The following is a 461,373-nucleotide window of genomic DNA, read 5'->3' as shown; positions in this document are numbered from 1 at the left end:
CAGAAGGAAAGTTAGAAAATGTTGAAATTGAAAGTTCGACTGCCTGGGGTTCTGTCTCCATTTATAATGAAAAAACGTCGCATTATACACATGGAACGAAAGAACATCGAATTCAATTGAAAACTAGTAATGGGAAAATTACAGTAGAGGAACGTTTAGTCCAGTAATCATTGTCAAAATTAGAATTTCATCGTCAAAATCCGTATAATAAAACTAATGATAGTTGAAATGGAGTCGTTAACGATGAAAACATATAGCTTTAAATTATTTGGTGGCTATAAGGTGATGCTGGACCAAAAGGATATAATAATTGACTATGCGGGGGAGAAGTTCCTTTTTATAAAAAAAGCAAAACCTCGCAAAAAGGCCATTCCTTATCAGGAGATTTTACGAGTAGATTATAAGGAAGCCGGCATGACATTCGGCTATGTACGTCTTATTACTGAACAAAATGATCCATATGTTAGCAGTTCTTATGTTGCTCAGCATGATGAAAATGCCTGGATGGTAGAAAAAGATGAAATTGGTAAATTGAATGAAGTATTGGATTTACTGAAAAAACAATGTAAAAATATAGAGTTCGTTCATATGAAAGCTTAGCTAATATGCTAGGCTTTTTTGTTTGAAAACTAAATTAACATTGAACCGTTGATTTCCATTCCGGGACCGATGCTTTCCCCGGGCACGGCTCCAGCTAACTAAATTGCGCCTACCACGGCAGGCACAATTTAGTGGATCTTCCGCGCGTGCGTTTCCCGGTGGAGTCACGGTCCCTCCACTCCAATCAACTTATTAATTCCTTTAAATAGGAGAAATTTTTTAACAACTTGTCCCTGCTAAGCATCTAGTTGAAATTTATAATAAAAAGACAAAAGGCCTCTCGAGACATTTTGTCGACAATCGGAAGTACCCAATTTATTTTGGATACTTCCTTATATATATATTAAATTGTTTGCATTTTTGACCACAGCTGCTTGTAATAGGAGTGGGAGTTAATCAGTTCTTCATGTGTGCCTGCGCCTGAAAGCTGGCCTTCTTCAAATAGTAGTATTTGATCGGCATTTGTAATCGTTGAAAGACGGTGGGCGATAATAATCGTCGTCCGGTTTTTCATCAATGCCTGCAAAGCAAGCTGAACTTCCCGTTCTGATTCATTGTCTAAATTAGATGTTGCCTCATCTAATAATAATATTTGGGGGTTACGTAAAATTGCCCGGGCTATCGCAATTCGTTGTTTTTGGCCGCCGGATAATTTAATGCCGCCTTCACCAACCTCGGTATCCAAGCCCCGTTCCAATGCCATAACAAAATCATATGCATATGCAGCTCGTAACGCTTCCACAACCTGCTCCTCTGTTGCATCATGTTGACCGTATAATACATTTTCACGAATTGATCCGTTCATCAGCGGGGCATCTTGGGTTACATAGCCGAAGAGCTTCCGCCATTCATATAAGTTGTATTGTTCTATGTTCGTTTGTCCATATAAAATTTCACCATCTGTCACTTCATAAAAACGTTCAATTAAGGAAAACATCGTCGTTTTCCCCCCGCCACTAGTACTTACAAATGCGGTCGTTTTGCCAGCAGGAATCGTAAAGTTCATTCCTTTTAAAATAGGCTGCTCGGTATACTGAAATTTTACATTTTGAAAGGCGATTGCCTGTGCAGTAGTAGGGATAACAGACCCAGGAATCTTTTCAGTCGCCTGTGAAATGATGGATTGGATACGCTCTGTGGCACCGAGTGCTTTTTGTAATGCAGTAAAAAATGTAGCCATTTGTGTAAATGGAATAATAATTTGTACTAAATAAATCATTATCGCTACAAGTGCCCCTGAAGAAATTGCACCGGTAGAAACTTGAGTACCACCGTAACCGAACAAGAGAATTAGAACAACCATCATAATAAGTGTCATAATCGGGGACAAAATAGCTAAAATTTTAGCTTCCTTTAGACCGAATTGATAAAGCTGCTCTATACGGTTTTCTCCGCGTTCCTTTTCCAAACGCTCAGTTTGAGATGATTTCACGAGTCGAATATTCGATAATACCCGGCCTAGATGTCCGCTGAATGAAGCAAGTTCATCTTGATTGGCTTTTGCTATTTTATGCATTCTTTGTCCAAGCGGTATTGTGACAAAAATGGCAAGTGGCACAGCAATTAACATTAGCAATGTCATCTTCCAGTCAATCCACAATAAAATTGCTATCGCTCCAATAATGGAGAAAATACCTGAAACGAAGCTGACAAGATGACTCGTCACTAATTCTTTAACAACGCTTGTATCTTGTGTAATACGGCTCATCGTTTCACCCGATTCATGGGCATCAAAATAAGGTGTTTTTAAATGTAAAATGTGCTGCCATAGTGTATTGCGCAAATTTGCAACAATACGTTCTCCGAGCATGCGCATTAAGAAATAGGTAAGACCGCTTAGTATTGCTTGAATAACTAAAATGACCGCTACAGCGGTTACCGCTGTCCATGCAAATCCAGTACTCGAAAAATCATTGATCATATTCATAGTAAAGAGAGGCACAGCTAAAGATGCGAGTGTTTCAATAATGCTTAACATAAAAACAACTATAACTAATCTTTTTGGGAATCTGCTTCTTTTTACGAGTGCCCATAATTGCTTAAGTTGAACGTTCATGTAATAACCTCCTCTAGTATTTTTAACCGCTCAACTTGTTCCATTAACCAATTTTCCTCTTCAGTAGTGAAAGGAATTGAAAATAACCAATTATCAACTTCAATTGTCTCATATTTGCCGAATTCCTGAACTAAACTTTGCGCTAGATTCTGCGGAATAATACTAAATAAACGTTCGATTATCTCTTTTAAGTCAGTATCTGCAGGCGGACAAATAAAAGCTTGCTTTATTTCATGTACACTTTCAATATAGCGCCGATTAATTTCGATAAAGTTCATACCAAAATAGCTATATATACGGTCGATTAGTTGTTCAGGAATATATTGTCTTAAATAGTCCCTTTGAGCATCCTCTGTTAATAAACTATGAATGACGAGCAATAATGTAGTAGGATCAACCGCCGTATGTTCTTGGTGTATATGAATGGCAGTATCGATTGTTGAAATCATTTGTTCAAGTTGTTTTTTCTTTTTGAGTAACTGGTATTTTTGCTGTTCCAAAGATTCAAGTATGGAATCGTTCTTTTCCAGAAGTTCCTTAATATCCTCTAAAGAATAATCAAGGTATTTAAAAGTCACAATCTTTTGAACTGTAATTATACTGTCGTCATTATAATAGCGCTGTCCGCCATCAGAAATATAGGCCGGTTTCAGTAAGCCTTTTTCACCGTAGTACCGTAATGTACGAATTGTAATGCCAGTTTTTTTAGAAAATTCCCCAATAGAATACATTCATTTCCACCCCTTTATATGTAGTATAAAAGCTAACGTAACGTCACATGCAATAAAAAATATTTAAATAATATTCATATAAAAAAGTTATTACGTTATTGTCGAAAAGTGTTGCAATATGTTTCACGTGAAAACTTTTGACCTAAATTTAAACATATAAATAACCGAATATAATAAAAATTTGTAAAAATTAAAAAACATTAACAGAAAACATAGATAAAAAATACAATAAATACTATTATATTTAGTAAGAAAGAGTTTGGTTGTTAAGTAGATTTTCTGCTTTTTTATACAAATTAGTTTCCAACAACGACGATAGCGAGGAGAGAGTGTTTATGTTTCGAAGGATTTTGTTTCAATTTGTAGTAATATGTATTTTTTTGTCGGCAGCAAACGGTGTAGGGCATGCTAGTACATTTCCGGATGTTCAGCATGGCACAAAATTAAGCGAAGAGCTTACTGTTTTAAGTGATTTTGGTGGAGTCACGATAGTGCCAAATGAACCTTTTCGGGTAAATGATGCAATAACAAGGTATGAAGCGGCAGAACTTATCGTTCGAACAATGCAAATTGATTCTGAAGCTATAGCAATACCTACATATGAAGATATTTCAGTAGATGACCCTCGCATGCCAATTATTGCAGCAATTACAGAGCTACGTATTATGACAGGGTTTGAAGGTAAATTTAATCCTGATACAAAACTCACGCGTGCCCAGGCAGTGAAAATCCTTGCGCATGCTTTTAGCTTATCAGGGCAAGCAAAGGTGACTTATACAGATATTCCTAAAAATCATAGTGGGGCAAATGCCATTCAAGCTTTTGTAGCAAATCAAATTCTATTTCCTGCAAAAAACGAAAAGTTTAATCCAAACGCAATGATGACACGCGGGAATTTTGCTTCCTATGTTGCAAGAATTATCGAACCATCACTACGACCTACTGAACCAGAACAACCAGTTTTTGAAAGTTGTGTTAAAGAAACGAATAAAAAAAGATATGTAGTCGATGTTGCAGTAACAAATTTATGGAATAAACCAAATCAAGCACGTGCTGTTGATTATCCTTCAACGAAAAATCCAGTAGAAATGCAAAAGTGGGTTTCATCGTTAAGCTTATCTCAGAAAAAGTGGCTAGTTGGACGTACAGATACGCAAGCATTGTACGGGGATGAGGTTACGCTGCTTGATACAAAAGGGAAATGGCAACGAGTGGCGGCAAAAGATCAATATGTACCGTATTTAAAAGCGGGTTACCCAGGCTGGGTACCACAAAGCCATATCGCAACGACGAACAAAAATTACGATGACTGTGCCATTGCAATCATAACTTCACAAAAAGCACACTTGTTTGAGGAAGATGCAAAAACAAAATTTCTTCAAATTAGTTATGCGACGATTTTACCTGTAATCGATGAAGATAAAAAGTATTATTACGTCGAGACACCAAGTGATGGCGTTAAGCTATTAAAGAAGGGGGACGCAAAATCGTATACAGCATATAGCAAAGTGCCAAAACCAACAGCACAAACGATTATTAAAGAAGCGAAGCGTTATTTAGATCTACCGTATTTATGGGCAGGAACATCTTCATGGGGATATGATTGTTCAGGAATTTTATATGCGGTATTTAAAGCGCACGGCATTATGATACCCCGAGATTCATTTTACCAAGCGACAGGCGGGAAAGCAGTTGCAAAGAAAGACTTAAAGCCTGGAGACCTTGTATTTTTTGCTTATAATGGAGGCAAAGGGAAAGTATATCATGTCGGTCTGTATGTGGGGGAAGGTAAAATGCTGCATGCCCCACATTATGCGTCAAAAGTGAAAATTGAATCAATGAATAATGGCGTCTATAAAAAGAATTACTCAGGAGCAAGACGTTATTTATAAAAAATGAGGTGTGTTGAAAGAGAATCGGCTTTTAACACACTTTCGTTTTATTTTCGGATGTATTAATAATTGCCAAATGGGTATATGTATTAAAATAGAGGAAAAGAAGGAGGTATATTAATGAATAGTTGGCTTTTAGCTTCAATTATAATATTAGGAATAGCTGTTGTTGTCTTAGTAGGATGTATAGTAGCTGTCCTAGGGCCAATAAAAAAAATCGTCACTTTATTATTGGCACGTGTTGAAGGTATTCAAAAACAGATGAGCTATATTCAAACTGAAATGATAAAGTTAACGGAAACGATGGATCGTTTAAAAACAGATATTGAATTTAAAAAGGACTCGGTTCAATCTGTTATTCATTCAGTAAAAAATACCGGTACTGTATTAAACGAGGTGAGTGATGTTTCCCATGACAAGACTTCGGCTATTATGAAAAAGGCAAATAATGATCCACAACGACAAGCGGAAGTAAAAGAGTGGACTAATACAGTGATGAGTTATATAAACCGCAAAGCACAATGAGTAAAAGTATAAGGCTGTGTTAAAAGTCAGGTTGACTTTTAGCACAGTTTTTTTGGCTTGAAAAATAGAGCAAGCATAAAAAAGTGAGCAATGTATATTTATAATGGTCTTTGAAAGCGTTTTTATTCTGTGCTATAACAGATGATGCTAGCTAATGATCTATTCTTCTAAATTAAATTTAAAACCGATAAAAGTGAGGTGTCACAAAGTGTTCAAAGAAAGCGTTTTATTTTTGAACACATTGTGAAAAGGGAGATTTTCCGCTTTTAATTTTAGAAAAAGGGAGTACAATGTGAAGTAAGAAAGTTGTTATATAACAAGTCGCAAAAGTCATTGGGGAATAGGCTTTTTAAAATAATAGGTTTTAAAAAAGGAGAAATGAAACATGTGGGTAGTAACAGTATTTAACAACATTAATGATATACGTATGTTCGAGTATACGACTAAAAACGAAGCAGCAACAAAATTAGCAAAATATACAAATGCAGTTTTATCTTACACAAAATAAAACAATTCAAAGGAGCTGGAATTTATGTGGGTAGTAACTATTTTTAACAATCCAAACGATATTAGAATGTTTGAATATACAACGAAAAAAGAAGCATCGGCAATTTTAGCTCAATACAAAAATGCCGTATTATCTTTTACAAACTAATATTTGAAAAGTCTATGCTGTAAGTGAAAGCTTACTGCATAGACTTTTTTGCTTTTTAGGGGGAATACATAGAAGGTGATGCATCTTCTTTCTCATTTATTAGGATGAAATGATATGTTAAACGAGAATTGCCAGAATTAAAACGATTCGATTCTTTTAAAGGAGATAATGCTCTTAATATTTTATGAGACAATTATTTCTTCATAATTTATGTATACAAGAATAACGTATATATGAGAATTTACATTTATTTAAATACAATTTATTGTTTAATTGAATTATATCGATATTGAGTCATGCCAAAGAAATGCCCATTGTAGAAAGAAAATCTCGCAATTTATGTAGCTACTAGTTGACGAAATATTATTAATGTAAGATAATTTTAGATGGTAATAATAATTATTTTATAATAATTATTCAACGATATTTATATAGGAGGAATTTTATCATGGCATTAATCGGTAAAGAAATAGCACCATTCGCTGCAAAAGCATTCCAAAAAGGCGAATTCATCGACGTATCTTCAGAAAACTTCAAAGGACAATGGTCAGTAGTATGCTTCTACCCAGCAGACTTCACATTCGTTTGCCCAACTGAGTTAGAAGACCTACAAAACGAATATGCTACTTTAAAATCTTTAGGAGTAGAAGTTTACTCAGTATCAACTGACACACACTTCACTCACAAAGCATGGCATGATACTTCGGATGCTATCGGTAAGATCGAATACATCATGATTGGTGACCCATCACATACAATCTCTAAAGCATTTGACGTATTAAACGAAGAAGATGGTTTAGCAGAGCGCGGAACATTCATCATCGATCCAGATGGTATTGTACAAGCAGTAGAAATCAATGCTGGCGGTATCGGTCGTGACGCATCGATTTTAGTTAACAAAATTAAAGCAGCTCAATACGTACGTAACAATCCAGGTGAAGTTTGCCCAGCTAAATGGGAAGAAGGCGGAGATACGCTAACACCAAGCTTGGATCTAGTAGGTAAAATCTAATCTAACTTTTAAGTTTTAAGTTATAAATAACAATAAAAAGGCGGCAAAAAACAACCATTATGGCTTGATTTTTGTCGCTCTGTTTTTAACGTGGAAAAGAAAGACAAGCTCTCTATCTTTTAATTTAATATGAAAGAAGGTGAAAGGCTTGCTGTATTAGAGGGAGAATGGTCGATTATTTTTCGGGGGAACAATCATCGGCATTCATACAGCAGCCAGTGCAATGTTAGATAATCAAATTAAAGCACAATTACAGCAGTATTTAACGATGCTTGAAGGAGATTTATTAATTAAAGCGAGTATTGGTGATGACAAAACTTCACAAGATATGCTCAATTTAGTAGAGGAACTTGAAAAAATGTCGCCTCGTATTACGGTGCAACATGCATTGTTGGAACGTACACCAAGCTTTAGCATTAATAAGGTAGGTGCAGAGGAATCAGGTGTTGTGTTTGCAGGTTTACCGCTTGGTCATGAATTTACATCGCTAGTTTTAGCGCTTTTACAAGTTTCAGGTCGTGCGCCAAAAGTAGATGCCGCGGTTATAAAACGTATTCAAGCCATTAAACAGCCATTGAAGTTTGAAACGTATGTAAGTTTAACTTGTCACAACTGTCCAGATGTTGTACAAGCATTAAATATTATGTCAGTGTTAAATCCGAACATTTCCAACGTGATGATTGAAGGTGGTACTTTCCAGAATGAGATTAAAGATCGTGACATTATGGCAGTACCTACAGTTTATTTGAACGGTGAAAATTTCGGCGGCGGTCGTATGGAATTGGAAGATATTTTAACAAAGCTTGGGGAAGTATCGGATGGTTCGGAGTTTGCGGATAAAGAACCTTTTGATGTATTAGTAGTAGGTGGAGGTCCGGCGGGTTCTGCAGCGGCAATTTATTCGGCGCGTAAAGGGATTCGTACAGGTATTGTTGCTGAGCGCTTCGGTGGTCAAGTAAATGATACGCTATCAATCGAAAACATTATCGGAACAAAGGCAACGGAAGGTCCTGCATTTGTATCAAGCTTAGAGGCACATGTATTAGACTACGAAATCGATGTAATGAAATCCCAGCGCGCTAAAAAGGTCGAGAAAAAAGATCTTATTGAAGTTACATTGGAAAATGGTGCTGTCTTAAAAGGGAAAACGGTTATTCTTTCAACAGGTGCACGCTATCGTCAATTGGAAGTGCCGGGTGAAGAGAAGTTTAAAAATAAAGGTGTTGCTTATTGTCCGCATTGCGACGGTCCAATCTTCAAAGGGAAAGATGTAGCGGTTATCGGTGGAGGTAACTCAGGTGTTGAAGCTGCAATTGATTTAGCAGGTGTAGTAAATCACGTAACTCTAATTCAACGAAGTGAAGAATTGAAGGCTGATAAAGTACTCCAGGAACGTGTTCGTAGCCTGAAAAACGTAACAATCATTACGAATGCTTTAACAACAGAAATTACAGGTACTGATAAAGTAAATGGCTTAACATATAAGGATCGAAAAACAGGTGAAGAAAAACAAATTGTATTGCAAGGCGTATTTATTCAAATTGGCTTATTGCCAAATACAGAATTCCTGCAAGGGGCAATAGAAATGAATGCGCATGGAGAGATTATTGTCGATAAGCACGGTGCGACAAATGTTTCTGGCATCTTTGCCGCAGGTGATTGTACAGACACGGCGTATAAACAAATTGTCATCTCAATGGGTTCAGGTGCAACAGCAGCTTTAGGAGCGTTTGATTATATGATTCGTAATGTTGATTCCCGTGACTATATAGAGGCATAAAAAATAGATCCGTTGTGCGAAAAAACTCGTGCAACGGATTTTTCTTTTGGAATCATTGTGGACAATTGATTTGAGAGAAAAAGGTGTATTCTTTCTAGTAATCGGGTAATAAATATAATGAGTACTAGAAAGGGAGGTTTTTAAAAATGAGAGAAGAAAGAGATGAAAAAATTAAACATAAGAAACTCGACAATCCTGATTTATTAAATACCGAAAACGAAAGTATTTTTGATAAAGATGAGGAAATGAAATTTGTCGATCCGATCCCAATGGAAGAACTTAATGATCAAGTAAAAGACGAAAGACATCCTGCGGACACTAAAAAGACGTCAGGCAGTGAACGTAAAAACCAGCCAAGACGTAGATAAATAGTTTATTTTAATAAAAAGATTGATCATTTTACGAAAAAAGTGAAATGATCAATCTTGGTTTTAAAAATCTATCATTTTTCAGAATTGTCCTATCTTTTTCACAGTATTGCATCACTAAATGGATTACAATATTGGGATAAAGGGAGGGAGTTCTAAAAATGAATTGGAAATCAATAGTATTAAGTGTATTTGTGATGATGTTTTTAGCTGCATGCAGTGATGAAAAAGAAACGGTTAGCCAAGCAATCGATAACAAGAGAGTCGAGCCTGAAACTGAAACTATTTCAAAAGGCGAAAGTGAAGATGTGAAGGGTTTGGTGGCGGAATATAGTGCGAACAAAACGACTGATGATAAAGCATCAATTACTTCAACACAATTAATCATAACGGATACAAATGAAAATAAAATTACATATGATTTACCGGAAGATGAGTTTTTTATTTCAATTGCACCGTATGTTAATGAAACTCATCCTTGTAAAGACCATAGTTTAACAGGGTGCCAAGGAGAATTAGTTCAAAAAGAAATAGATGTGTTTATTGAAAATGAAAAAGGCGAAGTTATAGTGGATGAGAAGTTGACAACTTTAGAGAATGGTTTCATCGATTTATGGTTGCCACGTAATGAAGCTTTCATTGTAGAAATGTCTTATGATGGGAAAAGTGTAACAGGGGATTTAACAACGTTTGAGGAAGATGGAACATGTATCACGACATTACAACTACTGTAAATTGGATATAAAAATTACAAGCTCGTAGTAGGGGGACTATAACATCCTTTACTGTGAGCTTGTATTGTCTGGGTTATTTTTTAATTCTTTTTTGCGGGGATGATATCATCAATTGTGCGTGATAATTTTAAAGCGTTTAATTCAAATTCGCTATAGTGGATTTCCGCACCTGCTCCACCAATATAAAAAGATATATCCTGATGTGCTTGGGCCAACTTTTCCAATGTTGTAATCGATTGTGCAAATTCAGTAAAAGCAATTTCAGTGGATCCTGTGAGGAGCACAATGGTCGGCTTTTTTAAAGCGATAGTCGATTGAATCGCGGTAGGTGCAGGTGAAGGGCCGAGCATTAGTGTTCGATAACCACGTAACATGCATTGAATAAGTAGGATCTGCATAGGAATTTCATGTCTTTCTCCAGGAAGACAGCTACCTAAAACGAGCGGAGCATCTTCGGGGATGTAAAAGTGCCGACGGATATGACTTAAAAAGTCTCGCACCGTTTGACTACTGATAGCTTCCTGATATTCTCCCCACGCATTTTCGCACCAAAGTTGGCCAATTTCATGTAAAAAGGGAACGACAATTTCATGAATCAGCTTTTCAACACCAAATTTATGGTGTGCCTGTTCGAGTAAATGTAATATCTCATGTTCATCCCCTTCCGTACCAGCCTTAATCAGCGCTTTATGAAAGAAAGTAATAGGGTTCACTTCTGGGGCATCTTTATATTTAAGATAATGGTCTACAGCTTGCTTAATTGTCATGCCATTATTTATATGATTTTTCAGCAGCATTAAAGTTTGTACTTCGTCTTCGGAATAAACGCGATAACCATTGTCCAATCTTTCAGGTTGAATGATTTGATAGCGATCTTCCCATTTACGAATCAGTTGTTTAGAAAGATTTGTAATATCGGATACTTGCTGAATAGAATATGTTTTTTTAACCAAGTTTTGCACCTCCTTAAGTAAATTCTTATTTATGTCTATTCAATCGAAAAAAAAAGCACTTGTCAAATGTTTTTCATATGCTGTACAATGTTTGTATAACCATGTATGAGGGTATTGTTTGTAGGGTATGATTATTAGTAAAAAATGGTAAATAGAAAAGTGGGAGAAGGGGGTTGTATTGTGTCAAAACATCCATTAGAAAAATGGGGAAGTGCAATGGGCGGCAAGAATACACGCTGGATAGTTGTAGGACTATGGATTGTATTCGCTGTTACATTTGCACTTATATTTCCGCAAATTAATAGTGTAGAAAATTTTGCGGGCGATGAAATCCCAGAAACATATACATCAATACAAGCAGGAAAGATTTTAGAAGAAGAATTTGCTTCAGATAGTGGAATTCCATTATTAATTACTTGGTATAACGAATCAGGAATTACAGAACAGGATTTGACAAATATCCAAGGGTTATACAAGCAACTTGCAGATGATCCACTAAATGGGCAGGAATCTATTCCGCCATTCCATGAACTTCCGGCTCAAGCATTGATGGGCTTGTTATCGGAAAATGGAGCAGCACTTGTAACACCTGTATTTTTCTCCCCAGATAAAAATACAGATGTATTAAAAGAAAACTTAGCAATTATTAAAGAACGTACGGAAGAACAGTTTGGTGAAAATCCATATGAGTCGAACCTGGAAGATGAAGGATTACATGCGCGTTTCTCGGGACCGGTTGGAATCTCAATTGATGCTACGGATCTTTTTAAAGCAGCTGATGTTCAACTTATGATTGCCACTGTGATTATTATTTTAGTCATTTTATTATTAATTTACCGTTCTCCAATTTTAGCTATTATTCCTTTAGTTGTTGTTGGGATTGCATATTTAGTTGTTAGTCCTTTATTAGGGGTGATGGCAGAAAACGGTTGGATCGATAAAGATGCGCAGGCAGTAGCGATTATGATTGTCCTACTATTTGGTGCGGGTACAGACTATTGTTTATTCTTAATTACACGTTACCGTGACATATTATTAACAGAAGAAAACAAATTTACGGCGTTAGCTATGGCAGTACGTGAATCTACCGGTGCCATTGTGATGAGTGGTTTAACTGTAGTAATCGGTTTAGCAACACTGGCTTTAGCGGACTATGGTGCTTTCCAGCGATTCGCTGTTCCATTTAGTTTCGGTGTATTAATAACTGGTTTTGCCGTTGTCACATTATTGCCGGCAGTACTCGGCATTTTAGGTCGTGCAGCATTTTGGCCATTCGTTCCACGTACGGAATCGGCTGAAAAAGCACATGCGGAAAAGAAAAATAAACCATATAAGCCTCGAAAGCCAAATCACCGTTATATGCGTGCGGTCGGTGAATTCGTAACGACAAAACCATGGCTTGTTATTGTTATTGCAGGTGTAATTTTGATTGGTTTAGCTTTCGCTTCAACGAATATTAAATATAATTATGATTTAATTTCTTCATTCCCGGAAGATATGCCTTCACGTGAAGGCTTTACAATTATTGAAGATAACTTCACACCGGGCGAACTAGCTCCGGTACAGCTTTTAGTAGATTCAGAAGGAACAGATATTAATATTACAGAACAATTATTAGGTTTGCCTTACGTAAGCATTGTTAAAGAAATGCGTACAGGTGATGTAAATAATAATATTCAGCTTTATGAAATAGATTTAGATAAAAATCCATATTCAAATGAAGCAATGGATGATGTTGAACAGATGAAAGATGATGTGAAGTCGATTTTAGCTGAAAATAATCTGGAAGATGGTCAGTTCTGGATAGGGGGCGAAACAAGCGCCCAATTAGATACAAAGGTTGTACAATCAGGTGATGAAAATATTATTCAACCTGTTATGATTATCATTATTTTCATCGTCTTACTAGGTTACTTACGTGCCCTTATTACTTCGATTCAACTGATGGTAACTGTTTTGATTTCCTTCTTCTCAGCTTTAGGCGCAGGTTGGTTAATAATCCATTACGGTCTAGGACATGAAGCGATGGCAAGTGCAATTCCGTTATATAGTTTTGTATTTATTATTGCGTTAGGAAATGACTATAATATATTCATGATTTCAGATATATGGAAAAACCGAAAGCGTGGTATTGCTCATCGTGAGGCAATTGTGAATGGTATTGCATCGACTGGAGCAGTTATTACTTCGGCAGGTTTAATTTTAGCGGGTACATTCTTAGTATTAGCTACATTACCGATTCAATTATTAGTACAATTCGGTATCGTAACGGCAGTCGGAGTATTACTGGATACGTTTGTTGTACGTCCGTTGCTTGTACCAGCCATTATTACGGTATTTGGAAAATGGTCTTATTGGCCAAATAAAAAGCTATAAAAATAGAAAAAGGGTGCTGTCCGAAATGAATTTCCGGACCGCACCTTTTGCTTTTAAGAAATTAACGAACCTGATTGTAATCGATACATCAATTCATATTTGCCGCCAAGTGCAACTAGCTCATCATGGCTGCCTTGCTCAACGATTTCACCACGGTCTAATACTAAAATTTTATCTGCATTTTTAATAGTAGAAAGACGATGTGCAATGATGAAAGTAGTCCGTCCCTTTTTTAGTACATCCATCGCATGCTGAATAATCTCTTCTGTTTCAGAATCAATATTAGATGTTGCTTCATCCAAAATCAAAATGGCTGGGTCAAATGCTAATGCCCGTGCAAATGAGATTAATTGGCGCTGACCAGATGAAAGGGTACTTCCTTTTTCGATTACTGGTTCATCAATTCCTTTTTCGAATTTTGATAAAACACGGTCACCACCGACCGCCTCCAGTGCATTTTCAACCATCTCACGTGAAATACGCGCATCATTCAAGCTAACATTTGATGCAATCGTTCCGGTAAATAAATACGGGTCCTGTAATACAATACCCATATGTTCACGAATTGCTTGTCGAGGCAGCTTTGTAATATCCTGCCCATCAATGATAATACGTCCTTTTTGTGGGTCATAGAAGCGGAATAACAAATTCATGATTGAACTTTTTCCTGAGCCTGTATGACCAACAAGTGCAATAGTTTCGCCTTCCTTTGCTTCAAAGTGAATATTTTTTAATACATAATCGTCATTTTTGTATGCAAATGAAACATGATCAAATACAACATTTCCTTTGTAGCGCTCAATTCTTTCTTTGCTTACTTCTTCTCCCGGCTGATCAAGTAACTCGAATACACGGGTACCCGCTACAAGTGAACGTTCCAGTTGCGAAAATTGATTGACCAAGTTAGTAATTGGATTGAATAGACGTGTAATATAATCAACAAATGCATAAAGTGTACCTGCTGATACTGCTTCAGGCAATGTCATCGATTGTGTACCGAAGTAATAAACGAATACAGCGAACATACCAAGTCGTAAAATATTTACTAAGTTATGTGAAGTCGCAGAATCCAATAATAAAAGTTTACGGTTGTATTGGTAATGCTCATCGTTCATCTCATCAAATTCAAGTCTCATCTGATCTTCGCGGCGGAAAGCCTGAATAATTGTCATTCCATTAATCGATTCATTAATCATCGCATTAATATCGGCAATTTTTGTACGAATGACATGATTGTATTGTGAAGCAAATTTACGGTATAAAATCATCCAAATATAGACGATTGGAATGAGCACTAGGGCAAAAAGCGCCATTTTCCAATTTAAAATAAATAAAGCTATATATACCCCTGCAATGGTAATAAAGCTGTTCGCAAATTGCGAAAGTACGGTTACGTAAAGGTTTCGAATAGCCTCTGTATCATTTGTGACACGGGCAACTACTTTACCGGCTGGCAAGTTATCAAAGTATTCAATTGGTAGCTTTTGAATATGTCCGAACACATCTTTCCGTAGCTGTTGAATGACAAAGTTTGCACCCCGTTGTAAAAAGATGAACATTAAATAACGGAACACAGCAGTCAGCACGGATAACAAGAAGAAAATCGATAATAAAATCGCAATTGGCTCTGCCTGTAAATTACCTGGTTCCATGTAGTGGTCGATAATATATTTTGCGATAAATGGACCTGCAATATCTGTTGCAACAGCAATTGTTAATAATGATAATCCGATTAAAATCGGCTTTTTAAATTTTAAAGCATAAAGATACAGTCGCTTCGATGTACTCATTGTTTTACCTCCTCAAGCTGCTGGCGGTCAAATTGCTCTTTGTACCAACCACCTAAGCGTAGAAGCTCTTCATGTGTACCCCGTTCAACGATAAAACCATCATCCAGTACAATTATTTCATCCGCATGCTGAATTCCTGATAAGCGGTGAGTTGAAATGATAGTTGTTTTCCCAGCGCGCTCTGTTTGAATATTTTCAATTATTTTTGATTCTGTTTTGGCATCTACCGCAGATAAGGAATCATCCAGAATTAAAATTTCCGGATCTTTAATTAGTGCACGTGCGATTGAAACACGCTGTTTTTGTCCGCCGGATAAGGATACTCCTTTTTCCCCTACTAGTGTTTCGATGCCTAGTGGTAAATTCGCTAAGTCTTTTTCGAAGTCTGCTAAGCGAATAGCCTCATCAATATCTGCTGATGATGCATCTTCTTTTCCGAACAATATATTTTCACGAATGGTACGAGAAAATAGCACATGATCTTGTGGTACATAGCCAATCCAATCTAAAATTTGTTCCTTCGTCATATGTGCCAAATCGGTATTATTAATAATAATTTGCCCGTCTCCTAACGGGTACTCACGCAATAGCTGGCGAATGAAGGTTGTTTTTCCGGCACCTGTCTTTCCGACAATGCCAAGAGTTTGCCCTTTTTGTAAATTCAATGAAATTTGCTGTAAGTTTTTTACCTGAGATAAAGGGTATTGGAAAGTAAACTCAGAAAAACCAATTGAATTGGGTACGTTATGATTCATTGGAGCATTTGGATTTTTAACATCTGCTTCATACTCTAATGTATCCTGTACACGGTCAAGAGATGCACTTCCTTGCTGCATGACGTTAATCAGCTCGCCAATTGCGAACATTGGCCAGATTGCAAGCCCTAAATACACATTAAAGGATACAAGTTGACCGACTGTTAGCGCCTCATTTGATACAAGGACGGCTCCGTACCCAAGCGCGATAACGTAACAGACTCCTGTTCCGATTTTTGTAATTGGCATAAAAAGACCATTAATATAGGCAACGCGCATATTTTTAACAAAGATATTTTCGCTCATCTCTTCAAAACGTTCTTCGTCTTTACTTTCTTGGACGTAAGCGCGGATAACACGTGTTCCCGCAACAGATTCCAAAACGTTGTCATTCATTTCACCGAACGCACCTTGTGCAATCATATAACGCTCATGGACAATCTTACCTAAATATTGAATAATGATTGCCATGACCGGTATTGGGAGCATTGCAAAGAAAGTTAGTTTCCAGGAGATGAAGAAGCCCATTGCCAAAATAATAAGTGCCATAAACACCGTCGAATCAATTAGCGTCATGATACCAAATCCTGCTGTTAGAGTGACGGCATTTAAATCATTTGTAGCTTTAGCCATTAAGTCCCCTGTACGGTTTTTTTCATAAAATGTAGGGGTCATTTGCAGAAATTGATGCATTAATTTTTTTCGCAATATTCGGTCCAGTGCAATTGAACCACCGAATAACTGGTATTGCCAATAGAAGTTTAATCCATAGCTTGCGATTGCAGCTGCCAGAATAAATCCGACATACTTAAGAAGCTGTGCCTGATCCATATCGCCACCGGTCATAACATCAATGGCTTCACCTAAAATCCAAGGTGGTAATACTTCTATAAAACTTGCAATTATCAATAGCGTAATAGCAACGGTGTACTGCTTACGGTACTGTTTAAAAAACCATTTTAATTTCACAAACACATTAAACATTACTTATACCTTCCTTCTATAAAGTTTGTAGCATTGGCTACCCATCATCGAATCGATCCGTTTTTAATAGTTTTCGCATAAAGATTGTCATACAAAGCCCTCCTGAATTTTTTCACTAAGTAGCACTGTTTTCCTGGATTTAGAACATTTAAAAGCCTTTATCCAACAAAAAAACACCTCTTTCGATTTTTCGAAAAGGTGTCATTACGAAAAAAAGCACAAGGAAGTCCAAATCCGTGCCCTTTATTTAAAAGTGCAAGCTAAATTAAAACAAAAGTACGGAAAAGGGAAATATGAAGTTGTCGCTTTGAAACGTGTACATCTAAAGGTGTTGTCTTCATGCCCCTAATCTCCTTTCCTTGTTCCAATTTATTTAGTGTTCCTTAATATTATTAGAGCGAATTATCATTGTCAATATATTTTGAAAACAATTTATATTCAGTATTGGGATTTTATGGTTTAAGGCGCGAATTCCTATAAAATACAACTTTATTATTATAAAAGTTTGAAAATTGAGAGTATATTCGTTATCGTGGAAGTAACACATCAAAAGGAGTGGTCCAACAATGAAGAAGCTATTTTTTACTTTGTTACTTATATTTGTGCTGGCAGCATGTGGGACGGAAGATACAACAGATATAACAAATAATGTCCCGGGAAATACTACAGATGATGTAACTCAAGGTGATACAAATGTAGAGGAAAAAATGATTACTTTATATAAATCAGATGCAAATGCTGAAAATACAGTTCCATTTGAAGAAGAATTTGAAGGCGATGAAGGAAACCTAGTACCTTTTATTTTCGAGGAAGTAAATGAGCATGACGTAGAGCTATTGGATTATACACTAGAAACTGAGAGTAAAAGCTTAGTGTTAAATTTAGGCGACGATATTTATACTATTCAAGGTTCTGCTGGAGCGAGAATGTTCGTAGAAACATTAGCACGCTCTTACTTCGAAAATTTATCGGATATTGATGAAATTACATTTATTCATAAAGGCTCGTATGAACCGGCATTGGATCATATGAACATAGGACAGCCTTACTTAAGAAGTGAATTTGATATGTAGATAGGGGATTGTGGGAGATGAAACAACTATGGACAAATGGCACGATTTATACGATGGAACAAGAAGGAAGTACAGTTCAGGCTGTACTTGTTCATGAAGGCAAAATTATAGAAACAGGAGATTTCGATCAATTACAGGAAAAGGCTGATGAAATTATCGATCTACAAGGCGCATTCATGTATCCAGGCTTTGTCGATAGTCATTTGCATATGATTGGGCATGGCGCAAAGTTAATGCGACTGGATTTAACGCAGGCGAAGAGTGGAAAGGAAATTTTGGAACTTGTACAGAATGCGGCAAGTCTGCTTGATGAAGGGCAATGGTTAATGGGCGATGGTTGGAATGATAATCAATTTATAGATGGTCAAATACCAACAAAAGAAGAACTAGATGCTATCACTAACAAACCCATATTCCTCAATCGCGTTTGTCACCATGTTGCATTAGTAAATTCAGCAGCACTCCAATTAGCAGGTGTAACAAAAGACACACCAGATCCGGAAGGCGGAAAATTGGGGCGGCATAAAAATGGCGAGCTGAATGGCTTACTGTATGAGCAAGCTATGAATTTGGTTTCGTCTACTTTCCAGCAAGAAGGAGAAAGCTATATTGCTAGTTTGGAGCATTACCTTCAACTGGCCATTGAACATATGCAATCTTATGGATTAACAGGCGGACATACCGAGGAAATGGCCTATTTTGGACAGTATACCAATCCACTAACAGCTTATCAGCGTGTTGTTGGTGGCAAAAAACATTTCCGTGTCAATTTATTGCGTCACCATACAGTCTTTGAAGAAATGGTTATAAATAATGTGTCATTTGATGAACCGTTTATCGAGCCCGGTGCAATGAAGATTTTTGCTGATGGATCCTTTGGAGGCTCGACAGCTGCAGTTCTGGAACCATATGTAAATGAAGCTGATAATAAAGGTATGCTCATTCATACAGATGAACAACTGGAAGCCCTTATTCAATTAGCGAGAAAATACGGGGAAGCAGTAGCCATTCATATTATTGGAGACGGTAGTATGGAACAAGTATTACCATATTTAGAGAAATACCCGGTTGCTAAAGGAAAGCGTGACCGCCTCATTCATTGCTGTCTCGTATCGGAAGAGCAGCTAAATCGAATAAAAAAGCTGTCTGTTATTTTGGATTTACAGCCTGCTTTTGTAACGTCAGATTTCCCATGGATACTTGAAAAGCTGGGGGAAAACCGTTCTGGTCATTTGTATGCATGGAAGACTTTTGGTGAAGAAGGCTTAATGTGCGCGGCAGGAACCGATGCGCCGATAGAAGCCATTAGTCCATTTGAAACAATCTATGCAGCAGTAGAACGTAAAAAGCTAGAAGATACGCATGACGGATATGGTGCTGAACAAAAGCTAACACGCTTTGAAGCCGTAAAAATGTACACTGTGGGAAGTGCTGAGGCCATTTGTAAAGAAAATGAACGGGGTTACATCCGCTCAGGATACGATGCAGACTTTACAATACTAGATAAAGATCTATTACATTGCACTGCCGATGAAATATTACAAACAACTGCATTAAAAACAGTTGTTGCAGGTAATGTAGTATACCAAAAATAAATAATAAAATTAAAAGAATCACAGACTACCTGTGGTTCTTTTAGTTTTGGGAAAAATAATCCAAGTAAACATATATGAAAAAACATTGAAATGTCTTCTATAAAAAGCTATGATATAAAAAATTGAAAATTCAGTTATATAAGGAGTGTTAAAAATGAAGTTACATAGGTTTTGGATGTTATTAACGTTCTCTTTTCTTTTATTGTTAGCCGCATGTAGCGGTGATGAAAATGCGACATCAGAGAAGAATGAAGCAGCTACAAATGAAACTACAGAAAAGACAGATGCTCAAGGGGGCGAGTTAGTAATAGAAGTGCTTTCAGAGGCAGTAGAATTGGATCCCCACGGTTCAAATGATATTCCTTCGTCAAATATACAACGCAATATTTTCGAAACATTAGTTGTTCGAAACTTTGAGACTGGTGAAATTGAGCCATTATTAGCAGAATCATGGGAATATGTAGACGATTTGACTCTACAATTAAAATTGCGCCAAGGGGTAAAATTCCATGATGGCACAGAATTTAATGCTGAAGCAGTAAAGGTGAATTTGGACCGTTTACTTGACCCGAATATCGCTTCGCCACGTCTTTCAAACTTTGAACCGATTTCAGAGATTGTAGTTGTGGATGATTATACAGTTCAAATTAAAACAGAGAAACCGTATGGACCGCTATTATTTGCTTTAACACATCCAGGGGGTAATATTATGAGCCCAGCTGTTATTGAAGAAGACTATAAACGGATGGAAAATGGCGGAGAGGCACGTGCTTACGGAAATGAGAACCCTATCGGTACAGGTTTCTTAAAATTAGAGAAGTGGTCACCAGGTCAGGAAATTCGTTTAGTGAAAAATACAGAATACTGGGGTGAGCAAGTTGCTTACGATTCAGCGGTCTTTAAAACAGTACCTGAAAGTGCAACACGTGCAGCGGATTTAGAAGCTGGATATGCACATATTATAGATCCAGTGCAACCAACAGAAGTACCACTAGTAGAAGGGTTTGCACAAGTATTAAAGCAACCTTCCGTATCTATTTCATACTTAGGCTTCAATACGGAAAAGGCACCATTCGATAACCCGAAAGTTCGTCAAGCCATCACAAAAGCATTAGACCGTGAAGCAATTATTAAAGGAGTATTTGATGATTTTGGTGTGCAAGCCTTTGGTCCATTATCACCTATGGTATGGGGGTATACAGAAGATGTAACCAAACAGGATACAAACTTAGAAGAAGCGAAAGCATTATTAGCGGAGGCAGGCTTTGCTGATGGCTTTAAAACGGCGATTTGGACGAATGACAATCCACAGCGTCAACAAATAGCAATAATTTTACAAGAAGCATTGAAGCAATTGAAAGTCGAAGCAACAATTGAAGTAATGGAATGGGGTGCATATTTAGAAAAAACATCCAAAGGAGATCATGACATGTTCATGCTAGGATGGGCGCCTTCTACAGGGGATGCAGATGGTGCACTTTACCCATTATTCCACTCATCCGATATCGGTAATAACAATCGTACTCGCTATAGCAATGCGAAGTTGGATGAATTATTGGAACTAGGTCGTATTGAAACAGATGAAGCGGTACGTGCAGATATTTATAAGGAAGTACAGGAAATGATTAATACAGAGGCACCAGCGGCATTCATTCATCACCAAGCATACTTAACAGGATATGCGAATAATGTTACAGGTTTATCCGTTGACGCGACAGGCATCTACCAAATCCAAAACGTACAAATTAATCAATAAGCAAAAAAGTGCTATTTGCAACCGACGAAACTCACTCGGTGTGCAAGTAGCCTTTTTCATGGGTGAAAGTTTATGACTATTTCCTGATGTTTGGCATGTCCTGTATGTATTTAATATACTAAATCTACAAGAAAGGATGGGATACGATGGAACCTATACAAAATGTATTGCCTCCAATTGTAGATGATAAGACATATGTGCTTATTATAGGCTCGATGCCAGGAAAACAATCATTAGAAAAACAGCAATACTACGGTAATTCCAGAAATCATTTTTGGCCGATTATAGGGAGGCTATTAGCAACAGGTATCCCTGAAAACTATAATGATAAAATAAGACTTCTTCGTACACATAGAATCGGTTTATGGGATTCAATAAAAAGCTGTGACCGGAAAGGGAGCTTGGATGCGACGATTAAAAACGAAATTCCAAATGATTTTGTAGCGCTTTTTAAAAAATATCCGCAAATTAAACTTATCTTATTTAATGGTGGTAAAAGTTTTGAAGTATTTAAGAAGCATGTGGGACTAGAGGTTTTGGAAGATCGTTCATATGGGAAAATGCCTTCTACAAGCCCTATACCAGGAAAAAATATAAAATCATTCGATGAAAAGGTAGAAGCGTGGCGTATTATTCAGCAATATCTATAAATAGACCATTTTTATGTTGTTCGGTATGATTGGTATAAATAATCATAAAAGGGGAGTTTTAAATGTATCGTGTAGCAGAAGATTTCGTAAAAGATTGGGCAATAGCTTCAAAAGGTGCACTAAGAGTAATGCAGGCAATTTCGAATGATAAAATGAAAATTGCGATTGTCGATGACCACAATTCACTAGGTTGGTTATCATGGCATTTAGTGAGTGTAGCAGGTGCATTTGGTCAATTTGCAGGGTTACAAATTCCTGCTCCGGGACCAGATATGCCACAGCCTGAAACAATGGAAGAAATCATTGAGAAATATGAGCTAGTACGTGAAGCCTATAAAAAAGAAGCAGCCACATTAACTGAAGAACAATTATTAGAGGAAGTACCTGCTTTTGGAGGGATGAAGCAGCGCGGTGAGTTATTGCGTGTAGTCATTACCCATCAAACACATCATGTCGGACAAATGACCGTATTACTGCGACAAGCAGGCTTAAATGTCCCACCGGTAATGGGTCCAACAAAAGAAATGCAGTAATATATAAGCGCCGACTATGTTTCAGAGGAATTTATAAAATTAAAGAGGTTGGGACAGAAGTAGAAATTTCATCGGATAAGGTAAAGTCCCTTGTTAAGAAAGGGATATTTTAAAAAATTGATTGGAATGGAGGGCGACTCCAGCGGGAAAAGCACGACGCCTGAGACTACAGGCTCAGGCCGTGCCCGCGGAAAGCGTCCCGGAATGGAAATCAATTTTTGGGTTATGCCCTAGTCTCTTTACTAAAACCTAATTCGAAAAGTAATCATATGCATTTTTTGCAAGTAAAGTAACTGTGACAATGATGAATAGAACACGAACATAGCCACTTCCACGCTTAATGGCAAATCGAGAACCGACAATTGCACCGAAAATTTGTGCAACCCCCATTATAAGCCCATATGTATAATTGATTTGTCCTAAATAGACAAACATTAAAAGTGCCCCAATATTACTTCCAAAGTTCAGAAGTTTTGCATTGCCCGCAGCTTTTAAAAAATCATACCCTACTATTAAAAATGCAAAAATTAAAAATGAACCTGTACCTGGTCCCAAAAAGCCGTCATAAAAGCCAATAAGTGCAATGACTAAGAAGAATAACATATATTTTGTCTTAGATAGTGACTTAACTGCAGAAATACTGCCCCAATCCTTTTTAAAAATGGTGAAGATTGCTACAGCAGCCAACATAATAAGCATTAGTGGTTTTAATAGATTAGGATCTAGTAAATGAACAATCCATGCCCCAATCATAGAACTAATAAAGACGTAAGGGAAGTATTTCATTACCGATTTAAAATCCAATTTTCCAGAACGGTAAAAAGTAATAGTACTTGTTAGTGATCCCATTGTTCCGGCAAGCTTATTGGTTGCAACGGCTGCAGATGGACTAAGCCCAGCAAACATTAGTGCCGGTAAGGAAATTAGACCACCGCCTCCCACAACAGAATCGATAAAAGCAGCTAAAAAACCAAAGCAAATTAAAATAATAATGAGTTGGGGGTCCAGCTCGAATCCCATAAAGGAAAACCTTCTTTCTTAATTTAAACCAATATAGTCATGCTAACGAAAATCATAGTTCGTGTAAATACTTAAAATTTTATAATAACTATGATATTGTTAGTAAATTAGCTTTGTAGGAACGGAGTATATAAATGAAAGACTATCAATTTTTATTATTTGATCTAGATGATACATTGCTCGATTTTAAAGCAGCAGAAAAAATAGCTTTGCCGAAGTTATTTGAAGCACATCAGCTGCCATTAACTCCACAAATCGAAAGTGTCTATCGTGAGATAAACTCTAATTTATGGCGCTTACTTGAAGAGGGGCTAGTTACTAGAGAAGAGTTAATGCAAACACGTTTTGGGAAAACTTTTGAATACTTTGGCTATGAAGTAGACGGAAGAGCATTGGATGCTGAATATCGCGGCTATTTAACAGAGAGTAAAGTGTTTGTAGAAGGCGCAATGGAATTAATTCAAACATTGGCACCTCAATATGACTTATATATTACGTCAAACGGCTTGGCAGATACACAAATGAAACGCCTACAAGTTACGGGACTAGCTCCTTATTTTAAAGGAATCTTCGTCTCGGAAAATACAGGCTATCAAAAACCGATGAAGCAATTTTTTGACTATGTGTTTGACCATATTCCGAATTTCGATTTAAATAAGGCATTGATTATAGGTGATTCCTATAGTGCAGACATTATTGGTGGGGCTCGTGCAGGTATTGATACGTGCTGGTTAAACCCAATGTATGTTGCACCGCCACAATCCATAGTGTCAACTTATGAAATTAGTAGGCTAGATCAGCTCCTTTCGATTTTAAAGAATGAAAGCCATTTAAAAAGCACTGTATAATATTGTTTTTTGAATATGTTTACAATTTTAATTAGTCTATAGGTGCATAGTAAAAGGGTACAGTTGTCTGTTAAAATGGAGTATAAAATGTACGCAAGGAGTGAGCGTAGTGACCTTATTTATAATAGTTGTAATGGTAATTGTAGGCTATCTCGCATACAAAATTTATATCCATGACAATACCATTTTCTATAAAATAACAGGTTATTCCTATTTTGATGTATTAATGAAGAAAAGGGTCCGAGTATTAAATAAAATTATGCATGATCTAGAGCGGGCTAAAGGCGCTCGAAAAGTAATGATTAATTTACAAATTCCTATTTATGAGGAACTTCATTTAATTGATGCTTTACTCCTACATGAATCCGGTATTTATGTAGTGAACATTAAAGATAAATCCGGCTGGATTAATGGACGAGAGCAAAATATTGAATGGAAAGAGCTATTACATAAGAATAAAATACGCACATTCAACAACCCAATTCACGAAACGAAGCGTTTGGTAAATGCCTTGCAGGATCAGCTTCCAGAAGTGGATGCAACACTATTCGAGTCGGTTGTTGTCTTTACAAACGATTGTTCAATTCAACAAATTGAAATTCATTCGCAAAATGTCGAAGTGTTAAAAATGTCAGAGTTAAATAACTGGACAAAAACCCTTGATAGAAAACGTCTAACGGAAGAAAATATTGAAACATTATTCTCAGCATTAGAGGGCTTTATGACTGACAAAAACAATACATTAAAGTCGAAATCAACAGTTTCGGCGAATTAAAATGAAGAGCTAAGCAGGTTGTCCACTGCTTAGCTCTTTTTTTATTAAACGAAAATGTATAAAAAATGCATAATGTACTATTGAAAAAAGGTTGTTTTTGCTATATAGCATATTTTATTTGCTCATTTAAGTAATTTATTTCGAAAATAATATGAACGAATTATTTGTCTGAAATGAATAAAAATTTAAAATATTGTTTGTTTTATGAATTTTAACCTGTAAAATTTAGGCTGTAATATGGATGAAACAAAAATCAAAGGGGGTACAACAAATGAATAAAAACTTTAAAAATAGTTTTCTACTATTTATAGTAATGGCATTTGCCTTATTACTTGTTGCATGTAGCGGTGGAGATGATTCAACAGAAGATTCTTCTAGTAATAACGATGCTTCGGCAGATTCTTCGAATAATACAGATGGAGCAGGCGGTGATTTAGTATTAGCAACATTATCCGATGCCGCAAATCTAGATCCGCATATGTCAACGGACGTTCCATCAGCTTCGGTATTATCAAACATAACAGAGGGATTAGTAAAAAAGGATAAAGATGGAGAAATTGTACCAGGCTTGGCAAAAAGCTGGACATCCATTGATGATTTAACATGGGAGTTTGAACTTGAAGAAGGGGTACAATTCCATGATGGAGAACAATTCAATGCTACAGCAGTGAAAAAGAGCTTTGAACGAATTTTGGATCCGGTAGTTGCAGCGCCACGCGCATTTTTATTTGAAGCCATTAAGGAAGTGGAAGTTGTGAGTGATTACACAGTACGTATTCATACACATTATCCATTCGCACCACTATTAAACCACTTAAACCACCCAGTAGGCGTTATTCTTTCACCAGCACAAATTGATGCAGATTATGAAAATATGGAAGCGGGCAATATAGCTGGAGCAATTATGAATGCTAATGGTCCAGTTGGTACTGGCTTTATGAAGTTTGATTCATGGACACCAGGCACGGAAATTAAATTAGTGAATAATCAGGATTACTGGAATCAAAAGGCTTATATTGATTCAGTAACTTTCAAAGTAATTCCTGAAAGTGCAACGCGTGCAGCCGAACTTGAGACAGGGTATGCACATATTATTGAACCAGTACAACCTAATGAAGTGGAAATGGTTGATGCAACATCTAGTTCAGTTAGTATTACTCCAGGTTCTTCATTATCTTACATTGGGTTTAATATTAACAAGAAACCGTTCGATGATGTACGTGTACGTCAGGCGATCTCGATGATTGTAGATCAACAGTTAATCATTGATGGTATTTATGAAGGAATTGGTGAACCGGCACGTGGCCCACTAGCACCAACTGTGTTTGGCTATGATGGCACACTAACGCCGATTACTAAAGATATTGAAAAAGCAAAAACACTTTTAGCAGAAGCTGGATACGCAGAAGGCTTTGAAACTTCAATCTGGACAAACGATAATCCACAACGACAAAATATTGCCATTATGCTTCAAGAAGAATTAAAGCAATTAAATATTACAGCTAATATCGAAGTTTTAGAATGGGGTGCATACCTTGATAAGACGGATGCTGGTGAGCATGAAATGTATATTCTAGGTTTATCAAATCCAGTAGGTGATGCAGATTATTTCCTGACACAACTATACCATTCTAAAAATCACGGGGGATCTGGTAATACTACTTTCTATAGTAATAAAGAGTTAGATGCAATATTAGATGAAGCACGTGAAGAAATTGATACAACGAAACGTCTTACATTGTATAAACAGGCTCAAGAAATCTTAATAGAAGAAGCACCAATGATATACGTACACCATCAAGCCTATATTACGGGCTTAAGTGAAAAAATAGAAGGGCACTGGATCAATGATTCAGGTCATCATAAGCTTCAGGAAGTGAAATTTGTAAAGTAAGTATAAAGGGAGCGGAACTTTTCGAAGTTCTACTTCCTTTTTATGTATTTTTTAAAGGTAAACTGGCTGTTACCGTCGAAATTATTAAAGTAACGAAATCCTATTTAGGAGGTTTTAAGTATGAGATTGAAGGATAAAGTCGCAGTAATAACAGGTGCTGCATCAGGAATGGGGAAGGCGACGGCCATTTTATTTGCCCGAGAAGGTGCAAAGGTTGTTGTATCGGACCTAACTCTTGAAGGTGCAGGGGCAACAGTAGCAGAAATTACAGCACTGGGTGGAACGGCGACTGCTGTAGCAGCTAATGTTGCGACGGAAGCAGATATTCATAAATTAATAAAAGCCGCTTTAAATAGTTATGGTACACTTGATATTTTAGTAAACAATGCTGGTATTATGGACGACTTCTCTCCAGTCGGTGACGTGAAAGATGACTTATGGGATCGAGTATTTGAAATAAATGTAAAAGGTGTTATGCGTGCAAGCCGTCAAGCAATGCCTATTTTTCTGGAAAAGGGTGCAGGAACGATTATCAATATTGCCTCAATAGGTGGTTTATACGGCTCTAGGGCAGGGGCTGCTTATACAGCATCTAAACATGCGGTTATAGGATTAACGAAAAATACAGCATTCCAATATGCAGAAAAAGGCATTAAATGTAATGCGATTGCTCCAGGCGGGGTCAATACAAATATTGGGGCAAGTTTCAGTAATGCAAATCAAGAAGGTATGTCTCGTGCAATGGCAGGAGCAAGTTATAACCCACGCAGTGGAGAACCGGAAGATATTGCGCGTGTTGCACTTTTTTTAGCATCTGAGGATTCTGATTTTGTAAATGGGGTTGTTATTACTGCAGATGCAGGATGGACAGCTTACTAAAAATTTATTATAAAGGTGTTCGTATGTAAACCGAACTCTCAGATTGTCGACAAAAGGTCTCTCGAGACCTTTTGTCTTTTATTATAAATTTTAACTAGATGCTTAGCAGGAACAAGTTGTTCAATCGCCCCTATTTCAATTTGTTCACGTTCATTGGTTTAATTACTAGTCATTATAGATATCGTATGTCACTTTATTTAAAGAGATTAATAAGTTGATTGGAATGGAGGGACCGTGACTCCACCGGGAATAGCGAAATTTATTTTGCGACGAGTAACCGCAGGAGCACGCGCGGAAGATCCACTAAATTGTGCCTGCCGTTGTAGGCGCAATTTAGTTAGCTGGAGCCGTGCCCGGGGAAAGCATCGGTCCCGGAATGGAAATCAACGGTTCAATGTTAATTTAATTTTTAAACAAACACTTTTTAATAGGTAAAAATGCATTTGAAGAACAATCCAATATAATTTTAAGGAAAATATGTTTTTTTTTGAAATATTATCAACTTTTTGCTGTGTTCATACGTCTAATTAATATACTGACGATTGGAGGGCAATAAGATGGGCAAAAAAGTTGGACTACTCGGTATTATGTTTAGTTTAATAGTTTTTCTAGGCTTTCGTTTTTGGACAGATGTGCCATCCACATTTGCAGATAGCGAGAAGATTACGATGAGCCTAACTTATTCTGAACAAGTAGCGTACAACCAATTTATTAATACAGCATCAAGTGGCAATGGCTTAGTGAAACCCTTTTATTTATATAATGGGGGGTTATCACGGACTATTCAAAACTGTGATGAATACATAGAGGTTGAAAAAATATTAACTCAAAAGCAAGAGGATGAACAGAGCCAACCTACTAGAGGTGATAAGAAAAGAATTGCGCTTACTTTTGATGATGGTCCACATCAATATGTGACAAAACAGGTTTTAACAACGCTTCAAAAACATGAAGTGAAGGCAACATTTTTTGTCCTTGGTCAAAATGTTGTGAAGCATCCGGAAATTGTAAAAAAGGCAGATGCATTTGGGCATGAAATTGCCAACCATTCATGGAGCCATAAAAATTTAACGAAGCTTAATGTTAAGCAAATGCAAGCGGAGATCAATCGAGCAAACGAAGCAATTTGTGATGCAATCGGGAAATATCCCACAATGTATAGACCCCCATTCGGCGCCATTGACGAGACGGTACGAGAAGTCATTGAGTTAACTCCGGTTTTATGGAATATTGATACACTTGATTGGCACCATAAAACACCGTCAAAAACTTTGGCGAACTTGAAGGAACAAGCAAAGGATGATGGCATTATTTTGATGCATGATATTCACCAACAATCCGCAGATGCTTTGGAAGATGTTATTCTGTATTTAAAAGAGGAAGGCTATGAATTTGTGACAACAAGCCAATTATTATAGTTTGCGAGTTTTTAAAAGGAAGTAGTGAGGGCTATTTCCTTTTTTTATTTTTATCAGTTTATGGTACGATACAAGCGAACACATACGAAGGAGGATCCATCGTGGGTCTATTATCAAAAAGAGCGTTAAGTATTAAACAATTTCAATTAAACAGTAAAATTTTTGCTTGTCCTATTTGCAAACAGCAAATGAATATGAGTGATGAAGGGAAAATGAGCTGTCCTTCGAATCATACATTTGATGTAGCAAAACAAGGTTATTTATATATGTTAAATCGACCAGTCCAGTCGATGTATGGCAAAGAGCTATTCGAGTCACGCCATAAGGTTATTCATGCGGGAATATATGACAAAGTGCAAAAAGCGATTGCCGGTGAAATTATACAGCAAAATTCGGTCATTTTAGATACAGGCTGTGGAGAAGGGTCTCATTTACACCGCATCTGTGAGCAATTAGACGGTGCTGTTGGCATCGGAATAGATATTTCAAAAGAAGGAATCATGGCAGCAGCAAAGTTTTATAATGAACAGCTTTGGTGCGTGGGTGATTTGGCGAATAGCCCATATAATGAGCAATCCTTTGATGCCATCCTAAATATTTTATCACCAGCAAACTATGAGGAATTTAAACGATTGCTGAAGCCAGGGGGAAAAGTTATTAAAATTGTTCCCCAGGAAAATTATTTAATGGAGCTACGCAAGCAAGCATTTGCAGATTCTGAAAAGGAAAGCTATACAAATGCTCAAACCGTAGAGCGTTTTAAGACAGCCTTTGCACATGTCGAAGTGAAGCGAATTACGTATACCGTTCCACTTGAAGTAGATCTAGTACAAAACTTACTTGAAATGACACCAATGGGCTGGCACATTGAAGAAAAAGAAAGTATTCAATTACGGGAAATTACAATTGATTTGGATTTATTAATTGGAATGGAGTGATGGTGGATGAAGAAAATTTTGGTATTAGGTGGAACGCGTTTTTTTGGACAGAAATTAGTGGAATTATTATTAGAGCAAAAGCATGAAGTAACGATTGTAACACGCGGGGTTTCTGAAAATCCGTTTGGTGATGCGGTGGAACATATTAAAGTCGACCGTAAAGATAAAGCTGCATTTGAGCAGGCTTTAGAAAGCCGCACTTTTGATATTGTCTACGATAATATTTGCTATTCACCGAATGAAGCGAAACAACTGTGCGACATTTTTAATGGTAATATCGGTAAACTCGTTTTCACCTCTACATTAGCTACATATGAGGCAGATGGCAAGCTCCATGAAGAGGTGGATTTTGATCCAACTTCATATGAAATCGTTATGGGTGAAACACATGAATTTTCATACGGTGAAGGTAAGCGTTTAGCGGAAGCGGTTTTTTATAGATTTGCCGATTTCCCAGTAGTGGCTGTTCGTTTCCCTATTGTGATGGGGGCGGATGATTATACGCGCCGATTGCATTTCCATATTGAACGCATCGTAAATAATGAGCCGATAGGATTTAGCAATATGGATGCGGAAATGTCGTTCATTCAAGCAACAGAAGCTGCAAGATTTTTAATGTGGGCCGGAATGGAAAATGTTGAAGGTCCAATTAATGCTACGGCTAATGGTGTTATCGCATTAAAAGATTTGATTTCACTTATAGAAGAAAAAACAGGTGAACGCGCAAAGATAGCACTGCTCGGTACAGAGGAAATCCGTTCGCCATATGCAATCCCTGCTTCATGGTATATGAAAAATGATAAATCACAGCAACTAGGATTTAAATTTAGTCATATTGATGATTGGTTGCCTCAGTTAGTCGAAGAAATTGCAAAATCTACACCAAAACAGTAATGATTGTATAGCAATACGACTATAGATTACAATAGATTGAGAATCAAACATAAGGTAGGAATGAAACGTGTATAAATTTATTGCAAATATTGTATATGGTGTTTTAGGAGTTAACGGGTCAAAAGCAAAGGTATATGGGAAAGAAAATATACCGAAAGAAGGAGGCTTTGTCATTGCTTGTACGCATAATGGCTATATCGACATTTTAAATTTGGGAATATCGATGTTGCCAAGAGAAGTACATTTTATGGCTAAAAAGCAATTGTTCGATGTTAAAGGCTTAGGTTGGCTTATTAAAAGGTTGAATGCATTTCCAGTTGATCGTGATAATCCAGGGCCAAGTGTGATTAAAATCCCTCGCCAACTTATTAAAGAGGGAAAGGTTGTAGGGATATTTCCTAGTGGGACAAGAAGCTCCGAAAACTCGGAATTAAAAGCCGGTGCTGTGACAATCGCCCAACTATCTAAGGCAGAAATTTTGCCCGCTGCCTATATCGGTCCGAAAAATGCAGCAGGTGTATTCAAACGTCAAAAAGGCTATTTAATTTACGGTAAGCCATTTACAGTGGAAGCGGGAAAAGAAGGTCGTGAAAAATCGGTACAGTTTTTGGAACAAGAGCTCAACCGACTGACTGTCCACCTAAAAGAAATGCATCCAGAAGTGAAGTAATATATAGAAGCTGCCCAGACTTTTTAGGGTGGCTTCTTTATGAGGAGGAGTCAATATGAAACAAGTGTTATTCGTATGCTTAGGAAATATTTGCCGCTCTCCAATGGCAGAGGCAGTCATGCGTGATTTAGTAGAAAAGCGTGGTTTAACTGCTCAAATTAAAGTTGATTCGGCCGGCACGAGCAATTATCATATCGGAGAGCCGCCACATAAAGGGACAAAGGCGAAACTGCAGGAATTCGGCATTACTACTAGCGGTATGCAGGCGCGTCAGTTACGAAGAGGTGATTTACATAACTTTGATTATATTGTTTGTATGGATGAAAGTAATGTAAAAAATACGATAGAAATGCTCCGTGCAGAAGCAGATGCCAAAGTGTTCCGCTTTCTTGATTTGACCAATCATAAGAAGGACGTCCCTGATCCATGGTATACAGGAGATTTCCAGGAAACGTATGATCTATGTTTAGAAGGCTGCGAGGCATTGCTGGAACATATTTTAAAAGACATGAAATAATAAAGAGCGGGGCTGATGAAGAGATCAACCCCGCTCTTCACTTTAGTATGGTAATGAAACTTCAATGATTTTCCTTTTTTTCTCTTGTGACTGCTGCCACTTATAAAGTGTAGGTGATTCATAATTTTCAACATCAGGCACTTCCGCTTGAATTGTCGTGTCATCAATCCATTCATAATGAAAGATTGGATACCATGCATAAGTAAAATAATCTTGCATAGAGTTTGGCATATTGACTTCCATCTTATCGATATTGAGCACATGAAGCATACTTCGAGGAAGTAAAGTGTCTTCATAATATTCATCAAGGTTAATGGAAAAAATAACATTTTCAAAATTTGGTGACCGCTTAAAGCTCCGCAATTCCCCCCAAGCTAAACTGCCGAATGTAACTTCCTCACCAAGTCTTTTCACGAACGCCATTTCACAATATTTTTCGAGACAATTGTATTTGAAAACGCCAATTTCAGCCTCGTTATATTTAAATAGGGGTTCATACGTCAATTCAAAGTTATCTGCCTCATACTTGTATAATAAAAGTTGATTTAAAAATGTTAGCCGGTAAAACGGAATTTCCTCCACTGTATTCGTTGAAAGGTTTTTAAACGAAATGACCTTCTCTTTGTTTAATGTTGGTAATTCATTGATCGATCCTAATAATGATAATATTTCCTCACCATCCTTAGCATCCTTTGGAAGAGTTTTCCTAGCAACAAGTCCGTCGCCATTATCATAATAAAAGGTCCATTCCCATCCGTCACTCTCCTCGGTGATTTGTACTAAGTCATCATACTCCTTGTAAGGTGTTATCAGTTTTACTGGATACGATATTGTTTTCGCTTCAAATGTAACACCATCTGTTAGAGGAAGTTTAATAATAGTTTGAATAGGGTCTAGCTGATTTAATTGTGCCAACGTAAACGATTTTTTTTCGAACTCCATCATTTCCTGATAGACGAGTTCAATGGCATCAGATTTTATATGGTAAATTTTTTGCATTGTAGCACCGGTATTATCTTCCAATATTTCTACGTAGTCCTCGAACAGCCAGGTTGTTGTTTCTGTAAATCCTGCATATTCATTTCCCATTCCAAGAAAATAAGCAACATCACCGTCTGCTTTAAAGTAACTTTGTAATGGTAAATCTACATTTTCCTTTGTTTCTTCTTCATCTACAGGTGGGGTATAGGTAGTTTGGCTAAAGTTATTTGATGACCACGGATTCACTACAAGAAACGTAAAGATAACCACTGCTAAAAAAGTTGTAAACGTTGCGTAGTATAATCGGTTGGATTTCTTTGTAGGCTGCTTTTGCCGCTTTTGCTCGTTTACTTTTGCCATTACTTGTTCCGCTCTTTTAGATGTAGAACCTATTTTTTTATTAAGCTGACGTTTTATTTCATTCATTGGCAAGCACCTCCCATTCATCTGAAGAAAGTTTTTCCTTTAATAATTGTCTTGCTCTTCGCATCCTCGTTTTTACGGTGTTATCGGATATTCTTAATAAGTTTGCAACCTCCAGGACAGAGAGTTCCTCATAGTAGTAATGAATAATGACTTCCCTTAAAGGTATAGGCAAGTTTAAAATTGCTTCGGCAATATCGAGTCGTTCTGCTTGTTGAAGCATCTTCTGAGGATCTGTTTTTGTCTGAAAAAAGGTGTTTGTTAATTGCTGTTTTCGGTATGACCAGCTTTTCAAATAATCTTTACATTTATTAATAACAATGCGTACGAGGTAAGTCTTTAATGATGCACGTTCTTCAAACTGCTCGAACTTGACGTAATACGATAAAAAGGAGTCTTGCACAATATCTTCTGCTACTTGCCAATCCTTCACATATAAGTAGGCAATGCGGAGCAGATAATCGCTATACGTTTCCATTACCTGCTGAAATGCTTGTTCATCGGAAAGCATCATATAAAAAAGCGCTCCTTTCTATTGATTTATCCATTAGACGAAACAGATTTAGTTCTCGTTTTATTAAATGATAAATTTTAAAAAAATAATGAATGTCATTTAACCAGTACGTTATAGGAAGTGCTATTTAGGGTAATTATAGGGCAAAGTATGTCGTGAATCACTTATTGCATTGGTGTTACGTTTTGCGTCAGAGATACATTACAAATGGAAGCGCAAGGTTATGTCGTACCGGAAAGCTTTACTCATGGTACAAGTGAACAACGGATGCGCGGGTTTAAAAAAGGCTATGATGTCGGGACACTTCAAGGCGGCGATACATTTAGCTTAGAGGCTTCACAGTTATAATGAAACCTGTAGCATATGAAAAATTGCTACAGGTTTTACATTTTTTTGAGAAGGCAATTTAATTTTTTTTGGACTTTATGTATAATGAGTAAGTTAAATAATATTTTTTCGTTTCTTAATAACGTGATGAATAGATAATCGAAAGAGAGTGGATATAATGGGTCGTAAATGGAATAACATTAAAGATAAAAAAGCTGGTAAAGATGCAGCTAACAGCCGTATTTATGCAAAGTTCGGTCGTGAAATTTATGTGGCGGCTAAATCTGGGGAACCAAACCCGGAATCTAACCGTGCACTGAAAACAGTTTTAGAACGCGCGAAAACTTACTCTGTACCAAAGCATATTATTGAAAAAGCAATCGACAAAGCAAAAGGTGGCGGCGATGAGCAATTCGATGAGTTACGCTATGAAGGTTTCGGTGTAGCAGGTACAATGGTTATCGTTGATGCATTAACAAACAACGTAAACCGTACAGCTTCAGAAGTACGTGCAGCATTCGGTAAAAATGGCGGAAACATGGGTGTATCAGGCTCTGCGGCACATATGTTCCAAAATACAGCAGTATTCGGTATTGAAGGTAAATCAGAAGATGAAATACTGGAAATCTTAATGGAAGCTGACTTGGATATGCGTGATATTATGGAAGAAGAAGGAACAATTATCGTTTACGTTGAGCCGGAACAATTCCATGCAACTCAAGAAGCATTTAAAGCAGCGGGCATTGAAGACTTTACTGTAGCAGAGTTAACGATGCTGCCAATGACTGAAGTAGCTTTAGATGGTGATGATCTAGTGAAATTTGAAAAGATGATCGATGCACTGGAAGATTTAGAAGACGTACAACGTGTATATCACAATGCTGATTTAGGAGAATAGTGATTCTAGCCCAAAATAGACAATTTTGGGCTTTTTTTTATGGTGCAGGATTCCGATCTTATAAGACTACCGATGGAAGAATATTAAATATAATAAGGGGATTAGTACAATATTATTACAAATTGTTAAGGAATGTAGTGAATTAGGTAGAACCAGTTGTATTTATTAGTTCGATAATTCAAAATACATATAACTATCTAAATATAATAACAGGCGGTGTATTATGAAAAAAAGGGGCAAACTAGGTACTCGAATCATATTAATAATTGGCATAATTTTTGCAGTGATTCTAGTGCTAAACATGGCTTTGATGAACTATAACTCTTCAAAATCAGTTGAGTCAGCTGTTAAGGAACGTACGGTTGAAGTAGCGAGTAATATTGTAAATTTCATTGATATAGAAAAGTATGAGCAGTTAATTGATAAACCAAGCGAAAATTCGATTTATTGGGAATTGCGTGAAGAGCTTAATGCTCTACGTGAATTTAACGGTGTGTTATACGCGTACACGTATTTTGTTCCCGAAAAAGATGGGGATGTTATATTTTTAGTGGACGGTATGCCAGCGGATGATATCGAGGGAGCTGGAAAGATAGGCACTTCTTCTAGTGCGACGAAATATGAACATATCAAACATGTTATAGAGGATGGGCGCTATGCAACCGATATTTTAAGCAACAAATTTGGTGAATATATTACAGGTATTGTTCCTGTGAAAAACGATTCAGGAGAAACAATAGCTTATTTGGGCGTTGATATCGATGCCTCGTATATTAGATCATTAACAGGAGACGTTGCTAAGCAAGTTGTTCCATGGATGACAATTCTATTTATCGTAATCATTAGTGGAGCCTTAATTGGTATTTATGCCTATATACGTCGTGCGTTATTACCTCTAGATACTTTAAATGTAGCTGCGGAGCATTTAGCTTCGGGTGATATTGCTCAATCAAAAGCAATTATTGAAGGTATTAAATTTAAAACGAATAATGAAATTACGGTCTTTGCTACAAACTTCCGAAATTCCTTAGAGGATTTGTCGACAACTTTCAAAGTATTAAAAAATCGAACAAATGGTTTGGGAGAAGTAGTTGACTTGATTGAAACATCGACTATAAGTGTTAATACTTCCAATGAAAAAATGGTAGATAATATTTCAACAATATCTCAAAGTGGGGCAATGCAACAAGTAAGTAATACAGAAGTAAATGCAGCGATGAATGAAATGGCGACTGGTATTCAAAAGCTTGCAGACACAATTAATGAAATAGCAGAAATCTCAACAGATATGACAAGTATCGTGGAAGATGGTGCACAGAACTCTGAAAAAGTGGTAGCTCAAATACAAGGTGTAGAAAACTCTGTAGAAAATACGTCAAAACTCGTGAAAGATATGGGTGATAGCTTCCAATCCATTAAAGAGATGGTCAACGTTATTACGAGTATTGCAGATCAGACCAACTTATTAGCGCTTAATGCTGCAATAGAAGCTGCACGCGCTGGAGAAGCAGGAAAGGGATTTGCTGTTGTTGCAGATGAAGTGAAAAAACTGGCTGAAATGTCTCGTCAATCTGCAGAAGAAATTTCAGGACAACTTCAAAAATTCTCAACGATTACAAATAAAGTTTTAGTCGAGATGGATATGACAACGTCAGATGTAAAAGAAGGAACAATTGCGGTAGGAGAAATTGGTCAACAGTTACATCAAATTTTAAATTCAGTTTTAGAAGTAAATAATCGGATTCAGGATGACTCAGCTGTTGTGGAGCAAATGTCTGCAGGGGCAGAACAAATTTTAGCATCAACGGAAGAAATGAGCCGTTTGGTAAATGATACTTCAGACAATGCAAAAAATTTAGCTTACGTTTCTGATGAGCAAACTCAAGTAGTAGATGATTTAACAAAAGCCGTAAATCAATTAGACGAACATTCTCAACAAGTTGTATCAGAAATGAGTAAATTTAAAATATAAAGCTATTAAGAGGGCTGCCGGGTAAGTTTAAACGGGAGATGTATCTGCAAAGAAGAACATAAAAGCGCCATGTCTGTTGTAACTACTTCCGCAAGCAATTTAACGGATGAGATTACGGGTCTTCAAGAATCAATTAGTCGTTATTGAATATAAAGGGTTACAAGGATAAACGGTGGCGACAATTCTCCACTGTTTATTTTTGATTATTTATAAGAAAAGGATAAATATTCTGATAATAATTGCAATTTTTTACATTATAATAAATAATAAAGAGTGAATTTTGAATTACTAGATGGGGTGAATGAGTTTGGTAACATTTAAAGAATTTGAATATAAACGTCCGGATTTAGAACAGATGAAAGAACAAACAGCTGCATTATTAGAAGAGTTTAAAGCTGCCACTACTGTGGATGAGCAAAGCGAGGTTATCGAAAAATTAAACGCCATTCGCAATACATTTTCTACAATGGCCAATATCGTTTATGTACGTGCATCAATTGATACGAATGATGACTATTATCAAAAAGAGCGTGACTTTATTGATGAAGTAAGCCCACTGGCAGATGAGCTTGTTTTTAATTACTATACAGAACTGGTAAAATCACCATTCCGAGCTCAGTTAGAAGAGAAGTGGGGTACGCAGCTCTTTGCTTTAGCGGAAAACTTATTAAAAGGTTTCTCGCCTGCAGTAATCGAGCTTATGCAAAAGGAAAATAAATTAACGTCTGAATACAGCAAGCTAGTTGCTTCTGCTCAAATTGAATTTGATGGTAAAACATTGACATTAGCACAAATGGGGCCATACGCAGAATCTACAGATCGTGAAGTACGTAAAGCAGCGCGTAAAGCGACTGCAGACTTTTATGCATCAAATAAAGAAAAGTTCGATCAAATTTATGATGATTTAGTGAAGCTGCGACATGAAATCGCGACAAAATTAGGCTTCAAAAACTATGTGGAACTAGGCTATGTCAACATGAACCGTATTGACTATAATGCAGAAATGGTAGCAAAATTCCGTGAGCAAGTACGCGAATATATCGTTCCTCTTGCATCAAAACTATATGAGCGCCAAGCGGAACGAATTGGTGTAGAAGACTTCAAGTTCTATGATGAGGGCTTAACGTTCTTAACAGGAAATGCTGTACCTCAAGGGGACCCACAATGGATTATTGATAATGGTAAAAAAATGTACGAAGAATTATCAAATGAAACAGGCGAGTTCTTCAACTATATGATCGAGCATGATTTAATGGATTTAGTTGCGAAGAAAGGTAAGGAGAGCGGTGGATATTGTACGTTTATCGAAGATTATGAATCTCCGTACATCTTCTCAAACTTTAATGGCACATCCGGAGATATCGATGTACTGACACATGAGGCTGGCCATGCATTCCAAGTATATTCAAGCCGAAATATTGGGATTCCTGAATACTTATGGCCGACATATGAGTCAGCTGAGATCCATTCAATGAGTATGGAATTCTTTACTTGGCCGTGGATGGAGCTATTCTTCAAGCATCAGACAGATAAGTATAAGTTCTCACATTTGAGCAGCGGGCTACTATTCTTACCATATGGTGTAGCAGTAGATGAATTCCAGCATGTCGTGTATGAAAATCCACAAATGACACCAGCTGAACGCAATGTTGCATGGAAAGAAATTGAGGCGAAATATTTACCACATCGTGATTATGATGGACATGATTATTTAGAATCAGGTGCTTTTTGGCAACGACAAGGGCATATTTATTCAAGCCCATTCTATTATATCGACTATACGCTAGCGCAAATTTGTGCATTCCAATTTTGGAAACGTTCACGAGAAGATTTTAAAGGAGCTTGGAAGGACTATCTTCACCTATGTAGTCTTGGCGGTTCATTTGCATTCACAAAACTTGTTGAAGAAGCCGGCTTAGTTTCTCCATTTGAGGATGGCTGTGTAGAATCAGTTATTGGCACAATTGAGGACTATTTAAATTCAATCGACGATAAAAAACTATAGTAGATAAAAAGGATTGTTTTGCAAATACTCAGTTGCAAAACAATGCCTTTTTATTTTGTATTTTATGAAGCTTTATGGCATGCTAAAACGTACATAATCTATAGTGATTAATAAAAGAAAAAGATAGTTGAGAAAGAGAGTGAGCCGATGACAAGGAAGCTGTGGTTTCAAGTTGGGGTAGGGATTTTAATTACTTTACTGATTATTAAATATTTTATTGAAATTCATGCGATATTTAATCCAATTATCATTATTTTTACGACAATTCTTGTACCGCTACTACTCGGCGGAGTGCTCTATTATATTTCAGAGCCGTTGCAGCGTATATTGGAAAAACGCGGAATGCCGAGATGGGGAAGTTTAATTACAATTGTTCTTATAATTGCCGGTTTATTCGCAAGCTTTCTGATTTTGATTGGTACTCCAGTTGCCAACCAAGTAAATAGACTTGTGGAAAATGCACCGACGATTGCGAAGGATATTGAAGAAGCAGCAGATTTTATATTAGATAATAAGGAAAATATTCCGATGTTACCTCCTCAGGTAGAAGAGTTTATCGGGTCGGTAACCAATTCCATTCAAGACATTGCTGTCGCAAGTAGTAAATATCTTATGTCCTTCTTAAGTGGAGCGGTAACGGTGACATTAACATTAGTATTAGCGCCGTTTTTCTTTATTTTCATGTTGAAAGACCATGAAAAGTTTGCTCCCCAAATTTATGGTATATTTTCCGGGGAACGTCGCACATGGGTGAAGAAAACTTTAGAAGACATTGATAATGTATTAAGAAGCTATGTACAAGGACAAGTATTGGTCAGCTTTTTACTCGCAATCATGATGTACATTGGCTATTTAATCATTGGTTTAGATTATTCATTGTTACTTGCTTTGTTTGCATTTTTTATGAATATGATTCCATTTATTGGTCCGTGGCTATCCCTTTTACCCGCAGTGATTGTAGCGCTTCTAAATAATCCATTTGACGTTATTTGGGTGGGTGTTGTGACGCTTATCGCTCAACAAGTAGAAAGTAACTTAATTACACCAAATGTTATGGGCCGCTCTTTGGATATTCACCCGTTGACAGTAATTTCAATCGTATTAGCAGCAGGGAATATCGCTGGATTTATCGGGATTTTAATTGCCATACCTACGTACTGCGTCATTAAAGTAATCGTTCAAAATATTTATGAAGAACGCAAACACATTAAAGAGACTGCCAATAAGACGGTATAGTTTTATATTGCTAAATTGCGGGGTATATGTGACAAACATATGCTTCGCTTTTTAATTTTCACTGAACACGGTATACTAAATAATTGAAAAGACATTTAAAAGGAGCATACAATGCTAACATTTGAACAAAAACAAGAAATTATCGAATCATTTCCTCAGTTGACTAAAAAGGAAATTTCATTAAAACGTGTGAATTATCACTTTGAAGGAAGCCTTTACGAAAAAACAATCGTTGTAGAAAAGTTGCACCCTAACGGCAATGGCTTTGTTTTCGTAGGAGACTTATTAAAATATGAAAAAGAAGCAGGCGACAATGGACTTGTGAACATTCGTGATTATGACGAAGAAGCGTTACGTGAAATTGTACGTGATGCCATCGACTATTTATCGGAAGAAGAAGTAGAGGACTTGCCTATTATCGAGACATGGGTATCTCGTGAAGGTAGTGAGCTGAATCTCGAATTTAACGATCGTTCTTGGAATATTTATCATCAAGGAAATTTAGAGGAAACATTCGGTACGCGTGAAGACGCTGTCGCTTATTTGCGTGAAGATGGTTTCCGACTTTCAAAATAGATAAGTGGGGGATATGAAGGATGGGGCAGGACCAGCAATCAAAAGAGATGTCAGGGAATAAAATGGTGAAAATTATCATAGCTATAATTTTAGTCGCTTCCATTATTATCATTGTTGCAATTCAAGCATTTTACATGCTGTGGGAGCCTAAAGAGCCGAAGCAAATTGAACAGCAAAACGATGAGCAGCCAAGCTATTCGAAATCGGCACAGCATTATTATAAAGAGCTACTTTATTTAAGTTAATATAGTGTGCTATTCCCTCTTGTTGTTTCTACGGCAAGAGGGAATTTTAACAATAGTATTTAAGTTATTTTCTAATAAATAAGGGACTGTTCTAATATATTTTTAAAACATCTAATAAAATTGTGATTTTCTAATAACCTAATGTGTTGTGCTAATAAGTGTTGGAGAAATGCTAAAATAGGCTGTGGATGTTCTAAAATCATCTCAAGTTGTTCTAATATCCGTTCGATTTGTTCAAATAAATTCACATCCCACCAATTACAGTGATTTAAAAATGCCATCTATCCTCATAAATCCGGATAGATGGCTATTTTCATTTTCTCTTTATTTCGGTCTCGTGTCTTTTCTAAACGGCAGCCACCAGTTCCAATCGCCGAACAGCTTCATGAAACTAGGGACAAGCATGAGTCGGATAATTGTTGCATCAATGGCAATAGCTATTGCAATACCGACACCAATTTGCTTAACAGGCATTACATCAGTAAATGCAAATGCGCCAGTAATGACGATCATAATAAGTGCGGCTGAAGTAATGATTTTACTTGTTGAGACAAGTCCATCTATTGTTGCTTTTGTATTATTCGAACCTTTTAAATATTCCTCCTGAATACGGGAAATTAAAAATACCTCGTAGTCCATACTTAATCCGAATACTAAACAGAATATAAGAACAGGAACTATCAACACAAGTGTTGTTGCCTCCAAACCGAAATGTCCATATTGGAATATGTAGACGAGAATCCCGAACGTTGCACCAAGCCCTAAAATGTTCATGATAATCGCCTTTAATGGAATTAAAATCGATCGGAATGCCACCATTAAAATAAAGAATGTTGAAACGATGATAATGGCAATTGCAATAAGTACCTTATTTGCTATTTCATCAAATATTTCCTGGTTGAACTTCGCTTGACCAGACAATGCGAAATCAACACCTAAATCTTTATCCATCCAGTCGCGTACAAAATCCTGTGCTTCTGAAGTTGCACCAGTTGTATTTAAATAGGCCACCATATACATTTTATCTTCTTTAATAAAGTTTTCAGCAACTTCATCGAGTACTCCCGGTGCTTGTGGGTTACTATTTGCCATTTCCCACATTTCAGCAGATTCAATATTTGCCACTGTAAACATAGAAGTTACGCGGTCTACCATTGGATCATCTAATAGCTGTTGTTGAATATCGAATATTTTTTCGCGTCCTTCTGTCGTATCCCAGTCATCGTAATTTTCAGCAAGCAAGAAGACAGGTGTATTTTCAGCTATGCCAAATTCTTCATCCAGTTTATCGAAAGTTTGGCGAGATTCATAAGAAGTCGGTAATGACTCCGTTGAAGGAATCGTTAACTCAATATCTTTAATCGGCACCATTGCAATGATTAGAAGGATAACGGCAACGAAAATAATAGTGACGGGACGCTTCATAACGAAAGCGGCAAACTTTTGCCAACGAGAGGCAGTCGGCTTGATACGGAAAATACGTCCTTTATTTAAACGGTCTCCGAGCAGAATAAGAGTTGCAGGTAAAAGAGTTAGCCCTGTTAATACTGCCAATAGCACAACAATTGTTCCGCCCAAAGCGATATTCATGAAAATCTCAACATCAATGACAACCATTGCACCGAGCCCAATCATGACACAAAGTGCGGAAAAAATAATCGAGCGCCCTGCTGTTTGAATAGCGGTTTGTACAGAGTGTTCAATTGACTGTGTATTGCGCTCTTCACGATAACGATTGATTAATAATAAAGCGAAATCGATACTTAACGCTAAACCGAGCATTGGTACAATATTTAACACGAAAATGGATAGGTTAACGGAATCCCCTAAAAGTGTTAAAATACCGAGTGTCATGACAACAGTTGCACCACCAACAAAAATTGGCAGTAATGAGGCAACGATAGTACCAAATGCAAGTAGTAAGACAATCAATGCAATAGGTAAACCAATTGTCTCTGCTTTAATTAAATCATTTTGGCTAGCTAGATTAATATCTTTTGAAATAACAGGTTCTCCCGTAATAGAAATGCCATTATTTTCACCGAGCTTTTCTCTCAGTTCATCAATAATAGGGAAGTAATCGACGACTGAGTTATCAAACTCTAAAAGACCGTAAGCAAAACCATTGTTATTTAATTCTTCTACACCTACTGGAGAGGTAATAGTTTGTATTTCCTCGATCGTTTCTAAACTTTCAAGTGCCGTATTGATTTCTTTGTTGGTTTTATCTTCAAACAATACGAAAATCGTTTTTGCAGGAAGGTTGAAAGTTTCGGAAAGTTCATTTGTTACATAAGAATGATCTCCATCATAAAAAAATCCATCCCCTTGCAGTTTAGCGGGAAGTTGTAATGCCAAATAGGCAAGAATGACTAAAAGCGTACACCATATAAGAACTATGGGCTTTGCGAACCTTGTGACAAATGCTGCGAACTGTTTCATCTAATACCGCCTTTCTTTCTCAGTAATTACAGTGTAATAGATTCCTGGAAAAAAAGAAAAGAGGGAGGTTTGCCCGAAAGAAATTTCGGAACATACCTATCCTCCAACTAAAAGAATATGTTTAATATTGTGTAAATAACTGCTGCCATGACAGCAGAGATAGGCATTGTAATAATCCAAGTAGTGACTATTTTACGAGCCATTCCCCAGTTTACGCCTTTAACATTTTGAGCCGCACCAACACCCATAATCGCAGATGAAATAACATGTGTTGTAGATACCGGTAAATGGATTAGTGTTGCCCCAAAAATAATCGATGCAGAAGAAATATCGGCTGCTGCACCATTTACAGGGCGGATCTTCATGATTTTCCCACCGACTGTTTTAATGATTTTATAACCACCAATGGATGTACCGAGACCCATTGCTAAAGCACAGGCGAAACGCACCCAGCTTTGTACATCATCAGTAGTTTGCCAATTGGCTGCAATAAGTGCCATTGTAATAATACCCATTGCTTTTTGCGCATCGTTTGTACCGTGCGTAAATGCCTGGATCGCAGCCGTGAAAATTTGCATAATACGGAAGCCCTTATTTGTTTTATACAGGTTCATATCTTTAAAAAGGAATTTCATAAGTGTCATCATAATATATCCGACAGTAATAGCAATGATTGGTGAAGCTAATAAAGCGATAAGAATTTTAGAAAAGCCACTATAATTTAAAACACCAATTCCAGATGCTGCAATAGCTGCACCGGCAATTGAACCAATCAATGTATGTGAAGAACTTGATGGAATCCCAAAATACCAAGTGACTAAGTTCCAAGTAATTGCAGATAATAATGCTGCTAGTATAACAACAGAACCGATTAATGGTGCATCAGGGGATGACAATGCAAATGGATCAACAATATCTGATGCAATCGCTTTTGCTACGCCTACGAATGTAATGGCACCTAAAAAGTTCATAATTGCTGCCATGATTACCGCTACTCGAGGCGGTAGGGCACGTGTAGAAACAGATGTTGCAATAGCATTTGCAGTATCATGAAAACCATTAATGAAGTCAAATGCAAGTGCAAAAAAGACTACTAAGACGGTAATAATAAGTAGTGTGTTCATAAAAGGACTCCCTAAATTTTACGCGTTACGCATAATGATTGTTTCAATTGTGTTTGCCACTGTTTGACAGTAGTCAGCAATTTCTTCTAACTGCTCATAGATATCTTTGAATTTAATTAAACGAATTGGATCTTTTTCATTTAAAAATAGTTTTTTGATTGAAGAACGTAATACTTCATCACATTCACGTTCATAATCTTTAATTAAAATCGCATGCTGACGCATACCAACAAGATCCTTTTTGTTTAATAGCTCCATTGCTTTTACAATTTCATCTGTTGATTTGGCAATGTAGACTAGGAAATCACGCATCGAATCATCGATTTCTGTTAAAGAGAACATTTCAAAATGTCCAATTGTGCCTTCTGTTCCATCTAAAACATCATCCATACGAATGGCTAATGATAATATATCTTCACGCTCGATTGGCGTCATAAATGACTTATTCAGCATAACGATTAATTCATGGATCAATTTATCGCCCGCTGTTTCATATTGTTTCATACGAATACTAATCTCTTTTAAATCTGCAACCGTTTCGATACGGAAATCATTTGCATAGTGAATGCCTTCACGCATATTTTCAGCAATTTTTAATAATGCCGCGAAAAACGGGTCTTGCTTCTTTGAACTAAACATGGAATTGCCTCCTGAATTTATATAATAGAAATTATTTTAAAAATTAACCTCAATTATCATAACAAAAACTTAAAAAAATCTATACAAAATTTACGTTGTGTGAGTTAAACTTTACAATTCTGTAACATAAGGAAAAAGTGAATATTTGCTTATATTTAGTCAATAAAGAGAAAATTATGAGCAAATAGAGAATATAGTTATGTTATTTCAATAAAATTTGTAGTTCGTTTTCTAAAAAGGGCTTTGCATTTAAAAAGCGCACAAATTCGTCATATTTTACTCGTTGTTCATTTGTTGGCTTTTTCCCCGTGAAATATGCACGAATTAAAATATTCTTTGGGGTATTTTCCATATCGATAAACTCTAATAGCTGTGTATCATAGCCAACAAGTGATAGTAGCTCAGCACGAATGGAGTCTGTTGCTAATGCAGCAAAGCGCTCTTTCACTAATCCATGTTGAGTCATGACTGATAGAGCGGGTGCTTGAAGCTGACGGTTAAGCTCATGTTGACAGCAAGGAACACTTAAAATTACTTTTGCTCCCCATTTCACTGCACGTGCCAATGCCATATCTGTCGCGACATCACATGCATGTAACGTTACAACCATATCGACTTGAGTTTCTTCATTAAAATCATTAATATCGCCTACTAAAAACTGTAGATTTTCATACTGTAAATCCTTGGCAATATGATTACATTCATCGATTACTTCTTTCTTTAGGTCTAGACCTGTGACGTGAATATCCAGTTCTTTTTCGACTTTTAAATAATAATACAACGCAAATGTTAAATACGATTTACCAGAGCCAAAATCTAAAATACGAATTGTTTTGTCTTTTGGTAAGTGGGCTAAAGAATCATCAATAAACTCTACAAATCGATTGATTTGTTTAAACTTATCGTACTTTTGCTTTTTGATCTTCCCATCTTCCGCCTGCACACCTAAACGAACTAAAAACGGGTGTACTCGTGAGTCATCCAGTAAGTACTGTTTTTTACGATTATGAGATAAATCAACTTGTTTTGCCGTCGCATTTTGACTTGATTTCCAGAGTACTTTGTTTTTTTTGGAAAGCTGTACCTGTATCGTCTGTTCCTGAAACTCAGCATGCGCTTGCCTGAATTTCTCAAAAAGCATGTCGAGCTTAGCGGTCAAATCCTGTAACGTAACATTTTCATGCTTTAAAATTCTTTCATATTGATATTCAAGCTGTATCATATATTCTTCGCGTATTTCGACTGGCTTTAGCTTTACGCGTTTTAAGTCATTTGATTTTTGCCGAGGTTGGCTAATTGTTGCTTGGATTAATGTTTTATTAGAAATTAGTGCGAGAAGTTGCACTTTCATTTGTTCAAATTCCATAAAAACCGCCTTTTCTTTTTTCAAAATAATCATGTTCGTATAATATAATAATGCGCCTTTGTCGTCTCATTGTACAGGCTTTTGAATTGTATGATACGATGGGAAAAAGTTTTAATGTAAGCAAGGAGGCAACAGTTTGAAAGATGTTGAAGTATTAGTTGAACGCGGTGTATTAGTCGGAGTCAATTTACAAAAGAATGAGCATTTCGATTATTCAATGGAAGAATTGGCGAATTTAGCGGAAGCATTGGATGTAGAAATTGTCGGTATGGTAACGCAAAATTTAGAGCGTGTAACATCGTCACATTATGTAGGCACTGGGAAAATTGAAGAAATTAAAGCATTCTTTGAAGAAACAAATGCAAACATTGTTATTTTTAATGATGAATTGTCCCCTTCGCAAATTCGAAATTTAGAGCGGGATTTAGAATGTAAAGTAATTGACCGCACTATGTTGATTTTAGATATTTTTAGTCGGCGTGCAAAAACACGTGAAGCACAATTGCAAGTGGAACTTGCTCAACTTCAATATATGCTTCCACGCCTAGTTGGGCTTCATGCATCATTATCACGTCAGGGCGGTGGCACAGGTGGGGGCTTTAAAAACCGTGGTGCAGGTGAAACGAAGCTTGAGTTGGACCGTCGAAAGATTGAAGATCAAATTTCGAAAATTAAAAAAGAATTAGAAGTAGTAAAAGAACAGCGTGAAACACAACGTAAGCAACGCCGTAAAAATGCTGTGCCAGTCGTTTCCATTGTAGGATATACAAACGCAGGGAAATCTACAATTATGAACCAGCTGCTTGCAAAGGCTGGCCAAGATGTAACAAAGCAGGTTTTTGAAAAGGATATGCTTTTTGCAACATTGGAAACGTCTGTCCGCAATATTGAACTCGAAGACAATAAGTCGTTTTTACTTACGGATACTGTAGGTTTTGTTAGTAAATTACCTCACCATTTAGTGAAGGCTTTCCGTTCGACTTTGGAAGAAGCACGTGAAGCGGATTTACTTTTGCATGTTGTCGATGTATCAAATGAAGAATACCGCTTCATGATGGACGTGACGAATGAAACGTTGAAGGCTATCGATGTTGAGAATATTCCTACCATTTATGTATACAACAAATCTGATTTGGCAAGTTTAGAATATCCGTTAGTAAGTGGCGATAATATTTGGCTTTCTGCGAAGCAAAATGTTGGCTTGGATGAATTGCTGCAGCTTATTCGCAAACAAATTTTCGCCAACTATATCACCTGTCAAATGCTGATTCCTTACGATCAAGGAGCTGTGGTTTCTTATTTAAATGAACAAGCTACCATTTTTGAAACAGCTTATGAAGAAAATGGTACGTTACTGACGCTCGAGCTTAAAGAAGCGGACTACCAAAAATACGACAACTATGTCCTGAAATAAAATAATAAATCTAAGGTATATTGCGGTGGCAATGTACCTTAGATTTTTTTGTGGTTATTTATCCAAAAAGAGGCAGAGTCAAAATGATTTCTTTATATAATTAATTGCTTTATAATTCAAAAGTCTAAAATTTAATAATATATCTTAATTGTTAGAAAATAATGAAAAATGACATAATTATAACATTTTGATTATTTGTTGATTTTAATCAACTATTGCGCTAAAGTGTTTCAAGTGTATTATTTCAAATGTCAGACAACAGACTTAATTGTCGGAATATTTATTAATCGGAGGATTTCAAATGTATTCAAAAGAAGAAATAGTGAAATCTGTTCCTCAAACAGGATTTGTCGGTCAACCAAAAGGTTTATTTACATTATTCTTTACAGAGTTTTGGGAACGATTCTCATATTACGGAATGCGTGCCATTCTACTTTTCTACATGTACTATGCTGTTAAAGATGGTGGATTAGGATTAGATCGTACGCAGGCAAACATTATCATGTCGATATATGGTTCATTAATCTACATGTCAGGTATTATTGGCGGTTGGATTGCTGACCGTATAACGGGTACACGTAAAGCTGTATTCTATGGCGGTATATTAATTATGGTCGGTCATATATTATTGGCATTACCGCTTGGTGTAACAGCGCTGTATTCATCAATGTTCTTTATTATCATTGGTACAGGCTTACTTAAACCGAACGTATCATCAGTTGTAGGTGATTTATATGCGCCAACAGATGCACGTCGTGATTCAGGCTTCTCCATTTTCTATATGGGTATCAACATGGGTGGTTTCTTAGCGCCTTTATTAGTTGGACTATTCCAAAAGAACTGGGGCTTCCATGCCGGATTTGCAGTAGCTGCAGTAGGTATGTTCATCGGATTGGTTGTATATTTAATGTCTCAGAAGAGTCTAGGCTTAGCTGGTTCATTTGCACCAAACCCTCTTACTGACGTAGAGAAGAAAAAATCAGCACGTAACTTTACAATTGGTGGTATAGTCATTGTAATTTTAGGTTTCATTGCATATCAAACAGGTAATGCAAATATCGAAAACTTCTCATTATTAATTACAGCATTAGGTATTTTAATTCCAACTTTATTTATTACTTATATGTACCGTAGCCCAAAAACAAATGCGGATGAAAAATCTCGTTTGTTGGCATATATCCCATTATTCCTATGTGCGGTAATGTTCTGGGCAATTGCAGAGCAGTCTTCAACAATTCTTGCGACATTTATTGATACACGTACAAATTTAACATTTTTAGGGTTTGAAATTCCGGCTGCATGGTTCCAATCATTTAACCCACTGTTCATTATTTTAATCGCACCAATATTTGCGGTTCTTTGGACTAAGTTAGGGGATCGTGGACCTTCAACACCGAAGAAGTTTGCGCTTTCGCTATTCTTCTCAGGTACTTCTTTCCTAATAATGATTGCTGCAATCGTTTTAACGCCTGCAGATACATTAGTTAATCCATTATGGGTTGTGTTCTCGATTTTCCTAGTTGTATTAGGTGAATTATTACTTTCACCAGTTGGTTTATCTGCAACAACAAAGCTAGCTCCTGCAGCATTCGCAGGACAAACAATGGCTTTATGGTTCTTGGCAGCAGCAGCAGCTCAGGCAATTAACGCACAGTTAGTTCGTGTATACGAGCAAGTTTCAGAAACAGCTTATTTCGGTGTATTAGGTATTTTATCTATTGTACTAGGTATAGTTATCTTAATCATTTCACCAATCATTACGAAAGCAATGCGCGGTGTAAAATAATTTTTTAACCTTAATTTGTAGATTTTTTTACGAATTAAGGTTTTTTCTTTTGGAAAGAAAGGAATAATAAAAGTTAACTACTTAAAATGGTAGCTTGTGGTATATAATGGAACTGGGAGAATCCTTACTAAAATAAAATATCTCCAATAAAAATTTTAGTTGGGAAGGATTAATACAACACTTGAAATATGCAGAACATTCCCGATGGTTACAAGATCTCGATAAGCAGTGTAAACGGCTGAGAGATGCAAATAATTGTAATAACAGTTTTAATGGCACGATGAAAAAGTAACTATAGGGGAGGCAAACATTATGTTAGAATCAGTAACGATTAAGGAATTGACGACAATTGAACAAATTGAAGAGGCACGTGAGTTAGAGCATGAGATTTGGGCAGTCGGTAGCATCCCTGTTCATCAAACCATTGCAACAATCCGTAATGGTGGAATTGTTCTTGGAGCTTATTTAAATGACGAGATTATTGGCTTTAACTATAGTTGTCCTGGATATATGGATGAGCAAGTGTATTTATATTCCCATATGATCGGTATTAAACGTAATTACCGTGAGCAAGGTGTAGGAGAATTACTAAAAAATTATTTGAAAGATATCGCTATCGAACGCGGCTATCGCACTTGTCGATGGACGTTTGATCCGCTTGAAGCGCGTAGTGGTTATTTAAACTTTTCGAAGTTGCGCAGTTATAGCGATACTTATATAGAGAACTGCTATGGTGAGATGGAAGATCCATTTAATAAATTATTGCCTACAGATCGCCTTTGTGTAGAGTGGCAGCTCGTTGATAATGATTACTTACGTTGGGATGCAAAAGTAGAAGAATTGCTTGATGAAGCAAAACCTATCGTAGATTGGGAAGCAAATATTGTAGGGTTGCCTACATTGGATAAGGAACAAAAGTTTAGTAAAGAGGAAACACTTATCCACGATGCATATACATTGCCTATTCCAACAAACTTTCAAAAAATCAAAGTGGAGAGTGTCGCTTTAGCAGAAGATTGGCGGTATAAAACAAGAAATATACTACAAGCAATGTTTGACCAAAATTATAAAATTATTTATTTAATGAAAAAAGATGAGCAAATAAGCCATTATCTACTTGTGAAGCGTTCCTTATTTGCTCTTTAATTCCTTTTCAGCGGGTGCATCATTGCCCGCTGAAAGTTTTTTTAATTTAACAATTAATAGGAGCAATGAACATGAAATTAGTCGAAGTCACAATGCATGAACTCGTAATGAAGATGAAAACACCATTTACAACGAGCTTAGGGTCAATGCAAGATAAACGATTTTTAGTAGTGGAGGCGAAGGATGAAAGTGGAGTTGTCGGTTGGGGAGAAGGTGTTGCTTTTGAAGAACCATCCTATACCGAAGAAACTTTTAAAACTATGCGTCATATATTGGAGGATTTTTTAATTCCAACATTATTGGGAGCTGAATTGAAGCATCCAGATGATGTATTTGAGATGTTTCGGCCCATTCGTCGCAACAATATGGCGAAAGCAGCAATTGAAGGTGCAGTATGGGATATTTACGCCCAATTAATGAATCAACCGTTAGCGAATGTCATCGGAGGATCCCAGGATAAAATCGAAGTGGGGATTAGTATTGGATTACAGTCTACAGATGAACAGCTTATAAAAACGATTCAACATTATTTAGATGAAGGTTATAAAAGAATTAAAGTAAAGATTAAGCCTGGAAAAGATATCGAACTTTTACATACTATTCGCCAAGTATTTCCTAATATCCCTTTAATGGCAGATGCAAATTCCGCATATACATTAGAAGATATGGGGAATTTAAAAAAGCTGGATGAGTTCAATTTAATGATGATTGAACAGCCACTTTCCCATGATGATTTAATCGACCATGCCTTATTACAAAAGGAAATTAAGACACCGATTTGTTTAGATGAAAGCATTACCTCTCTTGAGGATACACGTAAGGCGATTTTGCTGGGGAGCTGTGGTGTTATCAATATTAAAATTGCACGAGTAGGCGGTATTAGTGAAGCAAAGCGCATTCATGATTACTGTATGGAGCACCATATACCTGTTTGGTGTGGAGGGATGCTTGAAGCAGGAATAGGCCGGGCACAAAATGTTGCCCTTACAAGTCTTGCTAACTTTATAATGCCTGGAGATACTGCTGCCTCAAGCCGTTATTGGTATGAAGATATTATTAGCCCGGAAGTAACAGTAGAAAATGGCTACATTAAAGTTCCTCAAAAAAATGGAATCGGCTATGAAGTAAATCGTGCAATATTGGAAAAGTACAGTGTCAATAAAACAACATATCGGATTTAGATACAAGTGGCTGGGACAAAACCCGCCCAAAATCAAAAGTCCTGCAAGATTTACGATTAGTAAATTTGAATGGCTTACTTATTGTGTCACCTGCGTAGCCGTTGTTCTCCGTTACGGCGGACGCTTTCCTAGGGGCACGGCTCGAGCCTGTAGTCTCTCCCTCGTGCTGTTCCCCTGGGAGTCGCCGCCTTCACTCCGAACAACTAATTTTTCATCTATATCAAGTAAATCTCTGCATAATTTCAGGCATGAAAAAAGGATATTCTCTGTAAAAATTTAAGTATCCTGCCACCAAATTTTAAACGAAAGAAGTGTTACCTCTCCGAATATTTACCTTATAAAGCGCAAAAGAGAAATTGCACAATGCAATTTCTCTTTTTGCGTGAACTGGAACTAATCCCCTCTTTGAGATTGTCGACAAAAGGCCAGGAGAGATGAACTCTCGAGACTTTTTGTCTTTTTATTATAAATTTCAACTAGATGGTTAGCCGGAACAATTTGTTCACGTTCATTGTTTGATTACTATTCATTAGAGAAATCCTAACTCAATTTATTTAAAGCGATTAATAAGTTGATTGGAGTGGAGGGACCGTGACTCCACCGGGAACAGCAAAATTTATTTTGCGACGAGTAATCGCAGGAGCACCGCGCGGAAGATCCACTAAATTGTGCCTGCCGTTGTAGGAACAATTTAGTTAGCTGGAGCCGTGCCCCGGGAAAGCATCGGTCCCGGAATGGAAATCAACGGTTCAGTGTTAAGGTGATTTTTAAACAAACATTTTTTAAGAATTTGTTTACAGTCTGAAACTACGAATTTATATTTGTGGTTTTTTATTATTTCGTCTAATTTCCTATATATACTGTACTTTGTAAATAAAACGGCTAATTGCTCTTAAAATACTAATTTCAATATATTCGCTGTTCAAAGATGCTTTATTTTTAAATCGTGTGTTTGATTTTCATTATTAGCAATTATATAATGATGTAGGGAAAGAAATGATTCTCATTTTCATTGAGAATTAGTGAATACGTGTTAGTGTACCATCAGAGTTATTAGTTCACTCAAAAATTCAACAGCGTTTGGCTATTGGAATTAAAATAAAATATATAAAGAATAGTGGGAAAATGAAATGAGACTTTGGATGCTCGTTGCAGCAACCATCGTTCTGTCCTTTATATCATTATTTATTGGGGCAATCGACATTAAACCATCTGATTTATTGGATTGGGATTCAGATAAAACACAAATTTTCCTGATGAGTCGAGTGCCACGATTAATGGCGATTATACTTGCTGGGGCAGGGATGGGTATTTCAGGCTTAATTATGCAAAGCTTAAGCCGTAATAAATTCGTATCACCGACAACATCGGGTACGTTGGATGCGGCTAAACTAGGTATTGTAGTATCGATGGTATTTTTCACAAGTGTAGGTTATATGGAGAAAATTCTCTTTAGTTTCACCTTTGCACTTATTGGTATGATGATTTTCATGCGTCTTCTGGAAAGTATTAAATTTAAAGATGTAATTTTCGTGCCTCTAATCGGGATTATGTACGGGAATATCATAGGTGCTATATCCACATTTATTGCCTATGAAGCAGATGTAATGCAAAGTGTGGATACATTCTTTTTAGGTAGTTTTACACTAGTTGTTTCAGGACGTTATGAGTTGCTTTATGTAGCTGTACCTGCGATTATTCTTGCTTACTTATATGCAAATAAGTTTACAGTGGCAGGAATGGGTGAAGATTTTGCGAAAAATCTAGGGTTGAGCTATCGTACTGTATTAAATCTCGGTTTAGTGCTTGTCGCGATTATTTCAACTACAGTCGTATTAACAGTAGGGATTATTCCTTTCTTAGGGTTAATCGTGCCAAACATAGTTTCATTATATATGGGAGACAATTTACGTAAAACGATTCCGCATACAATTTTCCTAGGGGCAGCATTCCTATTGATGTGTGATATCCTGAGTCGTCTTATTGTGTATCCGTTTGAAATTCCGGTAAACACAACGGTTGCGGTAATCGGCAGTGCAATCTTCTTAGTAATGTTGTTTAGGGGGAAAGCATATGCGAAAAAATAGAACGAAGCTTATTGTTTTAGCCGTAATCGCGATTATTAGTATACTGTTATTTTGTCTATATAATATTCAAGGTGGATTTAGTTACGCCTTTCCAAAACGTGTAGAACGTGTATTGGCAATGATTATTACCGGTACTGCCATTGCGTATGCGACGGTAACATTCCAGACAGTTACACATAATCGATTATTAACTCCTTCAATGATGGGTGTTGACTCGATGTATGAAGTCGTCCAGACGGTCATATTCTTCTTTGCGGGGTCCGCCTCTATTTTTGTAGTAAGCCGTTATTTGAATTTTGGATTATCAATTGTTGCGATGGTTATCTTCGCACTTATTTTATACAGATTTCTATTCAGGGCCGATAAGCATCCAATCTTCCTACTGCTGCTAGCAGGGATGATTATAGGGACACTGCTCGGTAGCTTAGTAACATTTTTACAAGTAATTATTGACCCGGTAGAATATGAAAGCTTACAATCTCGTTTATTTGCGAGCTTTATGAATGTTAAAACTGAGCTTTTACTTATTGCTATCGTTATATTAGTGGCTTCGTTTATATATGGTTATCGTTTATTAAGGGATTTAGATGTAATGTCATTAGGACGTGAAAATGCAATAAACTTAGGTGTAAACTACGATAAAATTGTATTGAAAGTACTAATTTTATCTTCCGTGCTTATTGCAACATCTACTGCGCTTGTCGGTCCAATTACGTTTTTAGGGTTAATCGTTTCAAACTTGGCATATCAGTTTTTTGCTACGTACAAGCATTCCGTTTTAATAGTGGGTGCGAGTTTAATTAGTATTATTGCACTTGTCGGTGGGCAGTTCTTAGTACTGCATGTGTTCCAGTTAAGTACAACGATCAGCGTTATTATTAACTTTGTCGGTGGACTTTACTTTATTTACCTAATACTGAAGGAAAGTAGGAAAGCAGGATGATTGAAATTAAAGGGCTTTCTAAAAGCTTTGGAAAAAAACCGGTCGTTGAGGATGTCTCATTAACTATACAGCCAAAAGCAATCACTTCATTTATCGGACCGAATGGAGCAGGTAAATCAACATTATTATCAATGGTAAGCCGATTGCTTGATTCAGATACAGGGGAAGTATTTTTAGATCAAAGTGATGTTAAAAAAATGAAATCTAATGATTTTGCTAAACGTGTGGCTATTTTACGTCAGTCAAATCATTTAAATGTACGATTAACTGTACGTGAACTCGTGGCATTTGGTCGTTATCCTTATTCAAAAGGGCGTTTAACAGCAGAGGACGAAGCACATATTGATCGTGCAATTGAATACATGACATTGGGCGATATGGAACATAAATTTTTAGATGAATTATCCGGTGGTCAAAAGCAACGTGCTTTTATCTCGATGGTAATAGCACAAGATACTGAGTATATTTTATTGGATGAACCATTAAACAACCTGGATATGAAGCACTCGGTTCAAATCATGAAAATTTTACGCAAGCTTGTAGATGAATTAGGCAAAACAGTTGTCATTGTGTTGCATGATATTAACTTTGCTTCGGTGTATTCAGACCGTATTGTCGCTTTAAAAGATGGACGCCTTGTAAAAGATGGTCCAACTCATGACATTATTAATTCAGAAGCACTTCGGGAAGTATATGACATGCATATTCCGGTTCAAGAACAAGATGGTTGTAGAATCTGTGTATATTTTAATTCCCAAAGCTAAAGATAAGTAAATGTATAGGTTATTCTCGCTTATACATTTATTTTATAAATTTAAATGAGAATGAATATTAATTTCATAAAAACAATTGACAACTTTAAACAGTTGATTTAGACTTACGTTAGTTAATTGAAAACGATTATCACTCTCGGTTGAGAGAAAAGTAGGAGGAAATTTTAACATGAAAAAGTGGAAATTTTTAACGGCAGCAGCATTAACATTAATGCTAGCAGCATGTGGTTCAGATGAAGAAAAGGCAACTGAAACAAATGAACCTGCTGCAACTGAAAACAGTGAAACATCTGCATCAACAGAAACAGCAGCATTCCCAATGTCAGTTTCTCCATTATCAGCAGGAAGTGAAACAGAGGATGGGAAATCAGTTTCCTTTGAAGATGTAACATTTGAAGAAATGCCAAAAAACATCGTAGTACTTGACTACGGTTTCTTAGATACACTTGATGCATTAGGCGTTGAAGGAATTGTTGGTATCGCTGCAAACGGAGGTAAAGGGAATATCCCGGCGCATCTTAAAGAGAAATACGTAACAGATTCAGTAGCAGACGTTGGTACTTTAAAGCAAATCGACTTTGAGAAAGTAGCAGCTGCTAACCCAGATGCAATTTTCATTTCTGGTCGTCAAGCTCCATTCTATGAAGAGTTAAAAGAAATCACTCCAAACGTAGTATTCATCGGTTCTGATAACTCGAACTACGTTGACGGTGTATTTGAAACTGTAGACTTGGCAGCAAAAATCTTCGGTAAAGAAGAAAAAGCTGAAGAGTTAAAATCAAGCTTACAAGTTAAAGTTGATGAAGTGAAAGAAAAGGCGGCTGGCTATGAAAATGCATTAGTAGCAATGTACAACGACAAAAAAATCTCTGGTTTCGATAACGGTGAAGATTCTCGTTTTGCATATGTATACAATGACTTTGGCTTTAAACCTTCAACTACAGATATTAAAGCATCTTCACACGGTTCAGACTTCTCTTATGAATCAATCCTTTCTGTAGATCCAGAAGTATTATTAATCATTGACCGTACAGCTTCTGATGTAGATACTATTAAAGCTGACATCGAAAATGATATCATCAAAAAGACTCGTGCTTACAAAGAAGGTAAAATCGTTTATCTTGATGGTGTAAACTGGTACTTCTCTTCTAACGGTGTAACAACTGAAGCAGAAAAATTAGATGAAATTTTAAACGAATTAAAATAATATTATAAATAGGGCATGTCTCATTTTGAGGCATGCTTTTTTTAAAAAAAGGAGCGATAGATTATGTTTGTACAAATACGTAAATGGGTTGTAACCGAGGGTAACTCTGAAAAAATTATCGAACGTTTTAGTAGGAAGCCGGATCAAGGTCCATCGAAATTAGAACAACGTGAAGGATTTATTGGTCGCGAACTATTGGTGAAAAATGTCCGCCGCGGTGAAGAAGAAGTGGTTATGATTATCCGTTGGGAATCAGAGGAAGCATGGAAGGCTTGGGAAAAGAGCCCTGAACATATCGCTGGCCATAAAGCGAAAATAAAAGAACATGGTGGTAAACCGCCGAAACCAGAATTCGTCATTTCGATGGAGCATGGAAATTACACTGTTGTAGAATAATGAAGACTTACGAAAGTCTACTTTGCTGAAAATAATAGCAAAGTAGATTTTTATTTTTTTACGTAGTACATATAATTTTGGGTAAAAGAATAGAAGTATAAGAAAGAGGGGGATGCTAATGAAAAAAGGCGCATATTTTTTCGCACTCATCACTCTGGCTATTTTCGCCATAATTTCGCTGAATTATAATAGCGCAAGCTTGGAAGTATTGGATGCGAAAATCCAATACTTATTACGTGGTAATGAGGTTATTATTTTATTTCATTATTTAGGTGAAACGCGTTTTATTGTAATGATTACTATCCTACTTTTGCTCTTTTTATGGATTCGGAAAAAAAGTTACCGCGGAGTGCTATTTGTTTTGTTAACAATTGGAGTGGGGAACGGTATTAATCAACTCTTAAAACATTACTTTGAAAGGCCTCGACCTGATATTGCCGATCAACTAATTACATATAGCTTTCCATCAGGGCACTCTCAAATGGGTTTGTTGTATTTGTTTACTTTAGCTTTCCTATTTTCCAATATGACTAGCAGTAGAAAAAAGGAGATGACTATTTGGGGTATAGCTATTGTACTAGCTTTCTTTATCGGTTTAGCACGTATAGCAGAAGGCCGGCATTATCCTACAGACGTCTTAGCCGGGTGGAGTATAGGCTATAGTTGGTTTATTATTTGTGTATTATGGTATGAGTCGCCTAAACATTGGAGAAAAAAGTGAATTCCTAAATATTAGGGATTCTTTTTTATAACAGAAAGTTGGTTTGTGACATAAGATGTTACCTTAACAAAAAAAGTTGCATAAAGGAAACTTCTCGCATATAATTTGATAAATGAATAAAATCCAAAGGAGAATGTTATGGATGAGAATGTATTATTAGCATTAGGATTAACGTTGTTTGCAGGGCTTGCTACAGGAATAGGTAGCTTAATTGCTTTTTTTACAACGCGTACAAATAAAAAATTCCTATCAGTGGCATTAGGATTTTCAGCAGGTGTCATGATTTATGTTTCGCTAATTGAAATTTTTGTGAAGGCAAAAGATTCATTAGTAAACGTTCATGGGGAAACGACTGGTTATTGGTATACTTTGTTTGGATTTTTCGGGGGGATGCTATTAATAGCATTAATTGATCGCTTTATTCCAAAGGGCAACAATCCTCACGAAGTAAAATCTGTTGAAGATGTACAAAAGGCACAAATAATAGGCAATGAAGAAATAGAAGCTGATCGTCTAATGAAAATGGGGCTCTTTACAGCATTGGCGATTGCAATTCATAACTTCCCAGAAGGTATTGCTACTTTCATGGCCGTTCTACAAGATCCAAATGTAGGGATTGCCATTGCCATCGCTGTAGCTATTCATAATATCCCAGAAGGTATTGCTGTAGCAATTCCTATTTTCTATGCAACAGGGAAGCGTATGAAGGCTTTTAAATGGTCGTTCGCTTCGGGTTTATCCGAACCTTTAGGTGCATTAATCGCTTATTTTGTACTCATGCAGTTTATGACAGATACGTTGTTTGGTATTATTTTTGCGGGTGTCGCTGGTATTATGGTATTCATCTCGATTGACGAACTACTTCCGGCTGCCAAGAAATACGATGAAGCCCATTCGTCTATTTATGGTTTAGTTGCAGGTATGGCCGTTATGGCGATAAGTCTAGTAATGTTAACTTAATTATGACAGTATAAAAGCCAGCATCCTATGTAGATGCTGGCTTTTATATTCGTTTTTAGGAAGCAGCTGTTACATTTTCAGATGCAACAGTAAAAGTTGTATTCGGGTATTCATTCTTTTCTATTTCATCGAGTAACGCTACGGCAAAATCAGCATAGCTAATATAACTGTTAAATTGCGAGTTTACTAAAATTTTCTCGGCACCTTTAATATAGTGACCTGTACGAGGTCCGTCAGAATCGAACATAGCTGAAGGAATAGCAAACGTCCATTGAATTGAAGAGCTTTCTAAATCCTGCAAATTTTGCAATTGTGCTCTTGCCATGTCAACAAGGTCTTCTGGATAATCTTCCAAATCCATAAGGCGCACAGTCTTTTCGCGGTTCACATATAGACAGCCTGAGCTACCAACAACGAACAGTTTTTTTGATGTCCCTTCCAATAAGGAGATTAAATATTCACCTGCAGTTACATGCAAATGTTCTTCCCCTGGTAGTGGGGCAAAGGCATTGATTAAGATATCAAAAGGTTCAATTTGTTCTTTCGTTAAATTGAACAAGTCGCTTTCAATAATTGAATTTTTATTGTCTTGTAATGTTGCCTTATTTTTCACAATGGCTGTTACATCATAATTTCTCATTAAAGCCTCACGTAAAATATGAGTCCCTGCTTTACCAGCAGCACCAATAACTGCAATTTTCATAAACATTACCCCTTTCTAACAGTAGATTTATTAATATACCCATAATTAAAGGAAATTATGCATATTTTGAGAGAAAATGAGATTGAATGTTTTATGGCAGTATCGTCATCTAACATAGTCGAATGGGGATTCTATAGTAAAAAGGGTTGCAAATTTTAATTAAAATTTGCAACCCTTTTTATATCATTTACTATTTGAGTAAGTAGTGACTTGTATCCCTGCAGAAGCTCCCGTTGTTAAAACAACTTGATGTGTAGGGAATTGTTTTTGCATAGCCTCAATAAATTGTTCCTTTATCGATAGTGGGATAATGGAAATTAATGTTGGTCCCGCTCCGCTTAAAGCAGTCCCATAGGCTCCAGCCAATTTTGCTGCTTCTTGTATTTCGGTGTAATTTGGTATAAGCTTCGAGCGAAATGGCTCATGAAATAAATCTGCTTCCATGTAACGACCGATACGTACATAATCTTTTGCGATTAAAGAAGCTGCTAACATATTCGCATTTGCACTTGCTCGGACAGCATAGGCCCGCTCTAATTGGCTTGGTAAAACACCTCGTGAATCAGATGTTTTTAACTCAACATTTGGAATAAACACTACAAATGCTGCATCCATTTCCTGAATATGAAGCGTATCGACATTCCCTTGTTCATCCATAGAAGAAATAGTTAGCCCCCCTAATACTGAGGCAGTCGCATTATCAGGGTGTCCTTCAATTTGGGAAGAAATATTCAACTTGTCCTGAGTCGTTAAATTTAACTCTCCTAAAATATTCGCTAATTCAATGGCCGCAACTATAGCTGCTGCACTACTACCGAGTCCTCTTGCTAGAGGAAGCTCGCTCTTCATTTCCACTTTACATGGTCGTAATGAAGCATTGTACTGATTAGCCACTTGCTGGGCAATTTTATAAATTAAATGTGTTTCAACTGTTGTATCTGAAGGTACATTGTCTCCAATATGAACAAATTCCCACTCATTTTGTAAAGTTACTTCCAAAGTTAAATAAAGTGATAGTCCAAGACCAATCGAGTCAAATCCAGGTCCTAAATTTGCTGTACTGCCTGGGACTTTGATTTGCCAACTGTTGCTCATAAACTAAATACGCCCTCGATATAGCTGCGGATTTCTTGCTCATCGTTTTTAAGTGCAACTAAGTCAACAGTTGAAACATTCATTGCTGTATCAGGATCTTTTAAACCATTACCTGTAAATACGGATACTACTTTGCTGCCCGGGTTAATCTTACCAGCTTTAACGGATTTGATGACACCTGCTAATGATGCAGCAGAGCCTGGTTCAATGAAAATTCCTTCTTTTTGGGCAATTAACTTATAGGCTGCCAAAATTTCCTCATCTGTAACGGCCTCGATTAAACCACCTGATTCATCACGTGCTGCTTCTGCATATTTCCAGCTTGCAGGGTTACCAATTCGAATCGCAGTAGCAACTGTTTCAGGATTTGTAATTGGCTCTCCTTTTACGATGGCAGCCGCACCTTCTGCTTCAAAGCCATACATTTTTGGCAGACCGCTTTGTTTTGCTTCATTATATTCTTTAAAGCCTTTCCAGTATGCTGTAATATTACCGGCATTCCCAACTGGGATGCATAGGTAATCCGGTGCTTGACCTAATTGATCAACTATTTCAAATGCTGCTGTTTTTTGCCCTTCAATACGGTAAGGGTTAACGGAATTTACTAATGCGATCGGAGTAGTTTCTCCGATTTTACGCACAATATTTAATGCATCATCAAAGTTACCATCAATCTCGATAATTTTAGCGCCATACATCGTAGCTTGTGCTAATTTTCCAAGTGCTACTTTACCTTTTGGAATTACAACGATTGATTGGATGCCTGCACGTGCTGCATAGGCTGCAGCCGCAGCTGAAGTATTACCTGTAGAGGCACAAATAACTACTTTTGAACCTTCTTCAATAGCTTTTGCAACGGCAAATACCATGCCTCGATCTTTAAAAGAGCCAGTTGGATTGGCACCTTCTATTTTTCCATATAATTCAATCCCTAGTTCCTTCGATAAATTCACTAAAGGAATTAAGGGAGTATTTCCTTCATTTAAAGAGAGAGCAGGTGTATTTTCAGTAATAGGTAGATACTGTTTATATTCTTCAATAAGACCTTTCCACATAGACAATTTAACTCCTTCTGTTCTCGGTAGATGAACATTTGTTTTTGTATACAAGACATTTTAAACCTATGTGCCTCTTATTTCAATAGGAATCGATAAATTGTCGGAACAATTCGTTAAGTAAAAAAAATGTTGTCACTTTTAAGAAAGAAATGTATGATAGGAATGTTGTTAAGTCAAGTGTAAAGACACATGGAGGGTGGAATAGTAAATGTCAGTGGAAGTAAATGAACAAAAGCCTTTATCACGTAATAAATTATTGGGCATTGCTGGTGTCGGTTGGATGTTTGACGCTATGGATGTCGGCATCCTCTCCTTTATCATTGCAGCACTTGCAGTGGATTGGGGTTTAAATAGTAGCCAAATGGGGTGGATTGGTAGTGTAAACTCCATCGGTATGATGGTAGGTGCGTTAGTTTTTGGACTACTCGCGGATAAAGTGGGTCGCAAGCAAATTTTTATGTGGACACTTATATTGTTTTCTGTAGCAAGTGGACTGTCTGCATTTACAACTACATTGACACTCTTTCTAATATTGCGTTTCTTCGTTGGGATGGGGCTCGGTGGAGAATTACCGGTTGCTTCTACATTAGTATCCGAAAGTGTGAAAGCAGAAGAAAGAGGAAGAGTCGTTGTTCTATTGGAGAGTTTTTGGGCAGCAGGTTGGTTATTGGCAGCAATCATATCTTATTTTGTAATTCCTGCAGATTTTTGGCCAATTGAAGGATGGCGTGTTGCGTTACTCATTACTGCAATACCAGCATTTTATGCGATCTATATACGAATGAAATTACCTGATTCACCGCAGTTTAGGGTAAAAGAGGAGTCTAAAAAGCGATCTGTATTTCAGAACATTGCTGAAGTTTGGACAAAAAAATATGCTCGCTCTACCGTTATGCTTTGGATACTTTGGTTTACAGTTGTGTTTTCTTATTATGGAATGTTCTTATGGTTACCAAGTGTAATGGTTGGAAAGGGGTTCGATTTAATTTCGAGCTTTAAATATGTACTTATAATGACATTAGCACAATTACCAGGTTATTTCACAGCTGCCTGGTTTATCGAGAAATTCGGACGGAAATTTGTATTGGTTACATATTTATTAGGTACTGCAGCAAGTGCATTTGTTTTTGGAGGCGCGGAAACCATCACGACTTTATTGGTATCCGGAATGTTACTTTCATTCTTTAACTTAGGGGCATGGGGAGCATTATATGCTTACACACCAGAGCAATATCCAGCAATTGTACGTGGTACAGGTGCAGGAATGGCAGCAGCAGTAGGACGTGTTGGTGGTATTTTTGGACCGCTATTAGTCGGTTCACTTTTGACAAAAGGTTATGATATTAGCTATATTTTCACTATTTTCTGTGGTGCAATTGTCATAGGGGTGTTAGCTGTAATTTTCTTAGGAAAAGAAACAAAACAAACGGAATTACAATAAATGTAAAAACAAAGGACCTGTGCAGATTGAATTTGCACAGGTCCTTTTAAACATATTTTATACATTCAATAATACCCAACTAATTTAATTTGAATAGTAAGTTTATAGTAAGTATATTTACTAAAATACAATAAATTTACAATAATATGTCTATTTTATACATAAAACATACAGTTCTTTAGCATAATAAAGTTTTTTCAGAAAACTCATTGTATTCTATTAATATTCATGATAATGTATTTTTTATTATTAGAAATTACTGCGCGGAATTTACATCGTAATAGTTATTAATCACTATTTTAGTTGCCATAACTATGTCAACTAATTAATAGGTATATAAGATGATTTTAAGAAAGGGAGATGTGGAGTTTGAGTATATGTAATGATATTAAAAAAAGGTATATTCGATTGTCAAAAGGACAACGTAAGGTAGCCCAGTTTGTCATTGATAACCCCAATGTAGTTGCCACACAAATTGCTTCTGAAGTAGGTAGACTTGCAGATGTTAGTGAATCAACGGTTATTCGATTTTGTTATGCAATGGACCTCTCGGGTTTTAGTGACCTTCAAGACAAAGTGAAAGGTTACTTAATGGAAAGAGGGGAAACAGTAGAAGCGAAAAAAGCAATTGCGAAGAATAGAATTAGACAGCAAATTGGCGCTGATATTGTTAAGCAGGATATTGCCGGTATTTCCAAAACTTTTAATGAATTAAAAGAGCGCGATGTCGAAGAAGTTATTCAATTGCTGCATCAATCAAAAAGAATACACTTTTTAGGATTTAGACACTCGGAACCTGCTGCTTTTTGGATGTTCAGTAATCTAAAGATGCTGCGCGATCAAGTATATTTTATTGAACATGAAACGGAAAAAATTGCTCAACAATTAGCATTTATGGATGAGAACTCTTTACTATTTGTTATTTCATTGGATGATGAGTATGAAGATTTGGCAACAACAGTAGAGATTGCTAAGAGAAAAAATGTAAAAATTGTTGCGATTCGGGATAAAAAGCTGACTTCTCACAAGGAGCCTGCAAATCCAGTGCTGATTGTTCCTTCTGCAAAAGAAGGCGGGGCCACATGCACAATTGCTATATATTCTTTATTACATATTTTAGTGGAAACGATGGTAATGCAAAATCCAGAGAAATATTGTAAGGAAAGTAATAGTTCGAAAAAGCAAATTAATTTAACCGCAATTAGCTGAGAAAACGTAAAGATACAGATTGTCGACAAAAGGTCTCGAGAGACGAACTCTCGAGACCTTTTGTCTTTTTTTATAAATTTTAACTAAATGCTTAGCAAGAACAAGTTGTTCATACTCATTGATTTTGATTACTAGTCATCGTAGAAAACATATCTCATTTTATTAAAGCGATGAATAAGTTAGCTGGAGCGTGCCCGGGAAAAGCATCGGTCCCGGAATGGAAATCAACGGTTCAGTGTTAATGAAATTTTTAAACAAACACTTCTAGCCTTTAAGTTTTTCGGCATCCTTAGTCAATGAGAAATGTTGTTTTTCACTTTCATACCGTTATGTTAAAATGAAGGGCGAACAGTATTTTATATAGGAGGCTCAATTATGAGTAAAACATTAGTTTTTGGACATAAAAACCCTGATACAGATACAATTACTTCGGCAATTGTTTATGCATACTTAAAGCAACAGTTAGGTGTCGATGCAGAGGCGGTCCGTCTTGGAGAATTAAATAACGAAACTAAATTTGCATTGGAAAAGTTCGGATTTGAAGCACCCCGCCTTATCGGAAATGTTAAAGAGGAAGCAAGCCAAGTGATTTTGGTCGATCATAACGAATTTCAACAATCGGCTGATGGTATAGAAGAAGTAAAAATTACAGAAGTAATTGACCATCACCGTATTGCCAATTTCCAAACATCAGATCCGTTATACTTCCGGGCTGAACCTGTAGGATGTACAGCAACAATCTTAAATAAATTATTTAAAGAAAATAATGTAGAAGTACCGGCAAATATTGCAGGCTTAATGCTTTCTGCTATTATCTCAGATACGTTATTATTCAAATCGCCTACATGCACAGAGCAAGATGTTAAAGCGGGTACTGAATTAGCAGCAATTGCGAATGTTGATTCAGCAGAATATGGTTTGGCGATGCTAAAAGCGGGCGCCGACCTTTCTGATAAATCATTGGAAGAGCTATTATCACTTGATGCAAAAGGCTTTGAATTCGGGGAATATAAAGCAACTGTTGCACAAGTAAACGCTGTCGATATTGAAGATGTACTTGGGCGTCAGGAAGAGCTTGAAAACTTATTAAACAAAAATATAGCAGATAATGGTTTAGATTTATTCTTCTTCGTTGTAACGGATATTTTAAATAACGACTCAACAGCGGTAGCAGCCGGACAAGTTGCGGAAAATGCAGCAAAAGCATTTGGAACAGCAATCGTCAATGGCCGCATTAATTTACCTGGTGTTGTATCACGTAAGAAACAAATTGTTCCAGTATTGACTGAAGGCTTAAAATAATAAAAAATCCGGTACTCCATTTTAATTGGAGTGACCGGATTTTTTTATATCTAGAGGATAAACGGCAGGACCTTCTATTACTTGTCCTTCTGCATTATACCGTGACCCGTGACATGGACAATCGTACGTCTGGTCTGCTTCATTCCATCTTGTTTTACAACCTAAATGGGTACAGCGCGGTGCTTTAGGGCGTTTTAAATATCCTCCAACTAACTCCTTGCCGATAACCCCACCTGTCTGAAGCATGAAATAAAGGTTCTTACCAAAACTTGACCGATGTGGAGAGAACAGATTTGCTGCATCATTTGGAACATTTTTTATAAGATCCGTAAGAAGGTTCCCTGCAACAAGTGAAGAAGATAATCCCCACTTATTAAAGCCCGTTGCCACATATAGACTATCATCGTCTGGAGAAAGTTGTCCGATATAAGGGACTTGATCAGCTGTCATAATATCCTGCGCACTCCATGCATATTCGTATGGAGGTAGTTCAAAATCCGTAGTTAATTCATGCTGCAATGCTTCGTAAAAACGATCAGTATCGCCAGTGGACCCTGCTAAATGGGACTGTCCACCGTAAATGAAGTAAGGCTGGTTATCGATAAGTGCACTTCGGATTGTACGACTTTGATCATCAATGCTCAAATATTGCCCATCTAACAGCTGCGAAGATTTTGTAGCTGTTAAATACGAACGTTTTATTTGTAGTTTAATCGAATAAAGTTGTCGAATGGATTCGATTGGGTAATGCGTACATAAAATTAGTTTATTATACTGAACCGTATAGCCATTACTCGTACGAATCTGGTTATTACGTAGTTCAATATTTGTAACACGGGTATTCAAATAAAGTTGTGCCCCGTATTTTCTTGCTAAATGAACAAAAGCATTTGTAAATTGTACGGGATTAATTTGTCCTTCATTCTTTATACCGATGGCCAACTCTACAGGTAGATTAAGTTCAGTTTCATTCGTTGCTTCAAATGGAATGCCAATTTTCTTATAAAGCTCAGCTTCATTTAATAGCTGTTCTTTTCCTTTGGAAGTGGAAGTGTATAAATAGGAAGTAGCCCTTGTAAATCCACTATTATTTTCAGAAATGCCTTTTTCAATTGCAAATTTGTTTGCTTCATAATAGATTTTCCCATCTTCTGGAGTCAATTTCGAATAAATGAGATTATGCTGTACAGTTAACTTACCTGTAGAATAAGCAGTAGTTCCATTTGCAAATTGTGGAAGTGCTTCAATCAGTACAACTTGAAATCCTTCCTTAGCAAGTGAATAAGCGGTATACACGCCGCTAATCCCACCTCCAATAATACAGATATCACATTTAATAGGTTGTTGAATGGACGGAGAGGAAAAACCTGAATCCGTTGGGAGCCATAGCGATTGTTTCAAAATATCACCTTTTTTATTTTTAGCTTAGGATATTTTTTATTTTTTTATTCAACTAACGTGAATATCGAAAATTCTATATGAATGCATAGGATCTGAATAGTTGTACTTTTTAATAGTAGCTCGTTACAATACAAGACAAGGAGAGTGATTAACATGAAAATAGAAGTTTGGTCTGATTATGTTTGTCCATTTTGCTATATCGGCAAAAAACAACTCGAAATCGCATTGGAAGAACTGGGATATGGAGATAGTATTGAAGTTGAGTATAAAAGCTATTTATTGGATCCTACTACACCAGTGGATACGAACAGCTCGGTTTATGAAGAGCTGCAACATAAATATCAAATCTCGTTGGATGAAGTAAAGAAAATGACTGCTAATGTTAAAGATCGGGCAAAAGAAGTTGGATTAGATTACAATTTTGACGAAATGAAAAGTGCCAACACCGTAAAAGCCCATCGTTTGGCAAAATGGGCTGAAACAGAGGGCAAAGGGAAAGATTTCACTGAGCGAGTTTTGAAAGCGTACTTTTTGGAAGGAAAGGCAATTGGTCAAACTGATGTCTTACTAGCGTTAGTAAAAGAAGTGAATTTATCGGTAGAAAAGGCTAAACAAGTTATTGAAAATGATGACTATATGAAAGAGGTAGAGCAAGACATCGCTGTTGCCCAAAATCTAGGTGTACGTGGTGTACCATTCTTTGTTATCGATAATAAGTATGGTATTTCAGGAGCTCAGCCACAAGAAGTATTTGAACAAACTATCGAAAAGGCAGCACAAGAATTGGGTTTACGAAAACCTTTAAAAATGCAGGGCAATAATGGTGCAGCATGTACTGAGGGTTCCTGCGAAATTTAATTATTCCTACTGTAAGTAACAAGTCTAAGACTCCTTAAATAAATGATGCCATGAATTTTCAGTCGAAAGTATGAGGGCATTTATGTTGATTTTCTTTGGAAGTTATTTTATTATAGTAAAGTACCTCGAATTTGAGATATCTAAAAATAGGATAAAAATTCAGAAAATAAATATACTAATTAGTAGGGAGATATAGATAAATGACAAACGTATTAGTAGTAAAAGCAAATAACCGACCAGATGGTGTATCAACAAAAATGTATGAAACGTTCATGGCTGAAGTAGCTAATGTACAAGGTGTCAACGTAACAACTTTTGATGTATTTGAAGAAAATATGCCGTATTTCGGTCAGGAACTTTTCAATGCATTCGGTAAAGCACAAGCAGGTGAAGAATTATCAGCAATCGAAGCAGGTTCTCTAGCTGCATTCAATAAATCACGTGAAGCATTAACAGCTGCAGATGTAGTTGTATTTGCATTCCCATTATGGAACTTAACAATTCCAGCTGCATTACAATCATTCATCGATTACACTTATGGTGCAGGATATTCATTTAAATACAATGAACAAGGTCAATTAGTAAGTTTAATGACTGACAAAAAATATATCGTATTAAGTGCACGTGGCGGTGTTTACTCTACACCGGAAACTGCTCCACTTGAAATGGCTGCAACTTACATTAATGCAGTTATTGGTGGCGTATACGGTATGGAGAAAATTGATGAAGTAATTATCGAAGGTCATAATTCTAATCCAGCTGGTGCTGAACAAATTATTGCTGAAGGTTTAGAGAAAGTAAAAGCTACAGCTAAAAACTTAGTAAAAGTAACAGCATAATTATTTTATATTGGAAAAGGGGCGCCCATCAATTGATGAGCGCCTCTTTTTCAGTTTTTATTTAATTGTATTTCCACAGATATTTTCACTTGTTCAGAGAGTAAAAGTCCGCCCGATTCTAATGAATCATTGTATGTTAAATTGAAATCGCTTCTATTAATTTCGGTTTGGCATGTATAGCCGTATGTATCGATACCCCATGGATTTTTAACACAACCATTGTATGTGACTTCGAAAGTAACAGGTCGTGTAACATCTTTAATAGTTAAGTCTCCGTGTAATTTGATTTGATGCTGGTCGCTTGTGATTTCTTTACTTATAAATGTGATCTTAGGGTAACGGTCCGCATTAAAGAAATCTGCAGAAATTAAATGATGATCCCTTGAACTGTCCCGTGTATTAATACTCGCTACATCTATCTCAAAACGTATGTATGAATCATTAAGCTCTTCTATTTTACTCGCCTCTATGTGGGCAGCAAAAGAATCGAATGTACCATGTACCTTTGTGATCATCATGTGTTTAATGGAAAAGTTAATTGATGAATGAAAAAAATCTACCGAATAAGTCGTCATAGTTTCACCTCCAATTTATTACAATGTGTTAATTCCATCATAAAATAGAAGATATTTTTTTACAACATGAATTAAGTTCTAAGTAAGCTACTTACTTTTCGTAATCTATAAAAAGTGGTAATATATTATTAAGGAGTTAAATAAAGTTTAATTTAAGCAATAAATTTGAGGTGAAGAAATGAAGGAATCAGCATTATGTCCACGTTTGTCCAAGGCTATGGAGCTTGTAGGGAAACGGTGGACTGCTTTGATTATTTATCAACTACTGGAGGGTCCGCAACGTTTTAACGCGATTGAATCCGCATTGCCGATAAGTGGACGATTATTGTCGGAACGTTTAAAGGAACTTGAAAAAGAGGGCATCGTTGAACGAAAAGTATTTTCGGAAGTACCGATTCGTGTGGAATATAATTTAACAGAAAAGGGCCAATCACTTGAACAGACGGTCAGAGAAATTGAAAATTGGGCGAAAAGTTGGTTATAAATCATGTTGTTTTACTTGTAAAAAGCGCGTCAAAAACAGATACTAAAAAGGTATGTCAGCTTTTGAGGAAAGGAAAATGGCTTTTATGACAATTCAACAATGGGAAAATGATTTATTACAATGGATACCTTCAAATAATATAAAAACAAATGAAACGTTAAAAAAATATACGATGACAAAACTTGGTGGTAAGGCGGATATTCTCGTGCTGCCTGAAACAGAAGAGCAAGCAGCAGCTGTCGTTAAGTATGCATACGAGAATAATGTACCGCTACTCATGCTGGGGAATGGCTCCAATATGGTCGTACGTGATGGCGGTGTCCGTGGAATCGTCCTGCATTTTGCTTTACTAGACGAAATTCGCATCGAAGGTGAAACGGTTTATGCACAAAGTGGTGCATTGATTAAAGAAGTATCAAAACAAGTCGCAGCTCAAAGCTTAACCGGTTTTGAATTTGCATGCGGTATTCCAGGTTCAATCGGAGGAGCAATGGCAATGAATGCCGGTGCTTACGGTGGTGAGGTTAAAGATATCGTCACATCTTGTAAAATAATTACACCGGAAGGAGAACTTCTAGAGCTGAACAACGAGCAGCTTGAACTTTCTTACCGTAAAAGCATTATTGCTAAAAAGGGCTATTTCGTTCTGTCAGCTACGTTCCAATTAGAACAGGGGGATCAAAAGCAAATCGATGATAAAATTGCTGATTTAACATACCAACGCGAATCAAAGCAACCGCTCGAATACCCTTCTGCTGGCAGTGTATTTAAACGTCCCCCAGGTTATTTTGCGGGTAAACTTATTCAAGACAGCGAATTGCAGGGGAAAGGCGTTGGTGGTGCCGAAGTCTCTACGAAGCATGCCGGATTTATCGTAAATAAGAACAATGCAACAGCTAAAGATTATATTGAAACAATTCAAATGGTACAGCGTGCTGTGAAGGAAAAGTTTGATATCGACTTAGAGATGGAAGTAAAAATCGTCGGTGAAGATTAATCTTAGGAGATAAAAAGACTCAACTCGTGCTCATTTGGCACGGGTTATCTTTTTGTGGATAAGGCTCCACCATACTAATCATATTGGCTGAATTTGCAGCTATTATAAATCAGAATATAACACAGAAGGAGCGCAAAAGATGAAATTTATTTCGTGGAATGTCAATGGTATACGTGCATGTGTAAATAAAGGCTTTTTAGATTATTTCCATGAAATGGAAGCTGACTTTTTCTGTCTTCAAGAAACTAAATGCCAGGAAGGACAAATTGACCTTCAACTCAAAGGGTATTATCAGTATTGGCATTCAGCAGTAAAAAAAGGATATGCAGGTACAGCGGTATTTACGAAACATAAACCATTAGCGGTATTTTACGGTATTGAAAATGAAATTGCACCTGATGAGGGGCGCATTATTACATTAGAATACGAGAATTTTTATTTAGTAAATACGTATACACCGAACGCAAAACGGGATTTAACACGTTTAATAGAACGCCTCCTTTGGGAAGACCGTATGGCGGATTATTTAAGGGAACTTGATTCAAAAAAGCCCGTCATTTATTGTGGGGATTTAAATGTTGCACACGGCGAGCTTGATATAAAAAACGTTAAATCCAATATTGGCAATTCCGGATTTACATATGAAGAACGTGGAAAAATGACCGACTTACTTAATAGTGGATTTACAGATACATTCCGCCATTTCCACCCGAATGAAACGGACCATTATACGTGGTGGAGCTATATGGCAAAAGTGCGTGAGCGAAATATTGGATGGCGAATTGATTACTTTATTGTTTCGAACCGTCTCGTTGAACAAATTGAAGAAGCGTCCATACATTCACAAGTTTTAGGTAGCGATCATTGCCCTATCGTATTAAAATTAAAAACAGTGTAAGATAAAGAGAATTATAGAAAACTATTTTTTGTAAGGAACAAATCGCACTTTGCAAAAAACAAGATAAAGAGGTGGATTTAATGGCACAACAGGCTACAAAGGCAAAAGGGCGCAAAATTGTTAACATTGTCATTTGGACAATTGGGATTTTGATTGTTCTTGGCGGTTCAGCAGTTGCTGGGTTGCATTTATACGTATCTAATTCGAAGCCTTTAATTGAAGGTGAGAATATTGTTACGATTTTAGATGAAGATGTGGAAGTTACAAGAGATGGTGTAGGGGTTCCGCATATTGTGGCGAAGTCAGATGCCGACCTTTATCGCGCCCAAGGCTATGTCCAAGCGCAGGATCGATTGTTCCAAATGGATTTAGCTCGTCGTCAGGCAAGCGGTACTTTAGCAGAAGTGGTAGGTGCGTCTGCAGTTAATACCGATAAATTTTTCCGTACATTCAGCTTGCGTCATGCAGCGGAGAATTCATGGGATGGTTATGATGCGGAATCTAAGCAAATTTTAGAATGGTATGCAGAAGGTGTAAATGCCTTTATTGATGAAGTAAAAGGAAGCAGCAAGCTTTCCTATGAATTTAAGCTGCTTGGTTATACACCAGAAGCTTGGACACCAATCGATTCATTGGTAATTGGGAAATATATGGCATATGACCTTGGCGGAAACTGGAATCAACAAGCATTCCGTTCATGGGCATTACAAAATTATACAGAAGAGCAGGCTAAAGAATTATTTGTAGAATACCCGGAAAATGCAAAATCAATTATTGAGGCAAATTTAAATATAGAGACAGATATTACAACTGCCTTTACAACAGATTATTTACCTAATGAATTTAACGGAAGTAACAACTGGGTAATTGGCGGGAAGTTTACGAAATCAGGGAAACCGCTACTTGCGGATGACCCGCATTTAGGTTTAAGTACACCATCTGTATGGTATCAAATGCACTTGCAGTCACCTGAACAAAATGTCAGCGGTGTTATATTCGCCGGGATTCCAGGCATTATTTTAGGGCATAACGAACAGATTGCCTGGGGTGTTACAAATGTAAATCCTGATGTCCAAGATTTATATATCGAAACGCCAAATCCGGAAAATCCATATCAATTTGAATATGACGGTAAATGGGAAGATGCAACAGTTCGAGAAGAACCTATTAAAGTAAAAGATGGTAAAACGATTGACTTCGAAGTGGTGGAAACACGTCATGGTCCAATCATTTCAAACATAATGCTAAAAGAAACAGAAGTTAAAGAGCAGTTTTCAATGCAGTGGACAGCGCTTCAATCCACACAGGAATTAAAAGCAGTATTAGGCTTTAATAAAGCAACAAATTGGGAGGAGTTTGAAGTTGCGTTAGAAGACTTCAAAGCACCCGCACAAAACTTTGTGTTTGCTTCAACAGACGGTACGATTGCCTATAAAGCAAACGGTTTAGTACCGATACGTAAACAAGGTACAGGTGCATTACCAGTACCGGGGAATTCTTCTGAATACGGTTGGGAAAGCTATATTCCATTCGATGAGTTACCGACTGTCATTAATCCTGAAGAAGGTTATATTGCAACAGCTAACAATCAAATAGTAGGTGAAGAATACCCATATCATATTTCCAACCTTTGGGCACAACCATATCGTTATGAACGTATTGTGGAAATGATTGAAACGCCTGTTTATAACGACGAGACAGGGGAATTATTAAAGCTGACGGCTGCGGAAATGAAAGGGATGCAAATGGATAAGAAAAATTTGCATGCCGTAGAGTTTTTACCGAGTCTACTAGAAACGATTAAAGCACAGGATACAGAAGGCAAATATAAAAGGGTTATTACATTGTTAGAAGAGTGGGAGTACTATGATGATAAAGATCAGGGTGCACCGCTTGTGTATCATTTCCTAATTGAAAATATGGAAAATGCCTTATTCAAAGATGCCATGCCGGAAGATGTCTTCAAATTAATGCCAGGGAAATCCCAAATTACCGACCAAATGCTTCGTGATGCATATGCCGGCAATCCAGGTGTTTGGATTACTGAAGAGGGCGGTTTAGATCAATTCGTTTATACTGCGTTTGAAGATGCCGTAACGAAAATCGAAGGTAAATTTGGTACAGCGGTTTCAAAATGGAAGTGGGGAAGTTACAATAAGTTAACTTTCAACCACCCATTGGCAAGTGCGTCTGACTTTTTAGCAGATTACGTTAACCCTGAAAGATTAGCGGTAGGCGGATCGAGTGTAACGGTTCAAGCTGCTTCAGAAGACGGAAACGGAAATGTAAAACATGGTGCATCTTGGCGCTTTGTGGCCGATTTAAATAATTTGTCTACAGCACATCATATTGTCGGTCCAGGTCAAAGTGGACATATGAAGTCAAAATGGTATGACAATCAAATATCGAATTGGGTATACGGTCGTTACCATAAAACTAATATCGATGGCACTATTAACACGAAATACGAGTTAATATTGAAAGCTGAATAAAGAATGAAAAAACCTTCCTTTTAGATAAAGGGAGGTTTTTTACATTCAAACAATCATTTGAATGTAAAAAGTACATAAGCTATAATACATTCAAACAGATATTTGAATGAGGTGTAAAAGTGAAGGATACTTGTGATATAACAAAAGTGAATGAACAGGCAGTGGAAGCTGTAAGAGAGCAAATGCCCCAGCTTTCCAACGTAGCGAAATTTTTAAAGGCACTTGCAGACGAAACACGCTTGAAAATTACATTTGCGCTGACAATTGAAGAACGGTTATGTGTTTGTGATGTAGCAGCAATCATCGGTACGAGTATGGCAACGGCATCCCACCACTTACGTTATTTAAGAGAACATGGTTTGGCAAAATCGACACGTGAAGGAAAATTAGTTTACTATTCGTTAGCAGATGACCATGTGCATCAAATTGTCATGATTGCTTATGAACATTCAAAGGAGTGAATCACATGGGGCAAAAAACAGAACAATATCGCTTGGAAAATTTATCTTGTGCAAACTGTGCTGCAAAATTCGAACGAAATGTAAGGGAAATTGACACAGTTGAAGATGTACTTTTAAATTTCGGTGCAGCGAAGTTAACGGTAACCGGTACAGCGACACTTGATCAACTAGAAGCTGCTGGGGCTTTTGATGGTATTAAAGTTTCCCGGGCGAATGAGCGATTAATGGTTGAAGCGATCCCATTTTATAAACGTAAAGAAAATAAACTTGCAGCATTTGCATTGCTGTTTGTATTAATAGGAGTCATTTGCAGTTTCGTGCTTCATGAAGGGCATATAATCGTAAATAGCCTTTATGCGGTCGCAATTGTTGTAGGTGGATACTCCACTTTCATAACAGGGATAAAGAATTTAATCCATTTGGAATTTGATATGAAAACATTAATAACAATTGCGATAATCGGAGCTGCCATCATAGGTGAATGGCAAGAGGCTGCAATTGTCATTTTTCTATTTGCGGTAAGTGAAGCTTTGGAAGCGTATTCGATGAATAAAGCTCGTCAATCCATTTCCCAGCTAATCGATTTGGCACCTGATACAGCCACTATTAAGCGAGTGCAGGATGGTCACAATGATGAAAAGGTAGTCCCGACTGAGATGATTCAAGTTGGTGATATTTTAATTGTTAGACCGGGACAGAAAATTGCCATGGATGGTGTCGTCATTACTGGTATTTCAACCGTTAATCAAGCAGCCATTACAGGTGAACCACTTCCCGTTGCAAAACAAATGGGGGATCCGGTATTTGCAGGAACATTAAATGAAGCTGGTGCTTTAGAGGTTAAAGTGACAAAGCGGGTAGAGGATACAACAATTGCTAAGATTATTCATTTAGTTGAAGAAGCACAGGCTGAAAAAGCGCCATCACAAAAGTTTGTTGACCGCTTTGCAAAATATTATACGCCAGCAATTATAGTTGTCGCTTTATTAGTAGCGATTGTGCCAAGCATTATAACGGGGGATTGGCTACATTGGGTCTATCAAGGTTTGGCAGTCTTGGTTGTAGGATGTCCTTGTGCGCTTGTGATTTCCACACCAGTTGCAATCGTTACAGCAATTGGTAATGCAGCTCGCAACGGCGTATTAATTAAAGGTGGGGTTTATTTAGAGGAATTAGCCCGCATTAAAGCAGTTGCGTTCGATAAAACGGGAACTTTAACAAAAGGGCAACCGGAAGTAGTGGCAATTGAAATAGAAGGGAATACTGATAATGCGGATATATTACTCGCAAAAATTGCCGCTGTTGAGAAGATGTCACAGCATCCTTTAGCTCGAGCGGTTTTAGCAAAAGCATTTGATAAAAAGATACTTATTCCAAATGCTGTAGATTTTCAGTCAGTAACAGGAAAAGGTGCTTATGCATCAGTGAATGGTGAAGTAATTTATGTAGGAAGTGTAAAATGGATTCAATCGATTGTAACTATTCCTGAGTCCTTATTACAAAGAGTTCAACAGCATGCATCGAGCGGTCATTCGGTAATCGTAGCTGCAAATGAGGAGCGTGTTTTAGGGATACTATCGATAGCTGATCAGCTTCGACCGGAAAGTAAAGAAGTGATTGCAGCGCTTCACGAAAATGACATCCAGCACACTGTAATGTTGACAGGCGATGAATCTTTAACTGCAAAAAAAATTGCAGAGCAGCTCCATATCAATGACGTAAGGGCAAACCTTTTACCGCAGTCCAAGTTACAGGCTATGAAAGACTTGCAACAGCAATATCACTCAGTCGCAATGGTTGGAGATGGGGTAAATGACGCTCCTGCTTTAGCTTCGGCTAACATTGGTATTGCGATGGGGGGAGCAGGAACAGACGCAGCGCTTGAAACAGCTCAAATTGTTTTTATGGCTGATGACCTTACAAAGCTACCGTATACGATGAAGCTGAGTAAAAAAGCAATGAAAATAATTAAACAAAACATTGCTTTTGCACTCGGGTTAAAGCTTATTGCGCTTTTATTGATTATACCGGGATGGTTAACTTTATGGATTGCAATTTTTGCCGATATGGGTGCAACATTGCTAGTCATTTTAAATGCATTGCGATTACTGAAAGTAAAGTAGACTAGACAAACACTATAAATAGGTATCAAACGACGGAGTTCTTGAGTTATTTTAACGAAAGTTATATTATTAAGTGAATATTAATGAAATGAGGCGAAAGGTCGAAATATTAAAATGTCCAATATAAAATTAGTAAATGTTACAGAAGAGATTGTAATGGGACTTGTAAGTTTTTTGCTGCATGGCGTTCAATACCAGACATTTTGTCACTGTAAACAGTGTGAAATGGATGTCGCTGCTATAGCATTGAATTCTTTACCTGCTCGATATGTCGCTTCAGAAGAATCAAGAGATGCAGCATTCAACCAAATGAACACACCAGAAAGCATTGAAGAAATTAACAAGCAAATTATCCGTGCACTTCATCTTGTTAAACAATATCCAAGTCATTCATAATTCCTTGGGGATAATTATTCATATGTATAAATCATGTAGCTGTATGGCAAGCTTTAACATAGATTTGAAATAAAAGGGTATTCAATTAGGGACAAACTAATTTGAATATCCCTTTTTTAACGTTCACTGTTTTCAGTTAACTTTTTGCATGAAATTGTAGTAAACTTAAAGGAGCAATTGAAAGAGAGGGAACAGTTATGCCAACACCTAGCATGGAGGACCACATTGAACAAATTTATTTATTGATCGAAAATAAAGGGTATGCTCGTGTGTCCGATATCGCAGAAGCTTTATCTGTTCTACCTTCCTCCGTTACAAAAATGGTGCAGAAATTAGATAAAGATGGATATTTACTGTATGAGAAATATAGAGGCTTAACATTGACGCCAAAAGGGCAAAAATTAGGAAAGCGACTAGTTCAGCGTCATGAATTGCTGGAACAATTTTTGCGTTTAATTGGGGTAAATGAAGAACATATTTATGAAGATGTTGAAGGTATTGAACATCATTTAAGTTGGAATTCGATTGACCGTATAGCTGATTTAGTACAGCTTTTAGAAGAAGAGCCCGACATGACAAGGAAGCTAGAAGAAATGAAATCAAATCATAATATGTAATGATTGACGAGAAAAAGGAGAATGTATTGAATGAATCAATTAATTAAATCAGGACAAGTAGTGGAATTAACTGTATTAGAGGAACAAGGATCACGATATGTATTAACGAATGGTGATTTAGAAATCCCATTAAATGCATCGGATGTTATAGAAACATTAGCGATTGGGGATTTAGTAAAAGTTTTCCTATATACGGATCGACGTGGGGACCTTCAAGCGACAACAGCCATTCCACATATTACAGAAGCCGATTATGGTTGGGCACGAGTTTTAAAAGTTACAAAAGAAGGTGCCTTTTGTGATATTGGCACATCTCGAGAAGTTTTAGTCCGTGCAGAAGATTTACCAGCTATTTCCGAAGTATGGCCGGAGTCAGGGGACCATTTATATATGACATTGCGTACAGATCGCAATGGTGATTTGTTCGGACGTCTCGTTACTGAAGAAAAGGTAAATGACATGTATGAAGGTGCTGAAGCAGAACTGTTCAATAAAAACATTACAGCTCGCCCATATCGTCTATTACCAGTAGGGTCATTTTTGCTAGGTGTAGAAAAACCATATCGTATTTTCGTTCATGAGTCAGAAATGAAAGCTGAACCTCGCTTAGGACAAGATGTACAGGTACGCATCATTGATGTGAAGGAAGATGGTTCACTAAACGGGTCATTTTTACCTCGAAAACATGAACGTTTAGGAGAAGATGCAGAAAAAATCTTCGCGTATTTAGAAAGTGTCGGTGGTAAAATGCCATTCGGTGACAAGTCAACGCCGGAAGAAATTACGGAAATGTTCAATATGAGTAAAGGTTCATTTAAGCGTGCGCTTGGTACATTAATGAAGGCTCGTAAAATTACACAAAAAGATGGCTGGACGGAAATCGCCAGAGATTAAAATAGAGTAAAGTACATTGAAAAGTAAAAGGTGAATTAAAATTTGCAACCTTTTACTTTTTTTATACGTATTAATAGAGAATGTATATGAAATTAGGACAAGATTAAGTGAAAATGGGAATATACATTTAAAAAGGGGGATTTAATAATGAAACAAAAATGGATTGCATTAGTTGCGACGTTTGCACTATTAATCTCGGTAGTATTACCATTGAGTGTGTCTGCAGCAGCAACAGAGCAAAAAAATCCAATCAATGAAAAGCTAGGGGTACCAATCGTAGTTTATGGATCAAATTTATCCGATAGTGAAAAGGAGATTGTAAAAACTGCATTACGTGTCTCCCAAGAAACAGAAGTTGATGAAATTACTATTTCTGGCCAAGATTTAGCCAAATATATAAAAGACAGTAACCCTAGTTCCCGCATGTTTTCATCTGCTAAAATTACGCGTCAAGATGCAGGGAAAGGACTGACAATTAGCATTGTCACTCCAGCTAATATTACACAAGTGACATCAGAAATGTATGCAAATGCAATGTTAACTGCAGGTATTGAAGACGCGATTGTGGAAATTGCGGCTCCAAAACCGGTAACAGGTCACTCTGCATTAGTGGGCATTTATAAAGCGTATGAAGTAAAAACAGGTGAAACATTGGATATTGAACGTACAGATGTTGCCAATGACGAATTATCAGTTGCCACTTCAATTGCCGAGTCGGCAGGTGTTACAGATGAACAGGTAGCAGAGCTACTAACACAAATCAAAAAAGCGATTGCTGAGAACAAGCCGGCTAATAAAGAGGAAGTTCAACAAATTGTTGAAGAACAATTGGCTAAGCTACAAATTAACTTAAGCGAGAAAGACCGTCAATTATTAGTAGATTTAATGGATCGCATTAGTAATTTAAATATCGATTTTAGTAAACTATCTTCACAGCTTTCAGATTTAACGGCAAAATTTGATGAAACTTTCGGTGGCATTTTAGAAGATGAAGGTTTCTGGCAAGGTGTCAAAAACTTCTTCACTAATCTAATTGATACGATATCAACTTGGTTTAAAAAAGAATAGTAGTATTTAAAAGCACTCATCATTGGGTGCTTTTATTTTTCATGAAAATTCAAACTATGATATATTATTGTGAATAATAAAGGAGGGTGAAAAATGGAATTTACGTACAAAGACAATGGAAATAACAATGGAGCTTTTGAATATGAAGTGAACGGAGAGCGTCTAGCAGAGATTACTTGGGTGCTACGCGATGGAGTCATGGTTATGGATCATACGTATGTATCAAATGAATTGCGCGGTCAAGGTGTAGCTAAAAAACTTTTGGATGAAGCGGCAAACTATGCCCGAGAAAATAACTTTAAGATGAAAGCCCTTTGCTCATATGTCGTATCTTCATTTGATAATAGTGACTCATATGACGATGTAAAAGTATAAAAAATACAAAAACACGAATTCCTATTACGATAGGGAATCGTGTTTTTCTTTATACATATTTAAGTGAAATTAATTTCGATTAAAATCCTACAAAAAGTGAAATTATAAAAGTAATGACTCCAGAGACGCCAAGAAGAGTGAGCATCTCAGTTCCTTTATATGTAATTTCCTTTTTTTGAATCATAGCCAACACCCCTTTTTTCTTTAGTTAATTATTATTATCCGTTTTTTGGATTTTCTAATCCTAAATAGTTAAGGTTTTAAAAGAAATTCACAGGGTATATTAGATTATATGAATGGAAATCAAAATCAAAATCAAATGATACTGGAGGTAATATTATGGCTAAATTAAAAGGTAAAGGCGTTGTAATGGCGGGATTGATAGCTGGAGCAGCTTCTTTCTTAAGTAAGAAGGAAAACCGTGATAAAGCAATGGATTATTTAAATAAAGCAAAAGGTAAAGTAGATGAAAGTGGTGGCGTGCAAGGTTTAATGCAGAAAGCACAAGAAAAAGTAACTGGTAACGATGCTGCTCACTCTCCGGTTACGAAAGATTTAAATACAAATATTGCTAAGTCTGCCTCTGTCGGCAAAGATGCTTATGAAGAAGAAACGCTGGAAGAGGTTGCAATGACAGCGGGAGATGTTGCCGATCATACTTTAGAAGGTAACCAAATGGTAGAAGAAGGTGCTCAAACAACAACGGATTATTACAATGATGAGCAGGATAAACGTTCAAAATAAATCAAAAATAATATTCAACAAAAAAAGGGTTTGTCCGATAAGTCAAAAGACTTTCGGACAAACCCTGTATGTTGTGTATAAATTACGCTTTAGTTACTTCTTTTTTCATTGTTTTGTTTTTAGCAAGGTTTACGTGCCAAGAAAGAGCTTCCTCTAAAATGTGAGGAGTTTGCGCGCCGCCTGTAGCTTCAAAAGCACGGTTGTAGTAATCCCATAATTGCTCTTTGAAATCAGGGTGTGCACAGTTTTCGATGATTAACTTAACACGCTCTTTTGGAGCTAGTCCGCGTAAATCAGCGATACCTTGTTCCGTTACGATTACATCTACATCGTGTTCAGTGTGGTCTACGTGAGAAACCATTGGTACGATTGAAGAAATCGCGCCGCCTTTTGCGTATGATTTCGTTACGAAGATACCAAGACGAGCGTTACGTGCGAAGTCACCAGAACCACCGATACCGTTCATCATTTTAGTACCTGAAACGTGTGTAGAGTTTACGTTACCATAAATATCTAACTCAAGAGCAGTGTTGATTGAGATTAAGCCCAAACGACGGATAAGCTCTGGGTGGTTAGAAATTTCTTGTGGACGTAAGCAAATTTTGTCAGCATACTTTTCTAAGTTGCCGTAAACTTTTTTCTGTAATTCTTCAGTAAGTGTAATAGAAGTTGCAGCAGCAAAGCGTACTTTACCAGCATCAATTAAGTTGAATACTGCATCTTGTAGTACTTCAGAAGCAACTACTAAGTTTTCGAATTCAGAATCAGCAAAACCGTCTAAAACTGCGTTTGCTACAGAACCTACACCAGATTGTAATGGCATTAATTCATTTGTTAAACGACCCGCTTTGATTTCTGAACGGAAGAAGTCTAATAAAATGTTTGCCATATTTTGTGTTTCTTCATCTGGAGGTACGATTAATGAAGGCGCATCTGGCTCTTCAGAAATAACGATTGCTTGGATTTTATCTAAGTCTACACGAATACCAATTTCACCAATACGTTGCTCAGCATTTGTCATTGGAATAGCATCACGCTTACCTTGTTCACCAGGAACGTAAATATCGTGAATACCGATTAATGCTTCTGGATGAGAAATGTTTAATTCGATAATGATGTTCTCAGCATACTCAGCAAAAATTGGAGAGTTACCTACAGAGTTTGATGGGATAATTAGTCCATCTTCTGTAATTGCTACAGCTTCTAAAATTAAGTGTTTAATTGGACCGATAACTCCTTGGCGCACTAACTCAGCATTGTGAGATAGGTGAGCGTCTACATAAGAAATTTGGTCTTTGTTAATCATACCGCGCATTACCGCATCCCCTTGGAAAGGACCGCGTTTGTTAATAACACCAGCAGCAGCTAAATGGTTATCAACTTCAGGACCTAATGAAGCCCCTGTATATACATCAATTTTAATTTTTTCATTTTTAGCGCGCTCAACTAAAGCCATTGGTACTACTTTAGCATCCCCTGCACGTGTGAATCCGGACATCCCTACTACTGTACCGTCTTCAATTAAAGCAGCTGCTTGTTCAGCTGTTACGATTTTATCTGCTAACCCTTTTAAACCTAAACGTTTCTCAACTCGTGGATCCATTTAAAAATCCTCCCCTAAAAAGTTTTTTAATCGTTTGATTAATCAGAAAATAATATTAGAATTTTCTGTTTTTTTTACCAGGTACTAAACTGGCATTTACGTTAATAATATCACCAAATTGTCACATTAACTTCACACATAACATAAAAGCGCTTAAAAAATGATTAATCGAGAACTTTATTGCGTAGAGTAGATAAATTCGGTTTTACTATGATTTTACCGGAACTAAAAATGAGCAGATTTTTACAATTTAGATGAAAAAATGGTTGAAAAGGAGAAAGTAATAAGTGGTAAAAAGATAAAAGCGACCTGTTTATAACAAGTCGCTTAGAAAGTTCCATTTAGAAACCTAAAGAACGGCGGAAGTAGCTCGCATAGCGTTGGCTAACAGGAATGCGTGTGCCGTCTTTCATAATTAATAAGAAAGTAGAATGTGAATCCGGTTGGATTTCTTCAATATAATCGATGTTCACAATATATGAACGGTGGCATCGAATAAATGAATCTGGTGCCAAGAATAATTCCAGGTCACTAAGGTTCAAACGGTGGTAACCTTCACGGTGCATTGTTTTAACAAAAGTTTTACGTAATTGAGTCTCCAAATAGATAACTTGGTTATGTTTGATTGGGTACCAGCAATCATCGATTTTCACTGTAATATAATTTGTTAAAAACGGTGAGGGCTTTTGAGGGAAAATGGCCGTGATGGCACCTTTTGTTTCGCCTTCTTCAATGAGGGGAATACTCATTCCGTAATAAGGAACCCCGAATACATCCGACTCAATGTAAGAGTTAATCTTCTGTCCATACGTTAATGCTTTGTAAGCTGCTGATCCTTCTTTAATAGGGTCACCCGGCTTAATTTTTAAATCTACTTTTTTGCTTGGTTGATAGTAAATATACTCATTCGTATCTGAAATAGCAATGGAAGTATTTTCAGGGAAAAATTCTTTAATGACTTCCATAATTTCTTCTATTTGTTTTGGCTCCACTTTATAACACCTCTTCATAAGCATTTTATACAATTATGAACTATTTTGCTACATATTAAAAGAGATTAAGGTTAAGAAGATTTATTTTATAAATAATTAATTTTTGGATAAAAGTAAAGTGAATTTTGTTAGAAGATTTTATTGGTGGAAAGTATTCCAGTAATAATATAAAAAAGGTTTGATTTTCTAGTAATATAAAATTATTTACGGAGACTATTTCTAAAAAAGGGAAGTATCATAATCATTTTGAACTATAGTATTTGTTAAAATTAGGTTGAAAGGAAAAGTTAGAATATGTTAATATTCACTATAGTTACTAATAAATGCACAAATATATACGAAATATATTATAGTTAATGGAACTCAAACAGCAAAAAAATAATTACTTTACATAATATTTTGTAATTTATTATAGGAAATTTGGCAGATTGGATGGAGCGGTAGGCATCTTTATCTGCAATGTAAGGACAAAATCACAGATTAAAGTTGTCTTTAAAAGTTTAGAAACAGAATGTCTATTCTGAAGAAAGATGGGGTAATTTATGCAACTACATCAGTATTCGATTTCGGAAACAATTTCAAAGCGCTATTTTCAGGAGATTGACAATATTAATCAATATGCAGGTATTGAAGATTTTTTTGTATTGGAATCTCGATTAATTTTTGAGATTTATCATCTAGAGGCAACAAAGGCGAAAAAGACATTACATGAAATAATAGACATCCTATCTGCACGCTTTGGCAAACAAGTGATAAAAGTTGTCCGTTCATATTTTGTTACTTTGTCATCAATTGTGGCACGTAAGCTGTTAGACAACCAGGTTCCATCTAAAAAAGCATTTGCCTTCAACTTAGCATGTGCGGATATGGTTGAAAACAAAATGAAAGACGCCGAGTTTCTGCAATTTGCAGATGATTTAGTAGAATTTTATGTATACTTTATTGCTGATCGTAAACAGCCAACATTCCGTCATCAGACAGTAAACAAAGTGATTATGTACATAAATGATGAGCTTGAAAATGATTTGACAGTTGAAAGCATTGCAGCAAACTTCCATATAAGTACGAGTCATTTATCACGAATATTCCGTGAGCATGTAGGTATAACATTGGTGGAATATTTAAATGTCCGTAGAGTAGAAGAATCTCAATACTATTTACGTCATACGAATAAGAGCATTACATCAATTTCCGAGCAGTTCCACTTTTGTAATCAAAGTTACTTCACAAGAATATTTAAAAAATATACAGGTGTGACACCGAAGCATTTCCGTGATGAGTTGCATCATGAGTTTTTCCGTTTTGAAATGTCAGAAGTCGTTTATGAAAATGTATGATGTTTTAAATCTACAACATTAAATACTAATCAACATAATCAATAATTGCATTTTTATCTAAAAACTTTTAATGAGAAGTTTCAGAAAAAAAAGAAAAATATTCGAAAACTCTGCATGGATTATCGTTTTACATGTAGAGTTTTTCTTTTGCTAATAATGAAGCGATTAATTAAGATTTTCAAAATTGATTCTCATTCAAACTAGTTTTATACTAACTAGAGGTTAAAAGATAGGTTGCCTTAATCGAATAGGGAATTTTGCAATCATAGTTTAAGGGAGATAATGATGAAAAAGTATGAAAAAGCAGTATCGCTTGTATTAGTTGCAGGAGCAAGTTTATCAGCATTGTATTTTATCGTAAAACAAAATATGGAAGCAGCGATTTTATCAATGACGATTATGTTTACATTCACAAATTTTTTCCGTTCAAGGACATTTAAAGAAAAAGGTCATGTAAAAGAAGCAAAATGGATGCGCAATATGTCTGCATTGTTTGCAGTTTTATCGATAGTTGTATTATTAGTCATTGTCAGCGGATAACAATAAAAGAAGAAGGCGAACTTTAATGAACTACAAAGCAAAAAGAAAGAGTCCCATCGCTTTGATTTTTTCCATTTCCATCATTTTATTAATCGCGATTCTGGGCTCCGTTTATTATAAATATAATAGTGCTCAGACACCGGAGCAACCGGTCATCCCAATGGAGGAGGAAACAGCGGAGTCAGATAAATCATCTACTCCTTCTCCAATGGAAGGGAATAATTCCGAAACAAAACTACAGGAGGAAAAACCTCCAACTGTGCCAGGTACGAAAAACGAAAAACCGGTTGAGGAAAATCCAAAAACACCGTCTGCAGATACTAAAGAAGAAGCAATACTAGAAAATGGCTATATTGTAGGACAAAAACCTGCAACAGATCCTACGTTTATAAAAGGTGTTTTAATAGTAAATAAAAAAATACCTCTACCGGCCTCATATAATAAAGGCGAGGATTCCAAAGCACGTGCAGCATTTGAAAAAATGGCTGAAGCTGCCAAGGGAGAAGGGATGGAGCTAGTAGCATTTAGTGGCTTCCGTTCTTATGAGTATCAAAAGTCATTATATGATCGGTATGTGAAAAGAGATGGGAAAGATGCTGCCGATCGATACAGTGCGAGACCAGGTTATTCCGAACACCAAACAGGCTTAGCCTTTGATATTGGCGAGAAAGGTAAAGAGGATCTGTGGTTGACGAATGCTTTCGGTGATACAAAAGCGGGGCAATGGTTAGCTCAAAACTCTCATAAATACGGCTTTATATTACGCTACCCTAAAGGTAAGGAGCAGGTTACCGGTTTCATGCATGAATCATGGCATTTCCGTTATTTAGAAGGAGATTTGGCAACAAAGGTTTATGAAGCAGGAGTTACATTAGAAGAATATTTAGGAATAAATTAAAAAAATGGGATGTGCTGTTCATAAGCGCATCCCATTTTCTATAAAATCGGTGATAATAATCGTGACATCGATTCTCTGAATTTAGTGTAGTTTGAACGGTTTTTATAAAGCTCCAATGTAAGCTCGGAGCAATCCATTATGTCTCTTTCAAATATTTCTGCAAGACGATGGGCCAATAAACGGTCATAGATAAGGGCATTCACTTCAAAGTTTAAACTAAAGCTTCTTACATCGATATTGGCTGTTCCGACAGAAGCAATCTCATCATCAACGACAATCATTTTTGCATGAATAAAGCCTTTTTCATAATGATATACTTTCGCACCTGCTTCAACAAGCGGACCTACATATGAATAAGTGGCCCAGTAGACAAACATGTGGTCCGGCTTATTTGGAATCATAATGCGCACATCAATACCTGTAAGAGTTGCGATACGGATGGCATCAAAAAATGATTCATCTGGAATGAAATACGGGGACTGTATGTACACGTATTTTTTTGCATTTGATATTAAATGCAAATAATTATTTTTGATTACTTCCCATTCTGTATCAGGTCCGCTTGATATAATCTGAAGGGCGGCCGTTCCTTTTTGTGGAATAATGGGGAAATAACGCTCTGCATAGATAATATCGTTTTTGGCACTCGCCTGATTCCAGTCCAATATAAATCTTGTCTGTAATGGATGAACAGCACTACCTTCAATACGCAGATGAGTATCTCGCCAGTAACCGAATCGATCAGATAGGCTTAAATATTCGTCCCCTACGTTAAACCCACCTATATAGCCGATTCTGCCATCTATAACAGCGATTTTACGATGATTCCGGAAGTTTAAACGAGGATTGATTAAAGGGAGGATGGATGGGAAAAATACCTCTACTTCTCCTCCTGCTTCAATCAGTTCTTTAAAATGACGTTTGCGAATGCCACGGGAACCCATTTCATCAAATAGAACCCGTACTTTCACACCTTGCTTGGCTTTTTTTATTAATGCATTAATAATTCTTTGCCCTAAATTATCCAGTTTAAAAATATAATATTGAATGTGGATATGATTTTTTGCGTGGTTTATATCACTAATAAGTGCTTCAAACTTGTCACTACCATCATCGAAAATTTTCACATCATTATCCTGTGTTAAAACGGCATTATTTGTTTTTAAATTCATATAAATAAGATGGCTATAATTTTTTATATTCTCAGTACGCAACTCCAGTTCATTATTCTCAATTGCTTCGATTTGATAATTAATGAGCTGTTCAATTCCAATATCTTTCCTTCCATCCCACCGGAATAAGTGCTTTTTCCTCAACTGCCTTCCCAATAATAAATAGAGGAAAAATCCAACAAACGGGAGGAAAAAAAGTACGAGTAACCATGCCCAAGTGGATGAAGGCTTTTTACGCTCTAAAAAGATAACTGTTATTGCAAAAAGAATATTTAAAACCATTATAATAGGGAATAAAAAATAGCCTTGAATAAGAGAGCTCAAAAAGTTCACCTACCTTCCTTCTTTTCTCCATTATAGCGTACGGAGGCTAAACAAAAAAAGAAACACTCGACAATTCTCTAAAAGCGAGTGTATCTTAATTTTCTTAATACTCTTCCACATGGAAGTATATATCCGAGAAATCACATTGCGCTAACTTTTCCGAATTAATAAAGAAGCTAATAATACCACTATCTCCCCACATTATATTTTGTTCATCGTTAGAAACAATCTGTAGCAATAATGTGTCATAATGCTGCAAATACATAGAACCCTTTCGGAAATCCTGATGAATAAAATACGGGTAGCCTCCAATTTTATGTTCCGCTGCTAAATAACTTTCCAGATAAACATCTTGGAATGACCGCTCATCTAATGTAATTGACGTATTCATCATTTCAGGTTTGAAATAATTATGTAGCCGATAGTCCATGGCTGATACAGGTTCAAATTGTTTAGTAGGGAGAAGCTTCATTTCCTGCTGAATTGGAAAATTATTTAAATCTACGTCTTCTAAATAGGTAAAGTCATGAATAAATTGATTATAGTGTGCAATATGAGGGATATATTGAACTTTAAAATGACAATATTCCGAATGTGACTTTACTTTCTCATAACATTGTTGAGTAATATAAAATTGTAAAATACCTTCTTTAGGAAATGGATGGCCTAGCTGTATTTCCGAGAAATTCAGCTGTGCCAAAAACAACATATATCGATTTTGTCTATCTTTAGGATGCTCCATTTCATGGGTTAAGAACGGCAAACCAGCAAATTTACTTTCGTGCAGAAACGCCGGCTCCATTACAGGCTTTAATATAGCCACCTGTTCAGCAGAATGACTTAAGCTCGTATAAAAATTAATTAACTCTTTAGGGATAAATATATTTTTATCTAAATGTGCCATTTGATGTTCCTCCTTTTGAAGTAATTTAATTTGAAATAGTCAATATTACTTCAAAACTGTTCGTGATAATAACACTATTTCCACTTGTAAAATTTGCTAAACATGCCTAAAATTTAAATGCGAATTGTTTTTAATATGTAAATAAAATATTTGTTAAACATAAATAAATTGTTTGGAAACAAGTAAAAATCCCACAAAATATTTTTTTAAAGGGTTTATTTATTAGGGGAAAAGGTTAAGTTTAACTATATTTAACTTTTGTAATGAAACTGAAAAGTATAAATAAGCTTTTCCATGATATTATATAGAAGTAGAAGGTCTGACCTTTAAAAATTGAAACTTTTAAAACCAAAAATCGTTATATATATTAGAAAAGGAAAGTTTGAGGTGTAATCAAATGGCGAAAGAGATTGATTTAAAGCGTATTGTTACAAACTTATCAAAATTAGGTGTTACGGCGACAGTTACGAAATCTCGTCTTGAGCTTTTAAAAGTTTTAACACCACCAACGCAAACTCCACAAACACAAAATTAAAGAAATTCAGGTAGGATGCGAGTTATCTTCATCCTACCTGAATTTCTAAGTAGTAGAGGACCCTTTATAATAAAATGGGTCCTTTCATTTTATTCGTCGTCGGGATCATTCGTAGTAAACATATACGTACGGTAATGAAACTTCATACTGTATACGAGTCCGATTGCAAGAGCATTCCCCATCATCGAACTTCCTCCGTAACTAATGAAAGGTAAAGGAATCCCTGTGATAGGTAATAGTTGTATCGTCATCCCGATATTTTCAAAAACATGGAACGTAATCATGGCAATAATTCCTGCACATACATAAGTACAAAATGGATCTTTAAGTAACAGTGTCGTTTTTGTTAAATGGTAAATTAACAAAAAGTATAAGCAAATAACAGCGCTCGCCCCAACAAAGCCCCATTCTTCACCAATTACTGCGAAAATAAAGTCTGTATGGTTTTCTGCAACATATACTTCACGTGCCATAAACCCTTTCCCGAAAATCTCACCTGAACCTATCGCATTAAGTGAGGTAATTAAGTGATATCCGTCTGAAGATGCATATGAGTACGGGTCAATCCAAGAATAAATACGGGCAAATTGATATGGCTGGAATCCAAATGTTTTTTCAAGGAAATCCTGCATGTACAGTGCCATCCATAATAAAGATCCGCCGATAACAGCGGCTCCGCCGAATAAAGGTACAATTATTTTCCATGTAACACCGGCAACAATAACAAGTGCCGCGGTAATCGCAAAAAATACTAATCCCGAACCTAAGTCAGGTTGCAGCATAATTAAGAAAAGAGGCACAATTAGTGTTAATCCAATTTTACCGAGTAACATGAAATCCGATTTGATCGTTTTAATTTGGTATCTTTCATTATGCTTACTTATTAAATAAGCAGTAGCTAAAATGAAAAATGTTTTCATGAACTCAGCAGGTTGAATGCTCCCGATAGGTGTATTAAACCAACTTTGTGCACCGTTACGATAAATTGTTATATTTGTTGAGGGCGGAATGGCTACAACTGCAATTAACAAGAGTAGTCCAAAACCATAAAGCGGCCATGCCAGTTTTTTGTATTGATCCGGGTCAAAGTACATGACAACTGCGACTATAAAGGCAAAAATTGCATAGTTTAGTATTTGTCGAGGAACAAAGTTTGTCACGTATTGCCCGGAAGTTTGCGCAGAAGCGATAGCCAGTAAGCTTACACCAAAAAATATAAATAGTATGATAGTAAGCGGCCAGTCGAAGCGCTTATTAAAATTATAATTGTTTGTATCCATTCATTTCACCTTAAGTTATTAAATTTAACCCATCTAGGGGTTAGAAGATACCAACAAATTGAAGGCATTTAATATGAGAACGGTTAATTAATTTACCCATTCAAGAAAGTATCGAGCTTAAAATAGAGTAATATTTTAAGCTTTATTAACTTTATCATATTCTTAAAAAAATTACTTTAGTAAGTCCAATTTAAAAGTTCGACGAAACATATGAGAAAATGTTTCAAATTTGAATAAGAAGTCATATAATAATCATATTATTCATGTTAAAGGGGCGTGCAAGTAGTGGCAAAGAAATTGAAGTCTGCTGAAGATTTTATGCATCATTTATATGTCCATATGAACGATGTGGAAAATTTTGTTATTTATAGTGGGCTTACGCTGAGGGAATTTATGGCTTCAGTAGAACCGGTAAAGAATGTTTTGCTATTAAGGCATGCCTACGACAATGGCTCTTTTAACATGCATACGCAATTTGATTTTGTTACTAATGAAGATATGCGGGATTTTTTGAAAAGAGAAAGCGACTTAAAACAGGATATATGCTGGGTAGACTTCGCGGCAGAAAAAAATGTTAATGCATTGACGCCGCTGGAACAGGCAGAGCTTCTCTATTTAAGTCATAAGCGTGAACCATTAGCATCACCTTTTTTCAGCAAGTTGCAAAATCGGTACGCTTATTATTCATCTGTGGCAGACAAAATGACAAAAGTATATTATCGTTTCATTGGTGATTCTGAAATACTCATATCGAATTTATTTAATCAAATGATAAGAGAAAAAGAAGGAGGAGGAAGTTTTTGGAGAAGAAAAAACAAAAATAATTCCCCTACAATTGATCCTTCTACATTAAGATTATATAGACCATTTGCAAAAGAGGGTGCATTGCTTTCGTTATATAAATTAGATAAGCCAAATGCCCATTATGCAATCGAAGTTCGAGTGTTAAGCGACTATGATTATCCCGATGAAGTTTGGGATGATTTAGATGAAATATTAAAACAAGGCTATGATGAATTAATACAAATTAGTTAACACTCACAGCGAACCGGCAGTGAGTGTTTTTTATCCGATTTCAGCGTACAGGAGATTCGTGATAAAATAACGTTAGTAAAAACTGGAGGTCAAAAGAATGAAAAAAAGAATCGGTTTATTATATGGTGGTAAGTCTGCCGAGCATGAAGTATCACTATCTACTGCAAAGGCTGTAACGCAGGCAGTAGATTTTAATGAGTTTGACGTCTTTCCGATTTTTATTACATTAAAAGGTGAATGGCGTGTTGGACCTCAATTATCAGAACCCGCTCAATCAATTAAACAATTACAATTTACAACGACTTCAGAGCAATCTGAAAATAATATAACGCAATTCATAAATGCTCATATGGAAAATCCATTCGATGTAGTTTTCCCATTATTGCATGGAACAAACGGTGAGGATGGCACTGTACAGGGCTTTTTGGAAGTTTTGAATATTCCTTATGTAGGAAATAGTGTCCTTGGTTCTGCAGCCGGTATGGATAAAGTAGTAATGAAACAGTTATTTGAAATGGCGAATTTACCCCAAGTACCATATGAATCTTTTATTCGTAGTGAATGGGAGCATGATAAAACAACATGGATTAATAAATGCGAAAAAGCATTAGGTTACCCTATGTTTGTAAAACCGGCTAACCTTGGATCTAGTGTTGGAATTAGTAAAGCAACCAATGCGGAAGAGTTGGAAAAAGCAGTACAATTCGCATTGCAGTATGACCGCAAAATTGTCATCGAACAAGGTATTAAAGCACGTGAGATTGAGCTTGCCGTTTTAGGGAATGATACTCCAAACGTTTCTGTAGCGGGTGAAATTAAGCCAATGACAGATTTTTACGATTATGATTCAAAATATAAAGACGGCTCTACAGCCTTGATTATTCCAGCCGATTTGCAAGCAAATGTCTATACAGACTTAGTTGATATGGCGAAAAGAGCGTTTAAAGCAATTGATGGAGCAGGGTTAGTCCGAGCGGATTTCTTCGTAACGGATAATAATGAAATCTTCATTAACGAAGTAAATACAATGCCAGGTTTCACACCGGTTAGTATGTACCCGTTGCTATGGCAGCATACAGATCTAACATATCCTCAACTAGTTAAGGAACTTATTAACTTAGCATTAGAGCGTCATACAGAAAAACAACAGCTTCAATACAATAGAGATTGAGTGGGATAAAAAGTGAAAAAAAAATTACAGCAACTCGCAACATGGCTAACGATAGAAAATCAAGCATTTCCTGATACGGTTGTCACAGGTATTTCCATTGATACACGCACAATTGCTAAAGGTGATTTATTTATTCCTTTTCGCGGTGAAGCGGTAAATGGGCATCGCTTTGTGGAACAGGCATTTGAAAAAGGTGCAGCAGCTTCATTGTGGATGAAAGATGAACCTAACCCACCGGAGAATCTACCGTTAATATTTGTAGATGATCCGGAACAGGCACTGCAAAAAATGGCGGAATGTTATCGCAATGAGCATAAAGCAACATTTATCGGTATTACTGGTTCAAATGGGAAAACTTCCTCCAAGGACATTTTGGCGGGAACTCTTTCTCCATATTTTAAAGTACAAAAGACGATTGGTAATTTTAATAACCAATTAGGTTTGCCGATTACAATTTTACAGCTTGATGAAGATACAGAAATATCCGTTTTGGAAATGGGTATGAGCGGCTTCGGAGAGATTGAGTTTTTAACTAAACTAGCACGCCCGCATTATGTAATAATTACAAATATCGGCGAAGCCCATATGCAAGATTTAGGGTCGCGAGAAGGTATCGCAAAAGCGAAGTTTGAAATAGTAAAAGGTTTAAATGAGGAAGGTTTGCTTTTCTTTGATGGAGATGAACCATTATTGCAAAGCCTTGTTGCCAGAACGCCAAATTTAAAAACGCAGTCGTTCGGTTTTACACGGAGCCAAGACTTAGTAGCTTCTAATATTGTAGCGACAGCACAAGGCAGTAGCTTTCATGTAGAAGGAGCCATTAATGGAGACTTCTTTATATCTGTTTTAGGGGAGCATCAGGTAAAAAATACATTAAATGCGATGCTTGTAAGTAGAGCTTTAGGGTTAACGGATGACCAAATTCGAGAGGCATTAAAACAAGTTGTGTTGACGGATATGCGAATGCAGCTTATTTCAGTGGGTGAGCTATTATTTATTAATGATGCATATAATGCCGCACCAACATCGATGCACGCTGCTATTCAATTTATCGAGCAAACGACAATTCGTAAGGAAAAATGGCTTGTTCTCGGTGATATGCTGGAGTTAGGGAATGATGAGCAGTCGATGCATGAAGAAGTGGCTGCCTATATAAACAATCAGAAAATCAGCTATGTTTGTCTATATGGTCCGCGCATGAAATGGCTATATGAAAAGCTGCAAGCTAAATTTGATGCAGCTCACTTAGTGTATTCTGAGCAAGATTATGATCCGATTATAAATAAAATTAAATTAAATGCGACGAGTGAGTCCATAATTTTAGTAAAAGGCTCACGAGGAATGCAGTTGGAAAAAATTATTCAATCAAACGAGTTGGCATAGCTAACTCGTTTTTTTTTCACTAAAAAGCGCGGAAGCTTTTTTCTTCGGCAAGAGTCGCTTATTATATTTAATAAGAACATCAATAAAAGTAGGTGAATTGATGATAACGGGCGTACTTTTTTTACATGGATTTTCTGGTGGACCGTATGAAGTGCAACCTTTTGTGCATTATATACAACAACGTACAGATTGGGTTATAAGTGTTCCTACATTTTCAGGTCACGGGGATGCAGAACATTTATCGATGAAAGGCTATAAGGCTGAGCATTGGATGATGGAAGCGGAAATTGCTTATCGTCAGCTAAAAAAGCAAGTAGATGAAGTAATTGTTGTTGGTTTTTCAATGGGCGGAGTTATTGGTATGTATTTATCAATCCGCTATCCAGTAAAGAAATTAGTGTTATTGAGTGCTGCGATAAAGTATATAGACCCACCCCAGCTAGTGAAAGATGTTCGGGCAATTGCTCAAGATATGGTTCATAAAAAGCTGGAAGAAAACGAATTGTTTGCACGCTATAAAGATAAATTCAAAAATGTCCCACTATCGGCGACGGTTGAATTTATGAAAGTCGTCAAAAAGACGGAACCTTATATAAAAAACATTCAATGCCCAACCTTTATTGTTCAAGGAAGGCTGGACGGCATCGTACCGAATACGACTGCACAGATTTTATACAACCAAATTCCCTCACTGCAAAAGCAAATGTATATTTCAGATTGTGGAAAGCACCATATTTGTTATAGTGATGATTGTGACGAATGGTTCGATGCGGTGTTCAAATTTATAACGTGAATAAATGTCAGACTATTCGATACAAGCATTATCATTGCATACCGTTACAACCCATGTTAGACTAATAAGAGCAATGGATACATTTTGTGCGAAGACTCTTCAGACTTTATGATGAAGAGTACTTTTTTTTGATAAACGGTTTTATTCTATTTTTTTAAAAAAGCTAGAACAAATAACAACGGTAGAATTGAACCGCTCGGCAATGACCGGGCTTTCCTTTTCATATAAGAGACTCTGCATGTGAAGCAGAGAGAATTTTTTAAGTAACGGAAACGTTCCACATACAATGGCTCGAAATTTGCCGCCATTTCATCTGAAAATGTAACCATTTGTCAACTTATATAGGAAAAAGGAGATTGAAGAGTTTGACAAATTTTTCAGAATTAAACATTAGTGAATCGACATTACGCTCTATTAAGCGTATGGGGTTTGAAGAAGCAACACCAATCCAAGAAGGAACAATTACGTTTGCAATGGCTGGTCGTGACGTATTAGGTCAAGCACAGACAGGTACTGGTAAAACAGCTGCATTTGGTATTCCATTAATCGAGAAAATCGATCCAAAAAATCCAAATGTTCAAGCGTTAGTAATTGCTCCAACTCGTGAATTAGCAATCCAAGTTTCAGAAGAACTTTATAAATTAGGGTATGACAAACGTGTTAAATTATTATCAGTTTACGGTGGTCAAGAAATTAGCCGTCAAATCCGTGCATTGAAAAATAACCCTCAAATTATCGTAGGGACACCTGGTCGTATTCAAGACCATATTAATCGTCGTACATTACGATTAGACGAAGTTCAAACATTAATATTAGACGAAGCAGACGAAATGTTAAACATGGGCTTCATCGATGATATTAATGCGATTTTAGAAAACGTACCATCTACTCGCCAAACATTACTATTCTCAGCGACAATGCCTCCAGCAATCCGTAAAATTGCAGAGACATTTATGAAAGATCCTGAAATCGTAAAAATTAAAGCGAAAGAATTAACAATGGAAAACATTGAACAATTTTTCGTGAAAGCAACAGAGCGTGAAAAATTCGATGCATTATCTCGTTTATTAGACTCTCAAAAACCAGAATTAGCAATCATCTTCGGTCGTACAAAGCGCCGTGTTGATGAGTTAAGCCAAGCTTTAGGTTTACGTGGCTTCTTAGCAGAAGGCATCCATGGTGACTTATCTCAAGCGAAACGTATTTCTGTTTTACGTCAGTTTAAAGAAGGTAAAATCGATATTTTAATCGCAACAGACGTAGCGGCTCGTGGTTTAGATATTTCAGGTGTAACTCATGTTTACAACTTTGATATTCCACAAGATCCGGAATCATACGTTCACCGTATCGGCCGTACAGGTCGTGCAGGTAAATCTGGTGTTGCAGTAACATTCGTAACACCTCGTGAAATGGGTTACTTACGTATCGTAGAAGAGACTACTAAAAAACGTATGACACCTTTACGTCCACCATCATCAGAAGAAGCATTAGTAGGCTTACAAGAAGATGCAATGCAATCATTGGTGGAATTAGTTCAAAATAACGATTTAGGTAACTATCGTGAGTTAGCTGCTCAGTTATTAGAAAGTAACGAAGCAATTGACTTAGTAGCAGCAGCACTTAAATCAATTACAAAAGAACCGGATGCTACACCGGTTTCATTATCTGAAGAGCGTCCATTACCAATGCGTCGTGAACGTTCAGGTGGCGGTGGCAACCGTGGCCGTGGTGGTAATGACCGTAATCGTGGTGGTGGTAACCGCAGTGGCGGTGGAGACCGTCGTGGTGGAGATCGCCGTAGTAGTGGTGGCGGAAGCCGTAGTGGTGGCGGAAGTCGTGAAGGAGGTCGCCGTGAAGGTGGCGCTCGTCGCGAAGGATCTCGTGATCGCCGTCCTCGTCCACGTCGCGAAGACTAATAACATTCAAACACATCAACGAGTTACGTTGATGTGTTTTTTTTACATAAAAGAGTAGTTGAAATATAAACTTTTTATAAATTATTTAACAAAAATTCCATTTATATATACTATATAATGTAATGGGGAATTTTTAACGCCATTTTTTTATGGGAGAAGAATGAAACAATTAAGAGATTGAATCGTATAACATACTAGAAAGAAAGAGGTGTAGAGCTTGTGAGAGAACAACCGAAATACCAATTACCGAAAAAAGCACAAACTGTTTGGCGATTATATGGACTAATTCAAACTATTATTATTGCTCTTCTCGTCGGTGGAGTTATATTTCTAGTGGTGACATTTGATTGGCCACAATGGATTATGTGGATTGCTATTGCATTTGTAGTCTTGTCCATTATTTTTTCCATCGCGGTCTTTCCGAGTGTACGTTGGCGAATTTGGCGCTATGAAGTGCGAGAGCAGGAAATCGAGATTCAAAGTGGGTTATTTGTCGTAAAACGGACATTAATACCAATGGTGCGTGTTCAGCATGTAGATACGGAACAAGGCCCGATTTTAAAAAAATATACGTTAGCCAATATTTCCATTTCTTCAGCTGCAACTGTACATACGATACCGATGTTAAAAGTAGAGGAAGCCGACTTACTACGGACAAAAATTTCTGAACTTGCAAGGGTGGCGGAAGATGATGTCTAACGAAAAATATAAACTTCATCCCGTTACAGCTATTATTAATGTGGTAAAAGCATTGAAAGACCTATTGATACCGATTGTTATTATCATAGTTGCAAATGGCTTTAATTTTAATTTGGATTATCGCAGTGAAACATTTTTCAGTGAAATGATTCCACTTTTTATTTTAGTGATTGTCGTCTTCGGTACGATGGTGAGCGGTCTTATTAAATGGTGGACGTTTGTGTACTGGTATGAAGATAGCGAACTGCGGGTTGAATACGGATTATTCGTAAAGAAAAAGCGTTACATTCCATTCGATCGAATTCAAAATTTAAATTATAAAGAAGGAATTTTCCATCGCCTCTTTAAGCTCGTTCAAGTGCAGGTAGAAACGGCGGGGAGCAAAAGTGGTAAGCCTGAAGCTGAGTTAACGGCTGTTACGAGAGCAGCGGCAGATGATGTAGAAATCCAAATGAAAAAAGCGAAGCAAAAAACACCGATTGAAAGTGAATTAATGGAAGTGGTAGAAGAGGAAGAAGCGCCTTCAACTATTTTGCACAAAATGAAGGTCCCTGAACTGTTATTATTGGCATCCACTTCAAGTGGAATCGGCGTAGTATTGGCAGGGGTTTTTGCTGTCTTCTCACAATTTGCAGAATTTATTCCGTTTGATGCGATATATGATGAAGTGGCATTTTTAATGGAATACAGCTTCATCGCGGCAATGATACTGATCGCTCTTGCTCTCATGGTAGCGTGGATAATATCCGTTGGCATTACATTTTTGAATTATTATAACTTCACGGTGAGTAAACAGCAGAACCGTTTAATCATTACGCGAGGGTTAATTGAAAAAAAACGTGTAACCATTCCGTTAAATCGTGTACAGGCAATTAAACTTGTGGAAAATCCATTCCAGCAAATGCTGGGTTTAGCATCGATTGCAGTGGAAAGTGCTGGTGGAGGATTCAGTGGGGAAGCAGATAAGAAAATTATATTATTTCCGTTAATTGCAAAAAAGGAAGCGTTAAAACCATTGGCTGAGCTATTTCCTGAATATGATTTTCACCTTTCGGAAGCAATTCAGCCTCCTAAAAAAGCATTACCTTTTTTCTATCGGATAGATTTTATTTGGCTTGTACCATTGATAGCCGCTATTTCTTATTTTTTCTATCCATTCGGATTACTGTCCTTACTATTGGTTTTACCAATACTTTTGTTAGGAAGATGGCAATTTAAAACGACGGGCTATACAATTGAAGGTCAGCAAATTACAATTGTATCTCGTATGATTAGCCGTGTTACCTTTTTTGCTTTAAAAAAACGTGTACAGGTAACACAGGGGAGTCAAACCTATTTCCAAAAACGCCGTAAAATTGGTTCTGCGAAAATTATCGTTATGTCTGGGATGGCAGGGGCTTCGGCGACGGTTCGTCATATAGACCAAAAAGAAGTTGAAAAGATATTAACTTGGTACGAATATTAAAAAGAATAGGATGTGTGCAAAGGCGGTTCCTTTTTCACACATCCTATTTTTTATTTTACTCGTTTTATAGAGTTGTTGCGCCAACGAACCATGTTTTTTGGATTAAAATAAACAAATCCTAAAATAAAGCCGGTAACGAGTCCGCCTAAATGAGCCGCGATATTAATATTAGGTGTTACGAAAGTCATTATTATACTAATGACGATTAATGGTAGCATGATTTGTTTTAATTGAGGGAATAAATGTCTCGTGTAATAAATGAGTGCCCCAAACGCACCGAATATACCATAAATCGCACCACTAGCCCCTACACTAGCGTAATCTGGGGCCTGTGTTACAAATGTAGCAGCACCACCGAAAATTCCTGCTAAAAAGTAAATCGTTAAAAAACGAACTTTACCAGCTATTTTCTCCAGCTCCGGACCAAATAAAAATAGTGAGAACATATTAAAAAGAACATGCATAAATCCAGCGTGTAAAAACATCGACGTAATAATACGCCACCACTCACCAGTGGCAATTAGACCATTAACACTAGCGCCTGCATAAAGTATTTCCCTTCCTAATGAAGGAATTAATGTCAAGGTGTATACGATTAAATTAATCGCAATGATTGACGAGACAATTGGATATAACGTAATGTATTGTTTGAAATTTTCTCTGCGAATAAACATTTTCCACCTCAATTATGTCGATATAAAATAATACAAATTATTATTCATTATACATTGGACTAATGTTCAAATGAAAGGGAGAGCTACTAATTGATTAAAGGTATTGGTTTAGATTTAGTAGAATTGGATCGAATTGAAAAGATGTTAGGGCGTTCTGCAAAATTTGCACAACGTATTTTAACGGAACGCGAATTAATTATTTTCGATGAATTATCACCAGCTCGGAAAGTGGAGTTTTTGGCTGGGCGCTTCGCTGCAAAAGAGGCATATTCAAAAGCTATCGGTACAGGTATTGGTAAAGGGTGTGAACTCCACCAAATGGAAATTTTAAAGGATGGGCTAGGAAAACCAGTCCTCTATTTTGATGGTGAACTGGTAAATGGCTTTATTTCTATTACACATACACGAACAACGGCAGCTGCTCAAGTAATCTTAATGCAATAATACATACATGCCCTCATTCACTCATATAGTAATTTATCGAAAAAGTTAATCGAAAGGATGAAACTTTGAAACTCCGACTGCTAGTTGTTGTCGTTTGTTGTCTATTTTTGGCGGCGTGTGGGAAAGCAACGAAAGATGAAGTGATTGAAGATGTAAACAAGAAATGGAATGAGGCAAAGGGTTATGAATTAAGTGCTTCAATGGAAGTACGTACTGGGGCTGAGCCGAGAATTTATGATGTGAAAGTATGGCATACGAAACCGGATTTTTATCGAGTAGCAGTTAACCCGCAAGGAGAAACGGAACAGCAGTTAATTGTTCGTAATGAAGAAGGGGTATTTGTTGTAACTCCGGCTCTTAGAAAAACGCATAAATTCCAGAGTGAGTGGCCGAAACAAAATAGTCAAGCCTATATTATTGGAACGCTTGCAGATGATTTAATGGCGGATTCAAAAGCTGTTATGACAGAAGATGATTCAACTTATACATTTGAGCTGGCTACACGGAATGTAGATCAAACAGCTTTACCTATCCAGCAAATTATGGTTGATAAGAAAACAATGCTTCCGACAAAGGTTAGTGTGTTAGACGAGTCTTTACAAGAGCAGGTTGTTATAACATTTGGAGAAATTAAGTTAGGTGTACAACATACCGCAAAGGATTATGAAGTAGAAAAGTTCACTGAAAAAGAAGAGAAAAAGGCAGCATCAGCAGATGTTGTAAATACAGATTTCAGTGTATACTATCCAACAATTGACTGGGCACATACTAAGTTGACAGATGAGTATGAGGTTAAAGAAGATGGCAATTCCCGTGTTATTTTAACATTTGAAGGTGAAAAACCATTTACATTAATGCAGCAACCAATTCAATATGACAACATGGTGTTACCTGTATTCTCACCTGGGGATCCAGCTGATTTAGGCTACACGATTGGCGCAATTACAGATCATTCTATTCAGTGGGATAAGGATGGCATGACATTCTTTATTGCATCTACAAAATTATCTAAAGAGGAATTATTGGAAGTGGCAGCTAGTGTGCAGCAAAGTAGTATGAAATAAATTGCCATGACAGATGATTTATTGCGAACCTAGCTATATGTCTTCTAAAAAAGATGCATCTTGCACATACTTGTGCAAGATGTTATTTTTTTGTATTAATTTTAGCTTTATTCGAAGTGAAATGTATGCCATAATTTTCTTAACATTTACGGGGTGTTTATACTTTTAAAAAGAGGGTAAAGTCAAAATGGAAAAACCAATAAATTACCGACCTACAAAAGCAATTATTGATTTACAAGCAATCGAACATAATCTCATTTCATTACGCCAATATATTGGCAAAGACATTCAAATTATTGCGGTAGTAAAAGCGAATGCATATGGGCATGGAGATGTAGAAGTGGCAAGAACAGCTATTCAGGCAGGAGCAACGATGCTAGCTGTAGCAACACCTGATGAAGCTGTACACATGAGGGGAAATTTTAAGGATATTGATATTTTAGTGTTGGGTGCTACACCACCTAATTTTGCTCCTTATGCTTCCCAGGAAAATATTATCCTTACCGTATTTTCAACAAGCTGGATCGAAACGGTAAAACAATATATACCTTTGGCAAATCAATTAAAGCTTCACATTAAAGTTGATTCAGGTATGGGGCGTATTGGAGTCTCTACGAAAGAAGATTTACTGGAATTGTACGAAGCAATTGTTATGTCCAATGATTTTATTTTGGATGGTATTTTTACACACTTTGCAACAGCAGATGAAGAAGATTCATTGTACTTTGACAACCAAGTAACCCTATTTAAGGACTTTTTGAGTGTATTGCCAAAAAGACCAAGACTAGTCCATGTGGCAAATACTGCTACCACTTTAGTTAAAGAGCCGTCTTTACAGTATGATGCGGTTCGCTTCGGTATTTCGATGTACGGATTATTACCTTCGTCTTTTGTTGGTTCTAAAATGCCGTTTCCAATTAAACCTGCATTTTCACTACATACTGAACTCATACATATAAAAAAAATGCATGCAGGGCAATCGGTTGGCTATGGTGCAACTTATACGTTAGAGGAAGATTGCTACATTGGTACCATTCCGATTGGATATGCGGATGGCATGCTTCGTAAGCTCGAAGGTCAAGAAGTGCTTGTTGGAGGAAAAAAGGCGAAAATTGTCGGCAGAATTTGTATGGATCAAAGTATGATTTTACTGCCAACAGCATATAATGTAGGAGAAGAAGTTGTATTGATTGGTCGCCAACAGCATGAACAAATCACAATGGATGATTGGGCAACTAAACTCCAAACGATTAATTATGAAATACCATGCGTGATTACAGCTAGAGTTCCTAGGGTATACAAATAAATTTCGATGTAATTTTACTGTAAAAAATTCCAAAAAATCGAAACAAATATGTTCACATTTATCCCCCTAATAGCGAGAATTGTCAGTTTTTTTATTTTCCTGTCTTTTCATTGTAGGTAATCAATGATAGAATTAATGGGAAATGGGATGTTCGGTGGAGGTGCTTGTTTTGTACGCGAAGGAATTGGTAGAAGTAGAAGAAGTGGTAATTGACATACCAAATGAGCTAGTTACTCAATTTGAAAGAACGTTTGGACGCAATACTGAGAGTGGTTATATGATGGCGTATTTGGCGACTCAAAAATATACAAAGCATATGCAACCAAATCAAATACGGGAAGCTTTAATAAAGGGCTATGTGGAAATGTCGCAAATTAATCTGACAATTTGCAGTGAGTGCTTGCATGCAGAGTATGAAGCGGAACATATGGTGGAGCGTCTCGTAAGCGGGGGATGACAAGTTGATTGTAAAACGTGGAGACGTTTTTTTTGCTGACCTATCACCAGTGGTAGGTTCAGAACAAGGCGGGACTAGACCCGTGCTTATTATACAAAATGATATTGGAAATCGTTTCAGTCCAACTGTCATAATAGCTGCAATAACTGCGCAAATTCAAAAAGCAAAATTACCTACACATGTAGAAATCGATGCGAAAAAGTATGGTTTTGAACGCGATTCGGTAATTTTGCTTGAGCAATTGCGTACAATTGATAAGTCACGATTAACAGATCGGATTACTCAGCTTGACACAAAACTAATGCAGGAAGTCGATATCGCGCTCAATATTAGTTTAGGACTCGTAAAATTTTAATACATAAAAAAAGCATCGAAACTTATGGTTTCGATGCTTTTTATTATCTTCACAATAATATTATTTTATAAATAGTAAGCTGTAATCATGTAAAAATATAACAAATAGTTTACAATAAATACATCGAGTATTTATATAGATATACTTCTAATTAAAAATAATTTTGAAATCAAATTTAAGTTATAAACATACCGTATGCTATAATAAAAAAGATTAATAATTCCGAAAATTGATAATGTGTATTAACTCCGTATAATGAAAATGTAGGGAATTGGAGGCACTATGATGAAGACGAAATCTACCGTAGAGATTATAACAGAATGGGATATTGTAGCTGCACGCCAACTTGGACGAAACGAAGCGAAAGCTATTGGCTTTGGCGCGGTAGATCAGGCTCGAATTACGACTGCAATTAGTGAACTTGCCAGAAATATATATTTATATGCTAGGGCAGGGGAAGTGACAATCGAGCGTATTAGCGAGGGTGTGAAAGTTGGTATTCGTATTACAGCGGCAGATAAAGGACCCGGAATAAATAATATAAAAAAAGTAATGGAAGATGGTTATTCCACTTCCGGGGGGCTAGGTGCAGGGCTGCCAGGTGTTAAAAGATTAATGGATACGATGGATATCCAATCCTCTGTTGAAAAAGGAACGACTATAATTATTGAAAAATGGGTTTAGTAGGATGTGATAAAATTTGAAAGAGCTGCAAATGCAATATCAAAAAATATTATCGGACTTTTTATCAAATCAAACGGAAAGGAATTTATATATTGGCCAAAACTTTATTCGCCAGTTAATCCAGAAGAAAGTAGCTCCGGAAGAAGTAATAAATATTCATAAACATGCGATGGAGCAACTCTATCCTGACTTACCCGAATATATTTCGCATAGCTATGATTTTTTAATTGAGATTATGGTCCATTTTGGTTTAACCTTAAAAGAGCATCAAAGTTTGTTAGAACAGCAGGAAGAACTGCGTATGGAGATGAATGTTGCTACAAAAATTCAAAATATGATATTGAGCACGGAAATTCCCCAATTTAAAGATATTGATATCGGAATGGTATCAATACCGATACGGAAGATGAATGGTGATTATGTTCATTTTTTGGGAGATAAATCGAATGTGAGTGTAGCGGTAACGGATGTTGTAGGGAAGGGTGTTCCGGCAGCGCTTTGTATGTCGATGGTAAAGTACGGTCTTGATACACTTGAATGCTCTAATAATGCACCGTCTCATATTTTGGGAGTGTTAAATCGAATTATTGAAAAAAGTGTAGATGATAGTATGTTTGTCTCAATGTTTTATGGTACTTACAATGTCGAAAATGGTAAATTTACATACGGTTCAGCTGGTCATGAGCCCTCTTTATATTATAATTCCAGTAAAAGAACTTTTTTCGATTTAGAATCAAAAGGATTACTTTTGGGTGTTATGCCCGAAGTTAAATATCCACAATACGAAGTTCAGCTCGAGGAAGGCGATTTCATCGTAATGATGACAGATGGCGTAACAGATTTCCGGAAACAGGGGGAACTGGATCCACGGGATGTAATTAAAAACATAGCATTGAGTTATCGTCACTTTACGGCTCAGGAAATGTGTGAAAAAATGTATGCATACTTAAAGAGTCTGCCGGAGTTTGATTTAGAGGATGATTTTACAGTCGTCATTTTTAAAAAATAAATAATTTTATGTTTAGTTACCTAGGGTTTTGGGTAATGTAATTAAGTTTATAGATGGAGGTGTCTAATAATGAATGTGAATGTTCAATTTAGAGAAGATGGTAATGTTTTGCGAGGCTATATCGAGGGTGAAATCGATACTTATACAGCTCCGGTATTGCGTGAAGAATTGGAAACGGTGCAAATTGTTGAAGGCCGTGTAATTGAGTTGGACTTATCAAAAGTAAATTATATGGATAGTACAGGTTTAGGGATTTTTGTTGCGTTTTATAAAAAGGTGACAAGGGACAATGCATCACTTAAATTAGTGGGCTTATCAAATCGTTTAGTTAGATTGTTTGAAATTACAGGATTAAGTGAACTGATGAGTATTGAGACAGACGAGGAATTGGAGTTGAAATAATGAAGGCATTTGACTATATTGAAATTCGAGTACCTGCCAAGTCGCAATATGTAAGTGTAATCCGTCTGACTATTTCAGGATTAGCGATGCGAGTTGGATTTACTTATGATGAAATTGAAGATTTAAAAATAGCTACAAGTGAAGCGGTAACAAATGTTGTCCACCATGCATATAAAGCCAACGAAGATGGTGAAGTTGTAATTGGATGTGCATTATTCGAAAATAAAATTGAAATAATGGTAGCTGATTATGGTGTAAGTTTTAATTTTGAAGAAGTAAAATCAAAGATTGGTCCATATCACGAAGATGAAAACGTAGCCCTTTTACGTGAAGGGGGATTAGGAATTTTTTTAATGGAAACTTTAATGGATGAAGTGAAATTAACTAACGAAGGTGGCGTCACTGTTTTCATGACGAAGTATGTCTCGAGAGAGCAGGTGAAAGGAAATGTCGAAAGAATCACTACCTAAAAATTCATCAAAAGAAGAAGTACTAAATTGGATTGCCGAATATCAAGACAATGGCAGTGAAGAAGCACAGACAAACCTTGTGCTCCATTATCAACAATTGGTAGAGTCGATTGCTCGCAAATACTCCCATGGTAAATCTTATTATGATGATATTGTACAAGTCGGTATGCTTGGCTTGTTAGGTGCAATCCGACGTTTTGACCCTTCTTTTGGCCGGAGTTTTGAGGCGTTTGCAGTTCCAACGATTGTGGGGGAAATAAAGCGCTTTTTACGTGATAAAACATGGGACGTGCATGTTCCTAGACGAATAAAAGAATTAGGACCTAGAATTAAAGCGGCAGTAGAAGCATTGACTACTTCGCTACAACGTTCTCCTTCAATTACTGAGATTGCTGATTATTTAGAGGTTCAGGATGAAGAAGTATTAGAGGCAATGGAGATGGGACGAAGCTATCAAGCGTTATCAATGGATCACTCGATTGAATCTGATTCGGATGGAAGTACAGTAACATTATTTGATGTTGTCGGAAGAGAAGATGTCGGATATGAAGCGACAAACCGCCGAATGCTTGTAGCGGATGCGATGAATGTATTAAATGAGCGTGAGCGACAAATTATCCAGTTAACCTATTTAGAACAATTAAGTCAAAAGGAAGCTGGAGAAAGACTCGGTATTTCACAAATGCATGTTTCAAGAATTCAGCGAAAAGCTGTGAAAAAATTACAGGATGCCATTGCAGCAAGTGGTGGCGTATCTTTATAAAAAAGTTTGAGTCTACTAGATAAGTAGGCTCTTTTTTTACGGGAATTTGATCGATAATTGGGAAAATACTTATCCATAAGTGATACACTAAAGGCAGTTTAAAATTTAAAGGAGTGGCATAATGGAGCAACAAAAAATGTTACAGATAATCGCCAAAGATGCGAATGTAGAACCAAAACAAGCGCAAGCAGTTATTGGGTTATTAGAAGAGGGCAATACCGTACCTTTTATTGCACGCTACCGAAAAGAAGTTACAGGTTCCTTGGATGAAGTTCAAATTAAGGCAGTAGAAGACCGCTACCATTACATACAACAACTCGAAACACGTAAAGAAGAAGTAGTTCGCTTGATTGATGAGCAAGGGAAGTTAACCGAGGAGTTACAAGCATCAATTAATGCAGCAACAGTTTTACAACGAGTGGAAGATTTATACCGTCCGTATAAGCAAAAACGCCGTACCAAAGCGACAATTGCAAAAGAGCGTGGCTTAGAACCGTTGGCAGAACAAATATTAAAATTTAGTAAGCAATCTTTAGAACAGCTTGCGAATCCGTTTTTAAACGAAGAACAAGGTGTAATAACGATTGAAGACGCATTGACAGGTGCGCGTGACATATTAGCGGAGCGATTTGCAGATGATGCTACAGTTCGCGAAAAACTACGTACTCTTTCTTGGCGAGAAGGAAAGCTCGTGACTATGTTGAAAAATGCGGATAAGGATGAGAAGCAAGTATTTGAAATGTATTATGAATATGAGGAACCTGTCCACCGAATGGCCCCGCACCGTACATTGGCGGTGAATCGTGGGGAGAAAGAAGAAGTATTAAGAGTTTCAATTGAAGTACCTGTAGATAAAGCCACTGCTCAAATGGAAAATTACTTTATTCCTAGAAACTTTATAGGCCCGTCTGTGAATGAAGTTAAATCAGCGATTACTGATAGCTATAAACGTTTAATTAAACCATCCATTGAGAACGAATTGCGGGCGGAACTTACTTCAAAAGCTGAGGCACAAGCAATTCACATTTTTTCGGAAAACTTGAGAAATCTATTATTGCAGCCTCCAATGCGCGGAAAAGTTGTACTAGGTGTAGACCCTGCTTACCGCACAGGTTGTAAACTAGCGGTAGTTGATGAGACAGGGAAAATGATTGAAGTTGGGGTTATTTATCCGCATACAACATCAGATCCATCAAAAGCAAAAGAGGCTGTTAAAGCATTACTGAAAAAATATCCAATTAGTATTATTGCGATAGGGAACGGTACAGCATCTCGTGAAACAGAGCAATTTATTGCGGAGTTATTGAAAGAAACTGATGGGGATATTGCCTATGTTATTGTAAATGAAGCAGGGGCATCGGTGTATTCAGCATCGGAAGTGGCACGTGCGGAATTCCCGAATCTACAAGTAGAACAACGTAGTGCCGTATCAATTGCACGCCGTTTACAGGATCCACTATCCGAGTTGGTGAAAATTGATCCGAAAGCTGTCGGTGTAGGTCAGTACCAGCATGATGTATCTCAAAAACAGCTGGCTGAATCATTGACGTTCATTGTAGAAACTGCAGTAAACCAAGTGGGGGTTGATGTGAATACGGCATCTGCATCACTTTTACAATATGTATCAGGGCTATCCAAAACAGTGGCTGAAAATATTGTAGCTATGCGAAGTGAAAATGGATCCTTCTCTTCACGGACACAGCTTAAAAAGATACCGCGTTTAGGTGCCAAAACCTATGAACAAGCAATTGGCTTTTTACGTATTTCAGAAGCAAAAAACCCATTAGATGCAACCGGTATTCACCCAGAGAGCTATAAACTGGCTGAAGCAATTTTGGAGGCAGCGGGCGTAACAAAAAAAGATGTAGGTACGCAAAAGGCAGAAGAGGCTATTAGTAAATTAAGTTTATCAACATTAAGTGAAACACTAAATGTCGGGGAAGTAACCTTGAAGGATATTATTGATACTTTAATAAAGCCAACGCGTGACCCTCGAGATGCATTTCCACAGCCTTTACTAAAAACAGATGTATTGCAGATGGATGATTTACAAGTAGGAATGGAATTGCAAGGAACTGTTCGAAATGTTGTGGATTTCGGGGCGTTTGTTGATATTGGTGTAAAACAAGATGGTCTAGTTCACATATCTAAATTGCAAAAGGGACGTGTAAAGCATCCGTTAGATGTCGTATCATTAGGTGATATTGTGACGGTATGGGTAGAAAAGGTAGAAGCAAGTAAAGGGCGTATTTCATTAACGATGCTCTCACCGGAAAATCAACTAAACGTGTAAAGAAAATAAATATGAATTATAATAAAAAGCGCATAAATTAATATGTGCTTTTTATTATGTGTGGGGAGGTAGCGTATGACAGATGAACAACTTCAAGAACTTGTAGAACAGTTATCTAATGAATATTTTAACCGACCTTTTGTTCATAAAGCGTATTTTAATAGTCGTTTAAAAACAACGGGTGGACGGTATTTGTTAAGTAGTCACAATATAGAACTCAATAAAAAGCTTTATGATCATTTCGGGTTACAAGAGCTCAAGGGGATTATTTTACATGAACTTTGCCATTATCATTTACATATTTTAGGGATGGGCTATAAGCATCGAGATGCGGATTTCCGCAATTTATTGAAAAAGGTTGGAGCGCCAAGATTTTGTTCTACAATAGAGCAGCCAACTAAGCAGCTAAAGAAAAAGGTAGTTCATATGTATAGTTGTGTAAGTTGTGGGCAGATTTATAGAAGGAAAAAAAAGATGGATGTAAAAAGGTATTCTTGTAGCATATGCCAAGGGAAAATTAAATTTTTGCGAAGTGAAATTTAATTTAATAAAATGTTTAAATAGTAGAGAATAAAGGAAAAGATAAATTATGTGCTTTTCAGGTGAATATGTTTTTTTATATATAATAAGGAAGTAAATTATTTTTTTGAAAAAATTATTAAAAAGTGTTGACGAACCTTATTTCGATATCTATAATAATAAAAGTCGACAAGATGATGTCGCTAAGAAATGATTATTCCGAAGTAGCTCAGTTGGTAGAGCATCCGGCTGTTAACCGGCAGGTCGCAGGTTCGAGTCCTGCCTTCGGAGCCATTATAGGCCCGTTGGTCAAGTGGTTAAGACACCGCCCTTTCACGGCGGTAACACGGGTTCGAATCCCGTACGGGTCACCACTTTTAATTTCATATTATAGTTTACTTATGGTCCCGTGGTGTAGCGGTTAACATGCCTGCCTGTCACGCAGGAGATCGCCGGTTCGATCCCGGTCGGGACCGCCATTTATTGGGGTATAGCCAAGCGGTAAGGCAACGGATTTTGATTCCGTCATGCCCTGGTTCGAATCCAGGTTCCCCAGCCATTTTGGAGCCATTAGCTCAGTTGGTAGAGCATCTGACTTTTAATCAGAGGGTCGAAGGTTCGAGTCCTTCATGGCTCACCAGTTTTCATATTGACAAATTATTTTAAAGATGTATAATAATTAAAGTCGAATGAAGCGGTCGTGGCGGAATGGCAGACGCGCTAGGTTGAGGGCCTAGTGGGGGCAACCCCGTGGAGGTTCAAGTCCTCTCGGCCGCACCAAGTAACTTTTAACTTGCGCCCGTAGCTCAATTGGATAGAGCGTCTGACTACGGATCAGAAGGTTATGGGTTCGACTCCTGTCGGGCGCGCCAAAAATATAAAATAATAAAATGCGGGTGTAGTTTAGTGGTAAAACCTCAGCCTTCCAAGCTGATGTTGTCGGTTCGATTCCGATCACCCGCTCCAGTTTTTTTAAAAAACTGTTGACATTCTAAAATGGATGTTATATGATATAAAAGTTGTCGCTAACGACAACACAATGAACCTTGAAAACTGAACAAGCAACGTTAATGAAACAAGCTTCTTAAATGAAGCAAACAATAGATTTTAACTTTTAATTAAGTTAAATCGCTAGCAAAGCAAATGAGCTTTCAAACTACTTTTATGGAGAGTTTGATCCTGGCTCAGGACGAACGCTGGCGGCGTGCCTAATACATGCAAGTCGAGCGGATGATGAGAGAAGCTTGCTTCTCTCTGATTTAGCGGCGGACGGGTGAGTAACACGTGGGTAACCTACCTTATAGATTGGGATAACTCCGGGAAACCGGGGCTAATACCGAATAATACTTTTAAACACATGTTTGAAAGTTGAAAGACGGTTTCGGCTGTCACTATAAGATGGACCCGCGGCGCATTAGCTAGTTGGTGAGGTAACGGCTCACCAAGGCAACGATGCGTAGCCGACCTGAGAGGGTGATCGGCCACACTGGGACTGAGACACGGCCCAGACTCCTACGGGAGGCAGCAGTAGGGAATCTTCCACAATGGACGAAAGTCTGATGGAGCAACGCCGCGTGAGTGAAGAAGGATTTCGGTTCGTAAAACTCTGTTGCAAGGGAAGAACAAGTAGCGTAGTAACTGGCGCTACCTTGACGGTACCTTGTTAGAAAGCCACGGCTAACTACGTGCCAGCAGCCGCGGTAATACGTAGGTGGCAAGCGTTGTCCGGAATTATTGGGCGTAAAGCGCGCGCAGGTGGTTCCTTAAGTCTGATGTGAAAGCCCCCGGCTCAACCGGGGAGGGTCATTGGAAACTGGGGAACTTGAGTGCAGAAGAGGATAGTGGAATTCCAAGTGTAGCGGTGAAATGCGTAGAGATTTGGAGGAACACCAGTGGCGAAGGCGACTGTCTGGTCTGTAACTGACACTGAGGCGCGAAAGCGTGGGGAGCAAACAGGATTAGATACCCTGGTAGTCCACGCCGTAAACGATGAGTGCTAAGTGTTGGGGGGTTTCCGCCCCTCAGTGCTGCAGCTAACGCATTAAGCACTCCGCCTGGGGAGTACGGTCGCAAGACTGAAACTCAAAGGAATTGACGGGGGCCCGCACAAGCGGTGGAGCATGTGGTTTAATTCGAAGCAACGCGAAGAACCTTACCAGGTCTTGACATCCCGGTGACCACTATGGAGACATAGTTTCCCCTTCGGGGGCAACGGTGACAGGTGGTGCATGGTTGTCGTCAGCTCGTGTCGTGAGATGTTGGGTTAAGTCCCGCAACGAGCGCAACCCTTATTCTTAGTTGCCATCATTTAGTTGGGCACTCTAAGGAGACTGCCGGTGATAAACCGGAGGAAGGTGGGGATGACGTCAAATCATCATGCCCCTTATGACCTGGGCTACACACGTGCTACAATGGACGATACAAACGGTTGCCAACCCGCGAGGGGGAGCTAATCCGATAAAATCGTTCTCAGTTCGGATTGTAGGCTGCAACTCGCCTACATGAAGCCGGAATCGCTAGTAATCGCGGATCAGCATGCCGCGGTGAATACGTTCCCGGGCCTTGTACACACCGCCCGTCACACCACGAGAGTTTGTAACACCCGAAGTCGGTGAGGTAACCTTTATGGAGCCAGCCGCCGAAGGTGGGATAGATGATTGGGGTGAAGTCGTAACAAGGTAGCCGTATCGGAAGGTGCGGCTGGATCACCTCCTTTCTAAGGATTATTTCGGAATCATTCCCTTGGGGAATGAAACATTAACGTTTGCTGTTCAGTTTTGAAGGTTCATTCTTAATTGAATGAGATACTTCAAAACCTTGTTGGTTTAATTCATCTTGTATGATTGAACCGCATTTCGTTCTTTGAAAACTGGATAAAACGACATTGATAGCAATAAAACAAATTTCTATTTTATAGAAATGTAACAAGTCAAGCAATTGACGTGTAAACTTAAATCTTAGATTTTATCTAAGTGTTAACTTTTGGTTAAGTTAATAAGGGCGCACGGTGGATGCCTTGGCACTAGGAGTCGATGAAGGACGGCACTAACACCGATATGCCTCGGGGAGCTGTAAGTAAGCTTTGATCCGGGGATTTCCGAATGGGGGAACCCACTATCTTTAATCGGATAGTATCTACACGTGAATACATAGCGTGATGAGGACAGACGCAGGGAACTGAAACATCTAAGTACCTGCAGGAACAGAAAGAAAATTCGATTCCCTGAGTAGCGGCGAGCGAAACGGGAAGAGCCCAAACCAAAGAGCTTGCTCTTTGGGGTTGTAGGACACTCTATACGGAGTTACAAAAGAATGAATTAGACGAAGCGACTTGGAAAGGTCCGCGAAACAAGGTAAAAGCCCTGTAGTCAAAAGTTCATTCCCTCCAGAGTGTATCCTGAGTACGGCGGAACACGTGAAATTCCGTCGGAATCCGGGAGGACCATCTCCCAAGGCTAAATACTACCTAGTGACCGATAGTGAACCAGTACCGTGAGGGAAAGGTGAAAAGCACCCCGGAAGGGGAGTGAAATAGATCCTGAAACCGTGTGCCTACAAGTAGTTAGAGCCCGTTAATGGGTGATAGCGTGCCTTTTGTAGAATGAACCGGCGAGTTACGATTACGTGCGAGGTTAAGTTGAGAAGACGGAGCCGCAGCGAAAGCGAGTCTGAATAGGGCGAATTAGTACGTGGTCGTAGACCCGAAACCAGGTGATCTACCCATGTCCAGGGTGAAGGTGAGGTAACACTCACTGGAGGCCCGAACCCACGCACGTTGAAAAGTGCGGGGATGAGGTGTGGGTAGCGGAGAAATTCCAATCGAACCTGGAGATAGCTGGTTCTCTCCGAAATAGCTTTAGGGCTAGCCTCGTGATTGAGAATACCGGAGGTAGAGCACTGTTTGGACTAGGGGGGCATCTCGCTTTACCGAATTCAGACAAACTCCGAATGCCGGATATTTATACACGGGAGTCAGACTGCGAGTGATAAGATCCGTAGTCAAGAGGGAAACAGCCCAGACCACCAGCTAAGGTCCCCAAGTAATCGTTAAGTGGAAAAGGATGTGGCGTTGCTTAGACAACCAGGATGTTGGCTTAGAAGCAGCCATCATTTAAAGAGTGCGTAATAGCTCACTGGTCGAGTGACGCTGCGCCGAAAATGTATCGGGGCTAAACGATTCACCGAAGCTGTGGATGCATACTTTGAGTATGCGTGGTAGGAGAGCGTTCTAATAGCGTTGAAGTCAGACCGGAAGGACTGGTGGAGCGATTAGAAGTGAGAATGCCGGTATGAGTAGCGAAACATGGGTGAGAATCCCATGCACCGTATGACTAAGGTTTCCTGAGGAAGGCTCGTCCGCTCAGGGTTAGTCGGGACCTAAGCCGAGGCCGATAGGCGTAGGCGATGGACAACAGGTTGATATTCCTGTACCACCTCCTCACCGTTTGAGAAATGGGGGGACGCAGTAGGATAGGGTAAGCACGCCGTTGGTTGCGCGTGTTCAAGCAGTAAGGCGTGTATGTAGGCAAATCCGCATACTATAACGTTGAGCTGTGATGACGAGCTCTTATGAGCGAAGTTCCTGATTTCACACTGCCAAGAAAAGCCTCTATCGAGGTGAGAGGTGCCCGTACCGCAAACCGACACAGGTAGTCGAGGAGAGAATCCTAAGGTGTGCGAGAGAACTCTCGTTAAGGAACTCGGCAAAATGACCCCGTAACTTCGGGAGAAGGGGTGCTTCTTTGGGTGCATAGCCTAGAGAAGCCGCAGTGAATAGGCCCAGGCGACTGTTTAGCAAAAACACAGGTCTCTGCAAAACCGTAAGGTGACGTATAGGGGCTGACGCCTGCCCGGTGCTGGAAGGTTAAGAGGAGCGGTTAGCGCAAGCGAAGCTGTGAATTGAAGCCCCAGTAAACGGCGGCCGTAACTATAACGGTCCTAAGGTAGCGAAATTCCTTGTCGGGTAAGTTCCGACCCGCACGAAAGGCGTAACGATCTGGGCACTGTCTCAACGAGAGACTCGGTGAAATTATAGTACCTGTGAAGATGCAGGTTACCCGCGACAGGACGGAAAGACCCCGTGGAGCTTTACTGTAGCCTGATATTGAATTTTGGTACAACTTGTACAGGATAGGTAGGAGCCAGAGATCCCGGAGCGCCAGCTTCGGAGGAGGCGTCGGTGGGATACTACCCTGGTTGTATTGAACTTCTAACCCATGCCCCTTAGCGGGGTAGGAGACAGTGTCAGGCGGACAGTTTGACTGGGGCGGTCGCCTCCTAAAGAGTAACGGAGGCGCCCAAAGGTTCCCTCAGAATGGTTGGAAATCATTCGAAGAGTGTAAAGGCATAAGGGAGCTTGACTGCGAGACCTACAAGTCGAGCAGGGTCGAAAGACGGGCTTAGTGATCCGGTGGTTCCGCATGGAAGGGCCATCGCTCAACGGATAAAAGCTACCCCGGGGATAACAGGCTTATCTCCCCCAAGAGTCCACATCGACGGGGAGGTTTGGCACCTCGATGTCGGCTCATCGCATCCTGGGGCTGTAGTCGGTCCCAAGGGTTGGGCTGTTCGCCCATTAAAGCGGTACGCGAGCTGGGTTCAGAACGTCGTGAGACAGTTCGGTCCCTATCCGTCGTGGGCGTAGGAAATTTGAGAGGAGCTGTCCTTAGTACGAGAGGACCGGGATGGACACACCGCTGGTGTACCAGTTGTCTTGCCAAAGGCATCGCTGGGTAGCTATGTGTGGACGGGATAAGTGCTGAAAGCATCTAAGCATGAAGCCCCCCTCAAGATGAGATTTCCCATTACGCAAGTAAGTAAGACCCCTGAAAGACGATCAGGTAGATAGGTTCGAGGTGGAAGTGCGGTGACGCATGTAGCTGACGAATACTAATCGGTCGAGGACTTAACCACATTTTATTGCACAAATTCAATGAAACGTTTATCCAGTTTTGAAAGAATGATTCTTTCTACAGGTTTCGAAAGAAGCCTAATAAAGGAACGTCTACTAAAAGCACCACGTCCTGTGGTAACGTAGACGCCAGCACATCCATGTGCAAGTGAAGTGATGATGGCAAAGAGGTCACACCCGTTCCCATACCGAACACGGAAGTTAAGCTCTTTAGCGCCGATGGTAGTTGGGGGCTTCCCCCTGTGAGAGTAGGACGTCGCTTCGCACACGCAAAACCACTGAATTTTCAGTGGTTTTTTTTCGTCAAAAAATAGAGGGAGAAGTTCCGTTTATTTAGAAATTAAATTAAAAAAAGGCGAAAATAAACGGAAGAATTCCGCCTATGATCACAAAAATATAATTAATACATACTTTTTCCATGAATAACCAGAAATTAGACCTTTATTTAAAACTTAAACTAGTGCCCTTCTACAAATAACCGGAAAAACTCCGCTTATTTTATTTTCTGTTGATGGCATGAACATTTCCCCATCCACTAGTGCCAATATAAAACATTCCAAAAGCAAACTTATAAGTTTAGTAGCTGTTGCTTGAAAATAATTGATTGTTTAGATAAAGTCATAGTCATAGCAAAGGAGGAATTAAGTAATGAAGGCACTTTTTGAAAAGGTAAAGTTAAATGAAAAGGTTGAACTTAGAAACCGCTTTGTAATGGCCCCAATGACAACATATTCGGCTAACGAAGATGATACAGTTTCTGATGAAGAGATTGCTTATTATAAAGAACGTGCTTCAGGAGCTGGCATGATTATTACGGCATGTGCTTATGTTGCGGCAAATGGAAAGGCATTTCCGGGGCAAATAGCAGCTCATGAGGATCACTATATCCCAAGCTTACAAAAGATTGCACAAGCTATTCAACAAGGTGGCGCTAAGGCGGTACTGCAAATTCATCATGGCGGTCGTCAGTCACTTCAGCATTTAGTTCCAAATGGCGATGTTGTAAGCGCAAGTGCAGCTATTACTATAGAAAAAAATGAAGCACGACCATTAACACTCGATGAAACGAAACAAATTATTAAGGCATATGGAGAAGCAACAAGACGAGCAATTCAAGCAGGCTTTGATGGGGTTGAAATCCATGGAGCGAATACGTATTTAATTCAGCAATTCTACTCAGCATTTACAAATAAAAGAATCGATGAATATGGTGGGACGATCGATAAACGGATGCGTTTCCCTTTAGAGATAGTCGAAGAAGTTTTAAAAGTTAAAAATACGTATGCAGATGAATCGTTCATTGTTGGTTATCGATTTAGTCCAGAAGAGCCAGAAGAAGATGGAATTACGATGGATCATACAATTATGTTAGTAGATGAATTAGCTAAAACAGAGCTAACTTACTTGCATATTTCACTAGGTGACTTCCGTTCTGAGACACATCGCTTTGAAAAAGGGCAACAAAATCGCATTTCCGCTATTCAAAATTTATTAGATGGTAGAAAGCCTTTAATTGGTGTTGGTTCAATATATACTGTTGAAGAAGCAGAACATGCATTACAGTTAGGAGCAGATTTAGTAGCACTAGGTCGTGCCTTACTTATTGAACCTCACTGGGTTGAAAAAGTTGAAAAGGGAGAGCAAGTTCATACAGCTTACAATGAGAACATCGATACTGTTCTTCCAAGTCCATTACTAAAAAGACTGCAATCTAGACCAGGGTGGGTACCAGGTTTTTAATTAAGATTCAATAAGTTCATTACAAGAGGTTTAGTAAAGGGGAAATTCCTTTACTAAACCTTTTTTATGCTACAGAAATGTTTTATAGTGCGATGTTACGGGAAAAGTCCGCTATATACATAAGTAAAGGAGGGATACTGATGAATAAAAAGGGTTTTATTATCTACCTATCTATTTGTCTGGTTTTCTTTCTAATGATGCTCGTTTCTGCATGTACTGATGAAATTTTGGAAATTGAAGAAGGTAATGCGTATTCGTGGCAGAAGTACATGAACGAAGAGGAATTTAATAAGCTGGAAGAAGGTATGTCGTATCTGGAGGTAGTTCGGATTACGGGAGGTGCAGGTGAAGAAATAGAAAATGGAGTTTATGAATGGAATGATGAATTTTTATTGACACAGGCTTATCGTCTTCAATTTAAAGAGGAAGGTTTAGTCCAAAAAGAAATAGTAGAACGAAAAGGTAACTCTTCACGTTAAAATGGATCTTATAGGCATTTTGCTTATAAGATTTTTCTTTTTATATAGTTTTTATCCTGTAAACATCCAACTAAAAGTGATACATTTTGAACAATTGCCTCAGTTCAAGTAAACTAGAGGTAATGGATTTTTTTGTGGAAGGAAGCAACTTTAAATGATATACGAAAAATATATAGAAACACTTGAGGAGACGCAAGCACTTGCGATAAGGCTGGCGGGTTTAGTTCAACCCCAATATACAATTACGCTTGAAGGCGATTTAGGTGCTGGTAAAACGACTTTTACACAGAGCTTTGCAAAAGGTCTGGGTGTAAAACGTACAGTTAATAGTCCAACGTTTACGATTATGAAACAGTATGAAGGGCGAATTCCACTAAATCATTTAGATGTCTATCGTTTAGCCGATAGCGATGAAGATTTAGGGTGGGAGGAAATCTTTTTTGGCGATGCGGTCACAGTTGTTGAATGGGCCCATTTAATTGATGAGGATTTACCAGAGGAACGTTTAGCAATAGAAATTACCCGTATTGATGAAACGAAACGTAAATTTGTATTGAAACCAATTGGCGGAAAATATATTCGCCTTTGTGAGGAGTTATTAAAATGATTTGGTTAGGAATTGAAACAGCAAATGCACCGCTTTCTGTCGCAATAGTGAAGGAAAATAAAGTGCTGGCTGAGGTTGTACAAAATATAAAGTTAACGCATTCAGTAGGTGCTATGCCTGCCATTGAAGAAGTAATAAAAAAAGCAGGATTAGTGCCAGCAGAGATAGAGGCTATTGCTGTTTCGGAAGGACCTGGCTCTTATACGGGTGTCCGTATAGGTGTTACCCTTGCCAAAACTTTAGCTTGGTCATTGAAAAAACCTTTAGTAGGAGTTTCCAGCTTAAAAGTGCTGGCTGCCAATGCCCGTATTTCTAATTATGCGATTTGTTCTTTAATCGATGCTCGTCGTCAAAATGTATATGCAGCGGTTTATGAATTAGGTAGTTTAAATACAATGATTGAAGATTATCACGATCATATAGACGGGTTATTACTTAAGCTTCAACAACTTAATCGTCCCATTTTATTTATAGGGAGCGATGTTGAAGTATACTTTGAAAAAATCCAGCATGTATTAGGTGATTTAGCCATAAGAGCACCTTATACAATGGATTTACCGAGAGCTTCCGAGCTAATAGCCTTAGCTCAGCAAATGCCATTACCGGACATTGAATCTACTCATACATTTGTTCCCCAATATCGCCGTATTGCAGAAGCAGAAGCGAACTGGATTAAGGAACAAAAAAAGGAGCAACACTAATGGTTCAGTATCGTAAAATGGTGATTGACGATGTTCCGGCTGTCCATGCAATTGAGCTTGCCACATTTCCAACACCATGGACTCTGGAGTCGTTTTATTATGAAATGACAGAAAATCAATTTTCTCATTACTTAGTAGCTGAAAATGAGACAGGTGACATTATCGGCTTTTGTGGAATTTGGCTTGTTATTGATGCAGCTCAAATCACAAATGTAGCTGTTGTGAACTCTGTGCGTGGTCAAGGTATCGGTGAAGGATTGATGCGTGAGGCGATGCGAATAGCCAAAGAAGCTAATATGGATGTCATGAGTTTAGAGGTACGTGTGACTAATACGGTTGCACAAAATTTATATCGCAAGCTTGGATTCCAAGAGGGTGGACTTCGAAAAGGATACTATACGGATAATCATGAAGATGCGTTAGTAATGTGGGTGAAATTATAATGGATAACTATATATTAGCAATAGAAACAAGCTGTGATGAAACAGCAGCAGCGATCATTAAAAATGGAACGGAAATTATTTCAAATGTTGTGTCATCACAAATTGACAGTCATAAGCGCTTTGGAGGAGTTGTTCCTGAAATTGCTTCACGCCATCATGTAGAGCAGGTAACAATTGTATTGGAAGAAGCATTAAATCAGGCTAATATGGAACCAAAAGATTTAACTGCTGTAGCGGTAACAGAAGGTCCAGGTCTAGTAGGAGCTTTATTAATCGGGATTAATGCGGCAAAAGCTTTTGCATTTGTTCACGGCTTACCGTTAATCGGTACTCATCATATTGCAGGGCATATTTATGCTAACAATCTTGTTCAGCCTATGGAATTCCCATTGTTGGCATTAGTTGTGTCAGGTGGACATACTGAACTTGTCCTAATGCGTGAACATGGCATATTTGAAGTAATCGGTGAAACTCGTGATGATGCGGCTGGTGAAGCCTATGATAAAGTTGCACGTGTATTAAATATGCCATATCCGGGTGGACCGCATATTGACCGTTTGGCGCACGAAGCAACCGAAGCTGTACCTTTTCCACGGGTATGGTTGGAAGATGGTTCTTATGATTTTAGCTTTAGTGGCTTAAAATCGGCTGTTATTAATTACAAGCATAATATGGATCAGCGTGGGGAAGAAATTATTCCTGAGAAAGTCGCAAAAGGATTCCAGGATAGTGTTGTGGAAGTATTAACAGCAAAAACAGTACGCGCGGCACGTGAATTTCATGTAAAGCAAGTTATTGCAGCTGGTGGCGTATCGGCAAATAAAGGGCTGCGAGCGGCATTGGAGAATGCATTTAAAGCAGAAGGTATTCCGTTTTACGTACCACCGTTAAAATTATGTACAGATAATGCTGCAATGATTGGTGCAGCTGCCTATGAAATGTATCAATCAGGTATTCGTGGGGATTTAGCTATGAATGGCCGCCCTGGTATGGAACTAAAAAGTTGGAAATAAGAAACAAAAGCATGATAGAACGGAATTATATTATTTCCGTTCTATCATGCTTTTTTATGGAAAAAAATAAAGGGATAATTGTTTTAGTGTATTGCAATAATATAAGAAAGTCGAAACTAATAATTTATGATAGATAAATCTCATTTATAACAAGATTTTATCCGATGTTGAATTTTTCTGAAAATTATCCACAGATAAAGTTAATTAATCACAAAAAAGTTGTACGAACATGCGTACTTATGCACAAAGTGTTAATAACTTGTGGAAAACATGTGACTTATCTATATATAGTGGTGTCTTTTTCACATCGGATTGTGTATAACTTTGATTTTAATTGTGGATAATGTGGAAAACTATGTTGATATGTTGGTAGAAGTAGATTTGTAATGTGAATAAAATTGTGGAGAAATTTGTAGAAATTTGGCGTATTGACCTATATATATGATTAATATGTAGATAGGCAAATTATAGAATTAGTATTATACAATAATGATGAGAAATAGAGTTACTTACAAAAGAGGCGATAGCAAAAAAGAGTGCCCAAAATTTCTTTTGGACACTCCTTTACTATAGTTGTTCTAATTCGTCATTTAGTTCAAGCCATTCCATTTCAAGTTCCTCGTGTTGCTGCTTTACTTCATTTAATTCAGATTGTATCGATAATGTTTTTTCGTGGTCTGAGTAAATGGCAGGATCACAAAGTTGTTCTTCAAATGTCGCAATAGTTTCAGCCAATGCACCCATATTTACTTCGATTTCCTCAACAGCACGGCGAATTTGGCGTTCTCTCTTTTTCGTATCTTTATCAATCATAGATGTTGATTTTATTTGAGTGTTTTTTTCTGCCGCATTTTTTTCCGTTGCTGGTGTTTGCATGGCAGCCAGCTCTTGAAGTTCTTCTTTTTTCTCCAAATAATAGTCGTAGTCTCCTAAATATTCAAAAGAACCTGTGCTGGATAGTTCAATGACTTTAGTTGCGATACGGTTAATAAAGTAACGGTCGTGTGAAACGAATAGAAGCGTGCCGGGATAATCGATTAATGCATTTTCCAAAATTTCTTTACTGTCTAAGTCCAAATGGTTTGTAGGCTCATCTAGTACAAGAAAGTTTGATTTTAGCATCATCAATTTTGCCAGTGCAAGACGTGCTTTTTCGCCACCGGACAGTGAGTTTACAGATTTCGCGACGTCATCACCACTAAAAAGGAAACGTCCCAAAATATTGCGGATATCTTTTTCGTTTAATAATGGCCATTCATCCCAAAGTTCACTTAATACAGATTTATTGGAATGGAGTTTTGCTTGTTCCTGATCATAGTAGCCAATTTGGACATTCGTACCGTAACGAATATCTCCGGCAAGTGCCTGTATATCTTTAACGATCGTTTTTAATAAGGTAGACTTGCCGACACCATTTGGTCCTACAAGTGCAATGCGGTCTTCCCTAAATACGCGCATTCGAATATTCGTCGAAATTTCTTTTTGGGAGAAGCCGATTGATAAATCATCAATGGATAGTACATCATTTCCGCTTTGACGCTCAATAGTAAAGCCAAAGTTCGCACTTTTCTCATCGCCATCCGGAGAGTCCATCCAATTTGTTTTTTCCAATACTTTACGACGGGACTGTGCCATTTTTGTTGTCGAAGCACGTGCTAAGTTTTTTTGAATGAATGTTTCTAGCTTTGATTTTTCATCCATTTGGCGTTCATACATTTTTAAGTCCCGCTCATAATTTTTTGCCTTTTCTTCTAAATAACCACTGTAATTCCCAACATATTTTGATACTTTCGTACGTGATACTTCATAAACAATCGACACGACCTGGTCTAAAAAGTATCGGTCATGGGAAACGATTAGAATTGCTCCTTCATATCCTTTTAAATACCCTTCCAGCCAAGACAATGTCTCGATATCCAAATGGTTTGTCGGCTCGTCCAAAATTAGTAAGTCCGGCTTTGATAAAAGAAGCTTCGCAAGGGCTAGGCGTGTCCGCTGTCCGCCAGAAAGTGAGCGAATCGGCTTATCATAATCCTCAGGGAAAAACTGCATCCCATGTAATACGGAGCGTGTATCGGCTTCATATTGGTAGCCACCTGCATCTTTGAAATCATGCTGTAATTGGTCATATTCTCCAGTAACGCGTGTATACTGTTCAGTGTTTTCATAGATGCTTGGATCTGCCATTTGTTTTTCCAACTGGCGCAGCTTCTGCTCTTGATTTTGTAGGCTTGAAAAAATTGTCATCATTTCGTCCCAAATTGATAGTTCTGAATCGATTCCTGCATGTTGCTCCAGGTAGCCGAGTCGTATATCTTTCGGAATAATAATTTCACCTGAGTCGTAACTCATTTGCCCGGCAATTATTTTTAATAACGTTGATTTCCCTGCACCGTTTCGACCGACTAATGCAATACGATCACGGTGTTGAACTTCCAACTTTACACCACTTAAAATTTCATCGGTAATAAAGGATTTATATAATTGATTTACTTGTAAGACAATCATTTTTACACCTCAGTTTCTCCTATTTAGTTTAATGGATGGGAACATCGTACGCAACGATGGATACTTTACTTGTTGCTAGTAGTTTAGTAAGATTAACTTGCTTCTGCTCAAATACGGAGAGCTCAGGCAAAGAGTGCTGGATTATATAGCAACACCTGAATGACCAACATTATGTTGGCCCAACAATTTTCAAATGTACATAGGAGGAGAATGTGTGAAACCAGATATAAAAATTCCACAAGCAACGACAAAAAGACTTCCTCTTTATTATCGGTTTTTAAAAAACTTCTCAAATGAAGGTAAAAAGCGTATTTCATCACAAGAATTAAGTGATGCGATGAAAATAGATTCAGCAACGATTCGACGTGATTTTTCTTATTTTGGGGCACTCGGTAAAAAGGGGTATGGCTATGACGTACAATATTTGCTAGAGTTTTTCCGTCAAACATTGGACCAGGACGAAGCGATGAATGTTGCGTTAATAGGAGTCGGGAACCTAGGAAATGGTCTGCTAAAATATAACTTCCAAAAAAATCATAATACACGTATTGTTGTCGCATTTGATACGAAAGCACCTCTTGAAGGAACGACAGTTAGCGACATCCCTGTATTCCATCCAGATCGTTTAGAGGAAATGTATGAAGAGTTTGGCGCAGAGTTAGCCATTCTTACTGTCCCATCGCGATCTGCCCAAATGATGACAGACCGTCTTGTTAAAATGAATGCAAAAGGGATTTTAAACTTCACGCCTGTACGATTATCCGTACCCGATACATTGAAAGTAATGAACATCGATTTGTCGGTAGAATTACAGGCACTTATTTATTTAGTGCGAAATTCAGGTTAGTAACAAATTGTTCACATTACTATAAATAGCAAATTCTAGTTAATTACTGTAAAATGTACATAATAATAGAGGAGGTGGCTATAGTGGTTGTGCATTTAAATGCGATTGGACCGGTGAGTCTAATTATCATTGGACTTATTGCTTTATTAATTTTTGGACCAAAAAAATTGCCATCATTAGGTCGTGCAATGGGGACTACTTTACGCGAGTTCCGCAGCGCTACGAAAGGCTTGACAGATGACGATGATGATTTTGATAACAAGAAAAAAGTTATTGAACATAAAGATAATGAAAAAAATGACGTTAAGTAAATAAGGAAGTCTTACTATGAATTCAAGAGAATTAACTGTAGTTGAACATATGGAGGAGCTTAGAAAGCGCTTATTTTTCGTGGCGATTTTCTTTGTAATGGCTCTTTTTGTAGGGTTTTATACAGCGAAACCACTAATTCGACACATTCAACGTAGCGATTTAGCTGCTAGTTTTTCCATGAATGCATTTAGTCCGGCAGATCCTTTAACTGTTTATTTACAAGTAACCTTTATTGTGGCAGCAGTCATTGTGTCTCCGCTTTTGCTCTATCAGCTATGGGCTTTTATTACTCCTGGCTTGCATGAAATGGAACGTAAAGCGACGTTGAAGTATATCCCTTATGCATTTGTTTTAGGTATTGGAGGAATTGCCTTTGCCTACTATATATTATTCCCGTTTATTATGCGCTTTATGACGGATTTATCGGCAGACTTGAATATTACACAAACAATTGGTATTAACGAATTCTTCTCTTTTCTAATCAAACTGGTAGTACCGTTTGGTATACTATTTCAATTACCTGTTGTTACATTGTTTATATCCCGTCTTGGTATTATTAATCCTAATCTCATGATAAAGTTTCGTAAGTATGCTTACTTTGTATTAATCGTTATTTCAGTACTGTTGGCACCGCCTGATTTAGTATCAAATATTATTATTGCGATTCCGCTTTTTATTTTATATGAGATCAGCATTGTCATTTCACGTATCGGCTATCGGAAATACGAAGCGGCAGAAAAGGAACGCATATTAGAAGAGGAAGAACGTGAACGTGAGCTGCAAGTAGAAGAGTTGCTCGAACAGCAACGTCGACAAATGGAGCAAATGAATAGTTAATGTGAAACGCTATCAAAAGGGGTAGCGTTTTTTTGTTGTAAAATACTGCAGTCCATATTTATGGAATTGAAAAAAGCCTGGGACAAAACGAAAGCTATCTATTTTTCAAAGAAAAAATAGATAGCTTTCTGCTGCTGCCAAAATTGATTTCCGTTACGGGGACGCTTTCCGGGGGCACGGCCTGAGCCTGTAGTCTCAGACGTCGTGCTGTTCCCCCAGGAGTCGCCCCTTCACTCCAATCAATTCATATAGTATCAATTTCGTAAAAAGATTATTTCCCTTATAAAAAGAAATTTCTACTTAAGTCCCTGCCTCATAAAAAATTATACTTGAAACTTATCTGCATTCATCTGAACAAATGTCACGAATCCATTTAAAAGGATATGGGCGATAATCGGTGTGAGAAGTCGCTTTGTTTTATAATATAAAAATGAAAAAATCATACCACAAATGGTATAAAGTAAAATGTGAGTGAAGTCCATATGAATGGCTGCAAAGATAATAGCACTAATAATGCTCGCAATCCAGAAGTTATAATTTTGAATAATTGAACCGAAAATAACGCGACGGAATACGAGTTCTTCCAAAACTGGTCCTAGAAATACGGTAGCAACAATCATGATAGGTGCTATTTTTGTGACATTCATAATTGCTTCTGTATTTTCCGAACCCATATCGATTCCTAAGGCGAGCTCTATATACGCTCCAATAGTTTGCCCTAAAAATACGAGGAAAAATCCAATAATCCCCCAACCGATGGATGACCCAATCGACGCTTTTTCCCCTTTAAAAACATCCCAAAATTGCTTATTGCGGGAGATCAAAATGAAACTCACGACAAATGCGACCCCAAATGCTATTGTTGTCCACCAAGCCTGTAATTTAATAAGCTGCTCCTGCTCAGACGCACCAGAAAAAAGTTGTAAAAGGGAATCTTTTAAACTAGGAATGAATATAAGTATTAAGACTGATAATTGACAAATGATATAAGTTAATAACACATAAAATGCAGTTTTCTGTGTTTTAAACTTAGAAGATGAGGTAGACGTCACGGATTAATAACCTTCTTTCTAAATATTACAGCATGAAATTCTTCACAAAAATCGTATGAAATGCCGTATTTTTTATTATACATTTACCTAAGGACTATTATGATATAGCCATTAGCATACATTACTTCTTTATTGTAGAGGAATTTGGCAATAAAACAAAATTTTTTAAAGCACATACTTGCAAAAAAATATAGAATTCATTAAACTAATAAATGTGTTAGCACTCGACAATTGAGAGTGCTAAAAAGAAAATTTCTTTAGGAGGTTGTTTCAATTGTTAAGACCATTAGGAGATCGCATCATTATCGAACTTGTTGAGGTAGAGGAAAAGACGGCATTTGGTATCGTTTTACCCGACTCAGCAAGAGAAAAACCACAAACTGGTAAAGTAGTGGCAGTAGGTACAGGTCGTGTTCTTGACAACGGCACTCGTCTTGAGCTTGACGTAAAAGAAGGCGACGAAATTATCTTCTCTAAATTCTCTGGTACGGAAGTGAAGTACGACGGCGTAGAATATTTAATTATACGTGAGAGCGATGTACTTGCAATTGTCGGATAATTCCAAATTAAAACGTAATTTTGCAGCTAGTTTTACATAATAAACTTTGCTAGCTGCTCATCTTCATAAAAAATAAATTTAAATAATAGATCGCAAATTTTAGGAGGAAAATGAATTATGGCAAAAGATATTAAGTTTTCAGAAGAAGCACGTTCATTAATGGCATCTGGTGTAGATAAATTAGCTAACGCTGTAAAAGTAACTTTAGGACCTAAAGGACGTAACGTTGTTTTAGAGAAAAAATTCGGTTCTCCACTTATTACAAATGACGGTGTATCAATCGCAAAAGAAATTGAATTAGAAAATGCATTTGAAAATATGGGTGCAAAATTAGTAGCTGAAGTTGCTTCTAAAACGAATGAAATCGCTGGTGACGGTACAACTACTGCAACAGTTTTAGCGCAGGCTATGATTCGTGAAGGTCTTAAAAACGTAACAGCTGGTGCTAATCCAGTAGGTATTCGTAAAGGGATGGACAAAGCGGTTGCAGCTGCATTAACAGAGCTTCAAGCGATTTCACGTCCAGTAGAAAATAAAGAATCAATCGCACAAGTAGCGGCAATCTCTTCAGCAGATGAAGAAATTGGTCAATACATTGCAGATGCGATGGAGCGCGTAGGAAACGACGGCGTTATTACAATTGAAGAATCAAAAGGTTTTACAACAGAATTAGATGTAGTGGAAGGTATGCAATTTGACCGTGGCTATGCATCACACTACATGGTAACAGACACAGATAAAATGGAAGCGGTACTAGATAACCCATTCATTTTAATTACAGATAAAAAAATCGCTAACATTCAAGAAATTTTACCAGTGTTAGAGCAAGTAGTACAACAAGGTCGTCCAATTTTAATTATTGCTGAAGATGTTGAAGGGGAAGCTCTTGCAACATTAGTAGTAAATAAATTACGTGGTACATTCAACGCAGTAGCTGTAAAAGCTCCAGGCTTCGGTGACCGTCGTAAAGCAATGTTAGAAGATATTGCTGTATTAACAGGTGGACAAGTAATTACTCAAGATCTTGGCTTAGATTTAAAATCAGCTGATTTATCATCTTTAGGTCGTGCTGCTAAAGTTATCGTATCAAAAGATAACACAACAATCGTTGAAGGTGCTGGTAACACAGATGCAGTAGCTGGTCGTGTAAACCAAATCCGCGCACAACTTGCTGAAACAACTTCAGAATTTGATAAAGAAAAGTTACAAGAGCGCTTAGCAAAATTAGCTGGTGGTGTTGCAGTAATTAAAGTTGGTGCAGCAACAGAAACAGAATTAAAAGAGCGCAAATTACGTATTGAAGACGCATTGAACTCAACACGTGCAGCAGTAGAAGAAGGTATCGTATCAGGTGGTGGTACAGCACTTCTAAATGTTTACGCAGCAGTGGAAAAAGTATTAGAACAAGTAGAAGGCGATGTAGCAACAGGTGTACGTATTATTTTACGTGCATTAGAAGAGCCAGTACGTCAAATTGCTGAAAATGCTGGTTTAGAAGGTTCAATTATCGTGGACCGCCTAAAACGTGAAGAAATTGGAATCGGTTTTAACGCAGCAACAGGCGAGTGGGTAAACATGATTGAAGCAGGTGTAGTTGACCCAGCAAAAGTTACGCGTTCAGCATTACAAAATGCAGCTTCTGTAGCTTCACTATTCTTAACAACTGAAGCAGTAGTTGCAGATATTCCAGAACCAGCTGGCAGCGGTATGCCGGATATGGGCGGCATGGGTATGCCAGGGATGATGTAATTCGTAATTAATCATTATCCGAAATTAATATAGAAAACCTTAATTGGAGTTAAAACATCGTATGATTATGAAGTCATACGATGTTTTTTTGTAAATAAGGATATAAGAAGATTTTGTTTTTTAATAACCAATAAATTATAATATGAACAAGTTACATAATAAGGGGGAAATTGGATGAAAAGATTCTCGGTTTTTGTAGTACTACTAATGGTATTGCAACTAATACTGCCTTTTTCTACAACGGTAAGTGCTGAAGAAAATAGTGATTTATTGAACTATTTAGCGCTTGGTGATTCATTAGCAGCAGGGATGAATGAAAATAGTGAAATTGGACTTGGGTATGCCGATCTAATCGCTAAAAGTTATATGGATGAGCAAGAGGGAATCCAGTTTAACAAAGGGTTTTCTTACCCGGGTTATACAACTGTAAATGTATTAAACGATATTGTTGAAAATGTTACAAAGCCAATTTATGATCTAAATGGTCAGTCAGAAAAAACAGCTTCTATTAAACAGGCAATTCAGGAAGCCGACCTAATTACATTAAGTGTAGGTGCAAATGATATATTGAAATATGTGACTCGGTCAGAGACAGGCAGCATTACATTTGATGCAGCAGGTGTTTTAAAAGGAGTACAGGAAGTATCATCGAACTATGATAAGATTTTCAAAACTATTTATTCGATTAATCCGAATGTTGATATTATCGTAATGGGACTTTACAATCCATTTCCCGCTATTCAAGACCCAGTTATCCAAACACAATTAAATATGCTTGTAACAACGATAAACAATTCAATCAAAAATATAGTAGAAACAAATAAAGGTATTTTTTCAGAAGTAGCCCAATTAATTGCAGCTGATTCGAAAGCGTACCTCCCTAACCCTGCAAATATTCATTTAAGTGAAGCGGGCTATAAAGTGGTCGCAGATAAGATGATGAATGATTATTTAAACTCCATCATTAAAGAAGTAGAAGAAATGACTCCAGAAGAGGTATTGAAAGAAGCACCATTTCAGGATACTAAAAATCATTGGGGTAAAGAATATATTGATATCGCTTATACTCAAGGCTTTATGAGTGGGTTCCAAGATGGTTCTTTTAAGCCGAATGCAAATATGACACGTGCCCAAGTATTATCGGTTATTTCACGTGCTTTTGAATTAAAGGCAACAAAACCTGCCCCATTTAAAGACATTAGCCATTATGCTCAGCAAACACAAAATGAAATTGCTGCAGCATATGAAGCGGGATTAGTCCTTGAAAATGATGGCTATTTCAATCCACAAGGCAATATTACACGCTCACAGCTAGCTTTAGTTTTAATGCGCCTATCAAATGCTTTAGCTGGAGAAGAGTTTGAACCAAAAGAACTTGCTCCATTTAAGGATATCGAGAACTATGCTTATGAAACACAAGCAGCAATTACTTATTTATTTGATAGTGGTATTGTACAAGGAACTAGCGCTACTACATTCTCGCCACAAGGCAATATTACTCGTGCGCAATTAGCAAAAATTCTCGTACTCGCAAATTCAAAAGAATAGAAAAACGAGCGTTAAATGGACGGGGATCCATTTGGCGCTCGTTTTTTGTGACGAGTAAATAAAACTCCACTCGTCAAGAAAGGGTACATTCCCACCCAGAAGAGCATGGAATGTCTTTCAAATATATCATTGCAAAAACGGGGATTTTTGCAAGGGGACACTATTTTATCTTAATACACTTACTTCGAGTAATTCTACTCTTTCCACTTTAAACCTTCAAAGAAACGGTAAATTTCTTCAAACACTAATTCACGTTCTTTACCTAATGTTAATATATGTCCGGAATTAATGAAAGTTTTAATTGATTTAATTCGTGAATTTACTGAACTATAAATTAGATCGGCACTTTCACAATAATATTCATCATCTTCAAAACCACGTAAAATATGAACAGGTGTTTCAATGACATTTAACTTTTCGCTTGTTTCATTAATCATACTCTGTAAATAATTTAAAGAAGGCATTTTCATGAGTTCAGCAATTTTAGTATGGCTATCCACTGTTTCGTCATACGTACCTGATAACTTTTTATAGTTAATCGCATATTCAACAATTCGATTTTGCAGACTATCCGTCGATTTTGACATTGCTGGAGCAGACATTGTAACAATTGCCTTTGTTGGTCGTTCTTCTCCAAGCTTTAAGGAGAAAATGCCCCCAAGAGAAACACCTGCTACTGCGATTTCTTCATAGCCACGATTACGTAAATCATCATAGCCTTCGATTACACTATCCCACCACTCAGTTGGTTGAGATTGGATTAATAAGTCAGGACCACCGCCATGACCTTTATATAATGGTGCATGAACTGTGTAGTTACGATCCGCTAAATATTTTCCTAAACGTTTTACATCATTTGTATTTCCAGTAAATCCATGCAGTAATAAAACAGCACGTTTACCGGCTTCCATTGTAAAAGGTTTCGGCGCGATGAGTTTCATTGTCTATTAGACCCCTTTGTAAAATTAATTATGTCCATTTTATAAAAATTTATAAAAACTATTGAAATTTTAAATTATTTTTGTTATGAAAACTTGCTGCTATCGCTTATTATAAAGAGTATAGATATATAAGTACAATTTATTATTCTTATTGTTTTGATTCGAAAAAGTTATGAATAATGTGGGGGTTGAATTATGGAGATTGAACAGCTTCAATATTTCAAAACCGTTGCTACAATGCAACATATGACACGTGCGGCAGAAGTTTTAGCTATTTCCCAGCCAGCATTAAGTAAATCAATTGCGAACATCGAACAGCATCTCGGTGTGCCACTTTTTAACCGTGAAGGTCGTTCGATTTATTTAAATCGATTTGGTGAGCTTTTTTTGCAAAGTGTAAATGTAATTTTAGATGAATATGATCGTATTAAAGAGGAATTTGAAGATATTATTAAGCCAGGTTCAGGAGAAGTATCATTTGGTTTTATTCATACACTCGGTATGGAAGTAGTTCCCGAATTAATCGCTTCAACAAGCTCGGCTTTTCCAAATATGCATTTTTCTTTAACACAGGCTACTTCACTAAATTTAATGAAAAGACTAGAAGAAGGGGCCATTGATTTGTGCCTATCTCAAAAAATAGAATCAAAGGTAATTGAAATAGAAACTGAGGAATTATTTGTGGAGGAACTTTTCGTAATTGTTCCGACAACACATCCATTAGCTATGCAGGAATCCGTAAAACTAGATGAAGTAAAAAATGAACCATTTATCGCAATAAAAAAAGGCAACTCGCTACGACAGTTAGTCGATGAATTTTTTTTAGATGCGGGAATTGAACTTAATACAACATTTGCTGCTGAAGAAATGCATACTGTGGCGGGATTTGTAGGCGCGGGGATGGGTATTTCCCTCATTCCAAATATTAAAGGGCTTGACCATTATAAGGTAAAGAGGTTAAAGGTAGAGCCTCCATGCTATCGTTCTGTTGGTGTTTCTTGGGCGAAAAACCGATATCTCCCGCCTGCTGTTGTTGAATTCAGACAATATTTATTAGATTATTTTCAGCAAAGGGAAGTTTAAAATGATGGACAAGTATGCAAAATTTTTAGTGTGGCTTAAGGAACGGGAAGTAGACAATTTAGCGATTTGGTTACAGGAATTCGAGTTAGCGGAAAAAGGTAGCGAAAAAGCAATTATCAATATTGCTTTATTATATAAACAATATGGTAATTTTGGTGAAATGTACGATTTACTCAATGAGATGAGTGAACGAAAAAATTCAGAGGCGATGTATGAGCTAGCGAACTGTTATATTGAAGGCCTTGGTGGAAAAGGCAGTGAGCATCAAGCTTTATCCTTGTATAAAAGTGCTGCACAATTAGGTCACCGTGATGCAATGAATAATTTGGCTGATATGTATTTCAATGGTGAAGCTACAGAAGTCGACGAGAAAAAAGCATTTTTTTGGTTTGAAAAAGCAGCGGAGCTTGGTGTACCAGAAGCGATGTATACACTGGGAATTATGTATGAGCAAGGTTTGGGAACCAAATGTAATGCATCCAAAGCTTTGGACTATTATAAGCGCAGTGCTGCTCTTCAATATGTAGAGGCTAAATATCGGCTAGGTATGATTTTCTATTCAGGGGAACTTAACCAGCAGCAGAACGATAGAGAAGCAATCAACTGGTTTAGACAAGCGGGCGAGCATTTCCATGTCGATGCAATTTATAACTTAGGTTACTGCTATGAGCATGGTCATGGCGTCATGCAGGATGTAGACAGAGCCATGGCTTATTACAAGCAGGCCAGTATACTAGGCGATATCGAAGCTACAAAAAGGGTAGTAGACTATTATGAAAAAGCAAATTCTATAGAAGCTACTAAGTGGCATGAAAAATTGAAAAGCCTTGAAAACCTTAACGAATTGGATGGAATTTAGTTATACTTCTTAGTAATTTTTATGTTTAATTTTCCAGTAAACTTGGGAATATAGCCAATAAGGGGAAAGTGATAAGGAGGGAAATTTTTATGTTCATGTTTGCCGTACCGCATATCTCTTCTAATGACAGTGAAGATGTTATTCAAAAACTACAGCAAATTCTATTGGAGCAACGAGAAAACTTAACAACGCTTTGTACAATTGTTGAATATTTAAGGGAATATGTCCAAACTGGATTAGACAATAAAGATGTCATTAAATATAATCAAAGAATCCAAATGATGACGTATAAACAAACAGATCGTTATAATGAGATTGATCATCTCATTAATAAAAATATTATCGAAATAAAAAAAGGTAAAACTACTGATAAAACGGCTTTAACATTTGGAAAAGAAGTAAGGAAAATTGAATCGGGTTTCCGAACGTTAAAACTTTTCACATGTGATGTTATTAATATGTTGGATTCCAATAAACATATCGAAAATCGTAGTTTAGAACGCATCCGTTATTTTGATAAACGTTCGGCTTCGTTGGAAGCGGAGATTATTGCACTGACACAGGAACTATCTTTTAAATAAGATGACTCAGTGCCATCGACTAAGATTAATTGAAAATGAGAAGCAATCCTAACAAGAATTATTAGAATAGGATTGCTTTTTTTGTAATTATTTGGTAAATTATACAAAATAGCAAAAAGTAATATATTAAATTATAGCTTTGTTTTTTTAAACATAAATTTCTTATAATGACTATTTATATCCTGCTCTTATCTTAATGAACTAAGGCTTTTGAGTGGGGAAAAGTTCAATAAGGAAAACCCTATAAAATTACACTATTTCAGTTTTCGTATTTAGGCGAAAGAAAATTCAAAAAGGGTGAGACAGGAAACATATGTTTTTTAAGAAGAGGGATAGAGAGAGTCATGAAGATTTACCATTACATTTAGAGGTAATGTTAGCGTATATATCTGATAAAGAACTAAGGACACAAGTTCAAATGTTGGATTTGACCGAGGAAGATTTGAAATATTTAAAAGTAATGAAACCATATGTTGATGATAACATTGAATATATTGTAGACAACTTTTATAAAAAGCTAGGTTTGGAAAGTAGTTTAGTTGAAATAATTAATAAGCATAGCTCAATTGACCGTTTGAAAGGTACTTTGAAAATACATATTTGTGAAATGTTTAGTGGAATTATTGACGATTCATATTTTGAGAAACGGAAAAAAATTGCGCGTATCCATGTACATATTGGTTTAAAAACGAAATGGTATATGACGGCCTTCTCAAATCTGTTAATAGATTTTACTCATTTAGTAATAAGGCATATTAATAAAGACGAGCAACGTTTTCTTACGCTTGCAGCCATATCGAAAATATTAAACTTGGAGCAGCAAGTCGTTTTAGAAGAGTATGAAGCAGTAGTGGAAAGTAAGGAAGAAAAGCTAGTAGAAGAAAAACGCAAAATAGGAAACTCTATTATTGAGTCTTCCTCTAATTTAGCGGCCATGTCTGAGCAAACAAATGCATCGTTCCAACAGTTAACTGCACAATCCATGGTTATAGTCTCCCATTCGAAAAAAGCGAGTGATATTTCATCAGTGGCTACAGAACAGGCAAATCAAGGGAAAGTTCAAGTACGCAACCAATCAGAAAGTATGAACGCAATAAATCAATCAGTAGCAATGATTTCATCAGAAATCGATAAACTAGCCGACATATCAAAAGAGATGGAATCTACGATGGGTATAGTAACAAGCATTGCGAATCAAACCAATTTATTGGCGTTAAATGCAGCGATAGAAGCAGCCCGTGCCGGCGAAGCTGGAAAAGGCTTTGGTGTTGTAGCGGGTGAAGTGCGGAAACTATCGGAGCAGACGAAAAATTCAGCATTAAATGTAGAAGTATTGCTTCAAAATACGGATAGCCGTACGACAAAGCTGCTCGAGTCATTGAAGGAAATAAAATCGGTTTTACTTGTCGGGGAAGAAAGTATGAAATCTACTGAAGTTCAGTTTAATGCCATTGTTGATTCAATGGTTGAAACGAAAAAGCAAAATGATTTAGTTGAGCAAGAGATGGAACTAATTGGAGAAGTTATTGTAGAACTTGCGGGTGCCTTTGATGAAGTAACAAATTCAGCAGATACATTGGCGCAAATTTCAAAGGACTTAGAATAAAGTAAATGAATGCTATGCGAAAGGATCTAAACCTTTTCGTATAGCTTTTTTGCTTTAAATAATAGCTAATGAATAGGCTCAACATTAAATTTCAAAAATTGTTTGATCTGTCTGTCCATATCTCTTGTAAAAAAGATTATACTAAGAGAAGAAATAGCGAACGAAATAGGAGAGAACAACATGAAAACAGTAGTAGTTGTAGGTGGCGGAATTACTGGATTATGTACAATGCATTATTTGAAAAATCAAATGCACGAAAAGAATATCGAAGCACGATTAGTATTAATCGAAAAAAATCCTTATTTAGGTGGAAAAATACATTCCGTACATGAAGGAGGGTTTATTATGGAAACCGGCGCGGATTCCATTGTTGCCCGCCATCCGAATGTGTTAGAGCTTGTGAAGGAACTTAACTTTGAATCGAAGCTTGTTTATAACGAAACAGGCATTTCCTACATTCATACTAATAATGAGCTACATGCTATTCCCGCGGGGTCTACATTCGGGATTCCGATGAGCGTGGAATCACTTATGTCGAGCACGTTAATTTCAGAAGAAGGAAAGAAAAGAGCATTACAGGATATAGACATTCCAAATACAGATTTTACGAAGGAAAGTTCCATTGGTGCATTTTTGGAATATTTTTTAGGTGAAGAAATTGTGCGAAAACAAATTGCTCCTGTATTGGCAGGGGTATATTCGGGAGATTTATACCAGCTGAGCTTAGCGTCAACGCTACCGTATTTAGTTGATTATAAAAATAATTATGGATCGATTATGAAAGGCTTTGAAGCTAATCGCGAGCAGTTTGAAAAAGCAGCGGATAAGAAATTTATATCTTTCGAAAAAGGTTTATCTTCATTAATTGACCACCTTGAAGAGCAATTGCCGGAAGTGGAATTCATAAAAAAAGCTGCAACTGAGCAAATACAAAAAGTAGGGGAACAGTATAAAGTTGTATTAGAAGACGAAACGATTATAGCGGATATTGTGGTCCTTGCTGTACCGAATAATACAGTACGTACTTTATTGCAAGATGACAAATTGGATAGACAGTTAGAAAAGTTTACAACAGCATCTGCATTAACGATGTATGTTGGCTTTGATGTACCGGATAGTGTTTTACCGGCAGATGGTACAGGTTTCATCGTTTCCCATAATAGTGATTTAGTGTGTAATGCATCTACTTGGACAAGTCGTAAATGGAAGCATACTTCAGCAGAAGGGAATCTGCTCGTTCGTTTATTTTATAAAAATATTAATCCGCGTTATGAAGAACTGGCAGCCATGTCAGATGAAGAGTTGGAGAAAGTCGCAATGGAGGATATTCGTTTAAGTTTGGGTATTGAAGCGAAACCAACCGTCGTAAATGTAACGAAATGGATTAATCAGATGCCCCGCTATGATTTAGCGCATAATGAAGCGTTATCTAAAGTTGTGGACTATTTAGAAGTGCACTATCCGAACCTGCTTTTAGCTGGATGTTCGTACTTTGGGGTAGGGATCGGCGCTTGTATTCAAAACGGTAAAAAAACGGCGGAACAAATTATTGCACGAATTATGTAAAGAAATACTTTATTAGGCTAAAGGGTATTGACGTCTTATTTAGATAACGATATGATAGCTTAAATAATTTTAAATTTTTTGAAAAATTCATAAAATTTCTTATCGAGAGAAGTTGAGGGACTGGCCCGTTGAAACTTCAGCAACCAACATTATGTCAGGTGCTAAATCCAGTGGCGATAGCCAGAAGATGAGAAGGGATTAAGTTGACGACTGACAACTATCAAGCCTTCTTTTGCTTAGTGAAAGAAGGCTTTTTTGTATTAAAAATATACTGAAAATACTGTGAATAATGGAGTGAAATAATTGGGTTTATTACAAGATTTAAAAACACGCGTTTTAACGGCGGACGGAGCAATTGGAACTTTACTTTATTCTTATGGGTTGGATTACTGCCATGAGGAAATGAATATTGCACGACCTGAAATTATCGAGAAAATTCATAGTGAATATATTGCTGTAGGTGCAGATATTATTCAAACAAATACATATGGAGCGAATGCGATTAAGTTAGCTCGATATGGTTTTGAAAATCGAGTAAAAGAATTTAACGAAGCTGCGCTGAAGATTGCGAAGCGTGCAGCTGCTCCGGGAGGGCAGTATGTTCTGGCAACAATCGGAGGTATTCGAGGGATTCGAAAAAGTGATGCAACATTAGATGAAATCTTAACTGCCTTTCAAGAGCAAGTGGAAGTATTACTAGCTGGCGAACCGGATGGATTCTTATTGGAAACGTATTACGATTTTGAAGAATTATCGCATTGTGTCCACCTATTACGTTCAATGACCGATTTACCGATCATTGCTCAAGTGACAATGCAGGAACCAGGTGTTCTTCAAAATTTAATGTCTTTAAATGAAGCATTTCATGATTTGGAAAGGTTAGGTGCAGATATTGTTGGGAGTAACTGCCGGTTAGGTCCTTTCCATACAATTCAAGCGTTTGAAGGAGTCAACTTACCGAACAAGGCTTTTTTATCAGCTTACCCGAATGCTTCGTTATTAGATATTGAAGATGGTCGTGTTGTCTATGAATCAGAAACGGATTATTTCGCACGTGCGGCCGTTGAACTCGTAAATCAAGGTGTCCGTTTAATTGGCGGTTGTTGTGGGACGACACCGAAGCATATTGCGGCGGTAAAACAACGTCTGGCGAATATGCAACCAATTGAAACGAAAGAAGAAAAACCAGGGCATACACAATTTGTCCGTATTCCGGAGCCACGTAAGCAAGAGCCGCTCCATGAAAAAGCAAAACGTGAACGTTCTGTTATTGTGGAACTTGATACACCGCGTCATCTGGAAATTGACGGGTTTGTCGAAGGAGCAAAACAACTGGCAAAAGCGGGAGCCGATGTCATTATGATGGCGGATAACTCACTTGCATCCCCGCGCATCAGTAATATCGCAATGGCTGCGATTTTAAAAGAGCATGGAATTCGTTCATTGCCGCATTTAACGTGCCGTGACCGCAATTTAATTGGGCTCCAGTCACATTTAATGGGACTTGATGCGCTGGAACTTCACGATATTTTAGTCATCACTGGGGACCCGACAAAAGTGGGGGATTTCCCGGGGGCGACGAGCGTTTATGATGTTTCGTCAATGGAGCTTATTTCACTTATTAAGCAGCTAAATAAAGGCAGCTCTTTTACTGGGAAATCGCTGCGAAAACAGGCGGATTTTTCTGTGGCTGCTGCCTTTAATCCGAATGTCCGTGTATTGGACCGTGCTGTAGCTCGTTTAGAGAAGAAAATCGAGCATGGTGCAGATTACTTTATTTCACAGCCGGTTTATACGAAAGAAAAGATTATCGAAATCTACGAGGCAACAAAGCATTTGGAAACACCGATTTATATCGGGATTATGCCACTTACATCTTCACGCAGCGCGGAATTTTTACATCATGAAGTACCAGGCATTAAATTGTCCGATGAAGTACTTGCGCGCATGGCTGCTTGCGGGGATGACAAGGAAACATCGACAGCAGAAGGAATCGCCATTGCCAAAGAGCTGCTCGATACGGCATGTAAATACTTTAACGGTATTTATTTAATAACACCGTTTTTACGCTATGATATGACGCTGGAATTAATGAACTATGTAAAACAATATGATGTGGAAAGTAAAGGAGTTCAGTCGAATGTATAATCACCCAATTCATGAGCAATTACAAAAAAGAATCTTAATCATCGATGGTGCTATGGGGACGATGCTTCAGGCAGAAAACCTAACATATGAAGATTTTGGCGGAGAAGACTTAGATGGTTGTAATGAAAACCTGGTACTTACAAGACCTGATGTATTGGGTAAAATCCACCGTGAATATTTAGCTGCTGGCGCTGATATTATTTGTACCAATACGTTTGGTGGAACACCACTCGTATTGGATGAATATGACTTAGGTGACAAGGCGGTTGAAATTAATAAGCGGGCGGTTGAAATTGCACTAGAGGCGGCAGAAGAATTTTCGACACCAGAATGGCCCCGCTTTGTCGCAGGTGCAATCGGCCCAACGACAAAAACATTGTCGGTAACAGGTGGTATTAGTTTTGAAGAGCTAGAAGAAAACTTTTATATACAGGCAAAAGCGCTAATCGAAGCTGGGGCGGATCTGCTCTTAATGGAAACTTCCCAGGATATGCTCAATGTTAAAGCAGGAACGATTGCGATTCACCGTGCATTCGAAGAGCTTGGCAAAGAGCTGCCTGTCATGATTTCAGGGACTATTGAGCCGATGGGAACAACGCTTGCCGGGCAATCAATCGAAGCATTTTATATTTCTATTGAGCACATTAAACCGTTGTCTGTCGGACTGAACTGTGCGACAGGTCCGGAATTTATGACCGATCATATCCGTTCATTGGCGGAACTTTCGAATGGCTATATTAGCTGTTATCCGAATGCAGGTTTACCGGACGAGGAAGGCTGCTATCATGAAACGCCGGATTCATTATCGAAAAAACTGCAAGGCTTCGCAGAAAAAGGCTGGCTAAACATTGTCGGCGGCTGCTGTGGCACAACGCCAGCACATATCGCGGCGATCCGTGAAGCTGTAGATGGCTATAAACCGCGTGAGCCGAAAGATGTAACACACGGACATGTCGTATCGGGTATCGAGCCTTTGCAATATGATGAATCTATGCGTCCGTTATTTATCGGAGAGCGTACGAATGTAATCGGCTCTCGTAAATTCAAAAACCTGATTGTTGACGGCAAATTTGAAGAAGCAGCGGAAATTGCGCGTGCACAAGTGAAAAACGGGGCGCATGTCATCGATATTTGTTTAGCAAACCCTGACCGTGATGAAGTAGAAGATATGAAAAACTTCATGCAGGAAGTTGTGAAAAAAGTTAAAGTGCCGCTTGTAATTGACTCTACAGATGAAAATGTAATGGAAGTCGCACTGAAGTTTTCGCAAGGGAAGGCCATTATTAACTCGATTAACTTGGAAGATGGAGAAGAGCGTTTCGATGCTGTTATGCCACTCGTGAAAAAATATGGGGCTTCACTTGTTGTCGGTACGATTGATGAAACTGGAATGGCTATTACACGTGAGCAAAAGCTTGAAGTAGCGAAGCGTTCTTATAAGCTGTTAACAGAAAAATGGGGCATGTCAGCAGAAGACATTATCTTTGACCCGTTAATGTTCCCGGTAGGTACAGGTGACGAGCAATATATTGGTGCCGCTGAGGAAACAATCGAAGGGATTCGCCTCATTAAAGAACATTTACCTGGCTGCTTAACAGTGCTCGGTGTAAGTAATGTTTCGTTCGGTTTACCACCAGTTGGACGTGAAGTATTAAATGCCGTGTACTTATATCACTGTACACAAGCAGGCTTGGACTATGCGATTGTAAATACTGAAAAACTGGAGCGCTATGCATCGATTCCTGAAGAGGAGATCAAGCTGGCGAACGATTTAATCTTTAATACAAATGATAAAACACTCGCTGTATTTACAGACTTTTACCGCGATAAAAAGAAAGATGCAGTCGTGAAAGAATTACCGGCGACAGTGGAAGAACGTCTTGCGTATTACATATTAGAAGGTACGAAAGAAGGTTTAATTGAAGATTTAAATGCAGCACTGGAAAAATTCGATGCACCACTGGATATTATTAATGGGCCATTAATGGCGGGAATGGCGGAAGTTGGTCGCCTATTTAATGAAAACCAGTTAATTGTAGCCGAAGTACTGCAAAGTGCAGGTGTCATGAAAGCGGCAGTAGCTCATTTAGAACAATTCATGGAAAAAGGCGATACGAGTTCTACTAAAGGAACGATGGTTTTAGCAACCGTTAAAGGTGATGTCCATGATATCGGAAAAAACTTAGTCGATATTATATTAAGTAATAACGGCTTCCGTGTTGTGGATTTAGGGATTAAAGTAACCCCAGCCCAACTTATTGAAGCTGTTCGTAAGGAAAAGCCTGATTTTATTGGTTTATCAGGATTACTAGTGAAATCAGCTCAGCAAATGGTCATTACAGCACAGGACTTTAAAGAAGCAGGAATTGATGTGCCGATTTTAGTAGGTGGTGCAGCATTATCGAGACGCTTTACGGAAACAAAAATTGCCGCTCAATATGATGGACCGGTCATTTATTCAAAAGATGCGATGCAAGGGTTGGAACAGGCAAACCGATTAATGAATGTAAACGAGCGTGAAGCACTGTTAGAAGAGTTACGTGATTCTCGGGAAAAACGTATAGAATCAGATGCAAAACGCGCGGCACGACCTGTGGCTGTTGCCGTTAAGCCTGTTCGCACAGTGAAGGAAGCTGACGTATGGAAGCCGAAAGATTTAGTGCCGCATATTAAACCGGACTACTCGATTGCCCATTTACACCCATATGTAAATATGCGTACATTAATCGGACATCATTTAGGGTTAAAGGGCAATTTAGAACAAATGCTAGCTGACCAGGATGATCGTGCTGTTTTATTAAATGATTTAGTAAATCAATATTTGAAAAGTGATGTATTAAGTGCATCAGGCATGTATCAATTTTTCCCTGCTCAATCAGATGGTGATGATGTAGTTGTATATAGTCCTGAAGATGCGAAAACAGAAATTCAACGTTTCACATTCCCACGCCAGCAAGTGGAGCCATTCCTATGCTTGTCGGATTACCTGAAGTCGGTCGATAGCGGAGAGATGGATTACATCGCATTAATGGTCGTGACAGCAGGTAAAGGTGTCAGCAAAAAGGCAAATGAGTTAAAAGAAGCAGGGAAATTTTTGGAGAGCCATGCGTTGCAGGCGACTGCACTCGAGCTAGCTGAAGGCTTTGCAGAGCGTATTCACCAGGAAATACGTGACCAATGGGGCTTCCCGGATGCGACAGATTTTACAATGCGTGACCGGTTTGCTGCCAAATATCAAGGGCAACGTTTCAGTTTTGGTTACCCAGCATGTCCAAATTTAGAAGATCAGGAAAAGCTATTTCATCTATTAAAGCCGGAAAAAATTGGTGTACAATTAACTGAAGGCTTTATGATGGAACCTGAAGCAAGTGTTTCGGCGATTGTGTTCGCACATCCAGATGCACGCTACTTCAACGTATAATTCAATTCAAGGGCCGTTTTACCGCAGTTTAGGGTGAGGCGGCTTTTGCTACCTGGAGGGTGGAATAGATGATTAGACAAGCGACAAAAGAAGATGTACCTGCGATTTTGGCAATTTTTAATGACAATATTTTAAATTCAACCGCTATTTATATGTATAGAGAGCAAACATTAGAAGACCGATTACGCTGGTTTGAACAAAAACAAATTTCCGGTGAGCCATTATTTGTGTTTGATATTAATGGGGAAGTTGCGGGTTATGCCACCTACGGAAGTTTCCGTGCCTATCCTGCCTATCAATATACGGTAGAGCATTCTGTATATGTGCATAAAAATCATTATAAAAAAGGGATTGCGAGTAAGCTCATGCATTCGCTAATAGAAGAGGCAAAGGCGAATGACGTAAAAACAATGATTGGGTGTATCGATAAAGAAAATACAGCAAGTATAAAAATTCATGAGAAGCTAGGCTTTACGTACAGTGGCACCATTCGCAATGCTGGATATAAGTTTGGACAATGGTTGGATTTAGTATTTTATCAGCTTGATTTTGAAGGACCTAAAAACCCGCAGGAAGGTTAACTATAATTTAGTTTGTCACCTGGTCATATGACAACTGTCATAAAAAAGTCGTGATATTTAAGCGTTTCGTCATGTGTGTCCTTTTTGTACGATGTAATTAATTATTTTTACAGGAAAGAGGGATTAACACATGGCAAACATACATGCAGAGAAAACAAAGCAACTACGAAAAGATGTAGCGCCGTTCGCAAAATCAGAAACAAGGCTTAGTATTCAACAACTTATTAATACGCTAGGACCACTTTTATTGATTTGGGGAGCAGGCTATGTATTGTTGCAATATTCACCTTGGTTCACAGCGCTTTGTAGTATTCTTGCTTCAGGATTTGTAATTCGTGCATTTATTATTTTCCATGATTGTACACACGGTTCATTTTTCCAGAATAAAAAAGCGAATGCAATTATCGGGAATATCACTGGGCTTTTAACATCATTCCCATATGAAAAATGGAAACGTGAGCATACGATTCATCACGCAACAAGTTCGAACTTGGATAAGCGTGGCATTGGCGATATCGATATGCTTACAGTGGACGAATACCTCGAAAAATCAAAGTTAGGTCGTTTAGGATACCGTTTATACCGTAATCCAATTGTTATGTTTGGTTTAGGACCACTATTTATGGTACTTGTATTAAATCGCGTAAACCGTAAAGATGCAAAACGAAAAGAGCGTTTAAATACGTATTTTACAAACATTGTATTATTGGCAATTTGTACAACCCTTATTTTAATCTTTGGTTGGACGACGTTTTTATTAGTACACGGATTAACACTATTTATCGCAGGTGCTTTAGGGATTTGGTTGTTCTATATCCAACATACTTACGAAGATTCATACTTTGAAGTAGATTCTGAGTGGGATTATGTTAAAGCGGCTGTAGAAGGAAGTTCATATTATAAATTACCGAAAATCCTACAATGGGTTACTGGTAATATCGGCTTCCACCATGTGCACCATTTATCACCGCGTGTACCAAACTACAAGCTTGAAGATGCACATGAGTCGATTAAACCACTTCAGCAGGCGACAACGATTACATTAAAGACAAGTCTAGAATCAATTCGCTACAAGTTATATGATCCGGACAACTACCGTTTTGTTACATTTAAAGAAGCAGCAGAACGCGAAACAAAGCGTGATAAAACACGTAATAAAACACTTACTAACTAACTTCATTTAAAAACAGGTATCTCAACCATGGATTGAGATACCTGTTTTATTATAGAATAAAGAAAAAGAGAATAGAGGTTATTATGCAAACTTGGTATAGTATCATCCCGAAAAGTCCGATGTTAAGTATTTATATATGGATAATCTTTTGTATTATGCCATTCTTCTTTATTATCCAATCCTTCACGTTGTGGCAAATTATATTAGGAATCAATTTAATATTGGCCTATTTTTTGTGCCATTACTTTTCTTTCACGGCTAAGCCTGGACTCAAGTATATGTGGATCAGTTTCCAAATGGTGCTCAATATCGTAATGACTCTTGTATTTGGTTATGTGTATCTATCCTTATTTACTGCATTTTTTATTGGCAATATAAAGCAGGCAGTTGGATTTTATATTATGTATGGTTTACATATCGGTTTTACCGTTCTATCGATAGTTGGAGGATATTTTATTTTCCTTGAGTTATTTATATCGCAAACCCCGTTCATAATTATTAATGTACTTGGTGTTGTACTATTGCCGTTTACATTATATTCGAAAACGCGTCGTGAAAATTTGGAAGGCGAACTGGAAACGGCGCGTGAAAGAATTTCAGAATTAACGATATTTGAAGAGCGTCAGCGTATTGCGCGTGATTTACATGACACACTAGGTCAAAAGCTTTCGATGATTGGTCTGAAAAGTGACTTAGCTGCAAGGTTAGTGGAAAAAAACCCTGAGCAGGCGATTTTGGAAATAAAGGATATTCGTCAAGCGGCAAGACTTGCCTTAAAAGAAGTCCGTGAGTTAGTCGCGGATATGCGGGCTGTTCGTATTGAGGAAGAGCTGTACAGAGTCGAGCAAATATTAAAAGCCGCGCAAATTAAACTTCGATTAAATGGTGATAAAAGTGAAATTCATATGCCTACTTTGGCGGAAAATGTCATTAGTATGTGTTTGAAAGAGGCTGTAACAAATATTGTAAAGCATAGTAAGGCGACAATTTGCCGAATTAGTTTTTACCAAAGTGATGATGAGTTTAAAATGACGATTCAAGATAATGGGATTGGTTTTAAGCGCTCACATGAATTGGAAGGCGGCAATGGTTTAAAGGGAATGCAGGAGCGTATAGAATTTATAAATGGCTCACTTGAAATAGAAAATGGTGATGGGACAACGGTTATTTTAAAAATACCGTTAGCTATTACGCATCAAAAGGGGGAGAACAAGAGATGATTCGAATTGTTATTGCGGAAGATCAGGGAATGCTACTAGGAGCAATGAAATCACTGCTTAGTATGGAAGATGATATGGAAGTGGTTGGTCTTGCAAAAAACGGTGAAGAAGCAATTGAAATGGTAACGGAATTAAAGCCGGATATTTGTATTATGGATATTGAAATGCCGATAAAAACCGGGTTGGATGCTGCTGAAGCTTTACGGGAAAGTGATTGTAAAATAATCATTTTAACGACTTTTGCACGTCCGGGTTATTTTGAGAGAGCGCGAAAAGCAGGAGTGCGCGGGTATTTACTGAAGGATAGCCCGATTGAGGAACTTGTCAATTCTATTCGTATTATCGTGGATGGTCGACGTATTTATGCACCGGAGCTTGTAGACTTTGTATATGAAGATGATAGTGAAAACCCATTAACTGAACGTGAAAGCCAAGTGCTCGAACTCGTTGCAGAAGGAAAGACGACGAAGGAAATTGCAGCTGAGCTTTACTTGTCTGCTGGTACAGTCCGTAACTATATTTCTACAATCCTTGATAAGCTGGGAGTTGGGAATCGAATTGAGGCGATAGCCCGATTTAAAGAAAAGGGCTGGAATAAATAAAATGCTCCGCTTACTTTTGACAAGTAGGCGAAGCTTTTTTGGCTTTTAGCGTTAATCTTTTTTCGTTAAGCGCCCGAGGACGAATGCACCAGCGGCTACAGCTAATAAGGTATTCGTCTTTTTATTGAATACTTGCTTTGTAACGAGTGAAATATTTTGCGGGCGCTCGGCAAGGCGACGCATAAAATACCCGTACCAATCTTCACCATAGGGTACGTATACACAAACTTGATATCCTTCGCGTGAAAGCTCCAGCTGTAAGTCCTTTCGGAAGCCGTAAAGCATCTGGAATTCGAATTTTTCTTTCGGAATATCATATTGCTCAACGAAATACTTTACGTGTTTTATAATATTGTGGTCATGTGTTGCAATGGAAGTGAAATGACCATGGGCTAAATGGTATTCAATTAGCTCAATAAAGTTAATATCAATATCTAATTTGTCTTGGTAAGCAACTTCTTCTGGCTCTTTATAAGCTCCTTTTACGATACGCAGGCGGAAGTCTTTAAATTGCTCGACATCTTCCTTTGCTCGGTGGAAGTAAGCTTGGATAACAGACCCCACATTATCGAATGACTTTGAAAGTTCCTCCAGCATATCAAATGATGGCTGCAGACGATCATAATCCTCCATATCAAAGTTGACGAAAATACCATACTCATGGGCGCGTTCAACAATCTCATATAAGTTGTCGTAGCAAAAATCAATGTCGATATCCAATCCTAACTGAGAAGGTTTCAATGAAATATGTGCATCCAGTTCTTCAACTTGAATAGCTTCAATCATAGCTAGAATATCTTCTTTTGCTTTCATTGCTTCTGATTCATCGATAACATACTCACCTAAATTATCGACGGTACATGAAATTCCTTGTTCGTTCAATTTACGAATACTGTCGATTACTTCTTCGAGAGTTGTCCCAGCGACAACACTTTGTGCCCCTAACTTTAAACCATATTGTTGTGCGGCGTTTGAAAGTGTTTGGTTTTCGGATAACGAAATGAAAAAATCACGTAATGCTGCCATAATAACATCTCCTTAAATTCGTTATTTTCTTAAAATTATACCATAGCGCTATTTGCGGAAAGTATGAAGCTTGAATTATTTTACATGCATTTTGATTCCGCAGAACGCTTATTATAACGGCTTCAAACTTGATAAATATAAGTATTAATTTCCAAGTGATAACTTTTAATGTTTTCCCCTTTTTTAAGCGCTTTTAACGTAGCTGCTAAAATAATTAACGAAATCACCAAAAGTATATAAAAGGTGCTTTGGATAATGCCATTAAGTAAACAAAGCAAAATAACAAGGAGCTGCCTGAAAATCTTTTCAGAGCAGCTCCTTGTTCAGTTTAAGTATTTATGGAAAGAACGGTTCGAAAGTGTGTAGGGGAAGGGGGAACACATTCTCACTTTAGCCCTTTGTAGAGCTTAAAGGTTTCGGGAACCCTTTAGAACCACTATCCTGTACATTTGCAGGAGTTGTTACTTTGCCTAAGTTTGTTAAGCGTTGGGCAAAGCTATCATTTGATTTTGTAACACCTTTGAATGTATCTTGCATTTCATATGCATAGGCAGCGTGTTCTGCAATGTCTAAGCCCTGTACTTCCTCTTCGTGAGTTACACGTAATGGGACGAAAGCTTTAATGACAAGAGTGGCAAGAGCGACTGTGCTAGCCGTCCAAGCAATAATTGCAACAACGCCTAATGCCTGCACGCCAAGTAGTGTTGCGCCACCACCATACAAAAGACCACCGCCAGTAATATCGAACAAACCAACAGCTAATGTTCCCCAAATACCGGCAACACCATGTACTGCTACTGCTCCAACTGGATCATCAATTTTCAATTTATGTTCAATGAAGCGGACTGCTTCCACTAAAATGAAACCGCCGATTGCACCAGCGATAATAGCGCCGACGATGCTTAAGTTTGCAGCACCTGCAGTAATACTAACTAAACCTGCTAAAGCTCCGTTTAATGTTAAAGAACCATCGATAAAGCCGTAACGCAAACGAGTGTAAAATGCTGTAGCAATAACACCAGCTGATGCAGCTAAAAATGTATTTGCAATTACGCCTGGAACTAATGCTGGGTCGGCAGCTAAAGTTGAGGCACCATTGAAGCCGTACCAACCTAACCATAAAATGAATACACCTAATGCGCCAAGTGGAATAGAATGACCTGGAATAACATTCACGACGCCTTTTGCATATTTCCCAACACGTGGACCAACCATTGCTGCAACAACTAATGCACCAACTGCACCAGTTAAGTGAACGACTGTGGACCCTGCGAAATCAGTGAAGCCTAATGCTGTTAACCAACCATCACCTTGCCAAATCCAATGCCCAACAACAGGATAAATGATTGCTGTCATAACTACTACTAATGCCATATAGGCAACAATGTTGGTACGTTCAGCAACAGCACCGGAAATAATAGTGGCACATGTCGCAGCAAACATAGCTTGGAATACGAAAAAGGCAATGTCATCAACACCGCTTAATGCAAAACCTGTAGTACCGATAAGTCCGTTGGCTGAGTCACCGAACATTATGGCGTAGCCAACTGCGAAATAGACGATACCGCCGATTGAAATTGTTAAAATATTCTTCATTAATATATTGACCGCATTTTTAGAACGAGTAAAGCCTGCTTCAACCATTGCAAACCCAGCATGCATGAAGAAAACGAAAAATGCACCAAGCATTACCCATACTAAGTTAATCGATAATTCTAAAGCTTCGTTTGTCATAAAAATATCCTCCTTTAGTTAACGGTTAATTAATCAATTGCAATGGAACCGAGTTCTTTCGTGCGAATACGAATCGCCTGCTCTACCGGATAGATGAAAATTTTACCGTCACCAACTTCTCCTGTAGAAGCTTCGCGTAATAAAACATCGATAATCGCTTGAACTTTTGCGTTGTCTACAACCATTTCAAGCTTTAGCTTTTGAGAGAACTCCATTGAAAAGGAATTGCCGCGAAACAATCCGATTTTTCCTTCTTGTCGACCTGCACCGGCAATTTCGGAAATGCTCAGCCCATCAATACCTTCTAAAGCTAAACCTTCTCGCACTCTTGCGAAAACTTCAGGACGAATAATTGCTTCGATCTTTTTCATTTCTCCCCAACTCCTTGTGTTATGTTATCTAACATGATAAATCGATTTTCATAATAAATCAATACCTTATGTTAGGAAAAATGACATGGATATTCGATGGGTTTAATCGCATTGTGAGATGAAGTGAAGAAGGAGGGGTGAATAGTTTGAAATAGCTTTATAAAAGAATAGGAGGAGCGGTTCAAAGGAAGCTTTACATAATGAACGTTTTTTATTGATTCATTTGGGGAAAACTGAAATGAATTGAAACTAAAATGTGTGGAAAAATGCAGATATTGAAAATAAAAAATCTTCATACTTCGAATTAATTCAAGATAGTGTATACTATGACTAATTATGTTTTGGAAGAAGGGAACTCACGATGAATGAAAAGTATGTAGATGATAGTTTCGCTTTGCATACCGATTTATATCAAATTAATATGGCAGAAAGCTATTGGGCAGACGGTATACATGAACGCAAAGCTGTATTTGAACTTTATTTCAGGCAGTTGCCATTCGGGAATGGCTACGCTATTTTTGCAGGACTGGAACGCATGTTGAATTATTTGAAAGACTTTAAATTCAGTGAAACAGATATCGACTATTTACGTGAAGAACTCCATTATAAAGAAGATTTTATTGATTATTTAAAAACGATCCGCTTTACAGGTTCGATGTATTCTATGGTAGAAGGAGAACTAGTTTTTGCCAATGAACCAATCGTACGCATCGAAGCGCCATTAGTAGAAGCGCAGCTCATCGAAACAGCCCTGTTGAATATTGTCAATTATCAAACGCTTATCGCAACGAAGGCAAGTCGCATAAAGCAAGTGGTCCACAATGAAATTGCAATGGAATTTGGAACACGCCGTGCACAAGAGATGGATGCTGCAATTTGGGGGGCTCGTGCTGCAGTGATAGGTGGTTTTGAATCTACTTCAAATGTACGTGCAGGTAAATTGTTTAATATTCCTGTATCGGGCACGCATGCACATGCTTTAGTTCAAGCGTATAAAAATGACTATGATGCATTCCATTCGTATGCGAAGCGTCATAAAGACTGTGTGTTTTTAGTCGATACGTACAACACGCTTAAGTCAGGTGTACCGACGGCGATCCGAGTTGCAAAAGAACTTGGGGACAAAATCAATTTTGTTGGTATTCGATTGGATAGTGGGGATATTGCTTTCCTTTCCAAAGAAGCGCGCCGTATGCTTGATGAAGCTGGATTCCCTAATGCGAAAGTCATTGTTTCAAACGATCTGGATGAATACACAATACTAAACCTTAAAGCGCAAGGTGCACGAGTTGATATGTGGGGAATTGGCACAAAGCTCATTACTGCATACGATCAACCGGCTTTAGGTGCGGTTTATAAAATGGTTTCAATTGAAAATGAACGTGGTGAAATGGAAGATACGATAAAGATTTCTGCTAATGCTGAAAAAGTTACAACACCTGGATTAAAGCGAGTTTTCCGCATTATTAATAAGAAAAGCGGTAAATCGGAAGGTGATTACATCGCGATGGCGGATGAGAACCCGGCGGCAGAAGAACGTATTAAAATGTTCCATCCGGTTCATACATTCATTTCTAAATTCGTTACAAACTTTGAAGCGAAAGAGCTTCACCAACACATTATTGATCATGGGAAAATTGTATATGATAACCCATCGTTAACAGATATACGTAAATACGCTCATGCCAATTTAGATTTATTATGGGATGAATATAAACGTTCCTTAAACCCGGAAGAATATCCAGTAGATTTGAGTCAAAAATGCTGGGACAATAAAATGCGCAACATTCAAGAAGTGCGAGATATGGTAACAGAACTCGAATAACGTTAAGGGGTGTGTACATTGTCATTATTACAACAACAAATTATTGAAGAATTAAAAGTAATGCCAACAATTAATGTTGAAGAGGAAATCCGTAAATCCATTGATTTTCTAAAGAATTATGCAAAAAAGCATCCGTTTTTAAAAGGGTTTGTCCTAGGCATTAGTGGCGGACAGGATTCTACGCTAACAGGGAAGCTTGCACAAATGGCGGTGGATGAGTTAAATGAAGAAGCCGGCGCACACACATATTCATTTTGGGCAGTGCGACTTCCTTATGGACTTCAGAAGGATGAACAAGATTGCCAGGATGCGCTCGACTTTATCCAGCCGACAAAAATTTATACGGTAAATATTAAAGAAGCTGTTGATGCGAGTGTTAACGCTTTGTTAGCAGCGGGTATAACACTGAGTGATTTTGCGAAAGGGAATGAAAAAGCCCGTGAGCGTATGAAGGTGCAGTATTCAATTGCGGCTATGCATAATGGGGTCGTAATTGGTACCGACCATGCAGCTGAAGCGGTAACAGGATTCTATACAAAATATGGAGATGGTGGCGTTGATTTAGTGCCAATCTTCCGTTTGAATAAACGACAAGGCCGTCAACTATTGAAGTATTTAAATTGTCCGGTTCATCTATATGAAAAAGTCCCAACCGCTGATTTGGAAGAAAATCGTCCAGCATTACCGGATGAGGTGGCGTTGGGGATCACATACGATCAGGTAGACGATTATTTAGAAGGTAAAGAAATTCCAGAACAGGCGCGTATTACGCTGGAAGGACATTATTTGCGCTCAATGCATAAACGTCATATGCCAATTACAATTTTTGATGATTTTTGGAAATGATAATTAAAGCTGTGTCACGGGAAAAGTGACGCAGCTTTTTTATTTGTAAATATAATAATTTTTGAACAAGTCGATATAAAAGGGAGGAAGGGGGAACTACACTATGAGGACTTCTAGAGTTGCCGCTACACCAAGTAGTATTTATCGCAACTCGACGCGTGCAATGTTATCGGATACGCATTTTGTGGATGTGATCAACAGTGGGATGCATGATCATTTTCGTGACCCTCGCGAGCAGCTACCTAAAAAGAAACAAAAAAAGAAACCGCAGCAACGTCCTAAAAAGCTTTTACATAACAAGGGTCACTATATTATTAAAGGAATGCAGTACAATGCGAATTCAGCAGAAACCTTAAGGCGTTTGTTGCAGTATTCTGAGCGGGTAACTACCCTCAATAATGCTAATCGCCGGATAACAACCTATAAAACATCTATATAAATCACTTCACTTTGAAATATAAGTGAGGTGATTTTCCATTTATAAAGTAAACTAGTTGTACTAACATTTTGTTTTAGTTATGCTTAAACTATATGTAATATATGGTACATTTCAGCTGGGAGGACTATTCATGAACGAACAAATCGAGAAAATAATCAGAAATATCGAAAAAGTGATGATAGGGAAAAGAGAGATTGCTGAGTTAAGTATTGTTTCATTACTCGCTGGAGGACATGTATTATTGGAGGACGTACCAGGTGTAGGGAAAACGATGATGGTACGTGCCCTTTCGAAATCTTTAGGTACTAGTTTTAAGCGAATTCAGTTTACACCAGATTTACTGCCATCTGATGTAATTGGCGTTTCAATATACAACCCGAAAACTTTACAATTTGAGTTTCGTCCAGGACCGATAGTAGGGAACATTGTTTTAGCGGATGAAATTAACCGTACATCGCCAAAAACTCAGGCAGCTTTATTGGAAAGTATGGAAGAAGCATCAATTACAGTAGATGGTGATACGATTCAACTGCCAAAGCCATTTTTCGTCATGGCTACACAAAATCCAATTGAATATGAAGGCACATACCCGCTTCCTGAAGCTCAATTAGACCGCTTTTTGCTCAAAATTAAAATGGGCTATCCGACAAAAGAAGAGGAAATCGAAGTACTGAGCCGTGCCGAGAGAACGGTACCGATTGATGATATTTCGGCAGTATTAACGATTGAGCAATTAATGGAACTGCAAAGGCAAGTGAAAGAAGTGCATGTAGAAAATAATATAAAAGAATATATTGTGTCACTCGCTCAAAATACTCGTCAGCATCACAATGTATATTTAGGAGTGAGTCCCCGTGCTTCTATTGCATTAATGCGTGCTGCACAAAGCTATGCGTTTATGAAAGGGAGAGATTATGTTCTCCCGGATGATGTCCAATATTTAGTGAAATTCGTATTCAGTCACCGTATCATTCTAAAACCAGAAACACGCTATGAAGGGATTACAGAAGAGCAAGTAATTGAAAATGTGCTTCACTATGCCCATGTTCCCGTGAAAAGGTATGTTCCGGAATGAGGGGATTCAAACAGTTTTTCCGGCATAGCGGTCGCTTAGTTACCGTTATTTTATTGCTAGTTATAACGTATTGCTATGCGATGTTCCAAGGGGGCTTTGTCAGCTGGTTTGTCTTTTTTACAATCTTACCCTTTTTGCTCTATTCAATATTACTTGCTGTTTTCCCCATTCATTTTAAAGAAATATCCCGAACACTATCGAAGGATCGGATTGAACGAGGGAACAATGTGCAGGTGACGGTAAGGTTTCGGAATACGAGTTGGTTTCCAATCGTGTTTATGATGGTGCAGGAGTTGCCGATGGACAATGGGCTTTATGAAAGACCAAATGGAAATGTGACAAAGTTATTTTTAGTTGGATGGAAACGTGAATTCGAATGGACATATGAATTGAAAGCATTAAAACGCGGGGAATATCATTTTAAAGGCTTGGAGTTTACGTGTACGGACTTTTTTGGATGGACGATTCGTAAAGTGGCAGTGAATCATCCTCAACTCTTTTTAGTTTATCCGAAAGTGTCGGATGTGAACGTATTGCCGATAGGGATGCAATATGATCAAGGCTCCAGTCAGTCGCGCTATTCTTTAGTAAAGGATACAACGATGGCAACCGGAGTACGTGAATATATACCGGGGGATCGTTTTTCCTGGATACATTGGAAATCCTTTGCGAAAAATGGCGAACTACGGACGAAAGAATTCGAAGATCGTAAATCGCAAAATATGTTTATATTAATAGATCGTGCTGTTCATAAAAATTTCGAGCAAGTAATCGATTATACAGCATCCTATATTAATAAAATCGTAAAAGGAAATGGTGATGTTTCTTTTTTAAGTGCGGGTGATGATCGATATTTTGCACCAATAATAAAAACAGACAAACAATTTGAGAAGGTGCTTCAACACTTGGTAACTGTACAGCCTGATGCGCAGTTTGGTATAGAGCGTCTGCTATATGAAGAACAAAAATTCATGAGCCGCTCAGTCGTAGTTATTGTAACGGGTGAACTCGTGCCGGAACTGCGGGAAATTTTAAATTCAGGAACAAAATATGCCCGTAAAATTATTTGCTTTGTCGTAAATGACGAAAAAGATTCCGTGCAGCTCTTTAGTCAAAACAACGAGGTTCATTACGTAGGTTCGGATGAGCTGCAGTCAATATATTCGGAGGTGAAGCACGCATGAGACGCAGTACTTCCGAAAAGATTGAATTCACTATTTTCTATATTATTATTTTCCTGATTTTAAGAGAATGGCTTTTACCGATTATGGAATTGACAAGTACAGGCTATTTTATGCAGTTTTTAGTCTTTATGGGCATCTGTTTAATATTGGGGATTTTTTCATTACCGTTTGCGGTATCTTGGATTATTAAGTTAGTTTATATTACATGGTTTATTGTAAGTGTTTATAATGAGGGTCAACTAACGGCAATGCAATTTTTATCGAATGAACTAAAAAATAATGTGAATACAATTTTAGCGGGTGAATGGATTTATGTAAGTGATCCATTCCGTACAAGCTTGTTTTTCATTTTAATTTGGATGCTGATTTATTTAATTCAGCATTGGGTAAGTGTGCGCTTTAGCATCTACTATTTCCTTCTGCTTACAGTGTTTTTCATCGGTACACTTGATACTTTTACCGAATATGATGGAACGATGGCCATTATAAAAGTAATGATTTTAGGGCTTATCCTTACAGCTCTTCTTTTCATAAAACGATTGATGGCAGCGGCTAATATGCAAAAGGATTGGACGAGTTATTTAGTTTATGCGACCCCGATTATTATTTTTGTAACAATCGCAGGGATTATAGCAATCTATTTACCAAAATCAGAGCCGCAATGGCCGGACCCAGTACCGTATATGAAGGGGGTTGCCGGGATTGGGGGATCTTCTTCACAATCATTCGCCACAGTAGGTTACGGGGATAATGATGAAAGTCTTGGAGGTCCGTTTGTTGGCGATAATACACTTGTCTATGAAATTCAAACACCGATTCGCCAATATTGGCGTGTAGAAACGAAAGATTTTTACACATCAAAAGGGTGGATTCATTCTGGTGACGAGTCTATGCAACAGACGCTGCAAATGACGGATAAGTTACCGCTTTCCATTAATCCAGGACCGGAAGACCCACAATCTGTACAGGTGCTAGCGGTAAATCCAGCTTACCGATTTTTGGTACAGGCATATGGAACAACTTCCTATGAACTTTATGATCCACAAAGTTTAATTAGGTTTGATGCGAGTAACGAAAAAATGGTTCCGGTTATCAATAATAATGTGGTTTCTCCTTCGTCTTATGAAATGACATTCCAACAACCAGAATATAGCTATACCGCATTAAAAGATTCTTTATCTTCCACGGAAAATGATTCGCGCTATTTGCAGCTTCCTGATAATTTACCGCAGCGAGTTACAGACTTAGCGTATGAAATTACGGATATGTATGAAAGTGTTTATGATAAAGCGCGTGCAGTGGAAGGTTACTTTGCGAGAAGTGGCTTTCAATATGAAACGGCAAATGTACAAGTTCCTAAAGGGAATCAAGATTACGTAGACCAATTTTTATTTGAAACAAAACTTGGCTACTGTGATAACTTCTCAACTTCAATGGTTGTATTGCTTCGTTCGGTAGGGATCCAGGCACGTTGGGTTAAGGGGTTCTCAAGTGGAGAACGAGTACAAGAAAACGATGGCATGTATACGTATGTAGTGACAAATAATGATGCCCATTCATGGGTGGAAGCATATATTGACGGCATTGGCTGGGTACCCTTTGAGCCGACAATTGGTTTTAGTAACCCGATGAATATTAATTATGATGTCGATTTAGAAATGCCTGAAGAAGAACAATTACCTGAAATGGAAGAACAACCGGAAGTCGTGCAACCAGAACTAGAAGAACAAGATTCACAGCAGCCTGCTAATGGTGCTGAAAATACAATCAACTGGTCTAATTTTAAATGGGTAGTTTATGGATTATTAGCCATACTACTAATAGGCTTTATCATTATGTGGAGAAAGCGCGGCACGTGGCAACCGAAACTTGCTGTGAAAATGAACCGTTCAAAATTAAATCACTCGGACACATTTGAAGAAGGTTATTTAGTATTGTTAAAACAATTGGAGCGTATTCATTTGAAACGTCGTCAAGATGAAACGTTACAACAATTTGCGCTACGTGTTGATAATCAGTTAAATACAACAAAGATGAGAGAGTTAACTGCCTTTTATGAGAAACTGATTTATGACAAACAAACCAAAAAAATAGACACGACAGAAATGAAAGAAATTTGGGAATATTTAATCAATCGCACGAGTGGTTGATTTTAGCTCATTGAAAGAGTAAAATTTAGAAAAATGAATAGTATTGTGCCTTCATATAAGTCTGGTAATATGGTCCAGATGTTTCTACTAAGTTACCCTAAATAACTTATCTATGACGGTGGGTTTCACTATATCCCTTAATAGGGACAGGTATACCCACTTGAAGAAGAGATGAAATATGAACGCGTAGAATTTACTTTCTTACGCGTTTTTTTCTTAATTATAGGCCGCAAAAAATTAGAAGAGGTGGAAATTGTGTCAACTCCTATGTTAAAAGAACTTGAAAAGATTGTCGTTCTTGATTTCGGTAGTCAGTTCAACCAGTTAATTACGCGTCGTATCCGTGAATTCGGTGTATTCTCAGAATTACATCCACATACGGTTACAGCAGAAGAAATCAAAGAAATGAATGCTGTAGGTATCATATTCTCAGGGGGTCCAAACTCTGTGTATGATGAATCAGCGTTTCATGTTGATCAGGCAATTTTTGAATTAGGGCTACCGATTTTAGGTATCTGTTACGGAATGCAGTTAATGGCACACACTCAGGGTGGTAAAGTAGAAGGTGCCATTACTCGTGAATACGGAAAAGCAGAAATTAACGTACCTTCAGATAATAAACTTTTCGCGGAATTACCAAAAAATCAAGTTGTTTGGATGAGTCACGGTGACCATGTAACAGCTGTACCAGAAGGATTTGAAGTAATCGCGACTAGTCCAGCATGTCCGATAGCAGCAATGGCTGATACATCTCGTAACTTATATGCAGTACAATTCCATCCGGAAGTACGCCACTCTGTATACGGAAATGATTTACTGAAAAACTTCGTATTCAATGTATGTGAAGCAAAAGGCGATTGGTCAATGGCTAACTTCATTGATATCGAAATTGCGAAAATTCGTGAGCAAGTTGGCGATAAGCAAGTTCTTTGTGCATTATCAGGCGGAGTAGATTCTTCTGTAGTAGCGGTATTAATCCACAAAGCTATTGGTGATCAGTTAACTTGTATGTTCGTTGACCACAACCTAAACCGTAAAGGCGAAGTTGAGCAAGTAATGAAAACTTTCACAGAAGACTTTGATATGAAACTAATTAAAATCGATGCTCGTGAACGTTTCATGAACAAGTTAAAAGGTGTTTCTGACCCAGAGCAAAAGCGTAAAATTATCGGTAACGAGTTCATTTACGTATTTGATGAAGAGTCATCGAAACTAAAAGATATGGATTTCTTAGCTCAAGGTACACTTTACACGGACATTATCGAGTCAGGTACAGCAACTGCTCAAACAATTAAATCACACCATAATGTTGGTGGATTACCAGAAGACATGAAGTTTGAATTAATCGAACCTTTAAATACATTATTCAAAGACGAAGTGCGTGCTTTAGGTTTAGAGCTAGGTCTTCCTGAAGCGGTAGTATGGCGTCAACCTTTCCCAGGCCCTGGTTTAGGTATCCGTGTACTTGGTGAAGTAACAGAAGAAAAACTGGATATCGTTCGTGAAGCTGACTATATTCTACGCGAAGAAATTCAAAAAGCAGGCCTTGATCGCGATATTTGGCAATACTTCTGCGTATTACCGGACATCCGTTCAGTAGGCGTAATGGGCGATGGTCGTACGTACGATTACGCAATCGGTATCCGCGGCGTAACGTCAATCGACGGCATGACATCTGACTGGGCACGTATCCCTTATGATGTATTAGAGAAGATTTCTGTGCGTATCGTAAACGAAGTGAAGCACGTTAACCGCGTACTGTATGACATCACTTCTAAGCCACCAGCAACGATTGAGTGGGAATAAACGCTCGCCAAATTTCGAGGAGCCACTGCACCGCAGAAGTTTTTTGCGGTAGCAAAGCGAGCGTTTGCGACGAGCAAGCAAAGCGGCGCAGGAGCACAATAAATTAATTAACAATGAAAAAAGCTTAGTAGAGCCTTATTTGATAAGGTTTCTGCTGAGCTTTTTTACTTAGTTTTAAATTTTTTTACGAATATATGTAAGGTTAGCAGTGCACTATAAGGTTTACTTCAGTAAAATAAGGTATAGTATATTTGTTGGATGGATTCTCTTTAAGGATTAGAAAAGTAGGTGAACAAATTGGGGAAATATCAATTGGATACAAAAGGTAAGGTAGCTGTGACAAAGTATCATGAAAAAAACAAACCTGCCAAATTTGATAAAAAACAGCAACTTGAAAAAATACGTGCAGAGTATTTGAAGAAGAAACAAGAACAAACAGATAAATAGGATGAATGTAGACATAGGAGGATAGTTTTTCCCCTATGTTTTTCTTATTTTTGAACAAGTAGGGCTTTAAAAAAAATAGCGGTAAAATAAACATTTTTATTCTTTCAGTTTTATTGCGAATTGTTAAATTTATATTACTCGGGTTTAGTATTTCTGAGAAAAGGTATTGATTAGTATACCTATAATCAAGATAAACGAGCGGTATGAACTAAACTATTAAAAAAATGGAGGAATGAAACATGGAAACAAGTGAAAACAAAAAATTACATGGTATTTACAATACGGAAATGGAATTACAAGCAGAAATGGATCGCCTTCGTACACAAGGATATGGTGAAGAGGATATGTACATCGTGTCGAATCATAACCAACAGCTTTCAATGTATCGAGGATCGTCTTCATATGGAAATGATGTAAAAGAGGGTTCATGGTGGGATCGCTTCAAAGCATTCATCATGGGGGAAGATTTAGTGCGTGATAAATATTTCACACAAATGGGTTTAACAGAAGATGAACGAAATCGTTATTATAAAGATTTACAAGAAGGTAAGTATTTATTGTATGTGGATAAAGATTATGGAACTTACTTCGATGAAGGTACAGAAAATTACGGGGTAAATAAAACTGAAGAAGAGCGGTTAGCCCTTCATGAAGAAGAGTTGCTACAACGTGAAAAAAATGATATTCACAACACATCGACAAATTTAGATGAGTCGTTAAATCGAACAAATCGACAATATTAAGAGCTGTAATTAAATATAAGGAAGTCTATATTGTATAGGCTTCCTTTTTATGTTTAAAAGTATTTACTCTTCAATAGTATCTTTTGGGCGGGATTTCCACTCAATTCCACTCGATACACAACCTAATGTCACAATTAATAAAAGTACAAATAATGTGTTATGCAACCAATACGGCAATTAAAGCCCTCCTTTAAACTATCTTTAACGAATATTATTTTAACATACTAAAAAGATAGAATGTACAATTTAGAGCTGGTGAAGTTAACAAAATAATTAAAAGCCTAAGTAGCTTATAGGCTACTCAGGCTAATGTGATTAGTTTTCTTTTTTTTCGATGAAGAACGTTATGATGAAAAATAGGAAGAATGCGATTAATAAAATTGATCCACCTACAATGAAGAATATCATATTTAATGTTTCATTAGTGTTTAAAGGATCTAAGTAGTGTAGCCACATTCCTATACATAACCCAACGGCACCAATCATACCTAAAATACTTTGAATCTTTACGTAAAGTAGTTTGCGGATTGGTACAGAATAATAGAAAATTCCCCACGCAAATACCGATAACCATCCTACTAAAACAAAGTGAGCGTGAATTGGACGTAAAGCATAATTCATCTCTCCACTCATAATAGAACCGATTAAAACACCTAAAAAGCCAAAAATTGCCGCGAAGCGAATTAAACGCATCGCCCATATTCGTTGTTGTGTCAAAAAAATCCCTCCAAAAAAATTCATTTCAAGTTAACTATAAAAGAGTAATATGACATCTCTATAAACTTTCCTGAGAAAATATTCTATTATTCCAGTAAATCTAACACATCATATAGCTCGTAGTCAGCTAATATCTCTTTAGGTAAGAAAGTGAGCAATTCCTCTTTTGATGCCCAAAGATACTGCTCGTGTTCGCTTGATAAAGATATTTGACTTTCTTCACTCTCGCATAAATAGGAAAGTAAAACAATTTGTCGGTCATTACTTGTAAAGAAGGTGGTGGAAAATAAGAGGCTTTTCACGGTTATTCTCAATCCTACTTCTTCGAGAAATTCTCTTTTAAGTGCTTCTTCCAAGGATTCACCGAAGTTTAAATTTCCTCCTACTACCTCCCATGTTCCTGCACCGAAAGAATCGGTATGTGACCGTTTAATAATTAATATTCTGTTATCTCTAATAAGAACGCCTTTTACAACAACCTTTATTTCATTCAAAAAATCCCCTCCAAAGTAAATGTGTGTAATTGAAAAGTAGTTCAAATTACATTATATACCAGGTCGGTAAAAAGGCATTTAGTAAATTTTAAGAAAAGACTTGGCTAAATTATGAATGGTTTCACGAACCTTTTACGATAAAAATTAAAAAATGTTCGGATATGGGCTTGTAATTTGAAAAATGAAATGTTATATTACAAGCGTAAATTAAATATGTCGTCGTATAATGTCGGGAATATGGCCCGTAAGTTTCTACCGAATCACCGTAAATGATTCGACTACGATTTAAAATAAGTTTCGATTCTATTTAACTAATAGAAACAATTCTTATTTCCATAAATCGTAGACATGCAGCCTAACAGCTTAGCGTGTCTTTTTGTTTTATAGGATCGAAACCCTCGATAGTTGTAAGACGACAACACGGAGGAAAATTTCATCATGAAAAAGTATTTCGAGTTTGATAAACTTGGGACAAATTATCGCAAAGAGATATTAGGTGGTTTCACTACATTCTTAGCGATGGCCTATATTTTAATTGTTAATCCATTAACATTAACATTAGCGGACGTACCGGATCTTCCGGATGCAATGCGTATGGATTATGGTGCAGTATTCGTAGCAACAGCCTTATCAGCAGCTGTTGGATCGTTTGTAATGGGATTCTTGGCAAAGTATCCGTTGGCTTTGGCACCGGGACTTGGACTAAACGCATTCTTTGCTTATACAGTTGTTTTAACAAACGGAAGTCCATGGCAGCATGCTTTGGCAGCGGTATTCGTTTCAGGTGTGTTCTTCTTGATTTTAACTTTAACAGGTTTACGTGAAAAATTAATTAATGCAATTCCAATGGAATTAAAATTAGCAGTTGGTGCAGGTATTGGTTTATTCATCGCATTTATCGGTTTAAAAAATGCCGGAATTGTTATTGCGAATCCAGCAACATTTGTTGGTATTGGTAACTTAACAGATCCAGAAGTATTGTTGGCTATATTTGGTATAGTTATTACGGTTATTTTCTTAGTTCGTGGTATGAAAGCCGGAGTATTCGTCGGAATGGCTATTACCGCTGTAGCGGGTATGATCTTTGGATTAGTGGAATTACCATCACAAATTGCAGCGATGCCACCATCTTTAGAACCAACATTCGGTGCGCTTTTCTCGGCTTTTAGAGACGCAGAGTTTTATACTTTAGCAATGCTTTCAGTTATCTTAACTTTCCTATTCGTTGACTTCTTTGACAATGCGGGAACATTAATGGCTGTAGCTAACCAAGCTGGATTTGTTAAGGACAATAAACTACCTCGTGCAGGTAAAGCTTTAATTTCTGATTCGATTGCAACAATTGCAGGATCTATTTTTGGTACATCGACAGTAACTTCATTTGTTGAGTCTTCTTCGGGAGTAGCTGCTGGTGCTCGATCTGGTTTTGCAGCAATTGTGACAGGTGTATTCTTCCTATTAGCACTATTCTTCTTACCGATTCTAAGTGTTGTAACTTCAGCGGTAACGGCTCCAGCGTTAATCGTTGTAGGAGTATTAATGGTTGCATCACTTGGGAAAATTGAGTGGGAAAAATTCGAAATTGCAGTACCGGCATTCTTCACTATGTTAATGATGCCTTTAACATTCTCGATTGCAACAGGTGTTGCTGTAGGTTTCGTATTCTACCCATTAACAATGATTGTCGCAGGGCGTGCAAAAGAAGTTCATCCAATTATGTACGTGTTCGGATTTATATTCTTGCTTTACTTAGGTACTGCAGCACATTAATAAAATTTAATCTTAGCTACTTAGACAATTCGTTTAAGTAGCTTTTTTTTATTTGGCGGTATCTACCAATTACTAGTTATGTTACGGATAATTAGAAGGACAATCTATATCGAGGTAGAAGTTAAATGTATAAGGGGTGAGTAGATTATGGAAGTAAAAATTATTGAAGCTAGTACAACTGACTATATAGAAGTAAACCGAATTGTAAGGGAAGGGCATGAGGAACACGTAGAAGGGGATCGGTCTATTTTTCGAAGTGTAGAAACGGTGATGCCTGAAGATTATTACAATGAACTATTAAAGAATGATAATAGTAAAATATTTATTGCAAAATTAGAAGAAGAGACGGTTGGCTTTGCAATAATAAGTTTGGAAGTATCACCGCCATTCCCTTCGTTAGTTTCTCGGAATTATGCCTACATACATGATTTTGGCGTTGATCAAAAAAAGAAACGTCGATCAATCGGTTCGAAGCTCTTTGAAAGGTGTATTCAATGGTCGGAAGAAAAAAATGTAACGTCAGTGGAGTTGAATGTGTGGGAATTTAATGAAGATGCATTAGCATTTTATGAGAAACAAGGCATGAAAGCTATTAGTAGAAGAATGCGAATCGATATTAAATAACTTTTTTCTTCTAGATGGGAGGGGGGGAGATGAATTTGGGGGTGACAAGTAAAAGAACTTTACGTTATATATAATAGGAAGAAACTCTATATGAATGCCAGTCTAAATATCAGAAAATTTTTTCTTTTAAAAAGGGGTTGCGTAAAGCTTACATACGGGTGTATAGTTAATCACGTTGCTGCGACACACTGAAACAAGCAACACAAACGAAAAACAAATTTTAATAAAGTTGTTGACAAGTAAAAACAACTCAGTTATAATTTGAAACAGTCGCACAAACGACTGACAAATGAACCTTGAAAACTGAACAAGCAACGTTAATGAAATAAGCTTCTTAAATGAAGCAAACAATAGATTTTAACTTTTAATTAAGTTAAATCGCTAGCAAAGCAAATGAGCTTTCAAACTACTTTTATGGAGAGTTTGATCCTGGCTCAGGACGAACGCTGGCGGCGTGCCTAATACATGCAAGTCGAGCGGATGATGAGAGAAGCTTGCTTCTCTCTGATTTAGCGGCGGACGGGTGAGTAACACGTGGGTAACCTACCTTATAGATTGGGATAACTCCGGGAAACCGGGGCTAATACCGAATAATACTTTTAAACACATGTTTGAAAGTTGAAAGACGGTTTCGGCTGTCACTATAAGATGGACCCGCGGCGCATTAGCTAGTTGGTGAGGTAACGGCTCACCAAGGCAACGATGCGTAGCCGACCTGAGAGGGTGATCGGCCACACTGGGACTGAGACACGGCCCAGACTCCTACGGGAGGCAGCAGTAGGGAATCTTCCACAATGGACGAAAGTCTGATGGAGCAACGCCGCGTGAGTGAAGAAGGATTTCGGTTCGTAAAACTCTGTTGCAAGGGAAGAACAAGTAGCGTAGTAACTGGCGCTACCTTGACGGTACCTTGTTAGAAAGCCACGGCTAACTACGTGCCAGCAGCCGCGGTAATACGTAGGTGGCAAGCGTTGTCCGGAATTATTGGGCGTAAAGCGCGCGCAGGTGGTTCCTTAAGTCTGATGTGAAAGCCCCCGGCTCAACCGGGGAGGGTCATTGGAAACTGGGGAACTTGAGTGCAGAAGAGGATAGTGGAATTCCAAGTGTAGCGGTGAAATGCGTAGAGATTTGGAGGAACACCAGTGGCGAAGGCGACTGTCTGGTCTGTAACTGACACTGAGGCGCGAAAGCGTGGGGAGCAAACAGGATTAGATACCCTGGTAGTCCACGCCGTAAACGATGAGTGCTAAGTGTTGGGGGGTTTCCGCCCCTCAGTGCTGCAGCTAACGCATTAAGCACTCCGCCTGGGGAGTACGGTCGCAAGACTGAAACTCAAAGGAATTGACGGGGGCCCGCACAAGCGGTGGAGCATGTGGTTTAATTCGAAGCAACGCGAAGAACCTTACCAGGTCTTGACATCCCGGTGACCACTATGGAGACATAGTTTCCCCTTCGGGGGCAACGGTGACAGGTGGTGCATGGTTGTCGTCAGCTCGTGTCGTGAGATGTTGGGTTAAGTCCCGCAACGAGCGCAACCCTTATTCTTAGTTGCCATCATTCAGTTGGGCACTCTAAGGAGACTGCCGGTGATAAACCGGAGGAAGGTGGGGATGACGTCAAATCATCATGCCCCTTATGACCTGGGCTACACACGTGCTACAATGGACGATACAAACGGTTGCCAACCCGCGAGGGGGAGCTAATCCGATAAAATCGTTCTCAGTTCGGATTGTAGGCTGCAACTCGCCTACATGAAGCCGGAATCGCTAGTAATCGCGGATCAGCATGCCGCGGTGAATACGTTCCCGGGCCTTGTACACACCGCCCGTCACACCACGAGAGTTTGTAACACCCGAAGTCGGTGAGGTAACCTTTATGGAGCCAGCCGCCGAAGGTGGGATAGATGATTGGGGTGAAGTCGTAACAAGGTAGCCGTATCGGAAGGTGCGGCTGGATCACCTCCTTTCTAAGGATTATTTCGGAATCATTCCCTCGGGGAATGAAACATTAACGTTTGCTGTTCAGTTTTGAAGGTTCATTCTTAATTGAATGAGATACTTCAAAACTTCGTTCTTTGAAAACTGGATAAAACGACATTGAAAGCAATAAAACAAATTTCTATTTTATAGAAATGTAACAAGTCAAGCAATTGACGTGTAAACTTAAATCTTAGATTTTATCTAAGTGTTAACTTTTGGTTAAGTTAATAAGGGCGCACGGTGGATGCCTTGGCACTAGGAGTCGATGAAGGACGGCACTAACACCGATATGCCTCGGGGAGCTGTAAGTAAGCTTTGATCCGGGGATTTCCGAATGGGGGAACCCACTATCTTTAATCGGATAGTATCTACACGTGAATACATAGCGTGATGAGGACAGACGCAGGGAACTGAAACATCTAAGTACCTGCAGGAACAGAAAGAAAATTCGATTCCCTGAGTAGCGGCGAGCGAAACGGGAAGAGCCCAAACCAAAGAGCTTGCTCTTTGGGGTTGTAGGACACTCTATACGGAGTTACAAAAGAATGAGTTAGACGAAGCGACTTGGAAAGGTCCGCGAAACAAGGTAAAAGCCCTGTAGTCAAAAGTTCATTCCCTCCAGAGTGTATCCTGAGTACGGCGGAACACGTGAAATTCCGTCGGAATCCGGGAGGACCATCTCCCAAGGCTAAATACTACCTAGTGACCGATAGTGAACCAGTACCGTGAGGGAAAGGTGAAAAGCACCCCGGAAGGGGAGTGAAATAGATCCTGAAACCGTGTGCCTACAAGTAGTTAGAGCCCGTTAATGGGTGATAGCGTGCCTTTTGTAGAATGAACCGGCGAGTTACGATTACGTGCGAGGTTAAGTTGAGAAGACGGAGCCGCAGCGAAAGCGAGTCTGAATAGGGCGAATTAGTACGTGGTCGTAGACCCGAAACCAGGTGATCTACCCATGTCCAGGGTGAAGGTGAGGTAACACTCACTGGAGGCCCGAACCCACGCACGTTGAAAAGTGCGGGGATGAGGTGTGGGTAGCGGAGAAATTCCAATCGAACCTGGAGATAGCTGGTTCTCTCCGAAATAGCTTTAGGGCTAGCCTCGTGATTGAGAATACCGGAGGTAGAGCACTGTTTGGACTAGGGGGGCATCTCGCTTTACCGAATTCAGACAAACTCCGAATGCCGGATATTTATACACGGGAGTCAGACTGCGAGTGATAAGATCCGTAGTCAAGAGGGAAACAGCCCAGACCACCAGCTAAGGTCCCCAAGTAATCGTTAAGTGGAAAAGGATGTGGCGTTGCTTAGACAACCAGGATGTTGGCTTAGAAGCAGCCATCATTTAAAGAGTGCGTAATAGCTCACTGGTCGAGTGACGCTGCGCCGAAAATGTATCGGGGCTAAACGATTCACCGAAGCTGTGGATGCATACTTTGAGTATGCGTGGTAGGAGAGCGTTCTAATAGCGTTGAAGTCAGACCGGAAGGACTGGTGGAGCGATTAGAAGTGAGAATGCCGGTATGAGTAGCGAAACATGGGTGAGAATCCCATGCACCGTATGACTAAGGTTTCCTGAGGAAGGCTCGTCCGCTCAGGGTTAGTCGGGACCTAAGCCGAGGCCGATAGGCGTAGGCGATGGACAACAGGTTGATATTCCTGTACCACCTCCTCACCGTTTGAGAAATGGGGGGACGCAGTAGGATAGGGTAAGCACGCCGTTGGTTGCGCGTGTTCAAGCAGTAAGGCGTGTATGTAGGCAAATCCGCATACTATAACGTTGAGCTGTGATGACGAGCTCTTATGAGCGAAGTTCCTGATTTCACACTGCCAAGAAAAGCCTCTATCGAGGTGAGAGGTGCCCGTACCGCAAACCGACACAGGTAGTCGAGGAGAGAATCCTAAGGTGTGCGAGAGAACTCTCGTTAAGGAACTCGGCAAAATGACCCCGTAACTTCGGGAGAAGGGGTGCTTCTTTGGGTGCATAGCCTAGAGAAGCCGCAGTGAATAGGCCCAGGCGACTGTTTAGCAAAAACACAGGTCTCTGCAAAACCGTAAGGTGACGTATAGGGGCTGACGCCTGCCCGGTGCTGGAAGGTTAAGAGGAGCGGTTAGCGCAAGCGAAGCTGTGAATTGAAGCCCCAGTAAACGGCGGCCGTAACTATAACGGTCCTAAGGTAGCGAAATTCCTTGTCGGGTAAGTTCCGACCCGCACGAAAGGCGTAACGATCTGGGCACTGTCTCAACGAGAGACTCGGTGAAATTATAGTACCTGTGAAGATGCAGGTTACCCGCGACAGGACGGAAAGACCCCGTGGAGCTTTACTGTAGCCTGATATTGAATTTTGGTACAACTTGTACAGGATAGGTAGGAGCCAGAGATCCCGGAGCGCCAGCTTCGGAGGAGGCGTCGGTGGGATACTACCCTGGTTGTATTGAACTTCTAACCCATGCCCCTTAGCGGGGTAGGAGACAGTGTCAGGCGGACAGTTTGACTGGGGCGGTCGCCTCCTAAAGAGTAACGGAGGCGCCCAAAGGTTCCCTCAGAATGGTTGGAAATCATTCGAAGAGTGTAAAGGCATAAGGGAGCTTGACTGCGAGACCTACAAGTCGAGCAGGGTCGAAAGACGGGCTTAGTGATCCGGTGGTTCCGCATGGAAGGGCCATCGCTCAACGGATAAAAGCTACCCCGGGGATAACAGGCTTATCTCCCCCAAGAGTCCACATCGACGGGGAGGTTTGGCACCTCGATGTCGGCTCATCGCATCCTGGGGCTGTAGTCGGTCCCAAGGGTTGGGCTGTTCGCCCATTAAAGCGGTACGCGAGCTGGGTTCAGAACGTCGTGAGACAGTTCGGTCCCTATCCGTCGTGGGCGTAGGAAATTTGAGAGGAGCTGTCCTTAGTACGAGAGGACCGGGATGGACACACCGCTGGTGTACCAGTTGTCTTGCCAAAGGCATCGCTGGGTAGCTATGTGTGGACGGGATAAGTGCTGAAAGCATCTAAGCATGAAGCCCCCCTCAAGATGAGATTTCCCATTACGCAAGTAAGTAAGACCCCTGAAAGACGATCAGGTAGATAGGTTCGAGGTGGAAGTGCGGTGACGCATGTAGCTGACGAATACTAATCGGTCGAGGACTTAACCACATTTTATTGCACAACTCAATGAAACGTTTATCCAGTTTTGAAAGAATGATTCTTTCTACAGGTTTCGTAAGAAGCCCTATAGTGAAGTGATGATGGCAAAGAGGTCACACCCGTTCCCATACCGAACACGGAAGTTAAGCTCTTTAGCGCCGATGGTAGTTGGGGGCTTCCCCCTGTGAGAGTAGGACGTCGCTTCGCACAAAAAAACCACTGATTTGTCAGTGGTTTTTTTGTGCATTTATTTCGGTTTATTATTTCCCCTGTTAAGGCTGAAGCTCTGAATTTAATATACTTTGTTCTTCATGATTGCGAGTAGATCGTATTGTTGATAGAAGAAGCATTTTATTAGTTGTGTTTAATAGTGTAACAAGCTAGATTTCGACGCTAATACTTTAAATATACATATAATCATAATAGGCTGCTAGCGACCGTATTGTAACGGTGCTAAGCAGCCTATTTATGTTTGTATGCCCATTACACATGCTACACCGTTACCGATTAGGTAAGTTACAACACGTGCCTCAGACATGAATGAACGGCTGCCCAGTTGTTCGAGATACCAATTCAACTTGGACAGTTTTTTTAGAGTGTTCCTTTTTATCGAAGAAATAATTACAGCAAAATGTTATTAACCGAAATCCCCTCCTTGCCTTCTACGCTCGAACAATTCTTTATATAAACAGCCTGCACTATCTACAATATAATCCTTGTTTTATAAACAAAGTCCCCTATATAAGATAAAATATAAAGGATTTATAAAGTTACATAAGTTTAAAAAATTACTTGTTATAGTTTATATAGGAGGCGGACGGATTGAAACAACAAATTCTTTTAGTAGAAGACGATCGTGAAATTGCGCGCATTATTAAAGATACATTGATGAAAGAAGATTATGGAGTAACATGGGCAACGACAGGTATTGAAGGATTAGAGGATTTTTCTGCCGGCGACTATGATTTAATCCTTGTTGATTGGATGATGCCCGAAATGGACGGTTTATCAATGATTGAACATATACGTTTAAAAAGCGATGTTCCGATAATTATGATTAGCGCAAAAAATAATGATGCTGATAAAGTTGAAGGGTTACAGGGTGCAGATGATTATTTAGCGAAGCCGTTTTCCTTAGAAGAATTGAAAGCTCGAGTTCGGTCTCAATTACGACGATGGCAGCGATATAACAAAGTTCAGGCTGTCGATGAAGTAATTACCTTTATTCATGGGTTAAAAATTGATTGGCTAAAAGAACGCGTTTATTTAAAAGATCATGAAATCAACTTAACCCAAAAAGAGTTTGCCTTATTAAAAGTACTTGCCCAAAATCCATTTGAGCTGTTTACAAAGGAAGCGTTATACACCCATGTTTGGCAGCAAGTAGAGTTAGATCAGACACATACTGTAACAGTCCACATAAAAGCATTGCGTGAAAAATTAAAGGATCCTGTGAAGTCTCCTTACTTTATACAAACTGTTTGGGGGAAGGGCTATCGTTTTATTGGTGAACAAGTATGAAGATTAAGTCATGGTTACTAATAACCTATTTGCTTATTATGATTATTCCACTTATTGCGGTATACGGATTATATGTATCAATTAATGCATATTACCAAGATAAAAATGTAGAAGAGTACTTTGAAAAATGGAACACGGTTACGGATTTAAAGGAGATTTTAAATGATATATCGCTATACAACAGGACAAATACTTTTGAAGAGATTGAAAAGTTAACATCCGATCAATTAATGATTACGCTCTACAGTGCAAACGGAGCTACACTTTATAGTTCCAATCCATTTACAAATTCTACGGGCTTTGAAATGAGAGATAGATTATATAAAAATCTATATGAGTTTCAGCAAAATTATGAAACGTTTGTTTATAAAGAGCCTGTCTATGAAGGTGGGGGAATAAAGGGTGTTTATAAAATAACGCTTACTCGCACTGAGTGGGTGGAGCAAGTAAATCAAAAAGCAATCATTGTCGGAGCTGGCTTAGGGGTAGTACTCATTGTCTTGTATAGTGCCGTTATATATTTTTTGAATATCCGATTGAATCGACCAGTGAAGCAATTAATTGAAAAGATGAGAGCGTATGCGAAAGGTGAAAAAACGGAACAGTTGCCAATCGGAAAAGACGAACTTGGCGAACTGACAGCAAACTTTCAGGCAATGCAGCAAGAAATCGAAGCAGCTCGTAAACATCTTGAGGAAGAACAACGTCAAAAAGGTTTTATGATTGCTAGTCTTTCTCATGATTTAAAAACACCGTTAACGTCCATTCAAGCTTATACAGAAAGTTTACTTGCAGGGAAACTTACGAAAGATGAGCAACAGGAATATTTACACGTTATTCATTCTAAATCGGATTATATGAAACAGTTGCTTGATGATTTAATGATGTTTACTTTACTACAATCCCCTACGTATGAACTTGAACTCGTATTAGTGGACGGTAATGAATTTTTTGAAATGCTCTTAGGGGACTATGGGCACATTAGTAAGGAAAAAGGTTTCCAATCGACAACGACGATTAACGTTCAACATAATTATCTCGTTCATCCAAAACAATTTATGCGTGTGATGGATAATATTCTATCGAATGCCTGGGCGTATACAAATAGTGGAGGAGCCATTCATATCGCAGCTTTTGAAGCGCCGAACATCCCTGAGTGGTGCAATGAAAAATTGGTTGAAACCTGCATTCATGAAGGTGTATACATCATTATTGAGAATAGTGGAGAAACGATTTCACAACAGCAATGTGAAAAAATGTTTGAGCCACTATATCAAGTGGATGAAGCGCGCAGTAGTTTAGGTCAGCGTGGGGCTGGGCTTGGTTTAAGTATTGCAAAGCAAATAGTTGAGAAGCATAACGGCACAATTCAAGCAATTTCAGATCAAAATAAAACAGCTATTGTTATATGGCTACCTAAGGAGAGGTCAAATTGAAAAAAATAATACTTTCAAGTGCACTTATTTTATCGCTATCATTAGCGGCTTGTAATGATCAAGCTAGCTATTCACCACAGGAAATTTTAGAGACGGCAATGCAAGAGACATCTGAACTATCTTCATATTATGCAGAGTATACAGTGGATATGGGAGATGAGGGAACGGGTGAAACGAAGCATTGGGAAAAGAACGGGAAAATACGTGTAGAAACTACTGATACAAGTGGTGAGGAAAACTTTTCAATTAATGATGGAACGTCATTTATTTCTTATACAAAATCTAATAATACAGCAATTGTCTTCGAATTAGGTGATCTCGGGGAAGGCTTCGAAAAAATTTCAGTAAAAGAGCAGGCACTTCGTATATTGGAAATAATTAAAAATTCCCATGATATTACAGTAGGTCAGGATGAGAAGATTGCAGGTCATGATACTTACCATTTAATCGCAAAAGCGAAAAAGCCAAATACATTAATTGGCGACATGGAAATATGGGTGGATAAGAAAACATGGATGACATTGAAATCTGTTTCAAAAAGTGGCGGCTTAGAAACAACGATTGAATTCCAAAAGTTCGAGCCGAATGCTAAAATTGATGACGCATTATTTGTAGCAGATTTACCGGAAGATGCCATTATTCAAGAAGAAAAAGTTGAACTACCAAAACAGCTATCATTAGAAGAAGCAACAGAAAAGTTAGGTTCGTTTTTAATTGCGCCGAAATCAACAGGCTATACGTTAGAATCAATTGAAGATCTGAATGTACCACAAACTAATGAAATTGCACTGCGCTATTTTAAAAATGAAGAGCCACAATTCACGGTTTCCGTGTTCAAGCCACAAGCTCCATTCGGTGAAGAGGAAGAGCGTATCGAAGTCCGCGGGCAAGAAGGAACGAAAATGGATATGGAAGTTTTCCGTCTTTTACAATGGGATGAAAATGGTTTACGCTACAACATCATTTTTGAAAATCCAGCGTTAACATTTGAGGAAGTATTGGAACTAACAGAGCAAATGGAGCTAACAGAATAATAATTAGTAAAGGCTATGTGAAAAGTCAAATGGACTTGTAACATAGCCTTTTACTTTCACTTGTCGTATGAGTGCTTTAAAATGAATTTAATTGTGCCCACCTTCGTTTTATGGGTATGCCCTAAAATCACTTTTATTTTTAAATTATTTTTTAATTGTGACAAATCGTTCACAAATAGAATTGTTTCCACTAGGAAGGTTTGAAACTTACATGGTATAGTTAGAGCGATATTTAAGATGTGGAAGGTGTCTAATTTGACTAAAAAGCAAGTTTGGTATGAAGTAGAAGAAAATGAAACAATCGAGCAATGTCTAGAAAGAATGAAGAAAGATGGTTATATGGCGTTTGGGCGGAAAGAAGAGCCAGTATTTGAAGAAGTAAATGGAGAACCAGTTTACTTACGTCAAAAAATACGATTTAAAGGTATATTAATGGAAGATTGACAAAGATTTAGTTAAAAACACGAACAATTAGTTTTACTCAAAAAATATTGTTCGCATTTTGGCGTTGATTTTATAACCAACCCTTGTTAAAATGTGAAAAGGAAAAACATTTAATCCCTCATATATGCTAGAGAATATGGCTCTAGTGTCTCTACCCGGCACCGTAAATACCGGACTATGTGGGAAAGCAACTTTTGGTATGATTATAAAAAGGGTGTGGATTGCAAATGCATATATCTACATATTTTATTAACAGTCCTCAAGTAAACTGCTTTCTCATGCGCAGAGAGTAGTTTATTTGAGGATTTTTTTCGTTAATAATTACGCAAGTGGAGAAGATGTTTAAAGGAGCGAAACTCATGGAACCAAAAGTTGGCGTTATAATGGGAAGTTCAAGTGACTGGGAAACGATGAAGCATGCTTGTGACGTTTTGGAAGAACTGCAAGTACCTTATGAAAAACAAGTGGTATCTGCTCACCGTACACCGGATCTAATGTTTGAATATGCAGAAGGTGCCCGTAATAGAGGTATTCAAGTAATTATTGCTGGGGCAGGTGGTGCAGCACATTTACCCGGCATGGTAGCTGCGAAAACGACATTACCTGTAATTGGTGTGCCTGTACAATCCCGTGCATTAAATGGTCTTGATTCATTATTATCTATCGTGCAAATGCCAGGTGGAGTACCAGTAGCAACGGTTGCAATTGGTAAAGCAGGTGCGACAAATGCAGGATTGCTTGCAGCACAAATATTAGGTGCCTTTGATCACGACCTTGCTACAAAGCTTGAAGCGCGACGTGAAGCGACAAAAGCGCAGGTTTTAGAAAGCACAGGTGACTTGACGTGACAAAAATGATTTACCCTGGACAAACAATTGGTATTATCGGCGGTGGCCAACTTGGTCGCATGATGGCAGTAGCGGCGAAAGAAGCCGGCTATAAAATCGCGGTACTTGAACCTACGATGGATTCACCTTGTGGACAAGTGGCAGATATTCGCATTGTTGCCGCCTATGATGATGAGGGAGCACTGGAAGAACTAGCAGAAGTAAGTGATGTAATTACTTATGAATTTGAAAATATAGATTACGATGGTTTAAAGCGTCTAACACAAATTGCTTACGTTCCACAAGGCGCGGAACTTGTGCGCATTACACAAAACCGTATTACAGAAAAACAAATGATTGTTGATGCGGGTTGTCCGGTAGCACCGTACATTGTCGCTACTACATATGAAAAACTTCAAGAAAGCATTGGAGAAATTGGCTTCCCATGTATCGTGAAAACAGCAAGAGGCGGTTATGATGGAAAAGGTCAGCAATTGTTGAAGTCTGTGGATGATTTACCGCTAGCAAAAGATTTATTTGCACATTCACAATGTATAGCAGAGGGCTTTGTTCCATTTACGAAAGAAATTTCCGTTATTGTTCAGCGCAATGGGCAAGGTGAAACCTACTGCCTGCCAGTAGGTGAAAACGTACATGTGAACCACATTTTACATGAGACAATTGTGCCTGCAAGGATTGATACTAAAACGGCTGAATTGGCAGAAAAGGCGGCAATGAATATTGCGGATCATTTACAATTAGTCGGTACATTGGCAGTAGAAATGTTTGTGCTTGAAGATGGCAGTATTGTTATTAACGAATGTGCACCGCGCCCTCATAATTCAGGTCATTACTCAATAGAGGCGTGCAATATATCCCAATTTACACAGCATATCCGTGCTGTATGTGGATGGCCTTTAAGGAAGCCAAAGTTATGGGGACCATCGATTATGGTTAATGTGCTCGGTCAGCATGTCGTTTCATTAACAAACTCTATTTCGAAATATCCTGATTGGTCTATACATCTTTACGGAAAATCAGAAGCAAAAGTAAATCGCAAAATGGGTCACGTAACAATTATGACAGATGATATCAATACAACAATAAAACAAATTAAGGATTCCGGTATTTGGCCGGAATAGAAGGAGAAAATATATGATAGAACGCTATACACGTCCCGAAATGGGTGCCATTTGGACTGAAGAGAACAAGTTTAAGGCATGGTTGGAAGTAGAAATTTTAGCTTGTGAAGCATGGGCTGAAATTGGTGTAATTCCAAAAGAAGATGTTGTGAAACTACGTGAAAATGCATCATTTAATATGGAGCGAATTTATGAAATCGAGCAGGAGACACGTCATGATGTTGTGGCGTTTACACGTGCAGTTTCAGAAACGCCAGCACTTGGTGATGAAAAGAAATGGGTTCACTACGGATTAACTTCTACGGACGTTGTAGATACAGCATTATCATATTTAATCAAACAGGCAAATGAAATTTTACGGAAGGATTTACATAATTTCATTGCCATCCTTACTGAAAAAGCAAAAGAGCACAAAAATACAGTTATGATGGGTCGTACACACGGGGTGCATGCAGAACCAACAACATTTGGTTTAAAGCTTGCATTGTGGTTAGAAGAAATGCGCCGTAATTTAGTGCGTTTTGAAGAAGCGGCAAACGTAATTGAAACAGGTAAAATGAGCGGTGCGGTAGGAACATATGCCAATATTGATCCGCGTGTTGAAGCTTATGTATGTAAGCATTTAGGTTTAGCTGCTGCACCAATATCTACACAAACATTGCAGCGTGACCGTCATGCACAATATTTTTCTACTTTAGCACTGATCGCAACATCAATTGAAAAGTTTGCAACAGAAATTCGAGGCTTACAAAAATCAGAGACTCGTGAAGTTGAAGAAGGCTTTGCAAAGGGACAAAAAGGTTCTTCGGCAATGCCGCATAAACGTAATCCTATTGGTTCTGAAAATATGACAGGTATGGCACGTCTAATGCGCGGCTATATGTTAACAGCTTTTGAAAACGTGTCATTATGGCATGAACGTGATATTTCGCACTCATCGGCGGAGCGTGTCATTATTCCTGATGCAACAATCACATTGAATTATATGTTAAATCGTTTCGGTAACATTCTTAAAAACTTAACAGTATTCCCTGAAAACATGAAACGCAATATGGAACGCACATTTGGTCTTATCTACTCACAACGTATTTTACTAGCTTTAATTGACAAAGGCTTATCGCGTGAAGAAGCGTACGATACGGTACAACCATTAACGGCACGTGCTTGGGATGAGCAAACTCAATTCCGTCCGCTTGTAGAGGCAAGTGAAAAAATCACTTCTTATCTATCAGCATCTGAAATTGAAGATTGCTTTGACTACAACTACCATATTCAAAATGTTGATATGATTTTCGAACGTTTAGGTCTTAACTAACTAATCCATAAATCAGGGGGAATACGTCATGAACAAAGGTCAACTTTTGTACGAAGGAAAAGCAAAACGATTATATGAAACAGAAAACCCGGAAGTTCTTTTCGTTGAATATAAAGATAGTGCGACAGCATTTAATGGCGAGAAAAAAGCTGATATTGCTGGTAAGGGAAATTTAAATAACCAAATTACGACGCTAATTTTCGAGAAATTACAAGCTAACGGCATTGAGTCACACTTCGTTAAACGTCTTTCAGATAACGAACAGCTTGTACGTAAAGTAGAAATTATTCCAATTGAAGTTGTGACACGAAATATCGCTGCAGGAAGCCTGGCGAAACGCCTGGGGTTTGAAGAAGGTACGGCGCTTAAACGTCCTATCGTTGAATTCTATTATAAAGACGATACGTTAGGCGACCCCCTTATTACGACGGAGCATATCGATGTGTTAGGCATTGCAACACTGGCGGAAGTAGAAGAATTATATAACGCAGCTCTGCATGTCAATGAAGTGCTGAGTCCAATCTTCGCTACAGTTGGTGTAACATTAGTCGATTTCAAATTAGAATTCGGTCGTGATAACCACGGCAATGTATTATTAGCCGATGAAATTTCACCAGACACTTGTCGTTTATGGGACACTAAAACAAATCAAAAGCTTGATAAAGACGTATTCCGCCGTGATTTAGGCAGTATTACTGAAGTGTACGAAATTATTTTACAAAAACTTGGAGGCAATTAACTCATGAAGAAAGTCAAAATATATGTAACATTAAAAGAAAGTATTCTAGATCCACAAGGTTCTGCGGTTCAAGGCTCCTTACAAAAAATCGGTTACAACGAAGTATCAGACGTACGTATCGGTAAATATTTGGAAGTTACAATTAGCGATACTGACCGTGACGTTGACACAATCGTAAAAGAAATGTGTGAAAAAGTATTAACAAATACGGTTATCGAGAAGTACCGTTACGAAATCGAGGAGGCATAATACTATGAAATTTGCAGTACTCGTTTTCCCGGGGTCTAACTGTGATATCGATATGTATCATGCGATCAAGGACGAATTAGGTGAAGAAGTAGAATATGTGTGGCATACAGCAACAAGTTTAGACGGTTATGATGGGGTACTCGTTCCAGGTGGCTTCTCATATGGAGACTATTTACGTTGTGGTGCAATGGCAAACCAATCAAACATTATGACAGCATTAAAGGAGTTTGCAGGACAAGGCAAACCTGTGTTAGGTGTTTGTAACGGATTTCAGATTTTAACGGAGGCGGGTCTTTTACCAGGGGCATTAATCCGAAACAAGAACCTGAAGTTCATGTGCCGTACCGTACAATTAAAAGTTGAAAATAACAACTCATTATTTACGAACCAGTATGAAGCTGGCGAAGTAATTAATATTCCAATCGCACATGGTGAAGGAAACTATTATTGTGACGAGGAAACTTTGGCAGAACTTAAAGCGAATAACCAAATCGCATTCACATACGAAGGTGAAAATCCAAACGGTTCTTTAGCGGATATCGCAGGAATCATTAACAAAGAAGGCAACGTATTAGGGATGATGCCGCATCCAGAGCGTGCAGCAAACGAAATCGTTGGTGGCGCAGACGGTCTGAAATTATTTAAATCAATTGTGAAGCAGTGGAGGGAACAACATGTCAACAACTAAATTTGAGCCATCACCAGAGCAGATTAAAGAACAACGTCTATATGCGGACATGGGTATGACAGATGCAGAATTTGACTTAGCGATCGAAAAATTAGGACGCATTCCAAACTGGACAGAGACAGGTCTTTTCTCAGTTATGTGGTCTGAACATTGCTCTTATAAAAAATCAAAGCCTGTACTGCGTAAATTCCCAACAAAAGGTCCTCAAGTTTTACAAGGTCCTGGTGAAGGTGCAGGAATAGTTGATATCGGTGATGAACAAGCGGTAGTATTCAAAATGGAATCACATAACCACCCATCTGCAATTGAGCCATACCAAGGCGCAGCAACTGGTGTAGGCGGAATTATCCGTGACGTTTTCTCAATGGGTGCACGTCCGATTGCGATGCTGAACTCTTTACGTTTTGGTGAATTAAAGTCAGCGCGCGGTAAATATTTATTTGAAGAAGTCGTTGCAGGTATCGCGGGTTATGGTAACTGTATCGGTATTCCGACTGTAGGCGGCGAAATTGGTTTTGATCCTTGTTATGAAGGAAATCCGCTAGTAAACGCAATGTGTGTAGGGTTAATTGACCATAAGGATATCCAAAAAGGCGTTGCTGCAGGTGTAGGAAATACTGTAATGTACGTTGGTGCGAAAACAGGTCGTGACGGTATTCACGGTGCAACATTCTCTTCTGAAGAATTGACAGAAGATACTGAAGAAAGTCGTTCAGCAGTACAAGTTGGGGACCCATTCATGGAAAAATTACTTCTTGAAGCGTGCTTGGAAGTTGTTAAATCCGATGCATTAGTAGGTATTCAAGATATGGGTGCAGCCGGTCTTACATCATCCTCAGCAGAAATGGCTTCTAAAGCTGGTACTGGTGTAGAGATGAACCTGGACTTAGTTCCTCAACGCGAAACAAACATGACGGCTTACGAAATGATGTTATCTGAATCTCAAGAGCGTATGTTAATCGTTGTAAAGGCAGGTCGTGAAGAAGAAATTAAAGCAATCTTTGATAAATATGATTTAGATGCAGTAGCGGTAGGTCGTGTAACAGACGATAAAATGCTGCGCCTTATCCACAACGGTGAAGTAGTAGCGGAAGTACTTGCTGATGCACTTGCTGAAGATGCACCAGTGTACAATATGCCAGATGCTGAACCAGCTTACTTTGCTGAGTATCAAGGGATGGAAAACGTAGAACCTAAAGTAGTAGATTACAAGGAAACATTAACTGCTTTATTAAAAGCACCAACAATCGCTTCTAAAGAGTGGGTATATGACCAATATGACTATCAAGTTCGTACAAATACAGTAGTAGCACCTGGATCGGATGCAGCAGTATTACGTGTACGTGGTACAAACAAAGGTTTAGCGATGACGACTGACTGTAACTCCCGCTACATCTATTTAGATCCAACAACGGGCGGTAAAATCGCAGTTGCTGAAGCAGCACGTAATATCGTATGTTCTGGTGGACAACCACTTGCAATTACTGACTGCCTGAACTTTGGTAACCCGGAGAGACCGGAAATTTTCTGGCAAATTCAAAAATCAGCAGACGGAATCGCAGAAGCTTGTTTAGCACTTGATGCACCGGTTATCGGCGGTAATGTATCGATGTATAACGAACGTTCAGGTGAAGCGGTTTACCCAACACCGACAATCGGTATGGTCGGATTAGTAAAGGATTTAGCACATGTAACGACACAGGAAGTGAAAGCTGCCGGTGATGTTGTGTACTTAATTGGTGAAACGAAAACTGAGTTCGGTGGGTCGGAACTACAAAAGTTAGTTGAAGGTGGTATTTCAGGTAAAGCACCATCAATTGATTTAACTGTAGAAGCAGTTCGTCAAAAGGCAATTTTAGAGGCAATTCAAGCAGGACTTGTACAATCTGCACATGACGTTTCTGAAGGTGGCGTTGCCGTTGCCTTAGCTGAAAAAACGTTTGCTGCTAATGGTCTAGGTTTGGATGTTACTTTGACTGGTTCTGCAACGACAGCTCTATTTGCAGAGTCACAATCTCGCTTTGTTTTAACGGTAAAAGAGGGAAATACAGCTGCATTTGAAGCATTTGTAAAAGATGCAACAAAAATTGGGTCGGTAACAGCTGACGCAATGATTAAAATTAACGGTGAAACTGGCTTACTTGTTGAAGGTACTGTGGAGGAATTCCGTTCTGCTTGGAAAGGAGCAATCCCATGCTTGCTGAAATCAGAGGCTTAAACGAAGAATGTGGCGTATTTGGCATTTGGGGCAACCAAGATGCAGCCCACTTAAGTTATTACGGTTTACACGCATTGCAACATCGTGGTCAGGAGGGAGCTGGTATCGTCACAACTGACGGTAATCAGCTTCAGGCTGTACGTGGTGAAGGTCTTGTAAATGACGTATTCAATGAAGATAAGTTACGTAAGGTTGTAGGGCATGCAGCAATTGCGCATGTACGTTACGCAACTGCAGGCGGGAAAGGGCTGGAAAATGTTCAGCCATTATTGTTCCGGTCTTCAACAGGCTCACTAGCGATTGCACATAATGGTAACTTGGTGAATGCCACACATTTAAAGCAGTTTTTAGAGCGCTCTGGTAGTATTTTTAATTCTACATCTGATACAGAAGTAGTTGTACATTTAATAAAAAAATCAAAGCATTCACCTTTCCGTGCGAAAGTAAAAGAAGCTTTGTCTTTATTAAAAGGAGCATTTTCAATAATTTTGCTGACAAATGATCAGATGATTGTGGCAAGAGACCGTAATGGGTTACGTCCGCTTTCATTAGGTAAGCTGGGCGATGCATACGTTGTTGCTTCTGAAACTTGCGCATTTGACTTAATTGGTGCGGAATTCATTCGTGAAGTAGAGCCGGGAGAATTGTTGATTATTTCAAATAATGGTCTTGAAGTAGATAGCTATGTTGAAAAAGATAAACGAACTATGTGTGCAATGGAATATGTGTATCTTGCACGTCCTGATTCTAATATTGATGAGGTTAATGTTCATATGGCACGTAAACGTATGGGTAAAGAGCTTGCAAAAGAATGTGCCCATATTGAAGCGGATGTTATTACAGGGGTACCTGATTCATCCATTTCAGCGGCAATTGGCTTTTCTGAAGAAAGTGGCATTCCATATGAGCTTGGATTGATTAAGAACAGATATGTTGGACGTACATTTATCCAGCCTACTCAAGAGTTACGTGAGCGCGGTGTAAAGATGAAACTTTCACCTGTCGTACAAGTTGTTAAAGGAAAACGTGTCATAATGGTTGACGATTCTATCGTACGCGGTACAACGTCTAAACGTATTGTTCGCATGTTAAAAGAAGCGGGCGCAGCTGAGGTACATGTCGTAATCTCTTCACCGCCGATGACAGATCCATGCTATTACGGTATTGATACATCGACTCATGAGGAGCTCATTGCATCGAACCATAGTGTCGAGGAAATTCGTGAAGCAATTGAGGCGGATTCACTCACGTTTTTATCATTAGAAGGAATGGTACGTGCAACAAATCGTCCGTTTGAAGATGAAAATGGGGGTCTTTGCTTAGCATGCTTTACAGGGAAATATCCGACAGAAATTTTCCCTGATACAGTATTGCCACATGAAAAAGACTGTTAGAAATCAAGGAGGAACATGGCATTATGTCAAAAGCATATGAGCAAGCAGGCGTTAATATAGAAGCAGGATATGAAGCAGTTAAGCGTATGAAGTCACATGTTGAGCGTACGAATCGTCTAGGTGTGATGGGGACATTCGGTGGTTTTGGCGGTATGTTTGATTTATCTGCACTGAACTTAAAAGAACCAGTTCTTATTTCAGGGACAGACGGGGTTGGGACAAAGCTAAAGCTGGCATTCATGGTTGATAAGCACGATACAATCGGTGTTGACTGTGTGGCAATGTGTGTAAATGATATTGTAGCTCAAGGTGCAGAGCCGCTTTATTTCCTCGACTATGTGGCTGTAGGAAAAGCAGTACCAGAAAAAATTGAGCAAATTGTTAAAGGGGTAGCAGACGGTTGTGTTCAGTCTGGTGCAGCTTTAATCGGTGGAGAGACTGCTGAAATGCCAGGTCTATATGAAGAGGACGAATATGACTTGGCAGGGTTTGCTGTAGGTGCCTGTGAAAAAGCAGATATCATTACAGGCGAGAAAATTACTGAAGGTGACGTATTAATTGGTCTAGCTTCCAGTGGTGTACATTCAAATGGTTATTCATTAGTACGTAAAATTGTATTTGCAGATAATAATTTTGCGGTAGACGCTGTTGTTGAAGGTTATGAAGATCTTGGTCCAATCGGAGAAGCACTTTTAGTTCCTACAAAGCTATATGCAAAGCCTGTATTAGCGGCACTTAAATCTGCAGATGTACATGGCTGTGCACATGTTACAGGTGGAGGCTTCTATGAAAACCTACCACGTATGATGCCTGCAGGGTTAGCAACACAAATTGACTTAGGTACTTGGCCGGTATTACGTATCTTTGATTTCTTGAAAGAAAAAGGTGCATTAGCGGACAAAGATTTATATAACGTGTTTAACATGGGGATTGGTTTTGTCATTGCGGTACCAGCAAGTGAAGCAGAAAAAGTAATCTCTGCAGTAGAGGCAGAAGGTGAAAAAGCTTACAAAATCGGTCATGTTGTAAAAGGGGAAGGCGTTATTTTCAACGGTGAGCATGACGGGAGTTTAGTGTAATGAAAACGAAAATTGCCGTTTTTGCATCAGGAAGTGGCAGTAATTTTCAAGCGCTTGCTGAAAGTATCGCTAACGGAAAGCTTAATGCCGAAATCGGGCTTGTTGTGACAGACAAGCCTGGTGCCTACGTTGTAAAACGTGCTCAAAGTTTAAATATTCCAGTAGCAGAGTTAGCACCAAAAAGCTTTGAAGATAAAGCTGCCTATGAAGCAAAAATTGTTGAATTACTAAAAGAAAAAGAGATTGAATGGGTCATTTTAGCGGGGTATATGCGCCTGATCGGTGAAACGCTTTTAACGGCTTATGAAAATCGTATTATTAATATCCATCCATCCTTACTGCCATCATTTCCAGGAAAAGATGCTATAGGTCAAGCGATGGAGCACGGTGTGAAAATTACCGGCGTTACCGTACATTACGTAGATGCCGGAATGGATACAGGTAAAATTATTGCACAGGGTGCCGTTGATGTTGTAGAGGGTGACCGCGAAGCAACAGAAAATCGTATCCATAAATTAGAACATAAACTTTATTCGAAAACATTACAGCAGTTATTTAAATCGTAATTTCGCATGGGCCGCTCCTGTGAGGGCACTGCTCACCGAAAAAAAAGAAAAATTGGAGGACCTAATCGTGACGAAACGTGCACTTATTAGTGTTTCAGATAAAAATGGTATTTTAGAATTTGCAAAAGAATTAGTAGCACTTGGCTATGAAGTACTTTCAACTGGAGGTACAAAAAACTTATTACAAGAAAACAATGTACCAGTTACAGCAGTTGATGAGGTTACGAAATTCCCTGAGATTTTAGATGGTCGTGTAAAAACATTGAACCCAATGATTCACGGCGGTCTTCTTGGTAAATTTGATGAACCAAGTCATGTTGCACAAATGGAGGAGCACGGTATTGAACCAATCGAAATCGTTTGTGTAAATCTTTATCCATTCGTAGAAACGATTTCAAAGCCAGATGTTTCTTGGGATGATGCGATTGAAAATATCGATATCGGTGGTCCAACGATGCTTCGTTCAGCAGCGAAAAACCATGATTATGTAACAGTAATCGTAGACAGTAACGACTATGCCGCAGTACTTGAAGAATTAAAGGCAGATGGCAAAACAACATTAGAAACACGTCGTCGTTTAGCGGCAAAAGTTTTCCGTCATACTGCTGCATATGATTCGTACATTTCAAATCATTTAACAACAGCAATCGGGGAAGAATTCCCTGAAAACTTAACGTTAACTTATGAACTAAAGCAAACATTACGCTATGGTGAAAACCCTCACCAAAAGGCTGCTTTCTATGCAAAACGCCTAGGTTCGGATTTCTCGATTGCCTACGCGACACAATTGCACGGAAAAGAATTGTCATACAACAATATTCAGGACGCAAATGCTGCACTTCAAATTGTAAAAGAGTTTGAGATGCCGGCTGCTGTAGCTGTGAAGCATATGAATCCATGTGGTGTTGGTACAGGTGAAACAATCGAAGAAGCATTTAATAAAGCATATGAGGCAGATTCAACTTCAATTTTCGGTGGCATTATTGCATTGAATAAAGAAGTGGACGAAGCAACTGCTGAAAAATTATCAGGTATTTTCCTAGAAATCATTATTGCACCTTCATTCTCTAAAGAAGCACTACATATTTTAACGCAAAAGAAAAATATTCGCTTAGTAACAATTGATTTTGCACAAGAGAAGCAGGACCAATTCAATGTTGTAGCGGTAGAAGGTGGTTTACTCGTTCAGGAACCAGACCGTTTCGGCTTTGGAGAAGCAGATATTAAAGTCGTTACAGACCGTGAACCGACAGAAGAAGAATGGGAAGCGTTAAAGCTTGGATGGTCAGTAGTAAAGCATGTAAAATCCAATGCGATTGTTGTTACGGACAAGCAAATGACGTTAGGTGTAGGCGCGGGGCAAATGAACCGTGTTGGAGCTGCTAAAATTGCATTTGAACAAGCTGGTGAAAAAGCACAAGGCGCGGCATTGGCATCGGACGCATTTTTCCCGATGGGAGATACAGTAGAAGCAGCAGCAAAAGCTGGCATCAAGGCAATCATTCAACCAGGCGGCTCGATTAAAGACCAAGAATCCATCGATGCGGCAAACAAGTATGGTATCGCAATGGTATTTACAGGTGTACGTCATTTCAAACACTAATTAGTGTCTTAATGTTAAAAACATTATATTCCTTTTAATTTTAGTAGAGAAAACTGCGGATTTTCGTTATAATAGAATAAAGTTTCGCTAATGTTCTGGCCGGACGTTAGCAGAAGCGTTTGCAAATGCTTTATTTATTCTTCTTTCTGGCTGGGAGAGGGATGAATAAGACGATTGAGCGATTCTTGGCCGGGTCCTCATCGTATAATAACTTATTAATAATGCATCGACTTTGGTCGGGAGATGTATGTTAATAATAAAATGATCATTAATTGTAATAAGCACAGCACTACTTTTGGTCGGGTATCGCAGTGCGAATGACCATTAATGAAAAACGCTCGCCTAAAATTTGGCGGGCGTTTTTTTATATAATTTTTTAACTTTAAGCCCATTGATTTCTATTTCGATGGATGCTTTCCACGGGCACAGCCTGAACATAGAGTTTCAGGAGTGGCCGCCTACATTAAACCAACTAGTTATACTAAACTATTCATTTTAAAGGAGAGCTTATCATGAACATTCTTGTAATTGGTAGTGGCGGTCGTGAACATGCAATCGCTAAACAATTTAACAACGCACCATCTGTAGAAAAGGTTTTCGTAGCACCAGGTAATGATGGAATGAGGGCGGATGCAGAAGTGATTGCAATTGATGCATTAAATTTTGTGGCACTTGCACAATTCGCCAAAGAAAACGATATCGCTCTAACTTTTGTAGGGCCGGAACAGCCATTGGCAGAAGGAATTGTCGATTACTTTAATGAGCAAGGCTTAGTTATTTTCGGTCCAACTAAGGCTGCAGCAAAAATTGAAGGTTCTAAGTCTTATGCAAAAGATATTATGAACAAATATCAAATTCCGACAGCTGCACACGAAACATTTACTGAAGCAGATAAAGCAGTTGCCTACATTAAAAAGCAAGGCGCCCCAATTGTTATTAAAGCAGATGGTTTAGCAGCTGGTAAAGGTGTTATTGTAGCGATGGAAGAAGAGGAAGCAATTGAAGCAGTTGAGGATATGATCGGCAACCAGCGCTTTGGTGATTCATCATCTCGCGTAGTAATTGAAGAGTACCTGGATGGCGAAGAATTCAGCTTTATGAGCTTCGTACATAAAGGGCAAATTTATCCAATGGTTATTGCACAAGATCATAAACGTGCATATGATGGCGACCGAGGTCCGAATACCGGGGGAATGGGTGCTTATTCACCGGTCCCGCAAATATCTGAGGATGTAGTAAAGGTTGCTTATGATACAATCGTTCAACCGACAGTACAAGCAATGGAGACAGAAGGTGTATCGTTTACAGGTATTTTGTATGCAGGATTAATTTTAACAGCAAAAGGCCCAAAGGTTATCGAATTTAATGCACGCTTTGGTGACCCGGAAACACAAGTTGTTCTTCCACGTATGGCATCTGACTTTGGCGAATTTATGATTAGCTTAATGAATGAAAAGCCGTTTGAGTTAAAGTGGAAAGATGAAGCGATGTTAGGGGTTGTGATAGCTGCTGAAGGCTATCCGGGTGATGTAGAAAAAGGAAATGCATTACCAGAGCTGTCCGATATTGTCTTGCCAGTGTTCCATGCAGGTACAAAATTTGAAGATGGTCAATTTGTTGGCAATGGCGGACGAGTGCTTTTAGTTGCTGCTGAAGCCGCAACATTAAAAGAAGCGCAGGAAAAAGTCTATACAGAGCTCGCGAAAAAGCAATGGTCACACTTCTTCTTCCGTCAAGATATTGGTTGGAGAACATTTAAATAATAATAGAGCTGTGCTAATGGTCAAATAGACTTTTAACACAGCTTTTTTAGGACTTATTTTAAGGATTAATCATTAACTGGCATCATTTCACTCATTTGTTCGGAATTGGCCATTGCAACTACTGGACAGTATTGATAATAACCTTCTGCAACCTTCATCGAACCAGCAAGAATCATCATACGTCCTACTGTACATTGAGGCTTACGTGCAATTCTGCCGACACCAAATGCAGTCATTGCTACACCACACATCATACGTACAAAAGCATTCGTTTCAGAAATATTAGGGTTTAACATTAATAGCTCCTCCTTTTATTAGAAAATTAAAAAAATTATTCTGGAAACACTTTGCTTTATAAAAGTGCTATGATACGATTAATTCACAAAAGGAATATTGTAGCAAAAGCCTACATAAAGCAAAATATAATAGATTTAGTATGGTTTTTTCTAATAAAAAGATACTAAATTTTTGGAGGGAGTGTTTAAAATGCCAGAAATAAACTGGAAATTAAATAATATTCGAAAGCATGTAGGTATCATTGATGGGCATGACGCTCCAAACCTGGTTTTAAGGAATGCAAAATATTTGCATAGTATACTTAAAACTTGGGTGTCAGGTAATATTTGGATTAGTGATGACCGTATCGTTTATGTGGGAAATCAGATGCCTGCAAACCTTAATGGAACGGAAGTTATAGATTTAACAGGAAAGATTGTTGTACCGGGTTATATTGAGCCTCATGTACATCCATTTCAATTATATAATCCTCATAGTTTTGCAGAATTTAGCGCACAATCAGGAACAACAGCATTTATATCCGATAATATGACATTTGTCTCTTTATTTGAAAATAAGAAAGCGTTTTCTTTGATGGACGAGCTTGCAAAATTACCGTTCTCTTTTTATTGGTGGAGTCGCTTTGATTCACAAACAGAGCTTGAGAATGAAGGGGAGCTTTATTCGAATGCCTCGGTAATGGAATGGCTAGAACGTCATGATGTAGTGCTTGGTGGAGAACTTACGGGATGGCCTCGGGTAATGCACGGGGATAATCAAATGCTTTACTGGATTCAAAATGCCAAGCATAAAGGGAAAAAGATTGAAGGACATTTACCGGGTGCTTCAGAAAAAACATTAGCAAAAATGAGATTATTCGGTGTAGATGGTGATCACGAATCAATGACAATAGAAGACATTGAAGCGCGTTTACTTCATGGCTATGCCGTTACACTCCGCTATTCGTCAATTCGTCCGGATTTACCTCAACTTTTAAAAGCAGTCGTTGATAAAGGCTATGAAATATTTGATCATTTAATGATGACGACAGACGGCTCTACACCAAGCTTTCATGAAGATGGTGTAATAGATAAATGTATTCGTGCGGCACTTGAAGCAGGAGTACGTCCGGTAGACGCATATAATATGGCAAGTTATAATGTAGCACGTTATTATAATATGACGAATTTACATGGACTCATTGCTACAGGACGCTATGCAAGTTTAAATGTACTAACAGATGAATATTCACCTACACCGGAATCGGTACTTTCAAAAGGTGTATGGTTAAAGCGTAATCATCAAGATATGAAGGCATTTCCATCCGTGGACTTGTCCGTTTTTGAGAGTTTGAAAATAGATTTTGACTTACATGAGTCTGATTTTCAGTTTTCGATGCCTATAGGAATTGAAATGGTCAATGATGTAATTACAAAGCCATATAGTATAAAAAATCATGGACATAATATTTCATTAACTACAGAGCATGATGAAAGCTTTTTAATGCTCGTTGACCGTAAAGGGAAATGGCGCATTAATACAATGATTAAAGGCTTTGCAACACATGTAAAAGGTTTTGCCTCCTCTTATTCTAATACGGGGGATATTATCTTAATCGGAAAATCGATGCATGATATGCAGCACGCATTTAATGAGTTAAAGAAAATGCATGGCGGTATAGTACTTGTTGAAGATGGACAAGTTGTAACAAAATTACCGCTACAATTATCAGGTGCTGTGTATGATGGCGCTGTGGAAGACTTGATTCCGCTTGAGCTTGCATTAAAAAGCGCATTAAAAAAACGCGGTTATAGTCATTCAGATGCGATTTATACGTTACTATTTTTACAATCAACGCATTTACCATATATTCGAATTACAACGCGTGGCATTTTTGATGTCATGAAAAATACGGTCATGTTACCAGCTGTGATGAGATAGATAAAATGAGGGGAGTTTGCAGGATGAAGCGCAGTATATTGATATTAGCGATGTTAAGTATGACCGTGATTACAGGGTGTTCCAATAAAGAACAGGCAGAGGAAGAGCCAGTAGTTGAAGTAGAAGAGCAGCAGATAGAAGAGAAGGAAGATATTATTGTGGCTGGTGCAGAAGTACTGCCTTTTGTAACACCATTTACAGGTGAAAGAGTAGCGGAAGAAGTTACAATGCGTCCCATTCTTGCAACGATTAATAACCATCCGCAGGCACGCCCACAATCAGGCTTAGCGCAGGCAGATGTTGTGTACGAGATGTTGGCAGAAGGGGATGTGACACGTTTTTTAGCGCTTTATCAATCCGAAATCCCTGAATCGATCGGACCAATCCGTAGTGCCCGTTCGTACTTCATTGATATTGCCAATGGATTAGATGCCTTTTATATTGCGCATGGTTACAGTCCAGAAGCAAAATCAATGCTTGAACGTAAGGTTGTAGAAAATATTAACGGAATGCATTATGATGGGACTTATTTCAAACGTTCTTCTGCACGCAAAGCACCTCATAATTCTTATATATCCGGTGAAAACGTTCGTGCAGGAGCAGAAAAAGTAGGTGCTTCATTACTTTATCAGAAAAAAGTATCATATCCATTCTATGAAGCTGAAGATAATGTTAAAATAGGAACAACGGCTAATGAAGTATTGATGAAATATAATAATAGTGGTTCATTTAATAGTCAGTATGTATATAATGCAGACTCAAATCGGTATACGAGATATTCAGCAAATACGGAAACAATCGATTATGAAACAAATGAATCTATCGAATTAGCTAATATATTATTTTTTGAAATGCCCCACCGCATTATTGATAATGCAGGAAGACGTGATATTACAATTACTGGCGGAGGCAATGCGTACGTAGCCCAAGCGGGAATGGTACGGGAAGTTAAGTGGAAAAACGCAGATGGTTTGTTAATCGCTATTGAGGAAGATGGCACTGAAGTAAAGTTAGTACAAGGGAAGACATGGGTACATTTCGTACCATCATCTCCAGGTTTAGCAACATCTGTTATATATTCAGAGTAGAAAGGAAATGATGGGCTAAATGCAAATTGAAAAAATTCGCGGTCATCAAACAGAACAGCTATTTAAAGCGGTCCTGGAATTAAAAGATATCGAGGAATGCTATAAGTTTTTTGATGATTTATGCACAATCAGTGAAATCCAATCATTAGCACAGCGTTTCGAGGTTGCACATTTATTACGTTTAAAGAAGACGTATGAAACAATTAAAAAGGAAACAGGTGCTTCGACAGCAACGATTTCCCGTGTACGCCGTTGCTTTGACTATGGAAATGACACTTATGATGAGATGTTGGGACGTCTTTATCCGGATGAAAAGCCATTTACACCAAAGTGATAAAGCTCACGAACATCTTCTGTCATTGTATTCGATTATGCTAAGATGAATGTTTAAATATGAGTAGCTTAAAGACTGAGTAGATTTTCTCACTCAGTCTTTTATTATTTTTTATACATTCGTTATACTATTAGATAGTCGTAAATAATAAGAACTGACTTAAAATATAAATTAGAAGAATTTAAAAGAATAGGTGGAAGAGAGAATGGATTACTTAAATTGGCGTCACGTGTTTAAATTAGACCCTGCGAAGGAAATTTCAGATGAGGCGTTAGAGCTAATTTGCGAATCAGGTACAGATGTAATTTTGGTAGGCGGTACAGATGGGGTGACCCTTGATGGAGTACTGGACTTATTAGTACGTGTCCGCCGTTTTTCCGTGCCGATTGCGCTTGAGATTTCAAATGTTGATAGTATTAGTCCAGGCTATGATTATTATTTCATCCCGTCTGTTTTAAATAGTCGTGATACAAAATGGGTGAAAGATTTACATCATGAAGCTATTAAAGAATACGGCGATGTTTTAATTTGGGAAGAGCTTGTTGCAGAGGGCTATTGTGTATTAAATCCAGATTGTAAAGTAGCACAAGTGACAAATGCTAAAACGGATTTAACGGTAGAAGATGTAGTGGCGTATGCAAGAATGGCCGAAAACTACTTTAAATTACCTATTTTCTATTTAGAATATAGTGGAGCATATGGCGATATTGAAGTGGTAAAAGCTACAGCAGAAGTTTTAGATAAAACAAAGCTATTTTATGGCGGTGGTATTACCTCTGTTGAGCAGGCGAAGGAAATGGCTGCGCATGCCCATACGGTTATTGTTGGCAACATTATTTATGACGACTTAAAAGCTGCATTAAAAACTGTACAAGCAGTGAAAAGCATCGTGAAGTAATATATAATAGGAACAAATGTTCTTTAGATAGGAAGGTGCAATATGGAGCACATAGCAAAAAATTTAATTGCTGGTATGAATCCGCAACAAGCAGAAGCGGTGAAAACAACAGAAGGTCCACTCCTTATTATGGCAGGAGCAGGATCAGGAAAAACACGTGTCCTAACACATCGTATCGCGTATTTAGTCGTAGAGCGTGAAGTATATCCGTCAAAAATTTTGGCCATTACATTTACGAATAAAGCAGCCCGTGAAATGCGTGATCGAATCGATGGGATTTTAGGGACAGGTACGACAGAAAGTATGTGGGTATCAACATTCCACTCAATGTGTGTGCGTATTTTGCGTCGTAATATCGACCGTATTGGCTATTCAAAAAGTTTCTCTATTTTAGATAGCTCTGATCAGCTGACAGTAATAAAAAATATATTGAAGCAAGATAATATCGACCCGAAAAAGTACGATCCGCGTGCAATATTAAATACGATTAGTTCGGCAAAAAACGAATGTATTACAGTAGATGGTTTTGAAGCGAATATGAATCCGCATAATCCATTTGAAAAGATTGCTGCACAAGTGTACAAAGGCTATCAAAAACGCTTAAAACAAAATCAAAGCCTCGACTTTGATGATTTAATCATGCTTACGATTCGTTTATTTAAAGAAGCGCCGGATGTACTGGAATTCTATCAAAATAAATTCCAGTACATTCACGTGGATGAGTATCAGGATACCAACAAATCGCAATATTTGTTGGTTCAAATGTTGGCTAAGAAGTTCCGTAACATTTGTGTTGTAGGGGATTCGGATCAATCGATTTATCGCTGGCGCGGTGCGGATATTACAAATATTCTTTCGTTTGAAAAGGATTATAAAGAAGCTAAAGTAATAATGCTTGAGCAAAATTACCGTTCGACGAAGCATATTTTACAAGCTGCAAACAGCGTTATTGAGAAAAATAAAGACCGCTATAAAAAAGTACTGCGAACAGATAATCCTGAAGGTGAAAAAATTCAGCTGTATAAAGCAGGTAATGAGCAGGATGAGGCTCAATATGTTGTACGAACGATTCAAAAGCTCATGAAAGATGAGAATTATAAGCTGGACGATTTTGCGATTTTATACCGAACAAATGCCCAATCACGTGTTATGGAGGATGTACTCGTAAAATCAAATATGAACTATCAAATTGTTGGCGGTACAAAGTTCTATGATCGAAAAGAAATTAAAGATTTACTGGCATACTTACGTTTAATTGCAAACAATGATGATGACTTATCACTGGCAAGAATTATTAATGAACCAAAACGTGCGATTGGTGCGACTTCATTTGATAAAATGCTTGTCTATGCGATGGAACGCGATCGTTCGATTTTCGATGCGATGGGTGAGCTTGTATTTATGGGGCTTTCAGGGAAGGCAGCCACATCTGCTGAAAATTTCTATAATATGATACGTTCGTTAAGTAAACGTCAACAAGAATTATCGGTAACGGAAATTGTAGAAGAAGTGCTTGAAAAATCAGGTTACCGTCAAATGCTGAAGGCTGAAAAATCAATTGAAGCGGAAAGCCGACTGGAAAATATTGAAGAGTTTTTAACCGTAACACAGGCATTCGAGGCGCGCAGCGAAGATCAGTCATTAGTAGCATTTTTAACGGATCTTGCACTTATTGCTGATATTGATTCTTTAGATGAAGAAGAAAAGGCAAAAGGAACGATTATTTTAATGACGATGCATGCCGCAAAAGGGTTGGAATTTCCCGTTGTCTTTATTATTGGGTTGGAGGAAAATATATTCCCGCACTCTCGCTCATTGGAAAGTGAAGATGAAATGGCCGAGGAAAGACGTTTAATGTATGTTGGAGCGACTCGGGCGGAACAGCGCCTTTACTTATCTTGTGCAGGATCCCGTACGATATTCGGCCGTACAGGCTACAATGCACCGTCACGTTTTTTACGCGAAATTGATGAAAATGTGTTAGAGCAAGTTTCAAAAGCAAATACTACATCATATCGTGATGATTCATTACCGTTTAAATCGAACCGTTATGACCGTATGCCGAAGCGTTCATTAGGAAGTGTGCAGGCACCTGCTTCACAAACATCACGCTTAAATTCTACAGGTGGCGATAAGTTTAATTGGCAAGTTGGAGACAAAGCATCCCACGGTAAATGGGGTGTAGGTATGGTCGTTAGCGTAAAAGGTGAGGGAGACAGCATGGAGCTGGATATTGCGTTCCCGGCACCAACTGGCATAAAGCGTTTACTTGCAAAATTTGCGCCGATTACGAAAGCTTAGGAGGAACATTTGATGAATGAAATAGAACAAAGAATTGCGGAATTGAACACGCTTCTTCATGAGTATGGCTATGCGTATTATGTACTGGATAAACCGGTAGTAGAAGATAGTGTATATGATCAGCTTTTACATGAACTTATCGCCTTAGAAGAAGCAAATCCGGAATTTATTTATCCTGATTCTCCTACTCAGCGTGTTGGCGGCATGGTATTGGAAGGCTTTAAAAAGGTAACCCATGAAACAGCAATGCTTAGTTTATCGAATGCTTTCAATGAAGAAGATTTACGTGATTTCGACCGAAAGATTGAGCAGGCAATCGGTAAAAATTATTCTTATGTATGTGAGCTGAAAATAGATGGTTTGGCCATATCTCTGCGCTATGAAAACGGGGTATTTGTACAAGGCGCTACACGTGGTGACGGGACAGTTGGTGAAGATATTACAGCCAACCTAAAAACAATCCGTGCCATTCCTTTACGTTTAAATGAACCAGTAACATTAGAAGTGCGCGGCGAAGCTTATATGCCGAAAAAATCTTTTGAGAACCTGAATAAACGTCGTGCTGAAAAGGGAGAAGAGCTATTTGCAAATCCTCGAAACGCGGCAGCAGGCTCGTTACGTCAATTAGATCCGAAGATTGCAGCAAGCAGAAATTTGTCGACCTTTATATATGCAGTTGGCGGGGACGGAGAAAGCTATGGAATCGACGGGCATTGGGAAATGCTCAAGTATTTGGAGGAGCTAGGTTTTCCATCAAATAAAGAGCGTGAGTATTGTGAAACTATTGACGACGTTTTGGCGTTTATAGAAAAGTGGACAGAAGCACGCCCGAATTTATCATATGAAATTGATGGCATTGTCATCAAAGTGAATCGCTATGCCCACCAAGATGAACTTGGCTTTACGGCAAAATCGCCACGCTGGGCAATTGCTTATAAATTCCCGGCAGAAGAAGTGGTAACAAAATTATTGGATATTGAACTAACGGTAGGTCGCACAGGTGTCATTACTCCGACAGCGATTTTAACACCGGTACTTGTTGCAGGAACTACTGTAAGCCGTGCATCATTGCACAATGAAGACTTAATCCGCGAAAAGGACATTCGAATCGATGATACGGTTATCGTACGAAAAGCAGGAGATATCATTCCGCAAATTGTAGGGGTCGTTCTAGAACAGCGCCCAGATGACGCTGTACCGTATAAAATGCCGACTCATTGCCCTGCGTGTGATGAAGAAGTTGTACGCATTGATACTGATGTAGCATTGCGCTGCGTGAATCCACAATGTCCGGCACAAATCGCGGAAGGCGTGAAGCATTTCGTTTCCCGTAATGCAATGAATATCGACGGGTTAGGCGAAAAAGTTGTAGAACAGTTGCTTCGTGAAGGGTATATTGAGGATGTTGCTGGTTTATATGAATTGACAGTCGAGCAACTAATTCAGCTAGAGCGAATGGGGCAAAAATCTGCAACGAATTTAGTGGAGGCACTACTGCAGTCGAAGGATAATTCCCTGGAGAGATTACTGTTTGGTCTTGGTATACGTCATGTAGGAGAAAAGGCAGCAAAAATTTTAGCTGCACATTTCGAAACGATGGACGCCTTAATGCAAGCCAAAGAAGAGGAATTGAAGGATATTCATGAAATTGGTGATAAAATGGCCGAATCTATCGTAGCCTATTTTGCGAATGAGTCCGTGCAACAGCTAATCGAGCGCTTAAAGGAATTTGGTCTTAATATGTCCTATAAAGGTAAGAAGGTTGTTGTAGAAGCAGGGGCAAATCCTTTTGCTGGGAAAACAATTGTGCTTACAGGAAAACTTCAACAATTGACACGTAACGAAGCAAAGGCGAAAATAGAACAGTTAGGTGGAACGGTTGCAGGGAGTGTAAGTAAAAAAACAGATCTTGTAATCGTTGGTGAAGATGCTGGCTCAAAGCTCGAAAAGGCTCAAAGCTTAGGCATAGAAATTTGGGATGAAGTGCGCCTAATCGAACAATTAATATAGTAAAGGGGACTTGTTCTCATGAAACGATATCGCTGGATACCTGCGATAATTGCAACGGTCCTGTTATCAGCGTGTGCGCCAAACATTACACCTGATACAGAGCTGACACAAGAATCAGACTCGGATCAAGCTGTTGAAACAACGATTATCCCGAATATGCAAATTAACGATAAATTTTATCGTACATTAATTCCTTATAAGGAAAGCGCAAGTCGAGGATTGGTCGTTTCAAATATTTATACGAAATATGACATGAAAGAAGTCGAAACAGGTTTAATGCGTATTTCACAAAATCACTTTGATACGGAAAATTACTATTTTCAAGAAGGACAATACTTAGACGAAACAACGTTGAAATACTGGTTGGCACGACCAAACCAAACAGAGGATAAAGGGCCTGAATACCAAGGGTTAAACCCTTCAAGTATTGATGAAGAAACTGGTAAGGAGATGGATCCTACTGTTAAAGCGACAGAAGCACCGGTATATTTAGCACATATTATCGAACAAAATTATTTAACAAAAACAGATGACAATAAAGTGAAATTGGGCGGTGTTTCGATTGGTTTAGCGCTCAATTCAATTTACTATTATCAAAAGGAACAGTACGGTGAGTTTTTTGAGCAGAAAATTCCGGATGATGAGTTGGAAGCAGCAGGTAAAAAGATTGCACAGGAAGTAGTCAATCGTTTGCGTGCACGTACAGATTTAGCTGATGTGCCGATCGTAATTGCCATATTTAAACAGGCAGAGCGAAATGCGATTGTACCAGGCACATACACAGACTATAATTTTGTCGACAAAGGTACGACTGCTCTGGGCGATTGGGAAGGAATCGATGAAAGGTATGTAACGTTCCCGATGAGTTCACCGGATGACATTTACCGTGACCTCAACAAAAAATTCCAAGACTTTAAACAGGATGTCGATAAATACTTCTCTAATTTCACGAGTGTATTTGCAACCGGCTTTTATCAGAATAAAAAAGTCCAGAAGCTTGATATCGAAATTCCGATTCAATTTTACGGCACAGCGGAAATTACTGGCTTTACCCAATATTTAACCGGCTTAATGCTCACGCATTTACCGCTGGATCTGTATATTTCGGTAAGTATTACTTCAGTAAACGGTCCGGAAGTATTGATTATTAAAGAACCAAATGATGATAAGCCATTTGTTCATATTTATGAGTAAAATTCAACGAAGAATACCATACTTTTAAAAGTGTGGTATTTTCATTTTTTTATAAAAAATCCACTTTATCACTTTAATGCGTTAATTTGGCGGAAAAACGTCCAAAGGAATGGATTGTTTGCTCGATTTTTTCGCAAAGCTGTGATTTTTATTAGGAAAAATGGTATCATTATGGGCATGGTTTATGTAGAATCAGCGGGTGTCCGAAACAATCACTGACTCCACATATAGCCCCGGCAGATAATCAAGATTTTTAGTTTTTCGAACGTATTCAAAAACTCTGACACATATGCCGAGGCATATTTGATTCGATACTTTGGAGGTGTAATAAATGGCAAAAATATCAAAAGAAGAAGTAAAACACGTAGCGCACTTAGCTCGCCTTGCAATCACAGAAGAGGAAGCAGAGAAATTTGCTGAACAACTTGGAAAGATCACTGATTTTGCAGAGCAGTTAAATGAATTAGATACAACAAATGTAGAGCCGACTTCACATGTTTTACCTTTAGTGAACGTACTTCGTGAGGACGTAGCAAAAGAAGGCTTACCTCTTGAAAAAGTAATGCTAAACGTAAAAGAACAAGAAGCAGGTCAAATTAAAGTACCATCAATTATGGAGTAATAGGAGGAACCACTCGCATGACAGTATTTGAGCGCACATCAGCACAACTACAAGAAAGCTTAAAGTCGGGCGAACTTACAATTGCGGAATTAACAAAAGAAGCATTTGACCGCATTGAAAAGTTAGACGGCGACGTACAAGCATTCTTAGCATTAAATAAAGAACAAGCAACTGCTAAAGCGGCAGAATTAGATAAAGTTCCTTTTGAGGAGCGCGGTCCATTATTCGGTATGCCTATCGGAGTTAAGGATAATATCGTGACAGAAGGTTTAGAAACAACTTGTGCTTCTAAAATCCTAGAAGGCTTTATGCCAATTTACGATGCAACAATCGTGAAAAAATTACGCGATGCCGGTATGGTAACAGTCGGTAAATTAAACATGGACGAATTCGCAATGGGTTCTTCAAACGAAAACTCGGCGTATAAAACAACGAAAAATCCATGGAATCTTTCGCACGTACCAGGTGGTTCTTCAGGTGCATCTGCAGCAGCAGTAGCAGCAGGCGAAGTCCCATTCTCACTTGGATCTGATACAGGTGGATCAATCCGTCAACCAGCAGCCTACTGTGGTGTTGTAGGAATGAAACCTACATATGGTCGTGTATCACGCTTTGGTTTAGTTGCATTCGCATCTTCATTAGATCAAATCGGACCAATTACACGTAATGTAACAGACAACGCATTATTACTTGAAGCAATCTCAGGTGTAGATGAAATGGATTCTACTTCTGCTGATGTGCCAGTACCGAATTATGCAGCAAGTTTAGATGGTAACATTAAAGGTTTAAAAATCGCTGTACCAAAAGAATTCCTTGGAGAAGGCGTTGGCGAAGCAGCAAAACAATCAGTTCTTGATGCACTGGAAGTATTAAAAGGTCTAGGCGCAACAGTAGAAGAGGTATCTTTACCGCACTCTAAATACGCGTTAGCAGCTTACTACATTCTTTCATCATCTGAAGCTTCTTCTAACCTTTCACGTTTTGACGGTATTCGTTACGGTTACCGTTCAGAAAACGCTAAAAACTTATTAGAGCTATACAAACAATCTCGTGCTGAAGGTTTCGGCGACGAAGTAAAACGTCGTATCATGCTTGGTACGTATTCATTATCAGCAGGTACGTATGATGCTTACTACAAAAAAGCGCAACAAGCACGTACATTAATTAAAGCAGATTACGACAAAGTATTCGAAAAGTATGACGTAATTATTGGACCTACTGCGCCAACACCTGCATTCGCAATCGGTGCTAACATTGATGATCCAATGACAATGTACGCAAACGATATTTTAACAATTCCAATTAACTTAGCGGGTGTACCAGCAATTTCAATCCCATGTGGTTTTGAAAATGACTTACCACTAGGGTTACAAATTATCGGTAAACACTTCGATGAAGAAACACTTTACCGCGTAGCATATGCTTACGAACAAAATACAGACTTTAACACAAAAACTCCAGCACTATGGGAGGTAAAATAAGATGAACTTTGAAACAGTCATTGGTTTAGAAATTCACGTTGAATTAAAAACGAATTCTAAAATTTTCTCGGCTTCCCCAAACCATTTCGGTGCAGAGCCAAATACAAATACGTCGGTAATTGATCTTGGGTACCCAGGTGTTTTGCCAGTATTAAATAAACAAGTAGTGGACTATGCAATTCGTGCTTCTTTAGCATTAAATATGGAAATCGAACAAGAAACTAAATTCGACCGCAAAAACTACTTCTATCCAGACAATCCGAAAGCTTACCAAATTTCACAATTTGATAAGCCAATCGGTAAAAATGGATGGGTTGAAATTGAAATTCCTGCTAAAGGCGATACGCCGGGCTACAAAAAGAAAATCGGTATTACACGTCTTCACATGGAAGAAGATGCAGGTAAATTAACACACGCTGATGGTTATTCTTTAGTAGACTTAAATCGTCAAGGAACACCTCTTGTTGAGATTGTATCTGAGCCAGATATCCGCACTCCGGATGAAGCCTACGCATACCTTGAAAAAGTGAAATCAATTATTCAATATTCAGGTGTATCAGATGTACGTATGGAAGAAGGTTCATTACGTTGTGATGCGAACATTTCGATCCGTCCATATGGTCAAGAAGAGTTCGGTACAAAAACAGAGCTTAAAAACTTAAACTCGTTTAACTTCGTACGCCGTGGTTTAGAGCATGAGGAAGTTCGTCAGGCAGAAGTACTAATGGCTGGTGGCATTATTGAGCAAGAGACGCGCCGATTCGATGAAAAGACAGGTAAAACGATTTTAATGCGTGTAAAAGAAGGTACGGATGATTACCGTTACTTCCCAGAGCCAGACTTAGTACGTCTTTCTATTTCTGATGAGTGGGTAGAGCGTATTCGCCAGTCAATTCCTGAATTACCGGATGCTCGTAAATCACGTTACGTTTCTGAATTAGGCTTAACAGATTATGATGCAAACGTACTTGTTGTTAATAAAGAGATTTCTGATTTCTTTGATGCAACAGTAACGGCTGGTGCTGATGCAAAATTAACGGCAAACTGGTTAATGGGTGACGTTTCTGCATACTTAAACTCAGAGCAAAAAGAGTTGAAAGATACTGCTTTAACTCCAGAAAACTTAGCTGGTATGGTGAAGTTAATTTCTGACGGCACAATTTCTTCTAAAATCGCGAAAAAAGTGTTCACTGAATTAGTTACTAATGGTGGAGACGCAGCGAAAATCGTGAAGGAAAAAGGCTTAGTTCAAATTTCTGATCCAGAAATAATCCGTGGCTTCGTTACAACTGTTCTTGATAATGATGCAAAATCGGTAGCTGATTTCTTAGGCGGCAACGAACGTGCGATTAAAGCACTTTTAGGCCAAATTATGAAAGCATCTAAAGGACAAGCAAACCCTCAATTAACAAACCAAATTTTAATGGAAGAAATTAATAAACGATAATTTCTTCGTGTGAACGGCAGTCTATTATAAATAGACTGTCGTTTTTTTATTTGGGTGTTAAAGAAATTCACTTGATAAATTATAATCATAAGCTAATAATTGGAATTATAAATAGCGGAAAGAGGGAGGGGTTTATTATGGGAAAGACATGGGGTGTCGGACCAATTCAAATTGTACGAGAACAGCACATAGCCAGAGACCATTATGCGATTATTGAAGGCGCAAAAATTGTCCAGCTTTGTGAAAAAGCCGGCTTACCTGAACAGATTGATCTTGTGGAAACAAAGGCTACCTATAAATTAATGCCAGGGATGATTGACCAGCATATTCATGGAATGTCAGGTGCAGATGTAATGGATGGAACAGAAAGTAGTCTTAATACGATTAGTAAAGCACTTGCTAAGCATGGTGTGACGAGCTTTTTGGCAACTACAATGACAGCCGCATTAAATCAAATCGAACATGCTTTACGAACGATTGCCGATACGGGAAGTTCAGTAGAGGGTGCCAAAATAGTAGGTATTCATTTAGAAGGTCCATTTATTAATCCGATTCAAAAGGGTGCACAGTCTGATCAATATATTATAAAGCCCTCTGCTGAAATTTTTGAAAAACTAAATTCATCTTCACAAAAACAAATAAAGCTCATAACATTTGCAGCGGAACTGGATGAAGGGAAAAAGCTTGCATCATACTTGAAAAATAATGACATTGTAGCATCCATCGGACATTCTAATGCGAAGTATGCTGAAACAAAGGTCTTATTGGAGCAACAGCTAATTCAAAATGCTACTCATTTTTGCAATGGGATGAGGTCAATCCATCACCGTGAGCCGGGTCTGCAAGTAGCTTTATTGCAAAGTGACAGTAAGCTAGAGATTATTGCGGATGGAATACATCTTGATCCAGACATGATCCGCTTTATTTTTGAGACGATTGGTGAAGACCGGATGATATTAATATCAGATAGTATGAGGGCAACTGAGTTGGTGGATGGCATTTATGATTTAGGTGGACAGCAAGTTCGTGTAGAGAATGGGTTGTGTAAACTGGTGGAAAGTGATGCGCTTGCAGGAAGCACACTTAATTTAAATAAGGCAAGAAAAAACATGAAAGAATGGCTTCAACTATCAGACTTGACGCTGGCTAAGCTGACAGCAACAAATAGTGCAAAACTGTTAGGGTTATATGAACATAAAGGTTCAATTGAAATTGGTAAAGATGCTGATTTTTATATAATAAATGAACAAGAGGATGTTGTAATGACTGTTTCAGAAGGGAAAGTAATTTTTGAGCACCTAAAGGGGGAGTCCAAGTGAATTTTATTAAAGGGGATGCTATACGCACTGACTTACAGCTAAAAAGGAGTTTTTTTAATTTAGCTGATGAAACGTTTAGTCTTAAATTTGAACAATGGGATGAGCTTGGTTATTGGAACGATACATATTGTCCCTATGCCTTTGAAGTGGATGGTGAAATAGCTTCAAATGTATCAACAAGTACGGGATTGATGGTTTTAGATGGCAAACAGTATAAAGCTGTTCAAATAGGGACTGTCATGACAAATCCAAAATTCCAAGGGAAGGGATTATCACGGCGGCTAATGGAAAAGGTAATGGAGGATCATGCAAATGCCAATATACTTTACTTATTTGCAAATAAGTCAGTATTAGGTTTTTATCCGAAGTTTGGATTTGAAATGCGTACTCAATCTACTTTTACATTGGATAAAAAAGATCTTGTATCCAATGAAACGGAAATAAATAAAATTAACATGGATAATAATATCGAAAGAAGGCTATTTTACGATACGACGATGAGCCGTGTACCAATTAGCCAAAAAATGAGTATGGTTCAAAATGAAAGTATTGTTATGTTCCATGCATTGACGCAATATCGGGATTGTATCTACTATGTTCCAAATTTCCAAGTATATGTCATTTTAAAAGAATCAGCTCAACATGTTGAAGTAATTGATGTAATTTCTAAAGAACCTTTTGATTTGTTGGAAGTGTTGGAAAGCCTACCGATTAAAACCTCGAAAATTAAACTTTGCTTTACACCGGATAATTTAAAAATTCCGGTTGTACAGGAAATGTTCAAAGATGAGGGAGCCATGTTTGTGAAAAATCAAATTGATGTCAACTATCCGAATAATTTACTGTATCCATACAGTGGTTTAGCATAATAAAAGGAGGTCCGGAAAATTCTATCCGGACCTCCTTTTTGCGGATTCATCACAATAAGTTGGGGATGACAAATTGCCGCCTCGCGATAGCGCAAGCGGCTTTATTGGACGGTCTATTTAAGAAGTTTAGTCGGGCAAATTGCCAAAACTAGTATGTCCATTTAATAATTTTGCGGTGACGTGTAGAAGGCGCTTTTTTGCTTCATGGGCAACTGGTATATCCTCTAAATCAAATCCATGAATGCAGCCTTTATAAATATCCAGTTGAACTTCTATATGCGCTTCGCGTAATTTATCAACAAACTCACAAACTTCCTCATAAAAAAGATCATGGGTGCCTATGAAAGTATAGATTGGCGGAAGTTTCTCCAAGTTGGCATATAAAGGCGATGCGTACTGCGGAATGGTTTTCATATTGCCTAAATAGGCCTTCCAACTGTATCTGTTTTTATCATCATTCCAAATAGCAGGTGAAGTAAACTGTTTATGAAACGATCGTTCTTTCGCATCAAGCATCGGATATAATGGCAAAATCGCTGCTATTTGCGGTCCTTTATCATCTCGTGCCTTTAATGCTACAGCCAATGCCAAGTTCCCCCCTGCACTGCCTCCGCTGACTATTATTTTGCCCGGATCTATATTTAGAGCGCTCGCATGTTTACTAATCCATGTTAAAGTTTCATAACCATCCTCCAGAGCTGCAGGATAAGGGTGTTCTGGGGCAAGGCGATATTGAGGGATGAATACCACTGCTTGGAAATTATGGACAAAGTCAATGACATAAGGAATACTATCATCCGGATTGCCAAATACCATTCCACCACCATGAAACCAAACGAAACAGGGCATATTTTGTAAAGCCTGCTTCGGTTTTAAACAAATAACACGTACATTATTAATCATAATTTCTTCCACTATGCAATTTTCCTTGCGGAAATTTTGCTTGGAAAAATGGGTGAATGCTCGATTTGTTATGAGTTGATGGAATGTGCGTGCATTTTTTAGTTTACTGTTAAATACTTCAACTAACTCAGGGTGCAGCCCATTCATACTGATACAGCCTCCGATAACTTTCTTTGTTCGATTTTTTTAAAGGAACGAAGAGAAAACTTCATGATTAATAGACTAAGAACACTTCCGATAAATAAAGGTATCGCACCAGGCATAATATTAAACACAAAATATATAAAAATAATACTTAAAACATTCAATACAACGGTAAAAGGTGAAGTAATGGTGAATAAAAACGCCTGTTTAATCATTGCAAAAAATGCTAAATCAAAATGTACATACACTGGAAAAAAGAAAAACAAAGTGCCGAAAATAATGAAAGCAATAATAAAAGTTGGTATAAGAAGAATGGATAAAGACTCAAAAGTATATATTGCATAAAAATCGATTGCTAAAATAAATAGAATGATATAACTAATGACTGCATAGCCATTTCCTTTTAACCACTCATTTTTATAGACTTCCCAAAAAGTCTGCGTAATCGGCTTCTCAATATCCAACAGCAGTTGACGTGTAATTGTAAATAAAGCAATCGTTGCTGGAAACAGCCCGAAAACAAAAAGTCCAATCGCAGAGAAAAATAACCATAAAAAATTCAAGTATATTATTTTTAATAGTTTTACACCAAAACTATAAAAGCCGTCCCAAAATGACATTAAAATACCCCCTTACCCTAATTATAAGATAAAAATTCAGAAAAATCGTTTAATTTAAATTTAGGACTTTTAATGGACTTGAGTTAATTCGATTTTTTTTGTAGTCTGAAAAAAATAGCAAATTTGCTATTTTATACAAATGAGAAAGAAAAAGGGGGATGGGGTATGAGTATTTCAATTTTTAAAAAGTTTGGACTATTATTTCTAGTATTGGTTCTTTCTGCTGTAATGGTTGCTTGTAGTGAGGATGAAACTAATTCAACTGATACTAACACAACTACCGATAATGGAAGCGCTAACAGTGAGACAGAGGAATCTACAGGATTATCTGGAGAAATCACAGTTTGGGCACATCCATATACAGACGGTACGACAGGTGAAGGTGACATGTGGAAGACTTTCGCAGCTGACTTTGAGAGTGAAACAGGGGTAAAAGTAAACTTCGAACAAATTCCATGGGCAAACCGTGACCAAAAAATTCTGACTGCTTTAGCAGCAGGTCAAGGTCCGGATGTATTCTATGTAATCCCTGACCAAATGCCTCAATATGCAGAGCAACAATTAATTTTAGATATTTCACAATATGTGACAGATGAAGAATTAAGCGGATTTGTACCAACAGCGATCGAAGCAACTAGCTGGAAGGGCAAACAGTATGGTATGCCAATTCTTCAAACGGCTGAGTCTTTAGTTTATAATAAAGAAATTTTAGCTGAGTTGGGCGTTGATGAAAACAGCCTTCCAACAACTTGGGATGAATTCAAAGCTTTAGCAGAAAAAGCAAAAGCAGCGGGCTACTATGCATTCTCATATGCAGGTGGCGGTTCGTTAAATAACACACTTTATCCATTCTTATGGCAAGCTGGCGGTAACGTAATTGATGAGAGTAATAATATTTTAATTAACAAGCCGGAAGCAGTTAAGTCATTTGAATTAATTAATGAAATGTATTCAAAAGGTTGGATCCCTCAAGATTCAATTACAGCACTTGATCATGACTCATTATACTTTGGCGGTAAGTTACTTGCAGTAAACGGTTCAGGTATTTCTGTTAACCGTCTATTAGCTGAGAAACCATTTGAATTTATTATTGCACCACCATTAAAAGATGCTGAGCAGTTAACTTACGGTACTGTTGGAATGTTCGTAGGTTCTGCAATTTCCAAAAATCCGGAAGCGGCAGCAGAGTTCATGAAATATGTAACAAACACTGAAAATCAACGTACGTTTAACAATATTACACAATATATCCCTACACGCGACGATGCAAAGGATATTTTTGATTCACAACCATACATGGCTCAATTAGCAGGCTACACTCAATATGCTAAGCCGGGTATTATCCATCCTGAAGGCCGTAACATTATGCCTTTAGTTCAAGCTGAAATTCAAGCAATGCTAGAAGGAAAACAATCTCCTCAAGAAGCTGCGGATAAGTCAGCTGAAGCGATTGATAAATTGATTAACAAATAGTTTAAAGGAGAGTTTGGTCTTAATGATCAAACTCTCTCATTACTTCAAGTACAGAAAGGGTGAGGCATGTGACCTCTACAACTTCTAAACAATCACTTAGTGCACGAATAAAGAGAGAATTAAATAAAAATTTATTAGTCTATATCGTGCTCATTCCAGTTATCATTCACTTCATCATATTTCAAGTTTATCCATTTGCTCTTAGCTTCTATTTAACTTTTCATGATTGGAAAATAATTGGCGACCCTGAGTTTGTTGGATTAAAGCATTGGAAAAATTTATTTGATGATGAAATCGCATGGAAAGCAATATGGAATACTGTTAAGTTTTCCTTCTACTATATACTGCCGACAATGGCACTTGGCCTAGTTTTGGCACTAATTATTAATTCGGGTATTAAGTTTTCAGGCTTCTTTAAAGGGCTATTTTTCTTGCCGGTTGTTACATCATTCGTAATTATTGCAGGGATTTGGGGATGGTTATTCCGTGGGACAGAAGATGGCTTTATTAACTATTTAATCGGTTTTGTCGGTATTGACCCGCAGCTGTTTTTATCTAGTTCATCACAGGCACTTCTTGTTTTGGCAGGATTAAGTATTTTTAAAGTAGCTGGTACAACGATGATTTATTACTATGCGGGCTTACAATCCATCGACCGCCAATTATATGAAGCAGCACGAATTGATGGTGCAAATTCATGGAAAATGTTCTGGAAAGTGACCTTCCCGATGTTAAAGCCAATACACTTTTACGTTGCAATTACAACAACGATTGGTTCGTTTCAAATTTTTGATTCTGCCTTCCTATTAACAAATGGTGGACCAAACTATTCAACGACTACAATTGTGTATTATCTATATCATCAAGGATTTACAAGCCTGAATTTAAGCTATGCTGCTGTTTTATCGTATGTGTTATTCTTTATCATTTTAATTATCTCGTTAATTCAACGTAAATACATTGGGAAAGACCCAAATTATTATTAAGCTGGTGCGGGGAGGAGCAAATAAATGAAAAAAGTAATCTCTTATACAGCATTGGCAATATTAGCAATCGTTTTTATTATGCCATTTATTATCATGGTGTTCGGATCGTTAAAAGAAGTAAAGCAAGCACAAATTGATCCGCTGTTTTGGCTACCGACCAATCCATCGATTCAAAACTATATTACGATTTTTTCAAACGGCATTTTTTTACGATGGATTTGGAACTCTATCGTTATTACCGTAATTCCGGTTATGACTCAAATGCTTTTTGCAGCACTACTAGGTTATATATTTGCCAAAAAGCAATTTTGGGGAAAAGAAGCGATTTTTTGGATTTTTATGGCGGTTATCATGATTCCTCAACAGCTATTTATAATTCCCAAATATATTATGTTCGCTGATTTCGGTTGGATAAATACATATTGGGCATTAATTGTACCTGAATTATGGGCAATCATGGGAGTATTTTTAGTACGGCAATTTCTACAAGGTATACCGAAGGATTTGGAGGAGGCAGCCTATATTGATGGGGCAAATGACTGGCAGATTTTCTTCAAAATTATTTTACCACTCTCATTTCCGGTTGTTGCGACAGTCGGTACCTTTGCCTTTATTTCAAACTGGAATGACTTATTCCAGCCATTGATTTATTTGACTAATGAGAAGATGTTCCCTGTTACTGTTGGTCTTGCCTCAATGCTCGGAAAAGAAGGCAACTTCGGTGTCGAAATGGCAGGGGCAACAATTTCATTTATACCGACGTTTTTAATATTTATCTTTTTCCAGCGTTATTTTACGGAAGGAATTACGATGTCAGGTATTAAGTAGGGGGCTGTCATGAAGATAGGAATGATTGGAACAGACTCATCTCATGCTATTGCCTTTAGTGAACGATTAATAAATAAAGGTCATGAAATAGTTGCTTATCGAGGTGGATCTTCAATTGAACTAAGCAGTAAAAGGATTGAAAGAATCTCGGAACAATTATGTGAAAACGGTATTCCATTTATCAATTCTTTACAAGAACTGGTGCAGATTTGTGATGCGTTTATCATTACATCAGTTGATGCATCACAGCACTTTGAACAATTTGAAGAGTTGTCAGCTGCAAAAAAGCCTGTTTTCATAGATAAACCATTGGCACAAAATTATGAGCAGGCTTTGGCTATTATAGAGCTTGCCAACAAAAACGGGATTCCTATAATGAGTTGTTCAGCTTTACGGTTTGCAGAAGAAATCCAACTAGCCAAATCCAAAAGGAACATTAAGGCAGTGGATATAATAACCCCACTGCCGATGTTAGGTGATGTAGATTATTTCTACTATGGTATACATGCAGTCGAAATGATTAGTGCATTAAAGGGAATGGGAATCGAAGACATAGCTGTAAGGTCGAATGAACAGCAGCACTTTATCACACTTACATTTATGGATGGTACAGTGTCTACAATTCGTGGTTACTTACAAGGTCGTCAAACTTTTCAATTTGTGACACACACGCATCAACAGAGTGAATGGTTTGAAATTGGTGAAGGTAATTTTCAGTTTTACGATTACTTGATTGAAGCAATTGAACAGTTTTTTAAATTACGGGAAAGTCCAATAAATCAGGCAGAAACTTTAGAGATTATTAGAATATTGGAGTTGATGACTAAGACGGCGGTCAAAAATTATTGATTTTTTATATCCTCCAAAAACTGAATATAATAGATGCGCCTAGGACGACCGCGATGGGCTACCTTTTCCTCGCCGATAATATCAACTAGTCCAGCATCCAACCATTTAAGTAAAATCCGGTTGGCGCTGCGCAGAGTAATATTCAGTGTTTGCGCAAGCTCATCTGCCGTATAAACAAGTTTCTGATGCTTCATTATACGACCCATTAATTTGGAAATATAAGAAGCAGACATTCCAGCTTTTTCAGCCCGTTCCAGTAATTTTAAGTCTGTAATTACTAGAGGGTATTGTTCGTAGTTGATGAAAACGGTCGTGTCTATTGGCCCAATTACACTATTATCTTCGCGCACAATATAGCAGAGATTTGGTCCATTTTCATTTGCCTGGTATAGTGCCTGTTTTGCATGACGACCGGAGTCATAAGCATTAATACCAAATCCAATTCCGATGGTGCAATTGATTTGCAGCTCTTCTTTAAATCGAGAAAGTAATGGTAGATGCTTGTAGCCGAGTGTTTCACGCTCAAGCTGTCCCCTAGTTGTAATAAAACTATATTGCAGTGGATTCAGCATTATTAAATGGCCATCCAACTGCTGTGTAAAATAGTGCAATATTTGTTCTACTTTGGATTGCACTTGATTAGTGATTGATTCAAATTGAATAATACCATATACAATCTGGCTTTCTTTATTTTGTCGTCCTTTGGAGGCTAAAAGCACACGTTCAAAAGAAACGATCATCTCTTGCTTTGTCGGGATTAAATAGCGGCACTCTATATTGCGTTCACATAAGGATATATAGACGGAGGCAATGGTAGTAATAGGGAAGGCACCTTGCTCAGCGTGTTTTGTATGTGCATCCACTATTTCATCAATCGTTTCGCCTATTGAGTAAACAAAATCAATTTCTTGCTGTAATTGATGTGTAATCGATAATATGTCACTTTTCTGCATTAAGTCGAAACAATATTGCTTTTGTACATTTTGTAATTGATGGGTTAATAGTAATTCGTATAGACGAAGTGCTCTACTATTAATTTGATAAAGAGGTAGTGTTGAGTCATAAAGTTTTAGCTGCTGAAAAATATAAGGGTCGGCGACGACCAACATTTCATATTCATATATAAATCGCTGTAATTCGTCCGTCATAGAAAAATCATGAATTATAAAATAATGTGGTTGGATATTTGGGAATCCACGTAATGTTTCTTTTATAGTATCCAACAAAATTTCGGGAACGATAATGCCTATTAAACTTTGTGAGGTATACGCTGTGTGATTATTCATTATGTCTAGGCCTCCAAAAATCCATAGTATAATAATTTTACAGAAATTTGTTAGAATATTCAAATTAAAAAGAGGTGATCATTATGCAAACGGTTCAACAATTGGAAGAATTTATGACAAAACCATCTGCAGCATTGGTAGAGGATATTAAAAAAATTGATGGGGATATACTGATTTTAGGAATAGCAGGAAAGATGGGTCCAACCTTGGCTAAAATGGCTAAGCGCGCGGCACAAGAGGCCGGTATTGAGAAGCGAATTATCGGCGTAGCTAGATTCTCAAATAAAGAGATGAAGGAGGAACTGGAAGCGGCAGGAATTGAAACGATTACTTGCGACTTATTAGATGAAGAGCAACTGGATCAGCTACCGGAAATTCCTAATGTTATTTTCATGGCAGGCAATAAGTTTGGAACAGTAAATAATGAACACTTCACATGGGCAATGAATACATACGTACCAGGTCGTGTTGCAGATAAATATAAGGATTCTAATATTGTTGTATTTTCTTCCGGGAACATCTATCCATTTACTCCTGTTGCAGCAGGCAACTGTGGAGAGGATGTGACACCAGTGCCGGTTGGGGAATATGCAATGTCCACTTTGGGAAGAGAGCGTATTTTCACAAACTTTTCCAATCGCTTCGAAACGAAAATGTTAATGTTCCGTCTAAATTATGCCATTGATTTAAGATACGGTGTTCTATTGGAAATTGCAAAATCAGTTTACAATAACGAGCCAGTCGATGTCACGATGGGTAGTGTCAATGTAATTTGGCAAGGAGACGCGAACGAATATGCCATCCGTTCACTACTGCATTGTGAATCTCCTGTGAAAATACTGAATGTTACAGGGCCGGAAACATTATCTGTACGTTGGTTAGCAAAAGAATTTGCAGCACGTTTTAATAAGGAAGCTTTAATAATCGGTGTTGAGCAGGAGACAGCACTATTAAACACAGCGGCCCATGCCCATAAATTATTCGGCTATCCAAAAGTATCTATAGAGCAAATGCTGGACCTAGTTGCGAATTGGGTAAAATTAGATGGAACAACATTAAATAAACCAACGCATTTCCAAGAGAGAAAAGGGGCGTTTTAAATGAATGAGGCAGCAAGAAAAGCATTGTTAGATGGTGCCTTTATTCCAGCGCACCCATTAGCATTGAACGATGACAAATCATTGGATGAAGTAAGTCAGCGTGCTTTGACGAAATATTATATTGCAGCAGGTGTTGGCGGCTTGGCTGTAGGAGTGCATACAACACAGTTTGAGATTCGCGATCCACAATTCAACTTATATGAGCGCGTACTTTCCTTAGCGATAGACGAGATGAGTAAAGCAAATGTACCTGAATCTTTCATTAAAATAGGCGGTGTTTGTGGTCCTGTAGAACAGGCTTTGAATGAAGCAGCTATATTAAAAAAACTTGGCTATGACTTAGCATTGTTAAGTATGGGAGGATTGCAGGATCAGTCGGAAGAGCAACTATTGGAGCGAACGAGAGAAGTAGCCAAAATTATACCTGTAGTGGGCTTCTATTTACAACCTTCAGTTGGTGGACGTGTATTAACGTATGATTTTTGGCGGGAACTAGCAAATATTGAAAATGTCTTTGCAATTAAGATGGCCCCTTTTAATCGTTATCAAACACTCGATGTTGTTCGTGCAGTATGCAATAGTAGTCGTCGAAATGAAATCGCGCTCTATACAGGTAATGATGATAATATCATCGTCGATTTGTTAACAGAATACGAATTTAATATAAATGGAGAAAGCGTTAAAAAACAAATTGTTGGTGGTCTATTAGGGCATTGGTCGGTATGGACAAAAACAGCTGTCCAATATTTTGAAGATATAAAAGCAATTAGGGACAACGCACAAATAGATGCAAGCTGGTTATCTAAGGCGATTGAGGTAACGGATGCAAATGCCGCATTCTTTGACCCGGCACATGCATTTAAAGGGAGTATTGCAGGGATAAATGAAGTATTAACTAGACAAGGTTTGCTAAAAGGTAATTGGTGTTTGGCAGAACATGAAGTGCTAAGTGAAGGGCAGGCTGAAGAAATTACGCGTGTTTATGAAATGTACCCGCATTTACACGACGACTCATTTGTTAAACAAAATTTAGCAGAGTGGAAATCAGGTGAGCAATGTGAAAGCTTTACAAGCACATAATGGAGTTGCAAAGTTGGTGGAAATACAATCACCCGAGCTTTTTGCAACAGGAGTATTAGTTGAAACCATCTATACCGCTGTTTCTCCAGGAACGGAGCGACTATTAATAGAAGGAAGCAAGGATGGAGTACGTCAACTCGGCTATAGCGCGGTTGGTAAGGTAAAGCAAATTGGCCAAAGTGTCAAAGGTATTCAAGTAGGGGATGTTGTTGCTTGCTACGGTGCACCTTATGTTGGGCATATGGAGCAGCTTGTAGTTCCGGAAACATTGGTTGCTAAGTGTTCTGCAGATGTAATACCGCAACATGCAGCGTTTGCGGCACACGGTACAATTGCTATACACGCAATACGGCAAGGGCAACTGCAGTTTGGTGAATCGGTTGTAGTTATTGGATTAGGTGTACTTGGGCAAATGATTGCAAAAATTTGTGCAGCAGCAAGTTATGACGTGATTTGCTATGAGCCAAATGAAAAACGAGCAGAAATGTTAAAGCATACACCAGGTATCGAAGTTTTTTCAGATTTAATGAAGATGGAGCAACATATTACAACCTTTACAAACGGGCATGGGGTTGATGCTGTACTCTTATGCGCGGGTGGTAAGCATTCCGAAACAACTCCACGTAGTCTGGAGTGGGTTCGAAAGCAGGGGAGGATTGTAATTGTTGGGGATGTCGAACCGCAATTCAACCGAGAACAATTGTTTATAAAAGAAGCAATAGTAACGATTTCAAGAGCTGGCGGACCAGGTCGTTATGATGCTCGCTATGAAAAAGAAGCAATGGACTACCCATATCATTATGTTCGTTGGACAGAAGGACGTAATTTAGCAGCATATATTCGTTTACTGGAACGAAAGGCGATAGATGTTTCTGACTTTGTACAAATGCAAATCCCTTTTAAAAATTCAGCGGATGTATATAACATGTTGGAAAATAGTGAGGCATTAACAGCCATTATTGAATATTTAGGAGGGAATTAAAATGTTAAAGGTTGGTGTAATTGGCGGGGGCTCGATTTCGGAGTTTCATTTAAGACCTTACTTTGAGAATCCCAATGTAGAGATTGTTGCAATCTGTGATACGAATGAAGTAAGACTGCATAGCTTAGGGAAAAAATATTTAGTAGAAAATTTATATACAGAAGTAGGCGAATTTCTAGCGAATGAGCAAATTGATGCAGTGAGTATTTGTACATGGAATAATTCACATGCAGATATTGCCATACAGGCGCTTCAAAAAAACAAGCATGTACTGCTTGAAAAACCATTGAGTCTGAACCTGGAAGAGGCTTATGCAGTGGAAGCTGCAGTAAAAGAATCGAAAAAAATTCTACAAGTCGGCAATGTACGCCGCTTTGCAACAAATGTAGGAGTCCTAAAAAAATTTATTGATGCAGGCGAACTCGGAGAAATATATTATGCAAAAGCTTCATGCCTACGTCGTTTAGGCAATCCGGGCGGCTGGTTCAGTGATATATCAAAATCAGGTGGCGGACCATTAATCGATTTAGGGACGCATATGATTGATTTATGCTGGTATTTAATGGGTAAACCGAAGCCGGTGTCCGTATCAGGAAATACGTATAAGAAACTGGGGAATCGCTCCCATATCGAAAATTTATCCTTTTATAAGGCGGCTGACTATAATGCGGAGCACAATGACGTTGAAGATTTAGCTAATGGACTCATTCGCTTTGAAAATGGTGCCTCTCTATTTGTTGATGTTAGTTTTACATTGCATGCCAAACAGGATGAAATATCAGTAAAGCTGTACGGTGAGAATGGCGGTGCAGAAGTAGAGCCGGAGTTGGCAATTATAAAGGAGCAACATGAAACGATTTTAAATATTACTCCCCAAATTGATTTGTTAAGTTTTGATTTTGCCGGATCTTTTGTAAATGAAATTAATCACTTTGTTGATTGCTGTATTAATAACGTGCAGCCAATTTCACCGGTTAGTGATGGTGTTGAAGTAACGAAAATGTTGTTGGCAATTTATGAATCAGCAGCAACAAACCAAGAAATCAAATTGTAGGTGATAATAATGGTCAAGATAGTATTGGAGAAAGATCAGCAGCTACTAACACATTCTCCGCTGTATCGCTTTACAACCGAGAATAGTGAAGAACCAAATGTCGTAACAATTTTGCAGCAGCCTTCAGCAGAAGCATATCAACCATTCTCAATATCAGAAAAACAAGGTAACATCTATTTTGATTTATGGTCCTATTCATTTGCCATTCAACTAAAGCAAGTATTGCAAGCGCACGATACTGTAAAAGGTGTACTTCGATTGCGGAGAACAACTAATAATTTTTCATATATAAAGGAAGATATCCTTGCCTTGTCAGAATGGTTTGGGGATGTTCGAAATGTGACAGTTCGTTCGAATAAAGGCGGCGAAATGCATTATACAATCGTTCTGTGCGAATTTGGGGATTCTATTATGGCTCATTTGGAATATCAATCAGGTAATGACCGTATTGAATTTGAGTGGAGTAGTCATCTGCATATTGTAGAGTTTGATAGTTTGCAAATGAGCAGTGACAAGGATAATAATCGAAACCTCTTTAAAAATATTGATGCAGTTGTTCAGTTTGCTATTCATTGGAATGAATCGTACGAAAAAAAGCTTAGTACTATACAGCAGTTCCTACAAAGAGGTGAACAATAATGAACATTGGCATTATGAGTTTTGCGCACATCCATGCAACGAGCTATGCGACGGCAATTCAACGTATTCCAGATACGAAGTTAACCGCTATTTTTGATACAGATACAAAAAGAGGCGAAGAAGCAAGTAAGCAATATGAGGTTCCGTTTTTTGACGATATGGAATTATTTTTGGCAGAAAATATTGATGTAGTTCTTATTTGCAGTGAAAATGTCCTTCATAAAGAGATGGTGATTGCTGCTGCAAAGGCAAAAAAGCATATTTTATGTGAGAAACCAATTGCTACGAATGTTGAAGATGCAAAAGAGATGATCAAGGCTTGCGAGGAAAACGGTGTGCATCTTTCAATAGCCTATCCAGTTCGTTACAGTGCACCGATCCGTGATTTAAAAGCTGCTATTGAAGCTGGTGAGCTTGGCGAAATTATAGCAATAAGGTCTACTAACAGGGGGCAAAATCCTGGTGGCTGGTTTGTAGATGAGCAGTTGGCAGGTGGGGGTGCAGTATTGGATCATACTGTGCATATGGTTGATATTATGCGCTGGTATATGAATTGTGAAGCAAAAGAAATAACGGCATTTGCGAACAATTATTTTACCGAGCTTAAAACAGATGATGCAGGAATTATGACGATCGTATTCGATAATGGTGTAATCGCTTCACATGATGCTAGCTGGTCAAGGTTCCCGCAATTTCCGACGTGGGGTGACGTGATGATTGAAATCATCGGTACGAAAGCAACACGTAAAGTGGATGTGTTTAATGAGAAGCTCCAACTTTACGGAAAGGGCAATAAGTCGCTTACACATTTGTATAGCGGAAATGATACTGATTTTGATTTGATAGTAGATTTTCTAAAAGCAATTAGGCATGGAGAAAAGCCACTTATCTCCGGTTATGATGGCTTGAAATCTCTAGAAATCGCATTAGTTGCATATGAATCCAATAGTAGAAAGCAAGCTGTAATACTATAAAAACCTCAAAGGATACTCGCACTGGGTATCCTTTTGTTCAACTAATAAGTAATTGATGAAGGGATCGATGCAAATGAATCAGCAACTGACGTATAAAAATGAAATTGAACAATTTGCATTTGAGGAACTAAAGCGCTTTTATACAGGTAAAACTCCGGTTATTTTTGAATACTTTGATATACCGAAAAATGGGATTGAATTTGAAATTACTCAGACTAAAGAAAGTTATGTACTTCGTGGGAATACTCCCCGCTCCTTATTATACGGAGTGTATAAATTTATCGAAAAAGTAGAAGGCATTGTATTTTTTGATTTACATCAACCAAAAAAAATAGTTGCCGAAGGGTTTTCAAGTACTTATGAAGGGACGCCGAAGTTTGCTCGCCGAGGAAATGTATTCGAAACAATTGATGATATCCCGTTTTTAAAAAGTATGCTGGATGTGGGGACTAAAAATGGTTTAAATGAAGCCTTCTTTACATTTTTTCTATGGGATGAGGTTAAGGAAGCGTTATTGCCTGAAATAAAAAAGCGCGGTATTGATGTCACGTTGGGCGGGCACAGTTTACGCTATTTAGTAGCAAAGGCTAATGGTGTTACTGTATCAGGTAAGTCAGCGACAGATGGAGCGGTAAATGATTTAATTGGTGAGGAAACGGAATTTACAGCAGCCAATGCGCTTAAAAACCATGACTTTCTTCAAGATGAAAAAGCACAGCAGGCTGTTATTCAAGTTATTGTGTCTTATTGCAAGACTGAACCTGTTATACGAAGGATTTCGTTATGGCCGGAAGATGTAGGGGCAAAAGGTGAAGAGGCAAAACTATTTTTAACACAATATATTGCATTTACTGAAAAACTTCAGCAAGCTTTAGTAACAGCAAATCTACAAGTAGAAGTAGAGCATATTGTTTATAATGCCGGTCTAAGCTGGGAAATGCTTGAGCGCAAAGAGCATCAAGTAAGTTCTGCAAATGTTCTATATGCGTATTGGGGACGTAATTATGCACAAAGTTTTAAGTCACAGCGAGATCAGCGTGCATGGGATAGCCTACTGGACTGGCGGAAGGCAACAGACAAACAAGTTACCATTTTTGAATATTACAGTGATCATTTTATGTTAAGTGAGCTCTTCCCATTATTATTTAATCGAATAAAAATGGATACAGAGCGTTATAAGGAAATTGGCTGTGAAGGGATGGTCAATTTAGTTGTCCCACTGCATAAAGTAGCAAAGGCGCAACCACATATGGAGCAGTATGATTACCAACAGTATCAGCAATTGAATAATATCGTATTTGCACGTTCTCTATGGGAAGGGGTAGAAACAGTTCCTCATTTGCTGTCGTCATCCATGCAGGAGCTTGCCGCGAAAATCGAAGCGCTTTTTGCCCAAAATAGTCAGTATAATGCTAGTTTCTTTCCTAATCGAGTCGTTGAGGCAAAAAATCCAAACTCGAAAAGTGAAGTATTGGATTTACTGAACGCAATGGAACAATTGCTGCAACAGGAGCAAATTGAAGAACCGCTTCAAAAATATGTTGATGCATTACAGCAAGTGGTAAATGCTACAAAGTTACGTTGGGAGGCTTTATAAATGTGGGAATCGGTTTACTATTACCGCAAAAAAGAAAAGAGAGAACAACACTTTAATCAGGATGTGCTAATATACGGTGCTACACCAGCCGGGATAACAGCAGCAATCACATTAAGAAAGAACGGGTATAGTGTGCGTATTGCCGAATGCAGCCGCTTTATTGGGGGGATGACGACAAGCGGCTTGGGGGCAACTGATTTAGGAGCGGAACAGGCAATTGGTGGTTTAGCAAGGCAATTTTATAATGAGATAGCCAACTATTATGGGATGGATAAATGTGTACGTTTTGAACCGCATGTAGCAGAGCGTATTTTTAGAACATGGCTACAAGAGCAGGAGATTGATGTTCAAACAGAACAATTTATTGAGTCGGCTGTATTGGAAAATCAAAGTATTCAGCAAGTCCGAATGACAGATGGAACTACCTATGAAGCAAAGCAGTTTATTGATGCAAGCTATGAAGGGGATTTGTTAGCACATGCAGGTGTTGAATACATTGTCGGAAGAGAAGCAGGCACAGTGTATAAGGAAATTTACAATGGTGTTCAATTTGGGACACAACACCATAAGTTTGAAAGCTTTATTGATCCATACAAAGAAGAGGGGAATCCATCAAGCGGACTACTCTACGGGATTTCAGAAGATAATGTGACAGAGCATAATGGGTCAGGCGATCATCGCATTCAAGCTTATAATTTCAGGATTTGTTTAACGAAGGATCAAAAAGTAGCTTTCCCAAAACCTAATGGATATGAGCGAAACCATTATGCACTACTGTTACGCTATATAAAGGCAGGACATTGGGATGCAATGAAGTTACATACACCTTTGATGAATGGAAAGACGGATTTAAATAACCACGGGGCATTTTCAACGGATTTTATCGGGATGAATTATGCATTCCCCGATGCGAATTATGAAACAAGGGAAGAACTGTATCAGAAACATGTCACATATGTAGCGGGGTTACTGTACTTCCTGGCGAATGATGAAGAGGTGCCGTCTGTTATTCAAGAAGAAGTAAGGCAGTGGGGATTGGCGTCAGATGAATTCATCGATACGGACAACTGGCCACGGCAACTTTATATTCGCGAAGCACGGCGAATGATAGGCGAATATGTGATGACCGAACACCATGCGCTACAGCGTATATTTTGCGAAAAACCAATTGCTGTCGCATCATTTCATATGGATTCTCACCATTGTCGACGAGTTGTTGTAAATGGTCGTGTAATGAATGAAGGGGACATACAAATACCGGTAAAGCCGTTTATGATAGATTTACGAGCACTTTTACCGAAAAAAGAACACTGTGTGAATTTAGTTGTTCCTGTATGCCTGAGTGCTTCTCATATTGCGTATGGTTCAATTCGTATGGAGCCAATATTTATGATGCTCGGGCAAGTGGCAGGTACTGCAGTTGCTACTGCAATACGGGAAAGTAAGCCAGTACAGGACATTTCGTATGAACAATTAAAACAACAGCTAATAGAGCAAGGCCACATTGTGGAATGGGACGAAAGCTTTGTGGATGACCCACTACGTCGAATGGAAGAAACATTTGGGGGGAAGTAAAATGTTAAAGCCAGTAACACAGGAATTTCACGAGGATATTATAAATTTATGGAATATGTGCTTACCTGATTTTAAGCTGACAGATCGCTTGCTTGAACAAAATACATGGCAATCTCCGTATGTTTTACACGAAGGAAGCGCAATAAAGGAACAGGATGGGAAAATTGTTGGGGTAGTCATTGCAAAAATGTGGCATGAAACACATGAAATTGCTTTAAATAAGGAACATGGTTGGATTCAAATGTTGCTCGTGCACCCAGACTACCGTCAGCAGAAAATTGGCACGGAGCTTTACAAATTTGCAGAACAGGCACTTTTGAAAAACGGTGTGAAAAAAATACAAATCGGTGGGGATTTAGGACATCTATTATGCGGCGTCCCGCTTGCACAGCAGGCAGGTGTGGCGTTTGCAGAGATGTTTGGTTTTAAACAAGTTGTTGAAAGTGTAGACTTCACAAAATCGATTACTGAACCACTATCCCTTCCGGAAAAAGATAATGTCGAATTTGTATTATTAGAAAAGGATGAGCAACAGCAGTTATTAGAATTTATGGCACAATCGTTTCCGGGACGATGGACATTTGAAGCGCATGATTATTTTGCCCAGGGAGGTACGGGGAGAGATTATGTCGTTGTGAAATGGGAAGGCAAGATTGTTGGCTTCTGTCGGATAAATGACGAATATAGTGCCTGGAAGGGGCCGAACTATAACTGGGCAGAGCAGTTTGACGAGTTAGGCGGTATTGGTCCATTAGGGGTAAATGAGGATTATAGAAAGTATGGATTAGGAAGAGCTGTAATCGAAGCAGCAGAATTTTATTTACAACAGCGCGGTAAAAAGACATTTTTTATTGATTGGACAGATTTAATCGCCTTTTATGAAAAACTAGGTTATACGGTTTGGAAAAATTACGGGATTTTTGTAAAGAAGGTGGACTGAATGTGGATTTTAAGTGCTGATATCGGTGGAACAAAATTAGCACTTGCTTTATCAAGGCAAGAACAGCCGGAGTACTTAATAAAGCAAATGGAAGTGAAAAGTCCTCAGCAATCCGATACTTTATTTGAAGCTATGATTTCAGGTTTTAATAAGCTATTGGAAGGGGAAGAGGGCGACGTTGTCAAAGTTGCGGTTGGATTACCAGGAATATTAGATTTAAAGCAGGGACTTGTAGTACATCAGCAAAATTTGCCTTGGCGTAATTTTCCGCTCGTTCAGAAACTTCAAAAGGTGTATCCACACGCGCAAGTTTTTATGGAAACAGACATGATGACTGCAGCTAACGGTGAATATAAAATCCGCCGTTTTGAAAAGGAAACATTTATTTACTTAACCGTGAGTACAGGAATTGCCTGCTGTATGATACATGATGGACATTTTATGAGAGGTGCCGGAGTTCCAGGCGAAATCGGCTTTTCGCTATCAAGCACGGGGGACTTTTTTGAAGATGTATGTGCTGGACCAGGATTATTGAAGATTTTACAGCATCATACTAAAGAAGAGAAAACATTGCCAGAATTTTTTGCCCGTTATTACAAGCAGGATGAACTTATTGTGCCACTAATTCATAAATGGCAGCGGGAAATTGCCCAAAAGATTCATAGTTTTATCCTTTTAGTAGATCCCCATGTCATTGTACTTGGCGGCGGTATTATGAATCATCATCCGCAAATTGTGGAGGAAATTTCTCATTTAGTCGATCAGTACTTTAGTTTGCCGTTTTTTGAACATAAAAAGGGTCGAGTACAAGCCAGTTTAAATAAAGGCAATGCGGGATTAATTGGTGCAGCATTGCTATAAAATATAGAAGAAGCATTCAGAAAATCCGAATGCTTCTTTTTGGTGATTCTGTTATTTAACGAATACGCATTTCTGTTGCTGGATCGAAGAAATGGGCTTTTGCCAAGTTGAAGTTAAGTGGAAGCTCCTGTCCCATAGCAACATTCGCATCTGCATGAATTTTACCGACAAATTGCTGATCGGCAATTGTTGCATAAACAATCATTTCTGCACCGGTTAATTCACTAACTTGTACTTTCGTTGTTACAAGGGTACTTGAATCCTGTTTATTGCCATCGTTAATATCCTCTGGGCGAATACCGAGTATAATTTCGTGATTTACATAGTTTTGCTCTTTCAATATTTTCAGCTTTTCGTCCGGAATTCGGACTTTCTCATTAGCGATTTCGAAGTAGTCACCTACTACATTACCACGGAGGAAGTTCATTGCTGGAGAACCAATAAATCCGCCGACAAATACGTTTTCAGGTGTATCATATACTTCACGCGGTGTACCGATTTGCTGAATGACACCATCCTTCATGACAACAATACGTGAGGCCATCGTCATCGCTTCTGTCTGATCATGGGTTACATATATTGTTGTTGTATTTAAACGGTAATGGAGCTTCGTAATTTCAGAACGCATTTGGACACGTAGTTTTGCATCGAGATTCGACAATGGCTCATCCATTAAAAATAGCTTCGCATCACGAACAATGGCACGTCCTAATGCAACACGCTGCCGTTGACCACCCGAAAGAGATTTTGGCTTTTTATCCAATAAGTCAGATAACCCTAAAATAGCAGCAGCTTCGCGTACTTTAACATCGATTTGCTCTTTTGAAAATTTACGCAGCTTTAAGCCAAACGCCATATTGTCGTAAACATTCATATGGGGGTATAGCGCATAGTTTTGGAAAACCATCGCAATATCACGATCTTTCGGTTCTACCTCATTGACTCGTTTGCCGTCTATACGTAACTCACCATCTGATATTGTTTCAAGACCAGCAACCATACGCAATGTTGTAGATTTCCCGCATCCTGATGGGCCGACAAGAACTAGAAATTCACCCGGCTCAACTTTTAAATGAAAATTTTCAACGGCAACATAGCCATCTGGATAACGCTTTACAAGATGATCAAAATCTAACATAAAAAACCAGTCCCCCTTTTTTCATATTATAAAAGATTAAAAGGGGACTGCCTTTGTGCAATGTGCTTAATATTTTCAAGAATATTTCGTTAATTTTTGCAGTTGAGCGGCTAAATAGGCTAATAGCAAGTCTTCATTGCGCCTCAAATCCAAAGCGGTCTCCTCCGAATAACGCTGTACTCGATATAATAATGTATTGCGGTGGATATGTAATTCTTTAGCGGCCGAGGACATGTTTCCATTATGGATAAATAATGTTGTAATTGTAGTAATCATTTCTTCATGTAAATTATTGTGCAATGTATGTTTTAAATATTGCTGCATTGGCAGGTTCAGATGAATTGGCAGCAAGCTTTGGAAGCTTTCCGTAAATGTATAAATCGTTTGGTATTGCAGATTTTGAATGGATTGGAACATTGTTTGTTCCGATTTAAAGGATGAATGAAGCATTTCGGAAACCGGAAGTATTTGCCCGATAAAAAGTTGTCCATGCAAATAAAAATCATTTTCCAGTATTGCTAGAAATCCTTCTAGTTCTTCCAGAGAGTAGTCTTTAAATAAAATAATCCAAAATGTATCGGTAGAAACTTCTAGTAAGTAAGCATCGTGCATAAAGAACAGCTCAACCGCATCTTTTAATTGATGCGCATCTTTCTTTGCATGATACTGTAATATGCGAACGGAAGAATAGGGGGTCTCCTTAGGAACTATCCCTTGCGTCAATAAAAGTAGCCAAGGGTCAACTTGCTCAGTACATTCAGTGTAAAAATGTTTTAGGAATAGGGAATCCCGTACTGTTATTTCACTTTTAGCAATTTCATACCAACATGTATTAGTAGCATCATAGAAGGTAGACGTTGCAAAATTTTGGTGTGACGGATATATGTGATGTATTTTTAGGGAAGGAAATAATTGTGCAAGTTGCATAGTAAAGCCTCCTTTTATACAAAATTAAGCATAGAAAAAGCGAATTTAGTAGAGAATATAACTAAATACGCTTTTATTGTATCACTTTATCAATAATTATCGAATCGTTACCGCGGTACCTGTAGCGACACACATCATCATGCCTTCACGCAGTGTTTCAAAATCAAGGTCTACAGCTACGATAGCGTTAGCTCCCATACTACGTGCACGATCAGTCATTTCTTGAATGGCAATTTTTCGGCCTTCTGCCAATTTATCTTCGTAAGAGGCACTACGACCACCAACGATATCTGTAACAGATGCGAAAATATCCCGTACAATGTTTGCCCCCATAATTGCTTCACCTGATACAATGCCATGATAAGTTTCAATTGTTTTACCTTCGATTGTATTTGTTGTAACTACTAACATAAAAGCACTCCTTTAATTGTAATAATTACATATACGAGGAAAATCATAAAAGGTTTCGTTGATCTCAGAAAATCAAAAACGGCATGCACCTTTCAAAGTGCATACCGTTCTACATTATTTTTGTTCTTCTTTTAATATACGTTGAGTTTCATTGAATTCTTCTTCAATTTCTGAATTTGGCTTAAAAGTTAGTAGACTTACAACTACCGCTACAACAAGACACGCGAAAAATCCTGGAACGATTTCATACAGCATACTTGTTAAGCTTTCTGTACGTCCCCATACGAAAGCAACAGCAGCACCGACAATCATGCCTGAAAGTGCACCATAATTTGTCAGTTTACGCCAGAATAAAGAAAGTAAAATGATTGGACCGAATGCTGATCCAAAACCAGCCCAAGCAAATGCTACTAGACCTAGTATTGTATTTTCCGGATTCCATGCAACAATTGCAGCAAAAATTGAAATCAATAATATGGAAGCCCGACCTAAAAATACGTAATGCTTATCTGTCGCGGATTTATTAAATAATGCTTTATAAATATCTTCAATTAGTGCTGAAGAGGTAACAATCAATTGAGACGATATTGTACTCATAACTGCCGCTAAGATTGCTGCAAGCACAATCCCCGCAATGAACGGGTGGAATAAAATTTGGCCCAGAACGATAAATACTGTTTCGGCCTCCTTTAATTCCGCTGTTTGCTGCTGGAAGTAGGCAACACCAACTAATGCAGTTGCAATTCCTCCTAATAGACTTAAAATCATCCAGCCAACTCCGATTCGGCGGGCGCTTTTCGTTTCTTTTACCGATGAGATAGCCATAAAGCGAACAATTATATGTGGCTGACCGAAATAGCCAAGTCCCCATGCAAGGGATGAAATGATAGCTGCTGCTGATGCAGTAGCAGGAAGAAGGCTTAGCATTTCCGGATCTACTGCCTTAATCGAATCTATCGTTTCGCCAATGCCGCCTGTTACGAAAATCCCGATTACAGGTACAGCAATTAGTGTAACAAGCATGATTATTCCTTGAATAACATCTGTGTAACTAACAGCTAAAAAGCCACCAAATAAAGTATAGGCAACTACTACTGCCGATACAGCAATCAGTCCTGTATGATAATCCATTCCGAATGAACTTTCGAAAAATTTACCTCCAGAAACCATTCCTGAAGATACATAAAATGTAAAGAATACTAAAATAATAATACCAGAAGCAATACGTAATAATTTCGTATTATCGCGTAACCGGTTATCTAAATAACTAGGAATCGTAATCGAATCCTTTGTGACTTGAGTATAAACGCGTAAGCGGGGCGCTACGAGCAACCAGTTTAAATAAGCACCGATTGTTAAACCAATGGCAATCCAGGCTTCAACAAGTCCTGATAAATATATTGCACCAGGTAGTCCCATTAATAGCCATCCTGACATATCAGATGCACCAGCACTTAATGCCGTAACTGTCGCGCCAAGTCCGCGCCCTCCTAACATGTAATCGTTTAAGTTACTTGTTTTTCGGAATGCATACCATCCTATTCCGAGCATGGCAATCATGTAAATAATAATGGCTAATAATTGATAAGTGTAATCAGACATACAAACAGCTCCTTTTTTTAATGAATTTTAATAATTTCAGCATATATAACACTAAAATATATCGTCAACGCATTATAATTGGGCGTCACTTCTGATTATTTCTTCCTTTTTGTAAAGCGGCCAGCTATAAAAGCGCCAATAGCGACTGCTAAAATAGTATTTGTCTTTTTAGTAAATACTTGTTTTGTAACGAGCGATAGATTTTGCGGACGTTCTGCCAATCGACGCATAAAATAGCCGTACCAATCACTTCCAAATGGAACGTATGTACAGAAGTTATAGCCCTCTTTTGCAAGGGTGAATTGCATCTCTTTACGGAAACCGTATAGCATTTGGAATTCAAACTTTTCGTAAGGGATATTATGCTGAGCGACAAACTGCTTCACATGATTAATAACATTATGGTCATGAGTTGCAATAGAAGTGAACTTTCCATGAAGTAAATGATACTCAATCTGCTCGATAAATTTTCGGTCAATATCTGCTTTATTTTGATAGGCAACAGAATCATCTTCTTTGTAAGCACCTTTTACAAGGCGTAAACGGTAATCTTTATATTTTTCTACGTTTGCATCTGATTCAAAAAAGTATGCTTGAATAACCGTACCGACATTATCGTATTGAGCATGGATCTTTTTTAACAGTTCGAACGAGGGGTGTAAACGTACATAGTTTTCCATATCAAAGTTAACAAAAATACCATACTGATTTGCCAGGGATACAATCTCTATTAAGTTTTCATAGCAGAATTCGTATTCAATATCTAACCCTAACTGTGATGGCTTTAACGAAATATGTGCGTCTAGATTTTCACTGTGAATGCGTTCAATCACTGCGATGATCTGCTCTTTTGCAGCAAGGGCAGCAGATTTTTCAAACACAAATTCTCCTAGGTTATCTACCGTACACGAAATTCCTTGCGCATTCAAATATTTAATACTTGCTACTACTTCGTCAATATTTGTACCTGCAACGACATTTTGCGCCCCGAACTTTAGGCCATACTTTTGGGCAGCAGAATTTAATGTTTGATTCTCAGAAAGTGCGATAAAAAAATCCTTTAATGACATTTTGAATAAACCTCCCGGACAAAAAAAGTAATTTTATTGTTATTGAGCTGAGTATAAAACAAAATATTTAAAAATGGAAATAGATTTTAAGTGTTTCAATGTGAAGGAGATGAAGAAACGAGGAATACCAATGGAATTTAGTGCGAAAAAACTTTCTTATATTATCTTTTTTAGCTATTTTATGCTATAAAATGCACTAATTTAATTGGTGCAATGATATATTGCACTTTGAATAACAAAAAAGAAAGACCTATTAATGAGGTCTTTCAAATGGTAAAAAATATAATATTTTTCCAAATTAGCCGCTACTTACGCTTCAGTCGGTACTGAAGACCTTGCCGATGAATACCTAATGCTTTAGCTGTTTGGGATATGTTTCCGTTGTTCAGCTGTAGTGCATGCGCTATATAATGATCTTCAACTTTACGCATATATTCATCAAGGGGCTGTAAATTCTTTTGAGAAAAATCGAACAATGTTTGCTGTTCAGATGTAACAGGTTCTGCTTGTTTAAGTTTCCACTTAAAATAAGCCGGAATATGAGCATGCTCTACATATTCTTCTGTTGTAAGTAACGCGCTCAAATCATCAAGTAAAACTTCAAGTTCTTTTAAATTACCAGGCCAATCATAACTCATGAAAATTTCCTCGACTTCAGGAGCTAACCCCTTCACAGAGATTCCATATGCCATTCTTCGGCGGGCAAAATAATCATCAACGAATGGCTTTATATCTTCACGGCGTTCACGTAGAGCCGGCACCTGTATCGTTAAGTTTGAAAATAAATAATACAAGTTTTTAGCCAGACTTCCTTGTTGTATTAAATCAATCGGATCTTCACCAATACTTGCGATAAAAACATGATTGCGTTCACTATGTTCTTCCAATAGCTCTACAATACGGTTTTGCGCTTCATCCGATAAAAATTCAATTCTCTCAGCGAAAAAAGTGTAATTTTTTTCTTCCGCAATATACTTTTCAATTTGCGTCAACAAAGTTTTTTCATTACGACGGCAAATAAGGGTAATAAAACGTTCGTTCTTCTCCGCAAGCTCATGGTGAATCCCTTCGGCAATCATATCTTTTCCTGTTCCTGGTTCCCCAATTAGCATAACTGGGATACGCCCGAGTGCGGCAATTTTAGCCTGCTGGATAACTTGCTGCATCGATTTTGAAACTGCTGTAATAATATCGAAAGTTAACGGTGCACCGTAACGACTCAATGGACGATCCATTAAAAATTCCTGCTGTGTAATATCACGCGAAAATTGTATGGCGATTTTCGTACCGTCATCTAGGGTATAGGGATAATAGTCATTCATCATAGTGACTTCTTCTCCTAAGGTATTCCAAAAGGTTTGTTTAATATGTTTATAGCTTTGTCCGGAGTCTAATACTTTTTGTAGCATATTTTGCTCCAAATTGAAGTCAAGTGATTGTGATAAAAAGCGCTGTGTAATTTGTTCTAATGTTTCTCCAGTGAGTTCACGCATTTTTTTGTTATATACAATAACACGTCCATTCTCATCGATGGCACAAAGACCGGTTTCTATCTTTTCAATCATAAATTCAAAGATACTTGTAAGGTCTAACTGGTTCATATGTAGTCACCCCTTTTTTATTTTAACATGGGTCATTGTTTTGAGATAATTTGCGTAATTGCGAAAAAATAATTGATTTAAGCATTATTATATTGCATAATTCAAAATAAGAAACATAATTTTATGCAAAAAAATAATGCACTTAATATCGGAGGTAATGATAAATGATTGAATACAAACACGAACCATTTACAGATTTCTCGGTAGAAGAAAACAAGCAAGCTTACTTAGATGCCTTAAAAAAGGTAGAGTCACAGCTTGGTGCAGACTATCCATTAATTATTGGTGGCGAACGCATTACTACAGAAGATAAAATTGTATCATATAATCCTGCGAAGAAAACGGAAGTCATTGGATCGGTATCAAAGGCATCCAAGGAATTAGCGGAAAAAGCAATGCAAGAAGCAGATCAAGCATTTAAATGTTGGAAAAAAGTAAAACCTGAAATTCGCGCAGATGTATTATTTAAAGCGGCAACTATTATCCGACGACGCAAGCATGAATTTTCTGCTTGGTTAACAAAAGAAGCAGGTAAGCCTTGGAATGAAGCGGATGCAGATACTGCAGAAGCAATCGATTTCCTAGAATACTATGGTCGCCAAATGCTAGAAATGAAAGACGGTCGCAAAGTAGAAAGCCGTCCAAATGAATACAACCGTTACGACTATATTCCACTAGGTATCGGAATTGTCATTTCACCATGGAACTTCCCGTTCGCAATTATGGCTGGTACAACGGTGGCTGCTGTTGTAACAGGAAACACAGTATTATTAAAACCAGCCTCAACTACACCGGTCGTTGCGTATAAATTTATTGAAGTGCTTGAAGAAGCAGGCTTGCCAAAAGGTGTCGTAAACTTCGTACCTGGAAGCGGTGCAGAAGTTGGCGACTATTTAGTGGACCATCCGAAAACACGTTTCATTAGTTTCACAGGTTCACGAGATGTCGGCTTACGAATTAACGAGCGCGCGTCTAAATTAAGCCCAGGTCAAATGTGGATTAAACGTGTTATCGCCGAAATGGGCGGTAAAGATACAATTGTTGTCGACAAAGATGCTGATTTAGAATTAGCGGCGCAATCAATTGTGAAATCAGCATTCGGTTTCTCAGGCCAGAAATGTTCTGCATGTTCTCGCGTTGTCATAGTAAAGGATGTATATGATCAAGTCGTAAACCGTGTAGAAGAATTAACGAATGCCTTAACAATCGGTGATCCGTCAGATAATGCAAACTTTATGGCGACAGTTATCGATTCAGCTGCATTCAAGAAAATCAGTGAATATATTGAAATCGGAAAAACAGAAGGTCGTTTAGTAGCAGGTGGTACGGCAGACGATTCAGTAGGTTATTTCGTTCACCCAACAGTATTTGCTGATGTGGATCCAGAAGCAAGAATTATGAAAGAAGAAATTTTTGGTCCGGTTGTTGCAATTACAAAAGCAGAAACATTTGAAGAAGCAATTGATATCGCAAACAATACGGAATACGGTCTAACAGGTGCTGTTATTACAAATGACCGCATGCATTTAGAATATGCCCGCGAGGAATTCCATGTTGGAAACCTTTACTTTAACCGTGGCTGTACAGGTGCAATCGTTGGGTACCAACCATTTGGCGGCTTCAACATGTCAGGTACTGACTCAAAAGCAGGCGGCCCGGATTATTTAACATTGCACATGCAAGCAAAGACAACATCAGAAGCATTCTAATTAAATTGGTTAGTTAGTGGAAATTCCCTTATAATATAGTAAGAACGCCTTCACAATTGCCTCGTGAAGGCGTTTTTTGTATAGAATAATTTCTTTTATACTGATTCATAAAACTTTCTTTTTATTATAAAAAAAGGCAGAATAAGAGTAATTATCGGAAAGGTGGTTTATTAATGAAAACAGAACAGCAATATTTTGAAGAAAGTATTTCGATGAAAGATTATATGAATGAAATGTCCCAGTTAAAAGAACAGAGCTTTATGATTTATGACAGCTTTGTACTACCAGGAGATACAGATTTTATTGAGCAGTTGAAAAATGCTAACCTCCATATATTAGCGATAACGGAAGACTGGTGCGGGGATGCTATGATTAACAACCCAATCATTCGCAAAGTGGCAGAAGCCGCAAATATAGATATCCGCACAGCTTTACGTGATGCTGATACAGATTTAATTGACCGCTATTTAACAAATGGTGGACGTGCTATTCCAATGTATTTAATTTTAAATGAATCCGGGGAAGTGATTACAACTTGGGGGCCACGTGCACCACAATTGCAACAGCTTGTAATGGATATGCGTGCAACTTTGCCGGAGAAGGAAGATCCAACATTTGAAGATGCACAAAAAGACTTATACGAAAACATGCGCAAACAATATGTAGAAAACTCACAGCTTTGGAGCTATGTGTACGAAGATTTCAAAAAGAAAGTAAATACAGTTTTATAATATCTCTGTGTTAAAAGGGAGTTCTTACTATATAATTATAGTAGGAACTTTTTTCTATTTTAAACGTATTATTGAAGAGATAAGCGAATAACTATGGTTGCTTTTGTAAAACATTGAGAAGTATACTTTGAACAGAATGAAAATTAAACTAATCAGGATGAGATCAAAATGAGAAGAGCAAGAATTATATATAACCCAACTTCTGGTAGAGAGGCATTTAAAAAGCACCTCCCAGAAGTATTAGAAAAATTAGAGATAGCGGGCTACGAAACTTCCTGTCATGCGACAACTTGTGAAGGGGATGCCAGAGAAGCTGCATTAGAGGCAGTACGCCGTGAATTTGACGTAGTGATTGCAGTGGGTGGAGATGGAACTTTAAATGAGGTAGTGGCAGGTATTAGCCAATGCGAAAAACGTCCAAAGCTTGGATTAATACCAATGGGGACGACCAATGACTTTGCACGTGCGGTCCATATACCGCGAAATGTAGAAGATGCGCTCGATATTATAATTGCCGGGGATACTATCCCAGTCGATGTCGGTATTTTAAATGAGGACCGCTATTTCATTAATATTGCGGCAGGTGGTCGTATTACCGAACTGACTTATGAAGTACCGAGTAAAATGAAGACACTGCTTGGACAAATGGCTTATTATTTAAAAGCAATTGAAATGATTCCTTCAATTAAGGCTACACATATGAGAATTGAAATGGATGAAGAAGTGTTTGAAGGAAATGCCATGATGTTCTTATGCGGACTAACGAATTCAGTTGGCGGGTTTGAGAAAATTGCCCCAGATGCATCAATCAATGATGGTCTGTTTACAGTAATGATTTTAAAGGAATGCAATATTGCAGATTTCATACGAATTGCATCGCTTGCTTTACGCGGTGAACATTTATCGGACGAGCGTCTCATTTACCGAAAAGCGAGTCGGGTTTCCGTAACTTCTGAACAGGAAGTCCACTTGAATTTAGATGGAGAGTACGGCGGAGATGCACCTGCAAAATTCCAAAACTTAAAACGTCATATTGAAGTATTTGCGCCAATAGATGATTTACGGGAAATCGATAAATAAAGAGAACTAATTTAGCCAAACTTACAAGGATGTGTAAAATACCCTTGTAAGTTTTTTTATGTTGTTTAGTTGTTATAATTACCTGTCCCTAATAAAAAATAACCCTTCTCTTAACAGCTTACACCGTTAGGAGAAGGGCTTCTATTATAGTTTAAATTTATCCATGCTGTGCTGCAACTGTGTAGCCTGTTCTGCTAACTGTTTTGATAGCTCTTCCATTTGTAAAACGACCTCTGCTTGAAGTTTAGTAGCATTTGCTACTTGTTCAACATTAGCGGTTGTTTTTTCAGCACCCTGAGAAATTTCTACCACCGATGCGGATACCTCCTCTGAGCTTGCGGAAATTTGTTGCGATGTCGCAGAAATATGTTCTACACGAGCTGACATCGAATGAATATTATTTGTAATTGAATGGAACGCCTGACCAGCACGATCAATAACGATGACACCATCATTCGCACAGTGAAGGCTATTTTCTACTGCTTCACTCATATTTTGGGTATTGAATTGAATGTTCTCAATTAAATCGGCTATACTACTAGCGGAACTTTTGGATTGCTCAGCAAGCTTTCTTACCTCATCTGCCACCACCGCAAAACCTTTACCATGCTCGCCAGCTCTTGCTGCTTCAATTGCTGCATTTAGTGCGAGTAAATTCGTCTGGTCAGCAATATTAGTAATCGCATTCGTAATTGTACTAATTTGGTCGGATTGTTCGATTAGTACATTGGAAAGCTTTGAAATGGATTGAGTAGATTCATATACTGTTTCCATTTGCTGTGTCGCTTCGTCAATAATTTTCACACCATCAGAGGCTGCCTGTGCTAAAGCGACAGAACCACTATGAAGGTCTTGAGTAGCTGAAGCAATGGAATTAATACCTTGGGAAGTTTCATCAACTGCGAGTGCACTTTCGCTTGCCCCAACTGTCATCGTTTCCGCTGTCTTAGCCGTATGTGTAATCAGCTTATTAATTTGTGCTGTTTCTGATGAAATACTATGACTATTTTTCATTAGGGCATCAGCAGAAGTACTAAGTTTATCGGAATTACGCTGAATGCTCACTAATAGCTCTTCGAAATTACGCTGTAACAATATAAAGGCTTGTGAAAGCATTCCGAGTTCATCTTTTGTTTGAATAGATTTATGAGTAACTTTTAGGTTGCCGTTTGCGATTTCCTCTATATCTTTTGTAATAACTTGAAGAGGGAATGTGATGCCGCGTTTTATATACACCATATAAATTGTAATTACTACAATTGTTATAAATATAAAAATAACTGACAAAATAGTCGAAAGAGAAATCAAATTTTGAGTACCGTCCACCATTTTATCTAATTCAGCTTCTTCAATTTGCTCGATCTTTTCTGCCTGCTCACTAATAAACGTACTAGAATATGTATAGTCTCCATTCACTATTGTAAGCGCAGTTGAAATATCACGTTGCTGTACGGCAGAAGTGACCTGTTCAAGTTGCTGTATACTAGTCTGTGACTGATTTTGTATGTTAGTAATAATAGAAGTAACTTCAGGTAATGTATTTGCACTTTGTACCTCGTCAATTAATTGACCTAATTGTGAAGTATGATCCGTCAGTAAGTCTAGATTTTTTTGGGAAGGATCGACAGTATAGGCACGGGCGTATATCCCTTGGGAAAGTAAGTGCTGCTGTATTTCATTAATACGTTGAACCTGGGCCATTTGTACGTCTACCGCTTTCGAAACTTCATTACCAATTCTATAAAATTGAATGGTAGCAAAACCAATCGATAAAATCAGCAAAGTTCCAATTATAATGAAGCCAACATTGAGTTTTTTTCGAACTGACATAATTTTGGTCTCCTTATAGTTTATATTTCTAAATCTTTCTATGTGCTAAATTATATAGGTAATAGTTGTCGATTTCTATAACAAAAGTAACAAAAAGAAATATAAGGAAAATCGTTCGAAAGTATAATGAGTGCAATTTATAAGGTGCGTGGTACAATAAAGAGATTGAATTGAGAGGAAGAATAGAATATGTCAGCACCAATTAAAAAGAATGATCGTACAACGGTTTATATAGAAGATTTAACACATGATGGCAATGGCGTCGCAAAAATTGACGGTTATCCATTATTTATCCAAGGTGCACTTCCGGGAGAAACAGCAGAAGTGCATGTTTTAAAAACTTTAAAAAACTACGGATTTGCTAAAGTAGTCAACTTACTTGAAAAATCTCCTGACCGCGTTGAAGCACCATGTGTATATTTTGATCAGTGTGGCGGTTGCCAGTTACAGCACCTTTCATACGAAGGCCAATTGAAGTGGAAGCAAAACATGGTTGCAAACGTCATGAAACGCTTAGGGAAAATTGACGCACCTGTCCATCCAGTAAAAGGAATGGATAATCCTTGGCATTACCGCAACAAATCCCAAATTCCATTCGCACAAAATGAGGCGGGCGAAATGGTGGCGGGCTTCTATAAAACGAAGTCACACTCAATCGTGGATATGGAGCGCTGTTTAATCCAAACAGGGGAAGCAGATACAGTAATGGCTGACTTAAAACGCGAATTAGAAATTATAGGTGTTCGTCCATATGATGAAAAATCCCATCAGGGAATGCTTCGTCACGTTGTCGTTCGCAAAGGACGCGCTACTGGAGAAGTAATGGTTGTACTCGTAACGAAGTCTAAAAAGTTCCCACAGGCAAGCGTGGTAATTGAAAAAATCCGTGAGCTTATATCAAACGTCACATCAATTGTTCAAAACGTAAACAGCGAAAAAACAAATGTCATTTTCGGCAATGAAACATTTACGCTTTGGGGCAAGGATACTATTGAAGATACAATTGGCAATGTCCGTTTTGAAATTTCAGCACGCTCGTTTTATCAGGTAAATCCGATACAAACAGAAGTGCTGTATAAACAGGCGTTGGACTATGCACAATTGACAGGCGATGAGCGCGTAATTGATGCTTATTGCGGAATCGGCTCAATCTCACTGTTTTTAGCACAGAAGGCAGGACATGTAATGGGTGTTGAAATTGTCGAGCAAGCAATTGAAGATGCTAAGCGAAATGCTGAATTGAATGGCTTTACGAACACATACTTTGAGGCAGGACCTGCAGAGGAAGTCATCCCTCGCTGGTATAAAGAAGGTAAAGAGGCTGATGTATTAGTAGTAGACCCACCCCGTAAAGGCTGTGATGAGGCGCTGCTGAATACGATTATCGAACAAAAACCTAAACGTGTAGTCTATGTGTCTTGTAACCCTGCAACACTTGCCCGTGATCTTCGTATTTTAGAAGATGGCGGCTATAAAACACAGGAAGTACAGCCAGTCGACATGTTCCCGCATACGACGCATTGTGAAGCAGTTGCTTGGTTGGAGTTAGTTTAATAATTTATAAAGAGCGGATTCTGTATTTGGAATTCGCTTTTTCTTATTGTTTTAAAAAACGGTAATATTATCAGACCACGCAAATTGAATAATTTATAAAGGGCATTTATAGATATTGAAAACATAACTTGTTACCGATGGGATTCTATTGCCTCGTTGCTATCACTAGTTATTTCCTTTTTTTGGTTCTAAAGATTTATTTCGTAAATAGTAAAATAGGTTGTAAAAATTGTTATTCTAATATATTATTTAGAAAATACATAAAAATCATATTATTAGGAGTTTATTAGATGACTATTGAAACAGCTCAGATGCATAAAGAAAAGGCGCATATTGTAGAACAGTTAAAGCCAGTAAGAATTGCAACAGAAGATTCAAAAATTGAACAAACACCGATTCATAATTTAGATGAAGTAAACAATCTATGCTCAGTTAATGGCCATCTTCAAAAGTGGCGTTCTGTGCTTTAAATTTAGTAAATAAAATGACTCTGGAGTTTGATTGCAGCTTCTACCAGTTTAAGGAGAGCCCAATAGCACTGATGTACTTGATCATCAGTAGGAAAGGGTTTTTAACAATGAGTATTTCAAAATAAAAAATTCTAAAAAAACAAAAGAGGGCTAGGTCCTACAATTATAGGACCTAGCCAACTACTTAAAACGACCAACACCAATGTGTTGCCACATCCCCCTATAAGAAGATGCTTAAACGCAATTTTTACATAAGTAAAGATTAAAGTGATTTTAATAATTTAATTACATCTTCAGCAACTGCGCCACCTGATGCGGGATTTTGTCCTGTAACAATACGATTATCAGTTACAGTGAATACTGACCAATCATCACCTTTTACGTAATTTGCCCCTTTACGAACAAGTTCATCTTCAGCTAAAAATGGAACGACTTTATCTAGTCCAACAGCCATTTCTTCTGTGTTAGTAAAGCCAGTTACTTTAGTATCTTTAATTAGAAGTTCACCGTCATCATTTTTAATGTTTAATAACGCTACAACTCCATGACAAACGGCAGAAACAACGCCACCGTTAGCGTAAATAGTACTTGCAATGTTTTGCAAGTTTTCATCTTCTGCGAAATCCCACATAACTCCATGACCACCTGCATAATAGATAGCAGCATAATCATTTGGGTTAATAGAGTCAGCAGGCAAAGTATTGCTTAGCTTATTTAAGAAATTAGTATTTGTGTAATACTCCCAATCTAATTCGGTCATTTGATCCGGTTGCAAACTGTGCGGGTCAAGTGGTGTATAACCGCCTTTTGGACTCACATAATCAATTTCATACCCTGCTTTTTCTATTTCAGCTGCAAAGTGAACAGCTTCTCCTAACCATAATCCTGTTGCACGTTCTAAATTGGGATACTTAGAGGTATTCGTTACTACTAATAAAATCTTTTTCATTATACAATCTCCTTTAAGTTTGATACTATCAAGCTTATAGGTTAAACCATACTTTAAGTCAAGGAGGACACCTCGTGTATACAATTCAACAAGCGAGCCTCTTAATTGAAATTCCTGCAAGTTCAATTCGATACTATGAAAAAGTAAATTTAATTCCACCAATAAAAAGAAATGAACAAGGACATCGGATTTTTGATGAACAAGCCATTGAACTTTTAAAGTTAATTAAATGTTTTCGAAGTCTAGGCATGTCAATTGAGGATATAAGAGAAAATATATCAACGCTGAATATAGAACAGGAAGAGATTAATACACAAGCAATATTAATTCAGCACAAGAAAAAACTAGAAGAGCAAATTGATATTTTAAATTCTTTTATTAATGAAATTGATCAGAAAATAATTCCTACATTATCAGATACAGATTTAAAATAACGTTAAAAGATTAAGCTGAGTGATTCTACTAGGACCTAGCCAATTACTTGAAATCATCTCTTAGAAGTTTTGTTAACAAACAGTTTCCATACATCTTCAAAACTTTTCTTTATGGTACTGGCCAGATTGGCGAGGTAATTGTACATATTAAGTAGAGTCAGAGGGGAATGGATATGCATACCGTTTAGAATGAATAAAGGCTTAGAGATATATTCTCTAAGCCTTTCATTATTGAAACGTACGGGAGGGAAGCTACATAAAATTAGAGCTTCTCCACATTATGATTTAAGCGCATAAGAAATTGCTTAAGTTGCTGTAATTCGCTGTCTGAAAAATCCTCGTAGAGATCATTCAGAAATTGATCGTTAAACATTGTACAACCTTCCAATAATGCTCGTCCTTTATCGGAAATCGTTACAAGTACTTCACGGTTGTTTTTTTCATTACGCTTGCGTTCGACATATTGCTGTTCTTCAAGCAACTTTAAATGACGAGTAATGGCCGATTGGTCGATAGCTAAGGACTCTTGTAGTACCTTTTGTGTAACACTACCCTTTTTAATTAAAGAAACTAAAATTTCATATCTAGTTAAACTAACTTCTGTTCTTTTTTCAAAAATTTGCGTTACGTGACGGTCCAATCTTTTTAAACTCATAATCATTTGCTTTTTATCATCCAAACAAACTTCCATACTAACCCTCCTCACAATGAATATTCTTCGTTTTACGCTCACAAATACTTGATTTATATAGAAGAATTTAGGTATCTAATTATATACACCAATTGCTCTTGTTTCCTCAAGTTTGGTCGTTTTGTCTGATGCCTATATGTTAGCATTTCCGTTCATTTGGATAAAGGATAAAAAAATTCAAACTTACGTAGATTACATAATTTAATGCTATTGAGATACGGGTCAGTAACAGGCCTTTTGAAAATCCCTCTAAAAACCCTTAGCTAGAAAAACGAATAATTTGTTCGAATGGTAAACGTGATGAATTACGCGCTGGTATAGCAGCCTTTCCGATCGCAATTAAAATCATCGGCAGCTCATTAGCAGGCAGTTCATATTTTTTAGCAAAGGCTGCTTTATCAAAGCCGCCCATTATTACTGTATCATAGCCCATATCCTTCGCTAAAAGTACAATTTGCATAGAAATTAGACCTGAATCTAAATGGGCAATATTACTGCGTTCAGCATCAGAAAAATTGCTATACGCCGTTTCAGAATTGGAAATCATCATATCGGCAATCTCACGTGGCATATAGCCCAACTCAACATTTAAATCGTTAATTTGCTTAGCGTTTTTATACATTTCAATATCGCCGATTACCGCAATAATTGCTGATGATGTTTCGATTTGCTCCTGATTAAAACCGGCAGAGCGTAATTCTTTCTTTTGCTCTGGATCATCAATAACTAGGAAGCGCCAAGGCTGTAAGTTACTCGATGATGGAGCGGATGTTGCCTGTTCTAAAATATGTTGAATTTTTTCGCGAGGAATTGTAACACCAGGCTCATATTTACGTACTGATTTACGTTCTTCCATTAATTTTTCTAAAGCTGTTTTTTGTTGTAACATATATTTCACCCTTTTTGTTAGAATTGGAATCGGATTCATTATAGTTGATTGGTCAATGATTGACAAGTCATGTGTTTGGTAGGTAATTTTGTGATAGTGTAATTTGCTCCGTTCTAATAGGCAAAGTGTTCAAGCACAATGCTTTATCATTCCATATGATAAAAAGAATAACGATAATTTATGAGGAGTGAAGAACATGTATAACCTTGAAAAAGAGAGTCATTATGATGAGGAGTATTTTCCAACTCATAAAGAAGAAGGACATTGCAAAGGTAACTGCCATAACGGAAAAAATAAAGGTGCTTGTGTCGAAGAAGTTCTTGAAGCAATTTTAAAAGCGCAAAGAAAAGTTGAGAAAGAACATGAGAAGAAGTGTTCTTCCTGTGATGAATCATTTGAAGAACTTTTAGAAGAGCCTAAAAAGTTTAATAAAAATACAATCCCGTTTATTTTGTATTGTGGATGTTCGCCATTTAAAGCGGAAGGGGTAGCTGCTTGTCCGGTAGGATTGAAGGATAAGAAGTTCGTATGTATTACTAGCTTTGTTTTCAAAATTAGGGAGTTAAAAGGCAATTGCGCTGAATTGGAACTTCTAACATTTAAACCAAAAAGAGACCGATGCGGAAAGATCCATAGCCCTTGTGATCAAATCAATCATCAGTATGTTGACGATCTAATGAAAACAGGGATTTGCATCACTGTTGATTTATCCTGCTTCTGTGCCATTTCAACATTGCCTGCTGTACGACTATAGAATCCTTTATGGTCTTATAATAGGTGAACTCCCCCCTCAAGTTCACCTATATTATTTATCCTCCAAAAACCTCCAGAATATCATCAACTTCCTTTAAATCTAATTCGGTTGTTTTTGGCTGTGCACTTTTCTTTGGATTGCTTACATAGGCTTTATTTAATTGATTACCCTGCAACATTTGTTTGATTTCGGCTAATTCCATTAATATATCTTTATTTGATTCCCTTTTTTTATTTGGGTGAAAATATTCAGTAAGAGCAGATAATACTAAATGAATGAGGGTCTGATTTTCGGTATGGTATTCAATTTGATTGAAGATTTCTGTTGAAACTTCCACTGTCTCACCATTTTTAACATCAATAAAATGTGATGGAACTGTTAGTGCTGTATGATTAAAGTAATCTGTATATAATTTAGCCATTTCCATCACCTCTAACTTCTCGTGGAGAGGAGGTTTTCATTTTCTTGTTCTATTTTTATTTGCTTCATTTTTGCAAGAATCATTAAGCCTTGAACATTTAATTTTTCCATATTTTCAGGGAATGTTAATTGGATTGGTCGTCCTCTATCAGCCCAGCGAACAGCAACTTCCTGGATTTGCTTCTGTGCTAGTTTGGCTGCACCCCCGACTGCAATATATCGCGTAGCTCCTTTAATCTCGCTTGAACTGCTTCTAACACGATCAAAGTATTCCAAGTACTTTATGGCCATGGATTTTAACTGTGGAATTATATATTTACTTATATCTTTTCTAACACCTGCAAAAGGCTCCACATACCATTCTGATTGTCCTGCAGCCAGTTTTTCTTCTAATTCCGCACGTGAATCAAATTTATATAATTCATTTTTACTTACCTTTTGAATAATATTATCGAGAAATTGATTGATGCCAAATGTTTCTCCTTCTACAGAAGCAACTGGTTTATTATTCTTAATTCCAACAAAATCAACAGAATCTCCACCTAGATCGCCAATAATAATCCCTTTCTGTGAATCCTTCACTAGATCATCATCTTTGATTACCAGCGTTTCTTGATCTCGTGTTAATCCAAGATAAGCACAAGCACCTTCCGCACCGATAATGACATCTTCCACATACAATTTGACTGTTAATTCTTTCGGTTCTGCAATACCTGGTACCTTATGAAAAATTACTGTATGTGTTCCGATTAAGCGTTGTCTAAATTTATCTTTCATTTCCTTATATTGAGTAGTTGGCAGTGATACGGCTAGTTGATCAATGTGATAGTGTATTTCAGTTTCGTTAGGATTTGTGCAAATAGCGTGAAATGCAGCTAGACCAAATAAGAGAATATAAGTACGATCTTCGTCCACTTTTTGATTATTAAATCCGGTTAAACTTACATCGCGTTGTTTAGTGGCTGCCTTACCAATATAGTATATTTCCCTTTTGTCGATAATGGCATGGCTTTTGAGTTCAATGATAAGATTTTCCTCAAATTTTATATCTCCTTCATCATAAGGTTTTTCATAGAACCCTTCATCATATAAAGAGATTGCATTTGGTAGCTGGTAATCCAAATAATATCCGTCATCGGATGACAAAGCTTTATACCAGCTATTCCCGCAATCAACCGCAAGAAAGTTTTTCCCGTCCATTTTCTCACTCACCTCTCTTTCAATTGTATGCAGAGCAATAGCCCATTCGTGCCTGTACTATTTAATTTCATGCTTAATATGATTTTAGGCAATAGCCCAAAGGATGGGCATTTAGCCCGCATATGATGCACTAATTGAAATTTAGGAGGGGCAAGATGTACGAAGATAAAAAAAACGATGTATGTGATTTCCCATTAAACTTAAGTGAATGTGATAATAAACCTCATAAACCCAATGTAAGTATAGGGAAAATATATACGAAAGTACCTGTTGTATTAGCTGAACTCACTCTTCAAGTAAATTTAGATGCCTGTATTAAATTTCCTACGCATGTCTTGGAAATAAAAGATGTTAAAAAACAGATTAAATTAGTACAATGCAGGTTACTTTTACCAACGAATAAATTATTCGTTAAAGGGTTTGTACGAAAAAATATTCAATACGCGAGCCCAAATTTAGAACCGGATTGTAATTTAAAATCGATTTCTTCCAGTATAAATTCGTTAACGGTGGATATTCCTTTTAGCTGTGTAACTGAAATCAAACATTATTTGAGAAAACCTGTTCAGCCTGCAGTCAACAAACGGAGTGAATTCGACTTTTTGATTTCGGATTCATTGCCAAGTGGTTTTCCGGAAAAAGATGAATTTCTATCAAGTGATTTATCTCAATTTCATCAAAACTCCACTCAATATTACAATGAATTACCATTTTGCGAGTTAGTTTCAAGTAATATTATTGAATGGGATGAGGCAATTAATCGGTCTCCCTTGCCAAAGAATGCTCCTATTGGTGAAGGGGTCTTTACTCAAGTTGAAGAAAAGATGGTCGTTGATATAACGTTAAAAGTACTTCAAAATCAGCAAATTCGGGTGTCCTCAACAACAAACGATGATTGTGATGACTATTGTTAAGCACTTACTCCAGCAATATGAATTTTTAAATTTCACTACTGTATATTTAATGGAGTAAAAGGGATTTTAGTCTTTCTAAAGGAGCATTCCTGTTAGAAAGATTTTCGGGGACTTGAAAATAAAAAAGCCCTCTTGTATGATGCTTGAGTGTCAACGGTCATTGACTCATACATCTACAGAGAGGACTCCATTCCAATGAATTTTAATACGAATGAGAAAATTAATCAAGTTTCTGAAAATACTCTAGTTATCGGCATCGACATTGCTAAACATAAACATTATGCATGTGCAATTGATGATCGAGGTCGAGTGCTCCAAAAATCATTTCCAATCGCGCAATCACGTATTGGTTTTGAAAACCTTTATGAACGCCTAATGGCGCTTAAAGCAACTTATGATAAACATGAAATTCTCGTTGGGTTCGAGCCAACGGGTCACTACTGGATGAACTTAGCTGCTTTTTTAACGAACTATGGGATTCCATTTGTGATGGTCAATCCAATGCACGTCAATCGTTCGAAGGAATTAGATGACAATCTGCAAACGAAGAATGATCAAAAGGATGCGCTAATCATTGCTCGCCTTATGAGAGACGGTCGTTTCAGCTATCCCCGACATCTTGAAGGAATCGAGTCTGAGTTACGAAATGGAACGACTTTACGTTCAAAGGTTCAAGAAGATTTAAATGCCCTACAAAATCGCATTATCCGTTGGCTGGATCGCTTTTTCCCTGAATTCACACAAGTGTTTAAAAGCTTTGGGAAAATGGCGTATGCGGTCCTTGAAATGACACCGTTGCCAACAGATATTGTAGGCAAATCACCAGAAGAATTACTATTTTTATATCGGCAGGTAGAGGGTATGAAATGCCCGCAGTTACCAAAGGCAAAGCAATTAGTCGAGGTTGCAGAAAGCTCAATCGGACTGACAGAAGGTTTAGTGATGGCCAAATTCGAAATTGCCACGCTTCTTTCACAGCACAAATTGATGCAGGTTCAGCTTGATGAATTAACAGCTCAGCTCGTAGAGTTAGCCAAACAAATGACGGATTATGAATATTTAGCATCGGTACCTGGAATCGGTGATGTTACAATTGTCGATTTATTATCAGAGGTAGGTTCCTTAACGCAATATGCACATCCACGCCAATTAATTAAACTAGCGGGACTCACATTGCGTGAAAACTCTTCTGGTCAGCAAAAGGGAAAAAAAAGGATTTCCAAACGAGGGAGAAGAAAACTTCGCGCCCTCCTCTTTCGAGTAATGATGCCTTTAATCTTGCATAATCCAGCGTTCAAACAACTACATGAATATTACACTACACGCACCATCAATCCGCTTCGAAAGAAGCAGTCCATCGTCGTGTTATGTGGGAAGTTACTGAAGATTTTACATGCCCTATGCAAAAAGAAAACAATGTTTAACGAACATCAAATGATGACCGATTTCGCTAGTCTCCAAACGGCTGCTTAATATCACTAGTAGAAGTCAAAAACAAGAGGATGACACAGAGAAGCCGGCATTATTTTCACCATCCGACCGTTGAATGAATTCAAATGAGTCCCTAAAGGAGCATCGCCAGCCTCTGCCTTATGAATAGACCGAACGAAGGAATGTACGCGCAATTAGACGCCTAGAGACATGGGAGGGTCCGTCATCATAAGCAACGCAGAGATCCAAATGTGCATCAATATACGGCACTAGATCAGGATAGCTATTACCAATTAATGGATCATCCTTTAGCGAAGCGTTCGGACGCATTGTAAAAAAAATCAAGAATTACAAAATAACGATAGATGTATGTGTCATAAAAAAATTTTTTGACACTCAGAAATGGCGCTAGCCATTGATATATCAACATTTATAGAGGGAGGGGAAAGGAGGGAATGTTTATGAGCATTCCTTCCATTAAGCGATGAATAATTTTCGAAATCCATATGTAGACCCCGACTCATTTCAAAATAAGGTTTATGATAATTATAAAAATCAAACTATTCCCCAGGACATTCATTTCTCTTTTAACAATCAGGGAGAATTCGAAGAGCGGAAAACCCAGCATAGTCGAAAAAATAAACAAGCTGATAAAATCCTAAAAAATGCCATCTATATAAATAATCAATTAGAAAGCATAACGGACCCAAAACCGGTTATGTTTTCACCACCTAAAGTTGACTCCATACAAAACCCTTTAAATGAAGATCCTGTAGATAAGTTAATAGTTAATAATAATCAAAATAAAAAAACAGAAAATGAAAAAATGGACAAGAAAGATGTAGTTTCCGATTTATTCGAGGAATTTTCTAATATGCTTGAAGATAATCCTTCTATACAAGAAGAATTTACAACTAATCAGGAAAATCCATTTGATAATGATACTGCATTAATTACGCAGGAAAGCACATCTATGCCTGAAAATAAATTAGCTGTTGATAACAATAATGCGGATACTGAAAACAGTGTTCAAACAAAAAACGAAAATTCCAGAATGCTATTTGCTGAATTTCATTCGATGCTAGATAAGCGTAACAATGATTTAATATCTGAAGAGGAGAATAATAAATCATTCAATAATAAAGACACTATTGATGAAAAAGTGCTCCTCATGTTTTTAGAAAATGATGAGATGCAAGAAGAAGACTTGTATAGTGATAGGAATGAAGAAAATATGGATGCGTTAAATGAAATTACCGATCCTATTGAAGAAAAATTCCTAACTATGCTTTCAGAAAATGATGAATTGCAGGAAGAAAATCAGGACATCACCATGTTTGAAGAAGAGGTTGATGAATTGAATGAAACTGCCGACCTTATTGAAGAAAAATTTCTCACCATGCTTACAGAAAGTGATGAATTGCAGGGGAAAAAGAGCGATGAATTACTTGAAAAAAAGCAAGACAATCAAATGAATGAAGAAGATATTAGTGAATTGAATGAAACTACTGAAACTATTGAAGATGAATATTTTACTATGCTTACAGAAAGCGATGAGCTGCAAGAAGAAAAGCAAGACAGTTTATTTCCAAGCTTGGAAGAGAAAAAATCTGGTGAAAAAGAAGCTTTATCAAATTTTAGGGACATCCATTTTATTAATAATATTGATAAGAGAAATACAGCAACTGTAAAGATGAAAGTATTACTGTCTAGATTGGAAACAGAAATAGATATTGTCGAAACAGTTAAATTGTTAAGGCCAATTGAAAATATAGGAAAAGTTGAATGGTCCATACAATCTCTTGATTGTAAAGTTGTATTACCTTCAAAAACAGTCTTTCTAAAGGGTGAATTCGTCGCAGATATTGAATTTAGCAACAAAGGATTGGAAAGTAGAATACGATCAATTAAAGTCTCTATTCCATGGTCAAAAACATCAAGTATTAACTGGTTAGTCGTCCCGGATTACCCTCATAGTAGCCGAAATGAATTTCAGTTCCAATCTCATAATGAACATACATCCAGTTTCCATTTTGAATCTCACCATAAATTTTCAGAACCTATTCATAGTCATTTAAAACAAACTGATTTTGTTTGGCACCAAGAATTAAATTTAAAAGATAAGCATCTTCAAGTGAGTGGTGTTGCTCAATTGTCTATTGATTTTGTGCAGGAACAATATATAGAACTGGATTGCTACTCGAAATAACATTGAGTAGCTTTTTTTTTGGGGGAAGGAGGACAGGCTTTTTTTACATAAAAATGTGTTAATTTGACACATTAAAAGCTTGGAATTTCAGTTAAGTATAATTCATTACAGACCATAAGAGCTTATTTCTAGAATCAAAGTTAGAGTGAAAAAGATTGACCTTAAGTTTAATGAATTACTAAAAGTTTTCCAAAATTGAATCATCTGACTATTTGACTGGCCTACGTCCTAAAATCATCCGTTCATATGTTAGGAATGTAGAGTGAATAACTCTAACAAAATTGAAAGGGGTTTAGATAATGACAGATCAACATTATTCAAGTAATGATGGCTTTCCAATGAAGGATAGCTATCCAAAACACGGAAAAGGTCAAAGCAAAGGGGAGGATCTTGGGGTCAAATCAAATCAACAAATTCCTGTAACTGATTCCGACGTAACTTTAGTTACATCTCCACTACCAACACCTACTTTTAAAGTTCCAGTAGTACTTGCAGAGCGAACTCTTCAAATTGTCGTAGAATCAGATATTTCACTTTATCCGCCAGCTACGGAGATTAAAAGAGTTAAAAAACATGTATTTTTAGATCAAGTTAAATTAGTACCAGTAGAATTCGCACCAATTGGTACAACTGGCTTTTTCACAGTTACAAGAGCGAAATTATTTGTAGGAGGACATATTCGTAAAAATATTGAATATGCTTCAGCAGATTACAATGCACCACTACAAGATCGAATCGCAAATGTTCGATTCTCAGGTTTTGCAGAGTTAACAGCTGGTGATTTCATAAATCCACCTATCTTTGGTGTATCAGAAAATGCAGAATCTAATTTCGTTAATGAAAAAACTCAAATGGATGCTCGTTTGGATAAATACTTCTTCCAAAACCTTGTGAGATACAATGAGCAACCATACGGTGAGTTACTTGCTGCCAACTTCTTTGAACTTGATTTTTCACCGCACTCCACTTATCATGATGGATCTTTCCACACATTGCGTGAAAAAATTGTACTTGACCTTACTTTAAAAGTATTACAAGTTCAACAAATTAACGTGCCTGGTGGTGGCGTTGTATCAGTAGTTCCTGACCTTCTTCCTGGTATCACTCCTCCTCCTGCAGCAGAATAAAAGTAAGTTAGTTTTTAAGAAGCATCCAAAGTCGTTTATGCGATTTTGGGTGTTTTTTTTGCTTGAAAAAGAAGGGGGTGGTTGATTAAATAAACTAACCTGCCTCTGAATGGAATAAATAATTCAACCCATACTAAACTGATAAATTAAATTGTAGGTGAATTCATGAAACGTAAAATAATAATTACGTTAATTTTTTTAATGTTTATCTGTACTGTTCTTGTACTAGCAGTTTCTGTATCTCCTATCAAAGATTTGGATGATGTTTCAGTAAACTCAAGCGATAAACCCATTATTTTAATCGCTGTAGATTCATTAATGAGTGATCCGTTACAAAAAGCAATTCAAGAAGGAAAAGCACCAGCCTTTGAATTTTTGATTAACAATGGACATTATAATCGGGAAATCATAAGCTCTTACCCGACGATGTCGGTCACTATTGATAGTACATTACTCACAGGCACTTATTCGGACCAACATAACATACCGGGGCTGATTTGGTTCAAAGAAGACGAAAATCGGATGATTAGTTATGGAAGCGGAATCGGTGAAATATGGAATAATGGGGTAAGAAATGTTGTCCGGGACAGTGTCATTCATCTCAATGAGAATCATTTAAGTAAAAATGTCCAAACGATTCATGAAGAGATGGCAATTCGTAAACTGCCATCAGCTTCGATAAATGGTCTATTATACCGTGGAAGTTTTGAACATCGACTAAACGTTCCGAGGCTCATAACAATGACTAAACTCTTACCAAAAGAAGTTAAAGTAAATGGACCCTCCTTATTTTCACTTGGAGCACTTTCACAATATAGCCCAGAAAATAACCGTCATAAATATGTATGGAACCGCCTGGGTGTTAATAACAAATTTACAGCTCAGGAAGTAAAATACTTAATCGAACAAAAGAAGTTACCACCCTTTACACTTGCTTATTTACCGGATGCGGATGCCTCTATCCATAAACATGGACCAGAGGATTTAAAGGGCATTGAAAAAGCAGATCAGGCACTTCAAGAAATATTAAGTAGCTTCCCGTCCTGGGAGGAAGCTATTCAAAAGGCAACATGGGTTGTACTGGGGGACAGTGGCCAATCTTCCGTGGGCAAAGATAAGGATCATTCTTTAATCGATTTAAATAAATTATTGAACAATTATACTTTTTGGGAAGGGAAAAAGAATGATGGTCAATTAGCAATAGCAGTTAATGAGCGGATGGCATACATTTATGTGAAAGATCCGCAGGTCAAAATTTTAGAAGTGGTGAGAAATTTAAAAGGTGAAGAACGTATTGGCTTTATTGCGTGGAAAGATGATCAAACAAACTATGTTGTAAACTCAGTCAGTGATGAGGAATTAACATTTTCACCAAATGGCAAGTATGTGGATGACTATGAGCAATCATGGCAGATTGCCGGGAATACTTCTATCCTGGATTTGCAGCTGACTAATGAAGGACACATTCAGTATCAAGATTATCCGGATGCGCTTGCAAGGCTACATGGCGCGCTTCACTCACAACTTGGGCGTGTCATTATCGTGGATGCCAAACCTTCCTATGAATTTATAGAAAAGCATAGTCATGATCATGCAGGTGGCGGTGCACATGGCTCTCTTCATAGAGCAGATTCTATTGTTCCGATGATTGTTACAGGTACGAATGAATCTCCGCTACCCAATCGCCTTGTCGATGTGAAAAAGTGGATTCTTCAATTATTAGGGGATGACTAACAATGTTTTTTGGTAGAGAACGAACTCCAGAAAAGGAATTCGTTCTTTTTTAATCCTTTTAGAATATTATATTGTGCTTAATAATTGTCCCGACAACATGAATAATCAGTTCTATCTATAACAATTCTGTGTCAATAAATAACAAAAATTAACATTATATTCAAAAAGTTTATTCGTTGGGCTCTGTATACTTGAAGTAATACTACACACGTAGTAATTACTTTTAATGGAGTGATAATCATGAAAGCAGCACGTTGGTATAAAGCAAAGGATATTCGGGTTGAGCAGATTGAAGAGCCTCAGGTGACAGCAGGGCGTGTCAAAATTCAAGTCGCATGGACAGGTATTTGCGGTAGTGATCTTCATGAATATGTAGCAGGACCAATTTTCGTTCCAGTAGATGCACCACACGCAGTAAGTAAAGAAGTGGCACCAATTGTCATGGGCCATGAATTTTCTGGTACAGTTGTAGAAGTGGGGGAGGGTGTTACAAGCGTAAATATTGGTGATTTAGTTGTAGTTGAACCGATTTTAGCATGTGGCAAATGTGCCGCCTGTTTAAAAGGGAAATATAATGTTTGTAAACACTTAGGATTCCATGGTTTATCGGGTGGCGGAGGCGGTTTATCCGAATTTACAGTGGTTGATGAGCGCTGGGTACATAAAATGCCAGAAGGATTATCTTTAGAGCAGGGTGCTTTAGTAGAGCCGGCAGCAGTCGCATTACACTCGATTCGTATGAGTAAATTAAAAGCAGGCGATAAAGCTGTTGTCTTTGGTGTAGGTCCAATTGGTTTATTGGTAATTGAGGCATTGAAAGTAGCGGGTGCATCGGAAATTTATGCTGTAGAATTATCGGAAGAGCGCGGAGCGAAAGCGTTAGAACTAGGTGCAACAGCCGTTATTAATCCTGCTGAAGAAGCTGATGTAGCAGGTAAAATTCAGGAGTTGACAAACGGTGGCGCAGACGTAGCATTCGAGGTTACAGGTGTACCAATCGTATTGCAACAAGCAATTGATTCCACTTCATTCGAAGGTGAAACAATCATCGTGTCGATTTGGGAAAAAGAAGCATCTATTCAGCCAAACAACATCGTATTATCAGAACGTAACGTAAAAGGGATTATCGCGTACCGTGATATTTTCCCGGCTGTTATGCACCTGATGACAAAAGGCTACTTCCCGGCGGACAAATTAGTTACAAAACGAATTACATTGGACGAGGTTGTTACGGAAGGCTTCGAAACATTAGTAAATGATAAAGATCAGATTAAAATCCTTGTCTCTTCTAAATAGAAAAAACGGCTTATCCTACTAGAGGATAAGTCGTTTTTCAATACTCTGAATAGCAATTTAACCACATCAGTGTTTTATTGGTGGGGCTGTATTCCATTCATCTTTTATAGAGACGTGCAGTTCAAGATTACGGTTTATAGAGGCAAAAAATACATCGCTTAGCTCATTAATCCCTTGTTCGGATAATTGCTGTATTAACCATGCTTCGTTAAGATTTATCTCTCTTAGAACCTCCGAATAGATAGTTCCTTCTATAATAACTGGAAAGGCCATAGAGGACTTAAATGACCCTAAATTCAAATCTTCTCTAGTCACAGTAGTTTTCTCAGGCTTTTTTAATACACTTAAAGATCCACTCGGTTCTATAATAGCAGTTTCAACTTCACTAATATCAAATACATCCTTTTCTCTAAGCATTTGAAGAATGTTATCAATTGAGTATCGGATACTCTTAAGGTTATTCGTAATAAATTTCCCATCTTGTATCACAACAGTAGGTTCAAGTGTTAAAAGCTTACCAACTTTCCGATTTGAAATTTTCCAGTTTGCCACAACTCTTTGAAATAGTCCAATAAAAATGATTGCTATAAAAGTTGGTGCGTGTTCAATGTTTGGGTCAGCAATATCAGCTCCTACGACTGCTCCTAGTATAATTACAATCAAAAAATCAAATACGGGTATTTCCCCAATTGCCCGTTTGCCCATGAATAGGGTAGTAAACAACAGCAAGGGTAAAATAGTTAGTATTCTTGCCAAGACAATAAGAATATCTTTTATAAAGTCAAGCATGTACGCACCTCAATCTTCCAATATTTACTTGAAAAATAGATTATCTCTATAGACAACGTTTCCATTTCGAGCGTTTAATATTACGACTTTAAATATTTTATAAAAATAAGATATGAGGTGTGGTACAAAAGATCATTCCAATCTCAATGTAAAAGTATTACTTTCATTTTTGGATAATTAAAACTTATTAAATAAACAATTAAAATAGAAAAACCCGGAATTATAAAAATTCCGGGTTCTGAAAATTCCTCAGCTAGAGGAATCGATCTTAATAATTAATCAAATTTACCATTTGTCACTACATCATCTATCTTAAGATTTAATACATCTTGAATTTCTTTTGCTTTTAAATCCTTAGCTTTATTCATAATTTCATTAACTTCGTTACCAAAATTCTCTACATCTGCATTAGCTTCCTTTACTTCTGCGTTCGCGGCATCCTGAGCATCATTAGCATCTTTTAACTCAGTATTAGCCGTTTCAATTATTCCCTCAGCTTTAGTAATTTCGCCATTAGCCTTGTTAATTTCTTCATCTCCCTCTTCTTTTAAATCATACACAGTATCTTTAAATTCTGTGACTGTATTATTTAAGTCTTCTATTAATTCTGCATCTTTTTTAGCTTTAGCTACCGCTGCATCTAATTCAGTTTGAAGCTGGTCTCTTTGTTTAACAGCCTCATTATACTTAGCAGTTTGTTCTTCAAGTTGAGCTTGCGTGTGATTTAGCTTTTCTGTAGTTTCTTTAAGGTCAGCGTTAGCTTTATCTAATTCTGCTTCCAATTCTGCAATCCGAGCTTTCAAGTCTTTTATAAATGTAGTAGCTTCATCAAGTTTAAGTTTAGTATCTTCTAACTCTTTTAAAGTAGCTGTATTAGAAGCAAGCAGTTGATTGTAACTCAACTCTAAAGCTTTGAAGTTATTACCAACTTCTTCTAGACTTTTCACTAGTCCAGATATTTGCTTATCTTTTTTATCAATTGTTGTTTGCAATTCGGAAATTTTGCCATTAAGCTTTACAACGTCGCCTTTAAGATTGGTAATAGTAACCTTCTGACTAGCTATAAAATTATTAGCTTTTTTAATTTTAGCGTTAGCATCCTTTTGAAGTTCCTGAACTTTATTGATTAAGGCTTGTTGATTTTGATCGTATTTTACTACTTGATCCGTTTGAATAGAAATTTTGCTTTTAATTGCATTTAATGTTTCAGAACCATCATACGCAACAACTGTTAATGATGCTGATGTAAGTAAAGTGCCTGCTAAAATTAGTGCTTTCCCTGAAAAATAACCCATTAAATAATTCCCCCAATAATATTATTTGTATACTACAATCCAAATTAGTAGTAATTACCATATTATACTCGTGGGTTATATCTTTTATGCCTAATTTTAGTGAGAATTTTACTATAGTTAATTCTACTTTTTAATATTTTAAATATATTATGACTAATAGCATATATATAATTCTTTTAAAATGTTAAATTAACGTCAATTAAAATAAATAATTGATGAATGTAAATTTAAAAGACTGAGTTAGGATTGAGATTTAATCGAGAGAACATTTTTAGCAACTATGGTTAAAGATTAAAAGTGGGAAATATAAAAAAAGGGTAATATATTTACAAAGATTAGGAAAACTTGAAATGAGACATGGATTATAAATTCCCATTACCAAAGTTACTCATTTATCTCATATACTAGCTGAGGATATTATTTTAAAACCTGCTTATATTAATGGAAAAGGGAGGTGCGATAATGACCCAGATACAAAATAAACTGGAACAAATGAAACTTGAAATAGCAGCCGAGTTTGGAATTGATAACTACGATTTAATCGATAAAGGTGAACTGCCATCTAGAGTGAACGGTAAAATTGGCGGTGAAATGACTAAAAGACTTATTGAATTAGGAAAAATGCAATTAGTTCAGATGACGCAACGAGAATTAGTACCTATAGAAGTAAAAAGGGAAGATGTTATGAAAAAGCAGCTTATGCTTCCTTGGCCAGAGGAGTACCACGGAGATTTACTGCCGATCCCTGGACATTATGATTCCCCAAAGAGTAACTTTTATAATTAATTGGCAAGAAAATTGGTATATGAAAAATGCTTAGATATGAACTAAGCATTTTTCTTTTTTTTTGACATGGATAAAAAGAGTACATTTACAAATAATATTGTGAGACAGTAAGCAAAATTTTATTATAAATTGGAGGAAAATATGGGGAAATTAGATGGTAAAGTAGCGATAATAACAGGAGCAGCACAAGGTATGGGTGCCATGCACGTTCGAAAATTTGTGGAGGAAGGTGCAAAAGTAGCAATTACTGACCTTAACTTTGACGGTGCGAAAAAACTAGCGGATGAAGTAGGAGAAAATGTAATCGCTCTTAAATTAGATGTGGCAAGTGAAGAAAATTGGATAGAGGTTGTAGCAAAAACTGAAGAAACATTCGGTCCTATAAACGTGTTAGTTAACAATGCGGGAATTGGGATTTTCAAAACATTGGAAGAACTAACTGTAAAAGATTTTGAATTAACATTTAAAGTAGATGAGCTTGGCGTATTTTTAGGGATGCAAAAAGTTCTTCCTTCTATGAAAAAAGCGGGCATCGGTTCTATTATTAATATTTCCTCTGTAGATGGCTTGGTCAGTGCGCCTACAGCTATTGCGTACAGTGCCTCTAAACATGCTGTAACTGGTATGACGAAGGGTGCGGCTGCAGAGCTTGGGCAATATAACATTCGTGTAAACTCTGTACACCCGGGAATTATTAAAACACCTATGGCAGATCAACCAGATGTGGAAGAATATCTTAAGCAACTTGAAAAGGATATTCCTTTAAGAAGAAGAGCAGAAGTAGTAGAAGTTTCTAATTTAGTTGTATATCTTGCATCTGATGATTCAAGCTATTCGACAGGAAGTCAATTTGTAGTAGATGGCGGTATGATTTCTGATCTATAAATAAAATTATTCGAGCCTGGGACAAAACGAAAAACATCCATTTTTTCAAGAAAAAAATGGATGTTTTTCTGCTTCTGCCAGAATTGATTTCCGTTACGGGGACGCTTTCCAGGGCACGGCCTTACACGATCGTCTCAGGCGTCGGTGCTCCTGCGGTTACTCGTCGCAAAATAAATTTCGCTGTTCCCCCAGGAGTCGCCCCTTCACTCCAATCAATTCATATAATATCAATTTCTTCATAAGAGTATTTCCCTTTTACAAAGAAATTTCTACTTATGTCCCAGCCTCTTTTTTTTCTGCTTTTTAAAGGGAGGAGCAATCTTAAGAATTTTAATAGTTTTATCTTAAGATTTACAGGCTATGATAAATGAAGGAGTTTTAGGAGGCAAGCTTATGAAAAAAATTTTAAAAGTAGCATTTTGGATTGTATTATTATTCTATGCTTATTTATTAATAGAAACGGTATTTTTTGCGCGGGATGCGAGACGAAGCGTTAATTTAGTTCCATTTGATATGATAACAGACGAGGGCTTTACATTAAATGTATGGGGGAATATTCTTATGTTTATTCCGCTAGGTCTCTATGCTGCAAATTTTTTGAAAAAATTTAATTTCTGGAAAGCAATGTGGGTAGTTATTGGCGCAAGCTTGGGAATTGAAGTATTCCAATACATTTTTAAGCGCGGAGTAAGTGATATTGATGATTTATTGTTAAATACAATGGGTGGATTAATTGGGATTAGTATTTACCTAGTAATAAAAGTAATGTTCAAAACGAAAGAGCGGGTGCATAGTGCCATATCGGTTCTGTCACTTGTAATTGGGATCCCGGTATTTTTATTAACTGTAATTCTATTTCTTTATAATTACTAGTATTAAATGTATAGAGTGTAAAATTTCGATAAAGGGAGTGAATCTATGGCAAAGATTATTATTATAGAAGACACCGAAACGATAAGAGAAGAACTAAAAAACTTTTTAATTAGGTATGGCTATGAAGTAGTTGCCTTAACGAACTTTGAAAATATCATAAATGATACACTAACAGAAGAACCAGAACTTATACTATTGGACATCAATCTACCTGTGACAGATGGATACTATATATGCAGAGAAATAAGAAAAAAATCCGATGTACCAATAATTGTAGTGACAAGCAGGGATTATGAAATGGACGAACTTATGAGTATAAATTTAGGTGCGGATGATTTTATAACAAAGCCATTCAATACTCAAATACTCTTGGCAAGAATAGAATCGATATTAAGAAGAGTTCATGGAAGCCACATTCAGGATATTATTACGTATAACGATCTAAAGTTGAACTTATTAAATGGATCTGTGACATATAACGAAAATACAGCAGAATTAACGAAAAATGAACTTAAAATACTTTCCTGCTTAATTAAAAGTAAGGGGAAAATTGTTTCAAGGGATGATTTAATGGATTTTATGTGGAATGCGGATATTTTTGTCGATGATAATAACTTATCTGTTAATGTGACTAGACTAAGGAAGAAGCTTGAAGGAATAGGGATGCAAGATAATATCGAAACTAGACGCGGATTAGGTTATATTCTGCCATGAAATTTAAAGAATATTTAAAAGAGAGAACGCTGTTTTTGGTGCTGAATTTTATACTATTCACCATAATAGGTGGGATTATGCTACTGATTAACAGTAGCTGGAACCTCATATTATTGACTTTCTGTATTTGGTTTTTCCCTATACTTTCCTATATAATTTTAGAATTTATTAAACAGAAAATGTTATATAACGAGTTAACCGGCATTATAGACACCTTGGATAAAAAATATTTGTTGTCCGAGATTATGACCGAACCAGAAAACATTGAAGGTAAACTTCTATATGATATATTGCGTCTGGCAAATAAGGATATGCATGAGCATGTAAAGAAGTACAGAGACCGGGAAAATGAGTATAGAGAATATATAGAAACATGGGTACATGAGATAAAAACTCCGATTGCATCAACTCGCTTAATAATAGAAAACAATCCAAGTGACACTACCCGAAATATTCATGATGAAATAAAAAAGGTTGAAGAATACATTGAACAGGTTCTATATTATTCAAGAAGCAATAATGTCAGTAAGGATTATATAATTAAAGAGGTGTCTTTACCTGATCTTGTCAAAAGGGTAATAAAGAGAAATTCGAGAGATTTTATTAGCAAAGGAATCGCCCTCGATATTAATGCGGTAGATGGTGTGATATACAGTGACGCCAAATGGCTGGAATTCATAGTGAACCAACTGGTTGGAAATGCAACTAAATATATTGCGCGACGGGATGGGAAAGTAACAATCAGTACAATTAAAAATGAAAATAACATTATACTTACTATAGAGGATAATGGTATTGGTATTATAGATAAGGATTTAAATAGAGTTTTCGAAAAAGGGTTTACAGGAGAGAATGGCCGAAAGTATGGACAGTCTACTGGGATTGGCCTTTACTTATGCAAAAAACTTTCAGAGCAGCTTGGTTTAGGACTTACCTTAACTTCTAAAGCAGGTGAAGGAACAAAGGTTAGCATTGTCTTTCCGATTGGAAGTGTAAATTTACTGAATTGAATCATTAAAAAAACGGATGCCTGACTAATAAGTCGGACATCCGTTTTTTTATTTCCAATCTTGCAAAAATGTAACTTTATTAAAAGATAAACCGATATGTAGCGCTAAGTAACCTTGTTATGATAATGACAAGAAGTGAACAGGAGGAAATTAAAATGAATAAATTGGTTATTGCAGTAATAGCAATCGTTGCTGTTTTATTGATAGGGACTTATAACGGGTATAATTACTATAATGGTCCAAAAATTGTAGATGGTGTTACTTCAGGAAGTGTCGATGGAAAAGGTAATCCAATAGATTTTACAAACAAATTTTCACATGGAGATACAGTATATTTCTCTGCAGAAGTTAACCGATTTTGGATAAAAGAAGCAAAGGTCATATGGTATAAAGATCAAGTCAAAACATCAAATAGATTGCATGTTGAAGAAAATATAGTTTTAAATGATGCAGGGTATTTTACTGCTAAGCTAACGATTCCCGATGATGCCAAAGAAGGCCGTTACATGGTAACGATATTTGTAAAGGGTAGCCCAATTAGCGAAACTACCGCTGAATTTTACGTGAAAAAATAGAGTGCTTTATGAATCAGGAGTGTGGAGGGAAAGCAATGAACAGTATATTAACCGTTGAAAAAATCGAAAAATATTTTGGGCATAAAGGAAATGTAACAAAAGCAATCGACAATATTAGCTTTCAAGTAGAAAAGGGAGAGTTTGTAGGAATTATGGGTCCGTCAGGTAGTGGCAAGACGACCCTTTTAAATTGTATTTCTACTATTGATACGATTACAACAGGTCATATTAATATCAATAATAAGGATATTACAGTTCTTAAGCGAAAAGCTTTGGAAAATTTCAGACGCGATGAGTTAGGTTTCATCTTCCAAGATTTCAACCTGCTGGATACACTGACTGCCTACGAAAATATCGCATTAGCTCTTACAATACAAAATAGAGGGACTAGAGAAATTGATCGTTTGATTAAAGATGTTGCTAAGAAACTTGAAATTGCTGAGCTATTAAATAAGTTTCCTTACCAATTGTCGGGAGGGCAAAAGCAGCGAGTAGCCTCAGCAAGGGCATTAGTTACAGAGCCTTCACTCATTTTGGCGGATGAACCAACAGGGGCTCTTGATTCTAAATCTGCAAGACTGCTTTTAGATACATTTGAAAAGCTGAACAAAGAATTCGAGTCTACAATACTTATGGTTACTCATGACGCCTTTACAGCTAGCTATGCTCACCGAATTCTCTTTATTAAAGATGGACGTATTTTTAATGAACTGATACGTGGAGACGATACGAGAAAGGAATTCTTCAATAAGATCATTGAAGTTGTAACTTTACTTGGAGGGGATGCGGGGAATGTTTTATAAAATTGCGCTAAATAATGTGAAAAGAAGCTTTCGGGATTATTCCATCTATTTTTTAACATTAACCATTGCCGTCTGCATATTTTACAGCTTCAATTCCTTTGAAGAACAGACAGCCATGCTGGAAATGGGCAAAAGTACCTCGGAATATATGTTAACTTTTAATAAACTAATCGCTGGAACATCAATATTTGTCTCTTTTATTCTTGGTGGATTGATTACTTATGCCAACAATTTCTTAATTAAAAAACGAAAAAAAGAATTGGGCATATATATGACCCTCGGAATGTCAAAAGGTAAAATTTCTAGAATCCTAATATTTGAAACTTTATTGATTGGTCTTATATCCCTAGTAGTAGGGACTGCACTTGGAATTATTGTTTCACAAGGCTTGTCAGTAATTACAGCCCAACTATTGGCCGTTGAAATGAGTCAATATAAATTTGTTGTTTCATTTGGAGCAGTCATTAAAACTGCTGTTTATTTTGGCATTATTTATCTTCTTGTCATGATCTTCAATCAAGTGACAATTTCGAAATATAAATTGATCGACATGCTGAATGCAGCGAAGAAAAATGAAGTAGTAAAACTAAAGAATGCATATGTCTCCATTTTTACCTTTCTTATATCTTTAATTGTTTTGGCAATTGCATATGCACTTATACTAGAAAATGGGATGAATTCTGAAGGGATTTTATTGATAGCAGCTCTTTTGATGGGCGTTATTGGAACGTTGCTATTCTTTTTCAGCCTATCCAACTTCATGATTCATATTGTACAAAAGAATAAGAAATTATATTTAAAGGATTTAAATATCTTTATTTTAAGACAGATCAATAACAAAATTAATACGAACTTCGTCTCAATGACTGTAATATGTCTGATGCTTTTTTTAACGATTACCCTTTTATTTACTATGTTTAGTTTTAAAAGTACCAACGATAAAATGGTCGAAGGAAATACTTCTTTTGATGCTTCATCGGTGCTCATTGCCAATGATAAACATCAAGAAGAAGAGAACGAGATAGAGAACTTTTTAGAAAAAATTGACTTTAAATTTCAAGCGGATGAAAAACATACTTTTTTTAGTGAGTATAAACTAACGCTTACTTTAGAGGATCTGTTAACAAATTATTTGAGTGAGCAGGAACTGCTAGATTTTCAGAAAAACTATATGATGGGTGCCTTATCTGCTGTTAAAATATCGGATTATAATTCCAGTGTCCAGCTTAAAGGGCAGAAGCCTATTGAGTTAAAGGGTAACGAAGTATTGATCGTATCGAATTATGGCCATATGAATAAGGCATTGGATAAGTTTATGGATAATGAAGACATCATCAACATTGAAGGCAAAGACTATACGATTAAAAATGATATACCTATTGCAGAAAATATATTGACTACTGCCACGGCTCTATCCTTCTTTTATCTCATCGTTCCGGACGATTTTTCCGGTGAGCTGATATTAGATAAAACAGGCTTTAATGTAATGTTTGAAGGTATCGATCCTAAAAAGTCAGAGGAAAAATTTACTGATTTATTTACTAGTCTTTGGAATGATAGTACTGTAGATGGTATTAATTATTTAGTGCTTGGGAATACAATTGACCAGGTAAATACAAGAGTACATGGATTATCAGCTACAATTGTTTTTCTGGGCATTTATTTAGGGCTTATCTTTCTAATATCGAGTGCTGCAGTAATGGCATTGCAACAGTTATCTGATGCTAGCGACAGCTTGGAACGCTATCAATCTTTACGGAGAATTGGCGTCACAGAAAAATTAATTAACAAAGCGATTTTAATTCAAAACCTGATTTATTTTGCGATACCTTTAGGGTTAGCTATTATTCATTCCATCGTCGGAATTAGTATGGTTAACGAAGTTTTCAAGACTTACAGCCAAAGTATAATAGGGAGTTCCATGTTCATAATTATATCAGCGCTTCTCATAATATACGGAGGATACTTTTATGCAACGTATGTAGGCTTTAAAAATATTGTGAAAAGTAGGAATTAGTGATAGTAATTAATTTAATTAAGTAAGGTAAGTAAAACAAAACGCATCTTCATTTGAGAGGATGCGTTTTGTTATGGAATTCAAATTTGTCTAAAATCCAAACTTACTCAAAATAAACGAATATCCTTCAGCAAGTTCACGTAGCTGGTTGAAACGTCCGGATGCGCCAAAGTGACCGGCACCCATGTTTGTTTTTAATACAAGTGTATTGTCGTCTGTTTTAAATTCACGAAGACGGGCTACCCATTTCGCAGGCTCCCAGTAGCCGACGCGCGGGTCATTTATACCTGTCGTGATATACATATGTGGGTAAGGCTTTGCTTCTACATTGTCGTATGGACTGTAAGATTTCATATAGAAATAATCGTCTTCATTTTGCGGGTTGCCCCATTCGTCCCACTCTAAAGTTGTTAATGGGATTGAATCATCCAACATCGTTGTGACAATATCGACAAACGGTACTTCTGGAACAATGACTTTAAAACGATCTCCTGCCATATTAGCTACAGCACCGACTAACAAACCACCAGCACTCCCGCCGCGAGCTGCAATAAGTTCAGTTGTTGTAAATTCTTGCTCGATTAAATAGTCTGCGGCATCGATAAAGTCTGTGAAACTATTGCGCTTTTTCTGCATTTTTCCATTAAAGTACCACGTGCGTCCTAGCTCTGAACCACCACGTACTTGCGCAATTGCAATTATTACCCCTTTATTAAGGATAGGCAGGCGATAGGCGCTGAAAAACGGGTCACTACTATAACCATATGAACCGTAAGCATTTAAAATAAGCGGTGCGGGTCCGTTGTTAAGAGCATCCTTTCGATAATGAAGTAGTATAGGAACCTTTACTCCATCAGCTGCTGTTGCCCAAACTTGCTGCTGTACAAATTGATCACGGTCATATTCACCTGTAACAGGCGCCTCTTGTAAAACTTCCTTTACTCCCGATTCAATATCAATACGGATTGTCGTCTTAGGAGTTAAAAATGATTCGTATTGAACTAACACCTCAGTTGCTTCATAGTCTTGATTCGAAACTAGCGATACTGAATAAATATCCTCATCCCATTCTAACCGAACAAGAGAATCGCCTTCGATACGCCAAACCTGCTTTAAGCCATTTTCACGACCTGTTACATAGACGTGACGTTTAAAAGGATAAATATTTTCCATAAACCGATTTTCGTCGTAAGGAACAACGGAGGTACGCTCATTAAAGTTATCTAATGGACAACGAAGCAGTTTGAAGTTTAGAGCATTTTCATTCGTTAGTACTAAAAGGTCGTCTTCCCAATGCTCTAAGTCGTATTCAATACCTTCACGGCGTGCTTCAAATAATTGTGGGGCTACTAGTGGCGAATCCCCATCAATTAATTGTATTTCTGAAGTTGTAGTAGATTGCGAAACAATAAAAATAAAGCGGTTACTTCTTGATTTGTTAATATATAAATTAAATGTTACGTTGGATTCTTCAAATAAAAGGACATCTGCTGTATTATTAGTCCCTATTTCATGACGCCATACTTGATAGGGTCTTTGTAATTCGTTTAGCTTCACATAAAAAATGTATTGTCCACAGTTACTCCATTCAACACTACTGTAAATATAAACGTTTGGAATTTTATCTTCTAGCAAATCACCAGTGTGTAAATCTTTTATAAATAGAGTATAGCTATCTGTTCCGTCACGATTTTCCAAATAGGCAACATAGCGGTGATCTGTTGAATAACGCTGCTCAGTAACATTTAAATAGTCATCATTGTGAGCAAGAGCATTTTCATCTATTGTAATTTCTTCTTCAGAAGATGCTAATGCCATACGATTCTCTGCACGTTTACGAGCATATATAGGATATTGTTTTTCCTTTTCTGAACGATAGTAATAAAAGTAAGGTCCCTTTTGAACAGGTACCTGGCTCTCTGAAGCAGGAATACGTGCTATCATTGCTTCATAAAGCTCGGAAGTTAAAGTTTCCAATGGTTTCATAACCTCATCATAATACATGTTTTCCTGTTCTAAATAAGCGATTACTTCTGGATTGGATTTATCCTTCATCCAATAGTATTCATCATGCCGAACGTCTCCATGCAGCTCAAACGTATGAGGTATTTGCTTTGCAATTAGTTTATTCATCTATAATTCTCCCCCTTGATATAACCCAATAATTTCGATAAATCTTTGGATAATCCTCTAAAAAGCTACAATTTCCTTGTTTGCAGGAAGAGTTCACCAAATAGAAATGGAGAAGCTATAAACATTTCATTTTTAAGGATACTCTAAGGCTTTTGGTTCAAAATAAACAAGAGAGGGTATAAATGAATTTGACCTTTAATGGGGATATCCCGTTTAAAATAATAACCAGCTCAGTGGGGAGGTAAAAAATGAATGTCCTAGATTGCATCGTTATAGGCGGTGGACCATCGGGGTTAAGTGCAAGTTTGATTTTAGGTAGAGCTAGAAGAAAAATTATGTTGTTTGATGATGATACAAACAGGAATACAATGACGCAAGAATCGCATGGATTTATTACTCGAGATGGTATAAAGCCTCAAGAGTTTAAAGAACTGGGTTTAAAAGAACTGGAGAAATATCCTTCTGTCTCGTTCGCTCATGCAACCGTTACTGAAATAATTAAGGATAAAGGTAATGAGAGATTTTTTGTCAAAGCATCCAATGGACAGGAGTATGTTACTGAAAAGATTATATTAGCTACCGGTATTCAAGAAGTATTTTCTATACAAGGGATAAGGGAATTTTACGGGAAGAGCTTATTTAGTTGTCCGTATTGTGATGGCTGGGAGCAAAGAGATAAGCCATTGATTGTCATTGCAGAAAAAGAAAAGCATGCACTCCATCTGACTAAAGTTATATATAATTGGTCGGAGGATTTAGTTGTTTTAACGAATGGAATAACACTCTCTCCAGAAGGTACTGCAGAGTTACAAAGACGCAATATCAAAATAATATCTGACCCAATAAAGAATTTAATAGGGGAAGATGGTTATTTACAGAAAATCGAGTTTGATACTGGGGAAACGATTTTAAGGTCAGGTGGATTTGTGGCACCAATTTATTATCGCACGAATCAATTCGCTGAAAAACTTGGGTGTGAGTTGGATGAAGACGGAAAAGTTAAAACAGATGGCGTTGGCAGAACAAGTGAGAAGAACATATATATTTCGGGAGAAACTGAAAGAAACAGACCTTCCTCGCTAATGATTTCAGCAGCAAAGGGTAATAAAGCTGCAGTTTCCGTAAATACTGACCTTACGATGGAACGCTTTTAAATGTTAAAAAATAAATGGCGCTATCCAAAATACATTGGATAGCGCCTTATTTTTGATCGGTTCTATTATGGGTTATTTGACCAAAGTCCAGCATGCTTTAATACAACACGTGGATGAAGCTTTAATTGTGCAACCATTAAGTCTGCTAAATCTTCTGCTTGCATAACTTTTTCTGGGTTGCCGTCTGTTAAGTTCAGCTCAACCGCCATGTCAGTTGCAACCGTACTTGGTGTTAAAGTTGTAACGCGAATATTTTTCTTACGTACTTCAAGCATTAACGACTCACTTAATCCGATTACTGCAGCCTTAGAAGCTGAGTATGCACTTGTAACCGGTGCCCCTTTTTGACCAGCTGTAGATGAGATATTGATGATATCGCCTGTATTGCGCTCAATCATTTCAGGTAATACTGCACGTGTTGTATAGTATACACCTTTTACGTTAACATCGATGATATTTGTCCATTCTTCAGGTGTTAAGTCCATGAAACCGCCGAATTTTGAAATACCAGCATTATTTACTAAAATATCGATTGCTCCAAGTTCGCTTCGAATTGACTCAACTGCTGTAGTTATAGAGTCTAAATCTGCCACATTTGCCGAAGCAATAGCTACCTTAACGTCATATTGTTTAAGTTCCTCTGCCACTTGCTGTAAATTTTCAAGTGAACGTCCGACAAGACCTACGTGAATTCCTTCTTTAGCAAAAGCGATTGCTGTTGCTTTTCCAATTCCACGCCCTGCTCCGGTGATTAATGCCACTTTTCCTGTAATTGTTTGCATCTTTTTTGCTCCTTTAAATAAGATTGATTTATTATAGCGAAATAAAGAAATCGATATCCTCAAACTGGATCGTGCTTTTTCACCAAAAATAAATCAAGTATTATTCTAAAACTAACTTTATTCTACTCATGGTTTTTCGTATTGTAAAGGATACGAGCATGCTAATTTTCTTCGTTCTTCCAAGGAGGATTTGTATGGTGGGAAAAATTGTTATATATTTTGGAAACTGTATATGGAATAAAAAATGACAGGAAGGTACAAAGCATAGTAGGTATATCAGTAAAATGTTCCATAAGACTATTCCACAAAAAAATTCCACCTTTAGTGTGATTTTATAATGTTGCCTGGCTTTTCGATAGTTGCGTTGACATCAACTTGTATATCACTCTTCATGAAATAATGCTGACCCTCTTCCCATTCTTCTTTAATGGATTTCCAAAGCGGGTAATGCTTTTCATATAAATAAGTGTTTAATCCGATAACGTCTGTATATAACTCATTCTGTAAAATAGAGATGGTATGTTCCGTTATTTCTTTAATTTCTTTTTCTAAAATGCTTTTTAGCTTTTCGTAATTTTCTTCCTTCATAACATCAAGTTGGCCATACTGTTCAGCAACTCCGCTAGCAACGTCGATTTTAATATTGAATTTTAATGGCATTTTCTTATCTTTCAGTGATATTTTACTTTGGATGTTTAAGATTTCGAAGGTGACATCGTGATCATCAAGTTTTGTGTTAATCGTCCCTGTCTGATTTTTGGATTGAATAAAATTTACTCCTTTTGCTTCATCTCCAATTAAATTTCCAACAACTTTATTCTTAATACCGCTGTATACCGAAACTCCATCATAATTAACTGTCGTTGAATTTACCTGACTAATAAAAGGAATAATAAAACTTCGATTCATTAACAAATAGGATTGAACATTTCCCACAGTTAAAGGTTGGGCAATATCTAAGGTCGACTTATTTTCCAAAACTTTGGATAAATATTTACTTGGTATTTTCTCGTTTTCAGGGAGAATTGATAAATAATCGCTTGATTGCTCCTCCGTAATGGCGATTTTCACGCTCCGTAACATTTCTTTTTCTCGAAGGAAAATATCCATTAGATCAGCAAATAAATACTCTTCTTTTGCAAGGGCTTCCGAAAAAAGGACAATATTTAAATGTGTCACGTTTGTCCTACTTCCAGCCTGTTTTATCATATCACGGTTCATTTCAATAATGGTGTCACCTGTTTGTGATAGGTTACGAAATGAAGTGGCGTTTGAATTGTTAGTGTTTTGTTGTGAGCTAAAGGTAGACGGATTTAAAAGCTGTTGTGTTAATTTGAATTTATTATTTTCATTTTGTTCATAATCCTCATCTTTTTCATAATTTAAAACTCTTTCATCGGTTTGTAATGAAGATTCATTTTGATTTTGTTTTATGCGTTCTTGCCCTGATGAAGGTTGATTTTTTTGCTGCTGTGAGTTCTGCTGCTGTTGACCTTTTGAGTCCCTAGCAGCCACACTTTCTTCTGAAGGAGCGGGTTTATTATTAGCTAGGTCTATCGCAATCCCTGTTACAAAACTTCGATCTTCTACTTCAAGATTATCCCAGCAACCGGCTGTAAGTGGGAGACAACAAATTAAAAATATTAGTTTTTTATAAGGAATCATGGGTTCTCCTACCTCTTATTAATAGCATAGTTCCTAGTAGAAATATGACGAATACCATATAAACTATTTCTAAATAGGCCATATATTTTGCAATGTTATTAATTTGAATAAAGTTTTTAGGTATCATGGCTAAAAAGAAAATGATGGGTGACAAAATAAAAATAATCGTTTGTTTGGCTAATTTAGGAATTAGCTGGTTAATGAGCATTACTGCAATATCAAATGCCATTAAGCAGGTTGTAAATACAATAATTGTCCAGATGATAAATAAAATCGAATCAAAACGTTCGAAGAAAATGCCTGGAATCGATATGATTTTCGAAAGCTCGAATACAGGATAATAAAGATTTTTGACCGTTGCATTTCCAAAGACACCTACACAAATAATAAAAATAATGATATAGAAGGTAAATGGAAATAATATACCTAAGACCGTCATTTTTGGGGCTTTTTCGGGTTTCTTGATAAGTGAAATATAAAATAACACGATACCAAATCCCAAAAATGCGTTCAAACTGGATATTGTTCCAGACTGAAGTCCTTTAAAATCGGTTTGAAACACAGGAAGTAAATTTTCAAGCTTAATAGCCCACATCGGAGCAATAATTAATAAAATTAAACCGCCGACAACAAACGGGAAAAAGAGAATATTTAATTTAAAAATGGCCATCCGTGAGCCTGAAACAGCATATACAACGACAAGGATAAAAGCTAAACAGACAACTTCTAATGGAGTACGATCAAAAAAGTACTCCTGAGACAAGGTAGCCATTTCCCTCATTTGAAACGAAGAGATAATAATATATTGAAAAACAAAAATAAAGCATAGTATGACTGCCACTGGCTTTGATACTAAATAGGAAGCAAAAGAGAAAAAGGGTTCATTTGGGAAGGATACCGCTATTTTTGCTAAAATCCATCCTAAAAGAATCGCGATCAACCCACCGAATAAAATTGCCATCCAGCCATCAGAAGATACAGTATGTTCGGTTATATACCGAGGCAAAAATAGAATTGTAATACTAATCGTATTCGAAGCAACAGCAAACATAATGTCTTTATCTTGAATCGATTCATTGTTTTTATAAAGTTTCATTACTTCACTGATCCTCCGTCTTTCTTTTTTCTATTCGATTTCAGGAATGGCTGAAATGAGCGTTTTGACAATACTGTAATCGGAGCCCTTACGACAATATTTTCAAGGGTCCATAAGTTGCCGGGAGAAAAAGATTGTGTATATGGAACACCAATACTTTTTAAGTTGGCAAGATGAACATAAATCATAATAAATACTAAAATAATTCCGTATAGTCCTAAAGTTGCAGCAGCAAATATAGTAGCGAGACGAACTATTCGCAAGCCAATCGCAAAGCTGTAATTGGGTATTGTGAATGCACAAATAGCTGTTAGAGAAATAACTATAACCATGATGGGAGTTACAATCCCCGCCATAACGGCAAGTTGACCAATAACTATACCGCCTACAATCCCAATTGTTTGACTGATTTTATAGGGGAGTCTTGTTCCAGCCTCCTGCAATACTTCATAAAAAAAGACGAGGATTAAAGCTTCAATTAAGGACGGAAATGGAATCCCTTCCCTAGCGGCAGTTATCGTAAATAATAGCTGAGCCGGAATTAATTCTGGATGGTATGAAATTAATGCAACATATAGGGCTGGTAAAAATATAGTCATGTAGAAAGAGAATAAGCGCAATAATCGTAATAATGAACTTATTAACCAACGTTGGTTATAGTCTTCTATTGACTTTAATGAATCCCCGAAAGTGATAGGCATTAAGAGAGCAAAGGGTGACCCTTCAACAATAATGGCTATTTTACCTCTCAATATATTGAAAGCCACCCTATCCGGTCTTTCTGTATCTAAAATTTGTGGAAAGGGTGACAGAAGATTATCTTCAATCCACTGTTCAATAAATCCAGAATCCGGTGCGAAATCAATATCAATTGTTTTAACGCGACGCAAAACTTCCTGTAAAAGGTCTTCTCTTACAACTCCATCAATATAACAAATGGCAATTTTCTGGTTGGAATGTGTGCCAACTTCCATCATATCGACTCGAAGATTGGGGTCTTTGATTTCCTGGCGAATGAGCGAGAGGTTAATTTTAAAATTCTCTATAAACCCTACTCTGGACCCTCGAATTACTGATTCAGATTGCGGTTCCTCAAGCGCGCGATATTCCATTCCGCTCGTTCCGATAAGAGCGGCTTCACTTTCACCTTCCAGTAAGAAAACTGTATCGCCGGCTAAAAGCGTCTTAATTACCTGCTTCATTTCCTTTGATCTGTTGATTTCAGCAATGGCAAGTATTTCTTCATAGACATGATCAAACAAATTCGAGTGAATATGTTTTCTGTTTAATTCAAGAATTTTTAATATATTTTTATTTAATAAATCCTCGTTTATAAGCCCTTTTATATAAATTAAAGCAAAAGGATGGTTCAACCGGCCAATTCTGCTTTTTCGGATAATAAGATCTGCAGAATTTCCAAGTATTTTTTTTATTACTGCAATATTTTCATCTAATTGGCCATCGAGATATTGGCGACTATTGTTTTTTTCATTTGAAGATTGGACCATTTTCTTAACTCCTGTTCAAATGATGTAATAAGTTTATTGTTTTATTTTTTCCAAATAATATGCAATTCATACTTTAATTCGATGTATTATTGAACCTTTAAAATGTGGATGTAGCTTAGAATGAACGAGCGATCAAAATGTATGAATTTGACATTCAACATACCTGTTGATAATATGAAGGAACAAACAAAATAGCATATATTGCGGGGGGACTCTTTGGAGTTGAGAAGGTTAAAACCTGACTCTTTGAACCTGTCAGTTAACACTGGTGTAGGGAAGCGATTCATTATATTTATAAGCAATAATTTGAATTGTGCTTTCCCATTTATTTAGGGAGAGCACTTTTTTGTTTAGGCTAAGTGAATTTCTACTTGTAAGACCCGTCTAGTGAATCTATTCGTTCATATGAAGAATGATTATGGAAAGGTGATGGAAATGGCTACTAAGCAGGAGATGCAAAATAGAATTATCCAGGCTGTAGAAACAGTAAAGAAAGGGAATCCGATGGCAGGTTCCATTACAAACACTGTCACGATTAATTTCGTTGCAAATGCACAGCTTGCTGTTGGAGGTTCTGCCGCTATGGTGTATTTACCAGATGAAGCAGAATTTTTGGCTAAGGCAGGGGGAGCAACCTATATAAATGTGGGTACGCTATTACCCATTTATGAAGAGACATTACCTCATGTAGCAAAGATATTGCATGAAACAGGAAAACCATGGGTATTGGACCCTGTCGCTGTAGGCATTGGTTCACTAAGGACAGATCTGCTACAGAAATTTAAGGCATTTAAACCGACCATTATTAGAGGAAATGCATCAGAAATTATAGCATTGGCAGGTTTATGGGCATTAGATGGAGGAGCAGAGGAATCAAGGGTACGAGGTGTGGATGCTACAGATTCTGTACATGAGGCTAAAAGAGCAGCGATTGCTCTTGCAAAGTGGACGGGTGGTGCAGTTGCTGTATCAGGAGAAACGGATTTAATAACAGATGGCTCTATTATAGCTATCTCTTATGGGGGCTCTCATTTTATGGAGAAGATTACCGGAGCTGGTTGCTCGTTAGGCGGAGTTGCCGCTGTGTATGCAACGGTGACCACCCCGTTTATTGCAGCACTCACTGCTAGTGCAGTATACAATGTAGCTGGAAAACGCGCTGAGTTAAAAGGAGATGGTCCAGGAAGTTTCCAAGCGCAGTTTTTGGATGAATTATATAAAGCAACAGCAGAAGAAATTGCAAACAACTCATTTGATTTGGAGGAGGTTAATTTATGAATACATTAATAGCAGTAGCAATTGCGCCTTTTGGTGTAGGGGATGAATTGGGACAGGAAATCGCCGAGGTTGTGAAAGTCATTCGAGATTCGGGGTTACCGAGTCGAACTACATCAATGTTTACAGAAATTGAGGGAGAATGGGATGAAGTGATGAAAGTAGTAAAAGAAGCGACTTTTATACTTGCAGAAAAAGGAATTCGAACAGAAGTGGTGTTAAAAGCTGATATCCGTCCGGGATATACGAATACGATTAATACAAAAATAGATAAAATAAATGATATTTTAGGAGGGTAATATGGGTAATATCAAAAAGCTTGATATTTCAGCCTATTTAGTTATAGGTCCTGAAAATACAAAAGGCCGTCCAGTCGCAACGATTATTAAAGAGGCAGTAAGTGCGGGCTTTACTTGCATCCAAATACGTTCCAAAGTTGCTTCTGCAAGAGAATTGATTCAATTAACACGGCAAGCAGCAGAGGTCATTGAAGAGGCTGGAAAATCCGATGAGGTTGCACTCCTAGTAAATGACCGTCTTGATGTTGTTTTAGCGGCTAAATCACAGGGGATTAAAGTGGATGGCATTCATGTAGGCCAAAAAGATATTCCAGTGAACGTTTGTCGGGAATATTTAGGGGAAGACCTCATTATAGGTTTATCTGCTCGAGCTGATCAATTATTTGACTATATTAAAACAGAGGATGTCTCTCAACTTGATTATTTTGGTGTAGGACCGTTGCATGAAACCCCAACAAAACCTGATTGCGGAATTGGGGAAGACGGAAAGGTGATTACGAGAAGTATTGCCGATATTACGAAAGTTGCTGAGCTTAGTTCAATTCCCGTAGTCGTAGGTGGGGGTGTAAAACTCGCGGATATTCCTACCCTAGCAAAAACTGGTGTAGACGGTTTCTTTGTCGTTTCAGCTGTAACGGAGGCTGAAAATCCAAAGCAAGCAGCAACAAATTTAGTGAACGCCTGGAACAATTATAATTCCAAAACTTTTTAATATTTTTAATAAGTTCGAGGGAAGTCATCGTATTCGCTTCCCTTGAATTATCTAAGACAAGTACATACGAATCTCCTCCCACTTTACAATAAAAAAACTGCTCCAATTTTCAAAGCCACTATTATTATTATTATTATTATTATTATTTTATCCCCCCTTACTATTTGTTAATTCAGGTCCAACTCATTAGTTAATATTTTCATAAACTACAATATGTAGATTTTTGGAGGTAGGAATGTACAACCTCTCTATCGACATAATAAAGGTCATTTATCATAAAATTTGGTACAGGGCATTACTTATTAATGAATAGTAGGTGGAGAAAAGTGATGAATCATAATAAGCCAAATGACCGCAATAATAAAAAGAAGCAAAGTATCTCCATAGATAAGTGGAATAATTTGATGTTCCATTATAAAAGTGGGAAACAGAATATCTCGAAAAATAATAGTACGAACAATAACTCAAATGAATCAAATATTACCGCTGTGGCAGGGAACTGGATTGCTGCTGTAGGAACAATTATATCTGCTATTGGAAGTACGCCATCAACTATTTTTTCCCAGCAAACACTTACAGACTTCAATGTTATCGGTAATATTTTGCAGGCTGGCGGAAGCGCAATTGGGGTCGAGGCGGAAGAAGCATTATTAGATGTGGTAGGTGGTCAAATTTCTGCTATAGGCAATTTGGCTGTTGTTGCTGGAATACTATCTGAAAATGAACAGTCAGGTCAACTATTAGAAAAACAAGGTAACCTGCTCCAAGTAGTGGGAGTGGGAATTACGATTAATACGGAAGGGAAATTAACACTTTTACAAACTATAGCGAATACAGGAAATATAATTCAATTAATAGGAAATGTAATAGAGGTGTTTGCTGATAGCGATACAAGTGAAGGAGAAGTAATGAATGCGGTTGGTGCTTGGATACAGGCAGTAGGAGCTGTTATTACTGCATTGGCATCCGAATAAGCCTTTAATATATTAGAACAAATATATGATTAACGCGCTTTAATTTTCTGATAATTTACTGGATAATCTATCCTCTTAGTGTATATTTAGATTAAATCAAAAATAATTATACTGAATGGGTATGTAATCGGAAGGGGTATATAATGAAAAGAATTATTTTATCGACTGAGAGTGGAGCGGATTTACCGAAAGATCTAGTTGAGAAACATCAAATTCAAGTAGTACCGATGCATGTTATTATGGAGGGGAAAGATTATTTAGATGGTCAGTTATCTGTAGAAGAAGTTTTTGATTTTCATAGTCGTACAAAAAAAATTCCTTCCACGGCAGCAACAAATATACACGAATATGAGGATTTGTTTACTAAAATTAGAACAGAATATCCTGACAGCATCATCATTCATATTGGTTATACGTCTAAAGCATCGGCCTCATTTCAAAGTGCATTAATCGCAGCGGAGAATTTTGATAATCTTTTTTTAGTTGATACGTTAAATGTAACTGGTGGATTAGGTGCTATAGTTATGTATGCAGCTTCATTGCTCGAGGAGGAACCTTCCATTGACCATGTCCGTTTAATAGAGAAAATAGAATCCGTAGTTCCTAAAACAAGACTCGCTTTCCTGCCCGGCAGTTTGGATTTTCTGAAAGCGGGCGGTAGGGTAAGTAACCTGGCCTATATAGGAGGAGCTTTATTAAAAATTAAACCATGCATCGAATTAAAGGAAGGGAAGCTTGTTTCAACAAGGAAATATCGAGGGAAAATGAATATCGTTGCTGAAAAGCTTTTACGAGACTATTTAGACGAATACGATATTGATAGAAAACAGCTGTATTTAATTTATTCTATCGGGCTTGATGAAAGTATTAAAAAGCAGATGGAAGAACTCGCGAAGGAATTTGGATTTGAACATGTAACATGGATGCAAGCTGGTGCAATGATCTCTACACATGCAGGACCAGGAGGCTTTGGGATAGCTGGGATAGAAAAATAAAACTCAATCCAAAAGGTAAATTAACATAGACATCAAAAGCTGTGCTAAAAATAAAATTTTAGCACAGCTTTTTTTAACCGTTTATTTTTCACGAGATTTAGTTTTATATTAGAGACTTATGTTGGAAAGGGCATTTGCCTTGAATTGGTACAATATCATCACCAATAAATGATTGCTTCCACTCATTATGAGTTGGATCACCGTAATGACCAATATCCGGATGTTTAGGTAGCTGATCCCAAACCTCTACACGTTTCCGGACCTTTTCACGAGACATGATTCCGCCTTTTTCAGTTCCTTCTAACCCTTCGAAAATTTTCCGAGGTTGAAATCCAAGAACCATTGCATTTCCTAAATGACGTGTTTTTCGCTTTTTATATGCAGGTGCATTTCCGAATACAAAAATTGGCTCTCCGGCAAAATGAAAATCCCACAAATAATGTTCAGGGTCACGAGGACTATCTACTGGCCATTCTACTTCATCTTCTTTATGCAAGTATTGTAGTATATCCCAAAATTGTTTTCGGTAATCTTCAAGAGAGCCCTCTTGCTCAAATGGTTCCACAAAGACAAACAGTCCGTGTCTTTTGTAGTTAGGTAGCTTAAATAAATCAAGGAAATGTCCTACTGCGGCAGGAAGATTGCTCCAGTCATCCTGATTAATATAGGCATAGCGAAGCTCACCTTTGAGCTCACCACTCATGCCGAAAAAACATGGAAACGTTTTATCTGTTACCGTGTTATGAAAGGTTTCGTATTCTTTATAAAGCCATTTTGGCAAGTCGGTTCTAGTTTGGAAATCTTCCTTTGTTAATAAAGTATGCCCTTTCGTAATCATACAAACCCCTCCGTTATCATTATCCAATTATTACTATATAGCCAATCATTACCCCATCCTAAAATTCTTGAAACAATGGCAACCAAATAGATTAAAAATTCAGAAATGTTTACTGAATGTAAATGAAGGAAATGAAAATAATAAGTGAGAGTTGAATCAAGAATCTGGAGGATGTCTTAATGGGTGATACAATTACAAAACGTGATCAAATAAATTGTGAAAATGAATACGGAACACTAAAAAAAGTAGTTTTATGTGAACCGCAATACATGGAGATTAGAGAAGTAATTAATAATGTCCAAAAACAATATAAGCATGAGAATATTGACCAAGAACTAGCTATAGCACAACACCGTAATTTTGAACAAACTTTAAAATCTGCGGGTGTGGAAGTGATTAAACTAAAACCTAGTAAAGATCACCCTGAGCAAGTCTTTACAAGAGATATTGGCTTTACATTAGGAAATCGTTTATTTATTTCTGAAATGGCGAATCCGATTCGTCAAGGTGAAGAGAAAGTATTAGCCCACTGGATGAACAAGCATAATATTGCATATAAAAAGCTCTCAACTGATTCGATAGAAGGTGGCGATGTCATTGTCGACGGCCAACACGTCTTCATTGGAATCAGTCACCGAACGTGTAAAAGTGCAATTCAATCTTTACAGAAAGAATTGCCTGAATTTAAAATACTGCCAATTCAATTCAACCCAAAATATTTACATTTAGACTGTGTATTCAATATTCTTTCCTCAGAAGAAGCATTAATTTATCCAGATGCGTTCGACCCGAAAACTGTAGAATTTTTAGCGAGTATGTACAATTTAATCGAAGTAAGTGAAAGCGAGCAGTTTACAATGGGCACAAATGTATTATCTATTGGTCAGAAGCGGGTATTAAGTTTACCAATGAATCGAGACGTTAATTATCAGATGAGACAGCATGGTTATGATGTATTGGAAGTAGATTTTTCAGAAATCATCAAGTCAGGCGGCTCATTCCGATGTTGTTCAATGCCTATTGTCCGGCTTTAAGAGGAAAATTGGCACCTCGTTTCGTAATATATGTTATTTGATCAATACTCATTCTTTATACGAACGAATCCTTGTTAAAGGGTTCGTTTTTTTCTTTTTAAAAATAGTTGGTTCATCACCATAAGTTGGTTCATCACCATAAGTTGGGGATGACAAAATTGAAAAATAATATCTTCTAATTAAGTCCGTTCTGCTACGCTACGGGGAAAACGCGTTGAAGCAAGTGTTTTGGAGGCTCACCCTTCGCTCCACGTCACTCTGCTTTGGCATTAAGTGAATTTCTGCAAAAATGAAGATTATAAAACATAGCCTTTCCGCTCTCCGCCGCCTCGCGATAGCGCAAGCGGCTGATTGGTTGTTTTTCACCTTATAACGAGGGCGAAATTTTGGGATTGGTGGGCCTCGCAAACGGCAATAAAGGCAGTGATAAAAACACGTATCACGTGGTTTTAGCGCTGTCTTGCCGTAGCCCACCAATCAAACAAGTGAAATTTTATTAGAAAGCAACCCGTTTGCTTAAAAAAAGGATAGACCGCTTGGTAATGAGGGGTATGAAGACATAATCATAAACAAAAGCAGCCGATTTTAAGACCGGCTGCTTTTGCGTTACGTGAAATATTCAAGTTTTGCATTCGGAAAGAACTTTTCCATATAGCTATATAACTGCTCTTTCATTTCATCTTCTTCGTCTTTTTGATAAATAAATTTACCGATTCTATACTTGCCCCATTTAACACGTCTTGTAGATTCATCCAGCTGTAATTTAGTTTTTGGATAATTTTTCTCAATGACATTTTTAGCTTTCTTAGTGAATCTGTGCTGAATAAATTCAAACGTTATATCATCGCGAGCATCCCGCGGTAATTCTGCATCAAGACGCTCAAACATATGATAGTATCCTTCTTGCCATCCATCATGAAGATAAATTGGTGCGACAATAAAACCAAGAGGATAACCAGCCCTTGCGACTTTACCAGCAGCTTCAATACGTTTTGCAAGAGGAGAAGTACCGGGTTCAAAATTTTTAATGACATAGTCGGCATTTATGCTAAATCGGAATCTTGTATGGCCGTTATGTTTTGCATCAAGCAAATGATCAACATGATGAAATTTAGTCACAAACCGTAATCTGCCTAACTCTGTTTGCCCAAAATGTTCAATCGCTTTTTTTAATGAGTGAGTTAAGTGGTCGATTCCTACAATATCAGAGGTACAAGCAGCTTCAAAACGTGTAATCTCAGGAGCGCGTTCTTCTATATAATGATCAGCGGCTTCAAATATTTCATCGACATTCACATATATCCGAATATACGGTTTACTCCCCATAGTTGTTTGCAAATAGCAGTAATGACAATGTCCCATACAACCGGTAGCGAGAGGGATGGCATATTCAGCGGATGGTTTAGACGTGTCAAACTTCAGTGTTTTACGAATGCCTACAACGAGGGTAGATTTTGCAATCCGGTACTTTTGTAAATCATTGTCTCCAGGAAGGTCCCGAATCTGATTATGTGAAGTAGTATAGCGAATTTCAATACCTAATCCTTCAAATTTTTCTTTCAGCTCTTTTCCAAGTGGATAATCTAAAGCATTCGGTTCAAAATAAACAAGCTGGGGCATAAACGGTTTATTCATGATTATCCTCAGTGATGATAATCTGCATTAAGCACGATGCATCGGTAAGATTAAGCATCCTATCACCTTCTTTTCTTTTTAGGATTAGTTTGTCTAAAGGTCGACTAATTATGAAAGGGAATATTGCAGTCCTTTTGAAAAGGGTGAAGGTAGTATTCAGATTGAGTTATAAATTTTCCTTCTGCTTAAGAAAATCAATGACTACTTCAACATACTCTTTCTTTGGATAAGTAAAATATAATTCGCTCGCTGCGCGGATTGAATCGCCAAAAAAGAATCGTTCATATTGCATTTGCCTCGTACCGAATGAGCTCATTGTTAAATCCCAAGCTAAACGGAATATTTTTACGCGTTCCTCTGCTGTTTTAGTAGCGCCTTGAAGATACTGATCTAAATCTGCTCTTATATCAGAATGGAATGCTTTTTCGGTAGGTAGCGTAATCATGCCACTTGCGCCTATGAGCTGAATTATTTCGATGTAGCGAGGGTAAAGTTTCGAAAAAATATTACCGGCAATTTTCAATGGGAAAATTGCTGGGCGTAAATAGCCCCAATCATCTAGTACTGCATTATTCTCCGATTTTTCCAAAAGGGCTTTCATTGTTTCTAACCCAACGATGATTTCTGATAGCTTTTCTTGAATATGCTGATATTCACGGACTTTAATTGTATCTACAAGAAGCTCCGCAATACCTAGTATAAATTCTGTTTTGACAATCTGCCTTATCGTCACCTGATATTTAGCGAAGTGATGAAATGAACTTTCCATAAGAAACTTTCCGGCAATTTCAAAATTATTATAAAAAAATACTCGCTCCCACGGCACTAATACATTATCAAAAACTATAAGGGAATCGATCTCTTCAAACCGGGAGCTTAGCGGATGATCAAAGGGGGAATCCCCTCCAACAAATGTATCTCGGCAAATAAATTTAACACCTTTCGTATTAGAGGGAATGGCAAAAGCAAAAGCTTCATCTTCTGCGAATACAGCTTTACCGGCCCCAAATACTAACACTTCATCGGTCAAACCACCTTGTGTAGCCAATAAACGTGCACCCTTTATTACAAGACCCTGTTCATTTTCTTCTATAACCTTCGCGGAAATCGGCTCATTTGTTCGTTCGAAATAACTTTGAGACCGATTTACTTGTGGTGTAATGAATGTATGCGTAAGTGATAAATCATTTTCTCTGACTAATTCAAAAAAAGCCTGAATATTTTCAGGGAAACAGTTTTCCTGTCCCTCCAATATTTTTACTGAAGAGGCAAAGCTCATTAAAACGGAGTTCAAATAGTCAGGGCTTCTTCCTAAAACACCATAAGTATGTCTAGCCCAATGTTCAATCATTTTCCTTCTTTTCAACAAATCGTTTTTTGTTTTTGGCTGTAAAAAGGAAAGTCCAAGAGGTTCACCTGATTTTGGTGAGATAAAGGTCATTTCATCTTTTATTTTTGGATTATGCTGTAGGTCATAAAGAGAAGCTTTTGTTTTAATAAGACCTTTGAAAGCGGGGTGTTCAGAAAGTAACCCTTCCACCTTTTCCCCATCAAACCAAACTTCATTATTTAATTGATTTAGTCGATTAATATAAAATTCTCCATTTATAGCACCCATGTATTCACTCCTTAAATTTCATGGAAATATAGAGCTAGGTCACTTGATGTAAAGCAACAAATTAAAATTCTTTATATACGCAACATATGTCAATGATGTAAATGGTGTCACTATAGTACGTAAACAGACTATAGATTAGAAAAACAGATGGACTTAGAAGTGCTTTACAGCTACCTCTAAGTCCATCTGTTTTAACTTATGCTAATTATAACTTGAATTTTGAAACAGAATCTGATAAATTTTCGACTTGCTCATTTAAATGAGTGACATGAATTGTTACTTCGGTAGTGGCCGAAGTTTGTTCTTCAATCGAACTTGCAATTTCTTGCGTTTCAGCTGTTACCTCTGTTGTCATTTCATGGACTACTAACATGGAAGATAGTACGACATTTTTTTGCTGCTGCATTGTCGATACATCTTCCATTGTTCTAGTAATAGATTCTTTCATATTTTCCAAAGTATCAGATAGCTGTTTAATTGCATTATTAACAGTATCAACAGCTACTTTTTGATTATCGCTAATCTCATTTGTTTGCTGCATTACTTGAACAAGTTGCTCTGTATCTTCCAATATACTTTTAATAATTTCCTGAATGTTCGTAGTTGCTGCTTTTGAATTCTCGGCTAATTTCCTTACCTCATCAGCCACAACAGCAAACCCTTTACCATGTTCGCCTGCTCTAGCAGCTTCAATGGATGCATTTAGTGCAAGTAAATTTGTTTGTTCTGTAATTTGAGCAATTAATTTTGTTACTTGTGAAATTGATTTTGTTTTATCATCCAGATTGCTTGCTACAACCGTTACTTCCTGGAATGCTCTTTCTAAATTTGTGTATGTTTCTTCCAACTGATCAACTTTATGAATAGTTGTATTAGCTTCAATGAGCGCTTCTGCCGCATCATCGGCTACTTGTTTTGATTGTAATTCAATTGTCTCAATACCCTCTGCTAATACATGGAGAGCATTAGAACCATCTTGCATTTTTTCAGCCTGTTTACTACTGCTCATAGCAATTTCTTCAATACTAGTTGAAACATTATTTAATGCTTGTTCATTTTCTTGAGCAATAATAGCTAAACTGTTAGAAGAACTACGAATTGCATTAGTATTTTCATTTACTTGAAGAACTAAATGATGAACACTATCCAGCATTTGATTGTAATGGTTTGCCAAATCAGCAATTTCATCATTAGAATTCGTTTCAAAGCGAGAAATAAAATCACCACTTGCTGTTCTTTCAAATACTTTTTTTAAATTACTAAAAATCTGAATTAGTTTAATTGACATGAAATAAGCGAATAAACAACCAATGACTAATCCAATAATGAGTGATATCCAACCGTTAATTGTAAACTCCTTTAATTTTTCAGCAAAATTATCTTTATCTATAACAGAGACAATCTTCCAATTGTTTTTTTCTATTGTCTGTATTTCACCCGAATAATCAACACCAGCCCAATTAAATTGTTCAATTTGATTATTTGTATTTGAATTATTTAAAAGCCAGCTAAATTCCGTTGCTAATTCACTAGGGGGTAATAAATCGGAAACACCCTCAACTTTACCGGAATTATCAGCATTAATATTTTTTCCGTTTCCATCTTCAATAAATGAAGAAACAATAAGACCGTTTGGATCAACAATCATCAATTTGGAAGAGGTGCCTTCTTCAATGCTTTCTCGTATTGAACCGATTGTTGAAAAGTCAATATCAAAGCCGACTGCACCAACTAACTCACCACTATTAAATATTGGAGCAATAACGGAAGTCATTAATTGATTTACGCCAGTGTCCAAATAGATATCCATCCATTGTAGGTTTGGATTACTATTTAACTTTGCGAATGTTTGAGAGTCACGAACATCCCAATCGTATGTAATTTCCGGTGTCACATGTAAATTGCCAGTTTTAAAGTCCATGAAATACACCGCTAAATAATCACTATTCTGTTCTTGAAGCGTTTTTGTAATTTTATCAATTTGGGTATAATCTTTTTCATCATTTGTTAAGATTGCTTCTACTACCTGACTAAATTGTAGAATAGCCGATTCATAATTCAGTAAGCCTAAAGATACTTGATTAACTGCATTCTTTGCATTATCAGAAGAGGTTTGATGATTTTCCTCCTCAAGAATGTTACGCACATTCCACTGGCTAAAAATTACAGTTATACCGACTGCTAAAACGATAGCAAAAGATATATACATCATCCACTTCGCCTTTAATGTAAGGTTTTTAAAAAAATTCACTTGTTTCACGTCTTTCTTTTATCTAAATATTTACTTTTACACCGAAAAGTAGAAAGTTTATCTGGATAAAAGTATATATACGTATAGGACTTATGTCTATAGAAATTACTTCTTTGAGGGCAAAATGCATTATAATTACAATTTTCTAAATAATATTACTATTCAATGGGTATACTGTATATGATGGTTGATTAATTATTTGTTACGGCTGAAGGATTGATTTTGACGGTTGCGAAAATTGTTTGAGGAAAAAAGTAAAGGCTGTCTATTTATATAGTAATTATATGGATTAACGTAGGCTTTTAAAGTGTTGGTTTATAAAATAAAAAGTCTTATAGAAAATAAATATTTCATTTTAACCTAACTTAAAATGCGTTGTCAACAAATAAATTGTATTTTTATTTAAGAAATGTTATAATAGACTTACAATTGTGGTATTTCGAATTCTGCTGTAAATGCAGAGAGAATTTGGAATACGTTTTTTAATAGTCTTTTTCAAAATTAAGGTAAAAATTCAAACAATTGTGTGTGGTTTATTAGAAGTTATTTAATTTGATAATAAATTTACCTGTAAAAATGTGAAGGAGGACTATAATAATGAATTTAATTAATAAGAAAGTTACCCATAAGCTGTTTGGTATGGGAAGTGTTGTTAAACATAATGATTCAAGTATTGAAATACATTTTGAAACGGAAAAGAAAAAATTTGTTTTCCCTGATGTATTTGAAAAACACCTGAAACTTCATGATAAAGGTGATGCGAGTTCACTTGAAAAAATTATTGAAAAAAGAGAGCTAGAGCGAAGAGAAGAAGAATGGCAAAGAGAAGAAGAATTAAAACTTTTGCGTAAAAATCAGGATCTTCGTCAACAACATGAAAAACTTATGAAAAACCATAAACTTCATCCCGAATCCCAGATGGTTTTTTGGTGTGATGAAGAAGAGCAAAGTACGGCATTTTCGGAGTGGAAAGTTTTCTCTGGGGTTGCTAAAAGTGGCGTTAACAAAGGGAAACCAAATAAACCGATACGATTGTTTGAAAATAGTGCGGTCTTATTAACTGCAGTAGATCCTAACTCGTCAGAAAAAGAAAGACGTATTTTAGGTGTTTATATGGTGAAGGAAGATTTTATCGGAAAGCTTAGCCAAGATGGTAATATTCCTGCCCATTCAAAGTTCAGATTAAAACTTACAGAAGAGGAAGCGAATAAAATGCTCTTCTGGAATTACTATGTAAATGAAAAGTTTACTCATAAAATGACTTGGAATACAGGTAAACATCGTTACTTCAATAACCTTTGGATGGCACAAATTTTACGCGACATAGTATCGCTTAAAACTGATCCACAGGAACAAGAGCTAGCACAACAATTTTTTGATTACTTCTGCAAAATCAATAAAATATCAGCTCAAGAGTTACCAAATCCTAATGGTGCATTAAAGCGTATTTAATTTTTTACTCTAAAAAAGAGAGGTTGCAACCTGCAATCTCTCTTTTTGTACATTCAAAACTAAATGGATGAATTACATATACTTTTCATTAATCAAAAATATAACGAATTACATCTATTGCTTGGTCAACAGTTTCTACGGTTACATTTGCTTTATTGGAAAGCTCCTTCAAAGGGTGAATCAATGACTCTGGTCGAATAATAATAGTTGGCTTGTTCATAGCAATAGCCGTACTTGCATCCATTGCGGTATTCCACTGTTTATACTTTTCGCCGAATAAGGCAATGACGATATCCGCTTTTTGCATTAATACTTGTGTTCTGAAATTATTAATATCCGATGCTGCATTATCTTTATGGAAGTTAGAAGGCTGCTCCCCTAAAATTTCTTCCCCAATATTATCAGAACGATCATGGTTTGTTTGTGGAGCTACGAAGCGTAGGGGGAGATTATTTTCCTTTGCCTTTTGTGCTACTTCTTCCCGCCAATTGTCATGAATCTGTCCTGCAAGATATACTGTCAGTTCCATTCCTATCCCTCCTATTTATTTTCACTATAATCTAATACTACCCAAAGTAATGGAGATTTTAAAGGAAACCTAATTGTAAGGATAAAGCAGGACGAAGATATGTTATGGTGGAAAGTAAGAATAATAAAAGCAAATAAGGAGATTTAACATGAATATTGGTATAGTTGGGGCGGGTGCAATCGCTCATTTTTTATTAAATGAAATTAACCAAAAGGACCATAATGATTTAAGAGTTAAAAGTGTATTCGTAAAGGATAAGAGAAAGTACGAAACAGTTGCATCGCAATTCGAGGTTGAATTATTTACGGATCTCACTGATTTTCTAAGTTCGGGTATTGATGTTGTAGTGGAAGCGGCGAATATAAATGCTGTGAAAGATCTAGTGCCAGACATTATAACTCAAAAAGATGTTGTGGTAATCAGCGTCGGTGCATTTGCTGATATGGAACTAGTAACCAAAATTAGTCATCTTGCACACAAGTATAATAATGATATTCATTTACCTTCAGGAGCAATTGGGGGCTTGGACATTTTACAAAATGCACATGCCCTCGGTAAAGTTACTTATGTTTCACTCACTACTTGTAAGCCAGCAAGTTCGTTAATTGCTGAGGAAATTGAGGAAGCTCAAGTCGTATTCGAAGGAAAAGCAGCAGATGCAATCGAGCGATTTCCTAAAAATATGAATGTTTCCATTGTCCTTGCACTGGCCGGGATTGGTATGGAAAATACTAAAGTAACTTTAATTGCGGATCCATATATTGAAAAAAACATTCATCATGTTGAAATAACAGGAGAGTTTGGGGAAGCGACATTTACGATTAAAAATAATCCATTGCCGGAAAATCCAAAAACGAGCTATTTAGCTGCTATGAGTATTTTAGGAACACTAAAGAGGATGAACGGGAAGATTAGAATAGGTGGATAGTGTTTTAAACGTGAAATGTTGTCCTTAATCTTTAGATATATAGGCAATATTGTAGAAGGAAACGTTTGAAAAGTATAAAATAAAAAAGTGTTTTTGAGGCTTACGATAGTTTTAAAGTAACTGATGACAATTATGCTCTATTAATGAGCTTAACTTAAGGGATGAGTAAAGCAAAATCCCATTTTGAGAGGACTTGAAATAGTATGAAAGAAAATTTTTGGAACGATTTACCGAAACCGTTTTTCGTTCTTGCACCTATGGAAGACGTGACGGATACTGTTTTTCGTCATGTTGTAGCGAAAGCAGGCAGACCGGATGTATTTTTCACAGAGTTTACAAATTCTGATAGCTACTGTCATCCAGAGGGAGAAAAAAGTGTAAGAGGTCGTTTACATTTTACGGAAGATGAACAACCCCTTGTTGCACATATTTGGGGAGATAACCCAGAATTTTTCCGTCAAATGAGTATAGGTATGGCCGAAAAAGGATTTAAAGGTATTGATTTAAATATGGGATGTCCTGTACCAAACGTTGCACAAAGAGGGAAAGGAAGCGGTCTGATTCTTCGTCCCGATGTTGCAGCTGAGCTGATTGAAGCAGCAAAAGCTGGTGGATTACCTGTCAGTGTAAAGACTCGTCTTGGCTATAAAGATGTAGAGGAATGGAAGGAATGGCTGACACATATTTTAAAACAGGATATCGCTAACCTATCGATTCATTTGCGTACGAGAAAAGAAATGAGTGCGGTTGATGCTCACTGGGAGCTAATTCCGGAAATAAAAAAATTAAGAGATGAAATTGCGCCACAAACATTATTGACAATCAATGGTGATATTCCAGATCGACAAGTTGGTTTAGAGCTCGCTGAAAAGTACGGTATTGATGGGGTAATGATCGGCCGTGGTATTTTCAAAAATCCTTTTGCTTTTGAAAAAGAGCCGAAAGAGCATAGCCCTGAGGAATACCTTGATCTTTTAAAGCTTCAACTTGATTTACAGGATAAATATGCGGAAATGCTGCCACGTTCTATGTCAGGTTTACACCGCTTTTTCAAAATTTATGTTAAAGGCTTCCGTGGTGCAGGTGAGTTAAGAAATCAATTAATGAACACAAAATCAACGGATGAAGTACGTGAACTGCTGAATAATTTTGAAATAAACAAAGTCAAAGAATAAGAACAAAATTAAACTCCTGTGGACCTTAACAAGTCCACAGGAGTTTAATTTTGTTCAATTACCAATTTATAGTAGTGTTATTCACAACAATACTGTATGATACATAGTATATAATAATACTGTATGACATACATTATTATGGAGTGAGGTGTATTAGTGAGCAATTTATTGAGTTCCTTAAAGATAGAGCTTAGAAGAGGGACTTTGACATTAGCTGTCCTTAGTCAATTAAGAACACCGCAGTATGGGTATTCATTAGTCCAATCATTGGAAGGAGCAGGAATTTCTATTGATCAAAGTACTTTGTACCCTTTACTACGTAGATTGGAAAAGCAAGAACTAGTTTCAAGCAGTTGGGACACATCAGAGAGTAGACCTCGAAAATATTATGTTTTAAGTGAATTTGGTTTAGAGATTTTTTTAGAATTGAAAAAAGAGTGGATTAATAATTCTAAGGAACTGTATTCCTTATTAGGAGAGGGAGATGACGATGAAAACGAATTTAATTGAAGTTTATATTCAAGAAGTCACTAGAAGGCTGCCTGAAAAAATGCGTTCAGATATTGCACTTGAATTACGCTCAACGATTGGGGATATGCTGCCTAACCATCATACCGAGGCGGATGTTAAAGATGTGCTTAATCAGTTAGGTAATCCAGCGGTATTGGCGAACGGGTATAAGGATCAGCCAATGCATTTAATAGGTCCACGCTATTTTGATGTTTATATGTCATTATTAAAAATGATTGTACCAATAGCTGCTGTCGTTTCATTAATAACAATTATCACAAAATATTTCATTGGTTTTAGTGGAGAAGAGGCGATATTAAATAGCATTTTATCCTTTGTCGGAGAAGGTATCTGGACGTTGATTCAAGTAGGAATCCAAGTTTTTTTCTGGCTAACTATCACTTTTGCTTTATTAGAAAGATTTGATAAAGATAAGGAACAGCTGCCATTAACTTCAGGTTTAGAAAAATGGACCGCGGAAGATTTAAAAAATGTTGCATATATATCTAAGCAGAAAACAATTTCGAAGTTAGAGATTTTCGGGAGTTTAATGTGGACGGCTATTTGGGTGACACTTTACTTTTATGCTAACCAGATTATAGGAGTATATGAAGGGGATGGTGGTCGATTAGAATTTGTTATGCCAGCATTAAATCAGGATGTTTTACAACAATATGGGCTAATCGTTCTTATTATCGCGGGGTTGGAGATTGCATTTGCTCTTTATAAGTTATTGAAGGAACAATGGACAAAAAGAATGGCTATTGGAAATACAGTACTTGAAGTAATTTCAACAATTGTTTTCATTATTATTTTAATAAAACCTAATTTTTTGAGCGAAGAATTCGTTGTTTATATAACTAATCTGTTTACGATTACGAAAGAGCAATTCAATATGTGGCTAATAGGGGGTGCAATTATTATTTTAATAATTACTGCCGCTATTAATATTTATGATGGTTTCAAAAAAGCAAAAGTATAATAAATATTTTCAAATAGTATATTTAAAAAAGAACGAATTTCCTTTTCAGGACTCGTTCTTTTTTGTTTATAAGTGCATTGCTAGAAATGTAATATCAATGTTATATAACAATGTACTATATTGAAAATATTATTTAAAATGTAAAAATTTATATTTTACAAGGTATTTTCTATAAACTTTATTATTTTTTATTTTCACATTATTTTAAATACTATTGCTTTTTTTATTTATCTAAGTAAAAATGATAAAAGGAATAGTAATATTTAAAATCAAATAATGCTATTTTAAAACAAAATTTAGGAGGAAATGCAATGTTTTCAACTACGTGGAATCGGTTATGGGAAATGCATGACCAAGTAAAAGATATGTTTACTTTTTTCATAAAACCAAATTCTTCTAAAATTGCTTCGGACGGAAATCACAAAAAAACAGGTAATGCAGGTTCGGGTAATGGAGGTGGAGGAGGTTATACTCGCCGCAGTTATACAACAGCACAAATAGTAGGTCTTATATTAGGACCGTTATTGTTTATTTTAACATTGCTGTTTTTTAATCCTGAGGGTCTTACACCAGAAGCTAAAGGAGTCTTGGCAAGTACCATTTGGATTGCAACTTGGTGGATTACTGAAGCAATCCCAATCCCCGCTACAGCATTATTACCTCTTGTATTGTTTCCTTTAACAAATAGTTTAGACATAAAGGTAACTTCATCTTCTTATGGAGATGAAACAATTTTCCTGTTTATGGGTGGATTTATGATTGCGCTTGCAATGGAAAAGTGGAACTTACATAAACGTATTGCCATCTCAATAATTTCAATGGTCGGTACAAATATGGACCGAATTGTACTTGGGTTTATGATTGCAACAGGATTTTTATCAATGTGGATTTCAAATTCTGCGACTGCAATGATGATGATTCCAATTGGACTAGCGATCATTAATCAAGTAGCAGACGGCTTAAAGAATGACAATCCGAGTATAGATACTTCGCCTCAACGTTTTGCATTTGGTAAAGCATTGATGCTCGGGATTGCCTATTCAGCATCCCTTGGTGGAATTGCAACTTTAATAGGAACGCCACCTAATACATTGCTAGCAGGTGCAATCAATAAAATGTATGGTATTGAACTATCTTTTGCTGGATGGATGCTTTTTGGGGTGCCATTTGCCTGGATTTTCATTATTCTCACGTGGATATACCTTGTAAAAATTGCATTCCCGTCTAAAATAAAAACTTTACCTGGCGGAAGTGCTGTAATCGATAAAGAAAAAAGAGATTTAGGTAAAGCATCTTTTGAAGAAAAGGCTGTCTTTGTAGTCTTTATATTGGCTGCATTTTCTTGGATTACTCGATCATTCTTCCTAAGTGATTTTATTCCCGGTCTATCTGATGGAATCATCGCAATATTTTTCGCTATCGTTTTATTCGCGATCCCTTCTATGAATCGTAAAGGTGATCGTATAATGGATTGGCAAACAGCAGTGAAATTACCATGGGGTATTTTGCTATTATTCGGAGGAGGCCTTGCCATTGCTTCCGGGTTCGTAGGCACTGGATTATCTGAGTGGATAGGTTCACAGCTGATGGGACTTGAAGGTGTAAGTGTAATCGTATTAATATTCTTAGTTGCAGCACTTGTACTTGCTTTAACTGAGATTACTTCGAATACTGCGACTGCATCTATGATGTATCCAATTATGGCGTCACTTGCTGTTGCTTTAGGTATCCACCCTTATGCATTAATGATTGCGGCAGGTGTTGCGGCATCATGTGCATTCATGCTTCCGGTTGCCACACCACCAAATGCGGCAGTGTTCGGTTCAGGATATATTAAAATTACAGATATGATGAAGGCTGGTTTTGCACTGAATGTCTTCGGTGTCATATTCATTACACTGTCTATTTATTTCTTACTCCCTGTTTTGTGGGGGATCGATTTAAATACAGTACCAGAAGTGTTCAAAGTAATAAAATAAATATAAAAAGGTGAAATCGCATCATTGGATTTCACCTTTTTTACATTGAAAATGTATTTACCAAACTGGAGACCATGATTTTAAAAATTGAATAGTCCTTTCTTTTCCGATGCTAATTAATTTATTTTTTGTTTTTTCATCTAAATCAAATTGGGTCGTACTATAGTCTTCAACCGGAATAAAGATGATATTTTTCTCATGTCTGCGGGCGATATAACGGTTATCATGGGCATTTTGCATTGTAGTAAATAGCGCTTCAAATAATTGAATTGCATTATTAATTTCATGGGGCGCTCTATCCTCGCTAGCACTGCTTAGCTTCATCCCGAGAACCGGCCGCTTTTTGTGACCATTATCATAAATCCATAGCGGGAAATTACTCAAAACTCCTCCATCGACAATAACAGATTCTGTACTCCCGTGTTTTAAATAAACCGGTTCAAAGAAAAAAGGAAGACCGCAACTCATCCGTAATGCACGTGAAATGGGAAATGTGCTGCCATCTATGTTGTAGTGGTGCAAATCATCGGGTAACACAATAATTTTCCCGTTAGTTAAATCGGAGGCTACGAGCTTTAATGAATCTTTTGGTAAATCACCAAAGGTATAAATCCCTTTTGTTGCTAGTTTTTGAAGAAACCAATTTTCCAAAGCCTTTCCTTTATACAAGCCGAAACGTCTATATAAATTGAGCCATTTTAAAAATGGAAATTCTCTCGTTAGTTTGGGGGGATCTAGCAATACCTTTAAATTCAGTTCATCAAAAATTTCTTCAAGTTTTTGTGCATTAAATCCTGCAGCAATAAACGTTGCCAAAATGGCACCCGCACTCGTACCAGCTACACGGTCAAATTTTATTCCCTTCTCTTCCAGCGCCTGAATTGCTCCTACATATGCAAACCCTTTAATACCACCACCTGAAAATACCCCGTCAACAATCATTTACTCTCCCTTTCCTATTTATAATTGTAGTTCGGATATAAAAGTTCATAACAGTATATGATGGGAAAATCAAAAGTGGGCTTATTAACTAATAGAAGATTGGGATTGGTTATATCAAGGTAGCGATATGGCTTGGATTTACAATACGAAAAGGCTGTCCAAAAATTTGAGCAACCTTCTAATAATGAATTAGCGTTGTTGAATAAAAATGACTTGATCATAACCGCACTCAGTACAAGTTAATAAGTGTGGACAAATTTCATTTGCTGCTGTATATGGATAGCCATCACCCATTTTAACGGTTTCTTCATCATTGTAATGTCCGTATGGATCTAAATAATCAGATACCTTTCCTTCATCATTTAATAGAATATGGCATTTTCGACAATATTTCTCCACTTCATGTAAACCATTGCATAACGGACAGACTGCCATGTGCACCCTCCTTTTTGGATCAACTCTATTTATGTAATATGGCACTTTTTAGTTCAATAATAAACATGTAGCAACTATTTATAGTTACTAACTTTTATCCATATGAAAAGAAGCTAGGCGAATGCTCAATTTATTAAAAAATATTATTATAAATAGGCGTTCACCACCTATCTTTTCACTCCATATGCTATATAAAAAAGGAAAAGAGGATGAGTATGGGAATTGAATTAACAGCTCTCCACTGGATTTATGTAGCATTTATTGTTCTTATTATTATTTTCATGGTGAAGCGACTCGATACTTCACTAATTAGTATTGTAGGAATATTCGTTATTGCATTTGTCGCAACAGGAGACTTTATTTCTTCTATTAGTGGGGTTTTTAACAGCTTTATTTATGCGATTACAGAACTCTTATCTACTATTTTAATTATTTCTATTATCGTGGCGATGAGTCGGGTGCTTACAAAAACGGGTATTAATGAAGTAATGATCGCGCCGTTTACAAAAATTATAAAAAATCCGACACTCGGGTTTTGGACAATAGGTATATTAATGATGGTCATTTCATGGTTTTTCTGGCCTTCGCCTGCTGTTGCCTTACTCGGAGCAGTACTGTTACCGGTAGCAATTCGGGCTGGACTTCCAGCACTTGGAGTGGCAATGGCAATGAACTTATTCGGGCATGGTATCGCGCTGTCTAGTGATTTCATTATTCAAGGTGCACCGAAATTGACTGCCGATGCTGCAGGGATTCCAGTAGGGGATGTAATTACGGCGAGTATCCCGCTTGTTATTACAATGGGTGTCGTGACAACTGCAGTGGCGTTCTATCTTTTGAAACGAGATATGAAGCGAGGAACTATTCCATTAGTAGGAACGTATGATAACAGCACAGAACAGGAAAAACCCGATGATTTATTATCGATGAGACAGAAAAAATTCTTTGCCCTTTTAATTCCAGTTGCTTTTTTACTCGACGTTGTGGCAATGTCTGTTTTTAATCTACAAGGTGGAGATGCAACTGCTTTAGTAGGAGGGACTTCTGTATTTATATTGCTCCTTCTTTGTGTTGTAGCCTATAGAAAGAAAGGGCTCGATCAAACGACGGACTATTTTATTAAAGGTTTTCAATTTGGATTTAAAGTATTTGGTCCAGTAATCCCAATTGCGGCATTTTTCTATTTAGGGGATGCAGGATTTCTTACCATTATAGGGGAACACTTGCCTGAATCTTCACATGGGATAGTCAATGATTTAGGTATGGGGTTAGCGGCAATTGTTCCATTAACTACAGAAATAGCTGCTGTTACTCTGACAGGGGTAGGGGCAATTACGGGGCTAGATGGTTCAGGGTTCTCAGGAATTTCTCTAGTAGGGTCAATCGGAAGTTTATTTGGTACGGCGATTGGTGAAGGAACTGCAACGTTAACGGCACTTGGACAAATTGCGGCTATTTGGGTAGGTGGTGGTACCCTGGTTCCTTGGGCACTTATTCCTGCAGCTGCAATTTGTAACGTTAGCCCATTTGAGCTTGCTCGCCGAAATCTTGTACCTGTAGTAGTGGGGTTAATCGTTACGACAATTGTAGCGATGTTTATCATTTAATTTACTTGAAGTTTATGAAAACGCACCTTGGAGTAACGCCTAAATGAAGTAAAGAATAAACTATATGAAATTAGTAAAGAAGGATGGTATATTTTGAATTTTAGTGAGCAGCCTGTTAATCCAGCTGATCCAAATACAATACCTAAATTTATAGATAAATTAGTAAAACCGCCTACTGCAAGACCGAGAGCAAATAAAAATTATCCGGTAAATTCCTATTATGAAATACAAATGCTAAAGTCAAAGCATCGATTCCATAAAAATTTTCCTTTTACTGAAGTGTGGGGATATGATGGCATTGTTCCGGGGCCGACCATTGAATCGAAAAAAGACTACACGACATATGTGAAATATTTGAATAGACTTCCGGAAAAACATTTCTTGCCGATTGACTATAGTTTGCATGGCGTAAACAATTCCGCAGAAGTACGGACCGTAGTTCATTTGCATGGAGCAAATGTTGCTTCTGCAAGTGACGGCCACCCTGAAGCATGGTATACGAAAAATTACGCTGCTACAGGTCCAACATTTAAACAGGAAGTACATGAATATACAAACCACCAGCCTGGAACGACATTGTGGTATCATGACCATGCAATGGGGCTTACTCGATTAAATGTCGTTGCGGGTCTTGCTGGTTTTTATTTACTTCGTGATTCATCGGAAGAACGTTTACAACTGCCACAGGGGAATTATGAAATTCCTTTACTCATTCAAGATAAATCATTCAATGAAGATGGTTCTATTTTTTACCCTACAGAACTAGATCCACCATTTCCCCTTCCCGTTCCTGACCAACTTCCATTGCCAAACCCGACTGTCACGTTAGGCTATGTCGGTAATACGATACTAGTTAATGGAAAGGTATGGCCAATATTAAATGTTGAGCCGAGAAAGTATCGCTTCCGCATATTGAATGGCTCAAACCGGAGAAGCTATAACTTGCGTCTCTCCAATGATGAGAAAATAAGCCAAATCGGAACAGATGGTGGGTTTTTAGCTGCCACTGTAAATATTGATTCAGTTGAATTAACTCCAGCAGAACGGGTAGATGTCATTATAGATTTTAGTGATTTTGCCAATGAAGAGATAATTTTAATGAATGATGACGAGGAATTTGCTGATGAACATACGAACGTTATTATGAAGTTTACTGTAAACTTGCCATTAAAGGGTGAGGATACAAGTCAAATCCCTACATTATTAGAACCTGCAATGGAATTGAATGAGCATCATGCGCATACGGTCCGGGATCTTCCTTTAACAAGTACGTTAGACCGTTATGGCAGACTTATGCTGTTATTGGGCGATAAAATGTATCATGATCCCGCTACTGAAAAACCATCTTTAGATAGCATTGAAGTTTGGAATTTGATTAATACTACACCAGTCCATCACCCGATTCATGTTCATCTAGTGCAATTTAAAATACTTGAACGTAGACCTTTTAATGTAGATCTTTATGTAGCAGAGGGGAAATTGCAATTTACAGGCCCTCCGGAAGAACCGCATGATTATGAACGAGGCTGGAAAGATACTGTAAAAGCGGATATAGGAAAAGTAACAAAAATTATTATGCACTGGAAGGAACATACGGGGGATTATATATGGCATTGTCATTTTTTAGAGCATGAAGATCATGATATGATGCGCCCGATTCGTGTCATTAAAGATGCACATCCCGTAACACCTCCTCATAGTAACGAACATTAAAAGAGTAGGGACTGTGACATAACCTAAAAATGCCATTCTCCTTGAGGGAAATGGCATTTTTGCTGGCAAAAAAAAATTGATTTCCATTCCGGGACGCTTTCCGCGGGCACGGCCTGAGCCTGTAGTCTCAGGCGTCGGTGCTCCTGCGGTTACTCGTCGCAAAATAAATTTTGCTGTTCCCGCAGGAAGCTTTGCTTGTAGCTAAAGGCGTTAGCCGTCAGCTACACTCGCCCTCCATTCCAATCAATTTTTCAAGTATCGGTTTTATCATAAGGATCATTTCCTTAATCAATGAAATCTCTACTTTTGTCTCGGCCTTTCTAAATATTGTTTAAAATTTTATTAGAGTACTAACACTTTTTCCACCGTCATTCTCCCAGCGATTAATATCCAATTGCTCATCAGAACATCTCATGATATACATCATCCTTTTTAAGTATTTTCATTGTGGGAAGCTTTGTTAAAGAGTGGCGATTTCAATAGTGCCAGTTTTGATATGCATAAGGCGTTTGTTGGCTATGGAGCGCACATTGTGAGCAATGATACTGGGAATATAAATATTGAGGGGATATTTGTTGCGTCTCTTTGGAGCAATCGGAATAGGATCCAATAAAGGTATTTGGCTTTACAGAACTGATGGCTTCGTTCCATTCATTTTCATTGATGCAATATGTTTGAGATAAAATATTAGGTGGAGTTAATTTTAATAAATCAGAACCCAATATTACTTCAGGAGTCGGTGCATTAAAAATTGCTAAAAGATGTGTGTCATCAACAGTGGCTACTTCATAATGCCACCAACCTTGTGGAACATTCGCCACTTGTCCAGGTGTCAGCGGATAATGGAGAAGCTGTTTTGTGAAAGGATTTAAGATAGATACGGTAACAGCACCAGAAATACAATAGATAAGCTCTGCTGCATTTTGATGATAATGCGGTTCAATTATATTATCGGCACTTAAATATATATCCAGTAAGGACACATCATCCAAGGTATTTAACTGTTTTACCCCTAATACGTTTATAAAATTTCGATGGTCTTTTTTAAATAATGTGCTTTTATTTATGTCAAAAGCAAATTGAGTAGATGGAGATGTGTAATCTATAGATGACGCCATTCTTTCTTCACCTCGTATATAAGTTTAAAACTGGCTTTCTAGTTATATTATGCTTATTTGCCTCTTTTGGTGTACTTAAAAAGGTGCCTAAAAAGCCATATGCCTCTCACTAGAAATGAGAGGCATACAAGTTATATTAAATTTTAATTATTAACAGCCATCCTACTTAGAGGACTTGATTCATCAATAATATCGGTTAAATCAAAAACAGAAATCGGAAACATAGGCAAGCCTACGTAATAGGGGGTAATTTCGTATAGCTGGAAATAGATTACTAGTGTTTTATCCGCTATATAAAAATCCTGGTTTGGTTGAATACCGTTAAAATCATCCAGAAGGGGAATATCCCGCTCGTGAATTTGAATATTTACAAGACTGGAAATCCGTTTAATATAGTCACTGCCTGGGATGAATAAATCTTCTAACTTACAAATCTTCTGTTTTTCTAAATCAAAGTTTAATGATTTGATATAGGTCATTCCGTGAGCAGCCTTTTGATGATACGTATAATTGGAAAGTGATAAGCTTAATATTTGTCGTTGATTATTTTTTATTTCATAAAAACCTCGCATTTCTTCCACTGTTGTCGGCATATCACCAACTTGATCAGAAATCAGCTTTTTCACTTGTTCCTTAATTGCCTCATTCATTTTATTTTCCCAAAAATTATTCTCGGTAAAAAATACATACGGATAATACACTATCTGGTTTTTGCCACAATCCAAACGAAGCGTACTTATAGGCAAAGGACCTATTTGTAGAATGATTACACTCCCTTTATGTTTGTTTTCAACCTGAAAAAACACAACCGATATTGTTATTTATATGTAAAGGTAAATACTTTATGAAAATGTCTGCAACTAAAAAGATATTACATTAAGTACAATCATAAAATGAGTCAAGAAAAGGGTTTTACGCAATTTATTAAATAAAACCATTAGGAGTAGAGGATGCTGGATAAACAAAATAGTAAGTACAGATGGATTGTATTTGCTTCGGTATTGCTTACGTATTTGCTTATGGCAAGTCAAAGAACTGCACCAGGATTGATTACGGACCAGTTAATGAACGATTTTAATATTACCGCTACGACAATCGGATTTATTACAGGTGTACAATTTTTTGTTTATACAAGTCTACAGATTCCGATGGGGATTTTAGCGGATCGCTTTGGACCGAATTTCTTTCTTATTGTGGGTGCAGTTATAACGGGTGTTGGAACGGTATTTTATAGTGTGGGAACACATGAATATGTACTGTTTCTATCACGTATTTTAACTGGACTAGGCGATGCTACGATTTGGGTAAATATGATGCTTATATTAGGGCAATGGTTTCATAAAAAAGAATTTGTTCGGTTAGTAGGCTTTGCCGGTATGACAGGTAGTTTAGGTTTTTTATTAGCTACTGTTCCATTCTCTGCATGGATACAGCTACTTGGCTGGAGAGGGGCCTTTTTCTCGTTAGGAGCTATCGTTTGCTTATGTGGTTTGCTTCTATATGTTGTTCTTATAAAAAATACAAAACAAACATTTATAAAACCGGTCGTTGAAAAAGAACAAATACTTCGAGAAAGAACAGGAGTAATAGTAAAAAGGGTTTTTTCAAATCGTCAGGCATGGGCTTTATTTTTCTGCCATTTTGGAGTGGTTGGGGGTTATGTCGGTTTTATTAGTTCATGGGCAGTACCTTTTGGTATGGATATGTATGGGATGACACGTTCTGAGGCAAGTCAGCTAATTATGGTTGGTCTTGTTGGAGCAATTTTAGGCGCACCTTTAATGAGTTGGGTTGCGAGTATGTTCGATACTATTAAAAAACCTTATATTACCGTTCATCTAATCGTCTTATCAAGCTGGATTACTTTTTTATTCTTTAAAGGATATCCATCGATTTGGTGGGTGATTATACTTTTCTTTCTAATCGGTTTTGGATACGGGGCAAGTGCATTAACGTTTGCGGCAGTTCGTCGCTCTTTCCCGCTCGAAGAATCAGGTATTGTATCGGGTTTCGCGAACACAGGCGGTTTCTTAAGTGCTGTATTATTACCGATATTTTTAGGGGCGATATTAGATTACGTTCATGGAAGTTCTGGAATGTTGCAAAACGCTTATTACTATGGCTTTATTATTCCTGTTGTTTTTTCAGTAATTGGTTTAGGTGGAATGTTTCTTTTTAGGGAAATGCATGGTCCTGAATAATGTTTTAATTTGACTACATCTCTTTCACATAAACCCCATTTCCTCGCGCATCCTAAAGTAGGAGGAGGTGGATTTTATGCACGAGAAAAAATATACAGAAGCAGGCACCGATATTGAAGAAGTAAAGCGCTTAAATGCAGCATCCGGTCTTTCCTATAATGATACACTGGCCATACTAGCTCAAAAGAAAGATGATCATACGGTAGACGAAGTTCCACTTAAGACAATAAGTGAAAATCTTGAAGTAGATAGCAATGCGTATAAGTTAAATGAAGTACCGGGAAATATTCAGGTAGATCGTAATTCTCCTCATTAACACTTAAGAAAGGAAGCTGTCTAGTTGACAGCTTCCAAAAATCTTAGGAGTGTTTAGATGCATCTTTTTTAGAAATGAATGTTTGACAGCATGTTTCGCTTGAGCTTTTCGCTTTCTCTCGTTTATGGAGGTCGAAATCAGAAGCAAACTCGGTATTCTCATTCTTACTGGTTTTATCCATATTAATTTCTATTTTTTCAGCTCCACAAAAATTTCCCTCCGCATGGAAAAAACAGTTGGATACAGTACATTTCACCTCTAAAGTAGGCATAAATTTCCTCCTCGTTAATTTTTTTGAAAAAGTATAAAAAGAGTATTAACTTAAATATCCTTTTATATTCCTCAATATTTAATTTGTCCAATTGCACTTCTTTTATGTTCTAGTAAATAAGCTACAATTAGCCAATTCTTTTTTGTGAATGAAAAACTGTATTTAAATAGAAAAAATTGCTAAAATTTAAGAAATACATGTTTTTATGAGGAGCGATGGGGATGACGGTTACAAAAGCATTATTTGAACAATCTCGAATAACACCGGAAGCTGAAGCTATTGTGTTTCAAGATGAATCCTGGACTTATAAAGAGCTTTATGAAAAATCATTAAAAATTGCACATTACCTTGTAAAAAAAGGCTTTAAAAAAGATGATATTGTTGCACAGTTTACGCTTAATTCCAATCTGTTTATGGCGATTTATTACGGTGTACAACTTGCAGGGCTTACGGTTATGCCTGTTAATACGAAGCTGGCTTCACCTGAAGTCGAGTATATTTTTAAACATTCAAAAGCAAAGGTATTAATTTATGATGAAAAGTTACAAGGGACACTTGATTTTCCTCTGACTGGATTTGACGAAGTACTAACATTAGAAAAAATGCGAGCAATTATTAACACACAAATGGAAACAGAAGAGCTACCAACATTCGATTTAGAAGAGATATCTGTTGTCATGTACACATCGGGTACTACGGGAAAACCTAAAGGTGTAATGCTTAGTCACCGTAATGTATTGGAAACAGCAGAAATTTGGTCGGAGTCTATGGAAATGAATGAAAAGGATCGCATGTTTATATGCACACCTTTATTCCATTGTGCAGGCAGTCATGTTTTTGCTGTACCGACAATTTTAAAGGGCGGAACAGTTATAATTGATGAGGCATTTTCACCTGAGAAAACTTTAAAAAAACTGGTAGAAACACAGACTACGATTTTCTTCGGTGTTCCGGCAATGTATACAATTTTATTAAATAAGCCAGAGCTTGCTGCCTATAATTTTGAGCATTTACGATTGTTCTGTTATGGAGCAGCTCCGATGCCATATGAACTAGTGAAACGTTTGAAGGATACATTCCCAAATGTAAAAGTACAAAACTTATACGGCCAAACCGAGAATACACCTGCAGCAAGCTCATTATTAGATGAAACGGCACTTATTAAAATTGGATCAGTAGGTAAGCCACTTGCACGAACAGAAATTCAATTGCTTAATTCAGATGGTGAAATCGTACCTGTGGGTGAAGTAGGGGAAATTTGTGTGAAGGGACCGCAAGTCATGAAGGGCTACTTGTTTGCACCGGAGGAAACAGCGAACGCAATTCGAAATGGCTGGCTTCATTCAGGGGATTTAGGTCGATTTGATGAGGAAGGCTATTTATATATTGTGGATCGTAAAAAGGATATGATTATTCGCGGTGGTGAAAATATCTATCCGATTGAAGTGGAGGAAGTGCTCTATCAGATTCCAGAAATTTTAGAAGCAGCAATCGTTGGCGTTCCGCATGATGTATATGGCGAAGTACCGAAAGCATATGTCGTGATAAAGCCAGGTAAAGAATTGACTGAGCAACAAGTATTTGAATATTGTGCTACTCAATTGGCAAAATATAAAATACCTTACGAAGTAGATTTTATAGGGGAACTGCCACGGAATGCTTCTGGAAAAGTGTTAAAGCATACGTTGCGCCCGAAGCAAACGACTTAGAAGCGGTATTCTATTAAAGTGGCAGCAGGATGACTTAATTTTAAATTTACTTACCAATTTAGGGGAATGTGCGCCAGTTATTCAGGAAACGATGATTCGTCCAGCTAACAACCATACCTCTCTGTCTGTTATAATAATCGTTAGCAAAACATGATGGAGGCAATTATGGATAATAATGATATTTTAATCCGTGTACGTTATGCACTGGATTTGAAAAATAGAGAAATGATTGAAATATTTAAGTTAGGCGGCTTAACGATTACACCAGAGGAAATGCCGAAAATTTTAACGAAGTCTTTGGAAAAAGAGGCTGAAGTACCAGTTGATTACGATCAAATGAAGGTAAACAATAAAAATTTAGAGGCCTTTTTCAATGGTCTAATTACGTTTAAGCGCGGTCCTATGCCTAAAAAAGAAGGACAAGCAGCACCAGTACAAGAAAAGGCGGATCATGTAAACAATATGGTCTTAAAGAAACTAAAGGTAGCGTGCCAGCTTACAACCGAGGATATGCTTGATATTCTGGATGAAGGCGGCATCGCGGTTTCGAAAGGCGAACTAGGTGCAATTATGCGTAAACCAGGTCACCGAAATTATAAAGAGTGTGGGGACAACTTTGCCCGCAAGTTTTTAAAAGGCTTATCCATTCGAAATCGAGGATAAAATTATAAACTGTTTAGAAGGTGAATACTTTCTAGGCAGTTTTTCATTTGTAGAGGAAAATTGAATTATGAGATAAAACGTCAACTATCTATTTATGTTTGAAGTTTGATACAATGGAATGTATTGCTTTACTTCTGAGTGCAGACGTACAAAAACATAAGTAAGAAGGTTAAGGCAGATATAATTAATAAGAGGAATGGTGAACGAGCGTTGAAAACTTTTAAGAAAGTATATATCGAAATTACAAGTGTTTGCAATTTAGCTTGTAGCTTTTGTCCACCTACAGAGCGAGCAAAAGGGTTAATAAAGGTAGAGCAATTTGCTCATATTCTTGACGAAATTAGTGGCTATACAAAATATATTTATTTGCACGTTAAAGGGGAGCCTTTACTGCACCCGCGAATTGGTCAATTACTTGATATTGCCCATGAAAAAGGCTTTAAAGTCAATATTACAACAAATGGAACTTTAATTAAAAAGAACCGCGATAAACTATTAGGTAAGCCAGCACTTAGACAAATTAATTTTTCTCTTCATAGCTTCGATGGACATGAAGGTTCTGAAAATCGAGAAAAATATTTAAGTGATATTTTGGAGTTTGTGCGAGATGTCCGAGAGCATAATGTCATTATTTCCTACCGATTATGGAATTTACAGCGCAATAATGTTTCGGAACTGGCAAACCGCAGAAACCGTGAGACACTCGAAATATTAGAAAATGAATATGGGTTAGATTTTGAGATTCAAGAGCGTGTAGAAATGGGCAAAGGTTTAAAAATAGCAAAAAATATTTATTTAAACCAAGATCATGAATTCCGCTGGCCAAGCTTGCTTGAAAAAGCGGATGAAGGGAAAGGATTCTGCCATGCCTTGCGTACACATGCAGCTATTTTAGTGGATGGCTCCGTCGTTCCTTGCTGTCTAGATGGGGAAGGTGTCATCAATTTAGGCAATGTCCATAATCAGCAATTTGGGGACATTATTAGCACTGAACGTGCACAAAACTTAGTAGATGGCTTTTCTCGTCGTGAAGCTATGGAAGAGCTATGTAAAAAATGCGGTTTCCGCCAAAAGTTTGGCATGGAGTCGGAGTTACCTGACATATAAAATACTAATTTTAAACCTTCTGACATATAAACGGATATAGTATAATCATAGTATTAAATTTACGAATTTAACAAAAAAATAGGTCGTAAGTGAGGGGATTATACTATGTTTGGTAGAAGTAAAATTGATAATTATATTTATTTTAGTCAACAATCCGATTCCGATATTAGAGCAAATGAACGACTGAAAGAGAAATTGGACTTTTTGGCGCTAAGTCATGTACGCCGTAATTCAGTAACGCTATTAAAAAAAATCTATAATGAAAATCGCGATGAAATTTTGGATAATTTTTATAATAGGTTACTGGCAATACCCGAGTTTTCTAAAATTATTTTGGAGAATTCGAGTGTTGAACGATTAAAGGTTACTTTTGATCGCCATTTTTCCAGCCTGTTTCAGGACGAACTAGATTTGGAATACGTATTTAAACGTCGACAAATCGCTTATGTACACGCAAGAATCGGAGTTCTACCAAACTGGATGATTTCAGCCTATACATTAATTAATCAGTTGATTATCCCCTTAATTGCCAAACAATGTGGACGGGATTATCAAAAAATGCTCGATACATTGTTGGCTTACGATAGTCTCGTAACATTGGACATACAAATCATAGTTGAAACTTATATCGAAATTCAAGGCGGTTCAGTTGTAAATGGTTTAGGTGAAATTATTACTTATAATACACAGCTTGACCAAATAAAAGAGCTCATTCAATTTCAGGACGTGCAGCACAATGATGTGAAATTGGTGAGTGATTTGATGTTGGAGTTGGATGCCAGTATAGAAGAAATTGCTGCTTCTGTAGGGGATATCTCGATCCATACACAAGCGTCTTTGACGGAATTGAATAGTGATTTAGCAGCTTTACAACAGGTATCTGCGATTTTGCAAAATACAGACGAAGGACAACAAGCGGTTCGTCAAAATGTTGCTAACTTAGTTGATCGCGTAAATAGCGTATCAAAAGTTATGTCTCTTATTCAAGGTATCGCTGACCAGACAAATCTATTAGCGCTTAATGCCTCTATTGAAGCGGCTCGAGCAGGGGAAGCAGGTAAAGGATTTGCGGTAGTAGCAGAGGAAGTACGTAAATTAGCAGATGACACAAAACGATCTGTTCAATCAATTGATACTGATATTAAAGCGTTATTACATATTACAGCCAATATTGATGAATTAACGAAACGCTCCACAGATGAATTACACGTGGGTGTATCGGATGTTATTCACATTACGAAAACGTTATCGGAGTTAAACTCAACTTTGCAAACACAAGGGCTACGTTTTGAGGAAATTTCCTCTACAACACGCCATCAAGCAAAATTTGCCTCAGAAATTGCCGATCGCAACCGTAACATTACGGAAAGTACCGTTCAAAGTAAAAAAATTGCTTTTGATACAGGGGCTGCAATTTACACTTTAAGTAAAATGATTGATGAATATCGTTCGGAGACCATTTCTAAAAACCTTATTCTTGCCCAAGAAGACATTATTGAAATCGCCATAACGGATCATTTATTATGGCGCTGGAAAATTTATAATTTACTATTAGGTTTTGAAGAAATGAGTAATTTAAAATTAGATTCACCACGTGATTCTAATTTAGGCCAATGGTATTACGGTAAAGGGAGAGAACTATTAGGTGAAGAAAAAGTCTTCCTTGAATTGGAAGAACCTTTCCTAAAAGTTTATGATATTGCTAAAAAAGCAGTAAAGGCACACACAGTTGGTGACAAACAAGCGGCTGAAATCCTTTTGGAGGATCTAACGGTAACATCCAATATTGTTATCGGGAAACTAAATCACTTACAGCAAATTCTAATCGACGCAAAAGCTCCTTATGTAAGATCATAATATGTATTTACGACGGGTTGTTCAAATTTAACTTTGAATAACCCGTTTTCTTTATATTTTACATTGCTCTATTGTGCCTGCATAAATGTAACAGTCATCTCTTGACTGTCGTATAAGCACCATTCCTTATTTTCAACTACTGGACCGACATTAATCTGATAACGCTTATGTCCAACTGATAATGGAATATTATATGGTACTGGTTGCCTCTTTCCATTGTTGTATATAGCGGCCTCATGACTATGTCCAAAAAATAGTAGCGGTGTTTCAATATGGGGGAATGTTGGATTAAATGTTTTATCCCATTCTATTTGATGTCCATGAATTAGCGTAGCATGTTCAATTTCAAGAGCATTTTTATATTGCAGAAAACGTTGATCCCCCGTTACAAGTGCAATACGTTCTTCCTGGTTACCGATGATTGAAGGAAATGTTAACAAGCTCATAAACTTATCATCTATAATCGCCGCGTCCTTTAGCTTTGCATGACGAACCATTTTTGCTTTTTTCTTGCCGATTTTACACTCAAATAAATCCCCTAAGCCAATAATCTCTGCATTGGGCGCTACTTGTTGAATATGATTTAACACCTTTTTTGTATTTTTATAATGCGAATGTAAGTCGCTCAAAATTGCATATTTCATAAAGAATCACCACCGTGTTTAATAGGATTTCATCAATATTATAGCAATAGTCAATTTATTGATAAATAAAACATTTTTATTACTCAAAATATTTGAAGGTATAAATAAAGAATCAAATGTTATAGGATTTTATGAAATATTTTTGTTGTTTATATTTTCTGTATAGCGCAATAATATTTCTGTAAAAGTCATTGTTTCCATTTTTAGTGACTGTTAAAATTAAAATGTATAAATTTTCAGAAAAGAATAAAGGGGTGGGTTAAATGAGTACTTACACAGAAGAGCATGAGATGTTTAGAAAAGCTTTACGCAAAATGCTGGATAAAGAAGCGTATCCTTATTTTGAGCAATGGGAAAAGGAGCGGGATATCCCACGTGAGTTTTGGTTGAAGCTTGGGGAGAATGGATTTTTATGTCCAATGGTCAGTGAAGAGTATGGGGGGCTTGCACTGGATTTTGGCTATTCTGCTATATTAACGGAGGAACTAGAACGTGTTGGCGCAGGCTTAGCAAGCGGGATTTCGCTTCATTCCGATATTGTGACACCTTATATTGAAGCATACGGAACAACTGTGCAAAAAGAAAAATGGCTTCCTAAAAGCGTAACAGGAGAGTACATTTCGGCTATCGCAATGACAGAACCGGGTGCAGGCTCTGATCTCGCGGGGATACAAACGACAGCGAAAAAAGATGGCGAGTTTTATATTTTAAACGGTGAAAAAACGTTTATTACAAATGGCATTCATGCAGATTATGTTGTTGTCGTTTGTAAAACTGATCCGCAGGCAAGTCCGGCATATAAAGGGGTTAGTCTGCTTATAGTTGAAAATGGTACACCTGGTTTTAAACGTGGGAAAAAACTCGATAAAATCGGAATGCACAGTGCAGATACAGGAGAGCTTATTTTTGAAGATGTGCATGTACCGGCAGAAAACTTATTGGGAGAAGAAAATCGGGGCTTCTATTATTTAATGGAAAAATTGCAACAGGAACGTTTAATTGTAGCCATTGAAACTCAAATCGAAGCTGAATGTTGTTTACAGCTAACGGTAGATTATGTGAAAGAACGTAAAGCATTCGGGAGTCGTATTGCAGATTTCCAAAACACACAATTTAAATTAGCGGAAATGGCGACGGAAATTGAGCTAGGGCGTACATATGTCGACAGTTTAATTGAAAAACATATTGCTGGTAAAGATATTGTGAAGGAAGTATCCATGGCGAAATGGTGGATTAGTGAAATGGCTAAACGAGTCGTAGCTGATTGCCTACAGTTACATGGAGGATATGGCTATATGGAAGAATATGAAATTGCGAGACGTTACCGTGATATTCCCGTAGCGGCGATTTATGCTGGTACGACGGAAATTATGAAGGGAATTATTGCAAAACAAATAATAAAATAGATAGACTAAGGGGATGGAATAATGAAAAACGTATATATCGTAGACGGGGCACGTACAGCATTTACAGCTTTCGGAGGTTCTTTTGCAACAACAGATGCAGTACAGCTTGGCACAAAAACAGCAGTGGAAGCGTTAAAGCGGGCAAACGTACAGCCTGAGCAAGTCGATCATGTAATTTACGGGGGTGTAATTACAACAGGTGCCAACTCGGCATATTTAGCCCGTCATATCGGTCTTTATACAGGTGTACCAAAGGAAGTGCCAGCATTAACGTTAAACCGTCTTTGCGGATCTGGTATGCAATCGGTCGTATCGGCTGCTCAAATGATTCAACTAGGTGAAGGAAATGTAGTACTTGCTGGGGGAGCAGAAAACATGTCCCAATCACCGTATTCCAATTTTGAACAACGCTTTAGCAGTTCGAAACTAGGCAACCTGGAGTTTACAGATATGCTTCAAGCAACATTAACTGACCAGTATACGGGCTCAGGAATGGGCTTGACGGCAGAGAAACTTGCTGAACAATATACGATTTCCCGCGAGGAGCAAGATGCCTTTGCACTTCTATCAAACGAACGTGCGGCAAAAGCACGCGAGAACGGTACGTTTGCAAAAGAGATCGTGCCTGTTGCAGTAGCTACAAGAAAAGGCGAAATTTTAATAGAGCAGGATGAACATATTAAAGAAGGCGGCACGATGGAAAGCTTGGCTAAATTACGCCCGGCATTCAAAAAGGACGGGTCCGTAACTGCTGCGAATGCTTCCGGCATTAACGACGGGGCAGCATCTATCGTTGTCGCAAGCGAAGATTTTGTAAAGGGACAAGGGTTAAAGCCGTTAGCCCGCATTGTATCATGGGGAATAGCAGGCGTTGATCCGACGATTATGGGAATCGGCCCGGCTCCGGCAATTCGTCAAGCATTGGAGCGTGCAAATTTAACAATTGAAGACATGGATTTAGTTGAAATAAATGAAGCTTTTGCAGCTCAATATATTGCAGTGGAAAAGGAACTTGGTCTGGACCGTGAGAAAACGAATGTAAACGGTGGTGCAATCGCACTTGGTCATCCGGTTGGTGCAAGTGGAACAAGAATCATCTTATCCGCTGCTTACGAACTGCAACGACGTAATGGGAAGTATGCGGTTGCCAGTCTTTGTATCGGTGGCGGACAAGGAATTGCTTTAATTATAGAAAGAGTATAGAAATTTAGCATGCTAGGAGGAAGTTTCCAGCATGCTTTTTTTGTTGTTTTTATTAGAACAATAATGTCAGAAAGATGATTTTAGAACAAGCTGAACCTTTTTAGCACAGCGAAAGGATATATTAGAAAATCGCAACTTTATTAGCATAAATAAAAATATATTAGATGATTTCAGATTATATTAGAAAACTTTGCAAATTTTTTTGCCTCAAGTTTCTAAAGGAAAGCTTACTGAAATAGTTTTTTTTATTTGCACTCTACTACAAAAAATTCAAAACGTTTTAATTTGACACAAACCTTACTTTTTTTGCTGTAAACAACCAAAGGACACTCCGCCAAATTTTACGCATTAATTGCGGAATATGGTACACTAAAGCCAACGAATAAAAGGTGGTAAAACAATATGTCAGCAATTAGTTTATTAAATGAAACACTTCAAAATAAATGGTCGTTTGAAACGACAATGAAAATTCAGGATGAAATGATTCCAGCGATGGTTGAAGGGAAAGATATCGTAGCAGAATCCCCGACCGGCTCAGGAAAAACATTAGCCTACACATTACCGATTCTAAATAAAGTAGACGGTAAAAAGAAACAGACCCAAGCATTAATCGTTGCACCGTCACAAGAGCTTGCAATGCAAATTGTTGAAGTTATCCGTGATTGGACAGTAGGAACGGATATTACTGTGCAGCAACTAATCGGTGGTGCGAACTCGGCACGCCAAATCGAAAAATTAAAGAAAAAGCCAACGATTGTTGTCGGAACACCAGGTCGCTTAAATGAATTGGCTCGCCAAGGGAAACTAAAGCTTAGAGAAATAGAAACAATTGTTTTGGATGAATGCGATCAGTTACTAAGTCGCGAATACCGAGTAGTTGTAAAATCATTTATTGAAAATGCCGCATTCGGTCGTCAAGTCGTTGTAGTATCTGCAACGATTACAGAAGAAATAAAGCTTGTAGCAGAACGTTTAATGTTCGAGCCAATCAGCATTGAGATTAAGCCTGAAGATATGGTGAAGTTCGGTAAAGTAGAACACTCCTTTGTAAAAGTAGAGGAACGAGATAAAACAGAGATGCTTCGTCGTCTTGCAAATATTGAAGGATTGCGCGGTTTGGCATTCGTTAATAATATTGACCAAGTACTAATGAAACAAAACAAGTTGGAGTACCGCGATGCACCAATCGTAGCACTACATTCAGATATGAAAAAAGATGAACGTAAAAAAGCGTTGGATGCTTTCAGAAAAGGGGAAGCGCGTATTTTAATTGCAACAGATATTGCAGCGCGAGGTTTAGATATTTCAGGTTTAACACATGTTATTCATGTCGATGTTCCTCGTACAATTGAGCAGTACACACATCGTTCGGGACGTACAGGACGTGCAGGAGCAGACGGAGAAGTATTAACATTATTATCTTATAAAGATGAAAAGACTTTCAAAAAATGGTTGCGTGATCTTTCATTAAAAGGTGTTCAAAAAGTTTGGACTCAAGGGCAGCTTATGGAGGGGAATGCCAAAACAGTTTCGTCAAAAGCGGCTCCACCAGTAAAGAAAGCAACAGAGAAAAAGCCTTATCAACCAAAATCTAATAAAAAAGGCATGACTTTCAGTAAGAAAAAGGAGAAATAACAATTGATGACATTCCAAGAGAAGTTAGAGCAATATGCAGATTTAGCTGTTCGTATCGGAGTAAATGTTCAAAAAGGACAATACTTATTAATTAATACTTCAACAGATACGTTGGATTTTACACGGATTGTGGTAAAAAAAGCGTATGAGGCAGGCGCAAGTCGTGTCCATGTAAATTTAACAGATGCAAGCTTTGAACGTGCCTATTATGAAAATGTTACTGTAGAAGAAACAGCCAATTTTCCAAAATGGGTCGTTGCACAACGCGAAGAATTAATCGAGCGTAAAGGCGCACTTCTTTGGATTGATGCGGAAAATCCTGATTTACTGGCGGGCATTGATTCCGAGAAAATAGGTGCTCAGCAGAAGGCAGCAGGTGCAGCGCTTGTAAATTATCGTAAAGCGGTAATGAATGATGATATCGCATGGTCAATTATTGCAGTCCCTTCTCCAAAATGGGCGGCTAAAGTCTTCCCTGATTTAGCTGAGCAAGAACAAGTACCGGCATTATGGGAAGCAATCTTTAAAACGGTGCGTATCGGTGAAGGTAATGCGGTTGAAAACTGGAAAAATCATATTGAAACTTTACATGCACGTGCAGCTCAGCTTAATGCTAAGAAATATGCAAAATTACACTACGTGGCACCAGGTACAGACTTAACAATTGAATTACCTGAAAAGCATTTATGGAAAAGCGGTAGTAGTCAATCTCCGAGCGGTACAACATTTATTGCGAATATGCCGACAGAAGAAGTATTTACATTACCTGCAAAGTATGGTGTAGATGGATGCGTATCTAATACAAAACCACTTGTATATAAAGGAAATATTATTGATGAATTTAAGCTTACTTTTGAAAAAGGAAAAATTGTGAGCGCTGAGGCAAAAGTAGGTGAGAAATTACTGCAGCAGCTTATCGCTTCAGATGAGGGTTCAACTTATTTAGGTGAAGTCGCATTAGTACCGCATGAATCACCAATTTCGGCATCTAATATTTTATATTACAACACATTATTTGATGAAAATGCATCAAATCATTTAGCGATTGGTGAAGCATATCCGACTTGTTATGAAGGTGGCAAGGAACTAGAAAAAGGTCAGCTAGAATCGTTAGGTATTAATACATCGATTACACATGAAGATTTTATGATCGGAAGCGCTGAAATGGATATAGACGGTATTTTAGCGGATGGCTCAAAAGAACCGATCTTCAGAAAAGGAAACTGGGCATTCTAATTATAGAAGTGGGGTGAGTAAATGCGGAAAATAATACTTAGCATTATTTTTTGTGTCGTCTTATTTCCAACTGCAACATTCGCCGATGAACGGGAAGTGTATATAGCGCTTGGAGATTCATTAGCAGCAGGACAAACGCCATACAGTGAGATTGATGCAGGTTATACGGATTTTATTGCTTTACAGCTCATGCGCAATGGAAAACTTGCTCATTTTTCAAAAGAGCTTACTTTTCCGGGGTATCGTGTTCAAAATGTCATTGAAACAGTTCAATCTGATGAAGCAGCACAGTTACTAAATGAGGCGACATTGATTACTATTTCTGCGGGGGCCAATAATTTACTCCCTCTTATAGAGCATAATCCGGAACAAGGTACTATTGCCTTTTCCCAGCTCAGTGCGGACTTTGCATTAAATGAAGTGCGGATTCAAATGAAGGAACTCCTTTCATTATCTAAAGAAAAAGCACCGAACGCTGAAATTTATGTACTAGGTTATTATTTTCCTTATGTAAGCCTTCATGAGGAGCAAAAACAAGGTGCAGAAAAAGCAGTAAAGTTATTAAATAAAATATTAAAGCAGGAGACCGAGAAGGCGGGGCATGTTTTTGTTGATGTGTTTGAAGCTTTTAATTTAGGGCAAGCGGATTATTTACCAAGCATTCAAGATATTCATCCGAACCAGCTTGGCTATCGTATTATGGCTAATGAAATGCTAAAGAAATATAGTGGAAATAATGTACTTTTGTTACCTATAGACGCATTGCCTGCGCCAAATCCAAAAACATTTGAAGAAATGTTGCAGATGCAGGAAAATGAATTAGCTGTACAGGAAGAGCAATTTATTGCCCAGCATCATCCAGATATACCAAAACCTATATATGTATAAATAAAAAGCATTCCAACAAGAAAATCTTGTAGGAATGCTTTTTTAGTATCAATTACTCGCTAATTTTAACTTCACGTAATTGATAGATACTGTCTGTACCTACGTTGAAGCCAGAAACTTTATCCGATACACCTGTTAAAGTATATGGGTGTAATACGAATGCCATTGGAGATTCGTCAGAAATTAATTGTAATGCTTCTTTATAAATTGCTTCACGTGCAGCTGGGTCTGCTTCGCGACGACCTTTTTCTAATAACTCATCCACTTTATCGCTTGAGTAGAATGAACGGTTACCTGGGTCACCATGTTGTGAAGAGTGGAATAATGCATATAGACCGTAATCCGCATCACCAGTAGGGTTAGACCAGCCTAAAATGAACATGTCATGCTCACCAGCAGCTGTTTTTTCCAAGTATGAACCGAATTCCATTACTTCGATTTCAGCTTGAATGTTTAATTGCTTCAAGTTTTCTTGTAAAACAATTGCAACTTGTTGACGAGCAGGGTTATCATTCGTCCAAATTGTCGTTTTAAAGCCGTCCGCATAGCCTGCTTCTTCAAGTAATGCTTTAGCTTCGTCCATGTTATAAGCCATAGAAGTCACATCTTCTGTGTATCCGAAAATACCAGGAGCTAAAGGTGAAATCGCAGGAATACCATAGCCTTCATAAATACCTTCAATTAAAGTCGGGCGATCAATTGCTTTAGAAATTGCTTGACGTACTTTTGGATCGTTGAAAGGTTCTTTTTCAGTATTGAAACCAAGGTATGTTAAAGATGAAGAAGCTGTTTCCAATACAGAAGCGCCATCAAAACTATTAACATTTGCTACTTGACCAGGCTCAACTGCACCAATGATGTGTGCATAACCTGATTGTATTTCCGCAACACGAGTAGCACTTTCTGGTACTACTTTAAATGTTACAGAATCAATGTGTACTGGAGTGCCAGCGTATTCTGCGAACTTAACTAATTTAATTTCAGTACCAGGAGTCCAGCTCTCAAATTTGAATGGACCAGTACCAACCGGGTTTGTTCCGATTACAGAACCAGCTTTAACTGATGAATCAGCTTCCATTGCAGCGTAATCTTCTTCAATCGATTTAGGTGAAATAATACTACCACCATTATGCGTTAAGTGGGCAAGTAATGGTGAGAATGGGTATTCAGTTATAAATTGAACAGTAGATTCATCTACTACTTTTACTTCTGTTACCATTTCGAATAAGAAAGCACGTGGAGATCCAACTTCAGGATCTAATAAACGATCGAATGAAGCTTTTACAGCTTCTGCGTTAAATGCTTCACCGTCATGGAAAGTAACACCTTGCTTAAGCTTAAATTCCCAAGTTAAATCGTCAACTTGATTCCAAGAATCTGCTAAACCAGGAACTAATTCCCCGTTTGCGTCACGATTTACTAAAGTTTCGTAAAGGTTTGATTGTACGTTAGATGATGGTACGTCATTTGAACCATGTGGATCTAATGAACTCGCATCTGATAACTCAGCGATAATTAAGTCACCGCCAGCCGCTGCTTCATCTGTAGTACCAGAGTCTATATTTGTTTCAGTTCCAGTGTCCTCGCTTTTTGATGTATCTTCTGAATCATCTCCACCAGCACATGCAGCTAACACAAGAGCAAGTGTAAATGTAAGAAGTAGCATCCAAAGCGACTTTTTAGAAAATGACATGTTGGAAGTCCCCCCATTTAATGTTATTTTAGAATATTACAAAAATGTAATTTCTTTAAATAGAATAGCACATATGAGTACAAAGCATCAATATACAAAAAAGATAAAAAATAGTTAAAGGAGAAAAAATAGGAACATTATAGTATTTCATCATAATGAAAAACAATTCAGAAAAATGAAGTAGTTCTTATGGCTGTAAGTGTGAGACATAATTTGCAGTAAAAAAGTATACTATGTTAATATAATCAAAATATTAAAAAATATAAAAATAATAAAATATTCAGAATTTTATTAAAACATTATTATGTTGAAATGTATACTTTTTACTCTATATACTATTAATTATACTAACTATTTAGAATTTATAGAAGGAATTAAAAATTTGAAAGGATGATTTATATTGAGTACGGTACAAACAGAGAAAAATCCTTCTACAATGAAAAAAAGTAATCCACGTTCGGAAGCTTTTAAAACGTTTATGAAGCGTTTATTAAAAAACAAAGCAGCTGTTGTTGGTGGAATAGTAATTCTTTTTATCATTTTAGTAGGGATATTCGGTCCATTTTTAGTTAAGACCGATCCGAATGCACAAAATATTTTAAACAAACTTCAGCCACCTTCAAAGGAACATTGGTTTGGTACAGATAACTTCGGTCGTGATATTTTCTCACGTATTGTTAATGGAACAAAGCTAACATTAACAGTTGGATTTTTATCAGTATTTATTGGAGGTATAATTGGGGTAGTATTAGGGATTGTATCCGGATATTATGGCGGTGCAATTGATACGATAACGATGCGTCTTATGGATATCCTGTTGGCGTTTCCTGGTATATTACTAGCTTTAGCAATCGTTTCTGTATTAGGCGGTAGCTTAATAAACGTTATTATTGCGGTCGGTATATTCTCCATACCCGCATTCGCACGTATCGTACGTGGTTCAACGTTACAAGTAAAAAACCTCGAATATATTGATGCAGTAAGAGCACTCGGGGCATCGGATATACGAATTATCTTTAGACATATTTTACCGAATATTATGTCACCAATTATCGTTCAAGCAACTATGCGTATTGCAACGGCAATTTTAACAGCCTCCGGTTTAGCATTTTTAGGTTTAGGCGCTCAGCCGCCAGCAGCGGAATGGGGAGCGATGTTGAGTGATGGCCGTACGTATATGCATAATGCAGGACATATGGTTTTAATTCCTGGCATGATGATTGTTGTCGTAGTATTGGCATTTAATATTTTTGGTGATGGGTTACGTGATGCACTTGATCCAAAGATGAAACAATAGGAGGTGGAACAGTAAATGACTAAATATATTATCCGTCGTTTATTACAAACGATTCCCGTATTGTTAGGGGTTTCTATTTTAGTATTCTCATTGATGTTCCTAATTCCTGGTGATCCTGCTCAAGTAATGGCAGGGGAAGGTGCATCTGAACAAACGGTAGAAAATATACGTGAAAAATTAGGGTTAAATGACCCTGCATATGTACAGTATGGTCGATTTTTAGGGAATGCACTGCAAGGCGATTTAGGTAATTCAATTCGTAGTGGTCGCCCTGTAATGGATGAAATACAGGCGAGATTTTGGATTACGGTGGAAGTAGCTGTTTATGCAACAATAGTCGCTGTGTTTTTAGGTTTAATTGCAGGTATTATTTCTGCTGTACGTCACTATACATTAACTGACGTTTCAATTATGCTTATTGCGTTATTTGGTTTATCAATGCCAAATTTCTGGTTAGGGTTATTGTTAATACAATGGTTTGCATTGGGTAATTTACCATTTGGATGGGATTTACCGGAAATTCTGAAAATGAGACCATCCGGATGGGGTGACTCATGGCGACAAATTATTCTACCGGTTATTACACTCGGTACAGGTGGCGCCGCAATTATTGCACGTATGACTCGTTCATCAATGCTTGAAGTTATTGGACAAGATTATATTCGTACTGCTCGTGCAAAAGGGGTATCCGAACGAATCGTGATTTACCGTCATGCACTTAAAAATGCACTTATTCCAGTCGTAACAATTATTGGATTAGAGTTTGGTGGATTCCTAGGTGGAGCAGTGTTAACAGAAACAATTTTCGCTATTAATGGTATGGGCCGTTTAACAATAGATGCAATTAGGCAAAGGGATTTCCCAATCGTTCAAGGGACTGTACTCGTAATTTCACTTTTATTCGTAATTGTAAACCTGCTAGTAGATATTTCATATAAATTCTTGAACAAACGAATTGACTTAAACTAATAAACGAAAAGAGGTGTGGCATATGAATGAAATGGAAAGTATTTTAGTTGTAAATAATCTACAAACATCATTTGGTACGGACGCTGGAGAAGTCCGTGCAGTTGATGGTGTAAGCTTTACTGTTCCAAAAGGGAAAACTATTGGGATTGTAGGGGAATCCGGTTCCGGGAAAAGTATTACATCTCTTTCGATTTTACGATTACTAGCATCAAATGGTAAAACAAAGGGCGGTGAAGTACTTTTCAAAGGTAAAGACTTACTGAAACTGTCGGAAAAAGAAATGCGTGAAATTCGAGGAAATCAGATTTCGATGATTTTCCAAGAGCCTATGACATCGTTAAATCCAGTTTATACAGTGGGACAACAAATTAGTGAAACAATCAAAATCCATAAAAAGCTAGGTAATAAAGAAGCGATGGCCCAGTCAGTGGAAATGTTGAAACTGGTTGGTATACCATCACCTGAAAAGCGTGTAAAGCAATATCCACACGAACTATCAGGCGGGATGCGTCAGCGTGTAATGATTGCGATGGCATTAGCATGCGATCCGGAAATTTTAATTGCGGATGAGCCAACAACAGCGCTCGATGTAACAATTCAAGCGCAAATTTTAGAGCTAATTAAAGATTTACAAAATCGCTTAGGAATGTCTGTAATTATGATTACCCATGATTTAGGGGTAGTGGCCGAGACATGTGATTATGTTGCGGTAATGTACGCTGGGCAAGTAGTGGAATATTCAGATGTTCGCACACTATTTAAAAATCCTAAGCATCCATATACATTAGGTTTACTAAATTCATTACCACGTCATGATGTGGACCAGGAAAAACTAATTCCGATAAAAGGAATGGTACCGAGCCCACATGAAATGCCGGTCGGTTGTCGTTTTGCTCCTCGTTGTCCAGCGGCGACAGAGCTTTGCCATAAAAAACAGCCGGAGTTGTTGAGCACCGGGGCAGACAATTCGGAGCAAATCCGTTGCTGGATATACTCAGAAGAGTGGGATGGAGAATCGGAGGTGACGCTATATGGCGAAAAAAGAACTGTTAAAGGTTGAGGGATTAAAGCAATACTTCCCAATTAAAGGTGGTTTTTTAGGCCGTACCGTCAACCACGTAAAGGCAGTAGATGATATTTCATTTACGATTTATGAAGGGGAAACTGTAAGTATCGTAGGGGAATCTGGTTGCGGTAAATCTACAACAGGTAGAGCAATTTTACGTTTGGAAGAGCCGACAGATGGATCTGTTGTATTCCAAGGGATAGATATTACAAAAATCCCTAAAGGTGAAATGCGTAAATTCCGTAAGGATTTACAAATCATTTTCCAAGATCCATACGCTTCAATTAATCCACGTCAAACGGTTGCAAGCGTCCTAAATGAAGCGATGCATATTCAAAACGTATTACCGCCGGACCAGCGCCGTGCACGGATTGAACAACTTCTTGAAACGGTTGGATTACGTCCATATCAAGCAGACCGCTATCCCCACGAATTCTCTGGGGGGCAACGTCAGCGTATCGGTATTGCCCGTGCATTATCAGTTGACCCAAAGCTAATTATTTGTGATGAAGCGGTATCTGCACTTGACGTTTCAATTCAAGCGCAAGTATTGAACTTATTAGAGGAATTACAGGATGAATATGGATTAACATACTTATTCATCTCTCATGACTTAGGGGTAGTACGTCATATTTCTGACCGTATTATCGTAATGTACTTAGGAAAAATTGTTGAGATTGCAGATAAAAACAGTTTGTTTGAAAACCCTCAACATCCATATACGAAAGCGCTTTTATCGGCAATTCCTGTACCAGATCCGGATGCAGTGAAAAGTCGAATCGTATTGAAAGGTGATGTACCGTCACCAATTGATCCGCCACAAGGTTGCCGCTTCCATACACGCTGTCCATTTGCGACAGATAAATGCCGTACGGAAGAGCCAGTTTTACGTACATCTGCCATTATGAAAGATACACATGAAGCTGCGTGTCACTATATGGAAGAAATTTCAGCTGGAAAAATGACAGCAAATTATTAATAATAATTATAACCACACTATACGAATATTCGTTCGTATAGTGTGGTTTTTTTAATTTTAGTCATGTACACTTATAGTAATAAGATAGGAGGCGTTATTCATGAAGATATTTCATACAGCAGATTGGCATTTAGGAAAGCTTGTACAAGGTGTATCGATGACGGAAGATCAGCAATATGTAATCGAACAGTTTATCGAAGAAATAAGAACAGAAAAGCCAGACGTAGTCATTATAGCGGGAGATTTATATGACCGATCAGTACCACCTACTGATGCAATTCAGCTTTTAAATAAAACTTTTAAACAAATATTAATTGATGAAAAAACACCGATTGTCGCAATTGCTGGAAATCATGATAGCGCTACACGTTTAAACTTTGGTAGTGATTTAATGAAAGCAAGTGGCTTGCATATTGTCGGTCACCTGGAAAGTTACTTTGAACCGGTTATTATGCATGATGAGTATGGGGAAGTACATTTTTATTTAGTTCCCTTTGCAGAGCCTTCAATTGTACGAAATATTTTTGGCGATGAATCGATTACGACCCATGAGGGGGCAATGGCACGGATTATTGAAGAAATTAAGTTAACAGTTGATCCGGAAAAACGCAATATTATTGTTGGACATGCCTTTGTTACAAAAGATGGGATGCCCGAACAAAATACAAGTGATTCAGAACGTAAATTGACGATAGGTGGTACAGAGTGCATTGACTCGGCATTGTTTGAACCATTTTGCTATACAGCGCTGGGACATTTACATCAGGCGCATTTTGTGGCAAATGAAAAAATTCAGTATGCAGGATCACCACTAAAATACTCCGAATCTGAAGTAACACATAAAAAAGGTTTTTTAATAGTTGACCTGAAAGAAGATGGCTCAGTAGCTGTGGAAAAAAAGTTGCTGACGCCGATTCGGGATATGCGCATTGTTACAGGACTGCTTGATGATATTTTACAACATGATAAAAATGATGATTACGTTTTCGTAAAGTTGCAGGATGAAAGTTTTGTTAAAGGGGCTGCTGAACTAGTTCGTACTGTTTATCCGAATGCTTTGCATATTGAAAGAACGGTCGTTTATGAAAAGCTTGAGCAGCAGGCGGATACTTTAAATCGTGTACAAATGAATGATTCGGAATTGTTTGAGCTGTTTTACACAGAAATGACTGGTAAGCCTCTGAGTGAGGAAACTAAAGCAATTTATACAGACATTCTTCAGCAGCTGATCGATAATGAACGAGAATTACAGGAGGTGCTGTAACGATGAAGCCTATTAAATTATCGATGACAGCATTTGGACCATATCAAACAAAGGAAGTTATCGACTTTACGAAACTTCATGAGCATGGAATATTTGTCGTTTCAGGGGCTACTGGAGCGGGAAAAACGACTATTTTTGATGCGATAACATTTGCCCTTTATGATTCAGGCAGTGGGGAAGACCGTGAAAAGTCTCTTTTTTTACGTAGTGATTTTGCCGATGAGACGATTGATACTGAAGTCGAGCTTGAATTTGAAGTGCGCGGACGTTTATATCGGATTTGGCGAAAATTTGGTCATAACGGAACGAGTGCGAAACGGGAGTTTTTTGAAATTACTGGGGGCGTTGAAGTTCCGGCTGTAGAAAAGTTTCAAGTAAAGCTAATTCAAGCGAAAATAGAAGAGCTGATTGGCTTAACCCAATCTCAATTCAATCAGATTGTGATGCTCCCACAAGGAGAATTTCAGAAACTATTGACATCCGAATCGAAACATAAAGAAGAAATCTTCCGTAAAATATTCAAAACAGAACGATTTACAAAAATGGTCGAGCTTTTGCGTGAGAAAAAAAAGTCTGCCGAAAAGCTATATGATCAATCAATTATGCAGCAAGACAATACCATTCATGAAATTCTATCGCGCCTACCTAATAGAGAATCAGAGCTATTTTCAGCGGTAAATCAAGATGTGATAAATCTATATCAAGTAAAGCAAGCCTTATTATTGGAACAGCAATATTATGAAGAACATTGCAGAACATTAAAAACGGAATATGAGAAATCCAAATTACAATTACAGCAATTAAATGAAACGTATAGTGAACAAAAGCTATTAAATGAGCGTATTGAAAAATACTTATTAAGAAAAACAAAACTTGCAGAGCTCCTACAGCAGGAACAAACTATGGAAAACGAGAAACAGCGTCTTGAGCTTGCAAAAAAAGCAACACATATCGAACCTATAGAGCGTGAACATGAGAAAGTGAAGCTTCAGCTTGAAAAAGCAGAAGTAGCATTACAACGTGCAAAAAAGGATTATGAACAGGTAAAGTTGCAGCTTCAAAATGCATTGAAATATTATGAAGAACAAAAGCAACATGAACCTTTATTGGATGAGTATTCAAAAAATATTTCACAGTTAGAACAGCTATTACCGATTTATCAATCGATAGATGATCAGCGGAAATCCGTTTTAAAAATAGAGGGAAACCAAAATAACGCAAAACAATTATTTGAAAAGCTTCAAAAAGAAGATATTGCATTAAAAGAACAGCAACAGGAGCAGCGTACAATTATAAATGCCCTGGAAGAAAAAGTGGCTTCGTATCAGGAAACGTTTGAAGCTCAAGCAATGTTGACTAAGAAAATTGAGTTTGCGAAAGAAACGTTAAAGTTCCAATCTAGCGTAGCAGTATTAACGAAAACACTGGCTGAAAAACAACAAATTGCGAAACATGCCCAGGACAAATTAAAGAAGCTGGAACAACAGATTCGCAGTAATCATGCTGCATTTCTCGCTACGTCTCTTCAACATGGGGAAGCGTGTCCTGTATGCGGAAGCACAGAGCATCCAGCGATCCATAGTAGTGAAGCAATGGATGTCGACGATAATGAATTGACCGCATTACGCCGTGAAAGTGACAATGCACTGCAGAACTTTTATCAAGTAAGTTCGAAATTAGAGGTAGAACAAGCTGCATTAAATGAAAAACAGTTGATACTTCAACAGCTGGAAATTGAACCTTCATCTCTTCACGAATACGAGCAGCAACTATCTATTTTGACAAATCAATTATCGATGCAAAAACAGCAACAAACGCAACTAGTAACGGAAAAGAAAAAGTTGGAACAGCTATTGCAAAACAAAGAAGTGCTTCAAGGTCGGATTGAAAAAGGGCAGCAATATGTATCGGAAATTGATCAACAATATGCACAAGAGAAGGGGAAGCTTGAGCAAAGTGAAAAGTCTTTACTGCCGCAATTTTCAACTGTTCAACAAGTTACAGAAGCATTGACGAGCCTCCAGCAAAAGTATCGTCATTTGAAAAGTACAATACAAAAAGCGTTGGAAGCATTGCAAAATATCCAATTAGAAGAAAATTCTTGTGAAGTTAATTATCATCATGCAATGAACAATTTAACTGACAAACAACAGGAAAATAAAATAGCGCAAGCTTCATTTGAGTCTGTACTCATACAAGAAGGCTTCCATTTAGAAGCATATAAGCAAGCACTACTGCCACTGCATGTTCAACAGCAAATTCAGGAAACTTTAGATAACTATAAGCAAAGTTTTCATACTTTAACAGTGCAAATTGCAGAAGAACAACAAATGCTAGAGGGAAAAGAATTGGTGGATTTAAAAGCTTTCGAGCAACAAATTACGCTTCTTACAGAGCAAGTAGAAGCACAATATTCAGAAATGAAGTTAGTTCAATCTTACACATTACAGTGTGAGGAAACTTTAGAGAAGCTTGAAAAATCAGCTCGACAAATAGAAGAATATAAAGAAAAATTAATGCAAGTTGAACATGTTTATGATTTAATTCGTGGACAAAATGAAGCGAAAATTTCTTTTGAGCGATTTGCGCAAATAGGCTATTTAGAAAAAGTAACACATGCCGCAAATGAGAGACTTCGAGTGTTATCAAATGGTCAATACTTTTTAAAGTCAACGGGTCGCAAGGAAGGAAATGCTCAAAGCGGGTTAAGTATTGATGTATATGATAGTAATACAGGGCAAACACGCGATGTAAAAACATTGTCCGGCGGTGAGAAGTTCAATGCATCACTTTCGTTAGCATTAGGAATGGCGGATGTTATCCAAAGTGTTCAAGGCAGTGTGCATATTGATACGATGTTCATCGATGAAGGCTTCGGTACATTGGATGAAGAGGCGTTGCGCCGAGCTATCGATATTTTAATCGACCTACAGCAGACAGGACGACTAATTGGGGTAATTTCACATGTTGCCGAACTTAAAGCAGCTATGCCGGCCATTTTACAAGTACAAAAGTTAAAAGAAGGCTATAGTAAAACGGAAATTATTATTAAATAAAATTTTTCAAAAAAAGACATTTCACTCGAATGATAGGGTGAAATGTCTTTTTTACGTTAGCGTTTTGTAGCTCGGCGTGTAGTAGTTACGGGTTGTGGAGTAGATTTTTTATCCATCATTTTCTTTATAATTGGATAAAGTATTGGACCATACTTAATTGCTGTTTTAACAAGTTTGTTAATTTTCATAAGTGTTCACTCCTTAACGAATATCATTTCGTATAAGAAATATACCCAATTATGAAGCTTTCATAAACATTAACGTAGAACTTTAATAGCTTTCACTAAATTCCAAATCCCTACTATTGAAAACATAATAACTAAAACTACAATGGCAATAAAATGTGAACTGACAAAGAAATCTTGCATAGTCAACGTTTCATGCGTTAAAAAAAGTGAAACGAAAAAGTAAATAATATACAAAATACCAAAAGCAATCGGGATAAACTGTGTTATAAAAGCCTTTTTGGAGTGCGCCCTTACAAAATCATCTTTTGAAACTATATATATAATAAATGGCAAGATAGATGGTGCAAAATAAAAGCTTAAATAGCTTAAAGCACTCAAACCTTTTGATTGATTCATTTCATTCACTCCTTTGTTTGTATACGCTTCTGTCTGGAATTTAGTTTCAAAAAAATCGTTTGTTGAAAGTTGGAAAATTATTCGATACAATAAGTTTGTTCAAACAATAATTATTTAGATGTACCACAAGGGGAGCCGAGTAAGTCGGCTGAGATTGTGCACGTGATTGCACTGACTCTTTGAACCTGTAAGTTAGTACTTGCGTAGGGATGTGGATAGAATCCGACTGTTTAAACGATAGTCAGGCTTTTGTCCTGAGTATCGTTTTTTATTTTTTATAAATGGTTCTATTCCTTCTTCACTTCTGCTACATCGGAAAAAGAAAGGAGCATTGTTATGGACAAAAAGAGATTATTAATGATGGTGGAAATAGCGATTTTCGCTGCCGTCGGACTGGTGTTGGATCAAATATCATTTAAAATGTGGGCGCAAGGTGGTTCGATCAGCTTTGTAATGGTTCCTATTATTTTAATGGCAATTCGTTGGGGAGTAACAGCAGGTCTTGCAACAGGTCTACTGATCGGCATAATGCAAATGATGTTTGGCGCGTATATTGTTCACTGGCTTCAGGCAATTCTGGATTATGGTCTCGCTTTTACTGTAGTAGGTTTAGCGGCAGTTATAAGAAAGCCTTTACTGCAAGCAACACAGTCACTTCATAAAACAAAGATGGCACTCTATATTATAATAGGTACGTTATTAGGTGGAGCTTTACGATTTGTTTGCCACTTACTTGCCGGAGTGGTCTTCTTTAAGGAATTTGCAGGCGACGATAATGTGTGGACATATTCAATTCTCTACAACGGTTCCTACATGCTGCCAGCAACAATTATTACAGCCATTATTGCCGTCCTATTATTCACGTCTGCACCACGTTTATTGCAAAAAGTACAATAAATTAAATTATTATAATAGAACTAGGTTTGCAGTGCGGATTTCCACACTTCAAATCTAGTTTGTTTTTTTATCAATGTACATTAATCTATAAATCATTTTTGCACATAATTCCTGTATTTAAACACATCATTTAAAAAAACAATGAACACTTACAACCGATTTTAAGTATGTTATAGTTAAGGGTAGACATTGTTTAAGAGGAAGGAAGTTACACATGATTGTTACAACACAAGAAGAAATCCAGGCTTTTAAAAAAATAGGACGCATTTGTGCTGAAATTCGTGAAGCGATGAAAGCTGCGACAGTACCTGGCGTGACAACAAAAGAATTGGATGAAATTGCAGGACGGATGTTTGCTGATGCTGGCGCTGTTTCAGGTCCAAAAGGTGAATATGACTTCCCGGGCTATACTTGCATTTCGGTGAATCATGAAGTGGCACATGGTATTCCAGGTAATAAAGTGATTCAAGAAGGAGATATCGTTAATATCGACGTATCAGGTTCTTTAGATGGATATTTTGCAGATACAGGAATTTCCTTTGTTGTTGGAGAAGGCTATGAAGATAAGGAAAAACTTTGTGCTGTAGCAAAATCTGCATTTGAACGTGCAATGACAAAAGTTAAAGCAGGTTCAAAATTAAATCAAATTGGTAAGGCGGTTGAGCGTGAAGCGCGTGATCATGGCCTAACGGTAATTATGAACTTAACAGGTCATGGTTTAGGTAAATCATTGCATGAGGAGCCTAACCACGTATTAAATTATTATGATGCATGGGATACAACGATTATGAAAGAAGGGATGGTTTTAGCAGTAGAGCCATTCATTTCAGCAAAGGCAGAGCATATTGTTGAATCTGGAGATGGTTGGACATTTATTACTCCGGATAAATCGTTAGTTGCACAAATTGAACATTCGATTATCGTAACAAAAGACAAACCAATTATTTTAACAACATTAGAAGACTAATAAAAAACGTGGAAGCATATAGTGCGGCCACGTTTTTTACTTTTGTTCTATAGGGAGATTAAATTAACATAAAATAATCAAACGATTCAAATAAATCACAACAACAATTACCATTTCTAAACACTTTCAAGTAAAATATATATAATGATTCGCAATAGAGGGGGCCGTTGAATGAAGAAACTAAACGATTTGGATCTTACATTAAAATTGGATAAGAAGCTCTACAAAAAGCAATTGAAAGAGTTGCAGTATAAAATGCTTAATATACAGCAATTTTTATACAACAATAAAATCGGTCTCATCTTCGTTTTTGAAGGTATGGATGCAGCAGGCAAAGGGGGCGCAATAAAGCGATTAACAGAACACATTGATCCACGTGGTTTAATCGTTTCACCAATTTCCGCACCACAGCCACACGAAAAGCGTTATCACTATATGCACCGTTTTTGGCGGAAGCTTCCTCAGCATGGTCAGATAGCCATCTTTGACCGTTCCTGGTATGGTCGTGTATTAGTGGAACGCATAGAAGGCTTTGCAAAAGAACATGAATGGAAGCGTGCTTATAACGAAATTAATGACTTTGAAAAGCAATTAACGGATGAAGATTATATTATAGTTAAGTTTTGGGTTCATATTGATGCAGATGAGCAGTTGAAGCGCTTTATGGAGAGAGCGGCAGATCCATATAAATCTTGGAAACTAACAGATGAAGATTGGCGAAATCGTGAAAAGTTCAATCTATATATGGAAGCGGCAGATGAAATGTTTGCTAAAACAAATACAGAAAATGCCCCTTGGTGTTTAATTCCTGGCAACGATAAATTTTATGCACGAGTACAAGTGCTAAAAGAAGCGGTTGCGCAAATTGAAACACAAATTACTAAACGGGGTCTTCAGCTTACCAATGTTTTTGAAAATCATAAGGAACTTGCGGCAGATAGTGAAAAACCTGAATTTATAGAAATACAGCCAAAGCCAAAGCCAAAAAAGAAAAAATCAAAAACAGATAAGTAAGTTTGGCTGTGAAATGTAGGTGAGTTAAATGAAAAGCTTAATTAAGCTATTTCGAAAGAAGGAGGGTCCAATGGTTCAACTTATTGGGCAACAATGTTCATTGCGTACATTTACACTGTCCGATGCAAGAGCATTGACTAAGCTATTAGTGGATAACAAATTTTATTGGTCAACATACGAACCGTTACATCGGGATGAATTTTATACAGAAGAGACACAGTACAAGAAAATAATGGAAAGCATGCATCTTTTGCAAACAAACAGAGAGTTTTCCTTTGGAATCTTCCATAATGAAACAGGTCTACTGATTGGTCATATATCTCTCTACTCTATAAAACGCTTGCCATACTCCAGCGGTTTTATCGGATATTCTATGGATGAAAAATTTATAGGAAGAGGCATTGTTACCGAAGCAGTACGTTTAGTAATGGAGTTCGCATTTTCAACTTTAAATATTCATCGTATTGAAGCATATGTCGCTCCTCAAAATGTGGGCTCTATACGCGTTTTAGAAAAGTCAGGATTTACGAGAGAGGGTTTACTCCGAGAATTATTATTTATTAATGGTAAATGGGTTGACCATTATATGTACGCAATATTACAGCGAGAATATATAAATAGGTGATCTTTATATGACTATAAAAAAAGCTATAGCACTTACCCAATAAAGTCCAGTGGGTAAGGCTATAGCTTATTATTTTATTTCTTCAGATCCATCAGTTACTAAATCTAATTTACCAGTTGCAGGGTCAATGATAAGACCGTGTACAGGAACACCAGCAGGCATTAATGGATGTTTTCTTACTAAGTCAACGCTTTTTAAAACACTCGTTTTAATATCGCCGAAACCACGTAACCATTCTTTTAAATCTACGCGTGCATAATTAATAACATCTATCGTTTCTTGTTTTACTCCACGTTCAAGCATATGACCAATCATTACATTTGAATCAACGGCACTCATACCACAATCATAATGACCAATAACATATACTTCATCAGCCTGTAATTCATACACGGCTACCAATATACTGCGCATAATGCCACCAAATGGGTGATTTACGATTGCGCCAGCACTTTTAACAACTTTTACATCCCCGTTGCGCAAGTTCATTGCTTTTGGTAATAATTCTACTAAACGCGTATCCATACAAGATAAAACAACAATCTTTTTATCAGGGAACTTCGTTGTCGCGTATTCTTCATATTGCTTTTCAGCAACAAACTTTTCATTAAACTCTAGAATATTTTGTAATGCAGACATTTGTTCATACCCCTTTCGTTTCTGTATTCATTTTAAAATATTATTTAGATAATTCAAATAAATGCGCACAATTATAGTTAAAAATCCAATAAATAAAGAGAACTAAAGCAGTAATTCAGCAATAAAAAACAACCGCTCAAATAGAACGGTTGTGAAAAATATTAATGATGGTGGTGACCATCTAGTGATTTTTCGTTTGGCGCGAATGCATTAGCCTTTGAATCTACTATAACAGAGTCATGAGATTGTAATCCGATTCGTAAGTACATGATAAACATTACTAAAAGAACAAGAATAACTGCTGAGAAACCTAAAACTAACGTATAGTAATCAGACAAAAACGGATGACGGTGATCAAACATCATAAAAACTCCTCTCTATTTAATAATAAGAATCATTAACCAATTATAACCTAATAAATTGGAACATTGTAGGGGAATTTATGCATTTACTACAGAATAAATTGTAAATATGGCGACATCTTGAAGATTTAGAATGCCCAGTTTCCATCACGGAAAACAGCTTCTGCCTGACCATCTTCAGTAATGCCATCGATATTCATTTGCGCAGAACCAATCATAAAGTCAACATGCGTAATACTGTTATTTAACCCGTGTTTTTCCAATTCTTCCTGTGACATCGTTTTCCCGCCTTCTAAACAAAATGCATAAGCACTGCCGATGGCTAAGTGGTTTGATGCATTTTCATCGAATAGTGTATTGTAAAATAAAATATTCGATTCAGAGATAGGTGAATGGAAAGGTACAAGTGCCACTTCCCCTAAATAATGAGAGCCCTCATCTGTTCCTACAAGGTTTTTCAAAACTTCTTCGCCTTGTTCAGCTTCAACATTTATAATACGCCCATTTTCAAATGTAATTTTAAAATTATCGATTATATTGCCACCGTAGCTAAGTGGTTTTGTACTAGATACATACCCGTTTACACCATTTTTATGCGGTACTGTAAAAACTTCTTCAGTTGGCATATTAGCCATGAATTCTTCGCCTTTTTCATTGACACTGCCTGCACCGCACCATAAATGACCTTTCGGAAGCTCTATCGTTAAATCCGTTCCAGGTGCTGTATAGTGCAGCTTTGCATAGTTTTTATTATTTAAGTAATCTACTTTTTCATGTAAGTTATCATTATGCTCTGCCCAAGCTTGGACAGGGTTGTCTAAGTCAGCTCGTGTCGCTTTAAAAATAGCCTCCCATAATGCTTCCACTTGTTCATTTTCAGGTAAATCTGAAAATACTTTTTTAGCCCATTGTTTAGAAGGAGCTGCAATGACAGTCCAGCTGATTTTATCTGATTGTACGTACTGGCGGTATTTATTTAACGCAATTCCGGCTGCTTTTTGGAAAGTTGCAATACGTTTTGAATCGATACCAGCTAGTAGATCAGGACTTTGCGAAACGATGCTCATAAATGCTGCACCTTGTTCAGCCAGCCACTCACGCTCCTGGACTTTCCATGCAGGGAAGAAATCAAAAGAATCATCCGGTGCTAACTCGTAACGAGTACGCGTAATTTGGTCATCTGTATAATCTACAAATACTTGCTTTGCCCCTGCCTCATAGGCGATTTTAGTTACAACTTGTACAAATGGTGCTGATTCAATGGAAGCAGCGATATACAAATATTGATTTGGTTGAATATTAACACCGATTTTTACTGCCAATTCCGCATACTTTGTTAACTTACTTTCGAACATTGAATTCATTTGAAACATTCCTCCAGTAATTGTCATAAAATATTTTTATTTTTTGATACACCATTATCAAAAGGGTAGAAATTGTGATAAAAATAATAAATGTATCGAAAAATATAAAAATTGTTCTAATACCAGTGTAAAGGAAGTTAATAAAAAGATAAATATACCGAAATAAGAAAAGACATAGTAATTTGGAGGTACTACATATGGATATATCATCGGTTGTTGGGATAATACTTGCCTTTTTTGCTCTTTTATTAGGGATGTTTATGAAAGGTGTAACACCTGACGCATTATTGAATCCTGCCGCTATTTTAATTATCATCTTTGGTACAATTGCAGCGGTAACAATCGCGTTCCCAATGAAGGAATTAAAACGAATTCCAAAACTTTTTAAAATTTTATTTACAGAAACAAAATTAGCTAGTGATATTGATTTAATCAAAATGTTTGCACAGTGGGCAGATTTAGCTCGTCGTGAAGGTTTATTGGCTCTAGAAAGCAAGGCATCTGAAATTGAAGATCCTTTCCTGAAAAATGGCTTAACGCTGGCTATAGATGGTCAAAATGCAGACTATATTCGCGATGTGCTTTCAGAGGAAGTAGAAGCGATGGAAGACCGCCATGCAAGTGGTGCAGGAATCTTTACCCAAGCAGGTACATATGCACCAACTCTTGGTGTATTAGGGGCTGTAGTAGGGCTTATTGCAGCTTTAAAAGATATGACAGATATCGATAAATTAGGTGTAGCAATTTCTGCTGCCTTTGTTGCTACATTATTAGGTATCTTTACAGGGTATGTATTATGGCATCCATTTGCCAATAAGTTAAAACGTAAATCTTCTGTAGAAGTTAAGCAAAAGCAGATGATGATTGAAGGGATTTTATCTGTACTTGAAGGTGAAGCTCCTCGAGTAATCGAGCAAAAGCTTGCTTCATATTTAACGATGGAAGAACGTAAGCAAATTACCGAAAGCGGGGCGGGTGGCCTTGGCAAAGAAGCGTAAAAGACATAAAAAGCATGAGGAACATGTTGACGAATCATGGCTAGTACCTTATGCGGATATTTTAACATTATTATTAGCATTATTTATCGTCCTATTTGCATCAAGTTCTGTCGACGAAACAAAACTACAGCAAATGTCTGCTGTATTTAATGAAATTTTCACAAGTGGTACTGGTGTAATGGACAACCCTTCAGTAGTTCAAACACCAAATGGTTCGACATCCAATATTCAATCTGGAGCTTCTAAATATATGGAAGACCAAGAACGCCTACTAGAAACACAAAACCGGGTGGACGAGTTCATAGCAATTCATGAATTGGAAAATCAGTTTGAAACAAAATTGACAGAAGAAGGTTTGTTAATTACGATTCGAGATAGTATTTTATTCGACATGGGGCGTGCAGAAGTAAAGGAAGAGTATGCAACCATTGCCGATGAGATTGCGCAACTGTTAATGTTTGACCCACCACGTAATATTGTTATTACCGGTCATACAGATAATGTTCCGATCAATACTACTGAGTTTGATTCCAACTGGGATTTATCAGTTATGCGGGCTGTAAACTTTATGAAGGAAGTTGTTACGGGTAATGAAGCGCTTGACCCGAAATACTTCAGTGTTAAAGGATTCGGTGAATTCCAACCAATTGCCTCCAATGATACAGAAGAAGGAAAAGCAAAAAATCGCCGTGTTGAGGTTCTTGTACAACCGCGTATCACTGAAAATGGAGAACTAATTGTAGAGTAATAAAAGCTGTTTAGAGAGTAAACTTTCTAAACAGCTTTTTTTATTTTTGACATCTTTTAAACAAAAGTTTATAATTATAAACAAATGTTTGCATCGAGGTGATGTAGTTGAATGAAAAAGAAAAGCTAATCTTTCAATTGATAAAAAAAAATCCTTATCTGTCTCAACAGGAAATGGCAGAGCAATTAGGGATGTCAAGACCAGCACTTGCCAATATCATCTCGTCACTGATTAAACGCGGAGAAATTCTTGGGCGAGCATATGTCTTGCCGGAGAAAAATCATATTATCGCAATTGGCGGTGCTAACGTCGACCGTAAATTTACAATTGAACAAGATGTCCAGTTAGGTACTTCAAATCCTGCTTCGGTAACTGAAACGGTTGGTGGGGTGGCGCGTAACATAGCAGAAAATATAGGTCGTTTAGGTAACCGTGTTTCATTAATTACCGTAATGGGTGATGATCATGATGCCATATATATTGAACAGAATTGTAATGCTACGATGAGTCTTGATCTAGTGGAAAAGTTAAAAGACTATAAAACAGGTTCTTACACAGCCGTATTGGCGCATTCCGGGGAATTGGTAATCTCCATGGCGAATATGGAAATATATGAACAACTATCTCCAACTGTTTTAAAAAAGTATGAATCCATAATGCAAAATGCGAGCTGTTTAATAATTGATTTAAACTGTCCGTTGGAAACAGTGGAATATGTAAAAGAGTTTGCCCATGAGCGCAAAATTCCATTCGCTGTTATTCCTGTTTCATCACCTAAGATGAAAAACATGCCAGAAGATTTACAGGGGGTACATTACTTTATTTGCAATCGTGATGAAGCAGAAAAGTATTTGAATATGAATTTGGAGAAATTTGGTCATTATGAAAAGGCAGTAAAAGCAATGCTACAAAAAGGGGCAAAATATGTCGTCCTTACATTAGGAGAACATGGAGTAATGGCTGGTCATGATGGTACAGTGACGCATTATAAAGCCATTGCAACAAAAAAAATTGTAGATGTTACAGGTGCGGGAGATGCTTTTGTAAGTGCATTTTTACATGGAGTATTAAACAATGAGGACTTTAAAGAAGCAATCCAACTTGGTTTAACAAATGCATCAAAAACATTACAATCAGACAAAACTGTACGAGAAGATTTAACAAAGGAAAAATTACTTGAATGGAGGAATTTATAATGGAACAATATTTATCATATTCACAAGAGGTATTAGAAGCAAAAGAGAAAGGTCTACCTATTGTAGCTCTTGAATCGACAATCATTTCTCATGGTATGCCATATCCTCAAAACGTACAAACAGCTCGTGAAGTAGAACAAATTATTCGTGATGGTGGTGCAGTACCAGCAACAATCGCATTAATCGACGGGAAAATCAAAATTGGTTTATCCGATGAAGAGTTAGAAATGTTCGGTAATGCTCAAGGTGTAGCAAAAACAAGTCGCCGCGATATTGGCTATTTACTTGCAACTAAAAAAATTGGAGCAACTACAGTAGCTGCAACGATGATTTGCGCGGAATTAGCAGGCATCGAGTTATTCGTAACAGGCGGTATTGGCGGGGTTCACCGTGGCGCTGAAACAACTATGGATATTTCTGCAGACTTGGAAGAATTAGCAATGACAAATGTAGCTGTTGTATGTGCAGGTGCAAAATCCATTTTAGATATCGGCTTAACATTAGAATATTTAGAAACAAAAGGTGTACCAGTAATCGGATACGGCACTGACAAATTACCGGCATTCTATGCACGTGAGAGTGAATTTGATGTAAACATTCGTGTTGATTCAGCAGAAGAAACTGCAGCTATTCTACGCGCAAAATGGGATTTAGGTTTACGTGGTGGGGCATTAATCGCCAACCCAATTCCAGTTGAGGATGCTATGGAAACAAGTGTAATGGATACTATTATCGACAATGCACTAAGAGAAGCAAAAGAACAAGGTATTGCAGGCAAAAATGTAACACCATTCTTACTGGGTAAAGTGAAAGAACTGACTGAAGGTAAGTCACTCGATGCAAATATTGCATTAGTAAAACACAATGCACGTGTAGGCGCAAAAATTGCTGTCGAACTTAATAAGTAATCGTATTTCCTGGGGAATAGTTATGAAATAAAAGGAAGCTCGTCGAAAAATATCGATGAGCTTCTTTTTATTGCTTCCTTTTATTTACGAAGGGAGCCTAATTCTGCAACAATAGCATTCATTTCGCTAGGGCTGAACGAGTCTCGTTTCATAACCATTTCATATAGATATTGTAGATCCTCGTATTTATCTTCATCGAATGCCTCTGATTGCATAGCGTCAACGTTTACCATACGTAGTTTTTCTTTGATTTGTTCTATCATATAATTGACATTTTCTTGTGATGGGTTGGATAAGTCCATATTTTTTGCCCTACCTTTCAATGTTTACAAAAATATCATTTCATGCAAGGCACTTCTTGTCAACCCGTAAAAGTTTTGGGAATGCTTTTAAAAATAGCGAACATTCGCTAAAATGGTTGTAGATAAGTTTTATAGGAAATTTTTATGGGAATATGAAAGCATACACAGGAGGAGAGTAAAATATGAAAAGTAAACTATTACCGTTTATAGCAATTGGGGCAGTAACTGGTGCAGCAATCAGTATGTTAGATAAGCAAACAAGAGAGCATACTGTAAAGACAGCTAAAAATGCAAAAGATACGGTTGTTTATTATGCTGAAAACCGTGACGAACTATTAGCATTAGTTGAATCGAAAATTGAGCAGGCTCAAACAGTTTACGGAACAGTAAATGATAGTATTCAGTCTATTATGCAAAATGGAAATGATATTAAAGAATTGCCAACTACAATTCAAAGTATGGTTTCCGAAACGATTGATGCATTTTCAAAAAAGGATGAACAAGCTGGCTAATTAAATTCGCCTTAGTGTAAATATGTACAGATTTTTTCTTGGAGTTATTTCGATATCTGGGACATCCGTTAGGGCGTTATCCAGATAGAAAGATATTCAGTGTATCTTTTTTCTGGGTAATTCAAAAGGTGGTGGCTGTGTGGAAGAGAAAGAAGAATTTAAAGAAAAGATTTCACTTATTAAATCATATGTTTCACCTGACCCTAGTCAAATAAATGTTTTAACGACAAAAGGTTTTTTTCAGGATTTAATATACCGTATTCAAAAAGTTGATATGTCGGGGATGGGTGCACTACTTGCTTATTTCTTTTTACTATCATTTTTCCCGATGCTTATTTTTATGGTAACACTCTTACCATATTTAAATTTAGAACAAGGGCAAGTATTCGATTTCTTGAGTGATATAATGCCTGAGGAAGTTTATGTTCTTATTGAAGGGACACTTTCGGAAGTACTAACCAACCAAAATGGCGGTTTACTTTCAGTTGGTATTATCGGTACAATTTGGTCTGCCTCGCGTGCTGTAGACGCACTGATGAAAACATTAAATCGTGCCTATGATGTTGAAGCTAGAGCAGGTTTTATAAATCGTATTTGGTCTCTTTTATTTACTATTTCGTTAGTAATTATTATTTTAATTGCTCTTGTCTTGCCGGTTTTTGGACAGCAAATTGAAAATGTAGTGTTCGGCTATTTTGGTATAGAAGAATCATTGGCAGGTCTTTGGAATACGCTTCGTTGGATTATGCCGCCTACCCTTATTTTTCTTTTATTAACGGTTATGTATTGGATTGTTCCTAATACTGATCCTCGATTAACAATTGTTAGTGTTGTACCAGGCTCAATATTGGCAACACTAGGCTGGCTTACATTAACTTATGGCTTTTCATTTTATATTAACAATTTCGGCAATTTTAGTGCTACTTACGGCAGTATTGGCGGGGTCATTATACTAATGCTTTGGCTGTACTTTACAGGAATGATTTTAATATTGGGTGGAATATTAAATGCCACATTCCAAAAAAGACAGATTGCCAAGAAAAATAAAAAGAATGCAAAGACACCTGTTTTCTAAATTGTTTTGTCACACAAAAAGCACGACGCCATAAATATTTAGGCGTCGTGCTTTATTTATGGTTATTGTCAGTTGGTTATTTTTAGTAGCAAGCCATTAAACATTTTTGCTCAACATACGCAGGCCATTTAAAATAACTAAAATCGTGCTTCCTTCATGACCAATAACCCCAAGGGGGAGGCTAATCGCCTGGAAAAAGTTTGAGATAATGAGAATTGCGATGACTGTTAACGAGAAAATTATATTTTGCTTAACGATTCGTTGCATTTTACGAGAGAGCTTAACAGCGTAAGCAATCTTAGAAAGGTCATTTTTCATCAATACAACATCGGCTGTTTCGAGTGCCACGTCCGTACCGCCACCCATTGCAATCCCAACAGAAGCAGTTGCTAGCGCTGGGGCATCATTAATCCCGTCACCCACCATACCAACATTGCCGTATGATTGCTTATACTGCTTAATATGTTCGACCTTTGTTTCAGGTAAACATTCTGCAACATAGTTTGTTACACCAGCTTCATTTGCAATAGTTTTTGCTGTCGCTTCATTGTCACCAGTAAGCATCATGACATCAATGCCTAGTTCTTTCAGTGCTGAAACTGCTTTTTTTGCTTCATCTCGTACTATATCTTTTAGGGCAACTAATGCTGCAATTCCGTTTTGGTCTTTTAAAAATACAACTGTCTTTCCTTCATTCCCTAATTGCTGCAATGCTCCGTCCGAAAAAGAAACGGCCAAATCTTTACCGACAAAATCAGGCTTGCCGATTGTATAATTTTGTTCTTTATATTGTGCCTTTATCCCATACCCAGGTATATCTTCAATTATAATATTTTGTGGGACAATGACATTTTGTTTTTTTGCAAATGAAGTAATCGCTTGTGCAAGAGGGTGGTTTGATTGTCCTTCAATGCCTGCGATTAATGCCAATGTCTCATCTTTATTTAAATCCTCACGAACGATAAAATCTGTTACGGCTGGTGTGCCTTGTGTAAGTGTTCCGGTTTTATCGACAGCTAAGACACGTAATGTATTCAAATGTTCTAAATGTAAGCCGCCTTTAACTAAAATACCGTTTCTGGCACCATTTGAGATGGAAGATAGGGTAGCTGGCATAATGGATGCTACAAGGGCACAAGGAGATGCCACTACCAACAGTACCATTGCGCGGTATAAAGTTGTCGTCCAATCCCAGCCAAATAAATAGTGGGGCAAAAACATCATGATTCCGACTGATATTAATACTCCTTTTACATAAATACCTTCAAAGCGTTCAATAAATTGCTGTGATGGGGACTTTTCACTTTGCGCAGATTGTACAAGTGTAATAATTTTTTGGAATAAGGTTTCTCCGCTTTGCTTCGTTACACTAATAGTTAAAACTCCATTTAAGTTCACTGTTCCTGCATACACTTCATCGTCAATATTTTTCGTAATCGGCATTGATTCACCTGTAATAGCTGCTTCATCGACAGTTGATATCCCTTTATATACTTTTCCGTCGGCAGGAATTCGTTCTCCAGGCTTTACTAAAATATGGTCATTTACTTTTAAATCTTTTACAGATATTTTAATAGGCTCAAATCCGCCTCGTACAAGCCAAGCTTCTTCAGGCTGTAACTCCATTAAAGAGGAAATTTCACGATGGCTTTTGTTCATCGCATATGTTTCAAGGGCGCCACTTAAGGCAAATATAAAGATTAATATGGCACCTTCCATCCAGTATCCAATAATGGCTGATCCGATGGCTGCCAAAATCATTAACATTTCAACATTTAAAGATTTGTTTTCAATTGTATCTTCAATGCCTTCTTTTGCTTTGGCATAACCGCCAATTACAAAAGCTGTTAAATATGCAATGACAGCTGCGGTTGTTTGATCGGTGGATTCCATCCTCCATGCGAGCAAAATAATAAAGCCGGAAACTAAGGCAGCGATCAATTCTTTATGTTCTATAATTTTCTCATTTAATGATAACTTTTCTCGATTAGAATTTTTCATATATACCTCCTTGATAATGAATATCATTGTTAAATCAACTGATAATGAATTTCAATTATATTATAAGTATTTTATTATTTAATAATAATTATAATATAAGCATCATATTTTGTAAATAACATACAATAAATAAGAATAATAAATACCAACTTGACTTATAAGGATTATAGAGTAATATAGTTAAGTACATTTTATTAAATAGGAGGAGTTAAAGTTGAATTTATTCGTTTTACTTAATATTGCCTTGTTGATCATTGTTATTACATTTTTATACTTCCTTAAAACAAAGCATGTTAAATTTTCTAATCGTGTATTTATCGCATTAGGATTAGGAATTTTACTCGGAATAGGGCTACAATTTGCATACGGCGTGGAGTCCGATGCAATTACAGAGACTATGCCTTGGTATAACATCGTTGGGAATGGTTATGTACGATTATTACAAATGATTGCAATGCCTTTAGTCTTCATTTCAATATTAGCAGCATTTACTAAAGTAACATTCGGAAAGAATTTAGGAAAAACAGCCGCGGTTATTTTATCTGTACTAATAGGTACTACAGCAATAGCAGCTGGTTTAGGTATTGCCTCTACAGTTGCATTTGATCTAGATGCAACTCAAATTATGCAAGGGGAAGCAGAAATTGCACGTGGGGAATCGTTAGTAGAACGTTCGGCTGAGGTTACGTCGTTACCTGAACAAATTTTAACAATGTTCCCGGCAAATCCATTTGCAGATCTAACAGGATCTCGCGCAACATCAACAATTGGAGTTGTTATTTTTGCTGCGTTTTTAGGCTTTAGTTATTTAACGCTTCGTCGTAAAGAAGAAGAAACAGCAGCGAACGTAAAAAAAGGTGTCGACGCTATATACGGTTTAATAATGGGTGTAGTACGCATTATCTTACGTTTAACTCCATACGGTGTAGCTGCAATTATGGCACGTACAGTTGCAACGAGTGATTTAGGGGCGATAATGGATTTAGGTAAATTCATTTTGGCATCATATGTTGCATTAATTGCTATGTTCTTATTGCATTTAGTTATTGTTGCATTAACAGGATTAAGTCCGTTAACATATGTGAAAAAATCAGCAGAAGTATTACTATTTGCCTTCACTTCACGTTCAAGTGCAGGTGCATTACCATTAAATATTCAAACACAAACAAAGCGTCTTGGCGTTCCGGATGGGGTTGCAAACTTTGCAGGGTCATTTGGTTTATCGATTGGGCAAAATGGCTGTGCGGGAGTATATCCAGCAATGTTGGCTGTTATGATTGCCCCAACAGTAGGTATAAATCCATTATCCCCAGGGTTTATTGCAACATTAATATTAATCGTAGCAATTAGCTCATTCGGTGTAGCAGGTGTTGGCGGCGGTGCAACGTTCGCTGCAATCATCGTTCTATCTGCAATGGATTTACCAATAGCTTTAGCAGGTATTTTAATATCTGTAGAGCCGTTAATCGACATGGGACGTACAGCGCTTAATGTAAGTGGCTCCATGGTTTCGGGTGTCGTATCCAGCCGGGTAACGAATGAACTAGATACAGATATTTATAACGAGCCGGCGGATAAAGCACAATTAGTTCAGTAAAATAAAAATAAAAAGTCGTACAGAATCATTTAGACTCTGTACGACTTTTATATGAATCAAATAAGTGAGTGCGCTGAAAATATGAGGCGGAAAAAAGTAACCATAACATTATAAGAAGAAATATATATATAAAGCCGTATGTGACATGAGGAAAAATAATGTAGACATATGTTGTATAAAGAATAGCGACCAGTAAACTGCGCTTGTATTGATAAGTTGTACTAAATTGTATTTGGGTTGCTATAAATAATGCGTTAACAAATACTTTGGTAAAAAACATTTAAACACTCCTTATTCCATTTATTACAAAATAATATAACATAAATGATATATCAATAAACAGAATATTTTAAAAATGAAATATTGCAAAAAACAACTCACCCCAAAATGATGGAAGTGAGTTGCTGAAATTACATAAACTTAAAATACACGCTCTGCATGAAGCGCTAACTTATCTAATGAAGATTTTTCTACATCTGCATGCAATGAGTTTCCGTGAGAGTCCATTGTTACTACAGCTGTGAAGCCTTCTACTGATAGGTGCCACATTGCTTCTGGAATACCGAATTCCATCAAGTCTACACCATCAACTGATTTAATGCAGTCAGCGTAATACTGTGCAGCACCACCGATAGCATTTAAGTAAACACCACCGTGTTCGTTAAGTGCTTTTAGTGTTTTTGGCCCCATACCGCCTTTACCCATAACAGCACGGATACCGAATTTTTTCATGATGTCGCCTTGGTATGGCTCCTCACGAATTGAAGTTGTTGGACCAGCAGCTTTAACGACCCAGTTTCCTGCTTCGTCTTTTGCCATTACTGGACCACAGTGATAAATAATTTGACCGTCTAAATCTACTGGCGCTTCTACACCTTCACCGATTAAGTGATGGTGGATTGCGTCACGACCTGTGTACATACGGCCAGAAATTTTTACTACGTCCCCAACTTTAAGTGAACGGATTTTTTCTTCTGTAATCGGTGCAACAAGTTCAACTACTTTATTGTCCGAGTTGTCTTGTTTTACTTCGTCACGGAAAGTAATTTTTTCACCATCTTGGTAGTGCCAGTTCGTGATTTCGCCAGTCGCTGGATCGATATCGATTGCCATACGACGGTAAGCCCAACAGTTGTAAGCTACAGATACGAAGAATGATGCTGGTAAACGGTCCATTACACCGATTTTACAACCAAGTAATGTAGCTTCACCGCCGAAGCCCATTGTACCAACGCCAAATGTATTTGATTTTTCCACGATGTACTTTTCTAATTTTGCTAAGTCTTCAATCGGATTCACATCATCTACATGACGGAATAATTGCTCTTTCGCTAAATCATATCCAGAAGAGCGGTCGCCACCGATACCGACACCGATGAAACCAGCCGAACAGCCTTGCCCTTGTGCTTGCCATACAGAGTGTAAAATACATTTGCGGATACCATCTAAGTCACGACCAGCGCGCCCTAAACCTTCTAATTCTGTAGGTAATGAATATTGGATGTTTTTGTTTTCACAGCCGCCACCTTTTAAGATTAGCTTCACTGTAATATAGTCGTTTTCCCATTGTTCAAACTTAATTACTGGTAGACCTGCTCCGATGTTTGTACCAGAGTTCTTACCAGTTAATGAATCAACTGAGTTTGGACGTAATTTAGCATCCCCAGTAGCTGCTGCGATAGCAGTTTGGATAGCTTTTTTAATTTCGATTTGGTTTACACCAACTGGAGTATATACTTTAAATGTTGGTAGACCAGTATCTTGACAAATTGGAGACACATTGTCTTCAGCCATTACAATATTTGTAGTAATCGTGTCTAATGACATTGCTGCACGAGTTCCCGCATTTTCTGCTTCTTTGGCAGCTTTAATAGCGCGGCGTACGTCTTTTGGTAAGTTTGTAGATGTTTCAGTTACTAAAGAATAAAGACTTTTTTCTAAAGTTTCTAAGTATGCCATCTTATTTTTCCCCCCAGAAAAATATGTTTATTTTTGTCGTTAGGTGAATCGTCGACATAGGTCAGAACATAATCTTTCACGTTATAGTGAAAATTATACTCTTTCTAATAATCCATCTTACATTATAACTCTTTTAAAATAGAAAAAAAAGAGCGCTTACACGAATGAATGTCAAAACACATAAAATTAAGGCGGATAATAGCGGATGTAGTCAAAAGAATGAAAAAAGAGAGTATCGGAAAGTTATTTAATGACATGTCTTGTGTCGAGAACGAAAATCAAAGGAGTGCGGAAATTAATAGCGAAGAAAGGCTGTGTAAAAGTAAAGTACACTTTTACACAGCCTTTTAGGATTTTATTTTTCTTCGCGTGATTGGAATTGATCCATTTTATCTTCTAAATCATCCATCATTTGAATTAAGCGATCGATATCTTCTAGTTCAGTTGTTTCAGGGTCAATAGCATCCAACACTTCAAGGAAAATTTCTAAACGTTCCTTTAGATACGTTACTTGCTGCTCTTTATTTGTAATTGGCTTCATAGTTCGTGATGCTCCTTTTGTGTTTACATACGAACATTATACTACGTTCTACTGTAAAAGTTAATTGACAACTTGCGCTAGAGACGATTTATATACCTTATCTATTAAATTAGCTTTAAAAAATAGGAAATTATATAGTACTTGTTAATTATTTTAAGATTCTATGTATTTTGAATATTTACAATATTGAAGTGTTGTGATAAAGTAAACTCATACTTAAAGAAGAGGAGATGGTCGGAAAAAAATTGTATAGACAAACTCAAAAAAAGGAGGACGTTTAAACATTTTCGGCAATTAGTCGAGACGACTGTTTACGCAAGAATAAAATGGAATTAAGTGATATTTAAAACCCTAGTTAACTTTTAGAGATAAAGTTGGCTAGGGTTTTATATTTTTCTGAACTGTTTATTGAGTTCTCCCCATTTATAAATGGCTATGATACGATAGAATGTATGAATCAAGGGAGAATAATGAAATGAGTTATAATCAGCGAAGATTTATTATTTTAGTTATTATCGTATCAATTTCAGGCTTTTCGCAAGGTATGCTATTGCCGCTTATTTCAGTCATATTTGAAGGGGATGGCGTGTCATCTACACTTAATGGCTTGAATGCAACGGGGTTATACATAGGGACTTTATTAATTTCCCCATTTATTGAGCAGCCTTTACGCAAATACGGGTACAAACCCATTATTGTATTTGGAGGGGCGTTAGTTTTTACATCGTTAATTTTATTTCCATTTTGGAAAAGTGTTATGTTCTGGTTTATTTTGCGATTATTAATCGGAATCGGTGATCATGCATTACATTTTGCAACCCAAACATGGATTACAACGTCGACAGCTTCTCATAAACTTGGAAAAGCCATGTCTATATATGGATTATCTTTTGGGATAGGGTTTGCGGTTGGTCCGTTATTTGTACCGCTGATTAAAATATCCGAAAGCTTTCCGTTTATTGTGTCATCTGCATTATGCCTTGTAGCATGGTCTTTAGTATTTCTTTTAAAAAATGAGAAGCCGGAAACGTTGGCAGGGGATGCTAATCAAAATAGTTTTTCGCGCTATAAGTTGGCAGTGAAATATGGATGGATTGCATTTTTGCCCCCATTTGTATATGGTTTTTTGGAGTCCTCTCTAAATGCTTTATTCCCGGTTTACGCGTTACGAAAAGACTTTAATTTAGCATATGTTTCTATCATTTTAGCGAGTTTTTCAATTGGAGCTATCTTAATGCAATTTCCACTAGGTGCATTGGGTGATAAAATTGGACGCCGTAAAGTCATCGTTTCAGGATTAATGGTGGGCAGCACCTTTTTCTTTATCGGCAACTTTTGGGAGAATTCCGAGATATTTGTTGCGGCTACCTTTTTATTAGCTGGGATGAGTGTTGGTTCAATGTTCTCGCTAGGCATAACCTACATGACAGATTTGACGCCTAAAGAATTATTGCCAACGGGTAATTTACTTTGTGGTATTTTCTTTAGTCTGGGAAGTTTATCGGGACCATTATTAGGGGGATTGTATTTGGAAGTTTTTCCAGACAGCGGATTTTTATTTGTTATTTCTGTAATGCTGTTAATTGTTGCGATTGTAATATTATTTGGTAAAACAAAAAAACTTTCTATATAGAAAAAAGCAGACGTCCTTAATTGGAACGTCTGCTTTTTACTGAAAAGAATATGATCGTTGTTAAAATCATTGCTAAAATTATGTAGATAAATACATTTAAATAATTTACACCACCGAATGTAACAGCGGCCTGCAATGAGCTGGCTGAAGTTGCGGAATTTTCATCATTACTAGGAAAGATTAAGCCTCCGAGTGATGAAATACCCCAATAAGAAAGAATGAATGTAATAATTACAAATACAATATTTTTCATTTAAATACCTCCTAGCAAATTCTATTTTACATGAAAAATGAGAGAATTTGGGGACAGATACGAAAAACACCTTTATCAAAATTATTTTGATAAAGGTGTTAGCTTTTATTTCTTTAAAGTTAGTTTTACAACACATTCAACTTGCGCTGTTTGGGGAAACATATCAACTGGCTGAATATACTCCACTTTATACGCTTTTGATAAATCTTTCAAATCACGTGCCAGCGTAGAAGGATTACATGATGTATATACGAAACGCTTAGGTTTGATTTTTAACACGGTTCTAATAAATCCTGGCTCCAATCCTGTACGTGGAGGATCTACACAAATTACATCTGGACGATAATCTTCTTTTGACCAACGGAATAGCCATTTATCGGCTGAGCCTGGGAAGAAACGTACATGTTGTAAATTATCGTTTGTGCGGGCATTGTATTTTGCATCGGCAATTGCTTCATCGACATTGTCCATACCGCGTACTTCACGTGCACCTTCTGCAAGCCACATACCAATTGTCCCAACACCACAATAAGCATCCACTACATTTTCTTTTCCAGTAAGTGCAGCAGCTTTTTTTATTTCATTGTATAAATGAACCGTTTGCTCTGGGTTTAGCTGGAAAAATGCACGAGTTGATAAATCAAATGCAAATTCGCCTAATTTTTCATGAATGGCATCTTTACCATCTAATACATACGTATCACTACCAAAGATAAGAGATGTTTTTTCACGATTTACGTTTTGTGTAATTGATACGATAGATGGATCAATTTTTTTGATGCGTTCAATTAACTCCTCTTTATGCGGTAATTCATGACGAGTTGTCACAAGACAGACTTGTGTTTCACCAGAACGCATACCTGTACGAACTACAATAGTACGTACTAACCCATTTAATGATTTCCCATCATAAATAGGGATGTTTAGCTTTTGTAAAATCTTACGTGTAGCTACTGTAATTTTTGATGTTACAGGATGTTGCACGAGGCAATCGTTGATATTTAAAAGTTGATTCGTTCCTTCTGCAAAAAGTCCAGCATAGACACGCTTACCTTCTTTACGCACTTGGAATTGAGATTTGTTACGGTAGTGCCAAGGGTTATCCATACCGATAGTTGGACGGATTTCGGCTGTTTCTGCAATATCCTTTGCATATTTTTCAAATGCTTGAACAACGATATCACGCTTGTTTACTAGTTGAGCATCATAGGTCATATGCTGTAATTGGCAGCCTCCACATTCTGAATAAACAGGGCATGGTGCTTCTTGACGGAATTCGCTTTCTTTACGAATGTTCAATATTTCAGCTTCGGAAAACTTTGGAGATACTTTTGTTAACCTAACTGTTACTTCTTCTCCTGGAATAGCCCCTTTTACAAATACTACATTACGCTTATAAAACCCTACACCTTCACCATTAATACCGAGGCGCTTTATTGTTAACGGGAACTTTTGCCCGACTTCCATTTTTAATTCACTCAAGTTTTTACACGTCCTTTAAATAGAGTGACTCGCACCAAAAATTAGTGCGAGCCACTTCCTTCTTTTCATCATTTCAGTATAACGGAAATTGTAATGGAAAGAAAGGAACGCAACTTTCCTAATATGGAGATATTTTTTCGTGCTCAAGTACTAAGTCATCCAGAGAGCCGAATGTGTAACCTTGGGCTTTTGCATCTTTTATAAATTGCGGAATTGCTTCAGCATTATCCTGTGCAACAGTATGCATCAGTATTATTGCACCTGGATGAAGCTGTCCCATTAGTGCATCATAAGCATATTTGGCACCACGTCGCTCATCCTTTAACCAGTCTTTGAAGGCGATGGACCAGAACATATGGCGATAACCAGCTTCATTACCGACTTTTAATACTTCTTCATTAAAGATTCCTTCTGGTGGTCGGGCATAGTACGTACGTTTTACACCAGTTAGTTCATTTAACTTATCATCAAATTTTTTCCATTCAGTTTTCATTTCAGCAGCAGATAGCCGAGCCATGTTAGGATGACCGTAAGAGTGGTTCCCGATAATATGTCCATCTTTGACCATTGTTTTTACTAAATCGGTCGCACTCGTCAAATAGTGACCAGTCAAAAAGAATGTAGCCGGTGCATTTTCTTCCCTTAGCGTATTTAAAATGCTTTCGGTATAGCCATTTTCGTAGCCATTATCGAATGTTAAATAAACAATTTTCTTCTCTGGGCTACCTTTATAAATAGCACCGTATTTGTTCATTAATGTTTCTAAAGGCTCTCCAATTTCCACTGGCTCGCCATTTTTGCTCGGTTTAAAGCCCCAGTGAAATTCCTCAGCCTCGGCTACTGAAATAAATGATACTAATGCAACGAGTAAAACGAAGCTAATTCCTAAAATGTGTCGTTTCATTAAAAAAGTAACCTCCTTTTACAAGTAGGTTGCGTGAAATGCCACGTTTTATTCATTTATATAAATTACGAATGGCATCTTCGACCGATACGAACTGAAATTCAAAATTTGCATTTAATAACTTTTCCGGAAATACGTGCTGCCCTTCAAGTACAAGAATACTTTTTTCACCAAGTGCAAGCTTTAAAACTGTGCTTGGAACAGGAAGCCAATGAGGACGATTTAGTGCTAAGCTAATTGATTTTCCGAATTCTCTCATTCTTTTAACATTCGGTGTTGTAAAATTAATTGGTCCGGATAAGTTTTCATCTGAAATTAGCAACAGCATAGCTCTTACTACATCTTCTATATGAATCCAACTTAGCCACTGGTTACCCGATCCGATAGTGCCGCCGATGCCTAGTTGATAAGGAAGCACCATCATAGGCAATGCGCCTTCACCGTTTTGTAAAATGACACCAAACCGAGTTAAGCAAGTCCGAATACCAAGTTGCTCAGCTTGAAGTGCTTTTTCTTCCCAGTGTGCGACAACTTGTCCTAAAAAATCATTTGCTTTTTCATCAGACTGCTCTGTGTAGACAGCAGTTTCCGATACCGGATAAATCCCGACTGCGCTCGCATTAATTAAAATTTGAGGTTTATATTGTAAGTGTTGCAATATACGGATTACTTCATCTGTTGCATCCATTCGACTGTTATAAATCTTTTCCTTTTGTTCTTCTGTCCATCGACCATCGTTTAAAGATACACCAGCCAAATTTATAAAAACATCAGTGTTTTCAACATAAAGCTCAGGGGTCGCGTCGTCATTTAACCATTGAATGTACTGAATACCGTTTTTAAACTGTTGCTCGCCACGTGTCAATATTATTACGTCATGTCCGTTTTCAATTAGCCGCTTACTTAATTTACGACCAACCATTCCTGTCCCGCCTGCAATAGCAACTCTCACAAATAACACCTTCCTTTAATTAGTCTAGTTAGTTAAGTATACCGTTTCATGAAAGAGAAAGTAAAAACATGTATACTAGAATGAACAAGGTTATTGTGAGGTGTGCATAGTGCAAGTAATAACAAAAATCGGACGGCAAAAAAACAATCAACAACGTTATAATATATATTTAAACGAAAAATATTCATTTGCGGTCGATGAAGGTACACTTATTAAATTTGGTCTGCAAAAAGGCAAAGTACTTGAGCAGATGGAAATAGATGAAATACAATATGAAGATGAGATTGCAAAGGCATTTAATAAGGCGCTGAATTTTTTAAGCTTTCAAATGCGCAGTAAGTATGAAGTGAAAACAAAGCTGTTACAATTAGGTTATGGGGAAGCTGTCATTCAGGAAGCTATTCATAAACTAACGGGCTTAGGTTTTTTGAATGATGAAAGTTATTCAAAAGCACTTCTTGAAACGAGAAAGCGTACTGCCAAAAAAGGTCCCGCAGCTATCCGCCAAGACTTCATAAAGAAAGGCATCGACAAAGAACTGCAGCAACAAGTATTGGGAACGTTTAGTCATGATGAGCAACTGAAGATTGCAATGGAACTAGCAGAAAAAGCAATTAGGTCCAATGAAAACAAAACACCGACTCAAGTGAAACAAAAAATCCAGGATGTACTCCTCCGCAAAGGATATTCTTATTCCATAGTGACTGAAATAATTGAACAAATAAAACTTGAACGCCATGATGAAGAATGGGAGCTATTAATCGAAAATCAGGGCGATAAACTTTGGCGCAAATATGCATCGAAGCTAACTGGTTTTGAGCTACATCAAAAAGTTAAGCAAGCTCTGTATCAAAAGGGCTTTCCGATAGAGAAAATAAAAGAATATATTGATCAAAAGGAGCAACACCAAAATGAATGAATTAACTTATAGTAGAATGTCGGAACAAGAATTACGCCAAGAAGTTGCCAATTTACGTGAAAGAGCACGAAAAGCTGAGCAATTAGGGATAGTAAATGAATACGCGGTTTTTGAGCGCAAAGCACTGATGGCTGAAGCCTATTTAGTAGATCTTTCAACAATTATTCCCGGGGAGTTATATCGTTTAAATGGTTCGCCAGGTGAATTTTTTCAAGTAGATTATTTAAAAGGGCGTTTCGCATGGGGACACCGATTAGGTTCTGAACGCTTTGAAGAGGCATTACCCGTATCAATGTTACGTCCGGTAAAGGAAGGGAAGTAAAATGGAAGAGATTTATCAAAAACTGACAAAGCAACTTTTAGACAAAAATCCAAACTTGCCAACAGGTCGCGCCCGTACATGGGTGGAACTTTTATGCAGTGATTTTGAATCAACTTCGGCAAAGGCCGGTGCAAGTTATCGCGGCACGGAATATACAGGACAATTAGTCAGTCAGTTAATTGAAAGTTATGGAGATAAGCTTCACCTATTCGCAGCGAAAAATCCAAAATATGCTCATTTATTGAATGATAGTGAAGATACAGTGAACTAAAAAACCACCAGTTTATACTGGTGGTTTTCCCCGTTTAATAACTACCAATATGAGTTGGTTTAAGAGGATATGTCATTTATTCATTTCCAGCTCCTATTTGTAAACGCTTTTGTAACTTTTCTTCCGTAAATATCCAACCTGTATAAGAATTTACGATGTTAAGTTCTTTATCTAAATGTGCGACGGCAACGAATGGGTAGCGGTCGTTACTGCGATAGCGCAAATCAATTAATCGAAGCTCCGTTATTCCATTTTCAAGCTCGGAAATCTCCCATCTATAGAGTGGGGAAAATGATAAAAACGCATCAAGATTCGGATCTTTTATCGCCTTTGCAACGAGCTCTGTTTTTGGAATAGGCTCAATTTTGAACTTGTCATAGATGTTGACAGTTCTTCGATAAGCACGGCCTACGTAAAAATGCGTTTTTGACTTTGCAGCTATTTTCCAATGGAAGAAACGCATAGTCGGAGCCACAATAACGAATTCCTCATCTTGCAACTCGTGATGAACGGTAGACTTAATTGCCTTTTGAATGGCAAAGCGTAAAATATAGTAAACAAAAATTATTAGATACATTATAGTAAATGTTAAAACGGGCTCTGTACCGAATAGCCAAAGTAGAATACCTATACAATGAAACCCAAATATAAAAGGATCGAATGTATTGATAACACCGAGTGCTACCCATTTTTTTGAGAATGGGCGTAAAGCTTGGGTACCGTATGCATTAAAAATGTCAACAAAGACATGTAAAAATACTGCAATCTGAGTCCATAACCATACATTAAACAAATGAGCGTCAGGTAGAATAATGGCTAGTGCACCTGTTATTAATAAAGGCCATAATAAAACAGCAGGGATCGAGTGTGTAATTCCCCGATGATGCCGTATATAGATTGCGTTATTGCGAAATTTTAAAACCGTATCAATATCAGGTGCCTGCTGACCAATAATCGTTCCGGCCATAACAGCGGTAAATGTTATTGAATGGCTAGCAACAGTTTGGTCAACAAGTGCTAGGCCACCAATAGCAATACCCATAACAAAATGTGTGCCTGAATCCAAAGTTATCATCCCCTCGATCATCAAACCGTTCGAGAACGGAAATATATAGCTTATTTCAATGTATAAACATTAAAGAAGGTAAGCCTCAACGTAATTTATTTAATAATATACCCTTTTTTAAGGAAATAAAATCGAATTTTTGGAGGACATTTTGAACTATCCATATATAAAACAATTTCGCAAAGCATTAGTTACATGGTATTTAGAGGAACAACGAGATTTGCCGTGGCGTCATACGAAAGAGCCCTATCAAATTTGGGTTTCTGAAGTGATGCTTCAACAAACAAGGGTTGACACGGTAATCCCATACTACAGCCGATTTATAGAAAAATATCCGACAGCGGAAAGTTTAGCGTATACGCCGGAAGAAGAGCTTCTTAAGATGTGGGAAGGTCTTGGCTATTATTCCCGTGTGCGCAATTTACAGGCTGGTGTTAGAGAAGTTGTCGAAGTATACGGCGGTAAAGTACCGGATAATCGAGTAGATATTTCAAAGTTAAAAGGTGTGGGACCATATACAGCAGGCGCAATTTTAAGTATTGCTTATGGTAAACCGGAGCATGCTGTTGATGGGAATGTTATGCGCGTATTGAGTCGCGTGTTAAATATTGATGCAGATATTGCATTACCAAAAACGAAGAAAATTTTTGAAGAGGCAGTAACAAAGTTAATTGATGTAGAAAATCCCTCCGCCTTTAACCAAGGATTAATGGAATTAGGAGCATTAATCTGTACTCCAACGTCACCAAAATGCCTATTATGTCCAGTCCGTGATTATTGCACTGCCTTTCATGAAGGTAACCCGGCAAGCTTACCGGTAAAGTCCAAAAAGTTAAAGACGAAAGACATACATTACGATGTCTACGTAATTCGCAATAAAGATGGAAGTTACCTTATGGAGAAAAGGATGGAAGAAGGGCTGCTTGCAAACATGTGGCAGTTTATAATGGTTGAGCGTGATGAAGTTGAAAATAGTTTAACCAAAGTTGAAAAACAATATAACGTGATCCTTAATAGGGAATTAGTCGAGCCAATAATTAGTTTTAAACATGTGTTTTCCCATTTGAAATGGCATATTAGCAGTTATTTAGTTGATGCAATTGAAACTGGTGAATTGAGCCAGTTAAATACAGCCTTTTTGACGAAAGAGCAAATTGAAAGTATCCCGATGCCTGTGCCGATGTTAAAAATTTGGGGAAAGTTAACATGAAAAAAATAGCGCATAATTTATTCTACCTCCGACCACAATAATGGTCATGGAGGTGAAAAAATATGAAACGAAACGATCAAAACAATAACCAACAAAACCGCAATAACCAACAACAAAACCAAAACCAATTCCAAAACCAAAACAATCGTGAGGAATTTGGTGAGGATCTAAATTTTAATAATTTTAACCAAAACCAAAAGCAAAACCAAAACCAAAATCAACAAAATAATAACGAAGAATTTGGTCAAGAGTTGAATTTTAATGAAGTTCAACGACAAAACCAAAAACAAAATCGTGAGCAAGAACAACGTAACGCTCAATTTAATAAGCGTAATAACAATAACTTCTAATTTGAAGTAGAAGAGGGTGTTCTGAAAGTGTCGACTTTCAGAGCATCCTCTTTGTTTTTGGATCAACCATTATCGTTTTTCCGAATTTTTCACACAAAATTGAAAATAATTGCATTCTAACTACAAGTTTTGTTAAAGCATTGTTATAATACAATAAAGACAGCTAAGACGAAAAGGTGGGCTTTAAGATGGCATTACCGGTTGAAGGAGAAACAATCCAAATACATAGTTATAAGCACAATGGTAATATCCACCGTGTCTGGCAAGAAACGATGGTATTAAAGGCAACAAAAAATATCATTATCGGTGCGAATGAAAAAACTCTTGTAACTGAATCGGATGGTCGCACATGGTTAACGCGTGAGCCATCGATTTGTTACTTCCATGCTGAGCATTGGTTTAATATTATTTGTATGCTGCGTGAAGATGGAGTGTATTACTACTGCAACATTAGTTCACCATTTGTGTTTGATAATAATTGCTTAAAGTATATTGACTATGATTTGGATGTAAAGGTGTTTCCTGATATGAGTCATGCATTGTTGGATGAAGATGAATATGAGCAGCACAAATTGGAAATGAATTATCCTGAAGTCATTGATAAAATTTTAAAGCGTAATGTCAAAACATTACTGAGCTGGATTGAACAGCGTCGTGGCCCATTTGCTCCAGACTTTATAGAGTCGTGGACAAACCGCTATGAGCTATTAAGTGAAATTCAGGCAAATAAAGAGTAAACAAAACACAAGTGACTTTTTAGGTTGCTTGTGTTTTTCTTTTGGGTAAAGTCCAACTATAAATAGTAATTGAAAAATTATGATATGATAGTTGCTGTTGCAAAATTTCTGAGGGGAAGTGTTCTTTGCATTGGATAGTATTAAACGTTATATGCGGTTCGTAAAGCCGTATAAAATGCTCTTATTTTTAACAATCGTTATCGGTATACTTAAATTTGCAATTCCGCTGTTTTTACCATGGCTACTGCAAATAATTATAGATGATATCTTATTAAAAGATGGTCTTTCTACAGAAGAAAAAACGAGGCAGCTATTTACATGGATTGGTATTGCGCTCGTTGTATTCTTTATTATTCGACCACCAATCGAATATTACCGTCAATACTTTGCGCAAAATTTAAGTAATAATATATTATTTGATATACGTAAAGAATTGTATGGGCACTTACAGAAATTGAGTTTAAAATATTATGCAAATACCCGAGCTGGAGAAGTAATTTCAAGGGTAATTAATGATGTCGAGCAAACCAAAAACTTTGTCATGACAGGGTTAATGAATTTATGGTTGGATTTAGCAACAATTTTAATCGTCATTGCCATTATGTTTACGATGGATGTAAAGCTGACAATTGTTTCGTTAATTGCACTTCCGTTTTACGCTTTTAGTGTGAAGTTTTTCTTTGGGAAATTAAGAAGGTTAACTAAGGATAGATCACAGGCATTAGCAGGCGTTCAAAGTTATTTACATGAGCGCGTCGCAGGGATGAGCATTATAAAAAGTTTCACATTAGAAAAGCATGAGCAAAAAATATTTGATGATACAAATGGTGAGTTTTTAAATAAAGCATTAGCCCACTCGCGTTGGAATGCGAAGTCTTTTGCTGTCGTTAATACGATTACAGATATGGCACCGTTAATCGTTATCGGATATGCAGGTTACCAATATTTACAAGGTGCACTTTCAATTGGTGTACTCGTTGCTTTTTATGCATATATTGAACGCCTTTATGGTCCTTTACGTCGTTTAGTAAGCTCGTCAACAACATTGACACAATCTATTGCCTCGATGGATCGGATGTTTGAGTTAATGGACGAAAAATACGATGTCCAAAATAAACCGAATGCACTGCTACTTCCACCAGCAAAGGGTAAACTTCAATTTGAAAATGTCACTTTCCAATACGAAAAAGATGGGAAAATAATTTTGAATAATGTGGACTTTACCATTGAGCCGGGACAAACTGTTGCCTTTGTCGGGATGAGCGGTGGAGGGAAATCAACCATTGTCAGCTTAATCCCACGTTTTTATGATGTAACAGAGGGCGCAGTCAAAATTGATGATCACAATGTTAAAGATGTAAGTATAGAATCTTTACGTTCGCAAATTGGAATAGTATTGCAAGATAATATTTTGTTTAGTGACTCAGTGAAGCAAAATATTTTAATGGGTAATCCAAATGCAACAGATGAAGAAATAGTTGCAGCTGCTAAAGCGGCAAATGCTCATGATTTCATTATGAGTTTACCTGAGGGCTATGATACTAAAGTCGGTGAGCGGGGAGTCAAACTTTCTGGAGGTCAAAAACAACGTGTAGCAATTGCACGGGTATTTTTGAAAAATCCGCCAATATTAGTATTGGATGAAGCAACTTCAGCGCTTGATTTGGAAAGTGAAGCACTTATACAGGATTCACTCGACCGATTAGCACATGATCGTACGACAATTATTATTGCGCATCGACTATCTACTATTACCCATGCACATAATATATTTGTTATAGAGCATGGGGAAGTAGTTGAAGCAGGAACCCACCAACTACTAATGGAGCAAGAGGGAGCATATTATAACTTATTCCAAGTACAAAAATTAGATTAAATCCAAAAAGCTATGTTGAAACAATAATTCAGCATAGCTTTTTTATTAGCTTAATATTCATAATATTCAATAAATTATAGCACGATAATGTTGTAAATTTCCAATTGGTATAATATCATATTTTCAAATACTTTTAATCTTCAGAATATTGAGGTGGTTGAATGAGTCGAAAAGCTGTGTTGGAAGTGAGAGAGTTAGAAACTACATTTTTTTCGGACAGTGGAAAGGTTGCTGCTGTTGATCGAATAAGCTTTTCAATTCATGAGGGGGAAATTCTAGCCATCGTAGGAGAGTCTGGATGTGGGAAAAGTGTAACATCTCTTTCCATAATGGGCCTTGTACCAAGCCCTCCAGGGAAAATAACGAATGGCAGTATTTTATTGAAAGGGCAAGATATCTTGAAATTTTCTGATAAACAAATGCGAAAGATCCGTGGCAATGAAATCGCTATGATTTTTCAAGAGCCGATGACTTCGCTTAATCCATTATTTACAATTGGAAATCAGTTAATTGAAGCGGTACGCATCCATCATCCGAAATGGTCGAAAAAAGAATCTACTGCACGTGCAATAGAAATTATGAAACTAGTAGGATTACCGAGAGCGGAACAATTGATTAATGATTATCCACATCAGCTATCTGGTGGAATGAGGCAGCGCGTTATGATTGCAATGGCTCTTGTATGTAATCCAAAAGTGCTCATTGCGGATGAACCCACAACTGCACTGGATGTAACGATACAAGCCCAAATTTTAAAGTTAATGCGTGATTTAAATGAACGATTGAACACCGCGGTCTTATTAATTACGCATGATTTAGGGGTTGTTGCTGAAACATGTGAGCGCGTCATTGTAATGTATGCTGGTCAGATTGTGGAAGAAGCACCGGTTAATGAAATATTTAAAAACCCCCAGCACCCATACACGAAAGGGCTCATCCAATCTGTACCTGATATGCGCTATAAAAAGGATACACTTTATTCCATTCCAGGTAATGTACCGAAACCAGGCTCTATTTTAGAGGGTTGCCGTTTTGCAGCGCGTTGTGAATATGCATTTGATCGGTGTTTATCCAGCAATCCCCCACTATACGATGCATCAGGGGCACATAGAGCACGATGTTTCTTATTGGATATGGAAGAAGGGGGGATTTCACATGTCGAAAGTGCTGCTGAAAGTTGATCATTTAAAGAAATATTTTCCGATTCGCCATGGGATGTTTGCCAGACACGTTGGAGATGTAAAGGCAGTCGATGATGTATCATTCGAACTTTATAAAGGAGAAACACTTGGGATTGTTGGGGAATCAGGATGCGGAAAATCTACTACTGGCCGCGCAATTATGCGTTTACATGAACCGACAGAAGGAAAAGTGTTGTTTGATGGTATTGAGCTTACTGATTTAAATAGTGAGCAAATGCGAAAAGTTCGAAGAGATATACAAATGGTATTTCAAGACCCGTACGCATCGTTAAATCCGAGACATACGGTAGAAAAAATTTTGGAAGAGCCGTTAATTGTCCATGGCATCGGCAATGCGAAGGAAAGAAAAAATAAGGTTCGAGAATATTTGGAGATTGTAGGACTGAGCTCATACCATGCGAAGCGTTATCCTCATCAATTTAGTGGAGGACAACGGCAGCGTATTGGAATCGCAAGAGCGCTTATGACCAATCCAAAATTGATTATTGCTGATGAACCAGTCTCCGCATTAGATGTATCTATTCAAGCACAAGTATTGAATTTAATGCAAAGACTGCAGGATGATTTAAAGCTCACTTATATATTTATTGCACATGATTTAGGTGTTGTACGACATATTAGCGACAGAGTAGGCGTGATGTATTTAGGAAGGCTCGTTGAAATTGCTGAAAGTGAATCACTGTATCATGAGCCGCTTCATCCCTATACACAAGCGTTATTATCCGCTGTACCAATACCGGACCCAGTATATGAAAGAGAGCAACTATTACTAAAGGGTGATATTCCGAGCCCATCCAATCCACCAACAGGGTGTACTTTTCATACGCGATGTCCGCATGCTATGGAAAAATGCAAACAAGTTATTCCTATGCTCCAGAAAATCAAATCGGGTCATTCTGTTGCGTGTCATTTATATGAAACGCCGCAATGATAATAGATTAAAAGAAAAAGAATCTAGGGGGTTGTTTTATTGAAGAAAGGTAAAGTGTATTCATTAAGTCTCATTATGCTATTAATGATGGCTCTATTTTTGGCTGCTTGTGGTGCTGATGAGGAAGATACGTCAACATCAGAGTCAGGTACAGATTCAAGTGCGACTAATACAGAAAGCGATGCGACAGACGATTCAAAATCTTCAACACCTCAAATTTTAGTATTTGGTCGTGGGGCAGACTCAGTTTCACTTGATCCGGGAACAGTAACGGATGGTGAATCATTTAAAGTTACACAAAACCTTTTTGAAACATTATTGAATTTTGGAGAGCAGGATACAACAATCAATCCTGGCTTAGCAAAAGAATGGAAAGTAAGTGATGATGGCTTAACGTATACATTCCAGCTTCAGGAAGGCGTGACATTCCATGATGGAACAGATTTCAATGCTGAAGCGGTTATTAAAAATGTTAACCGTTGGAAAGGTGGAAAAGAAGAGGATTTCTACTACTTCAACTCAATGTTTAAAGCTGAAGGGGAAGATATCATTAAAGATGTGACAGCAGAAGGGGATTACACTGTTGTATTCACACTTTCCCGTCCGCAGGCACCATTCCTTAAAAACTTGGCAATGAGCCCGTTCGGTATTGCTTCACCAACTGCATTTGAAGCATCGGGTGATAGCTTTGGTGACCAACCAGTAGGAACTGGACCATTTAAATTTGTAGATTGGAAACGTAATGATTCAATTACAATTGAGAAGTTTACAGAATACTGGCAAGAAGGTTTACCTAAATTAGATAAAGTTATTTTCCGTTCTATTCCAGATAACTCTGCTCGCCTTAATGAATTAATGGCAGGTAACATTGATTTAGCAGATGGTATTAATCCATCTGATGGTAAGACAGTGGAAGGTGATGCTGAATTACAGCTTATTGAACGTCCATCAATGAATATTGGCTATTTAGGATTAACGAATACACGTGCACCATTTGATAACAAATTAGTGCGACAAGCTGTTAACTATGCAATCGATAAACAAGCAATAGTAGATGCATTCTTTGAAGGTCGCGCGGAAGTTGCAGCAAACCCGATGCCATCATCAATTAGTGGCTATAACGATGCAATTTCTCCGTATCCGTATGATCCGGAAAAAGCGAAAGCATTATTGGCAGAAGCTGGCTATGACGGAAAAGAAATTGAGCTATGGGCTATGCCTGTACCACGTCCATATATGCCGGACGGTGCTAAAGTAGCGGAAGTTATTCAGAAAAACTTAGAAGACGTAGGTATTCCATCAAAAATCGTAACATTTGAATGGGCGACATATTTAGAAAAAGCGAAAAATGGAGAAGCAGATGCGTTCATGCTTGGATGGACTGGCGATAACGGAGATGCAGATAACTTCATTTACACATTATTGGATAAAGACAATATCGGCTCAAATAACTATGCGTACTATTCTAATGATGAAGTGCATGAGTTATTAATTAAAGCACAGTCAGAAACTGATGAAAATGTACGTAATGATTTATACAAAAAAGCACAGGAAATTATTCATGAAGATGCACCGTGGGTTCCGCTTGCTCACTCTACACCATTACTTGCAGCTAAAGCGGGAGTACAAGATTTCAAACCACATCCTACAGGTTCTGATAAATTAACGAATGTTTCAATTAAATAATAGAGATTTTATTTAAGTAAAAGGGGAGGTAATACGCCTCTCCTTTTTTTCTACTAGTAGAAACATACATTCATAAAAGGGGTGAAGAGCATGCTTCACTACATTGGCAAACGTTTACTGCATTTAATACCAGTATTATTAGGAATGACCTTTTTAGTATTTTTAATTATTCGTGCCATTCCTGGTGACCCAGCCCAAGTAATTTTAGGTCAACAAGCTACCGCGGATGCTATAGCAGCGCTTCGCCTAAAGCTAGGGCTCGATAATCCATGGTATGTTCAATACTTTGATTATTTAAAAGGAATATTTACAGGTAATTTAGGTGACTCATTAAGAACAAGACAACCGATTGCCTCTGAAATTTGGCCGTATTTGGCTGCTACATTTGAACTTGCACTTTTCGCTATGATTATTGCTGTTGTTGTCGGAGTAAATGCAGGGATTATTTCCGCATGGTTTCAAAATTCCTGGTTCGATTACGTGGCGATGGTTATTGCTTTAATAGGAGTCTCCATGCCAATATTTTGGTTAGGATTGATGGAACAATGGGCTTTTGGTATCCAACTAGGATGGTTGCCAACTTCAGGTCGTGAGGAAGTACGAGACCCAATTGCTGCAATTACACATTTTTATTTGATTGATACGTTATTGCAAGGTAGATGGGATCAGTTTGTTGATGTAATCAAACATTTAATATTACCTGGTATTGCACTTGCGACAATACCTACAGCAATTATAGCCCGTATGACGAGAGCGTCGATGCTAGAAGTTATGCGATCGGATTTTGTTCGAACAGCTCGAGCAAAAGGCCAGAAAATGTTTGTGGTTGTTTATAAGCACGCATTGAAAAATGCATTAATCCCTGTGTTAACGGTAGTAGGTTTACAAACGGGGATGCTTTTAGGCGGTGCCATATTAACTGAAACTATTTTTAGTTGGCCTGGAATAGGACGCTATATATATGAAGCGATAGGGTTCCGAGATTATCCTGTCATTCAGTCAGGAATTTTAATTGTTGCCTTTTTATTCGTCATGATTAATTTGATAGTCGATATTTTGTATACAGTAATCGATACACGTATTAAATACAACTAGGGGGGAGGCGCATAGCATGACTGAAATCATACGAAATCAAGTTCGACAAGTTGAAATTGAAGAAGAAGTAAAAGGACCATGGCAGGAAGCGTGGACGAGTTTCAAAAAAAGTAAATCAGCCTTAGTAGGCAGTGCAATTGTTATATTTTTTGTCCTTGTTGCGGTTGTTGGTCCCTTTATCGCACCCCAAGGAATTAATGATCAAAATTTAAGTATGCGCTTGCAGCCTCCATCCGCTGAATTTTGGTTTGGGACAGATGATTTAGGTCGTGACATTTTTTCGCGAATTTTACATGGTGCTCGAATCTCTTTAACGGTTGGTTTGTCCGCAGTATTAATTTCGGCGGTAGCTGGTAGCTTTTTGGGAATTATTGCAGGTTATTATGGTCGTTGGGTTGATACAATTATTTCGCGGATATTTGATATTTTGCTCGCATTCCCAAGTATACTATTGGCGATTGCGATTGTATCGATTTTAGGTCCTTCCTTGCAAAATGCATTAATTGCAATTGCGATTATTAATATACCGAACTTTGGTCGACTCATTCGTTCACGAGTTCTTAGTATTAAGGAAGAGGAATATATTCATGCTGCAAAAGCAATTGGAATGAGAAATACGAGGATATTGTGGAAACATATCTTACCTAATTCTATGACACCTGTAATTGTCCAAGGAACATTGGCGATTGCAACGGCTATTATTGAAGCTGCAGCACTTGGATTTTTAGGGCTTGGAGCAGAAGCACCTCAGCCGGAGTGGGGGAAAATGTTGGCAGATGCGCGGATGTTTTTATTAAATGCACCGTGGGCTATGATATTCCCGGGACTTGCAATTATGTTGACGGTAATCGGATTTAACTTAATGGGCGATGGGCTACGAGATGCACTCGATCCAAAAATGAAAAATTAAAAAGAGGAGGTGTGCAAAAGCACATCTTCTCTTTTTAAGTAGTTCGTCTAATAAAAGTCTGATTCTAAATTAAGATTTTTTTCCTCGCTATGATAGCTACGGTAGGAAACGATTAACGTATCCAGATGCTCTAGGTTTTCCTCGTAATCTAAAATCCTGGATAAAATATAAAGCAAATGGTAGCTTGAAAACTGTTCATCTTCAGAAGCCTCTTCCTGAGCGAGAGCAATTTGTTTAATGAATTGCTCCATAAGCTCACTACCTTGTAAATATTCCTCATGCCGCGTCCATTTTGAATGTTCGGGCCTTAGTTTTCCTGTATATTTCAATAATAGTTGTTCATGATAGGTTAGTAAAAAGTCCAGCCGTTCCTGAATAATAATTTGGAATTTACTCGGCAAATTACCAAGTTCGTTTTCATGCTTATGCAATCGGACTAGTAATTCATAGCTTTTTTTCGAAGTTAATAGCATTTGACGATATATGACAAGTTTACGTGCTTTAATATATTTATGTTTTTTGGAATAGCCGCGTTCTTCTCTAAAAAAGCCATACATTGTATCCAATTCATTTAGACGGGATTCCAATTTATTGACAGCCATCTTAGTAGATGTATGTTCGCTTGCTTGGCGTACAGCTAGACGGGTCCAACGAATAATATCATCTTGTATGGAGTTAATTTTTTTAAACAGCTTTACTTCATATTTCGGTGGCAAAAATACTAAATTTACAACAAATGCAGCAAAAACACCGAGCATAATTGTTCCAAAACGAATTAAGCCAAACATTAAAAAGTCATCACCAGGCACTTCCATAATGGCAATAACAGTTACAAGTGCAAGTGAAATTGACTTTTCGAGATTCAATTTCATCATAAGACCGATTACGATAATTGCAGCAATACCGACTGCAACGATATGATGTCCGAATAGTAAACCGAATAGTACAGCAACAGTGGCGCCGATAAAATTCCCTTGTATTTGCTCTAAAATAGTAAGATAAGATCGGTAAATAGAAGGCTGAATAGCAAAGACAGCAGCAATAGCAGCAAATACAGGTGAGGGAACATCTAATATTTGGGCTAAAAATAAAGCAAAGACGATTGCAACGCCAGTTTTTAATACACGTGCACCTAGTTTCATGTACACTTCCTCCTTTCTTGCGGAGTTATGATATAGAAGCCACTATAAACTAAGAATTTATAGTGGCTTTCTTGTTTGTCTTGTATTATAGAATATCGCATCTAGGGAAACTTTCAAGTAATGTTTTGTGCATCGGATACTCCAATAACTTGGAGGGCATCTTTTCGCTTTAGTTCCTATAATTGAGAGAATGCGTAATCTACCGCTCTTAATGTTTCTTCTATATCAGCTACGGTATGCTCTGTCGTTAAGAACCATGCTTCATATTTTGAAGGGGCTAAGTTGATGCCTTGTGATAACATTAATTTAAAGAAGCGACCGAACTTTTCACCATCCGTGTTTTCCGCTTGTTCATAGTTTTCTACTTTTACATCTGTGAAGTAAATAGCGAATGCGCCTTTTAAACGGTTTAATGTAATCGTTACATTATGTTTTTGGGCAGCTGCTAAAATACCTTCTTCAAGAAGAGCACCTAAGCGATCCATTTCTTCATAAATACCCGGTTGCTGCAACACTTCAAGACATGCAATTCCTGCTTGCATACTTGCAGGGTTTCCGGCCATTGTACCTGCCTGATATGTAGGGCCAAGTGGAGCTACTGTTTCCATAACTTCTTTACGACCACCGTATGCACCGATTGGCAGACCGCCACCGATTACTTTCCCCATTGCGACTAAGTCCGGAGTTAAGCCAAGCATTGTATGTGCTGCCCCGTAGTGGAAACGGAAAGCTGTAATGACTTCATCGTGTATTGTTAAGGCACCATACTCTTTTGCCAATGCATGTACATGTTCTAAAAATCCTTTATGCGGTTCAACAATTCCAAAGTTGCCAACGATTGGCTCGATTAAAATCCCTGCAACATCATTACCCCATTTTTCCATTGCTAATGTGAATTGTTCCTTATTGTTAAAAGGAACTGTAATTACTTCCGTAGCGACAGCATGAGGAACACCGGCAGAGTCAGGCGAACCTAATGTTGCTGGACCTGATCCCGCAGCAACAAGTACTTGGTCGAAGTGACCGTGATAGCAACCGGCAAATTTAATGATCTTTGTACGGCCTGTAAATGCGCGTGCTACACGGACACATGTCATCACGGCTTCTGTACCGGAGTTGTTAAAACGTACTTTATCCAATGTAGGAATTGCTTCTTTTAACATTTTTGCGAATTTGATTTCATGCTCTGTCGGTGTACCGAATAATACACCTGTTTCTGCGGCATGGGTGATAGCTTTTGCGATATGAGGATGACCATGACCTGTAACGATCGGTCCATAGGCTGCTAAATAATCGATGTAACGATTACCGTCTACATCCCAAAAGTATGCTCCTTTACCGCGGACCATGACAACAGGTGCGCCGCCGCCAACTGCTTTATAAGAACGGGATGGACTATTTACCCCGCCAACGATATGTTCGAGTGCTTCTGCATGAAGTTGCTCAGATTTAGTATGATTCATAATTTATTCCTCCAAAATAGGTTACATGAAATGATTTCATATCTATTGTAGTATGTAATGAAAGGGAACGCCAAAGAAATTGAAGCAACGGGCATTGTTTTGTATCATAGAAGAAAAATTTGGAGGGAAAAGACATGACATTAGAAAAAGTACAAGCACCAGCATTTACATTGCAAAACGAGGAGGGAAAAATGATTTCGCTGGAAGACTATAAAGGCAAAAACGTTATTCTCTATTTTTACCCGAAAGATTTAACACCGGGCTGTACAACACAGGCATGCGACTTCCGCGATAAATATGAAGATTTTTCAGATTTGAATGCTGTTATTTTAGGTGTGAGTTTGGATGATGCAGCGAAACATACCAAATTTATCGAAAAGCACGGATTACCGTTTTCGTTATTAGTGGATGAGAATCATGAAGTGGCGGAGAAATATGGAGTTTGGACATTGAAGAAAAATTTTGGTAAGGAATATATGGGCATCGAGCGTACGACATTTTTAATTAATGAAGAGGGTATAGTTGAAAAAGAGTGGAGAAAAGTACGTGTGAAAAATCATATTCAAGATGTGTTAAACTATTTAAAAAATCGCACAAATTAATGAGTGCTCAAAGGGGAGTTATAATGGCAACGATTTATTTTACATTTGAACCACGTGAGGATTTAAAACAGCCGCTTTTGTCAGAGTTTTCACAAGAAGATTTTTTATTTGATACAAAATTGGATGTTGAGAAACTTGCACAGGCAGAAATATTAGTAACGTACGGGGAAGATCTAAAAGAACAGCATTTGCAGTATGCAGATAAATTACAGTGGATCTTCGTTGCGTCAGCGGGAATCGAAAAAATGCCCGCAGAAGCAATCGCAAAACGTAATATTATCGTTTCAAATGTACGTGGGATACATAAAAAGCCGATGACTGAATCGATACTGGCGCATATTTTAGCTTTAAAACGTGTATTGCCATTTATTTATGAGCAGCAACAAAAGAAAGAATGGAATAAAAAGGCTCGACCTACTGAGTTAAACGGCAGCTCAGCCCTTATAATTGGTCCAGGTGCAATTGGGGGAGAAATCGGACGTATATTACAGGCATTTGATGTTCATACAATTGGATGCAACCGTTCAGGTACTGAAGCACCCTATATGAACGAAACATATAAGCTGGATGACTTGAAGCAACATTTACCAAAGGCCGACATTGTAATTTCGATACTACCATCTACGAAGGAAACAAAACATCTACTAACTCGTGAGCATTTTGAGAAAATGAAAAACTCTGCAATCTTCATGAACTTTGGACGAGGAGATGTAGTGGACACAGAAACACTCATTAAAGTACTCCAAGACAAATTGATTGAGCATGCCGTATTGGATGTATATGAAGTTGAGCCTTTACCATCGGATAGTCCATTATGGGATTTAGACAATGTAACTCTATCTCCTCATTTTTCAAGTCATTCATCTCGTTATGTAGAGCGAAGCTTAGATATTTTTAAACCAAGTTTGCGAAAATGGTTGAATGGAGAGCGGGACTTAGAAAATAAGATGGATATTCTTAGAGGATACTAATTGAGAAAATTTGCTAGGGTAGTTAAGCTTTGCTTGAATTGATTTTCAATTAGCAATTATATCTAATGACTTTTACTTCTATTAGAATAAGCAATTGTTGACAACTCGAGGATAAATTCGATACACTATTTATAACGATTATAAATTAATAATATGTATGAAAAGGGGTGTATGACGATGTCTGAAATGCATTTAAAGGATGCGCTGGACACGTTAAAGACTACTGGTGTACGAATTACTCCTCAGCGTCATGCGATTTTGGAATATCTAATTCAAAGTATGATTCACCCAACAGCGGATGATATATACAAAGCACTTTGCGGCAAGTTTCCTAATATGAGTGTCGCAACAGTATATAATAATTTACGAGTATTTCGTGAGGTTGGCTTAGTTAAAGAGCTTACTTACGGAGACGCAGCAAGTCGTTTCGATTTTGTAACGGGCGATCACTATCATATGATTTGTGAATGTTGCGGCAAAATTGTAGATTTTCATTATCCTGGATTAAATGAAGTGGAGCAATTCGCTTCTCAAGTTACAGGCTTTGAAGTTAATTCGCACCGTTTGGAAGTATACGGTACTTGCCCAGAGTGTGTTGCAGTCGGTGGAAAGAAAGTTCAATAAAAAGTTTAACCTAGTAACGATTGTTGCTAGGTTTTTTGTATGAAAAAACTGCATTAACTCCAAGCGAGTATCAATGCAGCTTATTTATACTTTATTTTTTGTTGTATTCCTGATTAAATTCTTTTCCTTCTAATGAAGGATCTAATGTAAGTGGTTCGTTGCAATACATGCAAATATCTACACGGCCTAATACTTTTGTCCATTTTCCGCATTCCGGACATACCACCTGTACTGCTTTAGTTGATAAAAGTCCAATCCATCCATAAACAGCAGTACTACCGATAATGCACAGAAGCCCAATAGACATGAAGATTAATACAAGAATTTGATTGTCTTTAAAAAAGATTGCACCATACATAATCACAAAACCGATGAAAATAAGGGATAATGCAAATGATCGTATTTTATTAATTTTACTATTATACTTTTTCATTACAATTGCCTCCTAATCTAAAATATACTATAACATAAATTGGATTTAGATTAGTAGATTTGAAAGATTTTGGTGATATCCTAATTATATGAATTTAAAGGTATTTCCAAACTTACTGTCGAAACAATTCTATTATTCTAGTTATAATTAATAACGGATTTCTATTAGAATAAATGTTCAATGAGATAACACTAGTGAATTTGACTTATAGCGATTACAATAACTTAGAAACAAATATAAATAGTAGCAAAATTTTATAGGGGGATAACAATGGAACATATTTTAAGACCAATTTATCAGGAACGCGCAAGTCAGCCGGAGACGTTGGGGGTTATTTTAATTAATAAGCGTGAAGGCGCTGAAAATATGACCGATACATTTGATTCGGTTCTATTAATTATTGTAAAAGATAGTGACACACCTATTTATTCAAAACACTATATGTATGGTGATGCGAAAATGGTGATGCATATTTTAACGGAAGAGCGTCTGCGTAAATGGATCTTTATTGGTTCGAATAAGCGTTTAGTCGATTGGCTGTTCCACGGTAAAATTATGTTCGATCGAAATGAGTTCTTATTTAAGTTACGTTCGGAACTACAGGAGTTTCCTTTTGTTGGACGTAAGTTAAAAACAGGAATTCAGTTTGCTAAGTTAATCCGCCGTTATCAAGAAGGAAAAGAATTATTTGAGGATGGTCACTATTTAGATGCTTATAATCATGTAGTTGCTTCATTGCATCATTTAGGCAGATTATCGATTATTGATAGTGGTCATTATCCAGAAGTAACTGTATGGGCTCAAGTGAAAAGAAATGACCCAGCAATTTATAAGTTATATGAAGAATTGATTATGAGTAATGAAAGTTTGGAAAAGCGTCTAGAGCTTTTATTTTTAGCGGGAGAGTTTTTGATTAATTCAAGAACGACTGATGGGGCGCAGCATATTTTAGAAACAATGCTTGCTCAACCATATTGGACAATACAGGAATTACATGATCACCCTGAATTAAGTTACTACTCTGTAGATTTAGAAGTCTTTGTTGAATATTTAATCGAGAAAGAGTTAGTTCAAGTAGAACCAGTAGTTGCAAAAAACGAAGCGATATTTCACCGCAATTATTATGTAGACCGACAACTTATTGAAAGTGAATACGGTTTATAGTATATTAATCAGAGCGTTAAATAACGCTCTGAAACTTTTTTTAAAAAAAGTATTGACGTATGTGTAACTAATATTGTAATATATTAAATGTCGCTAAGACGTACTCGAAAAACTAAATAACTCTTGAAATGCTCAAACAACTTTTTGAAAAAGTTGTTGACAAAGAAAAGAAGAAATGTTAAATTAGAGAAGTCGCTAAAACGACATAGCAAAAAAATGAACCTTGAAAACTGAACAAGCAACGTTAATGAAACAAGCTTCTTAAATGAAGCAAACAATAGATTTCAACTTTTAATTAAGTTGAATCGCTAGCAAAGCAAATGAGCTTTCAAACTACTTTTATGGAGAGTTTGATCCTGGCTCAGGACGAACGCTGGCGGCGTGCCTAATACATGCAAGTCGAGCGGATGATGAGAGAAGCTTGCTTCTCTCTGATTTAGCGGCGGACGGGTGAGTAACACGTGGGTAACCTACCTTATAGATTGGGATAACTCCGGGAAACCGGGGCTAATACCGAATAATACTTTTAAACACATGTTTGAAAGTTGAAAGACGGTTTCGGCTGTCACTATAAGATGGACCCGCGGCGCATTAGCTAGTTGGTGAGGTAACGGCTCACCAAGGCAACGATGCGTAGCCGACCTGAGAGGGTGATCGGCCACACTGGGACTGAGACACGGCCCAGACTCCTACGGGAGGCAGCAGTAGGGAATCTTCCACAATGGACGAAAGTCTGATGGAGCAACGCCGCGTGAGTGAAGAAGGATTTCGGTTCGTAAAACTCTGTTGCAAGGGAAGAACAAGTAGCGTAGTAACTGGCGCTACCTTGACGGTACCTTGTTAGAAAGCCACGGCTAACTACGTGCCAGCAGCCGCGGTAATACGTAGGTGGCAAGCGTTGTCCGGAATTATTGGGCGTAAAGCGCGCGCAGGTGGTTCCTTAAGTCTGATGTGAAAGCCCCCGGCTCAACCGGGGAGGGTCATTGGAAACTGGGGAACTTGAGTGCAGAAGAGGATAGTGGAATTCCAAGTGTAGCGGTGAAATGCGTAGAGATTTGGAGGAACACCAGTGGCGAAGGCGACTGTCTGGTCTGTAACTGACACTGAGGCGCGAAAGCGTGGGGAGCAAACAGGATTAGATACCCTGGTAGTCCACGCCGTAAACGATGAGTGCTAAGTGTTGGGGGGTTTCCGCCCCTCAGTGCTGCAGCTAACGCATTAAGCACTCCGCCTGGGGAGTACGGTCGCAAGACTGAAACTCAAAGGAATTGACGGGGGCCCGCACAAGCGGTGGAGCATGTGGTTTAATTCGAAGCAACGCGAAGAACCTTACCAGGTCTTGACATCCCGGTGACCACTATGGAGACATAGTTTCCCCTTCGGGGGCAACGGTGACAGGTGGTGCATGGTTGTCGTCAGCTCGTGTCGTGAGATGTTGGGTTAAGTCCCGCAACGAGCGCAACCCTTATTCTTAGTTGCCATCATTTAGTTGGGCACTCTAAGGAGACTGCCGGTGATAAACCGGAGGAAGGTGGGGATGACGTCAAATCATCATGCCCCTTATGACCTGGGCTACACACGTGCTACAATGGACGATACAAACGGTTGCCAACCCGCGAGGGGGAGCTAATCCGATAAAATCGTTCTCAGTTCGGATTGTAGGCTGCAACTCGCCTACATGAAGCCGGAATCGCTAGTAATCGCGGATCAGCATGCCGCGGTGAATACGTTCCCGGGCCTTGTACACACCGCCCGTCACACCACGAGAGTTTGTAACACCCGAAGTCGGTGAGGTAACCTTTATGGAGCCAGCCGCCGAAGGTGGGATAGATGATTGGGGTGAAGTCGTAACAAGGTAGCCGTATCGGAAGGTGCGGCTGGATCACCTCCTTTCTAAGGATTATTTCGGAATCATTCCCTTGGGGAATGAAACATTAACGTTTGCTGTTCAGTTTTGAAGGTTCATTCTTAATTGAATGAGATACTTCAAAACCTTGTTGGTTTAATTCATCTCGTATGATTGAACCGCATTTCGTTCTTTGAAAACTGGATAAAACGACATTGAAAGCAATAAAACAAATTTCTATTTTATAGAAATGTAACAAGTCAAGCAATTGACGTGTAAACTTAAATCTTAGATTTTATCTAAGTGTTAACTTTTGGTTAAGTTAATAAGGGCGCACGGTGGATGCCTTGGCACTAGGAGTCGATGAAGGACGGCACTAACACCGATATGCCTCGGGGAGCTGTAAGTAAGCTTTGATCCGGGGATTTCCGAATGGGGGAACCCACTATCTTTAATCGGATAGTATCTACACGTGAATACATAGCGTGATGAGGACAGACGCAGGGAACTGAAACATCTAAGTACCTGCAGGAACAGAAAGAAAATTCGATTCCCTGAGTAGCGGCGAGCGAAACGGGAAGAGCCCAAACCAAAGAGCTTGCTCTTTGGGGTTGTAGGACACTCTATACGGAGTTACAAAAGAATGAGTTAGACGAAGCGACTTGGAAAGGTCCGCGAAACAAGGTAAAAGCCCTGTAGTCAAAAGTTCATTCCCTCCAGAGTGTATCCTGAGTACGGCGGAACACGTGAAATTCCGTCGGAATCCGGGAGGACCATCTCCCAAGGCTAAATACTACCTAGTGACCGATAGTGAACCAGTACCGTGAGGGAAAGGTGAAAAGCACCCCGGAAGGGGAGTGAAATAGATCCTGAAACCGTGTGCCTACAAGTAGTTAGAGCCCGTTAATGGGTGATAGCGTGCCTTTTGTAGAATGAACCGGCGAGTTACGATTACGTGCGAGGTTAAGTTGAGAAGACGGAGCCGCAGCGAAAGCGAGTCTGAATAGGGCGAATTAGTACGTGGTCGTAGACCCGAAACCAGGTGATCTACCCATGTCCAGGGTGAAGGTGAGGTAACACTCACTGGAGGCCCGAACCCACGCACGTTGAAAAGTGCGGGGATGAGGTGTGGGTAGCGGAGAAATTCCAATCGAACCTGGAGATAGCTGGTTCTCTCCGAAATAGCTTTAGGGCTAGCCTCGTGATTGAGAATACCGGAGGTAGAGCACTGTTTGGACTAGGGGGGCATCTCGCTTTACCGAATTCAGACAAACTCCGAATGCCGGATATTTATACACGGGAGTCAGACTGCGAGTGATAAGATCCGTAGTCAAGAGGGAAACAGCCCAGACCACCAGCTAAGGTCCCCAAGTAATCGTTAAGTGGAAAAGGATGTGGCGTTGCTTAGACAACCAGGATGTTGGCTTAGAAGCAGCCATCATTTAAAGAGTGCGTAATAGCTCACTGGTCGAGTGACGCTGCGCCGAAAATGTATCGGGGCTAAACGATTCACCGAAGCTGTGGATGCATACTTTGAGTATGCGTGGTAGGAGAGCGTTCTAATAGCGTTGAAGTCAGACCGGAAGGACTGGTGGAGCGATTAGAAGTGAGAATGCCGGTATGAGTAGCGAAACATGGGTGAGAATCCCATGCACCGTATGACTAAGGTTTCCTGAGGAAGGCTCGTCCGCTCAGGGTTAGTCGGGACCTAAGCCGAGGCCGATAGGCGTAGGCGATGGACAACAGGTTGATATTCCTGTACCACCTCCTCACCGTTTGAGAAATGGGGGGACGCAGTAGGATAGGGTAAGCACGCCGTTGGTTGCGCGTGTTCAAGCAGTAAGGCGTGTATGTAGGCAAATCCGCATACTATAACGTTGAGCTGTGATGACGAGCTCTTTAGAGCGAAGTTCCTGATTTCACACTGCCAAGAAAAGCCTCTATCGAGGTGAGAGGTGCCCGTACCGCAAACCGACACAGGTAGTCGAGGAGAGAATCCTAAGGTGTGCGAGAGAACTCTCGTTAAGGAACTCGGCAAAATGACCCCGTAACTTCGGGAGAAGGGGTGCTTCTTTGGGTGCATAGCCTAGAGAAGCCGCAGTGAATAGGCCCAGGCGACTGTTTAGCAAAAACACAGGTCTCTGCAAAACCGTAAGGTGACGTATAGGGGCTGACGCCTGCCCGGTGCTGGAAGGTTAAGAGGAGCGGTTAGCGCAAGCGAAGCTGTGAATTGAAGCCCCAGTAAACGGCGGCCGTAACTATAACGGTCCTAAGGTAGCGAAATTCCTTGTCGGGTAAGTTCCGACCCGCACGAAAGGCGTAACGATCTGGGCACTGTCTCAACGAGAGACTCGGTGAAATTATAGTACCTGTGAAGATGCAGGTTACCCGCGACAGGACGGAAAGACCCCGTGGAGCTTTACTGTAGCCTGATATTGAATTTTGGTACAACTTGTACAGGATAGGTAGGAGCCAGAGATCCCGGAGCGCCAGCTTCGGAGGAGGCGTCGGTGGGATACTACCCTGGTTGTATTGAACTTCTAACCCATGCCCCTTAGCGGGGTAGGAGACAGTGTCAGGCGGACAGTTTGACTGGGGCGGTCGCCTCCTAAAGAGTAACGGAGGCGCCCAAAGGTTCCCTCAGAATGGTTGGAAATCATTCGAAGAGTGTAAAGGCATAAGGGAGCTTGACTGCGAGACCTACAAGTCGAGCAGGGTCGAAAGACGGGCTTAGTGATCCGGTGGTTCCGCATGGAAGGGCCATCGCTCAACGGATAAAAGCTACCCCGGGGATAACAGGCTTATCTCCCCCAAGAGTCCACATCGACGGGGAGGTTTGGCACCTCGATGTCGGCTCATCGCATCCTGGGGCTGTAGTCGGTCCCAAGGGTTGGGCTGTTCGCCCATTAAAGCGGTACGCGAGCTGGGTTCAGAACGTCGTGAGACAGTTCGGTCCCTATCCGTCGTGGGCGTAGGAAATTTGAGAGGAGCTGTCCTTAGTACGAGAGGACCGGGATGGACACACCGCTGGTGTACCAGTTGTCTTGCCAAAGGCATCGCTGGGTAGCTATGTGTGGACGGGATAAGTGCTGAAAGCATCTAAGCATGAAGCCCCCCTCAAGATGAGATTTCCCATTACGCAAGTAAGTAAGACCCCTGAAAGACGATCAGGTAGATAGGTTCGAGGTGGAAGTGCGGTGACGCATGTAGCTGACGAATACTAATCGGTCGAGGACTTAACCACATTTTATTGCACAATTCAATGAAACGTTTATCCAGTTTTGAAAGAATGAATTTATTATAAAAAACACTTGCCAAATAAGGAAAGTGTGGTATAATAAATAAGGTCTTTCTGAAAAAATAGTCTAGTGATGATGGCAAAGAGGTCACACCCGTTCCCATACCGAACACGGAAGTTAAGCTCTTTAGCGCCGATGGTAGTTGGGGGCTTCCCCCTGTGAGAGTAGGACGTCGCTAGGCTGTATAGAAATATTCCGAAGTAGCTCAGTTGGTAGAGCATCCGGCTGTTAACCGGCAGGTCGCAGGTTCGAGTCCTGCCTTCGGAGCCATTAACTCTTGGAGAGTTGTCCGAGTGGCCGAAGGAGCACGATTGGAAATCGTGTATGCGGGTAACCCTGCATCAAGGGTTCAAATCCCTTACTCTCCGCCAGCCATTTATTAAAATGGCCCGTTGGTCAAGTGGTTAAGACACCGCCCTTTCACGGCGGTAACACGGGTTCGAATCCCGTACGGGTCACCATTCATTTCATCAATATCCAGCATGGAGGATTAGCTCAGCTGGGAGAGCACCTGCCTTACAAGCAGGGGGTCGGCGGTTCGAGCCCGTCATCCTCCACCATTCAAATTAAATCATATAGTATTGTCGCGGGGTGGAGCAGTGGTAGCTCGTCGGGCTCATAACCCGAAGGTCACAGGTTCAAGTCCTGTCCCCGCAACCAAATGGTCCCGTGGTGTAGCGGTTAACATGCCTGCCTGTCACGCAGGAGATCGCCGGTTCGATCCCGGTCGGGACCGCCATTTTTAAAATACTACATATAATATGGGTTTGTAGCTCAGTTGGTAGAGCATTAGATTGAAGCTCTAAGTGTCGGCGGTTCGATTCCGTCCAAACCCACCATATTTTTGCCGGTGTAGCTCAGTTGGTAGAGCAACTGACTTGTAATCAGTAGGTCGAGGGTTCGACTCCTTTCGCCGGCACCATTACCTGGAGGGGTAGCGAAGTGGCTAAACGCGGCGGACTGTAAATCCGCTCCTTAGGGTTCGGCGGTTCGAATCCGTCCCCCTCCACCATCCTTTTAATAGGGGCATAGTTTAAAGGTAGAACTACGGTCTCCAAAACCGTCAGTGTGGGTTCGATTCCTACTGCCCCTGCCAATTAATTCAAAAACTTAAAAATAACATAGTGGCGGTTGTGGCGAAGTGGTTAACGCACCTGATTGTGGTTCAGGCATTCGTGGGTTCGATTCCCATCAGTCGCCCCATTTTTATTTAGGTTTAAGAGTTAAAATTATAATATAGTGGCGGTTGTGGCGAAGTGGTTAACGCACCTGATTGTGGTTCAGGCATTCGTGGGTTCGATTCCCATCAGTCGCCCCATTATATTAAAAGCTTTGGGGTATAGCCAAGCGGTAAGGCAACGGATTTTGATTCCGTCATGCCCTGGTTCGAATCCAGGTTCCCCAGCCATTTTTTTTTTGCGGAAGTAGTTCAGTGGTAGAACACCACCTTGCCAAGGTGGGGGTCGCGAGTTCGAACCTCGTCTTCCGCTCCAATATGGCGGCATAGCCAAGTGGTAAGGCACAGGTCTGCAACACCTTTATCACCGGTTCAAATCCGGTTGCCGCCTCCATATTTAATTAATCGGTAATTCCGGTTTTTTTTTACCCTTTTTTATTTTGCCGATATGGCGGAATTGGCAGACGCGCCGGACTCAAAATCCGGTTCCTTCTGGAGTGCCGGTTCGACCCCGGCTATCGGTATCATTGAGTTCAAGTTAGAACTATTAAAACACCCTCAAAGTCTTGATTACAGGCTTTGAGGGTGTTTTCGTTTACTATAGTTTATTTTTAGTTGAGAAGGAATTACAGTACTACAACAGTTGGCTTACAAACATCGAAGAAAACAAAACGTTTTCTCGTATTATATTTACAATTATTTACTTCTTATATATAATGAATGTAAAGTCAGCTTTACGTAAAATATACTTTACGTTAGGTAGGTAAAAATGAAAAATAATATTAAGGATTTACGTACACGGTATGGTTTATCACAGGATGGCTTAGCTGAAAATTTAAAAGTTTCTAGGCAAACCATTATTTCTTTGGAAAAGGGACGTTATAACCCTTCCATTACATTGGCATTTAAGTTAGCCCGTCAGTTTAACTGTCACATTGAGGATATATTTATTTATGAGGAGGATAATCAATAATGATTACTGGAAACAGGTCATTCTTTTTGTTTATCGGTATCTTTATGCTTTTAATAGGTATTTTCATTAATGGATCTCATATGTTTTCAGGGAAGTTTCCTGATGCATTAATGGTGATTGCCCTTTCGATTATGGCGTTTAGTTTGGCTTATTTAGAACCTCACTTTGCAGCAAAGGATGAACGTGCTCAAAAGATTCGAGAACGTGCAACATACATTAGTTATTTTTGGGGAGTGATATTTGCCATTATATTAATGTTGATTTTTAACCCATTGTCTCCTCTAAATGTTTCAGCCTTTCAAGTGTTATCACTATTCATTGCATTATATATTTCAGTCGTATTTTTAAATATGGTTTATTATGCAAAAAAGTACTAGTTTATAATGTCCTACCCTTTTTCCGGCTTGAAATTCATTCCTAACATATTAATAAATTATATGGGTACAATTAAAGTTAAATCGTATTTTTTAAAAGAAAATGTGAACTGTTTTATATAGCATATTAAAAATTTATGCTATAAAATTAACGTATTGATGTAAGGAACTAAAAATGAACTTTACTTTATTTGAATTATATAAGCATAGGGAGTAGGGAAATGAATGAATGCTGTAACAAATTTAAAATGGGTTGAAGCGACAGATTATGATGAAATGAGTAAAATTGCTGCAAGTATTTTTGTAGAACAGTTAAAGGAAAATAGTAAAACTGTTTTTGGGATGGCAACTGGAAGTACACCTGAAGGGTTTTATAAAGAACTTGTATCAATATATAAGGAAGGGAATATTTCCTTTGCTCAGGCTAAGTCTTTTAACTTGGACGAATATATTGGTATTAATCCATCAAATGAGGCAAGTTACCATTACTATATGGACCACAACTTATTTAATCATATTGATATGAAGCAGGAAAATATTTACTTACCAACAGGTAATGCAGCAAATATTGAAAAAGCAGCAATGGATTATGATGCAATGATTGAAGAAGCAGGGAATATTGATATTCAGCTCTTAGGTATTGGTGTTAATGGACATATTGGCTTTAATGAGCCAGGAACACCATTCGATTTAGGGACTAATGTTATAAAACTAGCTGAGTCGACACGTGAAGCGAATAAAATTTACTTTGACTCAATCAATGATGTACCGACACATGCAATTACTATGGGTATTAAAACAATTATGAAATCAAAAAAGATTGTCTTACTAATTGCAGGCGCAGCGAAGCAAGAAGCATTTGATCGTCTTCGTAGTGGTGAAGTGACAGAAGACTTCCCAGCAAGTGTATTAAACTATCATCCAGACGTAACTGTTATTTATACAGGAGTAGAATAATTAAAAGGAGTGCTGATGATGCACTCCTTTTAATTTACTTTTTTATAGATGAGATAAATACCCCGACAATTATGGCAACCCCGCCGATTAATTGTGTAAGTAGCAGCTTTTCATTTAAAAAGATTACTGCAAAGATGCTAGCAAACAAAGGGATAAAGTTTAAGTAAATTCCTGCCTTGTTGGCACCTAAAGCTACAACGCCTGTATTCCAGCTTAGAAATGCCACAATCGATGCAAATACCCCAACATAAAAAATAGCTCCAATAGTAGTAGTGCTCCATACAATAGTTTGGGATGTAGTGAGTAGTTCATATACCGCAAATGGGAGCAGCATTAATGCACCTATAGCAATTGTTACTAAAAATGTAGAATAGCCAGGGAGCCTGCTAGCGCACTTCTTAATAAGCAATGAATAAATACTCCAACAACACACTGCAACTAGTACAATTAAATCTCCTTTATTAAATGAAAAGGCAAGTAAGCTTTGTAATGAGCCTCCGGAAATAATAAAAGACACTCCAGCTAGAGAAATTATTGTACCTATTAACTGATACTTAGTTAAACGTTCTTTTAAGAAGAGAAAGCTTAATATGTATATAATTATCGGTGTGGAAGAATTCATTAAAGATGCATTGATGGATGTTGTATAATATAAACCGATATAAACGAGCGTATTGAATGCAGCGACTCCTGTCAAAGCTAACGTAATGACGGCAACCCAATTTTGCTTCAGTACACTCCATTCCTTTTTTGTCCGTTTGTAAGCAATGGGGAAAAATACGGCAAAGGCAACAATCCAGCGTAAAAATGCCAGGGTAATAGGAGGAATTTCTCCGGTAACAGCGCGACCAATTACAAAGTTACCACCCCATAATAAAGTAGCTAAAATGAGAAGTAGCTGTGGTGGAAATTTCATTAAGTAGCATCTCCTTAATAATGGAAAAATAATTTTATCTATTATAGGGATAACCTGGGGGAAATTGCAATGCGCTTTACATAAAACGCTATGATACAATAGCGACAGAAGCAAAAGGAGGTCATTTACATGAAAATACGACCAGCAAGATTACAGCATGGCGATACTGTAGGATTAGTAAATTTAAGCAGCCCGCTTAATATAGAATCTTTAGGGGACAAATTAGCAATATTGGACGAGCTTGGTTTGAAATATAAGCTAGGCAATACAATTCAATCGTATGACGGCTATTTAGCAGGTACAGACGAGGAACGATTAGAAGATTTTCACCAAATGATTCGTGATCCAGAAGTGAAAGCAGTCTTTTTAGTAAAAGGTGGCTACGGTATATCTAGAATTATAGATAAAATAAGTTATCCATTAATCGAGGACAATCCGAAAATCATTTGGGGCTATTCAGACATCACCACTTTACATACACAAGTGAATGAGTTTTCAAATGTCGTTACCTTCCATGGGCCTATGTTATCGGGTCCGGAAGGGGAGCTAGACCCATTATCAAAAAAAATGTTCCAGCAATTATTCCAACCGATTGAAATCCAGTATACAGAAAGTATTTCGCCACTTCGTACACTCGTATCCGGTGTTGTACGTGGTGAATTAACAGGTGGTAATCTGAATCGTCTTGTTAGTACACTTGGAACAAAATTTGAAATTGATGTTCGGAATAAAATTGTTTTAATTGAGGATATCGGTGAATCGATTGAGCAAATTGATTTATCATTAAATCAATTACGTCTTTCTAGAAAGCTTGAGCTTGCTGCAGGCTTTGTAATAGGCGATTTTAATATGCTTAGCAGTAAATATAACTATGATGATGTATTAAACGTTATAGAAGGGTATATAAAGCCTTTAAACAAACCAGCAGTAGCAGGATTTAAATTTGGTCATTGCGAACCGAATATTGCGATACCACTAGGAGTAGAAGCTATTTTAGATGCGGATGATAAAACATTACGGATATTACCGGGTGTAGAATAATACTAGGAAATAAATAACAAAGACACCTTTTCACTAAATAAGTGAGCAGGTGTCTTTTAATAACGAGCGACGGAAATACACAATTTAGTTTGTAGTTATCTTTTACAATAGTTGGTCATTAGTGAAAGGTAACGTTGTAACAGGTAAAAGTTGATTGGTTTCTCTAAGTTTGCCTAAGCAAAAATCGCTCGTTATTACCTAGATTGGAGTCTCACCGCTCTAGGATTAGAAGTAGTTGCTATCATCAAATTCGATTTCGACTTGATAGTTTTTAGCATTAATTAAATTGGAAAGGCGATGTGCTTCCTTTTCCAGCTCGTTAGCGCGAGTGCGGTATGTCATCGGATCATACAGTGCTACACGGTACAGGATGGCTTCACCAGAATTGTGGTAGAATGCTTCTTTTTCTTCAGAACCTAAGCTTTTACATAAGGCAGCTTCTGCCCGTAACTGGCTAGCAAGTTCGATCGCTTCTACAATGGGCATTTCCTCGTCTTTAAATACAATTACATTTTCAATATTTGCACGGTAAATGAGTGAATCCAGCTTACGAGAGTCATACCGTAATTGTTTTAATTCAGCTTCTAGCATTTCAAGTGTGTAATCGGGTCTTTTTGGTTGTTCACCTTTTTCAATGATCACATGTGTTAGTTGATTCACAGCAAATGTACGTTCTTGAATTTTCTTCGTAATAACGCTCTTTAGTTTTACTGCCTCCGCTAGATTAATGCTCACACTATCAGCTCCTTAAAAATGAATTTTTTTATTCTCAGTTGAAAGAACATGCGCCTCAAATTCGCCACCGCTTACTTGTGTAAACATTTTTCCGGCACTGTTTAATAACTTTTGTGCTTCCTGTTCACTGATCGATGGACGTAAATAAAGGATTTGCAATGCATTAGTAGTTACTTCAGTTACAGCAGTTCGCTTTGAATCAACATAGGGGCTACCGAATGGACCGAACGTATCTTTTAAATAAATGATATTTTCCAATGTGTTGTAACGACCATTTATTCCTTCATAGCCTGTTGATGCATTGCCAACTTGTATTTCAACATTTCCTTGAATACCATCCAAATCATAGATACCGACTGGAATCTCAAATTGCAATGAAAAGAAATTATTCAAATCTACCGCTGTATGAAACGGTGTTAAATATTGCTGTTTAGCGATACGTCGCATTAAGCTTTCGGCAGAGTGTCGATAACGATTTGGATCGGCACCATAAGATTTCCAAAGTTGGCGCCATTCTCTAATTCCAGTTCGCTCAGTCACAGGTTTTTCCTGTAATTCTAAAAATAAATTTTCCTGATATAGTTGCGTGCGACCTTTAATCATTTGAGGAGATTCCTCTACGATAATTTTGCTATAATGGATAAGGCCAATTTTAAATTGTTCATTCACTGTAAAGAGTGAGTCATTAATAGAGATATTCAATTAAAGCACCTACTTCAATTATAATATTGGATAATTATGTAATATAAAATAACTTGTATTCATTGTATCATTTGAAAGGAGCAAGGGAAATGAAAGTATCTCAACTTCAAGAAGAATTAATTCAATACGCAAGTTCTATTGGGGTAGATAAAATCGGATTTACAACCGCTGCTCCGTTTCATGAATTAAAAAACCGTTTACGACGACAGCAACAATTAGGCTATCAGTCGGGATTTGAAGAATCGGATATTGAGCTTCGTACAGAGCCGTTAAAATTATTGGATGATGCCGAAAGTATTATTGCAATTGCTATAGCATACCCTTCTCGAATGCAGGATGCTCCACAAGGAAAAAAGGGAGAACGCCGAGGGATCTTTTGTCGTGCTTCCTGGGGAGTCGATTATCATACAGCAGTGCGGGAACGTCTGCAGCTTATTGAAGCATGGCTACAAGAAAGAGTACCGAATGTAAAAGTGAAATCGATGGTCGATACAGGGGAGCTCGTTGATCGTGCTATAGCAGAGCGTGCTGGAATCGGGTGGAGCGGGAAAAACTGTTCTATTATTACACCTGAGTTTGGTTCTTACGTATATTTAGGTGAAATTATGACAAATATACCTTTTGCTCCTGATACACCGATAGAGGATGAATGTGGAAACTGTAATTTATGCATTGACGTCTGTCCAACGGGTGCAATTGTAGCACCGGGTCAGCTGAACTCACAGCGATGTATTGCCTTTTTAACACAAACAAAAGGGTTTTTGCCTGATGAATTTCGTAGTAAAATAGGGAATCGATTGTACGGCTGTGATACATGCCAAACAGTATGTCCGAAAAATAAAGGAAAACTAAATTGGATTCATGAAGAATTCAAGCCGGATCCTGAAATTGCAAAGCCTTTACTTCAGCCTCTTTTATCAATCTCCAATAAAGAATTTAAATCTAAATTTAGTCATGTTTCGGGTTCATGGCGCGGTAAAAAGCCAATTCAGCGCAATGCCATATTAGCATTGGCTCACTTTAAAGAAGAATCGGCAATGCCTGATTTAGTTCAGGTGCTGCAAAAAGACGAACGCCCGGTATTAAGAGGGACGGCCGCATGGACAATTGGAAAAATAGGAACAAATGAAGCCGAGGGAATTTTATTGGCTGCAAAAAAACTAGAGCAAGATGAAGAAGTGCTGGCTGAAATAGAAAAAGGACTAACATTGTTAAATCAATAAGAGAGAAGGATTTTGAAGTGCCAAACCATATTGTGTTATACCAACCGGAAATACCGGCAAATACAGGAAATATTGCACGTACATGTGCTGGAACAAATACATCATTACATTTAATTCGACCACTGGGATTTTCTACAGACGATAAAATGTTAAAGCGTGCAGGATTGGATTATTGGGAGCATGTGAATGTTGTGTATCATGATTCTTTAGAAGAATTTATTGAGTACAGTAAGAATGGAGATTTATATTTAATTGAGACTTATAGTGATGAGCCTTTTACAACACATGATTTTAGTGATACGTCACGGGACATCTACTTTATGTTTGGAAGAGAAACGACCGGTTTACCGAAAGAGTTTGCAAAGGAACGTGCCGATATGTGCCTGCGCATTCCGCAAAGTGACCATATTCGCTCACTGAATTTATCAAACACAGCGGCAATTGTTATTTATGAAGCTTTAAGACAACAAAACTATCCAGGGTTAAAATAAAAATGGCAAGAAGCAGATCAATTTGCTTCTTGCCTTTTATTATTTCATTTTAGCTTCTATCGCGTGTGAAAGTTTTGCTGACAAATTATCATTTTCGAATAGGGTAAGGCGAATGAAGCTTTCATCCATATCGAAAGCTTCTGATAAAAATCCGCCAAGCCCGCGCGCACGTCGGTCAACCTGAAGTAGGATTTCGACTGAGTTTTGTGAATGACCTAAAAAGACCAATTCCAGCTCATCTAGATACCGGCGATACGTTTGATTAGTAGGGGTAAATTCAAATTCCTGCACAATTGGTGTTTGGCGACGTAAATAAGATGGCGCTTGCTCATTGTCTACTTTACGTAATCGGAATCCCATGTTTTGAATTGCTGTTAACACGCTATTTGCCAGAGGTGATGGCTGAATATCAATAAAGTCTTTATCTTTCGGATCCACCGCATTTTTAATGTCTAATCCAGTTTGAATCCACACTCGGGATTTACCTATAGTAATTGGAACTACAGAAGGTAAAGGAAATGAGAAGGGGATTTCATGTTTTTCATTCGCTTGAATTATAAACGGCTCATTTAGTTGGAACTGGGAAAGTATTGCTTGATCATTAATTTTTTTGTCATCGATTTCACGTATGAAATTTGTATAAAGTGATAAATAGATAGCATCAATTTGTTGCTCCGTACTTCCTCCAGTAATCTCCACTATACCCGTTACATTTTCATTTAATGTATAAGAAGATTTGTGCAATTTTGTATCAACTTTAGCAGAACCGATTCCTACACTCGCTAAAACTTTATTAAATAGTGACAATAAAACTCCTCCATTGTATGTTAATTAATAATTTATACGCTGGAGTCAAAAGAAAGTTTCAAAAATATTTTATTCTCCGTCTACAGTAAACACGATACGTAGACCATTAGGATCGATTGTAGAGAAAAGTTGTTTACCGCCATATACTGGTGCTTCATTAAAGGTCTCAACGACGAAATCATGGTCTATTAAACTTTGCTTAACTTCATCTGCATATTGCTCGTCTTTTAATACGATCGTAAATGATTTTAGACCGACCATATTCTCTGTTGGTACATGGCCATTATTGCTGTTCCACGTATTCATACCGAAATGGTGATGATACTTTCCTGTAGATACGAACAGAGCCTGTGCACCATAACGCGTTACGACATTATAATCCAATACATTTGTATAAAATTGTTCTGATTTGTCTAGATTTACTACTGATAAGTGAACGTGACCCATTACTGTTTCAGAAGGTAAACCATTCCAATTTCCGTCTGCCGCTTCTAAAATGGGTTGAAAATTAAGCTGTTCTGTTACCATATTTACCTGATCCTTGTTATCCCATGTCCATGTAGTTTCGTCACGGTCTATGTAGATTTCAATCCCATTACCATCTGGATCATTTAAATAGAGTGCTTCCGATACGTCATGATCTGCTGCACCAAGGCGAATATTTAAATCAACAAAGTGTTGTACAATGTTTCCTAAGTCCTTGCGAGAGGGTAATAGTAATGCTAAGTGGTATAAACCTGCAAACCCTTGTTTAAGAGGCAGAGCATTTTGTACTTCGACTAGAGAAACTAAGCTCGTTTGGCCATCTGTTGTTAAATATGCTTCCGACTCTGTTTGCTGTAGGACTTTAAATCCGATTATCGTTGTGTAGTATTCAATCGAACGTTTTAAGTTAGAAACTTTTAATTGAACATGAGCTGGATATAAATTTGGTTTTTTATGAAAATGAGTAGGCATTTATCATTCTCCCTAATTAGTTATTTTTTATAATCAACTTACTTTATGTAACTAATATATTTTATAAAAGAAAAAAAGTCAAATTAAAAAGACAATCGCATAAATAACGATTGCCTTTTAATGAAAAGCTAATAGGATTAGTTTTCTTTTGAGAATGGTTTGCTATCATAACCAGCAGTGAAAATTGCTGTTAAGAATGCGATGCAAACACCAAGAATTAAAATTAATTTCATGGAAGTATCCTCCTCATGTTTCTAATTATTCTTTTTTAAGTATAGCATAAATTACCTGTATGAAAACTTTAATTATGTCAGAAATAGTTCAAAATTGGAAAAATATAAAATAAAATATGGAGGGATTTATATGAAGAAAGATGAGATTGTAAATGGGAATATGGCCAATTCAATGGAAGAATTAAAAAACCTTGGTAAGCAGATGGAAAATATGCGTGACGGAGGGCAATTGGAGGAATCGGACCGTATTGCAGATCCGCAGCAATTTGATGATGAAGATGAAGAGAAATAAATGAATAAAAGGTGTGGCCAGCGAAATATTCGTCCACACCTTTTATGTTTGATTTTCTAACTTGTTTGAACTTCGTAATCTTTTAATTCTTCTCTTAATTTAGCTTTTAAAAACTTACCTACAGATGTTTTTGGTATTTCCTTTAAGAATACGATATCGTCCGGGAGCCACCACTTTGCAAAATCCTGTTCAATAAATTGAAGAAGCTCTTCTTTTGTTGCAAGAGCATCTTCTTTTAAAACGACACAAGCTAACGGTCTTTCCTGCCATTTTTGGTGGGGAACAGCAATGACTGCTGCTTCAAAAACATCTGGATGAGACATGAGTGCATTTTCTAAATCAACAGAAGAAATCCACTCACCTCCTGATTTTATAAGATCTTTTGTACGGTCTGTAATTTTGATATAACCTTCCTTCGTTAATACTGCAATATCACCTGTATATAACCAGCCATCACGGAATGCTTCATTTGTCCGATCATCTTTATAATATTCAGATGCAATCCAAGGTCCGCGTACGCGCAATTCACCCATAGTTTCTCCGTCCCAAGGAACCGGACCTTTTTCATTTACGACTTCTGTTTCAATTAAAGATACGGTTAGTCCTTGCGTTACGCGAATGTTTAACATTTCATCATCCGTATAACTGTTCATTTCGGTAGTAGGATGCGACATACTTACAAGGGGCGATGTTTCAGTCATACCGTAAGCGTTTACATAAGGGACTCCTAACTTTTCGTTATAGGCTTGAATTAATCCTTTCGGTGAAGCTGAACCCCCAGAGATAATTAAACGGATGGATGATAAATCGCGCGGTTGCTTTTCTAATTCTGCAAGAGCACCAAGCCAAATTGTCGGAACACCTGCTGTAATCGTAACTTTCTCTTGTTCTATTAAATCTAGAATTAAACTTGGAGTCATCATTGGACCTGGTAATACAATATTTGCGCCAAAATTAAGGGCAGCAAATGGGAAACCCCATGCATTTACATGGAACATAGGCACAACTGGTAATGCAATATCACTTTCCTTTAGTGCAAAGGACTCCGCGAGACCGAGTGCTAAGCTATGCAAGACAATACTCCGATGTGTATAAATGACACCTTTAGGCATACCTGTTGTTGCGGATGTATAGCACATCCCTGCCTGCATATTTTCATCTAAATCTGCAGGGAATTCGAAATTTTCATCGGCTTCCTGAAGAAGTTGTTCATAGCTGTAAACATTCGGAAAGCTGGATTGTGGAGCAACCGGATCATCACTCATGACGATAATATGCTTCACTGTTTTTAAATGACCTAGAGCAGGCTCTACTAATGGGAATAAGTCACCATCGATTAATAAAATTTCATCTTCTGCATGATTAATAATATAAATAATATGCTCGGGTGCTAGTCGGATGTTAATTGTATGCAGAATGGCACCACTACATGGAATAGCAAAGTAGGCTTCTAAATGACGATGGTGATTCCATGCAAAAGTACCGACTTTTGTACCGCGCGTCATACCTAGCTTCGTTAATGCATCAGCTAATCGATGAGTTCGTTTCACGTAATCTTTGAATGGAATGCGATGTGTCATAGTAGGGCTAGTACGAGAGATGATTTGTTTGTTTGGGAAATACCTTTGTGCGCGCTTTAAAAATCCTGTTAAAACTAATTGCGTGTCCATCATAGTTTTTCAGCTCCTAAACAAATTTATTAAATTCTATTGAAAGAATTTTCTGTTAATTAAATCATACTAAATAACATCGAGACAATCTACCATTTTTTCCTTATTATTGAAACTGTTTCGTAACATTTACATAAGTAGTGCTATAATAAAAACATTCTAATACCGAGGTGATGAATATGAATTTACAAACAACAAAAGAATTAACGAATGGAGTTAAAATGCCTATGCTTGGTTTAGGCGTTTATAAAATGACTGACCGGGATGAAACGCTTCAAGCAATTACTACGGCGCTGGACTTAGGTTATCGGGCAGTCGATACAGCAGCACTTTACTACAATGAAGAAGAAGTAGGAGAAGCAATCAAACATTCTTCAGTACCACGCGAGGATATTTTCGTGACAACAAAAGTTTGGAATAGTGACCAAGGATATGACAACACGTTGCGTGCTTTTGAAATATCGCTAAAAAAGCTTGATATGGATTACATAGATCTATATTTGACTCACTGGCCAGTCAAGGAGAAGTATGTGGAAACATACCGGGCAATTGAACGCCTATATGAAGAAAAGCTGATCCGTGTACCGGGTGTTTCCAATCACCATGAGCATCATTTAAAAGACATCCTAGCAAGCTGTAATATTGCCCCAATGGTCAACCAAATTGAAGTACATCCATATTTAAGCCAAGAGTCCTTAAGAAACTATTGTGCACAGGAGCAAATTGCGGTAACAGCCTGGTCACCGCTTGGACGGGGAAATGTATTAAATGACGATACAATTGTACGTATTGCACATGAATACAATGTCACACCAGCACAAATAATTTTACGCTGGCATCTACAAAATGATGTCATTATCATTCCAAAATCAGTTACACCTTCACGTATTAAAGAGAATAGTGAACTTTATCACTTTGAATTAACAAAAGAAACAATGCAGCAACTGAATGCGGTAAATCGCAATGAGCGCTTTGGACAAAATCCGGATAATTTCAAATTTGATTTTTAACATATAATTACTTAGGGGAGTGATGAAGTGTTCAAAAATTTTTCACCAGGTTTATTTTTCTCTATGGCAGCAGTTACAGTTGTGATTTGTGCACCGTTTATTATGATGTTTCAGCCTATTTTTCAAATGGAGTATTTTTCTTATAATAACCGGGCATCGACATTCATCCCTAATCCTGTAAACCTGAGACTCGTGCTTTTATCTTGTCTAATATTAATCATAGCGTTCGGCATTATTGGCTACAGACAAGAGAAAAAAATGTATCTTTATAGTATTTTGTTTTTCGGATTAAGTATTGGGGTTGCTTATTTATCTATGCAAAATTACTTACTAATTAGCCAGGAAGCAATAGAAAGACATCATTTTTTTGATAAACAGCATTATCGATGGGAGCAATTAGATGAGATTGTATTTGAGTATGTTGTAGGGAGTAAAAATGGGGACATTACATTTACAGCAAAATCGGGGGAACAGTTTGTTATTAGTCATAAGGAAATTCATTCATCAGGTGTAAGTCAAATTTATCACTTAGCATATCAGAATGAAATAACTTATATCGAGCGTGAAAAGAGCTTAAAATAAAAATGAGGCTGGGACATAAGTAGAAATTTCTTTGTAAAAGGAAAATAGTCTTATTAAGAAATTGAAATTATATGAATTGATTGGAGTGAAGTGGCGACTCCTGGGGGAACAGCAAAATTTATTTTGCGACGAGTAACCGCAGGAGCACCGACACCTGAGACTACAGGCTCAGGCCGTGCCCCCGGAAAGCGTCCCCGTAACGGAAATCAATTCTGGCAGAAGCAGAAAAACATCTATTTTTTCTCTGAAAAAATAGATGTTTTTCGTTTTGTCCCAGGCTCATTTTCAATTATCTTTTACAATAATCTGCTCATTTAAAAATGGGTGTGTGAATGCTAATTGAATAGCGTGCAGGGCATAATCGCCAGAAGCAGTTTCACGTGCACCGTACATTGTATCCCCAACAATCGGGTGACCTAAATGAGCCATATGCACGCGGATTTGATGGGTACGTCCTGTTTCTAGAACGACATGGACAACACATGTCCCTTTAAAACGATTTACTACCTCATAATGTGTAACGGCAGATTGACCATTCGGGGCTACAACTCTACGTGTATTGTGATGACGGTCTTTACCAATTGCGGCTTTAATCGTACCACTATCTGTACGTAAGTTTCCTTGAACTTCAGCAGCATACGTACGGACGATTGTTTTTTCTTCAATCATACGATCAAAAATAGACTTCGCTATCGGATGTTTGGCAACAAGTAATAAGCCGTTCGTTCCTTGATCCAAACGATGTACATGCTCAGCGTAATGTCCCCCATTATCGACAATATGGCGCATTACATGATTCATACAAGTATCACTGTCCATTGGCTCATTTGGATGAGTAGCCATCCCTTTAGGCTTTGATACAATTAAGCAATGCTCGTCTTCATAGCGTACAGTCACTTCACATTTATCTGTTGGGATATAATTAGACGCGGGGATATCGAAAGCAAAATGAATTGTCGTCCCTTTCTCTAAAGGCTCTTTCCATAGTACTGGTTCATCATTTAATGTTACTGCTTTTGCCATGCGTAATTCATGGACAATCTTTTTTCCTAAACGCCATTTCGTACGTAAGAGCTCTTCTATAGTTAAGCCGTTTTCATTGATTGTATATGTGAACATTGTAAATTCCTCCAAATGAAAAATCGTGCTCATGAAGAACACGATTTTATTAATACTTCTTATTTTAACACAACATCATTAAAGAATTGGCGCGTTGTTTCATTAGGAGCGTCACCTTCTAAACGGGCAACTTCTTCACCGTTTTCGAAGTAAATAAGTGTTGGTGTTGCTGTAATATTATAAGTATCCCATTCATTAGTATACTCAAGAATATTTAATTGATCCACTTGAATATCCATCTCGTCAGCAATAGGCATAAGCTTCGGTGTATAATTTTTACAATGCGAGCATTCAGGACTGAAGAAATAGCCGACAACCCCTTCACCTGATTCAATTTTCTTTGCTAATGCATCTGGTAAAATGATATTTTGGTAATTCTCATCATCCAAAAGATCAATTGTAGATTGTTTTAGATTTTTCGTGCCGTAAGGGTTATCCTCTAATTTCTCACTATTTTTCATATTTGTCAGAATGATAATTCCAGCGAATAATAAAACTATTACTGCACCGACAATTGCTAATTTCTTCATACTAATTTTCCTCCTTTAAAACTTTTAACATATAAAAACTAATAATTGCAATAATAGTAAAAGCGGTAAGTGCTAAAAATGGAATCGTGATAAAGCCAAGCCAGTTAATGTATTGACCTGTACATGGCACACGTCCACATGCAGGGGCTGTATCCTGCAAAAAATCCAGTTTTTGTAACCCATAATGGTATAATGATGTTAAAGCTCCAATCGTTGAGAACACGGCTGTAGTCATGGCGATTCTAGCATTTTTTTGTATGTATGCTACTGTAGCAATAATAACAATGGGATACATGAGGATACGCTGATACCAACATAATGCACATGGTTCGTAACCCCGTATTTCTGAAAAATATAAAGATCCAAGGGTCGCTGTTAATGATACTACCCAAATGACGAGCAAGGCATTTTCGAGTTTTTTAGACATACTGTTACCTCTATATTCATAATTTAATCTCAATTGATTATAGTTTGAATTCGAGAAAAAGTAAATTACTACGTTTATGGAGTGCTATGAAAAGGAAAGTCTATATATGTATGGAGGGGGAGTTATTATGACAGATGCATTAGATATGTCCAAATTTGAAAAACCAATGATTATACGAAATATGACAGTAGAGGATATAGATGCGATATTAGAAATTCAGCGCATATCTTTTCCAGGTATGGAGCCGTGGGAGCGGGCACATTTATATAGTCATTTAACAATTTTCCCAGAAGGACAAATTGTTGCAGAGTTAGATGGAAAGGTGATCGGTTCATGCTCGAGCTTACGTATAAACTTTGATGAATACGACGATCGCCATACGTGGAACGATATTACAGATAACGGCTTTATCACAAATCATGATCCAAATGGTTATAATTTATATGGAATCGAAGTAATGGTGCATCCAGAATATCGCCGTATGAAGGTAGGACAAAGACTTTATGAGGCACGTAAGGACTTGGCTCGTACACTCAATTTAAAGTCTATTATTATTGGAGGGCGTATTCCGAATTATCATGTACATTCGAATGAGATGAGTCCACGTGAATATGTAGACGCGGTAAGCCGCCATAAAATATATGACCCAGTACTAACATTCCAAATGATGAATGGCTTTATTTTAATGCGTATAAATCCGAATTATTTAACAGATGATGTTGCATCAGGAAAGTACGCAACGTTATTGGAATGGCATAACGTAGATTATCGTCCGCTCTCGAAGCGTCACTTTAAAACAAGTTATCCAGTACGTATTTGTGTTGTCCAATATATGATGCGTGCGATTGATTCCTTTGAGGACTTTGCAAAACAGTGTGAGTACTTTGTTGATGTAGGCTCTGATGCGGGTTCAGACTTTGTCGTATTCCCGGAAATTTTCACGACACAATTAATGAGCTTTTTAAATGAAAAATCACCTTCGCAGGCAGTCCGTAAACTGACAAAGTATACACCTGAATACATTGAATTATTTACAAGCTTAGCGGTTCGCTACAATGTGAATATTATTGGCGGTTCCCATTTTGTCGAGGAAGAGGACGAGGAGATTTACAATATCGCTTATTTATTCAGACGTGACGGGACGATTGAAAAACAATATAAAATTCACATTACACCAAATGAGCGTAAATGGTGGGGAATCAGTAATGGCGATAAGGTCCGTGTATTTGATACCGACTGCGGGAAAATCGCAATTCAAATTTGCTATGATATTGAGTTTCCGGAACTTGCCCGAATCGCAACAGATATGGGCGCGAATATTATTTTCACACCGTTCTGTACAGAAGACCGCCAAGGCTATTTACGCGTGCGCTACTGTGCTCAGGCACGTGCAGTTGAAAACCAAATTTATACAGTTATTTCTGGAACCGTGGGGAACTTGCCTGAAACGGAAAATATGGATATTCAATATGCACAATCAGGCATTTTTGCACCAAGCGATTTTGAATTTGCCCGAGACGGCATTGTAGGCGAAACAAGCCCGAACTTAGAAATGGTTCTCATTGGAGACGTCGACTTGGAAATTTTACGTCGCCAGCGTCAAGATGGGACAGTAAAGCATTTAAAAGACAGACGTCATGACGTATATCGTGTTGAATATTTAAAGTAAATTTAAGGGGAATTCTGCTATTGTAAAAGATAGCAGAATTTTTTTTGGACTGAACGAAACGTATGTTACAAATGTCTAATAAGTAGGGAGGTGTCTTTCATGGATGAGCAGGAACTTATAAAAAGTGCGATTGCTGGTAACGAACTAGCAATTGTTGAAATGTTAGAGAGCTATGAAGACGGATTTTATAAAATAGCTTTTGCATATTTGAAAAACGAATATGATGCAGTCGATGCGATTCAGGAAATGACGTACCGTTGCCTAAAAAAAATACATACAGTCAAACAACCCGAATATTTGCAGACATGGCTTATTCGTATTTTGATTAATATTTGTCTTGATATGAAAAAGAAACAAGCTCGTTATGATTTGAAGGAAGATATAGAAATACCGAATGAAGAGGTCCATCCTTTAGAGCTTGCAGATGTTATAGCAGAGCTGCCGATTGAACAGCAAGAACTTATATATTTACGATTTTTTAAAGATTTAAAAATGAAAGACATCGCTCAAATTCAACAAGTATCAGAAGGAACAATTAAATCTCGTTTGCACCATACGCTTAGAAAACTTCGAGGGATTTTAATAGAAAGAGGTGAACGATAATGGATGATAAGCTAAAGGAATATTTAAATAAGCTTAACACCCCAAATGAAGCATTAGGAGCAGCGAGAGCCCAAGCAATCATGAAAAAAAGAGCGGACCAAAAAAGGCGAAATTATTGGACAGCTACCATTATCTCAGCTGCAGTCATCTGTCTTTTTATTTTGTCCATACGTTTTTCACCGACAATCGCATATGCCGTATCAAAGGTACCGGGATTAGAAACGATTGTCGAGCTCATTTCTCATAATAAGGGAATCGAGGATGTGTTGGAGCAAGGATATAATGAGGAAATTTATGCATCAGCTGAACTAAATGGGGTCAAGGCAGTAATTGAAGAGGTTATAGCAGATGAAACAGGAATGTTCATTATGTATCGGTTAAGCAGTGAACAGGATTTGAATGACTATAAGAATGTAAATTTAGAAGTATTTCAAAATGGCGAGCCTGTAAAAGCAGGTGTGTCCTATAGTACATTTATAGATGAAGAAACGTATGAATTTGCCAGTAAGATTGAAGTTGTTTCAGCTGAAGGAATGGACTACAGCAATCCAAACTTTGAAGTTCAATTTATATTAAAAGAAGGCACAATACATGTACCGTTCGAATTAAAAAATGAAATTAAGAAAACAAAAGTATATGCAGTTAATGAACAGCTAGAAATAGAAGGGCAACGTTTTACTGTTAAAGAAGTTCGGATTTCACCAATACGGGTAGGGATTGAAATTGCGATTGACCCGAATAATGACAAGCGTATATTAAGCTTTAATTCAATTGAGCTGTTGGATGAAAATAATGAAATTTGGAGTAAGGTTTCGAGTGGCATAACGGGTATGGGGGCTACGGATGAAAATGTAATGACCCATTATTTACAAAGTAATTATTTTAGAGAACCTAAGTCACTGACGTTAAAGATTTCTGAAGTGGAAGCTTTACCTAAAGGGCAGGATTATATGGAAGTTGATTTTGAGAAGCAAGAGGTAATTTTTGCTCCTGATTTTATTGATTTATCAAAAGTTGAAGTGTATCCAAAACAGTTGAGAGTACAATATAAGGCAGCAAACATGAAACATTACCGTCAACTATTGTCTAATGCGATTGATGCGACAGGCAGAGAATTAAGTGAAAGAACATCCTCCATCTCGGAAATGGATGAAAAGCATCATGAATTTACTATTAGCTATGATATTGAAAAATACACAAATCCCGTTAAAATTTATTTTTATAGTTATCCTTCTTATTTAGATGGAACAGCGGAAATTAAAATTCCTATGCAAAATTAACTTGTAAGTAAAAAGTGTCCCGTTTAATTAGGGGACACTTTTTTCATTCAAAAGTATGAGGTGTATAGCGGTGCGAACTGATTAAATGGAATGGTATGATATAGAAAAGTGAATGATGCAAAGGAAGAGTCAGAATGACAAAAGACCATTCGAATATTGCAATATTGAAAGAGATTGCAGAGCTATTAAATGAAGAGACCGAAATGATTCCAATGTTAAATGGGGCACTTTCAAAATTTTTAAGTGGAACAAAATTTGAGACAGGTTGGATTTTCTTTATTGATGAAAGAGGAAAATCGGAGCTTGTAGTGAAGCAAAACTTACCGGATGCACTTAGCTACAATGATTGTCAGCATTTAAAGCGCGGTGGATGCTGGTGTGTGTCACGCTTCCGCAATGAGGAACTGGAAAAAGCTTCGAATATTATTGAGTGCCAACGAATTGAAAGCGCGATAGAAGCGAATGTTGGCGAGCATAGCGACATTACACATCATGCGACAGTACCATTGCAATCCGGTCAGGAACGTTTTGGATTACTAAATGTTGCATCGAGAAATACAGTACGCTTTAGCGATGAGGATCTGGACTTACTGGAATCAGTCGCATTTCAAATGGGCTCTGCGATAAAGCGCATATATTTAACAAATGAACAGCAGGAAATTGCCCTTGTGCAGGAGCGAAATCGCTTGGCTCGGGATTTACATGATTCTGTTAATCAGTTGCTCTTTTCGGTAACTTTAACTGCAAGAGCAGGGATTGAAATGAGCGAGCAGCCGGATATTAAGGAAACGTTTAAAGACATCCAACAGCTTACACAAGAAGCCCTGACAGAAATGCGTGCACTTATATGGCAATTGCGTCCAAAAGGATTGGAAAGTGGACTCATTGAAGCGATAAAAGTATATGCTGAAATGCTGAATTTGAAATTGGCGGTCAATGTTTCGGGTGTTATCCAATTTCCTTCAAGAATAGAAGAAACGCTATTTAGAATTGCGCAGGAGGCATTAAATAACGTGCGTAAACATGCTGGCGTTACACAAGCAGAAATTTATATTAGCGTAACAGCTACGGATGTATTACTCGTTGTTAAAGATGAAGGGCAGGGCTTTAATATTGAGGCTCATCGCCATATACCTTCAATTGGATTGCAGTCAATCGTTGACCGGGTCCATGCAGTAGGTGGGACTGCTGATTGGGTAAGTGAGATCGGAAAAGGGACAGAGTTATTAATTCGTTTACCATACTAGGGGGAGTTCGATGATACGCGTATTAATTGCAGATGATCATCATGTTGTACGTAGAGGGCTATTATTCTTTTTAAAAACACAAAAAGATATCGAAGTTGTAGGGGAAGCTAAAAACGGTCTAGAAGCAATTGAGCTAGTAGAGAAATTTGCGCCGCATATCGTACTTATGGATTTGGTCATGCCAGAAATGGATGGTATTCAGGCGACAAAAAAAATAAAAAGTAAGTGGCCGGATACGAAAGTACTTATGCTCACAAGTTTTTCGGATAAGGACCATGTGCTGCCGGCGATGGAAGCTGGTGCATCAGGCTATCAATTAAAGGATATTGAGCCAGATGATTTAGTAGAGTCGATTCGGCAAATTATGCGCGGCGAAAATACAATTCATCCGGAAGCTACATCACAATTAGAAGAAGGGCTTCGAGAAGACGAAAATAAGCCTCATATTTTAAATCCGCTTACACCAAGGGAAAAGGATGTACTGGCTGAATTGACAAAGGGGAAAAGCAATAGAGAGATTGCTTCATCACTTTATGTAACAGAAAAAACTGTGAAAACACATATTTCCAACATTTTTACGAAGCTTCAAGTTCAGGATCGTACCCAGGCAGCTCTTTACGCTGTGAAGCATAATTTAACCGAAACGAACGATGGATAAGTTCACAAATTAAAAAGAACGCACCTTTTAATACTAAAAGGTGCGTTCTTTTTGAATTATACTTCTTCGTCTATTGCTTCAATTTCAGGAAGTTTAGTTACTTCTAAGTATAAAATATGATGTCCATCCAATTCGGTAACTTTGAATTGATAACCTTGTTCTTCAATGGTATCGCCTACTTGCATATCAAAACGCTGTGTCATAAACCAGCCGCCGATTGTATCGATATCTTCATCTTCAATTGTTGTCCCTAAAATATCATTCATATCTTGCAATAACATTTTAGCATCAAAAATGTAGTGATCTTTTGCGATCTCCTGAATTTCAGGAATTTCATCTTCATCAAACTCATCTTGAATATCACCGATAATTTCTTCAATAATATCTTCAATCGTTACTAAACCGGAAGTACCACCGTATTCGTCCATTAAAATAGCTAGGTGAATACGTTCATTTTGAATTTTTAATAATAAATCACTAATTGGAATCGTTTCAATTACACGAATAACCGGCTGCATATATTCCTCAACAAGCTTATCGCCATTTGCAGGGTCTTTAATGTAAGCTGTCAATAAATGCTTCATATTGACAAGGCCAATGACATGGTCTTTGTCACCGTCTGTAATTGGGTAGCGTGTATATTGCTCAATCCCCATTACTTCAAATACTTCGCGAATTGTTTGACCTTTTTCAATACTGATTATTTCAGTTCGAGGTACCATTATCTCCTTCGCAATGCGATCAGAAAACTCAAAAATACTGTTAACGTATTCATATTCGGAGTGGTTAATTTCCCCACCCTTAAAGCTGTCTGATAAAATCATGCGAAGCTCTTCTTCAGAGTGCGCTTCTTCAGATTCAGAAATCATTTTTAAGCCGAAAAGCCCTGTTAATGCACGTGCCGACCCGTTCAATGTACGGATAAATGGATACATGATATTATGGAATAGTATTATTAATCCTGATAGCTTTAATGTTACAGCTTCTGCTTTTTGAATAGCGAGAGTTTTTGGTGCTAATTCCCCTACGACAACGTGTAAAAACGTTACGAGTGAGAAGGCAACAATAAATGAAAGAACAGATGTGATACTACCGCTTAAGCCGAAGAACTCGAATAGTGGATGAAGAAGAATTTCAAAAGTCGGTTCTCCTAACCATCCTAGTCCTAATGCAGTAATCGTAATTCCTAGCTGACAAGCAGATAAATACTCATCTAAGTTTGAAATTACCTTTTTTGCTCTAATTGCAGGTTTGTTACCCTCTGCAACGAGCTGGTCAATTCTTGTTGTCCTTACTTTAACTATTGCAAACTCAGTTGCAACGAAAAATGCCGTAGCGGCAATTAAGATAGCAAATGCTATCAACCTAATGGTTAGTTCGATTCCTATGTCTACGTCCAACTATATTCCCTATTTGCGGCGCAAATGAGCGTGGCAAATAAAGAGTACACCTCCTAAAAAAATTTTAATAATATAATCATAAAATATTTACGTAAAAAAAACAATTTTTCAATTTGAAATTTGAGGAAATAATTTGTTTTTAATTACTGGAGAAATTGTAGGGTTATTTAAAATTTAAATAATATACAATTGAATTAATAGAAAATTGAAATTTTAGAAAATATATGCTAATGTGAAGAAGTAGATAGTGATAATTTAGTAGACGGGAAATATAAAAAATAGCCAGCAAATACATATACCCGTAGCCAGCTACTAAATTATGATTAGCTCGAAACGCGCATAAAAGTGGGAGCATCCGAATAAATAATCGGATGCTCCCACTTTAATTTTTTATTCATATACGTGAAAAAGCATTAATTCATGAATCACTTTTTCAATATTTTCTCTTTGGTCTTCTGAAGGACCTTCACCAATAAATTGAATACTACCATCTTTATAATACTCTGCTGCATAACGATTCTGCTCAAAGAAGAAACTAATTGACCAACCCGGTATTTGACTATTTTCAAATAGGGGCTTAAAGCTAAAATGTTGAATCATGAAACTTCCCTCCCTATTTAATCGTACAGAAAGTAGTACATTGTTGCAATTTATCTTTTAAAAAATTAATAATAGAACATACACATGTTGAAGAAAGAGTGAGCAAAATGGGAGAATTTATTTCGTTATTATTCCTGCTTGGTGTTGTAGGTGCTGCTGTTGGTGCAGCGACAAACTATATGGCGATTAAGATGTTATTTAGACCGTATAAGCCAATATACTTTAAAAAGTGGAAGTTGCCATTGACGCCTGGCTTGATTCCAAAGCGTCGAGAAGATTTGGCGATTCAGCTCGGAAAAACAGTTTCAGAGTACTTACTGACACCTGAAACGATTAAAAAGAAATTTTTATCTGAGGAAATACGCACAAATGTTTTAACCTACGCACAAAATAAAGTAGCGCAAGAAGTATTTACAAATGAGAAAACAATTAATGATTGGATTCATTTAGCTGGTTTTACACAATTACCACAATCTGTTGAGGGAAAAGTCAATGACATTATCCATACTCAATTTATTTCCGTAAAAAATACATTATCTACGAAATCAATTAGAGAGTTATTACCTGATGATTTGGAGCCGGTATTGGACCGGAAAATTGATGAAGCGGTCATACAAATTTTGAAAAAGGGCGAAGATTATTTTTCGTCACCAGAAGGTACGATGACAATTAAAAATATGCTGGATGACTTCTTATCGACAAAAGGCTCTTTTGGTGGGATGATTCAGATGTTTTTAGGGGATTCTTCATCACTTGTTGATAAAGTCCAAAGGGAACTCATAAAGTTTCTCCAGGCGCCAGGAACCGCTTCACTTTTACACCGTATTTTCATAGCAGAATGGGAAAAAATTAAAAATCGTCCTGCAATGGACTTTATGAATGATGTGAATTTTGATACGATTGAAGCTAATGTCCAAAGCTATGCAAAAAATGCACTCGCATTGGAAACACGCCTGGATAAAACAATTAATGACTATTGGCCAAAAGGGAAAGAGTGGGCTACTAATGATTTACTTCCGAAAATAATGGATAAAGCATTTTTAGCTGCTGAAGGAAAACTTGAAGACGTATTAAAACGTCTGAATTTAGCTGGAGTTGTCCGTGAGCAAGTAGATTCCTTCCCGATTGCCAAATTAGAAGAGCTCGTACTAGGTATTATTAGTAAAGAGTTAAAGTTAATTACATGGCTAGGCGGTATTATAGGTGGTCTTGTCGGGATCATACAAGCGTTAATCGTCTTTATGACGAACTAAAATTAGAAAGTAGGACTATTACATGATCAATATTTATGAAGATATTAATAAATTGGAAGCAACATTCCGCAAGACTGATGAGTTTCAAAATTTACAAAAGGCAGTAGAAACAGTACGTGAAGATGAAGAGGCTAAAGTTTTGTTTACAAACTTCCGTGATGTTCAATTGAAGATGCAAGATAAACAAAATGCTGGTGAAGAGATTACTGAAGAAGAATATGTATTTTTACAGAAAACAGCGCAACTTGCTCAACAAAATGTGAAAATTTTAGAAATGCTTGAAGCTGAAATGGCATTAAGTGCTGTGATTCAAGAAATTAATCGCATTATTACACAGCCAATCCAATCTTTATACGATGGACTATAAAAAGGAAGAGGAGCACAGTTATACTGCGCTCCTTTTTTATTTTGCAATTAAAAAGTGAAAGTTTGTTTAATAAGAAGTGTCAAATAATATATGTAATAATTCATTTTTCTCTTATAGAGGTTTTTTTGTTACAATGAGATAGATTTTTATTATTTAAAATTAAGAAAGTAGAGAAATATTATGAAAACAATTCATATAAATGAACAGTTTAAAGAAGATTGGACTCGTGTTCTTAATCATATAGCAAATTTATTTTACGAAGACTCCGTTATTCAAATTGAGCAGGACGGTTCGGATATGTCGATTGAATTTAACAAAGCAATCGATGAAAATTTTACGATTTCTACTTATGCCAAACTTCTAGTGGATGGTCAAGAATATACGAGTGATTATTCCATTCAGTATACGACAGAAGGAACTGAGAAAGAGCAAAACATCCGGATGAAACGTGCATTGTCCCATGTCATGCTTGATGTACTTGAACAATATTCAGGTATGGTACAGCAATGGGGGATACTGACAGGAGTACGTCCAACAAAGCTTTATCATAAATATCGTAAAGCCGGTATGAATGATGAACAGATTGCCGCGGTACTAAAAGAGGATTACCGAATTTCAGATCAAAAGATCGCATTGATGAAAGCGATTGTTGAGCGACAACTTACGATTATTCCTGATTTGGATGAGCTTGGAAAGGAAATTTCAATTTATATTGGGGTACCGTTTTGTCCGACAATGTGTGCTTATTGTACATTCCCGGCCTATGCGATCCAATCAAATCGTAAGGCAGGACGGGTAGAAAAATTTATCGATGGCCTTCACATTGAACTACGTGAAATGGGTAAATGGCTGACAGAAAAAAATATGCGCATTACTTCGATTTACTGGGGTGGGGGCACACCGACTTCTATTGAGGCGCATGAAATGGATGCATTATATAAAACAATGTTTGATGCATTCCCGAATCCCGAGTCCATTCGTGAAATTACGGTAGAAGCAGGACGCCCGGATACAATTACACCGGAAAAAATCGAAGTGCTGAAAAAATGGGGGATTGACCGTATTTCCGTTAACCCGCAAAGTTATACGCAAGAAACATTAAAAGCAATTGGCCGCCATCATACTGTTGAAGAAACTGTAGAAAAGTTTTGGCTATCACGCAATTCCGGTATGAACAATATTAATATGGATTTGATTATCGGTTTGCCAAATGAAGGCATTAAAGAATTTAAACATTCTTTGGAAGAATCGGCTAAAATGCAACCGGAAAGCTTAACTGTTCATACATTGAGCTTTAAACGTGCTTCCGAAATGACTCGAAATAAGGATAAGTATAAAGTTGCCGACCGTGAGACAGTTGGGGAAATGATGCAGATGGCAACAGAATGGACAGCTGCAAATGGCTATGTACCGTATTATTTATACCGCCAGAAAAATATTCTAGGTAACTTAGAAAATGTCGGCTATTGTAAACCGAAAGAAGAGTCGATCTACAATATTGTCATTATGGAAGAAGTACAAACAATTTTAGGTATTGGCTGTGGGGCATCCTCAAAGTTTGTGCATCCCGAAACAGGAAAGATTACACAATTCCATAATCCGAAAGATCCTGCCGCATACATTCTGACATTTGAAGAATCAATTGCAAAGAAAATAGCTATTTTAGAGGAGCTATATTCTTGATTAGTTAGGTCCTATACAAATAGCACAGCCACTTTCTGAGGTATGTGCTATTTGTTGTTTTTACCTAGTGGAGAAACAGGAAACGATTGTCATCACACCAGATTGGGTATCATATGAAATAGATACACGGCAGTGTCCAAGTTAGCTTGTAAGTAAAAATATGTGAAGAGACTTTTGCATTTTAAACAGTAAAGGTATAATGCTGACTGCAATGAAAGTAATACCAAATGAATAAAAGCGAAGGGGGAGATTGTAAGTGAATGACAATAAGTATACGCTGGATCGATTTGAAGGAGATTATGCAATTTTTTTAAAACGTACTCAAGAAACGGACCAACTTTTAATCCAACGTGATGAAATTTCAGTAGAAGTGAAAGAAGGCGACATTGTAGAAATTCAAGATGATGGCTTTGCGTATACGATTAGATTATTACCGGAAGAAACAGCTAATCAAAAACAGCGTGTCAACAATCTATTAGAGCAATTAAGAAATAAGAACAAATAAGTTTTGGCGCAGTACGTTAACGGTTGATTTGAAAAGTTAGAAAAATCAAAAAGTAACAGAAACTAGACGCTTCTATATGGTAGAATATATGAGTACATATATTAATTTTAGGAGCATAACAATGGCAATTAAAACAATTATATTCGATTTAGATGATACTTTATTATTTGATCAAAAATCAGTAAAAACGGCATTTGAAAAAACGTGTGACTATGCAGCAACTATAAAAAATGTAGACTCCCGAGAATTGGAAGAGGCGGTCAAAGTGGCGGCACGTGGATTGTATGAAAGCTATTCTACATACGACTACACAGTCTTAATCGGAATAAACCCTTTTGAGGGGCTTTGGGGGACATTTGATGATCCTACACCACAATTTCAACAGATGAAGGAAATTGTGCCTGTATATCGTGCCCAAGCTTGGACAAACGGCTTAGCAGCAATTGGGATTGAAGATGCTGAACTAGGCGCGGAACTTGGAGAGCGTTTTGTTGAGGAACGTAAAAAAGCCCCGTTTTTCTATGAAGATACTTTTGAGGTGTTAGATCAATTAAAAGGGAAATACGAGTTAATTTTACTTACAAATGGAGCACCAAGCCTACAAAATTTAAAGCTGGAGATTACACCTGAAATTGTCCCTTATTTTGACCATATCGTTATTTCAGGAGACTTTGGTAAAGGTAAGCCAGATGCTTCTATTTTCGAATTTGTTATGGATAAAGCAGGTTTAACAAAAGATGAAGCCATTATGGTGGGGGATAACTTAATGACGGACATTTTAGGTTCATCTCGTGTCGGCATGCGGAACGTTTGGATTAACCGTGAAAACAAACCTAAAAACCCCGATGTAGTGCCAACTTTTGAAGTGACATCATTAACGGAGTTTTTACAGCTATTAAAATCGATATAAAATTAAAACGCACTGTTCATTCGGTGCGTTTTTATTTTGTTCATAAGAATGAATTTTCTGAATATTTATGTTATCATAATTAATAAGAAACTAATGAAAGAGGTTCTTCCTATGGGAAATGCTAATACATACCGCTGTGAAAACTGTAACCGTACAAATGAATCTATCCAAGTGAATAGCGTGACATTAGCTCATCATACGGCAAACCTTTGTTTAACTTGCGAACATGTACTTACTTTACCTAAAAATGAAGACCGCTTTTTCCAACTCATACGTAATAAAAAGAGACAGCACTCCAATAGTGAGATGCAAAAGGCGCACCGGATTTTAACGGCCTTTATTGCAGTTGGTGTTTTGTTTTTAGTTGTAATTGCAGCATTGGCTGTAACACAAAACAATGGCTTCACTACTCAAGCATTTCAGGAAATACAGTTAGATCCGATGATTCAGCAATTGACGTTCTTACATTTAAAATCATTCTATTAAAATATACAGTATAGGAATCACAATAAAGAGCATCGCAAATTTTTCAATTGTTTGCGATGCTTTTTCTTTAGTTCTTTTAAACAACTCGAATCATTGCTTTTTTAGTAATTCTGAAACTGTCACAAATGTATAACCTCGTATTTGTAAATCAATAAGTATTGTTTCTAATGCATCTGCAGTTGCTTGGTGAATATCATGCATTAATATGATGCTACCGTTGTTTACTTGTTCCTCTATAGCAAGCGCCGTTTTTTCCGGATCGCGGTGTTTCCAATCCAGTGTATCAATTGTCCACATTACGTTTGGTACTTTTAACTGCTTTATAATGGTTTCATCATAGCTCCCATAAGGCGGACGGAAAGCCGTTGCTTTTTTACCTATAACAGATTTAATTAACTCATCCGTTGATTGAATTTGATGATTCACTTCTTTTTGAGACAATGTTGTCAGCTTTTCATGATTGTATGTATGATTGCCAATTTCATGGCCTGCTTCATATACTTCCTTTAAAACTTCAGGGTACTTCACCACTTCTTGGCCAATAACAAAAAATGTAGCTTTTGCATTATACTTTTCAAGTGTTTTTAATATTTGCCTCGTCACTTTCGGGTGGGGACCATCATCAAATGTTAAGGCAATTTTTTTTCCGTTCACAGGTGGCACCGCTTTAGGTTTGGATGGCTTCAGAGGTACAGTTTTTTGTGCAGGAGTCGTTAAACCATTCATAGGCACATAGCCAGATAGACTCTCAGATGTGACAAACGCCCAGCCCCTTAAGTTTGTAAACATTGTGACATTACTGTTTTTACGTAAAGTCCCTATTTCATCACTCGATGAGCTAGCAATAGACCGGACTACTAAATCTTTTGTAGGTTTTACCTTCATCTTTTTTCCAGTAGGCTTTATGAGAGCATGCTTATTTACATACCCTGCCAGGCCACCGTATTTTATGAATACAAAGTCGGTAGAGTTAGATCCGTACAGTTCAACAATACTATTTAAATAAAGTTTTCCGATAGACCCGCTGTGTTGTTTATTCGTCACGCGGACAAGCGGTTCTTTTTGGGATTTAACGAGCATGTACTGGGGAGAAACCGATTTTAAATACTCACTCTTTATAAAGCCAATTACCGTTTTATACTGAATTTTCGTCCAACCTTCAGTTTCAGCTAATACGATAATAGGGGTCGCCTTTGATAGAGAAATAATCTTTTCCTGCAGATTTTCTTTTAATACTTCGGTTTCTATCGTTGTTAGTTTAATTATGGCTGAAGGAGCAGCGGAAGCATTTTCGACATTTACTGTAAAAAAGCCAATTAAACAAAAAATCATAAAATAAAAATGGAATACTTTTTTCAACTTAATTCCCCTTTAGTAATATAAAAATACGCGAGTAAAGTGAAAGTAGAAAGGAGGAATAGTGTAGATTAATTCACTTTCTCTAAAACCTATAAATTATTTATACTGACTTAAAACAAAGAGATACCATTACATTTAAACATATGTACTGTAAATGAAATTATGAAAACAAAAAAGGGGCTGTACCCGAAAGCTAGTTATTACGAAGAAAGGCTTTGTTAAAGGTAATGTTTACTTTAACAAAGCCCCGTAGTTAAGTTTAAAGTGAAATAGCTTTTACTTCATCAATGTTTTCGAGCTGTGCTACGAACAGTAAATCTTCTGTAGTCACTTCGTTATCAACAACTAGCATCATAACAGCAGATCCGCCAATTTGATCGCGTCCTACTTGCATTGTGGCAATGTTGATATTCTTTTCAGCTAATTTAGTAGCGACACGTCCGATAGAACCTGGTTTATCTTGGTTTTTAATATAAAGAAGATTTCCGTTAGGGATAACGTCTACTACAAATCCTTCGACTTTTACGATGCGGGCACCTAGACCATTTAATAAAGTCCCTGCTACTGTATGTGTTTCAGTTTCTGTAACGATTTCAACTGTAATTAAGTTTGTAAAACCTTTTGCTGTTGTTGTTTTATGTTCATTTATTTGAATGCCGATACGTTCTGCTAAATAACGTGCATTAACATCATTTACGTGAGAGCCGTGGTTTGTAGAAAGTAGTCCTTTAATGGCATTTGCCGTTAATGGGCGAACATCAAAGTTTGCGACTTCACCAGCGTATGAAATATTTAATTGTTGAATGCTTTCTTCAGTAACTTGAATTAAAAACTTTCCAAGCTTTTCTGCTAATGCGAAGAATGGCTCAACTTCTGCAAGCTTTTCTTTTGGAATAGACGGCATATTTACAGGGTTTGTTACTGTACCTGTTTTAAAGAACTTAATAATGTCGTTAGAAACATCAACTGCAACTGACTCTTGCGCTTCTACTGTAGATGCGCCTAGGTGAGGTGTAGCAATAACTTGTGGCAATGTTAATAGCTTATGATCTGTTGCCGGTTCCTGAACAAATACGTCTAGTGCAGCACCAGCTACTTTACCTTCGACAATAGCATCGTATAAATCATCCTCATTAATAATGCCGCCGCGCGCACAGTTGATAATGCGAACACCGTCTTTCATGATTGCAAAACGTTCCTTGTTAATGATATTACGTGTTTCTGGTAATAACGGCGTATGAACTGTTACAAAGTCAGCTGCAGCACATACTTCATCCACAGTACCCTTTGTAATACCTAATTCTTTAGCACGGTCTTCCGTTAAGAATGGATCATATGCGATAACATTCATACGTTGGCCTTTAGCGCGGTAGGCTACTTCTGCCCCAATACGTCCCATACCGATAACACCAAGTGTCTTATTCTTAAGCTCTACACCTACATAAGATTTACGATCCCATTTTCCATTTTTTAATGTGTTGAACGCTTGTGGAATAAAACGTGCAAGTGACGTCATCATGGCGATTGTATGTTCAGCCGCAGAGTTTGTATTACCATCTGGAGCATTTACAACGATAATTCCATGTTCAGTTGCTGCATTTAAATCAATGTTGTCAACACCTACACCAGCACGACCAATAAGCTTTAAGTTTTTCGCTTTTTCAATTACTTCGCGTGTAACAGTAGTTTGAGAACGAACAAGTAATACGTCTACATCTACTATTTTTTTCATTAAATCTTCAGGTGCTAAACCTGTATCAACAATAATATTCAAATCTAGTTCTGTTTCTTGGCGTAATGGAAAAATACCGTCATCACTAAGTGGATCTGCAATAAATACATTAATTGTTTTTGTGCCTTGTTCGATTACTTCTGTTGTCATAATAAAATCTCTCCTCTAAATTCTTTATTAATTTACTGAAATGATTCAACAAAAAAAGCCTTCCGTCCCTTACGTGTAACGTAAGGGGCGAAAGGCATTCATTAAACAAATCGCGGTACCACCCTTATTCGTTGCCATAATATTTTGAAAAATATATGTACAACCTTATCCATATGCGTAACGTGCATGGGACGGAATAACCTACTGATAAATTTCAGCTATTCTATTCAAGAGTGGAGCGAATTCGAAGCATACACTGATTTACACCAACCATCAGCTCTCTTTGGTAATACATTCGAAAAGCATGTCTCTATCGTTATATTTTGCTGTGTTTAAGTTGATAACATCATAAACCCGATTGTTCACCTTTGTCAACGGAGTTTTTAGAATAATTTGAGTAATTTTCTTTTTGTTTAATAAATAAGTGCTTTAAAGCGAACTATTTTAATTGATTATTAATTGAATGTTCGGATTTATTATTTCCTATGTAAGCGCTAACGATGTTGATATAATAAGATTTAATTAAATTTACAGAAAATTTATGACTTTTCAAAATAATCATTAAAATTTATTTTTTATTTTGTGACATAATTTTGTCACGTTTTAAATTAAGCCTTTTTTTATTGGAAAATAAATAGAAGGTGAAATGTAAAATAACTCGAAATGGTAATACATATGTACATATAAAGGGGGAGTAAAATATGCATTATGATGTAATCGTTATTGGAGCAGGGTTGGCTGGATTGACGGCAGCTTGTCAACTAATCGACGCGAAGAAAAAGGTGCTGCTAGTCGACCAGGAGCCAGCAAATTCAATTGGGGGGCAAGCATTTTGGTCATTTGGAGGCTTATTTTTAGTTGATTCCCCTGAGCAAAGAAGGTTAGGGATTAAAGACAATAAAGAGCTTGCATGGCAGGACTGGCGTGGTTCGGCAGGCTTTGACCGTTTAGAGGATGAGGATCATTGGGCGTATGAATGGGCAAAAGCATATATCGATTTTGCTGCAGGAGAGAAATACAACTGGCTAAAATCCCAAGGCATTAATTTTTTCCCGGTCGTTGGTTGGGCAGAGCGAGGCGGCTCTTTGGCAGGGGGGCATGGCAATTCTGTTCCGCGCTTTCACATCGTATGGGGGACAGGTCCTGCATTGGTAGAACCGTTTGCAAATAAAGTATTAAATGCCTCTGAAAAAGGGGATATTACCTATTTGCCGCGGCATCAAGTAACAGAGTTGATCACTGAAGATGGGACCATTACAGGTATTCGGGGAAATGTTTTGGAAAATAGTATTATTCGACGTGGTGAAGAAAGTTCGAGAGTAGTAGTAGGTTCATTTGAATATTTGGCAGATGCAGTAGTAGTAGCTAGTGGCGGAATTGGGGCAAATATCGAGTTGGTTAAGAAAAATTGGCCATCCAGACTCGGGACACCGCCAAACAGCATGGTGGCAGGAGTTCCAGCCTATGTAGATGGTAAAATGTTGGAGATTACTGAACGAGCTGGCGGTCGCATCGTCAATCGAGACCGCATGTGGCATTATACGGAAGGGCTGAAAAACTGGGATCCTATTTGGAATAATCACGGTATTCGCATATTGCCTGGACCTTCATCAATGTGGTTTGATGCATTAGGAAACCGTTTTACTGCTCCGAATTTTCCGGGTTTTGATACATTAAGTACACTTGAAGCGATACAGAAGACTGGATATGATTATTCATGGTTTATTTTGACTGAAAAAGTAATTGAAAAAGAATTCGCTTTGTCGGGTTCAGAGCAAAATCTAGATTTAACAAAAAAGAGTATTAAAGATGTGTTGAAACGTGTTTTACCAGGACCGCCAAAAGCAATTCAGGATTTTAAGGATCATGGAGAAGATTTTGTAATTGCCGATAGTTTAAAAGATTTAGTGGAAGGTATGAATAAACTTGTAGGGAGTGATTTACTTGATTTCCTGCATATTAAAGAGCAGATATTGGCACGAGATCGGGAAATTGAAAATCCCTTTACAAAAGATGCACAAATTACAGCATTACATGGTGCGAGAAATTATATAGGGGATAAATTAATTCGTGCTGCAAAACCTCATAAAATCTTGGATCCATCAGCAGGGCCATTAATTGCAGTACGCTTAAATATTTTGACACGAAAAACATTAGGAGGATTACAAACAAACTTAAACGGGCAAGTACTTAATGAGGAAGGAAATCCTATACCAGGACTTTTCGCTGCTGGTGAAGTGAGTGGATTTGGTGGTGGAGGCGTCCATGGCTATCGCTCATTAGAAGGTACATTTTTAGGGGGATGCTTGTTTACAGGCTTGCAAGTAGGAAAATATTTAGCTGTTGCCCATAAGTATTCGAGTATGACCTAAAAGTAATAAGGTCAGGTGCTGAAACATACAGTGTGACAGAGCTTGAGCTAATCACACGAACTATTATTTATATTGGTTTTGAAAAATTAAAGGGATATCATTTAGTTATGTCGAAATGAATGATTATTCATTTATAAGGGGTGTATGGAAATGAACTTTGAAACAATTAAATTGGAAATAGCAGAACGAAAAGCAACTTTAACATTAAATCGTCCGAATGCGATGAATGCAATGGATTTTACAATGATGCGGGAATTGGCCGACTGCTTCGAAGCATTACATAATGAAAAGGACGTCCAAATTCTGATAATTAAAGGAGAAGGGAAAGTCTTTTCAGCAGGAGGCGATGTGAAGAGGATGGTTGCCTCGAATGATTTTTCTGATTTTGGTACGATAATGGATGATATTGCACGTTTAGTCAGAGCCTATTACACGCTTCCGATGATTACAATTGCACAAATTCATGGTGCTTCTGCTGGACTAGGCTTTAGTTTGGCATTAGGAAGTGACATTATTGTTGCAGAACAATCAAGTAAACTAGCGATGAACTTTATCGGTATTGGTTTAATACCGGATGGTGCAGGCCACTTCTTTATGAAGGAACGTCTTGGTACAGTAAAAGCTAAGCAAATGATTTGGGAAGGGAAAGTAATGAATGGAGATGAGGCATTAGCGTTAGGTCTGATTGATTATAGTTGTCCAGATGGGACGGCATTAGAAACAGTTGATCAGCTCGTCGGGAAAGTACTGGCATCTCCAATTCTAGCAATGATTGAAACGAAGTGTATTTTGCATGCTTCTAACCTCGGCCAATTGGATGAAATTCTGAAGGGTGAATCAGAGGGACAAGTGAAGATGCGACAAACAACAGATCATTTAGAAGGCATTAAAGCATTTGTAGAAAAACGTATGCCACAGTTTATAGGTAAATAATTAGCAATGAAAAATCCACCATTTTGCTGAACGGCAAAATGGTGGATTTTTCGTTTTAAGACCAATAATTTGTAAAAAGAATAATCAGATAAAATTAAAATGCCCTACATGATAGGGCACCTCCGATTTATGTACGGTTAGTTTACACGTGGAATAAAATTAATTTGCCAGATGAGTTTACTAATCGATGCGTTTTTTCAGCAATACCTTTTTCTTCGATTTGCTTCTGGCCATCGATTTTTGCAGCGTCATCGTTTGCAAAAGTCCATACTTCATCGAATAAAGTTTCCCCTGTTTTCTCAAATGCAGTAAAACGATAATTCTCCATTTAAACCACCCTTTATAAGCAAGATAATATAATTATACTAGAAATTTTCGGATAATTCACGAAATAAAGCTTGTTTTGTAGAAAAAAGACGAAAGTAATGTCATTTAGATGAACAGGAATATAGTCTTTTAATCGATAAGTATTGCATATACATGTTACAATAAATTGTAATAGAGTTATAAAGGGGAGATTGCTTGTGAATGGAATTACAAAACTCCAACCGGGTGACCAAGTAGATCAATATTTACTTATTAAAGAAGCAAAAAAAGGTGTAACGACAGTTGGTAAACCATTCATGTCACTCATTTTACAAGACCGAAGTGGAGATATTGAAGCAAAGCTTTGGGATACAAATGAAGAACATGAAAATTTATATCGGGCTCAGGTAATTGTTAAAGTCGGTGGAGAAATTCATGATTATCGTGGAAAGAACCAGTTACGTGTAAAACAAATTCGCCCGACACGTGAAGAAGAGGGTGTTCAGATCAGCGACTTATTGCCGACATCCGCCATTCCGAAAGAACAGTTATTTGAAGAATTAAATCAATATTTCTTCCAAATTCAAAACCCAAATATTTCACGTCTCACGCGCTATATCGTGAAAAAATTTCAAGATCAAATAATCATATTCCCGGCAGCGACAAAAAACCATCACGACTATGCATCGGGTTTAATTGACCATGTCGTTTCCATGTTGAAATTAAGCGAAGCAATCTGTGATTTATATCCAACATTGAATCGGGACTTGTTATATGCAGGTGTGATTTTACATGATGTCGGTAAAGTGATTGAATTAAGTGGTCCTGTCGGTACAATGTATACGGTGGAAGGGAACTTGCTTGGCCATATCTCGATTATGGTCAATGAAATCGGTCAAGCTGCACATGAGCTAAAAATAGAAGGTGAAGAAGTGATGTTACTGCAGCACTTAGTGTTGAGCCATCACGGAAAAGAAGAATGGGGTAGCCCTAAAAAGCCTATGATTCAAGAAGCAGAAATATTGCATTACATTGATAATATTGATGCGAAAATGAATATGCTTACACGTGCCTTGGATAAAACAAAACCAGGTGAATTTACAGAGCGCTTATTCCCATTGGACAATCGTTCATTTTATAAACCAACGTTATAAGAAAAAGCATGAGCCAAACCTTGGCTCATGCTTCTTTTAATTGCGGTTGTTTTTTTATAAGAATAACAAATAGACTTGCGAGGAAACAAAATCCTCCTGCTAGCAAAAAGGCCATTTTATATGAGCCAAATGCGTCGTAGAATACCCCACCGTAGTAAGCAGCTACAGCAGCCCCCACTTGGTGAAATGCCACCATCCAGCCGTACATCATGGCGCTTTTTTCTATACCGAAACGTTGGCGTGTTAAACCAATTGTCGGTGGGACAGTTGCAATCCAATCAAGGCCATAAAAAATGGCGAAAATCATTAGCCATGCATAGGAACCTGTGTCAAGTGCAAAGGGAAGTGCAAGTAATGAAAGTCCTCTTAAAGAATAATACCAAAATAAAAGCCAGCGATTATCAAAACGATCCGATAACCAGCCTGATAATGTAGTACCGATTAAATCAAATATCCCCATAAAGGAAAGCATTGCAGCTGCTGTAACGACAGGGATACCAAAGCTAATACAGTAAGATATAAAATGAGTTCCAATCAAACCACTCGTCGATAAACCACAAATAAAAAAACTGCCTGCCAATAGCCAAAATTCCTTTGCCTTCAATCCTTCAATAAGTGAAGCTACAGCCATTACAAAAGGATTCCCTGTTGAGCGCACAGGCTCTACTAGATCATCATTTCCATAAGGAGCAATCTGTCTTTCAATCGGATAGTTATACATAAAAATGGAGATAACAACGATCATCAATATACTTAATACAAAGATTAAAGCAATGGCTGCTTGCCACGAATAACGGTCTACTAAAGCCGCAAGTACTGGCAATAAAATTAATTGACCTGTAGCAGTTGCAGCGGTTAAAATCCCTACTGCTAGCCCTCTACGTTTAACGAACCACCGATTTGCAACTTGTGTACTTAATACTGTTAAGAATAAACTAGAGCCGATGCCCATCATAATGCCCCATATAAGTATAAGCTGCCATTCTTTTTGCATGATGAAGGTACTGGCTAATGCGAGGGAAAGCAACGTCATTGATCCAAGCATCATACGTTTTAAGCCGTACTTTTCAACGAATGCAGCCATAAAAGGTCCTGAGAATCCATATAAAAATAAAGATACAGCAAATGCTAATGAGATAGAGGGGCGGCTCCAGCCAAATTCCTGCTCAAAAGGATTAATGAATACCCCAGCTGAGGAGCGGATAATACCAGCTACAATAATTGATATAAATGTTACGGCAAGTATAATCCAGCTATAATGCCATTTTTTCATCATCCTATCCCCTTTATATACAAAAATGCCCCCAGGATATAAGGGAGCATTTTCAATTTAGTAAATTTTATTGGTTGTCTTGCTGGAATTTCACCATGAATTCTGAAAGGGCCATGCAAGTTTCTACTGGTACAGCATTGTATGCAGAAGCGCGGCAACCTCCTACAGAACGGTGACCATTTAAACCAACGAATCCAGCTTCTTTTGCTTCAGCTAAAAATTTCTTTTCCAGCTCTTCGTCAGCAACGCGGAAAGTAATATTCATCAGTGAACGAGATTCTTTTGTTGCATGTCCAAAGTAGAAGCCGTTTGAGTTGTCGATTGCGTCATAAATATACTTTGCTTTTTGCTCGTTACGTTGCTCGATAGCTTCTATGCCACCTTGATCTTCCATCCATTTTAAAACTTCACCTAACATGTAGATTCCGAAAGTAGGTGGTGTGTTGTATAAAGAATTATTTTTAGAATGAGTTGAGTATTTTAACATTGTAGGAATATTAGAGTTAGCACTTTCTAATAAGTCTTTACGAATAATCACTACTGTTACTCCAGATGGACCAAGGTTTTTTTGTGCCCCTGCATAAATCATTGCAAAGTTCGAAACATCTACTTTTTTAGATAAAATATCAGAAGACATATCTGCAATTAATGGAATATCACCTGTGTTAGGGAATGCCTTCCACTGAGTACCGAAAATCGTATTGTTTGATGTTAGGTGAACATATGCAGATTCTTTATCAATTTGGATGTCTGAAAGAGCAGGGATATTTTTATAGTTATTTTCTTTTGAACTTGCCGCTAAAACTGGTGTACCGAATAATGACGCTTCTTTAAAAGCCTTTTCTGACCAAGCACCAGTTTGAATATAGCTTGCTTTTTGATCTTCTTTTAAGAAGTTCATAGGAATCATGGAAAACTGTAGGCTTGCTCCACCTTGTAAAAATAATACTTCATAGTTTTCCGGTATTTCATATAGCTTACGCAGACGTGCAATTGCTTCATTATGTACTTCTTCAAATGCTGCACTTCGGTGACTTAATTCCATTACTGACATGCCAGTACCTTTAAAATCAACCAGTTCTGCTTGTGCTTTTTGTAAAACTTCAAGTGGTAATGCAGATGGACCTGCATTAAAGTTATATGCGCGTTTTGTTGTTATCGTCAATGGAAACACTCCTTATGTTAGTTAATTCATATAAGTAGATAATATACTCTTTTTATATTAATGTGTGAAAATTCTTTAAATTATTTTTCCAAAAGGCATAAATGAGAATAACTAACTACATATATAAGGATTTTTGTACAATGTGAAATACTAATGTTCGGGTTTAGAAGAATTGGCTCTAATAAATAGTAGTAAAAGTTTCATTGTTTTGAATACAGTAATTTTAATAAGTTGGTATAATTTATGGTGAATTTATTAGGAAAGAGGCGTTCCAATGTATGAAACATTTCAGGTCATCGCAGCAGTAGCAGAAAAGAAAATAAAAATCTTAAATAAAAGTGTATTAAATTATTTGATGCTTGCCTTTTTTGGGGGCTTATTTATAGGTTTTGGTATGCTGACTTTTATCGTGATAGGGGGCTTATTATCTCCTTCTGAAATGCCTATGCTAAGGATTATACAAGCAGCTGTTTTTGGGATCGCCCTCTGTATGGTAACAATAGGTGGGGTTGATTTATTTACAGGTAATAATTTGATCTTAACAATTGGAGCACTTGAGAGAAAAAATACTTGGTTCGATTTGATAAAAAATTGGACTGTTAGTTATAGCGGGAATTTTATCGGTGCATACTTTTGTGCATGGTTACTTTTTATGACGGGATATGTTGTCGGTGATTTAGCAGTATATGTAGAAAAAGTGACTATTATAAAAATGACTGCATCGACGACAGAGTTGCTGTTCCGTGGCATTCTTTGCAATGTCCTTGTTTGTTTAGGTGTGTGGTGTTCCTATCGAGTTAAAAGTGAGGTTGCCAAAGTGTTGCTTATTTTTTGCTGTGTTTTCCCGTTCATACTAGGTGGGTTCGAACATTCAATTGCGAATATGATGCTCTTTTCGTTAGCTTTGATGATGCCGCATAGCGAGATGATTACATTACAAGGTGCATTACATAATATCATTCCTGTCACGATCGGCAATATAATTGGAGGCGCTGTTATTTTAGGGTTTGGTTTTTGGTTATGTAAAGGGAGTCAAAACATAATGGAGGAATAGTAGAGCATTGATAACCTTGTTTAAAGGTTTGATTTATGCCAGTATAGAGAAGATGAATGACTGGAGGTTATATGAAATGGAACAATTACCAAAGTGCCCTGAATGTGGTTCGGAGTATACGTATGAAGATGGACAAAATTACGTGTGTCCTGAATGTGCGCATGAGTGGTCCCAATCGGTGGAAGTAGAAGAAGGGTTAGTTGTCCGTGATGCTAATGGAAACCTTTTAACAGATGGCGATACCGTTACAGTAATTAAAGATTTAAAAGTAAAAGGGAGCTCATCCACATTAAAAATAGGGACTCGTGTTAAAAATATTCGTCTTGTGGAAGGCGATCATAATATTGACTGTAAAATCGATGGTTTTGGTGCAATGAAACTAAAATCCGAATTTGTAAAGAAAAACTAAAAAAAGCGAGACCCATGTCAGATGGGTCTCGCTTTTTTGATGTGATGTAATTATTCAGCAGTAAAGCTAGAAAATGCGTCTTTTAAATCTTCATCTTTTACATCAATTTTAGCGCCTTTAATTAATTCAGCCATTGTCGTGTTCCAATCACCTTTTGTAGCAACGATTGACTCACGGATTTCTTCTTTTTTCTCTTCAAGTGTACCGTAATCTTTTACAGCACGTTTTTCTTGTACTTGAATGATGTGGAAACCGTGTTGAGTTTGTACTGGTTTACTAATTTCATCAACTTTTAATGCATAAGCAGCATCATTGAATTCAGGCACCATTGTACCAACAGTAAACCAACCTAAATCTCCACCTTGTTGACCAGAACCTGGATCAGTTGAGAATTCTTTAGCTAATTCCGCAAAATCTTCACCAGCATTTAGCTTTTCGATAATTTCATTTGCAGTTGCTTCATCTTCAACTAAAATATGGCGAGCATTTAATTCTTGAGAAGCTTGGTCATAGTATTTTTGGATTTCTTCGTCTGTTACTTCAACGTCTTCTGTAGCTTTTTGTTGTAACAAAGTGAAGCGGATATTTGTTTTTAGCATTTCTTCCGTTAAATTGCTCTGTGCTAATGCAGCTTCATAGCCTTCGCCATACTGCTCTTTTACAGTAGCTAATTCTTCTTCAATTTCTTCATCTGTTACTTTATATTTATCGTTTAAAATTCTTTCAACTACTACTTGTTGTAATAATTGGTCTCCTGCAATGTCTTTCATTGAATTATAAAATTCCTCTTGAGTAATGTCGCCTACATTTGTGGATACGACAACTTCATCTCCAGGATTACTACACGCAGCTAAACCGATTGAAGCTGCAACTGTTAATGCGAAAAGAGTTTTTTTCATGTTAATACGCCCCTAACTTAACTTTTATGCAATTGTAACTATAACATAAACGAAATAAAAACAAAAATGGTTCCCAAGGAAAAGAGCGCCTAAGTTTTGTGAACATTAGTGCATACGATAATTAGGAAAGCAAGGGAAGGAGGTGGCAAGTATGGGCGGTGGAGGTTATAACGGCGGCGGCTATGGCTCTGGATTTGCGCTTTTAGTTGTTTTATTTATCTTGTTAATTATCGTAGGCGCAGCATTCATCTACTAAAAAAAAAGGTGGTAAAAATCGTATTTTACGATTTTTACCACTTTTCAATTGAATGTGGAACGACTTAGACAGCCAGTAGCACTTCAACATACAAACTGACGAGTAAAATTGTAATTAAAACATTTATCGTACGGAAAATTTTTGGTTGTTTTTCTTCTGGAATTTCACGGCGACTGCATAATGCCGCAGTCATTCGATTTATTTGGAATAAGTATATTACTGAAAATAAGATGACAACAAGTAGTAACAAATTTATTCCTCCCCTCTAAAGCATCAATAAAAACTATAAATCAAGTGGTACTAAAATTTCATAACCTCTAGGCGTCTCTTCAATTATAGCATTGTTTGGTGCATACATTAAATTTTTCACATATAAAAAATCCATAAGACAAATACTACAATGTAAAGCAAGCAGTCCGCTAAAGTAATGTGCGTATTGGGGAACTGAAAGGCCCCCGAATATTAAGCTTGCATTAATTATAATAAAAGGCGTGACCAGTGCAAAAATATAGGATCTTTTAGGGATACCATTTTCTAAGCGCATCTGAATAACCGGAATAAAATAGTATTGAATTTTTAAACGAAGTATAAGTGACTTTTTATATTGAAATAAAGCAAGATAATGCAAAAACTTGTGTAAAGGATAAAGAAGCGGAATTACTAAAAAAACTAACCATAAATAATGATCAATGTGCTGACCATTAAAATTAAAACTAAATGCAATATAAGAAAAGCAAAAAACCAGTACAAAAATGGTAATTCCCAATAAAAATAAGCGTGTTGTACCGTATTCACGTTCAATATTAATCGTTTTCCAACAATGCATGTTACCCCCCCCTAAAACAAATGGATAACGATTTACTTTATTTTCCCAATAAATATTAAGATTTAAACATTAAACTAACTATAATGAAAGAAAAAAGAAATGTCACCAATTTAAATTGACGGCATTTCTTTCTAATTGATTTATTTAAGTAGTCGGTATACTCGGTTTTCCTGAATCGTCCAACGTCTCTTTGAAATTGTAGAAAGAGCGTTCGAAAATTTCAATGAAGTCATCGCCGTAGATATTGCGAATAACGGCCATTACATCTAAAAACTCAGGGAATCTCCCGTATAGTTCCTTTAATGGCAACGCACCTAATAAAATAGAATGCTCTGTATCGTGATAGTGGTCATACATACGTAAAATCAGTTCAGAGCCCTTTTCAGTCAACTCGACATATGTATTACGTTTATCTTCATCACGTTTTGAGAAAGTGAGTAATCCACGCTCTTCCAATTTTTTTGAAAAGTTGAAAGCAGTAGATACATGCATGACGCCGAATTTAGCTACATCCGAAATTGAAGCGCCTTTCAAATGATATGAAATCCATAAAATGTGATGTTCATTAATGTTTAAATCGAAAGGTTTAATCCATGTTTGCCAATCTTTTTCAATAGCTTTCCAAAGAGCTTTTGATAGCTGTGCGACTCTTTGGCTGAACAGCATAGCCTCTCTTTGTGAGTATAAATCTTCTGTCAAAGCAATCACCTTCTTCTTTCATTATCATTTTAAAAATATTATAGCAATAAAAGAAAAGACTTTAAAGTTAGAAAAATGGAATAATTGAACATTGCTTGAAATATACTAAAAAAAGATACTTTTAGGATTTAATTTGCTATTTTTGTAAAAAATAACAGGACTAAATAACTATGAGTGAATAGCCGTTCATTGTGTATTATTTTTGTTTGAAGGGATATTTTTCTCGATTTCACTTATAGAATTCTGTAAATTTTCAATTTCTTGTTTTAATAATGCTGTTTCTGGTTCGATTTCTGTTTTAAAAGTTGTGAAATTATCTTTTAATTCATTTATTATACTAGGCATATTATTCTGGGCTTCTGCCTTTAGTGTTGTAATGGATTGTTTTACATTATTCAGTTCGCCTTGTACTTCTTGAAGCTTAGATTTAACATTTTTTGTATTGGCAATAAGGTTCTTTCTTAATTCGGTACCTGATTGTGGTGCGGAAAATAAAATAACTGCAGCACCGCTGACAATTCCTGTTGTAACACCTAATAGAAATGATTTAACTTTCATAATGATTCCCTCACTTTTTTTAATATGTCTTTATCCAAATCTTTTTCCAAATCCATCTACCAATAAACATTTAAAACAGGAATTAGGATGGAGAGGAAAAATAGTTCATACAAAAACCAGCATTTTGTATGGAGAAGATGCTGGTATCGTTAGATGAAACTATAACTGTGCTTTAATCTGCTCTGAAAGGTTTGTTAGCACATCCGCTTGGAAATCCTGTTGACGACTGTTCCATTCAACTACTAAGCCATCTGTCTCGTCATAGCGCGGTACGAGATGAAGATGATAATGGAATACGGTCTGGCCTGCAGCAGCACCATTATTGTTGATTGTGTTCATACCTACTGGGTTAAATGCCGCTTTAATCGCATTTGCCACTTTTGGAGCGGCTGCATATAAATTGCGTGCAACGTCCTCAGGCATTTCAAATAAATCTTTGCAATGCGTTTTAGGAATTAGTAATGTATGACCCTTTGTTAATGGCGCAATATCCATAAAGGCAAATACATGATCGTCTTCATAAACTTTCAAACTTGGTATGTCCCCAGCGATAATTTTACAAAATAAGCAATCGTTCATCGGATTTTTTCTCTCCTTTTTCTATTATTTTTCTTTATTTTATCATAGATTATTTTGAAAACTACTTTATGTAAAGGATTTGTATGAAACGTATAAAGAATTGGCTGATTCATTCAGTGTTCAACTTCATGAGCATTTGATAAACTGAATTTAGAAAAGAGGAGTGACGACTGTGACAATTTTACAATTAGAAAATGTAACAGGTGGTTATACGAAAAAACCTGTAATTAAAGACTTATCATTTGAAATTAAAAAAGGTGAGCTTGTTGGATTAATCGGATTAAACGGTGCCGGGAAAAGTACGACAATTAAACATATAATCGGTACACTCTTACCTCGTTCTGGGGAAATCCGCTTAAACGGCGTGACACTAAAGGAGAATTTGGATAAATATCGTTCCAGTTTTTCTTATATTCCGGAAACGCCTGTCCTTTACGAGGAACTAACATTGAAAGAACATTTACAATTAACAGCAATGGCCTATAGAATAGATGAAAAGACATTAAATGAGCGTTCTGAAAGCCTATTGAAGGAATTCCGAATGGAAAAGCGTTTAAATTGGTTTCCATCGCATTTCTCAAAAGGGATGCGCCAAAAGGTAATGATTATGTGTGCATTTTTAGTTAATCCGAGTCTTTATATTATCGATGAGCCCTTTGTCGGTTTGGACCCACTAGGGATTCAATCATTACTAGATCAAATGGATGAAAAGAAGCGTGCAGGGGCATCGATTTTAATGTCGACACATATTTTGTCTACTGCCGAAAAGCATTGTGACCGCATCATCCTCCTTCATGAAGGAAGAGTACGGGCACAGGGGACGATGGATGATTTACGAAAAGCTTTCAACATGCCGACTGCAACATTGGATGACTTGTACATTGCGATGACAAAGGAGCAGGACAATGAACAACATGCATAATGTATGGGCTAAGCGCTTTGAGCATTACATAGGCGAAGTAATGAAATATATGCGCTTCGTCTTTACGGGGCATATAGCCATTGTCCTCGTTTTTATTGCTGGCGCAGGGGGCTATCAATATAGTGAATGGCTAAAAGTAGTATCAACAGATTTCCCGGCTGAGTGGATTATTGCCGTAATGATTGGGGCACTGATTGCATTGAGCCGACCAGTAACATTAATAAAAGAGCCGGACCAAGTATATTTATTGCCACTAGAAAGTCAAATGCCCGGCTACTTTAAAAAAGCGATGAACTGGACATTTTGGTCACAAGTTTTGATTCCGGTTGTATTATGTATTATAGCGATTCCATTATTAAAGGCTGTAACTGAACTTTCTGCTGCTGAAATTTGGATGAATGTATTATTTATAGCTATCTTGAAATGGTTTAATGTGCGCGGTGAATTCTATTATAGATATGTGAACCGTGGTCACTCAATTGGTTTGGACCGGGTTGTCCGGATGGTCGTATCGATTTTAGCCATTCAGATGATGCTAACAAACGGTTTAATTGGTATCGTATTTTTGATTATGCTCGTATTTTATAACATCACGCTTCAGAAAAGAATGCAGAATAATCCAGTACCATATGAACATTTTATTAAACTAGAACAAAATCGCATGATGCGTTTCTATCGTTTTGCGAATTACTTCACAGATGTCCCGCATTTAAAGGGATCGGTAAAGCGCCGTGCTTGGTTGGATTTTGCGTATAAGGCGATTAGTTTTAAAAAGGAAAATACACAGGCTTTCTTAATTTACCGTACATTTATTCGGACAGATGACCATTTCTACCTATGGGTACGTCTAACGGTCATTTCAGCAATTATTGCTATGTTTATAACAATTCCGTTTGTAACATGGATTGTAGTCGGAGCATTGGCATTTGCAACGACTTTACAACTTAAATATGCATTAATGTCGGCAGGGGATTTCCGAATGGACATGCTTTATCCGATTCCACGAGATACGAGAAAGCAGGCAGTCGCAAAGTTACTCCGTCAATTAAGTATTGTACAAGCAATAATTGTGACAGTATGTGCGATAATGCAGCCTCAATTTTACATTATTCCGTTTGTAATTATTGGCGTAAGTGAATTAACGATGAGAATGTCTAAATAATTCAGTAACAAAACAAAGAGCATCTCTTCTTTTGGTGAGAAGAGATGCTCTTAGACTGTATACAAACTTTTAAAAAGTATTTGTTAAAAATTAAATTAATATTAAACCGTTGATTTCCATTCCGGGACCGATGCTTTCCCCGGGCACGGCTCCAGCTAACTAAATTGTGCCTACAACGGCAGGCACAATTTAGTGGATCTTCCGCGCGGTGCTCCTGCGATTACTCGTCGCAAAATAAATTTCGCTATTCCCGGTGGAGTCACGGTCCCTCCATTCCAATCAACTTATTCATCGCTTTAAATAAAGTGAGCTACGATATCTACGATGACAAATAATCAATTCAAATTAATGAACATGAACAATTTGTTCCTGCTAAGCATCTAGTTAAATTTATAATAAAAAGACAAAACCCTAAAGACCATTTGTCGACAATCTGGAGGCTGGGACATAAGTAGAAATTTCTTTGTAAAAGGGAAATACTCTTATTAAGAATTGATATTATAATGAATTGATTGGAGTGAAGGGGCGACTCCTGGGGGAACAGCACGACGCCTGAGACTACAGGCTCAGGCCGTGCCCCCGGAAAGCGTCCCCGTAACGGAAATCAATTCTGGCAGAAGTAGAAAAACATCTATTTTTTTGGGAAAAATAGATGTTTTTCGTTTTGTTCCAGGCTCTTTGATTACACTATAATCCTATAAAAACAATCCCCCAATTAATAGACCAGCTAAAATGACAAAGGCAGGGTGAATTTTAAATTTCTCCAAAGCAAAATAACTTGCAGCAAGTAATAGAATTGTAGGAATAAGGTTATTTAATTCATAAGAAGTTTTTGCAAAATCAAATGTCAGAGAAAGCATTAATATTGCAATAGCCGGTAATACATAGCTCGACAAACGCTTTACACGTAAAGAATGACGATGCTTATATAATAAGTTTAATAATAACAGCATAAGTGCAAGGGAGGGCGCTACTGTTGCAAAGAGTGCAACCATACTTCCTAAAATGCCGGCCACTTCAAAACCGATATAACCTGCCATTTTGGTTGCAATCGGTCCCGGTAAAGAGTTGGCAAGGGCGAATACTTCGCTGAATTCTGTTTTCGTCATCCAGCCATATTTTTGTACAACTTCATGCTCGATTAATGGAATTGCAGCAGGACCGCCACCGTAAGCGAGAATATTTGGAAAGAAAAATGCTAAAAATAATTGAAAATAGGTCATGAAATATCGCCTCCTTTAACGGGAAGAGCAAGTGCGATTATTAATAATGTAGCAATAACAAATCCGGGATGAATATTTAATACAATAATAGCAATGAAACTTACAATAAAAATAATCGAAGCCAATTTAATACCAAGGGATGCTTTTGACTTTTTTATAAAATCCCATGTTAAAACACCCATCATCACGGCAACAATGGGAATAACCCCATTTGTCATACCGTTTACGAAATCAGATTCGCTAAATTGCTTTAGTGAACCGAGTAATAATACCAAAAGGATGACAGTTGGAAGAACCGTTGCTACTAATGCGTTTATGAGTCCCAACCATCCACCTACCCGAAAACCAATATAACCAGCCATCTTTGTAGCAATCGGACCAGGTAAGGTATTTCCAATTGATATGACATCAGAAAATTCTTCATCTGTCATCCACTCATAAGTTTTAACAACTTCTTTATGTACTAGTGGGATTGTCGTGGGGCCACCACCAAAGCCAAGTAATCCCGATCTGAAAAACGCAATAAAAATATGTAACTGCTTAGCCAATGTGTTTCCTCCTTTAAATAAGAAAGGAGTTACCTTCATAGGAGAGATAACTCCAAAAAAAGCATTATTCTTTTGATGGGGCACTGTATGTCGTAATATATGCTGCTGCGTTAAACATTGACTGCAAAGCCTGAGTAGTTCCCTCGAATACCGGGGAAAATGAAGTTTTATACTCATTGCTGTTTTTCCATACTTCATAGGAAGCAGGTCCACCCCATTGGATAATAAATAAATACGTCTCTGCTTTGATCGGACGGAGTAGGCGATATGCAATGACACCGTCGTTTGTATTTAATGAAGAAATGACGTCGAGAGCTTTTTTCTCGAAAACAGGACGTTCATCTGACATAATGGGCATATTGTAAAAAGTAAAATAGCCCTTCTGCTCAAATTGTCCCTTTTGGGCAATGACTTCGAAATTACGGGGTACAGCAAAGATAGACTTTTTATCGGTTTCATGTAATACGACAGAGTTGCCATTTCCGTGTAATAAGATAAGAGGGTGCTTAGCATTTTTTTCGACTAACTTTTCCATATAGTCGGGTGTACCTGAAGTTACATAAAAATTCATGGATATGACCTCCTTTTCTTTATTTAGGGGTTTGATTACGTAAACGTAATTGGTTCTATTATTTCCATTTATAAAGATGTTCAAGCTATTTGTCAAAAAGTTCTATAGCAGAAAGGACAATTTTATGACATTTAAAGAAGAAATCTATACAATTATTCTTGAAAAGCTTATAGTCGATAATGGATATTAATGACGTTTTTTTAAAAGTACAGAATAAAAATGAATTTATTTTAAGGGGTAGAAATCAAACATGATGAAATTTAATGATACATTATTACGTGCTGCTCGCGGTGAACAAGTAGAACATACGCCAGTTTGGTTTATGCGCCAGGCAGGTCGTTCCCAGCCAGAATATCGTGAAATCAAACAAAAATATTCATTAGAAGAGATTACAATGCAACCGGAACTATGTGCATATGTTACACGTTTACCCGTTGAACAATACAACGTAGATGCTGCCATTCTTTATAAAGATATTGTAACCCCTTTACCAGGTATGGGAGTAGATGTAAAAATTAAGGCAGGTATTGGACCGGTCATTTCTAACCCGATTCGTTCTGTAGCCGATGTAGAAAACTTGCGCGAGTTTAATGCAAAAGAGCATACACCATATGTTTTAGAAACGATTAAAATGTTAACGAAAGAGCAGTTAAATGTTCCGTTAATCGGCTTTGGCGGTGCTCCGTTTACACTGGCAAGTTATATGATTGAAGGTGGTCCAAGCCGTAATTATGCAAAAACAAAATCCTTTATGGTTTCACAGCCAAAAGCTTGGATTGCGCTAATGGATAAATTAGCTGACATGATTATCGCGGATATTACAGCACAGGTAGAAGCCGGTGCAAAGGCTATTCAAATTTTCGATTCATGGGTGGGCGCATTAAATGTGGAAGACTACCGAATTTTTATTAAGCCAACAATGACTCGTATTTTTGCTGAATTACGTGCTTTAAATGTACCTTTAATTCAGTTTGGTGTTGGGGCAACACATTTAGTAAACGAATGGCATGACCTGCCAATCGATGTCGTAGGGTTAGACTGGCGTTTACCAATCCGTGAAGCAGAAGCACGTGGTGTAACAAAGGCCGTTCAAGGGAACTTAGATCCTACATTATTATTGGCAGACTGGAACGTAATCGAAGCACGTGCAAAAGATATTGTTGATCAAGGATTAGCACATACAGGTGGTCATATTTTCAACTTAGGTCATGGTGTCTTCCCGGAAGTAGATCCAGCCGTATTAAAACGACTAACAGCATTTGTACACGACTACAGCCGTGAACAAATTGCAAAACGATAATAATTAAATAATTAATTCTAATTTGATTCGTTGCTATTTGAGAAGGAGAAGGTGAATGTCCTACTGATGTTTTCACCGTTTGCACAGTGAAAACATTAACTCCTTTCTAGTCAGCAATAAAATGAAGTCGAAAATTATCCAAAAATAAAAACGTGTTTAAAAACATTCAGAGGTGATCTTACATGAAAGAAGTACGTGGATTATTAGTAATGGCGTATGGTACGCCATATAAAGAAGAAGATATTGAACGTTATTATACACATATTCGTCATGGCCGTAAGCCGAGCCAAGAACATATTGACGATTTAACAGAGCGTTACCGTGCAATTGGCGGGATTTCACCTCTTGCAAAAATGACGGAGGCTCAAGCACACGCATTATGTGCACGTTTGAATGAGGTTCAGGATAAAATAGAATATAAAGTATTTATCGGTTTAAAGCATATTGAGCCATTTGTAGAGGATGCCGTAGAAGCGATGGTAAAGGAAGGGATTACTGAAGCGGTTTCCATCGTTTTAGCGCCACACTTCTCTACTTTCTCCATTAAATCTTACAACGGACGTGCTAAAGAAGCTGCCGAAAAGTTAGGCGGTACATTAAATATTACTTCTGTTGAAGCATGGTATGACGAACCGAAATTCATTGAGTTTTGGAAACAAGCAGTAAATGGTGAATTGGCGAAGATGACTGAAGAGGAACGTGCAAATGCTTGTCTAATTGTTTCTAACCACTCATTACCGGAAAAAATTAAATTAGCTGGTGATCCATACGAAGAGCAATTAGTTGAAACTGCCCGTTTAATTGAGGAAGCTTCTGATATTGTGAATGTTGAAGTAGGCTGGCAATCAGCTGGACAAACGCCGGAGCCATGGTTAGGGCCGGATGTGCAGGATTTAACAAAGGAATTATTTGAGCAAAAGGGTTATAAAGCATTCATCTATACGCCAGTAGGCTTTGTTACAGAGCATTTGGAAGTTCTTTATGATAATGATATTGAATGTAAAGTTGTATGCGATGAAATTGGCGCAAGCTATTATCGACCAACAATGCCAAATACGCACCCTTTATTTATAGACGCAATGGTAGATGCGATAAATAAGAAAATAGCGAATTAATATAGAGAGTGATGATGAAGGTGACTTTAAAAAAGAGGAAGGTTGTTATCGTTGGCGGTGGAATCACTGGTTTAACGACGGCATACTATTTACAACAAAAAACGAAGGCGCACAATTTACCAATAGATATTGTGTTAATCGAAGCGTCCCTGCGTTTAGGTGGTAAAATCCATACAGAGCGTAAAGATGGATATATCATTGAACGTGGACCTGAATCGTTTTTTGATACAGGTAGCAGTGTCCGTAAGTTGGCACGTGATTTAAATATCGAACATGAAATAGTTCAAAATAATAACGGTCGAACATTCATCGCTGTTGGTAGCAAGCTACATCAAATTCCGAGTAATATTTTACTCGGAGGGTCACCTAAAATATTCACGTTTATGACATCGAATGTCCTTTCTTTAATGGGAAAATTTCGAGCTGCAGGGGATTTATTTTTACCTAAATTACCTCATGAAGCCGACGAGGCGATCAGTGAGTTTTTCAGTAGACGCTTCGGGAAAGAGCTCGTAGAAAATTTGGTGGAACCGGTATTGGCGGGAACATTTGCCGGCGATGTCGATCATGTTAGTATGCAATCGATGTTCCCGCAATTTTATCAGCTTGAAAATGATTATCGTAGTTTATTGGTTGGCATGAAAAAGACAGGTAAAGGAATTTACGCGCTTGTAGATACACCGGGTGAAATTCATTATGAGTCATTTGTAAATGGATTGGAGTCGTTAATTGAGACATTGGAAAACTCGTTGACCGATGTGACCATTCTTAAAGGACTAAAAGTAAATTGCATTGAAAATAATATCGATTATTCACAATCGATTACATTAAATGATGGTACTACTATAGATGCCGATAAAGTTGTGATGACAACACCATTTAATGTGACTAAAAAAATCTTCCCGGATTCTGATATTATGCAGCAAGTGCCGGAGATGAACTATGCAACCATTGCAACTGTAACGATGGCATTTAAACCTGGAACAACTAAAAAGTATGAAGGTGCGCTTAACTTCTTCGTTTCGCGTAACAGTCATTTTGCGATAACAAGCTGTACGTGGAGTCATCAGAAATGGGATAATATTACACCGGATGGTCATGAGCTAATACGTGTGTATATTGGTCGTGTCGGTGATGAGTCTATCGTAGAGCTATCAGATAATGAAATTGAGAAAATTGTATTGCAGGATTTGAACCGGGCAGTTGGACTCGATGCACAACCGCTGTTTACGACAGTTGCTCGCTGGAAAGAAGCTATGCCCCAATATACTATCGGTCATCAGCTACGCATGACTTCAATGAAGGAGCAGTTTTACAAAGAATTTCCGAATGTCTATTTGGCAGGAAGTTCGTATGAGGGTATTAGTATCCCGGATTGTATCCTACAAGGGAGAGAAACCGCGGAGCTACTACTTGCGCAATTGTTAGAACAAAAGTTGGCAATTTAATCACTCAATATGTAAATTGAACAAAAACGCTGTATTAAAAGTATAATTGCTTTTAATGCAGCTTTTTTGGTGTGAATTTCCTTTATTCGTTCACAAAATTATCCTATTGGCTTCATGCAAATTTCACATATTTTTAGTACGCTTATTAATGAGGTGCAATGAAAATGAAAAAATTTATAATACATTTTTTTAGTTGCATAGTTCTTTTACTTTTAGCTAGTTGTGATAGCGAAAGAATGGAAGAAATTAATCCACATCAGCCTTTTGTTGCATCCCTTAATATTTTGCAGCCTTCCTTAACGTTTTACGAACAGTCAGGTGAATTACTCGCGACATGGGTTTTCGAGAAAGGATATACAGGAGCAGTATTAATTGGATTTGACCACGTAGTGTTATATGGCTATCAATTGCAGCATGCAGATATTCTACAGCTTTCATCTGGGGAAAAGGTAAAGTCCATTGATGTAGGATTAGGCATTACAAACGGTTATTATGATGAAGATACGAGCCAACTATTTTTAACAAATGGCAAAACAAATGAACTAATAAGCTATACCGAAAAAGGGGAGCTTAAGAAAAAAGTTAGGCTACGCAATTATCCAATGTCAATGGCTGCGTCGAAAGATTATTTATATGTGATAAATTATAAAGATACCGTGTTATCTGTTGTACATAAAGAAAACTTAGAGGTAATCGATGAATGGCCTGTTCCAACTTCTTCCCAAGGATTGTATGTATCTTATGAACAACAGGAATTATGGGTTGGAGGACATGGAATAGGCAATAAACCAAACAAATTCGTCCGGGTTTATAATTTAAGTACAGGTCAGTTAAATAGAGAGTTCACACTGCCTCTAATGCCGATTGCCTTTTCGAAGGCTGATGAAGATATCATCGTTTCGAGTCATGGTTCCAATACAATTTACCGCGTTGCAGCTGATGGTGATATATTATGGCAACAGGAGATTGGGGCAAATCCATTTGCAGTTGCCCAATTTCAGGATAAGTTGGTTGTTGCGGGATATGATGATCATACGCTTTACTTTATAGATGAAGGCGAAATTCAAAAGCAGGTTAAAACAAGAGAAGGACCTTTTCAATTGCTCGTAAGGGGGGGATAGTCATTGACAACTATTTTAATAGTAGATGATGAAGAAAATATGCGCCAATTAATCGATGTTATTTTAACGAAATCTGGATTTGAAACGATACAGGCATCAAATGGCGCTGAAGCATATTTTATATTGTCCCAGCAGCAGGTGGATTTAGTTTTGCTTGATGTGATGATGCCAGGGGAAGATGGATTTGCTGTTTGTGAAGCAATGCAGGCTATGGCGAAAGTTCCTATTATTTTTTTGACAGCCCGTGATGCGAATGAAGATAAGGTAAAGGGTCTAATGATTGGGGGCGATGATTATATCGTCAAACCTTTTACTGCCGATGAACTAGTCGCACGAATATTTGCGGTGTTAAGAAGGGTCGGAACAGTAAGTGAACAGCCTTCCATTCAATACTTGCACAGGGGTATTTTAAAAATGGATGAAATTTCTCGTAAAGTATACATTGAGCAGGAACCTGTATTGTTAACTTTAAAGGAATTTGAGCTTTTGCATTTATTTATGCTAAAACCGGGGATTGTCTATACGCGCGAGCAACTTTTAGAACGGATTTGGGATATTGATTATGCAGGTGGAGCTCGTACAGTAGATACTCATATTAAAACATTGCGGCTAAAACTGAGCAAAAAATCGAAAGAAGCTAGTGAATACATCCAAACCGTATGGGGTGTAGGCTATCGCTTTGAGCATACGACATGAAAAAAATATCTTCAAAGCTATGGCTATTAATGGTGTTATTTTTAAGTGCCACTATCATTTTTATGTACATATTTACGAACTTTTTATATGAACAGCTTTACGTAGAAGATACGAAAAGTACTATGATTGAAACAGGCGAGAAGCTTCAGACGAAGTATAGTGGAGGTAAAGTATCAGACGAACTAATTTCTGATATTGAACAATTTGCTGCCTACTCTAATCTTGAAATATTTGCTGTTCGAAATCCGAGGGAATTAAGTGCTTGTGTACCATTTGATATTGACTATGATGCATTAATTGGCCCGGATGAGCGGAAGCAATTACTTTCAGGGAATGCTGTAACAAAAATCGGTTATGAGGAACGATTCGATCGGCAAATTATATCCGTCATTCTCCCTTTTACTGATCAAAATCGGCTGGAAGGTATTCTTTACATCTATTTTCCGTTAGCTAAAATTTCGGAATTGGCAAAAGAAGAAGTGATTTTACTCATTACAGGGGCCATTATGTTTTTGCTTGTAGCTGGCTTTTTCGTGTATCAAGGAATGCGGAAAATCCTACTGCCGTTGGAAACATTGCAGCATGCCGTAAAACAAATGACAGCCGGGGATTACAATGTACGGGTCAATGTTTCCGTAAATGATGAAATTGGGCATTTATCTTCCGCTTTCAACCAAATGGCGGATGCAATTCAGCAAGATGACGAAGTACAAAAATCCTTTTTAGCAACAGTTTCCCATGAGCTGCGTACACCGATCAGCTATGTGAAAGGATATAGTGAAGCCATTCAAAAAGGAATAATCGATGAAGCTAAGCGGGATGAAGCGATCCGGTTAATTGAAAAAGAAGCAACAAGAATGGAGCGCCTAACGAATGAGCTTATGCAGCTGGCACGTAAAGAAGACAGCCAGGCAGAATCATATTTTGATATGCTTGTCTTTGCAGAAACTATCCGTGATGCCATTCGTTTAGTACAACAAAAAGCAAATAAAAAAAATATTCAAATCGTTCAACAATTAAATGAAGAGATAATTGTAATTGGTGATGAAGAAAAACTAAAGCAAGTTTTTATTAACATCATGGAAAACGCGATACACTATTCAACTGATCATTCTAGCATTCGTGTAGAATCTTCTATAGTAGGTTCATATGCAGTTTTAACAATTACCGATTATGGGATAGGTATTCCACCCGAAGACCTGCCTCATGTAACAGAGCGATTTTACCGTGTGAACAAAGCGCGGAGCCGATCAGACGGCGGAAGTGGTCTCGGATTATCGATAGTGGAGCAAATTGTTAAACAGCATAAAGGAAAATTGGAAATTAAAAGTATAGTAGATGAAGGAACAGTTGTAAGTGTCATGTTCCCATTAATGGAGGAAGAATGATGAAAAAATGGTTATATAGCTTATTTGCAGTACCTTTCGTATTATTCGGTTGTGGAGATGACGAAGTGGAAACACTAGAAACTGCTGAAGTACCTGCATTTGTCGAGGTACAAATTCAAACTGAAGAGCAATTAAATGTAGGGGAAGTTCAGCTTGCTGCACGTGTCACGCAGGATGAAGAAGTCGTGAATGATGCACAGGAAGTAAAGTTTGAAGTGTGGGAGTCCGGATTTCGAGATGAGGGTGACATGTTGGACGGGCAACTAACGGAGGATGGTATATATGTTGCGGAATATACATTCGATCATGATGGCGTATATTATATGTTTGCCCATACAACGGCTCGCGGAATGCATGTCATGCCAAAGAAAAAGCTCATTGTAGGGAAACCCGATATGAGTAAAGTTGTCGAAGATACTAGTTCGGATTCAATGGAACATGGGTCAAGCGATGAAAAAGAACAAGTAGAAAAAGAAGAAGAGCATGGCCATTAATTGTTGCAAATTGAAATGAACGGTGTATAATGATGACTGGGTGACCGATATGGTCTTCTGGTCATTTTTAAATTAAAAAAATTATAAAATTGCATTTTTTCTAGGGAGGTGGATTTATGGATCGTCGACATGAAATTCTACTGGCTGCGACTAAGTCCTTTACTTTATTCGGCTATAAAGCAACAACGATTGAACAAGTTGCTAAAATTGCTAATGTCGGGAAAGGGACAATTTATACGTTTTTCAAAAATAAAGAAGAGTTGTTTCAGGAAGTGGTATTTCATTTAATCAATGAAATGAAGCACGAAACAGATAAGCTAATTGATGCCAATGCAAGTTTTATGCAAAATGCCCATACAGCATTAATGAAAATGCTGCAATTCCGCGAGCGACATTTACTGTTTGCCAAACTAATAGAAGAGGAAACAGCGCTAGGCACTCCGGAAGTACAGCAAATGCTTTTACAAATAGAATCGGAAATCATTTCATATGTTTCGATGCGTATTCGAAATGGCATCGCAAAAGATGAGATTATTGACTGTAATCCTGAGCATGTGGCCTTTTTGTTGTTTAAATCGTATTTAGCATTTATTGTAGATTGGCAGTTGACACATAATGAGCCACTCAATGAACAAGAAATTTTGACATTATTCAGCGAAACCCTTTTCCGAGGGTTGGCAAAGAAAAAGTAATCGTCACTTCCTAGTGGAGTGGTTTCTTTTTACTATAAAATGACCAAATGACGATTTCAGTCATATAGTTTTGAAGGAGGAAATTAATGTGATAAAAGCAGAATGGCTGAAGATTTTCAAAACAAAGAAAATGCTTATTTCAGTTATTGCCGTTCTTTTTGTTCCGGTCATGTACAGCGGAATGTTCTTATGGGCATTTTGGGATCCATATGCTAATTTAGAAAGCATGCCAGTAGCCATTGTCAATGAAGACAAAGGGGCTATGATGGATGACGAAACAATGGAGCTCGGTCAAACATTGGTCGATAAGCTGATAGATAGCGAGCAATTCCAGTTTGAGGAAGTCGATGTAAAGGAAGCAGACCAAAAATTACTCGATCAAAAATATTATATTTTAATTAAAATTCCGGAAAATTTCTCGGAACATGCTACAACATTATTAGATGATCAACCACAAAAATTGGTTATCGATTATATTCCAAATGAAGGCTTTAACTTTTTAGGTGCACAAATTGGTGAAACTGCAATGGACCGCATTAAAGCGGAAGTAAATACACAAGTTTCCGCAACATATGCCGAAAAATTATTTGATTCCATTACACAACTTGGTGACGGTTTTGTCGAGGCTGCAAATGGTGCAGGGGAACTTGATGAAGGTGCCGCGAAGCTTGCGGATGGCGCTGATGAGCTGAAAGGCTATTTAGAGCAATTGGCATCAAGTACTGTTGAGCTTTCTGATGGTACAGGTACTTTAACAGCCGGTGCCAAAAATGCTGCGGCAGGTGCAAAGGAATTATCAGCCGGGGTAGCAAAAATTGCTGACGGTAGCAATCAATTGTCAGTAGGAGCAAAATCTGCAGCTGATGGTGCCAATACTCTGCAACAAGGGATTGAAAGCTATACTGATGGTGTTGCACAAGTAGCAAACGGACAAAAGGACATTACATCTGGTCAAGCGAGCTTAGCTGAAAATCTGTCATTATTAACACAAGGTACAGCGAATATCGATGACAAAGTTAAAGCATTGGCTGATGGTTCAGCTAATGTAGCAGGTGGGATGGATAAATTAGCAAGCCAATTAGAAGGAATTCTTCCAATGCTGCCAGAAGAAAATCAAGAAGCTTTAAAAACAGCACTCGCACAGTTACAAGCTGGTAGTAAAGAGGTAAGCGGTGGTTTAGGTCAGTTACATGAAGGTGTAAATGGGCTAGATGATAAAATCGCAGCGATTAGTAATGGTGCGAGTAAATTAAATTCAGGACAACAACAAGTCAATGCCGGTGTTGCACAATTACAGCAAAATTCAGCCCAGCTCGTTGCAGGCGCTAGTTCATTAGCAGAAGGCAACGCCACTATTGCAGGGAAACTGGATGAATTAAACAAAGGTGCATTGAGTGTCGCTACAGGTGCCAACTCATTGGCACAAGGTTTAAACACATTAGTGGACGGTTCGAATAAATTAAGTGATGGCACAAGCTTATTAGCTGAAAAATCAGGTGAGTTAGCACAAGGTTCGACTACTTTAGTAGATGGCACGAAAGAGTTAAAGAACGGTACGAAAACATTATCTGGAAAGTTAACTGAAGCAAGTGAAAAAGCAGAAGTCAACCCGACTGAAGAAACTTATAATATGGTAGGCTCTCCAGTGGAAATTGAAAAAGAATCAGTAAACCATGTACCTAACTACGGTACAGGTTTTGCACCATACTTCATTTCACTAGGATTATTCGTTGGGGCATTATTAATCTCCATCGTGTTCCCATTTGTTGAACCAGCGATTATACCGAAAAACAGTGCAAGCTGGTTTGCAAGTAAAGTAACAGTATTAATCGGTGTTGGATTAATACAATCCTTCATCACGATTGCAATTGTCGTTTGGGGACTTGGTCTTGAGGTCAATAGTATGCCACAGTTTATTCTTACGACGATTTTAACAAGCTTTACATTTTTAGCGATGGTTCAATTATTAGTATCACTGTTTGGCGATCCAGGACGATTTATTGCAATTGTCGTTTTAATACTTCAATTAACAACAAGCGCAGGTACGTTCCCAATCGAACTAGTACCAGAACAATTGCATTTCTTTAACAAAATTTTACCGATGACATTCTCTGTGCAAGGTCTAAAAGCAGCTATTTCAATGGGTGATACAGCATTCTTGATGTTCAACTGGGCGATTTTAGGTACAGTAATGTTCTCATGCTTGGCAATTACATTCAGTTACTTTACATTACTTTATAAAAAACGTTATTCAAAACATCATACAGAAGCTTAGAGAGAAGAAGCGTGGATTCAAGGGTAACCTGAATCCACGCTTTTTTTATGGATAGAAAAAACCACGAGCATTGAGCGGGCTCGTGGTTTGTGTAAGTGTAAGCTATTATAGGTTCATCTTTTTCTAAGATGAAGGGATAGTGCGAATTAAACAGTGAATATAGAATTAAAGAGAGTTACATTTATCACAATTGTTGCTGTAGCACTCGCTTTGTTCTTCGATTTTATCACCGCATTGAACGCAAATTTTATCAGGTAAATTCTTGAAAAATTCCACTACGTTTTCTAACATTGTGCATGCCTCCTTTAATGTTCTGTTATATTACTTCTGTTTATATTATGTATTGTATTATAACAGTTTTAATTCGTCAACACAAATGGCCTAATTTAAGTTAAAATAAATATGGATAAATTGTGAAGGAGAGAAGCCCCATGTATTTTATCGATAACAAAGGGATTACAGATCCACGCATTAACTTAGCAATAGAAGAGTACGTATTGAAGAATATGGATATTGAAAAAGACGATTATTTATTGTTTTATATTAATCAGCCTTCAATCATCATTGGGAAAAACCAAAACACAATCGAAGAAATTAATACAGACTATGTAGAAGAAAATGGAATAATTGTTGTACGACGCCTTTCAGGTGGTGGCGCTGTGTATCATGATTTAAACAATTTAAATTTCAGCTTTTTAACGAAAGATGATGGGAATAGTTTCAGCAACTACAAAAAATTTACTCAACCAGTTGTGGATGCACTTGCAAAACTAGGCGTAAATTCAGAGCTGTCAGGTCGTAATGATATTTTGGCGGAAGGTAAGAAAGTATCGGGTAATGCGCAATATTCAACTCGCGGCCGGATGTTTAGTCATGGTACGTTAATGTTTGATCTGGATATAGATGCTGTTGTCAATTCACTGAAAGTTAAACAGGACAAGATCGAATCTAAAGGGATTAAATCTGTGCGTTCGCGTGTGGCAAATATTATCGATTTTCTGCCTGAAAAAATTACTGTTGAAGAGTTCCGTATGGAAATTTTAAAGTCGATTTTCGGCGGTGAAGAAAATATTAAATATTATGAGCTTACGGAAGAAGATTGGAAAAAAATCCATGAAATTTCCGAAAGTCGCTATCAGTTATGGGAGTGGAATTATGGTAAATCGCCACGCTTTAATATTCAAAAAACAAAGCGTTTCCCATCAGGTAGCTTAGATATTCGTTTAGATGTAAACAAAGGGGTTATTGAAGAAGCAACTATTTTTGGTGATTTCTTCGGTATAGGTGATGTGGATGAAGTTGCACAATTACTGATCGGTACTAAATACGAACGTGGCGCAATTGCAGAAAAGCTAAAGTATATTGAAATTCCAACTTACTTTGGAGGAGTTTCTGAAGAGGATTTCCTTCAATTAATTTACTAGCATCCAGTGTATCGCATCATGAATGTAATAGAGATTGTTTAAAGAGGGTGCTCCTGATTTCGAGAGCTCCCTTTTTTTGATACAATAAGAGTAAATGAGAAAGTTTTTTTATCCATCTTTTTATGCGGTGAGAAGTTGCGTATATGCTGCTACTGCGGAAACGATGGATTAATAAAATGATTAGGTATTATTATTTGATAACCTATTGAAAAGGAGGTCATTCAGATGGAAAAGCATCGAATTTTCATCGTCGAGGATGATCCAAAAATAGCTTCACTATTAGCAGATACATTAAGGAAATATCAATATGATGTGGAAACTATCAGTGACTTTGATTTATTAGTCGAGCAATGTTTGGCATTTTCACCACACTTGATTTTATTGGATATAAATTTACCTTCTTATGATGGATATTATTGGTGCAGAAAGTTAAGACAATTTACGAAATGTCCAATACTGTTCATTTCAGCTCGTTCTGGAGAAATGGATCAAATTTTTGCATTGGAAAATGGTGGGGATGACTTTATTACGAAGCCATTCAACTATGAAATTGTACTTGCTAAAATTCGCAGTCATTTACGTCGTACATATGGAGAATATTCCACTAGACAGGAGGAGCGAACGGTTGTACAAGGTCAGCTCACGTTATATTTGGAACGGATGGAACTTCAGTTAAGAGATTTGGTCATTCCTTTGCAAAAGAAGGAATGTATTATTTTAGGATTGTTAATGGGACAAGCACCAAAAGTGGTGTCGCGCGATCATTTGCTGGAGGAATTATGGGATGATCAAGCATTCGTCGATGAAAATACATTGAATGTAAATATGACACGTGTCCGAAAAAAGTTAGCGGACTATGGAATCAAATCAATGATTGAAACCGTACGTGGGGCAGGCTACCGCTTTTTATTGAGTGCGGAGGAAATGTAATGGCGATCAAACTGTTCATTAAGGAGCATCTTTCCTATATTATTTTTCAAATTGTGCTGACGTTATTTTTACTATCTTTATTTTGGCTGGATGGCTTTCGTAATATCAACACCGCCATTTATGCAATTGCTATTAGCACTCTTCTTATTTTTTCTTTTCTAGTTGTGAGGTACATGCTAAGACGCCGATATTTAGCAAAGATTTCGGTGCTTCCAATTACTATGGAAGATGCGCTTCAAAAAAATGCAAAGACTACCGAATATGCAGTAACAGAACAGTATTTACATGAGCTTTACCGCCTGTATCAGCATGAAGTACAGGCATTGTATGCGACCCAATCGCGGCAGTATAAATTTATGAATCAATGGGTCCATCAGATGAAAACGCCCGTATCAGTTTTAGAACTGTTGCTGCAGCAGGATGAGGAGCTTGATAAAAGAAGTGTCCAAGAGGAAGTGGAGCGTTTAAAGCGAGGCCTTGAAATGGTGCTCATGCATGCACGATTAGAAAATTTTGCGGACGATATGCAAATCATGAAAGTACCGCTTAAATCCGTTATTATGAATACCATTAACGAGAATAAGCGCTTATTTATTACGAACCGTGTTTTTCCGGAAGTGAATATTGACGAGGATATAGTTGTAATGAGTGATGAAAAATGGCTGCGCTTTTTAATTGAACAATTTATTACGAACGCGGTGAAATATACATTTGAACCAAATAAGAAAATCTATATTACTGTTGTGCAGAAGGAAAGCCAGGTGCAATTATGCATACGTGATGAAGGAATTGGTATACCGAAAGCTGATTTATCCCGAATTACGAAAGCCTTTTATACAGGAGAAAATGGTCGTAAAACAGGTGAATCTACTGGTATGGGGCTTTATATTGCAAAGGAAATATGCGATAAGCTCGGGCATCAGCTCGTGATTACTTCTGAAACAGGTCAAGGTACACAGGTAGAAGTGATTTTTCAATCATAGGGGGCGTACGATGATACACATTGGAGACTGGAAATTAGCGGTAGATGTAGAAAAAACAAAAATGGCATTTGAATTTAATAGCTACCGTTGTATGAGTGAGGAATGCCACAATTTTGTAGAAGCGTGTGAAAAACATTTAGAACATAAAGTACTTGATTTTGCTAGGGAGCTAGGCATAGATCTTTCAAAGCCAAGCCACCTTGAAAGTCATCAAGTAAACGACAATACAGCCATTATGTATTCGGGAAAATACCATATTATCGGCGAAATTGTAGAGGGTGAAGTCGATGGATGGGATATCATACTTGGAGAACACTGTTTTTCGCTAACTGATGAAATGGATCAGGTTCCTATAGTGATGGATGGTCCTATTATCGAAATTAGCTTTGAAGTTGTCCTGCCTTGGGTGATCGAAAGTAATATACTCGTTTAAAAGGAGTTACTATGCCAATTTTACAAATACAGGAAGCAACGAAAGTGTATGAGGGAAAAGTGACGAAGCGTGCACTAAACCAACTTAGTTTTGAGGTGGAAAAGGGTGAGTTTATAGCAATTATGGGTCCGTCGGGCAGTGGTAAAACAACATTGTTAAATATGGTTTCCATGATTGATACACTTACTTCCGGAGAGATTATATTCAATGGAATGAAACCGCAAAAGCTTAATAGTGAGGAGCTCGCATTTTTCCGTCGACGTCAGCTAGGATTTATATTTCAAGATTTCAATTTGCTTCCGACTTTAACGGTAGAAGAAAACATTATATTGCCGTTAACGCTTGATGAACAGCCGATAGCCGTTATGGAAGAGCGTCTTCATTATTTAAGTGAACTGCTCGAATTGACTTCTATTTTAGAAAAGCGTCCAAATGAAATTTCCGGTGGACAAGCACAACGTACGGCGATTGCTCGGGCATTAATTCATAGACCGATGCTTGTTTTAGCGGATGAACCGACAGGGAATTTAGACTCGAATGCGTCACGAGAAGTTTTGGAGCTGTTGGGAAAAATGAATCAAGAAAATAACACTACTATTTTAATGGTGACACATGATCCAATCGCAGCAAGCTATTGTGACCGTGTTATTTTTATTAAAGATGGTGAGTTCTTCAATGAAATCTATAAAGATGACCGACGCCAAACTTTTTTCCAACGAATTTTAAATGTATTAAGTTTATTAGGGGGACATGTCGGTGACTTTTCTTCAATTCGCCTACCGTAACGTTTTCCGGAATTTTCGAAACTACGCTGCTTTTTTTATGGCCAGCTTTTTCAGTGTTTTTGTTTTTTTTATCTATTCCATGTTGATGTTTCATCCTGAAATAGAAAGTGGGTTTTTAGGAGAAGTATCAATTGCAGGGATGGTTATTGCTGAAATTATACTTGTTCTCTTTTCATGGTTTTTTATTTTTTATTCGATGCGGGCCTTTTTAGAGGCGCGTTCGAAGGAATTTGCGATATTGCTTCAACTTGGCATGGATCGCAATCAACTCGGAAAACTAATTATCATTGAAACGATGACAATTGGTATATTCTCCTGCATTTCAGGAATTGTTTTTGGTTATGCATTTTCTAAGTTTTTCTTTATGATTGTGCGTGAAATTTTAAACTTAACTGCGTTGCCGCTCTATTTATCATGGGAGCCGTTTGTACTTACGTTATTTGTTTACTTGAGTGCTTTTATTGTAATTTCAACAATCAGCATTATTTTTACTCCTGATATAAAAATCCGGAATTTGATTCGGGGCCCGAAATTTGTTGATGTTGTAACGAACTATTCAAAACGTAATGCGATTTTAGGAATTGTACTTATTTTAGGTGGCTACAGTTTAGCGCTTATTACAACCAAATCATCTATTTTTACGTATACGCTGCTTATCCCGATCTTTGTAACTTTCGGGACGTATTATTTCTTTACAGATACAACGCTTTTTATTATAGATCGTTTGAAGAATCGTAAGCTGTTTTATTGGAAGCGAGCACGTATGTTGGCGATAGCCGAGCAAGTGCATATCTTACGTGTTAATTCTCGGATGTTCTTCATCGTTACCCTTGTTTCCACACTTGCCTTTTTAACAGTGGGTGTATTATCTGCAATGTCGTCCTATACTTCTCAATACGATAAGCTCAACCCGATTGGTCTTATTTATAAAGGAGTAACCGATAATCCATATGAAACTGAGCATATTCTCTCTATTATAGATGAGTTGGAAGATAGCGGAATAAGTTATCATATGACGCGTTTTACTGTAGTACGTCAAACATCCACCTATACTTCGAATCCGGTAGAGGTGTTTCGGGAAACCGATATTAACCATTTACTGTTTTCCTATAAATATCCGCTTGTTAGTTTAACGAGTGGGGAAGCGATGTTCATCCCGTACTCGGAAGATTCGATTGAAACATTGGAGGAGACGGTTGTAGAGACGGTTTTAAAGGAAAACGATATTCACCTGACGATTGATAGTGTGTATCCAAAAGTGTTTTTCCCATCTGCCATTATTAGCAGTAATGCGATTATAATCAGCGACGAAGATTTTACGCGTCTCGTAAATGATTTTGAGATGACACCATTTGTCGAGCCGGGTTATCACTTATTTACTTTTGATATTCCTAACTGGACTGAAACTGACCAAATTGGTCTTGGCATTCAGCAAATGGTTGCCAGAGATTATATTTTAAATAGTGATTATACACTGCCCTTTTATTTTGAAAATGCAGGTCTAAATTATTCTTATATATTAGCTACGTATTCCTTGTTAACACTCATTGGTATATTAGTAGTAGCTGTATTTTTATTGGCATCGGGGAGCTTTGTTTATTTCAAAATATATGCAAACTTGGACCGGGAGAAAAAGCAGTTTGATATGCTCAAAAAAATCGGTTTAAGTGATAAGGAACTAAAGCGGCTTATAACAAGAAATTTAGTCATTCAATTTTTCTTACCATGGGGCTTAGCCTTTATCCATAGTGCTTTCGCGTTCTATGTCGTCCAAACTGTTTTAAATGATGTGATGAATTTATCGATCGTAAAGGAAGTTGTATTTTCATTTACATTGTTTGGAATTATTCAAGTTGTCTATTTTTATTTAATAAGATGGCGGTATTTATCGCATGTCCGAGGATAATAGAAATAGAAAAAATATGATTTTAGTACAATATTTCGGTATAAACGAGAGTTTGGTATTGTTTTATTAATATACTTATTTTATAATGCTAATAAAGTGAATATTGTTTCATTTTACGCATAAAGGGGATGGGTGTATTGAATTTAGTTGAAAAGGTAAGACAACAGGCTTTCGAACAACCAGAAAAAACAGCGTACTACTTTTTAGGCAAAGGCACGTCATACGGGGAATTGGAGCAAACCGTTGCGCGATTTGCTGCTGCCTTGGAAGATTTAGGTGTACAAAAGGGCGATCATGTCGCGTTTTTACTTGGGAATACACCGCATTTTATCATCAGTCTTTACGCTTCTATGCGTATTGGTGCTGTTGCGATTCCGATTAATCCAATTTATACAGCAGATGAAATTTCCTATATTATTAAAAATGGTGACGTTAAGGTTGTTATCGCACTTGATTTACTTTTACCGCTTGTGGAAGCAGGGGTGCATGGATTACCACAAGTTGAACAGTATATTATTTGCGAAACGACACCGGAAATCGGTGAGAAATATGCGGCACTTTCGGATGCTGCTAAAGAAAAAACTAAGCTGTTTTCACAAGTACTGGCTACGACGGCCCGTACAACAGACCCGGTAGATCTAGCTCCGGACGATACAGCTATTATTTTATATACTTCTGGTACGACAGGTCATCCAAAAGGTGCAATGCTGACACATAATAACCTGTTTTCTAATGCGCGTGATATTGGGGATTATTTGCAAATGACGACGGATGACCGTGTTATTGCAACATTACCAGTATTCCATGTATTTGCGTTAACGGTTGTGGTGAACTCGCCATTAACGCGGGGAGCGACAATTTTATTGGCACCACGCTTTAGTCCAGGAGAAATTTTTGAGCTAGCTTCAACATATAAGGCAACTGTATTTGCAGGAGTGCCGACAATGTTTAATTTCCTGTATCAGTATGAACAAGGCGATGTTTCGGCATTTTCAAGTGTTCGATTGACGATTTCAGGGGGAGCATCATTACCAGTATCATTACTACATAACTTTGAGCAAAAGTTTAATGTACGAATATCTGAAGGCTACGGTTTATCAGAAGCTTCACCGGTAACATGCTTTAATCCTATTGATCGCGAACGTAAACCGGGTTCAATCGGGCAGTCGATTGTGAATGTTGAAAATAAAATTGTTGATGAAAATGGCGATGAAGTAGGAGTCGGTGAAGTCGGGGAACTGATCGTCCGTGGACCAAACGTAATGAAGGGCTACTATAAAATGCCGGAAGAAACGGCTGTTGCGATTCGTGATGGCTGGTTATATACAGGGGATTTAGCGAGTAGAGATGAGGAAGGTTATTTCTATATCGTAGATCGTAAAAAGGACTTAATAATTGTAGGCGGTTACAATGTGTATCCTCGTGAAGTTGAGGAAGTATTGTTCTCGCATGAAGGAATAGTTGAGGCAGCAGTTGTAGGTTTCCCTGACCGTGATTTTGGTGAGGCGGTACATGCATATGTTGTATTAAAAGATCCTTCTCTTACAGTTGAGGACATTCGAGCATACTGTGCAAAGCATATCGTGAAATACAAAGTGCCGTCTGTTATTGAAATTTTGGACGAGCTTCCTAAGAATACAACAGGCAAAATTCTGCGACGCTCTTTAAAAGAAATCGCAAAAGCATAACAGTCAGACACCTACTGCAATATTGGTAGGTGTTTTTTCTTGTGAGCGTAGAGACGGCGCCTACTACTGTAAGCGCCGCCTAACTAGCGTAACGGTGCAAAGGCAGACATAATAGGTTTGGCGGGAGTCCCAAGCCGCAATAATAGTAGCAGTAAAGGTGCGTCGTTTACGGCGTGCCTTTATTGCTGCTATGCGGTTCCCGCCAAAGATACAATGGCACTTAATAGAAATCTTTATATAGAACAAATTCCTGAGGTTAGTAGTCTTGAATATGAAAAGTTATACTAATAATATTTTGAACTTTCAAATAAAAAATGTTAAAGTATTATTACGGAAATCGAAATAAATTTTAAGAGGTGTTATAATGGCAAACTATGTAACGAAAGAAAGTCTTTTTGAAATACAATCCATTACGAATCCAATACTTGCACCAAACGAGAAAGAAGCATTATATATACGCACTCAATTGAATGAGAAGGAAAATAACTATAATGCTCATCTGTTTCATATTGATTTGGAAACAGGGGAATCAACGCAATGGACATATGGCAATGAAAGAGTTTCAAGTCCACAATGGTCACCGGATGGCAAGCAAGTTGCGTTTTTAGTTAAACGCAATGAAAAACAGCAGCTGTATATTTTAAATAGCCGTGGAGGAGAAGCACAGGAATTAACGACACTTCCAAATGGCGTCAATTCATACTTATGGAGCCCATGTGGTGAGAAGCTTTGGATTACGAGTACTGTAAAAAAAGGCTTGGGCATTACAGAGCAGGAAGAAAAAGAAGAGAAAAAAGTTCCGAAAGCATATGTAGTCGACAAAATGAAATACAAAGCAGATAGTGTTGGGTTATTACCTCAGGAACGTTATTCACAAATTGCGAAGGTCGATTTGGCGACAAAAGAAGTGAGTGCTTTTACAGAAGGTGATTATTCTCATAGTTTACAAGGGATTTCACATGATGGAAAAACATTGGTTATTGCAGTAAATCGTACTGAAAATACGGATGACATATTCCGTACACCGCTATTTTTAGTTGATGTTGAGACGAAAGAAGAAGCAGTATTAATTGATGAAGACGGCTATTATGGTGGCGCTGAGTTTTCATCTGATGATCGTTATATAGCATTTGGCGGCTCGGACCATACATATAAAAACGCGACACATGGCCATGTGTATATTTATGATACAGAAACAAAAACTACGCAAAAGCTGACTGAGATGCTGGACGTCCCTGTAGGGGATTATGCTGTTGCAGATATCCAGCAAGGTGTTGATGCTCCAACGGTCATTTGGACGGAAAATAACGATTTATATTTCCAAGTGTCTACTGAGGGAGATATCCGATTATATTATGCTACATTAGAGGGCGCAATTTATCCTGCATCACCTGAAAATGAACATGTATATGGATATGCCGTTTTCAAAAATGGTAACCGTGCATTGATAACGGTTTCGAATCCGACGTTCCCTGGCGAATTATTTGATTTCGATATTACAACGGGTGAGCGTAAACAACTGACAACATTTAATGCTGAGTTTTTAGAATCAACAACACTTTCAACACCGGAAGCGATTTCGTATACTGCAAAAGATGGTATCACTGTACATGGGTGGATAATGAAGCCTGCTCAATATACAGAAGGCGAGAAATATCCTTTCATTGTGGAAGTGCATGGTGGACCTCATACATTGTATGCAAATACATTTTTCCATGAGATGCAGTTATTAGCGGCAAAAGGATACGGCGTATTATATGTGAATCCTCGTGGCAGTCATGGTTATAGCCAGGAATTTGTAGATGGTGTGCGCGGTAAATATGGTGAAGGTGACTATGAGGATATTATGGCTGGTGTTGACTATGTATTGCAACATTATGCATGGATTGACGAGTCACGTTTAGGTATTACTGGTGGTAGTTACGGTGGATTTATGACGAACTGGGTTGTAGGACATACGAATCGCTTTAAAGCAGCTGTTACACAGCGTTCGATTTCAAACTGGATAAGCTTCTACGGGGTATCGGATATCGGCTATTACTTCTCAGAATGGCAAATGCTTGCGGATATGAATGACGTTGAGAAGCTATGGCATCATTCGCCGTTAAAGTATGCAGCAAATGTTGAGACACCGTTACTTATTTTACACAGTGAACGCGATTTCCGCTGTCCAATTGAGCAAGCAGAACAGTTGTATATTACGTTGAAGCGTATGGGTAAAGAAGTTGGATTCGTCCGCTTCCCGGAATGTGATCATAACTTATCACGAACAGGGATTCCAAATTTACGACTAGAACGATTGGAACAAATCACAGGTTGGTTTGAGAAATATTTATAAAAAGTAAGGGACTGGGACATAACCAAAAAAGCCATTTTTCTCCTTGAGAAAAATGGCTTTTTTTCTATGTGTAAAATTGATTTCCATTCCGGGACGCTTTCCGCGGGCACGGCCTGAGCCTGTAGTCTCAGGCGTCGTGCTGTTCCCGCAGGAGTCGCCCTCCATTCCAATCAATTTATAAAATATCCGTTTCTTACTATGTTTTTTTACCTTTTACAATCAAATTTCCACTTCTGTCCCAGTCTCTTTTTCAAGATTGTTATTTCCCTTTAAACTGTGGGGGTCTTTTTTCTGCAAAGGCGTTTAGTGCTTCAATTCGGTCTTCTGTAGGAATTGTCAGTTCATAAGCTTTTCGTTCTATTTGCAAACCAGTTTGAATGTCTGTCTTCATTCCTTGCTTCACGGCAAATTTAGCCTGCTGTAGAGCAATCGGTGCATTCTTTAAAATTAATGCCGCAAAATCAGCAGTTACTTCATGTAAATTTTCAAAAGGTGCTATTTTTGTGACCACACCGTATTGAAGCGCTTCTGCTGCAGTCAGCCGTTTAGCCGTTAAAATAAGCTCTAGCGCTTTTGCTTCACCGATTAAACGAGGCAGTCTCTGTGTTCCTCCTGCACCTGGAATAATCCCTAAGCCTGTTTCCGTTAAGCCGAGTGAAATTTGGTCAGCAGCGATGCGGAAGTCACAAGCAAGTGCCAACTCAAGCCCGCCACCGAAAGCATACCCATTTAAAACGCAAATTGTCGGCTGTGGTAATTGTTCAATAAGTATAAATACTTCACCAAAGCGATTTAAATTTCGCTTTACCAGTGTGTCAGGGAGTGTTTTACGTTCTTTTAAGTCAGCACCAACAGAAAATGCTTTATCACCTGCTCCTGTAATCACGACAAGGCGAATGTCAGGATGAATTTGAATGGATTCGATGACACTTCTTAATTGTTCAAGCATTTCATAATTAAAGGCATTTAACATATCCGGACGATTAAGGGTTACGTATGCGGTAAAATCTTTTTGGTCGTATTTTACAGTATTCACATTTACTACCTCCTAATATTTTGTTACTCTAGTTTTATAGTACATTGTAAATAGTTAAAATTACAACAAATTACATTAATAGTGAAAATATACTAGAAGTAGGGAAGGGTTAACTTGGAAGTTTTTATCGGGAGACAGCCAATATTTAATAAATATGAAGAAATCATCGCATATGAATTATTGTATCGAAACAATTACGTTAATCAGTTTCCGAATATTGATTCGGATACAGCAACAATCGAATTATTAATCAATTCATTTCTTTCCATAGGTATTAAAGAAGTGGCAAATGGCAAACCAGCATTTATTAACTTCACAGAAAACTTAATTATGCAAGATTCTGTAGATTTTTTAGAGTCTGAACAAGTAGTAATTGAAATATTGGAAGACGTTTCAATTACTCCTGAACTGATTCAACAGCTAAAACAATTGAAAAGTGCAGGTTACAAGCTTGCTCTGGATGATTTTGTAATTGATGAAAAGGTCCTTGTATATGATGAGCTCTTTCCTCAAATTGATTATATTAAAATTGACTTTTTACATACATCGGAAAACGAGCGAATAGTAACAGAACGGCTAATTAAATCGAAATTTCCTCATATTAAGCTTTTAGCAGAGAAGGTAGAAACGCGCGAACAATTCGAAATTGCAAAACAATCTGGGTACTCTTTATTTCAAGGTTATTTCTTTGAAAAGCCTCAAATATTAACTGCAAATGATATACCAGCAAATATCTTTCAATATTTTCAAATTATATCTTTATTGCGTGATGATGAAACAAATATTGATTTATTGGCAGAAAATATTGAACGTGAGATTTCACTTTCATATCGTTTATTGAAGTTAATTAACGGATCCTCTAAGCGAACGAAAAAGAAGGTGCGTTCGATAAAGCAGGCGATATTAATGTTGGGATTGTTGGAACTGCGTCAATGGGTATACTTGCTAGCGATGCGTGAGTCGAATATAAATTCTAATAACGATGTGTTTAAAGAATTAATGTATACATCGTTATTTAGAGCAAAAGCATGTGAAATAAGTGCTCGCCTAAATTATAAAAAAAATTACTCAGAGTACTTTTTAGTTGGGCTTTTTTCATTAATCGATTCTTTATTGAAGCGTCCTTTAAACATTATTGTTACACAATTACCGTTATCAGAAGATATTTTAGAAACAATTTCTGGATCACAGACAGTTATGACGCCTTACCTTCAATTTAGCACAGCATTAAGTAAGCTAGATTGGGAAAATATAATGCCGTTAGCTAATCAATTAAATATTCCGAGCGATGAGATTTTACCAATGTATGAGGAAGTAAAAGGATGGGTAAATGATACGCTTAATATGAAATAACCGGTACAGCTAGCTACGTCCTCTTTACTTTAATGAAGTTCTCATTTCATGTTGGATTTGCTATAATTCAAAGGAATTTGCAAAAGAAGCGAGGATTAATATGACGTATAGTTCACAACATTCAGTGAAAGATAGTATAAAAGAGTATTTATTTGTCATTCTAGGAGCGGCAGTCATTGCCTTTGGTTTTAATGTATTTTTATTTCCAAACCAAGTTGCTTCTGGCGGGGTTAGTGGGATAAGTACTATTTTGCATGGTATGTTCGGCTGGAATGCAGGAATTGTACAATATGCATTTAATATCCCTTTATTTATCGCAGGGGTACTTGTACTTGGGAAGAAATTCGGCATTAAATCATTTATCGGTACGATTGCGCTTCCTTTTTTCGTTATTTTAACGGCAGGCTGGGATGCATGGACGTTAAATCCGTTATTAGGTTCAATTTTTGGTGGGATTGTTGTCGGCTTAGGTATTGGACTTGTATTTAAAGGAAATGCTTCTACAGGTGGAACAGATTTACTTGCACAAATTATAACAAAATTTACAGGACTGACTTTAGGGACGAGCGTATTGTTTATTGATGGAGTCATCGCTGTTAGTGCGGCGATTGTTTTTGATTTGGAAAAAGGACTTTTTGCTTTAATTGGCCTTTATGTAACAACAAAAACGATCGATATTGTGCAGCTTGGTTTTAGCCAATCGAAAATGGTTTATATCATTACTCGAAAGGAAACAGAAGTGCGCGATGCGATTTATAAAGAAGTAAATCGTGGTATTACGAGGCTTCCCGCATATGGAGGCTATACGGGTGAGGAACGTCCGGTATTGATGGTTGTCGTTTATCAAACAGAGTTCACAAAGCTGAAACAAGTGTTGAAAGCCATTGATCCAGAAGCGTTTGTTATCGTTTCAGATGCGTATGAAGTGCTCGGAGAAGGTTTCAAAAAGGTATAAGTTTGTTATAATTAGCAGTGTATTAGTAATTCGTTTTGGAGGGGTTTAGAGTGAAAAAAGGTTTACTTACATTAGTATTTGGTTCAGCACTATTTTTAGCAGCATGTGGTGGGGATGATTCGGCAACAAACGGCGAAACAGCAGAAGTTGATGGAGAAAAAGTCGTTAAACAATCCTGTGCAACATGTCATGGTGGTCAATTACAGGGTGGCAGTGCTCCAGCTTTGGATAAATTAGGAGCAAAATATTCTGAAGAAGAAATTTTAGATATTATTTTAAACGGTAAAGACCGTATGCCAGCGGGAATTGTAAAAGGCGAAAAGGCTGAAGCTGCTGCAGAGTATTTAGCAACTTTAAAATAACAAACGAAACGATGGGCAAATGAGCTTCATCGTTTTTTTGTTGGAGTATTTTTGGCGGTTTCGTGAAGAAAAGTAAGTTCGTTTTATATTGGAAATTTATAAGTCATGTTAAAATACTTTATAGATGTCTGGAGATAGGAGCGTACCAAATTCATGATTCAAGTAATTGCGAAAGATGTTATGGAAAAATTTAATTTAAAGCTGATTAGTGGTGAAGAAGGGATTGGACGTTATATAACGACTAGTGATATTTCAAGGCCAGGTTTGGAAATGGCGGGTTATTTTACTCATTACCCGGCGGATCGTGTCCAGCTATTAGGGAAAACAGAGCTATCATTTTTTGAAATGCTGCCTGAAGAAGATAAAATTAGCCGGATGAAGCGCCTCTGTTCCGATGAAACACCAGCTATTATTATTTCGCGTGATTTACAGGTGCCGAAAGAGCTTATCGATGCATCGAACGAAAATCATGTACCTGTATTTGTTACAAATCAAACGACAACATGGTTTTCAAGCCGGTTAACAAACTTTTTGGAAAGTAAACTTGCTCCGACAACGGCAGTGCACGGTGTTCTTGTCGATGTTTATGGGATTGGTGTATTAATAATGGGGAAAAGCGGTGTCGGTAAAAGTGAGACAGCGCTTGAGCTAGTAAAAAAAGGGCATCGTTTAGTAGCGGATGATAGTGTCGAAATTCGCCAAGAAGGGGAAAATATGCTCGTTGGAAGCCCTCCACCATTATTGGAACATTTGCTTGAAATACGTGGAATCGGTATCATTGATATTATGACGCTATTTGGCGCAAGTGCTATTCGTCCATATAAGAGGATTACATTAATTATCGAGCTTGAAACGTGGGATCCTGAAAAGTTTTATGATCGTCTAGGTTTAGATGAAGAAAAGATGAAAATTATTGATACAGATGTAACAAAGCTTACAGTACCTGTTCAACCGGGTCGAAATGTATCGGTAATTATTGAAGTGGCTGCTATGAATTATCGCCTGAAAAAAATGGGTGTGAATGCAGCAGAGGAGTTTTCACGTCGTTTAGATGATATGCTTGTCGTAAATGATGAAATGGATGATTATTAATAATGGAGTAGGTAGTTGAAGGGAGAATTTTATGGGTACAAATTTACTAGCGATTAATCCGGTCGCATTTCACCTTGGATCATTTCCGGTGAACTGGTATGGCATTATAATCGGATTAGGTATTGTTATTGCTTACTTTTTAGCTCAAAAGGAGTCGGTACGCCGTGGATTCGACCAAGAATTTATAGCTGATTTACTCATTTGGGCAATACCGATTTCAATTTTATCAGCACGTGCGTACTATGTTGTGATGAAATGGGATTATTATAGCCAAAACCCAGGACGCATTATTGAAATTTGGAATGGTGGTATTGCGATTCACGGTGCTTTAATTGGAGCATTTATTACTGCTTATATATTCACTAGAAAGCGTAAAGTGAGCTTTTTGAAATTAGCCGATATTGCTGCACCGAGTATTTTAGTCGGGCAAATTATTGGTCGCTGGGGGAACTTCGTTAATCAGGAAGCTTACGGTGGTCCAGTGTCGCGTGAATTTTTGGAAGGTTTATTTATACCGAACTGGATTATCGAACAAATGTATATTAGAGAAGAAGGTACATATGTCCATCCGACATTTTTATATGAATCATTATGGAATGTTGTCGGATTAGTAATTTTACTGTTTGCCCGTAAATTGAATTGGCGACGCGGGGAAATGTTTTTCTTCTATTTAATATGGTATTCAGTAGGCCGATTCTTTATCGAAGGATTGCGTACGGATAGTTTATATATAGGGGACGAGTTACTGCGTTCTGCGCAAGTTGTTTCGATTATTGGAATTGCTGTTGGTATTATCGGTATTATTTACCGCCGAGTGTATGTCAAACCGGCTGTGCATTATTTAGATGAAGAAAAAAAGCCAGCAAAACCAGCAACAAATAAAAAGAAAAATAATAATAAAAAGAAATAATAGTACTACCGTTTGCAGAAGTGCAAGCGGTTTTTTAAAAGAAAGAGGCCATGGTTATGAAAACAAAAGCGTTGTTATTTGATTTTGATGGTACGTTACTGAATACAAATGAATTGATTATCCAAACGTTTATGTATATTTTTGACGAAAGATTTCCCGGGCAATATTCGACAGTAGATTGCCTGAAATTCATCGGTCCGTCATTAAAACAGACTTTTGACGAATTAACACCTGGTGAAACAGAATTAATGATTGCGAAATATAGAGAGTGGAGTGCGGCAAACCATGATTCGTTAGTGACCGGCTATGAAGAGGTAGTTGAAACTTTGGAAGAGCTGCATGCACTAGGAATTAAAATGGCCATTGTTTCTACAAAAAGCAGAGAAGGGTTAGCTCGCGGAATGAAAATTTTACAAGCAGCGCACTTATTTGATGCTGTAGTTGGTTTAGATGATGTCGAGCATGTGAAGCCACATCCAGAGCCTGTTCTTCTGGCGCTGCAAAAGCTTGGCGTGGATCGAAGTGAAGCAATTATGATTGGTGATAACTCGCATGATATTGAAGGTGGGAAGAATGCCGGTGTTAGAACAGCTGGTGTTGCCTGGTCTGCAAAGGGTGTCGACTACTTAATGTCTTATGAACCGACATATATGCTGCACCATATGCGTGATTTACTTGAAATTGTGAAAGGGGAGTCTTCATGAGGAGAACCGAACGCTATCGTGTACAAAATGCTAATTCATTGTGGAATGTATATGAAACGGTTTCGTTTTGGAAAGTAATGAAGTGCTTTATCGTAATTCAAATTGGACGTATTACACCTGTTATGGCTTGGAAAAATTGGCTGTACCGGACGTTTTTGAAAATGAAAATCGGCAAACAAGCCTCACTGGCGCTAATGGTTATGCCGGATTCGATGTTTCCGGAGCGTATTTCGGTAGGAGATAATTCCATTATCGGCTTTAATACGACAATTTTAGCTCACGAATATTTAATTGAGGAATATCGATTGGGGAATGTAGAAATCGGCAGCAATGTGATGGTTGGTGCTAACTCAACGATACTACCGGGTGTAAAGATTGGAGACGGAGCCATCGTATCTGCTGCAACACTCGTTCATAAAGACGTTCCAGCTGGCGCAATGGCAGGAGGCAATCCAATGCGTATTATCTTCACCGCTGAGCAGATGGCGGAACGAAAAAAGAACGATCAGCCTGTATGGCAAAATTAAATTTGGAGACACTTTGCTACGGCGGGGTGTCTTTTTTAGGTTTGACAGATTTGCGGCAAATGAAAACTTCTCGAAAATCCCTTTGCCTAAGATATTTCACCATATATGATATATAATGAATTGATATATCAGAAAATTAAATTATTGAATATTCAACAATTCCATTGACTATGAATACCAGTAGCAGTAAAATACTTTCATACACTAGTAATTCATTACTCTAGCGAAGTGAAGTGAAATTACGAAACAGGAAATAATATTCTATTTAAAAAAGTTTAGGATGTGTCAAAATGTCATCGATAAAAATGTTTGAAAAACCTCTTGGGATGCGCGATACATTTCCCGATATATATGAAAAACTTGAATTAATTCGATCGACTGGTCGAGAACTGCTGCATACTCGTGGTTATGAGTTTATTAAAACTCCCTCTGTAGAATATTACGACACAGTGGGGAAAGCATCGGCAATTTCTGATGCCCGTCTGTTTAAACTTGTTGATAGTCAGGGGAATACACTTGTATTACGCCCAGATATGACAACACCCATTGCACGTGTCGCTACTTCAAAATTATTAAAGGAAAAAATACCACAGCGCTTAGCCTATTTTGCGAATGTATTCAGAGCACAGCAACGTGAAGGTGGGCGCCCGGCGGAATTTGACCAAATGGGTATTGAATTAATCGGCGACAATTCAGTGTTTGCTGATGCGGAAGTCATTATGACCGCGATTGATTTAGTAAAGAGCTTTAATATTACCGATTTTAAAGTTACGATCGGACATGCCGGCGTATTAAGTCGCATATTAAAGGATTATACAGAGAGTGACGAACAGGCTCTTCATTTAAATGATTTACTCGTACAACGGAATTTTGTAGGCTTTGAAGAAGCAGTATTGGCATTTGATTTACCGAAAACAAAATCTGATGCATTGTTGGCCTATATTGAAGAAGCCATTAGAGTCCCTTCTATAGAAGCTATTGAGAAATATGTCCGAAAAAATGATGCGCTTGAATATATGCGCAGCTTAGCAAAAATTTTGGATGCTGCTGGGTATGATGAATACATAGCATTTGATTTCACATTGTCGAGCCATATGAGCTATTACACAGGGATGTTATTTGAAGTATTTGCTTCAGGCAGTGGTTTCCCGTTAGGAAATGGTGGTCGTTATGATGGATTGCTTCAGCAATTCGGTTCGCAAGTTGGCGCGACTGGTTTTGGATTACGTGTAGATCGCGTTTTTGAAGCGATGCCAAAGATCGATATTGTAACAGACAATGTGCTTGTATTATTTGAGTCAGAGCGTTTTTCTGAAGCTTTACAGACGGTGAAGCTTTTACGTGAACAAGGTAAGCAAGTGACGTTCCAATCATATGAGGGAATCGAAAATATTGAAGCATTGAAGGCATATTATAAAATAGTTAATGAATTTAAAAGCAGGGAGGCATAAGCAATGACAGAGCTAACAATCGCGATGCCAAAAGGCAGAATTTTTGAAGAGGCATATGAAATGCTGCTCGAGGCTGGTTTCAACCTTCCTGAAGAAGTAGAAATGTCACGTAAACTAATGATTGAAATTCCAGAGGAAAAGATCAGCTTTATTTTAGCGAAGCCTATGGATGTGCCGGTATATGTAGAGCATGGTGTAGCGGATATTGGAATCGCGGGGAAAGACGTGCTGCTTGAGCAACGTCGTACTGTTCATGAGCTGCTCGATTTAAAGATTAGTGAATGCTATATTGCTTCAGCAGGTTTACCGAATACGACGATGAGTGAAATCGCACCACGTATTGCGACAAAATATCCGAATATTGCGTTGAAATATTATAAAGGTATCGGTGAGCAAGTTGAAATTATTGAGCTGAATGGTTCGATTGAGCTTGCACCGATGATTGGCTTAGCGGATCGCATTGTCGATATCGTATCAACAGGACGTACATTAAAGGAAAATGGTCTCGTGGAATATGAACATATTGCCGAAGTCTCATCACGTTTGATTGCCAATCCTGTAAGTTATCGTATGAAAAGCGACCGTATTCAGGATTTAGTTACGCGCTTAAAAAAATGTGTGAAATAAGAGAGGCTAAATAGATGAAAATAACAATTTTAAACGATGATATTTCTTTAAAACGCCAACTCGAGCAAGGCAATGAGCAGCAGCTGCAAACCGTTCGTGAAGTAATTCAGCAAGTACGAACAGAAGGGGATGCGGCAATTAAATATTATAGTGAAAAATGGGACGGTTTTGCACCTGAAAATTTACGTGTCTCGGAGCAGGAAATTGTTGAGGCTGTAAAAAATTTCGATCAGCAATTATATATCGATTTACAGGAGGCAGCAGATAATATTCGCCTTTACCATAATGAACAAAAGCGCAGTGGCTTTCGATTGCCGTTAGCGGACGGTTCGTATTTAGGGCAGCGGATTACACCCCTTGATGCAGTAGGGCTTTATGTACCGGGTGGTTCAGCGGCTTATCCTTCTTCTGTTTTAATGAATGTCATTCCGGCGCAAGTTGCAGGGGTGAAGCGTATTGTCATCACATCGCCAGCAGGCAATGATGGGAAGCTACCGGATGCGGTATTAGTGGCAGCCCATATTTTAGGAGTGACGGAAATTTACAAAGTAGGCGGTGCACAAGCGATCGCAGCACTAGCATATGGAACAGAAACAATTGCCCCGGTAGATAAAATTACGGGTCCGGGAAATATATTTGTTGCATTGGCAAAGCGTGAAGTATTTGGCGAAGTGGCGATTGATATGATTGCAGGGCCATCTGAAATTTGCGTTTTGGCTGATGAAACTGCCTATGCCGATGAAATTGCGGCAGATCTTTTATCACAGGCAGAGCATGATGCACTGGCTTGCGCGGTACTCATTACAACAAGTGATGATTTGGCAGATGCGGTATCAGACCAGGTAGAAATTCAATTATCCAAATTGCCGCGTGAAGCAATTGCCAGAAAATCAATCGAAAACTTTGGTCATATTTATGTTGCTGAATCGATGAAAGAAGCGGTTCGAGCGGTGAATTCATTAGCGCCGGAGCATTTAGAAGTTGTAACGGAAAATGCCGAAAAGGTTTCGGAAATGATTACACATGCGGGTGCTATTTTTATCGGGCGTTATAGCTCTGAGCCAGTGGGCGATTATTTTGCAGGTACGAATCACGTATTACCAACAAATTCAACAGCACGTTTTGCAAGTGGGTTGAATGTGGATGATTTTATTAAACGAACGAGTGTTGTCTATTACAGCGAAAAAACTTGGAAACAAAATTCGCCGAAAATTGCACGTCTTGCACGACTTGAAGGGTTAGAAGGACATGCAAGAGCAGTAGAATCACGGGGCTGGGATAAAGGAGAAGAAGAATGACACGTTTTGCGAAAATCGAACGAAATACAAATGAAACAAAAATTGCAGTAGAGCTTAATATCGATGGTTCTGGGCAAGCTGAAATAAAAACAGGTGTCGGTTTTATGGACCATATGCTGGATTTGTTTATAAAGCACGGGTTATTTGACGGAAAAATTATTGCAAATGGCGACACTTGGATAGATGACCACCATACGACAGAGGATATTGGTATCGTATTAGGTCAAGTATTCCGTGAAGCATTGGGCGATAAAAAAGGGATCAAACGTTACGGAACTGCATTTGTACCGATGGATGATGCATTGGCACAGGTTGTGGTGGATTGTTCGAACCGTCCGCACTTGGAATACCGTATTACACCTGAACTTAATGCCAAGGTAGGGTCATTTGATACAGAACTTGTGCATGAGTTTTTATGGAAGTTTGCGTTAGAGGCACGCATTAATTTACATGTCATCGTTCCTTATGGACATAATACACACCATATTATTGAAGCAGTTTTTAAAGCATTAGCACGTGCCTTAGATCAAGCGGTTCAAATTGACCCGCGTGTGAAAGGCGTGCCATCAACGAAGGGGCTGTTAACGTGAAAATTGGTGTAATTGATTATGGAATGGGTAATTTATTTAGTGTTGAGCAGGCATTAAAGCGCCTTAATGTTGAAGTCATTGTGTCAAATGACAAAGTGGAACTCGAAACAGCAGATGCTTATGTACTGCCGGGTGTTGGTGCCTTTCCAGATGCAATGAAGCGTTTAAAGGAAACAGGTTTAATTGATTTCATTCGCAATACGAAAAAGCCGTTACTCGGAATTTGCTTAGGAATGCAGCTGTTATTTGAAGAAAGCGATGAAGTGGCTTTAACAGAAGGGCTAGGTATTTTTAAAGGGCGTATTCAACGCTTTGAAGGGGTTTCCCGAATTCCGCATATGGGATGGAATGACTTAACGTTGCAGCATACGCCAAGCTGGCTGGATAGAGATAACCTGCCTGCAGCACGCCATGTATATTTTGTCCATTCATTTTATGCGAGCGGATTGGATGAGAAGGAACGGGTTGCTTCGGCAGACTATGAACATATACAAGTGCCTGGGATTGTGGCGAAGAATAATTTTACAGGTATGCAGTTCCATCCGGAGAAGTCAGGTCCGTTTGGTATGCACTTGTTGACGGCTTGGGCAGAAGGAGTGAAAGAGGGCGTATGTTAACGAAGCGCATTATTCCATGTTTAGACGTAAAAGAAGGGCGCGTAGTAAAAGGGATACAATTTGTTGAATTGAAAGATGCAGGCGATCCGGTAGAATTAGCTAAATTTTATGATGAGCAAGGTGCGGATGAGCTCGTATTTTTAGATATTTCGGCTTCGCATGAAGGACGTGAAACGATGGTCGATGTTGTCCGACAAACAGCATCAGCGTTAGCCATTCCTTTTACTGTAGGTGGCGGCATTCGTACGATTGAAGATATGAAACGTATTTTACGTGCCGGTGCAGATAAAGTGTCGGTTAATACATCTGCTTTAGAGCGTCCAGAGCTTATTAAAGAAGGCGCGGATTACTTCGGTGCACAATGCATCGTTTGTGCGATTGATGCGAGATATTCTGAAGAAGACGGTACATGGATGGTGTATACACACGGTGGCCGTAACAAAACTTCAAGGAAAGCTATAGATTGGGCAAAAGAAGCGGTAAAACTAGGTGCAGGGGAAATTCTACTTACATCGATGAACCAAGACGGTGAGAAATCGGGTTTTGATTTAGCGTTAACGAAGGCAGTTCGAGATGCCGTTACAGTACCGGTTATTGCAAGTGGCGGCGCGGGTAATGCTGAACATTTCCGTGAAGTCCTGCAGGATGTTGATACAGATGCAGCACTTGCTGCGAGCATTTTTCACTATAAAGAAACGAGCGTAGCAGAAGTGAAAAGCTACTTAAAAGAAAAAGGGGTACGTGTACGATGAATGTTAAATTTAATGAACAAGGGCTAATTACAGCAGTAGTACAGGATGCCCGATCAAAAGAAGTATTAACGGTTGCTTATATGAATGTGGAATCGCTACAAAAAACAATTGAAACGAATGAAACTTGGTTTTACTCTCGTTCCCGCCAGGAGCTATGGCATAAAGGGGCAACAAGTGGTAATACACAAAAGGTTGTTTCAATTAAAACAGACTGTGATCAAGATGCATTAGTAGTTGAAGTTGTTCCTGCGGGTCCAGCTTGTCATAATGGAACAACATCTTGCTTTACAGAAAGCTTGGTAGAAAACGAACGACCTGGTACTGTAGCAATTTTACCTCAGCTTGTGGAAGTAATTAAACAGCGTGAAATCGATATGCCTGAAGGGGCGTATACGACGTATTTATTCGATAAAGGTATCGATAAAATCTGTAAAAAAGTTGGCGAAGAGGCAACAGAGGTAGTAATCGGGGCGAAAAACCGTGACAAGGAAGAAGTGAAATGGGAATCCGCTGACCTTCTTTATCACTTGCTTGTGTTACTTCAAGAACAAAAAGTGGATGTATATGAAGTGCTTGATGTGCTACAAAAACGACATGAAGGCAAAAAGCAATAATCTAACGAGAATTCCGTTGTTTGCAAACATGATTTAAGTACATATTTGCTACATATGCTATAATGGAAAGAATTGATTAAGGGACGACACTTGTGCGTTCCTTATTTCTTTGTTTATTTCTCAGTGGTTGTCAAAAGGCTACTAAACGAAATAGAAGCTTCGGATGGTTGTCTACTTCCTGTTATAGGGTGTAATGATGCCGAGGCGTATTTTACTACAATTGAGCATACGATACACTTCGTATTGAATTATATAAAGGTATTGAACGGAAATGACTCGGAGGAATTTTATTGGAAAATAAACGTTTAAAAGCAAATGCATCAAATGTCGTGTCGTTTGTTCCGAATGGTGATTATTATTATAACGTAGCATTAAAAGCAATTGAGCGGGATGAAATGGATAAAGCCTATAAGTTTATTAAGCGCGCAGCGGATTTAAGTCCGGATGACGCGCACGTGTTATTGCAATATGGCATTTTAGAAATGGAATTGCAAAACTTTGAACATGCTTATGAATTGATCCATACCGCTTATAGTTTAGAGCCGGATGAATCCGAAATTATATTTATGATGGCAGAAGTTTCAGGCTGTATCGGACATATTGCGGATGCACAAAAGTACGCAGCCCGCTATTTGGAAATGGAACCTAATGGTGCTTACTTAGAGGATGCTTCTGAAATATTGGAATTTGTCGACTATGTAGGCGAAGAGATAGATGATATGGACGAATTTGAAGGGGCGAAACATGTAGCGCAGGAAAAAGCTCGTCGTCACATGGAACAAGGGGATTTCCAGGCTGCAATTGAAATGTTGGAGCAAATAATTGAGGAATACCCGGACCTTTGGAATGCTTATAATAACTTAGCGTTAGCCTATTTTTATATTGGCGATGCTGAACAGGCGCGCGCACTTTTACATAAAGTGCTGCGTGAAAATACAGGGAATCTCCATGCAATGTGTAACTTAGCAGTGTTTGCCTATTATGAGAGAAACACGGAAGAGCTTGAGAATCTCCTTTCAATATTAAAGAAAATACAACCTTTTGAATGGGATAATCGCTATAAGCTAGGTGCAACTTTAGCATTGATCGGTCAATATGATGAAGCATATAAATGGCTGCGTTCAATGAGTAAAAAGGGATATGAAGGGGATCCAGGCTTTTATTTTTGGCTCGCCCAATCAGCCTACTTTACAGGACATGAAGCAGTAGCCAATGAATCATGGAAATTGCTGATTCAGTTGGACCCTTCAAAAGAAGGTATGGAGCCATGGAGAAGTAATGAAGGAACGATTTTCGGTAATTCGGCTGAAAATCATCGGGAATTCATTGTTCGCCAATTATCGGATGAACATGAATCAAGCCGGTTATTCGGACTTTTCCTATTAAAGCGTTCTGCGTATAAGCAGGAAATTGTAGCACATCCTACTATTTTAAATGTTGATAGCTTTTCGGACTTGGAAAAACTATGTCTGGCTTATGCCCTTGAATATGATTTCGATAAAAAAAGTAATGAGGAAAAGCACTTTTTACGTTTTATGGAAGTGGCGGAACTTATTACAGAAAAAAATGAATCGATTTCACTTGAAGTAGCACAAATATTAAGCACGTGGTTTGCACTAGGCGAAATCGCTTTCCAGCAAGGGTATGCGTTTAAAAATAGTGCTGCATTGGCTGCTGCGGTTGAATATTCATATAACATCGCACTTGAGAAAAAGGTAACGAAAAAGGCGATTGCAGGGAAATACGGTATTACAACTGCAACATTAACGAAGTATAGTGATGAATTGTATGAATTCATACCGGCTGACTTTGAATAGGGCAGTATAGTTGTATTTATCTAAGCAATCTTATACGATAAAAATATCGTAATGGTATACGCAAGAGGAGGATCAACATGTCTGAAGAAAAAATTTATGATGTAGTAATTATCGGAGCAGGTCCGGCAGGTATGACGGCTGCGGTTTATGCATCACGCGCAAACTTAGCAACATTAATGATTGAACGTGGTATTCCTGGTGGTCAAATGGCTAGTACTGAAGAAGTGGAAAACTACCCAGGTTTCGATACAATTTTAGGACCAGAGCTATCTACAAAAATGTTCGAGCACGCGAAAAAGTTCGGTGCAGAATATGCTTACGGTGATGTGTCCGAAGTAATCGATGGTGAAGAATATAAAATTATCGTTTCAGGTAAAAAACAATACAAAACACGTACAATAATTATTACAACAGGTGCAGAATATAAAAAATTAGGCATTCCAGGTGAAACAGAGCTTGGAGGTCGTGGTGTAAGTTATTGTGCTGTATGTGATGGTGCATTCTTTAAACAAAAGAACCTAATTGTAATCGGTGGGGGCGACTCAGCTGTTGAAGAAGGTATTTATTTAACACGCTTCGCAGACAAAGTAACAATTGTTCACCGCCGTGATAAATTACGTGCTCAAAAGATTATACAAGATCGTGCATTTGCCAATGAAAAAATTGATTTCATCTGGAATACACAAGTGAAGGAAATTCATGAAGTGGACGGCAAAGTCGGTAAAGTGACATTAGTTTCAAATGTGGATGGCACTGAAAAAGAAATGCAGGCAGATGGCGTATTCGTATATGTGGGCACGCTTCCGTTGACAGCTCCTTTTGCTTCACTGAATATTTTAAATGAAGCAGGCTACATTTTAACAAATGAAAAAATGGAAACAGCTATTCCGGGTATTTATGCAGCGGGTGATGTCCGTGAGAAAATGTTGCGCCAAATTGTAACAGCTACTGGCGATGGCAGTATTGCTGCACAATCAGCCCAACATTACATCGAAGAAATAAAAGAAAAAATAAATCAATAAATCCTTAACATAAATGTAATCATCTCGTTACAAAATAAGGGTATACTAAAAGTAGAATTTGTTTTAACCCCCTTATATTTTTATCCTTAGGTTGTTTCAAGCGCGATCTGCGCTGAAACAACCTCTTTTTGTGCGGAATTATAAATACTCAGCCCTCAATCCTTTATTTACTAATGGGACAAATGGTACGAGTACTTTTACGTAATGCCTGGGACAAGGTATAATAGAAATATAAGCATTAGGAAAAGAAATTTAGCGTACAATAGCGTGAGAGACTATCTGTACTTTATGTGGATTACCTTGAAAGTCATAAATTAATATCCACAAATGAAAGAATTGAGGTGTTACGTATGCAACGTATTACAAATTTACTCGCAATAAAGGATGGCAAAGTGCTGTTGCTCCAAAAACCGAGAAGAGGTTGGTTTGTTGCACCAGGCGGCAAAATGGAGCTTGGAGAGTCCATCTATGAATCGGCTGTTCGCGAATTTCAGGAAGAAACGAATTTAAAACCTAAAAACGTTCATTTAAAAGGCATTTATACTATGGTCATAAAAAATGGTGATACAGTCGTAGATGAATGGATGCTCTATACATTTATTGCAACAGATGTTGAAGGAACACCGTTTGTGGAAACACGTGAAGGCATTTTGGACTGGTATCCAGTAGAGCAATTAAACGACCTTCCGATGGCAGCAGGTGACCGGACAAATTTATTATTTGCAACAGCAAATAAAGGAATGCAATATGGTACATTTGAGTATACAGAGGATTTTGAGCTATTAAGTGAAAACATTCAACACTCAATAGAACAAAACTAGAGGAGATGAAACAAGTGGGTAGTTCGAGCTTTACACATGAGTTAGTTATTATTACAGGAATGTCAGGTGCGGGCAAGACGGTAGCGGTTCAAAGCTTTGAAGATTTAGGCTATTACTGCGTCGATAATTTACCACCGGAACTTTTGACTACTTTTTTAGCACTAATGAAAGATTCCGAAAAGAAAATTTCACGTATCGCGGTAGTGATGGATTTACGTGGGAGAGAATTTTTTGGGTCCTTAATTGAATCGCTCGACGCGTTAATGAATGAAGAGGACATTTTACTACGGATCTTATTTTTAGAATCCGACGATGCCACTTTAGTTCGACGTTATAAAGAATCTCGTCGTTCACACCCACTTGCAACACAAGGTTTACCATTGGAAGGAATTCAACAGGAACGGGAATTACTTTCTGAGGTAAAAGGCCGTGCAAAAACAATTGTAAACACATCCAAGTTGAAACCCCGGGAATTACGCGAACGCATTGCACAGGAATTTTCAAATATGAGCAGTCCTACTTTTTCACTTAATATTATGTCATTTGGCTTTAAGCATGGCTTACCGATCGATGCTGATTTAGTATTTGATGTACGTTTCTTGAAAAATCCTTATTATGTTGAAGAATTGCGTCATAAAACCGGTCTTCAGACAGAGGTTTCTTCCTATGTGCTTGCAACAGAAGAAACACAGCAGCTCATTGCCAAGCTAACGGACTTGTTTACATTTATGATTCCGCATTATCGCAGTGAAGGAAAGTCGCAGCTAGTGATCGCATTTGGCTGTACAGGTGGACAACATCGCTCGGTAACGCTCGCTGAATACTTTGGCAAACTGTTAGCAAAAAATGACCAAGTCATCATTTCACATAGAGATATCAATCATAGAAAGGATTGATTAAATGAAGAAAAAGAGAACACGTATCGTCGTAATTGGTGGGGGCACAGGGCTTTCAACGATATTACGCGGTTTAAAGCAGCACCCATTTGATATTACAGCCATCGTTACGGTAGCAGATGACGGTGGCTCTTCTGGGCGTTTACGGGATGATTATGATATTCCGCCTCCAGGGGATGTACGGAATGTAATTGCAGCATTGTCGGATGTAGAGCCTTTAGTTGAGCAAATGTTTCAATATCGCTTTTCGCAATCCAACGACCTTGGCGGACATTCTTTAGGCAATTTAATGCTAACAGCTTTAACGGAAATTACAGGTGATTTTAACCATGCCATTGCAGAGATGAGTAAAGTTTTGAATGTGCACGGAAAAGTTATTCCTGCTGCAAATAAAAAAGTGACATTACATGCTGAATTAATGGATGGTTCAGACGTTATCGGGGAATCAAAAATCCCGTCTGGCCATGCACCAATTAAGCGTGTGTATTTAGAGCCTAGCAATTTAAAGCCGTTGCCAGCTGCTGTTCATGCAATTGAACGCGCGGATTTTATTTTGATCGGACCAGGCAGTCTTTATACGAGCATCATTCCGAACTTATTAGTTAAAGGAATTGGCCAGGCGGTAGTTCGTGCAAAAGGTGAGAAAATCTATATTGCTAATTTAATGACCCAGCAAGGTGAGACAGGTCAATATACAGCCTCACAGCATATTGAGGCCATTCATGCGCATGTAGGCGAACCGTTCATTCAATCGATACTGATTAATGAAAAAGAGCTTCCGTCGTCAATTTATGAAAACTATCGTGAAGAAAATGCCGAGCCCGTAAAATTTGATATAGATAGAATAAAAGAGATGGGCATTAATATTATTCAAAAGGAAATTGCAGTTATCCAAAATGGAACAGTACGTCATGATGCGAGTAATTTAGCGGATTGGCTGTGTGAATATACAATACTAAAACAACAAACAATGCAGTAATATTACTTGTAATCACTACATAGTTTGCTAGGAAAGGGGGAGCACATAATGTCATTTGCATCTGAAACAAAAAAGGAACTGACACAGGTTGAAGCGGATGACAGTTGTTTGAAGGCTGAAGTGTCCGCCCTTATACGAATGAATGGTTCGTTAAGCTTTGCGAATCGTCAAATAAGCTTAGATGTACAAACAGAGAATGCAGCTATAGCACGTCGACTATATATCATTGTAAAAAGGCTCTATCCATATAATGTAGAGCTTCTTGTGCGAAAAAAAATGCGCCTGAAAAAGAATAATGTGTACATATGCCGTGTTCGGGAAGGTGCCCGTGAAATATTGGATGATTTGGAAATTGTATCGAATTCTTTTGAATTTAATCATACGATTTCAAAATCTATCATTCCGAGAAACAGTGAGCGCCGTGCCTATTTACGTGGGGCATTTTTAGCAGGCGGTTCAGTCAATAACCCGGAGACTTCCTCTTATCATTTGGAAATCTATTCTTTGTATAAGGAGCACGGGGAAGCGTTGGCACAGCTGATGAATCGCTATGATCTCAATGCAAAAACAATCGAACGAAAAAAAGGCTATGTTACTTATTTAAAAGAGGCAGAAAAAATTTCGGATTTTATGAATTTAGTCGGTGCGGTACAGGCAATGCTGAAGTTTGAAGATGTACGAATCATAAGAGATATGCGTAACAGTGTAAATCGTATCGTCAACTGTGAAACGGCTAACTTAAATAAAACAATTGGCGCGGCACTGCGACAAGTTGAAAATATCCGCTATATTGATAATGCAGTGGGACTTGATCAATTACCCGAAAAACTACGAGAAATTGCCCGTCTTCGAGTCGAATATCAGGATGTCACATTAAAAGAGCTTGGAGAGATGGTATCAACAGGCGTTGTCAGTAAATCAGGCGTGAATCATCGTTTACGTAAAATCGATGATATAGCAGAAGCCCTCAGACGTGGTGAAAAAATTTAGTGGCATTGGCTACGTAGAATTTTGGAATGAAACTTACGATTTAAGTACATTTATGCTAAGGTATAGGTAATAATGGTAACGATTTCATGTGTACCGGAATCTATTATTGTTCTTTTCGAATAATTCCGATAAGATAGATAAAAGTAGCGATGAGCGGTTGTGAAAGGGAGTATATCAAGATGATCGAAAAACAAGTAGAAGTAAAGCTGAAATCCGGCTTACAGGCAAGACAAGCTGCATTATTCGTACAAGAAGCAAATCGTTTTAAAGCAGACGTTTTTTTACAAAAGGATACGAAAAAAGTAAATGCAAAGTCGATCATGGGGATTATGAGCTTAGCTGTGGCTAAAGGTACAGTTGTCACATTATGTGCTGATGGTCACGATGAAGAAAAAGCCATTAATGCTCTCCAGCTTTTAATCGAAAAAGCAAACTAACTTGAAAAGCACAACCAATTCATAGGATGAACGGGTTGTGCTTTATTTTTTTGTGGGAGTGGCTATTATTCGAGTGAAAGTGACGAATAAGCTTCCCTTTGTGGCGATTATCGTTATTAAATTGACGAATAAATTTAGACTTTTGGCTATTAAAATAGAGCAAGTGGCGGATAAAAGGATGCACTAAAAAAAGCACACAGGATTAACTCCTGCATGCTTCATATTACATTATTTATTTAATTGGTTACGCTCATAGATTTTGTCGATAAGACCATAATCTAATGCTTGCTTTGCAGTCATGAAGTTATCACGATCTGTGTCGCGCGCTAATGTTTCGTATTCTTGGCCAGTGTTTTCAGCCATAATGCGGTTTAATTTTTCGCGTAAATGTAAAATACGTTTTGCTGCGATTTCGATTTCAGTTGCTTGACCTTGTGCACCGCCAAGTGGTTGGTGAATCATTACTTCTGCGTTTGGTAATGCAATACGCTTACCTTTTGCACCAGCAGAAAGTAAGAAAGCACCCATTGATGCTGCCATACCGATACAAATTGTTGAAACGTCCGGCTTGATGAAGTTCATCGTATCATAAATAGCCATACCCGATGTGATAGAACCACCTGGTGAGTTGATGTATAGGTAGATATCTTTATCTGGATCTTCTGCTTCTAAAAACAGTAGCTGTGCAACGATTGAGTTTGCAACGTTGTCGTCAATTCCGCTACCTAATAAGATGATGCGGTCTTTTAATAAACGTGAATAAATGTCATATGCACGTTCCCCGCGATTTGTTTGTTCAATAACTGTAGGAATTAAGTTCATTGAATAATCCTCCCTTTGTTAAAGCTTTTATTCGCATTCTTATGCTGAAAAATGGAAATCATTTCAGCTGTAAACCTATCATACACGTATTAGTCAGTTATGGTCAAATATAAACTCTGACTTTTGCTATTGAAAATCTGGCGTACCATCTGTATAATGGGAAAAGTTGAACATATACTTATTTTACTTATTAATATGTCCTCGTGGTGTAATGGATAACACTTCAGATTCCGGTTCTGAGGCTGGGGGTTCGATTCCCTCCGAGGGCGTCTTTTTTATTTGCGAATAATTAAGTATTAGCGTTCTTTAATAGGATGATAAGTATTTTAATTCCATTATTTAACATTCGTTTTAGGCACTATACTATAAATTTCCGAATTCTGTATAATTTAAACGCACTTTTAAAAAATATTTAAATTCTTTAAATGAAATTTATAATTTAGACTTGAAAAAAGGAAAGATAATTAGTAAATTATTAAAGGTTATGTTCAAGCAATACTATATTATCATGTCCAATAGGACGCCATTTTACTGTTTTCATATACTTTTCTATACCAATTGTAGAAAAATAACATAATAGTTATTGCTCTACAATGGAGAATGGATTTTTTGGTAGGATAAAAGGAATCACTGTACCGATTCCTTTTATCCTTCATTCATTCTTAAACCAAGACTACTTTCGGGATTCCCGTGAAGTAGTCTTTTTTTTATACCCTAGTTTAGGGTTTATCACCTTAAATTGAGGATGATAAATAACGGAAGGAATTTCTGTTATTTCGAAAATAACATGAATAATCGTGAAAATAACGGAAGAGATTTCCGTTATTGGTCTAAAAAACATAGAATTTCAGGATTTTATTTAAAATAACGGTAAAACGTTCCCTTATTTATTCAAAAAATGAGCTACAGCATTCAAATAACGGTAAAATCTTCCCTTATTTTAGGGGGGCACTGGCAACCGCATGTTATGGTAATGAACCCAAATTTTTTAAAAAGAGAGAATAAATATACAGTGTTCATCGTATAAAGAAGATTAAAAAACAAGAATGGTATAATAATTTAATGAATAAATATTAAAAGATATGCAGATTTCTTATCAATTTTGTTATAAAAATTCATCATACTGCAATAATAATCAATTTTTTAAAAATTAAATGTTGTATATTAATTGGGGAATTAATATAATTGAACAAGATATTAATTAAAAAACTTAAAACTCCAGGAGGATATTTATAATGAACGCTAGAAAATTACTTAAATGGGCAGCCCCTTTAGCAGCAGCTTCAATGATTTTAACAGCATGTGGTGCAGATGAAAAAACATCTACAGGGGATAAAGAATATACAAAAATCGTAGCAGGTACAGAAGCGACATATGCTCCTTTTGAGTATTTGGATGATAAAGGTAATGTAGTAGGTTTAGATGCTGATATTTTAGCAGCAATCGGTGAAGAGATGGGTATCGAAACAGAGGTTAAAAATGTAGGCTGGGATTCAATGATGAGCCAAGTGACAAACGGTGAGATCGATATGGGGGCAGCAGCCATTACAATTACGGATGAGCGTAAGCAATCGTATGATTTCACAGATCCATACTATGAGGCGACATTATTAATCGTAACAAAAGAAGATTCTTCAATTGAATCTTTAGAGGATATTAAAGACAAAAAAATCTCTGTACAGATTAATACAACAGGACACAAAGCAGCACAGGACTTACAAGGTGTTTCAAGCTCAAAAATTTTAGCGTATGAAAACTTTTCAATTGCACTGACAGAAGTATTAACAGGTGCTTCAGATGCGGCGATCGGTGATAATGCTGTTATTTTAGAATACTTGGATAAAAATCCGGATTCTGGTTTAAAAGCGATTGAAGACGATTCATTTGAAAAAGATTACTTTGGCTTCATGGTAAAAAAAGGGAATACAGAGCTATTAAATATTTTAAATGAAGGTCTGGACAAAATTAAGGCTAACGGAAAATTAGCTGAAATTACAGGTACAGAAATCGAATAAGCTATATTTAATTTATTGGAGGGTTTCAGATGGAGTTTTTTGATTTTTTCCGTTGGGAAATTATCTGGAACTACCGTGAACTATATGCAAAAGGACTTTGGGCAACCATTGTTCTAACTGCATGTGGTTATATTGGTGGTATCATTTTCGGTCTGCTTTTAGGGTTAGGCCAAGTTTCGAAAAAGAAATTGATTTACTGGCCGGCTAAAATTTATGTAGACGTATTCCGTGGTACACCATTGCTAGTGCAATTATTATTAATTCACTTAGCTGTTATTCCAACTATTTTTGGTTCATCACAAGGTTGGTGGGTATCGGGTATCGTAGGATTAATTTTAAATAGCGCGGCATATAATGCGGAAATTTTCCGTGCAGGGATTCAATCGATAGACAAAGGGCAAATGGAAGCGGCAAGGTCATTAGGGTTAACGCATAGTCAGGCGATGCGCAAAGTTATATTACCTCAAGCATTCCGTCGTATGATTCCGCCATTAGGAAATGAGTTTATTGCCTTATTAAAAGATTCATCTCTTGTTACGGTTATTGCCGGTGCAGAAATATTATACGTGAGTAAAGTCGTTGCCGGAACGTATCAGCGATTCTGGGAGCCATATTTGTTTGCAGCGTTCTTATACCTTGTATTAACGTACGCAGTAACGAAGCTTGTGGCATTTATAGAAAAGCGGGTAGATATTAATTACAACCCACGTAAGAAAAAGGAGCGCGCATAAATGATTAAAGTAGAAAATTTACATAAGCATTTTGGCAAGCTCGAAGTGTTAAAGGGAATTGATTATGAAGTTCGTGAAAAAGAGGTAGTCTGTGTAATCGGGCCTTCTGGTTCAGGTAAGTCAACATTTCTTCGATGCATGAATTTACTGGAAGAAGTTACAGATGGCGCGATTTATATTGAAGGGGTCAAAATTAATGATCCGAAAACAAACATTAACGATATCCGCACAGAAGTAGGGATGGTATTCCAGCAGTTTAACTTATTCCCGCACATGTCGGTTATCGATAATATTACGATGGCACCGATGCAAATTCGTAACTTGAACAAACAAGATGCTGAGCAATTGGCAATGGAGCTACTTGATAAAGTGGGATTGCGTGAAAAAGCGGATAATTACCCGCAGCAATTATCAGGGGGGCAACAGCAGCGTGTCGCTATTGCACGTGCTTTAGCTATGAAGCCGAAAGTAATGCTATTTGATGAGCCAACTTCAGCGCTTGATCCTGAAATGGTTAAAGAGGTTTTAGAAGTAATGAAAAACCTGGCCAAAGAAGGTATGACGATGGTAGTTGTCACACATGAAATGGGCTTTGCACGCGAAGTTGGTGACCGCGTACTGTTTATGGATGGCGGATATATTGTAGAACAGGGCCATCCGGAAGAAGTATTCGGTAATCCACAAAATGAACGTACGAAGGCGTTTTTAGGGAAAGTATTATAGGGATAGAAAAAAGCTATCTTTTACTATATTAAAATATAGTGAAGATAGTTTTTTTAATACAAAATATCGGAAAATTCAAAATAAATGTTGTATTACTATATTCAATAAATGTATAATTATAACATAAAATGCATAGGGGGATTTACAATGTTAAATAAAAAATGGTTAACAATGATGCTGCTTGTAGCATTATCATTAGTTTTAACTGCATGTGGTACTGGGGATAAAGAAACTTCAGGTGCAGATGCAAATGGGAATTTTGGGAAACTATTAGTCGGTACGGAGGCAACTTTTGCACCGTTTGAATCGATGAATGACAAAGGGGAAATTGTCGGGATTGATGTAGATATTATGAATGCAATCGGTGAAGAGATGGGTTCTGAAATCGAATTTAGAAATGTCGGTTGGGAGCCGGTATTCCAACAGTTAAAGAATGGCGAGTTGGATTTAGGAGCATCAGGAATTACTATTACGGATGATCGTAAACAAACATTTGATTTCACAGATCCTTATTACGAAGCAACATTAATGATTGTTGTAAAAGAAGATTCACCAATTACGACATTGGATGAATTAAAAGATGAAAAAATCTCTGTACAAATGGGTACAACAGGTCATGAAGCGGCGAAAAAATTACTAGGTAAGACAAGTACTAAAATTTTAGCTTATGAAAACCAGCCAATTGCTTTTCAGGAAGTAATCAATGGTGCAGTAGCGGCATCGATCGGTGATAATGCCGTAGTGTTAGAGTACTTAAAGAACAATCCTGAATCAGGTTTAAAAGCAATTGAATCAGATCAGTTTGAAAAGGAATATTACGGCTTTATGGTGAAAAAGGGAAATACTGAGCTACTAAAACACCTAAATGAAGGCTTAAAGAAAATTAAAGAAAACGGTAAGCTTGCAGAAATTACAGGACAAGAAATCGACTAAGAGGGAATATAGTTTCCGCTCCCGTCAGAATTGATTTCCGTTACGGGGACGCTTTCCGGGGGCACGGCCTGAGCCTGTAGTCTCAGGCGTCGGTGCTCCTGCGGTTACTCGTCGCAAAATAAATTTTGCTGTTCCCCCAGGAGTCGCCCCTTCACTCCAATCAATTCATATTGTCTTAATAAGGGTTCTTCCCTTATCAATAATCTTGATCCTTATGTTCCCAGCTTCAGTATTTTGAACTTAATGGTTAAAGATGAATAGGCATGAACCCCTTGTAATAAAGAGGTTTCATGCCTATTTTTTATCGTTATAAAAGATTATTTTTAATTCGGATGGCATTTGAGAATAATCTTGCGTCTCTACCCATTTTAGTGGGAGCATATTTGTATTGGTTTAAACATTGCTGGAATAGCGCGTCGCAATATCTTTTATCGTAGCCGTAGTAATAGCATGCATCGTGGTGCAAACAGCAGTTATCTACTGCATTTGTTGGTGCACCGGGACCGGAACAGCCAGGACCGCAGTATCGGTAACCTGGGTAACAGAAGCCGAATGCAGGGCGTCTCATTGTTTTTATCTCCCTTCTTTTTAATAGTTACCATATAGTATGATTATCTAAATAAGAAGGGAAGGGCTAATCTATTTACTGCTAGGTGAAAACAATGAGTAATGTTTTGCTTGATGGTAGTTAAAAAAGCAGATTGGAAGAGGCGTTAGTTTAGCCTCTCATGTCCGGTTAATATTGTAGGATAGTAAAACTAATTCATACTAGCAGACTTTACGGGTAAAACTGCGCTTTCTGCGATTTTTAAAACGGCATTTACAAGGACGTCAGCACCCTTTGAGCATTCTTCATAGGAAGTGTACTCGTCTTCCCGGTGGCTATAGCCGTTTTTGCTCGGGACGAAAATCATTGTGGATGGAATATATCCGGCAATAAATTGGGCGTCATGACCGGCACCACTATACATTTGTTGGCTTGAATAGCCTAATTCTTCAACGCTTGCTGCTACGGCATTTATGACTTCCGGTGCGAAATGGACAGTGTCGCGGCTCCATAGCTTCTTATAGCTAAGCTCGCAATTTTCAATTTCCTTTGGCAGGTCAAAAATGATTTGTTCTACTTGCTGAATAACGGAAGGATCTTGATGGCGGGATTCTAACGAGAATGTTACTTTGTTTGGAATGACTGTATGAATATTCGGATAGGCGT

422 protein-coding genes, 25 tRNA genes, 9 rRNA genes, 2 pseudogenes, 6 riboswitches and 1 other annotated feature (2 of these 465 running past the window's edge) are annotated in these 461,373 nt (G+C 37.7%); of the genes and pseudogenes, 345 read left to right on the top strand and 113 right to left on the bottom strand.

What is annotated here, in order from left to right; all coding sequences use genetic code 11:
- Nucleotides 1-167: the end of a DUF4097 family beta strand repeat-containing protein gene (locus MKY13_RS18990; protein ID WP_339214471.1), read on the top strand. Its footprint begins 880 nt before the window's first position; 167 of the gene's 1,047 nt are visible here — the last part of the coding sequence; the start codon falls outside the window, past its left edge; it ends in the stop codon at nt 165-167.
- A 76-nt stretch (nt 168-243) separates the two neighbouring features.
- Nucleotides 244-600, top strand: coding sequence for a hypothetical protein (locus tag MKY13_RS18985; RefSeq protein WP_191701433.1), 357 nt, complete (start codon nt 244-246; stop codon nt 598-600).
- Nucleotides 601-943: 343 nt separating this feature from the next.
- Here the strand turns inward: MKY13_RS18985 and MKY13_RS18980 are convergent, their stop codons facing one another.
- Both MKY13_RS18980 and MKY13_RS18975 read right to left on the bottom strand, forming a co-directional pair.
- Nucleotides 944-2,656: an ABC transporter ATP-binding protein gene (locus tag MKY13_RS18980; protein WP_339214469.1), complete on the bottom strand. Its 1,713-nt coding sequence runs from the start codon at nt 2,654-2,656 to the stop codon at nt 944-946.
- On the bottom strand, nt 2,653-3,387 hold the full coding sequence (locus MKY13_RS18975; RefSeq protein ID WP_339214467.1) for a MerR family transcriptional regulator: 735 nt from the start codon (nt 3,385-3,387) through the stop codon (nt 2,653-2,655). The genes MKY13_RS18980 and MKY13_RS18975 overlap by 4 nt, the downstream gene beginning before the upstream one ends.
- A gap of 335 nt (nt 3,388-3,722) precedes the next feature.
- On the opposite strand from MKY13_RS18975, the gene MKY13_RS18970 reads away from it, so the two are divergent.
- The 8 genes from MKY13_RS18970 (at nt 3,723) to MKY13_RS18935 (ending at nt 10,353) form a co-directional block, all read left to right on the top strand.
- A complete protein-coding gene (locus tag MKY13_RS18970; protein WP_191701430.1) occupies nt 3,723-5,279 on the top strand; it encodes an NlpC/P60 family protein in 1,557 nt (518 codons plus the stop codon).
- 120 nt (nt 5,280-5,399) lie between these two features.
- Complete coding sequence (locus MKY13_RS18965) at nt 5,400-5,804, top strand: DUF948 domain-containing protein (protein WP_191701429.1); 405 nt, start codon at nt 5,400-5,402, stop codon at nt 5,802-5,804.
- A 385-nt stretch (nt 5,805-6,189) separates the two neighbouring features.
- Complete coding sequence (locus MKY13_RS18960) at nt 6,190-6,312, top strand: hypothetical protein (protein WP_263617280.1); 123 nt, start codon at nt 6,190-6,192, stop codon at nt 6,310-6,312.
- A gap of 24 nt (nt 6,313-6,336) precedes the next feature.
- Nucleotides 6,337-6,459: a hypothetical protein gene (locus MKY13_RS18955; protein WP_263617279.1), complete on the top strand. Its 123-nt coding sequence runs from the start codon at nt 6,337-6,339 to the stop codon at nt 6,457-6,459.
- A gap of 448 nt (nt 6,460-6,907) precedes the next feature.
- Nucleotides 6,908-7,471: an alkyl hydroperoxide reductase subunit C gene (gene ahpC / locus MKY13_RS18950; RefSeq protein WP_191701428.1), complete on the top strand. Its 564-nt coding sequence runs from the start codon at nt 6,908-6,910 to the stop codon at nt 7,469-7,471.
- Nucleotides 7,472-7,694: 223 nt separating this feature from the next.
- Nucleotides 7,695-9,251, top strand: a complete 1,557-nt coding sequence (gene ahpF / locus MKY13_RS18945) for an alkyl hydroperoxide reductase subunit F (protein WP_191701427.1) — start codon at nt 7,695-7,697, stop codon at nt 9,249-9,251.
- Nucleotides 9,252-9,397: 146 nt separating this feature from the next.
- Nucleotides 9,398-9,619, top strand: a complete 222-nt coding sequence (locus MKY13_RS18940) for a hypothetical protein (RefSeq protein WP_191701426.1) — start codon at nt 9,398-9,400, stop codon at nt 9,617-9,619.
- Nucleotides 9,620-9,780: 161 nt separating this feature from the next.
- Nucleotides 9,781-10,353, top strand: coding sequence for a CueP family metal-binding protein (locus tag MKY13_RS18935; RefSeq protein WP_191701425.1), 573 nt, complete (start codon nt 9,781-9,783; stop codon nt 10,351-10,353).
- Between the two features lie 80 nt (nt 10,354-10,433).
- On the opposite strand, the gene MKY13_RS18930 is transcribed toward MKY13_RS18935, so the two are convergent.
- A complete protein-coding gene (locus MKY13_RS18930; protein WP_339214461.1) occupies nt 10,434-11,306 on the bottom strand; it encodes a MerR family transcriptional regulator in 873 nt (290 codons plus the stop codon).
- Between the two features lie 180 nt (nt 11,307-11,486).
- Between MKY13_RS18930 and MKY13_RS18925 the strand changes: the two genes are divergently transcribed.
- A complete protein-coding gene (locus MKY13_RS18925) occupies nt 11,487-13,682 on the top strand; it encodes an MMPL family transporter (protein WP_339214459.1) in 2,196 nt (731 codons plus the stop codon).
- 53 nt (nt 13,683-13,735) lie between these two features.
- Here MKY13_RS18925 and MKY13_RS18920 read toward each other — a convergent pair whose 3' ends face one another.
- Complete coding sequence (locus MKY13_RS18920; protein WP_339214457.1) at nt 13,736-15,472, bottom strand: ABC transporter ATP-binding protein; 1,737 nt, start codon at nt 15,470-15,472, stop codon at nt 13,736-13,738.
- A complete protein-coding gene (locus MKY13_RS18915) occupies nt 15,469-17,211 on the bottom strand; it encodes an ABC transporter transmembrane domain-containing protein (protein WP_191701421.1) in 1,743 nt (580 codons plus the stop codon). The genes MKY13_RS18920 and MKY13_RS18915 overlap by 4 nt, the downstream gene beginning before the upstream one ends.
- 566 nt (nt 17,212-17,777) lie before the next feature.
- On the opposite strand from MKY13_RS18915, the gene MKY13_RS18910 reads away from it, so the two are divergent.
- From MKY13_RS18910 to MKY13_RS18890, 5 genes are all read left to right on the top strand, one after another.
- Nucleotides 17,778-18,284, top strand: coding sequence for a membrane lipoprotein lipid attachment site-containing protein (locus MKY13_RS18910; protein WP_191701420.1), 507 nt, complete (start codon nt 17,778-17,780; stop codon nt 18,282-18,284).
- Nucleotides 18,285-18,301: 17 nt separating this feature from the next.
- The gene (locus MKY13_RS18905) at nt 18,302-19,879 is read left to right on the top strand and encodes an amidohydrolase (RefSeq protein ID WP_339214454.1); all 1,578 of its coding nucleotides are present in this window, start codon (nt 18,302-18,304) and stop codon (nt 19,877-19,879) included.
- A 154-nt stretch (nt 19,880-20,033) separates the two neighbouring features.
- Nucleotides 20,034-21,635 carry a glutathione ABC transporter substrate-binding protein gene (locus MKY13_RS18900; protein WP_191701418.1) on the top strand — a complete coding sequence of 534 codons (1,602 nt, stop codon included), beginning with the start codon at nt 20,034-20,036 and terminating at the stop codon, nt 21,633-21,635.
- A gap of 146 nt (nt 21,636-21,781) precedes the next feature.
- The gene (locus tag MKY13_RS18895; RefSeq protein ID WP_191701417.1) at nt 21,782-22,285 is read left to right on the top strand and encodes a DNA-deoxyinosine glycosylase; all 504 of its coding nucleotides are present in this window, start codon (nt 21,782-21,784) and stop codon (nt 22,283-22,285) included.
- Nucleotides 22,286-22,347: 62 nt separating this feature from the next.
- Complete coding sequence (locus MKY13_RS18890; RefSeq protein WP_339214451.1) at nt 22,348-22,818, top strand: DinB family protein; 471 nt, start codon at nt 22,348-22,350, stop codon at nt 22,816-22,818.
- A 249-nt stretch (nt 22,819-23,067) separates the two neighbouring features.
- Here MKY13_RS18890 and MKY13_RS18885 read toward each other — a convergent pair whose 3' ends face one another.
- Nucleotides 23,068-23,838: a TSUP family transporter gene (locus MKY13_RS18885; RefSeq protein WP_191701415.1), complete on the bottom strand. Its 771-nt coding sequence runs from the start codon at nt 23,836-23,838 to the stop codon at nt 23,068-23,070.
- Nucleotides 23,839-23,972: 134 nt separating this feature from the next.
- On the opposite strand from MKY13_RS18885, the gene MKY13_RS18880 reads away from it, so the two are divergent.
- From MKY13_RS18880 to MKY13_RS18840, 9 genes are all read left to right on the top strand, one after another.
- A complete protein-coding gene (locus tag MKY13_RS18880) occupies nt 23,973-24,686 on the top strand; it encodes a YjjG family noncanonical pyrimidine nucleotidase (RefSeq protein ID WP_191701414.1) in 714 nt (237 codons plus the stop codon).
- A 109-nt stretch (nt 24,687-24,795) separates the two neighbouring features.
- The gene (locus tag MKY13_RS18875; protein WP_339214447.1) at nt 24,796-25,461 is read left to right on the top strand and encodes a nuclease-related domain-containing protein; all 666 of its coding nucleotides are present in this window, start codon (nt 24,796-24,798) and stop codon (nt 25,459-25,461) included.
- A gap of 271 nt (nt 25,462-25,732) precedes the next feature.
- On the top strand, nt 25,733-27,355 hold the full coding sequence (locus MKY13_RS18870) for a glutathione ABC transporter substrate-binding protein (protein ID WP_339214445.1): 1,623 nt from the start codon (nt 25,733-25,735) through the stop codon (nt 27,353-27,355).
- A gap of 120 nt (nt 27,356-27,475) precedes the next feature.
- Nucleotides 27,476-28,234 (top strand): SDR family oxidoreductase, encoded by a 759-nt coding sequence (locus MKY13_RS18865; protein ID WP_339214443.1) that lies wholly within the window; start codon nt 27,476-27,478, stop codon nt 28,232-28,234.
- Nucleotides 28,235-28,791: 557 nt separating this feature from the next.
- On the top strand, nt 28,792-29,652 hold the full coding sequence (locus MKY13_RS18860) for a polysaccharide deacetylase family protein (RefSeq protein ID WP_339214441.1): 861 nt from the start codon (nt 28,792-28,794) through the stop codon (nt 29,650-29,652).
- Nucleotides 29,653-29,753: 101 nt separating this feature from the next.
- Entirely contained in the window at nt 29,754-30,590 is an 837-nt protein-coding gene (locus tag MKY13_RS18855; RefSeq protein WP_191701409.1) for a putative RNA methyltransferase, read from the top strand.
- A gap of 6 nt (nt 30,591-30,596) precedes the next feature.
- Nucleotides 30,597-31,484, top strand: coding sequence for an NAD-dependent epimerase/dehydratase family protein (locus MKY13_RS18850; RefSeq protein WP_191701408.1), 888 nt, complete (start codon nt 30,597-30,599; stop codon nt 31,482-31,484).
- Nucleotides 31,485-31,551: 67 nt separating this feature from the next.
- A complete protein-coding gene (locus MKY13_RS18845) occupies nt 31,552-32,154 on the top strand; it encodes a lysophospholipid acyltransferase family protein (protein ID WP_191701407.1) in 603 nt (200 codons plus the stop codon).
- Nucleotides 32,155-32,209: 55 nt separating this feature from the next.
- Nucleotides 32,210-32,671 (top strand): low molecular weight protein-tyrosine-phosphatase, encoded by a 462-nt coding sequence (locus tag MKY13_RS18840; protein WP_191701406.1) that lies wholly within the window; start codon nt 32,210-32,212, stop codon nt 32,669-32,671.
- Between the two features lie 42 nt (nt 32,672-32,713).
- Here MKY13_RS18840 and MKY13_RS18835 read toward each other — a convergent pair whose 3' ends face one another.
- Nucleotides 32,714-34,078, bottom strand: coding sequence for a hypothetical protein (locus MKY13_RS18835; RefSeq protein WP_191701405.1), 1,365 nt, complete (start codon nt 34,076-34,078; stop codon nt 32,714-32,716).
- Entirely contained in the window at nt 34,071-34,589 is a 519-nt protein-coding gene (locus tag MKY13_RS18830; protein WP_225231358.1) for a sigma-70 family RNA polymerase sigma factor, read from the bottom strand. The genes MKY13_RS18835 and MKY13_RS18830 overlap by 8 nt, the downstream gene beginning before the upstream one ends.
- Nucleotides 34,590-34,784: 195 nt before the next feature.
- Between MKY13_RS18830 and MKY13_RS18825 the strand changes: the two are divergent.
- The 7 genes and pseudogenes from MKY13_RS18825 to MKY13_RS18795 all read left to right on the top strand — a co-directional run.
- Nucleotides 34,785-34,937 (top strand): annotated as a pseudogene (locus MKY13_RS18825) (neutral zinc metallopeptidase); the annotation flags it as partial.
- Between the two features lie 157 nt (nt 34,938-35,094).
- Nucleotides 35,095-35,814, top strand: a complete 720-nt coding sequence (locus MKY13_RS18820; RefSeq protein ID WP_191701404.1) for a YebC/PmpR family DNA-binding transcriptional regulator — start codon at nt 35,095-35,097, stop codon at nt 35,812-35,814.
- A gap of 310 nt (nt 35,815-36,124) precedes the next feature.
- Entirely contained in the window at nt 36,125-37,786 is a 1,662-nt protein-coding gene (locus MKY13_RS18815; protein WP_339214436.1) for a methyl-accepting chemotaxis protein, read from the top strand.
- Nucleotides 37,787-38,093: 307 nt separating this feature from the next.
- The gene (locus tag MKY13_RS18810) at nt 38,094-39,791 is read left to right on the top strand and encodes a M3 family oligoendopeptidase (RefSeq protein ID WP_191701475.1); all 1,698 of its coding nucleotides are present in this window, start codon (nt 38,094-38,096) and stop codon (nt 39,789-39,791) included.
- Nucleotides 39,792-39,938: 147 nt separating this feature from the next.
- Nucleotides 39,939-41,027: an AI-2E family transporter gene (locus MKY13_RS18805; protein WP_191701402.1), complete on the top strand. Its 1,089-nt coding sequence runs from the start codon at nt 39,939-39,941 to the stop codon at nt 41,025-41,027.
- Nucleotides 41,028-41,138: 111 nt separating this feature from the next.
- Complete coding sequence (locus MKY13_RS18800; protein ID WP_339214435.1) at nt 41,139-41,603, top strand: hypothetical protein; 465 nt, start codon at nt 41,139-41,141, stop codon at nt 41,601-41,603.
- Nucleotides 41,604-41,623: 20 nt separating this feature from the next.
- Nucleotides 41,624-41,848: a hypothetical protein gene (locus MKY13_RS18795; protein ID WP_339214433.1), complete on the top strand. Its 225-nt coding sequence runs from the start codon at nt 41,624-41,626 to the stop codon at nt 41,846-41,848.
- A 324-nt stretch (nt 41,849-42,172) separates the two neighbouring features.
- Here the strand turns inward: MKY13_RS18795 and MKY13_RS18790 are convergent, their stop codons facing one another.
- The 4 genes from MKY13_RS18790 to MKY13_RS18775 form a co-directional block, all read right to left on the bottom strand.
- Nucleotides 42,173-44,290: an MMPL family transporter gene (locus tag MKY13_RS18790; RefSeq protein ID WP_339214431.1), complete on the bottom strand. Its 2,118-nt coding sequence runs from the start codon at nt 44,288-44,290 to the stop codon at nt 42,173-42,175.
- Between the two features lie 107 nt (nt 44,291-44,397).
- Nucleotides 44,398-45,414, bottom strand: coding sequence for an inorganic phosphate transporter (locus MKY13_RS18785; RefSeq protein WP_339214429.1), 1,017 nt, complete (start codon nt 45,412-45,414; stop codon nt 44,398-44,400).
- An 18-nt stretch (nt 45,415-45,432) separates the two neighbouring features.
- Nucleotides 45,433-46,053, bottom strand: coding sequence for a DUF47 domain-containing protein (locus MKY13_RS18780; protein ID WP_191701397.1), 621 nt, complete (start codon nt 46,051-46,053; stop codon nt 45,433-45,435).
- Between the two features lie 202 nt (nt 46,054-46,255).
- Nucleotides 46,256-47,419 carry an SAM-dependent methyltransferase gene (locus MKY13_RS18775; RefSeq protein WP_339214427.1) on the bottom strand — a complete coding sequence of 388 codons (1,164 nt, stop codon included), beginning with the start codon at nt 47,417-47,419 and terminating at the stop codon, nt 46,256-46,258.
- A gap of 136 nt (nt 47,420-47,555) precedes the next feature.
- Here MKY13_RS18775 and hflX point away from each other — a divergent pair, with 136 nt between their 5' ends.
- From hflX to zupT, 11 genes are all read left to right on the top strand, one after another.
- The gene (gene hflX / locus MKY13_RS18770) at nt 47,556-48,833 is read left to right on the top strand and encodes a GTPase HflX (RefSeq protein WP_339214425.1); all 1,278 of its coding nucleotides are present in this window, start codon (nt 47,556-47,558) and stop codon (nt 48,831-48,833) included.
- 301 nt (nt 48,834-49,134) lie between these two features.
- Nucleotides 49,135-50,619: a peptide MFS transporter gene (locus tag MKY13_RS18765; protein WP_191701394.1), complete on the top strand. Its 1,485-nt coding sequence runs from the start codon at nt 49,135-49,137 to the stop codon at nt 50,617-50,619.
- Nucleotides 50,620-50,931: 312 nt separating this feature from the next.
- Nucleotides 50,932-51,765, top strand: a complete 834-nt coding sequence (locus tag MKY13_RS18760) for a GNAT family N-acetyltransferase (RefSeq protein ID WP_191701393.1) — start codon at nt 50,932-50,934, stop codon at nt 51,763-51,765.
- A gap of 71 nt (nt 51,766-51,836) precedes the next feature.
- Nucleotides 51,837-52,946 carry an o-succinylbenzoate synthase gene (menC, locus tag MKY13_RS18755; protein ID WP_339214423.1) on the top strand — a complete coding sequence of 370 codons (1,110 nt, stop codon included), beginning with the start codon at nt 51,837-51,839 and terminating at the stop codon, nt 52,944-52,946.
- Nucleotides 52,947-54,076: 1,130 nt separating this feature from the next.
- A complete protein-coding gene (locus MKY13_RS18750) occupies nt 54,077-55,033 on the top strand; it encodes an ABC transporter permease (RefSeq protein WP_191701391.1) in 957 nt (318 codons plus the stop codon).
- Nucleotides 55,020-55,976: an iron chelate uptake ABC transporter family permease subunit gene (locus MKY13_RS18745; protein WP_339214421.1), complete on the top strand. Its 957-nt coding sequence runs from the start codon at nt 55,020-55,022 to the stop codon at nt 55,974-55,976. Before MKY13_RS18750 ends, MKY13_RS18745 begins: the two co-directional genes overlap by 14 nt.
- A complete protein-coding gene (locus MKY13_RS18740; RefSeq protein WP_339214419.1) occupies nt 55,973-56,740 on the top strand; it encodes an ATP-binding cassette domain-containing protein in 768 nt (255 codons plus the stop codon). The genes MKY13_RS18745 and MKY13_RS18740 overlap by 4 nt, the downstream gene beginning before the upstream one ends.
- 178 nt (nt 56,741-56,918) lie before the next feature.
- A complete protein-coding gene (locus tag MKY13_RS18735; protein ID WP_339214417.1) occupies nt 56,919-57,956 on the top strand; it encodes a siderophore ABC transporter substrate-binding protein in 1,038 nt (345 codons plus the stop codon).
- A gap of 63 nt (nt 57,957-58,019) precedes the next feature.
- Nucleotides 58,020-58,352 (top strand): antibiotic biosynthesis monooxygenase, encoded by a 333-nt coding sequence (locus tag MKY13_RS18730; protein WP_191701387.1) that lies wholly within the window; start codon nt 58,020-58,022, stop codon nt 58,350-58,352.
- Nucleotides 58,353-58,470: 118 nt separating this feature from the next.
- A complete protein-coding gene (locus tag MKY13_RS18725; RefSeq protein WP_339214415.1) occupies nt 58,471-59,073 on the top strand; it encodes a phosphatase PAP2 family protein in 603 nt (200 codons plus the stop codon).
- A 138-nt stretch (nt 59,074-59,211) separates the two neighbouring features.
- Entirely contained in the window at nt 59,212-60,033 is an 822-nt protein-coding gene (gene zupT / locus MKY13_RS18720; RefSeq protein WP_191701385.1) for a zinc transporter ZupT, read from the top strand.
- Between the two features lie 55 nt (nt 60,034-60,088).
- Here zupT and MKY13_RS18715 read toward each other — a convergent pair whose 3' ends face one another.
- The 3 genes from MKY13_RS18715 to thrC form a co-directional block, all read right to left on the bottom strand.
- A complete protein-coding gene (locus MKY13_RS18715; protein ID WP_191701384.1) occupies nt 60,089-60,736 on the bottom strand; it encodes an NAD(P)H-binding protein in 648 nt (215 codons plus the stop codon).
- A gap of 183 nt (nt 60,737-60,919) precedes the next feature.
- Nucleotides 60,920-61,831: a homoserine kinase gene (gene thrB / locus MKY13_RS18710; protein WP_339214412.1), complete on the bottom strand. Its 912-nt coding sequence runs from the start codon at nt 61,829-61,831 to the stop codon at nt 60,920-60,922.
- The gene (gene thrC / locus MKY13_RS18705; RefSeq protein ID WP_339214411.1) at nt 61,828-62,886 is read right to left on the bottom strand and encodes a threonine synthase; all 1,059 of its coding nucleotides are present in this window, start codon (nt 62,884-62,886) and stop codon (nt 61,828-61,830) included. The genes thrB and thrC overlap by 4 nt, the downstream gene beginning before the upstream one ends.
- Before the next feature lie 211 nt (nt 62,887-63,097).
- Here thrC and MKY13_RS18700 point away from each other — a divergent pair, with 211 nt between their 5' ends.
- The 3 genes from MKY13_RS18700 (at nt 63,098) to MKY13_RS18690 (ending at nt 66,841) form a co-directional block, all read left to right on the top strand.
- The gene (locus MKY13_RS18700) at nt 63,098-64,330 is read left to right on the top strand and encodes an MFS transporter (RefSeq protein ID WP_339214409.1); all 1,233 of its coding nucleotides are present in this window, start codon (nt 63,098-63,100) and stop codon (nt 64,328-64,330) included.
- A gap of 369 nt (nt 64,331-64,699) precedes the next feature.
- Nucleotides 64,700-65,539 (top strand): MurR/RpiR family transcriptional regulator, encoded by an 840-nt coding sequence (locus MKY13_RS18695; RefSeq protein WP_191701380.1) that lies wholly within the window; start codon nt 64,700-64,702, stop codon nt 65,537-65,539.
- A 375-nt stretch (nt 65,540-65,914) separates the two neighbouring features.
- Nucleotides 65,915-66,841, top strand: a complete 927-nt coding sequence (locus tag MKY13_RS18690) for a manganese-dependent inorganic pyrophosphatase (RefSeq protein WP_191701379.1) — start codon at nt 65,915-65,917, stop codon at nt 66,839-66,841.
- A 21-nt stretch (nt 66,842-66,862) separates the two neighbouring features.
- Here MKY13_RS18690 and MKY13_RS18685 read toward each other — a convergent pair whose 3' ends face one another.
- Nucleotides 66,863-68,242: an FAD-dependent oxidoreductase gene (locus tag MKY13_RS18685; protein WP_191701378.1), complete on the bottom strand. Its 1,380-nt coding sequence runs from the start codon at nt 68,240-68,242 to the stop codon at nt 66,863-66,865.
- A 153-nt stretch (nt 68,243-68,395) separates the two neighbouring features.
- Between MKY13_RS18685 and MKY13_RS18680 the strand changes: the two genes are divergently transcribed.
- Entirely contained in the window at nt 68,396-69,100 is a 705-nt protein-coding gene (locus MKY13_RS18680; protein WP_339214407.1) for a DsbA family oxidoreductase, read from the top strand.
- Nucleotides 69,101-69,300: 200 nt separating this feature from the next.
- Nucleotides 69,301-69,939, top strand: a complete 639-nt coding sequence (locus MKY13_RS18675) for an FMN-dependent NADH-azoreductase (RefSeq protein WP_191701376.1) — start codon at nt 69,301-69,303, stop codon at nt 69,937-69,939.
- A gap of 50 nt (nt 69,940-69,989) precedes the next feature.
- On the opposite strand, the gene MKY13_RS18670 is transcribed toward MKY13_RS18675, so the two are convergent.
- Entirely contained in the window at nt 69,990-70,514 is a 525-nt protein-coding gene (locus MKY13_RS18670; protein ID WP_191701375.1) for a YceI family protein, read from the bottom strand.
- Nucleotides 70,515-70,692: 178 nt separating this feature from the next.
- Between MKY13_RS18670 and MKY13_RS18665 the strand changes: the two genes are divergently transcribed.
- The 12 genes from MKY13_RS18665 to MKY13_RS18610 all read left to right on the top strand — a co-directional run bounded on the left by MKY13_RS18665 (nt 70,693) and on the right by MKY13_RS18610 (nt 82,063).
- Nucleotides 70,693-70,998: a helix-turn-helix domain-containing protein gene (locus tag MKY13_RS18665; RefSeq protein WP_191701374.1), complete on the top strand. Its 306-nt coding sequence runs from the start codon at nt 70,693-70,695 to the stop codon at nt 70,996-70,998.
- Between the two features lie 85 nt (nt 70,999-71,083).
- Nucleotides 71,084-71,995, top strand: coding sequence for a UDP-N-acetylmuramate dehydrogenase (gene murB, locus MKY13_RS18660; protein ID WP_191701373.1), 912 nt, complete (start codon nt 71,084-71,086; stop codon nt 71,993-71,995).
- A gap of 139 nt (nt 71,996-72,134) precedes the next feature.
- Complete coding sequence (locus tag MKY13_RS18655; RefSeq protein ID WP_191701372.1) at nt 72,135-72,893, top strand: exodeoxyribonuclease III; 759 nt, start codon at nt 72,135-72,137, stop codon at nt 72,891-72,893.
- Between the two features lie 80 nt (nt 72,894-72,973).
- The gene (locus MKY13_RS18650) at nt 72,974-75,385 is read left to right on the top strand and encodes a penicillin acylase family protein (RefSeq protein WP_191701371.1); all 2,412 of its coding nucleotides are present in this window, start codon (nt 72,974-72,976) and stop codon (nt 75,383-75,385) included.
- A gap of 119 nt (nt 75,386-75,504) precedes the next feature.
- A complete protein-coding gene (locus MKY13_RS18645) occupies nt 75,505-75,846 on the top strand; it encodes a metalloregulator ArsR/SmtB family transcription factor (protein WP_318245224.1) in 342 nt (113 codons plus the stop codon).
- A 5-nt stretch (nt 75,847-75,851) separates the two neighbouring features.
- Nucleotides 75,852-77,969 carry a heavy metal translocating P-type ATPase gene (locus MKY13_RS18640; RefSeq protein WP_191701370.1) on the top strand — a complete coding sequence of 706 codons (2,118 nt, stop codon included), beginning with the start codon at nt 75,852-75,854 and terminating at the stop codon, nt 77,967-77,969.
- Nucleotides 77,970-78,083: 114 nt separating this feature from the next.
- Entirely contained in the window at nt 78,084-78,365 is a 282-nt protein-coding gene (locus tag MKY13_RS18635; protein ID WP_191701369.1) for a late competence development ComFB family protein, read from the top strand.
- 197 nt (nt 78,366-78,562) lie between these two features.
- Nucleotides 78,563-78,982 (top strand): transcriptional regulator MntR, encoded by a 420-nt coding sequence (gene mntR / locus MKY13_RS18630; RefSeq protein ID WP_191701368.1) that lies wholly within the window; start codon nt 78,563-78,565, stop codon nt 78,980-78,982.
- 30 nt (nt 78,983-79,012) lie between these two features.
- On the top strand, nt 79,013-79,876 hold the full coding sequence (locus MKY13_RS18625; RefSeq protein WP_191701367.1) for a S1-like domain-containing RNA-binding protein: 864 nt from the start codon (nt 79,013-79,015) through the stop codon (nt 79,874-79,876).
- A gap of 147 nt (nt 79,877-80,023) precedes the next feature.
- Nucleotides 80,024-80,944 (top strand): DUF1002 domain-containing protein, encoded by a 921-nt coding sequence (locus MKY13_RS18620; protein ID WP_191701366.1) that lies wholly within the window; start codon nt 80,024-80,026, stop codon nt 80,942-80,944.
- A gap of 93 nt (nt 80,945-81,037) precedes the next feature.
- Entirely contained in the window at nt 81,038-81,319 is a 282-nt protein-coding gene (locus tag MKY13_RS18615) for a GNAT family N-acetyltransferase (protein WP_191701365.1), read from the top strand.
- A gap of 339 nt (nt 81,320-81,658) precedes the next feature.
- On the top strand, nt 81,659-82,063 hold the full coding sequence (locus tag MKY13_RS18610; RefSeq protein WP_191701364.1) for a 3-oxoacyl-ACP reductase: 405 nt from the start codon (nt 81,659-81,661) through the stop codon (nt 82,061-82,063).
- Nucleotides 82,064-82,145: 82 nt separating this feature from the next.
- Here the strand turns inward: MKY13_RS18610 and MKY13_RS18605 are convergent, their stop codons facing one another.
- Nucleotides 82,146-83,666, bottom strand: a complete 1,521-nt coding sequence (locus tag MKY13_RS18605; RefSeq protein ID WP_191701363.1) for a succinate CoA transferase — start codon at nt 83,664-83,666, stop codon at nt 82,146-82,148.
- Between the two features lie 341 nt (nt 83,667-84,007).
- Nucleotides 84,008-84,658 (bottom strand): LytTR family DNA-binding domain-containing protein, encoded by a 651-nt coding sequence (locus MKY13_RS18600; RefSeq protein WP_191701362.1) that lies wholly within the window; start codon nt 84,656-84,658, stop codon nt 84,008-84,010.
- A gap of 542 nt (nt 84,659-85,200) precedes the next feature.
- Between MKY13_RS18600 and MKY13_RS18595 the strand changes: the two genes are divergently transcribed.
- From MKY13_RS18595 to MKY13_RS18585, 3 genes are all read left to right on the top strand, one after another.
- Entirely contained in the window at nt 85,201-85,995 is a 795-nt protein-coding gene (locus tag MKY13_RS18595) for an AraC family transcriptional regulator (RefSeq protein WP_191701361.1), read from the top strand.
- 282 nt (nt 85,996-86,277) lie between these two features.
- Entirely contained in the window at nt 86,278-86,535 is a 258-nt protein-coding gene (locus MKY13_RS18590) for a hypothetical protein (protein ID WP_339214394.1), read from the top strand.
- A gap of 25 nt (nt 86,536-86,560) precedes the next feature.
- On the top strand, nt 86,561-87,433 hold the full coding sequence (locus MKY13_RS18585) for a M15 family metallopeptidase (RefSeq protein WP_191701359.1): 873 nt from the start codon (nt 86,561-86,563) through the stop codon (nt 87,431-87,433).
- A 38-nt stretch (nt 87,434-87,471) separates the two neighbouring features.
- Here MKY13_RS18585 and cls read toward each other — a convergent pair whose 3' ends face one another.
- Nucleotides 87,472-88,887: a cardiolipin synthase gene (cls, locus tag MKY13_RS18580; protein ID WP_339216971.1), complete on the bottom strand. Its 1,416-nt coding sequence runs from the start codon at nt 88,885-88,887 to the stop codon at nt 87,472-87,474.
- Between the two features lie 145 nt (nt 88,888-89,032).
- Nucleotides 89,033-89,833 (bottom strand): YwqG family protein, encoded by an 801-nt coding sequence (locus MKY13_RS18575; RefSeq protein WP_339214391.1) that lies wholly within the window; start codon nt 89,831-89,833, stop codon nt 89,033-89,035.
- Nucleotides 89,834-90,230: 397 nt separating this feature from the next.
- Here MKY13_RS18575 and MKY13_RS18570 point away from each other — a divergent pair, with 397 nt between their 5' ends.
- Nucleotides 90,231-90,368 carry an Lmo0850 family protein gene (locus MKY13_RS18570; protein ID WP_176141992.1) on the top strand — a complete coding sequence of 46 codons (138 nt, stop codon included), beginning with the start codon at nt 90,231-90,233 and terminating at the stop codon, nt 90,366-90,368.
- Between the two features lie 89 nt (nt 90,369-90,457).
- Here MKY13_RS18570 and MKY13_RS18565 read toward each other — a convergent pair whose 3' ends face one another.
- On the bottom strand, nt 90,458-91,648 hold the full coding sequence (locus MKY13_RS18565; protein ID WP_191701357.1) for an FtsW/RodA/SpoVE family cell cycle protein: 1,191 nt from the start codon (nt 91,646-91,648) through the stop codon (nt 90,458-90,460).
- A 285-nt stretch (nt 91,649-91,933) separates the two neighbouring features.
- Here MKY13_RS18565 and MKY13_RS18560 point away from each other — a divergent pair, with 285 nt between their 5' ends.
- From MKY13_RS18560 to MKY13_RS18530, 7 genes are all read left to right on the top strand, one after another.
- A complete protein-coding gene (locus tag MKY13_RS18560) occupies nt 91,934-92,683 on the top strand; it encodes a hypothetical protein (RefSeq protein WP_339214388.1) in 750 nt (249 codons plus the stop codon).
- A gap of 97 nt (nt 92,684-92,780) precedes the next feature.
- On the top strand, nt 92,781-93,854 hold the full coding sequence (locus MKY13_RS18555; protein WP_339214386.1) for a D-alanine--D-alanine ligase: 1,074 nt from the start codon (nt 92,781-92,783) through the stop codon (nt 93,852-93,854).
- A gap of 12 nt (nt 93,855-93,866) precedes the next feature.
- Entirely contained in the window at nt 93,867-95,237 is a 1,371-nt protein-coding gene (murF, locus tag MKY13_RS18550; RefSeq protein ID WP_339214384.1) for a UDP-N-acetylmuramoyl-tripeptide--D-alanyl-D-alanine ligase, read from the top strand.
- A gap of 100 nt (nt 95,238-95,337) precedes the next feature.
- Nucleotides 95,338-96,030: an alpha/beta fold hydrolase gene (locus MKY13_RS18545; protein WP_339214382.1), complete on the top strand. Its 693-nt coding sequence runs from the start codon at nt 95,338-95,340 to the stop codon at nt 96,028-96,030.
- Nucleotides 96,031-96,395: 365 nt separating this feature from the next.
- On the top strand, nt 96,396-97,946 hold the full coding sequence (locus tag MKY13_RS18540) for a DEAD/DEAH box helicase (protein WP_339214380.1): 1,551 nt from the start codon (nt 96,396-96,398) through the stop codon (nt 97,944-97,946).
- Between the two features lie 219 nt (nt 97,947-98,165).
- Nucleotides 98,166-98,645, top strand: coding sequence for a PH domain-containing protein (locus MKY13_RS18535; protein WP_191701351.1), 480 nt, complete (start codon nt 98,166-98,168; stop codon nt 98,643-98,645).
- Complete coding sequence (locus MKY13_RS18530) at nt 98,638-100,110, top strand: PH domain-containing protein (protein WP_191701350.1); 1,473 nt, start codon at nt 98,638-98,640, stop codon at nt 100,108-100,110. Before MKY13_RS18535 ends, MKY13_RS18530 begins: the two co-directional genes overlap by 8 nt.
- A 50-nt stretch (nt 100,111-100,160) precedes the next feature.
- Here the strand turns inward: MKY13_RS18530 and MKY13_RS18525 are convergent, their stop codons facing one another.
- Nucleotides 100,161-100,784 (bottom strand): rhomboid family intramembrane serine protease, encoded by a 624-nt coding sequence (locus MKY13_RS18525; protein WP_191701349.1) that lies wholly within the window; start codon nt 100,782-100,784, stop codon nt 100,161-100,163.
- Between the two features lie 90 nt (nt 100,785-100,874).
- Here MKY13_RS18525 and acpS point away from each other — a divergent pair, with 90 nt between their 5' ends.
- The 29 genes from acpS to tsaD all read left to right on the top strand — a co-directional run bounded on the left by acpS (nt 100,875) and on the right by tsaD (nt 121,444).
- A complete protein-coding gene (gene acpS / locus MKY13_RS18520) occupies nt 100,875-101,228 on the top strand; it encodes a holo-ACP synthase (RefSeq protein WP_339214377.1) in 354 nt (117 codons plus the stop codon).
- Between the two features lie 65 nt (nt 101,229-101,293).
- Complete coding sequence (locus MKY13_RS18515) at nt 101,294-102,292, top strand: outer membrane lipoprotein carrier protein LolA (protein ID WP_339214375.1); 999 nt, start codon at nt 101,294-101,296, stop codon at nt 102,290-102,292.
- 187 nt (nt 102,293-102,479) lie between these two features.
- A complete protein-coding gene (gene alr / locus MKY13_RS18510) occupies nt 102,480-103,598 on the top strand; it encodes an alanine racemase (RefSeq protein ID WP_191701346.1) in 1,119 nt (372 codons plus the stop codon).
- A 169-nt stretch (nt 103,599-103,767) separates the two neighbouring features.
- Entirely contained in the window at nt 103,768-104,055 is a 288-nt protein-coding gene (locus MKY13_RS18505; protein WP_191701345.1) for a transcriptional regulator, read from the top strand.
- 4 nt (nt 104,056-104,059) lie between these two features.
- A complete protein-coding gene (locus MKY13_RS18500; protein WP_191701344.1) occupies nt 104,060-104,410 on the top strand; it encodes a type II toxin-antitoxin system PemK/MazF family toxin in 351 nt (116 codons plus the stop codon).
- A gap of 285 nt (nt 104,411-104,695) precedes the next feature.
- Entirely contained in the window at nt 104,696-105,094 is a 399-nt protein-coding gene (locus MKY13_RS18495) for an anti-sigma regulatory factor (RefSeq protein ID WP_191701343.1), read from the top strand.
- 16 nt (nt 105,095-105,110) lie between these two features.
- Entirely contained in the window at nt 105,111-106,103 is a 993-nt protein-coding gene (locus MKY13_RS18490) for a PP2C family protein-serine/threonine phosphatase (protein WP_191701342.1), read from the top strand.
- 69 nt (nt 106,104-106,172) lie between these two features.
- A complete protein-coding gene (locus MKY13_RS18485; protein WP_191701341.1) occupies nt 106,173-106,505 on the top strand; it encodes an STAS domain-containing protein in 333 nt (110 codons plus the stop codon).
- A complete protein-coding gene (rsbW, locus tag MKY13_RS18480; protein WP_191701340.1) occupies nt 106,505-106,975 on the top strand; it encodes an anti-sigma B factor RsbW in 471 nt (156 codons plus the stop codon). The genes MKY13_RS18485 and rsbW overlap by 1 nt, the downstream gene beginning before the upstream one ends.
- Nucleotides 106,953-107,738 carry an RNA polymerase sigma factor SigB gene (gene sigB / locus MKY13_RS18475; protein WP_191701339.1) on the top strand — a complete coding sequence of 262 codons (786 nt, stop codon included), beginning with the start codon at nt 106,953-106,955 and terminating at the stop codon, nt 107,736-107,738. Before rsbW ends, sigB begins: the two co-directional genes overlap by 23 nt.
- A gap of 121 nt (nt 107,739-107,859) precedes the next feature.
- A complete protein-coding gene (locus tag MKY13_RS18470; RefSeq protein WP_339214370.1) occupies nt 107,860-110,031 on the top strand; it encodes a Tex family protein in 2,172 nt (723 codons plus the stop codon).
- Nucleotides 110,032-110,106: 75 nt separating this feature from the next.
- Nucleotides 110,107-110,574, top strand: coding sequence for a SprT family protein (locus MKY13_RS18465; protein ID WP_191701337.1), 468 nt, complete (start codon nt 110,107-110,109; stop codon nt 110,572-110,574).
- A gap of 194 nt (nt 110,575-110,768) precedes the next feature.
- Nucleotides 110,769-110,844: transfer RNA gene (locus MKY13_RS18460), tRNA-Asn, on the top strand.
- Between the two features lie 5 nt (nt 110,845-110,849).
- Nucleotides 110,850-110,924 (top strand) — tRNA-Glu (locus MKY13_RS18455).
- 29 nt (nt 110,925-110,953) lie between these two features.
- Nucleotides 110,954-111,029, top strand: a tRNA-Asp gene (locus MKY13_RS18450).
- 5 nt (nt 111,030-111,034) lie between these two features.
- Nucleotides 111,035-111,109: transfer RNA gene (locus MKY13_RS18445), tRNA-Gln, on the top strand.
- Nucleotides 111,110-111,114: 5 nt separating this feature from the next.
- Nucleotides 111,115-111,190, top strand: a tRNA-Lys gene (locus MKY13_RS18440).
- Between the two features lie 54 nt (nt 111,191-111,244).
- A tRNA-Leu gene (locus MKY13_RS18435) sits at nt 111,245-111,330 on the top strand.
- Between the two features lie 15 nt (nt 111,331-111,345).
- A tRNA-Arg gene (locus MKY13_RS18430) sits at nt 111,346-111,422 on the top strand.
- A 20-nt stretch (nt 111,423-111,442) separates the two neighbouring features.
- Nucleotides 111,443-111,516: transfer RNA gene (locus MKY13_RS18425), tRNA-Gly, on the top strand.
- Nucleotides 111,517-111,711: 195 nt separating this feature from the next.
- A 16S ribosomal RNA gene (locus MKY13_RS18420) occupies nt 111,712-113,266 on the top strand.
- A 268-nt stretch (nt 113,267-113,534) separates the two neighbouring features.
- A 23S ribosomal RNA gene (locus MKY13_RS18415) occupies nt 113,535-116,463 on the top strand.
- A 147-nt stretch (nt 116,464-116,610) separates the two neighbouring features.
- Nucleotides 116,611-116,726 (top strand): 5S ribosomal RNA (rrf, locus tag MKY13_RS18410).
- Together the 16S, 23S and 5S rRNA genes with 8 tRNA genes alongside form the textbook arrangement of a ribosomal RNA operon.
- A 383-nt stretch (nt 116,727-117,109) precedes the next feature.
- Nucleotides 117,110-118,201: an NADH-dependent flavin oxidoreductase gene (locus MKY13_RS18405; RefSeq protein ID WP_191701839.1), complete on the top strand. Its 1,092-nt coding sequence runs from the start codon at nt 117,110-117,112 to the stop codon at nt 118,199-118,201.
- A 140-nt stretch (nt 118,202-118,341) separates the two neighbouring features.
- Nucleotides 118,342-118,680 (top strand): hypothetical protein, encoded by a 339-nt coding sequence (locus MKY13_RS18400; protein ID WP_191701838.1) that lies wholly within the window; start codon nt 118,342-118,344, stop codon nt 118,678-118,680.
- A gap of 154 nt (nt 118,681-118,834) precedes the next feature.
- Nucleotides 118,835-119,287, top strand: a complete 453-nt coding sequence (tsaE, locus tag MKY13_RS18395) for a tRNA (adenosine(37)-N6)-threonylcarbamoyltransferase complex ATPase subunit type 1 TsaE (RefSeq protein WP_191701837.1) — start codon at nt 118,835-118,837, stop codon at nt 119,285-119,287.
- Nucleotides 119,284-119,988 carry a tRNA (adenosine(37)-N6)-threonylcarbamoyltransferase complex dimerization subunit type 1 TsaB gene (tsaB, locus tag MKY13_RS18390; RefSeq protein ID WP_191701836.1) on the top strand — a complete coding sequence of 235 codons (705 nt, stop codon included), beginning with the start codon at nt 119,284-119,286 and terminating at the stop codon, nt 119,986-119,988. Before tsaE ends, tsaB begins: the two co-directional genes overlap by 4 nt.
- On the top strand, nt 119,988-120,431 hold the full coding sequence (gene rimI / locus MKY13_RS18385) for a ribosomal protein S18-alanine N-acetyltransferase (RefSeq protein ID WP_191701835.1): 444 nt from the start codon (nt 119,988-119,990) through the stop codon (nt 120,429-120,431). Before tsaB ends, rimI begins: the two co-directional genes overlap by 1 nt.
- Nucleotides 120,431-121,444, top strand: coding sequence for a tRNA (adenosine(37)-N6)-threonylcarbamoyltransferase complex transferase subunit TsaD (gene tsaD, locus MKY13_RS18380; RefSeq protein ID WP_191701834.1), 1,014 nt, complete (start codon nt 120,431-120,433; stop codon nt 121,442-121,444). The genes rimI and tsaD overlap by 1 nt, the downstream gene beginning before the upstream one ends.
- Nucleotides 121,445-122,011: 567 nt before the next feature.
- Here the strand turns inward: tsaD and MKY13_RS18375 are convergent.
- Entirely contained in the window at nt 122,012-123,952 is a 1,941-nt protein-coding gene (locus tag MKY13_RS18375; protein WP_191701833.1) for an ABC-F family ATP-binding cassette domain-containing protein, read from the bottom strand.
- Between the two features lie 214 nt (nt 123,953-124,166).
- On the opposite strand from MKY13_RS18375, the gene MKY13_RS18370 reads away from it, so the two are divergent.
- From MKY13_RS18370 to tatC, 3 genes are all read left to right on the top strand, one after another.
- Nucleotides 124,167-124,799 carry a redox-sensing transcriptional repressor Rex gene (locus MKY13_RS18370; RefSeq protein ID WP_191701832.1) on the top strand — a complete coding sequence of 211 codons (633 nt, stop codon included), beginning with the start codon at nt 124,167-124,169 and terminating at the stop codon, nt 124,797-124,799.
- A gap of 83 nt (nt 124,800-124,882) precedes the next feature.
- Complete coding sequence (tatA, locus tag MKY13_RS18365; protein WP_318245232.1) at nt 124,883-125,110, top strand: twin-arginine translocase TatA/TatE family subunit; 228 nt, start codon at nt 124,883-124,885, stop codon at nt 125,108-125,110.
- Between the two features lie 16 nt (nt 125,111-125,126).
- Nucleotides 125,127-125,948, top strand: a complete 822-nt coding sequence (tatC, locus tag MKY13_RS18360) for a twin-arginine translocase subunit TatC (RefSeq protein ID WP_191701830.1) — start codon at nt 125,127-125,129, stop codon at nt 125,946-125,948.
- Between the two features lie 323 nt (nt 125,949-126,271).
- Here the strand turns inward: tatC and MKY13_RS18355 are convergent, their stop codons facing one another.
- Entirely contained in the window at nt 126,272-126,949 is a 678-nt protein-coding gene (locus MKY13_RS18355; RefSeq protein WP_339214363.1) for a CPBP family intramembrane glutamic endopeptidase, read from the bottom strand.
- 325 nt (nt 126,950-127,274) lie between these two features.
- Here MKY13_RS18355 and groES point away from each other — a divergent pair, with 325 nt between their 5' ends.
- The 3 genes from groES (at nt 127,275) to MKY13_RS18340 (ending at nt 130,856) form a co-directional block, all read left to right on the top strand.
- Complete coding sequence (gene groES / locus MKY13_RS18350) at nt 127,275-127,559, top strand: co-chaperone GroES (RefSeq protein WP_191701828.1); 285 nt, start codon at nt 127,275-127,277, stop codon at nt 127,557-127,559.
- Between the two features lie 117 nt (nt 127,560-127,676).
- Nucleotides 127,677-129,308, top strand: coding sequence for a chaperonin GroEL (gene groL / locus MKY13_RS18345; RefSeq protein WP_191701827.1), 1,632 nt, complete (start codon nt 127,677-127,679; stop codon nt 129,306-129,308).
- Nucleotides 129,309-129,482: 174 nt separating this feature from the next.
- The gene (locus tag MKY13_RS18340) at nt 129,483-130,856 is read left to right on the top strand and encodes an S-layer homology domain-containing protein (RefSeq protein WP_191701826.1); all 1,374 of its coding nucleotides are present in this window, start codon (nt 129,483-129,485) and stop codon (nt 130,854-130,856) included.
- Between the two features lie 194 nt (nt 130,857-131,050).
- Here the strand turns inward: MKY13_RS18340 and MKY13_RS18335 are convergent, their stop codons facing one another.
- The gene (locus MKY13_RS18335) at nt 131,051-131,797 is read right to left on the bottom strand and encodes an alpha/beta fold hydrolase (protein WP_191701825.1); all 747 of its coding nucleotides are present in this window, start codon (nt 131,795-131,797) and stop codon (nt 131,051-131,053) included.
- A 195-nt stretch (nt 131,798-131,992) separates the two neighbouring features.
- Here MKY13_RS18335 and MKY13_RS18330 point away from each other — a divergent pair, with 195 nt between their 5' ends.
- The 11 genes from MKY13_RS18330 (at nt 131,993) to MKY13_RS18280 (ending at nt 146,638) form a co-directional block, all read left to right on the top strand.
- The gene (locus tag MKY13_RS18330) at nt 131,993-132,880 is read left to right on the top strand and encodes a LysR family transcriptional regulator (protein ID WP_191701824.1); all 888 of its coding nucleotides are present in this window, start codon (nt 131,993-131,995) and stop codon (nt 132,878-132,880) included.
- 1 nt (nt 132,881) lies between these two features.
- Nucleotides 132,882-133,739 carry a tetratricopeptide repeat protein gene (locus MKY13_RS18325; protein WP_225231406.1) on the top strand — a complete coding sequence of 286 codons (858 nt, stop codon included), beginning with the start codon at nt 132,882-132,884 and terminating at the stop codon, nt 133,737-133,739.
- Nucleotides 133,740-133,828: 89 nt separating this feature from the next.
- Nucleotides 133,829-134,320, top strand: coding sequence for a chemotaxis protein (locus MKY13_RS18320; RefSeq protein ID WP_191701823.1), 492 nt, complete (start codon nt 133,829-133,831; stop codon nt 134,318-134,320).
- Between the two features lie 313 nt (nt 134,321-134,633).
- Complete coding sequence (locus tag MKY13_RS18315) at nt 134,634-135,926, top strand: globin-coupled sensor protein (RefSeq protein ID WP_339214356.1); 1,293 nt, start codon at nt 134,634-134,636, stop codon at nt 135,924-135,926.
- Between the two features lie 180 nt (nt 135,927-136,106).
- Nucleotides 136,107-137,492, top strand: coding sequence for a protoporphyrinogen oxidase (gene hemG, locus MKY13_RS18310; RefSeq protein ID WP_339214353.1), 1,386 nt, complete (start codon nt 136,107-136,109; stop codon nt 137,490-137,492).
- A 96-nt stretch (nt 137,493-137,588) separates the two neighbouring features.
- A riboswitch (SAM riboswitch) is annotated at nt 137,589-137,686 on the top strand.
- A gap of 109 nt (nt 137,687-137,795) precedes the next feature.
- Nucleotides 137,796-139,640, top strand: a complete 1,845-nt coding sequence (locus MKY13_RS18305) for a bifunctional homocysteine S-methyltransferase/methylenetetrahydrofolate reductase (RefSeq protein WP_339214351.1) — start codon at nt 137,796-137,798, stop codon at nt 139,638-139,640.
- Nucleotides 139,633-143,061: a methionine synthase gene (metH, locus tag MKY13_RS18300; protein ID WP_339214349.1), complete on the top strand. Its 3,429-nt coding sequence runs from the start codon at nt 139,633-139,635 to the stop codon at nt 143,059-143,061. The genes MKY13_RS18305 and metH overlap by 8 nt, the downstream gene beginning before the upstream one ends.
- A 68-nt stretch (nt 143,062-143,129) precedes the next feature.
- On the top strand, nt 143,130-143,642 hold the full coding sequence (locus tag MKY13_RS18295) for an N-acetyltransferase family protein (RefSeq protein ID WP_339214347.1): 513 nt from the start codon (nt 143,130-143,132) through the stop codon (nt 143,640-143,642).
- A 130-nt stretch (nt 143,643-143,772) separates the two neighbouring features.
- On the top strand, nt 143,773-144,816 hold the full coding sequence (locus tag MKY13_RS18290; protein ID WP_339214345.1) for a fatty acid desaturase: 1,044 nt from the start codon (nt 143,773-143,775) through the stop codon (nt 144,814-144,816).
- Nucleotides 144,817-144,899: 83 nt separating this feature from the next.
- Complete coding sequence (locus MKY13_RS18285; protein WP_339214343.1) at nt 144,900-146,036, top strand: sensor histidine kinase; 1,137 nt, start codon at nt 144,900-144,902, stop codon at nt 146,034-146,036.
- Nucleotides 146,033-146,638, top strand: a complete 606-nt coding sequence (locus MKY13_RS18280) for a response regulator transcription factor (protein ID WP_191701815.1) — start codon at nt 146,033-146,035, stop codon at nt 146,636-146,638. The genes MKY13_RS18285 and MKY13_RS18280 overlap by 4 nt, the downstream gene beginning before the upstream one ends.
- A gap of 51 nt (nt 146,639-146,689) precedes the next feature.
- Here MKY13_RS18280 and MKY13_RS18275 read toward each other — a convergent pair whose 3' ends face one another.
- The 3 genes from MKY13_RS18275 to MKY13_RS18265 all read right to left on the bottom strand — a co-directional run bounded on the left by MKY13_RS18275 (nt 146,690) and on the right by MKY13_RS18265 (nt 149,769).
- Nucleotides 146,690-147,664: a proline dehydrogenase family protein gene (locus MKY13_RS18275; protein ID WP_339214340.1), complete on the bottom strand. Its 975-nt coding sequence runs from the start codon at nt 147,662-147,664 to the stop codon at nt 146,690-146,692.
- A 390-nt stretch (nt 147,665-148,054) separates the two neighbouring features.
- A complete protein-coding gene (locus MKY13_RS18270; protein WP_339214338.1) occupies nt 148,055-149,398 on the bottom strand; it encodes an ammonium transporter in 1,344 nt (447 codons plus the stop codon).
- Between the two features lie 29 nt (nt 149,399-149,427).
- Nucleotides 149,428-149,769, bottom strand: coding sequence for a P-II family nitrogen regulator (locus tag MKY13_RS18265; RefSeq protein ID WP_191701812.1), 342 nt, complete (start codon nt 149,767-149,769; stop codon nt 149,428-149,430).
- 361 nt (nt 149,770-150,130) lie between these two features.
- Here MKY13_RS18265 and MKY13_RS18260 point away from each other — a divergent pair, with 361 nt between their 5' ends.
- From MKY13_RS18260 to MKY13_RS18220, 9 genes are all read left to right on the top strand, one after another.
- Nucleotides 150,131-151,594 (top strand): nicotinate phosphoribosyltransferase, encoded by a 1,464-nt coding sequence (locus MKY13_RS18260; RefSeq protein WP_339214336.1) that lies wholly within the window; start codon nt 150,131-150,133, stop codon nt 151,592-151,594.
- A gap of 18 nt (nt 151,595-151,612) precedes the next feature.
- A complete protein-coding gene (gene nadE / locus MKY13_RS18255; RefSeq protein ID WP_339214334.1) occupies nt 151,613-152,440 on the top strand; it encodes an ammonia-dependent NAD(+) synthetase in 828 nt (275 codons plus the stop codon).
- A 103-nt stretch (nt 152,441-152,543) separates the two neighbouring features.
- Nucleotides 152,544-152,879 (top strand): hypothetical protein, encoded by a 336-nt coding sequence (locus MKY13_RS18250; protein ID WP_191701809.1) that lies wholly within the window; start codon nt 152,544-152,546, stop codon nt 152,877-152,879.
- Nucleotides 152,880-153,009: 130 nt separating this feature from the next.
- Entirely contained in the window at nt 153,010-153,954 is a 945-nt protein-coding gene (locus tag MKY13_RS18245; RefSeq protein WP_339214333.1) for a MoxR family ATPase, read from the top strand.
- Nucleotides 153,951-155,138: a DUF58 domain-containing protein gene (locus tag MKY13_RS18240; protein ID WP_191701807.1), complete on the top strand. Its 1,188-nt coding sequence runs from the start codon at nt 153,951-153,953 to the stop codon at nt 155,136-155,138. Before MKY13_RS18245 ends, MKY13_RS18240 begins: the two co-directional genes overlap by 4 nt.
- On the top strand, nt 155,135-157,288 hold the full coding sequence (locus tag MKY13_RS18235) for a transglutaminase domain-containing protein (protein ID WP_339214330.1): 2,154 nt from the start codon (nt 155,135-155,137) through the stop codon (nt 157,286-157,288). Before MKY13_RS18240 ends, MKY13_RS18235 begins: the two co-directional genes overlap by 4 nt.
- 31 nt (nt 157,289-157,319) lie before the next feature.
- Nucleotides 157,320-157,421: riboswitch (purine riboswitch) on the top strand.
- A 119-nt stretch (nt 157,422-157,540) separates the two neighbouring features.
- Entirely contained in the window at nt 157,541-159,094 is a 1,554-nt protein-coding gene (gene guaA / locus MKY13_RS18230) for a glutamine-hydrolyzing GMP synthase (protein ID WP_339216969.1), read from the top strand.
- A gap of 297 nt (nt 159,095-159,391) precedes the next feature.
- Nucleotides 159,392-159,541 (top strand): hypothetical protein, encoded by a 150-nt coding sequence (locus MKY13_RS18225; RefSeq protein ID WP_191701804.1) that lies wholly within the window; start codon nt 159,392-159,394, stop codon nt 159,539-159,541.
- Nucleotides 159,542-159,780: 239 nt separating this feature from the next.
- Nucleotides 159,781-160,284: a general stress protein gene (locus tag MKY13_RS18220; protein WP_191701803.1), complete on the top strand. Its 504-nt coding sequence runs from the start codon at nt 159,781-159,783 to the stop codon at nt 160,282-160,284.
- Between the two features lie 315 nt (nt 160,285-160,599).
- On the opposite strand, the gene MKY13_RS18215 is transcribed toward MKY13_RS18220, so the two are convergent.
- Nucleotides 160,600-161,001, bottom strand: coding sequence for a hypothetical protein (locus MKY13_RS18215; protein ID WP_339214323.1), 402 nt, complete (start codon nt 160,999-161,001; stop codon nt 160,600-160,602).
- An 86-nt stretch (nt 161,002-161,087) separates the two neighbouring features.
- Nucleotides 161,088-161,495, bottom strand: a complete 408-nt coding sequence (locus tag MKY13_RS18210; protein ID WP_339214321.1) for an NUDIX domain-containing protein — start codon at nt 161,493-161,495, stop codon at nt 161,088-161,090.
- 199 nt (nt 161,496-161,694) lie between these two features.
- A riboswitch (purine riboswitch) is annotated at nt 161,695-161,796 on the top strand.
- A gap of 137 nt (nt 161,797-161,933) precedes the next feature.
- Between MKY13_RS18210 and MKY13_RS18205 the strand changes: the two genes are divergently transcribed.
- The 21 genes from MKY13_RS18205 (at nt 161,934) to purD (ending at nt 187,023) form a co-directional block, all read left to right on the top strand.
- On the top strand, nt 161,934-163,265 hold the full coding sequence (locus MKY13_RS18205; protein WP_339214319.1) for an NCS2 family permease: 1,332 nt from the start codon (nt 161,934-161,936) through the stop codon (nt 163,263-163,265).
- Nucleotides 163,266-163,412: 147 nt separating this feature from the next.
- Nucleotides 163,413-163,889, top strand: coding sequence for a GNAT family N-acetyltransferase (locus MKY13_RS18200; RefSeq protein WP_339214317.1), 477 nt, complete (start codon nt 163,413-163,415; stop codon nt 163,887-163,889).
- A gap of 411 nt (nt 163,890-164,300) precedes the next feature.
- Nucleotides 164,301-165,855, top strand: a 16S ribosomal RNA gene (locus tag MKY13_RS18195).
- A 230-nt stretch (nt 165,856-166,085) separates the two neighbouring features.
- Nucleotides 166,086-169,014 (top strand): 23S ribosomal RNA (locus MKY13_RS18190).
- An 82-nt stretch (nt 169,015-169,096) separates the two neighbouring features.
- A 5S ribosomal RNA gene (rrf, locus tag MKY13_RS18185) occupies nt 169,097-169,212 on the top strand.
- Nucleotides 169,213-169,827: 615 nt separating this feature from the next.
- Nucleotides 169,828-170,526, top strand: a complete 699-nt coding sequence (locus tag MKY13_RS18180; protein ID WP_339214315.1) for a response regulator transcription factor — start codon at nt 169,828-169,830, stop codon at nt 170,524-170,526.
- Entirely contained in the window at nt 170,523-171,962 is a 1,440-nt protein-coding gene (locus MKY13_RS18175; protein WP_339214313.1) for a HAMP domain-containing sensor histidine kinase, read from the top strand. Before MKY13_RS18180 ends, MKY13_RS18175 begins: the two co-directional genes overlap by 4 nt.
- Nucleotides 171,959-172,996 (top strand): outer membrane lipoprotein carrier protein LolA, encoded by a 1,038-nt coding sequence (locus MKY13_RS18170; RefSeq protein ID WP_339214311.1) that lies wholly within the window; start codon nt 171,959-171,961, stop codon nt 172,994-172,996. The genes MKY13_RS18175 and MKY13_RS18170 overlap by 4 nt, the downstream gene beginning before the upstream one ends.
- A gap of 255 nt (nt 172,997-173,251) precedes the next feature.
- The gene (locus tag MKY13_RS18165; RefSeq protein ID WP_339214309.1) at nt 173,252-173,440 is read left to right on the top strand and encodes an NETI motif-containing protein; all 189 of its coding nucleotides are present in this window, start codon (nt 173,252-173,254) and stop codon (nt 173,438-173,440) included.
- A gap of 98 nt (nt 173,441-173,538) precedes the next feature.
- Nucleotides 173,539-173,638, top strand: a riboswitch (purine riboswitch).
- A 161-nt stretch (nt 173,639-173,799) separates the two neighbouring features.
- Nucleotides 173,800-174,288, top strand: coding sequence for a 5-(carboxyamino)imidazole ribonucleotide mutase (gene purE / locus MKY13_RS18160; protein ID WP_339214307.1), 489 nt, complete (start codon nt 173,800-173,802; stop codon nt 174,286-174,288).
- A complete protein-coding gene (gene purK, locus MKY13_RS18155) occupies nt 174,285-175,409 on the top strand; it encodes a 5-(carboxyamino)imidazole ribonucleotide synthase (protein WP_191700872.1) in 1,125 nt (374 codons plus the stop codon). Before purE ends, purK begins: the two co-directional genes overlap by 4 nt.
- 13 nt (nt 175,410-175,422) lie before the next feature.
- Entirely contained in the window at nt 175,423-176,724 is a 1,302-nt protein-coding gene (purB, locus tag MKY13_RS18150; RefSeq protein WP_191700873.1) for an adenylosuccinate lyase, read from the top strand.
- Between the two features lie 28 nt (nt 176,725-176,752).
- The gene (gene purC, locus MKY13_RS18145) at nt 176,753-177,463 is read left to right on the top strand and encodes a phosphoribosylaminoimidazolesuccinocarboxamide synthase (protein WP_191700874.1); all 711 of its coding nucleotides are present in this window, start codon (nt 176,753-176,755) and stop codon (nt 177,461-177,463) included.
- Nucleotides 177,464-177,466: 3 nt separating this feature from the next.
- Nucleotides 177,467-177,712, top strand: coding sequence for a phosphoribosylformylglycinamidine synthase subunit PurS (gene purS / locus MKY13_RS18140; protein ID WP_191700875.1), 246 nt, complete (start codon nt 177,467-177,469; stop codon nt 177,710-177,712).
- 4 nt (nt 177,713-177,716) lie between these two features.
- The gene (gene purQ, locus MKY13_RS18135) at nt 177,717-178,400 is read left to right on the top strand and encodes a phosphoribosylformylglycinamidine synthase subunit PurQ (protein WP_191700876.1); all 684 of its coding nucleotides are present in this window, start codon (nt 177,717-177,719) and stop codon (nt 178,398-178,400) included.
- Nucleotides 178,387-180,618 (top strand): phosphoribosylformylglycinamidine synthase subunit PurL, encoded by a 2,232-nt coding sequence (gene purL, locus MKY13_RS18130; RefSeq protein ID WP_191700877.1) that lies wholly within the window; start codon nt 178,387-178,389, stop codon nt 180,616-180,618. The genes purQ and purL overlap by 14 nt, the downstream gene beginning before the upstream one ends.
- Nucleotides 180,594-182,012, top strand: coding sequence for an amidophosphoribosyltransferase (purF, locus tag MKY13_RS18125; protein WP_191700878.1), 1,419 nt, complete (start codon nt 180,594-180,596; stop codon nt 182,010-182,012). The genes purL and purF overlap by 25 nt, the downstream gene beginning before the upstream one ends.
- A 23-nt stretch (nt 182,013-182,035) precedes the next feature.
- Entirely contained in the window at nt 182,036-183,091 is a 1,056-nt protein-coding gene (gene purM, locus MKY13_RS18120; protein ID WP_191700879.1) for a phosphoribosylformylglycinamidine cyclo-ligase, read from the top strand.
- Nucleotides 183,091-183,657 (top strand): phosphoribosylglycinamide formyltransferase, encoded by a 567-nt coding sequence (gene purN / locus MKY13_RS18115; RefSeq protein WP_339214302.1) that lies wholly within the window; start codon nt 183,091-183,093, stop codon nt 183,655-183,657. The genes purM and purN overlap by 1 nt, the downstream gene beginning before the upstream one ends.
- Nucleotides 183,658-183,724: 67 nt before the next feature.
- A complete protein-coding gene (purH, locus tag MKY13_RS18110) occupies nt 183,725-185,260 on the top strand; it encodes a bifunctional phosphoribosylaminoimidazolecarboxamide formyltransferase/IMP cyclohydrolase (RefSeq protein ID WP_191700881.1) in 1,536 nt (511 codons plus the stop codon).
- Nucleotides 185,261-185,772: 512 nt separating this feature from the next.
- Entirely contained in the window at nt 185,773-187,023 is a 1,251-nt protein-coding gene (gene purD, locus MKY13_RS18105; RefSeq protein ID WP_191700882.1) for a phosphoribosylamine--glycine ligase, read from the top strand.
- Nucleotides 187,024-187,088: 65 nt separating this feature from the next.
- On the opposite strand, the gene MKY13_RS18100 is transcribed toward purD, so the two are convergent.
- Nucleotides 187,089-187,319, bottom strand: a complete 231-nt coding sequence (locus MKY13_RS18100; protein WP_191700883.1) for a YgaP-like transmembrane domain — start codon at nt 187,317-187,319, stop codon at nt 187,089-187,091.
- Between the two features lie 190 nt (nt 187,320-187,509).
- Here MKY13_RS18100 and MKY13_RS18095 point away from each other — a divergent pair, with 190 nt between their 5' ends.
- The 12 genes from MKY13_RS18095 to MKY13_RS18040 all read left to right on the top strand — a co-directional run bounded on the left by MKY13_RS18095 (nt 187,510) and on the right by MKY13_RS18040 (nt 202,803).
- The gene (locus MKY13_RS18095) at nt 187,510-189,240 is read left to right on the top strand and encodes an adenine deaminase C-terminal domain-containing protein (protein ID WP_339214298.1); all 1,731 of its coding nucleotides are present in this window, start codon (nt 187,510-187,512) and stop codon (nt 189,238-189,240) included.
- A gap of 23 nt (nt 189,241-189,263) precedes the next feature.
- Nucleotides 189,264-190,328, top strand: coding sequence for a DUF3048 domain-containing protein (locus MKY13_RS18090; protein ID WP_339214296.1), 1,065 nt, complete (start codon nt 189,264-189,266; stop codon nt 190,326-190,328).
- 19 nt (nt 190,329-190,347) lie between these two features.
- Entirely contained in the window at nt 190,348-190,662 is a 315-nt protein-coding gene (locus MKY13_RS18085; RefSeq protein ID WP_191700886.1) for a YerC/YecD family TrpR-related protein, read from the top strand.
- A gap of 205 nt (nt 190,663-190,867) precedes the next feature.
- Entirely contained in the window at nt 190,868-191,560 is a 693-nt protein-coding gene (locus tag MKY13_RS18080) for a heptaprenylglyceryl phosphate synthase (RefSeq protein ID WP_191700887.1), read from the top strand.
- Nucleotides 191,561-191,602: 42 nt separating this feature from the next.
- The gene (gene pcrA, locus MKY13_RS18075; protein WP_191700888.1) at nt 191,603-193,861 is read left to right on the top strand and encodes a DNA helicase PcrA; all 2,259 of its coding nucleotides are present in this window, start codon (nt 191,603-191,605) and stop codon (nt 193,859-193,861) included.
- Nucleotides 193,862-193,873: 12 nt separating this feature from the next.
- Nucleotides 193,874-195,871 (top strand): NAD-dependent DNA ligase LigA, encoded by a 1,998-nt coding sequence (gene ligA / locus MKY13_RS18070; RefSeq protein WP_191700889.1) that lies wholly within the window; start codon nt 193,874-193,876, stop codon nt 195,869-195,871.
- A gap of 18 nt (nt 195,872-195,889) precedes the next feature.
- Nucleotides 195,890-197,065: a CamS family sex pheromone protein gene (locus MKY13_RS18065; protein ID WP_191700890.1), complete on the top strand. Its 1,176-nt coding sequence runs from the start codon at nt 195,890-195,892 to the stop codon at nt 197,063-197,065.
- A 331-nt stretch (nt 197,066-197,396) separates the two neighbouring features.
- The gene (gene gatC, locus MKY13_RS18060) at nt 197,397-197,687 is read left to right on the top strand and encodes an Asp-tRNA(Asn)/Glu-tRNA(Gln) amidotransferase subunit GatC (RefSeq protein WP_008408705.1); all 291 of its coding nucleotides are present in this window, start codon (nt 197,397-197,399) and stop codon (nt 197,685-197,687) included.
- 17 nt (nt 197,688-197,704) lie between these two features.
- A complete protein-coding gene (gene gatA, locus MKY13_RS18055) occupies nt 197,705-199,168 on the top strand; it encodes an Asp-tRNA(Asn)/Glu-tRNA(Gln) amidotransferase subunit GatA (RefSeq protein ID WP_191700891.1) in 1,464 nt (487 codons plus the stop codon).
- A gap of 1 nt (nt 199,169) precedes the next feature.
- Entirely contained in the window at nt 199,170-200,615 is a 1,446-nt protein-coding gene (gatB, locus tag MKY13_RS18050; RefSeq protein WP_339214292.1) for an Asp-tRNA(Asn)/Glu-tRNA(Gln) amidotransferase subunit GatB, read from the top strand.
- A gap of 137 nt (nt 200,616-200,752) precedes the next feature.
- On the top strand, nt 200,753-201,934 hold the full coding sequence (gene nagA, locus MKY13_RS18045) for an N-acetylglucosamine-6-phosphate deacetylase (protein WP_339214289.1): 1,182 nt from the start codon (nt 200,753-200,755) through the stop codon (nt 201,932-201,934).
- Complete coding sequence (locus tag MKY13_RS18040) at nt 201,931-202,803, top strand: GNAT family N-acetyltransferase (RefSeq protein WP_339214287.1); 873 nt, start codon at nt 201,931-201,933, stop codon at nt 202,801-202,803. The genes nagA and MKY13_RS18040 overlap by 4 nt, the downstream gene beginning before the upstream one ends.
- A gap of 126 nt (nt 202,804-202,929) precedes the next feature.
- Here the strand turns inward: MKY13_RS18040 and MKY13_RS18035 are convergent, their stop codons facing one another.
- Entirely contained in the window at nt 202,930-203,853 is a 924-nt protein-coding gene (locus tag MKY13_RS18035; protein WP_339214285.1) for an alpha/beta hydrolase, read from the bottom strand.
- On the bottom strand, nt 203,850-204,470 hold the full coding sequence (locus MKY13_RS18030) for a DUF624 domain-containing protein (RefSeq protein ID WP_339214283.1): 621 nt from the start codon (nt 204,468-204,470) through the stop codon (nt 203,850-203,852). Before MKY13_RS18030 ends, MKY13_RS18035 begins: the two co-directional genes overlap by 4 nt.
- Before the next feature lie 165 nt (nt 204,471-204,635).
- On the opposite strand from MKY13_RS18030, the gene MKY13_RS18025 reads away from it, so the two are divergent.
- From MKY13_RS18025 to MKY13_RS18010, 4 genes are all read left to right on the top strand, one after another.
- Nucleotides 204,636-205,943, top strand: coding sequence for a sugar ABC transporter substrate-binding protein (locus MKY13_RS18025; protein ID WP_339214281.1), 1,308 nt, complete (start codon nt 204,636-204,638; stop codon nt 205,941-205,943).
- A gap of 68 nt (nt 205,944-206,011) precedes the next feature.
- Nucleotides 206,012-206,929, top strand: coding sequence for a sugar ABC transporter permease (locus MKY13_RS18020; protein ID WP_339214279.1), 918 nt, complete (start codon nt 206,012-206,014; stop codon nt 206,927-206,929).
- A 24-nt stretch (nt 206,930-206,953) separates the two neighbouring features.
- Nucleotides 206,954-207,757, top strand: coding sequence for a carbohydrate ABC transporter permease (locus tag MKY13_RS18015; protein ID WP_191700899.1), 804 nt, complete (start codon nt 206,954-206,956; stop codon nt 207,755-207,757).
- A gap of 9 nt (nt 207,758-207,766) precedes the next feature.
- A complete protein-coding gene (locus MKY13_RS18010; protein ID WP_191700900.1) occupies nt 207,767-208,606 on the top strand; it encodes a Gfo/Idh/MocA family oxidoreductase in 840 nt (279 codons plus the stop codon).
- Here MKY13_RS18010 and MKY13_RS18005 read toward each other — a convergent pair.
- Entirely contained in the window at nt 208,600-209,892 is a 1,293-nt protein-coding gene (locus MKY13_RS18005) for a transcriptional regulator (RefSeq protein ID WP_191700901.1), read from the bottom strand. The genes MKY13_RS18010 and MKY13_RS18005 overlap by 7 nt on opposite strands.
- 83 nt (nt 209,893-209,975) lie before the next feature.
- Between MKY13_RS18005 and MKY13_RS18000 the strand changes: the two genes are divergently transcribed.
- The 10 genes from MKY13_RS18000 (at nt 209,976) to MKY13_RS17955 (ending at nt 220,694) form a co-directional block, all read left to right on the top strand.
- A complete protein-coding gene (locus MKY13_RS18000) occupies nt 209,976-210,992 on the top strand; it encodes an NAD-dependent epimerase/dehydratase family protein (protein ID WP_191700902.1) in 1,017 nt (338 codons plus the stop codon).
- Nucleotides 210,993-212,072: a dihydrodipicolinate synthase family protein gene (locus MKY13_RS17995; RefSeq protein ID WP_191700903.1), complete on the top strand. Its 1,080-nt coding sequence runs from the start codon at nt 210,993-210,995 to the stop codon at nt 212,070-212,072.
- Entirely contained in the window at nt 212,050-213,054 is a 1,005-nt protein-coding gene (locus MKY13_RS17990; RefSeq protein ID WP_191700904.1) for a zinc-binding alcohol dehydrogenase, read from the top strand. The genes MKY13_RS17995 and MKY13_RS17990 overlap by 23 nt, the downstream gene beginning before the upstream one ends.
- A gap of 1 nt (nt 213,055) precedes the next feature.
- A complete protein-coding gene (locus MKY13_RS17985) occupies nt 213,056-214,108 on the top strand; it encodes a Gfo/Idh/MocA family oxidoreductase (protein WP_191700905.1) in 1,053 nt (350 codons plus the stop codon).
- Between the two features lie 9 nt (nt 214,109-214,117).
- On the top strand, nt 214,118-214,747 hold the full coding sequence (locus tag MKY13_RS17980) for a peptide ABC transporter substrate-binding protein (RefSeq protein WP_191700906.1): 630 nt from the start codon (nt 214,118-214,120) through the stop codon (nt 214,745-214,747).
- Nucleotides 214,747-215,721, top strand: coding sequence for a Gfo/Idh/MocA family oxidoreductase (locus MKY13_RS17975; RefSeq protein WP_191700907.1), 975 nt, complete (start codon nt 214,747-214,749; stop codon nt 215,719-215,721). Before MKY13_RS17980 ends, MKY13_RS17975 begins: the two co-directional genes overlap by 1 nt.
- Before the next feature lie 73 nt (nt 215,722-215,794).
- On the top strand, nt 215,795-217,318 hold the full coding sequence (locus MKY13_RS17970; RefSeq protein WP_339214270.1) for a hypothetical protein: 1,524 nt from the start codon (nt 215,795-215,797) through the stop codon (nt 217,316-217,318).
- Nucleotides 217,319-218,893 (top strand): FAD-dependent oxidoreductase, encoded by a 1,575-nt coding sequence (locus tag MKY13_RS17965; RefSeq protein ID WP_191700909.1) that lies wholly within the window; start codon nt 217,319-217,321, stop codon nt 218,891-218,893.
- A 1-nt stretch (nt 218,894) separates the two neighbouring features.
- Entirely contained in the window at nt 218,895-219,833 is a 939-nt protein-coding gene (locus MKY13_RS17960; protein ID WP_191700910.1) for a GNAT family N-acetyltransferase, read from the top strand.
- Nucleotides 219,834-220,694, top strand: coding sequence for an ROK family protein (locus MKY13_RS17955; RefSeq protein ID WP_339214267.1), 861 nt, complete (start codon nt 219,834-219,836; stop codon nt 220,692-220,694).
- 55 nt (nt 220,695-220,749) lie between these two features.
- Here MKY13_RS17955 and ugpC read toward each other — a convergent pair whose 3' ends face one another.
- The 6 genes from ugpC to MKY13_RS17925 all read right to left on the bottom strand — a co-directional run bounded on the left by ugpC (nt 220,750) and on the right by MKY13_RS17925 (nt 227,443).
- Nucleotides 220,750-221,832, bottom strand: a complete 1,083-nt coding sequence (ugpC, locus tag MKY13_RS17950) for a sn-glycerol-3-phosphate ABC transporter ATP-binding protein UgpC (RefSeq protein WP_191700912.1) — start codon at nt 221,830-221,832, stop codon at nt 220,750-220,752.
- Between the two features lie 75 nt (nt 221,833-221,907).
- The gene (locus MKY13_RS17945; protein WP_191700913.1) at nt 221,908-222,759 is read right to left on the bottom strand and encodes a helix-turn-helix domain-containing protein; all 852 of its coding nucleotides are present in this window, start codon (nt 222,757-222,759) and stop codon (nt 221,908-221,910) included.
- Nucleotides 222,760-222,855: 96 nt separating this feature from the next.
- On the bottom strand, nt 222,856-223,170 hold the full coding sequence (locus tag MKY13_RS17940) for a YbjQ family protein (protein WP_191700914.1): 315 nt from the start codon (nt 223,168-223,170) through the stop codon (nt 222,856-222,858).
- A gap of 114 nt (nt 223,171-223,284) precedes the next feature.
- Nucleotides 223,285-224,772: a sodium/proline symporter PutP gene (putP, locus tag MKY13_RS17935; protein WP_191700915.1), complete on the bottom strand. Its 1,488-nt coding sequence runs from the start codon at nt 224,770-224,772 to the stop codon at nt 223,285-223,287.
- A 95-nt stretch (nt 224,773-224,867) separates the two neighbouring features.
- A complete protein-coding gene (locus MKY13_RS17930; RefSeq protein ID WP_191700916.1) occupies nt 224,868-225,842 on the bottom strand; it encodes a proline dehydrogenase family protein in 975 nt (324 codons plus the stop codon).
- A gap of 305 nt (nt 225,843-226,147) precedes the next feature.
- On the bottom strand, nt 226,148-227,443 hold the full coding sequence (locus MKY13_RS17925; RefSeq protein ID WP_339214263.1) for a sigma 54-interacting transcriptional regulator: 1,296 nt from the start codon (nt 227,441-227,443) through the stop codon (nt 226,148-226,150).
- 164 nt (nt 227,444-227,607) lie between these two features.
- Between MKY13_RS17925 and pruA the strand changes: the two genes are divergently transcribed.
- The 3 genes from pruA to MKY13_RS17910 all read left to right on the top strand — a co-directional run bounded on the left by pruA (nt 227,608) and on the right by MKY13_RS17910 (nt 230,963).
- Nucleotides 227,608-229,152, top strand: coding sequence for an L-glutamate gamma-semialdehyde dehydrogenase (pruA, locus tag MKY13_RS17920; protein WP_191700918.1), 1,545 nt, complete (start codon nt 227,608-227,610; stop codon nt 229,150-229,152).
- A gap of 173 nt (nt 229,153-229,325) precedes the next feature.
- Nucleotides 229,326-229,883, top strand: coding sequence for a thioredoxin family protein (locus MKY13_RS17915; protein ID WP_339214261.1), 558 nt, complete (start codon nt 229,326-229,328; stop codon nt 229,881-229,883).
- A gap of 168 nt (nt 229,884-230,051) precedes the next feature.
- Entirely contained in the window at nt 230,052-230,963 is a 912-nt protein-coding gene (locus MKY13_RS17910; protein ID WP_339214259.1) for a diacylglycerol kinase, read from the top strand.
- 144 nt (nt 230,964-231,107) lie between these two features.
- Here MKY13_RS17910 and MKY13_RS17905 read toward each other — a convergent pair whose 3' ends face one another.
- Complete coding sequence (locus MKY13_RS17905) at nt 231,108-232,793, bottom strand: methyl-accepting chemotaxis protein (RefSeq protein ID WP_339214257.1); 1,686 nt, start codon at nt 232,791-232,793, stop codon at nt 231,108-231,110.
- A gap of 189 nt (nt 232,794-232,982) precedes the next feature.
- Here MKY13_RS17905 and rlmD (MKY13_RS17900) point away from each other — a divergent pair, with 189 nt between their 5' ends.
- Together rlmD (MKY13_RS17900) and MKY13_RS17895 are read left to right on the top strand one after the other, a co-directional pair.
- Nucleotides 232,983-234,347 (top strand): 23S rRNA (uracil(1939)-C(5))-methyltransferase RlmD, encoded by a 1,365-nt coding sequence (gene rlmD / locus MKY13_RS17900; protein ID WP_339214255.1) that lies wholly within the window; start codon nt 232,983-232,985, stop codon nt 234,345-234,347.
- 290 nt (nt 234,348-234,637) lie between these two features.
- A complete protein-coding gene (locus tag MKY13_RS17895; protein WP_339214253.1) occupies nt 234,638-234,817 on the top strand; it encodes a hypothetical protein in 180 nt (59 codons plus the stop codon).
- 262 nt (nt 234,818-235,079) lie between these two features.
- Here the strand turns inward: MKY13_RS17895 and MKY13_RS17890 are convergent, their stop codons facing one another.
- Nucleotides 235,080-235,766, bottom strand: a complete 687-nt coding sequence (locus MKY13_RS17890) for a type 1 glutamine amidotransferase domain-containing protein (RefSeq protein ID WP_339214251.1) — start codon at nt 235,764-235,766, stop codon at nt 235,080-235,082.
- A gap of 74 nt (nt 235,767-235,840) precedes the next feature.
- On the opposite strand from MKY13_RS17890, the gene MKY13_RS17885 reads away from it, so the two are divergent.
- Nucleotides 235,841-236,200, top strand: a complete 360-nt coding sequence (locus MKY13_RS17885) for a MerR family transcriptional regulator (protein ID WP_339214249.1) — start codon at nt 235,841-235,843, stop codon at nt 236,198-236,200.
- Nucleotides 236,201-236,462: 262 nt separating this feature from the next.
- On the opposite strand, the gene MKY13_RS17880 is transcribed toward MKY13_RS17885, so the two are convergent.
- Together MKY13_RS17880 and MKY13_RS17875 are read right to left on the bottom strand one after the other, a co-directional pair.
- Nucleotides 236,463-236,891, bottom strand: coding sequence for a MarR family transcriptional regulator (locus tag MKY13_RS17880; protein ID WP_191700927.1), 429 nt, complete (start codon nt 236,889-236,891; stop codon nt 236,463-236,465).
- A gap of 259 nt (nt 236,892-237,150) precedes the next feature.
- Nucleotides 237,151-237,780 carry a nitroreductase family protein gene (locus MKY13_RS17875; RefSeq protein ID WP_339214246.1) on the bottom strand — a complete coding sequence of 210 codons (630 nt, stop codon included), beginning with the start codon at nt 237,778-237,780 and terminating at the stop codon, nt 237,151-237,153.
- A 196-nt stretch (nt 237,781-237,976) separates the two neighbouring features.
- On the opposite strand from MKY13_RS17875, the gene MKY13_RS17870 reads away from it, so the two are divergent.
- Nucleotides 237,977-238,534: a CotY/CotZ family spore coat protein gene (locus tag MKY13_RS17870; protein WP_191700929.1), complete on the top strand. Its 558-nt coding sequence runs from the start codon at nt 237,977-237,979 to the stop codon at nt 238,532-238,534.
- A 55-nt stretch (nt 238,535-238,589) separates the two neighbouring features.
- Here the strand turns inward: MKY13_RS17870 and MKY13_RS17865 are convergent, their stop codons facing one another.
- Complete coding sequence (locus MKY13_RS17865) at nt 238,590-238,955, bottom strand: dehydrogenase (RefSeq protein WP_191700930.1); 366 nt, start codon at nt 238,953-238,955, stop codon at nt 238,590-238,592.
- 11 nt (nt 238,956-238,966) lie between these two features.
- Nucleotides 238,967-240,154, bottom strand: a complete 1,188-nt coding sequence (locus tag MKY13_RS17860; protein ID WP_191701031.1) for a ParM/StbA family protein — start codon at nt 240,152-240,154, stop codon at nt 238,967-238,969.
- Between the two features lie 155 nt (nt 240,155-240,309).
- Here MKY13_RS17860 and MKY13_RS17855 point away from each other — a divergent pair, with 155 nt between their 5' ends.
- The 6 genes from MKY13_RS17855 to MKY13_RS17830 all read left to right on the top strand — a co-directional run bounded on the left by MKY13_RS17855 (nt 240,310) and on the right by MKY13_RS17830 (nt 248,865).
- Entirely contained in the window at nt 240,310-241,068 is a 759-nt protein-coding gene (locus MKY13_RS17855) for a CsxC family protein (protein ID WP_191700931.1), read from the top strand.
- Nucleotides 241,069-241,263: 195 nt separating this feature from the next.
- Nucleotides 241,264-242,541: an IS110 family transposase gene (locus tag MKY13_RS17850; RefSeq protein WP_339212637.1), complete on the top strand. Its 1,278-nt coding sequence runs from the start codon at nt 241,264-241,266 to the stop codon at nt 242,539-242,541.
- Nucleotides 242,542-242,983: 442 nt separating this feature from the next.
- Entirely contained in the window at nt 242,984-244,708 is a 1,725-nt protein-coding gene (locus MKY13_RS17845; protein WP_339214244.1) for a hypothetical protein, read from the top strand.
- Between the two features lie 338 nt (nt 244,709-245,046).
- Nucleotides 245,047-245,835: a CsxC family protein gene (locus tag MKY13_RS17840; RefSeq protein ID WP_191701032.1), complete on the top strand. Its 789-nt coding sequence runs from the start codon at nt 245,047-245,049 to the stop codon at nt 245,833-245,835.
- Between the two features lie 165 nt (nt 245,836-246,000).
- Nucleotides 246,001-247,569: an alkaline phosphatase family protein gene (locus MKY13_RS17835; RefSeq protein ID WP_191700933.1), complete on the top strand. Its 1,569-nt coding sequence runs from the start codon at nt 246,001-246,003 to the stop codon at nt 247,567-247,569.
- Nucleotides 247,570-247,809: 240 nt separating this feature from the next.
- The gene (locus MKY13_RS17830) at nt 247,810-248,865 is read left to right on the top strand and encodes a 2,3-butanediol dehydrogenase (protein ID WP_191700934.1); all 1,056 of its coding nucleotides are present in this window, start codon (nt 247,810-247,812) and stop codon (nt 248,863-248,865) included.
- Nucleotides 248,866-248,931: 66 nt separating this feature from the next.
- Here the strand turns inward: MKY13_RS17830 and MKY13_RS17825 are convergent, their stop codons facing one another.
- Together MKY13_RS17825 and MKY13_RS17820 are read right to left on the bottom strand one after the other, a co-directional pair.
- The gene (locus MKY13_RS17825) at nt 248,932-249,654 is read right to left on the bottom strand and encodes a DUF421 domain-containing protein (protein WP_191700935.1); all 723 of its coding nucleotides are present in this window, start codon (nt 249,652-249,654) and stop codon (nt 248,932-248,934) included.
- A 275-nt stretch (nt 249,655-249,929) separates the two neighbouring features.
- Nucleotides 249,930-250,949 (bottom strand): hypothetical protein, encoded by a 1,020-nt coding sequence (locus MKY13_RS17820; RefSeq protein WP_339214241.1) that lies wholly within the window; start codon nt 250,947-250,949, stop codon nt 249,930-249,932.
- Nucleotides 250,950-251,411: 462 nt separating this feature from the next.
- Here MKY13_RS17820 and MKY13_RS17815 point away from each other — a divergent pair, with 462 nt between their 5' ends.
- From MKY13_RS17815 to MKY13_RS17780, 8 genes are all read left to right on the top strand, one after another.
- Nucleotides 251,412-251,735: an alpha/beta-type small acid-soluble spore protein gene (locus MKY13_RS17815; protein ID WP_318245219.1), complete on the top strand. Its 324-nt coding sequence runs from the start codon at nt 251,412-251,414 to the stop codon at nt 251,733-251,735.
- A 141-nt stretch (nt 251,736-251,876) separates the two neighbouring features.
- Entirely contained in the window at nt 251,877-252,620 is a 744-nt protein-coding gene (locus MKY13_RS17810) for a glucose 1-dehydrogenase (RefSeq protein WP_191700938.1), read from the top strand.
- Between the two features lie 393 nt (nt 252,621-253,013).
- Entirely contained in the window at nt 253,014-253,493 is a 480-nt protein-coding gene (locus MKY13_RS17805) for a VanZ family protein (RefSeq protein WP_191700939.1), read from the top strand.
- Nucleotides 253,494-253,538: 45 nt separating this feature from the next.
- Nucleotides 253,539-254,207, top strand: a complete 669-nt coding sequence (locus tag MKY13_RS17800; protein ID WP_191700940.1) for a response regulator transcription factor — start codon at nt 253,539-253,541, stop codon at nt 254,205-254,207.
- Nucleotides 254,204-255,217 (top strand): sensor histidine kinase, encoded by a 1,014-nt coding sequence (locus tag MKY13_RS17795; RefSeq protein ID WP_191700941.1) that lies wholly within the window; start codon nt 254,204-254,206, stop codon nt 255,215-255,217. The genes MKY13_RS17800 and MKY13_RS17795 overlap by 4 nt, the downstream gene beginning before the upstream one ends.
- Before the next feature lie 155 nt (nt 255,218-255,372).
- The gene (locus tag MKY13_RS17790; RefSeq protein WP_339214237.1) at nt 255,373-255,792 is read left to right on the top strand and encodes a hypothetical protein; all 420 of its coding nucleotides are present in this window, start codon (nt 255,373-255,375) and stop codon (nt 255,790-255,792) included.
- A gap of 35 nt (nt 255,793-255,827) precedes the next feature.
- Nucleotides 255,828-256,595, top strand: a complete 768-nt coding sequence (locus MKY13_RS17785) for an ABC transporter ATP-binding protein (RefSeq protein WP_191700943.1) — start codon at nt 255,828-255,830, stop codon at nt 256,593-256,595.
- Nucleotides 256,585-258,612 carry an FtsX-like permease family protein gene (locus tag MKY13_RS17780; protein WP_191700944.1) on the top strand — a complete coding sequence of 676 codons (2,028 nt, stop codon included), beginning with the start codon at nt 256,585-256,587 and terminating at the stop codon, nt 258,610-258,612. Before MKY13_RS17785 ends, MKY13_RS17780 begins: the two co-directional genes overlap by 11 nt.
- A gap of 90 nt (nt 258,613-258,702) precedes the next feature.
- Here the strand turns inward: MKY13_RS17780 and MKY13_RS17775 are convergent, their stop codons facing one another.
- Complete coding sequence (locus MKY13_RS17775; protein ID WP_339214233.1) at nt 258,703-260,745, bottom strand: S9 family peptidase; 2,043 nt, start codon at nt 260,743-260,745, stop codon at nt 258,703-258,705.
- 248 nt (nt 260,746-260,993) lie between these two features.
- On the opposite strand from MKY13_RS17775, the gene MKY13_RS17770 reads away from it, so the two are divergent.
- Nucleotides 260,994-261,899, top strand: a complete 906-nt coding sequence (locus MKY13_RS17770) for an NAD(P)/FAD-dependent oxidoreductase (RefSeq protein WP_339214231.1) — start codon at nt 260,994-260,996, stop codon at nt 261,897-261,899.
- A gap of 65 nt (nt 261,900-261,964) precedes the next feature.
- Here MKY13_RS17770 and MKY13_RS17765 read toward each other — a convergent pair whose 3' ends face one another.
- The 4 genes from MKY13_RS17765 to MKY13_RS17750 form a co-directional block, all read right to left on the bottom strand.
- Nucleotides 261,965-262,681 carry a 3-ketoacyl-ACP reductase gene (locus MKY13_RS17765; RefSeq protein ID WP_339214229.1) on the bottom strand — a complete coding sequence of 239 codons (717 nt, stop codon included), beginning with the start codon at nt 262,679-262,681 and terminating at the stop codon, nt 261,965-261,967.
- A 321-nt stretch (nt 262,682-263,002) separates the two neighbouring features.
- Complete coding sequence (locus MKY13_RS17760) at nt 263,003-264,346, bottom strand: Ger(x)C family spore germination protein (protein ID WP_339214227.1); 1,344 nt, start codon at nt 264,344-264,346, stop codon at nt 263,003-263,005.
- Nucleotides 264,333-265,442: an endospore germination permease gene (locus MKY13_RS17755; RefSeq protein ID WP_339214226.1), complete on the bottom strand. Its 1,110-nt coding sequence runs from the start codon at nt 265,440-265,442 to the stop codon at nt 264,333-264,335. Before MKY13_RS17755 ends, MKY13_RS17760 begins: the two co-directional genes overlap by 14 nt.
- Entirely contained in the window at nt 265,442-266,950 is a 1,509-nt protein-coding gene (locus MKY13_RS17750; protein ID WP_339214225.1) for a spore germination protein, read from the bottom strand. Before MKY13_RS17750 ends, MKY13_RS17755 begins: the two co-directional genes overlap by 1 nt.
- 195 nt (nt 266,951-267,145) lie before the next feature.
- Nucleotides 267,146-267,245: riboswitch (TPP riboswitch) on the top strand.
- A gap of 140 nt (nt 267,246-267,385) precedes the next feature.
- Between MKY13_RS17750 and thiM the strand changes: the two genes are divergently transcribed.
- From thiM to MKY13_RS17725, 5 genes are all read left to right on the top strand, one after another.
- On the top strand, nt 267,386-268,228 hold the full coding sequence (thiM, locus tag MKY13_RS17745; protein ID WP_339214223.1) for a hydroxyethylthiazole kinase: 843 nt from the start codon (nt 267,386-267,388) through the stop codon (nt 268,226-268,228).
- On the top strand, nt 268,225-268,524 hold the full coding sequence (locus MKY13_RS17740) for a thiamine-binding protein (RefSeq protein ID WP_191700952.1): 300 nt from the start codon (nt 268,225-268,227) through the stop codon (nt 268,522-268,524). Before thiM ends, MKY13_RS17740 begins: the two co-directional genes overlap by 4 nt.
- A gap of 1 nt (nt 268,525) precedes the next feature.
- Nucleotides 268,526-269,236 (top strand): thiamine phosphate synthase, encoded by a 711-nt coding sequence (locus MKY13_RS17735; protein ID WP_339214220.1) that lies wholly within the window; start codon nt 268,526-268,528, stop codon nt 269,234-269,236.
- Between the two features lie 326 nt (nt 269,237-269,562).
- Nucleotides 269,563-270,210: a hypothetical protein gene (locus tag MKY13_RS17730; RefSeq protein ID WP_339214218.1), complete on the top strand. Its 648-nt coding sequence runs from the start codon at nt 269,563-269,565 to the stop codon at nt 270,208-270,210.
- 143 nt (nt 270,211-270,353) lie between these two features.
- Nucleotides 270,354-271,205, top strand: a complete 852-nt coding sequence (locus MKY13_RS17725) for a DegV family protein (RefSeq protein ID WP_339214216.1) — start codon at nt 270,354-270,356, stop codon at nt 271,203-271,205.
- A gap of 103 nt (nt 271,206-271,308) precedes the next feature.
- Here the strand turns inward: MKY13_RS17725 and MKY13_RS17720 are convergent, their stop codons facing one another.
- Nucleotides 271,309-272,043, bottom strand: coding sequence for a YqcI/YcgG family protein (locus MKY13_RS17720; RefSeq protein WP_191700956.1), 735 nt, complete (start codon nt 272,041-272,043; stop codon nt 271,309-271,311).
- A gap of 179 nt (nt 272,044-272,222) precedes the next feature.
- On the opposite strand from MKY13_RS17720, the gene MKY13_RS17715 reads away from it, so the two are divergent.
- Nucleotides 272,223-273,077: a dimethylarginine dimethylaminohydrolase family protein gene (locus MKY13_RS17715; protein WP_191700957.1), complete on the top strand. Its 855-nt coding sequence runs from the start codon at nt 272,223-272,225 to the stop codon at nt 273,075-273,077.
- Between the two features lie 606 nt (nt 273,078-273,683).
- On the opposite strand, the gene splB is transcribed toward MKY13_RS17715, so the two are convergent.
- The 3 genes from splB to MKY13_RS17700 form a co-directional block, all read right to left on the bottom strand.
- Nucleotides 273,684-274,712 (bottom strand): spore photoproduct lyase, encoded by a 1,029-nt coding sequence (gene splB / locus MKY13_RS17710; RefSeq protein WP_339214213.1) that lies wholly within the window; start codon nt 274,710-274,712, stop codon nt 273,684-273,686.
- 166 nt (nt 274,713-274,878) lie between these two features.
- Nucleotides 274,879-276,330, bottom strand: a complete 1,452-nt coding sequence (gene hpaB / locus MKY13_RS17705; protein WP_339214211.1) for a 4-hydroxyphenylacetate 3-monooxygenase, oxygenase component — start codon at nt 276,328-276,330, stop codon at nt 274,879-274,881.
- A 205-nt stretch (nt 276,331-276,535) separates the two neighbouring features.
- On the bottom strand, nt 276,536-278,581 hold the full coding sequence (locus MKY13_RS17700; protein ID WP_339214209.1) for a methyl-accepting chemotaxis protein: 2,046 nt from the start codon (nt 278,579-278,581) through the stop codon (nt 276,536-276,538).
- Between the two features lie 597 nt (nt 278,582-279,178).
- On the opposite strand from MKY13_RS17700, the gene MKY13_RS17695 reads away from it, so the two are divergent.
- Entirely contained in the window at nt 279,179-280,033 is an 855-nt protein-coding gene (locus MKY13_RS17695) for a malate synthase (RefSeq protein WP_191700961.1), read from the top strand.
- An 88-nt stretch (nt 280,034-280,121) separates the two neighbouring features.
- Here MKY13_RS17695 and MKY13_RS17690 read toward each other — a convergent pair whose 3' ends face one another.
- A complete protein-coding gene (locus MKY13_RS17690) occupies nt 280,122-280,562 on the bottom strand; it encodes a YtoQ family protein (RefSeq protein WP_339214206.1) in 441 nt (146 codons plus the stop codon).
- Between the two features lie 148 nt (nt 280,563-280,710).
- Between MKY13_RS17690 and nadX the strand changes: the two genes are divergently transcribed.
- The 5 genes from nadX (at nt 280,711) to MKY13_RS17665 (ending at nt 286,136) form a co-directional block, all read left to right on the top strand.
- A complete protein-coding gene (nadX, locus tag MKY13_RS17685; protein ID WP_339214204.1) occupies nt 280,711-281,490 on the top strand; it encodes an aspartate dehydrogenase in 780 nt (259 codons plus the stop codon).
- 203 nt (nt 281,491-281,693) lie between these two features.
- Nucleotides 281,694-282,665, top strand: a complete 972-nt coding sequence (locus MKY13_RS17680; RefSeq protein ID WP_339214202.1) for a tRNA-dihydrouridine synthase — start codon at nt 281,694-281,696, stop codon at nt 282,663-282,665.
- Between the two features lie 156 nt (nt 282,666-282,821).
- Complete coding sequence (locus tag MKY13_RS17675) at nt 282,822-283,175, top strand: PadR family transcriptional regulator (protein WP_339214200.1); 354 nt, start codon at nt 282,822-282,824, stop codon at nt 283,173-283,175.
- On the top strand, nt 283,156-284,157 hold the full coding sequence (locus MKY13_RS17670; protein ID WP_339214198.1) for a hypothetical protein: 1,002 nt from the start codon (nt 283,156-283,158) through the stop codon (nt 284,155-284,157). Before MKY13_RS17675 ends, MKY13_RS17670 begins: the two co-directional genes overlap by 20 nt.
- Nucleotides 284,158-284,468: 311 nt before the next feature.
- Nucleotides 284,469-286,136, top strand: a complete 1,668-nt coding sequence (locus tag MKY13_RS17665) for a DASS family sodium-coupled anion symporter (RefSeq protein ID WP_339214196.1) — start codon at nt 284,469-284,471, stop codon at nt 286,134-286,136.
- Nucleotides 286,137-286,193: 57 nt separating this feature from the next.
- Here MKY13_RS17665 and MKY13_RS17660 read toward each other — a convergent pair whose 3' ends face one another.
- Both MKY13_RS17660 and MKY13_RS17655 read right to left on the bottom strand, forming a co-directional pair.
- Nucleotides 286,194-287,078 (bottom strand): patatin-like phospholipase family protein, encoded by an 885-nt coding sequence (locus MKY13_RS17660; RefSeq protein ID WP_339214194.1) that lies wholly within the window; start codon nt 287,076-287,078, stop codon nt 286,194-286,196.
- 189 nt (nt 287,079-287,267) lie between these two features.
- Entirely contained in the window at nt 287,268-287,513 is a 246-nt protein-coding gene (locus MKY13_RS17655; protein ID WP_191700969.1) for a hypothetical protein, read from the bottom strand.
- Nucleotides 287,514-287,728: 215 nt separating this feature from the next.
- Between MKY13_RS17655 and MKY13_RS17650 the strand changes: the two genes are divergently transcribed.
- A complete protein-coding gene (locus MKY13_RS17650; protein WP_339214192.1) occupies nt 287,729-289,120 on the top strand; it encodes a hypothetical protein in 1,392 nt (463 codons plus the stop codon).
- Nucleotides 289,121-289,213: 93 nt separating this feature from the next.
- The gene (locus MKY13_RS17645) at nt 289,214-290,833 is read left to right on the top strand and encodes a multicopper oxidase (RefSeq protein WP_339214190.1); all 1,620 of its coding nucleotides are present in this window, start codon (nt 289,214-289,216) and stop codon (nt 290,831-290,833) included.
- A 476-nt stretch (nt 290,834-291,309) separates the two neighbouring features.
- On the opposite strand, the gene MKY13_RS17640 is transcribed toward MKY13_RS17645, so the two are convergent.
- Nucleotides 291,310-291,951, bottom strand: coding sequence for a cupin domain-containing protein (locus MKY13_RS17640; RefSeq protein ID WP_339214188.1), 642 nt, complete (start codon nt 291,949-291,951; stop codon nt 291,310-291,312).
- A 143-nt stretch (nt 291,952-292,094) separates the two neighbouring features.
- Nucleotides 292,095-292,601: a DUF3298 and DUF4163 domain-containing protein gene (locus MKY13_RS17635; protein ID WP_225231321.1), complete on the bottom strand. Its 507-nt coding sequence runs from the start codon at nt 292,599-292,601 to the stop codon at nt 292,095-292,097.
- Between the two features lie 303 nt (nt 292,602-292,904).
- Here MKY13_RS17635 and MKY13_RS17630 point away from each other — a divergent pair, with 303 nt between their 5' ends.
- Nucleotides 292,905-294,152 (top strand): MFS transporter, encoded by a 1,248-nt coding sequence (locus MKY13_RS17630; RefSeq protein WP_191701034.1) that lies wholly within the window; start codon nt 292,905-292,907, stop codon nt 294,150-294,152.
- A gap of 76 nt (nt 294,153-294,228) precedes the next feature.
- Nucleotides 294,229-294,468, top strand: coding sequence for a hypothetical protein (locus tag MKY13_RS17625; RefSeq protein WP_191700973.1), 240 nt, complete (start codon nt 294,229-294,231; stop codon nt 294,466-294,468).
- Between the two features lie 43 nt (nt 294,469-294,511).
- Here the strand turns inward: MKY13_RS17625 and MKY13_RS17620 are convergent, their stop codons facing one another.
- Nucleotides 294,512-294,739, bottom strand: a complete 228-nt coding sequence (locus tag MKY13_RS17620; protein WP_191700974.1) for a DUF1540 domain-containing protein — start codon at nt 294,737-294,739, stop codon at nt 294,512-294,514.
- Between the two features lie 221 nt (nt 294,740-294,960).
- Between MKY13_RS17620 and MKY13_RS17615 the strand changes: the two genes are divergently transcribed.
- The 4 genes from MKY13_RS17615 to MKY13_RS17600 all read left to right on the top strand — a co-directional run bounded on the left by MKY13_RS17615 (nt 294,961) and on the right by MKY13_RS17600 (nt 300,075).
- Nucleotides 294,961-296,448, top strand: coding sequence for a long-chain fatty acid--CoA ligase (locus MKY13_RS17615; RefSeq protein WP_191700975.1), 1,488 nt, complete (start codon nt 294,961-294,963; stop codon nt 296,446-296,448).
- A gap of 165 nt (nt 296,449-296,613) precedes the next feature.
- Nucleotides 296,614-297,111 (top strand): DUF1456 family protein, encoded by a 498-nt coding sequence (locus MKY13_RS17610; RefSeq protein ID WP_191700976.1) that lies wholly within the window; start codon nt 296,614-296,616, stop codon nt 297,109-297,111.
- A 210-nt stretch (nt 297,112-297,321) separates the two neighbouring features.
- Nucleotides 297,322-298,218 (top strand): radical SAM/SPASM domain-containing protein, encoded by an 897-nt coding sequence (locus MKY13_RS17605; protein ID WP_191700977.1) that lies wholly within the window; start codon nt 297,322-297,324, stop codon nt 298,216-298,218.
- Nucleotides 298,219-298,323: 105 nt separating this feature from the next.
- Complete coding sequence (locus MKY13_RS17600) at nt 298,324-300,075, top strand: protoglobin domain-containing protein (protein WP_339214184.1); 1,752 nt, start codon at nt 298,324-298,326, stop codon at nt 300,073-300,075.
- A gap of 68 nt (nt 300,076-300,143) precedes the next feature.
- On the opposite strand, the gene MKY13_RS17595 is transcribed toward MKY13_RS17600, so the two are convergent.
- Nucleotides 300,144-300,719: a metallophosphoesterase family protein gene (locus MKY13_RS17595; RefSeq protein ID WP_339214182.1), complete on the bottom strand. Its 576-nt coding sequence runs from the start codon at nt 300,717-300,719 to the stop codon at nt 300,144-300,146.
- 263 nt (nt 300,720-300,982) lie between these two features.
- Here MKY13_RS17595 and MKY13_RS17590 point away from each other — a divergent pair, with 263 nt between their 5' ends.
- The 5 genes from MKY13_RS17590 (at nt 300,983) to MKY13_RS17570 (ending at nt 307,087) form a co-directional block, all read left to right on the top strand.
- Nucleotides 300,983-302,125, top strand: coding sequence for an acyl-CoA dehydrogenase family protein (locus tag MKY13_RS17590; RefSeq protein WP_339214180.1), 1,143 nt, complete (start codon nt 300,983-300,985; stop codon nt 302,123-302,125).
- 21 nt (nt 302,126-302,146) lie between these two features.
- Nucleotides 302,147-303,328 (top strand): acetyl-CoA C-acetyltransferase, encoded by a 1,182-nt coding sequence (locus tag MKY13_RS17585; RefSeq protein WP_191700981.1) that lies wholly within the window; start codon nt 302,147-302,149, stop codon nt 303,326-303,328.
- A 402-nt stretch (nt 303,329-303,730) separates the two neighbouring features.
- Nucleotides 303,731-304,963, top strand: coding sequence for a DEAD/DEAH box helicase (locus MKY13_RS17580; RefSeq protein WP_191700982.1), 1,233 nt, complete (start codon nt 303,731-303,733; stop codon nt 304,961-304,963).
- Between the two features lie 6 nt (nt 304,964-304,969).
- On the top strand, nt 304,970-306,199 hold the full coding sequence (locus tag MKY13_RS17575; protein ID WP_191701035.1) for an aminopeptidase: 1,230 nt from the start codon (nt 304,970-304,972) through the stop codon (nt 306,197-306,199).
- Between the two features lie 21 nt (nt 306,200-306,220).
- Nucleotides 306,221-307,087, top strand: a complete 867-nt coding sequence (locus MKY13_RS17570) for an SGNH/GDSL hydrolase family protein (protein ID WP_339214177.1) — start codon at nt 306,221-306,223, stop codon at nt 307,085-307,087.
- A 52-nt stretch (nt 307,088-307,139) separates the two neighbouring features.
- Here the strand turns inward: MKY13_RS17570 and MKY13_RS17565 are convergent, their stop codons facing one another.
- Nucleotides 307,140-308,780, bottom strand: a complete 1,641-nt coding sequence (locus tag MKY13_RS17565) for a glutathione ABC transporter substrate-binding protein (protein WP_339214175.1) — start codon at nt 308,778-308,780, stop codon at nt 307,140-307,142.
- Between the two features lie 436 nt (nt 308,781-309,216).
- Between MKY13_RS17565 and nikC the strand changes: the two genes are divergently transcribed.
- From nikC to MKY13_RS17535, 6 genes are all read left to right on the top strand, one after another.
- The gene (gene nikC, locus MKY13_RS17560; RefSeq protein WP_339216965.1) at nt 309,217-310,077 is read left to right on the top strand and encodes a nickel transporter permease; all 861 of its coding nucleotides are present in this window, start codon (nt 309,217-309,219) and stop codon (nt 310,075-310,077) included.
- A 15-nt stretch (nt 310,078-310,092) separates the two neighbouring features.
- Nucleotides 310,093-311,046 carry an ABC transporter permease gene (locus tag MKY13_RS17555; RefSeq protein ID WP_191700985.1) on the top strand — a complete coding sequence of 318 codons (954 nt, stop codon included), beginning with the start codon at nt 310,093-310,095 and terminating at the stop codon, nt 311,044-311,046.
- Between the two features lie 22 nt (nt 311,047-311,068).
- Nucleotides 311,069-312,106, top strand: a complete 1,038-nt coding sequence (locus MKY13_RS17550; RefSeq protein WP_339214173.1) for an ABC transporter ATP-binding protein — start codon at nt 311,069-311,071, stop codon at nt 312,104-312,106.
- The gene (locus tag MKY13_RS17545; RefSeq protein ID WP_339214171.1) at nt 312,078-313,091 is read left to right on the top strand and encodes a dipeptide ABC transporter ATP-binding protein; all 1,014 of its coding nucleotides are present in this window, start codon (nt 312,078-312,080) and stop codon (nt 313,089-313,091) included. Before MKY13_RS17550 ends, MKY13_RS17545 begins: the two co-directional genes overlap by 29 nt.
- Nucleotides 313,092-313,191: 100 nt before the next feature.
- A complete protein-coding gene (locus MKY13_RS17540) occupies nt 313,192-314,355 on the top strand; it encodes an exonuclease SbcCD subunit D (protein ID WP_339214169.1) in 1,164 nt (387 codons plus the stop codon).
- A 2-nt stretch (nt 314,356-314,357) separates the two neighbouring features.
- Entirely contained in the window at nt 314,358-317,411 is a 3,054-nt protein-coding gene (locus tag MKY13_RS17535; RefSeq protein WP_339214167.1) for an SMC family ATPase, read from the top strand.
- 56 nt (nt 317,412-317,467) lie between these two features.
- Here the strand turns inward: MKY13_RS17535 and MKY13_RS17530 are convergent, their stop codons facing one another.
- Nucleotides 317,468-317,599, bottom strand: coding sequence for a hypothetical protein (locus MKY13_RS17530; protein WP_263617210.1), 132 nt, complete (start codon nt 317,597-317,599; stop codon nt 317,468-317,470).
- 69 nt (nt 317,600-317,668) lie between these two features.
- Nucleotides 317,669-317,995: a DUF4870 domain-containing protein gene (locus MKY13_RS17525; protein WP_191700989.1), complete on the bottom strand. Its 327-nt coding sequence runs from the start codon at nt 317,993-317,995 to the stop codon at nt 317,669-317,671.
- A 118-nt stretch (nt 317,996-318,113) separates the two neighbouring features.
- Nucleotides 318,114-318,222: riboswitch (TPP riboswitch) on the top strand.
- 109 nt (nt 318,223-318,331) lie between these two features.
- Here MKY13_RS17525 and thiT point away from each other — a divergent pair.
- From thiT to MKY13_RS17505, 4 genes are all read left to right on the top strand, one after another.
- Nucleotides 318,332-318,892: an energy-coupled thiamine transporter ThiT gene (thiT, locus tag MKY13_RS17520; protein ID WP_191700990.1), complete on the top strand. Its 561-nt coding sequence runs from the start codon at nt 318,332-318,334 to the stop codon at nt 318,890-318,892.
- A gap of 214 nt (nt 318,893-319,106) precedes the next feature.
- Nucleotides 319,107-319,859 (top strand): type I methionyl aminopeptidase, encoded by a 753-nt coding sequence (gene map / locus MKY13_RS17515; protein ID WP_191700991.1) that lies wholly within the window; start codon nt 319,107-319,109, stop codon nt 319,857-319,859.
- 171 nt (nt 319,860-320,030) lie between these two features.
- A complete protein-coding gene (locus MKY13_RS17510) occupies nt 320,031-320,873 on the top strand; it encodes a polyphosphate kinase (protein WP_339214163.1) in 843 nt (280 codons plus the stop codon).
- Between the two features lie 70 nt (nt 320,874-320,943).
- Nucleotides 320,944-321,498, top strand: coding sequence for a GNAT family protein (locus MKY13_RS17505; protein ID WP_191700993.1), 555 nt, complete (start codon nt 320,944-320,946; stop codon nt 321,496-321,498).
- A gap of 69 nt (nt 321,499-321,567) precedes the next feature.
- On the opposite strand, the gene MKY13_RS17500 is transcribed toward MKY13_RS17505, so the two are convergent.
- The 3 genes from MKY13_RS17500 to MKY13_RS17490 all read right to left on the bottom strand — a co-directional run bounded on the left by MKY13_RS17500 (nt 321,568) and on the right by MKY13_RS17490 (nt 323,863).
- The gene (locus MKY13_RS17500) at nt 321,568-322,137 is read right to left on the bottom strand and encodes a carbonic anhydrase (protein ID WP_339214160.1); all 570 of its coding nucleotides are present in this window, start codon (nt 322,135-322,137) and stop codon (nt 321,568-321,570) included.
- 161 nt (nt 322,138-322,298) lie between these two features.
- Entirely contained in the window at nt 322,299-322,502 is a 204-nt protein-coding gene (locus MKY13_RS17495; protein WP_225231322.1) for a hypothetical protein, read from the bottom strand.
- 125 nt (nt 322,503-322,627) lie between these two features.
- Nucleotides 322,628-323,863 carry an aminopeptidase gene (locus MKY13_RS17490; RefSeq protein WP_339214158.1) on the bottom strand — a complete coding sequence of 412 codons (1,236 nt, stop codon included), beginning with the start codon at nt 323,861-323,863 and terminating at the stop codon, nt 322,628-322,630.
- A 197-nt stretch (nt 323,864-324,060) separates the two neighbouring features.
- Here MKY13_RS17490 and motA point away from each other — a divergent pair, with 197 nt between their 5' ends.
- The 4 genes from motA (at nt 324,061) to MKY13_RS17470 (ending at nt 327,713) form a co-directional block, all read left to right on the top strand.
- On the top strand, nt 324,061-324,861 hold the full coding sequence (gene motA, locus MKY13_RS17485; protein ID WP_191700996.1) for a flagellar motor stator protein MotA: 801 nt from the start codon (nt 324,061-324,063) through the stop codon (nt 324,859-324,861).
- Nucleotides 324,845-325,609, top strand: a complete 765-nt coding sequence (gene motB, locus MKY13_RS17480) for a flagellar motor protein MotB (RefSeq protein WP_339214155.1) — start codon at nt 324,845-324,847, stop codon at nt 325,607-325,609. The genes motA and motB overlap by 17 nt, the downstream gene beginning before the upstream one ends.
- A 107-nt stretch (nt 325,610-325,716) precedes the next feature.
- Entirely contained in the window at nt 325,717-326,805 is a 1,089-nt protein-coding gene (locus tag MKY13_RS17475) for a carbohydrate kinase (RefSeq protein WP_339214153.1), read from the top strand.
- Nucleotides 326,805-327,713 carry a pseudouridine-5'-phosphate glycosidase gene (locus tag MKY13_RS17470; RefSeq protein ID WP_339214151.1) on the top strand — a complete coding sequence of 303 codons (909 nt, stop codon included), beginning with the start codon at nt 326,805-326,807 and terminating at the stop codon, nt 327,711-327,713. The genes MKY13_RS17475 and MKY13_RS17470 overlap by 1 nt, the downstream gene beginning before the upstream one ends.
- Nucleotides 327,714-327,793: 80 nt before the next feature.
- On the opposite strand, the gene MKY13_RS17465 is transcribed toward MKY13_RS17470, so the two are convergent.
- On the bottom strand, nt 327,794-328,015 hold the full coding sequence (locus tag MKY13_RS17465; protein WP_339214149.1) for a DUF1128 domain-containing protein: 222 nt from the start codon (nt 328,013-328,015) through the stop codon (nt 327,794-327,796).
- A gap of 182 nt (nt 328,016-328,197) precedes the next feature.
- Between MKY13_RS17465 and MKY13_RS17460 the strand changes: the two genes are divergently transcribed.
- Entirely contained in the window at nt 328,198-328,527 is a 330-nt protein-coding gene (locus MKY13_RS17460; RefSeq protein ID WP_191701001.1) for a YtxH domain-containing protein, read from the top strand.
- Between the two features lie 139 nt (nt 328,528-328,666).
- Nucleotides 328,667-329,602 carry a YihY/virulence factor BrkB family protein gene (locus MKY13_RS17455; RefSeq protein ID WP_339214148.1) on the top strand — a complete coding sequence of 312 codons (936 nt, stop codon included), beginning with the start codon at nt 328,667-328,669 and terminating at the stop codon, nt 329,600-329,602.
- Nucleotides 329,603-329,698: 96 nt separating this feature from the next.
- Here MKY13_RS17455 and MKY13_RS17450 read toward each other — a convergent pair whose 3' ends face one another.
- Nucleotides 329,699-331,603, bottom strand: a complete 1,905-nt coding sequence (locus MKY13_RS17450; RefSeq protein ID WP_339214146.1) for a heavy metal translocating P-type ATPase — start codon at nt 331,601-331,603, stop codon at nt 329,699-329,701.
- A 214-nt stretch (nt 331,604-331,817) separates the two neighbouring features.
- Here MKY13_RS17450 and MKY13_RS17445 point away from each other — a divergent pair, with 214 nt between their 5' ends.
- A complete protein-coding gene (locus tag MKY13_RS17445; protein ID WP_191701004.1) occupies nt 331,818-333,200 on the top strand; it encodes an L-cystine transporter in 1,383 nt (460 codons plus the stop codon).
- A 420-nt stretch (nt 333,201-333,620) separates the two neighbouring features.
- On the opposite strand, the gene MKY13_RS17440 is transcribed toward MKY13_RS17445, so the two are convergent.
- Complete coding sequence (locus MKY13_RS17440) at nt 333,621-335,159, bottom strand: fumarate hydratase (RefSeq protein ID WP_191701005.1); 1,539 nt, start codon at nt 335,157-335,159, stop codon at nt 333,621-333,623.
- A 355-nt stretch (nt 335,160-335,514) separates the two neighbouring features.
- A complete protein-coding gene (locus tag MKY13_RS17435) occupies nt 335,515-335,700 on the bottom strand; it encodes an SE1561 family protein (RefSeq protein ID WP_191701006.1) in 186 nt (61 codons plus the stop codon).
- 475 nt (nt 335,701-336,175) lie between these two features.
- Here MKY13_RS17435 and MKY13_RS17430 point away from each other — a divergent pair, with 475 nt between their 5' ends.
- Nucleotides 336,176-337,333, top strand: a complete 1,158-nt coding sequence (locus tag MKY13_RS17430; protein ID WP_339214143.1) for an MFS transporter — start codon at nt 336,176-336,178, stop codon at nt 337,331-337,333.
- Between the two features lie 16 nt (nt 337,334-337,349).
- Here MKY13_RS17430 and MKY13_RS17425 read toward each other — a convergent pair whose 3' ends face one another.
- The 4 genes from MKY13_RS17425 to MKY13_RS17410 form a co-directional block, all read right to left on the bottom strand.
- Nucleotides 337,350-337,586, bottom strand: coding sequence for a carboxypeptidase (locus MKY13_RS17425; RefSeq protein ID WP_339214141.1), 237 nt, complete (start codon nt 337,584-337,586; stop codon nt 337,350-337,352).
- 105 nt (nt 337,587-337,691) lie between these two features.
- Complete coding sequence (rlmD, locus tag MKY13_RS17420) at nt 337,692-339,053, bottom strand: 23S rRNA (uracil(1939)-C(5))-methyltransferase RlmD (RefSeq protein WP_191701039.1); 1,362 nt, start codon at nt 339,051-339,053, stop codon at nt 337,692-337,694.
- A gap of 133 nt (nt 339,054-339,186) precedes the next feature.
- Nucleotides 339,187-339,972 (bottom strand): polysaccharide deacetylase family protein, encoded by a 786-nt coding sequence (locus MKY13_RS17415; RefSeq protein ID WP_191701009.1) that lies wholly within the window; start codon nt 339,970-339,972, stop codon nt 339,187-339,189.
- Nucleotides 339,973-340,024: 52 nt separating this feature from the next.
- A complete protein-coding gene (locus tag MKY13_RS17410; RefSeq protein ID WP_339214138.1) occupies nt 340,025-340,924 on the bottom strand; it encodes a TIGR01777 family oxidoreductase in 900 nt (299 codons plus the stop codon).
- 109 nt (nt 340,925-341,033) lie between these two features.
- On the opposite strand from MKY13_RS17410, the gene recX reads away from it, so the two are divergent.
- From recX to MKY13_RS17395, 3 genes are read left to right on the top strand one after another with little or no spacing between them, the layout of a single operon-like run.
- Nucleotides 341,034-341,843, top strand: a complete 810-nt coding sequence (gene recX, locus MKY13_RS17405) for a recombination regulator RecX (protein WP_339214136.1) — start codon at nt 341,034-341,036, stop codon at nt 341,841-341,843.
- Nucleotides 341,836-342,165, top strand: coding sequence for a YfhH family protein (locus MKY13_RS17400; RefSeq protein ID WP_191701012.1), 330 nt, complete (start codon nt 341,836-341,838; stop codon nt 342,163-342,165). Before recX ends, MKY13_RS17400 begins: the two co-directional genes overlap by 8 nt.
- 1 nt (nt 342,166) lies before the next feature.
- Nucleotides 342,167-342,436 carry a YfhJ family protein gene (locus tag MKY13_RS17395; protein ID WP_191701013.1) on the top strand — a complete coding sequence of 90 codons (270 nt, stop codon included), beginning with the start codon at nt 342,167-342,169 and terminating at the stop codon, nt 342,434-342,436.
- A gap of 76 nt (nt 342,437-342,512) precedes the next feature.
- Here the strand turns inward: MKY13_RS17395 and MKY13_RS17390 are convergent, their stop codons facing one another.
- Nucleotides 342,513-343,502 carry a metal-dependent hydrolase gene (locus MKY13_RS17390; RefSeq protein WP_339214133.1) on the bottom strand — a complete coding sequence of 330 codons (990 nt, stop codon included), beginning with the start codon at nt 343,500-343,502 and terminating at the stop codon, nt 342,513-342,515.
- Nucleotides 343,503-343,653: 151 nt separating this feature from the next.
- Between MKY13_RS17390 and mutY the strand changes: the two genes are divergently transcribed.
- The 9 genes from mutY (at nt 343,654) to MKY13_RS17345 (ending at nt 353,499) form a co-directional block, all read left to right on the top strand.
- Complete coding sequence (gene mutY, locus MKY13_RS17385; protein ID WP_339214131.1) at nt 343,654-344,712, top strand: A/G-specific adenine glycosylase; 1,059 nt, start codon at nt 343,654-343,656, stop codon at nt 344,710-344,712.
- Nucleotides 344,713-344,774: 62 nt separating this feature from the next.
- Nucleotides 344,775-345,062 (top strand): hypothetical protein, encoded by a 288-nt coding sequence (locus MKY13_RS17380; protein WP_339214129.1) that lies wholly within the window; start codon nt 344,775-344,777, stop codon nt 345,060-345,062.
- Nucleotides 345,063-345,250: 188 nt separating this feature from the next.
- Nucleotides 345,251-345,799, top strand: a complete 549-nt coding sequence (locus tag MKY13_RS17375; RefSeq protein ID WP_191701017.1) for a DUF402 domain-containing protein — start codon at nt 345,251-345,253, stop codon at nt 345,797-345,799.
- A 130-nt stretch (nt 345,800-345,929) separates the two neighbouring features.
- Nucleotides 345,930-347,675 carry an ABC transporter ATP-binding protein gene (locus MKY13_RS17370; protein ID WP_339214126.1) on the top strand — a complete coding sequence of 582 codons (1,746 nt, stop codon included), beginning with the start codon at nt 345,930-345,932 and terminating at the stop codon, nt 347,673-347,675.
- Nucleotides 347,676-347,836: 161 nt separating this feature from the next.
- A complete protein-coding gene (locus tag MKY13_RS17365) occupies nt 347,837-348,856 on the top strand; it encodes an ABC transporter ATP-binding protein (protein WP_191701019.1) in 1,020 nt (339 codons plus the stop codon).
- Entirely contained in the window at nt 348,831-349,808 is a 978-nt protein-coding gene (locus tag MKY13_RS17360) for a dipeptide ABC transporter ATP-binding protein (protein ID WP_191701020.1), read from the top strand. Before MKY13_RS17365 ends, MKY13_RS17360 begins: the two co-directional genes overlap by 26 nt.
- 39 nt (nt 349,809-349,847) lie before the next feature.
- The gene (locus MKY13_RS17355; protein WP_191701021.1) at nt 349,848-351,494 is read left to right on the top strand and encodes an ABC transporter substrate-binding protein; all 1,647 of its coding nucleotides are present in this window, start codon (nt 349,848-349,850) and stop codon (nt 351,492-351,494) included.
- A gap of 90 nt (nt 351,495-351,584) precedes the next feature.
- Nucleotides 351,585-352,589 carry an ABC transporter permease gene (locus MKY13_RS17350; RefSeq protein ID WP_191701022.1) on the top strand — a complete coding sequence of 335 codons (1,005 nt, stop codon included), beginning with the start codon at nt 351,585-351,587 and terminating at the stop codon, nt 352,587-352,589.
- Nucleotides 352,590-352,605: 16 nt separating this feature from the next.
- Nucleotides 352,606-353,499, top strand: coding sequence for an ABC transporter permease (locus tag MKY13_RS17345; protein ID WP_191701023.1), 894 nt, complete (start codon nt 352,606-352,608; stop codon nt 353,497-353,499).
- Nucleotides 353,500-353,546: 47 nt separating this feature from the next.
- On the opposite strand, the gene MKY13_RS17340 is transcribed toward MKY13_RS17345, so the two are convergent.
- Both MKY13_RS17340 and MKY13_RS17335 read right to left on the bottom strand, forming a co-directional pair.
- Nucleotides 353,547-354,641 carry an aromatic acid exporter family protein gene (locus MKY13_RS17340; protein WP_191701024.1) on the bottom strand — a complete coding sequence of 365 codons (1,095 nt, stop codon included), beginning with the start codon at nt 354,639-354,641 and terminating at the stop codon, nt 353,547-353,549.
- 176 nt (nt 354,642-354,817) lie between these two features.
- Nucleotides 354,818-356,104: a glutamate-1-semialdehyde 2,1-aminomutase gene (locus MKY13_RS17335; RefSeq protein ID WP_191701025.1), complete on the bottom strand. Its 1,287-nt coding sequence runs from the start codon at nt 356,102-356,104 to the stop codon at nt 354,818-354,820.
- 134 nt (nt 356,105-356,238) lie between these two features.
- On the opposite strand from MKY13_RS17335, the gene bcp reads away from it, so the two are divergent.
- The 3 genes from bcp (at nt 356,239) to perR (ending at nt 358,301) form a co-directional block, all read left to right on the top strand.
- Nucleotides 356,239-356,706: a thioredoxin-dependent thiol peroxidase gene (gene bcp / locus MKY13_RS17330; RefSeq protein ID WP_191701026.1), complete on the top strand. Its 468-nt coding sequence runs from the start codon at nt 356,239-356,241 to the stop codon at nt 356,704-356,706.
- A gap of 23 nt (nt 356,707-356,729) precedes the next feature.
- Nucleotides 356,730-357,677 (top strand): D-2-hydroxyacid dehydrogenase, encoded by a 948-nt coding sequence (locus tag MKY13_RS17325; RefSeq protein ID WP_191701027.1) that lies wholly within the window; start codon nt 356,730-356,732, stop codon nt 357,675-357,677.
- Between the two features lie 177 nt (nt 357,678-357,854).
- Nucleotides 357,855-358,301: a peroxide-responsive transcriptional repressor PerR gene (gene perR, locus MKY13_RS17320; RefSeq protein ID WP_191701028.1), complete on the top strand. Its 447-nt coding sequence runs from the start codon at nt 357,855-357,857 to the stop codon at nt 358,299-358,301.
- A gap of 91 nt (nt 358,302-358,392) precedes the next feature.
- Here the strand turns inward: perR and MKY13_RS17315 are convergent, their stop codons facing one another.
- Nucleotides 358,393-358,734: a YgzB family protein gene (locus tag MKY13_RS17315; RefSeq protein ID WP_191701029.1), complete on the bottom strand. Its 342-nt coding sequence runs from the start codon at nt 358,732-358,734 to the stop codon at nt 358,393-358,395.
- Between the two features lie 270 nt (nt 358,735-359,004).
- Between MKY13_RS17315 and MKY13_RS17310 the strand changes: the two genes are divergently transcribed.
- From MKY13_RS17310 to nagB, 23 genes are all read left to right on the top strand, one after another.
- A complete protein-coding gene (locus MKY13_RS17310; RefSeq protein WP_191701030.1) occupies nt 359,005-359,898 on the top strand; it encodes a nucleotidyltransferase-like protein in 894 nt (297 codons plus the stop codon).
- 338 nt (nt 359,899-360,236) lie between these two features.
- Nucleotides 360,237-361,791, top strand: a 16S ribosomal RNA gene (locus MKY13_RS17305).
- 268 nt (nt 361,792-362,059) lie between these two features.
- Nucleotides 362,060-364,988, top strand: a 23S ribosomal RNA gene (locus MKY13_RS17300).
- A 120-nt stretch (nt 364,989-365,108) separates the two neighbouring features.
- Nucleotides 365,109-365,224, top strand: a 5S ribosomal RNA gene (gene rrf / locus MKY13_RS17295).
- A 13-nt stretch (nt 365,225-365,237) separates the two neighbouring features.
- Nucleotides 365,238-365,313, top strand: a tRNA-Asn gene (locus MKY13_RS17290).
- A gap of 9 nt (nt 365,314-365,322) precedes the next feature.
- Nucleotides 365,323-365,414, top strand: a tRNA-Ser gene (locus MKY13_RS17285).
- A gap of 15 nt (nt 365,415-365,429) precedes the next feature.
- Nucleotides 365,430-365,504 (top strand) — tRNA-Glu (locus tag MKY13_RS17280).
- Between the two features lie 23 nt (nt 365,505-365,527).
- Nucleotides 365,528-365,603 (top strand) — tRNA-Val (locus MKY13_RS17275).
- Nucleotides 365,604-365,628: 25 nt separating this feature from the next.
- Nucleotides 365,629-365,703, top strand: a tRNA-Met gene (locus tag MKY13_RS17270).
- Nucleotides 365,704-365,706: 3 nt separating this feature from the next.
- Nucleotides 365,707-365,782 (top strand) — tRNA-Asp (locus MKY13_RS17265).
- 24 nt (nt 365,783-365,806) lie between these two features.
- Nucleotides 365,807-365,882: transfer RNA gene (locus MKY13_RS17260), tRNA-Phe, on the top strand.
- Nucleotides 365,883-365,889: 7 nt separating this feature from the next.
- Nucleotides 365,890-365,965 (top strand) — tRNA-Thr (locus MKY13_RS17255).
- A 6-nt stretch (nt 365,966-365,971) separates the two neighbouring features.
- Nucleotides 365,972-366,055 (top strand) — tRNA-Tyr (locus MKY13_RS17250).
- Between the two features lie 10 nt (nt 366,056-366,065).
- Nucleotides 366,066-366,139, top strand: a tRNA-Trp gene (locus tag MKY13_RS17245).
- 31 nt (nt 366,140-366,170) lie between these two features.
- Nucleotides 366,171-366,246 (top strand) — tRNA-His (locus MKY13_RS17240).
- A 39-nt stretch (nt 366,247-366,285) separates the two neighbouring features.
- Nucleotides 366,286-366,361: transfer RNA gene (locus MKY13_RS17235), tRNA-His, on the top strand.
- Between the two features lie 15 nt (nt 366,362-366,376).
- Nucleotides 366,377-366,451: transfer RNA gene (locus MKY13_RS17230), tRNA-Gln, on the top strand.
- 10 nt (nt 366,452-366,461) lie between these two features.
- Nucleotides 366,462-366,536, top strand: a tRNA-Gly gene (locus tag MKY13_RS17225).
- 4 nt (nt 366,537-366,540) lie between these two features.
- Nucleotides 366,541-366,614 (top strand) — tRNA-Cys (locus MKY13_RS17220).
- Between the two features lie 48 nt (nt 366,615-366,662).
- Nucleotides 366,663-366,744: transfer RNA gene (locus MKY13_RS17215), tRNA-Leu, on the top strand.
- A gap of 245 nt (nt 366,745-366,989) precedes the next feature.
- Entirely contained in the window at nt 366,990-367,193 is a 204-nt protein-coding gene (locus MKY13_RS17210) for a helix-turn-helix transcriptional regulator (protein ID WP_191699444.1), read from the top strand.
- The gene (locus MKY13_RS17205; protein WP_191699445.1) at nt 367,193-367,570 is read left to right on the top strand and encodes a hypothetical protein; all 378 of its coding nucleotides are present in this window, start codon (nt 367,193-367,195) and stop codon (nt 367,568-367,570) included. Before MKY13_RS17210 ends, MKY13_RS17205 begins: the two co-directional genes overlap by 1 nt.
- A gap of 222 nt (nt 367,571-367,792) precedes the next feature.
- Nucleotides 367,793-368,524 carry a glucosamine-6-phosphate deaminase gene (nagB, locus tag MKY13_RS17200; RefSeq protein ID WP_191699446.1) on the top strand — a complete coding sequence of 244 codons (732 nt, stop codon included), beginning with the start codon at nt 367,793-367,795 and terminating at the stop codon, nt 368,522-368,524.
- Between the two features lie 34 nt (nt 368,525-368,558).
- Here nagB and MKY13_RS17195 read toward each other — a convergent pair whose 3' ends face one another.
- Nucleotides 368,559-369,440, bottom strand: coding sequence for a DMT family transporter (locus tag MKY13_RS17195; protein WP_191699447.1), 882 nt, complete (start codon nt 369,438-369,440; stop codon nt 368,559-368,561).
- 129 nt (nt 369,441-369,569) lie between these two features.
- Between MKY13_RS17195 and MKY13_RS17190 the strand changes: the two genes are divergently transcribed.
- Nucleotides 369,570-370,481 carry an LD-carboxypeptidase gene (locus MKY13_RS17190; RefSeq protein WP_191699448.1) on the top strand — a complete coding sequence of 304 codons (912 nt, stop codon included), beginning with the start codon at nt 369,570-369,572 and terminating at the stop codon, nt 370,479-370,481.
- A gap of 225 nt (nt 370,482-370,706) precedes the next feature.
- Here the strand turns inward: MKY13_RS17190 and MKY13_RS17185 are convergent, their stop codons facing one another.
- The gene (locus tag MKY13_RS17185) at nt 370,707-371,216 is read right to left on the bottom strand and encodes a hypothetical protein (RefSeq protein ID WP_191699449.1); all 510 of its coding nucleotides are present in this window, start codon (nt 371,214-371,216) and stop codon (nt 370,707-370,709) included.
- Between the two features lie 12 nt (nt 371,217-371,228).
- Nucleotides 371,229-371,918: a phenylalanine--tRNA ligase beta subunit-related protein gene (locus tag MKY13_RS17180; protein WP_339214117.1), complete on the bottom strand. Its 690-nt coding sequence runs from the start codon at nt 371,916-371,918 to the stop codon at nt 371,229-371,231.
- A gap of 89 nt (nt 371,919-372,007) precedes the next feature.
- On the opposite strand from MKY13_RS17180, the gene queG reads away from it, so the two are divergent.
- Together queG and trmL are read left to right on the top strand one after the other, a co-directional pair.
- Complete coding sequence (queG, locus tag MKY13_RS17175; RefSeq protein WP_339214116.1) at nt 372,008-373,141, top strand: tRNA epoxyqueuosine(34) reductase QueG; 1,134 nt, start codon at nt 372,008-372,010, stop codon at nt 373,139-373,141.
- Between the two features lie 17 nt (nt 373,142-373,158).
- Nucleotides 373,159-373,632 carry a tRNA (uridine(34)/cytosine(34)/5-carboxymethylaminomethyluridine(34)-2'-O)-methyltransferase TrmL gene (gene trmL / locus MKY13_RS17170; protein ID WP_191699452.1) on the top strand — a complete coding sequence of 158 codons (474 nt, stop codon included), beginning with the start codon at nt 373,159-373,161 and terminating at the stop codon, nt 373,630-373,632.
- A gap of 39 nt (nt 373,633-373,671) precedes the next feature.
- On the opposite strand, the gene MKY13_RS17165 is transcribed toward trmL, so the two are convergent.
- Nucleotides 373,672-374,439: a sporulation protein gene (locus MKY13_RS17165; RefSeq protein WP_191699453.1), complete on the bottom strand. Its 768-nt coding sequence runs from the start codon at nt 374,437-374,439 to the stop codon at nt 373,672-373,674.
- 69 nt (nt 374,440-374,508) lie between these two features.
- Nucleotides 374,509-375,396, bottom strand: coding sequence for a VOC family protein (locus MKY13_RS17160; protein ID WP_191699454.1), 888 nt, complete (start codon nt 375,394-375,396; stop codon nt 374,509-374,511).
- Between the two features lie 363 nt (nt 375,397-375,759).
- Here MKY13_RS17160 and MKY13_RS17155 point away from each other — a divergent pair, with 363 nt between their 5' ends.
- Nucleotides 375,760-375,921: a hypothetical protein gene (locus MKY13_RS17155; RefSeq protein WP_191699455.1), complete on the top strand. Its 162-nt coding sequence runs from the start codon at nt 375,760-375,762 to the stop codon at nt 375,919-375,921.
- A 56-nt stretch (nt 375,922-375,977) separates the two neighbouring features.
- Here the strand turns inward: MKY13_RS17155 and MKY13_RS17150 are convergent, their stop codons facing one another.
- Complete coding sequence (locus MKY13_RS17150) at nt 375,978-377,594, bottom strand: long-chain fatty acid--CoA ligase (RefSeq protein ID WP_191699456.1); 1,617 nt, start codon at nt 377,592-377,594, stop codon at nt 375,978-375,980.
- 176 nt (nt 377,595-377,770) lie between these two features.
- Between MKY13_RS17150 and MKY13_RS17145 the strand changes: the two genes are divergently transcribed.
- Both MKY13_RS17145 and MKY13_RS17140 read left to right on the top strand, forming a co-directional pair.
- Nucleotides 377,771-378,601 (top strand): aldo/keto reductase, encoded by an 831-nt coding sequence (locus MKY13_RS17145; RefSeq protein WP_318245187.1) that lies wholly within the window; start codon nt 377,771-377,773, stop codon nt 378,599-378,601.
- A 27-nt stretch (nt 378,602-378,628) separates the two neighbouring features.
- The gene (locus MKY13_RS17140; RefSeq protein WP_191699458.1) at nt 378,629-379,183 is read left to right on the top strand and encodes an acyl dehydratase; all 555 of its coding nucleotides are present in this window, start codon (nt 378,629-378,631) and stop codon (nt 379,181-379,183) included.
- Nucleotides 379,184-379,468: 285 nt separating this feature from the next.
- Here MKY13_RS17140 and MKY13_RS17135 read toward each other — a convergent pair whose 3' ends face one another.
- Genes MKY13_RS17135 through MKY13_RS17125 form a run of 3 tightly spaced genes read right to left on the bottom strand, consistent with a single transcriptional unit; the run spans nt 379,469 to nt 381,259 of the window.
- Nucleotides 379,469-380,302, bottom strand: a complete 834-nt coding sequence (locus MKY13_RS17135; protein WP_191699460.1) for an RluA family pseudouridine synthase — start codon at nt 380,300-380,302, stop codon at nt 379,469-379,471.
- A 59-nt stretch (nt 380,303-380,361) separates the two neighbouring features.
- Entirely contained in the window at nt 380,362-380,832 is a 471-nt protein-coding gene (locus tag MKY13_RS17130) for a thioredoxin family protein (protein WP_191699461.1), read from the bottom strand.
- A 1-nt stretch (nt 380,833) separates the two neighbouring features.
- Nucleotides 380,834-381,259, bottom strand: a complete 426-nt coding sequence (locus MKY13_RS17125; protein ID WP_191699462.1) for a disulfide oxidoreductase — start codon at nt 381,257-381,259, stop codon at nt 380,834-380,836.
- Nucleotides 381,260-381,386: 127 nt separating this feature from the next.
- Here MKY13_RS17125 and MKY13_RS17120 point away from each other — a divergent pair, with 127 nt between their 5' ends.
- From MKY13_RS17120 to MKY13_RS17100, 5 genes are all read left to right on the top strand, one after another.
- On the top strand, nt 381,387-382,928 hold the full coding sequence (locus tag MKY13_RS17120) for a carbon-nitrogen hydrolase family protein (protein WP_191699463.1): 1,542 nt from the start codon (nt 381,387-381,389) through the stop codon (nt 382,926-382,928).
- A gap of 99 nt (nt 382,929-383,027) precedes the next feature.
- Complete coding sequence (locus MKY13_RS17115; protein WP_191699464.1) at nt 383,028-383,531, top strand: sigma-70 family RNA polymerase sigma factor; 504 nt, start codon at nt 383,028-383,030, stop codon at nt 383,529-383,531.
- Nucleotides 383,531-384,811, top strand: a complete 1,281-nt coding sequence (locus tag MKY13_RS17110) for a DUF4179 domain-containing protein (RefSeq protein WP_191699465.1) — start codon at nt 383,531-383,533, stop codon at nt 384,809-384,811. The genes MKY13_RS17115 and MKY13_RS17110 overlap by 1 nt, the downstream gene beginning before the upstream one ends.
- Nucleotides 384,812-384,945: 134 nt before the next feature.
- Nucleotides 384,946-386,058: a GAF domain-containing sensor histidine kinase gene (locus tag MKY13_RS17105; protein WP_191699466.1), complete on the top strand. Its 1,113-nt coding sequence runs from the start codon at nt 384,946-384,948 to the stop codon at nt 386,056-386,058.
- Between the two features lie 10 nt (nt 386,059-386,068).
- A complete protein-coding gene (locus MKY13_RS17100; protein WP_191699467.1) occupies nt 386,069-386,716 on the top strand; it encodes a response regulator transcription factor in 648 nt (215 codons plus the stop codon).
- 56 nt (nt 386,717-386,772) lie between these two features.
- Here MKY13_RS17100 and MKY13_RS17095 read toward each other — a convergent pair whose 3' ends face one another.
- On the bottom strand, nt 386,773-388,080 hold the full coding sequence (locus tag MKY13_RS17095) for a hemolysin family protein (RefSeq protein ID WP_191699874.1): 1,308 nt from the start codon (nt 388,078-388,080) through the stop codon (nt 386,773-386,775).
- Between the two features lie 426 nt (nt 388,081-388,506).
- Nucleotides 388,507-388,716, bottom strand: a complete 210-nt coding sequence (locus MKY13_RS17090) for a YheE family protein (RefSeq protein WP_191699468.1) — start codon at nt 388,714-388,716, stop codon at nt 388,507-388,509.
- 107 nt (nt 388,717-388,823) lie between these two features.
- Here MKY13_RS17090 and MKY13_RS17085 point away from each other — a divergent pair, with 107 nt between their 5' ends.
- The 6 genes from MKY13_RS17085 to MKY13_RS17060 all read left to right on the top strand — a co-directional run bounded on the left by MKY13_RS17085 (nt 388,824) and on the right by MKY13_RS17060 (nt 393,920).
- Entirely contained in the window at nt 388,824-389,969 is a 1,146-nt protein-coding gene (locus tag MKY13_RS17085) for a DUF445 family protein (protein WP_191699469.1), read from the top strand.
- 22 nt (nt 389,970-389,991) lie between these two features.
- Entirely contained in the window at nt 389,992-390,336 is a 345-nt protein-coding gene (locus MKY13_RS17080; protein ID WP_191699470.1) for a YlbF family regulator, read from the top strand.
- Between the two features lie 180 nt (nt 390,337-390,516).
- Entirely contained in the window at nt 390,517-392,019 is a 1,503-nt protein-coding gene (locus MKY13_RS17075) for a coproporphyrinogen III oxidase (RefSeq protein ID WP_191699471.1), read from the top strand.
- 256 nt (nt 392,020-392,275) lie between these two features.
- Complete coding sequence (locus MKY13_RS17070; RefSeq protein ID WP_191699472.1) at nt 392,276-392,524, top strand: DUF3006 domain-containing protein; 249 nt, start codon at nt 392,276-392,278, stop codon at nt 392,522-392,524.
- Between the two features lie 121 nt (nt 392,525-392,645).
- Nucleotides 392,646-393,434: an HAD family hydrolase gene (locus tag MKY13_RS17065; protein ID WP_191699473.1), complete on the top strand. Its 789-nt coding sequence runs from the start codon at nt 392,646-392,648 to the stop codon at nt 393,432-393,434.
- A 111-nt stretch (nt 393,435-393,545) separates the two neighbouring features.
- Nucleotides 393,546-393,920 (top strand): DNA polymerase III subunit delta, encoded by a 375-nt coding sequence (locus MKY13_RS17060; RefSeq protein ID WP_191699474.1) that lies wholly within the window; start codon nt 393,546-393,548, stop codon nt 393,918-393,920.
- Between the two features lie 90 nt (nt 393,921-394,010).
- Here the strand turns inward: MKY13_RS17060 and MKY13_RS17055 are convergent, their stop codons facing one another.
- Both MKY13_RS17055 and serA read right to left on the bottom strand, forming a co-directional pair.
- Entirely contained in the window at nt 394,011-395,279 is a 1,269-nt protein-coding gene (locus MKY13_RS17055; RefSeq protein ID WP_191699475.1) for a polysaccharide deacetylase family protein, read from the bottom strand.
- A 259-nt stretch (nt 395,280-395,538) separates the two neighbouring features.
- On the bottom strand, nt 395,539-397,161 hold the full coding sequence (gene serA / locus MKY13_RS17050) for a phosphoglycerate dehydrogenase (RefSeq protein ID WP_191699476.1): 1,623 nt from the start codon (nt 397,159-397,161) through the stop codon (nt 395,539-395,541).
- 80 nt (nt 397,162-397,241) lie between these two features.
- Nucleotides 397,242-397,487, bottom strand: a binding site (T-box leader).
- Nucleotides 397,488-397,862: 375 nt separating this feature from the next.
- Between serA and MKY13_RS17045 the strand changes: the two genes are divergently transcribed.
- Together MKY13_RS17045 and MKY13_RS17040 are read left to right on the top strand one after the other, a co-directional pair.
- A complete protein-coding gene (locus tag MKY13_RS17045) occupies nt 397,863-399,533 on the top strand; it encodes an FAD-binding dehydrogenase (RefSeq protein WP_339214104.1) in 1,671 nt (556 codons plus the stop codon).
- Nucleotides 399,534-399,683: 150 nt separating this feature from the next.
- A complete protein-coding gene (locus tag MKY13_RS17040) occupies nt 399,684-400,466 on the top strand; it encodes an enoyl-CoA hydratase (RefSeq protein WP_191699478.1) in 783 nt (260 codons plus the stop codon).
- Nucleotides 400,467-400,608: 142 nt separating this feature from the next.
- Here the strand turns inward: MKY13_RS17040 and MKY13_RS17035 are convergent, their stop codons facing one another.
- Entirely contained in the window at nt 400,609-400,794 is a 186-nt protein-coding gene (locus MKY13_RS17035; protein WP_191699479.1) for a YhzD family protein, read from the bottom strand.
- 196 nt (nt 400,795-400,990) lie between these two features.
- Here MKY13_RS17035 and yhaM point away from each other — a divergent pair, with 196 nt between their 5' ends.
- Nucleotides 400,991-401,926 (top strand): 3'-5' exoribonuclease YhaM, encoded by a 936-nt coding sequence (yhaM, locus tag MKY13_RS17030; protein WP_191699480.1) that lies wholly within the window; start codon nt 400,991-400,993, stop codon nt 401,924-401,926.
- Between the two features lie 25 nt (nt 401,927-401,951).
- Here yhaM and MKY13_RS17025 read toward each other — a convergent pair whose 3' ends face one another.
- Nucleotides 401,952-403,199, bottom strand: a complete 1,248-nt coding sequence (locus tag MKY13_RS17025; protein ID WP_339214102.1) for an MFS transporter — start codon at nt 403,197-403,199, stop codon at nt 401,952-401,954.
- Between the two features lie 67 nt (nt 403,200-403,266).
- Nucleotides 403,267-404,364, bottom strand: coding sequence for a 3-phosphoserine/phosphohydroxythreonine transaminase (gene serC, locus MKY13_RS17020; RefSeq protein ID WP_339214100.1), 1,098 nt, complete (start codon nt 404,362-404,364; stop codon nt 403,267-403,269).
- A gap of 274 nt (nt 404,365-404,638) precedes the next feature.
- On the opposite strand from serC, the gene MKY13_RS17015 reads away from it, so the two are divergent.
- Nucleotides 404,639-405,418: a formate/nitrite transporter family protein gene (locus MKY13_RS17015; RefSeq protein ID WP_191699483.1), complete on the top strand. Its 780-nt coding sequence runs from the start codon at nt 404,639-404,641 to the stop codon at nt 405,416-405,418.
- A gap of 76 nt (nt 405,419-405,494) precedes the next feature.
- Complete coding sequence (locus MKY13_RS17010; protein WP_191699484.1) at nt 405,495-405,827, top strand: zinc ribbon domain-containing protein YjdM; 333 nt, start codon at nt 405,495-405,497, stop codon at nt 405,825-405,827.
- Nucleotides 405,828-405,877: 50 nt separating this feature from the next.
- On the opposite strand, the gene MKY13_RS17005 is transcribed toward MKY13_RS17010, so the two are convergent.
- Nucleotides 405,878-406,726, bottom strand: coding sequence for a peptidylprolyl isomerase (locus tag MKY13_RS17005; protein ID WP_191699485.1), 849 nt, complete (start codon nt 406,724-406,726; stop codon nt 405,878-405,880).
- Nucleotides 406,727-406,877: 151 nt separating this feature from the next.
- Between MKY13_RS17005 and MKY13_RS17000 the strand changes: the two genes are divergently transcribed.
- Nucleotides 406,878-406,982, top strand: coding sequence for a YjcZ family sporulation protein (locus tag MKY13_RS17000; protein WP_081483416.1), 105 nt, complete (start codon nt 406,878-406,880; stop codon nt 406,980-406,982).
- 64 nt (nt 406,983-407,046) lie between these two features.
- Here MKY13_RS17000 and MKY13_RS16995 read toward each other — a convergent pair whose 3' ends face one another.
- From MKY13_RS16995 to MKY13_RS16975, 5 genes and pseudogenes are all read right to left on the bottom strand, one after another.
- Nucleotides 407,047-407,232: a hypothetical protein gene (locus MKY13_RS16995; RefSeq protein WP_191699486.1), complete on the bottom strand. Its 186-nt coding sequence runs from the start codon at nt 407,230-407,232 to the stop codon at nt 407,047-407,049.
- Between the two features lie 33 nt (nt 407,233-407,265).
- Nucleotides 407,266-407,808 (bottom strand): metalloprotease family protein, encoded by a 543-nt coding sequence (locus MKY13_RS16990; RefSeq protein WP_191699487.1) that lies wholly within the window; start codon nt 407,806-407,808, stop codon nt 407,266-407,268.
- A gap of 144 nt (nt 407,809-407,952) precedes the next feature.
- Nucleotides 407,953-408,513, bottom strand: coding sequence for an HTH-type transcriptional regulator Hpr (locus MKY13_RS16985; protein WP_191699875.1), 561 nt, complete (start codon nt 408,511-408,513; stop codon nt 407,953-407,955).
- Nucleotides 408,514-408,693: 180 nt separating this feature from the next.
- On the bottom strand, nt 408,694-409,065 hold the full coding sequence (locus MKY13_RS16980; RefSeq protein ID WP_191699488.1) for a YtxH domain-containing protein: 372 nt from the start codon (nt 409,063-409,065) through the stop codon (nt 408,694-408,696).
- A 159-nt stretch (nt 409,066-409,224) separates the two neighbouring features.
- Nucleotides 409,225-409,650: pseudogene (locus MKY13_RS16975) on the bottom strand (HIT family protein); the annotation flags it as partial.
- Between the two features lie 166 nt (nt 409,651-409,816).
- On the opposite strand from MKY13_RS16975, the gene MKY13_RS16970 reads away from it, so the two are divergent.
- Nucleotides 409,817-410,566, top strand: a complete 750-nt coding sequence (locus MKY13_RS16970; RefSeq protein WP_339214094.1) for an ABC transporter ATP-binding protein — start codon at nt 409,817-409,819, stop codon at nt 410,564-410,566.
- Nucleotides 410,550-411,728 (top strand): ABC transporter permease, encoded by a 1,179-nt coding sequence (locus MKY13_RS16965; protein WP_191699491.1) that lies wholly within the window; start codon nt 410,550-410,552, stop codon nt 411,726-411,728. The genes MKY13_RS16970 and MKY13_RS16965 overlap by 17 nt, the downstream gene beginning before the upstream one ends.
- 695 nt (nt 411,729-412,423) lie before the next feature.
- Here the strand turns inward: MKY13_RS16965 and MKY13_RS16960 are convergent.
- The 3 genes from MKY13_RS16960 to MKY13_RS16950 form a co-directional block, all read right to left on the bottom strand.
- Complete coding sequence (locus MKY13_RS16960) at nt 412,424-412,951, bottom strand: chromate transporter (RefSeq protein WP_191699492.1); 528 nt, start codon at nt 412,949-412,951, stop codon at nt 412,424-412,426.
- On the bottom strand, nt 412,948-413,499 hold the full coding sequence (locus MKY13_RS16955; RefSeq protein ID WP_191699493.1) for a chromate transporter: 552 nt from the start codon (nt 413,497-413,499) through the stop codon (nt 412,948-412,950). The genes MKY13_RS16960 and MKY13_RS16955 overlap by 4 nt, the downstream gene beginning before the upstream one ends.
- 64 nt (nt 413,500-413,563) lie before the next feature.
- On the bottom strand, nt 413,564-414,070 hold the full coding sequence (locus MKY13_RS16950) for an antibiotic biosynthesis monooxygenase (protein ID WP_191699494.1): 507 nt from the start codon (nt 414,068-414,070) through the stop codon (nt 413,564-413,566).
- 250 nt (nt 414,071-414,320) lie between these two features.
- Between MKY13_RS16950 and hemE the strand changes: the two genes are divergently transcribed.
- The 9 genes from hemE (at nt 414,321) to MKY13_RS16905 (ending at nt 424,599) form a co-directional block, all read left to right on the top strand.
- Complete coding sequence (hemE, locus tag MKY13_RS16945) at nt 414,321-415,370, top strand: uroporphyrinogen decarboxylase (RefSeq protein ID WP_191699495.1); 1,050 nt, start codon at nt 414,321-414,323, stop codon at nt 415,368-415,370.
- A gap of 182 nt (nt 415,371-415,552) precedes the next feature.
- Nucleotides 415,553-416,485 (top strand): ferrochelatase, encoded by a 933-nt coding sequence (gene hemH / locus MKY13_RS16940; RefSeq protein WP_191699496.1) that lies wholly within the window; start codon nt 415,553-415,555, stop codon nt 416,483-416,485.
- Nucleotides 416,486-416,496: 11 nt separating this feature from the next.
- On the top strand, nt 416,497-417,933 hold the full coding sequence (hemG, locus tag MKY13_RS16935) for a protoporphyrinogen oxidase (protein ID WP_339214088.1): 1,437 nt from the start codon (nt 416,497-416,499) through the stop codon (nt 417,931-417,933).
- A 164-nt stretch (nt 417,934-418,097) separates the two neighbouring features.
- Nucleotides 418,098-419,054: a YncE family protein gene (locus tag MKY13_RS16930; protein WP_339214086.1), complete on the top strand. Its 957-nt coding sequence runs from the start codon at nt 418,098-418,100 to the stop codon at nt 419,052-419,054.
- A gap of 3 nt (nt 419,055-419,057) precedes the next feature.
- The gene (locus MKY13_RS16925; protein WP_339214084.1) at nt 419,058-419,750 is read left to right on the top strand and encodes a response regulator transcription factor; all 693 of its coding nucleotides are present in this window, start codon (nt 419,058-419,060) and stop codon (nt 419,748-419,750) included.
- Complete coding sequence (locus MKY13_RS16920) at nt 419,747-421,138, top strand: HAMP domain-containing sensor histidine kinase (protein ID WP_191699500.1); 1,392 nt, start codon at nt 419,747-419,749, stop codon at nt 421,136-421,138. Before MKY13_RS16925 ends, MKY13_RS16920 begins: the two co-directional genes overlap by 4 nt.
- Nucleotides 421,138-421,632: a FixH family protein gene (locus MKY13_RS16915; RefSeq protein WP_191699501.1), complete on the top strand. Its 495-nt coding sequence runs from the start codon at nt 421,138-421,140 to the stop codon at nt 421,630-421,632. The genes MKY13_RS16920 and MKY13_RS16915 overlap by 1 nt, the downstream gene beginning before the upstream one ends.
- Before the next feature lie 116 nt (nt 421,633-421,748).
- Nucleotides 421,749-422,324, top strand: coding sequence for a TetR/AcrR family transcriptional regulator (locus MKY13_RS16910; RefSeq protein WP_191699502.1), 576 nt, complete (start codon nt 421,749-421,751; stop codon nt 422,322-422,324).
- An 88-nt stretch (nt 422,325-422,412) separates the two neighbouring features.
- A complete protein-coding gene (locus tag MKY13_RS16905; RefSeq protein WP_191699503.1) occupies nt 422,413-424,599 on the top strand; it encodes a YhgE/Pip domain-containing protein in 2,187 nt (728 codons plus the stop codon).
- 165 nt (nt 424,600-424,764) lie between these two features.
- Here MKY13_RS16905 and yhfH read toward each other — a convergent pair whose 3' ends face one another.
- Nucleotides 424,765-424,890 carry a protein YhfH gene (yhfH, locus tag MKY13_RS16900; RefSeq protein WP_008406441.1) on the bottom strand — a complete coding sequence of 42 codons (126 nt, stop codon included), beginning with the start codon at nt 424,888-424,890 and terminating at the stop codon, nt 424,765-424,767.
- 140 nt (nt 424,891-425,030) lie between these two features.
- Between yhfH and MKY13_RS16895 the strand changes: the two genes are divergently transcribed.
- From MKY13_RS16895 to MKY13_RS16860, 8 genes are all read left to right on the top strand, one after another.
- Nucleotides 425,031-426,023 (top strand): lipoate--protein ligase, encoded by a 993-nt coding sequence (locus tag MKY13_RS16895; protein ID WP_191699504.1) that lies wholly within the window; start codon nt 425,031-425,033, stop codon nt 426,021-426,023.
- A 225-nt stretch (nt 426,024-426,248) separates the two neighbouring features.
- Nucleotides 426,249-426,953 (top strand): response regulator transcription factor, encoded by a 705-nt coding sequence (locus MKY13_RS16890; protein ID WP_191699505.1) that lies wholly within the window; start codon nt 426,249-426,251, stop codon nt 426,951-426,953.
- Complete coding sequence (locus MKY13_RS16885) at nt 426,953-427,936, top strand: sensor histidine kinase (protein WP_191699506.1); 984 nt, start codon at nt 426,953-426,955, stop codon at nt 427,934-427,936. The genes MKY13_RS16890 and MKY13_RS16885 overlap by 1 nt, the downstream gene beginning before the upstream one ends.
- Nucleotides 427,937-427,946: 10 nt before the next feature.
- On the top strand, nt 427,947-428,369 hold the full coding sequence (locus MKY13_RS16880) for a hypothetical protein (protein WP_191699507.1): 423 nt from the start codon (nt 427,947-427,949) through the stop codon (nt 428,367-428,369).
- Nucleotides 428,370-428,380: 11 nt separating this feature from the next.
- Complete coding sequence (locus MKY13_RS16875) at nt 428,381-429,154, top strand: ABC transporter ATP-binding protein (protein WP_191699508.1); 774 nt, start codon at nt 428,381-428,383, stop codon at nt 429,152-429,154.
- Nucleotides 429,126-431,060 carry an ABC transporter permease gene (locus MKY13_RS16870; RefSeq protein ID WP_339214076.1) on the top strand — a complete coding sequence of 645 codons (1,935 nt, stop codon included), beginning with the start codon at nt 429,126-429,128 and terminating at the stop codon, nt 431,058-431,060. The genes MKY13_RS16875 and MKY13_RS16870 overlap by 29 nt, the downstream gene beginning before the upstream one ends.
- A gap of 137 nt (nt 431,061-431,197) precedes the next feature.
- Nucleotides 431,198-432,748, top strand: coding sequence for a fatty acid--CoA ligase family protein (locus tag MKY13_RS16865; protein WP_339214074.1), 1,551 nt, complete (start codon nt 431,198-431,200; stop codon nt 432,746-432,748).
- Nucleotides 432,749-433,112: 364 nt separating this feature from the next.
- A complete protein-coding gene (locus MKY13_RS16860; protein WP_191699511.1) occupies nt 433,113-435,086 on the top strand; it encodes a S9 family peptidase in 1,974 nt (657 codons plus the stop codon).
- Between the two features lie 259 nt (nt 435,087-435,345).
- Here the strand turns inward: MKY13_RS16860 and MKY13_RS16855 are convergent, their stop codons facing one another.
- Nucleotides 435,346-436,122: an enoyl-CoA hydratase-related protein gene (locus tag MKY13_RS16855; RefSeq protein WP_339214070.1), complete on the bottom strand. Its 777-nt coding sequence runs from the start codon at nt 436,120-436,122 to the stop codon at nt 435,346-435,348.
- A gap of 114 nt (nt 436,123-436,236) precedes the next feature.
- Between MKY13_RS16855 and MKY13_RS16850 the strand changes: the two genes are divergently transcribed.
- The 22 genes from MKY13_RS16850 (at nt 436,237) to MKY13_RS16745 (ending at nt 455,123) form a co-directional block, all read left to right on the top strand.
- Nucleotides 436,237-437,475 carry an EAL domain-containing protein gene (locus MKY13_RS16850; protein WP_339214068.1) on the top strand — a complete coding sequence of 413 codons (1,239 nt, stop codon included), beginning with the start codon at nt 436,237-436,239 and terminating at the stop codon, nt 437,473-437,475.
- A gap of 100 nt (nt 437,476-437,575) precedes the next feature.
- On the top strand, nt 437,576-438,430 hold the full coding sequence (locus tag MKY13_RS16845; RefSeq protein ID WP_339214066.1) for a YitT family protein: 855 nt from the start codon (nt 437,576-437,578) through the stop codon (nt 438,428-438,430).
- Nucleotides 438,431-438,480: 50 nt separating this feature from the next.
- Nucleotides 438,481-438,792 (top strand): cytochrome c551, encoded by a 312-nt coding sequence (gene cccB, locus MKY13_RS16840; protein ID WP_339214064.1) that lies wholly within the window; start codon nt 438,481-438,483, stop codon nt 438,790-438,792.
- 153 nt (nt 438,793-438,945) lie between these two features.
- The gene (hprK, locus tag MKY13_RS16835; protein WP_191699516.1) at nt 438,946-439,884 is read left to right on the top strand and encodes an HPr(Ser) kinase/phosphatase; all 939 of its coding nucleotides are present in this window, start codon (nt 438,946-438,948) and stop codon (nt 439,882-439,884) included.
- 31 nt (nt 439,885-439,915) lie between these two features.
- Nucleotides 439,916-440,794: a prolipoprotein diacylglyceryl transferase gene (gene lgt / locus MKY13_RS16830; protein ID WP_191699517.1), complete on the top strand. Its 879-nt coding sequence runs from the start codon at nt 439,916-439,918 to the stop codon at nt 440,792-440,794.
- Nucleotides 440,795-440,850: 56 nt separating this feature from the next.
- Nucleotides 440,851-441,498 (top strand): pyrophosphatase PpaX, encoded by a 648-nt coding sequence (ppaX, locus tag MKY13_RS16825; protein WP_339214060.1) that lies wholly within the window; start codon nt 440,851-440,853, stop codon nt 441,496-441,498.
- On the top strand, nt 441,495-442,025 hold the full coding sequence (locus MKY13_RS16820) for a DapH/DapD/GlmU-related protein (RefSeq protein ID WP_191699519.1): 531 nt from the start codon (nt 441,495-441,497) through the stop codon (nt 442,023-442,025). Before ppaX ends, MKY13_RS16820 begins: the two co-directional genes overlap by 4 nt.
- A gap of 290 nt (nt 442,026-442,315) precedes the next feature.
- Nucleotides 442,316-443,476 (top strand): ATP phosphoribosyltransferase regulatory subunit, encoded by a 1,161-nt coding sequence (locus MKY13_RS16815; RefSeq protein ID WP_191699520.1) that lies wholly within the window; start codon nt 442,316-442,318, stop codon nt 443,474-443,476.
- A gap of 3 nt (nt 443,477-443,479) precedes the next feature.
- Nucleotides 443,480-444,103 (top strand): ATP phosphoribosyltransferase, encoded by a 624-nt coding sequence (gene hisG / locus MKY13_RS16810; protein ID WP_191699521.1) that lies wholly within the window; start codon nt 443,480-443,482, stop codon nt 444,101-444,103.
- A gap of 14 nt (nt 444,104-444,117) precedes the next feature.
- On the top strand, nt 444,118-445,401 hold the full coding sequence (gene hisD / locus MKY13_RS16805; protein WP_191699522.1) for a histidinol dehydrogenase: 1,284 nt from the start codon (nt 444,118-444,120) through the stop codon (nt 445,399-445,401).
- Complete coding sequence (gene hisB, locus MKY13_RS16800) at nt 445,398-445,991, top strand: imidazoleglycerol-phosphate dehydratase HisB (protein WP_191699523.1); 594 nt, start codon at nt 445,398-445,400, stop codon at nt 445,989-445,991. The genes hisD and hisB overlap by 4 nt, the downstream gene beginning before the upstream one ends.
- A complete protein-coding gene (gene hisH / locus MKY13_RS16795) occupies nt 445,988-446,608 on the top strand; it encodes an imidazole glycerol phosphate synthase subunit HisH (RefSeq protein ID WP_191699525.1) in 621 nt (206 codons plus the stop codon). Before hisB ends, hisH begins: the two co-directional genes overlap by 4 nt.
- A complete protein-coding gene (gene hisF, locus MKY13_RS16790; RefSeq protein WP_191699526.1) occupies nt 446,602-447,360 on the top strand; it encodes an imidazole glycerol phosphate synthase subunit HisF in 759 nt (252 codons plus the stop codon). Before hisH ends, hisF begins: the two co-directional genes overlap by 7 nt.
- Nucleotides 447,357-447,974, top strand: coding sequence for a bifunctional phosphoribosyl-AMP cyclohydrolase/phosphoribosyl-ATP diphosphatase HisIE (hisIE, locus tag MKY13_RS16785; RefSeq protein WP_191699527.1), 618 nt, complete (start codon nt 447,357-447,359; stop codon nt 447,972-447,974). The genes hisF and hisIE overlap by 4 nt, the downstream gene beginning before the upstream one ends.
- A 290-nt stretch (nt 447,975-448,264) precedes the next feature.
- A complete protein-coding gene (locus MKY13_RS16780; RefSeq protein ID WP_191699529.1) occupies nt 448,265-449,791 on the top strand; it encodes a tetratricopeptide repeat protein in 1,527 nt (508 codons plus the stop codon).
- Between the two features lie 77 nt (nt 449,792-449,868).
- Nucleotides 449,869-450,813, top strand: coding sequence for a thioredoxin-disulfide reductase (gene trxB, locus MKY13_RS16775; protein ID WP_191699530.1), 945 nt, complete (start codon nt 449,869-449,871; stop codon nt 450,811-450,813).
- Nucleotides 450,814-451,163: 350 nt separating this feature from the next.
- Nucleotides 451,164-451,634: an 8-oxo-dGTP diphosphatase gene (locus MKY13_RS16770; RefSeq protein ID WP_339214051.1), complete on the top strand. Its 471-nt coding sequence runs from the start codon at nt 451,164-451,166 to the stop codon at nt 451,632-451,634.
- A 5-nt stretch (nt 451,635-451,639) separates the two neighbouring features.
- Entirely contained in the window at nt 451,640-452,530 is an 891-nt protein-coding gene (rapZ, locus tag MKY13_RS16765) for an RNase adapter RapZ (RefSeq protein WP_191699533.1), read from the top strand.
- 4 nt (nt 452,531-452,534) lie between these two features.
- Complete coding sequence (locus MKY13_RS16760; protein WP_339214048.1) at nt 452,535-453,509, top strand: YvcK family protein; 975 nt, start codon at nt 452,535-452,537, stop codon at nt 453,507-453,509.
- Nucleotides 453,510-453,557: 48 nt separating this feature from the next.
- The gene (gene whiA / locus MKY13_RS16755; protein WP_191699535.1) at nt 453,558-454,499 is read left to right on the top strand and encodes a DNA-binding protein WhiA; all 942 of its coding nucleotides are present in this window, start codon (nt 453,558-453,560) and stop codon (nt 454,497-454,499) included.
- Nucleotides 454,500-454,678: 179 nt separating this feature from the next.
- On the top strand, nt 454,679-454,936 hold the full coding sequence (locus MKY13_RS16750; protein ID WP_191699537.1) for an HPr family phosphocarrier protein: 258 nt from the start codon (nt 454,679-454,681) through the stop codon (nt 454,934-454,936).
- 37 nt (nt 454,937-454,973) lie between these two features.
- Nucleotides 454,974-455,123 (top strand): hypothetical protein, encoded by a 150-nt coding sequence (locus MKY13_RS16745; protein ID WP_339214045.1) that lies wholly within the window; start codon nt 454,974-454,976, stop codon nt 455,121-455,123.
- 41 nt (nt 455,124-455,164) lie between these two features.
- On the opposite strand, the gene clpP is transcribed toward MKY13_RS16745, so the two are convergent.
- Nucleotides 455,165-455,758, bottom strand: coding sequence for an ATP-dependent Clp endopeptidase proteolytic subunit ClpP (gene clpP / locus MKY13_RS16740; RefSeq protein WP_191699538.1), 594 nt, complete (start codon nt 455,756-455,758; stop codon nt 455,165-455,167).
- A gap of 197 nt (nt 455,759-455,955) precedes the next feature.
- On the opposite strand from clpP, the gene MKY13_RS16735 reads away from it, so the two are divergent.
- From MKY13_RS16735 to MKY13_RS16715, 5 genes are all read left to right on the top strand, one after another.
- Nucleotides 455,956-456,027: transfer RNA gene (locus tag MKY13_RS16735), tRNA-Arg, on the top strand.
- A 966-nt stretch (nt 456,028-456,993) separates the two neighbouring features.
- Nucleotides 456,994-457,773: a basic amino acid ABC transporter substrate-binding protein gene (locus MKY13_RS16730; RefSeq protein WP_339214042.1), complete on the top strand. Its 780-nt coding sequence runs from the start codon at nt 456,994-456,996 to the stop codon at nt 457,771-457,773.
- A 29-nt stretch (nt 457,774-457,802) separates the two neighbouring features.
- Nucleotides 457,803-458,504, top strand: coding sequence for an amino acid ABC transporter permease (locus MKY13_RS16725; protein WP_191704382.1), 702 nt, complete (start codon nt 457,803-457,805; stop codon nt 458,502-458,504).
- Entirely contained in the window at nt 458,505-459,227 is a 723-nt protein-coding gene (locus tag MKY13_RS16720; RefSeq protein ID WP_339214040.1) for an amino acid ABC transporter ATP-binding protein, read from the top strand.
- Nucleotides 459,228-459,374: 147 nt separating this feature from the next.
- Entirely contained in the window at nt 459,375-460,160 is a 786-nt protein-coding gene (locus tag MKY13_RS16715) for a basic amino acid ABC transporter substrate-binding protein (protein WP_339214038.1), read from the top strand.
- Between the two features lie 307 nt (nt 460,161-460,467).
- Here MKY13_RS16715 and MKY13_RS16710 read toward each other — a convergent pair whose 3' ends face one another.
- Complete coding sequence (locus MKY13_RS16710; protein ID WP_339214036.1) at nt 460,468-460,728, bottom strand: Parvovirus coat protein VP1-like protein; 261 nt, start codon at nt 460,726-460,728, stop codon at nt 460,468-460,470.
- Between the two features lie 190 nt (nt 460,729-460,918).
- On the bottom strand, nt 460,919-461,373 hold the end of the coding sequence (locus MKY13_RS16705) for a Zn-dependent hydrolase (RefSeq protein ID WP_339214034.1). Its footprint extends 793 nt past the window's final position; the window shows 455 of its 1,248 coding nt (coding positions 794-1,248); its start codon lies beyond the right edge, outside the window; its stop codon occupies nt 460,919-460,921.

The sequence above is a fragment of the Solibacillus sp. FSL W8-0372 genome (assembly GCF_037969735.1).
GTDB classification, from domain to species: domain Bacteria; phylum Bacillota; class Bacilli; order Bacillales_A; family Planococcaceae; genus Solibacillus; species Solibacillus faecavium.
Note: the sequence above shows the minus strand (reverse complement) of the source record. Positions and strands in the feature narration are given on the sequence as shown.

Excerpts from the sequence above, each read along its gene's own strand:
- MKY13_RS18985 (WP_191701433.1), top strand. The coding sequence starts at position 244 with ATGAAAACATATAGCTTTAAATTATTTGGTGGCTATAAGGTGATGCTG.
- MKY13_RS18980 (WP_339214469.1), bottom strand. The coding sequence starts at position 2,656 with ATGAACGTTCAACTTAAGCAATTATGGGCACTCGTAAAAAGAAGCAGA.
- MKY13_RS18975 (WP_339214467.1), bottom strand. The coding sequence starts at position 3,387 with ATGTATTCTATTGGGGAATTTTCTAAAAAAACTGGCATTACAATTCGT.
- MKY13_RS18970 (WP_191701430.1), top strand. The coding sequence starts at position 3,723 with ATGTTTCGAAGGATTTTGTTTCAATTTGTAGTAATATGTATTTTTTTG.
- MKY13_RS18965 (WP_191701429.1), top strand. The coding sequence starts at position 5,400 with ATGAATAGTTGGCTTTTAGCTTCAATTATAATATTAGGAATAGCTGTT.
- MKY13_RS18960 (WP_263617280.1), top strand. The coding sequence starts at position 6,190 with ATGTGGGTAGTAACAGTATTTAACAACATTAATGATATACGTATGTTC.
- MKY13_RS18955 (WP_263617279.1), top strand. The coding sequence starts at position 6,337 with ATGTGGGTAGTAACTATTTTTAACAATCCAAACGATATTAGAATGTTT.
- ahpC (WP_191701428.1), top strand. The coding sequence starts at position 6,908 with ATGGCATTAATCGGTAAAGAAATAGCACCATTCGCTGCAAAAGCATTC.
- ahpF (WP_191701427.1), top strand. The coding sequence starts at position 7,695 with ATGTTAGATAATCAAATTAAAGCACAATTACAGCAGTATTTAACGATG.
- MKY13_RS18940 (WP_191701426.1), top strand. The coding sequence starts at position 9,398 with ATGAGAGAAGAAAGAGATGAAAAAATTAAACATAAGAAACTCGACAAT.
- MKY13_RS18935 (WP_191701425.1), top strand. The coding sequence starts at position 9,781 with ATGAATTGGAAATCAATAGTATTAAGTGTATTTGTGATGATGTTTTTA.
- MKY13_RS18920 (WP_339214457.1), bottom strand. The coding sequence starts at position 15,472 with ATGAGTACATCGAAGCGACTGTATCTTTATGCTTTAAAATTTAAAAAG.
- MKY13_RS18915 (WP_191701421.1), bottom strand. The coding sequence starts at position 17,211 with ATGTTTAATGTGTTTGTGAAATTAAAATGGTTTTTTAAACAGTACCGT.
- MKY13_RS18910 (WP_191701420.1), top strand. The coding sequence starts at position 17,778 with ATGAAGAAGCTATTTTTTACTTTGTTACTTATATTTGTGCTGGCAGCA.
- MKY13_RS18905 (WP_339214454.1), top strand. The coding sequence starts at position 18,302 with ATGAAACAACTATGGACAAATGGCACGATTTATACGATGGAACAAGAA.
- MKY13_RS18900 (WP_191701418.1), top strand. The coding sequence starts at position 20,034 with ATGAAGTTACATAGGTTTTGGATGTTATTAACGTTCTCTTTTCTTTTA.
- MKY13_RS18895 (WP_191701417.1), top strand. The coding sequence starts at position 21,782 with ATGGAACCTATACAAAATGTATTGCCTCCAATTGTAGATGATAAGACA.
- MKY13_RS18890 (WP_339214451.1), top strand. The coding sequence starts at position 22,348 with ATGTATCGTGTAGCAGAAGATTTCGTAAAAGATTGGGCAATAGCTTCA.
- MKY13_RS18885 (WP_191701415.1), bottom strand. The coding sequence starts at position 23,838 with ATGGGATTCGAGCTGGACCCCCAACTCATTATTATTTTAATTTGCTTT.
- MKY13_RS18880 (WP_191701414.1), top strand. The coding sequence starts at position 23,973 with ATGAAAGACTATCAATTTTTATTATTTGATCTAGATGATACATTGCTC.
- MKY13_RS18870 (WP_339214445.1), top strand. The coding sequence starts at position 25,733 with ATGAATAAAAACTTTAAAAATAGTTTTCTACTATTTATAGTAATGGCA.
- MKY13_RS18865 (WP_339214443.1), top strand. The coding sequence starts at position 27,476 with ATGAGATTGAAGGATAAAGTCGCAGTAATAACAGGTGCTGCATCAGGA.
- MKY13_RS18860 (WP_339214441.1), top strand. The coding sequence starts at position 28,792 with ATGGGCAAAAAAGTTGGACTACTCGGTATTATGTTTAGTTTAATAGTT.
- MKY13_RS18850 (WP_191701408.1), top strand. The coding sequence starts at position 30,597 with ATGAAGAAAATTTTGGTATTAGGTGGAACGCGTTTTTTTGGACAGAAA.
- MKY13_RS18840 (WP_191701406.1), top strand. The coding sequence starts at position 32,210 with ATGAAACAAGTGTTATTCGTATGCTTAGGAAATATTTGCCGCTCTCCA.
- MKY13_RS18835 (WP_191701405.1), bottom strand. The coding sequence starts at position 34,078 with ATGAATGAAATAAAACGTCAGCTTAATAAAAAAATAGGTTCTACATCT.
- MKY13_RS18830 (WP_225231358.1), bottom strand. The coding sequence starts at position 34,589 with ATGATGCTTTCCGATGAACAAGCATTTCAGCAGGTAATGGAAACGTAT.
- MKY13_RS18820 (WP_191701404.1), top strand. The coding sequence starts at position 35,095 with ATGGGTCGTAAATGGAATAACATTAAAGATAAAAAAGCTGGTAAAGAT.
- MKY13_RS18815 (WP_339214436.1), top strand. The coding sequence starts at position 36,125 with ATGAACTATAACTCTTCAAAATCAGTTGAGTCAGCTGTTAAGGAACGT.
- MKY13_RS18805 (WP_191701402.1), top strand. The coding sequence starts at position 39,939 with ATGACAAGGAAGCTGTGGTTTCAAGTTGGGGTAGGGATTTTAATTACT.
- MKY13_RS18800 (WP_339214435.1), top strand. The coding sequence starts at position 41,139 with ATGCTAACATTTGAACAAAAACAAGAAATTATCGAATCATTTCCTCAG.
- MKY13_RS18795 (WP_339214433.1), top strand. The coding sequence starts at position 41,624 with ATGGGGCAGGACCAGCAATCAAAAGAGATGTCAGGGAATAAAATGGTG.
- MKY13_RS18790 (WP_339214431.1), bottom strand. The coding sequence starts at position 44,290 with ATGAAACAGTTCGCAGCATTTGTCACAAGGTTCGCAAAGCCCATAGTT.
- MKY13_RS18785 (WP_339214429.1), bottom strand. The coding sequence starts at position 45,414 with ATGAACACACTACTTATTATTACCGTCTTAGTAGTCTTTTTTGCACTT.
- MKY13_RS18780 (WP_191701397.1), bottom strand. The coding sequence starts at position 46,053 with ATGTTTAGTTCAAAGAAGCAAGACCCGTTTTTCGCGGCATTATTAAAA.
- MKY13_RS18775 (WP_339214427.1), bottom strand. The coding sequence starts at position 47,419 with ATGGAATTTGAACAAATGAAAGTGCAACTTCTCGCACTAATTTCTAAT.
- MKY13_RS18765 (WP_191701394.1), top strand. The coding sequence starts at position 49,135 with ATGTATTCAAAAGAAGAAATAGTGAAATCTGTTCCTCAAACAGGATTT.
- MKY13_RS18760 (WP_191701393.1), top strand. The coding sequence starts at position 50,932 with ATGTTAGAATCAGTAACGATTAAGGAATTGACGACAATTGAACAAATT.
- menC (WP_339214423.1), top strand. The coding sequence starts at position 51,837 with ATGAAATTAGTCGAAGTCACAATGCATGAACTCGTAATGAAGATGAAA.
- MKY13_RS18750 (WP_191701391.1), top strand. The coding sequence starts at position 54,077 with ATGAGACTTTGGATGCTCGTTGCAGCAACCATCGTTCTGTCCTTTATA.
- MKY13_RS18745 (WP_339214421.1), top strand. The coding sequence starts at position 55,020 with ATGCGAAAAAATAGAACGAAGCTTATTGTTTTAGCCGTAATCGCGATT.
- MKY13_RS18740 (WP_339214419.1), top strand. The coding sequence starts at position 55,973 with ATGATTGAAATTAAAGGGCTTTCTAAAAGCTTTGGAAAAAAACCGGTC.
- MKY13_RS18735 (WP_339214417.1), top strand. The coding sequence starts at position 56,919 with ATGAAAAAGTGGAAATTTTTAACGGCAGCAGCATTAACATTAATGCTA.
- MKY13_RS18730 (WP_191701387.1), top strand. The coding sequence starts at position 58,020 with ATGTTTGTACAAATACGTAAATGGGTTGTAACCGAGGGTAACTCTGAA.
- MKY13_RS18725 (WP_339214415.1), top strand. The coding sequence starts at position 58,471 with ATGAAAAAAGGCGCATATTTTTTCGCACTCATCACTCTGGCTATTTTC.
- zupT (WP_191701385.1), top strand. The coding sequence starts at position 59,212 with ATGGATGAGAATGTATTATTAGCATTAGGATTAACGTTGTTTGCAGGG.
- MKY13_RS18715 (WP_191701384.1), bottom strand. The coding sequence starts at position 60,736 with ATGAAAATTGCAGTTATTGGTGCTGCTGGTAAAGCAGGGACTCATATT.
- thrB (WP_339214412.1), bottom strand. The coding sequence starts at position 61,831 with ATGAGCAACAGTTGGCAAATCAAAGTCCCAGGCAGTACAGCAAATTTA.
- thrC (WP_339214411.1), bottom strand. The coding sequence starts at position 62,886 with ATGTGGAAAGGTCTTATTGAAGAATATAAACAGTATCTACCTATTACT.
- MKY13_RS18700 (WP_339214409.1), top strand. The coding sequence starts at position 63,098 with ATGTCAGTGGAAGTAAATGAACAAAAGCCTTTATCACGTAATAAATTA.
- MKY13_RS18690 (WP_191701379.1), top strand. The coding sequence starts at position 65,915 with ATGAGTAAAACATTAGTTTTTGGACATAAAAACCCTGATACAGATACA.
- MKY13_RS18680 (WP_339214407.1), top strand. The coding sequence starts at position 68,396 with ATGAAAATAGAAGTTTGGTCTGATTATGTTTGTCCATTTTGCTATATC.
- MKY13_RS18675 (WP_191701376.1), top strand. The coding sequence starts at position 69,301 with ATGACAAACGTATTAGTAGTAAAAGCAAATAACCGACCAGATGGTGTA.
- MKY13_RS18670 (WP_191701375.1), bottom strand. The coding sequence starts at position 70,514 with ATGACGACTTATTCGGTAGATTTTTTTCATTCATCAATTAACTTTTCC.
- MKY13_RS18665 (WP_191701374.1), top strand. The coding sequence starts at position 70,693 with ATGAAGGAATCAGCATTATGTCCACGTTTGTCCAAGGCTATGGAGCTT.
- murB (WP_191701373.1), top strand. The coding sequence starts at position 71,084 with ATGACAATTCAACAATGGGAAAATGATTTATTACAATGGATACCTTCA.
- MKY13_RS18655 (WP_191701372.1), top strand. The coding sequence starts at position 72,135 with ATGAAATTTATTTCGTGGAATGTCAATGGTATACGTGCATGTGTAAAT.
- MKY13_RS18650 (WP_191701371.1), top strand. The coding sequence starts at position 72,974 with ATGGCACAACAGGCTACAAAGGCAAAAGGGCGCAAAATTGTTAACATT.
- MKY13_RS18640 (WP_191701370.1), top strand. The coding sequence starts at position 75,852 with ATGGGGCAAAAAACAGAACAATATCGCTTGGAAAATTTATCTTGTGCA.
- MKY13_RS18635 (WP_191701369.1), top strand. The coding sequence starts at position 78,084 with ATGTCCAATATAAAATTAGTAAATGTTACAGAAGAGATTGTAATGGGA.
- mntR (WP_191701368.1), top strand. The coding sequence starts at position 78,563 with ATGCCAACACCTAGCATGGAGGACCACATTGAACAAATTTATTTATTG.
- MKY13_RS18625 (WP_191701367.1), top strand. The coding sequence starts at position 79,013 with ATGAATCAATTAATTAAATCAGGACAAGTAGTGGAATTAACTGTATTA.
- MKY13_RS18620 (WP_191701366.1), top strand. The coding sequence starts at position 80,024 with ATGAAACAAAAATGGATTGCATTAGTTGCGACGTTTGCACTATTAATC.
- MKY13_RS18615 (WP_191701365.1), top strand. The coding sequence starts at position 81,038 with ATGGAATTTACGTACAAAGACAATGGAAATAACAATGGAGCTTTTGAA.
- MKY13_RS18610 (WP_191701364.1), top strand. The coding sequence starts at position 81,659 with ATGGCTAAATTAAAAGGTAAAGGCGTTGTAATGGCGGGATTGATAGCT.
- MKY13_RS18605 (WP_191701363.1), bottom strand. The coding sequence starts at position 83,666 with ATGGATCCACGAGTTGAGAAACGTTTAGGTTTAAAAGGGTTAGCAGAT.
- MKY13_RS18595 (WP_191701361.1), top strand. The coding sequence starts at position 85,201 with ATGCAACTACATCAGTATTCGATTTCGGAAACAATTTCAAAGCGCTAT.
- MKY13_RS18590 (WP_339214394.1), top strand. The coding sequence starts at position 86,278 with ATGATGAAAAAGTATGAAAAAGCAGTATCGCTTGTATTAGTTGCAGGA.
- MKY13_RS18585 (WP_191701359.1), top strand. The coding sequence starts at position 86,561 with ATGAACTACAAAGCAAAAAGAAAGAGTCCCATCGCTTTGATTTTTTCC.
- cls (WP_339216971.1), bottom strand. The coding sequence starts at position 88,887 with ATGGTTTTAAATATTCTTTTTGCAATAACAGTTATCTTTTTAGAGCGT.
- MKY13_RS18575 (WP_339214391.1), bottom strand. The coding sequence starts at position 89,833 with ATGGCACATTTAGATAAAAATATATTTATCCCTAAAGAGTTAATTAAT.
- MKY13_RS18570 (WP_176141992.1), top strand. The coding sequence starts at position 90,231 with ATGGCGAAAGAGATTGATTTAAAGCGTATTGTTACAAACTTATCAAAA.
- MKY13_RS18565 (WP_191701357.1), bottom strand. The coding sequence starts at position 91,648 with ATGGATACAAACAATTATAATTTTAATAAGCGCTTCGACTGGCCGCTT.
- MKY13_RS18555 (WP_339214386.1), top strand. The coding sequence starts at position 92,781 with ATGAAAAAAAGAATCGGTTTATTATATGGTGGTAAGTCTGCCGAGCAT.
- MKY13_RS18545 (WP_339214382.1), top strand. The coding sequence starts at position 95,338 with ATGATAACGGGCGTACTTTTTTTACATGGATTTTCTGGTGGACCGTAT.
- MKY13_RS18530 (WP_191701350.1), top strand. The coding sequence starts at position 98,638 with ATGTCTAACGAAAAATATAAACTTCATCCCGTTACAGCTATTATTAAT.
- MKY13_RS18525 (WP_191701349.1), bottom strand. The coding sequence starts at position 100,784 with ATGTTTATTCGCAGAGAAAATTTCAAACAATACATTACGTTATATCCA.
- alr (WP_191701346.1), top strand. The coding sequence starts at position 102,480 with ATGGAAAAACCAATAAATTACCGACCTACAAAAGCAATTATTGATTTA.
- MKY13_RS18495 (WP_191701343.1), top strand. The coding sequence starts at position 104,696 with ATGAAGACGAAATCTACCGTAGAGATTATAACAGAATGGGATATTGTA.
- MKY13_RS18485 (WP_191701341.1), top strand. The coding sequence starts at position 106,173 with ATGAATGTGAATGTTCAATTTAGAGAAGATGGTAATGTTTTGCGAGGC.
- rsbW (WP_191701340.1), top strand. The coding sequence starts at position 106,505 with ATGAAGGCATTTGACTATATTGAAATTCGAGTACCTGCCAAGTCGCAA.
- sigB (WP_191701339.1), top strand. The coding sequence starts at position 106,953 with ATGTCGAAAGAATCACTACCTAAAAATTCATCAAAAGAAGAAGTACTA.
- MKY13_RS18470 (WP_339214370.1), top strand. The coding sequence starts at position 107,860 with ATGGAGCAACAAAAAATGTTACAGATAATCGCCAAAGATGCGAATGTA.
- MKY13_RS18465 (WP_191701337.1), top strand. The coding sequence starts at position 110,107 with ATGACAGATGAACAACTTCAAGAACTTGTAGAACAGTTATCTAATGAA.
- MKY13_RS18405 (WP_191701839.1), top strand. The coding sequence starts at position 117,110 with ATGAAGGCACTTTTTGAAAAGGTAAAGTTAAATGAAAAGGTTGAACTT.
- MKY13_RS18400 (WP_191701838.1), top strand. The coding sequence starts at position 118,342 with ATGAATAAAAAGGGTTTTATTATCTACCTATCTATTTGTCTGGTTTTC.
- tsaE (WP_191701837.1), top strand. The coding sequence starts at position 118,835 with ATGATATACGAAAAATATATAGAAACACTTGAGGAGACGCAAGCACTT.
- tsaB (WP_191701836.1), top strand. The coding sequence starts at position 119,284 with ATGATTTGGTTAGGAATTGAAACAGCAAATGCACCGCTTTCTGTCGCA.
- rimI (WP_191701835.1), top strand. The coding sequence starts at position 119,988 with ATGGTTCAGTATCGTAAAATGGTGATTGACGATGTTCCGGCTGTCCAT.
- tsaD (WP_191701834.1), top strand. The coding sequence starts at position 120,431 with ATGGATAACTATATATTAGCAATAGAAACAAGCTGTGATGAAACAGCA.
- MKY13_RS18375 (WP_191701833.1), bottom strand. The coding sequence starts at position 123,952 with ATGATTGTCTTACAAGTAAATCAATTATATAAATCCTTTATTACCGAT.
- tatC (WP_191701830.1), top strand. The coding sequence starts at position 125,127 with ATGAATTCAAGAGAATTAACTGTAGTTGAACATATGGAGGAGCTTAGA.
- groL (WP_191701827.1), top strand. The coding sequence starts at position 127,677 with ATGGCAAAAGATATTAAGTTTTCAGAAGAAGCACGTTCATTAATGGCA.
- MKY13_RS18340 (WP_191701826.1), top strand. The coding sequence starts at position 129,483 with ATGAAAAGATTCTCGGTTTTTGTAGTACTACTAATGGTATTGCAACTA.
- MKY13_RS18335 (WP_191701825.1), bottom strand. The coding sequence starts at position 131,797 with ATGAAACTCATCGCGCCGAAACCTTTTACAATGGAAGCCGGTAAACGT.
- MKY13_RS18330 (WP_191701824.1), top strand. The coding sequence starts at position 131,993 with ATGGAGATTGAACAGCTTCAATATTTCAAAACCGTTGCTACAATGCAA.
- MKY13_RS18325 (WP_225231406.1), top strand. The coding sequence starts at position 132,882 with ATGATGGACAAGTATGCAAAATTTTTAGTGTGGCTTAAGGAACGGGAA.
- MKY13_RS18320 (WP_191701823.1), top strand. The coding sequence starts at position 133,829 with ATGTTCATGTTTGCCGTACCGCATATCTCTTCTAATGACAGTGAAGAT.
- MKY13_RS18315 (WP_339214356.1), top strand. The coding sequence starts at position 134,634 with ATGTTTTTTAAGAAGAGGGATAGAGAGAGTCATGAAGATTTACCATTA.
- hemG (WP_339214353.1), top strand. The coding sequence starts at position 136,107 with ATGAAAACAGTAGTAGTTGTAGGTGGCGGAATTACTGGATTATGTACA.
- metH (WP_339214349.1), top strand. The coding sequence starts at position 139,633 with ATGTATAATCACCCAATTCATGAGCAATTACAAAAAAGAATCTTAATC.
- MKY13_RS18295 (WP_339214347.1), top strand. The coding sequence starts at position 143,130 with ATGATTAGACAAGCGACAAAAGAAGATGTACCTGCGATTTTGGCAATT.
- MKY13_RS18290 (WP_339214345.1), top strand. The coding sequence starts at position 143,773 with ATGGCAAACATACATGCAGAGAAAACAAAGCAACTACGAAAAGATGTA.
- MKY13_RS18285 (WP_339214343.1), top strand. The coding sequence starts at position 144,900 with ATGCAAACTTGGTATAGTATCATCCCGAAAAGTCCGATGTTAAGTATT.
- MKY13_RS18280 (WP_191701815.1), top strand. The coding sequence starts at position 146,033 with ATGATTCGAATTGTTATTGCGGAAGATCAGGGAATGCTACTAGGAGCA.
- MKY13_RS18275 (WP_339214340.1), bottom strand. The coding sequence starts at position 147,664 with ATGGCAGCATTACGTGATTTTTTCATTTCGTTATCCGAAAACCAAACA.
- MKY13_RS18270 (WP_339214338.1), bottom strand. The coding sequence starts at position 149,398 with ATGACAAACGAAGCTTTAGAATTATCGATTAACTTAGTATGGGTAATG.
- MKY13_RS18265 (WP_191701812.1), bottom strand. The coding sequence starts at position 149,769 with ATGAAAAAGATCGAAGCAATTATTCGTCCTGAAGTTTTCGCAAGAGTG.
- MKY13_RS18260 (WP_339214336.1), top strand. The coding sequence starts at position 150,131 with ATGAATGAAAAGTATGTAGATGATAGTTTCGCTTTGCATACCGATTTA.
- MKY13_RS18250 (WP_191701809.1), top strand. The coding sequence starts at position 152,544 with ATGAGGACTTCTAGAGTTGCCGCTACACCAAGTAGTATTTATCGCAAC.
- MKY13_RS18245 (WP_339214333.1), top strand. The coding sequence starts at position 153,010 with ATGAACGAACAAATCGAGAAAATAATCAGAAATATCGAAAAAGTGATG.
- MKY13_RS18240 (WP_191701807.1), top strand. The coding sequence starts at position 153,951 with ATGAGGGGATTCAAACAGTTTTTCCGGCATAGCGGTCGCTTAGTTACC.
- MKY13_RS18235 (WP_339214330.1), top strand. The coding sequence starts at position 155,135 with ATGAGACGCAGTACTTCCGAAAAGATTGAATTCACTATTTTCTATATT.
- MKY13_RS18220 (WP_191701803.1), top strand. The coding sequence starts at position 159,781 with ATGGAAACAAGTGAAAACAAAAAATTACATGGTATTTACAATACGGAA.
- MKY13_RS18205 (WP_339214319.1), top strand. The coding sequence starts at position 161,934 with ATGAAAAAGTATTTCGAGTTTGATAAACTTGGGACAAATTATCGCAAA.
- MKY13_RS18200 (WP_339214317.1), top strand. The coding sequence starts at position 163,413 with ATGGAAGTAAAAATTATTGAAGCTAGTACAACTGACTATATAGAAGTA.
- MKY13_RS18175 (WP_339214313.1), top strand. The coding sequence starts at position 170,523 with ATGAAGATTAAGTCATGGTTACTAATAACCTATTTGCTTATTATGATT.
- purE (WP_339214307.1), top strand. The coding sequence starts at position 173,800 with ATGGAACCAAAAGTTGGCGTTATAATGGGAAGTTCAAGTGACTGGGAA.
- purB (WP_191700873.1), top strand. The coding sequence starts at position 175,423 with ATGATAGAACGCTATACACGTCCCGAAATGGGTGCCATTTGGACTGAA.
- purC (WP_191700874.1), top strand. The coding sequence starts at position 176,753 with ATGAACAAAGGTCAACTTTTGTACGAAGGAAAAGCAAAACGATTATAT.
- purS (WP_191700875.1), top strand. The coding sequence starts at position 177,467 with ATGAAGAAAGTCAAAATATATGTAACATTAAAAGAAAGTATTCTAGAT.
- purQ (WP_191700876.1), top strand. The coding sequence starts at position 177,717 with ATGAAATTTGCAGTACTCGTTTTCCCGGGGTCTAACTGTGATATCGAT.
- purL (WP_191700877.1), top strand. The coding sequence starts at position 178,387 with ATGTCAACAACTAAATTTGAGCCATCACCAGAGCAGATTAAAGAACAA.
- purF (WP_191700878.1), top strand. The coding sequence starts at position 180,594 with ATGCTTGCTGAAATCAGAGGCTTAAACGAAGAATGTGGCGTATTTGGC.
- purM (WP_191700879.1), top strand. The coding sequence starts at position 182,036 with ATGTCAAAAGCATATGAGCAAGCAGGCGTTAATATAGAAGCAGGATAT.
- purN (WP_339214302.1), top strand. The coding sequence starts at position 183,091 with ATGAAAACGAAAATTGCCGTTTTTGCATCAGGAAGTGGCAGTAATTTT.
- purD (WP_191700882.1), top strand. The coding sequence starts at position 185,773 with ATGAACATTCTTGTAATTGGTAGTGGCGGTCGTGAACATGCAATCGCT.
- MKY13_RS18100 (WP_191700883.1), bottom strand. The coding sequence starts at position 187,319 with ATGTTAAACCCTAATATTTCTGAAACGAATGCTTTTGTACGTATGATG.
- MKY13_RS18095 (WP_339214298.1), top strand. The coding sequence starts at position 187,510 with ATGCCAGAAATAAACTGGAAATTAAATAATATTCGAAAGCATGTAGGT.
- MKY13_RS18090 (WP_339214296.1), top strand. The coding sequence starts at position 189,264 with ATGAAGCGCAGTATATTGATATTAGCGATGTTAAGTATGACCGTGATT.
- MKY13_RS18085 (WP_191700886.1), top strand. The coding sequence starts at position 190,348 with ATGCAAATTGAAAAAATTCGCGGTCATCAAACAGAACAGCTATTTAAA.
- MKY13_RS18080 (WP_191700887.1), top strand. The coding sequence starts at position 190,868 with ATGGATTACTTAAATTGGCGTCACGTGTTTAAATTAGACCCTGCGAAG.
- pcrA (WP_191700888.1), top strand. The coding sequence starts at position 191,603 with ATGGAGCACATAGCAAAAAATTTAATTGCTGGTATGAATCCGCAACAA.
- ligA (WP_191700889.1), top strand. The coding sequence starts at position 193,874 with ATGAATGAAATAGAACAAAGAATTGCGGAATTGAACACGCTTCTTCAT.
- MKY13_RS18065 (WP_191700890.1), top strand. The coding sequence starts at position 195,890 with ATGAAACGATATCGCTGGATACCTGCGATAATTGCAACGGTCCTGTTA.
- gatC (WP_008408705.1), top strand. The coding sequence starts at position 197,397 with ATGGCAAAAATATCAAAAGAAGAAGTAAAACACGTAGCGCACTTAGCT.
- gatA (WP_191700891.1), top strand. The coding sequence starts at position 197,705 with ATGACAGTATTTGAGCGCACATCAGCACAACTACAAGAAAGCTTAAAG.
- gatB (WP_339214292.1), top strand. The coding sequence starts at position 199,170 with ATGAACTTTGAAACAGTCATTGGTTTAGAAATTCACGTTGAATTAAAA.
- nagA (WP_339214289.1), top strand. The coding sequence starts at position 200,753 with ATGGGAAAGACATGGGGTGTCGGACCAATTCAAATTGTACGAGAACAG.
- MKY13_RS18035 (WP_339214285.1), bottom strand. The coding sequence starts at position 203,853 with ATGAATGGGCTGCACCCTGAGTTAGTTGAAGTATTTAACAGTAAACTA.
- MKY13_RS18030 (WP_339214283.1), bottom strand. The coding sequence starts at position 204,470 with ATGTCATTTTGGGACGGCTTTTATAGTTTTGGTGTAAAACTATTAAAA.
- MKY13_RS18025 (WP_339214281.1), top strand. The coding sequence starts at position 204,636 with ATGAGTATTTCAATTTTTAAAAAGTTTGGACTATTATTTCTAGTATTG.
- MKY13_RS18015 (WP_191700899.1), top strand. The coding sequence starts at position 206,954 with ATGAAAAAAGTAATCTCTTATACAGCATTGGCAATATTAGCAATCGTT.
- MKY13_RS18010 (WP_191700900.1), top strand. The coding sequence starts at position 207,767 with ATGAAGATAGGAATGATTGGAACAGACTCATCTCATGCTATTGCCTTT.
- MKY13_RS18005 (WP_191700901.1), bottom strand. The coding sequence starts at position 209,892 with ATGAATAATCACACAGCGTATACCTCACAAAGTTTAATAGGCATTATC.
- MKY13_RS18000 (WP_191700902.1), top strand. The coding sequence starts at position 209,976 with ATGCAAACGGTTCAACAATTGGAAGAATTTATGACAAAACCATCTGCA.
- MKY13_RS17995 (WP_191700903.1), top strand. The coding sequence starts at position 210,993 with ATGAATGAGGCAGCAAGAAAAGCATTGTTAGATGGTGCCTTTATTCCA.
- MKY13_RS17985 (WP_191700905.1), top strand. The coding sequence starts at position 213,056 with ATGTTAAAGGTTGGTGTAATTGGCGGGGGCTCGATTTCGGAGTTTCAT.
- MKY13_RS17980 (WP_191700906.1), top strand. The coding sequence starts at position 214,118 with ATGGTCAAGATAGTATTGGAGAAAGATCAGCAGCTACTAACACATTCT.
- MKY13_RS17975 (WP_191700907.1), top strand. The coding sequence starts at position 214,747 with ATGAACATTGGCATTATGAGTTTTGCGCACATCCATGCAACGAGCTAT.
- MKY13_RS17970 (WP_339214270.1), top strand. The coding sequence starts at position 215,795 with ATGAATCAGCAACTGACGTATAAAAATGAAATTGAACAATTTGCATTT.
- MKY13_RS17965 (WP_191700909.1), top strand. The coding sequence starts at position 217,319 with ATGTGGGAATCGGTTTACTATTACCGCAAAAAAGAAAAGAGAGAACAA.
- MKY13_RS17960 (WP_191700910.1), top strand. The coding sequence starts at position 218,895 with ATGTTAAAGCCAGTAACACAGGAATTTCACGAGGATATTATAAATTTA.
- MKY13_RS17955 (WP_339214267.1), top strand. The coding sequence starts at position 219,834 with ATGTGGATTTTAAGTGCTGATATCGGTGGAACAAAATTAGCACTTGCT.
- ugpC (WP_191700912.1), bottom strand. The coding sequence starts at position 221,832 with ATGTTAGATTTTGATCATCTTGTAAAGCGTTATCCAGATGGCTATGTT.
- MKY13_RS17945 (WP_191700913.1), bottom strand. The coding sequence starts at position 222,759 with ATGCAACTTGCACAATTATTTCCTTCCCTAAAAATACATCACATATAT.
- MKY13_RS17940 (WP_191700914.1), bottom strand. The coding sequence starts at position 223,170 with ATGTTAGTAGTTACAACAAATACAATCGAAGGTAAAACAATTGAAACT.
- putP (WP_191700915.1), bottom strand. The coding sequence starts at position 224,772 with ATGTCTGATTACACTTATCAATTATTAGCCATTATTATTTACATGATT.
- MKY13_RS17930 (WP_191700916.1), bottom strand. The coding sequence starts at position 225,842 with ATGTCATTAAAGGATTTTTTTATCGCACTTTCTGAGAATCAAACATTA.
- MKY13_RS17925 (WP_339214263.1), bottom strand. The coding sequence starts at position 227,443 with ATGAACCAGTTAGACCTTACAAGTATCTTTGAATTTATGATTGAAAAG.
- pruA (WP_191700918.1), top strand. The coding sequence starts at position 227,608 with ATGATTGAATACAAACACGAACCATTTACAGATTTCTCGGTAGAAGAA.
- MKY13_RS17915 (WP_339214261.1), top strand. The coding sequence starts at position 229,326 with ATGAAAACAGAACAGCAATATTTTGAAGAAAGTATTTCGATGAAAGAT.
- MKY13_RS17910 (WP_339214259.1), top strand. The coding sequence starts at position 230,052 with ATGAGAAGAGCAAGAATTATATATAACCCAACTTCTGGTAGAGAGGCA.
- MKY13_RS17905 (WP_339214257.1), bottom strand. The coding sequence starts at position 232,793 with ATGTCAGTTCGAAAAAAACTCAATGTTGGCTTCATTATAATTGGAACT.
- rlmD (WP_339214255.1), top strand. The coding sequence starts at position 232,983 with ATGTCAGCACCAATTAAAAAGAATGATCGTACAACGGTTTATATAGAA.
- MKY13_RS17895 (WP_339214253.1), top strand. The coding sequence starts at position 234,638 with ATGACTATTGAAACAGCTCAGATGCATAAAGAAAAGGCGCATATTGTA.
- MKY13_RS17890 (WP_339214251.1), bottom strand. The coding sequence starts at position 235,766 with ATGAAAAAGATTTTATTAGTAGTAACGAATACCTCTAAGTATCCCAAT.
- MKY13_RS17880 (WP_191700927.1), bottom strand. The coding sequence starts at position 236,891 with ATGGAAGTTTGTTTGGATGATAAAAAGCAAATGATTATGAGTTTAAAA.
- MKY13_RS17875 (WP_339214246.1), bottom strand. The coding sequence starts at position 237,780 with ATGTTACAACAAAAAACAGCTTTAGAAAAATTAATGGAAGAACGTAAA.
- MKY13_RS17870 (WP_191700929.1), top strand. The coding sequence starts at position 237,977 with ATGTATAACCTTGAAAAAGAGAGTCATTATGATGAGGAGTATTTTCCA.
- MKY13_RS17865 (WP_191700930.1), bottom strand. The coding sequence starts at position 238,955 with ATGGCTAAATTATATACAGATTACTTTAATCATACAGCACTAACAGTT.
- MKY13_RS17860 (WP_191701031.1), bottom strand. The coding sequence starts at position 240,154 with ATGGACGGGAAAAACTTTCTTGCGGTTGATTGCGGGAATAGCTGGTAT.
- MKY13_RS17855 (WP_191700931.1), top strand. The coding sequence starts at position 240,310 with ATGTACGAAGATAAAAAAAACGATGTATGTGATTTCCCATTAAACTTA.
- MKY13_RS17850 (WP_339212637.1), top strand. The coding sequence starts at position 241,264 with ATGAATTTTAATACGAATGAGAAAATTAATCAAGTTTCTGAAAATACT.
- MKY13_RS17845 (WP_339214244.1), top strand. The coding sequence starts at position 242,984 with ATGAATAATTTTCGAAATCCATATGTAGACCCCGACTCATTTCAAAAT.
- MKY13_RS17840 (WP_191701032.1), top strand. The coding sequence starts at position 245,047 with ATGAAGGATAGCTATCCAAAACACGGAAAAGGTCAAAGCAAAGGGGAG.
- MKY13_RS17835 (WP_191700933.1), top strand. The coding sequence starts at position 246,001 with ATGAAACGTAAAATAATAATTACGTTAATTTTTTTAATGTTTATCTGT.
- MKY13_RS17830 (WP_191700934.1), top strand. The coding sequence starts at position 247,810 with ATGAAAGCAGCACGTTGGTATAAAGCAAAGGATATTCGGGTTGAGCAG.
- MKY13_RS17825 (WP_191700935.1), bottom strand. The coding sequence starts at position 249,654 with ATGCTTGACTTTATAAAAGATATTCTTATTGTCTTGGCAAGAATACTA.
- MKY13_RS17820 (WP_339214241.1), bottom strand. The coding sequence starts at position 250,949 with ATGGGTTATTTTTCAGGGAAAGCACTAATTTTAGCAGGCACTTTACTT.
- MKY13_RS17815 (WP_318245219.1), top strand. The coding sequence starts at position 251,412 with ATGACCCAGATACAAAATAAACTGGAACAAATGAAACTTGAAATAGCA.
- MKY13_RS17810 (WP_191700938.1), top strand. The coding sequence starts at position 251,877 with ATGGGGAAATTAGATGGTAAAGTAGCGATAATAACAGGAGCAGCACAA.
- MKY13_RS17805 (WP_191700939.1), top strand. The coding sequence starts at position 253,014 with ATGAAAAAAATTTTAAAAGTAGCATTTTGGATTGTATTATTATTCTAT.
- MKY13_RS17800 (WP_191700940.1), top strand. The coding sequence starts at position 253,539 with ATGGCAAAGATTATTATTATAGAAGACACCGAAACGATAAGAGAAGAA.
- MKY13_RS17795 (WP_191700941.1), top strand. The coding sequence starts at position 254,204 with ATGAAATTTAAAGAATATTTAAAAGAGAGAACGCTGTTTTTGGTGCTG.
- MKY13_RS17790 (WP_339214237.1), top strand. The coding sequence starts at position 255,373 with ATGAATAAATTGGTTATTGCAGTAATAGCAATCGTTGCTGTTTTATTG.
- MKY13_RS17785 (WP_191700943.1), top strand. The coding sequence starts at position 255,828 with ATGAACAGTATATTAACCGTTGAAAAAATCGAAAAATATTTTGGGCAT.
- MKY13_RS17780 (WP_191700944.1), top strand. The coding sequence starts at position 256,585 with ATGTTTTATAAAATTGCGCTAAATAATGTGAAAAGAAGCTTTCGGGAT.
- MKY13_RS17775 (WP_339214233.1), bottom strand. The coding sequence starts at position 260,745 with ATGAATAAACTAATTGCAAAGCAAATACCTCATACGTTTGAGCTGCAT.
- MKY13_RS17770 (WP_339214231.1), top strand. The coding sequence starts at position 260,994 with ATGAATGTCCTAGATTGCATCGTTATAGGCGGTGGACCATCGGGGTTA.
- MKY13_RS17765 (WP_339214229.1), bottom strand. The coding sequence starts at position 262,681 with ATGCAAACAATTACAGGAAAAGTGGCATTAATCACCGGAGCAGGGCGT.
- MKY13_RS17760 (WP_339214227.1), bottom strand. The coding sequence starts at position 264,346 with ATGATTCCTTATAAAAAACTAATATTTTTAATTTGTTGTCTCCCACTT.
- MKY13_RS17755 (WP_339214226.1), bottom strand. The coding sequence starts at position 265,442 with ATGAAACTTTATAAAAACAATGAATCGATTCAAGATAAAGACATTATG.
- MKY13_RS17750 (WP_339214225.1), bottom strand. The coding sequence starts at position 266,950 with ATGGTCCAATCTTCAAATGAAAAAAACAATAGTCGCCAATATCTCGAT.
- thiM (WP_339214223.1), top strand. The coding sequence starts at position 267,386 with ATGGCTACTAAGCAGGAGATGCAAAATAGAATTATCCAGGCTGTAGAA.
- MKY13_RS17740 (WP_191700952.1), top strand. The coding sequence starts at position 268,225 with ATGAATACATTAATAGCAGTAGCAATTGCGCCTTTTGGTGTAGGGGAT.
- MKY13_RS17735 (WP_339214220.1), top strand. The coding sequence starts at position 268,526 with ATGGGTAATATCAAAAAGCTTGATATTTCAGCCTATTTAGTTATAGGT.
- MKY13_RS17725 (WP_339214216.1), top strand. The coding sequence starts at position 270,354 with ATGAAAAGAATTATTTTATCGACTGAGAGTGGAGCGGATTTACCGAAA.
- MKY13_RS17720 (WP_191700956.1), bottom strand. The coding sequence starts at position 272,043 with ATGATTACGAAAGGGCATACTTTATTAACAAAGGAAGATTTCCAAACT.
- MKY13_RS17715 (WP_191700957.1), top strand. The coding sequence starts at position 272,223 with ATGGGTGATACAATTACAAAACGTGATCAAATAAATTGTGAAAATGAA.
- splB (WP_339214213.1), bottom strand. The coding sequence starts at position 274,712 with ATGAATAAACCGTTTATGCCCCAGCTTGTTTATTTTGAACCGAATGCT.
- hpaB (WP_339214211.1), bottom strand. The coding sequence starts at position 276,330 with ATGGGTGCTATAAATGGAGAATTTTATATTAATCGACTAAATCAATTA.
- MKY13_RS17695 (WP_191700961.1), top strand. The coding sequence starts at position 279,179 with ATGAATTTAATTAATAAGAAAGTTACCCATAAGCTGTTTGGTATGGGA.
- MKY13_RS17690 (WP_339214206.1), bottom strand. The coding sequence starts at position 280,562 with ATGGAACTGACAGTATATCTTGCAGGACAGATTCATGACAATTGGCGG.
- nadX (WP_339214204.1), top strand. The coding sequence starts at position 280,711 with ATGAATATTGGTATAGTTGGGGCGGGTGCAATCGCTCATTTTTTATTA.
- MKY13_RS17680 (WP_339214202.1), top strand. The coding sequence starts at position 281,694 with ATGAAAGAAAATTTTTGGAACGATTTACCGAAACCGTTTTTCGTTCTT.
- MKY13_RS17670 (WP_339214198.1), top strand. The coding sequence starts at position 283,156 with ATGAAAACGAATTTAATTGAAGTTTATATTCAAGAAGTCACTAGAAGG.
- MKY13_RS17665 (WP_339214196.1), top strand. The coding sequence starts at position 284,469 with ATGTTTTCAACTACGTGGAATCGGTTATGGGAAATGCATGACCAAGTA.
- MKY13_RS17660 (WP_339214194.1), bottom strand. The coding sequence starts at position 287,078 with ATGATTGTTGACGGGGTATTTTCAGGTGGTGGTATTAAAGGGTTTGCA.
- MKY13_RS17655 (WP_191700969.1), bottom strand. The coding sequence starts at position 287,513 with ATGGCAGTCTGTCCGTTATGCAATGGTTTACATGAAGTGGAGAAATAT.
- MKY13_RS17650 (WP_339214192.1), top strand. The coding sequence starts at position 287,729 with ATGGGAATTGAATTAACAGCTCTCCACTGGATTTATGTAGCATTTATT.
- MKY13_RS17640 (WP_339214188.1), bottom strand. The coding sequence starts at position 291,951 with ATGGCGTCATCTATAGATTACACATCTCCATCTACTCAATTTGCTTTT.
- MKY13_RS17635 (WP_225231321.1), bottom strand. The coding sequence starts at position 292,601 with ATGAATGAGGCAATTAAGGAACAAGTGAAAAAGCTGATTTCTGATCAA.
- MKY13_RS17625 (WP_191700973.1), top strand. The coding sequence starts at position 294,229 with ATGCACGAGAAAAAATATACAGAAGCAGGCACCGATATTGAAGAAGTA.
- MKY13_RS17620 (WP_191700974.1), bottom strand. The coding sequence starts at position 294,739 with ATGCCTACTTTAGAGGTGAAATGTACTGTATCCAACTGTTTTTTCCAT.
- MKY13_RS17615 (WP_191700975.1), top strand. The coding sequence starts at position 294,961 with ATGACGGTTACAAAAGCATTATTTGAACAATCTCGAATAACACCGGAA.
- MKY13_RS17610 (WP_191700976.1), top strand. The coding sequence starts at position 296,614 with ATGGATAATAATGATATTTTAATCCGTGTACGTTATGCACTGGATTTG.
- MKY13_RS17600 (WP_339214184.1), top strand. The coding sequence starts at position 298,324 with ATGTTTGGTAGAAGTAAAATTGATAATTATATTTATTTTAGTCAACAA.
- MKY13_RS17595 (WP_339214182.1), bottom strand. The coding sequence starts at position 300,719 with ATGAAATATGCAATTTTGAGCGACTTACATTCGCATTATAAAAATACA.
- MKY13_RS17590 (WP_339214180.1), top strand. The coding sequence starts at position 300,983 with ATGAGTACTTACACAGAAGAGCATGAGATGTTTAGAAAAGCTTTACGC.
- MKY13_RS17585 (WP_191700981.1), top strand. The coding sequence starts at position 302,147 with ATGAAAAACGTATATATCGTAGACGGGGCACGTACAGCATTTACAGCT.
- MKY13_RS17580 (WP_191700982.1), top strand. The coding sequence starts at position 303,731 with ATGTCAGCAATTAGTTTATTAAATGAAACACTTCAAAATAAATGGTCG.
- MKY13_RS17575 (WP_191701035.1), top strand. The coding sequence starts at position 304,970 with ATGACATTCCAAGAGAAGTTAGAGCAATATGCAGATTTAGCTGTTCGT.
- MKY13_RS17570 (WP_339214177.1), top strand. The coding sequence starts at position 306,221 with ATGCGGAAAATAATACTTAGCATTATTTTTTGTGTCGTCTTATTTCCA.
- MKY13_RS17565 (WP_339214175.1), bottom strand. The coding sequence starts at position 308,780 with ATGTCATTTTCTAAAAAGTCGCTTTGGATGCTACTTCTTACATTTACA.
- nikC (WP_339216965.1), top strand. The coding sequence starts at position 309,217 with ATGAAAAAAAGTAATCCACGTTCGGAAGCTTTTAAAACGTTTATGAAG.
- MKY13_RS17555 (WP_191700985.1), top strand. The coding sequence starts at position 310,093 with ATGACTAAATATATTATCCGTCGTTTATTACAAACGATTCCCGTATTG.
- MKY13_RS17550 (WP_339214173.1), top strand. The coding sequence starts at position 311,069 with ATGAATGAAATGGAAAGTATTTTAGTTGTAAATAATCTACAAACATCA.
- MKY13_RS17545 (WP_339214171.1), top strand. The coding sequence starts at position 312,078 with ATGGCGAAAAAAGAACTGTTAAAGGTTGAGGGATTAAAGCAATACTTC.
- MKY13_RS17540 (WP_339214169.1), top strand. The coding sequence starts at position 313,192 with ATGAAGATATTTCATACAGCAGATTGGCATTTAGGAAAGCTTGTACAA.
- MKY13_RS17535 (WP_339214167.1), top strand. The coding sequence starts at position 314,358 with ATGAAGCCTATTAAATTATCGATGACAGCATTTGGACCATATCAAACA.
- MKY13_RS17530 (WP_263617210.1), bottom strand. The coding sequence starts at position 317,599 with ATGAAAATTAACAAACTTGTTAAAACAGCAATTAAGTATGGTCCAATA.
- MKY13_RS17525 (WP_191700989.1), bottom strand. The coding sequence starts at position 317,995 with ATGAATCAATCAAAAGGTTTGAGTGCTTTAAGCTATTTAAGCTTTTAT.
- thiT (WP_191700990.1), top strand. The coding sequence starts at position 318,332 with ATGGACAAAAAGAGATTATTAATGATGGTGGAAATAGCGATTTTCGCT.
- map (WP_191700991.1), top strand. The coding sequence starts at position 319,107 with ATGATTGTTACAACACAAGAAGAAATCCAGGCTTTTAAAAAAATAGGA.
- MKY13_RS17510 (WP_339214163.1), top strand. The coding sequence starts at position 320,031 with ATGAAGAAACTAAACGATTTGGATCTTACATTAAAATTGGATAAGAAG.
- MKY13_RS17505 (WP_191700993.1), top strand. The coding sequence starts at position 320,944 with ATGGTTCAACTTATTGGGCAACAATGTTCATTGCGTACATTTACACTG.
- MKY13_RS17500 (WP_339214160.1), bottom strand. The coding sequence starts at position 322,137 with ATGTCTGCATTACAAAATATTCTAGAGTTTAATGAAAAGTTTGTTGCT.
- MKY13_RS17495 (WP_225231322.1), bottom strand. The coding sequence starts at position 322,502 with ATGATGTTTGATCACCGTCATCCGTTTTTGTCTGATTACTATACGTTA.
- MKY13_RS17490 (WP_339214158.1), bottom strand. The coding sequence starts at position 323,863 with ATGAATTCAATGTTCGAAAGTAAGTTAACAAAGTATGCGGAATTGGCA.
- motA (WP_191700996.1), top strand. The coding sequence starts at position 324,061 with ATGGATATATCATCGGTTGTTGGGATAATACTTGCCTTTTTTGCTCTT.
- MKY13_RS17470 (WP_339214151.1), top strand. The coding sequence starts at position 326,805 with ATGGAACAATATTTATCATATTCACAAGAGGTATTAGAAGCAAAAGAG.
- MKY13_RS17465 (WP_339214149.1), bottom strand. The coding sequence starts at position 328,015 with ATGGACTTATCCAACCCATCACAAGAAAATGTCAATTATATGATAGAA.
- MKY13_RS17460 (WP_191701001.1), top strand. The coding sequence starts at position 328,198 with ATGAAAAGTAAACTATTACCGTTTATAGCAATTGGGGCAGTAACTGGT.
- MKY13_RS17450 (WP_339214146.1), bottom strand. The coding sequence starts at position 331,603 with ATGAAAAATTCTAATCGAGAAAAGTTATCATTAAATGAGAAAATTATA.
- MKY13_RS17440 (WP_191701005.1), bottom strand. The coding sequence starts at position 335,159 with ATGGCATACTTAGAAACTTTAGAAAAAAGTCTTTATTCTTTAGTAACT.
- MKY13_RS17435 (WP_191701006.1), bottom strand. The coding sequence starts at position 335,700 with ATGAAGCCAATTACAAATAAAGAGCAGCAAGTAACGTATCTAAAGGAA.
- MKY13_RS17430 (WP_339214143.1), top strand. The coding sequence starts at position 336,176 with ATGAGTTATAATCAGCGAAGATTTATTATTTTAGTTATTATCGTATCA.
- MKY13_RS17425 (WP_339214141.1), bottom strand. The coding sequence starts at position 337,586 with ATGAAAAATATTGTATTTGTAATTATTACATTCATTCTTTCTTATTGG.
- rlmD (WP_191701039.1), bottom strand. The coding sequence starts at position 339,053 with ATGGAAGTCGGGCAAAAGTTCCCGTTAACAATAAAGCGCCTCGGTATT.
- MKY13_RS17415 (WP_191701009.1), bottom strand. The coding sequence starts at position 339,972 with ATGAAACGACACATTTTAGGAATTAGCTTCGTTTTACTCGTTGCATTA.
- MKY13_RS17400 (WP_191701012.1), top strand. The coding sequence starts at position 341,836 with ATGAATGAATTAACTTATAGTAGAATGTCGGAACAAGAATTACGCCAA.
- MKY13_RS17395 (WP_191701013.1), top strand. The coding sequence starts at position 342,167 with ATGGAAGAGATTTATCAAAAACTGACAAAGCAACTTTTAGACAAAAAT.
- MKY13_RS17380 (WP_339214129.1), top strand. The coding sequence starts at position 344,775 with ATGAAACGAAACGATCAAAACAATAACCAACAAAACCGCAATAACCAA.
- MKY13_RS17375 (WP_191701017.1), top strand. The coding sequence starts at position 345,251 with ATGGCATTACCGGTTGAAGGAGAAACAATCCAAATACATAGTTATAAG.
- MKY13_RS17365 (WP_191701019.1), top strand. The coding sequence starts at position 347,837 with ATGAGTCGAAAAGCTGTGTTGGAAGTGAGAGAGTTAGAAACTACATTT.
- MKY13_RS17360 (WP_191701020.1), top strand. The coding sequence starts at position 348,831 with ATGTCGAAAGTGCTGCTGAAAGTTGATCATTTAAAGAAATATTTTCCG.
- MKY13_RS17350 (WP_191701022.1), top strand. The coding sequence starts at position 351,585 with ATGCTTCACTACATTGGCAAACGTTTACTGCATTTAATACCAGTATTA.
- MKY13_RS17345 (WP_191701023.1), top strand. The coding sequence starts at position 352,606 with ATGACTGAAATCATACGAAATCAAGTTCGACAAGTTGAAATTGAAGAA.
- MKY13_RS17340 (WP_191701024.1), bottom strand. The coding sequence starts at position 354,641 with ATGAAACTAGGTGCACGTGTATTAAAAACTGGCGTTGCAATCGTCTTT.
- MKY13_RS17335 (WP_191701025.1), bottom strand. The coding sequence starts at position 356,104 with ATGAATCATACTAAATCTGAGCAACTTCATGCAGAAGCACTCGAACAT.
- bcp (WP_191701026.1), top strand. The coding sequence starts at position 356,239 with ATGACATTAGAAAAAGTACAAGCACCAGCATTTACATTGCAAAACGAG.
- MKY13_RS17325 (WP_191701027.1), top strand. The coding sequence starts at position 356,730 with ATGGCAACGATTTATTTTACATTTGAACCACGTGAGGATTTAAAACAG.
- perR (WP_191701028.1), top strand. The coding sequence starts at position 357,855 with ATGTCTGAAATGCATTTAAAGGATGCGCTGGACACGTTAAAGACTACT.
- MKY13_RS17315 (WP_191701029.1), bottom strand. The coding sequence starts at position 358,734 with ATGAAAAAGTATAATAGTAAAATTAATAAAATACGATCATTTGCATTA.
- MKY13_RS17310 (WP_191701030.1), top strand. The coding sequence starts at position 359,005 with ATGGAACATATTTTAAGACCAATTTATCAGGAACGCGCAAGTCAGCCG.
- MKY13_RS17210 (WP_191699444.1), top strand. The coding sequence starts at position 366,990 with ATGAAAAATAATATTAAGGATTTACGTACACGGTATGGTTTATCACAG.
- MKY13_RS17205 (WP_191699445.1), top strand. The coding sequence starts at position 367,193 with ATGATTACTGGAAACAGGTCATTCTTTTTGTTTATCGGTATCTTTATG.
- nagB (WP_191699446.1), top strand. The coding sequence starts at position 367,793 with ATGAATGCTGTAACAAATTTAAAATGGGTTGAAGCGACAGATTATGAT.
- MKY13_RS17195 (WP_191699447.1), bottom strand. The coding sequence starts at position 369,440 with ATGAAATTTCCACCACAGCTACTTCTCATTTTAGCTACTTTATTATGG.
- MKY13_RS17190 (WP_191699448.1), top strand. The coding sequence starts at position 369,570 with ATGAAAATACGACCAGCAAGATTACAGCATGGCGATACTGTAGGATTA.
- queG (WP_339214116.1), top strand. The coding sequence starts at position 372,008 with ATGAAAGTATCTCAACTTCAAGAAGAATTAATTCAATACGCAAGTTCT.
- MKY13_RS17160 (WP_191699454.1), bottom strand. The coding sequence starts at position 375,396 with ATGCCTACTCATTTTCATAAAAAACCAAATTTATATCCAGCTCATGTT.
- MKY13_RS17155 (WP_191699455.1), top strand. The coding sequence starts at position 375,760 with ATGAAGAAAGATGAGATTGTAAATGGGAATATGGCCAATTCAATGGAA.
- MKY13_RS17150 (WP_191699456.1), bottom strand. The coding sequence starts at position 377,594 with ATGATGGACACGCAATTAGTTTTAACAGGATTTTTAAAGCGCGCACAA.
- MKY13_RS17145 (WP_318245187.1), top strand. The coding sequence starts at position 377,771 with ATGAATTTACAAACAACAAAAGAATTAACGAATGGAGTTAAAATGCCT.
- MKY13_RS17135 (WP_191699460.1), bottom strand. The coding sequence starts at position 380,302 with ATGTTCACATATACAATCAATGAAAACGGCTTAACTATAGAAGAGCTC.
- MKY13_RS17130 (WP_191699461.1), bottom strand. The coding sequence starts at position 380,832 with ATGAAGAAATTAGCAATTGTCGGTGCAGTAATAGTTTTATTATTCGCT.
- MKY13_RS17125 (WP_191699462.1), bottom strand. The coding sequence starts at position 381,259 with ATGTCTAAAAAACTCGAAAATGCCTTGCTCGTCATTTGGGTAGTATCA.
- MKY13_RS17120 (WP_191699463.1), top strand. The coding sequence starts at position 381,387 with ATGACAGATGCATTAGATATGTCCAAATTTGAAAAACCAATGATTATA.
- MKY13_RS17115 (WP_191699464.1), top strand. The coding sequence starts at position 383,028 with ATGGATGAGCAGGAACTTATAAAAAGTGCGATTGCTGGTAACGAACTA.
- MKY13_RS17110 (WP_191699465.1), top strand. The coding sequence starts at position 383,531 with ATGGATGATAAGCTAAAGGAATATTTAAATAAGCTTAACACCCCAAAT.
- MKY13_RS17105 (WP_191699466.1), top strand. The coding sequence starts at position 384,946 with ATGACAAAAGACCATTCGAATATTGCAATATTGAAAGAGATTGCAGAG.
- MKY13_RS17100 (WP_191699467.1), top strand. The coding sequence starts at position 386,069 with ATGATACGCGTATTAATTGCAGATGATCATCATGTTGTACGTAGAGGG.
- MKY13_RS17090 (WP_191699468.1), bottom strand. The coding sequence starts at position 388,716 with ATGATTCAACATTTTAGCTTTAAGCCCCTATTTGAAAATAGTCAAATA.
- MKY13_RS17085 (WP_191699469.1), top strand. The coding sequence starts at position 388,824 with ATGGGAGAATTTATTTCGTTATTATTCCTGCTTGGTGTTGTAGGTGCT.
- MKY13_RS17080 (WP_191699470.1), top strand. The coding sequence starts at position 389,992 with ATGATCAATATTTATGAAGATATTAATAAATTGGAAGCAACATTCCGC.
- MKY13_RS17075 (WP_191699471.1), top strand. The coding sequence starts at position 390,517 with ATGAAAACAATTCATATAAATGAACAGTTTAAAGAAGATTGGACTCGT.
- MKY13_RS17065 (WP_191699473.1), top strand. The coding sequence starts at position 392,646 with ATGGCAATTAAAACAATTATATTCGATTTAGATGATACTTTATTATTT.
- MKY13_RS17060 (WP_191699474.1), top strand. The coding sequence starts at position 393,546 with ATGGGAAATGCTAATACATACCGCTGTGAAAACTGTAACCGTACAAAT.
- serA (WP_191699476.1), bottom strand. The coding sequence starts at position 397,161 with ATGACAACAGAAGTAATCGAACAAGGCACAAAAACAATTAATGTATTT.
- MKY13_RS17045 (WP_339214104.1), top strand. The coding sequence starts at position 397,863 with ATGCATTATGATGTAATCGTTATTGGAGCAGGGTTGGCTGGATTGACG.
- MKY13_RS17040 (WP_191699478.1), top strand. The coding sequence starts at position 399,684 with ATGAACTTTGAAACAATTAAATTGGAAATAGCAGAACGAAAAGCAACT.
- MKY13_RS17035 (WP_191699479.1), bottom strand. The coding sequence starts at position 400,794 with ATGGAGAATTATCGTTTTACTGCATTTGAGAAAACAGGGGAAACTTTA.
- MKY13_RS17025 (WP_339214102.1), bottom strand. The coding sequence starts at position 403,199 with ATGAAAAAATGGCATTATAGCTGGATTATACTTGCCGTAACATTTATA.
- MKY13_RS17015 (WP_191699483.1), top strand. The coding sequence starts at position 404,639 with ATGTATGAAACATTTCAGGTCATCGCAGCAGTAGCAGAAAAGAAAATA.
- MKY13_RS17010 (WP_191699484.1), top strand. The coding sequence starts at position 405,495 with ATGGAACAATTACCAAAGTGCCCTGAATGTGGTTCGGAGTATACGTAT.
- MKY13_RS17005 (WP_191699485.1), bottom strand. The coding sequence starts at position 406,726 with ATGAAAAAAACTCTTTTCGCATTAACAGTTGCAGCTTCAATCGGTTTA.
- MKY13_RS17000 (WP_081483416.1), top strand. The coding sequence starts at position 406,878 with ATGGGCGGTGGAGGTTATAACGGCGGCGGCTATGGCTCTGGATTTGCG.
- MKY13_RS16990 (WP_191699487.1), bottom strand. The coding sequence starts at position 407,808 with ATGCATTGTTGGAAAACGATTAATATTGAACGTGAATACGGTACAACA.
- MKY13_RS16980 (WP_191699488.1), bottom strand. The coding sequence starts at position 409,065 with ATGAAAGTTAAATCATTTCTATTAGGTGTTACAACAGGAATTGTCAGC.
- MKY13_RS16965 (WP_191699491.1), top strand. The coding sequence starts at position 410,550 with ATGAACAACATGCATAATGTATGGGCTAAGCGCTTTGAGCATTACATA.
- MKY13_RS16960 (WP_191699492.1), bottom strand. The coding sequence starts at position 412,951 with ATGACCTATTTTCAATTATTTTTAGCATTTTTCTTTCCAAATATTCTC.
- MKY13_RS16950 (WP_191699494.1), bottom strand. The coding sequence starts at position 414,070 with ATGAATTTTTATGTAACTTCAGGTACACCCGACTATATGGAAAAGTTA.
- hemE (WP_191699495.1), top strand. The coding sequence starts at position 414,321 with ATGATGAAATTTAATGATACATTATTACGTGCTGCTCGCGGTGAACAA.
- hemH (WP_191699496.1), top strand. The coding sequence starts at position 415,553 with ATGAAAGAAGTACGTGGATTATTAGTAATGGCGTATGGTACGCCATAT.
- hemG (WP_339214088.1), top strand. The coding sequence starts at position 416,497 with ATGATGAAGGTGACTTTAAAAAAGAGGAAGGTTGTTATCGTTGGCGGT.
- MKY13_RS16930 (WP_339214086.1), top strand. The coding sequence starts at position 418,098 with ATGAAAAAATTTATAATACATTTTTTTAGTTGCATAGTTCTTTTACTT.
- MKY13_RS16920 (WP_191699500.1), top strand. The coding sequence starts at position 419,747 with ATGAAAAAAATATCTTCAAAGCTATGGCTATTAATGGTGTTATTTTTA.
- MKY13_RS16915 (WP_191699501.1), top strand. The coding sequence starts at position 421,138 with ATGAAAAAATGGTTATATAGCTTATTTGCAGTACCTTTCGTATTATTC.
- MKY13_RS16910 (WP_191699502.1), top strand. The coding sequence starts at position 421,749 with ATGGATCGTCGACATGAAATTCTACTGGCTGCGACTAAGTCCTTTACT.
- yhfH (WP_008406441.1), bottom strand. The coding sequence starts at position 424,890 with ATGTTAGAAAACGTAGTGGAATTTTTCAAGAATTTACCTGATAAAATT.
- MKY13_RS16895 (WP_191699504.1), top strand. The coding sequence starts at position 425,031 with ATGTATTTTATCGATAACAAAGGGATTACAGATCCACGCATTAACTTA.
- MKY13_RS16890 (WP_191699505.1), top strand. The coding sequence starts at position 426,249 with ATGGAAAAGCATCGAATTTTCATCGTCGAGGATGATCCAAAAATAGCT.
- MKY13_RS16885 (WP_191699506.1), top strand. The coding sequence starts at position 426,953 with ATGGCGATCAAACTGTTCATTAAGGAGCATCTTTCCTATATTATTTTT.
- MKY13_RS16880 (WP_191699507.1), top strand. The coding sequence starts at position 427,947 with ATGATACACATTGGAGACTGGAAATTAGCGGTAGATGTAGAAAAAACA.
- MKY13_RS16875 (WP_191699508.1), top strand. The coding sequence starts at position 428,381 with ATGCCAATTTTACAAATACAGGAAGCAACGAAAGTGTATGAGGGAAAA.
- MKY13_RS16860 (WP_191699511.1), top strand. The coding sequence starts at position 433,113 with ATGGCAAACTATGTAACGAAAGAAAGTCTTTTTGAAATACAATCCATT.
- MKY13_RS16845 (WP_339214066.1), top strand. The coding sequence starts at position 437,576 with ATGACGTATAGTTCACAACATTCAGTGAAAGATAGTATAAAAGAGTAT.
- hprK (WP_191699516.1), top strand. The coding sequence starts at position 438,946 with ATGATTCAAGTAATTGCGAAAGATGTTATGGAAAAATTTAATTTAAAG.
- lgt (WP_191699517.1), top strand. The coding sequence starts at position 439,916 with ATGGGTACAAATTTACTAGCGATTAATCCGGTCGCATTTCACCTTGGA.
- ppaX (WP_339214060.1), top strand. The coding sequence starts at position 440,851 with ATGAAAACAAAAGCGTTGTTATTTGATTTTGATGGTACGTTACTGAAT.
- MKY13_RS16820 (WP_191699519.1), top strand. The coding sequence starts at position 441,495 with ATGAGGAGAACCGAACGCTATCGTGTACAAAATGCTAATTCATTGTGG.
- MKY13_RS16815 (WP_191699520.1), top strand. The coding sequence starts at position 442,316 with ATGTCATCGATAAAAATGTTTGAAAAACCTCTTGGGATGCGCGATACA.
- hisG (WP_191699521.1), top strand. The coding sequence starts at position 443,480 with ATGACAGAGCTAACAATCGCGATGCCAAAAGGCAGAATTTTTGAAGAG.
- hisD (WP_191699522.1), top strand. The coding sequence starts at position 444,118 with ATGAAAATAACAATTTTAAACGATGATATTTCTTTAAAACGCCAACTC.
- hisB (WP_191699523.1), top strand. The coding sequence starts at position 445,398 with ATGACACGTTTTGCGAAAATCGAACGAAATACAAATGAAACAAAAATT.
- hisF (WP_191699526.1), top strand. The coding sequence starts at position 446,602 with ATGTTAACGAAGCGCATTATTCCATGTTTAGACGTAAAAGAAGGGCGC.
- hisIE (WP_191699527.1), top strand. The coding sequence starts at position 447,357 with ATGAATGTTAAATTTAATGAACAAGGGCTAATTACAGCAGTAGTACAG.
- trxB (WP_191699530.1), top strand. The coding sequence starts at position 449,869 with ATGTCTGAAGAAAAAATTTATGATGTAGTAATTATCGGAGCAGGTCCG.
- MKY13_RS16770 (WP_339214051.1), top strand. The coding sequence starts at position 451,164 with ATGCAACGTATTACAAATTTACTCGCAATAAAGGATGGCAAAGTGCTG.
- rapZ (WP_191699533.1), top strand. The coding sequence starts at position 451,640 with ATGAAACAAGTGGGTAGTTCGAGCTTTACACATGAGTTAGTTATTATT.
- MKY13_RS16760 (WP_339214048.1), top strand. The coding sequence starts at position 452,535 with ATGAAGAAAAAGAGAACACGTATCGTCGTAATTGGTGGGGGCACAGGG.
- whiA (WP_191699535.1), top strand. The coding sequence starts at position 453,558 with ATGTCATTTGCATCTGAAACAAAAAAGGAACTGACACAGGTTGAAGCG.
- MKY13_RS16750 (WP_191699537.1), top strand. The coding sequence starts at position 454,679 with ATGATCGAAAAACAAGTAGAAGTAAAGCTGAAATCCGGCTTACAGGCA.
- clpP (WP_191699538.1), bottom strand. The coding sequence starts at position 455,758 with ATGAACTTAATTCCTACAGTTATTGAACAAACAAATCGCGGGGAACGT.
- MKY13_RS16730 (WP_339214042.1), top strand. The coding sequence starts at position 456,994 with ATGAACGCTAGAAAATTACTTAAATGGGCAGCCCCTTTAGCAGCAGCT.
- MKY13_RS16725 (WP_191704382.1), top strand. The coding sequence starts at position 457,803 with ATGGAGTTTTTTGATTTTTTCCGTTGGGAAATTATCTGGAACTACCGT.
- MKY13_RS16720 (WP_339214040.1), top strand. The coding sequence starts at position 458,505 with ATGATTAAAGTAGAAAATTTACATAAGCATTTTGGCAAGCTCGAAGTG.
- MKY13_RS16715 (WP_339214038.1), top strand. The coding sequence starts at position 459,375 with ATGTTAAATAAAAAATGGTTAACAATGATGCTGCTTGTAGCATTATCA.
- MKY13_RS16710 (WP_339214036.1), bottom strand. The coding sequence starts at position 460,728 with ATGAGACGCCCTGCATTCGGCTTCTGTTACCCAGGTTACCGATACTGC.